Genomic DNA, 453099 nt, shown 5'->3' with positions numbered 1-453099 from the left:
CCATTGTCGATCGTATTGGCCAGAGGAGCGCTGGAGCCGGCGGACACGCCGCCGACTCCTAGGCCCCACGAAGACGGCGAGGTTGGGAAACAACGCCGCCAGCAGAGTGCGACGCTGCACGGTCTGTGCTTCGTGGCCCCCGCTCATCAGTCTTCGATTCCCTCCGCCTTGCGGTGCTTGACCGCCATAGCGGCGAAGGTCGGCAGCACCAGCAAGGTCAGGGCCGTGGCGGTGATCAGGCCGCCGATGACCACGGTGGCCAGAGGCTTCTGCACCTCGGCGCCGGCCCCATGCGCCAGCGCCATGGGAATGAACCCGACGATGGCGACCAGAGCCGTGGTCAGGACCGCACGCAGACGACTGAACGCCCCCAGCAGCGCGGCGTCACGCGGGCTCTGGCCTGCTTGCAGCCGCTCCCGGATCGCCTGCATCAGCACCAGGCCGTTGAGGGTGGCGACCCCGGATACGGCGATGAAGCCGACCGCCGCCGAGACCGAGAAGGGCATGCCTCTGAGCAAGAGGGCCAGCGCCCCCCCGACCAGGGCCAAAGGCACGCAGGCGAAGACCAGGCCAGCCTCGGCGAACGATCCCAGAGCCATGAACAGCAGGATGCCGATCAGGATAAAGACCACGGGGACCACCAGGCCAAGGCGCTGTTCGGCTCGCTTCAGGTTCTCGAACTGACCGCCCCAGGTCAGGGAGTAGCCGGCCGGCATCTGGACCTGTTCCTGGACCTTCGCCTGGGCGTCGCCGACGAAGCCGCCCAGATCACGACCCCGCACATTGGCCTGGACCACCATGCGGCGGCTGCCGTTGTTGCGGCTGATCTGGTTCTGACCCTCCGCCACCTGGATCAGGGCGACCGAGGACAGGGGCACGGTCACGCCCGTCGCCGTCGTCACCGGCAGGGCGGCGAGGGAGGCGGGGTTGTTGCGTTCCGCATCCGCGAGACGGACCACCACGTCGAAGCGGCGGTCGCCCTCGAAGATCTGACCCGCCGCGGCGCCGCCGATGGCGGCCGAGACCGCTTCGGACACATCCGCCGCCGACAGGCCGTAGTTGGCGGCGGCGAAGCGGTCGACGCTGACGGTCAGGGTCGGCAGGCCCGACGCCTGTTCGACGCGCACGTCAGCGGAACCGGGCGTGCTGCGCAGGGCGTTGGCCACCTGATCCGCCGTTTTCTGAAGTTGGGCGAAATCATCCCCGTAGACCATGACGGCCAGGTCCGTGCGGACGCCCGAGATCAGTTCATTGAACCGAAGCTCGATCGGCTGGCTGAACTCGAAGCTGTTGCCCAACTGGGTCGAGGCGACCTTTTCGAAACGTGCGATCAGATCTTCCTTGGCCAGTTTGGGGTCAGGCCATTCCTTGCGGTCCTTCAGCACGATGACCGCGTCGGAAATGTTGGGCGGCATGGGATCCACCGCCGCCTCTGCCGTGCCGGTCCGCGAGAACATCGTCTTCACTTCGGGTTGGGCCTTGATGACGCGCTCCAGCGCCATCTGCATGGCGAGGGACTGTTCCAGCGAGGCCGAGGGCACGCGCAGGGCCTGCATGGCGATGTCGCCTTCGTCGAGGGTCGGGATGAACTCCCGACCCAGGGTGGTGAAGACGACGCCGCCGATCACGAGGGCGCCGATCGCCGCCGCCAGAACCGCCTTGGGGCGAGCAACCGCCGCACGAATGGCGGGCTCGATCCAGCGACGGGCATGGCGCAGGAGGAAGGTCTCATGCTCCTGCGCCTGACCGTTTTGGTCCAGGTGGATCGTCTTCGGATCACGCACCAGCAGGGCGGTCATGGCCGGGACGAAGGTGAAGGAGAAGATGAAGGCGCCGACCAGGGCCAGCATGACCGTCGCGCCCATGGGGATGAAGGTCTTGCCCTCGACGCCTTCGAGCATCAGCAGCGGGGTGAAGACCAGAAGAATGATGAGCTGGCCGAAGGCGGCCGGCTTGACCATCTGACGCGCTGCGGCTGCGGCGACGCCCAGCCGTTCATGACGGGTCAGCATCCGCCCCAGATCGGCGCGGCGCTGGCTCAGCATCAGCAGGGTGTTCTCGACCACCACCACGGCGCCGTCGACCAGAAGGCCGAAGTCCAGCGCGCCGAGGCTCATCAGGTTTCCGCTGATGCCGAAGCGGTTCATGCCGATGATGGCGAACAGGAAGCTGATCGGGATCATCAGGGCGGTGATCGTCGCCGCACGGATATTGCCCAGAAGCAGGAACAGCACGACGATGACCAGAAGCGCGCCTTCGGTCAGGTTCTTGGCCACCGTCTTGATGGTGGAGTTGACCAGGGAGGAGCGGTTCAGCACCGGTTCTGCGACGATGTCCGGCGGCAGGCTGGCGCTGATTTCCTCCAGCCGATCGGCGGCCGACTGCGCCACGGTGCGGCTGTTTTCACCCGCGAGCATCAGGGCGGTGCCGATGACCGCTTCGTGGCCGTCACGGCTGGCCCCGCCGAGGCGCGGCGCCTGCCCCATTTCGACGCTCGCCACGTCGGCGACACGGACGACCAGCCCGTTGCGGTTGACGACGGGCGCCTGGGCCAGGTCCTCGACGGTCTGGGCCAGGGCGTCCGTGCGGACGGTCAGGGCTTCGCCCGCGCGCTGCACATAGCCGGCGCCGGCCTGGGTGTTGGCCCGGTCCAGCGCCTGGATCAGATCATCAAGCCCGAGGCCGTAGCTGGCCAGCCGCGCGGGATCGGGGCGCACGGCGTATTCCTTCACATAGCCGCCGTTGACGTCGACGCCGGCCAGACCGCGTGCGGAGCGCATGCGCGGCGCGATAATCCAGTCCTGAACCGTCCGCAGATAGGTGGCGCGGGCCTGGGGTGTCGTCAGTCGATCGGCTTCGGGGGTCAGGTAGGCGCCGTCAGGCTGCCACCCGGCACGACCCGCCTTGGCGGTTCTGGCGTCGAAGGGCTTGAAGTCGACGGTCCACATCAGAACTTCGCCGAGGCCCGTGGTGATCGGCGCGAGACCGGGCTCCACGCCTGCGGGCAGGTTTTCCCTGGCCTGCGCCATCCGCTCGGCCACCTGCTGGCGGGCGAAGTAGATGTCGGTCCGATCGCTGAAGATGACGGTGACCTGACTGAAGCCGTTGCGGGTCAGGGACCGGGTGCTCTCCAGCCCGGGAATTCCGGCCATGGCCGTTTCCAGGGGATAGGTGACCTGGCGTTCCATCTGTTCGGGCGCGAGCGCCGGGGCCAGGGTGTTGATCTGCACCTGCCGGTTGGTGATGTCCGGGACGGCGTCGATGGGAAGCTTGGTGAGTTGGAACAGGCCCCAGGCGGAAATGAGCACTGTCGCCAGAACGATGAACCAGCGGAAGCGAACGGAAGCTTCAATGATGTATTTGAACATGATGCTCTTCCCCTAGTGGCCGTGCTCGGCCTCGCCCTTGGCCATTTCGGCCTTGAGCAGGAAGGCGTTGGTGGAAGCGACGCGTTCGGTTCCGGTCAGGCCGCGCAGGATCTCGGTGCGACCGCCGGCCTGACGACCCGCGAGCACCGGAGCGGCCCGGAAGCCATGGTCCGTCTGAACGAAGACCACAGTCGCTCCGTCCACGGTCTGGACCGCTTCGGAAGGGACGGTGAGGCCAGGGTCACCGGCCCCGCCTTGCGTCACTACGGCCCCCGAGACGGGCGACCCGGCGGGAGGCAGACTAGCGCCCTGGGGGCGGGCGCGAATGACGGTGGCGCCGTTGTCCTGAAGGCCGGCGTCAGCCGCCACGCCGGTGACCACGGCGTCAAACTCGCCTACGGGTCCAGTGACCCGGATTGGCGTGCCGGCGCGAACCTGGGCCGCCAGATGCGGCGGTGCATTGAAGACCAGTTCCACCCGCGCCGGGTTGGTCACTTCGGCGACCACCCCGCCCTGGGGCACGAAGCCGCCCGGTCCGACCTGCACGTTCGTCACCACGCCGGAGATGGGGCTGACCACGCTCATTCGGCCCGAGGCGTTGGGTGAGCCTGCCGCCGTCGCCCGTGCGCGCGCTGCGCGGGCCATGGCTTCAGCGCTGGCGGCTTGAGCCTGCGAGGTCTCGACTTCCTGACGGGCGACGACGCCTTGGTCGGCAAGGCTCCGATTGCGTTGAAGGGCCTGGCGAGCGGCAGTCGCAGCGGCGGCGGCGGCGTCGATGTCTGCCCTCATGGCGGCGCCTTCGCCGCTGACGAGACTGATCAGCGGTTGGCCGGCTCGGACGGACTGGCCTGGTGCGACCAGCACGCGCTCTACCGTTCCGCCGACCACCGCGCCGACGGCCGCACGGGCGTCGACCATGGCCTCGACCCGGCCGGAAAGGCGGGTCTCGCCGCCGCCGCCGCGCGAGACGGCGACCACGGCGATGCCGGCCGCCTTCTGCTGTTCGGCGGTCAGTTCGACGACGCCTTCAGGCGCTTCGCCTTCCTCTGCGTGTCCGGCTTCACCTTCGGCCTTTGCGGGCGTTGTCGCGTTCTCCGCGGCAGCCGTCTTCGGTTCCGGCTTCTGGAGCGCCAGATAGAGGCCTCCGCCGCCCAGGAGGACGAGGGCGGCGACCCCTCCGATCAGGAGGGTCTTGTTCGATGTGACTGGGCGCATCACGGGTTTCCTTGGAACGGGGCGCGGCCGTCGAGGCGCGCCAGATCGATTTCGGCGCGAACGCGCGCGAGGCGGGCGTCAACGGCGGCGGTGCGGGCGTTGATCAGGGCGGCGCGCGAGACGCGCAGCTCCAGTTGCGAGATGCGGCCGGCTTCGGCTCCGATACGCGACAGGCGATAGGCCTCCTCGGTGGAGGTCACCCCGGCGTCAGCCGCGGAAACCCGGCTTCCGGACGCCGCCAGTCGGGCGACCGCAGCCGCCCGGTCGGCGCCGGCGTCCTGCCGGGCCTGGGCCACGCGCGCTTCGGCGGCGCGGAATTCGGCGCGCGCGGCGTCGATGTTTCCGCGGTTCCGGTCGAAGAGGGGCAGGGGCAGGCTGAGGCCGACGGTGAGGGCGGTCTCGTTTTCGATGCCGAACCGGGTCACGCCGACGCTGGCTGTGACGTCGGGGCGCGCGCGGATGCGCTCGACATCAATACGGCGTTCGGCCGCCGTTCTTTCCGCTTCCGCCACGCGCACGGTCGGTACGTTGTCGGTCTGGACAGGGTTTGGTCCGACGCCGGCGTCCAGCAGGCTTGTTCCGATGGAGGTCGGAGACGCCGTCAGCATGGCGACGGCGGTCAGCCGTGCGAAGGCGGCGGCCTGTTCGGCCTTGGCCTCGTCCAGGCCTGCGCGAGCCGAGGCGGCTTCGCTTTCAGCCTGGATGCCGCGCAGGAGGGGCTCCCGGCCTTCCTCGACGAGAGCCAGGGCGGCGCGAGCGTCGGCCAGGGCCAGGGTCAGGCCTTCTTCGGCCAGTTGGGCCCGGCGCTGCGACGCTTCGGCTTCGGCATAGGTCAGGGCCAGTCGGCCCGCCGTATCCACGAGGGCGAGATCGCGACGCAGGCCCGCCGTTCCCGCCTCGGCGCGGGCCACGTTCACGCGCGCCGGACGACGACCCCAGAGTTCGAGATCCTGGCTGACGGACAGGCTGAGGTCGCCGCCGCCAAAGCCGCTATAGGGTCCAGTTCCGCCGACGTTCTCGGCGGCCATGGACAGGTTGGGGTTGGGACGGACGCGGGCTTGCCGGACACGTGCTTCGGCGGCGTCGACAAGCGCATTGGCTTCAGCCGAAGCGGGTGTCTGGTCCAGTCGGGCGAGCAGTTCCGCGTATGAGGGGGCAGGGTCGGCCCATGCCGGGCCGGCCGCGATAGTCGCCAGAACGGCGAGGGCGCAGCCGACCGCAAGGCGCGGCCGACGACGAATTGTCGAGTACATGTTTCATTTCCAGAAGTGATGAACAGAAGGGCGCGCGATGGCGCAAACCTCTGCTCAGCTTCTGGGAGGGCGTTTCAGTCCGTCGGCGGCGAATGACGTCACGCCGTCGTCGTGGGGCCGGTCGTGGCGCGCCTGGATGAAATCTACGGCGAAGCCAAAATCAGATGTCGTGTGGCGTTCCGTAGCGGTGTGATGACAATGGCCGTGGGCGCAGACACCATTCTCCCCGGGTGCGCTGTGGTCGCCGCCGGCAGGATCATGATCGACAGACTGGTGCGCGGCGGCCGGTTCCGGGGCGCAGGCGGCGGCGTCCGAGACAGGGACCACGACAAAGGCGGCGATGACCAGCGTCAGCGCCGCGAAAAGTCGTGCCAGGCTCGCCATTGACCACGTCATTGTTCCGCTAGTTAGGCTCGCGAGCTCGGCATGACAACGTGTTATAAAGTCCGGGTTGCGGCAGGTTCACGGGAATGGAAGTGTTTTCACGGCCCGTCGCCGATCTCCGTTGGCCCCGGCCAGCCTCAAGGGAGGCGGGGCTGGGCCTGTAAGGAAAACGCCAGGACCTGAGCATGGCGATCAGGTAGGCTCCTGCTTCTGACGGAGGTGCGACGCGGACAGAATGGCGACCCTGGTCCTTCCCCATGATCCGAGCTGGATGCAGAACTTCAGGGACGAGGCGCGGGTGCTGGCCGCCGCTGTCGCTCCGACCGATATCGGGCTCCACCATATCGGAAGCACGGCCGTACCGGGCATCCTGGCCAAGCCTGTCATCGACATGCTGGGGGAGACGTCCAGCCTGGGGGCGTTCGATCGGTCTTCCCGCCGCCTGGAAGCGATCGGGTACGAGAGCATGGGAGCCTTCGGGATCGAGGGCCGGAGGTATTTTCGCAAGAGCGCCGCGGATGGCGCGCGCACCCATCACCTCCATGTGTACGAAATCGGCTCGCCCCAGATCGCTCGCCACCTGGCCTTTCGTGACTACCTCCTGGCTTTTCCGGATCGGGCGGCGGCCTATTCGGAATTGAAGTCCCGGATCCTGTCCGGCGGGAGCGTAACCTATCAGGAGGCCAAGGCGGCGTTCGTCGCGGCGCTGGATGCCGAAGCCGCTGCATGGCGGAAGTCGACAGGCCGCCCATAGGGCCGTTTCGCCCCGGCTTCGGACGGTCATTCCTTCCCTGAATACGGCGAACAAGGGCGAGGTTGGCGATGAGCGAAGCCCCCCGTGCGAGGGACTGTTCTAGTGCGACATGAGCCAGGACAGGTCAGGGTCGCTCTGCAGGCCGCTGGTCATGCCGCCCCAGAGGCGTTGCGCCAACGCCCCGCGACCGAAAGCTCCCGTGACGATCAGGTCGGCATGGAGACGGCGGGCTTCGGCGAGAAGGTCTTGCGCGCCCGTGGCGCCCGATGTCGCCGGGACATGACGGACGGCGGCCGTCACAGCGTGCCGTTTGAGATGAACGGCGACGTCTCCAAGTCGATCCGGATCGACCTCGTCGCCGACCCCGATCACGGTCACGGTTTGTGCGCGCTTGAGCAGAGGCAGGGCGTCATGCAGGGCGCGTCTGGCCTGAGGCGCGTCTTTCCAGCCGATGACGGCATTGCTGAAGTCGCCGCTAGCGTCTGCCTGTCCAAGACGCAGGACGGGGCCGCCGCCGTGGATGGCAAGCTCGCCGGGGGCGGCCAGAAGACAGTCGGTCGGCGGCGGCGACGAGGTGACGAGCAGGTCCGCGGCGAGCAGGTGATGGCGCAACAGGGGGGCGGGCTCCGCCATGCCGGAAAGCCATGCGGCGGCTTTCGAGCCGGCGCCTAACACCGAAAGAAAGGCGTCGTGGGCGCTGGCGAGGGCGGCGTCCATTCTTCGCGTGTCCTCCAGGACTGACAGGGGCGAACTCGTCACGGCCGTCCTGAGCGCCGACGTCCGGGGCCAGGCGAAACACACCGCCGTCAGCCGGGCGTCGAACCTCGCCGCCAGATCGCGCGCATGTTCCAGCGTCTGGACGAGATCGGACCTCGGGGTCGCATCCACGATGATGTCACGATAGGTCATGGCTGTTCTCCTGTAGGGACAGCCTGCGCCGGCAGTCGCAGGCTGTCGAACCTGATCCGCAAGCCTGCCCTGCGGGAGGCGTTGTCGCCTTGATCCAGATCACGCCTCAGCTGGCAGGATCCTTGATGCATCCCGATCATCCCGCGCTAGCGCTCCAAGGACCCGTTCCGGAGCCGGCCGGACATGATGTTCGGCGGGCCTATGAGAACAGAACCCTGGTCGATCATGAATGTTGCGAGACGATGCAGGTTCGCCAATGATCAACACGGGGCCGATCGGCGCCGACGAGGAGCAGACCATCATGGCTGAAGGACATGCTCATGGCGCGGGGGCCAGCAGCAAACGCCTGATGTGGGCGCTCGCCCTGACGTCGGCCTTCCTGATCGCTGAGGTCGTCGGGGCGGTGGTGTTCAAGAGTCTGGCCCTGCTGTCGGACGCGGCCCATATGTTTACCGATGTCGCCGCCCTGGCGATCGCGCTGGCGGCGATCAAGATCGGAGAGCGGCCGGCCGACGCCGTACGCACCTTCGGCTATCGCCGGTTCGAAATTCTCGCCGCCGCCTTCAACGCCGTCCTGTTGTTTCTGGTGGCGGGCTACGTCCTCTATGAAGGGGTGCTGCGCCTGGTTGCGCCCGAACCCGTCGGTTCTGTCGGGATGTTGGTCGTGGCCTCTCTGGGCCTGGTCGTGAACCTGGTGTCGATGCGACTGCTGGCCTCGGGAGCGAGCGCCAGCCTGAACGTGAAGGGGGCCTATCTCGAGGTCTGGGCCGACATGCTGGGTTCGGTGGGGGTGATCGGGGGCGCCCTTCTCATCATGCTGACGGGCTGGACATGGATCGATCCGGTCGTCGCGATCGGCATAGGCCTCTGGGTCTTGCCGCGGACCTGGATGCTGTTGAAGAACACCACCCATATCCTGCTTGAAGGCGTGCCCAAGGGCCTGTCGCTGGAGGCGGTGCGAGCGACGATCGCCGCCGTCCCTGGCGTGGCGGAGGTCCACGACCTGCACCTTTGGGGCGTGAGCAGCGACGATGTGAACGGCTCGGTCCACCTGGTGCTCGCGCCGGGCCAGGCGCCGGAACCGGTGCGCCGCGCGGTGCTGGGGCAGATGAACGACGTCCACGGCATCGACCACGCCACCGTCCAGATCGAGACCGGCGCGGGCGGCGACCGGGATGGGGCCGGCCACGGGCCTGTTCCTCATCGATGACGTTGAAATCGGCTCGTCAGCCCCGATCTCTGAGCGAACGATCCATAGTCACGAGGGCTTGCAATGACCCAGAGCGATGCGGGCGAAGGCCATTGGCGCAAGGTCTATCGCGAGACCGGCGCCGACGCCGTGAGCTGGTTTGAAGCCGAGCCCAACGCGTCACTTGAGGCGCTGGCCCGGGCAGACGTGTCTGACGCCCGATCTTTCGTCGATGTCGGGGGCGGCGCCTCCCGGCTGGTGGACCAACTTCTGGATCGCGGATGGTCCGACCTTACGGTTGTCGATATCGCGTCCGAAGCCCTGGCCGTCTCACAGGAGCGGTTGGGCGAACGGGCGCCCGGCGTGAGCTGGCTCGCGGTCGATATTTCGGCGTGGACGCCGTCCCGCACCTTTCAGATATGGCATGATCGGGCGGTGTTTCACTTCATGACCGAACCCGAGCAGAGGGCAGGGTACAAGAGGGCCCTGCGCCTAGGCACGACCGAGGGCTCGCTGGCGATTATCGCGACGTTCGCCATGGACGGCCCCGAGCGGTGCAGCGGCCTGCCGGTTCGACGTTACGATGCGCGCGCTCTGGCCGCGGAGTTTTCCGACCATTTCGAAATGATCGATAGCTGGCAGGATGACCATGTTACGCCGACCGGCAAGGTGCAGCCCTTCCTCTGGTCGGTGTTGAAGCGATCAGCCTGAGGCTTGGATGAGCCGGGGCGGGCGGCGTCAGACGCCTTCGGCATCAATGGCGCGCCGCAGCCAGGTCCGCGAGAATGGGGCAATCAGGTCGATCGTCGCCTGCGCAACAACGCGCCAGGGTCTCCAGGGGGTCGGCCATGGCCTGCATTTCGGCGATCCGGGCATGAAGGTCGGCGACGCGTTGCTCGGCGACGGCCCTGACCTCCCGGCTGGGCCGCGTCCGGTCGCGCCACAGGGAGAGCAGTATGACGATCTCCTCAATCGAGAAGCCGAGCGTGCGGGCGCGGCGTATGAACCGGAGCTCGTTGATGTCGCGATCGCCAAAGGCGCGATAGTTGCCGCCGGTGCGTTCCGCCGGCCGGATCAGCCCGGTGGATTCGTAGTAGCGGATCATCTTGGCGGACACGCCCGTGGCGCGGGAGGCTTGGCCGATATTCACGCTGGAGCTCCCGTAATGCGGCGCCTGACCTTCAGCGCCTGATCAGTTCAGCAGCTTGGGCTTGTTTCCGTCTGCATCATCGGTCTTGATGGGCAGTCCAGCATACGCTTCCAGCGCGTCTTGAACCACAGACTTCAAGAGACGCGGCTGGACGGAAGCTGACAGGAGTGACGCCATGCCGACGGCCCACGACCCTCACCAGAGCCATGCTCACGACGGTATTTCGCATGAAGGCGGGAAGGCGATCGATCCGGTCTGCGGCATGGCCGTGGATGCCGCCGCCGCCCAGCATCGCGCAGAGCACGAGGGACACGACTACGTCTTCTGCTCGGCGGGCTGTCGCACGAAGTTCATCGCGGATCCGGCCCAATACCTGGGCAAGGCGTTGAAGGCGGCTCCGGCGCCGCCAGGGACGATCTACACCTGTCCGATGCATCCGCAGGTGCGTCAGGAGGGGCCAGGTAACTGTCCGATCTGCGGCATGGCGCTGGAGCCCGAGACGGTCACCGCCGAGGCTGCGCCCAATCACGAGCTGATCGACTTCACGCGGCGGCTCTGGATCGGCGCCGTCCTGACCTTGCCGGTCGTAGCCCTCGAGATGGGCGGGCATCTGACGGGACTGATGGACCGGATTCCCGGGCAGACGTCGAACTGGATCCAGTTCGGCCTGGCGACGCCGGTGGTCCTGTGGGCCGGCTGGCCTTTCTTCGAACGGGGATGGAAGTCTGTCCTCAATCGAAGCCTCAACATGTTCACCCTGATCGCCCTCGGCGTCGGGGCGGCCTGGATCTACAGCCTCGTCGCCGTGCTGGCGCCGGGCCTGTTTCCCTCGGCCATGCTGCGCATGGACGGCAGCGCGCCTGTCTATTTCGAAGCGGCGGCGGTGATCACGGTGCTGGTCCTGGTCGGCCAGGTTCTGGAGTTGCGAGCGCGCGAGCAGACCTCGGGCGCGATCCGGGCCCTGCTCGACCTCACGCCCAAAACGGCCCGGCGCGTGCGCGACGACGGCGCCGACGAGGACGTGACGCTCGACCTTGTGGCGGTCGGCGATCGGCTGCGGGTCCGCCCGGGGGAAAAGATCCCGGTCGATGGTGAAATCCTCGAAGGGCGCGTGGCTATCGACGAGTCCCTAGTGACCGGGGAATCCATGCCGGTCACCAAGGAGGCCGGGGCCAGGGTCATCGCAGGCTCGTTGAACAAGACCGGCTCCTTCCTCATGCGCGCGGACAAGGTCGGCGCCGACACCCTTCTGGCCCAGATCGTCCAGATGGTGGCCCAGGCCCAGCGCAGCCGCGCACCCATCCAGCGCCTGGCCGATCTGGTCTCTGGCTGGTTCGTGCCGGCCGTGGTCGGCATCGCCGTCGTCGCCGCCATCGTCTGGGGTCTGGTCGGGCCAGACCCGCGCCTGTCCTACGCCCTGGTCGCGGCGGTGTCGGTGCTCATCATCGCCTGCCCCTGTGCGCTGGGTCTGGCCACGCCGATCTCGATCATGGTGGGGGTGGGGCGCGGGGCGCGCGCCGGCGTCCTGATCAAGAACGCCGAGGCGCTGGAGCGGTTCGAGAAGGTGGACACCCTGGTGCTCGACAAGACCGGCACCCTGACCGAGGGCCGTCCTTCGGTCACCGTGATCAAGTCGGCGGATGGCTTTGACGACGTCGAGCTTCTTCGCCTGTCGGCCAGTCTGGAGCGGGGCAGCGAGCACCCCCTGGCCGACGCCATCGTGCGCGCGGCGGCGGATCGTAACCTGACGCTCTCGGAAGCCAGTGAGTTCGATAGTCCGGTGGGGCGCGGCGTCACCGGCCTGGTCGACGGCCGTCGACTGTTCCTGGGCAATGCGCGCTATCTCAAGGGGGCTGGCATCGACGTCGCAACCCTTGAGGCCGAGGCTGAAGCCCTGAGAGAGGACGGCGCCACGGCCATCTTCGTCGCCGTCGACGGGCGCGTCGCCGGCGTCCTTGGCATCGCCGACCCGGTGAAGGCCACGACTGCGGACGCCATCCGTGACCTCAAGGCCGCAGGCCTTCGGCTGGTGATGATGACAGGCGACAACCGCACGACCGCGCAGGCGGTCGCCCGCCGTCTGGGCATCGACGACGTCCGCGCCGAGGTTCTGCCCCAGGACAAGGCCTCGGTCGTGGAGCAGCTTCGATCCGAAGGCCGCGTCGTGGCGATGGCCGGCGACGGCGTCAACGACGCCCCGGCCCTGGCCGCAGCAGACGTCGGCGTCGCCATGGGCGCCGGTTCCGACGTGGCCATCGAAAGCGCCGGGGTCACCCTGCTGGGCGGCGACCTCCAGGGCATCGTCCGGGCGCGACATCTGTCCAGGGCCGTCATGGGCAACATCCGCCAGAATCTGCTGTTCGCCTTCGGCTACAACACCCTGGGGATTCCGGTCGCGGCCGGGGTCCTCTATCCGGTCTTCGGCCTGATGTTGTCGCCGGCGCTGGCGGCTCTGGCCATGGCGCTGTCCTCGGTCAGCGTCATCACCAATGCGCTGCGTCTCAGGGCGGTCAGGCTGTAGGCGACGTATCGCGAGGAGGTCCCCGTGTGGATGTTTCCGGTCTTGAGGGGAAAGCTGCGCGCTTGCGTATTCATGAGAGAGGGGCGCTTCCTCAAGGAGAAACACATGAACCGTTTCAAGATCGCAACCCTGGCCGGCGCGGCCGCCGCGCTTTCCCTGTTCGCGGGTCAGGCCGACGCCCACGCCCGCCTCGTCAGCGCCACCCCGGCGGCCGGCGCCACCGTCGCGGCCCCGCGGACCATCAGTCTCACCTTCAGCGAGCGCGTGGCGCCGGCCTTTTCCGGCTTCGACGTCGCCAACGCCCAGGGAACCGTCATTCCTGTTCAGGCCCAGGTCTCCAAGGACGGCAAGACGCTGAGCGGCACGCCGCGCACAGCCCTGGCGGCCGGCGCCTATACGGTCAACTGGCGTGTGGCTTCGCCCGACGGCCACCGCATGACAGGCTCCACGACCTTCATCGTGCGCTAGGCCGTGCTCGAGATCTCGGTCGTCCTCCTGAGGCTGGCGCAGTATCTGGGCGCCATGCTCCTGCTGGGCGTGCCCCTGTTCTTCGCCCTGAGGATGCCCTTGTCCGCCGCGGCCGTCGAAAGATGGCCGCGAAAGACCTTGCTCGCTGCGGCTTTCGTGACCGCGATCGCCTCGCTCGCGGCTCTGGTTCTGCAGACGGCTGTCATGGCGGGATCGATGACGGAAGCGCTGAAGCCGGCGTCTCTGTCCTATATGGCCTTCGACATGGAGATCGGCCGCGCCTTCCTGGCGAGAGCGGTGGTCTCCGCCCTGGCCGGCGTCCTGCTTCTTGTGCTGCGTCCAGGCCGGGCGAGCTGGATCGACCTGACGGTGCTGGGCGTGGTGGTTTGCGCCAGTCTGGCCTGGACGGGCCATGGCGCCGCTACCGAGGGCGCCCTGGGTGCCGTTCACCTCGTGGCGGATGTCATCCACGCCTTCGCCGCGGCCATGTGGCTGGGCGCGCTCGCGGCGCTGGGCCTGTTTCTGACTATTCCTCACGGAGATCCGGAACGGGACCGGCTGACGCATGACGCCCTGCACGGCTTTGCAGGCATGGGCACGCTTGCGGTCGGGCTTCTGGTCGCGACGGGTCTGGTGAACACCTGGTTCCTGGTCGGTCCGGACCGACTGGGTGCACTGCTGACGACGGCCTACGGCCTGCTGTTGAGCGCCAAACTGGCGGTCTTCCTCGGCATGCTGGCCCTGGCCGCGTCCAATCGCTTCGTCCTCACGCCCTGTCTTCATCGCGCCCTGGAGGATGAGAGCCAGAAGCCGTCGGCGATCCGCGCCCTGCAGCGCAGCCTGGTGCTGGAGACGCTCCTGGCGGTCGTCCTTCTGGGGCTTGTCGCCATGATGGGAACGCTTGCGCCGCCCGCCGCCATGATGATGTAACGTCATCGCGCGCGACACGGCCTGCGTCGCCTTCGGGCGCCTCGGAGCGATGAAGTCCTCCCCTTGCGTCGTCAGCGCGGGGGAGGGCGTTCCCTAGCCTAACTTGACCCGTGTCTCGTTCAGGAAGGTGTAGTCCAGCAGGAAGAGGTTCTTGGGCGCAGGTCCCTTCCGGATGCGGCCAGAGGTGTCGTAGTGGGAGCCGTGGCACGGGCAGAACCAGCCGCCGTAGTCGCCCGTCCCGAAGGTCGGAATACACCCCAGATGGGTGCAGACGCCGATCAGGATCAGCCATTCGGCCTTCCCGGGTTTGTGACGGCTGGCGTCGGTCGCCGGGTCGCGCAGAGGCGCATCGTCGTCGGCGACCGCCTCGGCGATTTCCTTGGGGGTGCGGTGGCGGATGAAAACCGGCTTTCCGCGCCATTTGACCACGATCTGCTGGCCGAGCTGGACCTTGCCGTAGTCGACCTCGACCGAGGATAACGCCAGGGTGTCGGCCGCCGGGTTCATGGAGTTGATCAGGGGCCAGAGCGCCATGCCGACGGCGCCGACGGCCATGGCTCCAGCCGCGACATGGATGAAGTCCCGACGATCGGAATCGTCGACGGTGGACGGGGTCTCGGTGGTTTCAGGAGAAGGCATTCGAGTTCCTCTCGAATTGGATCCTTCGCAGGTCCCTCGTGGCCGTCTCAATCGGCGGCGCGACCTCAGCCTTCAGAGCGCGACGGACCTGATCCTCATGGATCAACGTCTGGCTGGTCTTGGCTGTTCCCGGCCTTGCGCTGAAGAAGGGGCCGGGAACGGGGCGCGCCAGGGCGTGGGGCGCGATCCGGGCGGGTATCAGGAGGCGGGTCGCGGCGCCCGGGTCGAGGAGTGGTAGCTGACGATGCGCCATTCGCCGTCGCGCTGCCTCAGGACGCTCGTGGCGACGCCGCGACGTTCGACCGGAGCGCGGCCGGCCGTCTTGAAGGCGATCCGGAAGCGATAGGTCTCCGTCGCATAGGCGACGTCGCCGACGACGGTCGCCTTGGTCACATGATCCTGGAAGGCGAAGCTGGAGAATTCCTCGAGCTCCGGGGCGAGGTGATGGGACAGGTACTGGGAGATGGAGCCCTCCGCGCTGCCCTGTTCGAAGACCTGGGCGTCGGGCCAGAAGAAGGTTTCGGAGCGGGAGGCGCTAAGCGCCTCGAGCGCGCCGCGGTAGCCGTCCAGCACGGCGACCACTTCGGTTTCTGCGGTCGTTTGCGTGGTCGTTTGCGCCAGCGCGGGCGCCGCGACCAGGGCCGGAGCGGCGAGAGCGGCGACGGCGATGATCATGGAACGATAAGTCAAAGGGGTCTCCTTGGTCACTGTGAACGAAACGGCTTGGTTCGGGTCGGGGCGGGTTGGGGCGTGGGGCTGCGTCGGGCGAAGAGCCGACGAAGGATGCGCCGACCGGGCCGCTCCAGGCCCATACGAAGGCGGTCCGGGCGAGTAAGAGCGCGAGGAGCCGGGCGAGCTTCCAGGGACTCGTCCGATCTGAACCCACAGGCGAGGGTCGTATCCAGGCACGTGATGACCATGCTTTCGCCCCTCCCGGCGAAGACCCCCTCTAATTCCCCTACGCACGGTCTGGCTTGGGCCCCTCAAAATACGCCACAGTGAGCGGACGGCCCCCGTCTTGAGGGATGAGCGCCGGGTCATGCGTATCCTCAATAAGAACGTCGAAAGGCACCGATCATGGATGATCTAGAAAACTGGCTGAGGCGCGCGGCGCCCGGCGACGGCGTGTCGCTCGATCGACTCGAGGAAGACGTCTGGAGTCGCGTAAGAGCGATCCAGGCCCAGCGGGCGACCGACCGGATCCGCGTGGCCGCGGTCGCCGTCGCCCTCGTGGTCGGACTCGCCAACGGCGGTCTCGGGGCGAAATTCGCTCAGACGACCGCATCGGAGATGGCGATCTTCTCGATGGCGGCGACGTCGCCCCTGGTTCGCCTGGAAGCGGGCTGATGGCGATCGCCTGGAAATCCATCGTCGTGACGGTCGCGCTGGCTGCCGCAGCGAGCGGGGTCGGCGCATGGGCCGGCGCCACCTGGGTGCTGAACAAGCAGACGCCGCCGTCCCTGCACGAGATCGTTCATAATGATCTTGATCTGTCGCCTGAGCAGCACAAAAAGATCGAAGCCATAGAAACTCGGTTCGCTGGACAGCGCGTCCTGCTGGAAGGCCGCGTCCAGGCCGCCAATCGCGAGCTGGCCGAGGCGATCAGGGTCAGCAATGGCGACAGCCGGGTGGTTCAGCCCGCCGTCGATCATTTTCACGACGCCATGGGCGACCTGCAACAGGCGACCATCGCCCACATCTTCGAGATGCGGACGGTGATGAACGACGCCCAGGCGCGACGCTTCGACCGGAGCGTTGTCGAGGCGCTCACCGCCGACGCTCAATAGCGTCCGTGCAGGAGCGCCCCCCCCTGCAGACGAGAGCGGCCCGCGGCGACGTCGTGGCCTTTGAAACGCTCGTGGGAGAGACCAAGGCGGGTCTCTACAGGTTTGTCCGTCGCTATGTCGGCGACGCCGACGAAACCTATGATCTCGTTCAGGAGGCCTATGCCGCCGCCTGGCTGGCCATCCGCCGCTATGATCCGGAACGGTCCTTTGAAGCCTGGCTGAGGACGATCGCCATCAACAAATGCCGGGACTGGAGCCGCCGTCGCAACATCCGCAGGCTGTTCATGGGCGGAGCCGACCTTCAGTCCGCCGAGGCCATGGCTGTGGCGGATGACGAAGTCGGCGCGGAAGACCGGTACGAAGCCCTCGAGCAGGCGCAGCGCCTGCATGCGGCCATCGCCGCCCTGCCGCCCAAGCTGAAGGAACCCCTGCTGCTGACCGCGATCGAGGAACGCAGCCATCCAGAGGCCGCCGAAATCCTCGGCCTGTCCGTCAAGGCCGTTGAGATGCGGGTCGCCCGGGCGCGCCAGAAGCTGTCCCAGCAGTTCCGGGCCGGCCTGGCCGACTGATCCGCTGGAACCGCGTCCGCGTTCCGGACTTGCTGCACCGACACCTCTGAGGGGAGGGCGGTCTCGCGTGCGTATCCTATTGGAGAGCCAGGTTCGCTTCTCGGAACGAACCGGCGGTGAGGACTGTGCCATGACGTTTGATCGTCGAAGTCTGCTGCGCGCCGCTGTCGCTGGCGGCGGACTGCTGGGGATGCAGGGTTTGCTGCCGGCCTGGGCGCAGACAGGTTCTCCTGGCTTGCGTGCGGACTACCCGACGCTGACGGGGGCGAATATTGATCTGACGGTCGGACAGTCGCCCTTCACCGTGAATGGTCGGACGGCCACGGCGACCACGATAAACGGCCAACTTCCTGCCCCGCTCCTGCGGCTTCGCGAGGGGCAGAACGTTCGCCTGGCTGTGACCAATCAACTGGACGAGGACACCTCGATCCACTGGCACGGCATCCTCTTGCCCTTCCAGATGGACGGGGTGCCGGGGATCAGCTTCCCCGGGATCAAGCCGCGCGAAACCTTCGTCTATGAGTTCCCTGTCCGGCAGTCCGGGACCTTCTGGTATCATAGCCACTCGGGTCTTCAGGAGGCGCTCGGCCACTACGGCCCCATCGTCATCGACCCGGCGGGCGCCGATCCGGTCGGCTATGACCGCGAGCATGTCCTGGTCCTGTCGGACTGGAGCTTCATGCATCCGCACCAGATCCTGGAGAAGCTCAAGAAAAGCCCCGGATATTTCAATCGCCATCGGACGACGCTGGCCGGGTTGCTCTCGGGCGCGGACGGCATGAGCCTGGCTGAGCGCCGGATGTGGGGCGCCATGCGGATGGACCCGCGCGACATCCTCGACGTCAACGGCACGACCTACACCTATCTGATCAACGGCCACGGCCCGCAGGAGAACTGGACCGGCCTGTTCCGGCCCGGTGAGCGGGTGCGCCTGCGCGTCATCAACGCCTCGGCCATGTCGATCTTCAACGTCCGCATTCCGGGACTGGCCATGACCGTGGTTCAGGCCGACGGCGAGCATGTGCGCCCGGTCGAGGTGGATGAGTTCCAGATCTCGGTCGCCGAAACCTATGACGTCATCGTCCGCCCGCTTGAGGACCGCGCCTACACCATCGTGTCGGAAGCCATCGACCGTTCGGGCATGGGCCGCGCGACCCTGGCCCCGCGGCTGGGCATGGCGGCTGAGGTTCCGCCTCTGCGTGAAATCCCTACCCTGACCATGAAGGACATGGGCATGGGCGACATGGGAGGGATGGACGGCATGGGGTCCATGGAGGGCATGGGGGCCGCCCCCATGGCCGGAATGGATCACGGCTCCATGGCAGGGATGGACCATGGCGCCGCAGGCGCCCAGGCCGGGGCTCAGGCCGGCGCCTCCATGGCTGGAATGGATCACGGATCCATGGGCGCCATGAATATGCGCGATCCTGACAATGCGCCGCCCAGTATGGCCGTGGGCGTCGGGGTTCAGACCATTTCGCCCATGCCCGCCAACCGTCTGGGCGAAAGGCCGCAGGGCCTGGAGAAGGTCGATCACCGGGTGCTGGTTTACACTGACCTTGTGTCGCTCGCTCCCAACAAGGACATGCGTCCGCCCAGCCGTTCGATGGAGATCCATCTGACCGGCAATATGGAGCGGTTCATGTGGGGCTTCGACGGACGCAAGTTCAGCGAGCTCGTCGAACCGATCCGGTTTGAACGAAATGAGCGTGTGCGGGTCACCCTGGTGAACGACACCATGATGGCCCACCCGATCCACCTGCACGGCCACTTCTTCGAGCTCGTCACGGGCGGGCCTGACGGGCATCAGCCGTTGAAGCATACCGTCAACGTCGCGCCGGGCAGCAAGGTCAGTTTCGATCTTACGGCCGACAACCCCGGGGACTGGGCTTTCCACTGCCATCTGCTGCTGCACATGCACGCCGGCATGTTCAACGTCGTCACCATTCGGCCGATGGAAGGCGCGGGGTCATGATCCGGCTGTCCGTTGCTCTGGTTCCGCTGTTGCTGGCGTCGACGCCGACCTTCGCCCAGACCCACGCCGGTCATGGCGCGACCCTGCCCACAATGCGTCAGGCTCCGGCCGCGACCGCGGAATGCGGCGCGCCGGGTTCGTCTGCTGCGGCTTCCACGGAGGCGAATTCCGCCAGGACGACCGCATCTCGCGCTCCGGCCTGCCCGCCAGGAACCGTGCCCGCCCGAGACGGCGCCGCCGGTCACGACATGTCCACCATGGACCAGGCGCAGCCTTCGCCGACGACGCCGGCCGGGCATGACATGTCCATGATGCCGATGGGTGCGGCTCCAACCGGGCAGGCGAGTCCTCCCGCCGGTCACGACATGTCCGCCATGGGCCAGGCGCAGCCTTCGCCGACGACGCCGGCCGGGCACGACATGTCCATGATGCCTATGGGCGCCACGCCCTCAGGACAGACCGACCCTCATGCCGGACACGACATGTCCGGCATGGCTGGAATGGCCATGCCGCCCAGTGTTCCCACAGGCGCAGACAATCCTGGACGTCCGCCCCAGGCGCCGCCTCCGCCCGGCGCCCTAAGCGGTTCCCCCCATGTCGCGGATCAGGTTTTCAACGCCGAAGATATGGCGGCGGCGCGAAGGGTGCTTCTTGCCGAACACGGCGATGTTCGCGCCAGCGCCGTGATGATCGACCAACTGGAAGCGACATCCGTGGATGGCGAAGCGGGTTATGCCTGGGAGGCCCAGGGCTGGCGCGGCGGAGATATCAATCGCTTCTGGTGGAAATCCGAAGGCGAGGGCGAGTTCGGCGGAGAGCTCGAGGAAGCCGAACTCCAGGCCCTCTACAGCCGCGCCTTCACGCCCTATTTCGACTTCCAGACGGGCCTGAGGCAGACCTATCGGCCAGAGGGCGACCGGACTGACCTTGTCGTCGGGGTCCAGGGCCTGGCGCCCTACTGGTTTGAAGTCGACGCCGCAGCCTTCCTGTCCAGCAAGGGCGAACTGACGGCGCGCGCCGAGGTCGAATATGATCAGAGGATCACCCAGAAGCTGATCCTTCAGCCCCGTGCGGAGGTGAACCTGTCGGCGGAAGATATTCCGGAGCTGGGTATCGGGTCAGGTCTGTCCACCCTGCAGGTCGGCGCCCGTCTGAGATACGAGATCCACCGTGAATTCGCGCCCTATGTCGGGGTCGAATGGACCAGGCGCTTTGGCGACACGCGCGATTTCGCCGAAGCCCGAGGGCGAAGCGCCGAAGACACCCGCGTGGTGGTCGGCGTCAGGGCCTGGTTCTAGTTTTTTGGAGAAGATGATGAAGATTCAAATTGCCGCAGCCCTGGCGGCTATAGGCCTGTTGGCGGCCTGTCAGCCGGCGGCCGAACAGTCGCAACCCAAGGAAGCGATCTCGGTCGCCGAGCCGGCCGCGACCACAACCGCCCCGGCCGTCGCGCCGGTTGCGGAAGCAGCCCCAGCGACCGAGACGACGGGGCAGGCCAAGGACGTCGCTCAGAAAACGGCTGAACCCGTCCAGGCTGCGCCAGCGCGTGAGCCCCGGCGTCCGTCCCAGACCCCGAACGTGAGCCCGTCTCAACCCAAGCCCCAGTCTGCGCCCATGCCGGGCCATGATATGCCGGGCCACGACATGTCGACCATGCCGGACATGCCCGGCATGGACCACTCTCCGAAACCAAGCCCGAACTAAGGAAGACAACCCATATGCGTAAAATCCTTCCCCTCGCCGTCGCCGCAATGACGATGGTTTCCGTTGGCGCCGCCGCCGCCCAGAGCTCGTCGACCAATCCCCATGCGGGTCATGGGAACATGTCGATGCCGGCTCCGTCGCAAGACGGCGTGAAGACGACGCCGGCCGACGGCTGGATGTCTTCGACGGCGCCGACCGTCTTCACCATCACCTTTCCTCATTCGATGAAGCTGACGTCGCTTACGGTGGCTACGGACGGCGGTCGTCCGGTCTCCATCCCGGTGCAGGCCGCGGCAGGCACGACCGTGACGACGCCCTTGCCCGCTCTGGGCAAGGGAAATCACGTGCTGACCTGGTCTGCGGAGGGCGCCGACGGCCACCGTATGAACGGCGCAACGCGTTTCATGGTCCACTAGGACGTCTTCATGGCGAAGCCGACCGACCGGCGCCGATATGGGCCTGGTCGGTCGGCTTCGCCGCCCATCTTGACTTGCCGACGCTTGGAGCGCGTAACCTGACGCCGTGATGTGGAACCTGATCCGCACAGTTTTGGTCGCCTTGGCTCTGGCCGGATTCTTCGGCCAGTCGACGGCGCACGCCATGCCGATCCAGATGTTCCAGAACGTCGGGATCGGCGCCGAGGCGATGGACTGCGCCGAGGCCATGGATATGGACGGGGACAGGTCCGAAAACCCCGGCGACTGCTGCAAGGACATGACGCCGGACTGCATGGCCAAGATGGGGTGCGCTGCTGTGGCCGCGCCGATGCCGCCGCTCGTCCTGATCCCTCCGCCGGCCTCGCGCGGTACGATCGCCTTTCTCCATTTGAACGTCTCGCGTGAAGGGGCCGGGCCCGCTCCGCTTCATTCTCCTCCACAACAGCAGGCCTGATCCGCCCATCGGTTTGATCGGCGCCCCAAGCGGCGCGCCCCTGTCATCCCGATGGAACGCCATGCCCCATGCGTCGCGCCGTTCGTGGCCGATGCACGCTGTTTCAAAGGAGAATTCATGCTCCCCCGTTTCCAGTCGGCCAGGTCGACCGTGCTTGTGCTCGCCGTCGCCAGTCTGTCAGGCGTCGCGGCCTGCCAGTCCGTAGAACGCACCAGCGCTTCTGACTGCGTTCGCCAAGTCTCGCCGCCGTCTTCCGCCCCCCATGACGTGTTTCGTCGTGTGGTTTGCGTGGCCCCAGGTGAAGGCCGCTCCGCCCATCGGGCTCCGGCTGTCGCCGAGCGCACGAAAGGGGAGGCGGCGTCGGCCGCCTCGAGGCATCGCCCTGACCAGGGGGTGCTGTAGTGCGCGCGCTTGGCCTGCCTTCGGTCCTTGCGTTGTTGGCTGCCTTCGGCGCCATGTCGGCCCAAGCCGAGCCCCTGACCTTCGAGGCCGCCCTGGCGCGGGCGGCCTCTGACGCCCCTGATCTTCGCGCCAGCGCGCTTGGCGTCGATGCGGCCCGCGCCGCCGTGGTCGCGGCCGGGCGGCTGCCTGATCCCAGCCTCAAGTTCGGGCTGGACGGCTTTCCCGTGACCGGCCCCATGGCGGGCCGGTTCGGCGAGGACGACTTCACCGCCCTGCGGGTCGGCGTCGAGCAGGAGTTGCCCAGCCGGGCGCGCCGTCGCGCCGAGCGCAGCCTGGCCGAGGCCGCGATCGGCGTCGCGGTCGCCGACGACGCCTCGGCGCTGCGCGAGGTGCGGATCGCGGCGGGCCTGGCCTGGATCGATCTCTATTATTCAGACCGCAAGCTGTCCGCCGTGGACGCGGTCCTGGCGGCGCTGCAACCGCTCTGGGACGCCGCCCCTTCCGGGGTGGCGTCGGGCGCGGATCGTCCGGCCATGGCCCTGGCGCCGATCCAGCTCAAGGCCGCGCTGGACGATCGGCGCAGCCGGCTGGTAGCGGAACGGGAGGCTGCGCGCGCCGTGTTGACCCGGTGGACGGGCGACCCGGCGCCCACCACGGACGGCGCGCCGCCGTCGGACGCGCCGGACTCGTCGGCTTTGCGCATGGGGCTTGTAAACCTTCCTGTGCTGAAGGCTTACGATGCCGAGGATCGGCGGGCCCAGGCCGAACTCGACCTGGCAAGGGCCGGACGACGTCCGGACTGGTCGGTCGAGGCCAGCTATCAGCGCCGCGATCCCGCCTTCGGCGACATGGTTTCGGTGGGCGCCAGCGTGCGTCTGCCGCTGTTCCAGGGGCAGCGTCAGGAACCCTTGATCGCCGCGCGGTCCGCGGACGCGCGCAAGGTGGGAGCGGAGCGCGAGGGGGCGCGCCGCCAACTGGAGGCGGACCTGCAGCGCGATCTGGCCCAGCACGCCACGGACCACGATCAGTGGATCAGGGCGCGCGACATCGTCCTGCCCGCCGTCGTGCAGCAGTCCGATCTGGAGACCGCCGCCTATGCCGCCGGTCGGATCGGGCTCGCCGAAATCGTCCAGGCCTTCACCGCCGTGGCCAACGCCCGGCTGGACGCGCTGGACAAGGAGGCGGCGGTGATGCGTCACGCCGCCGAAATCACCCTGACCTATGGGAGCGACCGATGAGCGGCTTCAGCTACAATCGCCTCGGCGTCGCCCTGGGCGCTCTGGTGCTGGTGGGGATCGGCGTCGGGACCGGCCTGGTGATCGGTCAGCGATCCGGCGGCCCTGACGCGCCTGCCGCTGACGCGGGAGGGGGGCGAAAGGTCCTCTACTATTATGATCCCATGTATCCGGACCGGAAGTTCGACAAGCCGGGTCAGTCGCCCTTCATGGACATGCCCCTGGTCGCCAAATACGCCGACGAGGGCGGGGCTGGAGCGGCTTCCGGCGGCGTGCGCATTGATCCGGCCCTGACGCAGAACCTGGGGGTTCGGTTTGCGACGGCGCGCATGGGAAGCCTGGGCGGCGATCTGACCGCCACGGCCGTGATCGACTATAATCAGCGTGATGTGGCGATCGTGCAGTCGCGGGCCGACGGCTTCGTGCAGCGGGTCTATGATCGCGCGCCCGGCGACGTCGTCGCCGCCGGCGCGCCCCTGGTCGATCTGCTGGTTCCCAGCTGGGGCGGGGCGCAGACGGAATATCTGGCGGTGCGCCGCACCGGAGACGCCGCGCTGATTCAGGCCGCGCGACGCCGGCTGGTCTTGATGGGGATGTCCGAGGGCCTGATCGCCTCGGTCGAACGCAGCGGGCGGCCGCGGGACACCATCACCATCGCCAGCCCGACGGCCGGCGCCATTCGCACCCTGGCGGTCCGGCGCGGCATGAGCGTGACGCAGGGCGCCGCCCTGGCCGAGATCAGCGGCCTGTCGACCGTCTGGCTCAACGCCGCCATCCCCGAGGCCCTCGCCGGACAACTGCGGGTCGGACAATCCGTGGAGGTAGGCCTGACGGCCTTCCCGTCCGAACGCTTCACCGGCCGCCTGACCGCCCTGTTGCCCGAGGTGTCGGGCGACAGCCGCACCCTCACGGGCCGCATCGAACTGGCGAACCGGGGCGGACGTCTGCGGCCGGGCATGTTCGGCCGGGTCGTATTCGGCGGGGCGACGACGCCTGCGCTTCTTGTGCCGTCCGAGGCGGTCATCCGCACGGGTCAGCGCGACATCGTCATGCTGGCCCTGCCTGAGGGGCGCTATCAGCCGGCCCAGGTTCGCATTGGACGCGAGAGCGGCGGCCAGACGGAAATCCTGGCGGGCCTCCGCGCCGGAGAGCAGGTCATCGCCTCGGGCCAGTTCCTGATCGATTCCGAGGCCAGCCTGTCGGGCGTCGCGGCGCGACCCATCGACGGCGACGCGCCCCCGGCGGCGTCGCCCGCCGCCGGGACGGCGATGAAGGAGCCGGGCCGGTGATCGCCCGCATCATCAGAGCTTCGGTCAAGGGGCGGGTCTTTGTCCTGATGGCGGCGCTGGCCCTGCTGGTCGCCGGGCTGTGGGCGGTCAGGAACACCTCGGTCGACGCCCTGCCGGACCTGTCGGATGTCCAGGTCATCATCCGCACCAGCTACCCCGGCCAGGCGCCGCAGATCGTCGAGAACCAGGTCACCTATCCCCTGGCGACCACCATGTTGTCGGTGCCGGGCGCCAAGACGGTGCGCGGCTACTCCTTCTTCGGCGACAGCTATGTCTATGTCCTGTTCGAGGACGGAACCGACCTCTACTGGGCCCGGTCGCGGGTGCTGGAATACCTCAGCCAGGTCCAGTCCAGGCTCCCCGACAGCGCCCGGCCCGCGCTGGGGCCGGACGCCACCGGCGTCGGCTGGATCTATGAATACGCCCTGGTCGACCGGACCGGGCGTCACGATCTGGCGCAGCTTCGCAGCCTGCAGGACTGGTTCCTGCGCTATGAGCTCAAGACCGTGCCGGGGGTGGCCGAGGTGGCGGCCATCGGCGGCATGGTGCGGCAGTATCAGGTCGTTCTGGACCCGATCAAGCTGGCTGGCTACGGCGTCATGCACCAGCAGGCGGTCGAGGCCGTCCAGCGCGCCAACGCCGAAACAGGCGGCTCGGTGCTGGAGCTGGCCGAGGCCGAATACATGGTCCGGGCCAATGGCTATCTGACCAATCTGGACGACTTCCGCGCCATACCGATCCGCACCGCGGCCGGCGGCGCGCCCGTGACGCTGGGCGACGTGGCGACGATCCAGATCGGCCCGGAGATGCGGCGCAGCATCGCCGAACTGAACGGCGAGGGCGAGGTGGCCGGCGGCGTGGTGGTGCTGCGCTCGGGCGAGAACGCGCGGGCCACCATCAAGGCCGTGCGCGACAAGCTCCAGACCCTGAAGGCCGGCCTGCCGCCGGGCGTGGAGGTCGTCACGACCTACGACCGTTCGCAGCTGATCGACCGCGCGGTCTCCAACCTCAGCCAGAAGCTGATCGAGGAGTTCATCATCGTCGCGCTCGTCTGCGGCCTGTTCCTTTGGCACGCGCGTTCGGCGCTCGTCGCCATCCTGACCCTGCCGCTGGGGGTGCTGGCGGCCTTTCTGCTGATGCACGCCCAGGGGGTGAACGCCAACATCATGTCGCTGGGCGGGATCGCCATCGCCATCGGGGCCATGGTTGACGGGGCGATTGTCATGATCGAGAACGCCCACAAGCATATCGAGAGATGGGAGCACGACCATCCCGACCAGAAACTGGCCGGCGAGACGCGCTGGACCGTCATCACCGAGGCGGCCGCCGAGGTCGGCCCGGCCCTGTTCCTCAGTCTCGTGATCATCACCCTGTCCTTCGTGCCGGTCTTTACGCTTCAGGCGCAGGAGGGGCGGCTGTTCGCGCCGCTCGCCTTCACCAAGAGCTACGCCATGGCCGCGGCGGCCATTCTGTCGGTCACTCTGGTCCCTGTGCTGATGGGCTATATGATCCGGGGACGAATACCCGCCGAGCAGAGCAATCCGATCAATCGTTGGCTGACGCGGCTCTATCGTCGGCCGCTCGACTGGGTGCTGAAACGGCCCCGGACCACCCTGGCCATAGCCGTCCTGGCCTTCGCCACCACCGCCTGGCCCCTGAGCCAGCTGGGCGGAGAGTTCATGCCGCCGATGGACGAGGGCGACCTGCTCTATATGCCCTCGGCCCTGCCGGGACTGTCGACCGCCAAGGCCGCCGAGCTTTTGCAGCAGACCGACCGGATGATCCGTTCCGTGCCCGAGGTCGCCACCGTGTTCGGCAAGGCGGGGCGGGCCGAAACCGCGACCGACGCCGCGCCGCTGGAGATGTTCGAAACCACGATCCAGTTCAAGCCGCGCGACCAGTGGCGGCCGGGCATGACGCCGGAGAAACTGGTCGAGGAGCTGGACCGGGTCGTGCGCGCGCCGGGCCTGGCCAATCTCTGGGTGCCTCCGATCCGCAACCGCATCGACATGCTGGCGACCGGGATCAAGAGTCCGATCGGGGTCAAGGTCTCCGGGGCCGACCTCGCTGAGATCGATCGCATCGGCGGCGAGGTGGCCAAGGTCGCCCAGACCGTGCCGGGCGTCACCTCGGCCCTGGCCGAGCGGCTGACCGGGGGGCGCTATGTCGATATCGACATCGACCGGGAGGCGGCGGGTCGATACGGGCTGAACATCGCCGACGTCCAGTCAATCGTAGCCGGCGCCATCGGCGGCGAAACGATCGGCCAGACCGTCGAGGGCCTGGCTCGCTATCCGATCAATGTGCGCTATCCGCGCGAACTACGGGATGATCTTGAGCAACTGCGGGCGCTGCCGGTCCTGACGCCGTCGGGTCAGCAGATCACCCTGGGCACGGTCGCGAAGCTCGAGATCGCCGACGGCCCTCCCATGTTGAAGTCCGAGAACGGCCGGCCTTCGACCTGGGTCTATGTCGATGTCCGCGGGCGAGACCTGGCGTCCGTCGTCGCCGATCTGAAAGAGGCCGTGGCCAGGGATGTGCGCCTGAGCCAGGGCGTCGTCATCGCCTACTCGGGGCAGTACGAATATCTGGAGCGGGCGGCGAACCGGCTCAAGATCGTGGCGCCGGTCACGCTCGTGATCATCTTCATTCTGCTGTATCTGACGTTCGGTCGTTTCGACGAGGCCTTGCTGATCATGGCCACCTTGCCCTTCGCCCTGACCGGCGGAATCTGGATGCTCTACCTGCTGGGCTATCACCAGTCGGTGGCGACCGGCGTCGGCTTCATCGCCCTGGCCGGCTTGTCGGCCGAGTTCGGCGTGGTGATGCTGATCTACCTCAAGCACGCGCTGAGAGATCGGGGGCTGAACCCTGATCGCGATCAGGTGGAGGCGGCGGTCCGGGAGGGGGCGCTGCTTCGGGTCCGGCCCAAGGCCATGACGGTCGCTGTCATCATCGCCGGCCTGTTGCCGATCCTGATCGGCCACGGCGCCGGATCGGAAATCATGAGCCGCATCGCCGCGCCGGTCATCGGCGGCATGCTGACGGCGCCCTTGCTGTCCATGCTGGTGATCCCGGCCGGATACCTTCTGCTTCGCCGTCGAAAACTTCCCAACCCCGCGTCCAACCCTGGAGAACCCAAATGAAACACGCCCTCATTCTGTCGGTCGGTCTGGCCATCGGCCTCGGCGCCTGCAACCAGAAGACGGAACCAGCGCCGGTCGAGGCGCCGGCCGCCGCCCCGGCGACCTCCGGCGACATGGCCGCCACGCCCATGGCCCCGGCCGAAGCCGTAAAATCCGGCGTCGGAACGGGCGTGATCACGAAGGTCGATGCGGCGGCAGGCTCGGTCACGATCGATCACGGTCCGATCCCGGGCGTTGACTGGCCCGCCATGACGATGAGCTTCAAGGCGGCCCCGACCGTGGTCGTGAAGGCCAAGGTCGGCGAGCGCGTCCAGTTCGACGTGACGGTGCGCGGTCGTGAATCCGAAGTGACCGCGATCCGGCCCGAATAGGCACGGTCGTCCCCGGAGAAAGTCGGCGATGGGGCAAACGCCGCGTCGTCGGCTGGCCCCCTAGGCCCCAGGCCCTGGGCATTGCGACTACGGTCTGTTCTGCGGCAGGGCTTCAAGCCTCCAAGGCGAGAAGGCGCGAGAAAGGAACCCGAACGGCGCCGGAACCGAGCGAGGTCTGGTCGGTTTCCGATGACGTCCTCTGGTCGTCCCGAGGACTGCGGTCCCGACCTGTCCGGACGCCTTCCCCGGCGCGGATAGATCGGGACTGCCCCAGCGGACAGCCTTGATCCAGGAATGATGTCCTTCGCGTTTGGCGTCCGTTCCCGAGACAAGGCGATTGGCAAGGAACAGGATGATGAAGGTCAACGAATGCATGAGCACGGACGTGCAGGTCTGCTCGCCCGGCGACTCCATCGGCGACGCTGCGCGGATGATGAAGAAGATCGACGCCGGTTTCCTGCCGGTCGGCGAGAATGACCGGTTGGTCGGGATGATCACCGATCGCGATCTGGCGGTTCGCGCGGTCGCGGAAGACCGAGGTCCGAAAACGCCTGTACGCGATATCATGAGCGCCGAGGTCCTCTACTGCTTCGATGATGAGAGCCTTGACGACGTCGCCTCCCAGATGGGCGCACAGCAAGTCCGCCGGCTCCCGGTCCTTAGTCGGAGCAAGCGGCTGGTGGGGATCATATCCCTTGGCGACATCAGCCAAGTCGGTGGAAATGGTTCACAGGCCGCTGCGGCGCTTGCAGGAGTAACCGAACCGAGCGCCCGTCACAGTCAGCATTGAGGTTTCATGCCTGGTCGTTCTTCTCTGACCGTGCCGCCACTCAACGCTGTGAAAGAGGGATCCGAGGGTGAGGCCGACCGGGCGTGGCGGAGCATGGGCCGGTCTCCGCCCCGCGCGTTCGCTGCATTCCCCCGCACCCCAAAGACGACCCTGAAGCCTGCTTGCGCGCAGGGGCTCGGGTCATCGCCGTGTCGCCCGGGGCGGCGAACCGGTCAGCGACTGAGGATATGAAAAGGCCCCGTCGACAAGCTTGGGCGCGAACTGACGGGGCCTTGTGCTTTTAGCGACGAACCGGGTTCGCGCCTTCGAAGGTCATGAAGGGGGCGGGGGCGCCGCTGCCGAAGCGCATGACGTCATAGCGTTCGGGGGCGTAGCCGGGGGCTTCCATGCCGGGCGAGCCGGTGGGCATGCCGCCGACGCCGATGCCGCGCGCGGCGCCGGGCGCCTTCAGGAAGGCGTTGACGGCGGCGGCGGGGACATGGCCCTCGATCACCTTTCCATCGACGACGGCCGTGTGGCAGGACCACAGGGATTCCGGCACGCCGAGGCGGACCTTGACCGGGGCCAGGTCGTCGGTGGGGACGACGCGAATGGCGTAGCCGGCCTTGCGCATATGCTCGACCCAGCCGCCGCAGCAGCCGCAGGAATCGCTCTTGTAGACGGTCATGTCCGAGGCCTGGGCCACGGTGGGCAGGCCGTTCAGCAGGAAGCCCGCGCCGCCGAGAATGGCGACGCCGGCGGCGAGGGCGGAAATCTTGAGCTTGTTCATGGTCAGGCGGCCTCGGCCGGATAGCCGGCGGCGTCCAGCGCGGTCAGCAGGGTTTGACGGTCGGCGTCGGTCGAGACCTCGACGCGGCGAGCCTCGATGTCGGTGGTGATCTGGGCCGAGGCGTCGACGGAGTGAATGGCCTTCTCGACGCTGGCGACGCAGCCGCCACAACGGATCTTGGGGATGTTGAGCACCTGTAGATCGGTAACTCCGGGGCCGTGAGCGGACATGGGCGGACCTTTCAACATTTGACGCCTGTCGGTTCTAATCCTTCCCCTTATGGGAAGGTCAACGGCCGGAACCATGATTTTTCGTGCTGGTCAGGCTCGGGGCGCGCGAGTGTCGCGCATCGTCACTGTAGTCCGACCGGCTCCCTCGAAAAGGCGGCGTCTAAAATTACGCGTGTGGCGACCTGTCGCAAGGGGAGGCGACCCGACGATGCGTAGTACCCAGTGAAGCTCGCGATGGCGTCGTCAGCGATGAGCGTCGTTCAAGGAAGGAATATCTATCATATGTCGAGCATGGCTCTCGATCGTAGGTCTCTGTTGCGCGGCGCGGCCGCTGGCGGCGGACTGCTTGGCCTTTCGGGCCTGATGCCAGCCTGGGCGCAAACCGGGTCGCCGGGGCTGCGCGCCGATCTGCCGACGCTGACGGGGCCGAATATCGACCTGACCGTGGGGCATTCGAACTTCACCGTCGGCGGGCGCACCGGCCACGCCTTCACCGTCAACGGCCTGTTGCCCGCGCCCCTGCTGCGGATGCGCGAGGGTCAGAATGTGCGCCTGTCGGTGACCAATACCCTGGACGAGGACACCTCGATCCACTGGCATGGCCTGCTGCTGCCGTTCCAGATGGACGGGGTGCCGGGCGTCAGCTTCCCGGGCATCAAGCCGCACGAGACCTTCGTCTACGAGTTCCCGCTGAAGCAGTCGGGCACCTATTGGTATCATAGCCATTCGGGTCTGCAGGAAGCCATGGGCCACTATGGGCCCATCGTCATCGACCCGGCGAGCGCCGATCCGGTCGGCTATGACCGCGAGCACGTTCTGGTCCTGTCGGACTGGAGCTTCCTGCACCCGCATGAAATCCTGGCCAAGCTGAAGAAGAGCCCCGGCTACTTCAACATGCAGAAGACCACCCTGGCGGGCCTGCTGGATGGCTCGGACGGCATGGATCTGGCCGAGCGCCGGATGTGGGGCGGGATGCGGATGGACCCGCGCGACATCCTGGACGTCAACGGCACCACCTATACCTATCTGATCAACGGCCACGGCCCGCAGGAAAACTGGACCGGTCTGTTCCGCCCCGGCGAGCGGGTGCGTCTGCGCGTCATCAACGCCTCGGCCATGTCGATCTTCAACGTTCGCATTCCCGGTCTGGCCATGACCGTGGTTCAGGCCGACGGCGAGCACGTCCGCCCGGTCGAGATTGACGAGTTCCAGATCTCGGTCGCCGAGACCTATGACGTCATCGTCCGCCCGCTTGAGGACCGCGCCTACACCATCGTGTCGGAAGCCATCGACCGTTCGGGCATGGGCCGCGCGACCCTGGCCCCGCGTCTGGGCATGACGGCCGAGGTTCCGCCGCTGCGCAAGGTGCCGAACCTGACCATGGCCGACATGGGGATGGGCGGGATGGCCGGCATGGATCACGGCTCGATGGCCGGGATGGATCACTCGGCTCATGGAGCAGCGGGCGCCGTCGCCGCCGGGGCCGCCGCCGCGCCGATGGACCACGGCGCCATGAGCATGCGCGACCCGAACAACGCTCCCGCCGACATGGCGGTCGGCGTCGGGGTGGACGCCATCGCGCCTTCGCCCGCCAACCGACTGGGCGAGCGGCCGCAGGGTCTCCAGGACGTGGATCACCGGGTGCTGGTCTATACCGACCTGCGCGCGCTGGAGCCGAACAAGGACACCCGTCCGCCGTCGCGTTCGATGGAAATCCATCTGACCGGCAATATGGAACGGTTCATGTGGGGCTTTGACGGGCGCAAGTTCTCGGAGCTGGTCGAACCGATCCGCTTCGAGCTGAACGAGCGGGTCCGCGTCACCCTGGTCAACGACACCATGATGGCCCACCCGATCCACCTGCACGGCCACTTCTTCCAGCTGGTCAACGGCCACGACGGGCATCAGCCGCTGAAGCATACGGTCAATGTGGCGCCGGGATCGAAGGTCACCTTCGACCTGACCGCCGACGCGCCGGGCGACTGGGCCTTCCACTGCCACCTGCTGATGCACATGCACGCGGGGATGTTCAACGTCGTCACGGTTCGTCCGTTGGAAGGAGCCGCCCGATGAGCCGCGCCCTGTTCGCCGCCGTCGCGGTTCTGCCTTTGATGCTGGCCGCCGGTTCGGCCGTCGCCCAGAGCCACGGGGGGCATGGCGGCCACGGCGCCCAGGCCGCACCCGCGCGCCCGCCGCAAGCTCGACCGAGGCCCGCGCCCAAGCCCAAACCGCGTGCCGCCGCCCCTCAGCCCCGGCGCGCTACGCCGCCGGCCCAGGCGCCTGTCGTCGACCCTCATGCGGGCCACGACTTGAGCGGGATGCAGGCGGCCCCGGCTCCGGCGTCTGCCGCTGACCCGCATGCCGGCCATGACATGAGCGGGATGCAGGCGGCGCCTGCCACGGCGCCCGCTGCTGATCCGCACGCCGGCCACGATATGAGCGCCATGCAGATGGCTCCCGCCCAGACGCCTGCTGCTGATCCTCATGCCGGACACACCATGAGCGCGGCCCCAGCGGCAGCGGCCGACCCGCACTCTGGCCATGACATGAGCGGGATGCAGGCGACGCCTGCCGCCGACCCTCATGCGGGTCACGACATGGGCTCGGCTGCTGCGACGGTTCCAGCGACGACGCAGCAACCGACAACCAAGACCTGCGCCTGCCCGAAATGCGCAGAGCAGGGCGCGGCCCACGACTGCACCATGCATGACAAGCCGGCGGCAGACCCCCACGCGGGTCATGACATGGGCGCCGCTCCGGCGGCTGCGACCGACCCGCATGCCGGGCATGACATGAGCGGTATGCAGACGGCCCCCGCCGCGGACCCTCATGCCGGTCACACCATGGCTCCGGCGGCTGATCCCCACGCTGGTCACGATATGAGCGCCATGCAGGCGCCCGCCGCCGATCCCCATGCGGGTCACAACATGGGTGCTGCCCCGGCGGGCGCGGCTGATCCTCACGCAGGGCATGACATGTCGGCCATGGCGGGCGGCGCGCCCAACATCCCGACCAGCGTCGACGCGGTCGGCGGCCGGATGGTCGAAACGCCGCCGCCCGCCGCCGCCCGCGCCGCGCCCGCCCACGCGGCGGACATGCTGTTCGACCCCGCCGTCATGGCGGCGTCGCGCAAACAGCTGCTGGTCGAGAACGGCGACGTGCGCACCACGGCGGTGCTGATCGACTCCATTGAAGCCAGTTTCGGCGACGGCGAGGAGGGCTACAGCTGGAACGCCCAGGGCTGGACCGGAGGCGACATCAACCGCTTCTGGTGGAAGACCGAAGGCGAGGGCGCGTTCGACGGCAAGCTGCACGACGCCGAGGTCCAGGCCCTCTACAGCCGCGCCGTCGCGCCCTTCTGGGACGTACAGGCGGGCGTGCGGCAAGACTTCCGCCCGGATGGCGACGACACCACCCATCTGACGGTCGGGGTGCAGGGCGTCGCGCCCTATTGGTTCGAGATGAGCGCCGCCGCCTTCCTGTCGACCGAGGGCGACCTGACCGCCCGCGCCGAGGCGGAGTACGACCAGCGCATCACCCAGAGATGGATCCTGCAGCCCGCGATTGAAGTGGCCCTGTCGGCCAGCGACATTCCCGAGCTGGAGATCGGTTCGGGCCTGACCTCCGTCACGGCGGGACTGCGCCTGCGCTACGAAATCCGCAAGGAGTTCGCGCCCTATGTCGGGGTCGAGTGGAGCCGCGCGTTTGGCGACACCGCCGACTACGCCAAGGCCCGCGGCGACGACGTGGATGCGACGCGTCTGGTCGTCGGGATCAAGGCCTGGTTCTGACGTCGAAAAGTCGGAGACGGTCGCAGGACCGTCTCCGGTTCCTACTCCGGGTCAAGCGCCCCTAGGCCCAGGGGGTGAATCGGCGGTTGGTCAGGATCGGGTCGTCGTCAGGGCGGCGTGGTCTATGGCCTCGACGCGAAGAACCACGCCGCTCCAGGCCAGGGTCAGGCCTTCGATGACCTTGTCGGACGGCGCCTCGAAATCGACGCCAGCGAAAGCGTCGTTCATCCATCCCAGGATCTCGCGGGCGAGGTGCGCGCGCAGACTGAGGGTCGCCGCATCTTCTGTCATGGAAAGCCCCCGCTTGTCCGTCTGCGCCTACGTGAGGTTGTTGGCGATGGGGGTCTTCTAACGAGGGTAGCGTCCCCATGTCCAGAAGAACGGTGTTTGGTCGGCTGGACAGTTGGGGCAACGCCGAACCTCAGGCTGCCCCCTTGCGGCAAAGGAGGAGGAAGGGCGGCCAGGGGCGCTCCAATCGGGAGCGCCAGAACGGAGGTCGCCATGTCGACCAACCCTGCCGTCGTCCTTCAACGCCAGATAGAACCCCAGCCCGAGGATGCGGATCTCGTCCTTCTGGCGTCGATCCTCGAGCGCGTCCTGTCCCCGCAGGCCGGCCGCACAGCAGCCGAGGAAATGATCGAGACCTTTCATGGTCTAGCCGGCGTCGCCGCGGCCGATGAGGCGGCGCTGCTTCGCGCCGGTCTTAACCAGGGCTGCGTCGCGGAACTGGTCCGAATACGCGCCATGGCCATGGCCATGGTGCGCGCCCAGGCTTGCGCCCGTCCGGTCCTGTCTTCCTGGGCGGCCCTGACGGCCTATCTCAGGGCGGCGCTTGCCCATGCGCCGCGCGAACAGTTTCGCGCTCTTTACCTGGATAAACGCAACATTCTCCTCAGGGAGGAAATGCGAACCGACGGGACGGTCGACCACGCCCCTGTCTATCCCAGGGAGGTTGTGCGGCGCGCACTTGAGCTATCGGCCTCGGCCCTGATCCTTGTTCACAATCATCCCTCGGGCGATCCGACCCCTTCGCAGGCGGACATCGACATGACCCGTCGGATCATCGACGCCGCCAAGGTCTTCGATATCCAGGTCCACGACCATGTGATCGTGGGCCGGGAGGGCACGAAGAGCTTCCGCGCGCTGGGCCTGATGTGAGGCCGCCATGACCCTGCATGCGATTGTCCGGGCCCTTGGCGGCGACCTCTACCAGGGCGGCGCGCGCGCCAATATTCCGGCGCCGGGCCACAGCCGGCGCGACCGGTCGATCTCGCTGCTGCTGAGCCATGGACGTCTCGTCGTCCATGGCTTCGGGGGCGCGGATTGGCGCGCCGCGCTTCGGATGCTGCGTGAGCGGGGCCTGGTCGACGCCGATGGGCGCTTCTCCAGCGATGGCGGTGCGTTTGTCGCCGCGCCGGATCGGTCCTGTCGCGTCAGGACCGCGCGCGATCTCTGGGAAGGAGCTGGGCCGATCACGCAGGCGACCCTGAGCATGGCGTATCTCAAGGGAAGGAGAGTGTTGAGCGACCCTGGGGGGATCAGCGACCTGCGCCATCACGCCTGCGCGCCGATATCAGTCTACCGCCAGCAATCGACGACACGACCCGCGCTGACAGCCGGGGTTCGAGGCCCCAGCGGGGATCTTACGGCCGTTGAATTGACCTATCTTGATCCCAGCGGGCGTCGCGCCGTCGGCCTACGCCTGTCGCGCAAAACTGTCGGGCTTGTTCCCGCAGGAGCCGCTGTGCGGCTCGCGCCGGCCGCATCCGAGATGCTGGTCGCCGAAGGCGTGATCACCGCCCTGTCGGCGATCGAGCGTTTCAAGCTTCCCGGCTGGGCGCTGATGTCCGCCGGCAATCTCGCGGCATGGACGCCGCCCGGCGGGGTGCGGCGCGTTCTGATCGCGGCCGACCGGGACGCTGTCGGCCAGGATGCGGCGGAGCGTCTGCGACGTCGCCTGTCGGGGCTCGGGCTGAGCGCGTGCGTCCGGCTGCCTGACATGCCGTTTGGGGACTGGAATGAGGCGGCGGCCGATGAGCCGGGAGGAGAAGGAAGGGTGGGGCGGGGCGCCGGCAGGGCGGGGATAGGCTCCGCCGAACCGGCGGGAGAAGACCCATGACCCGTTCCGCTTCAAGAGACGTCGTTGCCGCGGCGCCCTCGATGCCCTCCGCTTCGACGCCTTTCGTTTCCACGCGCCGCCAGGTCGTGGCGCGCCTTGGCGATCTCGACATCGCCCCTGAGAACCTTCGACACGGCGAGGCGCCCGATGACGACATCCCCCAGCTGGCGGACACCATAGCCGCCGCCGGCCTCCTGCAGTTTCCGACCGTCCGCCCGGGACGGGGCGATGAAGCCGCCTTCATGGTCCTGGACGGTCGCCGCCGACTGCTGGCGCTTCGGCTGCTGCGTGACGGCGGATTCATCGATGATGATCATTCCATCGAGGTTTTCGTCGAGACCGACCGGAAGCGTCAGGCGGCGGCCGTCGTCCTGACCAACACTGCCGTGCCGGTCCATGTCGCCGACGTGGTCGCTGCCATCGGGCGCATGCTGAAGGCGCGCCTCGGCGTGAAGGCCATCGCCCGGGCGCTGGGCTACGGCGAGATCGAGATCCGCCGGCTGGCGGCGCTTTCCGCACTGCCCTCGGTCGCCCTGGAGGCGCTCAAGTCCGGCCGGATCACCATGCGCCAGGCCCGGCTTCTGGCCCGTTTGAAGGACGCGGACGTCCAGGCGGAGTTGGCCCAGGCCGTTCTGGACGGTCACGGCCTGCAGGAGTGGCGGATTCAGGAGCAGTTGGGCGAGGGCCGCATCACCAACCGCGATCACCGCTGCGGGCTCGTGACGCCGGAGCTCTATGCAGCCGAGGGCGGTCGGACCGAGGCGGACCTGTTCGGGGAGCTGCCGTCGGTCCTGCTGGACCCGGAAGTTCTGACGCGGGCCTGGATCAAACGGGCTGCGGAAGTCGCGGCGCCGCTGGAGGCCGAGGGCCTGACTGTCCACCTCAGCGCGGGCGACCCCGACTCCGGGGACCATGGGGCGGACCTGCCCGACGATCTGGAGCAGCTCTACTACGCCTACGGCGGCCTTTCTGATGAGGCGACCCTTGTCTATCGCGAGGCCCGCGACCGGGCCCAGGCGGCGGCCGAGGCCTTGGCGACGATGGAGCCGGAGACGCCCGGCGACGACAGGGCTGAAGCCCTTGAGGCCTTTGTCCGGGCGCGCATAGCCCAGGACCAGGCCGGCGCCGGTCAGCGGCTGGCCGTCGCCCTGGTGCTCCGGCCGTCCCTGCGGACCGGCGTCGAGCTCGACTGCTACGCGCCGGTCGAGGCGGAGGTCGATCTGGCCAGGTCAGCGGATGACGAGGCCGATGAGGTCGAGACCGCGACGGAATCGCCGGGGCGGGCTGTCGCTCGAAGCGCCTATGCGCCGCCTCGCGCGCAGGCCCCGGCGCCCGAGGTCGAGGGCGTCAGTCATGTCCTGCATGCGACGCGGACCGATATGGCGACGCGGGGTCTGATCCGCGCCCTGGCGGACGCGCCCGAAGTCGCGCTGACGACCCTGGTCGCGCGCCTGTTCGGGAGCATGGCGGTCTGGCCGCCGGTCGGGCGGTCCGAGGCGGCCCTGGCGATCACCGCCTCGGCCTTCAACCCGACGGGAGGGCGTATCGTCGAGACCCTCGACGGCGCGGTGCGCGAACGCCTCGACGAGCGCCGTCGGGCCTTGGAGGCGTCGGGCCTGACCATGATGGCCTGGGTCCACGCCATGGATCTGGGCGACCGGCTTGGCCTCCTGGCGGAGCTGACGGCCCTTAGCCTCGACCTGCGCGAGGACCGGACCAGTCTCGTGCGGAAGACGGCCAGGACCGAGGCTGCCGAGATCGCCGACCTCTGCGATGCGGACATTGCGCGTTGGTGGACCCCGGACGGAGTCTATCTGCGCCCGCATTCCCGAGAGCAGTTGCTGACTATGCTCGAGCGCATGGGGGCGGAGACCGACGCCGCCGCCCGCCTGAGGAAGGGCGACCTTGTCGTCTGGACGGAGGATCAGGCCAAGGCGCGGACCTGGGCTCCGGCCTGCCTGTCATGGAGTCTGGATCCGGATGAGACCACGGACGCCGCCGATACCGATGCGCACGAAGCGGACGCGGAGGGGCCTGACGCCGACGACGAGCAAGCAGACGGGGCGCCTGACGAAGGCCAGGCCGCGGACGACGAAGCGGAAGCTGGCGGCCAGACTGTCGACAACGAGACGGCCCGGGTCTTCGTGGTGACGCCGGCCGGGGAGGCAGCCCTGGTCGGCGCCGGACCTGTCGATGCCGTTGCGGACGACGCGGCCGCCTGACCGGAAAGCCGGTTTCGTCGGGATGCGCCCGGCGGAACCGGTCCGGGGAGGGAGGAAGGGTTCTGGGAGGCGAGGCGAAGCGGGGAGAAGGTCTTCCCGGCCTCTGATCACAAGGAGACTGACATGCAGACCATGGTGTTCACCGGCCGGCTCGCGGCCGACCCCCAGATCAGCCCGGACTTCGCCAAGGCGGTGTTCCGGCTGCTCGAGAAGCGCGGTGTGGACGCGGGCGGCAAGGACCGCATTGTCGGCGTCAACTGCGTCAGCTGGGCCCGGGGCCTCAACGAGAAGGTCATCGCCCGGGCCCTGGCCAAGGGCTGCGAGGCCCTGGTTGTCGGCGCCTTTGTCGATACCGCCTATGCGGCCAGGGACGGGACCGAGCGCGCGGCCAAGGAGCTGGTGGTGAACCGGCTGACTGTCCTCGACTGGGCCGCCGACAAGGCTGCGGAACCCGATGTGCCGGGGGCGGCGAGCGCGTCTGACGAAACCGCCGAGCCGGCTCCTCTACGCAAGGGCCGCCGCGCGGCCGCCTGAACCCGCAACCCTCATTTCAAGGAGACTGACCATGCAGACCCTCGTCATCGAAGGCTATCTGGCCGCCGACCCCTCCATCCTTTCGGCCCAGGGCTCGGGCCGAAAACGGGCGAGCTTCCGCGTCCTCGAGACCACCCGCTATCGCCGCGCCAGCGGCGAACCGGGCGAGCGGACGACCGGCTTCAACTGCGTCTGCTTCAACGAGGCGACCGCAGAGAACTACATCGCCCCCTATGCCCGTAAGGGCAGCCGTGTCGTCATCCAGGGCCATGTCGAGAATGACAGCTGGACCGGCAAGGACGGCGTCGAACACTTCGATCTGCGGGTGGTGGTGGACGACATGCGGTTGAAGAACCGGCGCGCCTCCGCGTCGCGCGAGGCCGATGCGGACGATGCATACGTATCGGAGGCGGGAGCGGCCGCGCTGGACGACGACATCCCGTTCTAAGGGATCGGCGACAATCATCGGTGAGGGCCCGGCGCGAAAGCGCCGGGCCTTCTTCGTGGGAGGGGAGGAAGGACGGGTCGGGGCGAGCCGATTGGGCTTGCTGACCGAGAGCGCCATCATGACCTCCGCCATCTGGACCCCCGACAATACCCAGCGACTGATCTCCCTCTGGAAGGAAGGCCGGACCGCCGCCTGGATCGCCAAGGCGTTGGGACCCGGGGTCTCGCGCTGCGCCGTCCTGGGCAAGGTCTATCGCCTGGGCCTGGCCCGCGGACCGGAAGCCCGGCGCGCGCGCCCTGCGGCGGAGCTGCGGGCGAAGGAGCGTCGGGCGGAGATCCCTGTCTCGCGGTCGGCGGCACGTCCGTCCGGGCCGCCCAGGATCAGGGCGATGGACGCGCCTTCGGCGGCGCTGATCCCGACACCGCCCAGTCCGACGACCACCATCCTGGCGGTCGGCTTCGGCCAGTGCCGTTGGCCGTATGGCCATTCTGGCGAGGCGGGTTTCGGCCTGTGCGGGCGTGCAGTCGCACGCGGCGCTTTCTGCGCGGCCCACGCCGAGGTCGGCTATCAGAAGCAGCCCTGTACGGCCGAAAGCCTGATGAGAATGGTCGGCGTCGATTGAGGTTGGTCGCTGGGCTCAGTGCGAAGGCCCATGTGGTGAAGGCGACGACGGCGTGGCCGTCGGCGCGGCCCAAGGCGATGGCCTGTCTTCCGGGGCTGTCGGCGCGACGGCGCCGAAAGGCGTCCTCGTCCGAAGATGGACGAGGACATGCCCCCACACAACGACTTCCCATCCTGACACGTCACCCCGGCCGTCAACGGCTTCGCCGTTTCCCTCCGCGGCCCTCGAGAGGAGGCCCGCTGCGGTGACTGCCGGGGACCCCGACGTGGCCAGGGATGGGGTCGTTGCGCATGGGGCGCTTCGGCGTTTCAGAACTGGATGACATCATGCACAGCTCGAACCCCGCCTTCATCACGGCCTTCGCGCCGAAATCAGAACCCGCCTTCGACGACCTGACCGCAGCGCTCGGCGATCAGCGACCTCAGGCCTCCGAGGAAGCCCTGGTCCAGCTCGGGCGCGCCCTCATGACCGAACTTCTGGACGTGATTGCGGACACGGCGCTGGAGGACTTCCAGACGCTTCTCGGCGAAGCCCTGATCGGCGCCTTCCATTCGGCGGCCGGACGGATCGAACGGGACGCAGACCGGGCGCGCGATGTGATGCGCCGGCTCGACCGCGATTTCGACGGCTCGGAGGCTGCGGACGTGGAACTGCAGGAGGCGACCGCCAAGGCCCGGGCGGGAGATGCGGCGATGCAGGCGGCGGAGAGAATCCGGGATGCCGCCTCCGATGCCTGGACGGTGGCGAGCGGCGAGGTCTGGACGGCCTGGAGAGGCAGTCGCCGGGGCAGCTTCCTGACGGCGGCGCAGCTGGAGGCCAAGCAGGCCATCCGGGCGGTTCGTGACCGGAGGGCGGGCGATGCGTATCACGCCGGACCAGTCGTGGCCTTCCGGGGCGCGCCGTCGGCGGATGCGGCTGAGGACGCGGCCCGGATCTTCGACGCCCTCAACTGGGCTCTGGCGGAATGGCCGGACATGGCGCTCGCGACGACCGGGGCGAGAGGCGCCGAGAAGCTGGCGATCCGATGGGCCCAGCAGAAGGGGGTAACGCTCATCCTCGCCCGGGCGGATTTCGACGCCCACGGCAAGGCGGCGCCGTTCCGGGCCAACGACGAACTGATCGCGCTCGAGCCGACCTGCTGCCTCACGCTCGCACGGTCTCTCGACGAGGGACGGTCGGCGGACGGACGTCAGTTCGGGCCTGCGCTCAACCTCGGGCAGAAGGCGATGGAGCAGGGGGTGCGGCATCTGGCGGTTCGGTTGCGACCGCACTGAGAGACGTCACTGCATCGGCTTTCGATCTGACCCGCTCGGCTTCGGCCGGGCGGGTTTCATCGTGTCGACTGGAGGGCGTGGTGGGCGGCGGAGGCTCGGAGAAGGCTCAGTCGTGCCACGTTTGCGGAGGTTTGATCTGGTATGTGCGGTGATGATGGGGATGTCCGGAAATCTGGAAAAAGAGGCTTAGGGCAAGATAAAAGGCGGTGTTTGCGGCTTCGCCTTTTCGCTATTCTTTCGGTGGGTTAGCCGATGAAGATCCGGCTCTGGATGACTTGCGGAGAGTTGTCCGGATCGGGAGGATCGGCGGCCTTTTCGGGAGGTGCGACATGCTCATCCGCGAGGCGATCGAGAACCGGCTGTCATCTGGCGCGGCGCTAGACCGCGAGGGCGTCGAAGTCCGCCTTCCGCTGTCCCTGAAAACCGATCGCGTCCCGGTGCGCACCGGCATGTTCCAGAGACTGGCGGCGTCGCGGCAGTTCGCTTTGGGTGACCGTTCAGGCGTGCTCAGGGCGGCGCAGAGACGGTCGAGCCGAGTCTTCCGCATGGATGTCCGTCAGCGGGTGATCGTGAAGGCCCTGGTGTCGCGGCACGTCGGAAAGGCCGCGGCGCGGGCGGGGGCGCTGGCGGCGCACGTCGCCTATCTCGGCCGGTCGGGCGCGGGCGTCGAAGGGGCGCGTCCGGACTTCTTCGACCGTACGGACGACGGGGTGGAGGCGACGCTTGAGACGCGTGGCTGGAGCGGGGACCGGCACCACTTTCGCTTCATCATCTCGCCCGAGCACGGCGATCGGATCGCTGATCTGAGGGGCTATGTGCGGGAAGTGATGGCGCGGGTTTCGGCGGATCTGGGCGAGCCCGAACTGCGCTGGATCGCGACCTGCCACTACGACACCGACCAGCCGCACGCCCATGTCCTGGTGCGGGGTCGGCGAGGGGACGGACGGGACCTGGTCATTCCCCGCGACTACATGGGCTACGGCTTCCGGGCGCGAGCGCAGGAGGTCGCGCAGGAACGACTGGGCGACCTATCGCGCATCGAGGCCGAGCGGCGGGTCTGGAAGGAGACCCAGGCGGACCGGTTCACCGGGTTGGATCGGCGGCTGCTGGCGGCGGCTGACGCCGACGGCCTGGTCAATGACGGAGTGGGAGGAACGGGCGCCTGGGCGGCGTTGAGCCGGGGGCGGCTTCGGCATCTGGAGGGGCTGGAGCTCGCCGTGCGGACAGGGCGGCGATACCGGCTCGATCCGGAGATGGAGATGAAGCTGCGAACCCTACAGGTGCGGCGGGACATCATCAGGATGATGAACCAGCGTCGGCTGGAGGGGGCGCGGGAGGTGCGGCTGTTGGGGCGCGAGAACGTGGCAGGCGTGGTGGTGAAGACGGGGTTTCACGATGAGGCGGGGGCGGCGCCATGGGTGGTGGTGCGCGATGCTCAGGGCGTGGAGCACTATGGGCGGCTGAAGGTGGGAGGACGGGCGTTGGGGGTGGGTGAGGCGGTGGCGTTGGAACCTGTGGGGCAGGGGATGGCGGTGGCGGTGGCGGTGAAGGGGCGGAATCTGGAGCGCTGAGGGGATTGTATGGAAAAGCCGATCACGGTCGCCTCTGAATCAAAGCCGCGGTTCGGAATGTCCGCCTTCCGGCAATGCGCCGATCTCGGGCTGAAAGCGCAGATTTGGCCCTTGCGGGCTCGCAAGATCCGCCTTGGGCACGAACAAGCGACCTTCGTTCGCGGAAAAGGGTCGGTCACCGCTAGCGCGAGGTAAGGACTAAGCAGCTCTCTCCTAGCAGACCATGTTGAGATCCAGGCGGGACAGATGCTCCGCCCTCGCCTAACATTGATCCATGACTGATCCTGATCTGCCCGACGGCCCCCCGCCGCTGCTTTACAAGTTCCTGGGCGTAGGATCGGGCCTGTCACCGCCGTGGACAGAGAGGCTCGACGCCTTGCTGGAAGGGAAGTGTTTCCATCCGGGAGCGGCGGCTTTCAACGACCCCTTCGATTGCTGGCCTTACGGTGCCTTGCCGGGCTCCAAGGCCGGGTTCGAGTCCGCGCAGGCTCCGTTCATCGCCACCTTGGCGGAGAACGAGCGCCGGGACATACCGGCCAGCTATGCGATCCAGTGGATGACGAAGAAGTTCGCCGGCAAATCGATCGAGGATATACACGATGGTGTCCAGAGGGGCCTTCGCATGGCGGCCGACGCCACTGGCGTCTTCTGTCTGGCAGCCTGTATCGAGAGCACGTTGATGTGGAGCCATTACGGCTCCAGCCACGCAGGCCTTGCGTTGCGCTTCGACTTTCGTTGTCAGCGCCGCGGTGGATTGAACCCACTCTGGAAGGTTCGGTACGAGGAAGAGCGCCCTGTGCTGGACACGCTTCAAATGGGCAAGCTCGGCGACGTCGTGCCTCGGGCATTGGCGACCAAATCCGACGCCTGGGCTTATGAGCACGAGTGGAGGTCCATGAAGTCCGAGGGCGCGGGGCAAGTCTTTAGGTTCGATCCGGAGGTGATCACCGGCGTGATCTTCGGCGCCAACTGCAGGCCCGATGATGAGGCCTGGGTGCGCGACCGGGTTAGACCGCTCGGACTTTCTCTGGAGCGGATGAGACCAGACCCCAGGAGCTTCGCTCTCGTCTGCGGTCCGGCCTGAAGACATCCGGTTTCGCTGCAGGGGCGGCGATCGCCTGAAGCCCGACAAAGAGATGACCGCCCGGTTACGACGGCAAGACTGCGGGATCTTCGCTCGTTTCGACTGGCAGGCAGAAGCGGCGCCGCCGCCATGTTCGAGGAGTAGAAAGAAACCACCCCCCGCCGTCTGCGCAGCCGTGTCCGCTTGGGGCGATGGCAAATCGCGATACTGTCGGCCATGATCCGGCGTGACGACATCGAAAGCCCCATCGAAACTGCCCCAGCCCGGCGGCCGATCGTTCTTTACCTGGACCAGAACAAATGGATCGATCTGGCGCGGGCGGCCCATGCGCCGGAGGAGCATCGCGAAGATTACGCCGCGTTCGAGCGGCTGTGCCTCGCGGTCGAAGCGGGACAGGTGACGATCCCTCTGACAACTTCCAACTTTTACGAGACCCAAAAGGTCAATAATTTCGAACTGAGAGCGGCGATCGCCCGGACCCAAGTTGCCCTGAGCGGCGGACGGGTCTTCCGGGGACGGCGTCGCAGGTTGGAGATCGAGGGCGCGCGCGTTCTCGCCGACTTGTACGAGAAGCCTTGGACCGAGCCGGACCCTGATTGGGTGTTATCGAGTATCTTCTTTGAAGCCGTCGCGGAAGCCGGCACGCCCGCCCTGGGCCTGAGCTTCTCTCAATGGGATCTAGAGAGAATGGCCGAAGAGCCGCAGGCCGCCTTGTTCGACTATCTGCTCGCGCGCGACGAGGCGATCCGCCAGCATGGCCTGATGATGTTTGAGGCCGGCGTCGAACAACTCCGGGCCAATGTGGAAAGCCGCCGGGCGCGACATCGCGATCAGTCGGCGTCGATGAAGCGCAAGATCCAGAGCGCTCTTATTTTTCTGGATGATCAGGAGGCCCTGATCCAGGCCGCCGATGCTCTGAACCTAGATTGGCGATGCTTCATGGACAACAACGGCACCACAGCGAGACGGATGCTGTCGGAGACACCGACTCTCGTTGCACAGCGGGAGATGACGTTGAAGCTTGAAGGCCAGAAGCGGGCTATTCACGTCAATGACTTCTGCGACATGCAGAATTTCACGACGGTGCTGCCCTATGCCGATGTCATCATCGCCGAAAAGCAGTTCGTGAATCTGGCTCGCCAAGCCGGGATGGACAGCCGCTTCAAGGCACGACTGGGGACCCGGTTAAGCAGTCTCGGCGAGTTCCTTGATCAAAGCTGAGGCCGCACCCCCCATCTCGATAGACGCTCGAATCGGGACACGCTGAAGGACAGCCGCACGTTGGTCTGAACAGGCTGCGCGGCGTGATCTGGCCTTCGGCGACAGCGCCCGGCGCGTGCCGATCTTCTCGCGACGGTCTCTCTCACATTGCTTACATCGCCGGGTGCCTGATCCGGCAAGGGCTGGCGTTCAATGGTCGATCCGGCCGACCGACACCGTGCCCGGCGCAACGTCGTGGGACAGATTTGTCCGTCGCAGCACGCCGATGAAGTCCAGGGCGTTCTCCGTGCGTGGAACCTGCCAGTAGAGGACCATCACATCGTCTTGGCCGGATTGTTCGCAGGCAGTTTCAGCGGCGTAGCGGAGGTCATGATCGAGCTGGGTCGGTGCGCCGATCAGGATGGACAGGCAATGGCACCGGTCGACCGGGCCGACAGTGTAGCCCGTCGTGAAGAAATGCCCCGGAGCCCGTGCGACTTGCGCAAAACCTCTGCGCAGGCCGCGCTCGACCTCGCGCTGACCGTCATAGGGCACGGAGTGCAGGCGATGGGCGAACCGGGTCCAGCCGACAGGCCGCTGCTCTTCGAGCATGGCGAGCACGTCCCGCCAGGGCGCGACGCGCGGGATCGGGAAGGAAAGCGTTCCCGCCGCGCGGCGCTCCGAGTATCCGACGGCGACCGCCTGCGACTTGCCGTAGAGGGTCAGGTCGCGGGCGCTGAACTCAGCCTCTCCGATGTTGAACTGGGTCTCGAGATAGAAGGCGAGAAGGTCGAGTTCGTCGGCGATATAGCGCGCACTGCGCTCGATCTCCGTGCGGCGGGTGAGATAGTGACAACGCTCGCTCTGCAGGGTGAGCGCCTCGAACACGGTCTCCAATTCGAACACGCTCATTGTCGGTGCCATGTCCTCATCCACGGGGATGAGGCCGGCGGCCTTCAGCTTGGGCCAGTGCGCCGACAAGGGACCTAAGGTGTCGAACAGGATGTTTACCCGCACAATGTTGCGGACGAATTTCGGATCGATCTCCAGGGGGCCGCTGGCGGTCATCAGCGCGATGGGCGCGACGGCGGATTCGATATGCTGCTTCAGGCGCAGCGATTGCCGGGAGGGTTCGACCAGGAGTTTGGACAGATCCCCCTTCAGGCTGTGAGCGGCCCCGCGCAGGGCGGCCGGGTCGATCCCGCCCGACTTGGCCTCGAAGATGATGACCGTCTTGTCGATGAGAGCGACCACGTCGCTTTCGCGCTCCTCATGGTCGATGTGATCCTTGCGCTTGACGGTGTGCCGGACGTCCGCGTTGGGAAACGCCGCGACGACCACCGAATGGAGCTTGTGCTCGAGCCAGTCGGCCTTGGCCTTTTCGAACCGCTTTTTGAGGGGGGCGGTCTCGGCGCATAGGCGACCGAGGCCTTCGACCATGTCTGCAGCGAGGCCCTGGGGGAGGCAGCAGAAATAGACGCCGGCCTCAAGGCGGATGAGGGGGCGACCCCGCACGGGATTGGCGAGATGGACGTGTTTCAGGTCCTCGATCCTGAGGTCTCCGAACGCATGGGCGAAGAGATCTAGGATCGCCATCATCTGGTCCTTGTCCGTTCCGGCCGCACAGACGTCGTCGATCGAAAAGCTGAACAGCGCGACATACTCCGCCTCGCTGCGGACGAAGAGGTCCCGATGGACCGACTTGGCGGAGCGGGTGGCGCGCGGATGCGCCTCGCGGATCGCCTCGGCCTCGGGGTCCGGCAGACCGGCGACGAACGCCTCGATCATCGCGTTGGCCGTCGACTTGCGGAACCAGGTCTTGAGCCTGTCGAGGAACACCTTGAACCGCGCCTCGACGAAGGTGACGACCGTGTCGATCGTGTCGAGGAACTGGGACGCGGAGACGCCATGGGTCGATGCGAAGGACCGGTCGAGGCGGCCGGCGATCCAGCGGGTCGCCTCCTGGGTCTGATGCAGGTGGCGGGCGCTTCGCACGGCCAGGGTCGCGCCCTGCATGAGCCAGATCAGCTCGCCGCGCTCGGGGCTGGAGGACGCAAGGCCCTTGGCGCGGTGGAGATCGATGAAGGCATGACCCGCCCGCTTGGCGAGGTCGGAGAGGGTCTGGGCCGTATCGGCGAACGGATCGGACCCGTCGGTCTGGCCCACGCGTCGGGGCGCGGTCAGGCAATAGGCCTGGGCCAACTCCAGATGGAAAAGGTCGAGCGGCTCTCTCTTCCGAGTCCTGGTCGACGGCAGCATCCCCAAGGCCATCCAGACGCCGAGTCTCGCTAGGACCTCGACTTGGTCGGCCCGGATGGCGGCGGACGAAAGGTCATGGACCGCGATCTCGAGGATCCGGACTTTCTGAGACAAGCTCGAGGTTTCTGCGCTGGTATCGGTCACTTTGCCTCGATGTGCAGGATGGAAGAGCCGACTCTATCGCGCGGAGTTGAATTCGCCAGCGTGTCCGGCACTGGATTCGACGCTTGGATCGGGCGTCTCGGCTGGCGTGGCCAGCTTTGGTCGAACTTCGTCCGCCGGACTATCTCAACGTACTCTATGACCGCACTTGGAGCTTCACGGCCTTCGCCACCGGTGGTCGCCTTGGGCTCGAAGGGGCAATGGTGAAGTCTGGTTTGCAGTGCACGCACCCGGGCCGATCCGAGGGGCGGTGGGGAGTTGGATGCGCGCTAAAGGTGTTTCCACTATCGCTGAAGACGTGTGTAGTCTCGGCGCTTGACGAGAGACGACTGACGCTACGGTCGGAAAAGGCGGGGGATGACATGAAGGTCTGCAAGCTGTCGATCAGCAACTTTCGGGGTATCAGGTCGGCCGCCCTGACCCTTCCCGACCACGCCGTCCTTATCGGCGACAACAACACCGGCAAGTCGACGGTCTTTGAAGCCCTCGACCTCGTTCTGGGACCTGACCGTCTTAATCGCCGCCCCTGCGTTGATGAGCATGACTTCCATCTTGGCCGGTATCGCGCGCCCGCCGGAGAGGAGGGTGGCGAAGCGCCCACCATCGAGATCGAGGCCGTGGTCACGGATCTTTCCGACGACCAGAAGGCCCGGTTCGCGGATCATATCGAGTGGTTCGACACCGCCGCCGGCGATCTCTACGCCGAGCCGGAGCCTCAGGGCGTCGACGCCGCCGCGATCTCGGCCGCCATTCGGGTGAAGTTCATCGGCGCGTATGATGCCGAGGAGGACGACTTCACCGGCGCGACGTACTTCGCTCGGACCCTGGAGGAAGGGGAGGCACCAACCTTTTTTTCCAAGAAGGACAAGCAGAAGTGCGGCTTCCTCTATCTGCGGTCGTTGAGGACGGGGTCGCGGGCCCTAAGCCTGGAACACGGCAGCCTGCTAGACATCATTCTGCGGCTCAAGGAAATCCGCCCGCAAATGTGGGAGGACACCATCGACACTTTGGGCGGCTTTGATGTCGCCAGCGACCCGAACCTCGGCATCAGCGGCGTGCTCGAAAGCATCAATACCGCACTCAAGAAGTATGTGCCACGCGAGTGGGGCGTGAAGCCTCACCTGAAGGTCTCCAATCTGACGCGGGAGCATCTAAGGAAGGTAGTCACAGCCTTTATCGCGACAGGGGACGGCGACCATGCGGCACCCTTCTTCCGTCAGGGGACCGGCACCATCAACATGCTCGTACTGGCGATGTTGTCCCAGATCGCCGAGGACAAGCAGAACGTCATCTTTGCGATGGAGGAGGCCGAGACCGCCATACCGCCATACGCCCAGAAGCGCATCGTCCACGAACTGCGTAAACTGTCGGCCCAGTCACTGTTCACGTCTCACTCCCCCTATGTCCTGGAGGAGTTCACGCTCAGCGAAACGGTCATCCTGTCCCGCAATGGCCAGGGCGATCTCGTTCAGGCCTCGGTGACCCTGCCAGCGAGCGTCAAACACAAGCGTTTCCGGCAGGAGTTCAGGACGCGCTTCTGCGAGGGCCTCCTGGCACGCCGTGTTCTGATTGCGGAGGGGGCGACCGAGGCGTCGGCGTTTCCGGCGGCGGCGCGGCGTCTGGCCGAGCTCAATCCTGCGACATACGCCTCGCTCGAGGCCCTGGGCGTCTGCACCATAGATGCCGGATCGGAGAACCAAATCGCCGACCTAGCGGGCCTCTACCGTAACCTCAATAAACAGGTCTTCGCGGTGTGCGACAAGCAGACGGGCGCGGCCAAAGCGCTGATCGAGGCCCAAGTCGACCGGCTCTTCATGCACGAGGAGAAGGGGTTCGAGGATCTGGTGCTGAAGAACACCACCCAAGAGGCCCTGGAGCGGTTCGCTGATCTCGTCGACTGGCCGCAGCATCTGCTGGCGAAATACGTTGACCCGAAAGGCCAGGTGATCGCGGCGCTCGGCGATTACTTCGGCTACGCTAAAGGTGCCTGGGCGGTCGCGGACTTCTTGGCGCAGTGCTCGGAGAACGAGATGCCCACCTGGATCCGGGCCGCTTGCCTCGACCTGAAGGGCGAGTGCGATCCTGCAGCCCCAGCCGCGCCTCCACCGGCCGAAGACGCCGTCGTGCCCAATGCGGACATCGTCGTGGAAGGCGTCTGACGATCGTGGTCGATCTCACGACGGGTCAGAAGGATGTTCTGAAGGCCGACGGCCCACTGCTGGTGATCGGTGGACCCGGGTCGGGCAAGACCACGGTCTCCATCCTCAAAGCGGCCCAAATCGCAGGCCGGGACCTTGGCGTCGAGCAGCGGGTGCTCTTCCTCAGTTTCGCGCGCGCCACGGTCTCGCGTGTCATGGAGGCGATCGACGAGGAGGAAGGGGTCGCAGCGGCCGATCGAAAGCGGATCGAGGTCGACACCTATCACGCCTTCTTCTGGCGTCTCCTGAAAACCCATGCATACCTCGTCGGGCTGCCGCGACGCCTGTCTATCCTCACCCCCGCGGCCGAGGCGATCGCCTTGGCACCGATCCGCAGCCGCTATCCACGCGGTTCTCAGATCACCGAGGCCCAAGCCGCGGCGCGGGCTGCCGACGTCGAGGCCGAGCGCCGCAGGCTGGCCTCCGAGGAGGGTCGGGTCGCCTTTTCCCTTTTCGCGGATCTGGTCTGGCGAATTCTGGCTGGATCACAGCGGGTCAGGGACTTGGTGGCCTTGCGCTATCCCGCCATCATTCTCGACGAGTTCCAGGACACGAGCGGAGAGCAGTGGCGCGTGGTGCAGGCGCTAGGTCGGGAAAGCCGCCTCATCGCCTTGGCGGATCCCGAACAGCGTATCTTTGACTTCATTGGGGCCGATCCGGAGCGTCTGGATCATTTCAGGGAGGCATTCACTCCGAAGGAGTTTGACCTCAGCACGGACAACCACCGCAGCAGGGGCACTGAAATCGCCTTGTTCGGCAATGACGTTCTGACGGGCCGCTTCCGACAGGCTGACTACACCGGACTATCTATCGTCACCTTCGCAGCCAACCAGAACCAAGCCTTCGGATCATTAGTCGGACGGACGCTACAGACACGCCGCCGCTTGATTGACGCCGGCCGCAAGGATTGGTCTTTGGCGGTGCTGGTGCCGACCAAACAGATGACGCGCATGGTGTCGGATGCCTTTCGAAGTCCGGTCGGCGCCATGGCGGCGATCCAGCACTCGGCTGCGGTCGACATGGAAGGGCCGGTGCTCGCGGCGGAAATGGTGGCCTTCCTTCTGGAACAAGGAGACGGCGCCGATCATTTCGACGCCTTCGTCGACCTCCTAGCTAACTTCTTCAACGGTCGGGGCGGCGACAAGCCGACCCAGGGCAACATGGCGGCGGCGACACAGGTCCGGACCGCCGGTGCCAAATGGCGTGAACGCGAGGCGGCGGGGAAGCCCGTAGCCAAGAGCAATATCCTTATCGCGGCCTATCAGGTCGCGCTCGCCTGCCGTGCGCTCGCGCTGACCGGAAACCCAGACTGTGACTGGATCGCGGTCCGGCAGGTCATCGAAGGCAGTCCTTGTCCGCGCATGCTGGAGATCGGACAGGAGGTACGCAACATTCGGCTGCTGGAGCGGGGCACCCACCTTCGTCAGGCCTTGGCCCAGGACTGGCGCGACCATGGCCGCTATCCGAACGCTCTGGGGGTCACCCGGCAGGCCTTCATCCAAGAACATTTCGCGTCCGCCCAGAGGCCGGAGAGCGGGGTGGTGGTGATGAATATGCACAAGGCCAAAGGCAAGCAGTTCGACGAGGTCATCATCTTTGAAGGCTGGCCGGTGGTCGCACGGGGTCAGATCATGGCCAATCCCAACCGGATCGTCAGGGGCAATATCCTCGACGGCCCCATGACCCAGGCGCGCCAGAACTTCCGGGTCAGTGTAACGCGCGCGAAATCGCGTACGACGATTATGACGCCAGTCGCCGACCGGTGTGTTCTACTCCCGCCGCAATGAGTGGCTTCCAACGCGATTTGCAGAGCTTGGCCCAGCACAAAGGTCCGCTTTAGGCCTCGGGGTCAATGACCGCTGTTGGCGCAGAGCTGACCTAGAGTACCGCCACGTAGCGAGAGCTATTCAGGCGTGTTCAGGGTGGTCGTTTTGATGCGATTTTATGCCGGGACGGGTGTGAGCGGCGTAGGAAGGGTACGATATTGTTCTTTCAGGTGAACCGCCGTCTGCTCAATGCTGGGGTAGACCGTTGTCGCATTGATGTTGAGGCGGTCCAGCTGTTTCAGAATCCCCGCCTTGTTCGTGACAGTGACCCGGCTGATGGCGATGCCGTCTTGGCCTTCATCGGGAAGAATGGCCTCGTGGCCGAACAGGAGAAAGGCGCCTGACTGTGACTTGATCCGGCTGTTGGTGCGCTTCGCCTTCACGCAGAGAATGGAGCCCAGATGGTCCGGCGAGAGGCGTTTTTCGAAGAAGCCCTTTTCCGACCGGATGTAGTGGAGGAGCTTCCCGGCGACTTCGGTATCGTTGAAGGCGGTCAGATTGAGACGGAGATCAAGGTCATTTTTTTGCGCGTAAGTGAGCTTGGACAGGTTGGCTAGGCAGCTTACCGTGTCGGAGTCATAGTATTTCACGCGCTCTGGCGACACTTGGAAGACGATCACCTCCCCGTCCGCTTCCAGAGGCGCCGGACTGGAATGACAGGCGAAAAACAGCGCCACGAGAGGGTTGCCCGAGATATCGAGCAGCCGTGTCGGCAACTTGTAATGCTGCATCCGGACTAGGCGGTCGAAGCAGTATTCATCGCTTTGGAATTCGTCGTGGTGGCCGATGAGGAGTTCCTGACACAGCCGATCCTCATTGGGCATGAACTGCCAGCCGCCGTCCGGCCAGCGACGCAGGAGCGATGGCGTCAGTTCGAAACTTGCGTCTTCGTGGCCGCGAAAGAAGGTTTCCGTTCCCTCCTTGTCGGGAGAGCCGAAGAGGAGGCGGAGGAAGGACTCCACGCTGTCCGCGGTGCCCAGAATCTGCTTTGCGCGCGGCGGGGGCTCGACGGGGATCTCGGCGGGCGCGATCTCGGTGACTTCCTCGATCTGGCGCTCGAGGGCGGGTCTGAAAGGCGCGAGATTATCCAGGACGGCGCGCGCATCGCCTGCACGGACTGCCCAGTGGGTGCGAAACAGCTGGAGGCGGTCAGCGCCGAAGGTGGACCAGGCGGTGTCGAGGTCGGGGAAGACGACGCGTCCGAAATCGACTCGGGTGTCGAAAGTGAACTGGACCTCACGCCCGACATGTTCCATGCGCACGATCCGACCGTACCGGATGAACATAGCGACTTCATTGTCGCTCTGGTCGACTTCGCTGCAGAGAAAGGTCGGCAGCGACTGCAGGAAGGCGACAGCCGCGCTGTCGAGACGCTCGAGGCGCTTCTCGATGTCGGTCGGCGTATATTCGAACATCCGGCCGCGGGTCATCACGGCAGGTTCGTCTTCCTTGCCGGTCCAACCCGCGATTGAGATGTAATTAAAGTTCTTCTCGGTCATGGTGTTCCGGCGCCTGGATGACGGTGAAGGCTCCAGCCTGCGGGTATAATTTGGGTTATCGGCGGGCTGTTTCAGAGAGCCGCCGTCAGGGCCTTGATACGCTCGCCGCAGGCCTGATCGACGAGGTCGCGCAACCGCTTCACCCTTTCCGTCAACCAGTGAAGGTCTTCGGCGGAGACGTCATACTGATCGGAATAGCGCGCTTCGACATAGGCGCGCTTCAGCAGTTCGAAGCGTCGGCGGTCGGTTTTCAACTCGCGAGGCCAGGCGTTGATCAAGCGGCGGTCCATGGTCTCCGCCTGCGACCGAAGGAATTTGATGTTGTGGGAGCGCGGGAAATAGAAGGCGTGGACCAGCAGGAAGCAGGCGTAGGCCCGCTCGGTCGCCTGATGCAGGAGGAAGGCGGCGTCTTTCCGATTGCCGCGTTGGACATAGAACTCGGCGCCTGCCAACGCTTCGGATACCCGCTCTTTCCAGTTGGTTAGATATCCCGCTGCCATTTCGGCTGCCTGTTGGGACGTGAGAGGTTTGGGCGTGGCGAAGGCGTAGCCGGGGAGAGCGTGGAGTTCGACGCCGTCCTGGATGACGCCGGTCCAGAAATACTGCCCCTGGCTCAGGCCCTGGTTCACCTCGCCCATGGTGTGGACGATGATGTTGACGATGCGGCCGACGGTCGGATCGCGCTCGATGCGGTCCTCGGCCATGTGCCAGTAGTGGGACGTCTCGGTCAGCTTTTCGTGGCTGACGATGACCAGGATGTCGAAGTCGGACTGGTAGCCCGTGTCGGGCGCATCCACCCAGTCGTCGCGCGAATAGGAACCGAAGAGGATGATCTTGAGGATGCGGCCGTCCCGACGCCAGGACTGGGTCGGGCCGCCGCCGGCGTGGATGGCGCGGTCGAATTCCTCGAGCAGGATCGTCTTGATCCGCTCCAGTTCGCGCTGCTGCCGTTCGGGCAGGTGATCCAGATCTTTCCTCATGATTTGGAGTCTAGCATGTGAAAGCGTTGCGGCCAGCGTCGGGGGCGGGATCAGATGGTTGTGTCAGGGGGAGGGCGCATTGCGACTCAGAGAAGGCGCGGGAATTCGTTGTCTAGAGGAGCCCTCTGGTCATTTGCTCTCAGTATGGGATCGTCGCTAGCCGCCACGCCATCCCTGTCGATCAGAAGGTGCACGATCGCCCCGGGGGATTGACTCCGAGGGCCTCGAGGATCGATGGCGGCGAGAATGGCGCGCACTTCGTTTCCAGCGCGTTCGACGTGGACGATCCTGAGTTCGGGAGGGAGCGTGTATCCCTCAACGACGGCCCACAACATGTCGGCGTGGCCATGGTGCACGGCTCCCCGGTTAAACGCTGAAGCGAGCAAGAGGCGAATATAGAGGGACAACTCCGTGGCGGAGCCTTCCTCATACATCCGGACAAATTGGGCGCCGATCAGAGACCAGAGCGTGCTCGGTTGGTTCGGACAGGCCAGGAGATCCCGCCCACTCAGCGTCAGGACCCGATGATGAACGATGCCGTAGGCCACCGTCCGTGCATCGACATCAGGTGAAAGGATGATGCGATCGACGTCTGTGAAATGGGCCTTCCCAAATTGTTCACGCTCAAGGCGCGTGTGCGGTGCCTTTACCGACAGGGTATCGACGACAGGAAGGCGGATTTCATGCGGCGCCAGAGGAAGGATCATTTCAACCTCGCCTTCTCTGCTCTCTCCGTGTGTAGTGCGGACGTCGACCCAGCCGCTTCGGCTGAGCATTTCGGCCAACCCTGATGCGTAGTCATCGAGGATTGTGAGGGAGCGTGGCTGGGGTAAAAGCGCGGCCAAGGCGCGATCATCCAGGGTGCTGGTGACATGGCGGGCGCGGATTAAAACGGGCCAGTCGTTATCACCGCGTCCCCACGCACCCTTGTGGGGGGCGAACAACAGGCAATCGTGCGTGGACAGACCCAGAGCCGCCGCCTTGTCAAAGATGGCCGCCGCAGCATCGAGCGGTCTCGTGGATCGGCGTATGGCCACTCTTGCAAAATAGGAGACGGGATCGGGGGCCATGTGCCGCACGGACTCCCAGTGTCGCGATCTGAGAAGAAGCTTCAGCAGCATCCGCATGTCGGCGCTCACAGCGCCCGTGTGGAAAACTGAAGACTGCACGCCTATCACAAGGCGGAAAGGGCCCGCCTCACTCGCCAGGATGAGGTGGCGACTGGCGATGGGAAGCGGGTGTGCGACCAGGCAAATGCTCTCCAGCCCCATGAGGTTGAGCCTCTGGCCGACCGGGAAGGCTCGGGCCATTCGATCACGAGGCGCGACGACGATGACTGCGCCGTGAAAACCGTCGGCGGCCTGGAAAAAGGCTTCCTCTTCATTCGGAGTGAAGAAGCGAATCCATGGGTCACGATCCGGAACGAAGCGGGGTCCGGCATTCTCCACCGCGAGGAGAACAATCATCTCGACCACAGGCTCCAGGGGAGGGGCGGGAAGCTGCGTATCTTCGTCCTTGTGCACCCGGGCGGTTGTCAGGCCGGTGAGCTTCATCCCTTCAAGATTCTGGCCGCGCACGTCCACGCCGTCGAGATTGGTTCCGACGTAGAAGCTGGCCGGGTCGCCGCCGCCGATTTCGGCGAGGGAGCGCAGATCGATCGTGTCCGCCTCGAGGATGCGCTCGAGCCGGGTCATGAAGTCGTCGCTCATCTCAACACTCCACGATGGTGTCGGCCAGGGTCAGCTCGAGGAAGTCGTCGCCCAGGTCCGCCTTGGGGTCGATCAGGCCTTCCTGCAACAGTCGGGACCGGATGAGGGCCTCGGCGGCGGCGATTCGGTTGCGGTGGCCCTCCCTGAGGAGGAAGGCCTGCTGGCGTGCGGGGTCCTTGAAGCGAATGTCGGTGATCTCGAGGTCCTCGCGGCGGCAGCGGACCTCCACGCGAACGGTAGGCTCTAGCGCCCTGACGTTGGGGGCGCGCTGATCGACGAGCTTGAGGCGCGGCTTGTCGCTCGGCCAGGGGCGGCCGTCGAGCAGGGCGCCGACGCCGGCCCCGATTATCCAGCGGTGCTCGCCTTCGCTGTTTCTCATGTGCTTGACCTCCAGCCCGGCCAGTTTGGCGGCGGACTCGAGCACCTGCCTCTGGGAGGTCTTGCGGCGGGCGGAGGCGCCGAGCATGGCCTTGCCGCCGAGCGTGGCCGGATCGATCCTCAGTTGGAGCCCAGCGTCGACGACGGAGCCGTTTTCCGTTTCCGAGCGATGGGTCATGACCCCCTTCACTTCCGGCGCGTCCCGCACGACGGAAGCCGGATCGACTCCCACGGGCTCCCCAGGCGGGATCACGATGACGACCTCGGCTTGCTTGAGCGCCAGGCGGAATTGCACGCGATCCGAGGGAGCGGAGCCCATCCTCGCCTTGCCGAAGACGACGTCGATGTGGAGCTTCGCCTTTCCGCTCTTCGCCGAGAATCCGTCATGCCAGGCCTCGACGCCCACGACGTCGGCGAGCGAACGTTTGCGATTGCGTTGATTCATCAGCCGCCCCCCGGCGATCGTCAGGAGGTGGGCGGAATCCAGGCCGGCGCCCCCTGGTGCGACCGGATGGTGAAGCTTGGCGTTCCGGAGTCTCTGGCCCGCCTTGGCTCCCGCGTAAAGAGCCCAGGAAGGCGTCCGTCCGGAAAGGTGAGAAGTCATGGCTGTTGTCATGGCCGACGCCCTTGGCGCGTGAGCGCTTGGACACGGCGGCGGCGATCCGGACGGACGGCTCAACTTATCCTCATGCGGTGAGCTTTCGCAAACCGCGGGTTGCGCGAGGACTCGGTTTGGTCGAGACTCCTTGATGCGCCCGTGGGGCGTCGAGGCGTGAGAACCTCGATTGAGCTGTTTCTGCTATAGACGACGTTCCGGTGCTCCGGCGTGGCGAACGCGTATGTCCAGGCTCCCGTTCTGCGGGGGCTAAAGGCGCTCGCGCGTGTCTCAATCACGTTCTCAACACCCGGCATCGGCCGGGTCCGCCTCTGATCACAGGAGGCGGGCCCGTGTCGGATCGGACAGGAGAGCTGGAGCGAGAGCCTAGCGATGGACTGGCGGACCTGTACCGCCGGCATTCCGCGTGGCTCGCTCGGCGGCTGCGTCGGCGCTTCGGCGATGACGGCGATGATATCGCCCATGAGACCTGGCGGAGGGTGCTGGCGGCCTATGGCGACGGCGACGGGGTGCGCCATCCTCGGGCGCTGCTGCTGAAGGTATCTGCCCGGCTGGGCGCGGGGTGGACGGCGCGCGGCGTGAGACGCGAGGCCCTGATAGAGGCGGCCGATTGGGCTCAGAACGGCGTCACGGAGGGCGGTCAGGAGACCTCCGTCCTTCTGGAGCAACTCATCCTTGGGTTGCCAGACGAGGTCCGCAATGTCTTTGTGATGTCGAGGTTCGGCGGACTGACGAATGCGCAGATCGCCGAAAGGCTCGGGATCAGGCCGAAGACCGTTGAATGGCGGATGACCAAGGCTCTGGCGCAGCTTGCTGCCCAGCTTCGGCGCTAGCATGGGGCGCGACATGACCGGCCCGAACACGCGGGTTGAGACGGCGGAACTGGAGGCGGCGGCATGGCATGCCCGTCTCGGTGAACCGCGCGTCAGCACCCAGACTATCGAGGACTTCTTCGCCTGGCGCTCCAGGCCGGAAAACGCCGACGCCTATCGGCGGGTCGAAATCGCCTGGACCGAGTCCGGACGCCTGGCCGCAAGCCCGCAGATCCAGGCAGCGCTTGACGCGGCCTTGTCCAGCGGGCCTGAGCGCAAGCGCTCGCGGCCCTTGCCGCCCGCCTTGTTCGCCCTGGCCGCCGGTCTCGTCATCGTGGCGCTGTTCTATGGCAGCTGGGTCTGGCTGGGCGCTCGCAGCGGCTTCGAGACCGGGGTGGGCGAGCAGCAGCTGGTGCAACTGGCCGACGGCTCCTCGGTGCAACTGGACACCGACACCCGGCTGCAGGTGCGCTTCTCGGACGGACAGCGCGTGGTGGATCTGGAGCGGGGGCAGGCGCTGTTCACGGTCGCCCATGATCCGTCGCGGCCCTTCATCGTCCAGGCGGACGGGACGAGCGTCACGGCGGTTGGGACGGTGTTCGATGTCCGGCGCGACGCGCTAGGCGTTCGGGTGACCCTGGTGTCCGGCGCTGTGGATGTGGCGCGGGATGGATCGGGCACGCCAGCGAGGCTGGCCGCCGGCCAGCAGACCAGCGTCACCGACAAGGGGGTGGCGACTCGGGCCGTAGACGTCGCGGCGGCCGTGGGTTGGACGGAAGGACGGATCGTCTTCGTCGACACGCCGCTGAACCAGGCTGTGGCCGAGGTGAACCGGTATCTGACCAGGCCTGTCGCCCTCGCGCCGGGCGCCGATGGCGCGGTGGCCGTCAACGGGGTCTTCAAGGCCGGCGACCGGGACGCCTTCGTTTCTGCGGCCTCAGGGGCATTGGGGCTGCGGGCGACGACGAGGGGCGACGGGTCGGTTCTCTTGTCGGCAGCTGGGAGGCCGGTGGACGGCGGCTGAGAATAATTCGGGGACCTCTCCGGGGTAGGCCGGGGGCAGGGGTCTCCTCTCCTGTGACGCGAGGGGCGTCGGAGGAGAGTATGAATGACGAGACCGGGCATGATGTCGGGCGGGGCGATCTGCGTCCTGGCCCTGGCGGCCGCCGGCGCAGCCTGCGCCCAGGCGCCGAGGGCCTATGATATTCCGGCGGGCTCACTGCGGGATGCTTTGACACGGTACGCTGCACAATCCGATCAGCAGCTCTTCTACGCCGCCGCCCTGGCGGAAGGGCGGTCTTCACCGGGCTTGCGGGGGCGCTATACGCCAGCCGAGGCGCTCGACCGATTGCTTGCGGGCACCGGTCTGACCTGGTCGGAGACGCGCCCGGGCGTGGTCTATCTGCGTCGCGCGGCGGTGAGCGATCATGCGGACGCAGCCGTGACGGTGGTGGACGAGGTGGTGGTGACGGGCAGTCTGATCCGTCAGGCGGGGCCGTCAGTGTCGCCGGTGATCACCATGGATCGCAAGGCGCTGGACAAGCGCAGCGAGGGGACCGTCGCCGAGATCCTGACGGGCCTGCCGCAGAACTACGCCGGAGCGGCGACCCCTCTGGTGCAGGGCGCAGGCTCGGATCGGGGCGGGTCGAACTCGGCCTTCGGCACCGGCGTGAACCTGCGGGGGCTTGGGCCGTCTTCCACCCTGGTGCTGGTCAACGGCCGCCGCATGGCCGGCTCCGGCTTCCGGGCGGAGTTCGCGGACGTCTCCGCCCTGCCGTCGGCGGCCGTAGAGCGGGTGGATGTCCTGCTCGACGGCGCTTCGGCTCTATACGGCGCGGACGCGGTGGCGGGGGTGGTCAATGTCATCCTGCGGCGGAGCTTCGACGGACAGGAGACGCGGCTTCGGGCGTCGGCGGCCAGGGGCGGAGGCGAGGACCTGATCCTCTCCCATCTCGCGGGCCGCAGCTGGACGGGCGGGGCGGCCTATCTCTCGGCGGAATACCAGCACGTGAACGCCCTGAGCAGTCGCGACCGCGCCTACACGGCCGACGGGGACCTTCGTCCGTTCGGCGGGACGGATCATCGCTCCCTCTACAGCGCGCCCGGCAATATCCTGGCCTTTGATCCCGCCGCCGGAGCCTATGTGTCGCGTTACGCCATTCGTCCGGGACCATCGGGACAGGCCCTGACCCCGGCAGACTTCGCGGCAGGAGAGGCCAATCGCCGTTCCTCCATGCTGGGCAATGACCTGACCCCGAAGATCGAACGCTACAGCCTCTATGGACGTCTCACCCAGTCGGTCGGCGACGCGCTCGATCTGACGGCGGACCTTCGCTACAGCCGACGCGACTTCCTTCTGGCCGGAAGCGCCGGGGCCGGCCTCTTCAACGTGACGACGGCCAATCCCTGGTTCGTTTCACCGAACGGCTCGGCTTCCCATGTGATCGGATACTCCTTTCTCGACGAGATCGGCTCGACCCGTCAGGACGGGCGCTCGGAGAGCGGCGGCGTGACCCTGGCGGCGCGATACCAGCTTCCGGCGCGCTGGAGCGTCGAGGCCTATGGCGCCTGGGCGGAGGAGCGGGCCGACATCGGCAACTACAATCGCATCAACAGCCGCTTCGTGGGAGAGGCTCTCGGAACCTTGCCGGACAACCCGGCGACGTCCTTCAGCGCGGCGCGAGACGGCTATCTCAACCTCTTCGGCGGCCCGAACAACTCGGCCGTGCTCGACTTCATCAGCAGTGGTTTCAGCGAGGCGCGCGATCACAGCCGATCAGCCTCGGCCAATATCCTCGCCGAAGGCCCTCTATGGACCCTGCCGGGCGGGGAGATGAGGGTGGCTGTCGGGGCCCAGTGGCGCAGCGAGACGTTTGAGACTTCCATCCTGTCCCTGAACAGCTCGGTTCAGCCGATCCTGTTCGCGACGCCGGAAGTCTCGAGGGAGATCGCGGCGGTCTTCGCCGAGGCGCGCATACCGCTTGTCGGTGAGGGGAACGCCCGCCCTGGCATCCGGTCGCTCGACCTATCCCTGGCGGGACGGCTGGAGACCTATGACGACTTCGGCGACACCGCCAATCCGCGGCTGGGTCTGGCCTGGTCACCACTGGAGGGTGTGATGGTTCGGACCTCCTGGGGAACATCCTTCAGGGCGGCCTCCCTGCCTCAGGTCCATGACACGCCGGGGGTGTCGGGGACCCTGCTCCCGCGCGCCAACGGCAGCCAGGCGCTGTCGCTCCTGATCTATGGCGGAAACCCCGACCTGAAGCCCGAGACTGCGGACACCTTCACGGCGGGGTTCGACTGGCGGCCCCAGGGCGGCTTGGTCCTTGATCTGAACTATTTCGACACCCGGTTCACCGACCGCATCGCCCAGCCGGTGGCGGAAAACCCGACCGGGGCTCTGATCGATCCAAGCCTGGCGCCCTTCGTCACCCTGATCTCGCCGGCCACCAACCCGGCCGATCTCGCCCTCATCCAGTCCTACGCCAACGTCCAGGGCTTCCCGGCCCTCTATCCGCCGGAGACCTACGCCGCCCTTGTCGATACGCGGTGGGTGAATACGGGTGCCGTGAAGGTGCGGGGACTGGATCTGACGGCGCGGTATCCGTTCAGTCTCGCGGGCCAGGACCTGACCCTGGAAACCGCCGCCTCCTGGATCATCGACTATGAGAGCCGTCCTACGCCGACGGCCGAGGCGCGGCAGGTGGTGGGGCTGGTCGGCTATCCCGGCAGGCTGCGCGCCCGGAGCGGCGTAAGCTGGACCCGTGGCACGCTCGGCGCCTCCCTCCACTGGAGCCATGTCTCTTCGGTCCGGGATCGCCGCGGCCAGACCGTGGACGACTGGAACACCTTCGACGCCCAGGTCAGCTGGTCGCCGTCGTCAGGCCTCGGTCAGGGGATGCGGCTGGCCCTTAGCGTCCAGAACCTCTTCGACGAAGATCCGCCCTTCTATGACTCCCCCGTCGGCTACGGCTTCGACGCCGGCCAGGCCAATCCCATGGGGCGCGTCGTCGCTCTGCAGCTCATCAAGCGCTGGTAGGACCCATCATGAACATAAAGGCCATGCTTCGCCTTGCGGCGATGGTGCTGGCGCTTGCCTGCTCCGCATCCCCGCTCCAGGCGACCGACCGCCCCATCACGGTCGACGACATCGTCAAGCTCGAGGCCTTCGGGCGGTCCACAATAGCGCCGGACGGCCGCTGGGCCGTGTACGAGAAGCGCGACGACTACGACACCATCACCAACTACGACCACATGCAGCGCGCGCACTGGACCATCATGGATCTCTGGCGCGTGGACCTGAAGGCTGAGACGCCGAGGCCGGAGCGGTTGTTGCCGGAAGAGCCGGTCGGCCTCTTGCGAGGCGACTGGTCGCCGGACGGCCGCCGCCTCATTGTCTACCGGTTCCGGGGCGACCTCCACGAGATCGGGATCGCCGACGTGGCCGGGCGCAGCGTGCGCTGGACCGGCCTGGTTCCTGAGCTGCCGGTCAAGGGCGCCATGCTGGCCTGGATATCGTCGGATCAGTTCGCCGCCGTCGTCCGTCCGACTGGCGATCTTTCGGCCTTCCTCCGCTTCTTCCACAGCGGCCAGAAACTGACGACAGAGGCCTGGGCGCGAACCTCGGAGGGCCGGGTTCCGTCGCGTACCGTGGTCGACGCCGACGGGGGCGTGGTCAGCCCGGAAACGCCGACGCCCGAGCAGGCGCTGGTGGTGGTGAACGCCTCGACGGGCGCAATCGATCGCCAACTCATGTCGGGTCTGATGACGGATATCGCCCTGTCGCCGGACGCCCGCGCCATAGCGGTTCTGGCGGGCGGCGAACCCCTGCCGCTCGGCAACCCGATTGTCCAGTTCGACGAACCCTTCCGCCAGCGCCTGACCATGATCCGACTGGAGGATGGTCAGCGCGTGCAACCTGACCGAACCCTGGACATCGCGCCCCAGCTCTTGCGGTGGCGGCCCGATTCCGGCGGCGTGCTGGTCTGGGGGCGGCATGACGACCAGCGCTGGACCGAGGGGATGCTGACCTCCGTCGAGAACGATGGACAAACCCGTGACTGGCCTTCGCCGGTTCGACCGGGGGACGACATGGAGATCCTGAGGGGCGTGCGGGCGGACTGGCTGAACGGGACGCCGGTCCTGTACGGGCGGCTGGCCGGAGGGGAACGCGCCGACTGGCATGGTCTGGACGCCTCGCCGCCGAGAAACCTGACGGCCGCCCTGACGGCGCCGCCTGCCATCCTGGCTTCAGCCGAGGCAACAAGCCTGTCGCTCTACGCCGAAGGCGGCCTGTGGACGCTGGACGAGGGAGGACTGCATCGGGTGACCGGAGACGAGGCGTCGCTACGCTGGGCGCGGGCGCCTGACCCGGAGCGTCCGCGTCGAGTCGGACAGGAGGCGGAGCGGAGCGGCCGGACCTTCGCCCTGGACGCTGCGGGGACCGCATTCGTCGTTGGGACGGACGGTCGGCGTGAGCGGGTCGGGCCGTCGGGGCGGGGTGAAGAAACCCGGCTTCTGGGTGTCTCCGCCGGCGCCGTACTGGCGCTTGAGCGCAAGGAACTGGTGGAGACCCTGATGCTACGACGCGGGGACGAGAATGTCGCCATCGACGCGGTCAACGCCGATCGGGCCGATGTCGTCCTGACCCGACCCGTCATCATCAATCACAAGGACGCCCTGGGGCAGGACGCCCAGAGCACTCTGTTTCTGCCGTCGGGGCCGATCCGCGGCCTGATTGTTTCGGCCTATCCGGGTGCGGTCGATTTTGGCGGGTGGTTCGGCCCGTTGGTGCTGACCTATAATATCCGACCGGTGGTCCTCGCCGGCTTGGGCTATGCGGTGCTGACCCCGGCCATGCCCTTCGATCAGCCCGGATCGCGGACACACGCCTTCTTTGAAGACAGTATCGACCTCGCCGTCGACGCCGCATTCGCGGCTCATCCCGAACTCCCGCGGTATCGCACGGCCTACTACGGTCACAGCATGGGGGGCTATATCGGTCTGATCGTCGCCAGCCGTTCGGATCGATATCAGTCCTATATTCTCTCTTCGGCAGCGTCGGACATGTTTGGAAACTGGGGCGAGTTCGTCCCGGCGACCCGCATCATGCCGGACGACGGAAGGATGATGCGCAACCAGCAGGGATGGGTGGAGACTGGCCAGGGCGAGACTGGAGCGACGCCGTGGGGAGATCCCGCCAGGCTTGTGGCTGAGAGCCCCTGGCTGAAGGCGGACCAGGTCAGGAACCCCGTCCTCCTGATCGCGGCCGACAGGGACTACGTCTCCATGACCCAGGCCGAGCGGACCTTCAGCGCCCTGGCTCGTCTCGGCAAGAAGACGCGGTTGGCCACCTACTGGGGCGAGTATCATGCGCGCTGGAGCCCGGCCAATATCCGCGACCAGTATGATCTCATCGTGAAATGGCTCGAGGAGACCCTGCCGCCTGAGCCGGCGAAGAATGGAGCGAAAGCCGACGCTCCCACACCCTGACCCAGGCCTCGAAGGCGGCGGCGGTCAGGATGGGGCCGTAGTGGCCACGCCAGATCAGGCTCTCGCGGGTAAGGATGCGGTCGGCGGCCTCGGGGTCTATGACGCCGAGGCTGGCCAGCCGTCCCTCCATCAGCCAGGGGCGCAGGAAGGGCAGGTGGTCGAGGACGATCTTGCCGTAGATCCGGCTCATGTCGCCCTTGGACCGGCGATCCAGGATCTCGGGCGGCAGGCTGTCGCGGAAGGCATGCCGCGCCAGGCCACGGTCGCGACCGTTCAGCACCAGCAGGTGGCTCGGGATGGCCAGGCAGGCCTCGACGACCGGCTGGGCGCAGAGCGGGTGACGGACGTCGATCCGTTCCGTCAGACGCGACGGGCCGTGGCGGTTGATGTTGTCGCGTATGCCGGCGATCTGCCAGGCTTTGGCCGGCCCGAAGGCGGCGGCGTCCTGCTTCCAGGCCGTCGCGACCGAGGTCTCCGGGGCCGACGGGAGAAGGCCGTCGTCCCGGGCAGGGGGGCGGCCGCCGTCCTGACGGAAACGCCTGGCGTCCCCGGCGAGGGACCAGAGCGAGCGTTCGGTCGCGAGGGCGACAGCGCGACCTTCCCTAGACAGGGCGGCGCGCCAGCCGCGGCGGAGCCAGAGATCGGTGAAGACATCAGCGCCGGCGCCCTGCATCAGGACGGAGTCGCCGCCCTTGCCTGTCATCAGGGCGTTGACGCTTGCGGCTTGAAGCCGGTTCGCCCAATCCAGATCATGGGCGGTGTCCAGAGCGGCGAGGCCGGGACGAATGCCCTGGTTGGAGCCTTCGAGAAGCGCGTCGGACAGGGGCGTTGTGGTGTGCGGCGTGCTGACGAGGTCGATGCCCAGGCGGCGGGCCAGGGGTGTGGTCCAGCGCCTTTCATCGGATTCCGGCGTGGCGCCATAGGCGTTGAGCCAGAGCCTGACATCCACATCAGCATTGACCAGAGCGGCGCCGACCAGGCTCGAATCCAGTCCGCCCGAGATCTCTGACGCCAGGGGACCTCCCAAGAAGGCGAGCCCGGTCACGGCCTCTTCAACGGCGCCTCTCAGGCGGTGTTCGGCCACGGGAAGCGAGATGTTTTCGGCAAGGCTTTTGCGGGCGAAGGCCGATGCAGACCATAGCGCTGACGCCGGCTGATCCAGGGGCAGGGGTTGAATGCCGCCCGGCGCCACGCCGGTCGGGCCTTCGAACAGGAGGGCGTCGACCGTCATGATCGGATTGCGCAGGGCGGCAGCCAGGCGATCCGGGGCGATCCGCCAGTCCGGCGGCAGGCGATCCAGCAGCCAGGACGGCGGCGAGGACGCGATCAGCAGGAGGTCGTCGTGACGCCAGACGACGCAGTCGAGGGCGCCGGACGGGTCGCGAAGGATGGCGTCGATGCGACCGTCGGCGCCGAAGCGGACGCCGATGAAGCGGCCCCAGAGGCGCGCCAGCATCTTGCGCTCATAGTCCCAGGGATTCCTATCGGACTCCCGAGTGAAATCCGGACGCCGTCGATCGATCACGTCGCCGACGAGCCGCCAGCCGCCGATCTCACGAACGGGCGGGTGATGAGGGCCGCCGGTTGCGATCCAGGCGTCGGCGTTCAGGTCCTTGTCTACGAGGCCGGATGCACGGGCGAGGGTTCGGATTTCCTCGGCCAGACATCCGGCTTCAGGGCTTTCGGCGAGGGGTTGGACGATGAGATAGGCGCCCATGTCAGGCGGCCATGATCGGCGTGTAGAAGCGCACCCGGTCCAGGGTGTCGCCCACCACGAGGTCGTCGATCTGCAGCCAGCAATGGGCCCCGAACGGCCAGGTTCTGACACCGAAGATCCATTGTGGCCTGAAGCCCTCGCGCCATAGCAGGCGACGTAGAAGATGGGCGCGCTGGAGGCATTCACCCTCGAAGGGGACAAAGAGGGCTGCGGCCTGAGCGGCGCCGACCAGTTCCGCCAGACGGCGCTCGTCTTGGCGTGCCGGTGGATCTGGGGCGTGTTCCGGAGACCTGACGAGAGCGCCGAGGCTCAGGGCTCGGAAGGAGGCTGTGGCGGCGGCGAGGACCAGACCGGCCCGCAGCACGTCCCATCGCGAGGCGGGCGCGGACGAGGCCAGCGCCCGTCGGGCAGGTATGAAGGCGTGCCGGGAGGGCGGAGGGCGGTTGGACGCCAGATCTGCTTCGATCAGCTGGCGCGCGGCGCCTTCGTCAGGAACGGTGAGGCTTCCGTCCGCTGCAGGCTTGAGCCAGGCCGCGGCGTCGACCAGGCATTCATAGCGGTCGGTTCTGACGTCCAGGACGACGATGTCTTCGTGCACAGGGGTCATGAAGACCGTTGGCGCGCTCCAGAGCAGCGTGGGCATGAGGGAGTTCCGGAAAAGAACGGGCGACGGCGAGCGCCGCCGCCCGCGGATTTCAATCGACCGGCGTGCGGCTCGGAATGATGAGCATTTCGAGATAGGGGCCAAGGATGCCGTCGCGCGTCAGGGCCAGTGCGGGGCCGAAGCTGATCCGGGTCAGTTTTGTGGAAGCCATGAGGGTCTCTCCTGAAGTTGGCCACGGGATGCGGCGGGATCAGTGAGCGCCGGGACGCGGGGGATACGAAGCGATATCCGGCGCATATCTCGGTCTGACGGCCTAACCGGTATCAGCCGTCCGGGTAGCGGCTCCAGAGGGCCTGGATCTCGAAGTAGATGCCGCAGAGGCAGTCGCGGGTCAGGCCACGTGCGCTTCCCAGATGAAGGCGACGGAGCGGTAGGGCAGACATTGGGTCAACTCCTTTGGCGGTTTTGCCGGGCAGTTCGGCGGCAACCACGGAGCGCCGCAGCGTCAGGGATACGAAGCGATATCTGAGATGCACGGCGGTCGGTCTCCGACAGGCGGGCGAGAGGTTCTCCACAGGGGTGGGAACAAAAAGAGAACAAAAAACTTGTTCGGGTGGGATTTGGCGCCTTAGAGCGGTCCAGGGTCGGTCGGCTGGTCCTGGAGCTGAGCCATGCAAACGAATTTGGAAGGTCAGACGTTGTCGATCATGGAGCCCACGCATGAGGATGTCGCGTTGGGGCGGTTGATGGCCGTTTGGCATCACGGAGAGGCCGCGCGAGCAGACCCTGTGCTGCTCAATATGCAGGCCCGGATCGCCGCGGAGCTGGCGCGTATGTCGCCTGACGCCGCCGCCAAGGGCAGGGCGCTCTATGAGCGGCTGACCGCAGGCGGTCGCGCCTGAGCCATGGGCTTTCGAAACTATGAGCACCGACCGATCGCCTATCACCTGGCGACGCCGGTCTCGGCCTCGGAGATGCGTCGGCGTGGCTGGGTGGTTATGGCCCGCTGCCAGGCCTGCCAGCTCGACCTGCGCATCGACCTGGACCTGATGGTGCGGCTCAATGGGCCGGACCTGATCCTCTTCGGCCGGACCTGCCGGTGTCGGCGCCTGGGGTGTTCGGGGCGGATGCTCTTCATGGGCACGCCGCCGGGCCAGCAGATCGGCCTCTTCTGGCGCCTGGAGAAGCCTGCTGAGATTAGCGCAAGGGAGGCCTTGGGATGAGAACGCCGCGACGCGCCCGACCCAATGATCACGATCTCGCCCGGCTGAAGGAGGCTCGGGACATTCTGGAGGGACTGATGATCCAGCTGCGCCCCGCCACGCCCGAGCACCAATCGGTCGTGAACGCCTTCGACGCTGTGCGGACGGCGGCGATCGACTGGACGGGCAATCCCGAGATCTGGAGCGGTTCTGACTCGGCTGGACGCCAGAGGTTGCCGGACGCCTTTGTGAAGCGTCCGGAACATCCCAGATGGCCGCGCTAGGGGGCGACTCCACAAGGCCTGTCCGGCGTGAGAGGCTCGGGCGATGTGCAACCTTTATTCGCTGACGAAGGGGCAGGTCGCGATCCGCCAGGCGGCAAAGGCCATGCGTGATCTGACCGGCAACCTGGCGCCCATGCCCGGGATATTCCCGGACTACTCGGCCCCCATCGTGCGGACGAGTGCCGACGGCGTGCGAGAACTGGCCCTGGCGCGCTGGGGCATGCCGTCGTCCCCGCAGGCGATCTTCGAGGCGACGGGTCGGCGCGCCGACAAGCAGCGCGCCCGGGGCGGCAACGTGGATTTCGCCGAACTCCTGAAGCTTGAGCCGGACAAGGGACTGACCAATATCCGCAACACCGGCAGCCGGCACTGGGCCCCGCATCTGGCGCCGCCCAGCCGGTGTCTGGTCCCCTTCACCAGTTTTAGCGAGTTCAACCGCGAGGCGGGCGGCGACATCTGGTTCGCCCTTGCTGAGGATCGGCCGCTGGCCTTCTTCGCCGGCATCTGGACGCCGGACTGGACCGGAGTGCGAAAGATCAAGACCGGTCTTGAGACGATCGACCTGTTCGGCTTCCTGACCTGCGAGGCGAACGCCGAGGTTCACGCCGTTCATCCGAAGGCCATGCCGGTCATCCTGACCCAGCCGGAGGAGATCGAATGCTGGATGCACGCGCCATGGCGGGAGGCGGCCGTTCTGCAGCGTCCTCTGCCTGACGGCAGGCTCAGTGTTGTCGCGCGGGGAGGCAAGGAGGATGCCGCCTGAGGAGGAAAGGGCGTTGGCGGTGAAGCTGTCGCGCGAGGCCCTGAGCCTGCATCAGCGATCACGGACGGCCAGTTGGCTCGGGGCTTCGATCTGGCTGCGTTTCCGAGCCCTGTTGGCCGAGGAGGCGGCGGCCGGGCTGAGGCGAAAGGCGAAGTCCCGCTGAACGGCGGCGGGCCCGGAGGCTGCGGTCGGCGACACAAGGCCGTCGACCGCAGGTCGCGGTTCAGCCGATCGGCTGGCGGCTGTCGTTGGCGTGGACCTCGGTATAGAGGCCGCCGAAGCCGTCGCGGGTCAGGGCGCGTGCGGCGCCGAGTTCGAACCGCTTGATTTGGATGGTCATGATCGTCTCTCCAGGTTGATCGCCGCGGTTGCGGCGGGACCAGTGAGCGCGTCCGGATGAGAGATACGAAGCGATATCCGTCCTATTTCCGGCGTCGTCGCCCTGCGAGCCGCCCCTTGGTCACCGTCCTGGTCGGGGGCGCGTGGCGTCGAGGTCAGCCCGGCCGGCGGCGATGCTGGCCTTGATCTGGCGGGTTTCTCCAGCTTGCCTGATAAGTTCGTCAAACATCGCGCCGGTCGTTTCGACGACGTCCCGCGCCGTCAGAAATTCGACGTCGGCGCCGAGGGTGCGCACCAGGTTGTGCAGGCCCGAGGTCAGGACGGTCGCCAGCTGGTTGTCCGCACAGTGAACGGCAAAGCCAGGCGCGCCGAGTACGACGGCGAGGAGAATGCCATTGGCGTCGCTGTCCGTCGCCCGTGCAAAACGGTGCACATAGTCGACGTTCAGGCGGGTCTCGCCTGACTCGAACCGCTCGTAGGTGCGCAGGGTCATATGCATGCGCGCGGCGGTTTCGGGGGCCGTGAGATTCCGAAGCCGCCGGACCGCCTTCAGCGCCGATGAGAGCATTGCGCCATCGCTGACAGTATCGGAAGGCTCGATCATCGCCGCGACCTTTCGTGTGTGAAGGCGAAGCAGGGTTTCGCCATGCGCCATGCCGGTGTGAGAGGAGGGAAACTCCAGCATTCCCGCCACAAACTGGCGGGCTTACCGCCGATTATGGGCGGTCCCCCCGTCGTAATCCGGCGGATTAGACCACCTGTGCTTGTACGGGAGAAGTTTTCTTGTCCGTGTGGCGACGATTTATCGCGCAACCCCGGGGAGCGCCATGAGCCGTATTCGCGATCCGTTCGGTCAGGCCCTGGAGGCCTTGCGACAATCTGTGGCTGCAGGGCGTCACGCACCGGGCCGGCCCATCGTCATCGCGGACGAGGCCAGAACCTTGCATCTCTCGACCACGCCTGTCCGCGAGGCTCTCTGCTGGCTGGGAGGAGAGGGCTTGGTGGAGCGCGGCGGCGCGGGAGGTTTCCTGGCCCTGCGTCTGGACGCGGCCTCCCTTGGCCAGCGCTACGGCTTTCGGCGCCTCTGCCTTCTCGAAATGACGGTGAGAGATCCTGGAGAGCCGCCGCCGGGGCTGATCACGGCGACCAGCGCCGCACAGAGGCTGGCTGAGCTCTGGCGCTGGCGTGTTCGCAGCATCGGCGACATCGCTCTATACGAGGCGTTCGCCTCGGTTCAAGGACGCCTCGCTCGCTTCGCCGGGGCGGAGGCCTGTGTCTTTCCCGATCTGGAGGTCGAGGCGGAGCGAATGGTCTCAGGCCGCCCCGACGATGCCGTCGGCCTTATCGAGGCCTATCACGAGCGCCGGACGGCGGCTGCGGCGCTCCTGGTGCTGAACGCCGAGACCGAGCCGTTGTCGCCGACCGGGTCGGAGCCGTGAACGGCCTGGGTCTGCGTCTCTTCTGTCTGTGTCTTGGCCTGACGGCTGGCTGCCAGGCGGCGTCGCAGGCCTTCGCCTGGCGCTATGACTATGAAGAGGCCCTCGGAAGGGCCTGGCGGCTCGGTGCGGACGTCGCCCTCTATCCGCCATGGGCGATCTTCGTCTGGCGTGGTCGTTTTCATGCAGAAGCGTCCGAAGCTCTGGCGGACAGCGCGCCTCTCATCCTGCTGGGCGCAGTGGGCGGCCTCGGGCTGGGCGTTTTCGCCGATGGTCCGCCGGCCGTTCGCAGGCGGCGCGGATGGGGAGGCCTGGTCGAAGCGCGGAGGGCGGGATTGCTGGAGAAATCCGGCGCCGTTCTGGGCGTGCTGAAGGGGCGGGTGCTGGCGACGACAGACTTGCGGCCGACCCTGGTGACGGGCGGGACGCGCAGCGGCAAGGGCAGGGGGCATGTGGTTCCGACCCTTCTGTCATGGGGCGGCAGCGTCCTGGTCCATGATCCCAAGGGCGAGCTCTGGGCTGTGACGGCCGGTTGGCGGTCGCGGTTTTCGCACACCCTCTATCTGGCGCCTCGCGATGCGGCCTCGGCGCGGTGGAACCCGCTGGCGGAGATCCAGTCAGGACCGGGAGAACTGGCGCAGGTGCAGAGGCTGGTCGCCATCCTGTCGGATCCCGGCGGGACGCGCGACGAAGAGGCGATCTGGGACAAGGCGGCTTCGGAGATCCTGGAGGCGGTGATCCTGCACGTTCTCTATACGGCCGAGGATCAGGACAAGACCCTGCTCAAGGTGCGGGCGCTGCTGGCCGACCTCGATGAGGCGGCGGACGTCATGCTGAAGACCCTGCATCGCTCAGGGGCGGACGGCGAGCCGCAGGCGCATCCCTTCATCCAGACGGCGGTGAAGGGCTATGCCGCCATGCATGACCGCTTCCGCACCTCGGTCCAGGGAACAGCGCGCTCCTATCTGAAGTGGCTGGCGGGCGAGGACGTGGAGCGGGTCCTGTCCGCTTCAGACTTCGCCATGGGCGATTTGATGTGCGCCGAGGCGCCCATGTCCCTCTATGTTCAGGTGGCGCCGGCCGATGCCGCAGCGCTTCGCCCCCTGGTGCGGCTGCTCTTCTACGCGGCGGCCCAGGCCCTGACGGCCGAGGAGAAGCGCGACGCCGCCGGGCGGATCAAGCGCCACAAGCTGCTCATGGTCATGGACGAGTTTCCGCTGCTGGGGCGGCTCGGCTTCTTCGAGAAGTCGCTGAGGCTGATGAGCGGCTACGGGATCAAGGCCATGTTCGTGGCCCAGTCCCTGAACGACATCGTCGAGACCTACGGCCCGCACAACACCATCCTCGACAACTGCCATGTCTACACCGCCTTTTCCGCCCTCGATCCTCTGACCCAGGACAAGGTGTCGAAGTTGACCGGCTCGGTTACGGAGACCCGGACGAGCCGCAGTGCGCCGTCAGGGTTCGGCGCAGGGAGCAGCTCGGTGTCGCGCTCGGAGATTGAGCGGCCCCTGCTGGAGCCCGGAGAGATCCGCGCCCTGGCGGACGACCGGCAGCTGGTCTTCGTCGCGGGTCAGCGGCCGCTTCTCTGCGAGAAGCTTCTCTATGATCGGCGTGAGCCCTTTCGCAGTCGCGCAGGCGGATCGCCGCCGGACCAGGCGCTGCGCGTCGATACGCCGGGCCGGCCGCCCCATCCCTGGCTCGGACGGCGCAGTCTGGGCCGGGACGCCATGGCCAGCCTGCCCCTGTTCAAGGAGGTCGCGGGCGCCATGGACGACAGGAAGGCCGCCTCGCGCGCCGCCGACATCTATGGGCGGGTGGCCCAGGAGATGGCGGCGCAACAGGCGGTCCTGGATCAACTGCAAGGAGGGAGCGATGGCTAGAAGTGAAAAGCTGGCGACGCGCGTGCAGGTCTATCTCAACGACCCCAAGGTGGTGTCGAGCCTCAACCGTGAGGCCAGGGTAGGCCGCATCGCCCTGAGCCAGGCGGCGAGCCAGGCCATTGTGCGAGGCTTGGCGAGGAACCCCAAGGCCGATCCGGATGACCGGCTGCTGAACCTGGAACGGTCGCTGAGGGACCATATGCGCTCGACCGGGCGGGACATGCAGATCGTGCAGGAGCTTCTGATCGAGGTGGCCAAGGCCTTCTTCCTGCGTCTGCCGGACGCTGTCGTCGATGAGGATCCGACGGTGCAGGCGGCGGTGGAGCGGCGCATCGAGCGTCTGCTGGACGCGACCGCCGCCCGGATCGTCTCGGGCAGGCGGGATGGAGGGCGTGCGGAGGTCAGGGGCGAGCCGTCGTCTTTCGCGCCGGCCAACTAGGTGGCGCCCCATCCGATCATCGCCGAGCGCAAGCTGGAGGCGTTGCGCCACGCTTTGGGCGCGACGGTGCTCGCTGCGCTCGAGGAACCGGCCGTCGTCGAGATCATGGCCAATCCGGACGGACGACTGGTTCTGGACAGGGTGGGCGCGGGACGAAGCGACACGGGCTGCGTCCTGTCGCCCGAGGCGAGGGAGAGGGCGGTCCGGCTGATCGCCGACTACGTGGGGGAGACGGTGACACGGGACAATCCCCGGCTGTCCGGCGTCCTGCCGGGGACAGGTGAGCGGTTCCAGGGGGTGTTGCCGCCCGTCGCCGTTGGGCCTGCCTTCTCGATACGCAAGCTTCCCGCCGTGATCTGGGGATTGGACGACTATGTGCGCGACGGCGTGATGAGCGAGGGGCAGGCGAATGCCTTGCGTGTCGCTGCATCGGAACGTCGCAACATACTGATTTCCGGCGGAACGGGATCGGGAAAGACGACGCTGGCCAACGCCGTTCTGGCTGAGCCGGCCTTCGCCGGGGACCGGGTCTTTCTCATCGAGGATACGCCCGAACTGCAGTGTTCGGCCTGGGACGTCGTGTCGGTCATGACCCGTCGCCAGCCGCTAGTCATCGGCGTGGCGGAGCTCGTGCGCGACGCCTTGCGCATGCGGCCGGATCGGATCGTCATCGGAGAAATGCGGGACGGGGCCGCCGCGCTGGAGACCCTGAAAAGCTGGAACACAGGCCACCCAGGCGGCTTGTCCACGGTCCACGCCAACTCGGCCCCGGAAGCGCTGCGACGCATGGAGGACCTCATCGGAGAGGTTGCGAGCCAGGTCCCGTTTCGCATGATCGGAGAGGCCGTGAATTGCATCGCCCACATTCGCCGGACCGCGTCAGGGCGTCGCGTCGAGGCTGTGATCGCGGTGAGCGGGTTTGCAGACGGCGAGTATCACATCCGATCCCTGGCCTGATTGCTCGGGTTGATGGCTGTCCGCGTCCGGAAGTCCCTGGGCGCGAGGCGGTCGCTGGGATAGGCAGCGGCAGGCGCGGCCATGTTGGGGCGCGGTTAAGCTTCATCCCGCTACGAGCCACGCATGAAATCTCTCTTCGCCGTACTCGCCGCCGCCGCTCTTCTGTCCGGCTGCGCCGGGGTCCTTTCCGTCCCGTCGGACGCGGCTCCGCTCAAGATCGCCAGCTGGAATTTGGAACATTTGGCAGAGCTCGACGGCCAGGGGTGCCGACCGCGCGTGGAAGCCGATTACGCCGTCCTGCGACGTCATGCTGATGCCTTGGGGGCCGATGTGATCGCTCTCCAGGAGGTCGAGAACCAGGCCGCGGCGGAACGGGTGTTCGAGCCGGCGAAGTATGATGTCGTGATGTCGACCCGCCCGGCGAGCGAGCGCGGCCCGGAATGCCGGGGGCTTCCTGGGCGCTACATCCAGAACCAGGCCGTCGGATTCGCGATCGGCAAGGGCGTCGCCTGGTCGCGCAACGGCGACCTCTCGGCTCTGGCTCTCGGCAACCCCAACCTGCGCTGGGGCGTCGACATCACTGTCGTCCAGGGACGGCCCCTGCGGCTTCTAGCTGTTCACCTGAAGTCCGGCTGTAATTCAGGGCGCGCCTCGAACGATCCCGACTGCCCCGTCCTGTTTGATCAACTCCCGGTCCTCGAGTCCTGGGTCGATGAGCGGGCTCATGCCCGGGAGGCCTTTGCCGTACTGGGGGACTGGAACCGGCGCATGGCGAGCCGAGGCGACGCCTTCTTCGACGGGCTCAATGACGGCGAGCCAGCGGCTGCGGCGCTGACCCTTGCCGGAGGCGCCCGTTCGGCGGGCTGCAAGGCGCGGTATCGGGAGTTCATCGATTTCATCGTCGTCGGCGTGGACGCCGCAGCACGTATCGAGCCGGGATCGTTCGAGGAATATGTCTATGGCGTGCCGGAGGCCGAACATCCTTCGGATCACTGCCCGATATCGGTGCGCGTTCTGAGCTGAGAGCGCTCCTTCAGGTCCCGGCGCGACCGGGGCAGGTCGGGGAGGCGTCCCGGCCGGGCGAGAGGCTTCAGGGCGATTTCAACCGCGCGATCTCTGCGGCGATCCGTTCGGGCGCGATCTCGCCCGTGTGAGCCTTGGCCAATCGACCGTCGGCGTGAAGGAATAGGGTCACGGGGATGCCGATCGTCCGGTAGTGGCGCTGCGTCGCCATGGCGGGATCAAGCAGCATGTGATCGAAGGCCAGGCCTTCGCGCTTCAGGAAGTCGCGCACCTTGGCTTCGCCTTCGCCCTGGTTGATGAGAAGGAAGCGAACCTCGGGATGCGCGCGTTCGGCCTGGGCCAGGGCGGGCATCTCGCGTCGGCACGGGGCGCACCATGTGGCCCAGAGGTTGATGACGGTCGGCCGCCCATCGCTGGCCGCCAGATCGATCGGCGGGCCGTCCAGGGCGGCAAGGGTCAGGACCGGCGGGGGCAGGGGCTCGGTGGCCGAGGCCAGGTGATGGGCCGTGGTCCAGGCCAGGGTCGCTGCCGCGAGCGGCGCGATCGCCCAGGCGCGTTCTCGCCGGGTTCGCAGCAGGAAGACCAGCGACAGGGCGACGACGGGCAGGACCCAGAACCAGTTGAAGCCGCCCTGCCAGATCGCCAGGGCCCGCAGAGGATCGTCGCTGAAATAGGACCACTGGGCGATCACATGGGCCAGGCGCGCGGCCGCCAGGCCGCCGATGACGACGACGGTGCTCCACAGGTTGAAGCGGGGGCTGACGCGGCTGGCCAGCAGGCCCGTGCCGATCAGGAAGACGAAGACCCCGGCCAGGATGGCGAACCGTTCGCCTGAAAGTATGAGGGGGCCGAGGGCGATGGTGTTCATGCGGCGGGTTCCAGGAACGGTTCAGGAGCCTGTATCTCCTATCGGGCTGCAGTTGTGGCGACCACTAGACCCGAGGTCGCGGGCCGGATCAGATCCTTCAATCGGCGGCCTGACGTGTGATTTGTCGTTCTCTTTTTGTTCTTATTCTGCTAGCCGTCCGCTATGGGAGAAGCGGCGGTTCGCAAGATCATTCACGTGGACATGGACGCCTTCTTCGCTTCGGTGGAGCAGAGGGATGATCCGGCCCTGCGCGGTCGGCCGGTGGCGGTGGGCCACGCCGCCTCGCGCGGGGTCGTAGCCGCCGCCAGCTATGAGGCGCGCAAATTCGGGGTGCGCTCGGCCATGCCGTCGAGCACCGCTCTGCGGCGTTGCCCCGAACTGATCTTCGCGCCGCCCCGGTTCGAGGTCTATCGCGCCGTCTCGGCCCAGATTCACGCTGTCTTCGCCGATTACACGGACCTGATAGAGCCGCTGTCACTGGACGAGGCCTATCTCGACGTCACCGCCAACCGTCGGGGACTGCCCTCGGCCTCAGCCACGGCCGAGGAGATCCGCGCCCGCATTCTGGAGATGACCGGGCTGACGGCCTCGGCCGGAATCTCCTACAACAAGTTCCTGGCCAAGCTGGCCTCGGACCAGCGCAAGCCGAACGGCCAGTTCGTGGTGCCGCCGGGACGGGGTGAGGCCTTTGTCCAGGACCTGCCGGTCAAGCGCTTCCATGGCGTAGGACCCGTGACGGCCGAGAAGATGACCCGCCTAGGCATCGAAACGGGGGCGGATCTGCGCCGCCAGTCGCTGGCCTTCCTGCAACATCATTTCGGCAAGTCGGGCCCCTGGTACTACGCCATCGCCCGAGGCGAAGATCATCGGGCGGTCAATCCGGACCGCGAGCGTAAGTCCAGCGGCTCCGAGACCACCTTCGCCGAGGACCTCGTCGAACCGGAAGCGATCGAGGCCGGCGTCGAGGAAATGGCCGACGAGGTCTGGGCCTGGTGCGAGAAGGCCGGTTCGCTGGGGCGGACCGTGACGGTGAAGGTGAAGTGGGCCGATTTCCAGCAATCGACCCGCAGTCGGTCCTTCGCTGAGCCGGTCGCATCGAAAGCCCGCCTCAGAGAGGTCAGCCGCCTGCTGATCAAGTCGCTCTATCCGCCTGTCAAGGGGATCCGACTGGTGGGGGTGACGATCTCCAACCTTGAGAAGGCGACGGCCCAGACCGCCGTCGACGAACTGGCGCTGACATGACGGCGGTCCAGACCGACCTGTTCGGCCATGTCCCTGCCTCGGCGACAAAGCCGGGCGGGTTCGACTACTGGCCCGACATGCTGTCCGCCGTCGAACGGGCCGAACTGGCGGCGCAGCTCCAGGGACTGAGCTTCAAGCCCTATGAACACCTGGGCTACCTTGGCTTCAGGCGCATCGCCGCCTTTGGTCGGCGCTATGACGTGGAACGGGGCAGACTGGATGTCGCCGATCCCTGGCCGGACTTCCTGCAGGTCCTGCTGGCCCGTCTCGTGGAGCGGGTCGGCTTGAACCGCGGCGAATTCGTTCAGGCCCTCGCCAATGAGTACGCCCCTGGCGTGGGGATCGGCTGGCATCGCGATCGGCCAGTCTATGGCGAAATCCTCGGCGTCTCTCTGCTGGCGCCCTGCGTCATGCGCCTGCGCCAGAAGGATGGGGCGGGATGGCGTCGGTCAGCGGCGCCGCTGGAGCCTGGGTCTGCCTATCGGCTCTCCGGCGAGGCGCGGCGGGCTTGGGAGCATTCGATCTCGCCGATGACGGCGCTACGCTATTCGATCACCTTCAGGACGCTGGCCTGAGAGGGCGGGCCCAGTCGGACAGGATGTCGGCGGCCTCGGGAAAACGCCGGGCTAGGTGAGGCGGGGGAGGGCTGGCGAACAGCGAGAGGGGCCTGAAGGAACCTCAAGGCGGATCGGCGAGTTGAGTTGGGTCCCCTGCTTCGGTCGGGGCGGCGGCCCGGCCTTCTCCGTCCACTGCCCCCCTTTGCGGCGGAACAGTCGGGCCGCCATAAAATCTGGCAGACGCAGCTCAAGGCCGGACCTTCTCTCCGGCGACGACCGTCGCTATTGGGGCTCGCTTGCTTTTGGGCAGGCGATTCACCCTGCGGCGCGTGAGACAGAAACGGGGCGACACATGGCGAAGTATGAGCCTCTTGTTCGATATCTCCGTCGCCAGAAGGGCGCCGAGGTCGAACTGAGCTTTCGCGATATCGAACGGATCGTCGGCGGCCTTCTTCCCAAGGCCTCGAACAATCTCCTGTGGTGGCGCGCCGAGGACGCCGTCTCGGCCCAGCCGCAGCAGCGCGCCTTCGCGCAGTCAGGATTTTCGCCCCTGCCGGAGCTGCGCGCCGAACGGGTTCGTTTCGTTCGCGCCGCATCTTCTGCGACGGCGGGCGACAGCGCGCGGTCAGGCTGATCAGAGCGCGGCGTCGAACCTGCCCCTGGCCGCGAGCTTGCGTCGGTCACGCTCACAGCGGGCATTCAGGATTCCCTGGGGAGGAGGGGGAGGTTCGGGTGGGAACTCGGCTTGACCCGCGCAGCGCCCTGGTGTTCGTCGCCGCATGGCTAAGCTGCGTGACATGCTCGAAACCCACCAGGTCGCCATCTACCTGGTCACGGTTGTTTGCGGGGGCCTCGCGGCTTTAGCGTTCCCATCGACGGAACGACTGGAGCCATGGATCAACCCTGCCCTAGCGGTGATGCTGTTCGCGACCTTTCTGATGGTGCCGCTTGCCGATCTAGGGCGGTCATTGCGGAATTTCAGGTTTCTGGGCGCTCTTTGCGTCGCCAACTTCATCCTGATCCCAGCGCTGGTTTTCGGTCTGGTGCAGTTCCTGCCGTCGGACCCGCTAGTGCGGATCGGAGTACTTCTGGTCTTGCTAGCCCCCTGCATCGACTATGTCGTGACGTTCGCGCACATCGGCAAAGCGAACGCTCGACTGCTACTTGCGACAACGCCGGTCCTGCTTCTGCTGCAAATGCTCTTACTGCCCGTCTATCTCGGTGCATTCCTGGGACGAGACGCTGTCGGTTTGATCCACATCGAGCCGTTCATCCATGCTTTCATCTGGTTGATCGTGGCTCCTCTAGCGCTCGCCGGCGCGGTCCAGATGCTAGCCAACCGGAGCAACGCGCTTTTGCAGCTAAAGGATACGCTGGGCCTTCTGCCGGTCCCCGCGACCGCGCTCGTTCTCTTCGTGGTGATCGCGTCCGTGGCGCCGCAGATGGGACAGGCGCTGGACGGCGCTCTGACGGCTCTGCCGCTGTATCTTGCCTTTGCAGTGCTCGCGCCATCGGTCGGATGGCTAGTAGGCAGGATCGCCCGGCTGGAGACGAGCGCGACACGCGCCGTGGCATTTAGTTCGGCGACGCGGAACTCGCTTGTCGTGCTTCCACTCGCTTTCGCCATTCCGGATGCGGCTCCGCTTTTGCCAGCGGTGATCGTGACACAAACGCTCGTCGAACTTGTCGCCTCTCTGGCCTACATGCGGATCCTGCCTTTGCTCGGCAATACAGCTATCAAGGTGCGCTAGGGTCCAAAGCCGACCTTGGCCTTTGGCGCCGACGGCGGACATTGGCCTCCAGGCCGGAAAGCAGGCGCCGCCGACGTCAGCTAGGTGTGGAAAGCGGACGGGCACGAAGCACGGTCACTGTGCTGGCAAGGTTCCTGTGCTTGCCTCGGATTGCAGGACTGCTCTGCATGATCTTCCCGACGACATGACGAGCCTCGCTTATCCAACCGGACGCGCCGTCGCGATCAAAGCACCTCGCGCCGCGATAGGTGAACGATCAGGACGATCAGCGCCAGCAGGCCGACCCCGCCGCCGAGCCCGAGCGCGGCGGTCACACGCCACGGTTCTGAGGCCAGCATGTTCACCGGCATCTGCCACGGCAGGAAGACGCCCTGCTTAGCCGAGGTCGCCACGACGGCGAAGAAGGTGCCGCCGATCCCCACCATCAGTCCCGGCACGAAGCTGGCGTAGCGCAGTGCGGTCCACAGCTGGATCGCCACCATTAACAGGGCCGCGCCAAACATCATGCCCATGACCTTGATCCAGCGGATCAGCTCCATCGGCCCAGTCGGCTCGACGACCGGCTTGATTATCACCGCCAGCTTCACCGCAAGTATGGTCAGACCAAGGGTCGCGGCGCTCATAATGGCCACCACGGCCAGCACGCAGACCGCCTTGGCGGCGTAGATCTTCCAGCGGGGCAGGGGCAGGCCGCGCAGATGGTCCCAGCTCTTCGGCCCATGCTCCATGTGCGCCACCAGCGCGGTCAGGGCTGTCACGCTCATTGGCAGCATGAAGAAGGCCCAGATGCCCGCCGCGCTGCCCAACCACATCTCCCACGGCTCGGGCTTGTCCGCGCGCAGAAGCATGAAGAAGGCGAAGACAGCGATCAGCGACGGCGCCGCGACGGCCAGCAGGGCGGCCAGCGAGCGGTTCAGCTTGCGGGCCTCGACGGAAAGAACGGTAAGCATCAGGCGGCCTCCAGCCGGTGTTGGGGTTGCGAGACCTCGCGGTAGATGCCTTCCAGCGACCGGGCACGCGGCCCGATGGCGAAGACGTTCAGTCCGGTCTCGATCAGGGCGCGGTTCAGGGCTGCGGCTGCGGCGCGGGCGTCCTCGCCGGGCTTCAGCCGGGCCACCGCCTCGTCCTCCGTCACTTTGAGGGTGAAACCGAGCGCGGTCGCCAGCGCTGCGGCGCGGGTCAGGTCGTCGGTCTGGAACACCACCTCGGGCGCCAGATCGGCCTTCAGCCGGCCCAGCTCGCCCTCCAAGACCAGCTTGCCGTGGCTCAGGATGCCCACGTGGGTCGCCGTCTGCTCGATCTCGCCTAGCAGGTGGCTGGACAGCAGCACCGTCGCTCCGGTCCGCTCGGGCAGGGCACGCAGGAAGCGGCGCATGTCGGCGATGCCGTCCGGATCCAGCCCGTTCGTCGGTTCGTCGAGGATCAGCACCGGCGGCGCGCCCAGCATGGCCCGGGCCAGACCCAGCCGTTGCCGCATGCCCAGCGAATAGTCGCTGACACGTCGCCCGGCGTTGTCGGTCATCTCGACCACCTCCAGCACCCGGTCGATCTCGCTCTTCGGCAGGCCCAGCAGCGTGCGGGTCAGGTCCAGGTTCTCCCGCCCCGACAGATTGCCGTAGAAGCCGTGCGCCTCCAGCAGGGCCCCGATGCGCCGGGCGGCGGCCAGCCGGTCGCGCGCCACATCCACCCCGGCCACGCGGGCGGCGCCCGAGGTCGGGGCGATCAGGCCCAGCAGCATCTTCAACGTCGTCGTCTTGCCCGCGCCGTTGCGGCCCAGGAAGCCGTAGACGGCCTTGTCCGGCACCGTCATCGACACCGCGTCCACGGCCGGATGCTGTTTGAACCGTCGGGTCAGGGCGTAGGTCTGTATCGCGGCGGCCATGGGCTTGCGCTCCCTTGCATTTAACTCTGAGTTAAAGTTGCAAAGCGTGCGTCTTTAAGTCAAGATTAAAGACAAGACAGGTTCAGCCCCGCCGGAGAGGCCTCTTTGAGCAAGACCGAAACCGACCGCTTCCGGCTGATGTGCCGCCAGTTCAACTGGCTGGCGATCTTCATGGTCTGCTGTGTGGGCCTGCTGCTGGTGCTGATGCACGTGGCCTCGCCCATCGCCTTCCTGATGCGGGAGCCGGCCGGTTCTCCCGAGTTCGCAGATCTCTGGCTGGCGCAGGCGATCAAGGATCTGCCGCAGCTCTTCTACCTGTTCGCGGTTTGGTCGATCGGCCGCGCCATGGGGCAGTTGGCCAAGGGACGCTTGATCCAGCCGGTCATGGCCGCCGCCCTGCGCCGCGTCGGTCTGGCGCTCGGCTTCGGCGGCCTGCTCAGCGTCTTCGGCGTCACCAACATCATACGGCTGATTAACGGCGGCCAAGGCGGTTGGATGTATTTTGATGTCTCGGGCATGACGCTCGGTATGATCGGCGGCGCCCTGTTCCTGCTGGGCCGAGTCATGGAACAAGCGGGCCGGGTTCAGGCCGAACTCGACGAAATGATTTGATGCCCATCCGCGTTGCCCTTGACCAGCTGATCGTGCGCAAGGGCCTCAAGGCCCGCGACCTGGCGCAACAGGTCGGCCTGAGCGAGACTCAGCTATCCCTGTTCCGCACCGGCAAGGTGAAGGGCATCCGCTTCCGCACCCTGGCGAAACTCTGCGCGGCGCTGGACTGCAAACCAGCTGATCTGCTGGACTATGAGTTTGACGCGGCGGACCTGCTGGGAGATCAGGAGGATTAGTGTCCGGCGGGCCATAGCCACCCCCAAAGGCGCCTAGATTTCAGCTATCAGCAGCCCGAATGACCGCAATGGGTCGAGGCCGTGTAAAAACGTGCTGAGCGACGGCGGGGCGGAGGTTGAGACGAAGCGCAGGACGCCTCGTGCTCAGGCCCGGATCGCCTCCATCAACGGCCTGGTTCCCATCACCGCCATCACCCGCTTCATATTGTAGGCCAGGATGTGGAGGCTGATCTCGGTCTTCACGTTGGGCAACCGCTTCATCAGGAAGTGGGAGTGGCCCATCCAGGCCTTAATGGTGCCGAACGGGTGTTCGACCAGGCTTCGCCGTTCACGCATGGCTCTGGGCCTCAGGTCCATTCGGGTTTGAAGGGCATCGATCACCGCTTCATGCTCCCACCGCGTGACCTTTCGTTCGACCGCAGGCGTGCACTGAGCCTTGATGCTACAGCCTGTGCAACTGGCCCGATCCCAGTACCGATGCAGCGTCATGCCTCTTTCGACGACGGTCATGTGGTACGGAAGCAGGGAGCCGGCCGGGCAACGGTAGACGTCTTGATCTGGCAGATAGACGAAGTCCTGCTTGCCGAAGCGCCCATTCGCCTTTGCGCCTGACGTCAGCGTCTTTGGCACGAAGGGCGTCGCGCCCAGGGCCTCACAGGCCAGGATTTCTTCGCCGGAGAAGTAGCCCCGGTCCGCCAGCACATCGAGCCTCTCCACGCCCATGGCCTCCTTGGCCTGACCCGCCATGTTCGCCAGCTGTTGCTTGTCCGAGCCGGTCATCACCACCTCGTGGGCGACGATCAGGTGATGCTCGCCCTCGACGGCGGATTGGACGTTGTAGCCGACGATGCCGCTCCCCCGGCCTGACGTCGCCATGGCGCGGGCGTCGGGATCGGTCAGGGACACCTGGCCGTCCGGCGACGCCTCGACCTCAGCCTCCATGACCTTCAGCATCGCCATCTGGGCGCGAAGGCGATCGATCTTCTCGACCAGCCTCACCGACCGTGCCTCCACGCCATCCCCCTCGTGCCGATCGGCCGTATCGAGGTCCTCGAGGTAGCTGGCGATGTGCTCGGCAACCTGCTCGATCCGCTGCTTCACCTTGTAGGCGGTGAAGTTCTTGTCGCGGGTGTTCACCGCCTTGAACTTCGAACCGTCGATGGCGACGAGGGCCGATCCGAACAGGCCCAACTGTCGGCACAGCACCACGAACTGCGCACAGGCCGCCTGGATCGCAGGGCCATTCTCGCGGCGGAAGTCGGCGATGGTCTTGTGGTCCGGCGCCAGCCGCCCCGTTAGCCACATCAGTTCGACGTTGCGCTGCGCCTCACGCTCCAGTCGCCGGCTCGACTGCACCTTGTTCAGGTAGCCGTAGACGTAGAGCTTCAGCAGCATGGCCGGGTGGTAAGCGGGCCGTCCCGTCGCTGCGGGCGTCATCCCCTCAAACCCCAGCCCCTTCAGATCCAGCTCGTCGACGAAGACATCGACCACCCGGACCGGATTATCCTCGGCCACATAGTCATCAAGACACTCGGGAAGCAGCGTCTGCTGCCGGCGATCTGCACCCTGAACGAAGCGGCTCATACCCACCTCCTGCTGACCTCAGAAGGCTAAGCTAATTCGCTCCATACCAAGACGTTTTTACACAGCCTCGGTCGAAAGCCGACCTTGGCTTCGGACCTAAAAACGGACGTCGCCGTTCAGGCGGCGAGCGCGCTCATCAGCCATTGCTTGAACGCCGCCGCGTCAGCGGCGGTCTCGAAAGCGTAGTTGTCGCCCTGGGCATAGAACCATCTGTCGCCGGGACGCTCTACCAGCCAGGCTAGGATCTGGGCCCGCATCTCCGGTCCGCGGTCCGGCATGCTCATGGTGACGGTCTTGCCCTTGGCCTTGGCGTGTTCGATAGGCGTCAGTCGTTTCATCGGGCTGGGTAGAGGGCGGTTCGTCAGTGGTGTCGAGGCGCGGCGGCCGGTTCTCAACAGCTGCGTCCTGCCTGGGGACGAGATGTCCTGGAGCACCAGTCGTGCGCCTGAACAGGATGTCATGACGGAGGATTAACTGGCGCGGCCAAGCTTGCCGCCCATACAAATGCAATGGGGTCGGCTGGACCTTGCAGATGTCCGATTCCGTCATGACCGACACGTCCTCGTCCCTGCGCCTTGAGAAGGTTTCGAGGCGGTATGGCCGCAAACTGGTGCTGGAGGATGTGAGTCACGTCTTTCCACTTGGCCTGACCCTGCTGACCGGGCCCAGCGGCGCGGGAAAATCGACTCTGCTGCGCCTCTGCGCGACAGCCGAAAAGCCAAGCAGCGGATCGCTTTTCTGGGAGGGCAGCGCCCTGCCGGGGGCTCGTGGTCAGCTGCGGCGTGCGCTGGGCTATGCCCCGCAGGCAGTCGATCTGCCTGAGGACCTGACTGCCCGCGAGTTCGGCCTGCACATGGCGGCCTTGAAAGGCCTGAACGCCCGCGAAGCAGAGGCCCAGTTCCGCATGCTGCTCGAGGCGCTGAACCTTAGCAGCGACGCCAACGGCCGGATTTCGACCTTCTCCGGCGGCATGCGCCGGCGTCTGGTCTTCGCTCAGGCCCTGCTGGGATCGCCCAGATTGCTGGCGCTGGACGAACCGACCGCCGAGCTGGACGGCGAGTCCCGCGAGCGTGTCGGCGCCCTGATCAGTCGCGCGGCGCAGACCGCCGTGGTCATCATGACCTCCCACCTGACGGACGCCATCAGCGGCGGCATGGCCGTGCTGCGGGTCGAGGGCGGCCGTTTGACGCCCGTGGCGGGACCTTCCGCGTGAGCCTCGCTGTTTTCGGGTCGTCGCTGACCACCTCGCTCGTCCGCTACGGCCGGAGCACGGGCCTCTGGATTCTGCTGCTGGTGGCGCCGGTCGGGGCGCGGTTCATGATCGCGGCGCGCGGGGCGGATTCGTCGATGATCGCGGTGGAAGACCGCGTGCCGTGGCTGACATCGCCGGTTCTGGGTGTCACGCTCGGGGTGGTCATCGCCACCCTCCTGCTTCCCGTGGCCTTCATCTATCTTCGCTCCAACGTGACCCGTCGCCAGCCCTGGCAGGTGGAAGAGGTCAGCCCGGCGGGCCGCGTCGCCATCGCCTATGGGCGCTGGCTGGCCGACATCGCCGTGCTGGCCGCCGTGCTGGCGGCGACGACGGCGGCGGGCTGTCTTCTGGCCCTTCTGCTGTTGCCGCTGAACGAGGTGGACCCGGCGAGCATCATCCTGACCCTGTGGGTCATCGCCGCGCCGCCGGTCGCCATGGTGGCCTCCTTGCGCCTCCTGTTCGACGCCCGTCGCTGGACTCGCGGCCCGCTGGGCGAGGTCCTGTTCTTTGTCTTCTGGATGGGTTCGCTGGTGTTTGTGATGGCGGGCGGACAGGCGGGCGGATACGCCGCCAACATGACGGATCTGCCCGGCTTCATGTCGCCGATCAGCTACGGGCAGGGCGGGACCGACAACTTCATCATCGGCGGGGCCGAGATCGCGCCCGGCAGCGCGCCGATCCATCTGGACGTCATGAGCGGCGTCCTGGCCGACGGCTATCTGGCCGCTCGCCTGACCTGGCTCGGCGTCGCCGCCTTGATCCCTTTGCTGGCGGGATTGGTCTATGCGCCCCATGCCGCCGGCACGACCCGCAAGAGGGCGGCCTGGCTCAAGATTTTCGAGCCGGGGAAGGCGCGCCCAGCCGATCCCGGCGCCAGGCCCGCCGGAGCCGGCAAACTGGCGGGCTTGGCGCTGGTCCTTGCCGAGGCGCGGCTGATGGCCGGCGGCCGCATGGGCCTGCTGGCCATGGTGCTGGCGGCGACAGCCGGTCTTTTCGCGCCATATTCTGCGGCAGCCGGGCCGGCGGCCATGCTGCTGCTGGTCTTCGCGACCACGGCCCATGCGGGACGGAGCGAGCAGAAGGGCCTACTGGCCCTGACTACGACTGCTGCCCTCTCACCAGCAGCGCGCAGGATAGCCTTCGTGCTGGCCGGAACGGCCCTGGCCCTGGTGATGGCGGCGCCGTCGGCGATCAGGGGGCTGATGGCGGGCGAAACAGGCGTTCTGCTGGAAGCCGCAGCTATGGGGGCCTTCACCTCCGCGATCGCCATCATCCTCGGGACACTGACCCGCTCGGCCACGGCGCCGCGACTGGTGCTGCTGATCGCCTGGTATTTCTACTTCAGCTGGGGCGCAGGCCTGACGGGCTGACACCAGGCCCGCTAAACCACCTTTAGGCCGAGTTCGGCCAAGAGGGCCCCGGCCTGGGCGCGCGAGATGGTCGCGCCTCTGAAGCGTCGGGCGTCGTTCAGGCGAAGACCGCCGAGGTCGGCGCCCCTCAGGTCGGCGTTGTCGAAGCGGGCGTCGACCAGATGACTGTCGCGCAGGCTGCAGGCGTTCAGCACGGCGTCCCTGAAGTCAGCGCCCGCCAGATCCGCATGGCTGAAGTCGAGGGTCTCGAGGGTCTGGTTCCGGAAGGAGAAGCCGGGCAGGCGGGCGGACGCCAGGGTGGTCTCGATGAAGGTGATCCCGACATGCTGCGATCGCGAGAAGTCCGCCCCCGTCAGCTTGCAGCCGGTGAAGACCGTCTCCGAGAGGCTGGCGCCGGTGAAGCGTGCATTGTTGAGGTCGCAGGACTTCCAGGTTGAAGCATCCAGTCTGGCGGCGGTGAAATTGGCCATGGCGCCGCGGCAGCCGGCAAAGCGCGTGTCCTCGAGTTGGGCGCTGGTGAAGTCCGCTCCCTTGAAGCTGCAGCGCTTGAACAGAAGGCCGTTCAGATTCAGGCCGGACAGGTCGACATCATTGAAAACACATTCGCTCAGGGTCCTGACCTTGCCGCCGACAAGGGCCTGGAAGTCCGAGGGCGAAAGGGTCTGGCCGTGAATGAGGGGGTGCATCTGGGCGCCTGAGGTGAATCCGGGACCCTGCGGCTAGCATATAGATTGAGGCTAAATTCTGGCAGGCGGCGCCGGTCGCTCTTGAGCGGCGACCCTGAGGCCAAATGGCTAGGGAAGATGAGTAGGAGCCGATGCGGGCGCCGGCTTGAGGTTTCCCCGCCCGCGCCGCTCTTCGTCATCGCTCGAGGTCGCAGGTCGGGCTTTACCCGATGGCTCAACTCGCGGCGACGCTTTCAAAACTCGTGAACCAGTCGTTCAAAAACTCATTTTAACTCTATGAAATATCGTATTATTTCTTGTTGACAGCCTGTGGATTGTTTTGCTTGCAATGGGGTGCGGCGCGCTGAAATGCGCTGAACCCTTGGAGGCGGATCATGAAGCGGAGAGTGGGACAGCGCCTGTTCGGCGCAGCCTTGGCGAGCGGTCTTCTGGCGGCGGGCACGGCCCTGGCGGGCGGATCGGGCATGCCCTGGGAAGGGCCGATCCAGCAGGTGGTTCAGTCGATCACTGGCCCGGTCGTCCAGGCGGCGGCGGTCATCGCCGTGGTCCTGTTCGGGGCCGGCGTGGCCATGAGCGAGAGCGGCTCCTCCATGCGCAGGGCCCTGGGCATATTGTTCGGGCTGACCATCGCCTTTGCGGCCTCGACCTTCTTCCTCGACTTCTTCGGCTTCGCCGGCGGGGTGGAGATCGCCTGATGGCCCGCTCCCTCGACAATCTGCATCCCGAGGGCTGGGACCTGCCGGTGGCCCAGGCCCTGGTCGAGCCCGTGCTGATGGCCGGCATGCCGCGCGACTACGCCATCCTCATGGGCACGACCGCCATGGTGCTCGGTCTGGCGCTGCGCATCTGGTGGCTGGGTCTCCTGTGGTGGGCCGTCGCCCATGCGGTGGGCCTGTGGGCGGCGCGGGCGGACCGGCGCTTCTTCGACGTCCTGCGGCGCCATCTGGCCCTGCCTGGTCATCTGGACGCGTGAGGCCGTCATGCGCTTCCTCGACGAACATCGCCGTCGCCCCGCCAGCCTGGCGGATCATCTGCCCTGGGCCGCTCTGGTCTCGCCCGGCGTGGTCCTGAACAAGGACGGCTCCTTCACCACGGCCTTTTCCTTCAGGGGGCCCGATCTTGAGTCCTCGACCGAAGAGGAACTGATGGCGGTCCGGGCGCGGCTGAACAACGCCCTGAAGCGCCTCGGCACCGGATGGTGCCTGCATGTGGAGGCGCAGCGTCGGCCTGCGGCCGCCTATCCCGAGAGCGCGTTCGAGGCGGAGGCGGCCTGGCTGGTCGACGCCGAACGGCGCGACCGGTTCGAGGACGCCGAACCGGCCTTCGAGACCGACTTCCGCCTGGCCCTGACTTGGCTCCCGCCGGCCGACGAGACGCGGCGGCTGGAGCGGTGGCTGTTCGACGGCCTGGCCCGGGCTGGGCAGGACTGGCGCCAGACCCTGGCCACCTTCCGGCGAGAGGCCGATGCGACCTTTGATCTGCTGGCGGACGCCCTGCCGGAGATCGCGCCGCTCGAGGATGCGGCCCTGCTGACCTGGCTGCACGCTTGCGTCTCTCCCAGGCCCCATCCGGTGCGGCCGCCGGAGACGCCGGTCTTTCTCGACGTCTGGCTCGCGGACGCCGGCCTGACGGGCGGGACCGCGCCCCGGCTGGGCGATCAATGGCTCAGGACGGTGTCGGTGCGAGGCCTGCCTTCGGCGACCCGCCCCGGCCTACTGGATGGGCTCGGCGCCTTGCCCTTCGCCTATCGCTGGACGGCCCGCTGGATCGGTCTCGACAAGTCCGAGGCCGAGCGGGAGATCGTCAAGCTGCGCAAGCGCTGGTTCTCCAAGCGAAAGGGCGTCGGGGCCTTGCTGCGGGAGGCTATCACCCGCGAGGAGCAGCCCCTGATCGACACCGACGCCGCCTCCAAGACGGAGGAATGCGACGGAGCCCTGGAGATGCTCGGCGCCGAGGCCTGCGCTTTCGGCTACCTGACCCTGACGGTGACGGTCATGGATCCAACCGAGACGGGGGCTGCGGCCAAGGCCCGGGCGATCGAGGCGGCGCTCAACGCCCAGGGGCTGACGGCGCGGATCGAGGACCTTAACGCCGTGGAGGCCTGGCTCGGCTCCTTGCCGGGCGAGCCCTATGCCGATGTGCGCCGGCCCCTGGTCTCGACCCTCAACCTCGCTGACCTCCTGCCGGTCTCTGCGGTCTGGGCCGGACCGGCCGGCGACGCCTGCCTGGACGGGCCGCCGCTCGCGGTCGCCCGGACGACCGGCTCCACGCCATTTCGCCTGGTGCTCCATGTCGGCGATGTCGGCCACGCCATGGTCGTGGGGCCGACGGGCTCGGGCAAGAGCGCGCTTCTGTCCTTCCTCGCCCTGCAGTGGTTCCGCTATCCGGGCGCGCGGGTGGTCTTCTTCGACAAGGGCCGCTCGGCTCGGGCGGCGACGGTGGCGGCCGGCGGCCGCTGGCGGGCGCTGGAGCCGGGTGCGGCCTTCTCCCTTCAGCCCCTGGCGGGGATCGACGCAGACGACGAACGCGCCTGGGCCGCCGAATGGATCGCCGAGACGGTGCGCCAGGCCGGGCTCGAGCCGACGCCGGCGGTTCGTGAGGAGATATGGGCGGCCCTGGCGGCGCTTGGCGAGGCGCCGCCAGAACAGAGGACGCTGACCGTCTTCTGCGCCCTGGTCCAGAACAAGGCCGTGGCGGCGGGCCTTGAGGCTCTGACCCTGAAAGGGCCGCACGGCGCCCTCCTGGACGGGGCCGGAGGGAGCCAGGCGACGAGCCGGTTCGACACCTTCGAGCTCGAGGCTCTGATGGCGACGCCCTCGGCGGTCGCGCCGGTGCTCTCGGCCCTGTTTCATCATATGGAGCAGAGCTTCGACGGCAGGCCGACCCTGCTGGTGCTGGACGAGGCCTGGCTCTTCCTTGGCGAGACGGCCTTTGCGGCCAAGATCCGCGAATGGCTCAAGACCCTGCGCAAGAAGCGGGTCGCCGTGATCTTCGCCACCCAGAGCCTGGATGACGTCGCGGCCTCGCCGATCGCGGCCACCCTGATCGAGTCCTGCCCGACCCAGGTCTTCCTGCCCAATCCCCGGGCGCTCGAGCCGTCGTCGGCCGAACTCTATCGCGGCTTTGGGCTGAACCGGCGCCAGCTGGAGCTGATCGCCTTCGCTGCGCCCAAGCGCGCCTACTATTGGCGCCAGCCCCAGGGGCGGCGGCTGTTCGACCTGCGGCTGTCGGGCGTGGCCCTGGCCCTGTGCGGGGCTGGGTCGCCCGAGGACCAGGCCCTTATCGACGCCGTGCTGACGCGATCCGGTGAGGCCGGCTTCGCTCGTGAATTCCTCAAAGCCAAGGGAGTGCGACATGTGGATTCCGTTTTCGACGCCTTCGCCCCGCCGCTGGCGGCCGAATAGGCCTGTTGTGGTCATCGTCGCTGTCGCGGCCCTGATGGCCGCCGATGGCGTGCAGGCCCAGCAGGTCGTATTCGACCCGCGCAATCATCTGGAGAATGCGCTGCAGGCCGCGCGCCAACTCGAGAGCCTGGCCAATGAGGCGAAGAGCCTGGCGGCCTCGCCCTACAGCCATCTGGCCGGGAACAGCCAGGCGCTTCAGGACATGGCTGAACTGGCCCGGACGGCGCGCGGGCTTGCGACCTCGGTCGACGGGCTGGAGCGGCAGTTTGCGGACCTCTATCCCGAAGACCTGTCAGGGGCGGACGCCCTGCGTCTGCTGGAAAAGAGCCGGGGACGGAGCGCCAATGCGCGGCGCACGGCCGAGGACCTGGCCCGGACCGCCGCCGATCTGGAACGGCTGGGGCAGGGACGGGGCCAACGTCTCTCCGGGGCCCTTGAGGCCAGCCAGTCCGCCCAGGGCCAGACGGCCGCCGTCCAGTCGTCCAATCAGATGCTGGCGGTCCTGGCCGAAGACCTGGCCGCGCTGCGGATCATCATGCTGGCCCAGGCCCGGCTCCTGTCCGAGGGCGCGGCCCGGGACGCCGCCGAGCGGACCGCCGGAGCTGAAGCGCGCCGCCGGACCTGGTCGCGGCCGGTTGCGGTCCCCAACCCGCCGGCCTTCGACCCCCTGTCGAACGCGCGGAACTGAGGAACAGGGCGATGGCGATCTCGGTCGGCGTGGAGACCCCCAACGAACTGATGGCGGTCTTTTCCAACACGGTCTCAGCGGGCTTTTCGGCCCTGCAGGGTCCGGTCAACAGCGTCTTCGGCCTGCTGATCGCCCTGGTCGTGGCCCTGACCGGGATCCAGTGGGCCCTGTCGCCCAACCGCGAGGTCCTGGCCTCCGGCTTCGGCAAGATCCTGCTGATCGGGGCCTTCGCCTGGTTGATCAACGACTGGCAGGCCCTGTCGGAGACCATCTACGCGGGCTTTCTGGAGCTGGGGCTGACGGCGGGCGGCGGCGATCTCAGCCGCGCCGACTTCCTCAACCCCGGCGCCATCCTCGCGGAAGGCTGGCGGATCGTGAAGGCCCTGGGCGACACCCCGGCGCCGGTGGAGAACCCGCTCGACATCGCCGGCAACCTGACCGACGCCCTGATCCTTGGCCTGGCCATGATCGGCATCATGCTGGCCTTCGCGGTCCTGGCCCTGCAGATCATCGTCTCCCTGGTCGAGTTCAAGATCGTGACCCTGGGCGGCTTCATCCTTCTGCCCTTCGGCATATGGAGCAAGTCCGCCTTCCTGGCCGAACGGCCGCTGGGCTACGTCGTCTCCTCGGGCCTGAAGGTCCTGGCCCTGGCCATTGTGGTGTCGGGCGCGCGGACCGTTTTCGACCAGCTGCAGCCCTCGGCCAATCCCGACATCTATGAAGCCCTGACCATTCTGGTCGCCGCCATCCTCCTGGCCATGCTGGCCGTATTCATTCCCAACCTGGCCTCGGCCCTGGTCACCGGCGGTCCGGCTCTCGGCGCGGGCGCGCTCATCACTGGCGGGCTGGCGGTCGGCGGCGCAGGGCTCCTGGCGGGCGTCGGCCTGGTCGGAGCAGGCGGGGCCGCCGCGCGTCTGGCCGGTCCGGCACGCGCGGCGTCAAGCGCGGGGGCAGGGCGGTCGGCGCCGCCCTCCGGTTCGGGTTCGCCTTCACCCCCGTCTTCGCCTTCATCCCCGCCGTCGGCTCCGGCCTCGCCCAGGCCTGGCGGGCCGGCGCGCGCCTCCAATGACAACCCTTCGCCGTCGGGTCCGAGATCCGCGCCTGGAGGCCCCGGCGTCAGCGAGGCCCAGCGGGCCTGGTCTCCGGACGCCGGCCCGCAGGGGGAATCGGCATCGGCTGCGGAGCCGCGGCCGGCGTCGACGTCCGGGAAGGAGCGGGCCGGAAGCAATCCGGATTCGACGGGCGGAGCAGGTCCCGGGCGGAAGCCCGAAACCATCGCCCGGGAGGCCGAGGCGGCGCGCCGGGACTTCCACCGCGCGGCGGCGGGCGGCGACGCCCCGGCGAAGAGCAGACCGCAGGGCCGATCTGCAGCCCTCCAGGCCTTCTTCGTCGCCAACGCCGGACGCGGCCTGATGCCGTCCGGTGAGACCAGCGGCGTCCTGTCGCCCTCCCTCAAGACCGAGGAACCCTGAGCCATGCATCCCTTCTTCCGTCCCCGGAGAGCCCGAACTTCCGCCCCGGACTCGACGCCCTACCAGCAGGCCGGCCAGGTCTGGGACGACCGCATGGGTCTGTCCCTGGCCCATGCCCGCAACTGGCGGCGCATGGCCCTGGCCAATCTGGTCATGGCGGGTTTCCTCGGCGCGGGCTGGTGGGTCCAGGCCGACCGGGCCGTGGTCAAACCCTTTGTGGTGGAGGTGTCGGACTGGGGCGAGACCCAGAGGATCACGGCCATCGGCGGCCGCTATGAACCCAGCGAGGCCCAGGTCGGCCATGCGCTCGGCGGCTGGATCCGCGACGTCCGCTCCAAGAGCATCGACCCCATCGTCATCCGGCAGAACTGGCTGAGGGCCTATGACCTCATGACGCCGAAGGCGGCCGCCTTCCTCAATGCCTGGGCCCAGACCCACGACCCCTTCGCCGACGCCGGGCGCGAGGCGGTCAACGTCGAGGTCCTTAACGTCGTTCGCCGCACCGAGCGGACCTACGACCTGCAATGGCGTGAGACCCGCTTCGTCAATGGCCAGCAGGCCGGGAGCGAACGCTGGCGCGCGCTGATCACCACCGGCCTCCAGCCGCCCCGCACCGAGGCCGAGCTGATGAAGAACCCCCTGGGACTGAAGATCGAGGACGTATCATGGACCCCCGACGCCTCCTGACCCCGACACTCACGCTGGCGGCGGCTGGATCGCTGCTCGCTGGCTGCGCCGCCCTTGCTGGAGGCGGGATGGATTCGCCCGAACCCGGCCTGGCTCAAGAAGTCGTCCTGGCGGCTTTCGAAGAAGTGCGCGTCGTGCCGGACGAGCCGGTCATCTCTCCGACCGAGGTCCCGTATCTCGCGGCGACGATCGGGCCGCCGCCGCCAGTCGTTGAAACGAGGGTTGGCCCGAGCGGACGGGCCGCCATCGCCATCGCCAACCAGGCGGCGCGCGCCCCGTCGCGTGCGGACGGCTTCGTCGGCGGGGTCCAGGTCTTCGCCTGGTCGCCCGGACGGGTGTTCGAGGTCTGGACCGCGCCCCTGCGGGTCACCACCCTGACGCTGGGCGAGGGCGAGACCCTGGTGTCCAAAGCGGCGGGCGACACGATCCGCTGGCAGATCGGCGAGGTGGCCTCGGGATCGGGAGCTGCGCGCCGGACCCATGTCCTGCTGAAGCCGCTCGAGCGCGGGCTGGAGACCAACCTGGTCCTGACCACCAATCGTCGGGTCTATCTGCTGGACCTGAAGAGCGGCGCGGCCGACGCCTTCAACGCGGCGATCGCCTGGGATGAACCGGTGACGCCTGCGGCAGGGACGGATGGCGAAGAACCGAAGGGAGCGGACCCGTTGGTGACGCCGCAGGGACCGCTCGACGCCCGCTACCGCATCGAGTCCCAGGGCCGGCGCGCGCGCTGGACGCCGTCGTCGGTCTTCAACGACGGCACGCGCACCTTCATCGCCTTCGACGCTGACCTGCAGGTCGATGAGGCGCCGGTCCTGTTTGTCCTGACGCCTGACGGTGAAGCCCAGATGGTCAACTACCGGCAGCAGGGCGGTCTGTTCGTGGTCGACCGCCTGTTCGACCGCGCCGAACTGCGTCTTGGAGATCGCCGGCCTCAGGTCGTGCGCATCCATCGCCTTGCGGGAGCGGGTCGATGACCGACCTTGGGAAGCCCGATCCGGCAGCGGAGACGCCTCAGCCGAAGGAGCCGGCGCCGGGTCTTTCCCTGCGCGCGCCTCGCCCACCGGTGATCCGGCTTCGGAAGTCGGTCGTCCAGGTCGTGGTCATGGGCGGCGCCATCCTGGTCTCGGGCTCCCTGGCCTGGGCCTTCGTGGTCCAGCCCGAGCTTCGCGCCGGCGCCCAGGCGCGTGCCGCAGAGAAGAAGCCGGAGCAGGGGCGCGGCCTGGTGCGCCCGACCGAGATCGTCACTCGCCAGCCCTCGAGCTACGACCGGCTCCCGGACCCTCGCGGCGGGGCGGCGCTGGAAGCGGCTGAACCTTCGGCCGTGGCGACGCCGGCCTCCGCCTATCCTGCTCAGGCCTATCGCCCGCCCCCGCCGCCTAGGTCCACGGGGGCGAGCGCCGCGGACCAGGCGGCGCGCTCGGCCCTGTTTTTCGATGCTGGCAGGGGCGGGGGTTCATCGGTCGCTGAGCCGGTTGTGGCGTCGGCGCCGCGGGCGGGCGAGGCTTCTGCGGCGAATGGGCGACGGGGCGCGGCCTACAATGAGAATGTGCTGGCGGCGCCGCTGTCGCCCTTTGAGCTCAAGGCCGGCGCTGTAGTGCCCGCCGCCCTGCTGACCGGCGTCGACACGGCGCGCGCCGGGCCGGTCGTCGCCATGGTGACCCAGAACGTCTTCGACACCGTCAGCGGACGCCATCTGCTCATCCCCCAGGGGACGCGGCTGATCGGTCGCCATGAGGGCGAAAGCGCCTATGGCGACCGCCGGGCCTTCCTGGTCTGGGAACGTCTGATCCTGCCGAATGGCAAGAGCCTGATCCTGGAGGGTGAACCGGGTGTGGACGCGCAAGGCGCAATCGGGGTGCGGGGGCAGGTCGATCGCCGGCTGTTTCCCCTCCTGGTCGGAACCCTCTTCGCCGGCGCCGTCACCACACTGGGCCAGATGGCCCGGGACGACAGCGGTCGGAATTCGGGCGGCTGGCTCGGCGACGCCGGGGATGCGGCCGCGATCGAGGGGGCGCAGGTCGGCGGCCGGCTGGTGGATCGCGAGTTGGAGGTTCGTCCGTCGATCAGGCTTCAGCCAGGGGCGCCGGTCCGGGTCATGATCACGCGCGACCTGATCCTGGAGCCCTACAGGTCATGACAGGAAAGGGAACAATGCGGCGAAGGGCGACGGTCTCGGCTGTCGGCGTCTTCCTGGCGGCCATGTCGTTCGGCGGCGAACGGCCGGCTCTGGCGCTGATCAACGAAAGCCCCAGCCTGCCGCGCGGCCTCTACCTGCGCGCGGGCATGAGGATCGAGCCGGGCGCGGTCGTGGCGGTTCCTCAGCCCTGGACGGCCAGGCCCTATCTCGAGCGATTGGGCATGCCTGGCGACGTCCTGCTGCTCAAGCGGGTTGCGGCGATCGGAGGAGACCGGGTCTGCGCCGCCGAGGGAGGGGTGCGGACCCCGGGGCGGCATACGAGAGCGCCGGACCGGGATCGACGGGGCGCGGTTCTGCCGGCCTGGCGCGAGTGCCGCGTCCTGGCGACGGACGAAGTCTTCCTCCTCGGCGATACGCCGGGGAGCTTCGACAGCCGGTATTTCGGGCCGGTGCGCCGATCCGACGTGGTCGGCGTCTACAGGGAGATCCTGACATGGTGAGAGTGATGATCGCCGCGCTGCTGATGGCGGCGGCTTGCGGCAGCGCCCGGGCTCAAGGCGTGAACTGGAGCGCGGCGGGCGGCGACCTGTTCGGCCGCGCGCCGGCGGACGAGGTTGTGGCGGCCGGCGCCGGAGAGGGAGAGGCGCCCCCGAGGCTCCGGCCATTGGACCAGCCGTTCCGGGAGGCGGTCGCCCATGCCGCCGCCGCCCACGGGCTGGACCCGAAGCTGCTGCACGCCCTGGTCGTGACGGAGAGCGCCTACCGGCATGATGCGGTGTCGCCGGTCGGCGCCGCCGGTCTGACGCAGTTGATGCCGGCCACGGCGCTCGAGTTGGGGGTCAGGAACCGCTTCGATCCCATTGAAAACCTGAGAGGAGGGGCGGACTATCTGGCCCGTCAGATCCTGCATTTCGGCGATTTGAGACTGGCTCTGGCGGCCTATAATTCTGGGCCGGGGCGCGTAGCGCGTCTGGGGCGGATCCCCGACATCGCCGAGACCCGCGCCTATGTCGCCGCCGTCATCGAATGCTATCTCGCGCTGAGCGCGGGGCGGGCCGTCGTCAATTCACGTCAGTGCCGGTCGGAAGGAGCGACGCCATGATCCCGGATGTTGCGGGGCCTGCGGCGCTGTCTGGCGAGGATGATCTGCTGACGCGTGCCGAGGCCTCTGCCTTTCTGGCGCTGCTGGGCGTCCGGCTCAAGCCCGCCACTCTGGCGCGCCTCTGGTCGACGGGATCCCACGGCCCGCCGTGCCGCCATATTCGCTCCAGGCCCTACTATCCGCGCGGCCTCCTGCGGGACTGGGCGAAAGCCCAGATCACCGAGGTGAGGACCGGCGCGCCGGCGGCGGCAAGGGGCCGGGGTCGTGCCTGAAACGAGCGCCATTGAAGCTGTGACGCTGGACGGGTTGCTTGCGGACCCGACGACGAGCTTCGCCCTGAAGGCTGTGATCGAGGCCTGGGCGGGACGGGATTACCTGGATGCGGAGCATGACGCCCGTCTTCTCCATGCAGCCTTCGCCAGGAAGGCTGATCACGGGCTGGGCCTCGCGCCATGAGTTTCCGGGTGGATGGTGAAATTGTCGATACCGGCGGACCGGAGGACCGGCTGCTGCCGTGGGATCGGGTCCGGGACATTGCGGGCATCAGCCGGACCACGGCGTGGCGGATGCAGCAGAGCGGTGATTTTCCGACGCCGGTGCCGGTGTCGCCGGGCCGAGTCGGCTGGTGGGAGAGCGAACTCACGGCCTGGAAAGGTACGCGGGGCGCGGCCAAGCCGCTGGCGCCGCCTTCGAGGCTGCGGTTGCCCGGCATGCCGCGGCGGGCTCCGATGCGTTCCGTGGCGGCGACGTCGAACGAAGCCTGCGATCGACAGGAGACGTTGAAGGCTTCGACGAACGCGCCTGCGAGGCCGCCTGCACCAAAGCGGCGCGGACGTCCCGTCCATGTCGACCAGATCGACTTCGGCTTCTAGCCGATCAAGCTTTGCCTTAAGGTGACGCCATGGAGGCGACCGACCTCGCCTTCATAGACAGTTCGGTTCGTCTCTCGCCGAGCGGGCCGAACTGTCGCCTGGTCGCGCGACGGTCGGCGCCGATGGCCCGTTTCCTCGCCTCGTGAGATGGGCCAGACTGGCACTGCGGAATCACGCATCTGGAGCGCGAAGAAAGGACAGATCCCATGACGGGGCAATCGGGCTTTGAGGTCTATCGCGGCAAGGGCCGCCACGCCCGCAGGATTCGCTCGACCTCAGGCGGCGTGGTCTTCAACCTCTTCATGGCCTGGTTGCGCGGCAAGGGCTGAACGGTTGGGCGATCTAGCGATGCCGCCGGTTGTATAGGCGAACGTGTAGGGCCCGGCTTTCCCATCGACCAAATCGATTGCCGACGTCTAGGTCGGCTCCCGATCGGGCGTCCCGATTTCACGTCCGGCTTGTCGACGGCGGACCGTCTTCATCAGATCGGTGTTCAGGCGCGGTCGATCCCAGGCGGCGGTAGCTGTGCGTATGCCCGACAGTTCTTCGGGAAAGTTCAGATAGGTGAAGACCCGGTCCACGACCTCGATCATCAGGGTCTTCATCTCGTCGTCGGAAATGCGGCTGACCTTCGTCCAGGGGATGTCTCCGTAGGGCGTGACGACCTTCACGTCCGCGTAGTCGCCGGTGGCGGAGCGCGGGAACATTCCGGCATGCAGGGTCTCAAGGCCTGTGTTGCGTACGCAGGTTTCCACGATCGCCAGGGCGAGACGCTCCGTGTCGCGCCGTTCCGTCGCAGTGGTCTCGTCAGTCAACGGCATGTCTCCATCTTGGCTAGCTGACGGGCGGAAAGTCGCTGTTCGTAGCGTGCGATATTTCGCGATTGATAGAGGTCGGCATTCGCGCTCCGGGCAGGAATGCCTGCTTTGAAACTTGCTGACTTAGCGCAGCTTGGCATGGCTAATTCAGATTGTTGTAAACTGTCTCAATCGCGGCACGAAGACTCGACGACGTCTATTCTAGCGTTCAGCGGGCTAGGCGGCGGGGCGCAGGCTATCCGCCGAGGATACGGCGTTCCAACTCGGCGATCATGGTGTCGATGCTCGTCGCGCCGTGGGGGAGGATCCGCGGTCCCTCCGTTTGAACTCTCTCAACGCAGCTCATCAGGCGTTCGGCATGTCGTCTGGCCTCGCGTTTCGGCCAACATTGCTCCAGTGCCTGCCCCAGGCTCGGCCAGTCCTCATCGGGCTCTGGGCCGAGGAGGGTCAGGGGCGCGACCATCGCCAGCGCGTCGTCGCGCGTCGCCAGGATCGTCCGCGTGCGTTTGGCCTCGCTGTCCCGCACAGCCTCGGTGAAGTGGCTGAGGTAGGTGATGTCCCATGCTGCGTTGCGTACCCCGGCGACGGCCTTGGCTCTGTCAACGCCACGGAGGCCTTTCATCATCTTGGATGGTCGCCGCCCCGAGAAGTAAACGGCGGCGAAGACGGCGGCGGGACCGCAGAGCTGGAAGTCGTCGTACATCCAATCGATGAGGCGTTCGAAACGGACAACTGGCGTCAAGCGCTCGAGTTCGAGGGTCGCGATCTTGAGGGCGACGAGATAATTCCTCCGCCAGCGACGAAGGGGTCTGGCGAGATTGTGCGTCTCTCGCGGCGCCGGAGCTTTGACCGTCAACGACCTCGTGCGGCCCAACGAGAAATCGATCCACTCCAGGGCGGCTCCTCCGCGATCGGCGGCGCGGAACCACGCGAGTTCGTCGAGGGCGGCGGCTTCACCCTGTTTATGCGCCAGTTCGTGGAAGGAGATCGACGGATCGAGGTCGAGGTCCATCGCCTGGCAGAGAGCCATCAGGCGCACAGCCCACAACTGGGCCTCGTCCGGCGGCGTGTCTGCGTCCAGACGACAGGCTTGGGCCATCCGTGAGATGAAGTTGCGGTCGGCCATGACCACGAAGTTCCAGCCCTCAAGGTCCTGGCCGTAGCGGAGCGCGGCGATGTCGAGGTAGCCGACGGACGGCGGAATGAAGCCGGGAACCAGGTGGCCCGAAGTTTGAAGCGTCCGGCCAAGAGCCGCCACGTCCTTGAGCGGGAAGTGGGGGGCGAACGAGAAGGAGACGCTCCCGGACATGGACGTTCACATCGCGTCGAGGTGAGCGTCGATCCGCGCCAGGATCGCCTCAAGGCCCGGCTGTTCGCGGTAATAGAGCGCCCGGGTCAGGTCGAAGGCCTCGGCGTACCGCTGACGGGTCGCCGGGTCCGCAAGGGTGAAGGCCGGATTGTTGCGCAGGACGGGCTCGTCCTGGGCCGGGAAGCGGGCGCGCTTGTGGCCGAGGTAGGCTTCGGTGCCGATGAAGGCGCGGACCTGCTCATCGGCCAGGAGGCAGTAGACGTCGTAGTAGTGACGCATGAAGTTGGTGGGCATCTCGCCAGATACCTGCTGCCGGCGGTACTTTGTCGAGATGGTCTGGAGCTTCTCGACGAGCGTATAGCCCGGGTCGTAGCACCGGACGTCGACGGCGCGGTTGTCGATCAGGTTTTCGACGCCGGCGGCGCTCGCTCGGTCCCAGGCCCATGACGAGATGAGGCGCGGCGCATTCGGAGAGACCTGGTCGAAACCGGCTTCAAGCAGCACGCCGGCCTTCACCCCTGCCGGCAGGGGGGTCAGCTCCGGATAGATCAGGCGGATACCGGCGCTGAATAGCTTCTCGTTGTCGAAAGCGGTGTCTCTTAGAACCTCGATGACGCCAGGAACCTTCAGTAGTGGCACGAGGCCGTCAAAGAAGGCGCGCCTCTGGTCGACATGGGTCGGCTTGGTGTGATTGCGGCCCATTGGCAGCGGATCAGTCGGGTGGATGAGGATGTCGATGTCTTCGGAGAACCGGTCGATGAGACTGTAGCCCTTGGACAGGGACGTGCCGCCCTTGAGCTCAAAGGACATTCCGAGCTGCTGCAGGCCCCAGAGGACGTGCATGATCCAGTAGTCCTTCTCGACAAGGGCGGGATCGATCGCCATCTCGCCCGCGACGACCTCGATCAGGATCGCATAGTCGTCGGTGTCGTGAAGAAGCGCCATCTCCTCAGGCCGCCTGGAAGGCCTGGGTCACGAGCCGTCCGGCCCGGACCGAACCGAAGTCGCGCGCGGCCTTGGCAAGACGAACCGGATCCATGGATCGGGCCCGCTCCAGCGCCCTCGGCAGGAGCTCGGCCTTGTCCTCGGCCAACCGGTCCATAGTCTGCAGCAGATCGACGAGCAGAACCTCCTGGGTCAGGCGAGCGGGAACAGATGATTTCTTGCGAAAGTCGTAGGTCCGGCCGCCCAGCTTGAACCGCCCATGGCGCTTCAGATTGTAGACCACCGGCTCGTTGTAGAGCTGGGTCGAACCGACCCCGAGGCCGTTAAACGCGCTCGGAGACACCATCAGGAAGCGGTCGTCCTTCAGAAAGGCCTCGACAAGCTTCTCGGGCTTGGCGGGCGCCTTGCCGAAACGGGTCTGGCGGGGCGCCATGTAGACGCCGCCGGAGACCTTCTCGAGCCGGCCTTCGTCGAGCAGTTGCCGCACATGGCGGTCCACCGCATTGGACCACTTCTCGAGGTCCTGGCGACGATAGACCTGACCGGGTCTCAGCCGCTTCTTCAGATCGTTCAGGGCCGACATGACCACCTCCAGGCGCGAATATGGGAGCGCCCGATCTCTAGTGCAACGTATTTGATTTAGATTTCATGCAAAATAACTGCGGATTCAGGGCGGCCATCTGGCATTTCAGGAACGCAATCCCCTGTCTTCGAGCCGCTGGAACCAACCTGGTTTGCCGCAATGGCATCCTTGCCTTACCCAAGGACGCCGCCGGAGCCGACCACCCTCCTTGGCGGCCTTTCAGGTCGGGACGAGAAGGCAGCATGAACGACATTCCAGAGCGGCAGAATCGGCCTGAAAACCTTCAGCTCATGCGTGCGCGGCAGGAGATGTTCCACCGCGCCAAACTGATCTTCATTCTGCAGCTGGTCCTGACCGTTGTCCTTCCGGTGATCGGGGCCGCTACCGGCCTGTTCGTCGAAGCGGCGCGCTCTGCAGTCGCGGCGTTCAGCCTTGTCGTTACTCTCCTCGACATCACCATCCTCGACCGCGCCCAACGCCGGTTTGTACGGAATGGGGCCAAAATCGCCGAATGTTTCGACTGCTCGGTTCTTCGGCTGCCCTGGAACGGCTTGAGCGCGGGCAAGCGGATCGATGCCGAGGTCATAGAGGCTGCAGCAGAAGCCTGGTCGAGACGCCACAGCGACAAGGGAATCGTGGATTGGTATCCGGCTGAAGTCGGCGGCGCAAACCTGGAGGCCGGCCGGTTGCTCTGCCAGCGCAGCAGTCTTTGGTACGACGCCACGCTTCGACGCTTCAACGGCTCGATCGCGTTGGTTCTGGCGATCGGGATTCCCGCGACCTTCTTCATCGCATGCTGGATTGTCCGGCTTCCGCTGAGCGACGTCGCCGTCACCTGGATGCCAGTGGCCCCGGTGCTTGTCTGGTCCGTCAGGGAACATTTCAGGCAGAAGGATACCGCCGAAAGCCAGGACCAGACCAAGAGCGAGCTGGAGTCCGTCCTGGCGCGCGTGGAGGCCGGAACGATCTCCTCAGATGACGCCCGAGACGCCAGCCGCAATATACAGAATGCCCTGTATGCACGTCGCGTCTCCAGTCCCCTGGTTATGCCGGGCCTCTATGAAATGCGGCGCGCCTATCTGGAGAGGCACATGAAGGCCGGCGTCGCCGCGAGGCTGCGCGACGCCGGCTCTGCGTCCGAATGATTAGGAGGCGGGGAAGAAGTCGCCGAAGACGCCTTTCCAAATTCGGACCGCCTCTGTCTCGCTGCCATTCGCTTCGGCTCGGTAGGCGCGTGTCGCCGCCATCTCGGCCTCCTTCAGCGTTTTGCGGGCCGCGACGCATTTGGCGGATGTCATCTCGTCGGACACCGGCGGTCCGAGTTTGGCCGGATCGTCCCAGGTATCCTCAATGCTCGCCGCGGCGGCCGCAAAGAAGCGGCGCGCCTCGTCCGGGAAGGTATTGAACGGGCCATCGACCAGATCCAGGGCCATGACCTCGACGAGGAACGACGGTTCGATCGGCCTTCCATTCGCGCGGTTCCAGCTTTTCAGCATCTTTACAAGCGGCACCCAGTTTCCGCTCAGCGCCTTGTTTTTGGCGGTGGTCAGGTCGTTGTGAGTCGCAGGATTGGTCTTGATCCACTTCCCGAGGTCCTCGTCGGGAATCTCGTAGTCGGAACCCGACTGGAACGCGGGGACCACGTCGAGGCTGACCACCTTGCCATCCTCATGCTGGGTCTGGTGTCGCTTCTCGAACCAGACGGTCACACATCGCCGGTCGCGCTCCACCTGATCCTGGCCGTAGGCATCCACGAGGCAGGCCTCGAGATCGTCGAGAACGGCCTTCGGGTGCGCCTTACGTCGGTGATCTTCCTTGGACCCCAGGCAGACGAAGATATCGATGTCCTTGAGCGGTTTGGTCTTGGTGTGTCGTCCATAGGAGCCAGTCAGAAAATCGTGGTCGACCTGGAAGGACGCCTGGACGGTGGCGCGGACGTCCTTCTGTCGACGGCTAGCGTCGTCCTTTTCCGTCTGAGTGAGCTCCAGGCGGCTCTTGAATGTAGCGAACGCTTCGCTGACCTTGCTCATGCCGGCCTCCAGTAGTTAAGCCCCGTGGTGATGTCGTGCGTGGCGATCGCCGTTCCGGTGGACCGGCTGACGAGACCAGCCGTCGAGAGGTGCGATGTGCTCGACATCCCGGACACATCCGGTCGTCCGCGCTTGCAGCTCAGGATGATCCGGTAGGTGCACCCGAGAGGCGGGCGGCCCACCTTGTCGATCGTGCGCTGAACGTGATCTCGATCGACCCACATGTCGTCGTCCATGCCGCTGCCGTCATAGGTGACGGGGAAGTCCCACCGGAGCTGAAGCGTGCTCGAACCCGGTTTGAAAAATTCGATGGTCACGACTTCAAGATGGCCGCTCTCAAGCCAGGTCCGGGCGGCGGGTCCGACGACGGTCCAATCGTCCGCCAACTGCTCCGGCGAAAGCCCCGCAGCCTGAACAATGCGTTTCAGCTGGTTGCGCATGTGGTCCGCCACGAAGGCGGCGGTATGGGTGCGCGTGTAGGTAAAGGTTGAGACGGCCATCAGTTCGCGGCTCCCCAGTTTATGCTCAGGGCCGCCGCTGAATCATTGGCGGCCGCCGAGGCATCGTCCTGGGTCTCTGCTGGGCCGTCGCCGAGGGCGTGGACCGCGAGGCGAGGGGCCCGGGTCTTCAGGGTCGTCGTGACCCAGTCGAGATCCTCCGGTTCACAGGGCACGTGAAGCGTCCAGGACTTCCCCGTAGGGTTCCAGTCCAGGGCCGCAACCTCGGTCCCCTGGGTTACGGCGTCCGAGCCATAGGCGCCGTAGATCACCAGACGATGACCATCACCCTTGAGGGTCAGCGGATGCTTCGAATAATGGTCCTCGGAAAGCAGGCTGGCCATGACGCTTGCCGCCGCCGTCAGTTGGTCGACGTCGACCGAATCCGGTCGGGTGATCAGTGCGACGATCTCCGACCAGGTCTCGGCTCCCGTGCGGACCGGCACGGACGCGATGTCCCTACGCAGCTTCACGGCCGACCTCCTTGTTCGCCTGCGCAGAGGCTTTGATCGCCGCAAGCACCTGCTGGCTCGTGACCAGGTTGGGATCGCGGGCGGTGGCCAAGGAGCCTGCGAGAGCGCTGACCACGGCCTTGCGCAAACGGCGGCCGTCCATGCCGCTCGATGCGGCGACGAACAGGCTCATGTCGGTTTCGAGCTTGCGGATCGACGGCCACTGGCGGCCCAGTCCTTCCAGGGTATCGCGAATAATTTCCGCTCGGGCCTCGTTGTTCGGGGGCGGGATGTATTCAATGAGATCGGCGCGCGAGAGGAAGGCGCTGTCCACCGCCTGCGGATAGTTTGTGGTGGCGATCAGCAGAACGTTTTTGTGCTGGCGGGTGAGGAGATCAAGACTGGCGAGAACGGCGTCCGTCGCGCGATGAACGTCCACCGGGTTGGCCTCGAGGCTCATCTTCTTGCGGTCGGCCGCCAGAGTCTCGACTTCGTCGAGCAGGACGACGGCAAAGCCGCCCATGCCCGCCTCGGGAATGGTCTGGTTGAACAGCGTCGTGACCTGTTGCTGGCTTTTGCCGAGCGACGCACTGGCGAGGCCATGGGGATCGACCTGGATGAAGTTCACCTTCGACGGGGACAGCATCGCGGCGACCTTCGTCGCCAGGCCCCGAGCGAGGGTCGTTTTGCCAGTGCCGGGAACCCCCGCGAGCACGATCAGGCCGTGCAGCGGCGCGACGTCGAAGGAGACGGAGCGTCGAACGGTCAGGGCGAGGATCGCCTGCGCGACAAGACGGTCTTTCACCGTCTTGTCCATCTTGATGGAATCCCAGGCGGACTCGAAAGAAGGGTCGGGGAGGGCGCAGCGGTATGCAATTCCGGAACTCATCAGAGAGTCCTTTCGATTCAAGGGGAGTTGAATCCGAGGGGGCGCTCTGTCGCGGCAACGGTTGTGTGCTCGCGAGCGCGATGCATAAGATCGCGCCGCCGACCCGGATGAGTCGGTAACCGGAGAGAGGGCGGCCTTCTTTTGAAGACCTGCAAGTCGGGACGGTCGTCCTCTCCCCACCATGTCACGCTGAAGTCGTCAGGCACGCTCCTTCGTCTGATACGCAAGCCGCGCCCGAACACGGCGCCGGCGGATCGGTCGAATTTCAACGGAATCGGAACAGCCAAACCCAACCCGGACAGACTCGATATGCCGAGTCGCGGCGCATGGAAAGGGAGTGTTAATCCGTTTTCACTTTGAGGCGATTCGTCTCACGTGTCGAAAACTACGTCAAGATGTAGTGGCGGCCGGCCTCAGGATCGCAATAGGCAGCGTTTTGGGGCCCTCGGGGGTAGTTTCGTTGATCCTACCGTCCACAGCTTTCAATCTCGCTCCTCAACCGAAGCCGTTGATCCACGCCTCCAACTCTGACCAGTCGTTGCGACTGGCGAGGTCCAGGCCGACGGCTGAAAGCAAATCCAGGTGGGTAGGTGAGACCGAGCCCTCCCGACTGGCCGCCATGCACATCGTCAGCACCGCCTGCTGGGCCCGGCCTTCGAAGCAGAGCGCGAGCGCACGGACCTTGGCCGCCTCCAGGTCTGCGGTTCGCCCAGGAACAATGGCTTCGTCGGCAGCCGAAGCAGCAGTAGTTTCGGATCGCGCTCCGGTAAGGTGCTCCGCCCATTTGACGAGAGCGTCGCGCTTCTCCGGCACATAGGTATAGCGGTCGTAGACGGCCGTGACTGCTGCGCCGTCCTTTGGCGTATGGCCGAGCACGAGACCGACGATGAAACGGGTGATGCCGTAGCGCCCCGTCAAGGTCGTCGCGCCCGTTCGGCGGACATCATGAGGCGATCGAAGCGGCAGCTTCCTGCGCTCGAAGATGCGCGAAAAAGTTCGCGTGATCGCCTGCTCGTCAATGCATTGATCGGCGACGCGCGGGGAGGGGAAGACGAAGGGGCTGTCGGGATCGAGTGCGATCGCTGCGGCGAGCACCTCCAGAGCCTGTGGGCTCAGCGGGACGACGTGTTGACGGTTGGCCTTGGCCCGGTCCGCCGGAATCACCCAGAGCGCGGCGTCCAGGTCGAACTCTGCCTTTCGCGCGCCCGCGACCTCGTTGCGGCGTGTCAGGGTGAGCATGAGCAACTGGATGGCGAGCGCCATGACCGGCTCGGGCCGCGCCGCAAGGCCGACATTGAGGTAGCCGGGCGGCCGTGGCTGTACGCCGTCCAGCGCAATGTCCCAAACCAGCCTCAGTCCGGCGTCGTCCAGCATCCGGTCGCGTGAAACCAGAGCCAAAGGCCGAGCGAGACCGGCCACGGGATTGGCATCGATCATCTCCTCCTGAACACAGAAGGCCATGACGCTGTGAAGAAGCCCGCCAATCGAAGCCGCGCTGGCGGCGGAGAGGCGCCGCTCGGTCACGAGCGAACGCATGAAGGTCTTGACCTCGGCGCGCTTCAAATCCCTCGGCGCCGTCGCGCCGAGTGATCCCGAGATATGACGTTTCCAGAGGTGGCGCTCGTTGGCGATCGTCCTCGGACGCTTGGGCCTTCGGCGGCCGCCATGCAGACCCAGCTCCGCTGCAGCCCAGTAGGTCTCCGCGACTTCGTCCAAAGAGTCCTGGGGCGGAGCGGGAAGCTGGGCGGCGGCGCGCTCCGCGACGGGGTCGAAGCCCTTGAGAAGTTCCAGCCTGAGTTCGGTCGCCTTTTGCCGTGCATCGGCGAGCGACACCTCGGGATAATCGCCAAGGATCACCCGACGCCGAGGTCCGTCTTTGACCGCGTATCGAACCTCGAACTGCCTCAGGCCAGACGGCCAGACCCGCAGGCTAAGACCTCGGGCGCCGGAAACACGGCGCTCGAACCGACAGTCGAGCGGCTTGAGGCCCACGATCTGGCGATCTGTCGTGATGACCTGGGTTGGCATGGAGGCAGCGTCCTGAGCAAATCAGACGCGTCCAGCCTAGCATCAAGGGGGGCAATAGGGGGGCAGTCCGTGCAAGATTCACTGCAAACCCGTGCACAGGCGTGCAAACCCCAATTCTTTTACGTTCAGTCACTTAGGCGAGTTTTGTAATGTGATGAAAAGCCCTGAAACGGCATCTGGGGCGATTTACACCGAGAGGGTCGGCGGTTCGAACCCGTCGCCGCCTACCACTCCCTTCAATGTGAAATCCTATTCCGACGTCTTGCCGTCGAAATGCTCTTCGGCTTCGTCGGCCTTGGTCGGATGGATCACGCCGTCGCGGTGCTCGGGCGGGCCGTACAGGGTGTAGAGCTTCAGCGGCTCGGTCCCTGTGTTGATCAGGTTGTGGCGGGCGCCGGCGGGCACGATGATGCCGGACTCGGCTTCGGCCGGGCGCGACAGGCCGTCGATCACGATCTGGCCCTGCCCCTGTTCGATGCGGAAGAACTGGTCGTGGCCCTCGTGGACCTCTTCGCCGATCTCCTCGCCGGGCTGGAGCGTCATCAGCACCAGTTGCAGGTGGCGGCCAGTGTAGAGCACCCGGCGGAAGTCGTCATTGTCGAGCGTCGCGCGTTCGATGTCGTCGAGATAGCCTTGCATGGCGAATCCTCATGGAGAGCAGGGAGAGCTGTCACTTAGCCCGTCCTGAGCGGTCGGGCCTTGATCTTTCGCAAGGCCAAGAAAAAACGCCGGAGCTTTCGCCCCGGCGCTTCGGTGTTTCGCGTCGTGCGACGGCTTAGCCGCGCTGGGCCAGCGGCACGTAGTCGCGCTCGGTCGGGCCGGTGTACAGCTGACGCGGGCGGCCGATCTTCTGCGACGGATCGGCCATCATTTCTTGCCACTGGGCGATCCAGCCCACGGTGCGCGCCAGGGCGAACAGCACGGTGAACATGGTGGTCGGGAAGCCCATGGCCGACAGGGTGATGCCCGAATAGAAGTCGACGTTCGGGAACAGCTTGCGCGAGGTGAAATACTCGTCCTGCAGGGCGACGCGTTCCAGCTCCTTGGCAACCAGGAACAGCGGGTCGTTCTCGCGGCCCGTGGCGGCCAGCACTTCATAGGCCGACTGCTGCATGACCTTCGCGCGCGGGTCGTAGTTTTTGTACACGCGGTGGCCGAAGCCCATCAGCTTGTAGCGCTTGTCCTTAACGCCCTGAATGAACTCAGGAATGCGGTCCGGCGTGCCGATTTCCTTCAGCATGTTCAGCGCCTCTTCGTTGGCGCCGCCGTGCGACGGGCCCCACAGGCAGGCGATGCCGGCGGCGATACAGGCGAACGGGTTGGCGCCCGACGAACCGGCCAGACGGACGGTCGAGGTCGAGGCGTTCTGTTCGTGGTCGGCGTGCAGGATGAAGATGCGGTCCATGGCGCGCACCAGGGCCGGATCGACATGATAGTCCTCGGCCGGCACGGCGAAGCACATGCGCAGGAAGTTCTCGGCGTACGACAGATCGTTGCGTGGCGAGATGAACGGCTGGCCGATGTGGTACTTGTACGCACGGGCCGCGATCGTCGGCATCTTGGCGATCAGGCGGATGGCCGAAATGTTGCGCTGGACCGGATCATGGATGTCCAGGCTGTCGTGATAGAAGGCCGACAGGGCGCCGACGGTGCCGACCATGATCGCCATCGGGTGAGCGTCGCGGCGGAAGCCTTCGAAGAAGCGGTCGAACTGGGCGTGCAGCATGGTGTGACGCGTGACGCTCTGCTCGAACTCTTCGAACTGGGCGGCGTTCGGCAGTTCGCCGTGCAGCAGCAGGTGGCAGACTTCCAGGAAGTTGGACTTGGAGGCCAGTTGGTCGATGGGGTAGCCGCGGTGCAGCAGCACGCCTTCATCGCCGTCGATGTAGGTCAGGCCCGATTCGCAGGCCGCCGTGGAGGTGAAGCCGGGATCGAAGGTGAAGGCGCCGGTGCCGCCGTACAGCTTGCGGATGTCGATGACGTCCGGGCCGGTCGAGCCGGAGAGGACGGGGAGCTCGATGCTCTTGTCCTGATAGGACAGGGTCGCCGAGCCGGCGGGTTTCGCTTGTTCAGTCATCTAGGCCCCTTGTTCTTCTTTCGACCGGCGCGCGGGGAGGCGGACGGCCTGAGTTGGTTATGGGTGATCACTTAGTCTGTTGCAGCGCATCATCCAAGCGTCCGAGACTTTCGTCGCGCCCGAGAGCGCAAAGAGTGCGTGCGATATCTGGCGACGTCGAGCCGCCCGTCAAGGCAGCACGCATGGAAGGTCCGATTTTTCCGAAGCCTACGCCCTCTTCTTCGGCGAAGACCTTAAGCTCGGCTTCCAGAGCAAAGACGTCCCAGCTCTGGAAAAGACCCAGTCGTTCACGCAGTCGTGAAATTCGCTGACGGCCTTCGCCTTGCAGCAATCCGGCGGATTTCTCGTTTAAGGCGAGCGGACGCACCTGCAACACGAATGCCGTTTGATCGGCCAGTTCGGGGATGGTCTTGGCGCGATCCTTGACGAAGGGCATGGCGTGAAGAAGCCGTTCCTCGTCATCCGGCTGCAACGTGCGGCCGCGCGCCAGATGGGCGTCCAGGGTCAGCTTGGCCAGGCGGTCGTCGTCCGCCAGACGCAGCCAGTGGGCGTTGACGTGGGCCAGCTTGTCGAAGTCCAGGCGAGCCGGGGCCTTGTTGACGCCGGTCAGGTCGAACCAGGCGAGAGCTTGCTCGTCGCTGAACAGTTCGTCGTCGCCGTGCGCCCAGCCCAGCCGGGCCAGATAGTTGCGCATGGCCTCGGGCAGATAGCCCATGTCGGCGTATTCGTGCACCGCTTGCGCGCCGTGACGCTTGGACAGCTTGGCGCCGTCCGGGCCGTGGATCAGCGGAATGTGGGCGAAGGTCGGCCGCGTCCAGCCCAGGGCGTCGTAGATCAGGCTCTGGCGCGCGGCGTTGTTCAGATGGTCGTCGCCACGGATGACGTGGGTCACGCCCATGTCGTGGTCGTCCACCACCACGGCCAGGTTGTAGGTCGGCGCCCCGTCCGAACGCAGGATGACCAGGTCGTCCAGCGACGCCGAGTCCCAGCGCACGGTTCCCTGTACCGCGTCATCGACCGCGACGGCCTGATCCAGCGGACGACGGAAGCGCACCGTGTGCGGCTTGGCCAGGTCGTCGACGGACGGCTCGCGGTCGCGCCAGGGTGAGACGAAGTCGCGACCCTCGGCCTTGGCCTGGTCGCGCAGGGCCGTGGTCTCGTCGGCGGTCAGGAAGTCGCGATAGGCGTGGCCGGTCGCCAGCAGTTCATTGACCACGTCGCGGTGACGGTCGGCGCGGGCGAACTGGAAGACCGGCTCTTCGTCGCCGAACAGTTCGAGCCAGGACAGGCCGTCGAAGATGGCCTTCACAGCCTCGTCGGTCGAACGCTCGCGGTCAGTGTCCTCGATGCGGATCAGGAATTTGCCGCCGCGCCCCTTGGCGTACAGCCAATTAAATAACGCGGTTCTCGCCCCGCCGATATGCAGGTAGCCTGTAGGCGAGGGGGCGAAGCGGGTGACGACGGTCGAGGAAGGGGAGGTCATAGAGGCAGGGTCCATAGGGCAGGGTCTTATACGCCCGCCCGTGGGGAAGCGAACCCTTGTGGCCCGGTTATTTGACAGTCTTGGCGATGACGTGCGTGCGCAGGCGGATCGCTGGCCCCTCTGGTCGTCCGTCTGCTTCGGCGCAGGGTGCGCCGCCTATTTCACGCTGAAGGATGAACCGGCGGCGTGGCCGCTGGCGGCGGCGGCTGTCGTGCTGCTGGGCGCCTGGATCGTCGGGCGCATGTGGGGCCTGCCGCGTTGGGGGACGTTGGCTCTGCTGATGTTGGCCTGTTTCGGCGGCGGTTTGGCGGTCGCCAAACTGAGGGCTGTGGCCGTCGCGGCGCCGATCGCACCCGCTGACTTGAAGCCCACGCAGCTCGAGGGTTGGGTCATGGACGTGGATTCGCCGGGCCAGAACGGCGCTCGGGTGGTCGTGGCGCCGGTGCGGGTGCGGGGCCTGACGTCCGAGGCGACGCCCGAACGGTTGCGCGTCACGGTGAAGGGCGCGCCGCCGCCGCCTGGCGCGGCGATCCGCGTTTTCGGCATCCTGAACCCGCCGCCGCCGCCCGCCAGCCCCGGCGCCTATGACTTCGGCCGCAACGCCTATTTCCAGGGCATGGGCGGGACGCTGTTCGCCCTTGGACCGACGCGGCCCGTCGATCTTGCGCCGCCGCCCTGGCGCGTGCGGATGGCGATGCGGGTCAACGCCGTGCGCTACGCCCTGGCCGAACGGATCGTGGCGCGCCTGGGCGAGCGGACCGGCGGGGTGGCGGCGGCCATGACCACGGGGCATGAAACGTGGATCCAGAGCCCGGATCTGGACGCCATGCGAGATTCTGGCCTGGCGCACATTCTGTCGATCTCGGGTCTGCATATGGCGGTCGTCGGGGGCTTCGTCTTTTTCGCGGTGCGCCTGCTGGTCGCGGCCTGGCCGTGGCTGGCGTTGCGCGTGTCAGGCAAGAAGGTCGCGGCGATCGCGGGTCTGATCGCGGTCGGAACCTATCTGGTCATTTCGGGTTCGCCGCCGCCGGCCGAGCGGGCGGCGGTGACGGCCGCAATCGCCTTTCTGGCCGTATTGGCGGACCGACAGGCGGTGACGATGCGGTCGCTGGCGGCGGCGGCCTTCGTCGTCCTGCTCCTGCGGCCCGAGGCTGTGGTGACGCCGGGGTTCCAGATGTCTTTCGCGGCGACGGCGGCCCTGGTCGCCCTAGTCGAGGTCTGGCCGCGCCGCATCCGCGAGTTCGCCGCGCCCTGGCCCATCGTCGCGGTGCAGAGGTTCGGCAGTTGGCTGCTGGCCGCCTGCGCCGCAAGCCTCGTGGCGGGCATGGCGACGGGGCCGTTCGCCATGCAGCACTTCAACCGCACGGCCGTCTATGGGCTGATCGCCAATCTGGCGACGGCGCCGCTGGCGGACTTCGTCATGATGCCCGCCCTGGCGCTGGGCGCGGCGCTGGAGCCGCTGGGCCTGGGCGCGCCCTTCCTGTGGCTGGCGGGGAAGTCGGTGGATGTCATGCTGGCGATAGGGCATTGGGCGGCTGGTTTGCCCGGCGCGGTTCAGGCGATCCCCAGCGCCCCGGCGGCGGCCTTGCCGGTGGCCTTCCTGGGCATACTGTTCATGTGTCTGTGGCGCGGGTGGTGGCGCTGGCTGGGGCTGCCCTTCGCGGCGGCGGTGCTGATCTGGCCGCGCCCGGCGCAGCCGGATGTCTGGATCGGCGACGGCGGGGCCAATGGGGCGTATCGGCAGGGAGAACAGGCGGTCGTGATACGGCCTGTGGTGCGCCAGTTCGCCAGCGACCTGTGGTCCCGGCGGCGTGGGCTGGAGGCGGTCGGGCGTCCGGGCGAAGGCTGGACCTGCAAGCGGTCCTTCTGCGCGCCGGAGGGCGAGGACGGTGCGCTGGCCCTGTGGTGGGGCAAGGCGACGCCGGGCGAGGCGCAGATGGACCAGATGTGCCGCAGTGCGGAGGTGGTCAGCGTAAGGGCCGTGGTCGCGGTCCTGCCGCCGTCATGCAAGGGGCGGCTGGTGCTGGACGGCGCCGACCATGCGCGCGGCGGCTCGGTGGAGCTGTGGCGGGAAGAGGCGGGCGGCTGGCGCGCCCTCTGGGCGGCGGAGGTGCGGGGACGGCGACCGTGGAGCGGGGCTCCATCCTAACTCGCTCATCGCGACGGAGGCCGGATCCAATAAGAACCGTGCTGGCGTTCAGGTTTAGAGAGAAGGCAACTTCAAACGGCCCTGCTTGAAGCCAAAGCACTGGGTCCCGGCCTCCGCCGGGATGAGCGGAAATCACAGGGCGGCGCGCATCAATGATACCGGCGCAGCAGGCCGACCAGCTTGCCTTGAACCTCGACTTGGTCGGGGCCGAAGATGCGGGTCTCATAGGCGCTGTTGGCGGGCTCGAGGGCGATGGACTGGCCCTTCTTGCGCAGGCGCTTCAGCGTGGCTTCCTCACCCTCGACCAGGGCGACGACGATCTCGCCGGAAGAGGCGTTCTCGACTCGCTTGATGATGACGGTGTCGCCGTCGAGGATGCCCGCTTCGATCATGGAGTCGCCCTCGATCTCGAGCAGATAGTGCTCGCCGGCGCCCAGCATGGATTCCGGCACGGGCAGGCGCTCGCGCTCGTGTTGGATGGCGGCGATGGGGGTGCCGGCGGCGATCTTGCCCAGCAGGGGCAGGTCGCGGACGTCGTTGGCGGCCTCGGCGGCGGCCGGGCGCGGATTGAGTCCGCCGCCCTGGATCACGTCAGGCTTGAACGGCGCGCGGCCCTTGGCCGGAGCAGCGGTCGTCGCCTGTTCCGGCAGCTTGACCACCTCCAGCGCGCGGGCGCGGTGGGCCAGACGGCGGATGAAGCCGCGTTCCTCCAACGCCGTGATCAGGCGGTGGATGCCGGACTTGGACGCCAGATCCAGCGCCTCCTTCATCTCGTCGAAGGAGGGCGAAACGCCCGTCTCCCGGATGCGCTCATGAATGAACATCAGGAGTTCGTGCTGTTTCTTCGTGAGCATGGCGCAGAATCCAGAACAAGGCGTGAACCGTTGATGATGTTCTGTAAGTGTTCTGGTTAAAAGTCAACTAACGCCACGCTGAACCCCGCGCCCGCCGCCATGACGGGCGCGGGGGCAGGGTCTTATTGCGTCGGCGTGGCCGGGGCGCCGTCCTTGTAGCGCGCGAACCACTCGATCATGGCGTTCATGCGGGCGGCGTTCTGGGACGGGCGGACGGCCAGGCTGTGGCCGACGCCGGGGATCTTCACCAGGGCCGTGGGCACGCCGCGTAGTTGCAGGGCGGTGTAGTACTGCTCCGACTCGCTGACGGGGGTGCGGTAGTCCTCGTCGCCGACGACGACCATGGTGGGCGTCTTCACATTGCCGACCAGCGACAGCGGCGACCGGCGCCAGTAGGTCTCCGGGTTCTCCCACGGATATTCGCCGAACCAGTAGCGGGCGAAGAAGGCCGGGTTGTCAGCCGTCAGTACGAAGCTTGCCCAGTCGATGACCGGCTTCTGGACGACGGCGGCCTTGAAGCGGTCGGTCTTGCCGACGATCCAGCTGGTCAGCACGCCGCCGCCCGAACCGCCGGTGACGAACAGCTTGTTCGGGTCGGCGATTCCCTGAGCGATGATGGCGTCGACGCTGCTGATCAGGTCGTCATAGTCGTTCGACGGATAGTTGTGGTGGATCAGGTTGGCGAATTCATCCCCATAGGACGTCGAGCCGCGCGGGTTGACCGACAGCACGGCGTAGCCCGCAGCGGCGAACAACTGGTTGTCGGTGGCGAAGTGCGGGCCGTAGGCGGCGAAGGGACCGCCGTGGATCTCCAGCACCAGCGGATAGCGCTGGCCCTCGACATAGTCGGCCGGGAGGGTCAGCCAGCTTTCGACCGCGCGTTGATCGTGGGAGGAGGCGACCTGGATGCGGCGCACTTCGCCCAGGCGGCGAGCGCTGAGGAAGTCGGCGTTCAGGCGGGTCAGCTGGGTGCTGCGGCCGCCTTTCAGGACGTGGACGTCGGCCGGGCGGCTGGAATCGCCGCGCGTATAGGCGATGGCGCCGTCGTCGGCCACGGTGAAGCCGCCGCCGGTATAGGGGCGGCCGAAGTCGTCGCCGGTCAGATCCTCGATCAGGGTGGTGACGGCGCCGTCCATCGACACGCGGGCGACCTTGGTGCGGCCCTGGTCGTCATAGGCGACATAAACCGAGCGGCCGTCGCGGCTCCACGCCGGAGACTGAACCGAACGGTCGAGGCTCTCGGTCAGGACGCGGCTGTTCGAGCCGTCGGCGTCCATCACATAGAGGCGGGTGTTGTGATAGCCCATCCGCTTATCGTCATAGCCGAGGTAGGCGATGCGGCGGCCGTCGGGCGATGCGACGGGCGCATTGTCGGGCCCGGCGCGGCTGGTCAGCGCGGTCAGGCCGCCGGTCTGGACATCCAGGGCGAAGACTTCGCTGTCGGCGGCTTCGCGCTGCCAGTCGGGGCGACGGTTGGCGCTGAGGTAGAGGGTGCGGGAATCGGCCGACCAGGACAGGCCGCCGCCGTGATGGAAGTCGCCGTGCGTCAGCTGGCGGGCGCCGCCGCCCTGAGATCCGACGACGAAGACGTGGCGGAAGCCGGGCTTCAGATAGCCCTGGCCGTCAGAGCGGTAGGAGACGCTGTCGATGATCTCCAGCGGCGGGGCCCACTGGGCGCCTTCGGGCTTGGCCAGAGGCGAGCCGATCTTGGGTTTGTCGCTGGGGACCAGGACGGAATAGGCCAACTGCTCGCCGTTGGGCGACCAGGTGACGCTGGACGGGGTGTTGGGCAGGTTGGTGACGCGGACGGATTCGCCCGACGCCATCCAGCGCACGAACAGTTGAGGCGCGCCGCCCTCGGCGTTGGAGATGTAGGACAGGCGCGAGCCGTCCGGCGACCAGCGCGGCTGGCGGTGCGAACCGGCCGAGGCGATCAGGGGCGAATGGCGGCCGGTCTTCACATCGATCAGCCAGATGGTCGGCCGCATCCGGTCGGTCATGATGTCGGCTGTCTGGCGGACATAGGCGATCTGGCCGCCGTCAGGGCTGATCTGGGCGTCGGAGGCGACCTCCATGCCGAACAGGTCTTGCGCGGTGAACAGGCCGCGATCGGCGGTCGGCAGACTAGGCGCGGCCGCTGTCTGGACGGCGGTTTGCGCCATCGCAGGCGCGTGGGCGCTCAGGATCAGGGCGCAGGCCGCCCAGGCGAACTTGTTCATATGAAACCCCCTCTGGTTCGAGTGGGATCATAGAAAGGCGCAAGGTTGCGGCAAGATAGGGAAAGGGCCGCCGGAACGAATCCAGCGGCCCTTTTTCATTCGCGTTCCGAAGAAAAGTCAGAACTTGAAGCTGGCCCGCAGCAGCAGGGTGTAGCGGACGTAGTCTTCCAGCAGTTCGGCGTCGCCGGTGATCGACAGCAGTCCCAGATCGTTGCCGACGTTCAGGCGGAACCCGAGGATCGGACCACCGCCTTCGATGCTGGCGGGCTCCAGGGTGAAGGCGTCGCCGCCCGAAGCCAGGCGGGCGATGGTGGTCCCGGCGTCGACCGAGAAGTTCTGACGCCAGCCCAGACGGACCTCGGGGCGAATCCAGCCTTCCTTGCCGAAGCCGTAGCCGATGTTCACGGCGGCCACGCCCGAGAAGATGTGGCCGTCGCGCTCATCGATGTCGAGGTCGAAGCCGTCGCCGCCGCCGCGTTCGGTGCGGGCGTCTTCGCTCAGCGAGAAGTATTCGACATAGGCCTCGGGACGGATGCTCAGGCGACCGAAGTGGCGCTCGTACGATGCGCCCCCGGCGGCGGCCAAGGTGAAGCCGTGCCAGTCGGATTCGTTCTTCAGATTGATGCCGTCGGCGACCAGCTTGCGGGTGGCGCTGAAGGAGGCGTAACCGCCCGCTGCGCGCGCCCAGGTCGTCCAGTACTGGCCTTGAGCGCGCCAGTAGAGGCCCAGCTCCAGCAGATTGGCCGACAGCACTTCCTCAGCCGCCGCTTCCGGGTCTTCCAGATCCGACGACGTGAAGGCCGCCGTCAGGCCGAAGGCGCCCATGTTGGTGCCGCGCTCGACGCCGCCCGCCAGGCCGAAGCCTTCCGAACGGAAGCCGTAGGTGTCGGTCTTGTCCTTGTCGGCGTAGAAGTTGATCTCCTGCACCCAGGCGCTGGTCTCGCCCGGCGCCGCGGCGGCGTTGCGGCCGGTCAGGGCGCGGGTCACGGCGTCGACGCCGCTGGCCAGCGACAGCAGCGGACCGCCCGAGTGGTCGGGCAGCAGTTGCTGATAGATGTTGAAGAAGCCGTCGCGGTCCGTCTGGTTCAGCATGGCCGCGCGGATCAGCTCATTGTCGGCCAGACCGGCGTAGAGCACGTCATAGGCGGCGGCCTCGGCCTTGATCATGCCGGCCTCTTCCGCCGTGCGGCGGCGGGCGTCGACCGTCAGCTTGCCGCCGGCTTCGTCGACGTTGGCGTTGACCACGAAGGCGTAGGGCGAGTTGGACTGCAGCAGATCCTGGTCGATGGCGCCGACGTTCAGGTCGCCCGCCTCGATGATGGTGAAGGAGGTCGGATCCTGGATCAGGGAGTTGAAGCGCACGCCCAGGCCCGCGCCGTCGGCCAGATCGGCGCTGCCGCTGACCTTGAAGCCGCCGGACGCGCCATTGGCGGGGTCCAGGGTCACGATCAAGTTGCCGTCCGCGCCGACGTTCAGGTCGCTGACCTGAAGCTGGCCCGTATGGCGAGCGTCCAGCGTGCCCTTGGAGATGTCGATGTCCAGCTGGCCGTCGCCGTTGGACAGCTTGCCGGTCACCACGGCGCCGCCGCTGATGGACAGGCGGTCTGCGCCGGTCCCGAAGGAGATGTCGCCGTTCACCGTGCCGTTGCGGATGTCCAGCACGTCGGCGCCCGAACCCAGGCGGATGTCGCCGCGGATGGCGGGCTCGTTGATGTCGGGCACGCCGTCCTTGTCGGCGTCGGGCAGCTTGTGATCGGGAACGACCACGCCGTCCTGCACCAGGGTGACGCCCGTGCTGTTGGCGCTGACATCGACGGCGATGGCCGATCCGGTCTGGGCCACGTCTTTTTCAGGGCTGACGACGGCTTGAATCTTGCCGGTGTTGTTGATCGACGTCAACGTGCCGGACTCATCGCGCAGGGCGACGGCGTCGCTCTTGGAGCCGTTCACACCGGCCGACAGGGAGCCGGAGTTGCTGAATGAGGTGACGTTGGCGCCCTGGTTGATCAGCACGCCCGCAGCCACATTGGCTTCGGAACCAGCAGAGACGCTCTGAATCACGCCGGAGTTGACGATACCGGGAACCGTCGCGCCCGCGCCGACCAGGACGCCGGTGCTGTCGCCCGTGTTCGCCGTGACGGTGATCGTGCCCTGGTTGTTCAGGCCGCCGGCTAGGCTGACCGAATGACCCGTGCCGCCGATTTGAACGGCGGTGGCGTCGATGTTCTTGTATACGCCGGCCGCTTCGATGGCGCCGCGGTTGATGAAGGCATAGGCATTGTCGCCGGTTCCGACGGCGCCGAGGCTGATGTCCTTGTCGGCCGATCCGACCAACACCGCCGGCGCGCCGCCGAACGTGCGAATGGAGGCCGTCGTTTCTTGAGCGTCGGGAATGCCGTCGCCGTCGCGGTCGTCGTCCTCGCGATTTTTCTTGCCGTCGCCGTCGTCGTCCTCATCGCCGTTCTTGACGCCGTCGCCGTCGTCGTCTCCCTCGATCCCGCCAGGTCCATAGGACGGGGCGACGTCGAACAGCACGCCCTTGCCGACGTCGCCCGCGATGCGAACGGCCGGGCCGCCCTGCAACAGGTCGTCGGCGTCGAGGTTCTCGAGATAGGTCACGCCCTCGCGAGGTTCGCCCGTTGTGGGCTTGCTCGGCGGAGCCGTGGTGTAACGATAGCCGGTGCTGGTGACAGCGCCTTGAATCTTGACCGCGCCGTCGACCGCGCCATCGACGGCGACGCCGACCGCGTTTTCGCCGACCGCAGTCACGCTGCCCAAGAGGGTGACGTCCCCGGTGACGTCGCCCGTCGTGTGGATGCCGTAGGTGTTATTGCCGATGACGCTGATCTGGCCCTGGCTGAAGATGTTGCCGGTCAGGGGGGCCTCGACGGTCAGGCCCGACGAGTTATTGCCTTCGACCTTGATCGCGCCGGACGATTCGATGCGGACGTTTCCGACCAGCGGCGCCGAGCCGCCGACGCGGACGCCGTGACGGTTCGTGCCGTCGGCGAACGGGCCGTCCAGGTCGCCGTCCTTGTCGTCGTCCTTATACTCTTCGATGGAGTCGGTGATGTTGATGGAGCCGCCGATGGTGACGTCGCCGGTGTTGCCGCCGTTGACCAGGACGCCCGTAGCGCCGTCGGCGGCCTTGAGCATGTCGATCTTGGAGCCGGCGTCCAGCTTCACGTCATTGCTGGAATTCAGCGTCACGGCGGCGCCGGAGGTCACGGTGATCGAGCCGCCGTTGGCGAGCCGAACGTCGTCGGGAGCGCCGTTGTTGGCGGTCGCGGTGCTGATGGGCGTCGTCCGCCCGTTGGAGATGACCTGTTCAGCCTGAACGCCGGAAGCGACCAGCAGGGGAGCGATCGCAACAGCGCTCGCGAGCAAGATACGCATTCGTAAGAAACCCCTCGTGGTCGCACGCGCAAGGATTGAAGGCGACCCTCCTATCAGGGTCCACGCCCGCACGCCCCAAGTTTCTCGAATTTGAGGCGAATGCAAGACCGGCCGTAGGGAGATCAACCTGAACGGCAGATGAAAAGCGGCGGCGTGCGACCGGATTGCGACGGCCTCTTGAGCGCAGCGGTTGCAAGCGGTAGGGGGCCGAAAAGCACGGTGAAGATTAACCGGGCCCATCGCATCCAAAGCCGGAGCTTTAGCGTTAGCGTGAAGAACGACAAGCAGAAGGTCCACCGGATGAGCGCGAGCCATATCGACGTCCAAGAGAGCGAACTGAGGCTGTTCCCCGGCCTGGACGAAGAGGTGGCCGACACCTTGCGGGCGATGAAGACCGCCGCCGCTGATTCCCGACCGCGTCTGGTCGACACCACCATGCTGTTCGCGCCGCGCTCGGGCGGGGTGAAGCGCTATCTGCTGTCGAAAAAGACATGGCTGGAGGCCAATAGGCCGGGCGTGGTGCATAATCTGGTCGTGCCGGGCGCGGGATACAGGGCGGAGCCGGACGGCGTCGTCCGTCTTCATGCGCCGAAGCTGCCGTTCGGCGACGGCTATCGTTGGCCCAGCTCGGTGCGGCGCTGGGGCGCCTGGGTGTCGTCGCTCAACCCCGCCCTGATCGAGGCGGGCGATCCCTATACGCCGGGCCAGGGCGCGCTGGAGGCGGGCCAGAGGGTCGGCTGCCCGGTTGTCGGATTCTGCCATTCGGACCCGGCGGCGCTGGCGGCGCTGCATTTCGGCGAATGGGCCAAGAAGCCGGTCGAGAAGCGCTGGGCCAAGTTGTTTTCCCAATTCGATCGGGTCGTCTCGCCCAGCCGATTCATCGCTCAGCGCCTGGAAGAGGCGGGCGTGGGCGACATTGTGATTTGTCCGCTGGGCGTCGAAGTGGACACCTTCCACCCCGACCGTCGCGATCGCGACTGGCTGTTGAAGAAACTGGGCCTGGGCGCCGACGCGCGGCTGCTGTGCTTCGCCGGGCGTCCGGCCAAGGAGAAGAACGTCGGCGTCCTGATCGACGCGGTGCAGCGCTTGGGCGCGCCCTATCATCTGGTTCTGGTCGGCGCGGGGGCGGGGATGCCTCCGGAGGATCGGGTCATCTCCTTGCCCTATGAGAAGGACCCGCGCGCCGTGGCCCGCATCATCGCCAGCTGCGACGCCTTCGTGCACGCCAACGACAAGGAGCCGTTCGGCCTGATCGTGCTGGAGGCCATGGCCTGCGGCCGGGCCGTGGTCGGCGTCAACGCGGGCGGCGTCGCCGAGACGGTGGACGAGAGCGTGGGGCAACTGGCCGCCTCGGCCGACCCGGTCGACTACGCCGAGGCGATCGAGGCCCTGTTCGCGCGTGACGTGGAGGCTCTGGGTCAGGCGGCGCGGGTCAAGGCGGTCGAGCAGTTCGCCTGGAGCCGTGTGTTCGAGGACCTGACCATGCTTTACGGCGAGCTGACCGGGAAGGCCGCGTTCGTCACGCCGCAAGAGAAACTGCCGATCAACTAGGCGCCCGCCGATGTCGCCCTCGGGCTTGTCCCGAGGGTCTACAGCCGGTCACGGCCAAGCAGGCGCGTGAAAGCAGCGCCTGTGATCGATCTCGATTTTCAGAGAGAGGAGAGGGAAGGGCGGTGCGCCACTCCCTCAGATCCCTGAGAGGAGTGGCGCGAGTGACGGGGCTCGAACCCGCGACCTCCGGCGTGACAGGCCGGCACTCTAACCAACTGAGCTACACCCGCGTTCCCATCCGAAGCGCTGTGCGCCGCGGCGAGGGGCGTCGTTTAGGCGGGGCCGCGTCGCACGTCAAGCGACGCGGCTGTGGATAAATCAAATCATCGCGCAGCGGGCGCCGCAGCGGCCTGCGGCGGGGCTGCGGGGCCGGCGATTCCGCCGTCCGCCGGCAGTTGCGAGGCCGTGGCGGGCGGGGGCGGTTCGTAGTGCACGCCTACGCCCGGCCCCAGCGGCAGGTCCAGCGCCACCCAGGACGCCACCATGATCAGCCCTGCGATCAGGAAGGCCCCTGCATAGGGCAGCATGGTCGCCATCAGCGAGCCCAGGCCGAACTTCGGATCCCAGCGCTGGGCGAAGGTCAGGATCAGCGGGAAGTAGCTCATCAGCGGCGTGGCGATGTTGGTGACGGAATCACCCATGCGATAGGCGGCGGTCGTCATCTCGGGGCTGATGCCCAGCAGCATGAACATGGGCACCACGATCGGCGCCAGGGCCGACCACTTGGCCGAGGCCGAGCCGATGAATAGGTCGAAGATGCAGGACACCAGCACCACCACGATCAGCAGCAGCGGCGTCGGCAGGGCCAGTTCGCGCAGGGAAGCGGCGGCGTTGACCGCCAGGATCGGCCCCAGGCCGGACCAGTTGAACATGGCGACGAAGTGGGCGGCGAAGAAGGCCAGGACGATGTAGGGGGCCAGCTGGCTGATCCCCTCGCGCATCATCCGCACCAGGTCGTGGTGGGTCTTGATCGAGCCGGAGCCCGCGCCGAAGGCTGCGCCCGCCATGAAGAAGGTCAGGGCGAAGAAGGCGACCAGAGAGCGATACAGGGGGTTGTAGCGTTGCGCCGGTTCGGCGTCGGCGTCGACGAAGGGCGAGCCGGGCAGGAAGGTCACCGTCGCCCAGACGGCGATCATGGCCAGGATGGTCAGGCCCGCCCACGCCAGGCCGCGCTTTTCGGCGGCGGTGAGGGGCGTCTTCTCCTCGGCGGCGATCGGGGCGGCGTTATGCGGAATCCAGGCGCCCAGGCGCGGCTCGATCACTCGGTCGGTCAGGAACCAGACGATGGGGGTGAAGACGAACACCACCCCGACGATGAAGAACCAGTTGCCGGCGATGCTGACGGCGTAGGACGGATCGATCAGGTGGGCGGCGGGCTCGGTGATGCCCAGGATCAGGGCGTCGCTCGCGCCGGGGAACAGATTGCCCGCGTATCCGCCCGAGACGGCGGCGAATCCGGCGGCCAGACCGGCCAGCGGGTGGCGACCCGCCGCAGCGAAGATCACGGCGGCCAGCGGAATCACCACGACATAGGAGGCGTCCGAGGCGTGGTGGGACACCATGCCCGTCACCACCACGATGGGCGTCAGGATGAAGCGCGGGGCGTTCAGCAGGGCGCCGCGGATCGCCGTCGAGAACAGGCCTGTTCGTTCGGCCACCGACGCGCCGTAGATGATGGTGATGACGATCCCCAGCGGCGGGAAGTCGGCCAGGGTGCGCGGCATGCCGATGAACAGCCGTTCGAGATTGGCGGGGGAAAGAAGGCTCTGCGCCTGCAGCACCTCGCCCGTCACCGGGTTGACCGCCGACCAGCCCAGCCCTGCGCCGACCAGGCTGAGGGCCACGAGGCCGAGGATCAGCCATAGGAATAGGAAGACGGGATCTGGCAGCCTATTGCCGATGCGTTCGATTGAGTTCAGCAGGCGGGCGGCCAGGTTCATACGCAAGCTCTCGGCTATGTTGGAGGCGACGACGCATTTCGCGGATCAGCGGCATAAGAGGCAATCGCGCGGCCTGCGGCAAATCGCCCAAAAAACTGCGAACCGTTCGCAATAAAAAACCTTTGCCGACATGGGTTTGAACCCTGGCGAGGTTGGGTCTAAGAAGCCCCGAATCCGCCCCCTACCTCCCGGCGGGCGAGGCAGCTCGAATGAACGAATTTCTTCTAGAATATCTTCCGATCGTCGTTTTCCTGGGCATCGCCATCGTGCTCGGCGCCGGCTTCATGCTGGCGGCCTGGGCGTTGGCTCCCAAGAACCCCGATACCGAGAAGCTCTCGGCTTATGAGTGCGGCTTCAACGCCTTTGACGACGCGCGCATGAAGTTCGATGTGCGCTTCTATCTGGTGTCGATCCTCTTCATCATCTTCGACCTGGAAATCGCCTTCCTGTTCCCGTGGGCGGTGTCGATGTTCGACCTGTCGCACGGCGGCATGGTGTTCGCCTTCTGGTCGATGATGGTCTTCCTTGGCGTCCTGACGGTCGGCTTCATCTACGAATGGAAGAAGGGAGCCCTGGAATGGCAGTAATCGCCCCCTCTAGCCCCCTGGTCCCCGCCGGCTCGGCTGCGCGTTCGACCGTCGAGGGCTATGATCCCAAGATTCACGACAAGTTCTTCGAGTCGGTAAACACCGAGCTGGGCGAGCGCGGCTTCCTGACGACTTCGCTGGATGACGTCATCACCTGGGCCCGCACGGGTTCGCTGATGTGGATGTCGTTCGGCCTGGCCTGCTGCGCCGTCGAGATGATCCACCTGTCGATGCCGCGCTTCGACCTGGAGCGTTTCGGCACCGCGCCGCGTGGTTCGCCGCGCCAGTCGGATCTGATGATCGTCGCCGGCACCCTGACCAACAAGATGGCTCCGGCCCTGCGCAAGGTCTACGACCAGATGCCGGACCCGCGCTACGTCATCTCGATGGGCTCGTGCGCCAACGGCGGCGGCTATTACCACTACAGCTACAGCGTTGTGCGCGGCTGCGATCGCGTGGTGCCGGTGGACGTCTATGTTCCGGGCTGCCCGCCGACCGCCGAGGCCCTGCTTTACGGCATCCTGCAGCTGCAGAAGAAGATCCGCCGTACGGGGACCATCGAGCGATGAGCGAACTGGTGCGCGTCGCGGAGCGCGAATCCGCCCTTACGCCTCTGGGCACGGAAATGGTCGCGGCGCTCGGCGTCGAGGCCGTTGTCGCCTATGGCGAGCTGACCCTGATCGCCCCGCGCGAGAACATCGTCGCCGTCATGACCGCCCTGCGCGATCAGTTCGGCTTCCAGCAGTGCATGGACGTCTGCGGCGCCGACTATCCCGACCGCACCGAGCGGTTCGAGGTGGTCTATCACCTGCTGTCCCTGACGCGCGCCGCGCGCGTTCGCGTCAAGGTGTCGACCGATGAAGTGAAGCCCGTCCCAAGCGTGAGCGCGGTCTATCCGTCGGCCGGCTGGTTCGAGCGTGAAGCCTTCGACATGTACGGCATGATCTTCTCGGATCACCCGGACATGCGCCGCATCCTGACCGACTACGGTTTCCAGGGGCACCCGCTGCGCAAGGACTTCCCGATGACGGGTTATGTCGAGGTCCGCTACGACGAAGAGCAGAAGCGCGTGGTCTATGAGCCGGTGAAGTTGACTCAGGAATTCCGCAACTTCGACTTCCTGTCTCCATGGGAAGGCGCCGATTATCCGACCGTCCTGCCGGGCGATGAAAAGGCGGGAGCGCAGTAATGGCCGACGTCAAGAACATGCCAGCGCCGCTCGGTGCGGCCATCGACCCGTTCGAGGACTATGAAGACGGTCTGACCCCGCACGCGCGGGCGATGGACGACCGCAAGTTCACCATCAACTTCGGCCCGCAGCACCCGGCCGCGCACGGCGTGCTGCGTCTGGTGCTGGAGCTGGACGGCGAGCTGGTCACGCGCGTTGATCCGCACATCGGCCTGCTGCACCGCGGCACCGAGAAGCTGATGGAGGCGCGCACCTACCTCCAGAACATCCCCTACCTGGACCGGCTGGACTACGTCTCGCCGATGAACCAGGAGCACGCCTTCTGCTTGGCCATCGAGCGCCTGCTGGAGCTGGACGTGCCGTATCGTGGCCAACTGATCCGGGTCCTGTACTCGGAGATGGGCCGCATCCTGAACCACCTTCTGAACGCGACCATGCAGGCCATGGACGTGGGCGCCCTGACCCCACCCCTGTGGGGCCATGAAGAGCGCGAGAAGCTGATGGTCTTCTACGAGCGCGCCTGCGGCGCGCGTCTGCACGCCAACTACTTCCGTCCGGGCGGCGTCCACCAGGACCTGACGCCCGAGCTGATCGACGACATCGGCCGCTGGTGCGCCGAGTTCCCGGCCGCGCTGAACGACATTGAAAGCCTGGTCACAGAGAACCGCATCTTCAAGCAGCGCAACGTCGACATCGGCGTGGTGTCCAAGGAAAATGCCCTGGCCTGGGGCTTCTCGGGCGTCATGCTGCGCGGTTCGGACATCGCCTGGGATCTGCGCAAGGCTCAGCCGTACGACTGCTACGCCGACATGGAGTTCGACATCGTCGTCGGCAAGAACGGCGACTGCTGGGACCGCTACCTGTGCCGCGTCGAAGAGATGCGCCAGTCGGTGCGGATCATGGAACAGTGCATCCACAAGCTGCGCAACTGCCCCGGCGAGCCTGTCCTGACCGAGGACCACAAGATCGCCCCGCCGCGTCGTGGTGAGATGAAGCGTTCGATGGAAGCGTTGATCCATCACTTCAAGCTCTACACCGAAGGCTTCCGCACCCCGGAAGGCGAGGTCTATGCGGCCGTCGAAGCGCCCAAGGGCGAGTTCGGCGTCTATCTGGTGTCGGACGGCACCAACAAACCTTACCGCGTCAAGCTGTCGGCCCCCGGCTTCCGTCACCTGCAGGCGATGGACTGGATGAACCGCGGCCACATGCTGGCGGACGTGTCCGCCATCCTCGGCTCGCTCGACATGGTGTTCGGAGAAGTGGACAGATGAGCGTTCGTCGCCTCGCCAAGGAACAGCCGGCGTCTTTCGAGTTCTCGAAGGACACCATGGCCAAGGCCGAGTGGTGGATCAAAAAGTACCCGGAATCGCGTCGCCAGTCGGCGGTGATCCCGATCCTGTGGCTGGTTCAGAAGCAGGAAGGCTGGGTGTCCGAGCCCTCGCTGCGCGCTGTCGGCGAGCTGCTGGGCATGGCCTATATCCGGGTGCTGGAGGTCGCGACCTTCTACACCATGTTCCAACTGACGCCGGTCGGTAAGGCCGCCCTGATCCAGGTGTGCGGCACGACGCAGTGCATGCTGCGCGGCTCTAACGATCTGATGCGTGTCTGCCGCGAGAAGATCGGGCCCAAGGACGAGCTGTCCGCTGACGGCCGCTTCACCTGGCAGGAAGTCGAGTGTCTGGGCGCCTGCTCGAACGCGCCGATGGCCCAGATCAACGACCTCTATTACGAAGACCTGACGCCTGAGAACATGGCCCAGATCATCGACGACTTCGCCGCCGGCAAGACGCCGAAGGCCGGCAGCTATGTCGGCCGTCACAACGCCGCGCCTGAGGGCGGCGCGCGCGTCCTGACGGACCCGGCGTTGTACGACGGTTCGGCCGCCAAGAAGATCAAGAAGCTGCCGAACTCGGAGCCTGTCGCTGAAAAGGCTCCGGCCTAATGGCGCGGCCGAACCTCGAAACAGAAGCGGGCAGGGCGGCCTATCGGGCCGAGCTGCGTCGCGTCGGCTGGCGGCCCCGCTGGGCGGGGCTGGCCTGCATCGTGGTGGCGGCCGCTCTGGTTTTGTTCGCACGTGAAGGCCGTTTCGGCCTGACTGACAACGCGGTGATGGCGGCCTATGGCCTGTTGGCCATCGGATGGGTGCTGGTGATCTACGCCGTCTTCCAGCGCACCCGCCACCACAAGCGCCGCATGGCGGAAGGACTTTAAGGGATCATGGTCGGCATCCTCCAAGACAAGGATCGGATCTTCACCAACCTCTACGGCCTCCAGGACTGGGGCCTTGAGGGGGCGAAGCAGCGCGGCGCGTGGAACGCCACCAAGGACATGCTGGACCTTGGCCGCGACTGGATCATCACCAACGTCAAGAACTCGGGCCTGCGCGGGCGCGGCGGCGCCGGTTTCTCGACCGGCCTGAAGTGGTCCTTCATGCCCAAGGAAGTGAAGGATCGTCCTCACTATCTGGTCATCAACGCCGATGAGTCCGAGCCTGCGACCTGTAAAGATCGCGAGATCATGCGTCATGATCCGCAACTGCTGATCGAAGGCGCGCTGATCGCCTCCTTCGCCATGCAGGCGCACGCTTGCTACATCTACCTGCGCGGCGAATACATCCTCGAGCGCGAGCGCATGGAAGCCGCCGTCAAGCAGGCCTATGAGGCCAAGCTGATCGGCGACGACAACGTCCACGGCTGGGACTTCCACGTCTATATCCACCATGGCGCCGGGGCCTATATCTGCGGCGAAGAGACGGCCCTGCTGGAAAGCCTGGAAGGCAAGAAGGGCCAGCCGCGCCTGAAGCCGCCGTTCCCGGCGGGCGCTGGCCTCTACGGCTGCCCCACGACCGTGAACAACGTGGAATCGATCGCCGTCGTCGGCACCATCCTACGTCGCGGCGCGGACTGGTTCGCCGGCTTCGGTCGTCCGAACAACACCGGCACCAAGCTGATGTCCCTGTCGGGGCATGTGAACACGCCCTGCGTGGTCGAAGAAGTCATGTCGATCCCGCTGCGTCAGCTGATCGAAGATCACGGCGGCGGCGTTCGCGGCGGTTGGGGCAACCTGAAGGCCATCATCCCCGGCGGCGCATCCTGTCCGGTCATCACGCGCGAGCAGGCCGAAGTCGCGCTGATGGACTTCGACTCCATGCGTGAGCTTCGTTCGTCGCTGGGCACCGCCGGCGTGACCGTCATGGACGAGTCCACCGACATCGTGAAGGCGATCGCCCGCATCAGCTACTTCTTCAAGCACGAGAGCTGCGGCCAGTGCACGCCGTGCCGTGAAGGAACCGGCTGGATGTGGCGCGTGCTGGAACGCATGGCCATCGGCGACGCCGACCCGTCCGAGATCGACCTGCTGCTCGACGTGGCCGGTCAGGTCGAAGGTCACACCATCTGCGCTCTCGGCGACGCCGCCGCCTGGCCCGTGCAGGGCCTGATCCGGCACTTCCGTCACGAGATCGAAGAGCGCATCCACACCTACCGCAGCCGCCGCGCGAACTTCGCCGGCCACGCGATCGCGGCGGAGTAATCGTAATGCCTATCGCCAAGGTCAACGGCGTTGAAGTCGAGTTCGAACCGGGCATGACCGTGCTGCAGGTCGCCGAGCGCGCCGGGCAGGAAATCCCGCGCTTCTGCTACCACGAGCGCCTGTCCATCGCCGGCAACTGCCGCATGTGCCTGGTCGAGGTGAAGCCTGGACCGCCGAAGCCGCAGGCTTCGTGCGCGCTTCCGGCCGCCGACGGCCAGGAAATCTTCACTGACACGCCGATGGTGAAGAAGGCCCGCGAAGGGGTGATGGAGTTCCTGCTCATCAACCACCCGCTGGACTGCCCGATCTGCGACCAGGGCGGCGAGTGCGACCTGCAGGATCAGGCCGTGGGCTATGGCCGCGACGGTTCGCGCTACGGCGAGAACAAGCGCGCGGTCGAAGAAAAGAACATGGGCCCGACGGTCAAGACGTTCATGACGCGGTGCATCCAGTGCACGCGTTGCGTCCGCTTCATCACGGAAGTCGCCGGCGTGCCGGACATCGGCATGATCTCGCGCGGCGAGAGCGCCGAGATCACGACCTATCTGGAAAAGAACATCGACAGCGAACTGTCGGGCAACGTCAACGACTTGTGCCCGGTGGGCGCCCTGACGCACCGCCCGTGGCAGTATCACTACCGCCCGTGGGAGCTGAAGAAGACCGAGACCATCGACGTGATGGACGCGCTCGGCTCCAACATCCGCGCCGACTCGCGCGGCGCCGAGGTCATGCGCGTGCTGCCGCGCGTGAACGAGGGCATCAACGAAGAGTGGCTGTCGGACAAGAGCCGCTACGCCGTCGACGGCCTGCAGGCGCGTCGTCTGGACCGCCCGTGGGTACGCGAAAACGGTAAGCTGCGCGCGGCCTCGTGGGACGAGGCGCTGAGCGCCGTCGCCGCCAGGATCAAGGCCGCCTCGGCTGACCGCATTGGCGCCATCGCCGGCGACCTGCAGGACGCCGAGTCGATGAAGGCTCTGCTGGATCTGTTCCGTTCGCTCGGCTCGGCCAACACCGACTGCCGCCAGGACGGCGCAGCGCTGGGCGGCGAGACGCGTGAGGGCTGGCTGTTTAACTCTGGCCTGCAAGGTATTGAAAACGCTGACGTCATCCTGATCGTCGGCGCCAATCCGCGCACGGAAGCGCCGCTGCTGAACGCGCGCATCCGCAAGAGCTGGCTGAAGGGCGGCGTCGAAGTCGGCGTCATCGGCCCGCAAGCCGACCTGACCTATGACTACGCCTGGCTGGGCGCCGGTTCGAAGACCCTGGGCAAGCTGCCCAAGGCCGCGACCGACTTCCTGAGCAAGGCTGAACGTCCCGCCATCATCGTCGGCGCGGGCGCCCTAACCGGCGAGACCGGCCCGGCCGTGCTAAACGCCCTGGGCGCGCTGGCCAAGAAGGTCGGCGTCGTTAAGGACGGCTGGAACGGCTTCAACGTCCTGCACAGCGCCGCCGCGCGTGTGGGCGGCCTGGATATGGGCTTCCTGCCGGGCGAGGGCGGTCTGGATGTCGCCGGCATGCTGAAGCCGGGCGCGCTGGACGTTCTGTTCCTGCTGGGCGCCGATGAGGTGAACGCAGACGCATCGGGCGCCTTCCGCGTCTATCTGGGTTCGCACGGCGATCGCGGCGCGCACGGCGCGGACGTGATCCTGCCGGGCGCGGCCTATACCGAGAAGTCGGGCCTGTACGTCAACACCGAGGGCCGGGTGCAGATGGCCGAGCGCGTGGTCTTCCCGAAGGGCGAGGCCAAGGACGACTGGGCCATCATCCGCGCCCTGTCGGAGCGCGTCGGCCACAAGCTGCCGTTCGACACGCTTGAACAACTGCGCGCCAAGCTGATGGGCGACCATCCGACCTTCGGCCGCATCGACTATCTGGCTCCGGCCGCGACCTTCGACGTCGCCAAGCTGGGCGCCAAGGGAGACCTGGGCGACGTCGCCTTCGTCTCCGTCATCGCCGATCCCTACCTGACCAACCCGATCGCGCGCGCCAGTGAAACCATGGCCCAACTGTCCGCTGAGCGGACGGCGCCGGTCGCCCTGGCGGCGGAGTAAATCATGGACGCTGCGACTTCCTTCTGGACCACGCCTCTCGGTTGGACCCTCGCCACGGTCGGCGGGATTCTGCTGGTGGTGGTCGGTATCCTGATCTCCCTGGCCTTCCTGCTGCTGGCCGACCGCAAGATTTGGGCGGGCGTTCAGCTGCGCAAAGGTCCGAACGTGGTCGGTCCCTTCGGCCTGCTGCAATCCTTCGCCGACTTCTTCAAGTTCGTGCTGAAGGAGATCGTCATCCCCGCCGGGTCGGACAAGGTGGTCTTCATCCTGGCCCCGCTGATCAGCTTCGTGCTGGCTTTCGTGGCGTGGGCGGCGATCCCATTCGCACCGGGCTGGGTGGTCGCGGACCTGAACGTCGGCATCCTGTATATTCTGGCGATCAGCTCGCTGGGCGTTTACGGCATCATCATGGGCGGCTGGGCTTCGAACTCGAAGTATCCGTTCCTGGGCGCGCTGCGTTCGGCGGCGCAGATGGTGTCGTATGAGGTCTCGATGGGCCTCATCATCATCAACGTCATCCTGCTGGCCGGGACGATGAATCTGACCCAGATCGTGACCCAGCAGTCCGGCTGGTTCTGGAACTGGAACGCCTTCGGCGGCGGCCTCGAGACCCTGCCGACGATCATCGTCATGCTGCCGATGACCATCGTCTTCTTCATCTCGGCCCTGGCCGAGACCAACCGCCCGCCGTTCGATCTTCCCGAAGCGGAGTCGGAACTGGTGGCCGGTTATCAGGTCGAATATTCCTCGACCCCCTACCTGCTGTTCATGATCGGCGAATACGCCAACATCGTCTTCATGTGCGCCATGATCACCCTGCTGTTCTGCGGTGGGTGGAATCCGGGCTTCCCGACCGACTTCCTGAACAGCGTCCCGGCCTTCGTCGCCAACCTGTTCTACCTGCTGGTCTTCATCACCAAGGTCGTCTTCTGGTTCTTCATGATCGCCCTGGTGAAGGCCTTCGTGCCGCGCTACCGCTATGACCAGCTGATGCGTCTGGGCTGGAAGATCTTCCTGCCGGCCTCGCTGATCGCCGTGGTCTTCGTGGCGGCGTGGCGCGTCTTCGCGGTGGGGGCATGATGGGCGTCCGCGCCACATTCCTGATCGCGCTGGCGCTCGCCGCCGGCCTGTCGGCCTGCACCTTCAAGCCGATGGACCCTGCTGCGCCCGAGTCCGCGTCTGCGCGCCTCGAGCGCCTGGACCGGGAGCGGGGAGAGGAGGCGGACAAGCGCGCCTATTGCCAACGTCTGTCGCGGGACGACCCGCGCTTCGACAGGGACGGCTGCGAACGCCGGATCGGCGGATGAAGACGAAAGCCGCAGCCCTGATGTTCGCCTTGGCCGCGCCTATGCTGGCGTCGGCCTGCGCGCCCTATGAGGCCGACCCCGTGTCGGTCTATCAGTGGGAACGCAAGGTGCAGGAAATCGAACGGCGCGAGGCGGAACGCCAACGCCTTTGCCAGACCCTCGACAAGGAAAGCGCGCGCTATCAACGCGACTGCGCCGGAGTGAAATCGTAATGCTGACCCGTATCGTTCAGGCGGCCAAGGGCGCGATGCTGACCGACGTGTTCGGCGCCGTCGGCCTGTCGATGAAGTACATGATGAAGCCGAAGGCGACGGTGAACTATCCGTTCGAGCGCAACCCGCAGTCGCCGCGCTTCCGTGGCGAACACGCGCTGCGCCGCTATCCGAACGGCGAAGAGCGCTGCATCGCCTGCAAGCTGTGCGAGGCCATCTGCCCGGCGCAAGCCATCACCATCGAGGCCGAACCGCGCGCCGACGGCAGCCGCCGCACGACGCGCTACGACATCGACATGGTCAAATGCATCTACTGCGGCCTGTGCCAGGAGGCCTGCCCGGTGGACGCCATCGTCGAGGGACCGAACAGCGAATTCGCCACCGAGACCCGCGAAGAACTGCTCTATGACAAGGCGCGCCTGCTGGACAACGGCGACCGCTGGGAGCGTCTGATCGCGAAGAATCTGGAACTCGACGCTCCGTATCGCTAAACGGAGCGGCGATTCCGTCACGCTGACCCTGACCTTCGGGCCGGGGCCGATTTCTGGAAGGGTCCGGGCTTTTCGTCCGGGCCATTGGTTTTGAAGAGGGGCGTCGTCCCGCACATGTTGCAAGGCCTGGCCTTCTATCTTCTGGCGACGGTCGCCGTGGTTTCCGCCCTTCTGGTCGTGACCGCGCGCAATCCCGTGCACTCCGTTCTCTGGCTGATCCTGACCTTCTTCTCGGCAGCCGGCCTGTTCGTTCTGCTGAGCGCCGAGTTCCTGGCGATGCTGCTGGTCGTCGTCTACGTCGGCGCCGTGGCGGTGCTGTTCCTGTTCGTCGTCATGATGCTGGACGTCGACTTCGTGAAGTTGCGCGAAGGATACGCGCGCTACCTGCCGCTGGCGGGCATTGTGGCGGGCGTGCTGCTGGCCGAGATGATCATGGTGTCGATCACCGTCGTTCAGGGCGGAGCCGCCAGGGACGCGACCTCGCCGGTTCCGGCCGGGCCTGACGTCACCAACATCGAGACGATCGGCCGCGTACTCTACACGGACTACGTCTACTTCTTCCAGGCGGCGGGCGTGGTCCTGCTGATCGCCATGATCGGCGCCATCGTCCTGACCCTGCGCCACCGTCCGGGCGTGCATCGCCAGGACCTGGCTTCCCAGGCCAACCGCGAGCGCGCCAAGGCTGTCGAGATCAAGTCCGTGACCACGGGCCAGGGCGTCACCCCCGAGGAGCTTCTGTAATGGATATCTCGCTCCAGCATTATCTGGCGGTCGCCGCCATGCTGTTCACCATCGGCGTCTTCGGCATCTTCGTGAACCGCAAGAACGTCATCATCATCCTGATGTCGGTCGAGATGATCCTGCTCGCGGTGAACATCAACTTCGTGGCCTTCTCCACGCACCTGAACGACGTGTCGGGTCAGCTGATGGCCATGTTCGTCCTGACTGTCGCCGCGGCCGAGGCCGCTGTCGGCCTGGCCATTCTCGTGACCTTCTTCCGTAACCGCGGCGACATCGCGGTCGACGACGCCTCCGTGATGAAGGGCTGATCGGAACCGTGACTATCCAGACTCTCGTCACTCTCGGCGTCTTCGCCCCCTTGCTGGGGGCCATGATCGCCGGCTTCTTCGGTCGCCGGATCGGCGACGTCGCCTCGCAGGCCGTCACTACGGGCCTGCTGTTCTTCTCGTGCGCGGTCTCGTGGATCGTGTTCAGCCAGTGGACCTGGGGTGGGCTGGAAGCCTTCACCGTGCACCTGGCGCCGTTCGTCCACGTCGGCGAGTTCCAGTCGAACTGGTCGATCCGCGTCGACGCCATGTCGGCTGTCATGCTGATCGTGGTGACGTCGGTGTCCTCGCTGGTTCACCTCTATTCCTGGGGTTACATGAAGGAGGACGACAGCCGTCCTCGCTTCTTCGCCTATCTGTCGCTGTTCACCTTCATGATGCTGGCGCTGGTGACGGCCGCCGACTTCCTGCAGATGTTCTTCGGCTGGGAAGGCGTGGGCCTGGCGTCCTATCTGCTGATCGGTTTCTGGTACAAGAAGCCCTCGGCCACCGCCGCCTCGATCAAGGCCTTCGTGGTCAACCGCGTCGGCGACTTCGGCTTCCTGCTCGGCATGATGACCGTGTTCTGGATGTTCGGCACGATCGAGTTCGCCAAGCTGTTCCCGTTGATCGCGGGCAAGGCCGGGACGGGCTGGGAATTCCTGGGCCACACTTGGTCGGCGTTGGATCTGGCCGGTCTGCTGCTGTTCATCGGCGCGATGGGCAAGTCGGCGCAGTTCTTCCTGCACACCTGGCTGCCGGACGCGATGGAAGGCCCGACGCCTGTGTCGGCCCTGATCCACGCGGCCACCATGGTCACCGCCGGCGTCTATATGGTCTGCCTGCTGTCGCCCTTGTATGAGCACGCGCCGGTCGCGTCGCAGTTCATCGCCATCATCGGCGGCATCACGGCCATCTTCGCCGCGACCGTCGGCATGATGCAGAACGACATCAAGCGCGTGATCGCCTATTCGACCTGTTCGCAGCTGGGCTATATGTTCTTCGCGGCGGGCGTCGGCGCCTATCAGCCCGCCATGTTCCACCTGTTCACGCACGCCTTCTTCAAGGCTCTGCTGTTCCTGGGCGCCGGTTCGGTGATCCACGGGATGCACCATGAGCAGGATATGCGGAAGATGGGCGGCCTGTGGAAGCTGCTGCCCGTCACCTATGCGACCATGATGATCGGCACCATCGCCATCACCGGCCTGGGCATGCCCGGCGTCGGCGGCTTCGCCGGCTTCTACTCCAAGGACTCCATCCTCGAGAGCGCCTATGCGGCGGCGGCGACCGGCCACTCGGCCGCGGGCATGTTCGCCTTCGTCATCGGCATCTCGGCGGCCCTGCTGACGGCCTACTATTCGTGGCGCCTGATCTTCATGACCTTCCACAACAAGCCGGTGTGGAAGGAAGAGGAGGGCGCCCACCATGCGGACGCCCACGCTCATGACGATCATCATGCCCACGACGATCATGCGCATGACGACCATCACCATGGTCCGCTGAAGCCGCACGAAAGCCCGCTGGTCATGGTCGTACCGCTTCTGGTGCTGTCGATCGGCGCGGTGTTCGCGGGCATGATCTTCGCCCCGCACTTCATCGGCCATCATGAGGCTGAGTTCTGGCGCGGCGCCATCTTCGTCGGAGCTGAGAACCACGTCCTGCACGAAAGCCACAACGTCCCGACCTGGGTGAAGTGGGCGCCGCTGATCGTGACGCTGCTGGGCACGGCCATCGCTTACTGGCTGTATGTCGTGAAGGAAGGCGCGGCCAAGGAGATGGCCGACCGCAAGGGCCCGCTGTGGACCTTCCTCTACAACAAGTGGTTCTTCGATGAGCTGTATGACGCCACCTTCGTGAAGGGGACCAAGGCGCTCGGCGACTTCTTCTGGAAGATCGGCGACGTGAAGATCATCGACGGTCTGGGCCCGAACGGCGCGGCCTGGGCTTCGCTGAAGTCGGGCGGCTGGTTGTCCCGGTTCCAGTCCGGTTTCGTCTACTTCTATGCATTCGTGATGCTGATCGGCGTGGCTGCGTTCCTTGCCTTCGCCATCTTCACGTGGGGAGCCTGAGCCTCGTGCCTCACATTCTGAGCATCGTCACCTTCCTGCCGCTTCTCGGCGCGGCCGCGATCCTGATCGCGCGCCTGCTGAACAAGGGCGGTCAGGACGCCGCGGCCCCGGCCGCTCGCTGGATCGCGCTGATCACCACCATGGTGGTGCTGGCCGTGTCCGTCCTGCTGGTCGCGCAGTTCGATCCGTCGAACCCGGCCTATCAGTTCGTCGAGAACTACGCCTGGTTCGCGGGCGCCAGCTATCACCTGGGCGTGGACGGGATCTCCATCCTGTTCGTCCTGCTGACGGCCTTCCTGCTGCCGATCTGCATCGTGGCCAGCTGGAAGTCGATCGAGACGCGCGTCGTCGAATACATGATCGCCTTCCTGATCCTGGAGACCATGGTCATCGGGGTGTTCACCTCGCTGGACCTGTTCCTCTTCTACATCTTCTTCGAAGGCACCCTGGTGCCGATGTATCTGATCATCGGCATCTGGGGCGGCGCCAACCGCATCTACGCGGCGTACAAGTTCTTCCTGTACACCCTGCTGGGCTCGGTCCTGATGCTGCTGGCCATGCTGTGGATGGCCCATACGACCGGCACCACCAGCATTCCGGAACTGAAGCAGTACGCCTTCGACCCGGCGGTGCAGCCGCTGCTGTGGTTGGCCTTCTTCGCCTCCTTCGCGGTGAAGATGCCGATGTGGCCGGTGCACACCTGGCTGCCTGACGCCCACGTTCAGGCGCCGACGGCGGGTTCGGTCATCCTGGCCGGCATCCTGCTGAAGCTGGGCGGCTACGGCTTCATCCTGTTCAACATTCCGATGTTCCCGCAGGCGTCGCAGATGTTCACGCCTCTGGTGCTGACGCTGTCGGTGATCGCCATCGTCTACACCTCGCTGGTCGCCTTCCGTCAGACGGACATCAAAAAGCTGATCGCCTATTCGTCGGTCGCCCACATGGGCTTCGTGACCATGGGCATCTTCGCGGGCAACGACACCGGCATTCAGGGCGCTGTCTTCCAGATGCTGAGCCACGGCCTGATCTCGGGCGCGCTCTTCCTCTGTGTCGGCGTGGTTTATGACCGGATGCATACGCGTGAGATCGCCTTCTACGGCGGCCTGACGGCGCGGATGCCCTGGTATGCGGCCATCTTCCTGATGTTCACCATGGCCAACGTCGGCCTGCCGGGTACCTCGGGCTTCATCGGCGAAGTGCTGACGATGACGGGCGCCTATCAGGTCTCGACCTGGGCGGCCCTGATCGCGGCCTCGGGCGTGATCTTCTCGGCGGTCTATGCGCTGACGCTGTTCCGCAACGTCATGTACGGCCCGATCACCAATCCGGCGCTGGAAAACATCACCGACATCGACAAGCGCGAGCTGCTGATCTTCGTGCCCCTGATCGTCGGCACCATCTGGCTGGGCCTCTATCCCAACGCCGTTCTCGACTACACCGGGCCGACTGTTGAAGCCCTGACCAGCGCCTATCGCGCCGCGATCGGCGGGTGAGACCATAATGCCTGATCTGTCCTCCGCTCTCCAACTCGCCGCCCCGGAGCTGACCCTTGCGGTCGGCGGGCTGGTGCTGCTCATGCTCGGCGCCTTTACCGGCGAGAAGTCGACGCGCCTGGTTTCCGGCCTGTCGGTGCTGTTGCTGCTGGCGGCGACGGCTCTGGCCGTCGTCGGCCCGCTGGGTTCCGCCTTCAACGGGGCCTATGTGGCCGATCCGCTGGCCGTTTACGGCAAGGCGGTGATCTTCCTGTCCGCCGCCTTGGCCGTGGTGCTGGGTGACGGCTGGATGCATCGCAACAACATCGCCAAGTTCGAGTATCCGATCCTGATCGTGCTGGCCTCGGTCGGCATGGGTATGATGGCGTCGTCGGGCGACCTGATCTCGCTCTACATCGGCATCGAGATGCACTCGCTGGCCCTCTACGTCCTGGCCGCCTATCGCCGCGACGATCTGAAGGCCTCGGAAGCCGGTCTGAAGTATTTCGTCCTGGGCGCCCTGTCGTCGGGTCTGCTGCTCTACGGCGCCAGCCTGATCTACGGTTTCGCTGGTTCGATGCGGTTCGAGGACATCGCCGCCTTCGCCACCGCCAACCCCGGTCCGGGCCTGATCTTCGGCCTGGTCTTCCTGATCTGCGGTCTGGCGTTCAAGGTTTCGGCCGCGCCGTTCCACATGTGGACGCCGGACGTCTATGAAGGCGCACCGACGCCGGTCGTGGCCCTGTTCTCGACCGCGCCCAAGGTGGCGGCCATGGTGCTGATCATCCGCGTGCTGGTCGAAGGCTTCGGCCTGGCTCATGCGCAGTGGGCGCAGGTGCTGATCCTGATCTCGCTGATCAGCTTCGCCGTCGGCGCCTTCGGCGGCCTGATGCAGAAGGACATCCAGCGCCTGCTGGCCTATTCGTCCATCATCAACATCGGCTACGCCCTGCTGGGCGTGGCGGCAGGCACGCAGGTCGGCGTTCAGGCGACCCTGATGTTCATGACCCTGTATGTCGTGGACCAGATCGGCTTCTTCGCGATTCTGCTGTCGCTGAGCCGCAATGGCCGTCCGATCCGCAAGATCGCCGACCTGGCCGGTCTGAAGAAGGACCGCCCGGTGACGGCCGTCGCCCTGACGATCCTGTCGCTGTCGGCTGTCGGCATTCCGCCGATGTCGGGCTTCTGGGGCAAGTTCTACGTCTTCGGCGCCGCCGCTGACGCCGGTTACTGGATGGCGGGCGCTGCGGGCCTGGTGGCCTCGGTCGTCGCGGCCTTCTACTACCTGCGCATCATCAAGGTGATCTGGTTCGACACGCCGGAGTTCGACGTGACGACGGACAAGGCGCCGGCCGGTTCGCAGTGGATCGGCTGGGCGGCTGCGGCCTTCAGCTTCCCCGTGCTGCTGATCGCCCTGACCTGGCTGGAGCCGCTGACGCGCGCGGCGGCCGGGGGCGTCGGGATCGGATAAGGGGCCTTGGCGGCTCCGGTCCTGATCCTCGAAGAGACCGACTCCACCAACGCCGAGGCGCGTCGTCGCGCCGAGGCGGGCGAGGCCGGGCCGCTGTGGATCGCGGCTCGGCGTCAAACCGCCGGGCGGGGCCGTCGCGGCCGCGCCTGGGACAGCCGGGACGGCAATCTGGCCACGACCCTGCTGCTGACGCTGAACCGCTCTCCGGCCGAGGCGGCGCAGCTGACCTTCGCCGCCGCCCTGGCGGTGGCCGATCTGCTGGACCGCTATGTTCCGCCCGCGTTGGTCAGCATCAAATGGCCCAATGACGTCCTGCTGGATGGCCGCAAGTCGTCCGGCATACTGATCGAGTCCGGTCCGGCGCCGTCTGGCGGTCTGTGGCTGGCTGTGGGCGTCGGCGTGAACCTGTCCCATGCGCCCGAAGGGACCGAGCGCCCGACCACCTGCATCGTCGAGCATCTGCGTCACGATGTGGCCGCCCCGCCGTCGATGGAGGAGGGGGCCAGGGCGTTGGCCGAAACCTTTGACGCCTGGCTGGAACGCTGGACGCGTCTGGGCTTTCAGCCGGTGCTGGACGCCTGGGTCGCGCGCACGCCGGGCCTGTTCGGCCCATGCACGGCCCGGCTGAGCCATGAAACCCTGAGCGGGGTCGCCGACGGCGTTGAGGCCGACGGCGCCCTGCGCCTGAAACTGCCGGACGGAAGTCTGCGGGTCATCTCCGCAGGCGACGTCTTCTTCGGAGAGGCCGCCTGATGCTGCTGGCGATCGAGCAAGGCAACACCAACACCCTGTTCGCCGTTCATGACGGTCAGGAGTGGATCTTCCAGTGGCGCACGGCCACCGATCCCATGCGCACGGCTGATGAGTACGCCGTCTGGCTGCACCAGTTGTTCGAGATGCGCGGTCAGGGCCAGACCATGGCCGACATGGATGGCTGCATCATTTCCAGCGTGGTGCCGCAGTCGATCTTCAACCTGCGCAACCTGGCGCGGCGTTATCTGAACGTCGAACCCTTGGTGATCGGCGAGAACGTCGAACTGGGCATTGAGGTGCGCATCCATAAGCCCAGCGAGGCCGGGGCCGACCGTCTGGTCAACGCCATCGGCGCGCTGCAGGTCTATGAGGGCGACCTGCTGCTGATCGACAGCGGCACGGCGACTACTTTTGATGTCGTGTCCGGCGCGAACGGGCAGGGGGCGGGGGCCTTTGAAGGCGGGCTGATCGCGCCCGGCATCAATCTGTCGCTTCAGGCCCTGCACGAGGCGGCGGCCAAGCTGCCGCGCATCGCCATCCAGCGCCCCGATACGGTGATCGGGCGCGACACCGTGACTTCCATGCAATCGGGCGTCTTCTGGGGCTATATCGCCCTGATCGAAGGGCTGGTGGACCGTATCAAGGCCGAGTGGGGCAAGCCCATGACGGTCATCGGCACCGGCGGCGTCGCCTCCCTGTTCGAGGGCGCAACCGACTCTATCGACCGGTTTGATCCGGACCTGACCATCCGCGGCCTACTCGAAATCTGGCGGCGGAACTCCCATCTGTAAGGCCGTATGAAAAAGCAAAATCAAAACGACGAACTCGTCTTCCTGCCGTTGGGCGGCTCGAACGAGGTCGGCATGAACCTGAACGCCTATGGCTTCGGCCCGGCGCATGACCGCAAATGGATCATCGTCGATGTCGGCGTGACCTTCGGCGACCAGTCCACGCCCGGCGTGGACGTCATCGTGCCGGACCCCAGCTTCCTGGAAGGCGAGAACATCCTGGGCATTGTGCTGACGCACGCGCACGAGGACCACATCGGCGCCCTGGGCTGGCTGTGGCCGCGCATTCAGGCGCCGCTGTACGCCACGCCCTTCACCGCCTTCCTGATCCGCGAGAAGCTGCGCGACGCCGGCATCTATGAGGATGTCGAGCTCCACGAGGCGCCGCTGGGTTCGACCGTGAACCTGGGCCCGTTCGAGGTGACATACGTCACCATCACCCACTCGATCGCCGAGCCGAACGGCCTGGCCATTAAGACGCTGCTGGGCACGGTGCTGCACACCGGCGACTGGAAGATCGACAACGATCCGGTCGTGGGCGAGCGCACTGACGTCGACTTCATCCAGAAGCTGGGCGACGAGGGCGTCCTGGCCATGGTGTGCGACTCCACCAACGTCTTCGTGGACGGCGTCGCCGGTTCTGAAGGCGATGTGAAGGTCAAGCTGGCCGAGCTGATCCAGGGCCTGAAAGGCCGGGTCGCCGTGGGCTGTTTCGCCTCCAACGTCGCGCGGATGCACAGCGTCATCAGCGCCGCCGAGGCGGCCGGGCGCCGCGTGGCCCTGGCCGGGCGCTCGATGCACCGCATCACCGCCGCCGCCAAGTCGGTCGGCATGTTGAACGACATCAAGCCCTTCCTGTCCGAACAGGAGGCGAAGGTCTGGCCGGCGGACGAGATCCTGTATCTGTGCACCGGCAGCCAGGGCGAGGCGCGCGCGGCTCTGTCTCGCGTGGCCGAAGGGACGCATCCCTTCATCAAGCTGGGCGAGGGCGATCACTGCATCTTCTCGTCGCGGGTCATCCCCGGCAACGAGCTGTCCATCGGTCGTCTGCAGGACAAGATGGCCGAGCGTGGAATCCGCATCTACACCGAGAAGGATCACCCCGGCATCCACGTCTCGGGCCACCCGTGCCGTGATGAACTGCGCCAGATGTATCAGTGGGCGCGGCCGCAGATCGCGGTGCCGACCCACGGCATGCGCCGCCACCTGATCGAGCACGGCAACCTGGCCAAGGATATGCAGGTTCCGGAGACGGTGACGCCGCGTAACGGCGACATGGTGCGCCTGGCCCCTGGACCCGCGGCCATCATCGACGAAGTGCCCTCGGGTCGCCTGTTCGTCGACGGCGGCATGCTGGTGGAAGAGGCGGGCGAGGCCCTGCGCGAGCGCAAGCACGCCGCCAGCAACGGCATCCTGATCGTCAGCTTCGCCCTGGACAAGCGCGGTCGGATCGCCAGCGACATCGACGTGCGCGGCATCGGCCTGCCTGGCGACGCCGACCGTCCGTTGGGTGATGTGCTGGACGACATGGCCGAGCGCGTCGAGAACACGGTGCGCGGCCTGAAGGGCGAGGCGCTGGAGGACGAAGCCGTCATCGAACAGGCCGTCAGCCGGACCCTGAAGAAGGCCAGCCAGCAGATCTGGGATCGTCGTCCGATCGTGGAAACCGTGGTGCTGAGGCTCTGATGGCGGACCGTCTGTATCTGCTGAACGCCGACTGGTTCGACGATCAGGGCGGGCCGTGGTTTTGCCCGCCCGGCGCGCGGATCGAGGGGGTGCTGGGCCTGTATCCGCGCCTGCGCGAGCATCTGACGGTGACCCACCTGGATCACCCGCGCCCGCGCCCGGCCGTGATCGCCGAGGTGGGGGAGGCGAACCAGAGCTGCCCCCTGCTGGTGCTGGACGGCGAGTTCGACTGGCCCGACGCTCAGGTCAGCGAAGAGACCGGCGCGCGCTTCCTGCAGGACGACGACATCCTGCCATACTGGGCCGCGCGCTACGGCATCGGGCGGCCGCATCCCTGATCCGCGAACTTTCTCCCTCCCCACGAAGGGGAGGGAGAGGACGGCTTTAAAGCGTTACCTTCCGATAGTTGTCGCGATCCAGGTTGCCGATCTCGACCGAGATCTGGCGGGGACCGTCATACGGCGCGACGCCGGCCAGCAGGGCGGCCTGCACGGCTTCGCCCAGGGCGGTCTTCTGATCCTGCGTGCGGCCGCTGAGGATGCGCAGGTCGCAGTGGACCATGGCCTGATCCGGGTCGCCGTCGGCGATGATCAGGCGGTCGCAGCGTACGATGCGTGTCTTGCAGGCCGGAAGGGTCGCGCCGACCGTCTCGACACAGAGGCGATGAATCTCCAGCGCCAGGGCGCGCCAGTCGGTCGCGTCGAAATGGGTGGAGTGTTCCAGCGTAATCTGTGGCATTCAGGGCGTCCTTGTTGTGGCGCCTTTCCTTATCGCGCCGCGACGATGATTGCGATGAACGGACTTTAGAGACGATGCCCCTTGGCCCCTTCACCCTGGTCGCCACCTTTTTGACGGTGTGGTGGATCGTGCTGTTCGCGATTCTGCCGCTGGGGATGTCGGACCAGATCAAGGATCCGCCGACGGACGGCACCCAGTGGGGCGCGCCGAAGAACCCGAACCTCAAGAAGAAGTTCATCACCACGACCTGGGTGTCGATCATCGTCTGGCTCATCATCGTCGCCATCGTCTGGATCGGCTGGACCCCCGTGCCCGACATCACCCACGCGAACGCGCTCTAGCTTTCGTCCCCTTCGCCCGGTTAAACCTCGGGCCTGACTGAATTTGCCGAGAATCCTCCCATGCGCCTGTCGCGCTACTTCCTGCCGATCCTGAAAGAAGCCCCCTCCGACGCCCAGATCGTGTCGCATCAACTGATGCTGCGCGCGGGCATGATCAAGCAGGAGGCCGCCGGCATCTACGCCTGGCTGCCGCTGGGCCTGCGGGTGCTGCGCAAGATCGAAGACATCGTCCGCGACGAGCAGGTGAAGGCCGGCGCCGTCGAGCTGCTGATGCCGACGCTGCAACTGGCCGACCTGTGGCGCGAAAGCGGCCGCTACGACGCCTATGGCCCGGAGATGCTGCGCATCACCGACCGTCATGAGCGCGAGCTGCTGTACGGACCGACCAACGAGGAAATGGTCACGGATATCTTCCGGGCCTATGTGAAGAGCTACAAGGCCCTGCCGCTGAACCTCTTCCACATCCAGTGGAAGTTCCGCGACGAGCGCCGTCCGCGCTTCGGCGTCATGCGCGGCCGCGAGTTCCTGATGAAGGACGCCTATTCCTTCGATCTGGACGAGGCCTCGGCCCGTATCGCCTACAAGCGCATGTTCGCCGCCTATCTGAACACCTTTGCCCGCCTGGGTCTGAAGGCGGTGCCGATGCGCGCTGACACCGGCCCCATCGGCGGCGACCTGAGCCACGAGTTCATTGTCCTGGCCGAGACCGGCGAGAGCGAGGTCTTCTGCGACCGCAAACTGGTCGAGATGGATGCGCCCGGCCACAACCTCAGCGTCGAGCAGTTGGAAGGCGTGTTCAACGAGCGCACGGCCCTCTACGCCGCGACCGAGGAAATGCACGACGCGGCGCAGTTCGAGACCCAGACCGCAGAGGGCGACCGCCTGTCGGCGCGCGGCATCGAGGTCGGCCACATCTTCTACTTCGGCACCAAATACTCGTCCGCCATGAAGGCCAAGGTCGCCGGGCCGAACGGTCAGGACACCGAGGTCCACATGGGCAGCTACGGCGTCGGCGTATCGCGCCTGCTGGGCGCCATCATCGAGGCCAGCCATGACGAGGGCGGCATCATCTGGCCGGACTCGGTCGCGCCGTTCGACGTGGTGGTGATCAACCTGCGCGCCAGCGACGAGGCTGTTTCGGCCGCCTGTGAAGAGGCCGTGGCCAAGCTGGAAGCTCTGGGCAAGGACGTCCTCTACGACGACACCGACGAGCGTCCGGGCGGCAAGTTCGCCACCGCCGACCTGATCGGCGTGCCGTGGCAGCTGACCATCGGGCCCAAGGGCCTGGCCGACGGCGTGGTCGAACTGAAGCGCCGCGCCACCGGCGAGAAGCAGAGCCTGTCGCTGGACGCCGCCCTGGAGCTGCTGACGAAATGACCGACGCCGCGACGGCTTCCGCCCCGCAGCCTGCGCCCAAGCCGGCCGGCCCGTTTTCCAGCTGGGAGATCGGGCTGGCGCTCCGCTATCTGCGCGCCAAGCGCAAGCAGGGCGGGGTGGCGCTGATCGCCATGATCAGCTTCATCGGCATCATGCTGGCCGTCGCCGTGCTGATCAGCGTGATGAGCATCATGGCGGGCTTTCGCGGCACGCTGATGGACCGGATCCTGTCGTTCAACGGCCATATGTATGTGCAGGGGCCGGTGCTCTACGCGCCCGATCGCGACGCGGCGTTGAAGCGGATCGCCGACGTGCCGGGCGTGGTGGCGGTGACGCCCCTGATCGAAAGCCCGGCCATGTTCCGCGCGGGCGGGGCGGCGACCGGCGGCATGGTTCGCGGCGTGCGGCCGCAGGATCTGACCTCGACGAAGTTCGTCTATGACAGCCTGACCCCTGAGGCGCGCGAACGGTTCGGCAAGGGCCAGTACGGCGGCGACCAGGTGTTGATCGGCAAGAGCCTGGCCGAACAGATGGGCCTGCGTGAAGGCGACCCGATCTCCCTCTACACGCCGACCGGCGCGGACAGCACCTTCGGCAATCTGGGCGGGCTGGAGAAGACCTATATCGTCGGCGGAATCTATACGTCAGGGGCGGCGGACTATGATCGCGCCTTCATCTTCATGCCGCTGGAGCAGGCGCAGCTCTTCTTCGGCAAGGACGGCGTCTGGGATGTCATCGAGATGAAGGTGGCCGAGCCCGATCTGGTCGAAAACCTGCTGACGCCGGTTCAGCGCGCCGCCGGGCCGGGCAATGTCGTCACCGACTGGCGCAATCGTCAGGCCGCCATCTGGGGCGCGCTGAAGGTCGAGCGCGTGGCCATGAGCATCATCCTGGGCATGGTGGTCGCCATCGCCGCCATGAACATCATCAGCGGCATCGTCATGCTGGTGAAGAACAAGACGCGCGACATCGCCATCCTGCGGACCGTCGGCGCCAGCCAGTCGTCCATCCTGCGCATCTTCTTCATGTCGGGTGCGGCCATCGGCATCGGCGGCACGATCGCGGGCCTGGTTCTGGGCTTGCTGTTCTGCTGGAACATCGGGGCGATCCAGCATTTCCTCGAAGGCCTGCTGGGCGTCCAACTGTTCAACGCCGAGGTCTATATGCTGGATTCCGTTCCGGCCAAGGTGGACCCGTGGGACGTGACCTGGGTCGCCGTCTTCTCCTTCTTCATGAGCTGCCTGGCCAGCCTGCCGCCGTCGTGGAACGCGTCGCGCATCGATCCGGTGGAGGCCCTGCGCTTTGAATAGGTTGCTGAAGAAGAAGCCCGCCGTCGCCGCCAAGACAAACGGCGCCATCCTGTCTCTGCGCGGGGTGACGCGCACCTATCCGACGGCCCAAGGCGGGCTGACGGTGCTGAAAGGCGTCGATCTGGAGGTCATGCCGGGCGAGGTCGTCGGCCTGATCGGACCGTCCGGTTCGGGCAAGTCCAGCCTGCTGCATGCGGCGGGTCTGCTGGAGCGGCCGACCAGCGGCCAGGTGCTGATCGACGGCGAGGACGTCGGCGGTCTGGACGAACGCGCACGCACGCGCCTGCGCCTGCACCGCATCGGTTTTGTCTATCAGTTCCACCACCTGCTGCCGGAGTTCGACGCTCTGGACAATGTGGCCCTGCCGATGCGTATCGCGGGCGTAGGGGAAGGGGAGGCGCGGCGTCGCGCGACCGAGAAGCTGACGGCGCTCGGTCTGGGCCAGCGCGTCACGCACCAGCCCGCGCAACTGTCGGGCGGCGAGCAGCAGCGCGTCGCCATCGCCCGCGCCCTGGCCAACAGCCCGCGCTTGCTGCTGGCGGACGAGCCGACCGGCAACCTGGATCCCGCCACCAGCCAGGCGGTGTTCGAGTCCTTGCGCGAGCTGGCCAAGACCACGGGCGTCGCCGCCCTGATCGCTACACACAACATGGAGCTGGCCGGGCACATGGACCGCGTCTTCGCCCTGAAGGACGGGCATCTGGAGCAGCGCGCGGCTGAAAGCCACGCCTACTAGGAGGCAGTGAGCCGCGTCGTCGCTTTCAGGGGCGTGCGATAGGGCATCATGGTCCAATGCAGCGCAGCCGCGCCCAGCAGCGGCGGGACGTCGGCATATCTGGGATGAACCGGGTCGATCGCGCGCCGCAAGACCGCTGTCTCGTCTGGTCTGAGCGGCGGTTGAGACAGCGCCAGAACACGGTGGATGCGAAACTGCACCGTTTGCCGCCAGGCCTCCGTCGACGCCGTCTCGCAGGGACTGGCGCCGAGCAGTTGAAGGAAGCCGTCAAGAGCGCCGGGCGATCCTTCCATGGCGTAGATGATGATGTCGTCCACGCTGGCCGCCACGCCGGCGAGCCCCAATGACCGGGCTTGGTCGCGCCGCATGTCGATCAGGGCCGGCCACCGTGCGCCTTGCGCGAATCCTGACGGAGGCCGGGTCAGGAATACGGCGCTTTGCAACACAGCGAGCCTCCATGTTCACCTTGGCGTAACCGGAATATCGTTCTGCGTATGCTCACGCGGGATCAACTGCGTGGGACTACGAGGTTTTTCCGGCGCTAAGCCTTGCGTAGTTTCAACGACATGATGCGTGATGGCGTGGACGGCGGTCGAAATGGACAAGATGCAGCAAGGGTTGGGCGCGCTATCGCTGAAATCGCCATCATCGATGATGACCGGGCGCTGCTGGAGCTGACCCTTTTGGCGGTGCGCGAGGCCGGGTTCTCCGCCATCGGTTTTCATGAACCGCTCGACGCCTTGATGTGGGCGTCCGACGCCGATCCGACCTGCCTCGTCGCCGATCTGAAGATGCCGGGCGTCGAAGGGTTGGATCTCGTGGCCGCCTTCTGCGCCCTGAACCGACACGCCGTCATCGTCGTCAGCGCTTTTGTGGACGTGCGGACGACGGTCGACGCCATGCGCCTGGGCGTGGACGATGTTCTGTCTAAGCCCACGACGATGGATGAGTTGGTCCGCGCCCTGCGTCGCGGGGCGGCGGCCCTGGCGTCCACGCCGGTCCGTGAGGAACTGACCTTCACCCGCCGCGAGCGTCAGGTCGCAGAGATGCTGGTCGAGGGCCTGACGACCAAGCAGATCGCCCAGAACCTGGAGCTGAGTCCGCGTACGGTCGAGTTCTTCCGAGCGAGCCTGCTGCGCAAGACCCAGTCCCCCAATTCGGCCGCCCTGGCCTCGGCGCTGACTCGTCTCGGCTTCCTCGCGAATTGAGGTTGACGAGAACAAATGAGCAACTTAGAACAAATGGGCAACATTTGATCTGGGGATAAAACCAATGACGCGTTGGGTGAGGGATCTGCTGTCGCTTGCGTCCTGCGGCGGCTTCGTCTGGATGGTCTGGCAGGCGGCCTTCCTGGTGACATGACCGCGCCCCACTGAGGGGCGACTCCCTGCATGATGACGACGCGCCGTTTGAAGCGGTGCTGCGATGCGGAGTTTTCGATTGGCGGATCCGGTGAACAGTCAGGGCTTTGTCCACCTGCGGGTCCGCAGCGCCTATTCGCTTCTGGAAGGCGCGATCAAGGCCGGCAAGATCGGCAAGATGGCCGCCGATGCTGGAATGCCGGCGGTGGGCGTGGCCGATCGCGCCAATCTGTTCGGCGCGCTGGAGTTCAGCCAGACGACCAAGGATGCGGGCGTTCAGCCCATCGTCGCCTGCGCCCTGCCGGTGCTCGATATTGGCGGGCAGGTCGCCCAGCGCTGGGCCAAGACGCCGACGGTCGTGCTGATCGCTCAGAACGAGCAGGGCTGGCTCAACCTGTGCGCCCTGTCGTCCGCCGCCTACCTGGACGCGGGCGAGATGGCCGAGCCGGGGGTGCCCTGGGGACAGGTTGTGGATAAGTCCGAAGGGCTGATCCTGTTGTCGGGCGGCCCGGACGGCCCCATTGACCCTCTGTTCGTGCAGAAGAAGCCGGCGGAGGCCGCCGCGGCCCTGGCGGAAATGAAGCGGGCCTTCGGCGACCGTTTCTATGTCGAACTGCAACGCCACGGCCTGTCCAGCGAGACTGTGGCCGAGGGCGGATTGGTCGAATGGGCCTACGCCAACGACGCGCCTCTGGTCGCGACCAACGATGTCTATTACGCCAAGGCGGCGCAGGCGAAGTCGCATGACGCCTTGCTGTGCATCTCCGATGGCGCTTTCACGGGCCAGGAGGATCGCCGCCGCGTCACCGGCGAGCACTGGTTCAAGTCGGCCGAGGCGATGCGCGAGCTGTTCGCCGACCTGCCCGAGGCCTGCGACAACACCATTCAGATCGCGCGCCGCTGCGCCTTCCTGGTCAAGACGCACAAGCCGATCCTGCCGCGCTTCGATACGGGCGCGGGCCGCTCGGAAGACGACGAACTGGCCCACCAGGCGCGCGAGGGGCTGAAGGCGCGGCTTGAGAAGAACCAGCCCTATGCGCCTGAGGAAGACTACTGGGCCCGCCTGGAGTGGGAGGTCGGGATCATTCAGCAGATGGGGTTCCCTGGCTACTTCCTGATCGTGGCGGACTTCATCAAATGGGCCAAGCTGCATGACATCCCGGTGGGGCCGGGGCGGGGCTCGGGGGCGGGCTCCCTGGTCGCCTGGTCGCTGACCATCACTGACCTGGACCCCTTGCGGTTCGGCCTGCTGTTCGAGCGCTTCCTGAACCCGGAACGCGTGTCGATGCCCGACTTCGACATCGACTTCTGTCAGGAGCGGCGCGAAGAGGTCATCGACTATGTTCAGGACCACTACGGCAAGGACCGGGTGGCCCAGATCATTACCTTCGGCACTCTGCAGGCGCGGGCCGTGCTGCGTGACGTGGGGCGGGTTCTGCAGATGCCGTTGGGCCAGGTCGACCGTCTGGCCAAGATGGTGCCCGCCAACCCCGCCAACCCTGTGACCCTGGCCCAGGCCATCGACCTGGAGCCGCGCCTGCGCGAAGCGCGCGACGCCGAGGCCTCGGTCAAGACGCTGCTGGAGACGGCGCTGGAGCTTGAGGGCCTCTACCGCAACGCCTCGACCCACGCGGCGGGCATCGTCATCGGCGACCGGCCGCTGACGGAGCTGGTGCCGCTTTATCAGGATCCGCGCTCTACCATTCCGGCCAGCCAGTTCAACATGAAGTGGGTGGAGCCGGCGGGCCTGGTGAAGTTCGACTTCCTGGGCCTGAAGACGCTGACGGTGCTGGATCGGGCCAAGAGCTATCTGGAACGGCGCGGCGCGGCTCAGGACTGGGGCCTGCTGCCGCTGGACGATCCCAAGACCTATGAGCTCATGGCCTCGGGCCAGACGGTCGGCGTGTTCCAGCTGGAATCCCAGGGCATGCGCGACACCCTGCGCAAGATGCGTTGCGGCTCGATCGAAGAGATCACAGCCCTGATCTCCCTCTACCGGCCGGGGCCGATGGAGATGATCGACACCTACATCGACCGGAAGTTCGGCCGGGCCGAAGTCGACTATCTGCACCCCAGCCTGAAGGAGGTGCTGACCGAGACCTACGGCGTCATCATCTACCAGGAACAGGTGATGAAGATCGCCCAGATTCTGGCGGGCTACAGTCTGGGCGAGGCCGACCTGCTGCGTCGCGCCATGGGCAAGAAGAAGAAGGAGGAAATGGATTTCCAGCGCCTTCGCTTCGTCAAGGGCGCGTCCGAGAAGTCCGTGCCGGAGGCACAGTCGGGGTCCATCTTCGATCTGGTGGCCAAGTTCGCGGGTTATGGCTTCAACAAGTCGCACGCGGCGGCCTATGCGCTGATCTCGTTCCAGACGGGCTGGCTGAAGGCCAATCACCCGGTCGAGTTCTTCGCGGCCTCGATGAGCCTCGATCTGTCGAACACGGACAAGCTGGCGGTCTTCTATCAGGACTGCCGCCGTTTCGAGGTTCCGGTCCTGGCGCCCGACATCAACCGGTCGTCCGCTGACTTCGACGTGTCGTGGAAGGACGGGCAGGGCAGCGTGCTCTATGCGCTGGGCGCCATCCGCAACGTGGGCCTTGAGGCGATGAAACATGTCATCGAGGTGCGCGAGACGGGCGGACCCTTCCCCGACATCTTCGACTTCCTGGAGCGGGTCGATCCCAGGGCGGTGAACAAGCGGGCGCTGGAAGGCCTGGCGCGCGCGGGCGCGTTCGACAGCATTCATCCGAACCGCCGACAACTGTTCGAGCAGGCTGATGTGCTGATCGCCTATTGCCAGAGCGTGGCGGCGGAGCGGGCCTCGTCCCAGGTCAGCCTGTTCGGCGCCGATCAGGCCGCCGCCGCCCGCCCGCGCCTGAAGAGCATGGAGCCATGGGCAGGGCCGGACAAGCTGGATCAGGAGCTTTACGCCGTCGGATTCTATCTGTCGGGCCACCCGCTGGAGGAACTGACGCCTGCACTGAAGCGCAAGCGCGTGACCTTCGTGGCCGAGGCGCAAGGCCTGGCCGAGGCGGGGCATGAAGCCTTCCAGATGGCCGGGGTGGTGCGCCGACGTCAGGAGCGGGCCAGCGCCCGTACCGGCGAGAAGTTCGCCTTCGTCACCTTCTCGGACCCGACGGGCGAGTTCGAATGCCTGTTCCCGCCGGAGCAACTTCGACGCTGCCGCGATGTCCTGGAAGTCGGGACGTCGGTTCTGGTCAAGGTTCGGGCCAAGGCGGCGGATGGCGAGGTGCGCTTCTTCGGCGATGACGCCAGCCGCATGGACGTGCTGCTGGACGACGCCCAGATAGGGTTACGCGTCATCCTGTCGGCGCAATCGGCGGACGCCGAGGCGCTGAAGGCTCGGCTGGACCGGGCGCGGGCGCAGGGTAAGGGCGGCGAGGTCTGGCTGCAGGCCACGCTGGGCGGCCGCACCGAGGTGGAGATCAAGCTGCCCGGACGATACCGGCTGGACGCGGCGCTGCGCGGCGCGTTGAAGTCGGCGCCGGGGGTGGTGATGCTGGAGGACGCCTGATGAGCGAGACGAGCGTGAAGACCCATGCCGGTTCATGCCACTGCGGCGCAGTGGCCTATGAGGTGGATGTCGGGCTGGACGGCCTGATGGAGTGCAACTGCTCTCACTGTTATCGCAAGGGCTTCGTCCTGGCTTTTGCGCCGCGTTCGGCTTTTCGCTTGACCCAGGGCGAGGAGGCGACGACGTCCTACTTCTTCAACCAGCACAAGATCGAACACCGCTTCTGCAAGACCTGCGGGGTGCAGCCGTTCGGTTATGGCGTGGCGCCGGACGGCGGTGAGGTGGCGGCGGTCAACATCCGCACCCTGACCGACGTCGAACCCTGGAACTGGATGGCCCAGCGCGTGGACGGCCGCAGTTTCTGATCAGTCCGGTTGCGGGCGGAACGCTTCACGCGGGGTTCCGTCAACAGCGTAGAGACGCTCGACCGGGATTTTGACGACTAGCCCGCTGTTGGGCAGGCGCAGATCGTAGATGGCGCCGAGCAGGCCCGCCATCGGTCGACCGACGACCTGTGCGCCCTGGGCGCCGAGACCGATGGCCAGGCCTTCGCCCATGCTGCCGGTCCAGCGCTCGACGCGGACGATGACGGGGCCGTCGTGATGCTTGCCGGGGCGCGGCGACACCTGTTCGATCCAGCGCCGCTCGATGCCGGTTTCGCGCGCTTCGGCGGGCAGGGTGTGGATCTGATAGGCGGCGGGGGCCTCGACGAACCAGCCCATGATGGCGCGGGCGACCACGGTGTTGCCGCCGCCGGGCGTTTCGGTCAGGTCGAGGATGATGGTCTGGCCGGGGCGGGCCGTCGCCATGGCGTTGTCAAAGGCGGCGATGGTCGCCTGATCGCCGAGCGCGTCGTTGATGCGGATCTCGAGGGCGTCGCCGGCCTGTCGGCTGTGCACCGGCGGATGGTCGCGCTGCGTCGTGTAGAGGTTGGGCAGGGTCAGGCGACGTTGAACGCCGTCGGCGCTCTCGATCATCAGGTTGCGTGGGCGATCCCGCCGTCCGGCCGCCAAGACGCGGGCGGCGAAGGCGGCGCGTTCGCCCTCTGGCGCCAGGCCGACCTTGCTCCAGAAGAGGGAGATGGCGTCGTCGACAGATTGATTGTCTAGCGCGAGCAGGCGGTCGCCTGAACGGACGCCCGCTGCGGCTGCGGGCGATCCGTCGCGAACGTCGGTGATGGTCCAGCGACCCTCGACCTGTTCGATCCACAGATCGGCGTAGCTGGGAACCACGGCCCAGCTGTCGGCCAAGGACGATCCGGTGATGGCGTGATGGTCCGCCAGGGCCGTCAGGACGTGTTCGGCGTATCTCAGCAGGGAGGCGGCGTCGTGAACCGCCTCGGCCTGGGCGATCAGTTCGGGCGACATCGGAAAGCGGCCGTCCGGCAAACGTTCCAGATAGGCGTACTTCGCCTCGATCAGGGCGGGCAGAGCCAAGGCGTCCTGGCGATACGCTTCCGAGGAAGCCGGCGCCTGTGCCTGGACTTGCGCTGTGGCGGTCAGCGGAGCCGCGACGAGCGAGGTGAACGCCAGAGGAGGCAACAGGGCGGACAACAGGCGAAGGGACGGGCGCATGACGCCATTTGTCCGGGACCGCCCGGCGCGGACAAGTTAAAAGCCCATCATCTTCGACGCCTTGCCTTTTTCGGCCGTTTCGCCTACATGCGCGGCGCACTTCGCACGTGGGCGTGGCGCGGCTTGGGGAGACATCCCGGTCTGCACCGTTCCGAGGGATCAGCCGATCCTTTTAACCGCCCGCGCTAGGTTTGATCGGAAAAAGGAAAAGACGATCATGGCTCTGCCTGAATTCTCGATGCGTACGCTGCTGGAAGCCGGCGCTCACTTCGGCCATCAGACGCACCGCTGGAACCCGAAGATGGACCGCTACATCTTCGGCTCGCGCTCGAACATCCACATCATCGACCTGTCGCAGACGATGCCGCTGTTCCACCAGGCTCTGGTGGCTGTGCGCGACGTCGCCGCCAAGGGCGGCCGCGTGCTGTTCGTCGGCACCAAGCGTCAGGCCGCCGACCCGGTTGCGCAAGCCGCCACGCGTTGCGCCCAATACTACATGAACAACCGCTGGCTGGGCGGCACGCTGACCAACTGGCGCACCGTTTCGGGCTCGATCGCTCGCCTGCGCGAGCTGGAAACCATCGTCGGCGCCGGCGGTGAAGGCCGTAACAAGAAAGAGCTGCTGACCCTGCAGCGCGAGAAGGACCGTCTGGAACTGTCGCTGGGCGGCATCAAGGACATGGGTTCGGTGCCGGACATCATGTTCGTGATCGACACCAACAAGGAAGCGATCGCGATCCAGGAAGCTCGCAAGCTGAACATCCCGATCATCGCCATCCTGGACACCAACTCGGACCCGGACGGCATCACCTATCCGGTTCCGGGCAACGATGACGCCGCTCGCGCCATCCAGACCTACTGCGACCTGATCGCCGACGCTGTCCTGGACGGCCTGGCCGCCGGCGCCGTCGCCCAAGGCATCGACCTGGGCGCTTCGGAAGCTCCGGTCGAGCCGATGCTGCGCGAAGCCGACGCCCCCAAGGCTGAAGCCGAAGCGGCTCCGGCCGGCACGGAAGGCGTGGCTGAAGAGCTGGTCGCCGCCGAGGCCGAGAAGGTCGAGGGCTGAGACTGACGTTCCGGCGCCGCCGCGCGCCGGACCGACGTCAACTTGACATGCGGCCGGGCTAAACAGTCCGGCCGCCCATTTTGAATTTCAGGAGAAGAACATGGCCGAGATCACTGCCGCCCTCGTGAAGGAGCTTCGCGAGCGTTCGGGCGTCGGCATGATGGACTGCAAGAAGGCGCTGGTTGAGACCAACGGCGACATCGAAGCAGCGATCGACTGGCTGCGCGCCAAGGGCCTGTCCAAGGCCGCCAAGAAGGCCGACCGCGTCGCCGCCGAGGGCCTGGTGGCCGTCGCCGTGCGCGAAGACGGCAAGGGCGAAGTCGCCTCGGCCATCGAGTTCAACGCCGAAACCGACTTCGTGGCCCGCAACGACCTGTTCCAGGCCGCGGCCAAGGAATTCGCTCAACTGGGCCTGCACCACGACGGCGTCGACGCCATCCATGGCGCGACCCTGGAAAACGGCAAGACCGTTCAGGACGAAGTCACCAACCTGATCGCCACCGTCGGCGAGAACATGCAACTGCGTCGCGCGGCTCGCCTGTCGGTCGGTGAAGGCGTGGTTTCGACCTACGTCCACAACTCGGTTTCGCCGGGCGTCGGCCGTATCGGCGTGCTGGTCGCCCTGGAAGGCGCTGGCGACAAGGAAACCCTGCGTGAAGTGGGCCGCAAGATCGCCATGCACGTGGCGGCTACGGCTCCGCTGGCGCTGGACACCTCGGACCTGGACCCGGCCGCGATCGAAAAAGAGCGCGCCGTCCTGATCGAGAAGGCCAAGGAAGAAGGCCGTCCGGAAAACATGATCGAAAAGATCGTGGAAGGTCAGATCAACAAGTTCCAGAAGGACGTGGTGCTGACCAAGCAGCCGTTCGTCATGGACCCGGACGTGACCATCGAACAACTGGTCGCCAACACCGGCAAGGAGCTGGGCTCCGCGCTGAAGCTGGCCGGCTTCGTCCGCATGGCGCTGGGTGAAGGCGTCGAGAAGGTCGAAACCCCCGACTTCGCGTCGGAAGTCGCCTCGATGACCGGCGGCAACTAACTCGAAACGCCTTCCCGAAAGGGAAGAAATTTCAAAAGGGCGCGTTCGGCTTTGAAGGCTGACGCGCCCTTCGTCTATGATGAGCCGCCGATTCACTTCGCGCGGATGCTAACCCCCTGTATCCACGGACCCCTGATCATGCCCGACGCCCCCTCTGAGTTTCGTTACAAGCGCGTCCTGCTGAAGGTCTCGGGCGAGGTGCTGATGGGCGACCAGCCCTATGGCATCGACATGCCGACCGTGGACGTGGTCGCCGCCGCCGTCGCCGCGGTGGCGCGCCAGGGCGTCGAAATCTGCCTGGTCATCGGCGGCGGTAACATCTTCCGGGGCCTGTCCAAGGCCGCCGAGGGCATGGACCGCGCCAACGCTGACTACATGGGCATGCTGGCCACCATCATGAACGCCCTGGCCATGCAGGGCGCGCTCGAGAAGATCGGCGTCGATACGCGGGTCCAGAGCGCCATTCCGATGGCCGCCATCGCCGAACCCTACATCCGCCGCCGCGCCATGCGGCACCTGGAAAAGGGTCGGGTGGTGATCTTCGCCGCTGGCGTCGGCGCGCCTTTCTTCACCACGGATTCCGGCGCGGCCTTGCGCGCAGCCGAAATGGGCTGCGACGCCCTGCTGAAGGGCACCAGCGTCGACGGCGTCTACACCGCCGATCCGAAGAAGGACGCCACGGCCACCCGCTATGAGACGCTGACCTATCAGGAAGTCCTGGCCAAGGACTTGCGCGTCATGGACGCCTCGGCCATCGCCTTGATGCGCGACAGCGGCATTCCGATCGTGGTCTTCTCGATCCGCGAGGAAGGATCGATTCAGAAGGCGCTGACGGGAGAAGGCACCTTCACCGTCATCACCAACAAGGCCGCCTGAGCGGCTTCGTCATCAAACGACAGGACCAAGGACACACGTCATGGCCAAACCCGATCTCAAGACTTTCCGTGACCGGATGGACAAATCCGTCGCCGCTCTGAAGGACGACTACGCTGGCCTGCGTACCGGCCGCGCCAACGCCGGCCTGCTGGAGCCGGTCGTGGTTGAGGCCTATGGCGCAACCTCGCCGCTGACCGCCGTGGCGGCGATCAGCGTGCCGGAGCCGCGCATGATCTCGGTCAGCGTCTGGGACAAGGGGATGGTGGTTTCGGTCGAGAAGGCCATCCGTTCGGCGGGTCTGGGCCTGAACCCGGTCGTCGACGGTCAGACGCTGCGTATCCCGATCCCGCCGCTGACCGAAGAACGCCGCAAGGACCTGGCCAAGCTGGCCGGCAAGTACGCTGAGGACAAGAAGATCGCCGTGCGCAACGTGCGCCGCGACGCCAACGACGAGCTGAAGAAGGCTGAAAAGGCCGGCGATATCAGCCAGGATGATCAGAAGAAGATGGAGGCCGAGGTCCAGAAGGACACCGATGCGGCCATCAAGCGTATCGATGAGACCTTGAAGGCCAAGGAAGTCGAGATCATGCAGGTCTGACGCGGTCAGATCTGTTCAGGAAGGACGCCCCCATCATGTCGGCCGAGCCCGTCGCCACGGCGCCTGCAAAGGGGCCACGTCACGTCGCCCTGATCATGGACGGCAACGGCCGCTGGGCGCAGCGCCGGGGCCTTCCGCGCGCCGTGGGTCACCGCGAGGGGGTCCAGGCCCTGCGCCGCACGATCAAGGCGGCGCCGGAGCTGGGCGTGCGATGCCTGACGGTGTTCGGCTTCTCGACCGAGAACTGGAACCGTCCGGCTGACGAGGTGTCCGACCTGATGGGCCTGGTGCGCGCCTTCGTCGGCAGCGATCTGAACCGGCTGGATGCGGCGGGCGTGCGGGTGAAGGTGCTGGGGCGCCGAAAGGGCCTGCCGGACGACATCGCCGCCATCGTCGCGCGGGCCGAGGCCCAGACGGCGGACAATGAGAAATTCCTGCTGCAGGTGGCCTTCAACTATGGCGGCCGGGCGGATCTGGTGGATGCGGCCCAGCGGCTGGTCGATCGCGCGCGCGCGGGCGAAGACGTGGTTGTCGACGAAGCGGCGCTGGGCGCCGGTCTGTCGACGGCGGACGCGCCGCCGGTCGATCTGATCGTGCGGACGTCGGGCGAACAGCGCCTGTCCAACTTCCTGCTGTGGGAGGCCGCCTACGCCGAGATGGTGTTCCAGGAGATCCTGTGGCCTGACTACGGCGCGGAAGCCCTGGCTGAAGCCATCGCTCAGTTCGGCTGCCGTGAGCGCCGCTACGGCGGGCGCGAGGTCATGGACGAAGCCTATGGCGAGGTCGTGGGCTGATATGGCGTTGAAGCCTCGAGATATCGCCTTGCGCGCCGCCTCGGCGGTCGTGCTGGCGCCGGCGGCGGTCCTGGCGACGTGGGCGGGCGGCGACTGGTTCTGCGCCCTGGTGGTCGCGGGGGCGGTTCTGCTGGCCTTCGAGTGGGCGCGGATGTGCGCGCCGCGCCTGTGGCGGCCGATCGGGATCAGCGTAGCCCTGGCCCTGGTCGTGGCGGTGATCGCGGCCCACGTCGGGCAGATTTCACTGGCCCTGGTGCTGATGGTGTTCGGGGCCCTGGCGGCGGGCCTGTTCGCCCGCACGCGCGGTGAGTCCCTGCTGGATACGGCCTATGGGGTGCTCTACCTCGGCTGGCCCTGCATCCTGCTGATCTGGCTGCGCGACCTGCACGAGGTGCAGGGGCTGTACTGGACCGTGCTGGTCTTCGCCGTGGCGTGGTCGGCCGACATCCTGGCCTATCTGGTCGGCAGCTTCGTCGGCGGACCCAAGCTGTGGCCGCGCTTTTCGCCGAACAAGACCTGGTCGGGCTTCATCGGCGGCCTGACCGCTGGGATGATCGCCGGCGCCGCCATGGCGGGCTGGCTGGACATGGGCCTGCTGAACGCCCTCTGGGGCGGGGTTCTGGGGCTGACGGCGGCCTTGGCCACCATGGGCGGCGATCTGTGGGAATCCGCGCTGAAACGGCGTTTCGGGGTCAAGGACGCGGGCAATCTGATCCCCGGCCACGGCGGTCTGCTGGACCGTGTCGACGGGCTGATGTTCGCCGTGGTCGTGGTGTCGGCCGGGCGCCTGATCGTCCTGATGCTGGAGCGGGCGGCATGATCGCGCGGCGCGTCACCATTCTGGGCTCGACTGGATCGGTCGGCAGCTCGACCCTGGACCTGATGGAGCAGGCCCAGGCGGCGGGCTCGGCCGCGTTCGAGGTCGAGGCTCTGACCGGCGGCGCCAACATCGCCCGTCTGGCCGAGCAGGCCCGCCGGTGGCGGCCGCGCATCGCTGTGACGGCCGATCCGGCGCGCTTGAACGAACTGCGCGACGCCCTGGCGGGAACCGGGGTCGAGGCGGCGGCAGGGCCGGACGCCATCGTCGAGGCGGCCGTGCGGCCCGCCGACTGGATCATGGCCTCCATCGTCGGGGCGGCGGGCCTGCGCTCGGCCTGGGCGGCGGCGGGGACGGGCGCGACCCTGGCCCTGGCCAACAAGGAAAGCCTGGTCTGCTGCGGTCCTGCGCTGATCGAGCGGGTTAAGCGCAGCGGCGGGCGTCTGATTCCGGTCGATTCCGAGCATTCGGCCATCTTCCAGGTCTTTCCGGCCGAGGCGCCGGAGCGCGTGTCCAGGCTGGTGCTGACCGCTTCGGGCGGGCCGTTCCGCACCCTGCCGCGCGCGGCCATGACGCGGATTACGCCGGAACAGGCTGTGGCCCATCCGAACTGGAGCATGGGCGCCAAGATTTCGGTCGATAGCGCCACCATGGCCAACAAGGGGTTGGAGCTGATCGAGGCGGCCTATCTGTTCGACATGCCGGAAGACCGGGTCGATGTGGTGGTGCACCCGGAATCGATCATCCACAGCCTTGTGGAATATGTGGATGGTTCGACTTTGGCCCAGATGGGCGCGCCGGACATGCGCACGCCGATCGCCTGCGCCCTGTCCTGGCCGGATCGACTGGCCTGGCCGGCGCCCAAGCTGGACCTGGCGGCCTTGGGACGGTTGACGTTCGAGGCGCCGGATGAACAGCGCTTCCCGGCGCTGCGTCTGGCGCGCGAAGCCCTGGCGGCGGGCGGCGTGGCGCCCATCGTCTTCAATGCGGCGAACGAAATGGCGGCCCTGGCTTTCCTTGACCGACGGCTGGGCTTTCTCAATATTGCCGCAGTCGTCGCCGACACCCTTGAAAAGGCGACGGGCGCGGGCGTGTCTTGCGGTTCCGACGATGCTTGCGACGCGGCCCTGGCGGTCGATGCGGAGGCGCGAAGGATCGCGAACGACGCCATCGCCTCGCTGATCGTAGCCGCCTAAGGGCCATAGGAGACATTGACCGGCATGATAGGCGCCTTCGGCCAGGTCCTGATTTACGTCGTGCCGTTCCTGCTCGTCCTGACGGTCGTCGTGACGGTGCATGAGCTGGGTCACTTCCTGACCGCGCGCGCCTTTGGCGTGAAGATGGATCGCTTCGCCATCGGTTTCGGCCGCGCCGTGCTGCGCCGCGTCGACCGCCATGGGGTGGAGTGGCGCGTGGGCTGGTTGCCGCTGGGCGGCTATGTGAAGTTCTCGGGCGACCTGGATGCGACCGGCGTGCCGGATCGTGCGGGACTTGAGGCGCTGCGCCAGGCCGTGACGGCCGAGCATGGGCCGGGCGCCGAGCGCGACTACCTCTATTTCAAGCCTCTGTGGCAGCGCGCCCTGGTCGTGGCGGGCGGACCGTTCGCCAACTTCGTGCTGGCCATCTTCATCTTCACCCTGCTGTTCAGCCTGGTGGGCGTCGAACTGCGCCCCGCGCGGGTGATGGAGGTCCAGGCCCAGTCGCCGGCGGCGCAGGCGGGCTTCCTGCCGGGCGACCTGATCACCCATGTGAACGGCAAGCTGATCTCTGACGGGGGCGAGGTGACGCGCGTCGTGGCCCTGAGCAGCGGCGATCCGGTGCGCTTCACCGTCGAGCGCGGCGATCAGGCGGTGCAACTGACGGCTACGCCCGAGCGCCGGGTCGAGACCGACCGCATCGCCGGTCGGGTCAGCGTCGGCCGCATCGGTCTGGCGCTTGGTTCGACCCGCGACGAAATCCGCCATGTCCGTTACAGCCCCATTGAAGCGGTGGGGCAGGGGGTGCGTGAAACCGGCGCCATCCTGAACACCACCCTGACTTACATCGGCCGCATCTTCACCGGCCGCGAGTCGGGCGATCAGTTCAGCGGTCCGCTGGGAATCGCCAAGGCTTCCGGCGCCCTGACCAACGCTGCGGTCGCGGCCAATCCCGAGCCCTGGGCCATTGTTCGCAATCTGTTGCTGACGCTGACCAGCTTCGCGGCCATACTTTCGGTCGGAATCGGCTTTTTAAATCTGATGCCTATTCCCGTTCTGGATGGGGGGCACCTGCTGTTTTACGCTTATGAAGCCGTGGCGCGCCGCCCGATGGCCGCCCGTGTTCAGGAGGCGGGATATCGGGTCGGTCTTGCTTTGCTGGCGGGTTTGATGTTGTTCGCGACCTGGAACGATCTGCAGAAACTCAATCTCTTCAAATTCCTCGGCGGGCTCGTCTCGTGAGCCGACGCCAGCCCCCGATGGTATTCCGCATGAACCAAAACGACAGTCGCCTCATGACCCAGACTCCTGGCCGCATTCTCGGGGTCAGCGCCCTGGCCCTGACCTTCGCCGCCGGACTGGCGCAACCGGCCCTGGCCCAGCAGGCGACTCCTGCGCCGGCCCAAGCGCCCGCTGCAGCGTCCCAGACGCCGCAGGTGCAGATGGCGCAGCCGGAAGCCGAGCGCGCCGCGGTCAACCGCATCGTGGTGCGGGGCAACCAGCGTATCGATCAGACGACGGTGCTGTCCTACCTGCCGATCCAGCCGGGCGACACCATCGACGCCGTGACCATCGACGTGGCGGTGCGCACCCTGTCGCGCACGGGTCTGTTCGCGGACGTTCAGATCGGCCTGCAGGCCAACGGCGACCTGATCGTCGAGATCGCCGAGAACCCGATCATCAACCAGGTGACCTTCGAGGGTAACAAGGCCTTGGCCGAGAAGAAGCTGCGCGATGAAGTGACCATCCGCCCGCGCGGCATCTACACCCGCGCGCGGGTTCAGGAAGACGTCGGCAAGATCGTCGAACTGTACCGCCTGTCGGGCCGCATCTCGGCGACCGTCACGCCCAAGCTGGTCCAGCTGGAGCAGAACCGCGTCGACGTCGTCTTCGAGATCGACGAAGGACCGGAAACCGGCATCGCCGCCGTCACCTTCCTGGGCAACACCGCGTTTTCGGACAGCGACCTGCGTCAGGTCATGGTCACCAAACAGTCGGCCTGGTGGCGTCTGTTCAGCTCGAACGACAACTACGACCCGAACCGGATCGACTACGACCGCGAGCAACTGCGGAAATTCTACACGAACCGCGGCTATTACGACTTCCGCATCCTGTCGTCCGTGGCCGAACTGAAGCCGGACAACAGCGCCTTCGGTGTGACGGTCACGGTGGACGAGGGCGACCGCTACAACTTCGGTGAGATCAAGGTCGTCACCGAGAACGACCGCCTGAACGCCGACTTCCTGCAGATGCTGCTGCCGATCCGTTCGGGCGATCTGTATGAGAGCGATCGCATCCAGGCGGCGGTCGACACCCTGACCTTCGCCGCCGGTTCGGCCGGCTACGCCTTCGTCGAGATCAACCCGACCTATCGCGCCGACCCCGAGACGGACACGGTCAACGTGACCTTCAACGTGCGCGAGGGCCAGCGCGTCTACATCGACCGCATCAATGTGGTCGGCAACACCCGCACCCTGGACAGCGTCATCCGCCGTGAGCTGATGGTCGGCGAGGGCGACGCCTTCAACCGTTCGCTGGTCGAGCGGTCGCGCAACAACCTGCGCGCCCTGGGCTTCTTCAAGGATGTGAAGATCGAGGAGACGCGCGGCAGCGCGCCGGACCGTTCGGTCGTCAACGTCACCGTGGAAGAGCAGCCCACCGGCGAACTGTCGGTCGGCGCGGGTTTCAGCTCGGTCGACTCCTTCGTGCTGAACCTGGGCATCACCGAGCGCAACTTCCGCGGCCGGGGCCAGAACGTCGTGGCGCGCGCCGAATGGGGCTCGCTGCGTCAGCAGATCGACTTCCGCTTCACCGAGCCGAAGTTCCTGGGGCGCGACGTGCGGGCGGGCTTCGACCTGTTCCACATGCGCTATGACCTGAGCAAATACTCGTCCTACGACTATCGCTCGACCGGGGGCGGGGTGCGCATCACCTATCCGCTGAACGGCTATGCTTCGTTCAGCGCGCGCTACTTCCTGAAGGACGACGAGGTCGTCATTCCGTTCGGCTATTGCGGCGGCGTGGGCGCCGGTTCGTCGGCGCTGTGCGACCAGGCGGGCTCCTACATCAACTCTTCGGCGGGCTACACCCTGCTGGTGAACCGTCTGAACGACCCGGTTCGGCCGACGCGCGGCTGGTCTGCGTCGCTGCGTCAGGACTTCGCCGGCATCGGCGGTGACGTGAACTACATCAAGACCGAGGCCGACGCCTCCTGGTACTACGGCATCCGCCCGAACTGGGTGGTCAGCGTTCAGGGCCAGACCGGCTACGTCAGCGGCTGGAGCGGCGATCCGATCCGCATCAACGACCGCTTCTTCAAGGGCGGCAACACCTTCCGCGGCTTCGAGACGGCGGGTATGGGCGCGCGCGACCTGACCACGACCGACGCCCTGGGCGGCAACTTCTACGCCATCGGCACGGTTGAACTGACGGTGCCGAACTATCTGCCCGACGAATACGGCATCAAGACCTCGCTGTTCGCGGACTTCGGCACCATCGGCAAGCTGGACGACCGCTATATGGTCGATCCGACGACGGGGTTGCGTAACCCGAACATCGTCGATGAACTGTCGCTGCGCGCCGCCGCCGGCGTCAGCATTCACTGGCGTTCGCCGATGGGGCCGATCCGTTTCGACCTGTCGAAGGTTCTGTCCAAGGAAGACTACGACAAGACCGAGACGTTCCGCTTCTCGACCTCTACCCAGTTCTAACCGCGGTCTGACCGCCGCTACCAAGGCTTAGATTATGAAACTCATCGCTATCGGCGCCTTCGCCCTCGCTTCGCTGACCGCTTCGGCCGCCCTGGCCCAGACGCAAGGTCCGACCAACCCCGGTCCCGCCATCCCCGGCGTCTGCGTCTATTTCAACCAGCGTGTCCTGGCTCAGTCGACGGTCGGTCAGGCCGTTCAGACCCGCATGGAGCAACTGGCTCAGGAAGTTCAGGGCGAACTCCAGCCCTACGCCACCGCCATCCAGACCGAAGCTCAGGCTCTGCAACAGGGCGCTGCGACCATTCCGGCTGACCAGATGAACCAGCGTCGCCAGCAACTGCAGACCCGCATCCAGGAAGCTCAGCAACTGGAAGGCACCCGCGACAACGAGCTGCGCTACACCCTGGCCCAGCAGCGCCAGAAGATCTCGGAAACCATCGAGCCCCTGCTGGTCGCCGTCTACCAGGAGAAGGGCTGCGGCATCATGATCGACCGCGAGAGCGTCTTCATCATGAACCCGGCCATGGACGTGACGGACACCGTCATCCAGCGCCTGAACGCCCAACTGCCGACGCTGAGCTTCAACCGCATGCCGGTTCCGGCCCAGCCGCAGTCCTAAGGCGGGCCATGCCCGATCCGAGGTTCTTCCAGACCCTGTCGCCCCTGACGGTCGCCGCCCTCGCCGAGCATATCGGCGGGGAGGTGGTCCGGGGCGGCGAGGTCATCGTCTCGGCCGTCGCGCCCCTGTCCAGTGCGGACCGGGGCGCGATTGCGTTTCTGGGCGATCGCAAGTTCGCCGCCGCCTTGGCTGAGACGAAAGCCGGGTGCGTGATCGTGCCGCCATCGGCGGTGGACGCGGCGCCGGCTGACGCCGCCGTCATTGTCTCCAGCGAGGCGCAGGCCGCCTGGGCGCGGGCGTCGGCCCTGCTGCACCGACCCGTCCGTCTGGATCGCGCCATCACCGCCGCCGAGGCCGCCGAGGACGACACCGTCGTGGTCGAGCCGGGCGCCGTCCTGGGCGAAGGCGTACGCATCGGGCGCGGCAGCCGCATCGGCGCCAACACCGTCATCGGGCCGGGCGTCCAGATCGGCCGCGACTGTGTGATCAGTTCCGGCGTCACCGTCGGCTTCGCCCTGCTGGGCGACCGGGTGAAGCTGTTGGCCGGCGCGCGGATCGGCGAGGCGGGCTTCGGCGCCGCCGGGTCCAAGGCCGGTCCGGTGGACATCCCGCAACTGGGCCGCGTCATCCTTCAGGACGGGGTGACGGTCGGGGCTAATTCCTGCATCGACCGGGGCGCCTATGACGACACCGTCATCGGCGAGAACACCAAGATCGATAATCTGGTCATGATCGGCCACAACTGCGTCATCGGCCGCAATAACCTGATGGCGGCGCACACCGGCATTTCGGGTTCGGTCACCAGCGGCGACAACTGCATCTTCGGCGGTCGGGCGGGCGTGGGCGACCACATCACCATCGGCGAAGGCGCGCGCGTCGCGGCCGGCGGCGGCGTCCTGGCCGACATCCCGCCGGGCGAGATCTGGTCCGGCTATCCCGCCAAACCCCTGCGCCAATTCTTGCGCGAGACGGTGTGGCTGTCCAAACAGGCGTCCCAGAAGAAGGGCGCGAAGGAATCGAAAGAATGAGCGAAGACAACAACATCGACTACGCCGAGGTGATGCGTCGCCTGCCGCACCGCTATCCCTTCCTGCTGGTCGACAAGGCGCAGGATTTCGTGGCGGCGACCTCGATCGTCGGCATCAAGAACGTCACCCACAATGAGCCCTTCTTCCCCGGCCACTTCCCGATCGATCCAGTCATGCCGGGCGTGCTGATCGTCGAGGCTATGGCCCAGACGGGCGCGCTGTTGATGTCCAAGTCGCTGGACGTGGCGGTGGCCGACAAGGTCATCATGTTCATGTCGATCGACGGCGTGCGCTTCCGCAAGCCCGCGCGTCCGGGCGACCAGCTGCGCATGGAGGTCAAGGTGATTAAGGCGCGCGGCGATGCCTACAAGTTCCGCGGCGAGACCTTCATCGACGGCAAGTTGGCGGCCGAGGCCGAGTTCATGGCCATGGTCGTCACCGTGGCGGAGCCCGCCCAGTGAGCATCCACCCGACCGCCGTCGTCGACGCCTCGGCGACCCTGGCGGACGGGGTCGAGGTCGGCCCGTTCTGCACCGTCGGGCCGGGCGTGGCCCTGGCCTCCGGCGTGCGTCTGGTCAGCCATGTGGTGATCCAGCAGGACGCCAGCGTCGGCGCGAATACGACGATCCACCCCTTTGCCGTCATCGGCGGCGATCCGCAGCACGGCGGCTACAAGGGCGAGCCGGTGCGGCTGGAGATCGGCGAGAACAACCTGATCCGCGAGCACTGCACCTTCAACCGGGGCACGCCTCAAGGGACGGGCGTGACCCGCGTCGGCTCGAACAACCTGTTCATGACCGGCGCCCACGTCGGCCATGACTGCGTGGTCGGCGATAGCGTGACCATGGCCAACAACGCCACCCTGGGCGGTCATGTTCATGTCGGCGACAAGGTGTTCCTCGGCGGCCTGTGCGCCGTGCACCAGAACGGCCGGGTGGGGCAGGGCGCCATCGTCGGCGGTCTGGCCGCCGTGACGCGCGACGTCATTCCCTACGGCTCGGTCTGGGGCAATCACGCCAGCCTGCACGGCCTCAACCTGATCGGGCTGAAGCGCAAGGGCTACGGTAAGGACGCGGTGCGCCGCCTGCTGGCCGCCTACCGCGACCTGTTCGAGGGCGAAGGCGTCTTCGCCGAGCGTCTGGATCGGGTCGAGCAGGCCTATGCCGACTTGCCCGAGATCATGGAGATCACCGCCTTCATCCGTGACGGCGGCAAGCGCCCGCTGTGCCTGCCGGGCGCGGAATGACGACCCCGCCCAAGCTGGCCCTGATCGCGGGTTCGGGCGACCTGCCCATCCGCGTCGCCCAGCGTTGCGAGGCCGAGGGGCGCGAAGTCTTCATCATCCGCCTGAAGGGCTTCGCCGACGCTCACCTGCACCGCTGGCCGGGGCAGGACTTCGGCATGGCCGAGATCGGCAAGATCGTGAAAGCCATGCGCGCCGAGGGCTGCCGCGCGGTGTGCTTGGCGGGCTACGTCAACCGGCCGGATTTCAGGACGTTGAAGCCCGATCTGAAGGGGGCATCCCTACTGCCGGGCATCATCGCGGCGGCGTCCAAGGGCGATGACGCCCTGCTGCGCAAGATCCTGTCGGTGTTCGAGGACGAAGGTTTCGCCGTCGAGGGCGCGGACGACATTCTGGGCGGCGAGATGCTGGCGGCGGGCGCTTTGGGCCGCGTGGCGCCGACGGCGGAGCAGCTGGCGGACCTGAAGAAGGCGCTGCATGTCGCTGAAAAGTCAGGTGAACTGGATATCGGTCAGGGCGCGGTCGTCTGCGACGGACTGGTGCTGGCGGTCGAGGCACAGGAAGGCACGGACGAGATGCTGCGCCGTGTGGCGGGCCTGCCGGCCGACCTGCGCGGCTCGCCCGGCTTTGCGCGCGGCGCGCTGGGCAAGGCGCCCAAGCCGATTCAGGATCTGCGCGTCGACATGCCTGTTATCGGACCGACGACGGTCGAACTGGCGGCCGCTGCGGGTCTGGCCGGGATCGGCGGGTTCGAGGGACGGCTGATCGTCATCGACCACGAAGGTCTGGTTGAGGCGGCCGACCGTCTGGGCCTGTTCGTCTGGGGAGAGCCGCGATGAGCCGTCCATTGAAGGTCATGCTGGTGGCCGCCGAGGCGTCGGGCGACGCCCTGGGCGCCGGGCTGGCGCGGGCGCTGAAGGCGCGGCTGGGCAAGGACGTGATCTTCGTCGGCGTGGGCGGCCCGAAGATGGCGGCTGAGGGCGTCGAGAGCCCCTTCGACATCGCCGAACTGTCGATCCTGGGCTGGATCGAGGGCCTCAAGGCCTATGGGCGGGTCAAGAAGCGCGTGGCCGAGACGGCGGCGCTGGCGGCCGTGGAGAAGCCGGACGCCGTGGTGCTGATCGATAGCTGGGGCTTCACCATCCGCGTGGCGCAGGCGATCCGCGCCGCCTCGCCGAAGACGCCGCTGATCAAATACGTCGGACCGCAGGTCTGGGCCTCGCGTCCGGGGCGGGCCAAGACGCTGGCCGGGGCAGTGGATCACCTGCTGGCCCTCTATGCGCTGGATGCGCCGTGGTTCGAGAAGGCGGGTTTGCCGACGACCGTCGTCGGCTCGCAGGCGCTGCACGTCGACATGGCGGGGGCCGATGGCGCCCGCTTCCGCGCGACGCGGGGCATGGCGGCGGATGCACCGCTGCTGCTGGTCTTGCCGGGCAGCCGACCCAGCGAGATCACGCGCATGACGCCCGTCTATGAGCAGGCCGTGAAGCAGTTGAAGGCGCAGGTTCCGGGGCTGGAGGTGGCTGTCGTCGCGGCGGGCACCGTCGCCGCCGATGTGGCGGGCCGGGTCGCCGCCTGGCCGTTCCGCGCCCATGTCGTGCAGGAAGCCGACAAGTACGACGCGATGAAAGCCGCCAACGCCGCTCTGGCCACCAGCGGCACGGTCTCGACCGAGCTGGCGCTGGCGGGCGCGCCGATGGTCATCGCCTATAAGATCGACGGGCTGAGCTACGTCCTGATGAAGCGGCTGGTGACGGCCAGGCACATCACCCTGTTCAACATCGCCGCCGACGAGGCCATCGCGCCGGAGTTCATCCAGGACGAGGCGACGCCGCAGGCGCTGGCCAAGGCGGTCGCGCGGTTGCTGGCCGATCCCGAGGCGGCGGCCGATCAGGCGCGCCGTCAGACCGAGGCGCTGGACCTTATGGGACGCGGCGGACCGGACCCGTCGGAACTGGCGGCGGATGCAGTGCTGCGGGTGATTGCGGCGAAGGCGGGGTAGCGCCCCCACTTACCGCTCATCCCGGCGGAGGCCGGGACCCAGTAAGAACCGCGCGCGCAGTTTTTTAGTGAACCGAGCTTGGGGCGGCCACGGTCGTGCCCTTGGCCAAAGCACTGGGTCCCGGCCTCCGCCGGGATGAGCGGGTTTATAAGGACTCAGGCCAGCAAGGCCCGCGTCGCCGCCTCCACGTCGGCCTGACGCATCAGGCTTTCGCCGACCAGCAGGGCGCGCGCCCCGGCATCGGTGACACGCGCCACGTCCTGCGGCGTGAACAGGCCGCTTTCGGCGACCAGAAGCGCGCCTTCAGGGCTGAGCGCCGCCAGTTGCTCGGTCGTCGCCAGATCAACCTCGAAGGTGCGCAGCGAGCGGTTGTTGACGCCGATCAGGGCGTCGGCGCGGCCTTGAACCAGTCTGGCGGCGCGCGCCATTTCGTCGGCGTCGTGGGTTTCGATTAGGGCGTCCATGTCCCAACGGGTCGCCTCGGCCAGCAGCTCTGCGGCCAGGGCGTCGTCCACCATGTCCATGATGATCAGGATGCAGTCGGCGCCCAGCGCCCGGCTCTCGGCGACCTGCCACGCATCGACCAGAAAGTCCTTGCGCAGGCAGGGCAGGGCGACGGCCGCGCGGGCGGCGGTCAGATAGGAGTCGTCGCCTTGAAAGCTGGGGCCGTCGGTCAGGACGGACAGGCAGGACGCGCCGCCGCGCTCATAGGCCTGCGCGAGGACGGGCGGGTTGAAGTCGGCGCGGATCAGGCCCTTGGAGGGGCTGGCCTTCTTGATCTCGGCGATCAGGGCCGGGCGTCCGGTTTCGGCGAAACGGCCGGCCAAGGCGGCGCGGAAGCCGCGCGGTGCGGAGGCTTCTTTCGCGCGCGCCTCGATGGCGTCCTGCGAAACGGCGGCCTTGCGGGCGGCGACATCCTCGCGCTTGTAGGCGGCGATGCGGTCCAGAACGTCGCTCATCAGGCGTCCTCGTCTTCGATCGGCGCGTGGGAGACGCGCACCAGTTCAGCCAGGGCGGCGGCGGCGCGGCCGTCGTCGATGACGGTCGCGGCTAGTTCAGCGCCCGATTTCAGATCTTCGACCCGCCCGGCCACCACCAGGGCGGCGGCGGCGTTCAGCAGGACGATGTCGCGATAAGGCCCGCGCTCGCCCGCCAGCAGGGCGGTCAGGGCCGCCGCATTATACTCGGCGTCGCCGCCGCGCAGGTCGTCCAGCGTGGCGAGGGGCAGTCCGGCGTCGGCGGGCGTGACGGTGAAGCGGCGCACGGCGCCATCCTTCCATTCGGCCACCTCGGTCGGGCCTGTGGTGGTCAGTTCGTCCAGACCCTGACCGTTGACGGTCCAGGCGCGCCGGGCGCCCAGTCGGCCCAGAACCTCGGCCAGCGGCTCCAGCAGGGCGGGATCATAGACGCCCATGACCTGATGCGTGGCGCCCGCCGGATTGCACAGCGGCCCCAGCAGGTTGAACACGGTGCGGAAGCCGATCTCGCCGCGCACCGGCCCGACGTGGCGCATGGCCCCGTGATAGGTCGGCGCAAACAGGAAGGCGATGCCCGCCTGATCCAGCGCACGCGCCTGTTGGGCGGGCGTGGCGTCCAGATTGACGCCCAGCGCGGCCAGAACGTCGGACGATCCGGACTTGGAGCTGATGGCGCGGTTGCCGTGCTTGGCGACCTTCAGTCCTGCGCCTGCCAGAACGAAGGAGGCCGCCGTCGAGACGTTGTAGGTGTGCTGGCCGTCGCCGCCGGTGCCGCAGGTGTCGATCACTTGATCGAATGGGTGGTTCAGCGACAGGGCGGCCTCGCGCATGGCGCTGGCGAAGGCGACGATCTCGTCCACAGTCTCGCCACGGATGCGCAGGGCGGTGACGGCGGCGGCGACCTGGGACGGGGTCGGCTCGCCGCGCAAGCAGGCGGCGAAGAAGCTCTTGGCCTCATCCAGGGTCAGCACCTGTCCGTCGACCAGCTTGGCCAGCAGGGGCTTGATGCTGTCCATCACACGCTCGCCAATCGCTTGACGCCCGCCAGATCGAGGAAGTTGGCGATCATCGCATGGCCGTGTTCCGTGGCGATGGATTCCGGATGGAACTGGACGCCGTGGATCGGCCGCGTGCGGTGCGACAGACCCATGATCTCGCCGTCCTCGGTCCAAGCGGTGACTTCCAGCGCGTCGGGCAGGGTTTCGCGGCGCACGGCCAGCGAATGATAGCGCGTCGCCGTGAAGGGCGAGGGCAGGCCGCCGAAGACGCCGCGCCCTTCATGCAGGATGGGCGAGGTCTTGCCGTGCATCAGGGTCTTGGCGCGCACCACCTCGCCGCCGAAAGCCTGACCGATCGACTGGTGGCCCAGGCAGACGCCCAGGATCGGCATGGTCTCGGCGGCCGTCTCGATCAGCGACAGGCAGATGCCCGCCTGATCCGGCGCGCAGGGACCGGGCGACAACAGGACGGCCTCGGGCTGCAAGGCCCAGGCCTCTTCGACGGTCAGGTCGTCATTGCGGACGACATGCGTCTGGGCGCCCAGCTCTGCGAGGTAGTGGACGAGATTGTAGGTGAAGCTGTCGTAGTTATCGACGACGAGGATCATGGCGAAGGCTTCTTAGGACGGGGAGGCAGGGTGGCCCAAACATGGAAGGCGGGCGGGCCGATTGAAAGCGGACGTTAAGCTGTCCGGGCGATACAGGAGCATCGCCATCGGAAGAAATCCGTCTTGACCCCCATCGAAGCCATTCGTGACGCCCGCGCCCTGTTGAACGAGGCCCCGGCGGAACAACCGAAACCCCTGCGCCTGCTTGCCGCAGCCGCCTTCGCCGCCACAGCGGCGGTCCTACTGGCCGGAACCATGGTCGTGGGCCCCGGCGTGTCGTTTGACCAGGGTTCCACGGTTTCCAATCCTTAGACTGATCCGCCGACGCCCTGGCCGCGAGTGGTCGCAGTGAAGCGCCACGCTTCCGCAGCCGCCTTCATCGGCGCGCGGGCCTTGGCCAGGGTTTCGGCATATTCGGCGGCCGGGTCGCTGTCGGCGACGACGCCCGCGCCCGCCTGGACGAAGATCTGGCCCTTCGCGAACATGGCGGTGCGCAGGACGATGCAGATGTCCGCCTCGCCATTGGCCGAGATGTAGCCGACGCCGCCGCCGTAGCCGACGCCGCGCTTTTCGGTCTCAAGCTCGTCGATGACCTCCATGGCCCGCACCTTGGGCGCGCCCGAAAGCGTGCCGGCGGGCAGGGCGGCCAACAGGGTGTCCACTGCGTCCAGCTTGGGATCAGCCGCCCCGTTCACGTTGGAGACGATGTGCATGACCTGGCTGTAGCGCTCGACCACGAAGCTTTCCGTCACCTCGACCGAGCCGGGCGTGGAGACGCGGCCCACGTCGTTGCGACCCAGGTCCAGCAGCATCAGGTGCTCGGCCCGCTCCTTGGGATCGGCCAGCAGTTCGACTTCCAGCGCCTTGTCCTGATCGGGCGTGGCGCCGCGCGGACGGGTGCCCGCCAGCGGACGGATGGTGACGCGACCGTCCTTCAGCCGGACCAGGATTTCCGGGCTGGACCCAGCCAACTGGAAATCCACGTAATCGAGGAAGAACAGATAGGGCGACGGGTTGCCGCGACGCAGCGACCGATAGAAGGCGAACGGGTCCTGGCTCCAGGGCGCCGAGAAGCGGTGCGCCAGCACGACCTGGAAGATGTCGCCGGCGGCGATGTAGTCCTTGGCCCGCGCGACCATGCGGCCGAAGGCGGCCTCATCGACGTCGGAGTGGAAGTTGGGCGCGGGAACCGGCTCGACTTCGCGCTGGATCGGCAGGGGGCCGCGCAGGCGGTCCTCAAAATCCCCCAGCCGGGCTTCGGCGGCGGCGTAGGCTTGGCTCGGATCGGCCGCCGTATCGGGATAGGCCGCAGAGATTAGGACGATCTCGTGCTTCACTGAATCGAAGATGGCGACCAGGGCCGGACGGGCCATGACGGCGTCGGACAGGTCCAGCGGATCGGGGTTTGCGGCGCCCAGCGGCTCCAGCAGCCGCACCATGTCGTAGCCGAAGACGCCGAACAGACCGGCGGCCATCGGCGGCAGATCGGCAGGCAGCTCGAACTTCGTCGCCGCGATCAGGGCGCGCAGGGATTCCAGCGCGGGTCTGTCTTCCGGGGTGAAGGTCTCCGACAGGACGTCGGCGCCGCGCGCGATCTCGGCCTTGCCGTTCCGGCAGCGCCAGACCACGTCCGGCGACAGGGTGACGAAGGAATAGCGGCCGTTGACGGCGCCGCCTTCGACCGACTCGAACAGGCTGGCGTAGCGCCGCCCGTGCCCGACCTTCAGGAAGGCCGAGACGGGGGTTTCCAGATCATCGACCAGGCGGCGGACCAGAACCTGGGGGCGGCCGGCCGTCAGGCCGGCGATGAAGGCGTCGCGTTCTTCGTGCATCACTTCTTGACGGGAGCGGGCGCAGCCGGAGCCGCGGGCGCAGCGGCCGCAGCCTCCACGCCCAGGGCTTGCAGAGCCAGGGCCGGGTCGTTGCGCGACTTGGTGCGTGCGGCGGCGGCGGCGATGGTGCGGTCGGCCAGGGTGTTGGCCAGCTCTTCGGTCAGACGCGGGCGGGCCTGTTCAGCCAGCGGCGCGGCCAGGGCCGGGTTGGCGGCGTGGATGGCGTCCACGCGGCCGACGACGAAGGCGGTCTGCGACTGGGCGTCGGAGAAGACCTGACCCTTGCTCTGACCGAACAGGCCGCGCAGCACGCCGTCGCCGACCTGGGCCTGCGACTCGCGGCTCTGCTGCACGCCCGTACGGACGGTCAGCGGGGCGCCGGCTTCGGCGGCCACCTTGGCGATGTCTTCACCGGCGCGAACGCGGCCGGCCAGTTGTTCGGCCTTGGCCGACAGCAGGCGGGCGTTCTCACGCAGGGTCCACTGTTGGCCCAGCGGGGCGCGGACTTCTTCCAGCGTCGGCAGGGCCGACGGGCGGATGTCGTCCAGGCGGACGGCGAAGTACTGGCCGTCGCCGGCGTCGATCACGTCGCTCTCGCCGCCCTTGGTCAGGGTGTAGGCGCTTTCCAGAACTTGACGCGGGGCGTTCATCGGCTGGCCGTCCGGCAGTTGGCCTTGCTGGGTGAAGGGCGGCAGCTGGATGACGCGGGCCTTGGCGGCCGTGGCGGCGTCGGCCAGGTTCTTGCCTTCCTGGCGCGCCTTTTCGAACTGTTCGACCTTGGCGTAGGTGGCGGCTTTGACGGCTTCGGCTTGCAGTTCCTGAACCAGGGCGGGGCGGGCGCTTTCCAGCGTCACGGCCTGACCAGCCTGAATGGCGGCTAGCTTGGCGACGGTGAAGCCCAGACGACCCTGGATCGGCGCCGAAACCTGATCGACGGCCAGGCCGAACACGGCGGCGCCGACGGCGGGGTCGCCCACGGCGGCCTGCGGCGTGCCCTTGTAGTCGCCCAGCTGGATGTTGTTGGCCTTGGCGACCTCGGCCGGATTCTTGCCGGCGCGCAGATCGGCGGCGATCTTGTCGGCGGCTTCCTTGGTCGGAACGGTCAGGGTGACGAAGGTGCGCTTCTCCGGATCGGCCAGGGCGGCCTTGCGGAACTCATAGCGCTCTTGAATCTGTTCTTCAGAGATGGTCGGGCGCGCATCGCTCGGACCCGGCGTGAACAGCACCAGGGAGATCATGCGGAACTCGGGGCTGCGCAGACGCGCCTCGTTTTCCTTCATGAAGGCGGTCAGTTGGGCGTCGGTCGGGGCGCCCGCGCGGCCTGCCATGTCCTGAGTGACCGAGAACCAGCGACCGTCACGGGTTTCCAGCGCCTGGCCCGCCAGCAGGGCGGCGTAGACGCGCGGCGCCTGGAGGCCGGCGAAGACGGCCGAGCCGACGTGAGCGGTGACGTATTGGTCGCGCAGGTCCTGCTCGAGCATTTCCGAGGTCAGGTTCTGTTGCGCCAGAGCCTGGGCGTAGAGATCCTGATCGAACTGGCCGGTGATCTGGTTGAAGAAGGCCGGAATCTTGCGGATTTCCGCCAGCACCAGCTCCTTGCCGGGGCGGATGCCGTTCTTCCAGGCCCACGACAGGAAGCCCAGACGCTGGGTCTGGCTGTCGAGATACTGCTGGTGCAGGTTTTCCTTGACCATGTCGTCATAGCTGACAGGGCGGCCGGCCTGCTCCTGCAGATTGGCGCGCACGCGCTCGAAATCGGCCCGGAACTGGTTGGAATCGACGCTGCGGTCGCCGGCGCTGATGATGTGGCGCGGCCCCAGGCTGGCGAAGATGTCGGACTGGGCCCCGACGATTAGGAAGCTGAGAATGATCAGGGCGAACAGGCCCCCAGCCCACTTGGACTTGGCGAAGTTGCGGAAGTGCGTGATCATCTAAGAAGAACCTGACGAGGGCCGGCGTCGAAAGGGCGCCAAGGGTCGCGTATAGGGGGTGCAGGGCCGCCGCTGCAAGTGAGGCTTGACGACATCTTGGCTTCCGCCGCCGTCGCCACTAGACAGGCCGCATGAAACAATCTGTGAAGCTGGTCGCCGGCAACTGGAAAATGAACGGCCTGGGCGCGAGCCTGGCCGAGGCTGAAACCCTCGAGAAGGCGCTGAAGGCGCAGGCTGCGGCCTGTCGCGTGGCCCTGTGCCCGCCCGCCACTCTGATCGACCGCATGGCGCAGACCCTGAAGGGCGGCGTCGTCGAAATCGGCGGGCAGGACTGCCACGCCGAGACGTCGGGCGCCTACACCGGCTCGGTCTCGGCCGAGATGGTCCGCGATGCGGGCGCCGGTCTGGTGATTCTCGGCCACTCGGAGCGCCGCGCCGGATTCGGCGAGACCGACGCCGACGTCGCCGCCAAGGTCGAGGCCGCCCTGGCCGCCGGTCTGGAGCCGATCATCTGCATCGGCGAGACGCTTCAGCAGCGCGAAGCGGGGCAGGCGGTCGAGGTCGTCAGCCGTCAGGTCGCGGGTTCGCTTCCGGCCTCGCTGGCGGGCAAGGCGTTCGCCGTCGCCTATGAGCCGGTCTGGGCCATCGGCACCGGTCTGACGCCGACGCTGGAGCAGATCGAGGAAGTCCACGCCGCCGTGCGCGCGGCCATGGTCGTCAAGCTGGGCGAGGGCGGCCGCGCCGCGCCGATCCTGTACGGCGGCTCGGTCAAGCCGTCGAACGCCAAGGAGATCCTGAGCGTGGCCGAGGTCGGCGGCGCCCTGGTCGGCGGCGCCTCGCTGAAGGCCGAAGACTTCCTGGGCATCATCCGCGCAGTTTGACCGCGCGCCTGAGCGTTTGCCCGAACTCTCCATCAATGTTAGAGGCGGCCGCTTGATCGGCGCGCTTCTGCGCCCACATGAATGACGCCATGCTCCAGACCATTCTGCTCGTCGCCATGATCCTGATCTCGGTCGCCCTGTCGGCCGTGATCCTGCTGCAACGTTCCGAGGGCGGCGCCCTGGGCATGGGCGGCGGTCCTTCGGGCTTCATGACGGCGCGCGGGGCAGGTAATCTGCTGACCCGCACCACGTCGATCCTGGCGATCGCCTTCTTCGTCTGCGCCATCAGCCTGACGATCGCGGGCAACTATGCGCGCGGGTCGCGTTCGGTGATCGACGCCGATGCGGTGGGCTCCATCGCCGTGGACCAGCCTCAGCAGACGGCGCCGGCTACGCCCGAAGCCGCACCGGCGACGCCGGCCGCTCCGGTCGCCCCGTCGCTGGACGATCTGGAAGCCAGCCTGCCGGCCGGCCAGGGCGCGCCCGCTCAATAAGGGCGTCGCCGCCATCGAGTTTGGGGAAGCGCGCCGCAAGGCGCGCTTTCTTCTTTTGATCAACAGTTGGATTTTTCCTGAGCCTCTCCGCGCAGGACGAATCATGGAGTAAGGTGTCCGCCCATGGCTCGCTATGTGTTCATCACCGGCGGCGTGGTTTCCTCTCTTGGAAAAGGCCTCGCCTCCGCCGCTCTCGGTGCTCTTCTGCAGGCGCGGGGCTACAAGGTCCGCCTGCGCAAGCTGGACCCCTATCTCAACGTCGATCCGGGCACGATGAGCCCCTATCAGCACGGCGAAGTCTTCGTGACCGACGACGGCGCCGAGACGGACCTCGACCTGGGCCACTACGAACGCTTCACCGGCGTCTCGGCGGCCAAGTCGGACAACATCACGACCGGCCGCATCTATCAGACGATCATCGAGAAAGAGCGTCGCGGCGACTATCTGGGCGCGACCGTTCAGGTGATTCCGCACGTCACCGACCAGATCAAGCAGTTCTGCCTCAACCCGGCCAAGACGGACGGCGGCGAGGATGTGGACTTCGTCCTGGTCGAGATCGGCGGCACGGTCGGCGACATCGAGGGGCTGCCCTTCTTCGAGGCGATCCGTCAGCTGGAGCAGGATCTGCCGCGCGGGCAGTCGTGCTTCGTTCACCTGACGCTGCTGCCCTTCATCAAGACCGCCGGCGAGATGAAGACCAAGCCGACGCAGCACTCGGTCAAGGAACTGCGCTCCATCGGCATCCAGCCCGACATCCTGCTGTGCCGCTCCGAAGCGCCGATCCCGGCTGACGAGAAGCGCAAGATCGCCCAGTTCTGCAACGTCCGCCCGGACAGCGTCATCCAGGCGATGGACTCGGCCGACATCTACGCCGTGCCGCTGGACTATCACCGCGAAGGCCTGGACACGCAGGTGCTGGCCCACTTCGGCATGACCGACGCGCCTGAGCCGGAGCTGTCCGGCTGGAACGAGATCGTGCGTCGCCGCCTGCATCCGGACGGCGAGGTCAACATCGCCGTGGTCGGCAAGTACACCGTGCTGAAGGACGCCTATAAGTCGTTGATCGAGGCCCTGCAGCACGGCGGCGTGGCCAACAACGCCAAGGTCAACATCGACTGGGTCGAGGCGGACACCTTCGCCGGCGACCCGCAGGCTTGCGCCGAACGTCTGGAAGGCGCTCACGCCATCCTGGTGCCCGGCGGTTTCGGCGAGCGTGGGGCCGAGGGCAAGATCGAGGCGGCGCGTTACGCCCGCGAGCGCAAGATTCCCTATTTCGGCATCTGCTTCGGCATGCAGATGGCGGTGATCGAGGCCGCGCGGAACCTGGCGGGCTATCCCAAGGCGACCTCGACCGAGTTCGGCCCGGCGGACGAACCTGTCGTCGGCCTGATGACCGAATGGGTCCAGGGCAATGAGCGCGTGAAGCGTGAACAGGGCGGCGATCTGGGCGGCACCATGCGTCTGGGCGCCTACGCCTCGACCCTGGCGCCCGGCTCCAAGATCGCCGAGATCTACGGCCAGACCGACATCAACGAGCGCCACCGTCACCGCTATGAGGTGAACATCAACTATCGCGAGGCGGTGGAGGAAAAAGGCGGGCTGTTCTTCGCCGGTCTGTCGCCGGACGGCGTGCTGCCCGAGACGGTCGAGCGCAAGGATCACCCCTGGTTCATCGGCGTGCAGTATCACCCCGAATACCGCAGCCGCCCGTTCGCTCCGCACCCGCTGTTCGCCAGCTTCGTTGCGGCGGCCCTGGTGCAGAGCCGCCTGGTCTGATCACGAACGCTTGTTGCGGTTTTCGCCGAACCGTGTGTCATCATGCTGTTAACCTTTTGGATTGACGCAGATGGCAGGCGATATCCTCTATTTCTTGCACCGGCATTTTCGCGCGGTGTTTCTGATCGGCGCCACGGTCGGCGTGATGGCGCTTGGTCTGATCGTTCGCGGCGTTCTGGCGCTGTTGTTCAGCGCCTCGACCGGCGGCGCCGTTTGAGCGTTATTGCGGGCTGAGGTCTTCTCGGGCGGCGGTCATTTGACACGCGGATGCTGAAGCTCGGCAGACGACAAGCCTGACGGCATCGACTATCCCTGATCCGGTCGCCGAGCGGTTGGCAGGGAGTTCAGCGTTGATCGAGTTTCAGGCGCACGTCGTTGACGAAGTCGTGGTGACGGCGGCGCGATTGCCGCCTGCGGCGGGCGAGGCGGCCTTTTCGGTCATTCGGCTGGACGAAGAGACGCTGGCGCGCGCTGACCGGCTGGACGAGGCCCTGAGCGCGGTTCCGGCCGTGTCCCTGTTCCGACGCACTTCGAGTCTGGCGGCCAATCCGACGACGCAAGGGATATCCCTGCGCGCCATTGCGCCGTCGGGCGCAGGGCGGACGCTGGTGACGCTGGACGGCGTGCCGATGAACGATCCTTTCGGCGGTTGGGTGATCTGGTCGCAACTGCCAACGGAGAGTCTGGAGAACCTCGACATCGTGCGTGGGGCCGGAGCCGGTCCTTATGGCGCGGGCGCCCTGACGGGCGTGATCCAGTTGCGCGAGCGAGAACGCGGCGGCGTGCTGTCAGCCTCGGTCGCCGAACGGGGATGGGCGCGGCTGGCCGGCTCCGGCGGGTTCGATATCGGACGGGCGCGGCTGACGGCGTCCACCCTGTATGAGACCAGCGACGGCTATACCCCTGTGCGCGGAGCGGCGGCCGGGGCGGCGGATACGCCGCTGGATCTGGAGGCGCGCGCGGCGGCCCTGCGGCTGGATGCGCCGCTGGGCGAGGCGAGTTTGTCGCTGCGGGGGTCCATCTATGACGAAGAGCGCGGCTCAGGTCTGGCGGGCGCGCGATCCAGCGCCAGCGGCCACCTGTTGTCCGCCACGGCGGCGCGCAGGCCGGACGAAGGGCGCTATGGTTGGCGGCTTCAGGCGTGGCGACGCGAAAGCGACTTCGCCAACACCTCCGTCGCCGTGTCGCCTGACCGCAGCGGAACCACGCCCGCCAATGACCAGTATGAAACGCCAGCGACCGGGTGGGGCGTCAACGCGGCCCTGCGTCGCTCGGCGCGAGATATCGCCGGAGGACGGCTGGAATGGGAGCTGGGCGCCGACGCTCGCTTCAACGAGGGCGAGACGCGTGAGCGTTTCCGCTTCATGCAGGGCGCCTTCACCCGTGACCGGATTGCCGGCGGCGAGACCTCCGTCGCGGGCCTCTATGGCGAAGGGTCATGGAGCGACGACCGGTGGCTGGTGGCGGGCGGGCTGCGCCTGGACGGTTGGCGCAATGAGAACGGCAAGCGGCGAGAGTGGGATCGCGCCACGGGCCTGCCCACGCTGGACGAAAGCGATCCTGATCGCTCGGGCGAAGTGGTCAGCGCCCGCTTGGCGGCGCGGCGGTTCATCGGCGGCGGCTGGGCGGCGCGGGCTGCGGCCTATTCCAGCTTTCGCCCAGCGAGTCTGAATGAGCTGCACCGCCCGTTCCGCGTCGGCAACGACCTGACCGAGGCCAATGCAGCCCTTGTTCCCGAGACCTTGCAAGGGATCGAGGCGGGTCTGGTCTTCGAGGGGCCGATCTCGGCCCTCGGCGTCAATCTGTTCTGGAACCGGATCGAGGACGCCATCGTCAACGTCACCATCGCTGAGGGGCCGGGAACCTTTCCGCGGGCGGGCTTTGTTCCGGCGGGCGGCGTGCTGCGTCAGCGCCAGAACGCCGGGACGATCGAGGCAAAGGGCGTGGAGTTGACGGCGCGTCAGGCGCTGCGAGGCGGGTTGACCCTGAACGGCGCTCTGTCGATCACCGACGCCCGCATGGACGGCGGTTCAGCGGCGCCGCAGCTGACGGGACTGCGGCCCGCTCAGGCGCCGATCTGGAGCGTGACCGGAGGACTGGACTGGCAGGCGTCGGACCGGCTCGGCCTGTCGATGCAGGCTCGCTATGAAAGCAAGCGGTTCGAGGATGATCTGAACAGCCGTGTGCTGGACGCCGCCGTCACCGTCGACGCCCGCGCGGAATGGCGCGCCGGATCCCGGACCCTGCTGTGGGTGGCGGCTGACAATTTGTTCGACGCCGAGGTCGAGGTGTCCGAGACTGCGGGCGGGGTGGCCGGCTACGCACCGCCGCGCACCCTGTCGGTGGGTCTACGCCTGTCCTACTGAGGCGAGGCTCAAGCGGCCGCGGAGGCTGTTAATTCAGCGTTGGTGACACGGTTGCGGCCCGTGCGCTTGGAGGCGTAGAGCGCTTCGTCGGCGCGCCCCAGGAACTGTGACGCCGCTTCGCCAGAGTGGCGCAGGGCGAAGCCGACGGAAATGGTCACGGCGCCCAGGTCGTCATTGGTCGAACGACGACGCAGGCTGCGCGAGGCGATCTCTTCGCGAGCGGCGTTCAGGGCGGCCTCGACGGCGCCTGCCGTCTCACGCGGGAAGATGACGGCGAACTCTTCACCGCCATAGCGGGCGGCGATACGCGGCGCGCGCGCGATGCGGGCCAGGACGCTGGCGACATAGCGCAGCACCTGGTCGCCCGTCTGATGGCCCCAGGTGTCGTTGAAGCGTTTGAAGTGGTCGATATCGATCAGCGCCAGTCCGATGGGCGTTCCATCGGCCTCGGCTTCGTCGCACATGCGCTGAAGTTGTTCGTCAAACGCCTTGCGGTTGGCCAGGTTGGTCAGGGCGTCGGTCATGGCGTCGCGACGAACCTGCTCCAGATGGTCGCGCAGCTTGACGACCTCGCGGTTGGAGGATTCCAGACGACGCTCCAACGCAGAGGTATGGCGCCGAATCCGCCGCGTGGCGTCGCTGAGCGAGGAGACGATGACGCCCAGGCTATCGGTGTCGGGCGCCGAAGCCATGCGGTCAGCCGCCTGGGCCAGGGTGTCGCCGTAATCGGCCTGGCTCTCGCGCGCCTTGTCGATGGCCGCCGCCACCGCCGCCAGTTCGCGGTTCAGCACGGCGCCTGCGTCGCGAATCTCTTCGGAGAGACGGCTGCGGGGCAGGAACTCGGCGGCCAGCATCTCGGCTGTGGTGTCGGAGAAGGGCGCGCCGCTGGCCAGCAGGCGCGCCATCTCCTGGCTTAGCGGGCTGTCGGGCGCACTGAGATAATGCAGCCAGAGCTCGAAGTTCAGCGGGGTCGGCCAGACGCCAGCCTCTTGCATAGCGTCCACAGCACGGTGCGCCAGAGCATAGGCTTCTGGACTGCGGACCGTGGTTTCGACCTGGGTGGTCATGCCTTGAAGCGCCCCTGGAAAGTTCAGGCCAGGAGGTTAGCCCGGCCTTCCGTAACGCAGAGTTAAATCAAGAATCGTGGCGCTAATCAGCAAAAATCACCGGTCGCCGCAGAAACGCCGGCACATCATCACCGAAAGCGCTGCCGCGGATTTCGCCGGCGGACTTGGACGCAGCTGGCTTGGGTGCGGAGGCGACGGCGGAGGCCGCCGCAGGGTCGCGCTCGTCGGATTTCTTGCGGCCGCGCGAACGGCGCGGAGCGTCTTCCGTCTTGGGCGTGACGACCTCAGCCGTGACGGGGGCGACGGCTTCGGCGACTTCAGCCGGGGCGGCGTCGACCGTCTTGCGCGAACGGCTACGCTCGCCGCGTTCGGGGCGGTCGCTGCGGCCGCGGCCACGGCCCGAGCGGCTGTCGTCGCGCGGGCGGTCCTGGATGGAGGCGAAGTCGATGCCGTCCAGCGGCAGTTCGACCGGTTCCTTCTTGATCAGCTTCAGCACCTTGTCCAACGACTTGTCGTCGGATGGCGTCACGATCATGAAGGCCTCGCCCAGACGGCCGGCGCGGCCGGTGCGGCCGATGCGGTGGACGTAGTCGTCGGCGTGGTGCGGGACGTCATAGTTGAAGACGTGGCTGACGGCCGGGATGTCCAGGCCGCGCGCGGCGACGTCCGAGGCGACCAGCAGCTTCAGCGCGCCGCTGCGGAAATCGGACAGTGTCTTCATCCGCAGGGACTGGTCCAGATCGCCGTGGATCGGCGCGGCGTCGAAACCGTGGACCTGCAGCGACTTGGCGACGATGTCGACTTCCGACTTGCGGTTGCAGAAGACGATGCCGTTCTGGACCTCGCCGCGCTCGACCAGGGCGCGCAGGGCGGTGCGCTTGGCCTTGGGGTCCGAGGTCGGCAGGCGGGTGATGTGTTGGGTGATGGTGTCGGCGGTCGTGGCCGGGCGCGAGACCTCGATCCGGGTCGGATCCTTGAGGAATTGCTGCGTCAGGCGGGTGATCTCCGGCGGCATGGTGGCCGAGAAGAACAGGGTCTGGCGGCGCGGCGGCGTCAGCTTGAAGATGCGCTCGATGTCCGGGATGAAGCCCATGTCCAGCATGCGGTCGGCTTCGTCGACCACCATCAGCTCGACGCCAGTCAGCAGCATCTTGCCGCGATCAAACAGGTCCAGCAGGCGGCCCGGCGTGGCGATCAGCACGTCCACGCCCTTGTTCAGGGCGGCGACCTGGTCGCCCATGGAGACGCCGCCGATCAGCAGCACCCAGTTCAGCTTGGTGCCCTTGGCGTATTTGGCGAAGCTTTCGGCGACCTGGTCGGCCAGTTCGCGGGTCGGGGCCAGCACCAGGGCGCGCGGCATCCGGGCGCGGGCGCGGCCCGAGGCCAGGCGGTCGACCATGGGCAGGGTGAAGGCGGCTGTCTTGCCGGTGCCGGTCTGGGCGATGCCGAGGACGTCGCGTCCGGCGAGGGCCACGGGAATGGCCTGTTCCTGGATCGGCGTGGCGGTCGTGTAGCCGGTATCGGCGACCGCTTGCAGGGTCGTGGGCGAAAGGCCCAGCTTGGAAAATTCAGTCATGCAGTCCTGAAGGGACGGAGGATAGCGTTCGCAAACGCCTTCAGCTGACGGAACCGCCCCTCTTGGGCGAGCGGGCGGCGCGCATCGCCAGTCCTGTTCCGAGCCTGCGGCCGTATAAAGAAGGCCCTACGCCTCAGTCAAGTATTTCCGTTCGGAACGGGCTGCTTGGCAACGGCGTTTCGGCCTGTATGGTCCGCCTCGGGACTGGGAATTCGACTGGGAGAGGGACGCCGAATGCGCGCAGCCGTGTTGATCACGCTGATGTTGGCCGCGCCTGTGAGCGCTTCAGCATCGGGCGGCGGCGGAAACGCCAACGCCATGCAGGCGGCCTTCGGCAATACGGTCGTTTCCCACTATCCTGACGGTGATTGGGTCAAGCACTGGTTCGACCGCGACGGTGGTTATCGCGCCTTGTTTTCGGATGGCCGCCGCCTGACGGCGCGCTGGGCGCGTGAGGGGGATCGCGTCTGTCTGAACGAAATCCGCCCGCGCATGATCATCTCGCGCTTCTGCACGCCCTATGTCGAGGCTTCCGTGGGGGAGAGCTGGCCGGGCCGCGATCCCTTGGGCCGCCGCGTCCGCAATGAGTTGGTCGCGGGGCGGTAGGAAAAACGCCCTCGTTCGTGAGAACGAGGGCGCTTTGTCTTATTCAGCGTCCGCAGCCTTGGCAGCCTTCTTGGCGGGGGCCTTCTTTGCGGCCGGTTTCTTGGCCGCAGGCTCCTTCTTCGCCGCAGGTTTTTTCGCCGGGGCTTTCTTGGCGGGGGCCTTCTTCTTCGGCGCGGCGCCGGCCTTGGCGGCCAGCAGAGGCAGGGCGGCCTCCATCGTCATGTCCTCGGGCGCCGTGCCCTTGGGCAGGGTGGCGTTGATCTTGCCCGATTTGACGTAGGGGCCGTAACGACCGGCCATGACCTGAACGGCCTCGCCCGTTTCCGGGTGGGCGCCCAGTTCCTTCAGCGGTGCGGCGGCCGAGGCGCGACCCGCACGACCTGCACGCTTTTCAGCAAGCAGGGCCACGGCGCGGTTCAGGCCGACGTCGAACACTTCCTCGATGTCCGCGACGTTGGCGTAGGTGCCCGCGTGCGCCACGAACGGGCCATAGCGGCCCAGGCTGGCGGTGATCATCTTGCCGTCTTCGGGGTGCGGACCCACGTCGCGCGGCAGGCTGAGCAGGCGCAGCGCCTTCTCCAGGTCGATCGAGGCCGGGGACCAGCCCTTGGGCAGGGACGAGCGCTTGGGCTTGTCCGCATCCGGCGGCGTGGTTTCGACATAGGGGCCGAAACGGCCGATCTTCAGGTGCACGGGCTGGCCGGTCGCCGGATCGACGCCCAGTTCGCGGTCGCCGCTCTCCGCGCCGCCGTCGGCCGCGTCAGGCGAGGCCACCGGACGGGTGTATTTGCACTCCGGATAGCGCGAGCAGCCGATGAAGGCGCCGAAGCGGCTGGTCTTCAGGCTCAGTTGCCCCTGATGGCACAGGGGGCATTCGCGCGGGTCCGAACCGTCGCCCTTGTCGGGGAAGATGTGCGGGCCCAGCGCCTCGTTCAGGTGGTCCAGAATGGCCGTGGTGCGCAGTTCGCCTGCGGCTTGGGTCGCAGCGTGGAAGTCCTGCCAGAAGCGGCGCAGCAGGGTCTTCCAGTCCAGATCGCCCGCCGACACTTCGTCCAGCTGGGTCTCCAGCGCGGCGGTGAAGTCGTACTCGACCCATTTGGCGAAGAACTGCTCCAGGAAGGCCGTGACCAGCCGTCCCTTGTCCTCGGGATAGAAGCGGTTCTTGTCCATGCGGACGTATTCGCGGTCGCGCAGGGTGGTCAGGATGGAGGCGTAGGTCGACGGACGGCCGATGCCCAGCTCTTCCAGCTTCTTGACCAGGGTGGCTTCCGAGAAGCGCGGCGGCGGCTCGGTGAAGTGCTGATCAGTGCGGATCGCCTCGACCTTGGCCTTGGCGCCTTCCTTCAGCGCAGGCAGGCGGCCGCCTTCGTCCTCGTCGTCTTCGGCGCCTTTCTGCTTTTCGTCGCGGCCTTCTTCATAGGCGGCGATGAAGCCGTCGAAGGCGACGACCTGACCCGTGGCGCGCAGGCCGGTCTGGCCGTCGGGCGTCTCGATCTCGACCGTGGTGCGGTCCAGACGCGCCGATTCCATCTGCGAGGCGATCATCCGCTTCCAGATCAGTTCGTACAGACGCTGCAGATCGCTATCGAGCCGCAGGGTGTCGGGGCTGCGCAGGATGTTGGTCGGACGGATGGCTTCGTGCGCTTCCTGGGCGTTCTTGGCCTTGGTCTTGTAATAGCGCGGCTCGGCCGGGACATAGGCCGGGCCGAAACGCTGGCCGATGGCCTCGCGCGCCTGGGCGATGCCCTCGGGCGTCACGAAGACGCCGTCGGTACGCATGTAGGTGATCAGGCCGCCGGTGTCGTCGACGCCTTCATACAGCTTCTGCGCCGCCTGCATGGTGCGCTGGGCGGTGAAGCCCAGCTTGCGCGCGGCTTCCTGCTGCAAGGTCGAGGTGGTGAAGGGCGGGGCGGGGGAGCGCTTGGTCGGCTTCTTCTCGACCGACTTGATGGTGAAGTCGCCGCTGCTGACGGCCTCGCGCGCGGCCGTCGCCATCGCTTCGGACACGATGTCCAGGCGTTGGACGCGCTTGCCTTCGTGCTTGACCAGACGGGCGGTGAAGGGCGGGCTGTCGGCGATCAGGTCGGCCTCGATCGACCAGTATTCCTGAGCCTTGAACCGCTCGATCTCCATCTCGCGGTCAACGACGATGCGCAGGGCGACCGACTGGACGCGACCCGCCGAGCGGGCGCCCGGCAGCTTGCGCCACAGCACCGGCGACAGGTTGAAGCCCACCAGATAGTCCAGCGCCCGGCGCGCCAGATAGGCGTCCACCAACTCCATATCCAACTGGCGCGGGTTGGCCATGGCCTCCAGCACGGCGGACTTGGTGATGGCGTTGAAGGTGACGCGCTGGACGTCCGTGTCCTTCAGCGCCTTCTTCTTGTTCAGGATCTCCAGAACGTGCCAGCTGATCGCCTCACCCTCGCGGTCGGGGTCGGTCGCCAGGATGACGCGGTCGGCGGCCTTGGCGGCCTCGGCGATCTCGGACAGGCGCTTGGAGGCCTTGGCGTCGACCTCCCAGTGCATGGCGAAGTCATCGTCGGGCAGCACCGAGCCGTCCTTGGACGGCAGGTCGCGGACGTGGCCGTAGGAAGCCAGAACCTTATAGTCCGAGCCCAGGTATTTATTGATGGTCTTGGCCTTGGCGGGGCTCTCGACGATAACGAGATTCATGGCGCTCTATCGGGGAAAACGGGGCGCGAACGTGGTTGCGGCGAGAGCGGAAGTCAATCGGCGCATTTTATAACAGCAACCTTTCCGGGTAACGTGAGTTTACAAACCTCCTTAAGTTGTGTTCCTCTCAGGCGTTCTCGGGAGGGTTGACGATGAACAAGACAGCGCAGCGGCGCCGCAAGGCGGCGAGCCCTGATCTGACGGACTATCCGGTTCGGGAGTATGTGGCCGCCATGGCCACGGAACTGGCCGGAATGGCCCGCTGGGACGGGGATGAGCGGTTGGCCGGACTTCTGGAAAGCGCGGCGGACATGGCGCGCCGCGCCGCGCCGGCCTAGGTCGAGGCCAGGCCGCCGGGCAGCAAGGTCGCCCGCCCTGCCAAGTGCAGCTCCAGCAGGGCGGCGGCTGTTTCCGCAATTGACAATCTGGCCGCGCGCGCCAGTTCGTCGCGGGCGATGGGCGTCGGCGACAGCAGGGCCTCGACGCGGTCCAGCACCTCATTGTCGATCTGATCCTGCGATCCCGCATCGAACGGCGAATCAGCGGGCGGTTCGCGCAGCGTCCTCAAGGAAGCGAAGGCCCGCTCGATGTCCTCGACGCCTTCGCACAGGATGGCGCCCTGACGCAGCAGCTCGTTCGGCCCCTTGGAGCGCGGGTCCAGCGGCGAGCCCGGTACGGCGAAGACGTCTCGGCCCTGTTCGCCCGCCAGCCGAGCGGTGATCAGGGAGCCGGAGCGAATCTCAGCCTCGACCACCACCACGCCGCGCGACAGGCCTGAGATGATGCGATTGCGGCGCGGGAAGTCGCGCGCCTGAGCCCGTGCCCCGACGGGGCTTTCCGAGACGATGCAGCCGCGCTCGACGATCTGGCGGTACAGGTCGGCGTTGTCGGACGGATAGACGTCATCCACGCCGCCGCCCAGAACCGCGACGGTGCCGGTCTCCAGCGCGCCCAGGTGCGCCGCCGCATCGACGCCGCGCGCCAGGCCCGAGACGACGACGTGGCCGCTTTCGCCCAACTGTTGCGCCAGACCGCGCGCGATCCGCTGACCGCCGGCCGAGGCGATGCGGGCGCCGACGATGGCCATGCAGGGCTGCTGCATCAGCGCCGGATCGCCCAGGGTCCACAGCAGGGGCGGGGGCGGATCGACGGCGGCCAAGGCTTCGGGATAGGCGGCCTCGCCCCACAGGACCAGCCGCGCGCCGATGCGGGAGCCCGCTTCCAATTCGGCCTCGACGGTCTCAGACGCGGGAATGGAATAACCGCTGCGTCCTCGACTGCGGATCAGGTCGGGCAGGGCGTCCAGAGCGCGTTCGGCCGAACCGAACCGCTGCAACAGCTGGGAAAAGGCCACAGGGCCGACGCGATCGGTCCGGGCGAGCCGGAGGCGGGCGAAACGCTCGGCCTCCGACAGCGGCGTCACGCCTTCTTCGCCCCGATCTTGGGCTCGGCGCCCTTCAGCAGGCGGCCGATGTTCTCATGGTGCCGGATGAAGATCAGCACGGCGGTGAAGACCGCCATGATGAAGATGGGCTGCGGCGCCGGCAGGCCCAGCGCGGGCAGGGGCAGCAGGGCGTAGAGAGGCGTCAGCGCCGCCGCCACCAGGGCGGACAGCGAGGAATAGCGCAGGGCGAAGGCCATGATCAGCCAGGTCGCCGCCGCCAGCAGACCTAGCGGCCAGCACGCGGCCAGGATCAGGCCGAAGAAGGTCGCCACCCCCTTGCCGCCCTTGAAGCCCAGCCAGACGGGGAACAGATGGCCCAGGAAGGCTGCGCCGCCGGCGATGGCGCCCGCGACATCGGTCCCCAGCAGATGCCGCGCGATCAGCAGGGCGACCGCGCCCTTGCCTGCATCCAGGATCAGGGTGGCGATGGCCAGATCCTTGCGCCCGGTGCGCAGGACGTTGGTCGCGCCGATATTGCCCGAGCCGATGTTGCGCACGTCGCCCGCGCCCGCCGCGCGGGTCAGCACCACGCCGAACGGAATGGAGCCCAGCAGGTATCCGCCGACAGCCACAAGCCCGAGCGTAAGGAGCGCCGGCCCCGCTAGATCCTGCAAATGATTCGCTCCCCTTAACGTGCGTCGTGGACGATGCGGCCCGAGACGACGGTGAGCAAGACCTTCCCTTGCAGTCGGCGCCCGTCAAAGGGCGAATTCTTCGACTTGGAGCGCAAGGTCGAGGCGTCGATCACCACCGGCGCCCCGGCGTCGAACAGCACCAGATCGGCGGGCGACCCTTGCGACAGCTCTCCGGCCTCCAGCCCCAGCAGGGCCGCCGGGCCTTGAGTCAGCGGCCGCAGCACGTCCAGCAGGTCGACGCCGTATTCGTGGTGCAGCGTCAGGACGGCGGGCAGCAGGGTCTCCAGACCCACGGCGCCCGGCTCGGCCTCTGCGAACGGGCGACGCTTGTTCTCGGCCGGTTCGGGACAGTGGGCCGAGGTGATGACGTCGATCAGGCCGTCGCGCACCGCCTCGACCAGGGCCTGCCGGTCGCTTTCGGCGCGCAGCGGCGGGTCTAGCCGATAGAAGGTCCGGTAGTCGCCGATGTCGATCTCGTTGAAGCACAGGTGGTTGATCGAGGCCGAAGCCGCGACCTCCAGCCCCCGCGCACGGGCGCGCGCCAGCGTCTCCAGCGCGCCCTCGGTCGAGATCTGGTCGATCAGGAAGCGTGCGCCGGTCTGCTCGACCAGGGCCAGGTCGCGCTCCAGCTGGATGCGCTCGGCGATGGCGGGCGCGCCCGACAGGCCCAGTCGCGTCGCCAGTTCGCCTGAGGTCGCGACGGCGCCCTCCGACAGCCACGGCTCGGTCGGGCGGCAGGCGATCAGGGCGTTGAACGAGGCGGCGTAAGACATCACCCGTTGCAGGGTGCGGGTGTTGCGGATCACTCGGTCGCCGTCGGTGAAATAGAGGGCGCCTGCCTCGTGCATCAGGCCGATCTCGGCCATGCGCTCGCCGTCGCGGCCTTGCGTCGCCGCGCCCGCCGCGCGGACGTGGACCAGATCGAGCGCCGCGCCGCGTCGCTGGATGTGGTCGATCAGGGCGGGGTCGTCGATGGCTGGGTCGGTGTCCGGCTGGACGACGATTGTGGTGACGCCGCCCGCCGCCGCCGACAGGCTGGCCGACTTCAGCGTCTCTTTGGGTTCATTGCCGGGCTCGCCGGTCTTGACCCGAATGTCGATCAGGCCGGGCGCCAGGCAGCGGCCCTCGGCGTCGATGATCTGCACGCCCTCGGGGCGTTGCGTCGCCTGTCCGTGGATAACCTCGACGATGCGGCCGTTCTCGATCAGGACCGCGCCGGGGCCGTCATAGTCGCTGGCCGGGTCCAGCAGCCGGGCGTTTATGATGGCGATGGGCTGTTGAGCGGCGGTCATGCGGCGCCTCCCGCGCGGCGGTGGGCGAGGGCGGCCAGAACGGCCATGCGGGCGGCGACGCCCATCTCGACCTGATCCTGGATCAGGGAGACGCTCAGATCGTCGGCCACGTCGGAATCGATCTCGACGCCGCGGTTCATCGGGCCGGGGTGCATGACCTTGGCGTTCGGCGCGGCCCAGGCCAGCTTTTCGCGGTCCAGGCCCCAGAAGCGGAAATACTCGCGCGTCGAGGGGATCAGGGCGCCCGCCATCCGCTCCAGCTGAAGGCGCAGCATCATCACGACGTCAACGTCCTTCAGGCCGTCCTTCATGTCGTGGAAGACCTCACAGCCCCAGCGGTCGGCGTCGCCCGGCACCAGCGTCGGCGGCCCGATCAACCGAACCCGCGCGCCCATCATCTGCAGCAGGGCGACGTTCGAGCGCGCCACGCGGCTGTGAGCGATGTCGCCGCAGATAGCGATGCTCAGCCCGCCGACGTCGCCGAAGGCGCGGCGAATGGACAGCAGGTCCAGCAGGGCTTGCGTCGGGTGTTCATGGCGTCCGTCGCCCGCGTTGACGACGGCGCAGCCGACCTTCTGCGACAGCAGGTCCACCGCGCCCGAAGATGCATGGCGCACCACCAGAATCTCCGGCTTCATGGCGTTCAGCGTCACGGCGGTGTCGATCAGCGTCTCGCCCTTCTTCACCGAGGAAGAGGCGACCGGCATGGTCACGACGTCGGCGCCCAGACGCTTGGCCGCAATCTCGAAGGAGGAACTGGTTCGCGTCGAGTTCTCGAAGAACAGGTTCACGACCGTCTGGCCGCGCATCAGGTCCACGCCCTTGGCCGATTGCCGGTTGAAGTCGACGAAGGCGTCAGCCAGGTCCAGCAAGGCCAAGGCGGCCGGCGGATGGAGGTCTCCGGCGGCGAGGAAGTGGTCGCGGGGGAACGGCGTCAGCCGTTCCTTGATGAGGTCGGAGACGGGCGCTGCATGGGTCATTGAGACGTGGCTATAGGCGGGACTCAGGCCAGATGGAATAGCAGCAGGGCCGCAGGGATGCCGATGACCGAGAATACCGTCGTCGCCGCGATGATCCCGGCCATCAGCGGGGCGTCTCCGCCCATCTGGCGCGCCAGCACATAGGCCGAGGCGGCGCCGGGCGCGGCGCCGCACAACAGGGCGATTCCCTGCGCCATCTCATCGCCGCCATACAGGCGCGCCAGTTGCCACATGGCCAGCGGCGTCACGATCATCTTGACCACGACCACGGCGCCCACCGTCACCCGCGTGCGAGCCAGTTCACGGAAGCTGAGGCCCGCGCCCGCCACGATCAGGCCCAGAGGCAGGGCGGCCGATCCCAGCAGTTGCAGCGTCTCGGCCACGCCGGGCGGCTGCGGCGCGCCCGAGAAGTTCAGCGCCAGTCCCAGCAGACAGGCCAGCAGGATGGGGTTGGACATCATCGCCCGGAACAGGGCCTTGGGCGAGGCGCCGTGCTGGCCCGCGCCCCATTTGGCCAGGACGACGACGCTCAGGATGTTGCTGACCGGGATCATGGCGGCGATGACCACGGCGGCCAGGCCGACGCCTGCGGGGCCGAACGTCGCCTGCACGACGGGCAGGAAGACGAAGCTGTTCCAGCGGATCATGCCCTGAAAGACGCTGGTATAGGCCGGGCCGCTGAGGGGCAGCAGAGGCTTTGAAAGCAGGGTCAGGGCCGAGATGATGATGGACACCGTGACGGCGGCGGCGCCCGCCGCGCCCGCGGCCGATCCTGACAGGTCCGCGTTCCAGATCGCCGGGATCAGGAAGCCGGGATAAAGGACATTGATGGCCAGCTTCTCGATCGGCCGCCAGGCGGCGTCGGGCAGATAGTCCGACTTCTTCAGCCCATAGCCGAGCGCCAGCAGCAGGAAGACCGGCAGGACGCCTGCAATGATGGCGGCCATCTCAGCCGCGCAGCCGGTCCAGCGCGCCTTGCAGGATCCAGGCGGCGGCGGTGCGGTCCACCACGTCGGCGCGGCGCTTGCGGGTCAAGTCCAACTCGTCGATCAGGAACCGCTCGACGGCGGTGGTCGACAGGCGCTCGTCCTGAAAAGCGACGTTGACGGGCCGGAACCGCTCCAGATTACGGGCGAAGGCGCGGCACGACTGGGCGCGCGGCCCCTCGGTCCCGTCCATGTTCAGCGGTAGGCCGATAACCAGCGCCGAGACCTTGCGGCCGTCCATGATCCTGAACAGTTGTTCGGCGTCCTGGCTGAACTTGGTCTTGCGGATCAGCTCCAGCGGGCTGGCGATGATGCGCCCGGTGTCAGACACGCTGACGCCGATGGTGTTCTCGCCCAGATCCAGACCCAGCCACGGGGTGTTGGGCGGACAGGCGGCGGGCAGTTCGGAAAGGTCAAAGACAGGCACGAGGGCGCGTTAGGCCCAGATGGGGCGCGTGTCAAAGCGTGGGGCCCTTTCCCTCCGCCGGGATGAGGGGTGAGGGGGAGTGACTCACACGTCGTCGTCCCCGACCGGCCCGCCTTCGTTCTCCAGGTTGCGGATCGAGCGCACTTCCTTGCGGGTGAACTTCAGCCGCACGCCCAGGCCGCCGTCTTCTTCGTGCAGGAAGACGGCGCCGCCTTCCTCCAGCGCGGCCTGAAGGCGGCTGCGGGCCTCGTCGCCGGGATCGACGTTCTCGCGCTCGAAGTCGGCCAGGGCGTCCACCGTCAGGCCGGACAGACGGGCCACATGGTCGCGCGGCCATTGCACCAGGGCGCGGGCGGCGCGGACTTGGGGGCCGGTGATCTTCATGGTCGCATCTCCTGTGATCTGCGCTTCATACTTAGGCGTCGCCACGGCCTTCGATAGGGGGCGTTTGGCCGCAACGGTCAAGCTGTCTTCGCGCCTGCACCCAAATCCTTGTCGAAGCGGCGGCGAAACGCTAATCCCGACCCCTTAGACTCTCATGCTTTGGAGGGCCGCATGGCCATCGACGCCGCGACGGTGCGCAAGGTTGCGCATCTCGCCCGCATCAAGACCCCCGAGGACCGCCTGGAGCCGCTGGCCCAGGAGCTGAACGGCATCCTGAAGTGGATCGAACAGCTGGACGAGGTGGACGTGCAGGGCGTCGAGCCGATGACCTCCAACGTGTCCCAACCGCTGCGCCTGCGCGACGACGTGGTCACGGACGGCGACAAGGTCGCCGACGTCCTGTCCAACGCGCCCAAGTCCGCCGACGGCTTCTTCGTCGTGCCCAAGGTCGTGGAGTAAGTCATGACCGATCTGACCAAGCTGACGCTGGCCGACGCCGTCGACGGCCTGAAGGCCAAGACCTTCTCGTCCGAAGAGCTGACCAAGGCCTTCCTGTCGAACATCGAGGCCTCGAACCCGACGCTGAACGCCTATGTCGAGGTGACGGCGGACAAGGCGCTGGAACAGGCGCGCGCCTCCGACGCCCGTCTGGCCAAGGGCGAGGGCGGGGCGCTGGAAGGCGCGCCGCTGGGCATCAAGGATCTGTTCTGCACCCAGGGCGTGCAGACGACCGCCGGCTCCAACATGCTGCGCGGCTTTGTTCCGCCGTATGAATCGACCGTCACCGCCAATCTGTGGCGCGACGGGGCGGTGATGCTGGGCAAGCTGAACATGGACGAGTTCGCCATGGGCTCGTCCAACGAGACCTCGGCCTTCGGTCCGGTGAAGAACCCGTGGAAGTCCAAGGGCTCGAACGCCGACCTGACGCCGGGCGGCTCTTCCGGCGGTTCGGCCTCGGCCGTGGCGGCGGACCTGTGCCTGGCCGCAACGGCGTCCGACACCGGCGGCTCGATCCGCCAGCCCGCCGCCTTCACCGGCACCGTGGGCATCAAGCCGACCTACGGCCGCGCCAGCCGCTACGGCATGGTGGCCTTCGCCAGCTCCCTGGATCAGGCCGGGCCGATCGCCAAGACGGTCAAGGATTCGGCCCTGCTGCTGAACTCCATGTGCTCGTTCGACGCCAAGGACTCGACCAGCCTGGACGTCCCGACCCCGGACTGGACCCAGTCCGTCGGCCAGTCGGTCAAGGGCCTGCGCATCGGCGTGCCCAAGGAATACGTCCTCGACGGCATGCCCGCCGAGATCCAGCAACTGTGGGAGCAGGGCGTCGAGTGGCTGAAGGCCGCCGGCTGCGAGATCGTCGAGATCAGCCTGCCGCACACCAAATACGCCCTGCCGACCTACTACATCGTGGCCCCGGCCGAGGCGTCGTCGAACCTGGCGCGCTATGACGGGATGCGCTTCGGCCACCGCGCTGAAGAGTTCACGTCGCTGGACGACCTCTATGCGACCTCGCGCGCCGAGGGCTTCGGCAAGGAGGTCCAGCGCCGCCTGACCATCGGCGCCTATGTGCTGTCGGCGGGCTTCTATGACGCCTACTACGTCAAGGCGCTGAAGGTGCGTCGCCGCATCGCTCAGGACTTCGACAATGTCTGGGGCCAGGTGGACGCCATCCTGACGCCGTCCACCCCGTCGGCCGCCTTCGCCATCGGCGACAAGCAGATCGACCCCCTGACCATGTATCTGAACGACGTCTTCACGGTGACGACCAACCTGGCCGGCCTGCCGGGCATCTCGGTCCCCGCCGGCCTCAGCGCCGACGGACTGCCGCTGGGCCTTCAGGTCATCGGCAAGGCCCTGGACGAAGCGACCGTCTTCCAGGTCGCGGGCGCCCTCGAAGACGCGGCGGGCTTCGTCGCCAAGCCGGACCGTTGGTGGTGAGCATGACTGAAAACTCCAAACTGATCCAAGGCCGCACCGGCGCTTGGGAAATCGTCATGGGTCTGGAGATCCACGCCCAGGTCGCCTCGAAGGCCAAGCTGTTCTCGGGCGCGGCGGTCGGCTTCGGCGCGGGGCCGAACGAGCAGGTGTCGCTAATCGACGCGGGCTTCCCCGGCATGTTGCCGACCCTGAACAAATACTGCGTCGAGCAGGCGGTGAAGTCGGGTCTGGGCCTCAACGCCCAGATCAATCTGAATAGCCAGTTCGACCGCAAGAACTACTTCTATCCCGACCTGCCGACCGGCTATCAGATCAGCCAGCTGTATCACCCCATCGTGGGCGAGGGCGTGGTCGAGGTGGAGGCCGAGGACGGCAGCTTCTTCAACGTCGGCATCGAGCGCCTGCACCTGGAGCAGGACGCGGGCAAGCTGATCCACGACCTGTCGCCGACCGAATCCTACGTCGACCTGAACCGCGCGGGCACGGCGCTGATGGAGATCGTCTCGCGCCCCGACATCCGCACGCCGGAAGAGGCGGTCGCCTACGTCAAGAAGATCCGGACCATCCTGATCTACCTCGGCACCTGCGACGGCGACATGGAGAAGGGCAACCTGCGCGCCGACGTGAACGTGTCGGTCTGCCGCGCCGGGAACTACGACAAGTTCAAGGAAACGGGCGACTTCAACTTCCTGGGGACGCGCTGCGAGATCAAGAACGTCAACAGCTTCCGCTTCATTTCTCAAGCGATCCAGTATGAGGCGCGCCGCCAGATCGAGATCCTCGAAGACGGCGGTTCGATCACGCAGGAGACGCGCCTGTACGACCCGACGGCGGGCGAGACGCGCTCCATGCGCTCCAAGGAAGAGGCGCAGGACTATCGCTACTTCCCCGATCCCGACCTGCTGCCGCTGGAGCTGGAACAGGCCTGGATCGACGCCATCAAGGCCGAGCTGCCGGAACTGCCTGACGACAAGCGCCGCCGTTTCATGAGCGAATACGGCCTGTCGCAATACGACGCGGGCGTGCTGATCTCGGAACAGGCCAAGGCTCTGTATTTCGAGGTCGCCGCGAAAGGCCGCGACGCCAAGCTGGTGTCCAACTGGGTGACGAACGAGGTCTCGGCCCGTCTGGCCGCCGACGGCAAGGACTTCAGCGACAACCCGCTGCCCGCCGCCCATGTGGCCCAACTGGTCGAGCTGATCGAGACGAACGTCATCTCGTCCAAGATCGCCAAGGAAGTCTTCGACTACGTCTGGAACGGCGAAGGCTCGCCTGCCGAAGTGGTCGAGAAGCACGGCCTGAAGCAGGTCACGGACACCGGCGCCATCGAGAAGGCGGTGGACGAGATCATCGCCGCCAACCCCGACAAGGCCGCCGCCGTCGCCGAGAAGCCCCAGGCCATCGGCTGGTTCGTCGGTCAGGTCATGAAGGCGACTGGCGGCAAGGCCAACCCGGCCGCGGTCAATGATATCTTGAAGGCCAAGCTGGGGCTTTGATGCTTGGGGGCTGCGGCCCCCAAACCCCCGGCTGGTCGCTAACGCTCGCGACGCGGTCGCTCGCTGCTTGAGCGACAGGATGCGCGTGAATGGCGGGGTTGCGTCGGGTCGAGACCCAAAGGGCGGCGCGAAGCAGCCAAGGCAGAGCCTTCTGACCGCAGCCCACTAAAAAGCCCCGGAGAGCGATCTCCGGGGCTTTCTTGTTGTGTCACCAGCGCCAGGCGTCGCGGACCATTTCGATGATGTAGCCGTCGTAGTCGTCGATCAGATAGATCGCATTGTCGACGTAGACCCATCGCGTGCCTGGAGGCGGATAGCCCAGGCCGTAGGTGCGCCAGTCGTTCACCTGATAGCGCCAGAAGACGTCCGGCAGATATTGGCCGACAGAGTACTGCCGGTTCCAATAGGTGCGCGGCACGCTGTAGTAGCCGTAGCCTGGCGCGAAATAGAAACCGATCCGCGTCCCGCTCCAACTGCGGAAGCGCGTGTCATAGCGCCACCAGTCGCTGCGGTGGCGTCGATCCCAGTCGCGTCGCCACTGGTCGCGGTTCCAGCGGTTGTGAAACTCGCGATAGTCGCGATCCCGGTTCCACTGGCCTGGACGATCCGGTCGGTTCGGACGGTGGGCGTCCGGGCGGCCGGGCCTGTTCCAGTCAGGGCGATCGGGACGGTCCGGGCGATGTGAATCCGGTCGGTTCGGCCGGTTCCAGTCGGGTCGATCCGGGCGTTGAGGGCGATCTGGACGATGATTGTCCGGTCGATTCCAGTCGGGGCGGTCGGGACGATGCCCGTCGGGCCGATCAGGGCGATTGGGCCTGTCAGGCCGCGATTGATCGGGTCTCTGAGGCCGGTCCGGCCGATCCGGGCGCTGTGGCCGGTCCGGTCGGTTGGGACGATCGGGGCGGTTCCAGTCCGGTCTCTGCTCTGGCCTCTGCTCTGGCCGTTGTTCTGGCCTGCGCTCCGGTCGCTGAGGGCGCTGCCCATCGGGCCGGCGTTCCGGGCGCGTGCCTTCCTGGCGCGGGCGGTCGGCGTCGCGATGCTGGCGTTGCGGTTGGCCACGTTCGGACCGGCGAGGACCGTCCTCGCGCATCTGCGGCCGATCCTGGGCCAGAACGGTCATGGGGGCCGCGGCGGGCACGAGGAAGGTGGCGGCCGCCGCGAACATGAGAAGAGAACGTTTCATGGTCGAAGTCCTCGCACGTCCGAACTTGGACGGCTTGCGGACAGAATGGACGCTGGGCCATGAACTGCTGCTGAACGTCGATCGCAGAGCATTGTCATGAAAAAAGCCCCGCAAGACAGAGCCTTGCGGGGCGAAGCGAAACCTTGGTCCAGCGTCTCTTAATAGACGTCGCTCAACACACTGGCGATCAGGCCCGTGGCGACGGCGATCAGCAGGATGTCGTTGCCGGCGTGGACGTAACGGTAGCCGCGCGGCGCCGGCCTCAGATTATAAAAGTAGGGGTCGTTGACGTAATAGGAGCGATAGGCAGGCGGCAGATAAGCGCCCGTGCGCCAGCGATAGCCGTAGTAGCGCGGCTCGACCCGATAATAGCCATGACCCGGCGCGTACCAGTAGCCGTTGCGGGCGCCGCGATAGTCGCGGAACTCGGACCGGCCGCGCCACCAGTTGTGGTCGTTGCGGCTCCAGCGATCGTATCGGCGATGGTCCTGTCGCCATTCGCGGCGATCATCATGGCGGTCTTGACGCCAGTCACGGCGGTCATCGCGTCGATCCTGGCGCCATTCACGACGGTCGTCGCGTCGATCTTGACGCCACTCACGGTGGTCGTTTCGACGGTCCTGGCGCCACTCGCGGCGGTCTCCGCGGTGATCCTGCGCCTGGGCCATCATGGGGGCGGCCGTGGTCGCCAGGGCGAGGGCGACGACGGCGGCCTTGGTCAGGCGGTTCATTTGGCAACTCCATTCAAGAAGCGAAATCCCTGTCTGGCGTCGACATTCAGGCCGGCCGAATGAACCGCCGCTGAACCAGCCTTTCAGCTTGCGCTCGTATGCGGGCAAGGGCCGTGTCGCAGGGGGGCTGAGCGCGTTAACGCTAATTTTAAACCGACGATATTTGAATGGATGTCCGATAGCGGGGTCAGAACGACGCCGCGAGGGAGGATTGCTGATGAATCCGCTGAACCAAGCGCCCCTGGCGCACGAGACCCTGCCGTTGCCGACGCCCGACATGGACGGCGACGCCCTGTTCCGTCTGGGCCTGGCCTATTCGGCGGGATTGGACGGGTGTCCCATCGATCGGGTGTCGGCCCATATGATCTTCAACCTGGCCTCCATGAAGGGCTCGATCGAGGCGCGGGAATACCGCCGCGACATCAGCCAGGAGATGGAGCACGACGAGATCGCCGAGGCCCAGCGTGCTGCGCGCCGCTGGATCGACGCCGGTTCTTCTACGCTCGCCGCCTAACCTTTGGCGGCCTGATGCAGCTTGCGGCGTCTGGACCGGGCGGCGGCGGCGGGGTATGCACCCCGCGAGTTCCCCGTCCGAAGGATTCCGTCCATGCTCGCTCGCATCTATCGCCCGGCCAAGACCGCGATGCAGTCCGGCAAGGCCAAGGCGCGCGACTGGCGCCTGGAGTTCGAGCCGGCTTCGGCCCGCACCATCGACCCGCTGATGGGCTGGACCAGCTCGACCGACATGAACGGTCAGGTCCGCCTGTCCTTCGACACCAAGGAAGAGGCGGTCGATTACGCCGAACGCCACGGCATCGCCTTCCGCCTGCATGAGCCGAACGAGGCGCCGGTCATCATCAAGGCCTACGCCGACAACTTCGCCACCAACCGCAAGCAGTCCTGGACCCACTAAGGTCGGACGGCTGCACCCCAAGGCGCCCATAGCTCAACCGGATAGAGCACCCGCCTTCTAAGCGGACGGTTGCAGGTTCGAGTCCTGCTGGGCGCGCCATGCCTCCAATCCCTTTTCCAGATCAGCCGTAAGGTCGGCGGGATCTTCGAGCCCGATATGCAGGCGCAGCAGTTGGCCGGGCAGGCCGGGCGTATGCTGACGATAGGCCAGTTGCGGTGTTTCGTGGGTGATCAGGCTCTCGAAGCCGCCCCAGGAATAGCCCATGCCGAACAGGCTGAGCGCGCGCATGAAGGCGTGGGCCGCCGCTGTGTCGCCGCCCTTCATGACCACGCCCATCAGAGAGGCCGCGCCGCCGAAGTCGCGTCGCCACAGCTCATGACCGACCGAGCCGGACAGGGGCGGATAGAGGACGTCGGCGACCTCTGGCTGGGCTTTCAGCCATTGGGCGATCGCCAGGGCTGAACGGGCCTGGGCCTCATAGCGCAGGGGCAGGGTCCGGATGCCGCGCAGCGCCAGCCAGGCGTCGTCGGGCGAGACGTGCCAGCCCATATCTTCGATGGCGTCTGCGATGGCGCGGAGGATGTGCGGCGCGCCGGCGGCGATCCCGCCCATCAGCAGGTCGGAATGGCCGCCGACATATTTGGTCAGGGCCTGGACGCTGATATCGACGCCGTGCGCCAGCGGACGGAAGGCCAGCCCCGCCGCCCAGGTGTTGTCCATGACGGTCAGGACGCCGCGCTCGCGGCAGGCGGCGGCTAGGGCAGGGGCGTCCGCCATGTCGAAGGTTAGGGAAGCGGGCGCTTCGATCAGCAGAAGCCGGGTGCGTGGGTTGAGGGCCGCCAGAATGGTCTCGGTCGAGGCGTCGGCGGGGTGGAAGCGGGCGGTGATCCCGCGCGCAGCGAGGTGGCGCGTCAGGAAGCGGCGCGTGGGGCCATAGACGGCGTCGGTGGTCAGCACCTCGTCGCCGGGACGCAGCAGGGCGATCAGGGGGACGGTCACGGCCGCCAGGCCGGAGGGAACCAGGAAGGCGTCGGCACCGCCCTCCATCTGGGCCAGCAGGGCGCGCAGCTCGCGTGCGGCGCTCGTGCCGTCGAGACCGTAGACGGGACCGTCCGCGCCGTCCTGCATCCGGGCCGGGTCGTCGCTGAGCATGGTCGAGGCGCGTTCCACCGGAGGATTGACCGGGCGGCGGCCTTGACCGCGCCGTGTGGCGCTGGCGATCAGCCGGGTTCGGTCGGAAATGGGCGGCATGGAGACTCCAGCGGGTTGCGGTTCGGGGCCTAGAGGGCTCTAAACTGTTGCGGGGCGCAAGACGGAGCGGTGGATCGGATGCGGAGATGGCGAGGCGGCGCGGGAGCGACGGCGGGCGTAGCGGTGGTGCTGACCCTGGCGACCGGCGCCTGTCAGAGATCGGCTGAGCCGCAAGAGCCGGAAACGCGCGTGCCTTCACGTCAGGCTCCGGCCGCCGCGACCGACGCGCAGCCCAGCCCGACACTGGCGGCGGTGCGTCAGCGCGGCCGGTTGAACTGCGGCGTGCACGAGGGGCTGGTCGGTTTCGCCTATACGGACAATCGCGGCGCCTGGCGGGGCTTTGACGTCGATTTCTGCCGCGCCACGGCGGCCGCCATCTTTGGCGACCCCGACGCCGTGCGCTTCGTGCCGCTGAACACGGAGCAGCGGTTCGACGCCCTGCGCGAGGGGCGCGTGGACGTGCTGTGGCGCAACACCTCCTGGACCATGAGCCGGGATGTCGGGGGGCAGCTCAGCTTCGCCGGGATCAACTATTACGACGGCCAGGGCTTCATGGTGCGGCGCGCGCTCAATCTGAGCAGTGCGGCCGAACTGAACGGCGCCCGCATCTGCGTCCAGTCCGGTTCGACGACCGAGCTGAACGTCGAGGACTACTTCCGCCGACGGGGCATCGAGTATCGGCCCGTCGTGGTCGCCACTGAAGGCGAGGCGCGTCAGGCTTATGCGCGCGAGGAATGCGACGCCTTCACCGCCGACATCTCGGCCCTGGCGGCGGCGCGCACGACCCTTCCGAACCCGCAGCAGCACGTCATCCTGCCGGATGTGATCTCGAAGGAGCCTCTGGGGCCGGTGGTGCGTGGTGGCGACGACCGCTGGACAGCGGTGGTCCGCTGGACGCTCAACGCCCTGATTTTGGCCGAGGAATTGGGCGTGACGCGCGAAAATGCCGCAGACATGGCCAAGAATTCCGCGGATCCCAGGGTTCGGCGTCTTCTGGGTGATGAAGGTGACTTCGGCCCAAGCCTCGATCTGTCGAGAACATGGGCTAAAGACGCTGTTTCTGCTGGCGGAAATTACGGGGAGATATTCAACCGGAACCTGGGCGCACAGTCGTCGTTGGATCTTGAGCGCGGATTGAATGCTCAATGGTCGTCGCGACCCGGTGGGTTGATCTATGGCCTTCCTGTCCGTTAGTCCAAGGGGGAGGGAATAGGGAAGGGACCGGATGGAGACCACGGCCAAGCGCGGACTGCCGCTTCATGTGTTGATGCTGATCGGATTTCTGGTCGGTCTCACAGGCGGACTCATCGTCAATCTGACCGTCGGAGGGGACGTCGGTTGGGTGCAGTGGCTGACCTCCAACATCACGGGACCGGCGGGGCAGATTTTCCTGCGCCTGTTGTTCATGCTGGTGCTGCCTCTGCTGTTCTCGGCCCTGGTCATCGGGGTGGCCGAGATGGGCGACCTGAAGGCTCTGGGCCGAGCCGGGTCCAAGAGTCTGGGATTCACCGTCTTCATTTCCGCCGTGGCCGTGCTGATCGGCATGGTGATGGTCAACGTCTTCCGGCCCGGCGACGGGGTTGACCCGGCCCTGGCCCAGCAGCTTCTGGATCAGGGGCGCGCGGGTGCGGCGTCCATCGTCGGCAATGCGCCCAAGTCGGTGCAGGCGGGCGACTTCTTTCTGGAGTTGATCCCGTCCAACGTCTTCACGGCGGCGGCGGAGAACCAGATCCTGCCGGTCATGGTCTTCGCCCTGTTCTTCGGCGTCGGCCTGGTCATGACCAAGAGCCCCGCCACCGACCGACTGCAACAGACCATCGAGGGGCTGTTCGAGGTGATGATGAAGCTCATCAACCTCGTGATCCGCATCGCGCCGATCGCCATCGCCTGTCTGATGTTCAACCTGGCGGCCCTGTTCGGCTGGGAGTTGCTGATCCGCCTGGGCGCCTTCGTCGCCGTGGCCGTGGGCGCCATGGCGATCCATATGTTCGTGGTCTATCCGCTGGTGATCTGGCTGATGGGCGGGATGTCGCCGCTGAAGTTCTTCCGCGACATCCGTGAGGCCATGGTGGTGTCCTTCTCAACCGCCTCGTCGAACGCCAGCCTGCCGGTGTCGCTGCGTGTGGCCGAGCAGAATCTGGGCCTGCCGCGCAAGATCGCCCGCTTCGTCCTGACTGTCGGCGCCACCGCCAACCAGAACGGCACAGCCCTGTTCGAAGGGGTGACGGTGCTGTTCCTGGCCCAGTTCTTCGGGGTCGACCTGACGTTGGGCCAGCAGGTGATCGTCATGCTGGTCTGCATCCTGGGCGGAGTCGGCACGGCGGGGGTTCCGGCAGGGTCGCTGCCGGTCATCGCAATGATCCTGGCCATGGTGGGCGTGCCGCCGGAAGGGATCGGCCTGATCCTGGGCGTCGACCGCTTCCTGGATATGTGCCGGACTTCGCTGAACGTCACCGGCGATCTGGTCGTCGCGACGGTGGTGTCGCGCGGCGAGGAGGATACGGACACGCTGCCGCCAGCGCCTGCTCAGGCATAAGCAAAAGGCCGACGCAGGCGGTCCTGCGTCGGCCTTCTCGCTCAATCTCCCGTCAGAACGTCGCCGTTCAGGACATGGGGTTGGCGGGCGGCGTCGGATCGGGCGGCAGGGGAATGAACTCCTGATCGTCCATGTCGGGCAGTTTCATGCGCCCGGCGCGCCAGTCGGCCTTGGCTTGTTCGATGCGTTCCTTGGACGATGAGACGAAGTTCCAGTCGATGAAGCGTTCGCCCACCGGCTCGCCGCCCAGCACCATGACGGTGGACGGCTCCAGCGCACAGATCACCGAGGCGACACCCTTCTCCAGCACCGCCATCTGGCCGTGGCCCAGCGGGCGGCCGTCGTCGATCTCGACCAGGCCTTGCACGACATAGATCGCGCTTTCCGAATGGTCGGTTGGAGTCTGGAAGCGCGCGCCGGGCTCCAACTCCAGATGTAGGTAGTGCAGCGGCGAGAAGGTGCTGACGCCGGCCTTCATGCCCATGGTCTCGCCCGCGGCCAGGCGGCCCTTCACGCCGCCCTCGATCCAGGTCGGCAGGTCGGCGGTGGTGACGTGCTGGAACGAAGGATCGATCTCTTCCTGACCGTTCGGCAGGGCGAGCCAGGCCTGGATGCCTTCCAGACGCAGGCCTTCCATCCGCGCGCGCTCAAAGCGTTCGGAGTGGGTGACGCCGCTGCCCGCCGTCATCCAGTTGACCTCGGCCGGACGGATATCCTGCTGCACGCCCAGGCTGTCGCGGTGGGTGATCTCGCCCGAGAACAGATAGGTCAGGGTCGAGATGCCGATGTGCGGGTGCGGGCGCACGTCGACGGTCTTGGGGATTCCCGCCGGCATGTCGACCGGTCCCATGTGGTCGAAGAAGACGAAGGGGCCGACCGTGCGGCGCTTGGCATAGGGCAGGACGCGCCCCACCTCGAAACCGCCGAGGTCCTTGCGGCGCTGGTCGATGACGAGTTCGATCATTGGGCTTTCTCCTGCTCCCAGATGGTGTTGAGTGTAACCTGCACTGTGTCAGAGCACAAAGCGTCCTGGCCCGGCGGCCATCAGGATCAGGAAGCCGCCGATGATGCTGATGTGCTCGAAAAAGCCGTTCAGGGCTGCGGCCCGCTGATCGCCCTTTACGTTCCAGAAGTCATAGAAGATCACCGCCGTGGCCAGGGTGAACAGGGCCATCAGGGCGGCGACGGGCGTGGTGAACCAGCCTGCGATCAACAGGCCGCCGCCTATGATCTGCAAGGCGATTGTGCCTAGCAGCGCCAGGTGCGCGAAGGGGATCTTCTTGCTTCGCACCTCGCCCAGTCCCTCCTGAAAGCGGATAGCTTTCGTGATCCCGCTTTGCAGGAACAGCAGAACGAGAAGGATGCGGCCGATCAGCAAATATTGGTCGGTCATGAGGCTCCTGCTTGATCGGCGACGGCTTCGAGGGTGATCTCGACCTTGATCTCGTCGCTCACCATGGGCAGGGCGACGGTCAGGCCGAAGTCCGAACGCTTGAGCACGGTTGTGGCTGCAAAGCCGACTGCGGGTGCGCCGATCATGGGATGGGGGCCGGCGCCGTTCAACACAGCGTCAAGGGTCACGGGGCGGGTGACGCCCCGCACCGTCAAGTCGCCCTGCACCTTGAAGGCTCGGCTCAGTCCCACGCGCTCGACCGAGCGGCTCTGGAAGGTGATGTCGGGGTGGCGGGCGGCGTCGAAGAATTTGTCGGTCAGGAAGTCTGCGTCCAACTGCGGCACGCCGGTGTCCACGCCGCTGACGGGAAGACTCACCGAGACGCTGGAGCGTTCGGGGTTCGCCTCGTCGATGCGGATGATGCCTTCGACGGTCTCGAACACAGCGCCGGGGTTCGACAGGCCGAGGTGGTTCCAGCTCATGCGGACCTGGGCGTGCGTGGGGTCGATCCTGTAGTCGCCAGAGGCGGGCAGGGTGGTCGCGGCGACGGCCTGCGCAGGCGGCGTCGGCATGGCGACAGCAGGTGCGGCGGCGCTCAGCAGTTGCAGAGCCAGGGCGGCGACGGCGACGTTTCGAGAAATCATGGAGGCCTCGGCGTGGGTCATCGAAAGGGGCGGAGAGTCAGACGAGGCGCTCGAGGCGGTGGAAGAACTCCATCTTCTCGACGTTGGCCGCGCCATTGGCCTGGAAGTGCTGGATGTGCGGCCCGTCGTTGTGGTGTTTCGACTGGGCCTCTTCGGACGCCCAGTGCTCGAAGAAGACGAACAGGCCCGGCTGGTCGCTGTCCTCGAACAGCTCATAGCGCAGAGCGCCGTCTTCGGTCCGGGAGGTCTGGGCGACGGCGATGAGGTCCTGTCTCAGGGCGTCTTCTTTGCCGGCCTTGGCGCGCAGGCCGACGGTGATGAACAGCTCGGCCATGGCCGGTCTCCTGGGGAAGAAAAGGGCGGCCCGCGTCGGGGGGACGGGCCGCCCCGAAGGATCAGTCTCGGTCGTAGGAGAACTGAATCCCGGCGGTGCCGCCGGTTTCGATGAACAGGTTCATGAAGGCGGGGACGGTTTCCGACCGCTTCCAGTCGCGCTGCAGTTCGCAGAACAGCTGCGGGACGGAGATCATCTTGCCGCCGGCCTGTTCGATGCGGCGCAGGGCCATTTCGTGGGCGGCGACCGAGGTGCCGCCGACGGCGTCGGCGACGACATAGACCTCATAGCCTTCTTTCAGGGCGTCCAGCGCCGGGAAGGTCAGGCAGGCTTCGGTCCACAGGGCCGTCATGATCAGCTTCTTGCGGCCGGTGGCCTCGACCGCCTTGCGGAATTCCACGTCTTCCCAGGAGTTGATCGTGGTGCGGTCATAGGTCGGGTAGTCTTTCAGGACCTTACGCAGTTGACCGATCGGCGGCTTGTTCAGCCCCGTCTCGACGTTAACGGTCGAGTGGATGATCGGCAGGCCGTAGGCGACGGCGGCCTTGGCCGTACCGACGATGTTGTTCACCAGCAGCTGGCGGTCCATCGAGGCGATGGAGTTCACCTGGACCGGCTGGTAGTCGATGATGACGAAGGCCGAGTTCTCGGGGGTCAGAAGGTGATCCGACTTCGGATCGCGGATCGGTTCGCTGGCCATTGAATGGCTCCTTTCCGGGAAGTTGCGCCTTTGCGAGGCGCGCGCATGACGCCGGCTCCGTCCCGTCTGAAGGGGCGAGGCGAAGCCGGCGGGCATTAGTCAGTCGCGTTGCGAGTCGAGGACCTCGTGGTCGGTCGCGACCTGCTGGGCCTTGCCGTAGCTTTCGATCAGCAGTTGGTAAGGCGGGAAGATCTGGGTGTAGACCTCGGCCCACTGTTGGGCGTCTTCGCGGTGCCAGGTCTTCTGCAGTTCCGAGGCGACGGCGGCCATGTCCATGGGGATGACGCCGGCCTGGACCACGCGGGCCAGGGTCACTTCCTGAGCCATCTTGGAATAGGTGCCCGAGGCGTCGACCACGGCGAAGACCTTGTAGCCTTCATAGGCGGCGCTGATGGCGGGGAAGGCCATGCAGACGCTGGTGATGGTGCCGGCGATGATCAGGGTCTTGCGGCCCGTCGCCTTCACGGCGGCGACGAAGTCAGGGTTGTCCCAGGCGTTGATCTCACCCTTGCGCGCCACATACTGGGCGTGGGGGGCGTTGGCGTGGATCTCGGGGATCAGCGGGCCATTCGGACCCTGCGGCACTGAGGCGGTGGTGATGACCGGCAGCTTGGCCAGGGTGGCCATGGAGGCCAGGGCGGCGGCGTGACGGCGCAGGGTGGTCATCGGCATGTCGGCCACCGTCTGGAACAGGCCGCTCTGATGGTCGATCAGCAGCATGACGGCGTCGTTCGGGTCGATAACCGGACGCTGGCCGTTGAAGTTGGCGGGCAGGGTGGAAGCGGACATGGACGTCTTTCCTTTCGGGCAAGGGGCCGCGATCGGACGAATGTCCGGTCAAGGCTGTCGGTTGCGGCCCGGTCCGAAGACCGGGCCTTACGTTTTCGTGAGAGGGATCAGGCGGCTGGGATGTCGCCGAAGCGGCCGCTGTTGAAGTCCGTGATGGCGGTGCGGATTTCGTCCTCGCTGTTCATCACGAAGGGGCCATAGCCGACGATGGGCTCGTCGATCGGCTCGCCGGTCAGGATCAGCAAAGTCGCGTCCGCATCGGCGCTCAGGGTGACGCTGTCGCCCTTGCGGTCCAGCAACAGGGCCTCGGCGGCGCCGGCCGGTTGGTCGCCGTTGACGGTGATGTGGCCGGACAGGACGACCACGATGGCCGTATGACCTTCCGGGAGGTCCAGCGTCGTCTCAGCATCCCGGTTCAACCGCACGTCCCACACATTGATGGGGGTGAAGGTGCTGGCCGGGCCTTTCGAGCTCTCCATCGCGCCGGCGATGATCCGCGCGGTCCCTGCATTATCGGGCAGGGCGACGGACGGAATGTCGGCGTTCAGGATCGACTGGTAGCCGGGACGGGTCATCTTGTCCTTGGCGGGCAGGTTGACCCACAGCTGCACCATGCGGAATGGGCCGCCGCTCCGCGCAAAGGCGGGCGAGTGGAACTCTTCATGCAGGATGCCGCCGCCGGCCGTCATCCACTGGACGTCGCCGGGGCCGATGACGCCGCCTTGACCGGTCGAGTCGCGGTGCTCGACTTCGCCGTCATAGACGATGGTCACGGTCTCGAAGCCGCGGTGGGGATGTTGACCGACGCCGCGACGCGCGGTCGTAGGCTCGAAGTTGTGCGGACCGGCGTAGTCGAGCAGCAGGAAGGGGCTGACCTGCTTGCCGACGCTGTCATAGGAAAACAGCGAGCGAACCGGGAAGCCGTCGCCGACCCAATGGCCGCGATCATTGCCGTAACGTCCAAGAACCTTCTTCATGGTGTGTCTCCTGTGGCGACCGGGCCTCGCCGATCGCGTTGGAGGCTTTATGACGATGAAACGCTGTCTTGAGCAGATTGCGAAATCGCCTCGCTGCGTCCTATCAATAGAACGATGAGAGACCTCAACGACCTCTATTACTTCGTCCAGGTGGTGGACCACGGCGGCTTCGCGCCCGCCGCGCGAGCGCTGGGCATGCAGAAGTCCAAGCTCAGCCGACGCATCGCCTTTCTGGAGGACCAATTGGGCACGCGCCTGATCCAGCGGTCATCGCGCAAATTCTCGGTGACTGAGGTGGGGCAGGAATACTACCGCCATTGCCTGGCCATGCTGGTCGAGGCCGAGGCGGCCCAGGCGGTGATCGACAATGTGGCGGCTCAGCCGCGCGGGGTGATCCGCGTCGCCTGCGTGCCCGGCCTGCTGACCTATCAGATGGGCGGGCTGATCGCCCGTTTCATGGCCGTCTATCCCGAGGTCGAGGTGCATCTGCACAGCACCAGCCGCCGGGTGGACGTCATCGGCGAGGGCTTCGACCTGGCCATCCGCGTGCGTGAACCGCCGCTGGAGGTCACCGATTTGGTCATGCGCAAGCTGGATGAAAGCGTACACCGCCTGGTGGCCTCGCCTGATCTGATCGCGCGGTTCTCGTCGCCCTCTGGCCCCGCCGACCTGGCGGGCTGGCCCAGTCTGGATTTCGGGCCGGCGCACCGTGACCACGTCTGGGCCCTGCACCACAAGGACGGGATGACAGCCTCGGTTCGCCATGCGCCTCGCCTGGTCACCGACGACCTGCACATGTTGCACGAGGGCGCCGTGCAGGGGCTGGGCGTCGCCCTGCTGCCGACCGTGGCGGTGGTGCGCGACCTGGACGCTGGACGGCTGGTCGACCTGTTGCCGGACTGGCGGCCCAAACGCTGGATCGTCCACGCGGTCTTTCCGTCGCGGCGCGGCCTGCTGCCGTCGGTGCGCCTGCTGCTGGACTTCCTGGCCGCAGGATGCGCCGAGCAACAGATCCACGGTGAAACGCCTGAACCTCACCGCCCGCCCATCGCCCACTAGGGCGAGGGCGTTGTTCTTAGGCCGCGCTGTCGCGGGCCAGCGCCAGCGGGTCGTAGTTCAGGATCGGCGCCAGCCAGCGCTCGGCGGTTTCTACATCCCAACCCTTGCGCGCGGCGTAGTCCTCGATCTGGTCGCGGTCGATCTTGCCGACGCCGAAATAGTGGCTGCCCGGATGGCCGAAGTAGAGGCCGCTGACCGAGGCCGGCGGGGTCATGGCGAAGGACTCCGTCAGCTCCATTCCCGCATTGGCGCCTGCGTCTAGAAGCCGGAACAACGTAGCCTTTTCCGTGTGGTCGGGCTGGGCCGGGTAGCCGGGGGCGGGGCGGATGCCCTGATATTTCTCTTCGATCAGATCCTGCACTGAAGTCTGCTCGTCGGGGACGTAGCCCCACAGCTGGGTGCGGACTTCCTTGTGCAGCCGTTCGGCGAAGGCCTCTGCCAGTCGATCGGCCAGGGCGGTGGCCATGATGGCGGAATAGTCGTCGCCCGCCGCCTTGAACTCGGCCGCTTTTTCCAGTTCGCCATGACCGGCGGTGACGGCGAAGGCGCCCAGATAGTCGGCGCCGTCTTCCGCCACGAAGTCGGACAGGCACAGGTTTGGCTTGCCGTTGGACTTCTTGATCTGCTGACGCAGGCCGTGGAAGCGTGCGGCTTCCTTTGTACGGGTTTGATCGCTCCAGACGACGACGTCGTCGCCACGCGCATTGGCGGGCCAGAAGCCGACGACGCCCTTGGCCGTGAACCACTTCTCTTCGACGATCCGCTTCAGCATGGCCTGAGCGTCGCGGAACAGATCCTGCGCCGCCTCGCCGACGATCTCGTCTTCTAGGATCAGGGGATAGCGGCCGATCAACTCCCAACTGGCGAAGAAGGGCGTCCAGTCGATGTGGTCGGCCAGATCCTGAAGATCCCATGCCTCATAGGCGCGCGCGCCAAGGAAGGACGGCGCCGGAGCAGGGCTCTGTGTCTCATCCGGCCGCCAGCGGTTATCGCGCGCCTGTTCGATGGTGGCTCGGGCCTTCACCTCTTGCCCACGGGCGTACTGCTCGCGGATGCGGATGTATTCGTCGCGAGTGGCTGCTTCGTTCTTCGCCTTGTCGGTGGGCGACAGCAGGCCGGACACCACGCCAACCGCGCGGCTGGCGTCGATGACGTAGGTAGTCGAACCCTTGTGATATTTCGGCTCGATCTTGACCGCCGTATGGGTGCGGCTGGTCGTGGCGCCGCCGATCAGCAGCGGAATGTCGAAGCCGCGTCGCTCCATCTCAGCGGCGACAAAGGTCATTTCGTCGAGCGAAGGCGTGATCAGGCCCGACAGGCCGACGATGTCGACCTTGTGCTCGATCGCGGCGTCCAGAATGCGATCGGCCGGGACCATGACGCCCAGATCGATCACCTCATAGTTGTTACATTGAAGCACGACGCCGACGATGTTCTTGCCGATGTCGTGGACATCGCCCTTGACCGTCGCCATCAGGATCTTGCCTGCAGACTGGCGTTCCTGACCGGCCTTTTCGGCCTCCATGAAGGGTTCGAGGTGGGCCACGGCCTGCTTCATCACGCGGGCGGATTTCACCACCTGCGGCAGGAACATCTTGCCCGAGCCGAACAGGTCGCCGACCACGTTCATGCCGTCCATCAGGGGGCCTTCGATGACATGTAACGGGCGCTCGGACGCCTGACGGGCTTCTTCCGTGTCCTCGACGATGTAATCGGTGATGCCGTGGACCAGAGCGTGTTCGATGCGCTTGGCGACGGTGGCGTCGCGCCACTTCAGGTCGACGACCTTGGCCGCGCCCTTCTCGCCCTTGTAGCGGGGCGCCATGTCCACCAGACGTTCAGTGTTGGACACGTTTGTCCGCTGCGGCCGGTTCAGGATCACGTCCTCGACCGCTTCGCGCAGTTCGGCGTCGATGTCGTCATAGACGGGCAGGTCGCCGGCGTTGACGATGCCCATGTCCATGCCCGCATTGATGGCGTGGTACAGGAAGACGCTGTGGATCGCCCGGCGCACCGGCTCATTGCCGCGGAAGCTGAACGAGACGTTCGACACCCCGCCCGAGACGCGGGCATGGGGCAGGGTGGCCTTGATGACGCGGACCGCCTCGATGAAATCGACGGCGTAGTTGTCGTGTTCCTCGATCCCCGTCGCCACGGCGAAGATGTTGGGGTCGAAGATGATATCCTCGGGCGGGAAGCCGACCTCGTTGACCAGGATGTCGTAGGCGCGGGTGCAGATCTCGATCTTGCGGGCGGCAGTGTCGGCCTGGCCCACCTCGTCAAAGGCCATGACCACCACGGCGGCGCCGTAGCGCAGACACTGGACGGCATGGTGGCGGAAGGCGTCTTCGCCCTCCTTCATGCTGATCGAGTTGACGATCGGCTTGCCCTGAACGCACTTCAGGCCCGCCTCGATCACCTCCCATTTGGAGCTGTCGATCATGACCGGCACGCGGGCGATGTCGGGTTCGGCCGCAATCAGATTCAGGAAGGTCCGCATGGCCATCGGGCCGTCCAGTAGGCCCTCGTCCATATTGACGTCGATGACCTGGGCGCCCGCCTCGACCTGCTGGCGCGCGACCGACAGGGCGGCGGTGTAGTCGCCGTCGACGACCAGCTTACGGAATTTGGCCGAGCCGGTGACGTTGGTCCGCTCGCCGACGTTGATGAAGACAGGACGCATTCAGAGACTCTGACTGTGCCTTCTCTCCGAGGAGAGGAAGGCGGCTCGCGAGGCAAGAGAAATGAGGGGGGAAGCCAGGTCCGGGGCGGGGTTGGTCATGCCGGTCGCTGCTCCCTCGAACGGTTCGCTGCGAGGCGTGCCGCCAGCGGGGCGATGACTTCAAGGACCACGGTGGGTTCAGAAATCTGCGGGAAATGCCCGCTTCGGGCGGCGAGGATCAGCGACCCTTGGGGCGACAGACGGGACAGGGCCTCCAGGTGTTGACGCCTCAGGGCCTGCGCCTCTGGCCGCGCCTGCCAGTCTTTCGGGGCCTTGCCGCCGACGATGACCGCAAGCGGCACGTCCGGGAAAGGAGCCGCCGCCGCCAACTGGCGCACGGTTTCCAGCTCATGGGCGACTTCGCCGTCCGGGTTGGACGGCGACAGGCGATTCAGCAGTCCGTTCACCCAGCGCTGGGCGCCGGATTGAAGCGGCTTGAGAGCCGTCACATCCTCCGGCGTGGTCGGTTCGATCAGAACGAGACCAGCGACTTCCTCGGGGTGCTGTCGCGCGAACAGGTTGGCGTGCAGCCCGCCGAAGGAATGGGCCACAAGCAGGTAGGGCGGGGTCAGGCCTGTCGCCTTCAGCAGATCGCGCAGCGTCTCGACGACCTCGGCGCTGGTCTGGGGCAAGATAGGCGGGGGCGACTCGCCCACGCCCGGCCGGTCATAGACGAAGACGGTTCCTGCTTGGGTGATGTCAGGGAACAGGCGGAACCAGCCTTCCATAGGGCCGCCCGCGCCATTGATCAGCACCAGGGTGGCGCCATCGCCGGGAGCGAGGCGATAGGCCAGCTTCTGACCCTTGATGACTGCGTCATGTTTGGGGGGAAGGTGTTTCATCGCCGGTCAGGCCACCAGCTCGAACGGTTCCAGTCCGCTTAACCGCATAGCCACCGGGCGTTCCGGGATTTCGCGCGGCTTCAACGGGGCGACCTCTTCGGCGACGTGGCGAATGTGGTCGGGGGTGGTGCCGCAGCAGCCGCCGACGATGTTGACCAGACCCGACTGCGCCCATTCTTCGAGGAAGTGGGCCGTCTCATGGGGCTGTTCGTCATACTGGCCCATGGCGTTGGGCAGGCCCGCGTTGGGATAGGCGCTGACCAGGGTGTCGGCGACGCGGCTCAGCTCAGCGATGTGCGGCCGCATCAGTTCGGCGCCCAGGGCGCAGTTGAAGCCGACGGCGAACGGCTTGGCGTGACGGATCGAGTTCCAGAAGGCCTCGGCTGTCTGGCCGCTGAGGGTGCGGCCCGAGCGGTCGGTTATGGTGCCCGAGATCCACAGGGGGAGCGGCTCCAGCCCCTCGTCCTCCAGATCCTTGATCGCCTTGATCGCGGCCTTGCAGTTCAGGGTGTCGAACACCGTCTCGATCAGGAAGATGTCGACGCCGCCGTGGTGCAGGGCGCGCGCCTGCTGCTTATAGGCCTCATAGACCTCGTCATAGGTGACGGCGCGATAGCCGGGGTCGTTGACGTCGGGGCTCAGCGACAGGGTGCGGTTGGTCGGGCCGATGGCGCCGGCGACGAAGCGCGGCTTGTGCGGCTCTTTCTCGGTCCAGCGGTCGGCGACCTCGCGCGCAATGCGGGCGCCGTCGTAGTTCAGGTCATAGACCGCGTCCTCCAGCCCATAGTCGGCCTGGGCGATGGTCGTCGAGGAGAAGGTGTTGGTCTCGGAAATATCCGCCCCGGCAGCGTAGTAGAGGTCGTGCAGGTCGGCGACGATGTCGGGTCGCGTCAGGATCAACAGGTCGTTGTTGCCCTTCTGCGGGTGGTTGTGGTCGCGGAAACGCTCGCCGCGAAAGTCTTCCTCCGTCAGGTCGCGGCGCTGGATCATCACGCCCCAGCTGCCGTCCAGCACGAGGATGCGCTCTTTGGCCGCCGCATGAAGGGCGGCGATGCGGTCGGCGCGGGTCAGGAACGAACTCATTTACGCGACCGCCTTGGTTTCACGCACGCCCAGGACCCGACAGATCGCATAGACCAGCTCGGCCCGGTTCAGGGTGTAGAAGTGGAAGTCCGAAAAGCCCTCTTCCTGCAGGCGCGCGCAGGTCTCCGCGGCGATGGAGGCGGCCAGCAGCTTGCGCGTCTCCGGGTCGTCGTCCAGCCCGTCGAAGTGGGCCGCCAGCCAGTCGGGCAGGGCCGCGCCGCACGCCGCCGTCATCCGCTTCAGGCCCGCGAAGTTGGACACGGGCATGACGCCGGGGATCAGGGGAATGGTCACACCCGCCGCCCGCACCCGGTCGCGGAAACGCAGGAAGGCCTCGATGTCGAAGAAGAACTGCGTCACGGCGCGAGTGGCGCCTGCGTCGACCTTTGCCTTCAGCACCTCGATGTCGTGGTCGATCGACGGGCTTTCCGGGTGCTTTTCCGGATAGGCGCCGACGGTCACCTCGAATCCGCCGACGCGGCCGATGGCGGCGGTCAGTTCGGTGGCGTTGGCGTAGCCGTCGGCGCGCGGCGTATAGGCGCCGCCGATCCCCGTCGAGCCAGGCGGGTCGCCGCGCAGGGCGACGATGTGATCGACGCCGATGGCCTTATAGCCTTCGATGACCTCATCGACGTCAGCGCGGCTGGCCTCGACGCAGGTCAGGTGCGCGGCAGGACGCAAAGTGGTCTCGCTGATGATGCGGTGGACCGTGCGGTGCGTCCGCTCGCGCGTCGAGCCGCCGGCGCCGTAGGTGACGGAGACGAAGGCCGGGTTCAGCGGCTCCAGCCGCCGGATCGCCTTCCACAGATTGGCCTCGGCCACGTCCGACTTGGGCGGGAAGAACTCGAAAGAGACGTTGACGGCGCTGCGGTTCGAACCGGCGCGCGCAACGGGGCCCAGCGGCGACAGCAGCAGGGCGCGGGCTTCAGCGAGAGAGGAAGGGGCCATCAGGCGGTCTTCTGGGCGATTTGGGCGGCGCGTTCGCCGGTCCAGATGTGAACGGTCAAACCCTCGGTGTCGGGCGGCAGGGCGATGGGCGCCGAGGTCGTGAGACCTGCTTCGGTCAGCCACTCGCGGATCTCGGCGTCCGAGAAGCCCAGGCGACGATGCTGGTGCGCCTCGCGCAGGTGCTCGAACTTGTGGGGCGCGAAGTCGACGATCAGCAACTTGCCGCCCGGCATGACCAGGCGCGCAGCCTCGGCTACCGCAGCGGCGGGGTCGGCGAGGTAGTGCAACACCTGATGGACGATCACCAGGTCGGCGCTCTCGTGCGGCAGGCGGGTCGAGAAGATGTCGCCGTGACGCAGTTCAACCTTGTCCAGCCCGGCCTTGGAGACATTGGCGCGGGCGATGTTCAGCATGTTCTGCGACAGGTCGAGACCGACCGACATTTTCGCCTTCTTGCCGAACAGGGTCAGCATCCGGCCAGACCCGGTGCCCAGATCGACCACGCGCTCGAACGGGCCGGACCCGGCCGCGCGCGCGACCGCCGCCTCGACGGCGCTTTCGCAGACATAGAGGCTGCGCATCTGATCCCACTGGGGCGCGATCTGTTCGAAATAGCGGGCGGCGTCGATGGCGCGCTCCTTGCGCACTTCGTCGAGACGACGGTGGTCGGCTTCGCCCTCGTCGTCGGCCAGCAGGTCCAGCACAGTGTCGATCAGCCGCCGCGACAGGGCGTCGTGCGACAGGCGGTAGAAGACGCGCGCGCCGTCCGGGAATCGCTCGATCAGACCGGCATCGGCCATCAGCTTCAGATGACGCGAGACACGCGGCTGGCTCTGGTCCAGTACGCGCGACAACTCCATCACCGACAGCTCTTCCGCAGCCAGCAGGGACAGGACGCGCAGGCGGGTCGGTTCGCCGGCGGCGCGCAGGGCTTCAACGGTTTGGTCAGCGGTCAGTGTCATAAGTCGTATAAAGATATCCTTATACGCTTATGCAAGCAAAATCTGGTCGCGCACTCACGCTATCTGCGGAATGCAGGCACGGATCGTTCTTTCTGCCTCTGGAATAAGGGTCGAGACCGCCCGAAGGCGCAGAATTTCAGTCTGCGACAGGCGTCTTCAGCGGCTCGTCCGCAAAATGGGCCGAGAGATTCTGCATCAGCAACACCAACATTCCCTGCACCGCTTCGGTCGTGGCGCCGCCAGTGTGGGGCGTCAGGACGGTGTTGGGCACGCCCGCCCAGCGCGCCGCCTCGGTCGGCTCCTGAACAAAGACGTCCAGGGCGGCGCCGCCCAGGCGGCCGTCTTTTAGCGCAGCGATGACGGCGTCCTCATCGACCAATTGTCCGCGCGCGACATTGACCAGCAGGCCAGTCGGACCAAGGGCCTCGATCACCTCGGCGGAGATCAGGCCCCGGTTGCTCTCGTCCGCGCGACAGGCGACCATGAGAATGTCTGAACCGCGCGCCAGGTCGGTCAGGCTGTCGGTGCGAGGCCAGGCGGCGTCTTTCTCGCGCGGGCCCCACCAACGGATCTCCATCCGCATGGCTTCGGCGCGTCTCGCCACGGCTTCGCCGATGTGCCCCAGACCGACGATTCCCAGTCTCTGCCCGCTCAGGGAGGTGGTGATGCTGCGCGTGGACAGACTCCAGCCGCCGGCGCGGATAGTGCGGTCGCCCTCAGCGATCTGGCGGCGGGCGGTCAGGATCAGGCCGATGGCGTGGTCGGCCACGTCTTCGTGGTTCACGCCGGGCGCATGGGTGACGGGCAGGCCGCGCGCGCGGCACCACGCCACATCGATCCCATCGTAGCCGGCGGTGAAACAGGCGATCAGCGACAGATTGGGCAGGCGCTCGATCAGGGCCTTGTCCAGTTCGAACTCGCCCGCGACGATCAGGGCGCGAATGTCGCCAGCGGCCTCAAGCGGGGGGCCTTCCCAGAAGCGATAGACGTCGTAGGCGCTTTCAAGGAAAGCGCTCAGCGGGGCCAGATGCCGCTGCATGATCAGGACGGCGGGACGCTGGGTCATGAATGCAGACTATCCCGCTTTCGCCTGAGCGCCAGCCCTTCTCATCCACCCAATACCGTTCATCCCGGCGGACGCCGGGATGAACGGGAGGGTAGAGCGCAGGAAAAACGGCCCCCCGATCGCTCGGAGGGCCGCTTGTCATCTTGTCAGTTCGATCAGCGACCGAACTTCTGGTGCTGGATGCGCTTGGGAATGATGCTGTCCGCGCCCAGGCGGCGCATCTTGTCCTGTTCGTAGGCTTCGAAGTTGCCCTCGAACCATTCGACATGGCCGTCGCCTTCGAAGGCCAGGATGTGGGTGGCCAGACGGTCCAGGAACCAGCGGTCGTGGCTGATGACCACGGCGCAGCCGGCGAACTCCTCCAGAGCCTCTTCGAGGTTCTGCAGGGTTTCGATGTCCAGGTCGTTGGTCGGTTCGTCGAGCAGGATCAGGTTGCCGCCGGTGGCCAGGGTCTTGGCCAGGTGGACGCGGTTGCGCTCACCGCCGGACAGTTGGCCGACCTTCTTCTGCTGGTCGCCGCCCTTGAAGTTGAAGCTGCCGACATAGGCGCGGGTGTTAATCTCGCGCTTGCCGACCATCATGATGTCGGTGCCGCCCGAGATGGCCTGCCAGATGGTGTCGTCCGGCTTCAGGTCGTCGCGCGACTGGTCGACGTAGGCCAGCTTGACCGTCTCGCCGACCTTGATGGTGCCGCCGTCGGGCGTTTCCTGGCCGGTGATCAGCTTGAACATGGTCGACTTGCCGGCGCCGTTGGGGCCGATGACGCCGACGATGCCGTTGGGCGGCAGCTTGAAGGTCAGGTTGTCGAACAGCGTCTTGTCGCCATAGGACTTCTTCAGCCCGTCGACTTCCAGCACGACGTTGCCCAGGCGCGGGCCGGGCGGGATCTGGATGACGGCGAAGGATTGAGCCTGACGGCTGTTTTCCTGATCGGCGACCATCTTCTCATAGGCGGCCAGACGGGCCTTGGACTTGGCCTGGCGGGCCTTGGCGCCCGAGCGGACCCATTCCAGTTCGCGGGTAAGGGCGCGCTGGCGGGCTTCGGATTCCGACTGCTCCTGCACGACGCGCTTGGTCTTGGCTTCCAGCCACGAGGAGTAGTTGCCCTCGTGCGGGTGGCCCTTGCCGCGGTCCAGCTCCAGCGTCCACTTGGTGACCTGATCCAGGAAGTAGCGGTCGTGGGTCACCAGGATGACGCAACCGGGGAAGTTCTCCAGGTGATGCTGCAGCCAGGCCACCGACTCGGCGTCCAGGTGGTTGGTCGGTTCGTCCATCAGCAGCATGTCGGGCTTGGACAGCAGCAGACGGGCCAGGGCCACGCGGCGCTTTTCACCGCCGGACAGGTTGGTGACTTCCCAGTCGTCGGGCGGGCAGCGCAGGGCGCCCATGGCCTGATCGATGCGGCTGTCGATGTCCCAGACGTCGCCGGCGTCGATCTTCTCCTGGAGGGCGGTCATCTCCTCCATCAGCTCGTCGGTGTAGTTTTCACCCAGCTCGCCGGCGACTTCGTTGAAGCGGTTGACCCACTGCTTCTCTTCGCACCAGGCCTCGACGTTCTGGCGCACGTTCAGCGCCGGATCGAGGTGAGGCTCCTGCTCCAGGTAGCCGCGCTTGACGCCGTCTGCGGCGCGGGCTTCGCCCTGGAACTCGCTGTCCAGACCGGCCATGATCTTCAGCAGGGTGGATTTACCCGAGCCGTTGACCCCGACAACGCCGATCTTGGCGTCGTTGTAGAAGCTCAGCCAGATGTTCTCGAAGATCTTTTTGCCGCCGGGGAAGGTCTTGGTCAGACCCTGCATCTGGAAGATATATTGCTGCGCCATACGTCGCGTCGCGCCCTTGATTCAGTGCGGATGGGGAAGTTGACGGGGGGTGTAGCCGTCGTAGACCCTTTGGGCAAATCTCTAGGCGTAAGGCGGGGCGGTTTGAAGGCGGCTCAGCCCGCGGGAAGAACCGTCATCAGGGCGCGGGTGAATCCGACGGGGGCGACCGTGAGGTGGTCCTCGTTTTCCAGCACTGTCGATTGCACGCTGAGGCCCGGATAGGCGCGGGATTTCAGCAGGCGTTCCATCATGCGCATGTCGCCGACCATGTCCGTCTTATTGTCGTGCCGGGCGGTGGGGCCGGGACCTTCAAAGCCGCCGACATACATGAAGACCTCGGCGGGCAGGTCGCGGTGGGTGCGGGCGTAGTCCGCCTCCATCTTCATCATGTGGCGCTTGTCGAACCAGAAGGAGGGACTGCCCAGGACATAGCCGCTGAACATCGCCGGGTCGGTGAACATGATCTGCGACCCCAGCAAGGCGCCGTAGGAGTGGCCCAGCAGGACGCGGCGCGCCGGATCGGTGCGGAACTTCTGCTCGACGAAGGGCAGGGCCTGGGTCTTCAGATAGGTCTGATAGGCCGCGCCGCCGCCGTGTACGGAGCCGGCGGAATTACGCGGGCCGTTCGGCGTCGGGGTGTAGTCGCGACGGCGGCTGTCGGCGCCGCCGTCTCCCTTGGCGTAGGAGAGGCCGACCAGAATGAACTCTTCGATCACCGGCCCATCCAGATTCACCCGACGGGCGATCTGGCGGATGATGGGGAAGGCGTAGTCGGCGTCGGTGACGTAGAGCGTCGGATAGCGGCGTCCGGGATTGGAGTCATAACCGGCGGGCAGACTGACAAAGACCTGATAGTCCCGGCCGGACACGGGGTCGGGCACGCTCCAGACCTGGGTGCCGGTCAGGACATAGGGCGCGCCTTCGGTCGCGGCGGCGGGATCAGGGGCAGGGGCCGTTTGAGCGTCCGCTTTTTCGCCGCATGCGCCCAGAAGCAGGGCGCCTGTCGTGAACATGGCGATCGCCGCCGCCGCGCTGAAAACCCGCATCCATTCCCTCCAAAGCTTCGCTGTTGACGCAAGGTTCGGGGCAAATGCGGCGAGGGAAGGGCGAACCGGCGTCAGGCGTAGTTGAAGCTGATCGAGATGCGCTGTTCCTCGGCGCGGTTGGCGGGCACTTCGTGGCGCAGCCAGCTTTCCCACATCAGCACCGTGCCGGGCGCGGGCTTCAGATAGACGAAGGGCTGCTCGGCTTCGCCGGCGTCGGCGGTCAGGCCGGGGCGAGCCATCATCATGACCAGGCGCGGGTCTTCGATCTTCAGCGAAGAGGCGCCGTCGGGCACGTGGATGTAGATGGTGCCGGACAGGACGGCGTGCGGGTGGATATGGCCGGTGTGTCCGCCGCCGGGCATCAGGACGTTGACCCATAGATTGTCGAGCCGCAACTTCTTGGCCAGGTCGAAATGCAGGTTTTCGGCGAAGCTCGCCGCATGCTTGTCCAGCAGCTTCTTCAGCTCGGCGAACTCGGGGAACCGCTGCGGCAGGTCGTTGATCGAGCCGTAGGAGGTGTAGCCCGGATAGTGGTTGGCCCGGCACCATTCGATCCCGGCCTCGTCCTCCTCGGCCATGACCAGGCAGAGGTCGAGCAGTTCCTCATGCAGTTCCGCCCAGCCGCGCGAAGAGGCGAGGGAGGCGTCATAGACTTGGGTGGCGAAGAGGGATCGCAAGGACATGGGAGGTGCAATAGCCCTTCTCCCACAAGGGGAGAAGGGACGCCGCCCTGTAATCGACCAGCCTATCCTTTCGCCTGTGCTAGGCTCCTCGCGGTTTCGGAAAGCGCCGTCGCGCGCCGCAGCGGATTTCAGACGATTCAGACGAATTGGACTCTATTTTTCTTCCTTCTCCCGCAAGGGAAGAAAGGCGAGTGAAGCCGTGTTCAGAAACCCAAACCCGCCTCGCCGCGCAGGATCGCTTCGGCTTGCGGGCTGTGCTTGGCGCCGTCGCGGTCGTGCAGGATCAGGGGCGGCAGCAATCGCAAGGGCGCCTTGCCGGTTTTGATCGCCTGGACCAGCACGCGCTTGGCGGGTTGATCGGCGTAGGGGTGGATCGGGCGGACAGCGAAGGAGCCCGCCTTGGGCGCCAGAAGGCTCAGGATGTCGGCAAGACGATCGGCGCGGTGGATGATGACGATGCGTCCGCCCTCGCGCACCGCTTTCAGCAGGAAGCTCGCCCAGGCGGTCAGGCCGTCGTCGGCCATCCAGGCGCCGAGTTTGCCCTCGGCGGGCGCGCGCAAGGCGCTGGGGTCGTCGAAGAAGGGCGGATTGCTGATCGCCCAATCGAACGGCGTCAGGTCCAGGGCGCGAAAGCCGCGCGCCACGTCACCGTCCATGATGGCGGTGCGCGCCTCGGCGTTGTTCAGTTCGGCATTCTGACGCGCGAGAGCCGCAGCGGCTGTGTCGCGCTCCAGCCCGGTCAGCAGGACGCCGGGGCGTCGGGCGGCGATCTGCATCAGGACGGCGCCCGCGCCGCAGCCCGCTTCGATCAGTCGTTCGCCGGGGCGCGCCTCGACGGCGGCGGCCAGCAGGGCGGCGTCCATGCCTGCGCGGTAGCCCTTCGTCGGTTGGCGCAAGCGGACGCGCCCCCCCAGAAAGGCGGATTCGGCCACATCTGCGGCGACAGTAAGGGATGACTCGGCTTGACCCATCATAACGCCGCCACCATTGTGCGCCGCATCGCGTCCGGGCAAGCGGATGCGTGTGAATTTCGGGCGAATCTCCCCCTTCGCCCCTGTGCTGAAAGAGATTTCCGTGGACGCAGCTCTCGCCGTCGCTCCCCGTCCCAAGGGCGATGTGGACGCCCTGGTTCATCTGGCCAAGGACGACATGGCGGCGGTCGACGCCTTGATCATCGCGCGGATGCAGTCGGACGTGCCGGTGATCCCCCTGTTGGCTGAGCACCTGGTGTCGGCGGGCGGCAAGCGTCTGCGCCCCTTGCTGACCGTGGCCGCCGCGCGCGCGATCGGTCAGACGGGCGCCATTGAAGGCCCCAAGAAGCTGGCCGCCTCGGTCGAGTTCATCCACACCGCCACCTTGCTGCACGACGACATCGTCGACGGTTCGGAAATGCGCCGTGGCAAGGTCGCGGCGCACCTGATCTGGGGCTCGGCCTCGTCGGTGCTGGTCGGCGACTTCCTGTTCGCCCGCGCGTTCGAACTGATGGTCGAGACCGATTCCCTGCGCGCCCTGGGCATTCTGGCGCGGGCCTCAGCCGTGATCGCCGAAGGCGAGGTGCTGCAACTGACGCGCGCCCACGATCTGAATCTCGACCTCGACACCTATCTGCAGATCATCCGCGCCAAGACGGCCGAGCTGTTCGCCGCCGCCGCCGAATCCGGCGCGGTCGGGGCCGGCGCGACCGACGAACAGGTCGCGGCGCTGCGCGACTACGGCATGGGTCTGGGCATCGCCTTCCAGCTGGCGGACGACGCCTTGGACTACGGCGGCGCGACCGAGACCCTGGGCAAGAACGCGGGCGACGACTTCAATGAGGGCAAGGCCACCCTGCCGCTGCTGCTGGCCGTTCAGCGCACCAAGGGGACCGAAGACCTGTTCTGGGACCGCGTCATCACCAAAGGCGACCGCAAGCCTGAAGACTTCGATCGCGCGCGGCAGTTGATCGTCGCCAGCGGCGCCGTTGAGGCCACGCTCGACACGGCGACGGAGTACGCCGATCGGGCCAAGACGGCCTTGCAGGTGCTGCCTGCGGGGCCGTGGCGCTCGGCGCTGGAGGCTCTGGCCGATTTCGCCGTCAGTCGGGCGATGTGATGCTGGCGGCGCTGCTCGTCGCCGGGCAACTGGCCGCGCAGGAGCCGCCGCGCTTCCTCATGCCGCAAAGGCCGGGGGACGGGTTGAAGGCCGAGCTGTTCCGTCTGGAGCCGGGTGATCCCGGCGGTCAGGCGCGCGCCTTGCTGGGCGAGGCGATGACGCGGGACGACGCCGAACTGGTGGTGCGCCCCGTGCCGCCGATCATCATGCTGTATCGTGAGGGCAGTCTGCCGGACGGCCCGATCGTGCTCTACGCGGGGCCTGAGGTGGAGGGCGAGCCGGACGCCGCCTGTCGTCTGTCACGTATTCCCGGCGGCGCTGTCGACAATTCTGAACGCGTGTTCGAGTGGTGCAGCGGCTTCATCCTGAAAACGGCGCCGACGTTGAACATTCCGCCGGCGCCGGTTCACTGAAGACTTATTTCAGGCTGGCGCAGAAACGCTGGATGCGGGTGCAGCCTTCTTCCAGCACGGATTCCGACGTGGCGTAGCTGATGCGGAAGTAGGGGCTGAGGCCGAAGGCGGCGCCCTGGACCACGGCCACGCCCTCGGCGTTCAGCAGTTCGGCGGTGAAGGTCTCGTCGTCGGTGATGACCACGCCCGACGGCGCCGTCTTGCCGATCAGGCCCTCGATCGACGGATAGACGTAGAAGGCGCCTTCCGGTTTCGGGCAACGGATGCCGTCCGCCTGATTCAGCATGGAGACCACCAGGTCGCGGCGCTTCTCGAAGGCGGCGGCGCGCGGAGCCAGGAAGTCCTGCGGGCCGTTCAGGGCCTCGACCGCCGCCCACTGGCTGATGGACGAAGGGTTGGAGGTCGTTTGGCTGGCCACCTTGCGCATCAGGTCGATCAGGGGCTTGGGGCCGCCCGCATAGCCGATGCGCCAGCCGGTCATGGCGTAGGCCTTGGATACCCCGTTGCAGGTCAGGGTGCGGTCGTAGAGGTCCGGCGCGACCTGGGCCATGGTGACGTAGTCGAAGTCGCCATAGACCAGATGTTCATACATGTCGTCGGTCAGGATCCAGACCTGCGGATGCTTGCGCAGCACCACGGCCAGGGCCTCCAACTCGGCGCGGGTATAGGCGGCGCCGGTCGGGTTCGACGGCGAGTTGAGGATGATCCACTTGGTCTTGGGCGTGATGGCGGCGTCCAGCACTTCGGGACGCAGTTTGAAGCCGTCGGCTTCCTGGCCGATCACGGTGACGGGCTCGCCGCCCGCTAGCAGCACCATGTCGGGATAGGAGACCCAGTAGGGCGCCGGGACGATCACTTCGTCGCCGGGGTTCAGCGTGGCCACCAGGGCGTTGTAGATCACCGGCTTGCCGCCCGAGGCGACATGGATCTGGTTCGTTTCGTAGGTCAGGCCGTTTTCGCGGGCGAATTTGGCGACGATGGCCGCCTTCAGTTCGGGCATGCCGTCGGCGTCGGTGTATTTCGTCTCGCCGCGATTGATGGCTTCGATCGCCGCCGCCTTGATGTTGTCCGGGGTGTCGAAGTCAGGCTCGCCGGCGCCCAGGCCGATCACGTCGCGCCCCTGGCGTTTCAGTTCGCGCGCCTGTGCGGTCACGGCCAGGGTGGCCGACGGCTTGACGCGAGCGAGGGAGGCGGACTGAAGGCTGGACATGTCTATCCCGTCTGGTGGAAGTGATGGGGCCGGGGAGGCTGAGGCTTGATACGCAACCCCGCAGGGGCGCACAACGTTTGTGCGCGTCCTGGACGATCAAAAGGCGATTTGGACGAAATTTATGCGGCGGGTCGTCGATTTTCTGCTGAATATGGAGGCCAAGCGGTGGCGCACCCTGGCCGTGACCCTGCTGCTGCTGGCGGGAATCATCGCCCTGTTCGCCCTGGGCAAGACGCAGTTGGCGCTGGGCGCCGAGGATCAGCTCGAGCATTGGCTGGCGGGCTATCGCATCGGGCCGTGGGGCTTGGCGGCGGCGGTGCTGGTCTTCACCCTGTCGGCCTTCATCGGCGTGCCGCAGTTCCTGTTGATCGCGGCCTGCGTCGTGGCCTTCGGGCCGTGGTTCGGATTTCTCTATAGCTGGATCGCCACGATCGCCTCGGCGGCCGTCACCTATTGGCTGGGGCGAGGACCGACCGCGCGGACGCTGGAACGTTACGGCGGCGGAACGGTCGAGCGCATCCGCAAATTCGTCGGCCGCAACGCCTTTTCGGCCAGTTTCATCATCCGCAACGTGCCCTCGGCGCCCTTCATCGTCGTGAACATGGCCTTCGGCGCGGTGCGGGCCTCGTTTCCAGCCTATCTGGCGGGGTGCGCTCTAGGGGTGTTGCCCAAGACGGCCTTGGTCGCCTTCTTCGGCGGATCGTTCATGGCGGCGGTCAGCGGCGACGGAATCTGGACTTCGGTGATCCTGGCGGCGGTCGCGGGCGTTTGGCTTGTATTGATGCTGGCGGTGCGCGAGTGGGTGAAGCGTCGCGAGGCTGCACGCAACCTAGACTGATCGGAGAACGACGATGCTGAAGCTCTATTATTCGCCCGGCGCCTGCGCCATCGCTTCGCACATCGGCCTGGAAGAGGCGGGCGCGGACTATGTGATCGAGAAGATCGACCTGCGCGCCGGCCAGCAGCGCACGCCGGAGTACCTGGCGATCAACCCGGCAGGCGTGACCCCCGCCCTTCAGACCCCCAAGGGCGTGCTGACTCAAAATGCGGCCATCCTCGCCTATGTCGCCCAGACCCATCCGCACGCCCAGTTGGCCGATCTGGACGATCCGTTCGAGTTTGCGCGGATGCAGGCCTTCAACGGCTGGCTGGCGTCGTCGCTGCACCCGGCGATCGGCAAGGCGCTGTTTTCCAAGCCGCCCCTAGATGGCGAGGCCAAGGACGAGGCCGTGCGGATCGCGCTGGAGAAGTACGACCTGGCCGAGAATCATCTTCTGGCCGGTCCGTGGGTCATGGGCGAAGATCATTCGATGGCGGACGGTTATCTGCTGGTCTTCACGCGCTGGGCGCGTCAAGCGGGCCTGCTGGACAAGGCGCGCTTTCCGAAACTGAACGCCCATCTGGATCTGGTGCAATCGCGCCCGGCCGTGCAGCGCGTGCTCCATGCCGAGGGCGTCGCGGCGGTCTGAGCCGCGAACCCGCAAGCGGGGCTGGAAAGCTTGAGCGGTAAGGCTTTCAAGCCTTGCCGTGACAAGCCTGTGATCGAGGAGTCATAGGCGCTTGCAATCCCCGCGGCATGAGGGCAAACGGGCCTGTAGTCGGCTCGGCGAAGACGGTCAGGACAGCTTTACGACCAACGTGAAGCGGGGGTGGGGCGTCGCCACAGCGGACGAATGAAATTCACGCCCTTGCAGGCCCGAACTAAAGCGGTACCGACGCCCATGCTTTCACCCCTCTTCGGCATGATTTCCAATGACATCGCTATGGATCTGGGGACGGCCAACACCCTGATCTACATGCGCGGCAAAGGGATCGTCCTGAACGAGCCGTCGGTCGTCGCCCTGCGTAACGTCGGCGGCCGCAAGATCGTCCACGCCGTCGGCCTGGAAGCCAAGCAGATGCTGGGCCGTACGCCCGGCCACATGGAAGCCATCCGTCCGATGCGCGACGGGGTCATCGCTGACTTCGAAGTCGCCGAAGAGATGATCAAGCACTTCATCCGCAAGGTTCACAACCGCAAGGGCTTCGTGAACCCGAAGATGATCGTCTGCGTCCCGTCGGGCGCCACGGCCGTCGAACGTCGCGCCATCAATGATTCCTGCCTGAACGCATCGGCCCGTCGCGTCGGCCTGATCGACGAGCCGATGGCGGCTGCGATCGGCGCCGGTCTGCCCATCCACGAACCGACCGGTTCGATGGTCGTCGACATCGGCGGCGGCACGACCGAGGTGGCCGTTCTGTCGCTGTCGGGCATCGTCTATTCGCGTTCGGTCCGCGTCGGCGGCGACATGATGGACGACGCCCTGATCGCCTATATGCGCCGCAACCATAACCTGCTGATCGGCGAAACGACCGCCGAGCGCATCAAGAAGGACATCGGCACCGCTCGCATCCCGACCGACGGCGAAGGCCTGTCGATCGAGGTCAAGGGCCGCGACCTGATGCAGGGCGTGCCGCGCGAAGTGAAGATGAGCGAGCGTCAGGCTGCGGAAGCCCTGGCGGAACCCGTCTCGCAGATCGTCGAAGCCGTGAAGGTCGCCCTGGAAGCCACGCCGCCGGAACTGGCCGCCGACATCGCCGACAAGGGCATCATGCTGACGGGCGGCGGCGCTCTGCTGCGTGGCCTGGACGCCGAGATTCGCGACCACACGGGCCTGCCGGTGCAGGTGGCGGACGATCCGCTGTCGTGCGTCGCCATCGGCTGCGGCAAGGTGCTGGAGCACCCGTCGTGGATGAAGGGCGTCCTCGAGTCGTCGCTCTGAGACTGATCGGCTTGTCGCAGGCGCCGCATTCCTGAAAAGGAGCGGGTTTCTGCGACAGGCTCACGCTTTCGGCGGGCTTTGAGCCCGCCGATTCCTAAGCTCTAGCAGGAAGGCTGGCCGTGGCGTTTCGCGACGGACCGTTCGAGAATCTGAAGGTGCCGCTGGCCTGGACGGCCGCGGTCATGGTCGTCGGCGGAATCGTCGCTGCGGTCATGCTTCTGCTCGCCGACCGGCCGCAACAGGCGGCCGACGACTTGGGGCCTACGCGCGCCGCATTCGACAGCGCCGCCGGAACCACGGGCGGCGTCCTGGCCGCGCCGGTCCGCTGGGGCGGCGACGCCGTGGATTACGTCACAGGTTACTTCTTCGCCGTGTCGGAGAACCGTCGTCTGCGTCGCGAGCTGGCGGAGATGAGCGCCTGGCGCGACGACGCCCTGGCGCTGAAGAATCTCAATGCTCGCTATGAACAACTGCTGGGCCTGCAGACCGAGCCGCCCATCGCCATGACGGCCGGCCGCGCCATCACCGACGCGCGCGGCCCGTTCGCCCGGTCGCGCCTGCTGAACGTCGGCGCCGGCAAGGGCGTGCGGGTGGGCAATCCGGTGCTGAGCGAGCACGGGCTGGTCGGCCGCATCTCGGGCGTTTCTGGCGCACACAGCCGTATGGTTCTGCTGACCGACGTGGCCTCGCGCATTCCGGTCATGGTCGAACGCACCGACGCCCGCGCCATGCTGACCGGCGACGGCAGCCGCAGCCCGCGCCTCGATTATGTACGGGGGCAGGGGGCGGTGCAGGAGGGCGATCGCATCCTGACCTCGGGCGACGGCGGCGGTTTCCCGCGCGGTCTGCCGGTCGGCGTCGTGGCCAAGGGCGTGGACGGCTCGTGGCGGGTCAAGCTCTACAGCGACCGCACGGCCATCGACTATGTGCGCGTCCTGCTGTTCCAGGACTTCAGCCAGCTGGCGGATCAGAACGCCCTGAACGCAGGCCCGCTGGCGAGCCTGAACACGGCGCCGCCGCCGAACGCCGCCCAGGCCGCCGCGATCCAGGACGTGGCCACGCGCCGCGCCGCCGCCGCCCAGGCCGCTGCAGAGCGTGTTCGCGCCGCCAACGCCGTTCCGCCGCCGGCGCCGGTTGCGACCGCGCTGGCTAGGCCCGCAGCCGCGCCGCCGCCTCAGGCTCAGCCGAGACCGCGCCCCGCCGCGCCCCGGCCGACCGTCGCCACGCCGCCTCAACCCTCGGCGCAAGCGCCGGCGCCGACCGCGCCTGACGGAGGCCGCGAGTGAGACGGACGATCACCGTGCGGATGGTTGGTCCGATGCAGTGGATCGGCTACCCGGCGCTGATCGCCGCGGCCGCCACCATCCTGTTCGCCATTCCGCTGCGCCTGTTCGGCCTGACCTTGCCGGAGCCGGTCTGGCCCATGGTGCTGGCCTTCGCCTGGCCCCTGATCCGCCCGTCCATGCTGGCGCCGGCGGTGCTGTTCGGACTGGGCGTGTTCCTCGACTTCTTCTGGGGCGGCCAGACGGGGATGTGGGCGCTCAGCCTGCTGCTGATCTATGGCGCGATGCTGCTGGCGTCGAAATACCTGGCGGGACAGGCGACCATCGTCCTGTTCGCCCTCTATGTCGCCTCGACGGGCCTGGCCTTCGCGGTCGCCTATTTCGTGACGCGCGGCAGCCTTGGGAATGCTCCCAATCTATTGGCTGTTATGGGCCAGATGATCCCGACGCTTCTGCTCTTCCCCCTGGCTGACTGGTTGATCGAGCGCTTCGACGACGCGGACGTGCGATTCCGATGAGCAGCGAACCGCATATCTTCTTTTCCGATGTGAACGAGCGGCAGGGCTCCTTCCTGCGGCGCACCATGCTGCTGGGCGGGGCGACGGTCGTGGGCGGGCTGGCCTTGGTCGGGCGCCTGGCGCATCTGCAGCTCTTCAAGTCGGAAGAGTTCGCCACCCTGGCGACGCGCAACCAGTTCAACTTCCGCCAGGTGCCGCCGCCGCGCGGCCTGATCAAAGACCGCAACGGCGTGGTCATCGCCGGGAATCGGCCCAGCTTCCGCGTGCTGGTGGTTCGTGACGAGACCAAGGATCTGGATCAGACGCTGGACCTGCTGGGTCAGCTGTTGCCGGACACCCTGGATCGTCGCCGCACCATCATCCGCGAGGTCAACGCCGCGCCGCGTTTCTCGCCGGTCCCGGTCAAGAGCGACCTGACCTGGGAGGAGTTCTCCAAGGTCAATCTGCACGCGGCGGAACTGCCCGGCGTCATGGCCGACATGAACGAGGCCCGCTACTATCCGCACGGCGGCGCCTACGCCCATGTGGTCGGCTATGTGGCCAAGGTGTCTGACCGCGACGTGAAGGCGATCCGCGACAAGGGCGAACAGCCGCCGGCCATCCTGTTCAACCCTGGCTTCCGCATCGGCCGTCAGGGCATCGAACGATCGCTGGATCTGGACCTTCGCGGCGTCGAGGGCGGCAAGCGGGTCGAGGTCAATGCGCGCGGCCGCGTCGTGGCCGAGGACATCGCCGGATCACGTCCGGCGGTTCAGGGTTCCGAGGTGGTGCTGACGCTGGACAATGACGTCCAGCAGCGCGCGCTGGAGGTGTTCGGCGAAGAGGCGGGCAGCATCGTCGTCATGGACGTTCGCAACGGCGACATCCTGGCCATGGTGTCGTCGCCGTCGTTCGATCCCAATCTGTTCGTGTCGGGTGTTCCGTCCAAGATCTACCGCGCCCTGGCGGACTATGAGCGGCGGCCGCTGCTGGACAAGGCGCTGAGCGGCACCTTCGCGCCGGGCTCGACGTTCAAGCCGATCGTGGGCCTGGCGGCGATGAAGCGGGGCCTGGACCCCAGCCGCCGCATCTTCTGCAACGGCAGCTTCTATCTGGGGCGCCGGTTCGCCTGCCTGGGACGGCACGGGGCGTTGGATCTGCGCGGGGCCATCAAGGCCTCCTGCAACGTCTACTTCATGACCTTGGCGACCGAGATGGGACCGGACGCCATCGCCGAGACGGCGCGGGACATGGGCTTCGGTCAGACGTTCGACATCGGCATTCCCGGCCAGAAGGCCGGGCTGGTGCCTGATCGCGAATGGCGCCGGAAGAACCCCGTGCGCGGCGACGGCAAATGGTATCCGGGCGAGAACCCCAGCTATGGCATCGGTCAGGGCGCCCTGACCGTGAACGCCCTGCAGTTGGCGGTCTATACGGCGCGTGTCGCCAACGGATCCAAGGCGGTGTCGCCGCGCCTGATCAAGTCGGTCGGCGGGGTGGAGCAGGGCGGCAGCGCCTTCGCTGATCTGCCTTACGATCCTCAGATGCTGCAGGTTCTGCGCGACGGGATGGAGGCGGTGACCGCCGCTGGCGGTACGGGCTTCCGCAATAGCCAGCTGGGTCTGGGCACGGTCAAGATGGCCGGCAAGACCGGCACGGCGCAGGCGCGCAACTACGGCTCAGGCTCACGTAAGGGCGCAGGGCGTCCCTGGGACCAGAAGGATCACAACCTGTTCGTCGCCTATGCGCCGACGGATAATCCGCGGTACGCCGTCTCGGTCATCGTCCAGCACGGCGGCCTGGGCGGCGGCACGGCCGGGGCGCCGCGCGCCCGCGAGGTGATGAAGGTGGCCCTGTTGAAGGACCCCGAGATCCGCGCCCGTATCGAACAGGCCGGATTTGAGGCCCAGGAAGACGCCGGCGCGCGCGAGGCCGAGGCGCGAGGCGAGCCGGTCGACGGCGCCGGCATCGACGTCGTCGCCCCGCCGCCGCTGACGGAGCCCGGACAATGACCGCATCCGCCCTGACCCGTCCTGGCGAACGCGACCGTCTGTCCAGCAAGTTTGCTGAGCTGGATTGGCGCGTCATCGGCCTGCTGTGCATCCTGGCCGGGATCGGCACGGCCATGCTGTATTCGATCGCCGGGGGGCATTGGCAGCCCTGGGCGGCCAAGCACCTGATCCGTTTCGGCGTCTTGCTGGTCGGCATGATCGGCCTGGCCATGGTGCATCCGAAATGGTGGTTCCGCGCAGCCTATCCGCTGTACGGCGTGCTGCTGGTGCTGGTGCTGATGATCGAGTTCACGCCGCTGGGCTATACGGCGGGCGGGGCCAAGAACTGGTTGAACCTGGGGTTCACCCGCATTCAGCCGGCCGAGTTCGTCAAGATCGGTCTCGTGCTGGCCCTGGCGCGCTGGTACCACGGCCATTCAGCGCAGGAGGCGCGCTGGTCATGGAAGCTGCTGATCCCCGTGGGGATGATCGGCGTGCCCTTCTTGCTGGTCGCCAAACAGCCTGACCTCGGCTCGGCCATGATCATCGGCCTGACCGGGGCGGCCGTCATGTTCATGGCGGGACTGAGCTGGCGTGTGATCGTGGCGTGCGCTGCAGCCGCCGTGGCCGTGATCCCGCCCTTCGTCATGTTCGTGATGCACGACTATCAGCGCAACCGCGTGCTGACCTTCCTGAACCCGGAGGCCGATCCCTCCGGCACCGGCTACAACATCATCCAGTCCAAGATCGCCCTGGGCTCCGGCGGGTTGATGGGCAAGGGCTACGGCCTGGGCAGTCAGAGCCAGCTGGAGTTCCTGCCGGAACGCCATACGGACTTCATCTTCTCGACCGTGTCCGAAGAGTTCGGCTTCCTCGGCTCCTTCACCGTCCTGGCCTGCTATGTCGCGCTGATCCTGATCTCGCTTCGGATCGCAGCCCTGTCGCACAGCCACTTCGGCCGGATCAGTGCTGCGGGCATGACGGCCTTCCTGGCTCTGTTCGTGCTGATCAACGGGGCGATGGTGATGGGGCTGGCGCCGGTCGTAGGCGTGCCCATGCCGCTGCTGTCCTATGGCGGATCGACCATGATGACGGTGATGATCGGCTTCGGCCTGATCCTGTCGATGCGGGTGCACCGCTATGTCGAACTGCCGAAGGGGCAGGGACTGTTCTAATCACCCGTACGGGCGTTAGGCTGTCGTCATGACTGTTCAAACGCCCGAAACCGAAGCTGCCGACATTCCAAAGGCCGATCCGGCTATGTTCTCCGATTGCGGCGACACGCCCTGTCCTCAACCCGTGCTGGCCGATCCGAAAAATGAGGCGGCGGTCCAGGCCGAGGGGTTGCGGATGCGCGACAACCCGGCCGAGTGGGCCTTCGTCCGCCTGTCCAAGCTGATCGAGGAGTTCGAGGCCAACCTCGACAAGGACGAGGAAATCGGCGCGCGCGTGGTCGGCCTGCCCGGCGACGGCGCTATGCAGATCATGGACGTCGGCTTCTGGGGGCCGGACCTGATCATGTTCTTCGGCCGCAACGCCGACGGCAAGCCGGTGCGCCTGATCCAGCACTACAGCCAGATCAACGTAGTGCTCAGCGCCATGAAAAAGCCGGAGGAGCGCGAGGCGCGCCGCATCGGCTTCCAACTCAGCGAGATGGTCGAGAAGACCAATCCGAAATAGCCCCTGATCGAGGGTGCGCCGCCCTTAGAGCGTCGCCGCCCAGTCGGTGGCGCGTATCAGGCTGTCGATGATGCCGGGCTCGCTGGAGGCGTGGCCGGCGTCGCCGATGATGTCCAGCTTGGCCTCGGGCCAGGCGCGGTGCAGGGACCAGGCGCCCGAGATCGGCGTCACCACGTCGAAGCGGCCTTGCGCGATCCAGCAGGGGATGTGGCGGATGGTTTCGATGTTCTCGAGGATCCAGTGCTCGCTGTCGAAGAAGCCGCCGTTGGTGAAATACCAGTTCTCGATGCGGGCGAAGGCCACGGCGAAATCAGGATCGGCGAACTTGTCCGGCTTGCCTGACGGCCCCTGGATGCTGACGGTCTCGCCTTCCCAGGTCGCCCAGGCCACGGCGCAGCGGTTGCGCTCCTCGACGTCATCGCCGGTCAGGCGCTTGTAATAGGCCGCCATCAGGTCGCCGCGCTCGGCTTCGGGGATCGGGGCCAGGAAACGCTCCCAGGCGTCTGGGAAAATCATCGAGGCGCCGTCCTGATAGAACCAGTGCAGTTCCTTTTTCGTCAGGAGGAAGATGCCGCGCAGCAACAGGGCCAGGCACCGTTCCGGGTGCTTGATGGCGTAGGTCATCGACAGGGTCGAACCCCAGGAGCCGCCGAAGACCACCCACTTGTCGATGCCCAGCATTTCGCGCAGGCGCTCGATATCGGCGACCAGATCCCAGGTGGTGTTGTTCTCAAGCGAGGCGTTCGGCCGCGACAGGCCGCAGCCGCGCTGGTCGAACATGACGATGCGGTATTGGGCCGGGTCGAAATAGCGCCGCATCCCCGGATTGACCGCTCCGCCGGGGCCGCCGTGCAGCACGATGACCGGCACGCCGTGCGGATTGCCGCTTTCCTCGTAGTAGATCTCGTGGACGCTGTCGGTTTGCATCCAGCCCGAGGCGTAGGCTTCGATTTCCGGGTAGAGGTCGCGGCGCACAGTATTGGTCACGAAAGATGCCCTTCTGAGAAAAGGATCGGTCAGGTCTGAAGCGGTCAGGCCTTGGCGGGATTGGACTGGAAGGCGGCGAAGATCAGCAGGGCCCATCCGGCGATCATCAGGGCTCCGCCGACCGGCGCCGCCGCGCCCATGATCGGCAGGCTCAACAGCCCGATCATGGCCAGCGCCAGACAGAAGATCAGCCCGCCTGTGCTGGCCAGCCATCCGGCCAGGCTCAACAGTCGGCTCGTGCCGAACAGCGCCAGGGCGGCGGCCAGGGCGGCGTGCACCATCTGATAGTGGCCGCCCGTGGTCAGCAGGGTCTTGATGGCGGGACCGGCGCCGTGAGCGGCGAAGGCGCCCAGGACGACGGCCATGGCGCCGTTGAAACCGGCGAAAGCGAGCAGTTTGCGGTCAGGGCTCATGTCTAATGTCTAGACCACAAAAACCCCGAAGTCTGCTATCGCGCGCCGATGAAAGCTGCATCGCGCATGGCGCTGCAATATGTCCTGCTGTTCAGCGCCAGCGGTGTGACCCTGCCGTTCGCCGGCCTGTGGTTCCGTGACCAGGGGCTGAGCGGCGCCCAGATCGGCGCCCTGCTGGCCATTCCCATGTTGGCGCGGGCGGTGACGGGGCCGCTGTTGGCGGTCTGGGCTGACGGCTTCGTTCTGCGGCGCACGCCCATCGCCTTCCTGGGGCTGGTCATGGCGGTCGGCTACGGCGGGGCGGGGTTGGTCGAGGGATTCGTCCTCTGGGCGCTGTTCTGGCTGTTGGGCGCGACGGCGGCGGCGGCCCTGATTCCGCTCAGCGACGTGATGACCCTGCGCGTCGCCCGGCGTGAGGGATTCGCCTTTTCCCTGCCGCGCGGGTGCGGCTCGGCGGCCTTTGTCGTCGCCAATCTGGCTATGGGCGCGCTGCTGACGCGCGTGACTTCGGACGCCGTCATCTTCTGGACGGTCGCCGCCTCCCTGTTGATCGCGATCACAGCCTGGCGCGTCCTGCCTGCCGAGCCGGTGTCTGAAGGCGGCCCCGTGTCGAAGCTGGAGCGATTTCAGGGGCTGGGGCGGCTGTTGCGACGCCCGGTCTTCATGGCCGCGATCTTTTCTATCGGCGCGGTGCAGGCGACGCACGCCTTCTACTACGGTTTCTCGGCCATCAGTTGGCGCGCCCAGGGCCTGGCCGAGAGCGTGACGGGGATGCTGTGGGCCTTTTCCGTGGTGGTCGAGATCGGCTTCATGTGGTGCGTCGAGCCGTGGCGCCGCCGTATCGGCATCGGCCCGTGGACCATGCTGTTCATCGGCGCGGGGGCGGCGGTCCTGCGCTGGAGCCTGATGGCCTTCGCCCCGCCGCTGTGGATGCTGATTCCGTTGCAGATGCTGCACGCCCTGACGTTCGCCGCCACCTATCTGGCCGGTGTGCAGATCGTCGAACGTCTGTGTCCGCCGGACAGCCACACCGCCGCCCAGACCTTGGGCTCGGCCCTTTCGGCCGGGGTGTTGATCGGTCTGGCGACCCTGGCCAGCGGGCCGCTGTACGACGCCGTCGGGTTGAAGGCCTATCTAGTCATGGCGGCGCTGGCGCTAGCCGGGGGGCTGGTCGGTCTGTGGGTGCGATCGAAGGAAGCGGCGTCAGGCCACGTTTGATCGGGGCAGGGGCGCCAGTCGACGCGCCATGGCCGAAGCGGCCGTCTTGACCGCCGTCCGGACCGTGTTCTCGCCCTCGCCGTCAGGAATCCGCAGCAGGCCGATGGACGGAGATTCCAGGCTGTCGGGCAGATCCGCCAGAATGCGATACAGGATGTAGCTTCCCGCATCCTCTTCGGCGTCAGAGTCGGCGATGGCCGAGACCCCCGCCTCCGTCAGATCGCGCAGGATGTCGGCGACCGGCGCCGTGACGCGCGCGATGCTGGGGCCGGTGCTGTCCAGGCGTCCCGGCTCGCCCAGACGGCGGTTCTCGGCGCGCATCTGCACCCGGATCGGTCCGGCGTGAACGGTGCGCCCGACCAGCAGCAGGGCCGAGCAATCGCCACGCGACAGCAGGCCCGTCAGAGTTTCGGCCAGGGTCTCGGCCGAGGCGTCGCCGGGCGTCGCCAAGGTGCGCGCGCCGGGCGGGTTCCAGGGATCGCCGGACAGATCCTCGACGGGGTCCCAGGCCCGATACGACGGCGACCAGGCGCAAATTGAGATGACGGGGCGCCGATCAGGGCGACCGTTGGAATCCAGACCCATCAAAGGAAATAGACCCCCTCTAGCGCCGTTGTGGCGCGCCGCAGCATGAACGGTGCTTTGAAATGCGGCGCCAGGTCAAGCCTGACCGGCGCCGCAATGGCGTAATGTAAAGGCGAGGCGGTCAGCTCAGATCGCCTACGGCGGCGTCCAGCAGCATGAAGGCGCGGCCCTCGTCGGTCGCCAGTCGCATCTGCACATCCTCGGCGTCGCCGCGTTCCGCCTGAAGCTTCAACCCATGGGCGAAGGCGCGGACATAGGCTTCGGCGTCGGCGCGCAGGGCGTCGTCGCTCAGCACCCGGCGAGAGACGCTGCGGACGGCGGCCGGAGCCACGCGGCGGACGATCTGGCGCGCCCGCGCCGGGTCGTGGCCGGCGAAGGCCTGCGCGGCCTCCTCTACGCGGGGGCGGGGCAACAGGGCGTTGGGGTCGACGCCCATACGTCGGATGGCCGAGGTGACGCGTCCAGCCAGGGCGTCGATCTCTTCCGGCGTGCCGATGGCGGCGTTCAGCTCCAACGGGACGGCAGGCTCGGCAGGCGCGGCGGGCGCCGATTCCGGTTGAACCAGATCGCGCCAGCTTAGGGCGTCGCCAATGCGTGTCGGCTCGGCGTGGGGCGGTTCAGGCGTCGGAGCCGAGCTCGGGGTCGGGGCCGTGGGGATCGGTTCGATCTCGGATTCGACCGGGTGTTCAGGGCGCATGCGGCCTCGCAGGCCAAGACCCGAAGCCAGGCCGGATGCGAGGCCCGGCGCAGCCGTCGGCCGCTTGGGCTCGGGCGCAGGCGCGACCTCGCGCGGGGCGGGGACTGTCGTCGGTCGGCGACGCGGCTGGCCGCCCTCGCCGGAGACGGCGCCCATCAGGCGCACAGCCTCGGTCAGCATTTCATAGTTGCGTCGCACGCGATCCTGGAACCCGGCGTCCAGCGCCTCGGTGTCCTCGGCCGCCTTGCGCGAGGCGGCGGTCAGGGCGCTCAGGCCTTCTTCGACGGTGAGACGCACAGCTTCGACGCGGGCGCGAGCTTCGTCGGGCAGGCGGGCGGCGCGCTGATCCATTTCGGCGACGGCCTGTTCGACCGAGGTCAGGGCGTCGGTGACCTGAACCAGGGTGGTCTGCAGGCTGTCGACCAGCTTCTGGCCGGTCAGGTCCACCATGTCGGCCGTCTGGGCGACAATGCGGCGGGCGCCGTCGATGCGGGCCTCGGCGGCTTCATCAGCCTTCTGGGCGGCGTCGAACAGGGATTCGCCCAGGCGGTCGGCGCGAATCTGGGCCTGTTCGATCGCGGCCTGGGCGGCGGCGCGCTGCTCGTCCGCCGTGGCCTGAAGCGCCTCCAGTGAACGGCGGGTCTCCTCGACCAACAGGTCGCGAGATTCGGCGGCCAGGCTTTCAAAGCGGTCCAGCGACAGCTTGGTGGCGTGGTCGAAGCCGTCGGCCTCGCGCTGGGACATCTCGACCAGGGCCTTGAACTGGTCGATCACGGCGTCGACCTGGGCCTTGATGGCGGCGGCGGCTTCGTCGCCGCGCAGATTGATGTCGTCGGCGGCGGTGCGGGTCTGCGACAGATGGTCGAGGAGCTGGGCGCGCTGGCTCTCGATCTGGGCCGAGAAGTCTTCTTGATCGGTGCGCAGGGCGTACGCGGCCGTGACTAGGGCGGCGCGTTGCTGGCCCAGACCTTCCTCGACGGATTGAATCTGTTCGGCGACGCCGGAGCCGGCTGTCTCCAGCCGCAGGGTCTGGCGGGCCAGATCGTCGGAGGCGGCGCGGGCGGCTTCCTGGGCTTCGTTGGCGGCTGCCGCCAGATCGGCGGCGCGGGCGGCCAGGGCGGCTTCGGCCTCACGCAGTTGAGTCTGGGCCAGGTCAGAGGCGTCGGCCACCATGCGCGACTGACGCTCGACCGTTTCGACAACCGCCGAAGCCTGACCTTCCAGCTTGCCGCCGAGGACGCCCATCTGCTCGCGTTCGTGCGACAGTTGTTCGGCAAGGCGTCGCGCCGTCCCGCCGGCCAGTTCAGCGGCCTCGTTCAGCAGATTGGATTCCTTGACCAGGGCCTCGCGCAGCGACGCCAGGTCGCCCCGAGCGCGCTCAGCCGATTGCGCGGCGCGGTCGATGTCTTCGCGCAGAGTGTTCAGCACCTGCCCGGCCTGGTTGGCGGCCAGGGCGGTCGGCCCGACCAGGGCGTCGGCCATTTCCCGCGCGCGCTTCGTTTCCTGGGCCAGGCCCGCGCCCTGGCGCACGGCGTGGGCCAGCAAGATGGACAGGCCCACCGGCGCCAGCAGGATCAGGACGTAGACCGCCAGCCGCAGGGGATCGAGCTCCATCATCCCCGAGCCCAGTTCGTAGGCGAACCAGGACGCGAGGCCGCCGACCCACAAGGCGGAGGCCAGACCCGCGATTAGATAGGCGTTGGCCGCGCCGTTGGACGCCGTCGCCTTGCCCTTGCGCTTGCTGGACGTCTTGGCCGGGGGCGAAGCAGGCGTGACGGTGGCGGGCGGGGCGTCGGCGGATTCGGCGAACGGCGACAGTGCGCGCGCGGCCTTTTCGGCCTCTGCGGCGCGCGCTTCGGCCAGCGCCTGTTGCTCGGCCAGGCGACGGCGCTGGCGTTCGGACATGGGCCGCTGGGGCGCGTCGGACAGCGGCTCCAGGTCGGTCTCGGGCGTCGCTTCGTCGAGGGTCTCGATCGATTCGGGCGTGACCGAGGGCTCCGTCTCTGTAGAGGCGGGTTCGGAGTCGGTCAGATTGAGCGGCGGCCGATGGCGGGATTTCATGGGCGTCGGTCTCGATCACTGATCGCCAGCGAAGGCGGCGAAGGGCGCAAGGCAGGGACCCTAACGGCTGGATCGTAAGGCGAAAAGGCTCGAGCGCGGATTAGATCGTCGTTTGCCGACGCGGGTCAGCGTGATCTGTGGATCAGCAGGACGACGGAGCGGTCACATGGACCGTGGTTGCGGGCTTGTTGTCGCCGCAATCCTGCACCCGTTGAATTTCGCGGTTCGGTTTTTGCGGGGCGTTCAGATCGACGCCAAATTGCGACAACGCCGCTGCGGCGAGCAGGGCGATCAGGCCGGCCAGCATCTCGATCAGAGCTTGCATAATCGCAGTATGCCAGAAACATCTTCGGGCGACAATGCGGCGAACAGATGAAGCGGCGCCATTGACCGGACTGATGCGAAAATGGAACGATCCGGCCTCACCGGCGTCTGAGTGAGATCAGGAGGGCCATCCGGCCGTCACGCGAATCAGCCATTGCGGGGGGTATGCGAGCAGACCAGTTCTATGAGGGCAGCCTGCTTGAGACGGCCACCGGAGTGTGGCGGTCCGCAAAGGCGCATCGGTTCGCCCCCCTGATGGAGAACAAGGCCTATTTCGACGCCCTGGCGTCGGCGCTGCACAAGGCCGAGCGTTCCATCCTGATTCTCGGTTGGCAGTTCGACCCGCGCACGCGTCTGGATCCGGAGGGACCGCTGAACGACCGGCGCGCCGAGATCGGTCATCAGTTGAAGGCTCTGGTGCGGCACAAGCCTGACCTGGACGTGCGCCTGCTGATCTGGCGCTCGCCTCTGCTGATCGCCGCCTCGCAAGGCTTCTACCCGCACAAGGCGCAGCGCTGGTTCCGGCGCCGCATCGTCGAGTTTCGACTGGACGGGCCTGGGATACTGGGCGCCTGTCACCATCAGAAGGTGGTGGTGATCGACAACCAGATCGCCTTCTGCGGCGGCGGCGATATCTCGACGGACCGTTGGGACACCGAAGAGCATTTTTCAGGCGATCCGCGTCGGTGCGAGCCGACCGGGGTCATTCCTGCGCCCAGGCATGAGGTCATGTGCGTGATGGACGGTCCGGCGGCGCAGGCTCTGGGCGAACTGGCGCGCGAGCGGTGGAGGCGGGCGACCGGCGAGGTGATCGCGCCGATTACGGCCAAATGCGCGGATTCATGGCCGGAGCGCGTGACGCCCGCGTTGACGCAGGTGTCGGTCGGGATATCCCGCACCGAGCCTCAGGTGCGCGGCCGTCCCGAGGTGCGCGAGAACGAGGCCCTGCATCTGGAGGGCATCCGGCGCGCGCGCTCGCTCATCTATATGGAGAACCAGTACTTCACCTCGCCACTGCTGGCGGCGGCGCTGGCTGCGCGGCTGGACGAGCCGGACGGGCCGGAGGTGGTGCTGGTTTCGACAGGCCGCAGCCCCAGTTGGTTCGACGGCATGACGATGGACACAGCGCGGGCCGAGGTTCTGTACCGATTGGAGCAGGCGGATCGTCACGACCGCTTCACCGCCTTCTATCCCGTGACGGACGAAGGCGAGCGGATCATCGTCCACGCCAAGATGACCATCATCGACGACAAGCTGTTGCGGATCGGGTCCAGCAACCTGAACAACCGCTCGATGGGGCTGGATACGGAATGCGACGTTTCGGTCGAGGCTGAGACGGAAGCGCAGAGCGAGGTGATTCAGCGGTTCCGTCGTCACTCTCTCGGTCATTTCATCGGCGTGTCGGGCGACGCTTTCGCTGAGGCGGAGACCCTGCTGGGCTCGGTCGGTCAGGCGATTCAGACCTTTGGGCATGAACGCATGAAGCCGCTGGGCGCCACCGAGCCGACGCGGGTCGAGCGGATGTTCGCCGAGTGGCAGTTCGGCGATCCGGTGTCCTCTACAGACGCCTGGCGGCCGTGGAAGCGGCTGAACCGCTCGCACCGCACCCGGCCCAAGTCAGAGGGCGGTCAGGCGCCGGGTTGACCTTTGGGCTGATCGATCTCGAAATCGATGATGAGCGGCAAGTGGTCCGAGGCCGCTCGCGCCAGGGGCGATGACGGCGTGCGTGCGCCGGTCACGCGGATCTCGCGGCTGACGAAGCAGTGGTCGATGCGGATGGCCGGGAAGGTGGACGGGAAGGTCTTGATCGAGGGCTTCAGCCCCAGCCGCCGCTGGGCGTCGTCCAACCGCCGGGTCAGGGCCTGATAGGGGCGGGTGATGGAGGTGGCGTTGAAATCGCCGGTCAGGATGGTGGGCCCCTCGCACATTGGATCGCCCAGCCAGTCCCGACCGATCAGGGCGGCCGCCTGAAGCCGCTGCTCGCGCGGGACCAGGCCCAGGTGGGTGTTCAGGATGTTGACCACCACGCCGTCGAAATCGACCGCCGACCACAGGGCTCCGCGCGGCTCCAGCCCCTTGAGGCCGGGCAGGGTGGGCAGGGCGGCGGCGCGCACCAGCCGCTCGGGGTGGTGAGTCAGGATGGCGTCGCCGTAAAGCTCGGCCTCCACCTTCATGGCGGGATGGAATTGCACGCTCATGGCCAGGCGCTGGGCGATGGAATCGGCCTGATCGACCCAGCCGGTGCGGGCGCGGCCCACGTCCAGCTCCTGCAGGCAGACGACGTCGGGCTCATGCTCGGCGATGACATCGGCGATGCGATTGACGTCCAGCTTGCGATCGACGCCGACGCAGCGATGGACGTTGTAGGTCAGAAGTCTCGGCATGGATTCCTTGCCCGCGATCGCAGCGACTGTCGCGCCTCAATGCGGCGGTCGCGAGGCCCCGATAGCCGTCCTGATAACCGGACTAGATGACAACCAGTTTGTCGGGGATCTCGTTTTCATCAGCGGGCTTGGGCGGAAAGCGTTCCGCCAGAACCTGACCGCACAAAGCGATCGCCTTCTCGAAGCCCTCGACTGGGCGGTCGCGCCGCAGCGCGCCTGTCAGGGCGGCGACGGCGTCGGCCCAGACCTCGGGACTGACGCAGGAGTGGATGCCCTCGTCGGCCACCACCTCGACCTGATGATCGGCCAGGGCGGCGAAGATCAGAACGCCGGTGCGCGCCTCGGTGACGTGCAGGCCGTGAGCCAGGAACTGCTGCATGGCCGCGCGGCGGACGCGCGTGCGGCGCAGGGCGGCGGGCGTCAGAATCCTGCGTACGACCGGGATCAGCGACAACAGGAAGACGGCCACGAAGACGCCGGCCTGCACCAGTCCATAGGCGGCCAGCGCCCGTCCGATCTCGGCCGAGGCGGCGGGGGCGTGGGCGATCTCCCACCCGCCGCCGAAGGTCAGCCAGTCGCCGTTGAAGCCGAACGGAATCAGTCCGAGCGGCAGAAGCAGCGCCGCCGCCGCCGCCCAGCCCAGACTGACGTCACGATAGGAGGACACCTGCCGCGCCACGACGCAGAAAATCTCGCCGGAGGTGTTCGCCTCGGCCTGGGCGATGGCCTGAGCCACCCTTGCGTGGTCGTCGTTCGTGAACTGCATCACCATCCCCCCGAGGCGCCGCCGCCGCCGAAGCCGCCGCCGCCTCCGCCGAAACCACCGCCGCCGAATCCGCCGCCTCCGCCCCAGCCTCCGCCGCCGCCCCAGCCGCCGCGATCATCGTCGTCGCGGTTGCGCAGGGCCTCGCTAGCGGCCCAGATCAGGATGGGCGACAGGCCGTCGCCGCGCCCGCGCCGTTTGCGGCCGCCCGCCGCCGCGCCGACCATGCTGAAGAAGATGAAGGCGAACACCGCCAGGATGACGATGGCGGGCAGAACCGGCTTGGTCGTCGCTGTCGCCGCGCTCTTGGCCTCTTCGGCGCGCGCCTGGGCTTCGGCCGGATCGGCGGTCAGTTGCGCGATGATGGAGTCGGTCCCGGCGATGATGCCGGCGGCGTAATCGCCCTGACGGAAGGCCGGCAGGATGTCGTTACGGATGATGAGGGAGGAATAGGCGTCGGTCAGCACGCCCTCCAATCCATAGCCGACCTCGATCCGCACCTTGCGCTCGTTCGGCGCGACGATCAGCAGGGCGCCGCCGTCGTTTTCCTTTTGCCCGATGCCCCATTGGCGACCTAGCTGATAGCCGAAGTCCTCGATTTCCTGGTCCTGAAGCGAGGGCAGGGTGACGACGACCAACTGGTCCCCGGTCTGCTGTTCCAGCGTCGCCAGCTTGCCGGTCAGGGCCTGTTCCTGTGCGGGCGTCAGCAATTGGGCGTCGTCGACCACCCGCCCAGTCAGGGCCGGGAACTTGATCTCGGCGGCCAGGCTGGCGCCGGGCAGAGCGGCCAGCCACAGCGCGAGGCTCAGCAACAGCGCGGGGATCAGGCCCCACGCTGCGCCTTCCCTCGGGGCGAGGGGGAAAGGGTTCATTGCAGGCTTACTGCGCCGCCGGGGCGGGGGCGGCCGCGGGCGGCGTGGATCCCGGCGCAGCGCTGGGGGCAGGCGCGCCGCCGCCGGGCTGGGCGCCCAGGTCGAAGTTTACCGTTGGCGCGGATTGAGCCTCGGCCGTGGCGGTGAACAACTGCATGGGCTTGGAGCCGCCGTGCAGGGTCTTGGCCCAGATCACGCTCGGGAAGGTGCGCAGCGTCGTGTTGTAGTCGCGCACGGCCTCATTGTAGTCGCGGCGCGCCACGGAAATGCGGTTCTCGGTGCCTTCCAGTTGCGACTGCAGGGTCAGGAAGTTCTGATTGGCCTGAAGCTGGGGATAGGCCTCGACCGTCACCAGCAGTCGCGACAGGGCGCTGGAAAGCTCGCCTTGAGCTTGCTGATACTGCTGGAAGGCGGCGGCGTTATCGAGGTTGGAGGCGTCGATGTTGACGCTGGTGGCCTTGGCGCGGGCCTCGATCACCTGGGTCAGGGTGGTGCGTTCCTGAATGGCCGCGCCCTGAACGGTGGCGACCAGGTTCGGCACCAGGTCGACGCGGCGCTGATACTGGCTCTGGACATCGGCCCAGGCGGCCTCGGCGCGCTCCTGCTTGGTCGGAATGGTGTTGTAGCCGCAGGCGCCCACGGCGGGGGCCAGGACAACGACAGCGGCGACAGCCGCGATACGAGGCGAAAATCCAGCCATGAAGAAGCTCCTGCGCGGCGGCCCTCATGACCGCTGATCGCTAAAGACTATCGGGGCCGAAAGGCTCCGCTTCAAGGCCGGATTTTTGACGAAGATCTCAGCCGTTCAGGTCTTCCGGCTCTACGCCCGCCGCGCGGCAGGCGGCGGTGTAGGTGTTGGCCAGCAGGCAGGCGATGGTCATGGGGCCGACGCCGCCGGGGACGGGGGTGATGCGGCCGGCGACCTCGACCGCCTCGTTGAAGTCCACGTCGCCGACCACGCGGGTCTTGCCTTCAGCAGCCTTGACCGGATCGCGTGAGGGGACGCGGTTGATGCCGACGTCGATGACGGTCGCGCCCGGCTTAATCCAGTCGCCCTTGATCATCTCGGGGCGGCCGACGGCGGCGACCAGGATGTCGGCGGTGCGGCACAGGGCGGGCAGGTCGCGGGTGCGCGAGTGGGCCACGGTGACGGTGCAGCTTTCGCCCAGCAGCAGTTGCGCCATCGGCTTGCCGACGATGTTTGAGCGGCCGACGATGACGGCGTTCAGGCCCGACAGGTCGCCGAGTTGATCCTTCAGCAGCATCAGGCTGCCCAGCGGCGTGCAGGGGATCATGCCCGGCAGGCCGACGGCCAGGCGTCCGGCGTTGACGACGTGGAAGCCGTCTACGTCCTTGTCCGGCGAGATGGCGTCCAGCACGGCGGCCGAATCGATGTGCTTGGGTAGGGGCAACTGCACGAGGATGCCGTGGATGCCCGCATCGGCGTTCAGCGACGCGATCAGGGCCAGCAGCTCGGCTTGGGTGGTTTCGGCCGGCAGGCGGTGGGTGTCCGAACGCATTCCGGCCTTCAGCGTCGTCTCGCCCTTGTTGCGGACATAGAGCTGGCTGGCGGGGTCTTCGCCGACGATGACGACGGCCAGGCCGGGCTTGACGCCATGGGCGGATTCCAGCCGTGCGGCGGCGGCCGCGACGCGCTCCACCAGGGTCTGTGAGAAGGCCTTGCCGTCGATCAGCGAGGCGCGAGCGGGTTCGACAGCCATAATTGGCTCCATCTGCCGGGAACTGGAAAGCGTTGCCGCGATTTACAGGCGCTGCGGTTCGGCGTCTATGATGACGCCAGCAAAGAGGTTTTTATGCGTTATTCCCTGTTCGCGGCGGTCAGTGCTGTCGCTCTTCTGTCCACCGGCGCCGCCTGGGCCCAATCGGCGACCGACGCCCGGCTGGGGGATGACATCCGCGGTCGGCTGGAAGATGGCGACGCCCGCACGCGCGGGAGCGACGGCTATCGCTATGACGACTATCGCGTGAACCTGCGCGCCGGTCAGCGGCTGGAAGCCGAGATGACGTCGGACGATTTCGACACCTATCTGGAAGTCTACGCCGAAGGCTCCCTGCGGCAATCGCTGGCCAGCGATGACGACAGCGCGGGCGATCTGAACGCGCGTCTGCGGTTCACCGCGCCCGAGGCCGGGGTCTACATCGTGCGCGCCCGCACCTTCTCGGGCATGGAGACCGGCGACTATCAGCTGTCGCTGAAGGAGCGCGCCGCGCCGCGGATGCCGCGGCCGGGCCGCATCGCCATCGGTCGCGATGAGACGGGCAGCCTGGGCTCCAGCAGCGCCGAGGATGACGACGGCAAGCGTTATGACGCCTACGCCTTCCGCGCGTCGGCGGGCGAGCGGGTGAAGATCGATCTGGAGTCCGACGACTTCGACAGCTTCCTGCGTGTCGGCCGCATCGTGAACGGCGCCTTCGTGCAGATGGCCGAGAACGACGACGGCGGCTCCAGCCTGAACGCGCGCCTGGTGTTCACGGCGCCGCAGGCGGGGGAATATCTGATCCGCGCCACCTCCTATAACGGCTCGGCCGAAGGCGACTATCGCCTGTCGCTGGAGCAGGGGCCGCCCGCGCCGACGGCGACGTCGGTGACGGTCGGCGAGGAGACGCGGGGCCGCCTGAACTCGGATAGCGCGACCAGCGATTCCGGCGCTCCGGCGGACCTGTACCGCTTCAGCGGCCGCGCCGGACAGCGCGTGGCGATCACCATGGAGGCGGACGGGTTCGACACCTACCTCGAACTGTTCGACGCCAACCACAACAGCCTGGCGACCGACGACGACAGCGCCGGCGATCTGAATGCTCGCCTGACCCACACCCTGGCCGAGGACGGCGACTATCTGATCGAGGCGCGCGCCTTCTCCAGCGGCGAGGGGCCTTACACGCTGAAGATCGAGGAGATCGCCCCGCCGCCGCCGCCGTCCGCCATCGCCTTCGGGCAGACGGTCGAGGGCGAACTGAAAAACAGCGACGCCACCGATGATGACGGTCGCCTGTATGACGCCTTCGTCTTCAGCGGGACCGAAGGGCAGCGCATCCAGGCCGTCATGCGGTCCGGCGACTTCGACGCCTATCTGCAGCTGAGCGAAAACGAAGAGGAATTCAACGAGATCGCCAGCGACGACGACGGTCTGGGCCAGGGAACGGATGCGCGTCTGATCTTCACCCTGCCGGAAACGGGCGAATATGTGCTGCGGGCGCGCTCATGGTCGCGCGACGCCAAGGGCCTGTATGCGCTGGAGCTGCAGGATCTGGGCGACGAACCTTCGCCCGGCAGCCTGCTGATCGGCTCGACCGTGCGCGGGCGGCTGAGCGAGCGGGCCAGCCTCACCGACGACGGCGTCTACTACGACGCCTATCACTTCAAGGCCAAGGCGGATGAGAAGCTGCGCTTCACCCTGATCGCCAGTAGCTTCGACGCCGTGGTCGAGGTCGGCGAGGAGAAGGACGGCGACTACTTCAAGCTGGAAGAGGACGATGACAGCCTGTCCGACACCCACGCCCGTCTGAACTGGACGGCGCCGCGCGATGGTTCCTATGTGCTGCGCGCGCGTAGCTTCGGCTCCAACTCGACCGGCGACTATGTGCTGATCACGGAGCGGCAGCCCTGAGCGAACCTGACGACGCCGCCGCCTCGGCCCTGATCCTGGGCCGGAAAGACCAGCACCTAGACGTGGTGCTGGCCGGCGGCGGGCGTCATGCCCTGTCTGCGGGCTTTGACGACTGGCGCTTCGTGCACGAGGCCTTGCCGGACCTGGATCATGCACGCATCGATCTGGGCGTCGACTTCCTGGGGCGGCGGCTGAAGGCGCCTTTCCTGATCAGCGCCATGACCGGCGGCCCGGCGCGCGCCGGGGCGATCAACGCCCGCCTGGCCGAGGCGGCGCAGCACCTGGGCATCGCCCTGGCGGTCGGCTCGCAGCGGGCGGCGCTGGAAGGCGGCGCGGCGGGCGGGCTGGACTTCTCGCTGCGGCTGAAGGCGCCGGATACGCCCATCTTGGCCAACATCGGCGCGGCCCAGCTGACGCGCGGCTTCGGTCGGGACGAGGCGCGCCGGGCGCTGGACATGATCGGCGCCGACGCCCTGGTCGTTCACCTGAACCCGCTGCAGGAGGCCTGTCAGCCGGAAGGCGATCGGGACTGGTGGGGCGTGGGGGCGGCGCTTCAGGCCCTGATCCGCGATCTGGACGCGCCGGTCATCGTCAAGGAGACGGGAGCGGGGATTTCGGCCGTGACGGCCCAGCGCTTGATCGCCATGGGCGCGGCGGGGGTCGATGTCGCCGGAGCTGGCGGCGCCAACTGGGGTCTGATCGAGGGCGAGCGCGCGGCTGATGCGGCGGACAAGGCGCATGCCCTGGCCTTCGCTGACTGGGGCATTCCGACCGCGCGCGCCCTGGCTGAGACACGCAACGCCTTGTCCGACGCCCTGCTGATCGGATCGGGCGGCGTGCGTGATGGCGTAGATGCGGCCAAGGCGATTCGCCTGGGCGCCGATGTCGTCGGCATGGCCTCGGGCGTCATCCAGGCGGCGACCGTCTCGACCGAGGCGGTCATCGAACGGTTCCAACTCGCCATTCGGCAACTGCGAACCGTGTGCTTTTGCGTAAACGCTTCAAATTTAGCGGCTTTGAAACGAGTTTCGTTGCTTCCTGTCAAATAAGCTGGGCATTTTCGCCCTACGATTTTTGCGTCGCACCCAAGGAGATTCCCATGCGCGCCCTGTTGATGACGTCGGTTCTCGCGTCCTCCCTGCTTCTGGCCGGCGCCGCCGCGGCCCAGAGCTCCATCCGGCCTGGGCAGACCGTGACCGGCAACTTCAGCAGCAAGGATGCCCGTATGGACGACGGGTCGCACTACCGTTGCTACGTGGTGCAGACCCAATCGGGCCAGGCCTATACGGTGACCATGCAGTCGTCGGATTTCGACACCTTCCTGATGGCGGGCGCGGGCACGGATTGCGACGAGACCTCGGTGACGAACGACGACGGTCCGGACATGGGGACCGACTCGCAACTGCGCTTCGTCTCCAACGGCGGGAACTGGATCATCCGCGCGAACACGCTGAGCGAGGGCCAGACCGGCTCCTTCCGCCTCAGCATCTCGGAAGGCCAGCGCCTGCGCCCGACCACCCAGATCGTGCCGATCTCGGTCGGTGAAAGCCGCCAGGGCCGACTGGAGTTCAGCGACCGTCAGGCCGACGACGGCTCCTTCTACGACTGCTACGTCCTGAACGTCAGCCGCGGGGGCAATGTCTCGGTCCGCATGGATTCGGCGCAGTTCGACGCTTACCTCTCGCTGCACGAAGGGCCGCAATGCGACGGCGACAGCCTGGCCTCCGACGACGACAGCGGCGGCGGCACCAGCGCCATGGTCACTCAGGACCTGCGCCCCGGCTCTTATTCCTTCCGCGCCAACAGCCTCAGCTCGGCGCAGGAAGGCGATTACACCGTCTCCGTCACGACGATGCGCTGACAAGGAAAAGGCCCCGGTTTCGCCGGGGCCTTTTTCAATAGAAGACGCTGTCTGACGCGGCTCGCGTGTCAGGCGTCGGTGGGTCTTTGAGCGCGGACTGGCGAGCTTCACGCTCAGCCGCGTAGTCGGGCTGGGGCGTATCGAAACCGAAACCGTAGTCGTCCTGCTTCAATTGCGGAGCGGGCGGAGGCGCTGTGGGTCGGATAATGGTCGGAGGCGCGTCATGCGTCGGCGGCGTAGGCAGGTCGGGCATCAGCTCCAGCCAGGCGCTCTCGACATAGGGTTCGTCGTCGCCGGGCAGGGCAGCAAGCCGTTCGGGATCGTGTTCGTATCCGCCCCGCAACTCCCCAACAGCCATGATGGAGCCGACCGGCAGATCGGGTTCGACGGGCGGCACGACGTCGATGGCGACGGCTGAGCCTGACGCCCGCCCGCCATGCGCCGCCGAGGTCGAATTCCAGGCGGCCCAGCCCGCCGCGCCCAGTCCGGTCAGGACCAGGGCGGCGGATGCCAGAATGACGGCGCTTTTGTTCATGGTCGGCGGCATCCTGCGTTCGTGCCTATTACGAAAGCGCTCAACCGCCGTCCGGTTCAAGCCGAAGGCAACAGATCGCCGGCGAAGGCGCGATAACGACCCGCGCGCACGCCTTCCGTCGCACGGGCGATGTCCGGCGCGAAATAGCGGTCTTCCGTATAGGCGCCGCAGGCCTCGCGCACGATGGCGTAGGTCTGCTCCAGTTCCGGCGACGAGGTCAGCGGACGGCGGAACTCGATTCCCTGCGCTGCTGCCAGCAGTTCAATGCCGACCACGGTCGCCGTGTTGGCGGCCATGTCCAGCAGGCGACGTGCGCCGTGGGTGGCCATCGACACGTGGTCTTCCTGGTTGGCGCTGGTCGGCACGGTGTCGATGACGCAAGGATGGGCGACCATGCGGTTCTCGGCCACCAGGGCCGCAGCCGTCACCTGGGCGATCATGAAGCCCGAGTTCACGCCGCTGTCCTTGACCAGGAAGGCGGGCAGGTCGGTCATCTTGGGGTCGACCAGGATGGAGGTGCGACGCTCGCTGATATTGCCGATCTCGCACAGGACCATGGCGATCTGATCGGCTGCATATGCAACAGGTTCTGCGTGGAAGTTGCCGCCCGAGATGACGTCGCCGTCCTCGATGAAGACCAGCGGATTGTCGGTCACGGCATTGGCTTCACGCTCCAGCATGGCGGCCGCGTTGCGCAGCACGTCCAGCGTCGCGCCCATGACCTGCGGCTGGCAGCGCAGCGAGTAGGGGTCCTGCACCTTGGCGCAGTCGTGACGATGGCTCTCGCGGATGGCGCTGCCGCTCAGCAACTCGCGCAGGCGCCGGGCCACGTCGATCTGACCCGGCTGGCCGCGCAGGGCGTGGATGCGGGGATCGAACGGCGCGTCCGAGCCCAGCAAGGCGTCGACCGATAGCCCGCCCGCGGCGATGGCGGCGGCGAAGACGTCTTCGGCCGCGAACAGGCCGGTCAGGGCCAGAGCCGTCGAACACTGGGTGCCATTCAGCAGGGCCAGGCCTTCCTTCGGGCCCAGGACGACGGGCTTCAGCCCGGCCTTGGCCAGAGCCGACACGGCGTCCAGCGTCTGACCCTGATAGCGGGCTTCGCTGACTCCGATCAGGACGCACGACATATGGGCCAGCGGCGCCAGATCGCCCGAGGCGCCGACCGAGCCCTTGGCCGGGATCAGCGGCAGAATCTCGGCGTTGACCATGCCGATCAGGGTCTCCAGCGTGTGACGACGCACGCCCGAGGCGCCCTTCGACAGGCTGGCGATCTTCAGCACCATCAGCAGGCGGGTGGTGTCCGCGCTCAGTGGCTCGCCGACGCCGCAGGCGTGGCTGAGCACCAGGTTCTTCTGAAGGGTTTCAAGGTCTTCCGCCGCGATGCTGGTGTTGGCCAGCAGGCCGAAGCCCGTGTTGATGCCATAGACGGTGCGGCCTTCGTCCAGGATGGCGGCGACGACAGCCGCGCCCTTCTCGACATTGGCCCAGGCGGCGTCGGTCAGGCTGACCGTGACCGGGCCGTTGAGGACCGAGCGAAGCTGGGCGAGGGTGAGCGGCGCAGCGCCGATTTCAATGGTGGTGGTCATAGGCTTACAGGTCCAGCGAGGGCAGGTTCAGGCCATGTTCGCGCGCGGCGTCCTTGGCGATGTCGTATCCGGCGTCGGCGTGGCGCATGACGCCTGTGGCCGGGTCGTTCCACAGAACGCGCTCCAGACGCTTGGCGGCTTCTTCGGTGCCGTCGGCGACGATGACGACGCCCGAGTGCTGGCTATAGCCCATGCCGACCCCGCCGCCGTGGTGCAGCGACACCCACGACGCGCCCGATGCGGTGTTCAGTAGGGCGTTCAGCAGGGGCCAGTCGGACACGGCGTCCGAGCCGTCCATCATGGCCTCGGTCTCGCGGTTCGGGCTGGCGACGGAGCCTGAGTCCAGATGGTCGCGGCCGATGACGATGGGGGCGCTCAGCTCGCCCGAAGCGACCATCTCGTTGAACATCAGACCCGCGCGGTGGCGGTCGCCTAGACCGATCCAGCAGATGCGCGCCGGCAGGCCCTGGAAGGCGATGCGCTCGCCCGCCATGTCCAGCCAGCGGTGCAGGCCGGCGTTGTCGGGGAACAGCTTCTTCATCGCCTCATCCGTCTTGCGGATGTCCTCGGGATCGCCCGACAGCGCGGCCCAGCGGAACGGGCCGATCCCACGGCAGAACAGCGGGCGGATGTAGGCGGGCACAAAGCCGGGGAAGTCGAAGGCGTTCTCGACGCCTTCGTCAAAGGCGACCTGACGGATGTTGTTGCCGTAGTCGGTCGTGGGGACGCCCATCTTCTGGAAGTCCAGCATGGCCTTGACGTGGGTCGCCATCGACGCGCGGGCGGCGGTCTCGACGGCGGCCGGGTCGCTGACGCGCTTCTCTTCCCACTCGGCGACGGTCCAGCCCGAGGGCAAATAGCCGTTGACCGGGTCGTGGGCGCTGGTCTGATCGGTCACCAGATCGGGGCGAACGCCGCGCTTGACCATTTCAGGCAGAAGATCAGCCGCATTGCCCAACAGGCCGATCGACAAGGCTTTCTTGTCCTTGAACGACTGCTCCAGCAGGGCCAGGGCTTCGTCCAGCGTTTCGGCCATGACGTCGACGTAGCGGGTGCGCAGGCGGAACTCGATGCGGCTACGCTGGCACTCGATGGTGATGCACGAGGCGCCGGCCATGGTCGCGGCCAGCGGCTGGGCGCCGCCCATGCCGCCCAGGCCTGCCGTCAGAATCCACTTGCCCGACCAGTCGCCGCCATAGTGCTGGCGTCCCGCCTCCATGAAGGTCTCATAGGTGCCCTGAACGATGCCTTGGGTGCCGATGTAGATCCACGAGCCGGCGGTCATCTGGCCGTACATGGCCAGGCCCTTCTTATCGAGCTCGTTGAAGTGGTCCCAGGTCGCCCACTTGGGCACCAGGTTGGAGTTGGCGATCAGCACGCGCGGCGCGTCGGCATGGGTGCGGAAGACGCCGACCGGCTTGCCCGACTGGACCATCAGCGTCTCGTCGGCTTCCAGCTTCTGCAACTGGTCGACGATGGTGTCGAAGGCCTGCCAGTTGCGGGCCGCCTTGCCGATGCCGCCATAGACGACCAGGTCTTCGGGACGCTCGGCCACTTCGGGGTCAAGGTTGTTCATCAGCATCCGCATGGCGGCTTCGGCCGCCCAGGTCTTTGCGGTCTTTTCCGGCCCGCGCGGGCTGCGGATGATACGGGTGTTGGGCGTGGCCATCGAATCCTCCATGCGGCGTCAGCCGCCGTCGTGCGTTGGTCGCACTGTTATGTCTAGACAATATCGCGTGCAAGAGGCATTTTTGTTTCATGGATCAGGAGCCGCTTCATCGCCGCATCGCGGGCGACATCGAGCGCCGCATCGCCTCAGGCGAGTGGCGGCCGGGTTTCCGCATCCCGACCGAGGCTGAACTGACGGCGGAATACGGCTGCGCCCGCATGACCGTGTCGCGCGCCATGTCTGATCTGGCGTCGCGCGGGCTGGTGGTGCGGCGGCGTCGCGCCGGCACGGTGGTGGCTCATCCGCCGCTGCATTCCTCGGCCCTGGTTTCCATCCCCGATATTCAAGGCGAGATCGAGAGCCGGGGCCTGGCCTATTCTCATCGCCTGTTGGGTCGAATCGTTCGCCCGGCGAGCGGCGAGGAAGACGGGCTGGGCGAGCGGGTGATCGAACTGCAGACCCTGCACCTGGCCGACGGTTTGCCGTTCGTTTTCGAGCGCCGTCTGATCTCTCTGTCCGCAGCGCCCGAGGCGGAGGTCGCCGACTTCACGACGCAGCCGCCGGGCGGCTGGCTGCTGGCGCATATGCCCTGGACCGAGGCTGAGCATCGCATTTCTGCCGTCGGCGCCGACCGCGAGACGGCGGCGGGTCTGGGCCTGGCTGACGGTGCGCCCTGCCTGAGGCTGGAGCGCCGGACCTGGCGTGACGGCCATGGCGTGACCTGGGCCTCACAGATTTTCCCCGGCGCGGCCTATGATCTGGTCGCGCGCTTTTCCCCGACCAAAGGATGACCCTGATGAGCCAACCGTCTGAAGCCCTGGGGTGGCGTTCTGTCGGCGATCTGGTGGGCAATCACCCCGACGCTCCCGTCGCCCTGATCGGCGCGCCGCTGAACGAGCGGTCGTTGACGCCGGGCCGTTGTGACCTGGGTCCAAAGACGCTGCGTGGGGTTCTGCCCCGCCTGTCGACCTATGACGTCGAGACGGGTCTGGAGCTGGAGATCAAGGTTCACGACGCTGGCGATGTGACGCTGAAGGCCGTTTCGCCGTTTGACGCCTTTGAGCCCGTGCGCGACGCGGTGGCGGCTCAAGCTCATCGCGATCTGACCATCCTCGTCGGCGGCAACAACGCCATCACCCGGCCCGGCGTCCACGCCCTTGGGCTCGATCGCGTCGGCGTGCTGACGCTGGACGCCCATTTCGACTTGCGTGACACGGATCAGGGGCTGACCAACGGCAATCCGATCCAGGCCCTGCTGGATGACGGCATGGACGGCCGCCGTATCAGCCAGGTCGGCCTCGCGCCCTTCGCCAACACCCGCCGCGCGCATGAAAAGGCCGAGGCCGCCGGCATCAGCGTCCGCACCGCCCGCGAGTGCCGCCAGCGCGGTCTGGCCAACATCGTGGTCGAGGAGTTGGAGCGCCTGTCGTCCCTGTGCGAGGTCATCTACGTCGACTTCGACATCGACGTGATCGACCGCAGCCAGTGGCCCGCCAGCCCCGGCGCGCGGCCGGGAGGGGTTTCGGTCCACGACTTCTTCGACGCCGCCCGCGCCATCGGCGCGCACGCCAAGGTGCGCGCCGTCGACCTGACCGAATACGACCCGTCGCTGGAAATCGGCGACCTCGGCTCCCTGACGGCGGGCCGCTGGTTCTGTGAAATTCTGGCTGGAGCAGCCGCACGATGACAGGACGTTGGGCGTCGACCTTTGTTTTCCTGCTAGGATGTGTAGGCGCTGCTCCCGCTTGGTCCTGCTCGTACTTTGCTCCGACCTACGCCGAGAGTCTGGACTTTCAGCAGGGTTTGTGGAGGGACGCAGACGCCGTTTTCCTAGCAAGAGCCAAACCTGTAACGGAGGCCCGGAGCCAGCTCCGCCCCATGGTTGCCCTTCATGGAAGTACTCCGCCTGGGAAAAGCATGACCAGTGTCAGTACCAATTGTGGTGAGGCGCCTGCGGAGGGTGTTGTGATCGCTTTTACTCGCCGCATTAGAGTTAGCGACATGCCTTTGGAGCCTTGGCGTTGGGGGCGTTGGTACGTGATCAGCCATTTGGCTCCGGCCGAGGTCGTTGATCCACAGATGGTAGAAGCTTTGAGACAGGCCGCTGGAAGGCTGGAAACTGACGAATGACACTGACTTACGACCGTCTCATCACTGACTGCCACGTCGCCGTCATGACCGAGGGTGGAGCGCCCTATGGCGCGATCGAGGACGCCGCCATCCTGATCAAGGACGGGCGCATCGCCTGGGTCGGGCCGCGTGCGGACCTGCCTGTGCACAAAGCTGTGGAAACCGACAGTCTGGGCGGGCGCTGGGTCACGCCGGGGCTGGTCGACTGCCACACCCATCTGGTCTTCGGCGGCGACCGCTCGGGTGAGTTCGAGCGGCGGTTGGAAGGCGCGACCTATGAAGAGATCGCCCGCGCCGGAGGCGGCATCGTCTCGTCCGTGCGCGCCACGCGAGAAGAGAGCGAGGATCAGCTCTACGTCTCGGCCCTGGCGCGGCTGGAGGGGCTGAAGGCCACCGGCGTCACCACCGTCGAGATCAAGTCCGGCTATGGTCTGGATCACGACAGCGAGCTGAAGATGCTGCGCGTCGCTCGCCGCATCGGGCGCGAGGCCGGGGTGCGGGTGCGCACTTCCTACCTGGGCCTGCACGCCGTCCCGCCGGAGCATAAGGCCGACCGCGCCGTCTATGTGGACAAGGCTGTGGATGAAATCCTGCCCGCCGCCCACGCCGAGGGGCTGGTCGACGCCGTGGACGCCTATTGCGAGCCCATCGCCTTCTCGGTCGAGGAGGTCAGCCGCCTGTTCGACAAGGCCGAGGAATTGGGCCTGCCGGTCAAGCTGCACGCCGACCAACTGTCGGATGGCGGCGGGGCGGCGCTGGCCGCCCGCTATCAGGCGCTGTCGGCCGACCATATCGAGCACACGACCGAGGCGGGCGTGAAGGCCATGGCCGAGGCGGGCGTGGTGGCGGTGCTGCTGCCGGGCGCCTTCCTGATGCTGCGCGAGACTCAGGCGCCGCCGATCGCCCTGCTGCGCCAGCATGGCGCGCGCATGGCGGTGGCGACGGACTGCAACCCCGGCACCTCGCCGGTCGCCTCGATGACGGCGGCGATCAATCTGGCCTGCGTCCAGTTCCGCCTGACGCCGGAAGAGGCGCTGGCGGGCGCCACGCGCAACGCAGCCCGCGCGCTGGGCCTGCAGGACGAGATCGGCACGCTTGAGGCGGGCAAGGCCGCCGACCTGGCTGTCTGGGACATCGGCCGCCCGGCGGAGCTGGCCTATTGGCTGGGCAAGCCGCTGCTGCATCGCCGCTATCTGGCGGGACGCGCGGCCTAGGACTAGCGTCGCTCCCTCAAGCGGGAGGGAGCGCGCATGGCGCAGGCGGAAACGGACGTCGTCATCCTGGGCGGCGGGCATAACGGATTGGTCTGCGCCTTCTATCTGGCGCGGGTCGGGCTGAAGGTGACGGTGCTGGAGCGACGCGGCGTCGTCGGCGGGGCGGCGGTGACCGAGGAATTCCATCCCGGCTTCCGCAACTCGACCGCCAGTTACACTGTCAGCCTGCTGAACCCGCGCGTCATCGCCGACATGGAGCTGCCGCGCCACGGGCTGCGGGTGGTCGAGCGACGGGCGGCGAACTTTCTGCCCTTTGACGACGGGCGTTACCTGCTGACCGGCGAGGGGCGGACCCAGGCCGAGGTCGCCAAGTTCTCGGTGCGCGACGCCGAACGCCTGCCCGACTATGAGGCGCGGCTGGAGACGGTCGCCGCCATCTTGCGCGACCTGATCCTGACCACCCCGCCTAATGTGGTGGAAGGCGGCTGGCTGGCGGCCCTGCCGGAAATGCTGAAGGCGGCGTCGCTGGGGCGGCGGGTCTCGGGCCTGGGGTTGGCGGCGCAGCGCGACCTGCTGGACCTGTTCGTCAAGTCGGCGGGCGACTGGCTGGACGGCTGGTTCGAGAGCGATCCGATCAAGGCCCTGTTCGGTTTCGACAGCGTCGTCGGCAACTACGCCAGCCCCTATACGCCCGGCTCGGCCTATGTCCTGCTGCACCACGTCTTCGGAGAGGTGAATGGCAAGAAGGGCGCCTGGGGCCACGCCATCGGCGGCATGGGGGCGATCACCCAGGCCATGGCCGCTGCCTGCGCCGAGCAGGGCGTCGATATCCGGCTGGACGCGCCGGTCGCTGCGGTGCTGACGGAAAAGGGCCGGGCGGTCGGGGTCGTGACCGAGGCGGGTGATGTGGTCCGCACCCGCGCCGTCGTGTCCAACCTGCACCCGCGTCTGCTGTTCGACCGGCTGGTCGATCCGGCCGTTGTCCCGGCGGACTTCACCGAACGGATGAGCCGTTACGCCTCGGGCTCGGGCACCTTCCGCATGAATGTGGCCTTGTCCGAGCTGCCTCGATTCACTGCCTTGCCGAGTGATGGCGATCACCTGACGGCGGGCATCATCATCGCGCCGTCGTTGGCCTATATGGACCGCGCTCATGCCGAGGCGCGGCTGAACGGCTGGTCGTCCAAGCCGATCGTCGAGATGCTGATCCCCTCGACCCTGGACGACAGTCTGGCCCCGGCGGGGCGGCACGTCGCCAGCCTGTTCTGCCAGCACGTCTCGCCCGATCTGGCGGACGAGCACCGCGACAAGGTGGCTGATCTGATGATCGAGACGGTCGAGGCCCATGCGCCGGGGTTCAAGGCCTCGGTGGTCGGGCGGCTCGCGCTGGGGCCGCGCGATCTGGAGCGGCGCTTCGGCCTGATCGGCGGTGACATCTTCCACGGGCGGCTGACGCTGGATCAGTTGTTCAGCGCCCGGCCCGTGCTGGGCCACGCCGACCACAGGATGCCGGTTCCCGGTCTTTATCTGTGCGGATCTGGCGCCCATCCGGGCGGGGGGGTGACGGGCGCGCCAGGACACAATGCGGCGCGGACTGTGCTGAAGGATTTCGGCAGCCGCTGAGGCTTATCGTGTGCAGGTTGTGCGTGATAATGTAAGGTTGTGTTTGCGCAAAAGTTCAACCTAATATTGTTCTCTCAGGGGTGGGAGAACAATCCATGGATGTTGAGGCGTTCATCACGCGCTGGAGCGGTGCGACGATCAGCGAGCGTTCGCACTATCAGACCTTCATCAGCCAGTTGTGCGTCCTGATCGGGGTGACGGCGCCGGATCAGGAGACGGTCGGCGATCGCGGCTACTGTTTTGAGCGGCGGGTGGAGTTCCGCTTTCATGATGGCGGCGCGCACCGGGGATTTATCGACTGCTATCGGCGCGGCGCCTTCGTGCTGGAGGCCAAGCAGTCGCAGAAGCGGGCGCCCGGCGGCGAACTGGACCCGCAGCGGCATCTGGCCTTGTTCAACGGGCGTGGGCGCAAACCGCCGAAGGGCGATGCGGGCGCGATCGAGCGACTGATGCTGGACGCCAAGCGTCAGGCCGAGACCTACGCCAAGGCGTTGGATGAATGGCCGCCCTTCATCGTCGTCGTGGACGTCGGTCGCTCCATCCACCTGTGGGCCGACTTTGACCGACAGGGGAAGGGCTATGTGCCGTTCCCCGACCTGGCGCGCTGCCGCATCTCCATGGACGATCTGCGTGATCCAGCGGTGCGGGATCGCCTGCGCCGGGTCTGGGATGAGCCTATGAGCTTGGACCCGGCGAGCCATGTGGCGGCCGTGACCAGCGACATCGCCGAGCGACTGGCCTGGCTGGTGCGCTCCATCCGCAAGCGGGCGCCGACCGATCCCGGCGGCCGCGTCGATGTCGTGGCGCGGGCGGCGTGGGACAAGCGCAGTTCGCTGTTTGTCATGCAGTGCATCTTCGCCATGTTCGCTGACAGCGTCGAGCTGATCGACGACCGGGGATTCCTGCGTCTGCTGGAAAGTTATCGCGGGATGGCGGATCGCTTTCATGTCAGCGCAGCGGATTTCTTTCGCCGCATGAACAGCGGCGGTCATTGCTCGGCCGTTCGTCAGGACCTGCGCCAATTCAATGGCGGCCTGTTCAAGGAAGAGGCCGCCGTGCCGGTGACGGAGGTCGAGCTTGAGGCCCTGATCGCGGCCGCCCAGCGCGACTGGGCTTCGGTCGAGCCGGCGATCTTCGGCGCCTTGCTGGAGCAGGCGCTGGACCCGACGGAACGGGGAGAGCTCGGCGCCCACTACACGCCCAAGGCCTATGTGCGGCGGCTGGTCGAGGCGACGATCATGGAGCCTCTACGCGCTGAGTGGGAAGCGGTCGCGGGGTTGGCGGTCGGCCACTACGCCAGCGGCGACGTTGTGCGGGCGCGCCGCGCCATGCGCGACTTCCATCGCGAGCTTTGTGCGACGCGGGTGCTGGACCCCGCCTGCGGCACCGGCAACTTCCTCTATGTGGCCATGGACATGATGAAGGATCTCGAGAGCGAGGTCCTGACCGCCCTGACCGATCTGGGGGACGCCCAGACGGCCCTCGGCCTGGAAGGACACACGGTCAGCCCCGAGCAGTTCTGGGGATTGGAGAAGAACGTTCACGCCGCCTGGATCGCGGAGATGGTGATGTGGATCGGCTATCTGCAATGGCATTTCAGGAACGCCGGCGACGCCAAGCCGACCGAGCCGATCCTGCGCAACTTCAACCGCATCCAGCATACGGACGCGCTGCTGACGTGGACGCGCGAAGAACTGGTGCGCGACGAACAGGGGCGGCCGCTGACCCACACGCGGGTGTTGAGCCGGGGCGACGGCCTTACCGCAGCGGTGGTTCGCGAGGAACGTGAGATCGCCCGCTACATTGATCCGCGCCCGACGGCTTGGCCGACCGCGCACTTCATAATCGGCAACCCACCCTTCATCGGCGGCAAGGACGTGCGTGGCGAACTGGGCGACGGCTATGTCGACGCCCTGTGGCGGGTGCGGCAGGGGCGGTTCCGCTCGGCTGATCTGGTCACGGCTTGGTGGGACCGCGCGGCCGAGATCCTGACGGCGAAGAACAGCGCGCTGAGGCGGTTCGGCTTCATCACCACCAACTCGATCACCCAGACCTTTTCCCGGCGCGTGCTGGAGCATCACCTGAACGGCGCGCCGCCGATGCGCCTGACCTTCGCCATTCCTGACCATCCGTGGATCAAGGGCGCCGACCGCGCCGACGTCCGTATCGCCATGACCGTGGCCGAGCGCGGCGAACCGAATGGGCAGGGCCGCTTGCTGACGGTGGTCGATGAGCGGATGGACGACGGCGAAACGCCGGACATCGTGCTTCGCGAACAGCGCGGCGACATCGGGCCGGATCTGACCATTGGAGCGTCGGTCAGCGAGGCGCAGCCGCTGAAGGCCAATGCGCTGCTGTGCTCGCCGGGCGTGAAGTTGCACGGCGGGGGCTTCATGGTGTCGCCTGATCGGGCGGAGCAGTTGCTGGCGGCGTCCAGCGATGGGGCGGAAAATCCGATCCGCGCCTATCGCAACGGGCGCGATCTGGCGTCACGCCCGCGCGGCGTGAAGGTCATCGATCTGTTTGGATGGACCGAGGAAGAGGCGCGTCGCAGCCACCCCGCCGTCTTCCAGCATCTGTTGGAGGCGGTGAAGCCCGAACGCGACCGCAACAATCGCGCCGCCTATCGCGACAACTGGTGGGTGTTCGGCGAGCCGCGCAGCGAGTTCCGCCCGGCGCTGGAGGGGCTGTCCCGCTATATCGCCACGGTGGAGACGGCCAAGCACCGATGGTTCCGCTTTCTGGACGCGGACATCCTGCCGGACAACACCCTGATCGCCGTCGCCTCGGACGATCCGCGCATCCTGGGCGTGTTGTCGTCGCACGTGCATGGGCTGTGGGCCCTGGCGCGCGGCGGGCGGCTGGAGGATCGGCCTGTCTACAACAAGAAGGTCTGCTTCGACGGCTTTCCCTTTCCCGATCTCAATGGAGGCGCAGGCGCGGAGATAGGCGCCCTGGCCGAGGAGATCGACGATTGTCGTCGCCAGGTTCTGGTCCAGCACGAAGATCTGACGATGACCGGACTCTACAATATTCGACGCCGCCTTCAGGAGGGCGCCGAACTGACCGGGGCCGAGCGTGAACTTTATGATCGTGGTCAGGTCGGCTTGCTGCATCATCTGCATCAGCGGCTGGATCAAGAGGTGACGTCGGCCTACGGCTGGCGCGACGGCATGACGGATCAAGCGACGCTCGGCGCTTTGCTGGAACTGAACCGCGCGCGGCGGGCACAGGAGGAGAGGGGAGAGATCCATTTTCTGCGGCCGAGCTATCAGGCGGGACGCATCAGATCGTCGGCCCGCGCCGTGCAGATTGAGGTGCCGCTCGATAAGGTGAACATGCGTGCGCCGTTGCCTGATGCGCCAGCGATCCTGGCGGGCGTGTTGCTGGAAGAACTGCGTCGCGAAGGCCGGCCGCTGCAACCGCTGGAGTTGGCGCGTCGCTTTGATGGCCGGATCGGTCGTCGCAAGACGGACCGGATCGAGCAGACCCTGGCGGTTCTGGCGGTGGCGGGATCGGTCCAGCGCACGGATGAGGGCTGGTTCTCGCCCCGCCGCCACTGATTTGACCTAGCCGTGGGACGCGGCGATCATTAAGTCACATAAGGGCGGTTCCGGCGGGACCGCCCTTTGCTTTACCGAAGAATTCCAGCCCCGATCGGCGGCGTATTCGCGCGACGCCTCGGGGAAACGAGATGACCATGCTTGAGAAGACGTTCGAACCCAAGGCCGCCGAGCCGCGCATCTACGCCCAGTGGGAGGACAGCGGCCTGTTCGCTCCGCGCGCAGCCAAGCCGACTGACGGCGCCGCCGACGCTTATTCGATCGTCATTCCGCCGCCGAACGTAACGGGCAGCCTGCACATCGGCCACGCCCTGAACAACACGCTTCAGGACATCCTGGCCCGCTATCACCGCATGAAGGGCAAGGCTGTCCTGTGGCTGCCGGGCACCGACCACGCGGGCATCGCCACCCAGATGGTGGTCGAGCGCAAGCTGGCGGCCGAGGGCAATATCGGCCGTCGCGACCTGGGCCGTGACGCCTTCATCGAGAAGGTGTGGGAGTGGAAGGCCGAATCCGGCGGGACCATCGTGCGCCAGCTGCGCCGCTTGGGCTCGTCGTGCGACTGGTCGCGCGAACGCTTCACCCTGGACGAGGGGCTGAACGCCGCTGTCCGCAAGGTCTTCGTCCAACTGCACAAGGACGGCCTGATCTATCGCGACAAGCGACTGGTGAACTGGGATCCGCACTTCCAGACCGCCATCTCGGACCTTGAGGTCGAGCAGAAGGAGGTCGACGGCGCCTATTGGCACTTCGCCTATCCGCTGGCCGACGGCGTGACCTATCCGCACCCGGTCGCCTTCGATGAAGACGGCAAGGCGACTGAGTTCGAGACGCGCGGCTTCATCGTCGTCGCGACGACCCGGCCTGAGACCATGCTGGGCGACACGGGCGTGGCCGTTCATCCGGAGGACGAGCGTTACAAGGGTCTGGTCGGCAAGTTCGTGACCCTGCCGATCACCGGCCGTCGGATCCCCATCGTCGCCGACGACTATGCCGATCCGACCAAGGGTTCGGGCGCGGTGAAGATCACGCCTGCTCACGATTTCAATGACTTCGGGGTCGGAAAGCGTGCGGGACTTGAAGCGCTGAACATCATGGACGCTTTCGGCCGCATCACCGCCGCCGACACGCCCGACGTGCCCGCTGAATACGAGGGCATGGACCGCTTCGCTGCGCGCAAGGCCATCGTCACGCGCGCCGAGGAAGAGAACTGGCTGCGCGAGATCGAGAAGACCAAGCATGTCGTCCCGCACGGCGACCGCTCGGGCGTCGTCATCGAGCCGTGGCTGACGGATCAGTGGTACGTTGACGCCAAGGTCATGGCCCAGCCCGCCCTGAAGGCGGTCGAGGACGGCGCCACCGTCTTCGAGCCGAAGAGCTATGAGAAGATCTATTTCGAATGGCTGCGCAACATCGAGCCGTGGTGCATCTCGCGCCAGTTGTGGTGGGGCCACCGCATCCCGGCCTGGTACGGCCCCAACGGTGAAATCTACGTCGCCGAGACGGAAGAGGACGCCCGAGAACAGGCGATGTCGGACTATGATTCTGAGGTCGTGCTGACCCAGGATGAGGACGTTTTGGACACCTGGTTCAGTTCGGCCTTGTGGCCCTTCTCGACCATGGGATGGCCGGAAAAGACCGAGGATCTGGAGCGCTTCTATCCGACCAGCGATCTGGTCACGGCGGCGGACATCATCTTCTTCTGGGTCGCCCGGATGATGATGATGGGGATGCACTTCATGGACGGCGAGGTGCCGTTCAAGCGCGTCATCATCAATGGTCTGGTCCGCGACGAGAAGGGCCAGAAGATGTCGAAGTCCAAGGGCAACGTCATCGATCCTCTGGGCATCATCGACGAGCTGGGCGCCGATCCGCTGCGCTTCACTATGGCCATCCTGTCAGGTACGCGCGACATCAAGTTATCGAAGCAGCGCATTGAAGGATATCGCAATTTTGGCACCAAGCTGTGGAACGCCGCCCGCTTCAGCCAGATGAACGAGGCGCGCCGCGTCGAGGGCTTCGATCCCGCTGGCGTGCAGCAGACGATCAACCGCTGGATCCGTGGCGAACTGACCAAGGCCGAACGTCAGGTGTCCGACGCCATCGAAGGCGGCCGTTTCGACGATGCGGCGGGCGCGCTGTACCGCTTCATCTGGAACGTCTTCTGCGACTGGTATCTGGAACTGGCCAAGCCGGTGTTCAACGGCGCCGATGAAGCGGCCAAGGCTGAAACCCGCGCCATGACGGCCTGGACTATCGACCAGACGCTGAAGCTGCTGCACCCGGTCATGCCCTACATCACCGAGGAGCTGTGGGCCGAGCTGGGCAAGGAAGGCGCTGCCCGTGTTTCTGGCCGCGACGGCCTGCTGATGGGCGAAACCTGGCCGGTGCTGCCGGACGCCTTCGTGGACGCAGGCGCTGAGGCCGAGATCGGCTGGCTGGTCGATCTGATCGGCGAAATCCGCGCCCTGAGGGCCGAGATGAACGTGCCGCCGTCGGCCAAGCCGCCGCTGGCCTTCGTCGCCCCGGACGCCGCCACGGCGGAGCGTATCGCGCGCCACCGCGACCTGATCCTGACGTTGGGCCGCGTGTCCGAGGTCGCCGTGGCAGAAGCCGCACCCGCCGGGGCCGTGACCTTCGTCTCGGGCGGAGCGACGGTCGCGCTGTCGCTGGCCGGGATCATCGACCTGGCCGCCGAGCGCGCGCGTCTGGAGAAGGAGATCGCTGCCTTCGACAGCGATATCGGCCATGTGAACAAGAAGCTGGGCAACCCCAACTTCGTCGCTCGCGCCGCCGCCGAGGTGGTCGATGAACAGCGCGCCAAGCTGGCCGAGGCGGAAGAAGGCAAGGCCAAGCTGCAGGCCGCGCTGAAACGGCTGGAAGCCCTGTGATCCCTTCTCCCCTCGGGGGAGAAGGTGGCTCGCACAGCGAGACGGATGAGGGGGACGTCTTCCTCATCCTCGACCGCCGAGATTGCGGACACAGCCCCCTCATCCGTCAGGCTTCGCCCGACACCTTCTCCCCCGAGGGGAGAAGGGCGTGAGGATCGACCTGCTTCTCGTCGCGCGGGGCGTTTTCGACACCCGCGCCCGCGCCCGCGCAGCCATCGAGGCGGGGCTGGTGAAGGCGGATGGCCGCACGGTCGCCAAGCCTTCGGAAAAGGTCGCTGAGGACGCCGTCATTGAGGCCGAGGCCGCCCATCGTTGGGTGGGGCGCGGCGCCTTGAAGCTGGACCGGGCGCTGGACCTGTGGCCGGTCGCGGCCGAGGGGCGGGTCGTGCTGGACGTCGGCGCTTCTACGGGCGGCTTCACCGAGGTCTGTCTGGATCGCGGGGCTGCGCGCGTCTTCGCCGTGGACGTCGGCACGGGGCAACTGCATCCGAAAGTCGCCGCCGATCCGCGCGTGTTGAACCTGGAAAAGACCGACGCCCGCGACCTGACGCCTGCTGTCATCACCGAAGCGCCGTCCCTGGTCGTTTGCGACGTCAGCTTCATCAGCCTGTCGAAGGTGCTGCCGACGGCGCTCGATCTGGCCGCACCGGGGGCTGATCTGATCACCCTGGTCAAGCCTCAGTTCGAGGCGGACGGCCCCAAGGCGGTCGGCAAGAAGGGCGTAGTCAAGGATCCTGAGGCGCACGCCGCCGCCGTAGCCAAGGTGCGCGACTGGCTGGAAGCGACTGGCTGGATCGTGCGCGAGGTCGCCGACAGCCCGATCACGGGCGGCGACGGCAACGTCGAGTTCCTACTCTGGGCGCAAAAAGCCTGACCCAAACGATTTGAGGGCCGCCGGATGTCCGGCGGCCCTCTTCACATCGTCGATTGACAGGGGGGCTGAAACTTAATCGACGACGCGATAGCGGCCCGATTGGTCGCGGCAGGAGCGGACGTAGCGCGTCTCCATGCGACCGTCGGGAAGACGGATGTTGCTCTCGGCCAGGCGGCATTCGTCGCCATAGCCTTGATAGCTGTTGGTCTGGGGGCTGAAGCCCGGATCGATGGTTTGGGGATAATCGCGGTAGTAGTCGTAGCCGTCGCGGCGATCGTCGTAGCGGCGGCCGTCGTCATAGCCGCGGTTGTCGTAACCATAGGCCGGCGGGACGTAGGTTCCCTGATAACCGTAGTTGGCTTCGCGGCGATAACGGCTGTCGCAGGCGGCCGAGCTGTTGCCCACGCCGGCGCCGATCGCGGCGCCCAGGACGCCGCCCAGGGCGCTGCCCTCGGTGCGGCGGCCGCGCGCGGCCAGTTGCGAGCCGGCGACGGCGCCGATGGCGGCGCCCAGCAGGCCGCCGGTCGTGGCGCGTTGACGCTGATCACGCGCGCAGGGATCATAGTAGGTTCCCTGGCTGTAACCGCTGTTGCCGTAGCCATAGGCCGGCGGATAGTCATAGCCGTAGCTTTGGGCTGAGGCGACGCCGGGCAGGGCGACAGCCGAGGCGCAGGCCAGGGCGGCGATGGCGGCGGCCGAGGCTTTTTTCGAGATGAGAGCGATCATCGTTTTTTCCTTCGACGGATGCCGCACCTGAACGGATCAGGTCGCCGTCTGTTGCAACCATTGATAGGGCCGTGAAGCTGAACGGCTTTTGATCGCTGCGTTCATCTTCGTTCATGTTTCGATTTTCGCGCGGAAGCCGTTAGAAGCCGCTGCATGACGCAGACGCTGACCATCGCCCGCATGGGCCACCAGGGCGACGGGATCGCCGACACCGCCAACGGCCCGGTCTTCGTGCCGGGCGCCCTGCCGGGCGAGGTGATCGCCGCCGAGGTCAAGGACGGCCGGGCTGAACGGTTCGACCTGATCGAGGCCAGCCCCGACCGACGCCCGATCCATTCACAGACCTATGCCGAGTGCGGGGTCGCGCCGCTGCAGCATTGGGCAGACGAACCTTATCTGGCCTGGAAGCGCGAGGTGGTGCTCCAGACCCTGGCGCGCGAGGGGCTGGAAACCGAGGTTGAGGCGACGGTGGCGACGCCGTTGGCCAGCCGCCGTCGTCTGGCGCTGCACGCGCGTCAGGGCCCGGACGGTCGCGTTGCCCTGGGCTTTAAGGCGCGCAAGTCGTGGCGGGTGGTCGAGCTGACGGACTGTCCATTGTCGGACCCGCACCTGACGGCGGCTCTGCCCGCCCTGGCCAAGGTCGCGGCGCCCTTCTTGGGGCATCCGAAATCGGCGCCGACTCTGCACGTGACCCTGACCGACACGGGTCTGGACGTCGATGTGACGGGGGTCGAGAAGCGTTCGGGCGGTCTGAATGGAGACCAGTTGGCGCTGGCCATTGCGGCGGCGGCCGAGGCCGATCTGGCGCGGCTCAGCCTGGACGGCGATACGCTGGTCATGGCGCGCCAGCCGCGCGTGCGGTTCGGACGCGCGTCCGTGCCCTTGCCGGCGGGCGGTTTCCTGCAGGCCTCGCCTGCTGCGGAAGCGGCCATGGTCGAACGCGCGGTCGAGGCGGTGAGGGGGGCCAAGAAGGTCGCGGACCTGTTCTGTGGGGCGGGCACGTTCACCTTCCCTCTGGCCGAGATCGCCAGCGTAACGGCCGCCGATTCCGCCGCCGCCTCCATCGCCGCCCTGAAAGCGGGCCTCAGCACGGCTCAGGGCCTGAAGGGGATCGAAGCCCAGGCGCGCGATCTGTTCCGTCGTCCGCTGTCGCCCTATGACCTGAAGGGGTGCGAGGCCATCGTCATGGACCCGCCGCGCGCAGGCGCTCTGGAGCAGACTCAGCAACTGCCGGGCACCAAGGCGTCGGTCGTCGTCGGCGTGTCCTGCAATCCCCAGACCTTCGCCCGCGACGCGCGCGTCCTGGTCGACGCCGGTTTCCGGCTGGAGAAGGTCACGCCCATCGATCAGTTCATCTGGTCGACGCACATCGAATTGGTCGGCGTCTTCCGGCGCTAGATGCGATCAAGCCGAACAGATTAGGGATGGGCGAGAACGTCGGCCATTCGGGACCTGAAGTCAGCCTGGCTGTGAACGTCATTGTGACCGGCTTCGGCGAAGACCATGTGGTCGACAGACCGTCCCTTGGCGGTCAGCGCCTGGGCCAGGCGGCGGCTCAGGACGGGCGGAAGCACCGTGTCGCGTCCGGCCTCCAGGACGATGATTTGGCCGGGATAGTCGGCAAGGGTCGAAGGAATATCGATCTCGGCCAGAGGCTGGGCCAGGCGCACGCGAACCAGCACCCGCTTCCAGCCCAGGGTCTCCTGCACGACGGCGTTGGCTGACGGCGTCGTCGTCTCCAGCACCAGAACGTCGGCCTTGGCGTTCACGGCCCCTTCGGCGCAAACCGTTCCGCCGAGGGAGTGTCCCCACAGGATGAGACGTCGCTGCTCCCGGTCAGCGGTCGTTCGTGCATGAGCGGCCATGGTTGCGACAGCCGCCTTCATGGAGGCGATGTCGGAAGCGCCGGTCGAGGCGCCGTAGCCGGGATAGTCGAACAGCAGAACGTCGCCGAAAGCCGAGAGCTGTTCGCCCACCAGTCCGCCATAGGCTGATTGCCGGAACATGTTGCCGCCGCAGAACAGGATCAGCGGCGCCTGATCGCCTTTTGCGGAAGACAGTCGGGTCGTCGCCAACTGACCGCCGGCATAGGGCAGGGGCAGGGTCTGCGCCGATGCCGGCATGGCGGGACCGGGCGTGAGTTCGATCTTTTCGGCTGCGATACGCGCATCGGGGTAGAGGAAGGCGTTTTCCGGCACGTTGACGGAACAACCGCCGGCGCTGATGGCCGCGGCTGCGGCGATGATCATCCGGGTTCCGCGCATGGAGATGGTCCTCACCTTGCCAGCTTTAGCGTCATCCTAGGCGGCGTCAGGCGGGAATGTCGAACAGTTCCAACTGCGGCCGGGCGTCGGCGGGAACGCGAAACTGGGTGATGTCCAGCGGCTGGCGCGGCGCGTCCAGACCGTAACGCCTGGCCGCCGCCTTGAAGCGCGTGGCGATCAGTTCGGCGACGGGGCCGGTTCCCTTCATGCGCTGGGACCAGTCAGGGTCGTAGTCCTTGCCGCCGCGCGTCTGGCGGATCAGGGACATGACGCGCGCCGCGCGGTCGGGGCGAGCGTCAGCCAGCCATTCGCGGAACAGATCCTTGATCTCGAGCGGCAGGCGAAGGGTCACATACATGGCCGAGGTCGCGCCGGCCTTCTGCGCCGCCTCCAGCACGGCTTCGAGTTCATGGTCGTTCAGGCCGGGAATGACGGGGGCGAAGCCGACGCCGACCGGGCATCCAGCTTCGGCCAGGCGGCTGATGGCCTCCAGCCGCTTGGCGGGCGTGGAGGCGCGTGGCTCCATCGCCCGCGCCAGTCTGCGATCCAGGGTGGTGATGGAGACGAAGGCCGAGGCCAGACCCCGCTGTCCCATGTCGCCCAGGATGCCTGCGTCGCGCGCGATCAGCACCGACTTGGTGATGATGCTGAACGGGTGGCTGAAGCGCTGCATGACCTCCAGGATCGAACGGGTCGAATTCGTTTCGCGCTCGACCGGCTGATAGGGGTCGGTGTTGCCGCCTATGTGGATGCGCCGGCAGACGTATCGGGGCTTTGAGAGCTCCTGTTCCAGCAGACGCGCGGCGTCCGGCTTGAAGAAGATCCGGCTCTCGAAATCCAGGCCCGGGGATAGGCCCATCCAGGCATGGGACGGACGGGCGTAGCAGTAGATGCAACCATGTTCGCAGCCCTTGTAGGGGTTGATGGAGCGATCGAAGCCGACGTCGGGACTCGTGTTCTTGGCGATGATGGTGCGGGCGTGTTCCGGGGACAGGGTGGTGCGAAGCGGGGCTGCGGCCTCGTCCTGATCCGTCCAGCCGTCGTCGTAGGCCTCGCGTCGATCGGCTTCGTACCGACCCGAGGCGTTGGAGCGTGCGCCGCGTCCGTTAATCGCCTTACTCATGTCCACAGGATGCGGAATGAATTAGAACAAATCAAGAACAAAATGAGCAAGCGAGCAAGGCAGCCTCTCAGCCTGCCTTGCTCGGGTTAGCGTCGGGCGCCGGCGTTGGGGCGGCGGTCGCCACGATCGCCGCCTGGGCGGGGACCTTCGCGACGCCAGCGGACTGACAGGGCGGTGTCGCCTTCGCCGCCGAACTTGGAGGTGATCGCCAGGTTGCGACGGACTTGCCACTCCACATTGACGGCTGCGCCGCGCTCGGCCCCGCCGATGACCTCCAGATAGATGTCGTCGGTGATGTAGCGCCCGCCCGCGACGGTCAGGCTGGAAGCCTCGCCGCTGAAGGACAGACGGTCCAGACCGGCCAGTTCGCGCAGGTTGCCGACCACGTCGAAGCCGCCGCCGCCGGCCAGGGACGCCACGGCCGAGGCCAACTGGGCCGCCTCGAACGGCGACAACTGCGCCGCTGAACGTCCGAACAGCACCTGCGACAGGATTTCGTCCTGGGGCAGGTCGGGGGTGGAGGTCAGCTCGATCTTGGGCGAGACGGCAGTGCCCGTGACCTTGATCACGGCGGTCAGGGCCGGGTCTTCGCGCACGGCTTCCAGGTTCAGGCGGATGCGCGCGGGATCGGTGGACAGGATCACCGAGCCGCGATCATTGAAGACGAAACGCTTGCCCGCGAACTCATAATCGCCGCGCACCACATTGGCCGTGCCGCTCAGTTCGGGCTGGGTGATGGTGCCGCGTACGCGGGCGTCGGCGCGCAGCTCGACGTTCAGACCCCGGCCGCGAAGGTAGATTTCGCGCCCGGTCAGCGTCAGGTCCAGGCCGATCTGCGGACCGGCGGCGGCCTTCTTCTCGGTCTCGACGGTGTCGCCGCCGGGGCGGTTGATTTCGACCACGTCCATTTTGACGATGCCGGTAGAGCCGGGCAGGTCAGGCGAAATCTCGGCCTCATCGATGTTCACATTGCCGGTCAGGCGGATGTTGCCGTCGGCGCCGCGCACCGCGGTCAGGCGACCGTTGGCCCGCGCCTTGGCGATGTCGTTGTCGATGATCTGGAAGCGCGCCAGCTCCAGCCGCAGCGTTGAGGGCGAGCCCTGACGCAGGCCCAGGTCGCCGCTGCCGGACACTTCGCCCTTCACGCCGTCGGTGGCTTGGAAGCGTTCGATCACGGCCTGGCTGTCGTTGAAGCGGCTGGCCAGGGTCATGTTCTCGAGACGCAGGCCCGTCGTCCCGTCACGGAAGGCGCCTTCATTCAGGTCCAGTCGCCCGTTCAGGCGCGGCGCGTTCAGGGTGCCGGCCAGGGTCGCCTGGCCGTTCACCTGACCCGACAGCGATTGGGCGCCGCCCAGGAACAGGTCCCAGATGGGCTGAATCTGGCCGCGGATGGCGATCTGGCCCGAGAGGTTCTCGGTCCGGGCGATGGCCAGGCGCAGGGGCGCGGCCGAGGTTTCGACCGGCAGGGTGACGTCGGCGGTGGCCTGAACGGTCGTGCCGTTGTGGGCTTCGGCGCGCAGGCGCAGGGCGTCGCCGGTCAGGTCGGCGTTCAGCGTGCCGTCGACCGCGAGACCGCGCGGCGCGTCCAGGCTGCGCAGTTGCTTGAGATCGACATTGGCGGATCCGCGCAGCGTGTCGCCTTGACCCTGCATCGAGACACGGCCTGTCACCTGACCGCGCAGGTCGGGGACGAGAGAGCCCATTTCGACATTGGTCATGTCGGCCTGGATGACGCTGCCTTCGCTGTCCTGTTTCAGTTCGCCGGTCAGGACGCCGCCGCCGACGCCCAGGTCCAGGCGGGCGACGCGGCCGTCGCCGTTCAGGGCGAAAACGGCGGGGGCGCGGGTGGTGAAGGCGATCTCACGCACACGGCCGCCGCCGCGCAGGGTCAGGCTCTGCGCCTGTCCCTGGCGGGCGTATTCGCCCGAGCCGTTGAACTGCACCGGATTGGCGCCGCCCACGTCGGCCGCCAAGGTGAAGGGCAGGCGGTCCAGCGTGCCCTGGCCCTTCAGCGACAGGTTGCGCAAGGTCCAGTCCTGACCGGTCAGGCGCACGTTGCGGCCGGTTACGTCCAACACGGCGGTCTGGTCGCCTGCGCCTTCAGTCAGACGCACACGGCCGTTGGCCTCGCCCGAGGCCAGGAAGGCGCCTTGACGCGCGGTGAAGGTCAGGTCCGCGCTGGAGGGGAAGTTGTTCGACAGGGCGATATCGCCCTGGGCAGCCACGCCGCCGGCGTTCACGTCGACATCCGACAGACGCAGGCGCGGTCCGCCCAGGTAGAAGTTGCCCGAGGCGTGAGCCGGTCCGTAGTTGGAGCCGGAGTTCAGCACCACGCGCCCGTCGGAGGCATCGGCGCCCTTGCGGAAGCTGAGCACCAGATCGGCGTTGGTCAGGGTCAAACCGCCCGCCGCCACCTTGTCGAAGGCGGCGCGCAGGTCGGCGCGCGGTTGGGCCAGGGTGCCGGTCAGGGCGCCGTCGCCCGACATGGCGCCGTCGATGGCGACTGGGCCGACGCCGAACGGACCTTGGGCGTTCCAGTCCAGCGCCAGCCGCAGCTTGGGCCCCTCGATCAGGCCCTTGGCGCCCGCGCGTCCGGCGGCGCCGGTCAGTTCGCCGCGATTGATGGAGATGACGCCGCCGTTCATCGAGCCGGCCAGTTGCAGGCGCGGCGCGGCGCCCAGGAGGCGGTCCAGCTCTTCCATGCCGATAGCCATGCGCGAACCGCGCCCGTCGAAGTTGAGGGTCCAGGGCGCGCCCGTTTTGGCCGAAGCTGCGCGGATCGGACCGCCGAAGGCGCCGCGCGCGCCGGGCTGGATGCGCGACAGGTCGGTCAGGTCCGCCCGGCCGGTGAAGTTCAGGCCGCCGTTGAGGCTGCGTCCGCCCGAGCCGGTCAGGGTCAGACCCTGGCCGCGCGCGTCGATTTTCTTCAGCAGCATGGCGCCGTCCGCCATGCGCGTGCCTTCCATCTGGATGCGCGGCGCAGAGCCCAGCAGCCCGCCGATAATGCCGGCCGCAGAGCCGCCGACGGCGCGCACGTCGGTTGTGACGTCGATGCGGCCCTTGTTGGCGGCGATGTTGACCGGGCCGGAGATGCGCGTGGCGCGATAGGAGGCGATGTCGGCATTCAGCAAGCTGGCCGAGCCTTGCAGGCTCCACACCTGGGCGTCGCCCTTGAACACGCCCGTATAGGCCGCCGGACCGGCGATAGGGCTGCCCACTAGGCGGCTGAGCGACGGGGTGTTCAACTCCAGGCTGATGCCGTCTGGCGAGGTGTTGTCCGTGGTGCGGATCAGGCCGCGCGCGCTGGATTGGATGTTGTCGGCGTACAGGCGCCAGGCCACGCCCTGATAGCCTTCGCGCTTGGCGTCCGGCGTCATGGCGAAACCGAAGCGGGCGGTGCGGCCGATACGCTCCACGAAGGGCTCCAGCAGGTCGGAGCCGGAGAAGTCGGCGTAACCCGACACCTTGGCGCCGTTGTCGCCATAGCTTCCTTGCACCAGCAGGGGGCGGAACTGGCCGGTCTGAACGGCCACGTCGATGACTTCGCCGTTGACCACGGCGACGGCCGAGAAGGGCTGATCCGGCGAATAGCCCAGCGACCCGGCGATCGGGCCGCCCTGGGCTTCATTGGCGCGCAGATTGACGCGCAGGTCTTCGGGCTTGTCGCCGAAGGCGGCGGCCAGGCGCAGATAGTCGCCCTTGCGGTTCAGGCTGTAGGCGTTGACGTTGGCGGTCTTGACGCCCTTGCGCGGAATGGCGGCGTCGCCGCTGAGGGTCCAGCGGCCGTATTCCTTGGAAAACCCCTCCAGCAGTTCGACATTGGCGCTGAAACGGTCGATGTCGATGGAGATGGCCTGGGGCCCGCCCGGTTCGCTCGGCGGCTCCAACTCGGGGCGGCGCAACAGACGAATCTGGCCCGCGCTGATTTCCGTCGCGTGGAAGCGCCGCGCTAGCAGAGGCCAGTAGGACCAGTCGACGCGGACGTCCGTGGCTTCCAGCCAAACGCCCTTCTCGTCAGTCACGGTGACGCGCTTCAGGCGGAAGTCGTTGAACAGGTCGCCTTGCAGCCCCTCGACATTGATACGGCCGTAACGGCTGATCTTCTTGCCTGCGACGAAGCTGGTGATCAGTTCGCGTCCTGCATCGGACACCAGATACATTCGCCCGCCTACCAGGGCGACGACGATCAGGGCCAACAGACCGGCGAAGGTCGCGCCCGCGATGAAGGCCGCCAGTTGCAGACGGGTGCGCTTGCGCTTGGCCTTCTTGGCTGGCGTATCGGCGACGTCTGCGCCCGTTTCGTGAGGCGGAGGTGTGTCGGTCAAAACGCCTGGCCGATGCTGAGATAGAGTTGGAACCCGGAGTCGCCCTCGCGCTTGTTCAGCGGGAAGGCGATGTCGGCGCGAACAGGGCCGAACGGCAGTTTGTAACGCACGCCGACCCCCGCACCGTAGCGCATGTTGGTCAGGTTCGGCGTTTCCTGGAAGCCGATGGCGCCGCCGTCGACAAAGGCCACGGCCTGGAACTTCTCGCCGATGTCGCGTCGCACCTCGACCGAGGTCTCGAACAGCGAAAGGCCGCCGCGCGGTCGATTGTTGGGCAGGCGCGGGTTGATGCTCTGATAGGAATAGCCGCGCACCGAGCCGCCGCCGCCGGAATAGAACAGACGGTCCGACGGCACGGTCAGTTCTTCGCCGCCGATGATGGAGCCGATGCGGGCGCGTCCTGCCAACACGGTCTTGGCGTCGTCCTGGAGCGGCAGATAGGCGGTGGCCTGCCCCTCGGTGCGCAGGAACAGGACCGTATCCTCGCCCGCCACCGCAGTCGGCTGGGTCGATAGCGACAGACGATAGCCCGAGGTGGGGTTCAGCGGATCGTTCGAGCGATCCATGAAGGCGCTGCCGCGCAGGGTGACGATGGCCAGATCGCGGTCGAAGGTGATCGGCGCCTGCGTCACCGGATCAAACCGATACTCAGTGTAACGGCCAGCATCGACGCCCAGGCCGTAGCTGAACCAGGATGTCTTGCCGAGGCGCTGGGACAGGTCCGCGGCCATGGTTATGGCGCTGCGGTCGTAGGCGTCGGTCTGTTCATTGACGATGAACGACGACAGCTTCAGCGTTCGACCGGCCTTGCGCCAGTGCGGTTGGGACCACTCGCCGCCGATGCGGCTGTCGATACTGGCGATCCGCGCGCCGTAGCGCAGGGTGTCGGCGCGGCCGAAGCGGTTGTAGCGCGTACGGAAGACATCGACGCCGACGCCTTCATAGGTCGAATAGCTGGCGCCGGCTTCCAGCAGACTGACCGGCCGATCGGCCAGGGTGACGACGACCGGACGCAGGCCATCGGGCCGGATATCGTCCAGCGGCGAGAGGGCCACGCCCACGCCGTCATAGACGCCGGTGTCCAGCAGGCGGCGTTCCAGTTCGGCGACGTCCTCCGGATCGTAGCGATCGCCTTCTTTCCAGGGGACCAGGCTCTGAAGCCAGCTTTCCTTGGTCGGCCCTTGGGTCCGCAGTTGAATCCCGTTCAGCCTGACCAACTCGCCGGAGTTGATGTTGAAGCCGGGCTGAACCAGGAAGGTGGCGTGATCCACCACGACGCGGCGGGGCAGGGCGATGGCGTCGGCATAGCCGCGCCGGGTCAGGTCCGCGACCACGCGGCCCTCGGCTTCCAGGATTCCGGCGGCGCGGCCCGGTTCGCCCGGTTTGAGCCGGATGTCCTCGATGACGGCGGCGCTGGTCTCGGCGTCCGGCGCGGGGGCGGCCCAGTTGATCGTGGTCTCGCCCAGGACGAAACGACGGCCCGGCGCGATCTGCACCACGGCGACGGGCTTGTCGTCGCCCTCGACCTGATCCTCGACTGTGGCTTGATAGTAGCCTTCTGATCGCAGCAGGGCCTGGGCCGACGTCAGCGCCGCGCGGGCGCGACGACGCGCCTCGAAGCGATTGGACGGCGCGCCGTCCACATCGCCAATGGCCTGTTCGAGCTGACGTTTAAGATCGCCGTCTATTTCACCGCGAATCTGAGCCCGGGGTTCGGCGGCGGCCTGGCTTGCAAGGGCGCATACTGCCGCGCCGGCAAGAAGGAGGGGAAGCCTCGACGTCAAATCCGAACCCTGGTTGCGAGACGATCATGAGCGCTTAGCCCCGTTCGTCAGGAGAATCAGTAAAACAGCGTATCGCTTTCGGGTTGCACTGTCTCTTCGGAGGAACGCTGGTCCGGCGGAAGCGCCTCCACCGGCGTAGCTGCTTCGGGCGCGGCGGGAGCCTCGGCGACAGCAGGCGCGGCGGCGTCTTCGGCGGCGGGGGCCTCTACGGGCGCGGGCGCTTCGACGGGCGTCGGTTCGCTGTAAGGTTGTTCACAGGCGGCCAGGAAGCCGGTGGCGGCCAACGCGGCGCCGATCATCAGACGATTCAACATGGATCGATTCATTTTTGATCCCCCTCTAGGGGCTGGAAACGTGGAGAGGCGAAGCCGGTTCCTCTCGTCGCGCCTTTAAAGGGTTCATGTGAACCTGGAATGAATCGCGTGCTGGAAGCGCCTTGGTTTCGAGGCGTCAGCTGTCGTCAGAGCCTTGTTTGTGCGGTGAAAAATTTCCTGAAATTTCCACTTGCCCGCCGCGAAGCTCATCCGTATGTTCCGCGCTCTTCGCAAACGCGATGTGCGCCCCTAGCTCAGTTGGTTAGAGCATCTGACTTTTAATCAGAGGGTCCTCGGTTCGAGCCCGAGGGGGCGTACCACTCCCCTAAAAATTCCAAGATGATGAAGCCTCTAGGGTTGCGCGTTCTTGTTGCGGACCGCGCGCTCCAGTTTCGTCAGGCGTTCGTCCAGCCAACTGACATACGAGGTTCCGACGCCGCGCCGTCGTAAGGGGCCGTGGAGCCGCCAGACAACCGCGAGCGCCGCCGCCAGTACGACTGCGGCGATCACGAAATCCAGCCACGTCAGATTATAGAGCGGGGCGTTTAGCGTGCGCATGACGTCAGCTTAGGTGGGCTTCTGGCCTGATGTCGAGGGAGACCGGCTTGGCTTTAAAGCGCGCGGCGTGATTAAACGCGGGCATGCGCCAGATTTCATTGACCGTCATCGCTGTGTCCCTGTTGCTTGCCGGCTGCAACGCCGGCGCCTCTGCGCGAGACGGGGTGGATCAGGTAGGCACGGGGCTAGGCGACGCCGTGGCTGCGCCGCTCGAGGATCTGAATCTCAAGCGCCAGGAAATCCCGACCATTCTGCTGCAGGCGGAATCCAATCCCTATGACGTGCGCAACATGAGCCGATGCTCGGTGATCGCGGCCGAGATCGCGCGCCTGGATGAGGCTTTGGGTCCGGATACGGACGCGGCGCCCACCGACGATGGAACCTTCATGAGCGAACGCGCCGCCGACGCCGCCGCCGGGGCGACGCTGGACGCCGTGCGCGGCACAGTGACGGACTTCATTCCGGCCCGCAGCTGGGTGCGCCGCCTGACCGGCGCCGACGCCCACAGCAAGCATGTCCAGTCGGCCATCCAGGCGGGACTGCGTCGCCGCTCCTTCCTGAAAGGCGTGGGGATGCAGCGGAACTGCGCGCCGCCGGCGGCTCCGGCCGGGTTCGTTCCGCGTCGCGGTTAGATCTTCAGGTGTCGCGCGCGGAAGTCGCGACGGAACTGCTCGAACCGGCCCTCGGCGATGGCTGCGCGCATCGCCGCCGTCAGCGCCTGGAAGAAGGCGATGTTGTGCCAGCTCAGCAGGATCTTGCCGAGAATCTCATCGGCGCGGATCAGGTGGTGCAGGTAAGCCTTTGAATAGTCTTGCGAGGTCGGGCAGGGGACTTCGATGTCCAGCGGATCCTGATCCTCGGCGAAGCGGGCGTTCTTGAGGTTCAGCGGGCCGTCCCAGGTCCAGGCCTGGCCGTGACGCCCGGCGCGTGTCGGCAGGACGCAGTCGAACATGTCGACGCCGCGATAGACCGCCTCGACCAGGTCGATCGGCTTGCCGACGCCCATCAGATAGCGAGGGCGGTCCTTGGGCAGGAACTCGGGCGCATAGTCCAACACCTCGCACATGGCTTCGTGGCCTTCGCCGACGGCCAGGCCGCCGATGGCGTAGCCGTCGAAACCGATCTCCTGCAGGCGTTCCGAGGATTCGCGGCGCAGGTTCTCATAGGTCGAGCCCTGCTGGATGCCGAACAGGGCCTGCGCATCGCGCGTGCCGAAGGCGTTCTTGGAGCGCTGGGCCCAGCGCGCCGACAATTCCATGCCCTCGCGCGCGCGCTTTTCCTCGGCGGGCCAGGCGACGCATTCGTCCAACTGCATGACGATGTCGGAGCCGAGACGATCCGCCTGAATCTGGATCGAGCGTTCCGGCGTCAGGACATGCTTGGAGCCGTCGATATGGCTGGAGAAGGTCACGGCCTCCTCGGTCAGCTTGGAGATGCCCGACAGGCTCATGACCTGGAAGCCGCCGGAGTCCGTCAGGATCGGCTTGTCCCAGCGCATGAAGTTGTGAAGCCCGCCGAGGCGTTCCATTCGCTCGGGACCTGGGCGCAGCATCAGGTGATAGGTGTTGCCCAGCAGGATATCCGCGCCGGTCTGCTTGACCTGATCCACCGTCATCGCCTTGACCGTGGCGGCGGTGCCGACGGGCATGAAGGCCGGGGTGCGGATGTCGCCGCGCGTGGTCTTCAGCAGGCCGGTGCGAGCGCGGCCTTCGACAGCGGAGATCTCAAACGGAAAAGGCATGGGCGTTCCTTGCAAGGAGCCGCGTCTTAGGCCGAACGGGGGAAGGCCGCCAGTCCTGGGGCGTCACGTCCTGAGGCGGTTCTGTGGCGGTAATCCGGCGTCCGCGCCTTTGTTTGAATAGCGACGGTTATTTGGCAACCGAACGATCACGCGGCTGTTAGGGCAGCGCACGAAACCGTGAAAGTCGCCTGATTAATGCTGCTCCGTTCGGGAACCCTGGGTTCCGTCTCCTTGCTCGCGCTCGCCGTCGCCCACCCTGCCTGGTCTCAGGATTCCATTGAAGTCATGCCGCCGCCGGTCGCCTCGGACAGCCCTGTTCAGGTTCAGGACGTCGTGGTGACGGGTCTACGCGGCAGCCTGCGCTCTGCCCAGGCGTTGAAACGCAACGCCGACGAGGTGATGGACGCCATCGTCGCCGAGGACATCGGCAAGCTGCCTGACGTGAACGCTTCGGAATCCCTGGCGCGGGTCACGGGCATCCAGGTGGAGCGCGGGGGCGGGGAAGCGTCGCGGGTGATCGTGCGCGGCCTGCCTGACGTGGCCACCACCTACAACGGCCGCGACATCTTCACGGACCAGGGTCGCGCAGTAGCCATGCAGGACTTTCCGGCGGCGGCTATCGCAGCGCTGGAAGTCTACAAGTCCAGTTCGGCCTGGCGGCTGGAATCGGGCATCGCCGGCCTGATCAATGTGCGGTCCCGGCGGCCGTTCGATTTCGACGGCTTCGAACTGTCGACGTCGGTGAAGGGCTCCTACGCCACCCAGTCGGAAAGCTATGACCCGAACGGCGACATCCTGATCAGCAATCGCTGGAACACAGGGGCGGGCGAGGTCGGGGCTTTGTTGAACCTGTCCTACACCAGTCTGCGCTATCTCGACTCCGTGCGCTGGGACAGCGGCGGCATCGTCCGAGTGGACGGGCAGTCGGCCGATCCGGCGGTTCAGGGTGCGCGCTATCCCGACGCTGTGGGCATCTTCTACGGGACTGGCGAGCGCTGGCGGCCGTCGGCCAATCTGGCGTTGCAGTGGCGGCCGAACGACCAGTGGGAGTTTTATGTCGACGCCCTTTATCAGGGCTATCGCAACAAGATCTCGGACCGTCAGTTCATCGTGCCGCTGAACCACGAGACCACCCGGTTCGAGGATGTGGCGTTGCGCGACGGTCGCAACGAGATCCAGAGCCTGACCCAGGTCGCGGGGCGTCGTCCGGAGCAGTGGCAGGGCGCTTCGACCGGCAAGACCAACACCTGGCAGGCGGCGATCGGCGGCAGCTACAACGCCGGACCGCTTCAGATCGCCTTCGATCTGGCGCGCACCGACAGCACCTATGAGTTCTCGAACTACAGCTTTGATACGGCCTTCACCCGTTCGCCCGTGACGCTGATCGACTTCGACACGCCGGACCAGGACGGCGGAGGGGCCTTCGAATTCCGTGACTTCGACGTCGCCGACCCGAACAACTACGTCTACCGCGGCCTGTTTGACCGCCACTTCATTGGCGCGGGCGACGACTGGCAGGCGAAAATCGACCTGACCTATGACACGGGAAACAGCCTGATCCCGCAGTTGAAGTTCGGGGTGCGTTACGTCGACCGCAACGGCTCCTATCAGAACGGCGAGCGGTATCAGAACCAGGAAGACCTCGGTCTGCCGCTGACCTCGCTTCCGGTCGAGTTGGCCCTGATTCCGGCCGGGTTTAACGGCAGCGACGTGCAGGCCATCCGCGCCTGGGTGTCGCCGACCTATGGCAGCCTGCGTGGAAACATGGACGCCCTGCGCGCCCTGGCCGGGTTCGAACCGGGCCGTCCGCCGATCAACCCGGTCCAGACCTATGAGGCGTCCGAGACGGCTTACACGGCCTATGGCCAGGCCGACTTCGCCTTCAATACCCGCATTCCGATCGAGGGCGAACTGGGTCTGCGCATCGTCGCCACCGACTTCACCGTGCGCGGGACCAGCCGCTCGACTGAAGGTGAAACTGAGGTCTTCACGCCGGTGGATCAGGGCGGACGCTACACCGATCTGTTGCCCAGCCTGGGCGTGCGCTTCATGCTGGACGACGGCCTCATCCTGCGCATGGCGGCGAACCAGACGCGGACGCGTCCGGCCTTTGGTCAGTTGAACCCCAGCCTGTTCGTCAGCCCGTCGGCCGATACCTCCGGACGGCGCACGGCCACGGGCGGCAACCCCGATCTGAAGCCGATCCAGTCGACCAATTACGACCTGACGCTGGAGCGCTATTTCGCTGATACCGGCGCTGCGACGCTGGCTGTATTCCGGCGCGAGATTTCAGGCTTCATCGCCGATCAGACCATGGACGTGGACGATCCAGTTTATGGCGTCCTGCGCGTCACGCGGCCGGTCAATCTGAACGACGCCGTGCTGCAGGGCGTCGAGGCGTCCTTCACGACCTTTTTCGATTACGACGTCGTGCCTGAATGGGCGCGGTCGTTCGGGGTGCAGGCCAACGCGACCTATATCGACGGAGCGCTGCCCTATGTGTCGAAGTATTCCTACAACCTGACCGGCATGTACGAAAACGGGCCGTGGACGGCGCGGCTGGCCTATAATCTGCGCACGAAGTTCGGCAACGGCGTCATTGGCGAGCACGTCGACGACGTGGCGCGGCTGGACTTCTCGGCGGGCTGGTCGCCGACTGAACAGATCACCGTCAGCTTCGATGCGACCAATATCCTGGGCCAGCCGTTCCGGTCGTTCTACGACGACGGCGAGGGCGTCTATCCGCGCGATGTGCGCTACGAAGAGAGCCTCTACACCGTGGGTCTGCGCTTCCGGTATTGAGCCAGTCTCAGCGCAGGAGCGTCTCGAGACGCTCCGCGCGCTGCAGGTCCTTGGGGCGGCCGAACAGTCGGCATTTCTCGATCTGTTCGGCGACGGTGGGGATGTAGAGCATCCCCCCGTCCAACTCGATCGCCTGGCGTGTGGTGAAGATGACCGGCGTCCAATCTGCGCCTGCGCGAACGTCCATCATCGCCATGACCTCGACCGGCACCGGCGTGGTCAGGATCTGGCCGAAGACCTGCGATCGGAACAGGCCTTCGCCGGGGTCCTCCACGGTTTCGCCGTGCAGAGCCTCGATCAGACGCCGCGCGTCGCGCGGGCTGGTCATCACATCGACGTCCGGCACATGCCATTCCGACAGGCCCGACAGCGCCATGCCGGCGCCGCCGAACACCCACCAGGGGTCTTGAAGCTCACTGGCCGCCGAAGCCAGGATGTCGAAGGTCGCGGCCAGATTTTCGGGCAGGTCGTCGATGTGGCTCATTGGGCGTCTTCCCGAAACAGCAGGCTTCCGTCGCCATAAGAATAGAAGCGGTAGCCGCTGTCGATGGCGTGGGCGTAGGCGGCGCGCATCGTTTCCAGTCCGGCGAAGGCGCTGACCAGCATGAACAGCGTCGACTTCGGCAGGTGGAAGTTGGTCATCAGCACGTCGCAGGCGCGGAAGCGATAGCCCGGCGTGATGAAGATGGCCGTGTCGCCGTGGAATGGCTGGACCACGCCGTCCTTGGTCGTGGCGCTCTCCAGCAGGCGAAGCGAGGTGGTGCCGACGCAGACGATGCGTCCGCCCGACGTGTGCACGGCGTTCAGGGCGGCGGCGGTCTCGGCCGAGACCTCGCCCCACTCGGAGTGCATCTTGTGATCGGCGGTGTCGTCCGCCTTGACCGGCAGGAAGGTGCCCGCCCCGACGTGCAGGGTCACGGCATGGGTCGTCACGCCGCGCGCGCGGATGGCGTCCAAAAGGGCGGGGGTGAAGTGCAGGCCCGCCGTCGGCGCCGCGACCGAGCCGTCATGCTCGGCGAAGACGGTCTGATAATCCTTCAGGTCCTGATCGTCTTCTGCCCGCTTGGCCGCGATATAGGGGGGCAGGGGCATGACTCCGACCTCGCGGATGGCGTCGTCCAGCGCCGGGCCCGCCAGATCGAAGCGCAGGGTGACGAGGCCGTCCTCGCCCTTGGCGATGATCTCGGCGTCGACCTGGCCCAGAAGGCAGGCGTTGTCTTCCTCGCGTCCGAACCGAACGCGGTCGCCTACCTTCAGCCGCTTGCCGGGCTTCATGAAGGCGCTCCAGACATCGGGGGCGTCGCGGTGGTGCAGGGTCGCCTCGACCGGCACCGACAGGAGCTCGCCTTCCGGTCCGGTGCGATGGCGTACGCCCGACAGGCGCGCGGGGATCACGCGGGTGTCGTTGAAGACCAGGGCGTCGCCCGGTTGCAGGAAATCCGGCAACTCGCGGATGATCCGGTCCTGAAGATCGCCGCCCTTCACGATCAGAAACCGTGCGGAATCGCGCGGGTCGGCGGGGCGCAGGGCGATGCACGCCTCTGGCAGGTCGAAGTCGAAATCGGATGTCCGCATGAGGCGGGCAATGCTCACGCCCCGCCTTTCCGGTCAAGCGAAGCCCCGCGGAAAGTCGACTGGCGAAAACCGTCTCAGCCGCTATGTCAGACTGAGCAATGGGAGTTTGAGTGTATGACCGATCGCTATCTGGACGACCTGACCGTCGGTGAAAGCTGGGACAGCGAGCCCTTCACCATGACCGAAGCCGAGATCATCGCCTTCGCGACCGAGTTCGACCCCCAGCCCATGCATATCGACAAGGCGGCGGCCGAGGCGGGGCGTTTCGGCGGCCTGATCGCCAGCGGCTGGCACGTCTGTTCGCGCGTCATGCGTCAGTTCGTGGACGAGGCTTATTTTGGCCAGACGCCGCTGTTGGGCATGAACGTCGACGCCCTGTGGTGGGTGCGGCCCGTGCGGCCCGGCGACACCCTGACGGTGCGTCGCGAAATCATCGAGATCCGCGCGTCCAAGAGCCAGCCCGACCGCGGCGTCGTCCGTACAAAGACGACGGTGACCAATCAGGACGGCGATCTGGCCATGAGTTTCGAGAACCAGATGCAACTGCCGAGGAACGCCGAAGCGCGGCTGTAAAACGCCGCCGCTGTTGACCCCGGGCCTCCAAGGCGTCAAAGCCCGGTACATGCTACAGAACCTCGAAACCCTGTCCCGTGAGGCCCGTTCGTGGCCGTTTGAGCAAGCGCGCAACCTGCTGGCCCACGTGCTCAAAAAACGGCTGTCTGACGCAGAGCGCGACGCCGCGAAACTGCTGATCGACGCGGGCAAGACGGACGAGGCTCTGGCGACCTTCGAGGCGCTGATCAAGCCGGTGATCCTTGAGACGGGTTACGGGCCGTCGGGCCTGCCGCACATGGGCACCTTCGGCGAGGTGGCGCGCACGACCATGGTGCGCAATGCCTTCCGCGCCCTGACCGGCGATCACTGGGCCACCCGCCTGATCGCCTTCAGCGACGACATGGACGGCCTGCGCAAGGTGCCAGAGGGCATCCCCAATCCGGAGATGCTGCGCGAAGACCTGCATCTGCCGCTGACCAAGGTGCGCGATCCGTTCGGCACGCACAACAGCTTCGGCGCGCACAACAACGCCCGCCTGCGCGCCTTCCTCGACAGCTTCGGCTTCGACTATGAGTTCATGTCCTCGACCGAGACTTATCGGTCGGGCCGGTTCGACGCGACCCTGCTGACCCTGCTGGAGCGCTTCGACAAGGTCATGGGCATCATGCTGCCGACTTTGGGCGAAGAGCGCCGGGCGACCTATTCGCCCTTCCTGCCGATCAGCCCGATCACCGGCCATGTGCTGCAGGTGCCGACGCTGGAGCGCAACATCGAACGCGGGACCATCGTCTTTGACGACCCCGCTGGCGGCCGCACCGAGGTTCCCGTTACCGGCGGCCATGTGAAGCTGCAGTGGAAGCCGGACTGGGCCATGCGCTGGACGGCGCTGGACGTCGACTATGAGATGTCGGGCAAGGACCTGATCGAGAGCGTGCGCGAGTCGTCCAAGCTGTGCCGCGCCATCGGCGGCGTCCCGCCTGAAGGCTTCAATTATGAGCTCTTCCTCGACATCGAGGGCAAGAAGATCTCCAAGTCCAAGGGCAATGGCCTGACGATGGAGGACTGGCTGCGCTACGGCACGCCCGAGAGCTTGTCCTGGTACATGTTCCAGTCGCCGAAGTCGGCCAAGAGCCTGCACTTCAACGTCATCCCGCGCGCGACAGACGACTATCTGTCCTTCATCGAGCAGTACAAGGCGCAGGAACCGGCCAAGCGGATGGACAACGCCGTCTGGCACATCCACTCGGGAAATCCGCCCGAGAGCGCCTCACCGGTGTCCTTCGCCCTGTTGCTGAACCTGGTCGGCGTGGCCAACGCCTCGACCAAGGACCAGCTATGGGCCTATTTCGCCAAATACCTGCCGGACGCCACGCCCGATAACGAGCCGGTGCTGGATCGGCTGATGGGCTATGCGCTGAACTACTACGAGGACTTCGTGAAGCCCTCGAAGACCTATCGTCTGCCTGACGACAAGGAGAAGGCGGCGCTGCTGGATCTGGCGGAACGCCTGAAGGCTCTGCCCGCTGACACGACCGATGGCGAGATCATCCAGGGCGAGGTTTACGCCGTGGGCAAGGCGCATGAATTCGAGCCGCTGCGGGCCTGGTTCCAGGCGCTGTATGAGGTGCTGCTGGGCGCATCTCAGGGGCCGCGGTTCGGATCGTTCGCCGCTATCTATGGCCTGTCCCAGACGATCGACCTGATCGAGAAGGGCGCCTCAGGCAGCCTAGCCGAGGGCTAAGGATTAAGAGGTTTCGGGCCGCTGATGTCATCAGCGGCCCGTCTTCGTTATGGGCTGATCAGGCGACGAAGACGGCCCCGACTAAGGACGCTACAGCCAGCATCAAGAGCAAACTCTCAAACGGGGACGGCAACCAGATTGATCGGCGATGGCGTCGGGTACGGGTGCTGGGGACCATGATTTTCGCTCGCATTCCATAATGACCTGCAGGGCGAGCTCGGCAGAGCCGGAGATCGGCAGCGGCTGGCCGTAAAGGCTGCGCCACAGCACATCCAGAGCCACGTCTGCTTTTCCAAGTGCGCCCATGGACGCCATAGCGCACGACAATGCGGCCTCTGCCCATCCCCCGAATGGGGGAGGAAATGAACAATATCTGTTTTTCTCATACGGACTTGGATGCGCCGGAGCGTCAGGCGCTTCTGCGCCCAGCAAGAAAGATGAACGGCATATAACGACGAGGCTGGGGGAGCCTTCAGCTTGGGCGAGGCATTGTTCCTTCATCGACAACTCGATGACAGGAGAGCCTCATGTCGAAGACCTTCAAGGCGGGTTTGGCCGCCACCGCAATGTTCGCCGCTCTGGCCGCCGCCGCTGTGCCTATGACAGCCAGCGCCATGCCTCAGGCTAACGGAATCACCAACTGCGACGCGCCGGGCGGCCGTCAGCAGGCTGGCGCCGCCATCGGCGCTGTGCTGGGCGGCCTGGCGGGCAGCCAGGTGTCGAAGAATGAGCGCGCCTTGGGCGCCGTCGTCGGCGCCGGCGCGGGCGCAGCGGCCGGTTCCTATATCGGGTGCAACCAGCAGCGCACGCGCGCCGCGAGCCAAAGCAACGCCAATATGTACCGCGCAACCTCCAACCTGCGGATCCGCACCGGACCGGGCGCCCAATATCGCCAGACCGGCAGCCTGTCGGCTGGCCAACCCTTCACGGCCGTGGGTTCTGAAGGCGAGTGGGTGCAGATCGCTGGCGGCGGCTGGGTCAACGCTCGTTACGTAGCGCCGAACTAATCGGCGGATTCTTCCCCGCGTCGATCAAAATGCGAAGGCCGTCTCGCAAGGGGCGGCCTTTTGCTGTTCTACTGGCTGACCCAAAGGATGCGGGCCATCCACAGGACTTGGTCGCGTGGCAGGATACGCGGCTCATAGTGCGGATTGAGTGATGCCAGAACGACTTCGCGGCCATTCAGGGCTGCGATCTCCTTGGCCAGGGTCTCGCCCTCCGCGGTGCGAACCACCACCCGGTCGCCGCGCCGGACCTCTGTAGCGTCCAGGTCGACGATGACCCTGTCGCCTGGTCGGTAAACCGGCTCCATGGAATCTCCGTCGATGGTTAGGCTGAACAGACTGTCCTTGTGAGTCGGAAGATCGGTTTGATCCCAGCCTTCCGCCATGGGCAGGCCGGCGTCGTCGAAGAAGCCTTCGTCGCCTGCGCGGGCGAGGCCCAGCAACGGAATGGCGCGAGGTTGCGATGCTACGTCGTCGGCGAGTGCGGCGAACTCACCCAGGCTCAGGCCGCTCGCCTCTAGCACCCGCATTAGACTTTCGGTTGAGGGCCAGCGAGGGCGGGGCGGCTGGCCTGGCCCCAGTCGTTTGGAGGGGTTGAAGCTGGTGGCGTCCAGCCCCGAGCGTCGCGCCAGCCCCGAAGCCGAAACGCCTTCACGTCGCGCAAGAGCGTCAATAGCTTTCCAGATCTGGGCGTGGGACAGGGGCAATGGTGCGGATACCGAGTGAGGCGTCACGCTAGCTTATCTGAATTCAATAGGAATATCTACCTATTGCTCGTCCATGCCTATTGCGCGGCGTTCCTGCCAAGCGAAGAAGGTTCCGATACCCAAGGCTATGACGATGCCGTAACCCGCCATGTTGATGACGGTGTAGAAGGCGGAAATTTCTGGTCGGAGCTTCATCAACACCATGGCGTGACTGGCGACGGACAGAAGTTGGAAAGCGCTGGCCCACACAGGCCAAGTGCGCGGTGATTTCCAGACCAGAGCGACGAAGATGCTTAGTGCGATTACGTCAATCAGCAGGACGGGCCATTGGGCTGAGGCGTAACCAATATACTGTTGGGCGAGAATGGACAGGAACCAGCCGCTTAGCACCACGGTGGCGCCGATTCTCTCCGGCGCCCCCCCCCTTGGTCAGAGCAAAAAGGCAGACCAGGAACACGGTTCCTGCGCCAATGTATTCAGAGATGAATCCAAACAACGAAAGCCCCCATCGTCGTCAAGACAATGGGGGCAATCATATATCAATTGCTCATGAAATCGGAGCGTAGTTCCCGAAGGTTACGTCGAATTCATGCAACGCGCAGGTGGCGCTCCTGGCTGCCCATCGGGCGGCTATCCCATTCGTCCGGTTTGGCGAGCGGGCCAAGCGCATAGGTGCCGTAGCCTAGGCGGCGGTGATCTTTCTGAAGTTCGGCGTGGCAAGCGATCACGGCTTCACGAGCGGTGCTGAGAGCGGAGATGGCTTCCATCGCCTTGGTCTGGGAGCCTGCGGCGGCGACGGCCGAGAGCGACAGAGCCGAGCGCGCGCCGATCATGGCCTGAACCAGGGTGGCGGCGTGGGCGATGGCGTCATCCAGCGCCTTTTCGGTGGCGTGCAGTTCGCCAGCGACACCGGCGATGACTTCGTTGCGATCCATGACTTACCCCTCGTTGAAAAAGAACAACGAGAAAGTGTTAACGTGCATTAACTAATTTGGGTAGAGCTTTCTTTACAAATTTTACAATTGACGTTGTCGCACCGTCGCGTGTCACGATCCTGCGTTTTCGGGGTCCAGCAGGAAGTGAGCGGTGAGAGAGGCGATCGGTTCCTGCCGGGTGTCCTGCCACGCTTCGGCGACGACATGGGCGACACGGCGTCCCGCCTTGTTGATCCTGGCGCGCGCATAGACGTCGATGGGGCGGCCAGAGCGAAGATAAGCCACGGTGACGTTGATCGGGCGCGGCAGCCGCAGTCGTGGATAGGTCAGCGAGACCTGGGCCATGGCCGTCATCTCCAGCAGGGCTGCGGTCGAGCCGCCGTGCAGAGCCGGCAGCATCGGGTTGCCGATCAATTTGTCGGCGAATGGCATGACGACAGTGATCTCGTCGCCGTTCATCTGGGTCTGGAGGCCCAGGAAACGGGCGTAGGGCAGGCTGTCGAGCAGGGAGGCGGTCATGCGACGGTCCTGGATTTCAGGTTCGCGCCGGCGCGGTGATCGCCTTCGGCGCTGACCATATAGGCGGATTGGGCGGCGGCGACGGGATCGGCCGGATCATCCTCGAAGGCCCAGGCGCGCACAAAGGCGAGATTGCGCGTCAGGCGATAGCATCGCGCCTCGGCCAGCAGGTCGCGCCCTGGCGCTGCGGCGCGCATATAGTCGACGCGAAGATCGAGCGTCGCCACAGGTCGAAACGTTCCCAGCCCCACCCAGACGGCCAGACCGCCGACGTGGTCCAGCAGAGTGGTGACGAGACCCCCGGCCAGGACGCCTGTCTCGGGATCGCCGACCAGATCATCACGATAGGGAACGCGGATGCGGACGCGGTCTCTGTCCAGGCCCTCGAACGCGAAGCCCAGGGCGTGGGTGTGGGCCGCGCCGGATGCGAGTTGCGGCAATAAGGTGTCTAGGAACGAATCCGTCATCGAGGCGTCCTGTGTTGAGTCTCGCCTTGGTCGCCCGTCGGGGGCCTCCTTGTCCAGCGAGCGGATAGGTTGATGATCCGACCTCAAGATCTTCTGCGGCCGGCGCCGGCGGGGCTCTATTGTCCTGTCGGCGACTTCTATGTGGATCCCGTGCGACCGGTGGACCGGGCGGTGGTCACGCACGGCCATTCTGATCATGCGCGGCCGGGGCATGGCGCCGTGTTGGCGACGCCCGAGACCCTGGCCATCATGGCCGAACGATACGGACCCGACTTCGCCGGGCGGACGCAGCCCGCCGCTTATGGAGAGACGACGCAGATCAACGGCGTGGCGGTGCGCTTTGCACCCGCCGGGCATGTGCTGGGCTCGGCCCAGGCAGTCATCGAGCGAGACGGCCTGACCATGGTGGTGTCCGGCGACTACAAGCGACGACGCGATCCGACCTGCCTGCCGTTCGAGCCGGTTCCCTGCCATGTCTTCATTTCGGAGGCGACATTTGGGCTGCCCGTCTTTGTTCATCCGCCGGATGGAGAGGAGATTGCGCGCCTGGTTCATTCTCTGGCGCAGTTTCCTGAGCGCGCCCACCTGGTCGGCGCCTACGCCTTGGGCAAGGCGCAGCGGGTTATTCGCCTGCTACGCGAGGCGGGCTGGGATCGGACCATTCATGTGCATGGCGCGCTTGAGCGTCTGAACCGTCTCTATCAGAACGAAGGAATCGACCTGGGGCCGCTGGCGCCCGCCACGGGGCTGAAGGCGGGGGCCTTGGGCGGCGAGGTGGTGATCGCGCCGCCTTCGGCCATTCAGGACCGCTGGGCGCGCCGGTTCGCCGATCCCGTGACCGCCTTCGCCTCTGGCTGGATGGGCGTGAGGGCACGGGCGCGCCAAAGAGGCGTGGAGCTGCCTCTGGTCATTTCGGATCATGCGGACTGGCCCGAACTGATCCAGACCTTCGAGGAACTGACGCCGGAAGAAATCTGGATCACGCACGGGCGCGAGGAAGGCCTGCTGCGCTGGGCGGAGTTGAAGGGGGTGAAGGCGCGCGCCTTGCGTCTCGTCGGCTATGACGAGGACGACGAAGAAGCACTGGGCGATCTGGCGACGGTTTGAACGCCGTCAGGCGACGTCTCGTGCTCGCGTAGAGGCGGCGCTCGCCGGTTCAAGCGCGGTGTTCATGGCCAGGCGCAGGCGTTCCGGCTTGATGGGCTTCTCCACCACGGCGGCCATGCCTGCGGCCAGATAGGCCTTGGCGTCGTCCGGATCGGCGTTGGCGGTCAGGGCGATGATCGGAATGTCGCGCTGAGGACCGTCGAGGGCGCGAATGGCGCGCGTCGCGCCGACGCCGTCGAGGCGCGGCATCTTGATGTCCATCAGGATCAGGTCGAAGGGCCGCGACTGGACGGCTTCGACCGCTTCCTGGCCATCCTCGACGGTTTCGGAGGTGCAGCCGAACATCTCGCACAGGGCCTGCGCCACGACGCGGTTGGTGGCGTTGTCGTCAGCGATCAGCACATGCGGCCGCGCCTGAAGATGAAGGCTGTCCAGATCGGCGACATTGGTCGGTTCGTCGCGCTCGATGAAGGCGATCGGCGCCGACAGGTCGAAGGCGAAGGTGGCGCCGCGCCCTGTATTGTTCTCGGCCCAGATGCGGCCGTCCATGCACTCGATCAGGCGTCGGCTGATCGCCAGACCCAGCCCTGCGTCAGGCGCCGAAGCGTCAAGCAGGCCGCTGGTGCGGCTTTCGTCGGCGGGGCCGTCATCGCGGATGCGGGCCTCGATCTGGACGCGGTCGCCGTGGGCGTGCGCCTTGAGGCTGGCTTCGACCATGCCGTGACGGGCAAAGCTCAGCGCATTGCCGATCAGGTTGTTGAACACTTGGCGCAGGCGGTCTGCATCGACCATGGCCGCCAGTTCCGTGTCGCCTTCATAGCCGACCATCAGGGTGACGCCGTCCTGAGCTGCGCGCGGCGACCAATGGCTCTGTAACTCGTCCATCAGGGTGCGCAGGGGGGTGGCGGTTGTCGTGATCTGCAGTTCGCCCGCCTCGGCGCGAGCCAGGTCGAGGGCGTCGCGCAGGCTGTCCAGCATGTCCTCGGCCGAATCCATGATGGTTCTGGCATGGGCCTTGGCGGCTTCATTCAGCGGCTGACGGTGCAGCAACTCGGCCACAGCCAGCACTCCGTTCATGGAGGTGCTGAGTTCGCGGTTCAGCAGGCCCATGAAGCGGCTTTTGTCGCGCGCCGCGGTCTGGAGCGCGCGTTCGGCCGCGTCGGAGGAACGGAGTTGCTCGACCAGACGCTGGTTCTCGTGACGCTGGTCCTCATTGATGGCGCGAAGCAGGGCCACAGCCGTGCCGACGCCGCGATAGGCCCCGCCGCGCGTGACAATGAAGCCGCGCATCAAGGCGCCGGGGCCGCTCTTCAGGATGATGGATGAAAAGGCGTCCACGCGAACGCCGGATTCGATTACGGCAGGTTCCGGGTCCATCACGTGGATGACTTCGCGCGCGCCATACAGGCTCTGGCCCAGCGGGCCGGCCAGTTTCAGCAGGAAATCTCCACGCTCGATCAGGCCGATAGGTCGATCGCCATCGACAACCGGTATCACCATGGTGTCCGGCTCGCGCTGGAACCGCGCGAGAATGTCGCCGGTCATGGCGGTTTTCGCCACCGGCTCCACGCGGTCGGTCAGCACTTCAATCGTCGGCATCCGGCCGGCTCCTACTGAGGTTCTTTTACAATCTCAGAGAATCTTTTGCGGAAGGGTTAAGCCGCTTCGTTTATTCTTCAGTCTCGCGTCCTTTGCCGAGTCCGTCGCTCTGGCGTATAGGAGGCGACGTCCCATCTATCCGACCCTGGTTCCTTTTTTCGAATGCGCGCGGCCTGCGGGCCGACCGCAGGTTTGTCATGAGCGCAATCGTGCAACACTCTGAAAAAACAGCTCTTGTCCTCTTTTCGGGCGGTCAGGACAGCGCCACCTGTCTGGCCTGGGCGTTGGAGCGTTTCGATCGGGTGGAGACCGTCGGTTTCGATTACGGCCAGCGTCATGCGGTCGAGATGCAGGCGCGCCAGTCTGTTCGCGAGGAACTGGTTAAGGCCCTGCCTCAATGGGCCGGCCGTCTGGGTGCCGATCATGTGGTCGATTTGACGGGCTTCGGCGCCATTGGCGAGACGGCGATGACGACCGAACGCGCCATTGAGGCGGATGCACGCGGCCTGCCGAACACCTTTGTGCCGGGACGCAATCTGATCTTCCTGGTCGCGGCGGCGGCTCTGGCCGATCGCAGGGGGCTGGAAGTCCTGATCGGCGGCATGTGCGAGACCGACTATTCCGGCTATCCGGACTGCCGCAACGACACGATCCAGGCTACGGCCCGCGCACTGTCGCTGGGTCTGGACAAGTCCGTGCCGGTCGAGACGCCGCTGATGTTCCTAACCAAGGCCCAGACCTGGGAACTGGCGGATCAGATCGGCGGTCGCGCCCTGGTCGAGGCGATCATCGAGTTCAGCCACACCTGCTATCTGGGCGACCGAACGCACCGTCATGTCTGGGGTTATGGCTGCGGTGCGTGCCCGGCCTGCGAACTTCGCGCTGCGGGTTATGCGCAATGGGCGGCCGCATGACCTATTCGGCCAAGGAAGTCTTCCTGACGGTGCAGGGCGAGGGCGGGCAGGCGGGGCGCCCGGCGGTCTTCCTGCGTTTCGCCGGCTGCAATCTATGGAGCGGGCTGGAGCGGGACCGCGCGACCGCGATCTGCAGCTTCTGCGACACCGATTTCGTCGGGGTGAACGGCGACGGCGGCGGCAAGTTCAAGACCGCCGACCTGATGGCCGACCACGTCGCTGGGATGTGGCGCGGTCGCGAGGGCGACCCCAAGCTGGTGGTCTGCACGGGCGGTGAGCCGTTGATGCAGTTGGATGCGCCGCTGATCGACGCCCTGCACGCGCGCGGGTTCGAGATCGCCATCGAATCCAACGGCACCCTGGCGGCGCCGGACGGCGTCGACTGGATCTGCATCAGCCCCAAGGCTGACGCGCCCGTGGTCCAGGCGTCTGGTCAGGAATTGAAGCTGGTCTTTCCTCAGTCCCTGGCCATGCCCGACCGTTTCGAACACCTCGATTTTAAGCGTTTCTGGCTTCAGCCGATGGATGGTCCTGATCAGGCCGCCAACACCGCCGCCGCCATCGAATACTGCCTGACTCACCCGCAATGGCGCCTCAGCGTTCAGACGCACAAGTATATCGGGGTGCGATAGGGCGAGGGCAGGGCGGCGAACCGCCCTGGGATGGCCTTAGGCCGCCAGAAGCATCTGGGCGTTCTCGAAGGGCAGGCCTGAATCGTCTGTCGCCCGGCGCGATTGCTCCCGGAAGCCGAGGGCTTCGTAGAAGCGCATCGCTTGCTCGTTGCCCGTATAGACTTCCAGCATCAGCGTTCCTTTCAGTGAAAGGGCGTGCGCGATCAAGGCGCGCCCGATACCATGGCCTTGCTGGTCGGGAGCGACGAAAAGGCCGCCGATGAAAGAGTCGATCAGGCTGATGAAGCCGACCGGCTGGCCGCCACGGCAAGCGACCCAGGTTTCCGCGTTGGGAAGATATTCGGTCTCGATCAGGCCCTGCTGTTCGAGAAGACGTTCCTCGCCGATGAAGGCGTGCGCGAGGATGGAGGCTTGCAGCCAGATGTCCGACAGCGAGGCCGTGTCGGTCGACGGGCTATAGGCACGAATGATCGTGTCCATGTGTGACATGAATTTTCCGCAGATAGATATGCAAACAGAGACTGCGCCCAATCAGGCGCAGGAATCCCGCGTGGGCGGGCTCAATGGAGGGCTCTGCGCATAAATCTCCTTCTGCGAGCCGTGGCGGTTAGCAGTCGGCGAAAAGAGATTCAATGGGTTGTCGGTGTAACGTCTCGAAGCCGAAGGAGCCTAGCAGTCCTTGCCCTGACGCTGTCTCTCTTCGCAGCGGCGTTGTTCGCGTTCGTATTCACGCTGTTCGCGCTCGCGCTTGGCCTTGGTTTCCTCGTCCGAGGTGGTGACGGCGTCGAAGCCTGCGCCGACGGCGGCGCCCGTCACCTTGGCCGCGCCGCCGACCACGGCGGCTCCGGCGCCGACGACGGCGCCCGCGACGCAGCCCTGAAGCATCAGGGCGGAGGACAGGCAGAGGGCGAGGGCGGAAAAGCGCTGGATCATTGGGGCAGTCTGCCGTGGCCAGCGCCTTCTGTCAGCGCGCAAAAGAAAGGGGACGCTCTTTCGAGCGCCCCCTGTGATCTTTCGATCAGCGTGGTCCTACAGGCTGTCGACCATGACCAGTTCGGCGTCCTGCTTGGCTGTGATGGTGATTGTCGGTTCGTCGACGATGCCGGCGCCGTCGCGAGCGTTCAGCGTGATTCCGTTGACCTCCACTTGTCCCACGGCGGGCACCAGATAGGCGCGGCGCCCGGCGGCCAGGTCATAGGACAGGCTTTCGCCGGCCTTCAGCGTGGCTGCCAGGATCCTGGCGTCCGCGTTGATCGACAGGGCTTCGTCCGTTGGGTCGCCTGAGGCGACGACGGTGAAGCGGCCCGAGCGGTCGTTCTTGGGAAACTCGCGCTGGCCCCAGGAGGGCTGGGCGCCCGGCTTGTCGGTCTCGATCCAGATCTGGAACAAGGTGGTCGTCTCGTTCTCGAGATTGAACTCGGAGTGACGCACGCCCGTGCCTGCGCTCATCACCTGAACGTCGCCCGCGCCGGTCCGGCCCTTGTTGCCCATCGAGTCTTCGTGGGTGATGGCGCCGGTGCGAACATAGGTGATGATCTCCATGTCGGCGTGCGGGTGAGGCGGAAAGCCCGACCGGGCGCCGATTTCATCGTCGTTCCAGACGCGTAGCCGACCCCAGCCCATGCGATTGGGATCGTAGTAGTTGGCGAACGAGAAGTGGTGCTTGGCGTTCAGCCAGCCGTGGTTGGCGCCGCCGAGCGTGTTGAAAGGTCTGATGTCGATCATGGTTCGGTCTCCCATCCGAGGAATGCTTGAAACCTAGATAGGATCGCCAAATCTTATTTGCAACTGTGTTTGTTTCTTATTGGCCGTCAGCCCATCTGGGCGCGGTGTCGCAGCTTGGCGTCAGCCAGAATGATGGCGGCCATGGCCTCAACCACCGGGACGCCGCGCAGGGCGACGCAGGGGTCATGGCGGCCCTTGGTGCGCAGATCGACCTCGGCCCCGTCACGGTTGATGGTCTGGCGCAGGGTCAGGATGGAGGAGGTAGGCTTGAACGCCACGCGCGCCGTCAGCGGCTGGCCGGTCGAGATGCCGCCCAGAACCCCGCCTGCCTTGTTCGACAGAAAGACGGGCTGGCCGCCGTCGCTCAAGCGCATCTCATCGGCGTTGTCCTCGCCCGACAGTTCGGCAGCGCCGAAGCCCGCACCGATCTCGACGCCTTTGACGGCGTTGATGGACATGAGGCCCGAGGCCAGTTCGGCGTCCAGCTTGGCGTAGAGGGGCGCGCCCCAGCCGGCGGGGACGCCCGTAACCTCCAGCGCCACCACGGCGCCGATGGAGGAGCCGGCCTTGCGCACGCTGTCCAGATATTGCTCCCACGCAGGCACGACCTCGGCCGAGGCGGCGAACAGGGCGTTGTCGTAAACGGCGTCGAAGTCGATCGCCTCATCGGGAATACGGTGCGGGCCCAGTTGGACCACTCCGGCGCGGATGCGCACACTCTCACCCAGGACTTTTCGAGCCACGGCGCCCGCCGCCACGCGACTGGCCGTTTCGCGCGCCGACGAACGCCCGCCGCCGCGATGGTCGCGGACGCCGTACTTGGCCTGGTAGGCGTAGTCGGCGTGGCCAGGGCGGAAAGCGCGGGCGATTTCGCCGTAATCCTTGGAGCGCTGGTCGGTGTTCTCGATCATCAGGCTGATCGGCGTTCCGGTCGTGACCGGGCCGTTTCCGTCATCATAGACGCCGGATAGGATGCGGACCTGGTCGGCCTCCTGCCGCTGGGTGACGAAGCGGCTGCCGCCGGGCTTGCGCAGATCCAGCCAGGGCTGGATGTCGGCTTCGGTCAGCGAGATCAGCGGCGGGCAGCCGTCAACGACGCAGCCGATGGCCGGGCCGTGGCTTTCGCCCCAGGTGGTGATGCGGAACAGGTGGCCGAAGGTGTTGTGCGACATGATGGCGAGGCTTAAGCCGCCATCCGCTCCGGCGTCCAGACCCGAGTGAAGCGAAGCAGCATATCCTCGGCGGCCGAAGGCAGGTCGTCAGAAGGGACCAGCTTGACGAACAGGTCGCCGGCGGCCCGCCTGCCCCGGGCGGGCAGGCCGAGGCCGGGAAGGCGCAGTCGCACGGGCTCGACCATGTCCGGCACCAGCCAGGCGGCTTGCGGTCCGGCGTGCGTGTCGATCTCTATGCGTCCGCCATCGCGCATCAGGCGCGGCGCGATGGGCCAATCCATAAAGAGGTCCGCTCCCAGAACAGACAGGCCGTCGGCGGGGCGGATCAAGACGCGCAACAGGGCAGGGCAGCCCTTCAGGCGGATCTGGTCGGCGGTCCGCACGCCCGGCGGAACGTGGACCAGCAGGCTCCGCCCCCAGGCCTTGACGATCACGCTGCCTCCGCTGAGAGCCTGCATCGGCGTCAACACTATAAGCGGCGGCGGAATGGACGCGGCGGGCGCAGCTTGGACGCCGGGAGCCTCTGAACCCTTGCTTGGCGCGGGCAGGGCGCGCGTCTCGGTCTGCAACAGGCGATAGGCGGCGATTGTGCGACGGAACCGTTCGGCGTCGCCGCCAGGCTGATCCGGTCGGGAAGCCTTGATAGCGACGCGGAAAGCGGCGGCCAACGCCTGCGGCCCCGCGGGGCCGTTCAGGCCGAGCAGGCGCCGAGCATCCATAATGGAGAGGCTGTCTGCGCGCATGGGGGCCACTGTGCGGGCCACATGGTCAAGACAGGGTTAACCTTGTTTGCAAAGCTGACGCAGGATTGAACGAAGGCTGTGTGACGAGAACCTCAAGCGGGACTATAGGTCCGACATGACCCAGTCTGTGATCCCGCCCAGCCCGTCTCGTGCAGACTATGCCGCCCAGCTTGAAGCGAACGCGGACGAAACCCTTTTCGAACGAGACGAGCCGATCGCCCTGTTCCTGGAATGGCTGGAGTCCGCGCGAGCGGCTGAACCCAACGATCCGAACGCGATGGCCTTGGCCACGGTTGACGCCGACGGCTATCCCGATGTGCGCATGGTCCTGTTGAAGGATGTCGATGCGCGAGGCTTCACCTTCTTCTCCAATCAGGAAAGCGCCAAGGGCGGTCAGTTGTGGGCCAACCCAAGCGCCGCCCTGCTGTTCCACTGGAAGAGCCTGCGCCGTCAGGTGCGTGTTCGCGGCCCGGTTGAGCCGGTCAGCGCGGCAGAGGCTGACGCCTATTTCGCCAGTCGGGCGCGTGAAAGCCGCATCGGCGCCTGGGTGTCGGACCAGTCGCGCCCCCTGGCGGACCGGGCGACGTTGGAAGCGAGGGTGGTGGAACAGACCGTGCGATTTGACGGTCAGGAGGTGCCTCGTCCGGATCGCTGGACCGGCTGGCGGGTCAAGCCTGTGCAGATCGAGTTCTGGCGCGATCGTCCTTTCCGCCTGCACGACCGTCTGCGCTTTGATCGGACGACGCAAGATCAGTCTTGGAGCCGCAGTCGTCTGTGGCCCTAGAGGGCGGTCTTGAAGCCGCTCAGACGGCGTAGCGAGCCAGAAAGGTCTCCACGGCGTCCTCGGCGATTGCGGCAGGGGATCGAGCCGGCAGAACCTGATCCCCGGTCACTGTCGGCACAAAGAACAGGGGGTGCTCCACCATGCCCATCAGCTGGCTGGCGGCCCAGGACGGCTTGTTGAGTTTCAACTCGCCCTTGGCGGCCATTTCGGCCAGGGCGGAGACCAGCACCGTGCCGAAATCCTGCTTGGCCTGCTCATAGAAGGCGCTCGCCAGGCTCTCAAAACGGCGGCGCTCGGTCATGACCAGGCGAAAGATGGCCCTGACGAACGGGTCGCTGATGAAAACGGCGTAGGTGGTCAGGAAACTGTTCAGCCTCGGTTGCGCCGGGCCGTTGCAGCCTTTCACCTTGGCCATTCGCTCGGCGAAATCGGCGGAAGCCTCGTCAATCACGGCGGCGAAGAGCGCCGCCTTGTTTTCAAACATGGCGTAGAGGGTGGCTGTCGATACGCCAGCTTCTCTGGCTATGGGCTCCATCTTGGTGCCGGCATAGCCTTCCTCGACGAAATGCAGCCGGGCTTGGCGCACCAAGGCGTCGCGTCGGGGGTCTTCGAGAACATGGACCGAAACGGTCATCGGATTGTCACCAATCGTTAGGTGATGATCCTGCCTTTAATTTGCCACGATTGCAACGATCTCGGTTAACGCGTCGAGCGAAAGGCGTTAGCTCAGCCAAGCTTCAAGCAGCGGGTGGGCTAACACTGGCGCGGCCAGGCGCACGACGGCCTGAGGGTCTTCCAGACGGACCGCGGCGGTGGCGTCCGCAACAATGAAATCGGCGTGAACCCGCGAGGGTTCCGTCAGGCGTTCGTGACCGGGACGGACGGTGGCGAGGTATTGATGGATGACCGATTCGGCCGTGCGTCCACGCTCGGTCTGATCGCGCAGCAGTCGGCGGATGAAGCGGATATCCGCCGGAGTGTCGACGAAAACCCGAATGTCGAACAGGGCGGTCAAGGCGGGCGTGCACAACAGGTGCGTGCCTTCGACGACGACAACCTGGGCGGCCGGAACCGGCTCGCCGCCTGGCTCGCGTCCGTGATGGATGAAGGAGTAGAGCGGGGCGGTCACGCTGCGCCCGGCCTTGAGGTCGGTCAGGTCGGAAATCAGCAGATCGTGATCGCGAGCGGCGACATCGTCAAAATCGTGCGTCGTCGCATCGAAGCCGGGCACAGACGCCGCATCCAGATAGTAGGAATCTTCGCGCAACAGGGTGGCGACGCCCTCTGGCAACGAGGAAATCAGGGCCTCGGCCAGGGTGCTCTTGCCAGAGCCCGAGCCGCCGGTGATGGCGATCAGTATGGTCATGGGCGGCTCATTCACCCGGATGGAGCTGGATGCAAGCCTTGATCGTGCGTTGAAACGGCGATCTGTCGCGGCCGGCCTTCCCTTGCGTCACGTTGCTTGTCGCGGTTCACCTGTCTTAGCGTGGGTGCAAGCGCCGCTTTCAACCAAGGCGCATAGACGAGGGAAGACGCCGAATGCTGGGTATGATGCAGGACTGGCCGTTGACGGTCGACAAGATCCTCGATCACGCGAAGAACTGGCACGGGGAGCGCGAGGTCGTAGCGCGTTCGGTCGAGGGGCCGATCGTCCGCACCACCTACGCCGCGATCCATGAACGGGCGCGCCGCGTGTCGAACGCTCTGCTGGCCTGGGGCGTGAAGCCGGGCGACCGGATCGCGACCCTGGCCTGGAACACCGGCAACCATATCGAGACCTGGTACGGAATCATGGGGATCGGGGCCGTGTGCCACACCCTGAACCCACGCCTGTTTCCGGAGCAACTGGCCTACATCATCAACCACGCCGAAGACCGGATCATCTTCACCGATCTGACCTTCGTGCCGCTGCTGGAAGCCATTCTGCCGCATTGCCCGTCAGTCGAGCGCGTCATTGTCATGACCGACGCCGCTCACATGCCTCAGGCCAAGCTGCCGAAGGCCCAGGCCTATGAGGCGGTGCTGGAGCAGTCGTCGAACGATGTGGCCTGGGGCGGCTTTGACGAGCAGACGGCCTGCGGCCTCTGCTACACCTCTGGCACGACCGGCAATCCGAAGGGGGTGCTGTATTCTCACCGCTCCAACTTCATTCATACGCTGCTGGGGATGCAGGCGACGGTTGTCGGAGGCACGCCCAGCGAAGTCATTCTGCCCGTGGTGCCGATGTTCCACGCCAACGCCTGGGGCATCGCCTTTGTCGGGCCGGCGGCGGGCTCCAAGCTGGTCATGCCGGGCGCCAAGATGGACGGGGCTTCCATCTATGAGTTGATCGAGACCGAGGGCGTCACCTTCTCGGCCGCCGTGCCCACGGTCTGGCAGGGGCTGTTCGGTCATATGGTGGAGAACAATCTGAAGTTCTCGACCCTGCGAAAGGTGCTGATCGGCGGCTCTGCCTGCCCCGAGGCTCTGATCCGCGGATTCCAGGACAAGTTCGGCGTTGAGGTGGTCCACGCCTGGGGCATGACCGAGACCTCGCCCATCGGCACCATCGCCAATCTGACGCCTGAGCTGAAGGCGCTGCCTTATGATCAGCAGATGGCCTGGCGTATGAAGCAGGGCACGCCGCCGCTGGGCGTCGAGCTGAAGATCAAGAACTACGGCGGCCAAGATATGCCGCATGACGGCAAGACCTATGGTCGAGTCATGGTCAAGGGACCGACCATCTCCGGCGCCTATTTCAAGGGCGAGGGCGGCGACATCCTGGACCACGAAGGCTTCTTCGACACGGGTGATATCGCCAGCGTCGATTCTCACGGCTTCATGCAGATCACAGACCGCGCCAAGGACGTCATCAAGTCGGGCGGGGAGTGGATCAGCTCGATCGATATCGAGAATATCGCTGTCGGCCATCCCAAGGTCGCGCTGGCCGCCGTCATCGGCGCGGCCCATCCCAAGTGGGACGAGCGGCCGGTGCTGTTGGTCAAGCTCAAGGAAGGCGAGGCCGAGAACAAGCAGGAGCATCTCGACTTCCTGCAGGGCAAGATCGCCAAGTGGTGGATGCCGGACGATGTGGTCTTCGTCGATGACATTCCTCTGGGCGCCACGGGCAAGATCGATAAGAAGACGCTGCGCGAGCGGATGAAGGACTACCAACTGCCCGCCGCCGGCTGATAGCGACGGAGGACGCCATGTCGACCACACGCCCCAAAGGCCAGTCTCTGGCCGTGATGCTGCTGCTCGTTGCGTTTCTGGCGCCGACGTTGTTGCTGGTTGCGGTCTGCGGTGCGCGGGTGGGCGTGTGGAGCGCCGATTTCAGCTTGGGCGTGCTGGCCCTGAAGGCGGGGCGGGTGCTGGCTTACCTGGGCCTGGCGGCCGCCCTGACGGCCTGCCTGATGGCGTTTCGCGAGCGTCGGCTGTTGGGAATCGCAGGGGCGGCGCTGGCGATCGCAGGCGTGACCCTGGGCGGTTATCTGATTCAGGAACGCCGTTTTGCCGATGCGCCGCGCGATGTGACGACCGATCCGTCGGAGCCGCCAGCCTTTGCGCGCATTCTAGCGGCCGAGCGGCGCCTCGCGCGCGTGCCTGAAACCCGGTCTCAGGCCTGCGAGGGTTTGGCCTCTGCGCCGACCCAGGTCGCGCCGGAAACCGCAGCCTGGGCGCTTGAGAAGGCGGGGTTCACGGTTCTGGGCACGGCGCCGTTCCGCGTGGATGGGCGCAAGGAAGGCGCGTGGTTTGGCCTGACGCATGATGTCACCGTCCGGATCCGTCCCGGCCGCACAGATGTTCGCGTCGCCGGTCGCGACAGCCTTCAGGTCGGCGACGAGGCCTGTCGCCTCGCCAAGGCCGTGGTTGCGGAGCTGAGACCCTAAAGCGCGGGATCGTTTAGTCGCCAGGTCGCGGCCATTTCCGGCTGAGGGGATGCCTGAACACGCCCCTCTTTCTCCAGCTTGATCAGGTGCGCGAGCACCGAAAGGCTGGCGGCCGGCCACAAACGCTGATCGACGGCGGCGTATAGGGCGGGGATCATGTCCGCTATCTTCTGATCTCCTGAGGCCAGTCGAGCCATGATCTGGGCCTCACGCTCCAGCCGGTGGTCGCGATAAGCCTTCAAGAAGGGCGCGACCTGGGTGATCGCCGGGCCGTGCGTCGGCCATATCGTCGAGAAGCCACGCGCCAGCACGGCGTCCAGGCTGTTCATATAGTCGACCATGTCGCCGTCCGGCGGAGCCACCACAGTGGTCGACCAACCCATTACATGGTCGCCGCTGAACAGGGCGTTCTCCTGTCTCAGCACGAAGGCCATATGGTTTGAGGCATGCCCTGGCGTGGACATGGCTTCCAGCGTCCATCCGTCGCCTTCGATCCACTCGCCTCCCGTTAGAACCTCGTCGGGATGAAAGTCGGCGTCATCGTCCTCGTCCAGCGCTCCAGAGGCGTGCAGGGTCCGCTCGGGTGGTTGAGCCGCCAGGATCGGCGCGCCGCCGACGGCCTCGGCCAGCGGGCGGGCGAGAGGCGCATGGTCCCGATGGGTGTGCGTCACCAGGATATGACTGACGGTTCGACCTTCGATCGCGCGAAGCAGGGCTGAAAGATGAGCCTGATCATCCGGTCCGGGATCAATCACTGCAACCTCGGCGCCCGGCAAGTTGCGCCCGACGATATAGGTTCCTGTGCCGGTGAAGGTGAATGGCCCCGGATTGTCGGCGATCACGCGCTGAATCAACGGGGAAACCTGATCGCGCCGCCCATAGGCGAAGTCGAACTGACGGAGATAGGGGATCATGGCCAGCCTCCCTTGCGTGAGCGAATCCTGCAACCGCTTCTCCTCAAAGGAGAGCAATTCGGATCATAGCCGGACTCACGAGAGAGCGTATGCCGTTCGCTTCCGATTACTGTCGTTTGACACGAACGGCGCGGCTCTTGCCGGCGGTCAACAGATAGCTGCCCAGGGCAGCGCGGCGCACCCTGACTTCCGTGCCGTTTCGATTCTGGAAGCGGACAGGCGCTGAATCGATCTGTCGCCACTCACCGCCATCGGCCAGGCGGAAAGTCCACTTACCCTCGTGATCTTGACCGGCGCTCACCAAGGTCGTTTCAACGGAATCGACCTCTGGCTCAGTGTCGGCCCCGCCGCCGCCACGGCCGAAGAGTGTGGGGAGGGCCGGGGCGCTGAAGCCGAAGAGCTGGCGCCGCGCTTCGCGAATCTGTTGGCGCTCCATAATCACAAGGTCGCCCTGGCGTTCCGCCGTATCCAAAGCATCCGCCGTTCTGTCGAAACAGTTCAGGCGAGCGGCGGCGTCCGGCATGGCGCGACATCCCGAGAGCGCGCTCAGGAGCGCCGAACGCTCGGAGGATTGAACTTGCGCCAATGTGTCGCAGGTGAGGCCGAATGTGCCGATCACTGCAACGCAGAAGGTCAACATCGTTCGCATTTTTGGCGCATTCCGAAATTGTGAGTTTGAAGAATGAGTACCATCGCATGCTAGATGATTGCGTGTCACTAGGAGTCATTGCGTGGCGAAATTGCGACATAGCTGCGGCGCAATTCTATCGACCATGTAATTTGCGTAGTCTGTAGTCGTGCTCCGTGCCTAACCTTCTGATCGGATGCAGGCTGAATTTCCGATCGATACGGAACTTGGCTGTATCCGTGGTCGGCAGGTGGAGGGGGACTTCGCCGGAGTCGGCCACAACTCAGGAGGACGAGCTTTGAATTTTCAGATCAAACGTGAGCGTCTGCTGGCGTCGACGATGATCGCGGGCCTCGCGTTGGTTGGCTTCGCCGCCCCTGCCGCGGCCCAGACCACGCCGAGTCCTGAAGCAGATCAGCCGAGCCAGGTCAGCGACATCGTCGTCACCGGTTCGCGTCTGCGTCAGCCGAATCTGACCACCACCAGCCCTGTGACCCAGGTTACGGGCGAAGACATCGACGTTCAGGGCGTAACCCGCGTTGAAGACCTGGTCACCCAACTGCCTCAAGCTTTCGCCGCGCAGAACTCGACGGTCGCCAACGGCGCTTCCGGCACGGCGACGGTGTCGCTGCGAAACCTGGGCTCGTCGCGCACTCTGGTACTGATTGACGGCAAGCGGATGGGTTACGGCTCGCCGCAAGACGACGCGGCTGACCTGAACCAGATTCCCGGCCAGATGGTCGAGCGCGTTGAAGTGCTGACTGGCGGCGCTTCGGCCGTCTACGGTTCGGACGCTATCGCCGGCGTTGTGAACTTCATCATGCGCCGTAACTTCGAGGGCATCGAGATTGACGCCCAGTACGGTTTCAACCAGCACAACAACGACTATGACGGCGTAGGCAACCTGCGTGACGTCATCGCGCGTCGTTCCGCCTCCAACCCGTCACAGTATCAGCTGCCCGACGATAATGTTTACACGGGGTTCAGCCGTGAAGTGAACCTGCTGATGGGCGTAAACGCCCCCGATGATCGCGGCAACATCACCCTGTATGCTGGTTATCGGAAGAATAATAAGGTTCTGGGACGCGACTACGATTATTCGGCCTGTTCGCTCTCGGCGCCGGCGGCCAGCACGCCTCCCGGTGAATTCAACTGCGGCGGTTCAGGTACGTCATTCCCTGGGCAGTTTACGGATTTCGGCGGCAATGAATTCCTGATCGATACCGACGGTGACCCCGCTACGGATGACATTGACGTCAATCCGCTGCCGAGCTTCGCCTATACGGTGAATAACGCTGGATTCCGTAACTATGTTGGCGCGACGGATGCCTATAATTTTGGCCCGTCCAACTATTTCCAGCGCCCTGATGAGCGGTACACGCTGGGGGTCTTCGGTCACTACGACGTGACCGACAAGATCGAAGTGTACACCCAGCTCATGTATAGCGATTACTCGACGATCGCTCAGATCGCGCCGTCAGGTAACTTCTTCGGCGAGTTCAAGAACGGCTTTCGCACCACCGACGGCTCGTCGTTCATTAACTGCGACAGTCCGCTGCTGAACGCGCAGCAGGCGGCAGCGCTTGGCTGTGGTGCGCAAGCTACCGCCGCCTACAATACCTGGGTGATCGAGAACGACGACAAGACTTTCTCGCTTTCGGCTCCCGGCTCCACCACGCCAGGCGGCAACGAGGCTTTCCGCCTGTTGGAGGACCCCAACCTGGTGCCGTTGTACATCGGGCGGCGTAACGTTGAAGGCGGCGGACGTCAGTCCGACATCCGCTTCCAGTCGTATCGCGGCGTGATCGGCGCTCGCGGCGATCTGAATGACGCCTGGAGCTACGATCTGTCGATCCAGTACTCGCGTGCGCAGTTCACCAACATCTACCGCAATGAGTTTTCGAACACCCGCTTGGCGCGTGCCCTGGACGTCGTGCTGGATCCCAGCACCAACACGCCGGTTTGCCGGTCCGTGCTGGCCGGCATCGACGCCGACTGCGTCCCTTACGACATCTTCAAACCGGGCGGCGTGTCGCAGGAGGCTCTGAACTATTTGCAGGTGCCGCTGGTTGCGACTGGCTGGACGACCCAGCAGGTGGCTTCGGGTTCGCTGACGGTCGATCTGGGCGCCTATGGCGTGAAGTCGCCCTGGGCGACGCGTAGCGTGCAGGCGGCCTTCGGCGGCGAATATCGCCGCGACGCTCTGGATCTGACGCCTGACGTGTCGTTCTCGAGCGGCGACGGCGCCGGTCAGGGCGGTCCGACCCTGGGCTTGAATGGCGCGAACCAAGTTTACGACGTCTTCGTCGAGGCTCAGATTCCGATTGCAGAAGGCATGGCTTTCGCTGACCAGTTGTCGCTCGACCTGGCCTATCGTCACTCGGAGTACGACCTCGGCGGCGGTACGGATTCGTGGAAGATCGGCGGCGACTGGGCGCCTGTTCCCTCGGTTCGTTTCCGGGCCAGCGCTCAGCGCGCTGTGCGTGCGCCGAACGTCATCGAACTGTTCACCGCGCAGGGTTTCAACCTGTTCGATATGGATGATGATCCCTGCGACTTCACCGACCCGAACGAGGACGGAACCGCCTCGCAAGCTGCCTGCGTGGGCACCAATCCCTGGCAGGTGTCGCAAGGCCAAGCTGACGGCGGCAACCTGAGCAGCCCCGCCGGTCAGTACAATGTGCTGCAGGGCGGGGAGACGACCCTGACGCCGGAAAGCTCGGACACTCTGACTTTCGGCGTGGTTTTCACGCCTGAGTTCCTGCCGGGCTTCAACCTGACGCTCGACTACTTCGACATCCAGATTGACAACCTGATCTCATCGGTCGGCCCGCAGAACGCATTGGACGCCTGTTACGAGGGCGGCTTCATGACGGCCTGTAACAACATCCAGCGGAACGCTAACGGTCAGCTTTGGGTCGGCACCGGCAACGTGGTGGACCTGAACACCAACATCGGCGGCCTGAAGACTTCGGGCGTCGACGTTGCAGCTAACTACAACGTCGACTTGGCGGACTTTGGCTGGAACGGCGTCGGCAGCTTGGGCTTCGCCCTTGTTGGCACCTGGCTGGACAAGCTTGAGACCGACACCGGTTTGGGGTTGGCCCGTTCGACGTACGACTGCGCCGGCTTCTACGCCAACCAGTGCGGCGTGCCGAACCCCGAGTGGCGTCACCGCTTCCGTGTTGACTGGAACACCCCGATTGATGGTCTGAACCTGAACGGCACCTGGCGCTACTATGGTGAAGCCGAAATCGCGGTGCTGGGTTCGGATGGCAGCCTGAACAACTCGCCGAGCGACCGTATCGATCGCGTTCTGGACTCCCAGAACTATTTCGATCTGGCCGGAACTTGGCAGATGAGGGATAATATTTCGGTGCGCGCTGGCGTGAACAACGTCTTCGACTCCGATCCCCCTCTATCTTATAGCGTGGGGACGACGGGTAACAATAATACCTACCCGCAGCTTTATAACGCCATGGGTCGTTACTTCTTCTTCGGCGTTACCGCAAACTTCTAAGCATTGACGATGTAAGAGAAGGCGGCGGACTTCATGTCCGCCGCCTTTTTGTTTCTTTATGTGAGTAGGTCTAGCGCGCAGCGCGGGGCTATCCTCTTATCCGCTATTGGCGGCGCGCCCTCACTGCGGGGCTGTCGCCGACCTTAAGCATATAGCTGCCGACGGCGGCGCGACGAATTCGAACAGGCATCCCTTCTCGAGGGCGGAAGTTGAGCGCTGTCGTGTCCACTTGTCGCCAGACGGAGCCGTCAGCAAGGCGGAAGACCCAACCGTCGTTTTGACTGGCGCTGACCAGAGTGGTCTCGACAGCTTCGAGCGCCGCGTCTCCGGACATCATGTCGGGGAGGCTGGGAACGGCAAAGCCGAACAGGGCTCTGCGAGTTTCTTCAACGCGAGTGCGGGGCATGATGATGACTGCGCCGCTCTGTTCAGCCGCCCTAAGACGGGCGATCTCGCGATCGAAGCAGGTCAGGCGATCGGAGTCAGGCGTCACGGCGGAGCAGGCCATGAGATTTTGGTATTCGGCGGAAACCTGAGTTTCCTGAAGCGGCGGCGGGGTTGCTGCGTTGAATGCGATCCATGAGGCGAAAATTTCTAAAAACAACGACATTTTCCTGAATTATTCTTTGCCATAACGCGGCAACGGTGGGTTTAATTTCCGACCCTCGAAGGGCTTCGGCGTGGCTTTTCTGCGACAATCCGGTTCGGGAGGGTTCTAGAGCGGCAAAAATATGAGGCTTTTGTGGCGGCTCGGTCTATCAGCAACAACCATGGCTGCCCAATCCGGATAGCCAAGAGTGAGGGGGAGGCGGAATTCGGCAGGAGCCGTGTTTGGTCTTCTCTTATTTGGAGGTGTAAAATTGCGTTTTTCAGTAAATCGTAAGCGTTTGCTTTCTACGACTATGATTGCCGGCGCGGCCGCTATGGGCCTGGCCATGCCGGCGGTGGCCCAAGAAAACGATCAGGTCAGCCAGGTTAGCGACATCGTTGTCACCGGCTCGCGTATCGCGCGCCAAGACTACAAGTCCAGCAGCCCCATCGTGACCGTCAGCGCGGAAGACTTCCAAGCGACGGGCGCTGTCACGATCGACTCGCTGATGAACGACATGCCGCAGTTCACGCCGTCGGTTTCGTCGACCTCGAACAACCCGTCGAACGGCGGTCAGGCCAACCTCGACCTGCGCAGCCTGGGCTCCAAGCGCACCCTGGTGCTGATGAACGGCCGCCGCCTGGTGCCGTCGAACTCGGACGGTTCGGTTGACGTCAACCTGATCCCGACGGCCCTGATCAAGTCGGTCGAAACCATCTCGGGCGGCGCCTCGGCCGCTTACGGTTCGGACGCCGTCGCTGGCGTGGCCAACTTCATCATCAACGACAGCTTCGAAGGCGTGCAAATCGACGCCCAGTACGGCCAGACGGACCGTAATGACGGCGAGACCGAAAGCTACTCCCTGACGATCGGTGGCAATTTCGCTGACGACAAGGGCAACGCGGTCATCTCGATCAACCGTTCGACGCGCTCGATGATCTATAATGCGGGCCGCGAATTCGCTGCGATTTCCGGCGGTTCGGGAACGACGCCGCTGGGCTCAACGACATTTGACGCCAACAATCTGCCAAGCGACGCTCTCTTCAAGCAGTACTTTAACAGCCAGGACGCTAAGAACACGGGCGCTATTGGCTACAATGCCGATGGAACTCTGTTTGCACACCAGGGCGCCTTGGGGTTCAAGAGCCCGGGTGGTATCGAGTACGATGGTTTCCATGTCCCAGGTTCGAACTATGTGTTCAACACTGGCGCGCTGAACTACCTGCAGCTCCCGCTGGAACGTTGGAACGTTTACTCGAGCGCGCGCTACAAGGTGAATGACAACGCCGAATTCTACGGCAATGCCCTCTTCAACCAGTACGTTGCGGATCAGGAATTAGCCGCTACGCCGGCATCCAGCGCTACCGGCTTCCGCGTTCCGTCAACCAACCCGTTCATCGGCGCCGACTTGCGTGCTCTGTTGGACTCGCGTGCCAATCCCAACTCCTCGTTCCAGCTGAGCAAGCGCTTCACGGATCTCGGCGGCCGCCACGCCAGCTATGACTACAACGTCTACCAGGTCACAGGCGGTATCCGTGGTCAGGTGCCGCAAAGCTCCTGGACCTATGACGTCTATGCATCGTTCGGCCGCGTCAGCGCCAACGAAACGCAGACGGGCAACGTGTCGCGTTCGTCTGTGCAGACGCTGCTGGATGATCCATGGGGCGGCGCCGGCGATGGCGTAGATGAAGGGACGATGCTGTGCGAGGGCGGTTTCAACCCCTTCGGTCTGGCGCCGATCTCGGCTAGCTGCCTCAACTACATTGGCCGTACGTCGCGCACAGCGACCACCGTCGAGCAGAACGTGGTTGAAGGCACCCTACAGGGTAAGGCGTTCGACCTGCCGGCTGGTGAGGTTCGCGTCGCCATGGGTGTTCAGTACCGCGAGAACAGCTACCGCTTCGACTCGGATCCTTCGCTCGAGAAGATGAATCCGAAGTTGCCGCACCTCGGTGCTGATGGCCTGCCGGACGGCGGCGAAATCGGTGGCGTGGAGATCGCCGGCTTCAACCCATCGCCGTCGGTCAACGGCAGCGTTAATTCGATCGACCTGTTCGGCGAAGCCCTGGTTCCGCTGCTCTCGAACCTGCCGTTCATCCAGCAATTGGATATGACGCTGGGCTATCGTTACTCGGACTACAGCTCGATCGGCGGCACCCAAGCCTACCGTGCTGACCTGGACTGGACCATCATTGACGGTCTGCGTCTGCGCGGCGGCTACAACCGCGCCGTTCGTGCGCCGTCGGTTGGCGAACTCTACTCGCCGCTGGGCGTCAACTACATGGCTATCGGTCAAGCGAACGCTTCGGCCGCCGGCGGTGATCCGTGCGATAGCACTGGCTTCTATATGAATGGCCCGAACGCCGCTCAGGTGAAGCAACTGTGTATCGCTCAGGGCGTCGCCAATCCCGACAACTTCATCTACACCGACAACCAAGTTGCGGGCTGGGATGGCGGTAACCCGAATCTTTCGGAAGAAACGGCTGACACTTGGTCGTTCGGCGTGGTCTATCAGCCGCGCTTCGAGTCGGCGCTGTTCTCGAACATGTCGTTCGCTATCGATTATTATAACATCGAAATCGAAGACGTGATCTCCAGCATCTCGGCGGCTGACATGCTGAAGGGTTGCTTCAACGGTGCGGGTGAGAACCCGACCTATGATCCGAACAACTCCTACTGCCAGCTGTTCAAGCGTAACCCGCTGAGCGGCGCTATCTTCGACGCCACCTCCAACCTGGAGAACCTGGGTGTTCTGAAGACGGCTGGCGTCGACGCCCAGTTCGACTGGCGCTTCGACCTGGTGGACCTGGGTGCTCCGGACTGGGGCACGCTGAACTTCAACGCCGTGGTCAGTTGGCTGGCCGAGCGTGAAGACAGCGTCGTCGCCGGCGGCGCGTTCACGGATCGCAAGGGCACCATCTCGGACGACTTCGGCAACACCTTCCCCGAGTGGAAGTCGCTGGCGTCGGTTGACTGGGCCAAGGGTCCGTTCTCGGCTACGGCGCGTTGGCGTCGTGTGGGCGAGATGACCATCTACGGTTCGGATGAGAAGCTTGATGCGACTCACTACTTCGACCTGATGGGCAGCTGGGCTCTCAACGACACGGTCTCGCTGCGTGCTGGCGTGAACAACGTTGGCGATCAGCAACCGCGCGTCTGGGATCCGGGCGTGCAGGCGAACACCGATCCGTCGACCTACGACGTGCTCGGCCGTCGCTACTTCGTCGGCCTGACCGCTCGCTTCTAAGCCAAGCGGTTTGAATAAGGATGGGCGGCGGATTATGATCCGCCGCCCATTTCTTTTGGCCGCTTTGGGTTCTAGGCGTAGGTCGGCTTAGGAGCCTCTGTGGGAGCGGCTCAGGTTATTGATCCGGAAGAGGCCTGCCGCGCAGCAAGGGCCCGTACAGCGGAGCGTGCATCGGGGCTTATAAGTTCGGCTGTTGAGTGCGGCGTGCGGCGACCGTCGCGCATTGATATATGCGGCTGCGGTCAATCGCGATTTTCAGAAGAAGTGGAAGGCGGGGTGGCGCGCCACTCCCTCATCTCTGAGAAGGAGTGGCGCGAGTGACGGGGCTCGAACCCGCGACCTCCGGCGTGACAGGCCGGCACTCTAACCAACTGAGCTACACCCGCGTTTCTCTCCCCGCGAGGAGGAGAGGAGGGGCGAATACGGTTCGTCGCGCTTTCGGTCAAGCGCATTGTGGCGCTTTTGCTAAAAAATCTGCGAATTCAGACTCTAGCGGCCGCAATCCAGGCCGTGGGCGTCGGGGGGAGCCGCGCCGCCGAGGCCGAGCGCCTTCTGCATGAAGACGACGTCGCGCCACCCGTCGAACTTCCATCCGGCGTCGCGGAAGGCGCCGACATGGGCGAAGCCAGCCGCTTCGTGCAGGGCGATGGAGCCGGTGTTGGCGCTGTCGCCGATCACCGCCACCATCTGACGCATTCCCAGGGCTTCACATGCGCTGAGCAGGGCGTCCAACAGCGCCTTGCCCACGCCGCGGCTGCGAAACGCTTCTGCGACGTAGATCGAGTCCTCGACCATGAAGCGATAGGCCGCGCGCAGGCGATAGGGTGCGGCATAGGCGTAGCCCGCGACCGCTCCATCGATTTCGGCGATCAGGATGGGCAGGCCGAGCGCGGCGGGCGCGGCCAGGCGCGCCCGCATGTCGTCGGTCGAGGGGACGTCCAGTTCGAACGTCCCCGTGCCGTTCAGCACACTGTCGGCGTAGATGGCCGTCACGGCCGCCAGGTCGGCCTCCGCAAACGGCCGGACAATCACGCCTTTTCCCAGCCCTTCTCGACCGCCCAGACGGCGAACGCGTAGTCGTGGGCGATATCCTTCAGATAGTCGAAGCGGCCCGACGAGGCGAAGTGGCCCGCCTCCATGTTGATCTTCAAGAGGACCGGCTTGCCGGACGTCGAAGCCGGGCGCAGCTTGGCCACCCATTTTTCGGGCTCCCAATAGGTCACACGCGGATCGGACAGGCCGCCGGTCGCGAGCAGAGCCGGATAGGGCTTGGCCTCGATCTGATCGTAGGGGCTGTAGCTCAGCATGTAGTCGTAGGCGGCGGCGTCCTCGAGCGGATTGCCCCATTCGGGCCATTCCGGCGGGGTCAGCGGCAGGCTGGTGTCGCTCATGGTGTTGATGACGTCGACGAAGGGCACGCCGCCGATCACGCCCGCCCACAGGTCCGGCCGCATGTTGGTGACGGCCCCCATCAGCAGGCCGCCGGCCGAGCGGCCCTCGGCGACGATGTTTCCGGCCTTGGTGTAGTTGCGCGCGATCAGATGTTCGGCGGCGGCGATGAAGTCGGTGAAGGTGTTCTTCTTGGTGAAGCGCCGGGCGGTCAGGAACCAGTTCCAGCCCTTGTCCGAGCCGCCGCGGATATGGGCGATGGCGTAGATGAAGCCGCGATCCACCAGAGACAGCCGGTTGGTCGCGAAACTGGCCGCCATCGGAATGCCGTAGGAGCCGTAGCCGTAGAGCAGCAGCGGCGCCGAACCATCGACCGGCGTGTCCTTGCGACGCAGCACCGTCACCGGCACCAGTTCGCCGTCAGAAGCCGGGGCGTTCAGGCGTTCGACGACATAGTCCGCTGGATTGTGACCCGAGGGGATTTCCTGAACCTTGCGCAGGGTGCGCTCACGCGTCTTCAGGTCGTAGTCATAGGTCGAGGTCGGCGTCGACGGCGAGTTGTAGCCATAGCGCATGACCGTGGTGTCGAACTCCGACGCCCCGCCCAGCGACAGGGCGTAGGCGGGCTCGTCCACGGCGATCTCGTGTTCGGCGCCGGTGCGGTCGCGGATGACGATCTTGGTGTTGGCGTCGGCGCGCTCCTGACGGCCCAGATAGTCCTTCACCAGAGCCACGCCCTCGATGAAGCGGCCGGGCGTGTGGGGGATCAGGTCCTTCCAGTTAGCCTTGGCCGGGGCGTTGGTCGGGGCTTCCATGACCTTGAAGTCGACGGCGTCGTCGGCGTTGGTGCGGATCACCCAACGGTCGCCCCAGTGGTCGAGGTCATACAGGCGGCCGACGTGGCGCGGCTCGGCCACCACGGGCGTCGCCGTGGGGGTGGCGGCCGGTATGATGCGGCTTTCCGAGGTTTCCTGATTGGCGATGGAGATGACGATGAAGGCGTCGTCGGCGGTGCGGCCGACACCCTGGAACATGCCCTCGTCGGTTTCCTCATTGACCAGGGCGGTCTCGCCGCCGCGCGCCGGGCGGCGGAAGATCTTGTCCGGGCGGCCGTTGTCGTCGCGGTTGGTCCAGAAGATCCACTGGCTGTCGGGCGAGAAGGTGAAGTTGGCGCTGGCCGATTCGATCGGGTTGGGCAGAACCTCGCCGGTGGCCAGGTCCTTCACATAGATCTTGTAGACTTCGGAGCCCTGCGCGTCCTCGGCATAGCCGAACAGGGCATGGTCGGGGCTGTGTTCGGTCGCAGAGACTTCCGAATAGGCCTTGCCCTCGGCCAGCTTGTTGCAGTCCAGCAGGATGACCTCGCCGTCCTTCTGGCCGCGCGGGCGACGGCAATAGAGGGGGTGCTGGTCGCCGGTGTTGTAGCGGACGTAGTATTCCCACGGGCCGTCGGCGGCGGGAACAGAGCTGTCGTCCTCCTTGATGCGGCCCTTCATCTCCTCGAACATCGTGGCCTGCAGCGGCAGGGTGGAGGCCATCATGGCCTCGCGATAGGCGTTCTCGGCGGTCAGGTGCTCCTTGACGTCGGCCTTGATCAGCGAGGGATCGCGCAGCACGGCCTGCCAGTTGTCGTCCTTCATCCACTGATAGTCGTCGACGCGGACCCGGCCCAGCTGCTCGATGCGGACGGGGACCTTCTTGGCGACGGGCGGCGTGGGTTTGGACATTGAGGCTCCGGTAGTCTGGCGGGCGATAGCAGGGGAGGCGGCGACCAAGCCGACGGCGGCGGTCGAGGCGATCAGTTCGCGACGGTTCATGGCGTGGGCTTCCCCCTGGAATATGATTTGAGCCGGACCTTGTGCCCGGCGACGCTCGGCGTCAAATGGCGTCATGATCATTCAGGATCTTCCGCCCGAACAACCCGCCGTCGTTGCTGCCCCGCCGCCCGAATGGGATCTGACGGTCGGAGTGATCAACGCCACCGTGCAACTGGATCAGGCCATCAGCGACGGTCAGAGGAAGGTCGGCACAGGCTTCCTGATCGCCGCGCCCCGGCCTGACGGCGCGCCGCGCGTGGTGCTGGTGACGGCGCGGCATGTGCTGGACGTCATGCCCGGAAACGAGGCGCGGATCGGCTGGCGCACGGCCGAGGCGGACGGCGCCTGGAAGTTCACGCCCGGAACCCTGGCCATCCGCGACGCCAGCGGCGCGCCGCTGTGGACCGCGCACCCGGAACGCGACGTGGCGGTGATGGAGGTCACGGCCCCGCCCGCGTTCGCACAGGCGGCGATTCCCGCGGGATGGCTGGCCGACGCCGAAGCCTTCGATCGCTGGCGCATGGGGCCGGGGGACGAGTTGCTGGCGTTGGGTTATCCGCATGGGCTTTCGGCCAATCGGGCGGGCTTTCCGATCCTGCGCCTGGGCCGGATCAGCTCCTGGCCGCTGACGCCGATTAGGCATTTCCCGATCTTCCTGCTCGACTTCGTGGTCGCCCAGGGCAATTCCGGCGGCCCGGTCTTCTGGACGCCCGCTGCGCGTCGCGTGCCGGGGGCGCCCGTGCCGGAGCATCCCTTCATAGCGGGAGTGCTGGTTCAAGAAGTGCAGGGCGGCGGCGAAGGCATGGACCTGGGCGTCGTCGCCCACGCCCAATATGTGCGTGAGGCCATCGCCCTGCTGGATCAGTCAGACGCCGCGCCGGAACCGCAGTCGAACGCCGCGCAGTAGCGGCGGCGCATCTCGTTCCTGATCAGGGCCGGGTCTTCCGGGCTAGCTTGTGTGACTTGAGCGTACCAGACATCCCAGCCGATCGGCTTCTTGGTCGGCAGATAGTCCAGGCCGTGTCGTGCCAGTACGCGGGCGACCCCTGCTGTGTGCCAAGCCTTCTCGGTTTCAAGGTCAGGGTATAGCTCGGCCATCCAGGCGCGTAGAAGGGCTGCCTTCTCAGGCGGCATTTCGTCGACTTTCCAGTCACGGATCGAGCGTTCGGTCGCAGAGCGGCTGCCGCCATAAAAGCTGTCGGTAAAAGCCTGGGCGGCCTGGATATGCTCGGGGCCAGGCTCAGGGCCTTCCCATGGTTGACGCAGCGGTTCGTCGCCTTCGGTCAGGGTGCTGAAGGGCAGTTCGATCGTGAAAGGGACATTCGCGGGCTGGGCGACGCGCCCACGGAACACGATCGCCAGCGCCGCTTCCTGGAAGCCCGCGTCGGCAGGGTTTGCGGACATGGCGGCGCATCGAGCCAAGGCGCCGTCTTCGTTGTTGGCGCACTCGAGGGTGACGGTTCCGTTGATCCGCAAATCCTTGGCCAGGGCCGGGTAGTCATGTCGTTCGACGACAGGGCGCGTCTCCCACTGAACGGGTTCAGCCAGTAGGGCCAGGCTCGCCAGAAGCGTCATCATGTTCAGGTTTCCTGTGCGTTCTTAGGACGTGGTGTCGGCCGACAGCGCCGCGGGGCCGCAGTCGTATCGGGCGCAGTATCGACGACGCAGTTCGATCATCGGTGTTCTAGGGAAGACATCCCTGCCAGCCTCACGCAACTGAGGAGTCCAGGCTTCGCTCCAGTCATCCGGCTGCTTGGGCGGCAGGGCGTCCAAGCCGCGAAGGGCCAGGACGCGCGCCATGACCAGGCCCTGTCTTTGGCGCTCCGTCTCCAGATTTCCGAACAGTTCGGCGATCCAGCCTTCGGTCGCCCGGCGCATTTCGGGCGGCATCTGGTCCAGCCGCCAATAACGTCTCAGCCGGATGGCGGGCTCGACGCTGCGCTGGGCGAAGCGGCGGCCGCCTTCCATTTGTGCGGCGTTGGGCGTCGGTCCAGACCAAGGCGCCGGTTCTTCCGTGTTGAATGGCGAAGCGTTGAACGGCACGCGCACCGTGAATTCACGCTTCTCAGGTGAGGCGTCAGGCGCGGCAGGCGTTAACCGTGCTCGTTCGACTATGCGGACCGCCGCCTGGGCGAAGCCCAGTCCATCCGGACGGGCGCGCATGGCGGTGCAGGCGTTGGGCAGCCCTTCCGCCGTCGCCAGGCAGTTCACCTCGACCCAGCCGTTGATGCCCATGGCGGCGGCGAAGGGAGGGAAGTCGTCCGATGTCGGGACAGGGCGTGTGACCCAGGCGACAGGCGGCTCTTCTGCGGCGAGCGATGGGCCGTTGAACAGGGCAACGGTAACGAAAATCGCAGTGTTGAATATCGCTTTCACAGGCAAACGCCTCCCGCGCCTAGGTGGCACAGGAGGCGCTTTACGCTCAAGTCATAGAACGGCGATCAGCCCGCCAGGGCTTCAACGCTCATCCGTTGCAGCAGATCGCCGCCCTGTCCCACGGCGGCCAGACGGCTGGAGACGTGGCCCAGGACGTTGGCGGCGTAGACTTCATAGAGGTCCAGCTTGCCTTGCAGCCAGGCGGCGTCGCCGTCATGGGCGTCCAGTTTCGCCTTGGCGGCCAGGGCGCCCTTGGCCAGCATCCAGCCGCCGACCACATCGCCCATCAGTTTCAGATAGGCGTCAGCGCCCGCCAGCACGTCGGCCGCGCGGGCCGGGTCCGACTTGGCGTCCAGAAGCCACAGGGTGGCGTCCTCGACCGCTTCGATGGCGGTGGCGAAGCGCTCGACCGGCTTGCCGGCATACAGGCGATCGATCTGGGCCAGGGTGGCTTTCATTTCGGCGATCAGAGTCTTGGCCGACTCGCCGCCGTCCATCGACAGTTTGCGGCCCACCAGGTCCATGGCCTGAATGCCGTTGGTGCCTTCGTAGATCGGGGTGATGCGGGCGTCGCGATAGTATTGGGCCGCGCCGGTTTCCTCGATGAAGCCCATGCCGCCGTGGACCTGAACGCCCAGAGAGGCGACTTCGCAGCCGACGTCGGTGGACCAGGCCTTGGCGATCGGGGTGAACAGGTCTTCGCGACCCTTCCAGACCTTGCGTTCTTCTTCGGTGGCGGCGTGGCGGGCCAGGTCGGCGGCGACGCCGGTCGACAGGCAGATGGCGCGGGCGGCGGCGACCTTGGCCTTCATCACCGACAGCATCCGGCGCACGTCAGGGTGGTCGAAGATCGGCGCGTCCTTTTCGCCGGTCCAGGCGCTGCGGCCCTGACGGCGTTCCAGCGCATAGGCCAGGGCGTGCTGATAGGCGCGCTCGGCGATGCCGACGCCTTCAACGCCGACGGCCAGGCGTGCGGCGTTCATCATGACGAACATATGGGCCAGGCCCTGGTTCGGCTGGCCGACCAGTTCGGCGCGGGCGCCCTCATAGCTCATGACGCAGGTGGGCGAGGCGTGGATGCCCAGCTTGTGCTCGACGCCGACCGGGCGGAAGGCGTTGCGTTCGCTCAGCGAGCCGTCGGCGTTGACGGCGAACTTGGGCGTCAGGAACAGGCTGATGCCCTTGGGCCCGGCGGGGGCGTCGGGCAGGCGGGCCAGCACTAGATGGACGATGTTGTCCGTGGCGTCGTGATCGCCCCAGGTGATGAAGATCTTCTGGCCGGTCAGGGCGTAGGTGCCGTCGCCGTTGGGAACCGCCGTCGCCGTCAGGGCGCCCAGGTCGGACCCGGCGTGCGGTTCGGTCAGCACCATGGCGCCGGTCCATTCGCCGCTGACCAGCTTGGGCAGATAGGTCGTCTTCTGATGCTCATTGCCGACCTGCTCCAGCGCCTCGATGGAGGCCAGCGACAGCATGGGGCACAGGCCGAAGGCCATGTTGGCGGCGTGGACGGTCTCATAGGCCGCCAGTTCCAGCGCCTTGGGCAGGGCCTGTCCGCCGGCCTCGACCGAGGCGGTCAGGCTGGTCCAGCCGCCCGCTGCGAACTGCTGATAGGCGTCGGCGAAGCCGGGAGCGGCGGTCACTGCGCCGTTGGCGTATTTGGCGCCTGCCAAGTCGCCGGGGCGGTTCAGCGGAGCCAGAACCTCTTCCGAAAACTGACCGGCGGCGTCCAGCACGGCCGAGGCGACATCGGCGTCGTAATCGGGAAAGGCGCCGGTCGCCGCCACCTGGCCGATCCCGGCCACGGCGTCGAGGGCGAAGGCGATGTCACGGACGGGGGCGCGGTAGTTCATCGGTTATCCTCAGAAAGACGTTGCGCTTCTGTCGGCCGCCGCGTCGCCGGGCGCAAGCCTGCTTGGACTTTGGTCGAGATTCCGCGCACTGTGGCCCTCTGTTTGAACGGCTGACGCCGCGTAAGGAAAGGCCGACCGTGCCCGCCGACCGACCCGTCAGGGGCGACAGCCCCGAAATCGCCGCTGAGGCGCTGAAAACGGGGCGTCTGGTCATCCTGCCGACCGAGACAGTCTATGGACTGGCGGCCGACGCCTCCAACCCGCAGGCCGTTGCGCGAATCTTCGAGGCTAAGGGACGGCCGCGCTTCAATCCCCTGATCGCCCATGTCGCCAACGCCGTGGACGCCGAGGCGATCGCCGTGTTCGACGCAAAGGCGCGGGCGCTGGCCGAGGCTTTCTGGCCGGGACCGCTGACCATCGTGGCGCCGGTGCGCGATCGTGAGCGGGTGAGTGATCTGGCGCGGGCGGGGCTAGACAGCGTGGCGGTGCGCGTGCCGGGGCATCCGCGCGCGCGGGCGGTCATCGGCGCTTTCGGCGGGCCGGTCGTCGCGCCCTCGGCCAATCGCTCGGGACGGCCCAGTCCGACGACCTTCGATGACGCTCTGGAAGAGACGGGCCACGCGGTGGGCGCGGCTGTCGATGGCGGCCCCTGCGCCGTGGGGGTGGAAAGCACGGTCGTCTCGGTGCTGGACGGTCAGGTCGCCCTGCTGCGTCCCGGTTCCGTCACGCGCGAAGAGATCGAGGCGGTTGTCGGGCCGTTGGCTGAAGGCGGGCAGGGGCATCGTTCTCCCGGCCGCCTGGCTCTGCACTATGCGCCCGACGCGCCGGTGCGGATCGAGGCGGAAGGCGCCAGGGACGGCGAAATCCTGCTGGGCTTCGGCGCTGGCGTCGGCGATCCGCGCTGGAGTCTTAGCCCGACCGGCGACCTGCGCGAGGCGGCGGCCAATCTGTTCCGCCTGCTGCGTGAGGCGGACCGCACAAAGCCCGCCGGGATCGCCGTGTCGCCCATCCCGGCCAAGGGGCTGGGCGAAGCGATCAACGACCGCCTGCGTCGAGCAGCGGGCTTCGTGGGCTAAAGAAACCGCGCCTTTATATCCACGCTGGACGCCTTGCCGACCTTTGGCAGGCAGCTTTCAAGCCATGCCTCGGCGGCTGTCCGGCCGTGCTGCTTCAGCTTGTTCAGATAGGTCCACTCCGTGTCGAATTTGGAGTGCAGCGACTCATCTCCCAGCCATTCGTCGGCCTCGATGACGTGGATGCGGATGCTGCGCCGTCGGTCCTCGCCGGGCTTCAGCTTGCCCTCGGCGATCAGGTCCTGGACGAAGGCGACGGCCCTCAGTTCGGCGACCAACGGGGCGTTGAAGACGATCTCGTTCAGCCGGTCGTTGATGTCGCCTGCTTCGCGCGGCGGCTCGTCACGCTGGAACGGGTTGAGCGGCAGAAGCAGAATATCGTCCGGCGTGTCAGTGTAGAACAGGGGCCACAGCGCCGGATTGGCCAGATAACCGCCGTCCCAATAGGGTTCGCCTTCGATCTCGACCGCCTGGAACAGTTGGGGCAGGCAAGCCGAGGCCAGCAGCACCTCGGGCGCCATTTCATCGGACTTGAAGATGCGAGATCGACCCGCGCGCACAGCAGTCGTCGAGACGAACATGCGGATGGAGGACGTGCGTAGGGCCTCGAAATCCACCGCCGTCTCCAACACCCGACGCAATGGGTTCAGATTGAAGGGGTTGAAGGAATAGGGGCTCATCGACAGAGCCAGGGTTTGACCTGCCTGCCACATCGGCGTGCCCTTCAGCCAGTCGGGCGTCAGTGCCTTGGACCAAACGGAGCTGTCGCCGAAGACATTACGGCCGCCGGACTGGTTCACCTCGCGCCACAAATAATCGAGAGCTTCACGCCCGCCTTCTGCGCCGCCGCGCTCCAGCCCGGTGATCAGGGCGGCGGCGTTCATCGCCCCGGCTGAGGCGGCGGTGACGGCGCGCACGTCCAGCACATCGGCTTCAAGCAGCCGGTCCAGCACGCCCCATTGGAAGGCGCCGTGGGCGCCGCCACCCTGCAAGGCCAGACAGACGGGTTTGCGCTTTGTCGCCATCAAACTCTCCGTCTTGCGGCCCTTATGGCCGAGTGAAACCTATTGGGCCGTCCAGCCGCCGTCGATGGAGAAGTGAGCGCCGTTGGCCGAGGCGCCGAGGTCCGACGCCAGATAGAGGAAGATACCCGCCAGTTCGTCGGTCGTGACGAAACGCTTGGTCGGCTGCGAGCCCAGAATGACGTTCTTCATCACGTCTTCCTTGCTCATGCCGCGGGTGCGGGCCTGATCCTCAATCTGTTTGGCGACGATCGGCGTCTCGACAAAGCCGGGGCAGATGGCGTTGCAGGTGATGTTATCCTGCGCCAGTTCCAACGCCACCGTCTTGGTGAAGCCGATCACCCCGTGCTTGGCGGCGACATAGGCGGACTTGAACGGGCTGGCGACCAGACCGTGGGCCGAGGCGATGTTGATGATCCGCCCGCGCCCTTGCGCCTTCATGATCGGAATCGCCGCCTTGGTGGCGTAGAAGGTCGAGGACAGGTTGATGGCGATGATCTTTTCCCACTGATCAGCGGGAAAGTTCTCGACGGCTTCGACGTGCTGGATGCCGGCGTTGTTGACCAGGATGTCGAGGCGGCCCAGTTCGCGATGCGCCGTGGCGATCATGTCCTCGATCTGATCCGGCTGGGTCATGTCGGCGGGATGATAGAGGACGCGCACGCCGGTTTCGGCGGCCAGGTCCGCGCGCGTCTTCTCAATGACGACGGGGTCGCCCAGGCCGTTCAGCACCACATCGCCGCCGCACAAGGCCACGGCCCGCGCCAGCGCCAGTCCAATGCCCGAGGTCGAGCCGGATACGACCGCGACGCGGCCCTTGAGATCGTTCATCGCGAACATGACAGAAAGAACCCGTGGATGATGATGCTGCAATGCAACCTAACCGCAGTCGTTCAATCTGGCGATCAGGATTTTCCTTCCCTGATGAATATCCAGTCCGTGTCCGTCGATAGGCTCTTGTCGAAGCGGTAGCCGTCGCGATCGAAGGCCTTCAGGTCTTCGACCTTTTCGAGCCGGTTCTCGATGGCGAAACGGGCCATGCCGCCGCGCGCCTTCTTGGCGTAGAAGGAGATGATGCGGGCCTCGCCGTCCTTCTTTTCCTTGAAGTGCGGAGTCACGACCGGCAGTTTCAGCGCCCTGGCGTCGACCGCGCCGAAATACTCATGGCTGGCCAGGTTCACCAGGGTCTGTTCGGACAGCTTTTCGGCGTCTTCGTTCAGGCGCAGCGAGATGCGCTCGCCCCAGAAGTCATAGAGGGTGGCACCGCGCTTGGTCTTCAACCGGATGCCCATCTCCAGCCGATAGGGCTGAATCGCATCCAGCGGCCGCAGCAGGCCGTAGAAGCCCGAGAGAATACGCAGGTGGTCCTGAGCCCACGTCAGGTCGTCGGCCGACAGGGTGCGGGCCGACAACCCTTCATAGACATCGCCGGCGAAGGCGAAGACGGCCTGCAGCGCGCCCTCCGGTGTTTCGTTGTCGAAAGCCTGGAAGCGCTGATAGTTCAACTCAGCCAGGGCGTCGGAGATCGACATCAGGCGGCGCAGGTCGGCACGGCTCAGCCCTCGCGTCACCTTGGCCAGTTCGGCGGTCTCATCAGCGCATCGCCGTGGCGTCACGGGGGCGTCGGTGGCGGGCGGGTTGAAGTCCAGCTTTTTGGCCGGGGACAGGACGATCAGCAAAACGATCGACTCCCTATGCGTCTCAAGAGCGGGCCTCATAGGCCGCTTCGACGATGTTTTGAACCGCCTGAAACGTCACATACGGTCGTCAGTCATCAGAAGAGGACCGCTGGGTTCATGATCCGCTGCGGATCGATGGCCTGACGGATCGCCTGCATCGTTGCGATTTCAAGCGGTGATTTATAACGCCGGGCCTCGTCGGTTTTCAGCCGCCCCAGACCGTGTTCAGCGGAAATCGACCCATCGTAGCGGGCGACCACGTCATGCACGACCTCTGACCCTTCCATCCAGCGCGCGATGAAGGCGGGCACGTCTTCGCCGACGCCGGGGATCACATCATAGTGAAGATTGCCGTCGCCGACGTGGCCGAAGACTGACACCCGACCGCCGGGGTGGAATTTTTCAACCGCTGCTGTCGCCTCATCGATGAAGTCCGCGATTCGCGAGACGGGAACCGAAACGTCGTGCTTCCATCCGCCGCCTTCCGGCTTGAGCGCGGCCGAGTGCTCTTCGCGCAGACGCCAGAATTCGGCCTTCTGGGCGTCGTTCTGGGCGATGGCGGCGTCCACGATCAGGCCTTCCTCGAAGGCGGCGGTCAGCAGGCGCTCCATCGCCGCCTCGGCGCCGTTCGGCTCGCCCGAGGTCAGTTCGATCAGCACATACCAGGGCGGCGTCGATTCCAGCGGCTCGCGCGTGTCGGGGATGTTCTTCAGCACCAGGCTCATGCCCAGCCGCTTCATCAGCTCGAACGCTTCGACCCCGCCGCCCGTCTCGGCCTTGGCGCGGGCCAGCAGAACGACGGCGTCGTGATGGCTTTCCAGGCCGACGATGGCGGTGGCGCGGCTGCGCATGATGGGGAACAGCTTCAGCGTCGCGGCGGTGATGACGCCCAAGGTGCCTTCGGCGCCGATGAACAGCTGCTTCAGGTCATAGCCGGTGTTGTCCTTGCGCAGACGCTTCAGGCCGTTGAACACCTGACCGTCGGGTATGACCGCCTCGATGCCCAGCACCAGATCGCGCATCATGCCGTAACGCAGGACGGCTGTGCCGCCCGCATTGGTCGAGATCACGCCGCCGATAGTGGCCGAGCCCTCGGCCGCGAGGCTGAGGGGGAAGAAGCGGTCTTTCTCCTTCGCCAGTTCCTGCGCCTCCAGCAGGGTTACGCCCGCCTCGACCGTCATGGCGTCGTCCAGCGGCGTCACGTCGCGCACCGTCCGCAGCTTGCGCGTGGACAGCAGAACCTCTCCATAAGGGATCTGGCCGCCGACCAGTCCGGTGCCGCCGCCCTGCGTCACCACGGCGGTGCCGTGACGGGCGCAGATCTCGACGGCGCGGGCGACTTCCTCGGTCGTGCGCGGTTGCAGCAGCAGCGGCGTCTGCCCCGTCCAGCGGCCGCGCCATTCGGTCAGCCACGGCGCCATTTCGGCGGCGTCCTGGGTCCAGGCGCCGGGCAGGGCGGCCTTGAGTTCAGCGAGGGATTCTGGCGTCGGGAGGGTCATATCGGCCTTGTGGCAAAAGGCAGCCCGTGGTGGAAGCGCAAAACCTTGCCTTCTGGCGGTCAAATCAAGGGCAAAACATGATTCCGACGCCGGCCGTGGGCGTAGTGTGTTTGAAAGGCGATGAAGTGCTGCTGATCAGGCGCGGCACGCCGCCTCGCGTGGGGGAGTGGAGCCTGCCTGGCGGGCGTCTGGAGCCGGGCGAACGCCTGGCTGACGCCGCCCTGCGCGAACTGCGCGAGGAGACGGGCGTGGAGGCCGAACTGATCGGTCTGGTCGACGTGGTGGACGGCCTCTTTCCCGAGGCGGGGCGGCACTATGTCCTGATCGATTATGCGGCGGTCTGGATGTCCGGCGAGCCTGTCGCTGGCGACGACGCCGCCGAAGCGGTCTTTTTTCCGTTCGAGGCGGCTCTGGCCAAGGTGGATTGGGACGAGACGCGACGCATCATTCGCATGGCGCGCAGGATGGCTGACGCGGATGTCATGCTGACGGAACCGGATTCGGTGGCGCGGGACGGCTGCGGCGACTAAGCTCCCGGTCCAACTGGAGGGCCTTATGAATTTTTCGCTGATTTTCTTTGTGATGTTCGCGGTGTTCGCGATCATCTTCCTGTTCAGCGTGATCAAGATCGTGCCGCAAGGGCGTGAATTCACGGTGGAACGGTTCGGCAAATACACCAAGACCCTCACGCCGGGCATCCACATCCTGACCCCGTTCGTCGAGCGCGTCGGCCACCGCATGAACATGATGGAGCAGGTGCTGGACGTCCCGACCCAAGAGGTCATCACCAAGGACAACGCCATGGTGAAGGTGGACGGCATCGTCTTCATTCAGGTGATGGACGCCGCACGCGCCGCCTATCGCGTCGATAACCTGCCTTACGCCATCGCCCAGTTGTGCATGACCAACCTGCGGACCGTGGTCGGCTCGATGGAGCTGGACGAAGTGCTGTCGCAGCGCGACGCCATCAACACGCGCCTGCTGCACGTCATCGACGCCGCGACCGAGCCGTGGGGCATCAAGGCCAACCGCATTGAGATCAAGGACCTGACGCCGCCGGTGGACATCACCAACGCCATGGCCCGCCAGATGAAGGCGGAGCGCGAACGCCGCGCTGTCATCACCGAGGCGGACGGCGAGAAGCAGGCCGCCATCGCCCGCGCCGAGGGCGCCAAGCAAGCTGCGATCCTGGAAGCCGAAGGCCGCAAGGAAGCCGCCTTCCGCGACGCAGAGGCTCGTGAACGTGAAGCCGAGGCCGAGGCCAAGGCCACCGCCATGGTGTCCGAAGCGATCGCTCGCGGCGACGTCAACGCCATCAACTACTTTGTGGCGCAGAAGTATGTGGAGGCCTTTGCCGAACTGGCCCGCAGCCCGCAGCAGAAGACGGTCATCGTGCCGTCGGAAATGGGCGCGCTGGTCGGCACCATCGCGGGCGTCGGCGAACTGGTCGGCCTGGCCAGGGAGCAACAGCAGGTCCGCACGGACGCGCGCCAGACCGCCGCGCGCGCCGCGCCGCGTCGTTCGGGCGGCTCCGTGCCGACGACGGAGTAAGCCATGGACTGGTTCGTCTCCCTCTACGCCGCCCAGCCGTTCTGGCTTTGGCTGGCGATCGGCGTGGTGCTGCTGGGGATAGAGGCGGCGGCCTCGACCGAATGGCTGTTGTGGCCGGCGGTGGCGGCGGGGCTGACGGCCCTGTTGTCCGCCCTGGCGCCGCAACTGGGCCTGCCGGTCGAGATCGGCGTCTTTGCGGCGCTGACGCTGGCATCGACCATCCTGTCGCGTCGCCTGATCAAGCGGGTCAATCCCAAGGATCAGCCCGACATCAATGATCGTGACGTCCGTCTGGTAGGCGAACGCGCGCGCGTGGTCGAAGCCTTTGTCGGCGGGCGCGGTCGGGTTTTCGTGTCGGGATCGGAATGGCCTGCTGAGATCGAGGGCGCTTCGCCCCTGGCGGGCGAGAGCGTCATCATCGAATCGGTCTCCGGCCCCCTGCTGAAGGTGCGCGCGGTCTAGCGCCCACGCATCTCCGCCACGCCGCGATTGGCTAGCCCGTCTGCGCGCTCGTTCAGGATGTGGCCGGCGTGGCCCTTCACCCAGTGCCATTTGACCTCGTGGCGGTTGCGGGCTTCGTCCAGCCGCCGCCACAGGTCTTCGTTCTTGACCGGCTTCTTGTCCGCGGTCTTCCAGCCGCGCGCCTTCCAGCCACGCATCCATTCCGTCACGCCCTGCATGACGTATTTGCTGTCGGTGTGCAGATCGACGCGGCAAGGGCGCTTCAGCGCCTCCAGCGCCATGATCGCGGCCATCATCTCCATGCGGTTGTTGGTCGTCAGGGGCTCGCCCCCCCAGAGTTCCTTTTCGTGCCCTCCGCCGGTTTGGAGGATCGCCCCCCAGCCGCCAGGGCCGGGATTGCCCTTGCAGGCGCCGTCGGTGTGGATGATGACGTGATCGTTGAGACTCATGGCCGCGATGCGTACAGCGTCCCTTGGCGCGTCGCCATCACTCAGCCTATATGACGCACAACAATCAGTCGGTGGGGCCGCGTCTCGGTGAGTCCCCTTGAGGAGGTATCGCCATGGGCTCCATGAGCATCTGGCATTGGGCCATCGTCGTCGTCGTCGTGCTGGTCCTGTTCGGCGGTCGCGGAAAGCTGTCTGGCATCATGGGCGACGCGGCCAAGGGCATTCGCGCCTTCAAGGACGGCCTGAAGGACGACACGGACGCCAAGGGCAAGGAAGCGCCGGGCGCCCTGCCGCGCACGGACGCCGAAAAAGAAGAACTGAACCGCTGACTTTCGCCGGAAGACGCTGAATCATGGGTGGTCTTGGCCCCGGAATCGGCGGGTTCGAAATCCTTGTCATCGGTCTGGTGGCCCTGCTTGTCGTAGGGCCCAAGGACTTGCCTATGCTCATGCGCCGGGTCGGCCAGTTCGTCGGCAAGGCGCGCGGCATGGCCAATGAGTTTCGCGCCAGCTTCGACGAGATGGCGCGCCAGTCCGAACTGGACGACCTTCGCAAGGAGGTTGAGGCGTTGCGGTCGGGGCAGGGGATGTACGCCCTGGGCGCGGATGCGGACGAGGCCTTCAAGGACATCCGCAAGGAACTGGAGGCGCCGATTGAAGCGCCGGCCGCTGCACCCGTGGAAACGCCTGCTCAGCCCGTGGCCACAGGCGTAGACGAGTGGCCGGATACGGCCCCGGCCGCCGCCGCTGCGTCCGCATCGGAGCCGCAATCGGTCGCCAAACCGCGAACCAGGAAGGCGAGCGTCGCTTCTTCTGCCGACGGAGCGCTTAAGCCCAAGACGCGTAAGCCAGCCGCAAAGCCTGCTGCGAAGACTGCGACGAAAGCCGACGCCTCACGCCCCAAGGCCGCGCGCACCAAGAAGGTTGATCTATGAGCCGCGCTGATCACGACGAAGCCGATATCGAGGCTTCGCGCGCGCCCCTGATGGATCACCTGATCGAGCTGCGTTCGCGGCTGATGATCTGCGTGGTCGCCTTCATCATCGCCTTCATCGGCTGTTTCGCCTTTTCAGAGACCCTCTATCTGTTCCTGGTGAAGCCCTATGTGGTCTCGGCCGCCTTCCACCAGACGGTGGGCGCGAACGGCCATGTGTCGCCATTCAGCCTGATCCTGGGCACGGCGGGGCTGATCCCCGTGCCTGACGTGGACCACAACAGCGTGCGCCTGATCTATACCGCGCCGCTGGAAATCCTGTTCACCAAGATGAAGCTGGCGGGCCTGGGCGCCGTCATCGTGGCCTTCCCGGTTTTGGCCTGGCAGTTGTACCGCTTCGTTGCTCCCGGTCTCTATCGCAACGAGAAGGGCGCTTTCCTGCCGTTCCTGCTCGCGGCGCCGGTGCTGTTCCTGTTGGGCGCGGCGCTAGTCTATTACGTCATGCTGCCCTTCGTGATGTGGTTCTCGCTGAGCCAGCAGATCATCGGCGAGGGCGTGGCGGCGGAACTGCTGCCCAAGGTGTCGGACTATCTGAACCTGGTGACGGCGCTGATCCTGGCCTTCGGCCTATGCTTCCAGTTGCCGGTCGTAATGACCCTGCTGGGCCTGGCAGGCCTGATCAACAGCCAGATGATGGCCAAGGGTCGTCGATACGCCATCGTCGCCGTGGTCGTGGTCGCGGCCGTGGTGACGCCGCCTGATCCGATCAGCCAACTGATGCTGGCCGTGCCGATGGTCCTGCTCTACGAGGTCTCCATCTGGTGCGTCCGCATCATCGAGCTGCGCCGCAAGAAGGCTGATACGGCCGACGGCCTGGCGGCCTGATCAGGTTTTGGGCGGTGAGGCGATCCGGGCGCTGACAAGCATCTTGAGGTCGCTTCATGTCCCATACCGCCCCGGACCGGCACTGGTCCAAGGTTGAACTGCTCCACGAGACGGTCGCCAATCCGAACATCCACATCAAGGGCCGACGCAGCTACTACAGCAACGCCTGGACCGGCTCGTTCGAGGAAAGCGTCGTCCGCTACCTCTATGGCGATCCCTACAGCCTGAAGGCATGGGAGCCGCAGTGGCCTATCGACCAGCTGCGGATCGGCGATTGCGTCTGCATCGGCGCCGAGGCTGTGATCCTGCTGGGCGGCAACCACACCCACCGGACAGACTGGTTCAGCCTTTATCCCTTCGCCGAGGTCATTCTGGACGCCTATCAGGGCAAGGGCGACACCGTGATCAAGGACGGGGCCTGGATCGGCATGCGCGCCATGATCATGCCGGGCGTCACGATCGGCGAGGGGGCCGTGGTCGCTTCCGGGGCCATCGTCACCAAGGATGTGGCGCCCTACGCCATCGTGGCGGGTAATCCGGCGGTTCCCATACGCAAGCGTTTTTCCGACGCCGTGATCGAGGAGTTGCTGGCGCTCGACGTCTATGGCTGGTCTGAGGCGAAGTTCGAGGCTTTGCGCCCGCTGCTGTGCGCTGACGACATCAAGGCCTTGGCCGAGGCGGCCGCCCGTTACGACCAAGCGTAAATGAAAAGCCCCGGACGACGGATCGTCCGGGGCTTTCTGTACCAGGCTGATCCAGAGATCAGCAGCTGTAATACATGTCGAACTCGACCGGGTGCGGGTGCAGTTGCAGCCGGGCGACCTCTTCCTGCTTCAGCGTGATGTAGGCGTCGATGAAGTCGTCATCCATGACGCCGCCCTTCTTGAGGAAGGCGCGGTCGGCGTCGAGCGCCTCAAGGGCCTCCTTCAGCGAACCGGCGACTTCAGGGATCGAGTGACGCTCTTCCGGCGGCAGATCGTACAGGTTCTTGTCAGCGGCGGCGCCCGGATCGATGCGGTTCTCGATGCCGTCCAGGCCTGCCATCAGCAGGGCCACAAACGTCAGATAGGGGTTGCCCATCGGATCGGGGAAGCGGGCTTCCAGGCGCTTGGCCTTGGGCGAGGTGACGTGCGGGATGCGGATCGAGGCCGAGCGGTTGCTGGCCGAATAGGCCAGCTTCACCGGTGCTTCATAGCCCGGCACTAGACGTTTGTAGGAGTTGGTGGTCGAGTTGGCGAAGGCGTTGATGGCCTTGGCGTGCTTGATGATCCCGCCGATGTACCACAGGCATTCCTGCGACAGGCCGGCGTACTGGTCGCCCGCGAACTGGGGCTTGCCGTCCTTCCAGATCGACATGTGGACGTGCATGCCCGAGCCGTTGTCGCCGAACATCGGCTTGGCCATGAAGGTCGCCGACTTGCCATAGGCGTGGGCCACGTTGTGGATCACGTACTTATACAGCTGCATGCGGTCGGCCATGGTCAGCAGGTCGCTGAACTTCAGGCCCAGTTCGTGCTGTGCGGGGGCGACCTCGTGGTGATGCTTCTCGGGATCGAGCCCCAGGTCCTTCATGACGGCCAGCATCTCGCCGCGCAGATCCTGGCCGGAGTTGACCGGGTTGACCGGGAAGTAGCCGCCCTTGGTCGCCGGGCGGTGGCCCAGGTTGCCCTCGGCGTATTCGGCGCCCGTGTTGGCCGGCAGCTCGCTGGAGTCGAAACTGTAGCGGGTGTCGTGCGGCGCGGTGTTCCAGCGCACATCGTCGAAGACGAAGAACTCGGCCTCAGGACCGAAGAAGACGGTGTCGCCCACGCCCGACGACTGGACATAGGCCAGGGCCTTCTTGGCCATGGAGCGGCTGTCGCGGTTGTAGGGCTCGGCCGTGTCCGGGTTCAGCACGTCGCAGAACATGAACAGCGTCGTCTGCTGATAGAAGGGGTCGATGAAGGCGCTCGACAGGTCCGGCTTCAGCAGCATGTCGGACTCATTGATGGCCTTCCAGCCGGCGATCGACGAACCGTCGAACATGGTCCCGTCTTCCAGGAACTCCTCATCGACCATGCCGATGTCGAAGGTCACGTGGTGGACGCGGCCGCGCGTGTCGGTGAAGCGAAGGTCGACGTACTGGACGTCCTTGTCCTTGATCTCTTGCAGGATCTTGTTGGCGGCGCTCATGGGGGGAGGTCCTGTAGCTGGGGAATTGAAATCGGCCGCCCCGAGAGGCGGCCGTTAGACTAGATGGCTTGGGCGCCGGTTTCGCCCGTGCGGATGCGGATGACGTCTTCGAGGTTGGTGATGAAGATCTTGCCGTCCCCGATCTTGCCGGTGCGGGCGGCGTTCTGAATCGTCTCGACCACGGCAGGGGCCAGGTCATCCGCGACCACGACCTCGATCTTGATCTTGGGAAGGAAGTCGATGACGTACTCGGCGCCGCGATAGAGTTCCGAATGGCCCTTCTGGCGACCATATCCCTTGGCCTCCAGCACGGTCATGCCCTGCACTCCGATATCCTGGAGAGCGTCTTTCACTTCATCCAGCTTGAACGGCTTGATGACGGCTTCAATCTTCTTCATGGCGGGTCCCGAGCCGGCTCCTTTGTTGGTCCGACGCTCGGGTGGTAAAGGGACATTGCATTGCACAATATGGCAAGCGATTTTCGTCCGCTAAGGCCTTCCGTGAACGGAAATCCACATGAAGTTCGGTAACAGTCCGTCAGAGTGGCGTCATCTGCTCCCTCAGCCGGGGCCGCAGAGCCACAAACACGCGCGTGGGCGGCTGGGCGTCGTCTCAGGCGGGGTCATGTCCACGGGGGCGGCGCGCTTGTCGGCTCGGGCTGGGTTGAGGATAGGCGCCGGCCTGGTCAAGGTCTTCTGCCCGCCCGACGCGGCGCCGGTTCTGGCGGTGGCGCTGGAGGCGGTGATGCTGGCCAGCTTCGCTACGCCTGATCAGCTTCAGGCCTTGGCCGATCCGATGGACGCCGTCGTGATCGGGCCCGCAGCGGGCTTGAATGAAAGCACGGTGCTGAATCTGGCCGCCTTGGCGCGGACGGGGGCTGCGCTGGTGGTCGACGCGGACGCCCTGACCCTGTTTCGCGATCGATCAGAACAGTTGTTCGGATGGCTGGACCGCGACGACGTCCTGACCCCGCATGAAGGCGAGTTCGAGCGGCTGTTCCCCGGACTGTTGGTCGAACTGGGACGTGAGGGCGCGGCGCAGGAAGCCGCGCGGCGTGCAGGGTCGGTTATCGTGCTGAAGGGGGCTTCGACCGTCATTGCGGCGCCGGACGAGCGTTTGGCGGTCAACGGCGACGGTTCGCCTTGGCTGGCGACGGCGGGCAGCGGCGACGTGCTGGCGGGTATGATCGGCGGTCTGATCGCCCAGCATATGGATAGCTTCGATGCGGCGAGGGCGGCGGTGTGGATCCACTCAGAAACGGCGCGCCGGTTCGGGCCGGGGCTGATCGCTGAGGACCTGCCGCAGGGGCTTCCTGCTGTGCTGACAGGCCTTCTGAACGGCTGAAGAACGTGGTGCGGATGAGAGGACTCGAACCTCCACGCCTCGCGGCGCCAGAACCTAAATCTGGTGCGTCTACCAGTTCCGCCACATCCGCATAGGTTCGCCCGAGGCTGTAGGCGAGGGCGGCGGTTTCGGCAATCCCGTCTGGACATGAAAAAAGGCCCCGGATCGCTCCGGGGCCTTTCTCTGTCTTGGGCCTACTGCGTTTTTACGCGGCTTTAGGCCGACCGATCGAGATCAGTCCTTCTTGTTGTCCACGCCGTGGCCCATGGCCTCGACCGCCGATTCCAGAGTCGTGTCCTCGGTGATGTCGATGCCTTTGGCCAGCTTCGAGTGGGCGAAGCCGTACAGGCCGTAGATCAAGGCGCCCACCAGGGCGTAGACGCCCAGGATGGTCAGCGGCAGTGGGTTGTCGTTCAGGGCGTGCGTCACCATCGGGATGAAGTTGAACGACGCCAGCGTCAGACAGGCCAGGATGCCCAGCACGGCCGTGACGATGCCGCCCGGCACGCGGAACGGACGCTCCATCTCCGGGTGCTTGATGCGCAGGACGATGACCGACAGGCAGACGATGGCGAAGGCCGTCGCCGTGCCCAGCGACACCAGGTCGCCCAGGATCGAGATGGGCAGGAAGGACGCCGCAATGGCGATGACGATGCCCAGCAGGATGGTGCCGATCCAGGGGGTGCGGAACTTCTGGTGCACTACGGCGAACGCCTTGGGCAGCAGGCCGTCGCGCGCCATGGTGTAGAAGATGCGCGTCTGGCCGTAGCACAGCACCAGCATGACCGAGGATAGGCCGGTGATGGCGCCGATCTTGACCAGGAAGGCGATCATGTTCAGCTGCCCGTTGGGCGCGCCGGCCAGCGGCACATTGGCCCATTCCAGACCCATGCGGTCGATGGCGACAGCGATCGGGGCCGGCGAAGCCAGCTCCAGGTAGGGAACGACGCCGGTCATGACGGCGGCCACGACCATGTAGATCAGGGTGCAGACGAATAGGGCGCCCAGGATGCCGATGGGCACGTCCTTCGACGGGTTCTTGGCTTCGGCGGCGGCGGTCGAAACTGCTTCAAAGCCGACGTAGGCGAAGAATATGATCGAAGCGCCGCGGAAGATGCCGCCCACGCCGAATTGGTCCCAGCTCTCGCCCTGCGGCGGGATGAAGGGGTCCCAGTTGGCCGGGTTGATGTACTGCAGGCCCACCGCGATGAAGGTCAGCAGGACGATGATCTTGATGACGACGATGGCGTTGTTGATGTTCGCCGATTCCGACACGCCCAGCACCAGCAGGCCGCACACGGCGGCGATGCCGACGGCCGCGACCAGGTTGAAGGTGCCCGTCAGCGGGAAGCCTGCGTTCTCGCCCGAGGCGACGTACTGGATCAGCGGAGTAGCCCACTGGGGCCCTTCACCGCCTGGATAGGTTATTGTCGGGAACAGACTGGCGCTTACGCCGAAGTCATTCAGGATCGACACGACGTAGCCGGACCAGCCGACCGCCACGGTCGAGGCCGCGACGCCGTATTCCAGCACCAGCAGCCAGCCCATGACCCAGGCGAAAACCTCGCCCAGGGTGCCGTAGGCATAGGTGTAGGCCGAACCCGACACCGGCATGGTCGATGCCAGTTCGGCGTAGCACAGGCCCGCCAGGGCGCAGGCGATGCCGGCGATGACGAAGGAGAACATGATGGCCGGGCCGGCGTGGGCCGAGGCCACCTGACCCGTCAGAACGAAGATGCCGGCGCCGATGATGGCGCCGATGCCCAGGCTCATCAGATTCATCGGACCGAGGGTCCGTTTCAGCTCGCTCTTGGCGGCTTCTTTCTGAATCTGGGCGATGGATTTTTTAAGAAATAGCCGGTTTCCGGCTGGCTTTACGCCATCTGCAGACATGCAGGTGCGCCCCCAAACTTATGCGACGACCCCTCCCGGGTCGCCTTCTTGGGCGGGGACGCTAGCCATCTGAGGGCTCGCACGCAACGCGGTTTACGAAGGATGATGTGCGGACGACGCTTTCGTGACCCTGGCAGAAGGCGCTACAGCCCGTGCCATGCTGCCGATTCACGCTGTTCTGGAACCACTGAAGGCCGCACTGACCCAGAGCTCTGCGGTCGTGCTGGCCGCACCTCCGGGCGCGGGCAAGACGACGGTCGTGCCCCTGGTCCTGCTGGACCAGCCTTGGCTGGGCGACGGCAAGGTGCTGGTGCTGGAGCCGCGACGACTGGCCGCGCGCGCCGCAGCCGACAGAATGGCCGCCACTCTGGGCCAGAAGGCGGGCGGCGTCGTCGGCTATCGCACCCGTCTTCAGAGCCGCATCGGTCCGGACACGCGAATCGAGGTCGTCACGGAGGGCGTCTTCACGCGCATGATTCTGGACGACCCGGCGCTGGAAGGCGTCGGCGCCGTCCTGTTCGATGAGTTTCATGAACGCAGCCTCGACGCCGACCTGGGCCTGGCGCTGGCGCGTGAGAGCCAGTCGGTGCTGCGTGACGATCTACGCCTGCTGGTCATGTCGGCCACGCTGGATATCTCGGGGGTGTCGCGCTTGCTGGAAGACGCGCCCGTCATCGAGGCCGAAGGACGCATGTTCCCGGTCGAGACCCGCTATCTGGGCCGCAATCCGGTCGAGCGGTTCGAGGACGCCATGGCCAAGGCCGTGATCCAGGCCCTGCAAGACGAGACCGGCTCTATCCTGGCCTTCCTGCCGGGGCAGGGCGAGATCCATCGCACGGTTCAGAGGTTGAATGAACGGCTGCGCGATCCGGCTGTCGATGTCGTCGCCCTGTATGGTGCGCTGGACAAGGGCGAGCAGGACCGCGCCATCGAGCCCGCCGCGCCCGGTCGCCGCAAGGTGGTGCTGGCGACCTCGGTGGCCGAAACCAGCCTGACCATCGAAGGCGTGCGCGTGGTCATCGACGGCGGCTTGTCGCGCGTGCCGCGCTTCGAGCCCTCCAGCGGCCTGACACGGCTGGCGACCGTCAAGGTCAGCAAGTCCTCGGCCGAACAGCGGCGCGGCCGTGCGGGCCGGGTCGAACCCGGCGTCTGCTACCGCCTGTGGGACGAGGAACAGACGCGCGGTCTGGTCGCCCATCAGCGGCCGGAAATTCAGGAGGCGGACCTGACCGCCTTCGCCCTTGATCTGGCGCGTTGGGGTGCGAAGTCGGTCGATGGGCTGGCCCTGCTGGACCCGCCGCCCGCCGGGGCGATGGCTGAGGCGCGCAAAGTACTGACCCGGCTGGGCGCGCTGGACGACAAGGGGGATCTGACGCCGCACGGGCGACGGTTGACGCGCATTCCGCTGGCGCCGCGTCTGGCGCACATGGTCGCGGTCGCTTCGGATCAGGGCGACGCCCTCGGCGGTGCGAAGATCGCGGCGGTGCTGAGCGAGCCGGGTCTGGGCGGGAACGGCGTCGATCTGCACGACCGCCTGAAGGGGCTAGAGCGGGATCGCTCGCCGCGTGGTCGCGACGCCATGAAGCTAGCCGAACGCTGGGCGCGCGCTGCGGGCGGCGGGCGGGATGGCGAGGCGGACGCGGGCCTGCTGCTGGCCGAGGCCTTCCCCGAGCGCATCGCGCGCGCCAAGGGCAAGCCGGGCGAGGTGTTGCTGGCCTCGGGGCGCGGCGCCTTTATCGAGCCGACGGACCATCTGGCTCGCGAGTCCTGGTTGGCCGTGGCTGAACTGGGCGGCGGCGACGCGCGCGATCGCATCCGTCTGGCGGCGGCGTTGGACGCGGCAACGCTGGAAACCGATCTGTCGCGTCTGATCGAGGTCGAGGATCGGCTGGCGCGCGAACCTTCGGGCAAGCCGGTGATCCGCCGGATCCGCCGCATCGGCGCGATTGTGCTGGATGAAAAGGTCGTGGGCGCCCCGGACCGGGCGACCATGACGGCGGCGCTGAAGTCGGAGATTGAGACCGGGGGGCTGGGCGCGCTGAAATGGGGGGAGCAGGCGGGGGCGCTGCGGGCGCGCCTGGCCTTTCTGCGTGGACTGGATAACGCCTGGCCCGACGTCTCGGACGAAGGTCTGTTGGCGGCGCGAGAAGACTGGTTGTGGCCAGTTCTGGACGGGGCGCGGTCGCTGGCCGACATCGGCGACGGCAAGCTGGCCGAGGCCCTGCGTGGCTTGATCCCCTGGGACTTGCAACGCAGGCTGGATGATCTGGCGCCTGTACGCCTGACGACGCCGTTGGGCAGCGCGGGCATCGATTACGCCGCCGAGGGCGGGCCGCGCGTCGAGATCCGAGTGCAGGAACTGTTCGGGGTGAAGATTCATCCGACCGTCGGCGGCGGCCGCGTTCCCCTGACGCTGTCGCTGCTGTCGCCTGCGCGACGACCGGTGCAGGTGACGAAAGACCTGCCGGGGTTCTGGGCCGGGTCGTGGGCGGCGGTCCGTAGCGAGATGCGTGGCCGCTATCCACGCCATCCCTGGCCGGAAGACCCTGCCAATGCGGCGGCCACCAACCGGGTCAAGCCTCGCGGAACCTGATCCTGCGCTTGACGCATAGATGCGCCACGCCGCAATGATCGTGCGTCAACCGTAAGGATTCCGCGTGACCGACGCCGCCGTTTCACCGCCTCCTGCCTCCAAGCGGCGCGTTCTGTTCGCGAGCCTGATCGGTACGACGATCGAGTTCTACGACTTTTACATCTACGCCACGGCGGCAGTGCTGGTCTTTCCGGACCTGTTCTTCCCCGGCGGAGACCGGATGACGGCTATGTTGGCCTCATTCGCCACCTTCTCCATCGCCTTCTTCGCTCGGCCGATCGGCGCGGTCGTCTTCGGCCATTTCGGCGACCGGGTGGGGCGAAAGGCGACGCTGGTGGCGGCTTTGATGACCATGGGCCTGTCGACCATCGCCATCGGCCTGTTGCCGCCCTGGCATTCGGTCGGCGTGATCGCCCCGCTGCTGTTGGCCCTGTGTCGGTTCGGACAGGGACTAGGCCTGGGCGGCGAGTGGGGCGGCGCGGTCCTGCTGGCCACAGAGAACGCCCCGCCGGGTAAGAAAGCCTGGTTCGGCATGTTTCCGCAGTTAGGCGCGCCGATCGGCTTCATCCTGTCGACCCTGAGCTTCATCGCCCTGGGCCAGGTCATGAGCGAGGATCAGTTCATGGCCTGGGGCTGGCGCATTCCCTTCATCGCCAGTTCGCTGTTGGTCATCGTCGGCCTTTGGATGCGGCTGAAGATCACCGAGACGCCTGAGTTCAAACGCGCCATCGACCGCGCAGAACGCGTTCAGGCACCCGCTCTGACGCTTGTGGCGCACCACAAGTTTGCCCTGCTGACAGGGACGCTGGCCGGGCTGGCGACGTTTGTCCTGTTCTATCTGATGACTGTCTTCGCCCTGGGCTGGGGCACGACCAGCATGGGCTACACGCGTGAGCAGTTCCTGCCGATTCAGTTGCTGGGCGTCTGCTTCTTCGGCCTGTTCATCCCGCTAGCGGCTCTGGCGGCGGACAGGTGGGGGCAGGGGCGGACGTTGCTGGCCACTTCGGTCGCTATCGCCCTGTTCGGGCTGATCCTGGCGCCGCTGTTCGGCAGCGGCGGCATGGCGGGCGTGGTGGCTTTCTTCATCATCGGCTTCAGCCTGATGGGCTGCACCTACGGTCCGCTGGGCGCTGCGCTGGCGCGGCCGTTCCCGACGACGGTGCGCTACACCGGCGCATCCATGACCTTCAATCTGGCGGGGATTCTCGGGGCCTCGCTGGCGCCTTACGCCGCGACGTGGCTGGCGGGTCATTACGGGCTTCAGGCGGTCGGCGTCTATCTGACGGTCGCGGCTCTTCTGACGGTCCTGGCCCTGATCGGCATGGGCCGGATCAGGACCGAAGGCGAGGCTTAGAGATTCGAGCCATAGGCCGCGTCGGTCACGGCGTAGGCCATGATGCCCGTGGCTATCGCCAGGTTCAGGCTGTCGGCCCGGCCGCGCATCGGAATCTTGACGTTCAGATCGCAGGCGGCGGCCAGTTCATCGGTCAGCCCCGCCTGTTCATTGCCCATCATGATGAGGGCGGGGTGACGGACGGGGCTGTCGCGATAGCCATGCGTCGCATCCAGGCGGGTGCCGATCACGCTGCCCGGCCAAGAGGCGCGCCAGGCCAGGAACTCTTCACGCGAGGCCTTGCTGATGGTCACGGCGAAGACAGAGCCCATGGTCGCACGCACCGCTTCGACCGAGAAGGGATCGACGCAATCGCCGATCAGGATGACGCCGCCGCATCCGGCCGAGTCCGCCGTGCGGATAATGGTGCCCAGGTTGCCCGGATCGCGAACCTGCTCCAGCGCCACCCAGCAGGGCCTGGCGTCAGGCTGGATGGAGGTCAGCGGCGTATAGACCTGTTCGAATACGCCCAGCACCGTCTGCGGATTGTCGCGACGGCTGATCTTTTCGAGGATGGCGTGGGTGACGACGATGATCTGGCCGCCGGCCTTCAGCGTTTCGGCCTTGGCGCGGTCCAGCAGGGGGTGCGGCCGAGCGTCCTGACCGACCAGTAGCATGACCGGCGCGCGGCCCTGGTCCAGCGCCTCGCCGATGAACTTCAGCCCTTCGGCCAGAAAGCGGCCCGTCGCCTCGCGCTCCTTGCGCATGTGCAGGGCGCGGACGGCCTTGATCGTGTCGTTGGTCAGCGATGTGATGAGGCGTTCGGTCATCAGGCGCTCCATCTGGCGAAGAAGGACAGGCCTATGGCGCGGGCGTTCTTGCCGTCTTCGGACAGGGCTAGTTCGCCCCAGTCGATGCGGCCGCCGCGATCATGGGTCGCTTCGGCCATCATGTGCGCCAGCGACAGGCCGGAAATCCGCGCGGCATAGGCGTTCAGCAACAGGAAGGAGGCGTCGTCGGACAACAAGGAGGCGCAGTCTTTCAGCAGTTCCGGCATGTCCTCGAACAGGCGCCAGACCTCGCCATTAGCGCCGCGCCCATATTTCGGCGGGTCCAGAATGATGCCGTCGTATTTGCTGCCGCGCCGGACCTCGCGCGCGACGAATTTGCGAGCGTCCTCGACGATCCAGCGGATCGGGCGGTCGGACAGGCCCGACAGTTCGGCGTTCTCGCGAGCGTAAGCGGCGGACTTCTTGGAGGCGTCGACGTGGGTGACGTGCGCGCCGGCCGCCGAGCAGGCCAGGCTGGCCACGCCGGTATAGCCGAACAGGTTCAGGATTTTCGGTTGCTTCAGGGTGCGGACGCGCGCGTCCAGCCACTCCCAGTTCGCCGCCTGTTCCGGGAAGAAGGCCAGGTGCCGGAATGGGGTGAAGCGCCCCATGAAGCTCACGTCGCGCCACTTCAGCGGAAAGGCGTCGATCGGGCCGTGGGCGTCGAAGCGCCAGCGACCGGAATCCTCTTCCTCCTGCTGCGGATCGAACATGGCGTTGGCGCGCTCGAAGGCGTTCTCGTCGTGCGCTTTCCAGAAGCACTGGGGCTCGGGTCGCACGACGGTGTAGCGGCCGTAACGCTCGAGCTTGCGACCGTCGCCGCTGTCTAGAAGAGCGTAGTCCGACCACCCACGCGTGACGAGGGTTTCGGGCGAGGAGGAGAGAACCGGAGCCATGCGCGCTGATAGGCGCTCAGGCGGCCGCTCGTCCAGCGTCAGCGCCGTTGATCATGGCGATATCGGGTTCGGGTTCAGCCTGATGCGGGGTCTTGTCCCAGTGATGCGGTTCAAAGATCAGGCGGATGGCGGCGTGAGCGAACGCCAGGCTGAGCAGGCACCAATAGGCGAGGGAGGCCAGCATGTCGCCCAGGCCATAGGAAGCGCCCGCCTGCCGTGCGCCGCGGTGCTTCAAAAGCCAGGCGGCGATGACGCCGGAGATCAGAACGATACTGCCTTGCGGCGAAAAGTGAGGCAGGCGTCCCGCGACGATAGAGGTCAGGGCCACGCTGAACACCCAGGCGGCGCAGGCGGCGTGGATGGCGGCGGACGCCACGCCAGCGCCGACGGTGACGGCCAGCGCCGCCCAGCCTCGCCAGCCCATTCCCTCTTTGTAGCGTGTATGGACAGCCAGTGTTTGCAGATAGCCTTTCAGCCAGCGTGTGCGTTGCGGCAGCCAGAGCGGCAAGGGACCAGGCGGCGGTTCATAGGTGGGCCTCTGGATGACGCCGAGCCGATAGCCGGCGCGCCAGATGCGAAAGCCCAGATCGGCGTCCTCGGTGACGTTCCAGGCATCCCAGCCTCCCAGCGCTCGCAAGACAGGCACTCGGAAATGGTTGCTGGTTCCGCCGAGAGGAAAGGGCAGCCCCAGGCGGCTCATGGCCGGCAGGGTGACTTCGAACAGGGCGGCGTACTCGGCCGCGAACTGCCGGTCGAGAAAGGGGCTGGCGCTGGCCTTGTTCCTGCAACGGATTCGTAGCGGCGCCTGAAGGCAGGCCAGGCTTTCGCCTTCGTAGATGAAGCGCGTCGCGGCCTCGCGCAGTTGCAGCGGGTCGGGGTCGTCTTCTGCATCGTAGATGGTGATCAGGTCGCCGCTACAACGCGCCAGGGCGTAGTTCAGGGCGCGCGGCTTGGTCTTGGGCGCGCCGGGCGGCACGATCAACACCTGAAGCCAGTCGGGCCTGGGCAGGTCCAGAGCAACCTTGATCGTCGCAGCGTCGTCCGTCTCAAGCACCAGAAACCCCTCAAGGCGTTCTCTCGGATAGTCGATATCTGACAACCGTTCGATCAGTTGCGGCAGGACGGACGTCTCCTGATAAAGGGCTGACACAACGGTATAGCGGGGCCATGGACACGACGGGGCTGGGCATATCTGTGGCGTGGCGGACAGGTGCTGGAGGCGGCTGTTCCAGAGCAGGAACAGCCTCCAGGCGGCCAGGCTCATGAATCCAATCTGGAGGCTTAGAAGTACGACAGAACCTGACAAAGGGGCGATTGTCGTGGCGGCCAAAACGCCGGTGACGATGAGGGTAAGACCTAGCGTCTGACGGGTTGTCAGCGTGATGCGCGCAGACTTCAGAGCATCGCCGTCCGCGCGGGCGACCGTTCCCCTTCGCATCGTCGCCCTCCCATTCGAAGATCAATGTTATACTAACATCTATGTAAAGCAATATATTTGGCCGGAGCCGGCTTTTGCGGCTATCACTGGCCCCCACACGGGAGTTCAACTTGGGGAGCATTCGAGTGTCGCTCGCACCTGCCGCATCGTCGCGTTCGACACGCAAACCCAAGGGTGAAGGGCACGAGCGCCGTGCGGAAATCCTGGCGGCGGCCGAAGGTATTTTCGTCGAGCGGGGCTATGAAGGCGCGACCATTCGCAAGATTGCTGACGAGGTGGGCCTGTCGTCGACCGCGCTTTACATGCACTTCGCGGACAAGGGTGAAATCCTCAACGAGATCTGCCGCAACGCCTTCGACACCCTGGCCGAGCAACACCAACGGACCCTGGCTGAGGATGCGCCTCCCTTGGCGCGGCTGCGCCGGATCGTCGAGAATTACATCGCGTTCGGTTTCGCCAATCCCAACGCCTATCGGCTGGCCTATCTGACCCCGCAGGTCCAGACGCGCCACGGCGCCGAGACCGTGGCGCAGCAAAGCGGAGCCGACCTGTTTCGCGCCTTTGTCAGCGTGGTCGAAGAGGCGGTCGATCAAGGCGCGCTGCGAGGTGATCCCCGCACGCTGGCGCAGGTCATCTGGGCCAGCGCCCATGGCTTGGTCTCCATCATGACGACCAAGCCTTATTTCGACTGGGCGGATCGTGAGACCTTGGTCCGCACCCAGATGGACGCCTTGTTTGCGGGATTGACCGCCTCGTGAAGCTCGTCATCACAGCCGTCGTTTCGGCGATGGCGTGTTGGAGCGGCGTCGCGGCGGCTGAGCCTTTGCGGGTCATGGCCCTGGATCAATGCGCCGATCAATTTGTCCTCGCCCTGGCGCCCGATGCGGAGTTGGGCCTGTCGCCGAGAGCGGATGATCCTGATTCCTGGCTGCGTGCTGACGCCCAGGGTCATCGGCGAGTGCGACCGACGTTGGAGGCCGCTGTCGGCTTTCGACCAGACGTGGCGGTGCGTTACTGGGGCGGCGACGCTCGCCTTCTGGCCGCTTTGGAGCGCGATGGCGTCCGCACGGTCACCATATCCGACGCCACGGACATGGATGGGGTTCGCGCCAACATTCATGTCGTCGCTCAGGCTCTGGGGCGCCCGGAGCGAGGCAAGGCGTTGACGCAGCGTATGGAGGCGCAGTTGGCCAAGGCTGAAGGCGCAGGCCGAGGGCGCAAGGCCGTCTATGTCACGGCCAGCGGGTTCACCTCCGGCCCCGGCTCCTTGATGGACGCTGTCCTGCGCGCGGCCGGGTTTCGCAATGGGGTCGAACGGCCGGGCTATCAGCCTCTGGGACTCGAACGCGTGCTGCTGACGCCGCCTGCTCTTTTCGTGAAGGGCTTCTTCGACCTGGCGCGTTCGGATTGGCGCGGGGCGGGACGGCATCCGGTGATGCAGCGCGCCATGCGAGGTCGGACGGCGGCTGAACTGCCCGGTGCGACTCTGACATGCCCGGCCTGGTTCGCGGCGGACGCCGCAGCGCAGTTGGCCGAGCAGGCGTCATGAACCGGACTGCGACGCTGAATATCGGCCTGGCGGCGGTGATCGTGTTGGCGATCGTGCTGGCGGTGACGCTGGGCGAAACCCGGTTCAACGCCGCCGATTACATGACGGCCTTGAGCAATCCGGGCTCAGGGCCTGGCGAGGTGCTGTGGCTCGTGCGCGCGCCCCGAGCGTTCTGCGCCCTGTTCGTAGGCGCGGCTTTGGGGCTGGCGGGGGCGGTGATGCAGGGGCTGTTGCGCAACCCGCTGGCGGAGCCGGGCGTGCTCGGCGTGTCAGCGACCTCGGCCCTGGCCGCTGCGACGGCCATCGTGCTGGGGCTGGCGGCGATCCCCGGCGCGGTGGAGGTTTCGGCTTTGTTCGGCGCGACGGTCGGCGGCGGGCTGCTGATCGCCCTGGCCGCGCGGGTGCGGACGCCGGAGGCGCTGATCCTGTTCGGCGTGGCCTTGTCCAGTTTCGCGGGGGCGCTGACGGCTCTGATCTTCAATCTGTCGCCGTCGCCCATCGCCTCGGCCGAAGTGATGAACTGGCTGTTGGGCTCGGTGGAGAACCGCAGCTGGATTGATATCGCCTGGGTCGCGCCCGCCGTTCTGGTCGCCAGCCTTTTGGCGCGCAGCGCGTCGCCAGGCCTGCGGATGCTGACTTTGGGCGAGGAGGCGGCGCGGGCGTCGGGCCTGTCGATGGGGCGAATGCGGGTGCTGGCGCTGGCGGCGGCGGCCGTGGCGGCGGGCGCGGCGGTGGCTGTGGCGGGCGTCATCGGCTTCGTCGGTCTGGCGGCGCCGCATCTGGTGCGGGCGGCGGTGCGCGGCGATCCGGGGCGATTGCTTCTGCCATCGGCCCTCGCGGGCGGCTTGATGCTGGTGGCCGCCGATCTGGCGGCGCGGATGCTGCCGACGGATCAGGAACTGAAATTGGGCGTCTTCACCGCCCTGGTCGGCGCGCCCTTGTTCGCCCTGATTGCCTGGCGCGCGGCGCGGGAGTGGCGACTGTGAGTCTTCTGTTGGCTCTTGAGAACGCCCATGCCCGCGTTGGCGGGGCCGAAGTGCTGAAAGGCGCGTCCGTGTCGGTGCGGGCGGGTGAAGTGGTCGCCCTGTGCGGGCCGAATGGCGCGGGCAAGTCGACGGCGGTGCGCGCCGCCTTGGGCCTGACGCCGCTGACGCAAGGCTCGGCCCGCTTGGGCGGTGATGAGGTGCGGCGTCTGTCCGAGCGTCAGCGCGGCGAGCGTGCAGCCTACCTGCCGCAGGACCGTTCGATCGCGTGGAACCTGCCGGCGGTCGAGCTGGCGGCGCTGGGCGCGCCTTTCCTGGCGGGCGCGGCCGCGCTGGACCGCGCGCGTGTCGCGCTGCACCGCGCGCGTGTCGCGCTGCACGAGGTCGGCGTGGGTCATCTGGCGGATCGTGGCGTGGCCGAGATGTCGGGCGGCGAGCGGGCGCGCGTTCTATTGGCACGCGCCCTGACGGTTTCCGCTCCCTTGCTGGTTGCGGACGAGCCGATCGCTGGCCTGGACCCCGACGCCCAGCTTCTGGTGCTTGAGCGGCTGCGGGCGCGCGCTGACGCCGGGCATGGCGTTCTGGTCAGCTTGCATGACCTGACTCTGGCTGCGCGCTTCGCCGATCGGGTCGTGGTGCTGGATCAGGGACGGACGGCGGCGGAGGGCGCGCCGACCGAGGCTCTGTCGCCGTGCGTGCTGAAGACCGTCTTCAACCTGGACGCTGTCTGGCTGGAGGCGTTGGACGGGCCGCTGCTGGCGGCCCGCCGTCTACCCAGTAACTGATATCAGGGCTGATAGGGACGCGGGCCGGTGTTGGGCGGCGTGCCCCGCGCCAGGTCCGCCGAGGGCGTCAGCGGCGCTGAGCCGCCGTTCAGGCGGGCGCGATAGACCTGCATGTTCTCCATCACCCGCATCATGTAGTTGCGCGTCTCGGTGAAGGGCGCGCACTCGATGAAGTCGATGGGGTCGACCTGGGCCTGACGCGGGTCGCCGCACCGGGCCGTCCATTGCGGCGGGCGCGCGGGCCCTGCGTTGTAGCCGACCGCCGCCAGCAGGGGCGAGCCGCCGAAGTTGTTCATCAACTCACCCAGGTGATAGCTGCCCAGGGTCATGTTGATTTCAGCATCCCACAACTGTTCAGTGTTGAATGGACGCCCCATGCGTCGGGCCACGCCCTGCGCGGTTGCAGGCAGAAGCTGCATCATGCCGCGTGCGTCCGCGTGCGAACGCACCAAGGGGTCAAAGCTGGATTCCTGACGAGTGATGGCCAGGGCGAACTCCGTCGGCGCCATGCCCGGAACCTGTTGCGGCAGGCTGATCGGATACATCCGCTCGGGCATGACGAAGCCGCGCTGGCTGGCCGCGCGACCGACCATCATCGAGCCGAACTGGTCGCCGTAGCCCTGCATCAGGTCGAACAGTTGAGACAGGTCGTAGGGCGAGGGCAGCGCATCATCCAGATGATAGGCGAAGACCCGCATCAGGGTCTTTTCGCCGATCTGGCCCAGAATGCGCGTGGCGCGCACCACCTCATTGCCTTCGAAGCGGTTCACGTCTTCCGGCGATGGCGACGGTTCGCCCGGCAGGGTCAGGGTCGTCGCGCCTGCCTTTTCCGCCGCCAACTGACCGTAGAAGGTCTGCCAGTGTTCGGCGCCCGCCTGATACCAGCGCTGGGCGTCCTCGCGGGCGCCGCGCGCCTCGGCCGCACGGCCCAGCCAGTAGAGGGCGCGACCCTGGGTGATCGGGGTCGAGGAGGCGTTGCGCAGAACTTCGAAATGCTGGGCCGCCGTCGCCGGGTCGTTCAGCTTGGTCAGGGCGACCCAGCCGGCGAAGAACTCGGCGTCGACCTTGCGCTCGCCCGAGGGGAAGCCGTGGCCGTTCATGGCGGCGTAGGCGGCGCGGGCGTTGCCTTGTTGCAGGGCGTCCAGGAAATAGTTGCGGCGCTCGCTCCACAGGGTGTTCTGGCCGTCGGCGTGCGACGGCGCGGCGGGCAGGGCGGACAGCAGCGGGAAGGCTTCGGACTGGCGGCCGGCCGAGCGCAGCAGGCGCACCCGCTCCAGCACCACGGCCGGATCGTTGGCCTGGGTCTGCGACAGGCTGCTGACGATCACGTCGGGAGCGTAGGCGGTGCGCAGCGCCATGACGGTGTTGGCGACGGCCTGGCGGTCGGCCGGGGCCAGGGCGACCATGGCCCGTGTCGCGGGGCCGTGCGGCCCCAGCAGCAGCATGTTCAGCCGGGTCACATGGTCGTCGCTGGTCAGCCAGCCGCTCCAGCGCGAATAGATGCGGCTTTGCTGAGCTTCATCGAAGCTCTGGGTGCGCCACCAGTCGCGAATCAGAGTCTGCGCCTCCTGGCGGCGGCCCGTCTGCTCCAACGCCCCGGCCAGAGCGATGGCGCCCTGGGCCGTGGTCGGGGCGGTTCCGTTGAAGAAGGCCAGTACGGCGTCCGGCGACTGGCCCGCCATGTCCAGGGCGCGCTCGCCTGCACCCCGGCGCGAATCGCCGCGCGGCCAGTTCGCCAGGTCGGTCTGAGCCAGCGCCAGGTCGCTGTAGGACATCTGCTTGTCCGAGGTGTCGACCAGCGCCCACTCGACCAGCTTGCGCGCCGCAGGATCGGAAATGCGCGCCATGATGGACTGCGTGCCGACGACGTCGCGCGCCCGCGCAGCCGTCAGACCCTGCTGCACCAGGGCGGCGTCCTGGCTGCTGATGATCCCGCCCTGACTGGCGGAATAGGGCGTCGGCGTGCTGTTCAGCACGTCCTGAGCCGGTGGAGTCAGTATCGCCAGGGCGGCGGCCACGGTCGTCGCGATCATCAGATATCTGATCCTCATTCATCTTTGGTTGCGGCCAAGCGGCGGGCAACCTACCCTTTGCCGATTAGTGACGGGCGGATCGCCGCCCATTTCTCCGCGCAGGTATGTTGTTCCCATGACCGCCCCCTTGTTCAAGGGCGTGATCACCGCCCTGATCACACCTCTTCGTGACGGAAACGTGGACGAGGCCGCTTTCAAGCGCCTGTTGGAACGTCAAATCGCCGCTGGAGTTCACGGCGTCGTGCCGATGGGCACTACGGGCGAGAGCGCTACCCTGCACCTGGACGAACACAAGCGCGTGGTCGAACAGTGCGTCGAGATCGCCGCCGGGCGCATCCGCGTCATCGCCGGCGCCGGGTCGTCCGCGACGGACAAGGCGATCGAGCTGACCCGCTTCGCCAAGACGGTCGGCGCCGACGGCGCTCTGGTCGTCACCCCCTATTACAACCGCCCGTCGCAGGCCGGGATGCACGCGCATTTCGAAGCCGTGGCCGATGCCGTGCAATTGCCGATCCTGCTGTACAACGTGCCGGGACGCACGGGCGTGGACCTGTCGAACGAGACGGTTGCGGCCCTGTCGGCGCACCCGAACATCGTCGGCATCAAGGACGCGACCGGCGACGTGGCGAGGGCCAGTTGGATGCGCGCCAACATCGACGGCGCCTTCGACCTGATTTCTGGCGATGATTCCAGCTATTTGGGTTATGCCGCCCACGGCGGCGTGGGCGTCATCTCCGTGACGTCGAACGTCGCGCCCGAGGCGATGGTCGCACTGTATGACGCCATCCAGGCCGGTGACTTCGCCGCCGCCCGGTCGTGGCAGGAACGCCTGATCGGCCTGCATAAGGCGCTGTTCCTCGACAATTCACCGTCGCCGACCAAATACGCCCTGGCCAAGCTGGGTCTTTGTACGGAAGAGGTTCGTCTGCCGCTGTCGCTGACAGCCGACGCCGTGAAGCCTGCGATCGACCAGGCGCTGGCCGAGGCCGGAGTCGCCTGATGGCAGCAGACGCGCCGAAACAAAAGACGATCGCCGAAAACCGACGCGCGCGCTTCGACTACTTCCTTGAGGATCATATCGAGGCCGGGATCCAACTGCTGGGCACCGAGATCAAGGCGCTGCGCGACGGCCGGGCCAACATCGCCGAAAGCTACGTCTCGCCCGAGGGGCGCGAAATGGTGCTGATCAACGCCGACATCCCGCCCTACAAGATGGCGAACCGGTTCAACCATGAGCCGCGTCGCCATCGGAAGCTGCTGCTGCACCGCAAGCAGATCGACAAGCTGATCGGCGCCGTTCAGCGCGACGGCCGCACCATTGTGCCGGTGCGCCTGTATCTGAACGAGGCAGGCAAGGCGAAGCTGGAAATCGCCTTGGCCAAGGGCAAAAAGCTGCACGACAAGCGCGAGACTTCGGCCGAGCGTGACTGGCAGCGCGACAAGGCGCGCCTGCTGCGCGACAAGGGATAAGTGCAGTTCCGCTTTGCGCGCCGCGCGACGCGCGATAAACGACGGAACATGGGGCGCGTCTTGCGGAGTTCATGGTGAAGATAGCCGAACGCTGGTTCGTCATGGCGGGCGTGGCCCTGCTGGGCGCCATCGCCGTGGCCGGGGTGGTGGTGGCGATCTACGCCGCCTGGGTCTTGCACGACATGCCGGACGCCTCCGAGCTGGCGGACTATCGCCCGGCGACGGCGACGCGCGTCTATGCCGAGGACGGCACCCTGATCGGCGAGTTCTCGGATCAGCGCCGAATCTACGTCACCTATGACCAGGTGCCGCAGACGGTCGTTCACGCCTTCTTGGCGGCCGAGGATCAGAACTTCTTCAGTCACGGCGGCATCGACGTGTCCGGCATCGGTCGGGCCATGTTCAAGAACGTCTTCAACGTGCTGTCCGGGCGTCGCCTGGAGGGCGGTTCGACCATCACCCAGCAGGTGGCCAAGAACGTCCTGCTGACCAGCGAAACCAGCCTGAACCGCAAGCTCAAGGAAGCGGTGTTGTCCAGCCGTCTGGAAGCGACGCTGAGCAAGGAACAGATCCTCGAGCTGTATCTGAACGAAATCTACCTGGGCTATCGCTCTTACGGCGTGGCCTCGGCGGCCTATAACTATTTCGGCAAGTCGCTGGATCAGCTGACGCCGGACGAGGCGGCCTTCCTGGCGGCCCTGCCGAAGGGGCCGACCAACTATCACCCCAAACGCTATCCCGAGGCCGCGCTGGGCCGCCGGAACTGGGTGCTGGGCGAGATGGCCGACAACAAATGGCTGTCGGACGAACAGTTGCAGACTGCTCTGGCCCGTCCGCTGAGCACCCGTTCGGCGCCGCGTCGCGCCGAATACGCTGACGCCGACTTCTTTGTGGAAGAGGCGCGTCGTCGCGCCATCGCCCTGTTCGGCCAGGAAGAGGTCAATCGCGGCGGTTATTACCTGCGCACCACCCTGGATCCGCAGCTGCAATCGGCGGCGCGCGACGCCCTGATGCGCGGCCTTGAGGACTATGACCGTCGTCACGGCTGGCGCGGCGCGTGGGGCACGACCGACTTCGCCGAGGGCTGGCAGGCCGAAGCACAAAAGCGGACGACCCCGCCCGAGCGTCGCTCGTGGCAGGCCGCCGCCGTCGAGAACGTTAGCGGCGGCGCGATTCGCGTTCGCACGGCCAAGGACGATCAGACAGGCACGCTGCGCGCTGCCGACGTGACATGGTCCAACGCAGGACGCCGTCCTCTGAAGCGTGGCGATCTGATCTTTGTCGAGCGTCAGGGCGGCCAATTCGCCCTGAAGCAGGTGCCGGCCGTCAACGGCGCCCTGGTCGCCATCGAGCCGCAGTCGGGCCGCGTCCTGGCGATGGTCGGCGGCTATTCCTACGCCTTGTCCAGCTTCAACCGCGCGACCCAGGCTCGCCGTCAGCCCGGCTCGGCCTATAAGCCCTTCGTCTATGCGGCGGCGCTGGAAGGCGACTTCACGCCTGCCTCGATCGTTCTGGACGCGCCGATCAGCTTCCCCGGCGGTCCCGGCGGCCGCGCTTGGACGCCCCAGAACTACAGCCGCCAGTTCTACGGCCCGCAAAGCCTGCGTCGCGGCCTCGAATTGTCTCGCAACGTCATGACCGTGCGTCTGGCCCAGGCGGTGGGCATGAGGAACGTCGTCGACCTGTCGAAGAAGATGGGCGTGGTGGACGACATGTCGCCGAACCTGGCTATGTCGCTGGGCGCCGGTGAAACGACGCCGTACCGCATCACGGCCGCCTATGCCGCCTTCGTCAACGGTGGGCGCCGGGTCGATCCCTATCTGATCGAACTGGCCCAGGACCGGAACGGCCAGACCATCCATCGCGCCGACCGTCGCCAGTGCCGCGACTGCGGCCGAGGCTTCAGCGGCCAGGAATCGCCGCGTCTGCAGGACCGCGGAACCCAGGTGATCGACCCGATCACCGCCTATCAGATGAGCTCCATGCTGGAGGGCGTGATTCAGCGCGGCACCGGTGCCCGCGCCCGCGGTCTGGGCCGCTGGGTCGGGGGCAAGACGGGCACGACCAATGAATACCGCTCGGCCTGGTTCGTCGGCTTCTCGGCTGACATCGTCGTCGGCGTCTTCGTCGGCTTCGACGACAACCGCTCGCTGGGCGGGGGCGAGGCGGGGGCCTCGACCGCCGTGCCGATCTTCATCGATTTCATGGAAGACGCTCTGAAGGAACGTCCCGCGCGCCCCTTCGTGAAGCCGAAGAACGCCATCTTCCGCACCGTGAACGGCATCGAGGAAGCGTTCCGACCCGGCACCGAGCGCCAGTTGCGTGAAGAAGCGCCGCGTCCGGCTGCGCAGGAAGGACCGCAGAACTACTACGAGGTCATTCGTCGCGAGCAGGAAGCCAAGTCTCAGGCTCCCGCGCCGGTCGCGCCGCCGCCGGTGGCTCCGCCGCCGCCCAAGAAGCAGCCGGCTGAGGACTTGAGCGACCTCTACTGACCCTCTAGGTAAGCCCACCACCCGGCGCGCCTGTCATCAGGCGCGCCGTTTCACCCTATATCGCGGAGATTGCGATGAGACCGGATGTCGAGGCCATGAAGGCCGACATCGAGCAGAGCGTCGCTCTGCTCAGGAGGCGACTTTGACTGGGATGTCGCTCTAAGAAAGCTCGATGAGCTGAACGCGCGGGTCGAGGATCCGACGCTGTGGGACAATCCCGAACAGGCCCAGGCCGTCAGCCGCGAACGCTCGCGCCTGGAAGCCCAGGTCAACGCCGTCAAGGAAATGGAGCAAGATCTCGAAGACGGGATCATGCTGGCCGACATGGCCGATGAGGAGGGCGATGAAGCCACCCTCGAGGACGCGCGCGAGCAGTTGAAGGCCATCAAGGAACGCGCCGCCCGCGCCGAACTTGAAGCCCTGCTGTCCGGCGAGGCCGACGGCAATGACGCCTATCTGGAAATCAACTCCGGCGCCGGCGGCACCGAGTCCAACGACTGGGCCGGGATGCTGATGCGGATGTACAGCCGCTGGGCTCGCGCCCACGGCTATGAGGTCACGATCGAGGCCGAGGAACAGGGCGAACAGGCGGGCATCAAGTCCGCGACCCTGCAGATCGCCGGGCCGAACGCCTATGGCTGGCTGAAGTCGGAATCGGGCGTTCACCGCCTGGTCCGTATCAGCCCCTATGACGCGGCGGCCAAGCGTCACACCAGCTTCGCCTCCATCGGGGTGTCGCCGGTCGTGGACGATACGATCGAGATCGACATCAACCCGTCGGATGTGCGCACCGACACCTATCGCGCGTCCGGCGCTGGCGGTCAGCACATCAACAAGACGGACTCGGCCGTGCGTTTGACGCACATTCCGACCAATACGGTCGTGGCTTGCCAGGCCGGTCGTTCGCAGCACCAGAACCGCGAACAGGCCTGGAAGATGCTGCGGGCGCGTCTGTACGAGCTGGAGCTTCAGAAACGTGAGGCTGCGGCTCAGGCTCTGGCTGACGCCAAGACCGACATCGGTTGGGGCCACCAGATCCGATCTTATGTCCTGCAGCCGTATCAGATGGTGAAGGACCTGCGGACCGAGGTTGAGACCTCGGACACGCAAGGGGTTCTGGACGGCGACCTGGATCCGTTCATGGGCGCCGCGCTTGCGGCTCGCGTGGGCGAGACCCGCGAGGGCTGATCCAGCCGCCAGACCGACGCATAAAAAAGGGCGGCCTTCGCGGGCCGCCCTTTCTCATTTCTATCCGTCGCGACGATCAGGCGGCGGGCTTGGCTTCGACTTTGGCGTCCGCCTTGGCGGGGGCGGGCTTCTCGGCAGGAGCGGGGCCTTCCAGCATATTGGCTCCTGGCGTGTCGCGCTTGGCCTGAGTGCAGCGGCCCTGGAACCAGGCGCCCTGTTCGATCGAAAGCTGTTCCTGCGTGATGTCGCCCTCGACGCGCGAGGTGGCGAACAGCTTGACCTGCTTGGCGACGATGGCGCCCGAGACGCGGCCGCGCACCTCAAGGATATCGGCGTGGACCGTGCCCTCGACCGCGCCGCCTTCGCCGATCACCACGCGCACCACGCGGATGTCGCCCTTGAGCGAGCCGTCGACCTGAAGCTCGCCCGCGCCGGAGATGTTGCCTTCATATTTCACGCCCGCCGACAGGGTCGATAGGCTAGACGATCGTGCGGCGGGGCGTGCCGGTTCGGGCGTCCGTACGGCCGCAGCGGCGATCGGAGCGGCGGGTGCGGGCGTCGGCTTGGCCGGTTCCGGCGGCGTCGGAATGCCCAGGCCGCTCGAAGTACTGTTGTCGAGGGGTTTGTTCTTGTTGAACATCTATACTCTCCGCGTCACGCCGGGACGACCGGCGTTTGGTCAATGTCAGCCCCTGAGGATACAATCCCTGACAATACTTAGGGGGGGCTGAGGCGGAGAGGTCAAGCGGGGCCTTCCGAACCCCGCTCGCCGATCAGAGCGCTTCGACGGCGGCCAGCACCTCTTCGGCGTGCCCCTTCACCTTGACGTTCCGCCAGGCGCGACGGACCACGCCCTGGCCGTCGATCAGGAAGGTGGCGCGCTCGATGCCCATGTATTCGCGGCCGTACAGCTTTTTCAGCACCCAGACGCCCCAGGCTTCGGTGACCACGCCGTTCTCGTCCGAACCGAGCACGACCTTGAGGTCATGTTTGGCCTTGAAGCGGTCCAGCTTCTTCACCGCATCGCGCGATACGCCGATCACCACGGCGTTCGCCGCCGAGAACCGGTCGGTCAGCGCCGAGAAGTCCTGCCCCTCGGTCGTGCAGCCGGGCGTATCGGCCTTGGGGTAGAAGTAGAGGAGGATCGTCTTCCCCTTCAGCCCGTCCAGCGACACGCGCCCGCCGCCGTCGGTCGCTAGGTCAAAAGCGGGTGCAGGGGTGTTTTCGGTGATGTCGGTCACAGGTCTCTCCTTACACCGGCCGCACCAGCACCAGCTTCTTCTTACCGGCGCCGAGCTTCAGCACGCCGTCGGCGTTCAGATCGGCTTCTTCGATCAGGCGGGCGCCGTCATTGACGACCTCGTCGTTCAGGCGGAGGCCGCCGCCCTGGGCCAGGCGACGCGCCTCGCCGTTGGAGGCGCTGAGGCCCGCCTTGGTCGTGACGGCGGCGATCATGGCGCCGATCACTTCATCCTTCGACAGTTCGATCGTCGGCAGGTCGGCCGACAGTTGGCCCTTCTCGAAGGCGGCCTCGGCGGCGGCGCGGGCGGCCTTGGCGGCTTCGGCGCCGTGCAGCATGGAGGTGGTGGCGTCAGCCAGCGCCTTCTTGGCGTCGTTGATCTCGGCGCCTTCCAACGCCTCATAACGCTCGATCTGATCCAGCGGCAGGTCGGTGAACAAACGCATGAAGCGGCCCACGTCGCCGTCTTCGGTGTTGCGCCAGTACTGCCAGTAGTCGAACGGCGCCAGGGCGTCGGCGTTCAGCCACACGGCGCCGCCGACCGTCTTGCCCATCTTCTGGCCTGACGCGGTGGACAGCAGGGGCGTGGTCAGGCCGAAGGCGGCCTTCTGGTCCACCTTGCGGGTCAGTTCGACGCCGTTGATGATGTTGCCCCACTGGTCCGAGCCGCCCATCTGCAGATTGCAGCCGTAGCGACGGTTCAGTTCCAGGAAGTCTGTCGCCTGCATCAGCATGTAGTTGAACTCGAGGAAGGTCAGCGGCTGCTCACGTTCCAGGCGCAGCTTGACCGAGTCGAAGCTCAGCATGCGGTTGACGGTGAAGTGGGTGCCGTAGTCACGCAGGAATTGCAGGTAGCCGAGCTTGGACAGCCACTCGTCGTTGTCGAGCATCAGCGCATCGCTGGGGCCGTCGCCGAAGGTCAGGAACTTCTCGAACACGCTTTTGATGCCGGCGATGTTCTCGGCGATCTTTTCCTCGGTCAGTAGGGGGCGCTGGGTGTCCTTGAACGAAGGGTCCCCGACCTTGGTCGTGCCCCCGCCCATCAGGACGATCGGCTTGTGTCCGGCCTGCTGAAGGCGGCGCAACAGCATGATCTGCGTCAGGTGGCCGACGTGCAGCGACGGCGCCGTCGCATCGAAACCGATATAACCCGTCACCACGCCCGTCGCCGCCGCTTCGTCCAGTTCGGTCGGGTGCGTGATCTGATGGATATAGCCGCGCGCCTTCATCAGACGCAGGAAGTCCGATTTGAAGGCGGTTTCGGAAACGGTTTGGGTCGTAGGCTCGGTCATGGTCGGGTCCGTAGCATCAGAACCGGCGGCCGTCTTCCGAGGAATAATGCCGCCGAGGGAGGGGCGGCAAGGATCGCGGCCGCTCTACGAGTAGAGGCCGTAGTAATAGGCGGCGAAAAGGGCCGGTTGCGCGATCATGGGCGCTAGCTACGTCGCGCCCGACGTGGCAGTCAAGCCGCTATGACGACCTCCTCGAAAAAGACCCTCCGCGTGCTCGGCTTCATGACCGGCACCTCGCTGGACGCTGTGGACATGGCGGTGATCGAGACGGACGGTCACGACATCCTGTCCTTCGGCCCCGCCGGCGAAATGAAGCTGGACGGCGAAACGCGCGCCATCATCGAGGACGCGATCGACGACGCTTTCGACTGGGAACGCGACGAGGAAGAACCCGACAGCTTCGAGGACGCCCGCATGGCGGTGGCCGACGCGCATCTGGCCGCTGCGCTCGGCTTCATGGCGGTGAGTGGGGTGAAGTCCAGCGCGCTGGATCTGGTCGGCGTCCATGGCCAGACGGTGCTGCACGAGGCGCCGACGCTGGACCAGCCGGGCCGCACCGTCCAACTGATCGACGCCGCCAGCGTGGCCGAGGGGCTGGGCGTGCCAACGGCCTTTGATTTCCGCAGCGCCGACGTGGCGGCGGGCGGGCAGGGTGCGCCGCTGGCGCCCATCTATCACGCGGCGCTGGTTCGCAAGGCGGGAATGTCGGGCCCGGTCGCCGTGCTGAATCTGGGAGGGGTCGGCAACATCACCCTGATCCATGCTGATGGCGGGCTGGAGGCCTTTGACACTGGCCCGGCCAACGGCATGGTCGATCTGCTGGTCCAGTCGCGGATGAAGAAGCGGATGGATGAGGGCGGTCGTCTGGCGGCGGCGGGGGGCGTCGATCAGGCCGTGCTGGACGCCTATCTGGCCCATCCTTACTTCGCCGCGACTGGGCCGAAGTCGCTGGACCGTTTCGACTTCTCACTGGATCCGGTGGCGGGGCTGTCGCTGGAAGACGCCGCCGCCACCCTGACCGCCTTCGCGGCGCAGGCCGTGGCGCTGGGCGTTGCGCGCTGTTCGGAACAGCCGAAGGAGATCGTCGTCTGCGGCGGCGGACGCCATAACCCCGTGCTGCTGGCCGCCATTCGCGAGCGTGTCGGCGTCCCTGTTTCGACGGCCGAGGACAAGGGGTGGCGCGGAGATTCCATCGAGGCCGAGGCCTTCGCCTTCCTGGCCGCGCGCTGTCGTCTGGGCCTGCCGATCAGCTTCCCCGGCACGACAGGCGTCCCGACGCCCATGACTGGCGGCCAAATCGTCGAGCCAGGAGCGGAATAGTGGCGGCGTCATCGCGCTTCTGGGGCATCGCCAGCGGTCTTGCTGCGGGCGCCCTGTGGGGGTTGGTCTTCCTGGCGCCGAAGGTGGTGCCGGAGGCCTCGCCCCTGCTGCTGACGGCCGGACGCTATCTCGCCTATGGCCTGATCGCAGTCCTGCTGATCGCGCCGCGTTGGCGGCGGGTGACGGCGGCTTTGACGCGTAAAGCGTGGGGCGCCCTGGTCTGGCTGAGCTTGGCGGGAAATCTGGTCTATTTCGCCTTTCTGGTGGTCGGGGTGCATTACGCAGGCGTCGCGGCCTCGGCCCTGATCGTCGGCATGGTGCCTGTGGTGGTGGCCCTGTGGGGCCTGCGGGACAAGGACTCGCCGCCGCTGTCGCGCGTGGCGCCGCCTATCGCCGTGGCGGCGCTGGCCGTCGGCCTGATCGGCTGGGAGTCGCTCAGCCAGGGCGGCGGCGCGGCGGCGCAAAGCGGCTCCGCGACCTTGATCGGGCTTGGCTGCGCCATTGCGGCCTTGTTGTCCTGGACCGCCTTCGCTGTTGGCAACAGCCGCTGGATGGGGCGCTTGCCTGATGTCACCCCGCATGAGTGGTCGCTGTTGACCGGCGTGGTCACGGGCGCATTGGCGCTGCTGCTGGTCATTCCGTCGCTGTTCATGCTGGGCGGCATGACGGATGACGCCTGGCTGCGGTTGATCGGGGTCAGCGCGGGCGTGGCGATCTTCGCCTCGGTCATCGGCAACGCCTTCTGGAACCAGGCCAGCCGCCTGCTGCCGCTGACCATGTTGGGCCAGATGATCGTGTCGGAGACTCTGTTCGCCTTCATCTACGGTTTCATCTGGGAACAGCGCGGCCCGACCGTGATCGAGATCGTCGCCATGATCCTGATGATCGTCAGCGTCGTCTGGTGCGTCCGCGCTCACCGTCCGGCGGCTGTAGCGGCGGCGGAAGGCGAGCATTAGGCAACGCTCGCCGTCTCTAGGCGTTGACCTAGAGCGGACCGGGCCCCTCTGGCGACCCTTCATCGCGATGTCGGCCGCGTCGTTTGAAACGGCTCGCGAAGGCGTCGATGGAACTGTTGCTGCTGGAGTGGTTGGGCAAGCCCGTCTGGATGTGGGCCGGCTTCCTGACAATCGTCATCGCCCTGCTGGCGCTGGATCTGGGGCTGTTCAACCGGCGTGATCATGAGATCGGGGTGCGCGAGAGCCTGGGGCTGTCGGCCTTCTACATCGCCGTGGCCCTGGCCTTTGGGGCGTGGCTGTGGTCGTGGCTTGGGGCGGATAGCGCGGTCGAATATCTGACCGCCTATGCCGTCGAGAAAAGCTTGGCGATGGACAATGTCTTCGTCATCGCCTTGATCTTCAGCGCCTTTTCCGTGCCGCGTCTCTATCAGCACCGGGTGCTGTTTTGGGGCGTGTTGGGCGTCATCGTCCTGAGGGCGATCATGATCGGCGGCGGGGCCGTGCTGGTCGCCCGTTATCACTGGGTGCTGTACTTGTTCGCCGGCTTTCTGATCCTCACGGGCGTGAAGATGTTCTTTGCGCGCGGCGAGGAAGCGGACATCGCCGATAATGCGCTGCTGAAGTGGTTCCGGCGACGGATGCGTGTGACGAACGACCTGCACGGTCACGCCTTCTTCGTCCGAACGCACAGTCGTTCGGGCGAGATGAAGTTGCACGCCACGCCGCTGTTCCTGGCCCTCGTGACGATCGAGATCGCCGACGTGATCTTCGCCGTGGACTCCGTCCCGGCGGTCTTCGCCATCACGACGGACGCCTATGTCGTCTACACGTCCAACATCTTCGCCATATTGGGGTTGAGGGCGCTGTATTTCGCCCTGGCGGCGGTGATCCACCGCTTCGCCTATTTGAAGCAGGCGTTGGCTGTCCTGCTGGTCTTCATCGGCGCCAAGGTGTTCGCGGCGCCCCTGCTGGGGATCGAGAAGGTGCCGCCCGCTGTCTCACTATCGGTGACGGCGGCGATCCTGGCGACGGGGGTAGCCTGGTCCCTGTGGCGGACCCGCGCGGAGGTTGGACCTCCGCGCTGATCGTCAGGATGTCAGGCCGGCTTTTCGGCCAGACGCTTGTCCAGGTAGGCCCCGACGCGGCGCTCGACGGCGCCGATGTGGTCCTGCCAGAAGTGGGTCGCGCCTTCTTCCAGCTCGTAGTCGATGACGATGCCCTTCTGGGTGCGCAGCTTGTTGACCACGCGCTCGACTTCGGCCGGAGGCACTACGGTGTCGGCCGTGCCGTGCAGGAACAAGCCCGAGGCCGGGCAGGGGGCCAGGAAGCTGAAGTCATAGATGTTCGAGGGCGGCGACACCGAGATGAAGCCGTCCGTCTCGGGGCGGCGCATCAGCAACTGCATGCCGATGTAGGCGCCGAACTGATAGCCGGCGACCCAGGTCTGGGTGGCGGCGGGGTTGTTGGCCTGCAGCCAGTCCAGAGCGGTGGCCGCGTCGGCCAGTTCGCCGATGCCGCTGTCGAACTCGCCCTGGGACTTGCCCACGCCGCGCGAGTTGTAGCGCAGGGTGGCGAACCCGCGCTGCACGAACAGTTGGTGCATCGTCAGGGCGACAGGGTTGTTCATATGCCCGCCCGCCTTGGGGTGGGGGTGCAGGATCAGAGCGATCGGCGCGTCGGGGCGCTTGCCGGGCGAATAGCGGCCTTCGATACGGCCAGAGGCGCCGGGCAGGATGACTTCAGGCATGGATCGCGATCCCTACAATCAATAGAGGTTTCGCCGGACGGATAATACTTGACCGGGGAGGTAGGACTTTCTAAGTCCCCGGTGCGTGACGCACTCGCCAGCGAGGCCGGGGGTCTTAGCATGGCCGCCCCGAAAAGCGTTAGAATTTTGAGGTTATAGGGATGCGCCTGTCGACAAAGGGACGTTACGCCGTGATGGCGATGGCCGATCTGGCGAAAAACGGCTCGGGCCGGGCTGTGTCACTGGCCGAAATCGCCACCCGTCAGGAAATCTCGCTCAGCTATCTGGAGCAGCTCTTCGCACGGCTGCGCAAGGGCGGGCTGGTGAAGAGCATTCGCGGGCCGGGCGGCGGTTATCGTCTGGCCAAGGCGCCGGAAGAGACGGTCGTGGCCGACATTGTCTTGGCCGTAGACGAACCGATCCGCGCCACCCGCTGCGCCGCCCATGGCACGCCGCGCGGCTGCATGACGGGCGGCGCACGCTGCATCACCCACGACCTTTGGGAAGATCTGGGCGCCGAGATCCATCGCTATCTGGCCGGAGTCAGTCTGGCTGATGTGATCGAAAAGCGCACCAACCGAGCGCGCATGGGCCAGAAGGATGCGGCGTCCATGGAGGCCGCAGCGTGAGTGTCTATCTGGATTACAACGCCTCGGGTCTGGTTCGTCCTGAAGTTCAGGAGACTATGGCGAAGGCTCTGGCCGACAACGGCAATCCCTCGGCCGTGCACGCCGCCGGGCGCCGCGCTCGCGCACGCATCGAGACGGCGCGCGCTCAGGTGGCCGATCTGATCGGTGCCGATCCGACGGCGATCATATTCTCTTCGGGCGGGACCGAGTCCAACGCCCAGGCCATCCACAGCGCCCTGGCCGCCGGTTGCGAGCGGCTGATCGTCGGCGCGACCGAGCACCCTTGTGTGGCCGAGGCCGCCGCCGTCAGCGGCGTTCCGGTCGAGGTTCTGCCTGTGGATGCGGATGGCGTGGTCGATCTGAACTGGCTGGCCGAGGCGCTGGCGCGTCCGGGCCGAGCCGTTGTCGCCATCCATCACGCCAACAACGAAAGCGGCGTTCTTCAGCCGATCGCCGAAGCGGCGAAGTTGGTCCATGCGGCTGGCGGCTGGCTGCACGTCGACGCCATCCAGTCGGCGGGCAAGGTTTCGGTGACGATGCGCGCGCTCGGCGCTGACAGCCTGACGCTCTCGGCGCACAAGCTGGGCGGGCCGCAGGGCGTGGGCGCACTGGTGATGAAGGATGGCGTGTCCGCCATCCGCATTCTGCACGGCGCCGGTCAGGAGCGCGGCCTGCGCGCGGGAACCGAGAATGTGCCGGGCATCGCCGGCTTCGGCGTCGCCGCTGATTGCGCCGCGCGCGATCTGGACGCCGCCATGGCTCATGTCGCCTGGCGCGACGCGGCCGAGGCCAAGGTCACGGCGGCGGGCGCGACCGTCATCGGCGGCGCCGTCGAGCGCCTGCCCAACACCCTGTTCATGGCGGTCGAGGGCTGGGACAGCCCGCAGCAACTCATCACTTTGGATCTGGTCGGCGTCATGGTCTCCGCCGGTTCCGCCTGCTCGTCAGGCAAGGTCAAGCCATCCAAGGCGATCAGCGCCATGGGCCTGCATCATCTGGCGACCGGGGGCGTGCGCGTCTCCGGCGGATGGGGCACGACCGAGGCCGACTGGACCCGCTTCGCCGACGCCTGGGTCGCGGCCTGGGACAAGCACAAGGCGCGCTTGCAAGAGCGCGTAAAGGAAGTCGCGTAACTTATGGCTATCGTTCAGGAAACAATCGATACGGTCGCGGAGCTGGAGCGGTACAAGTACGGCTTCACCACCGACGTCGAGCAGGAGTTCGCCCCCAAGGGCCTGAACCCCGACATCATCCGTTTCATCTCCGAAAAGAAAGACGAGCCGGAGTGGATGCTGGAATGGCGTCTCGCCGCCTATGAGCGCTGGCTGGCGATGGAAGAGCCGACCTGGGCGGCGGTGAAATACGATCCTGTCGATTATCAGGACCTCTACTACTACGCCGCGCCGGTTAAGAAGGAGGGGCCGAAATCACTGGATGAGGTCGATCCCGAACTGCTGGAAGTCTACGCCAAGCTGGGCATTCCGCTGAAGGAACAGGAAGTTCTGGCCGGCGTCCAGGGCGCGCCCCGGGTGGCCGTTGACGCTGTGTTCGACAGCGTCTCGGTCGTCACCACCTTCAAGGAGGAACTGGCCAAGGCTGGCGTGATTTTCATGCCGATTTCCGAAGCCTTGCGTGAATATCCTGATCTTGTGCGCCAATACCTGGGCACGGTCGTCCCGGTCAGCGACAACTATTTCGCAGCCCTGAACAGCGCGGTCTTTTCTGACGGCAGCTTCGTCTACATCCCGCCGGGCGTGCGCTGCCCGATGGAGCTGTCGACCTATTTCCGCATCAACGCTAGCCAGACCGGCCAGTTCGAGCGGACCCTGATCATCGCCGACAAGGGCAGCTACGTCTCCTATCTGGAAGGCTGCACGGCGCCGATGCGCGACGAGAATCAGCTGCACGCGGCCGTTGTGGAGATCATTGCTCTGGACGACGCCGAGGTGAAATACTCGACCGTGCAGAACTGGTACCCCGGTGACGCCGAGGGCAAGGGCGGCATCTACAACTTCGTCACCAAGCGCGCCGACTGCCGCGGCGATCGCTCCAAGGTCAGTTGGACGCAGGTCGAAACGGGCTCGGCCGTCACCTGGAAATACCCGTCCTGCATCCTGAAGGGCGAGGAAAGCTCGGGCGAGTTCTATTCCATCGCCATCACCAACGGGCATCAGCAGGCCGACACCGGCACTAAGATGCTGCACTTGGGCAAGAACAGCCGCAGCCGCATCATCGCCAAGACGGTGTCGGCCGGTAAGTCGGACTCGACCTATCGCGGCCTGGTGTCGATCCACCCCAAGGCGAGCGGCGTGCGCAACTTCACCCAGTGCGACAGCCTGCTGATCGGCAAGGAGTGCGGCGCCCACACCATCCCCTACATCGAGGTCCGCAACGGCTCGGCTCAGCTTGAGCACGAAGCGACCACGACCCGCCTGTCCGAAGACCAGCTCTTCTACGCCCAGCAGCGCGGCCTGTCGGAAGAGGAGGCGGTGGCCCTGCTGGTCAACGGCTTCGTCCGCGACGTCCTACAGGAACTACCGATGGAGTTCGCCGTCGAGGCCCAGAAGCTGGTGGCGATCAGCCTTGAGGGGAGCGTGGGGTGAAGGCTATTCCTGCGGCTGTTATTTTGGTTGGAATTTCGGCTTGTTCGCCAGCATCCGATAAGAAGGCAGAGACTGATAACGCCTTTGTCTTCGATGGTCGTTTGATTTCTATAGATGGTGTGGACACGCCGAATACGCGGATTGAGATACTCCTTACTCGTTCACCAAAGAGCGACTCGGACCCGGATCAATATGTCCTTAGAGCGGACTGCATAGATTCTGGCTTTTTGGACAAGGCTGACGGTCGTTACTGGAGTGGAATGACGCCATCCAAGAACGGCGAGATGGGGGATTTTATTCGCGAAGTTCCTCTGGATGCCCGATGCCCCATCGAAGACCGCAGCCGATACGTGCGGCTTGTGAGGATCATGATGGAAGGAGCGAAGCTGGATTTTGACACCCAGAAGACAACCGCAACCTTTTCGGCACCCACCAAAGGAACGGCCAAGTTCCAGGTTCAACCTAATTTCGTAATCGATTGATCTGATGCTCAAGATTAACAACCTCCACGTCTCCGTCGCCGACAAGCCGATCCTCAAGGGCCTGACGCTTGATGTGCCTGCGGGCGAAGTTCATGCGGTCATGGGGCCGAACGGGGCGGGCAAGTCGACGTTGGGCTACAGCCTGTCGGGCCGTCCCGGCTATGAGGTGACGGACGGTTCCGCCTCGTGGAACGGCGCCGACCTTTTGGACCTCGAGCCGGCTGAGCGCGCGGCGGCGGGCCTATTCCTGTCGTTCCAGTATCCGATCGAGATTCCGGGCGTGCCGGCCATGACCTTCATCCGCACGGCGCTGAACGCGCAGAAGCGCGCGCGTGGTGAGGAAGAGGTTTCGGCCCCGGCTTTCCTGAAGCAGGTCAAGGCGGCGTCGCACGCGTTGAAGATGGACTTCGACATGCTGAAGCGTCCGCTGAACGTCGGCTTCTCAGGCGGTGAGAAGAAGCGAATGGAGATCCTGCAGATGGCCCTGCTGGAGCCGTCGCTGTTGATCCTGGACGAGACGGACTCGGGCCTCGACATCGACGCTTTGCGCATCGTCGCCGACGGCGTGAACGCTATGCGCCGTGCCGACCGGTCGATGTTGGTGATCACCCACTATCAGCGCCTGCTGGACTATATCAAACCGGACCGGGTGCACGTTCTGGCGGGCGGCCGCATCGTCGCCTCGGGTGGGCCGGAACTGGCGCATGAGCTGGAGGCGGAAGGCTACGACAAGTTCCTGCCGGAGGCGGCATGAAGGCGCTCGCTCGGCTGGACCTGACCGATGCCGCGACCTTCCCCTCGCGGCGGGTCGAGGAATGGAAATACAGTGATCTGAAGCGCTTCCTTCGTGAAGCGCCCGAACCTTCAGGCACCGCCGTCGTGGGCGCGCCGGGGCCGTTCTATGATCTGGGCGGCGACGCCATCGTCTTCGCCAACGGCCGCCCGGTCGGGGTGAAGGACTATATCGCCTCGGGCGATCAGACGCTGCGTCTACGCTTCATCTCGGACGCGACGGGCACCGGCCATACAGCGGCGGCGCGCATCGTGGCTCGCCCCGGCGCGCGCCTGCTGTTGCTGGAAACGCATGAGGGCAAGGGCTCGGCCTATGTCGCTCACAACAAGGTCGAGATCGACGTCGCTGCCGACGCCGAAGTGATCCGCGTTGTCCTGGCCGACGAACCTGCCGACGCCATTTCGGTGGCCGAGGCCGAGGTGCGGCTGGAGGCGGGCGGTCGCTATCGCCAGACCATCATCGCCACCGGCGCCAAACTACAGCGTCATGAGACGCGCCTGCGTCATGGGGCAGAGGGCGCCGATGCGCGCGTGGACGGCCTGTATCTGCTGAACGGCGCGCGCCACTTCGACCTGACCACGGTGATCGACCACGTTTCGCCCAACGGCACGACCAGCCAGTTGATCAAGGGCGTGGTCCGGGACGAGGCGCGCGGCGTCTTCCAGGGCAAGATCCTGGTTCAGAGGGGCGCTGACGACACCGACGCCCGCATGGGCCACCACGGCCTGATCGCCTCGGATCGCGGCGAAATCGACGTGAAGCCCGAGCTGATCATCTACGCCGACGAGGTGCAGTGCGCCCACGGGGCGACCGTCGGGACGCTGGACGAGAGCGCCTTGTTCTACATGCAGCAGCGCGGCATTTCAGCCGATGAGGCCCGCGCTCTGTTGACCCATGCCTTCCTGATCGAGGTCGTCGACCGCATCGAGGATGAAGGCGCCAGAGAGTTGGTACGGGAATGGCTGACGGCTCGCCTGTGACCAACGCAACTGTGACGGGGTTTGACCCCTATGCCGCCCGCGCGCAGTTCCCGATCCTGTCGCGGCAGGTGAACGGCAAGCCGCTGGTCTATCTGGACACCGCCGCCTCGGCGCAGAAACCGCGCGCCGTGATCGATGCCCTGGTCGCGTCGATGGAGGGCAGCTACGCCAACGTCCACCGGGGTCTGCACACCCTGTCGAATGAGGCGACCGAGGCCTATGAGCGGGCGCGTGAGATCGTCGCCCGTTTCCTGAATGCGCCGTCGGCCGACAACATCGTCTGGACCAAGGGCGGAACCGAGGCGATCAATCTGGTCGCCAACGGCGTCGGCCTGTCGATCCAGCCGGGCGACGAGATCATCGTCACCGAGATGGAGCACCACTCCAACATCGTGCCATGGCATTTCCTGCGCGAACGGCGCGGAGCGGTGCTGAAATGGGCGCCGATCAAGGACGACGGTTCGCTGGACATGGAGGCCTTCGCCGCCCTGCTGGGGCCGAAGACTAAGCTGGTCGCCGTCACCCATATGTCCAACGTGCTGGGGACCATCAATCCGGTCGCCGAGATTACTCGCCTAGCCCATGCGGCCGGGGCGCGGGTGCTGATCGACGGCTGCCAGGGCGCGGTCCACGCGGCGCCGGACGTGCAGGCTATCGGCTGCGACTACTATGTCCTGACCGGGCACAAGCTGTTCGCGCCCACGGGCATCGGCGTCCTGTACGGTTCAGCTAAGGCGCTGGACGCCCTGCCGCCGTATCAGGGCGGCGGCGAGATGATCGTCACGGTCGAGAAGGAAGGCGTGACCTACGCCAAGCCGCCGCATCGGTTCGAGGCGGGCACCCCGCCGATCCTTGAGGCCATTGGCATGGGCGCGGCGGTCGAATGGCTGTCGCAATATGATCCGGCGACGATTCAGGCGCATGAAATGGCGCTGTATCGCCATGCCGTCGAGCGCCTGCAGGGCCACAACTGGCTGCGGATTCTGGGCGAAGCGGAAGGGAAGGGCGCCATCCTGACCTTCACCGTCGAGGGCGCGCATGCTCATGACGTGGCACAGATCATGGACCGTTACGGCGTCGCCGTGCGGGCCGGTCTGCACTGCGCCGAGCCGCTGGCGAAAAGACTGGGCGTGAGCGCAAGCGCGCGCGCCTCGTTCGCCCTATATAACACCATGGAGGATACAGACGCCTTCGTGGACGCGCTGATCAAGGCGCGGAACTTCTTCGTGTGACGAGTATGGACGCCAAGACCGACAACGCGATCAGCGACAGCGACGCCTTCGCCGCCAGCTGGGACGAGCCGCAGAAGAGCGCCCTGTCCCAGGCTGAGCTGGATAAGCTGACGGACGACCTGATCGAGGCGTTGAAGACGGTGTACGACCCGGAAATCCCGGTCGACATCTATGAGTTGGGTCTGATCTACAAGGTGGACGTGTCTGACGACCGCGACGTGCTGGTCGAGATGACGCTGACGGCGCCGGGTTGCCCGGTCGCCGGCGAAATGCCCGGCTGGGTCGAGACGGCAGTGGCCAAGGTCGAGGGCGTCCGCAGCGCCAAGGCCAATCTGGTGTTCGATCCGCCGTGGGATTCTTCCAAGATGAGCGACGAGGCCAAGCTGGCCCTGAACATGTTCTGAGGAGGCCCTGATGACCGAACTTCAGACGACGACGACCCGGCCCCGGCGGCCCCGGCCCAAGGCGGTGACCCTGACGGACGCCGCCGCCGCGCGTGTGCGCGAAATCATGGACAACGCCGAGAAGGATTACGTCGGCCTGCGCGTCGGCGTGAAGAACAGCGGCTGCGCCGGGCAGGAATACACCTTCGCCTACGCCGAAGAAGCCCAGCCGCTGGACGAGGTGGTGGAGGACAAGGGCGTCACCATCCTGATCGAGCCCAAGGCGGTCCTGTTCCTGATCGGCACCGAGATCGACTATGAGGTGACGAAGCTGGCGTCGAAGTTCGTTTTCCGCAATCCGAACGAGACGGACGCCTGCGGCTGCGGCGAGAGCGTCACTATCATCCCTGCCGCTGCTCTGGACGCCGACTGACATGATCCGACTGGAGGGGGTGACCCGGCGCTATCGCAGCGCAGCGGGCGACCGTACGGCGCTGGACGCCATCGACCTGCACGTCGCGCGCGGCGAGGTGTTCGGCGTGGTGGGCCGTTCGGGGGCGGGCAAGTCCACACTGATCCGCGCCATCAACCGACTGGAGACGCCCGACGCGGGCAAGGTCTTCGTCGATGGCCAGGAAATCACCGCTCTGAATCCGGCCGAACTGCGCGCCGCGCGGCGCGGCATCGGCATGATCTTCCAGCATTTCAACCTGCTGAACGCCAAGACGATCGAGGACAACGTCGCCTTTCCCCTGCGGCTGGAAGGGCGGCCCGAGGTCGAGGTTAAGGCGCGCACGGCGGAACTGCTGGCTCAACTGGGGTTGGCCGATCACGCGAAGAAGCATCCGTCTCAGTTGTCGGGCGGTCAGAAGCAGCGTGTCGGCATCGCCCGCGCCCTGGCCTGCGGGCCCAGCGTCCTGTTGTGCGACGAGGCGACCAGCGCCCTGGACCCTGAGACGACCGAGGACATCCTGACCCTGCTGGACGGGTTGAACCGCGATCTGGGCCTGACCATCGTGCTCATCACCCACCAGATGGAGGTGGTGCGCCGCGTCTGCGACCGGGTGGCCGTTCTGAAAGATGGAAAGATCGTGGAGCAGGGCGCGACGGCCGATGTCTTCCTGCATCCGCAGCACGCTGTGACCCGCGCCATGCTGGCCGAGGGCGAGGAGGCGATAGACGCCTCGGTCGCGCCCGCCAGGGCGCGCATGGCCCGCCTGACCTTCCGTGGTCCCGCGACCTATGAGCCGGAGTTGAGCCGCGTCGCGCGGACTGTCGGCGTGGACTATTCGATCCTGTCGGGTCGGATCAGCCGTATCCGGGGCGAGCCCTACGGCCAGATGACGGTGGCCTTCACTGGAGGCGACGCCGAGGCGGCTCTGGCGCAACTGGTCGCGCGCGGCGTCGTGGTGGAGGCGGTCTGATGTTCGCCAATGTGGACTGGGCCGATATCGGCAAGGCGACGATCGACACCCTGCTGATGCTGGGCGGATCGATGGTGCTGACGGTGATCTTGGGCGTGCCGTTGGGCGTGCTGCTCTATCTGTCGGGCAAGGGGCGGCTGGCGGCCAATCCGGTGCTGAACGCCGCGCTGTCCTTTGTGGTCAATGTGCTGCGCTCGGTGCCCTTCATCATCCTGCTGATCGTCATGCTGCCGGTGACGGTGCTGCTGGTCGGCACCTCGCTGGGCGTGGCGGGCGCCATTCCGCCGCTGGTCGTTGGGGCCGCGCCCTTCTATGCGCGTCTGGTCGAGACGGCGTTGCGCGAGGTGGACAAGGGCGTGGTCGAGGCGACCCAGGCCATGGGCGGCTCGACCTTCCAGATCGTGACGCGCGCCCTGTTGCCCGAGGCCATGCCCGGCATCATCGCCGGCGCGACCGTCACCGCCATCGCCCTGGTGAGCTACACCGCCATGGCGGGCGTGGTGGGGGCGGGCGGTCTGGGCGACCTCGCCATCCGCTTCGGCTATCAACGCTTCCAGACCGACGTCATGGTCGTGACCGTAGTTCTGCTGCTGATTCTCGTACAAATTCTGCAGATGATCGGCGACCGTCTGGTCGCTAAGGTCTCGCACCGCTGATTTTTCGAAAGCCTGCCCCATGATCCGCCGTTCGCTGCTGCTGTCCGCCGCTGCTGTCCTGACGCTCGCCGCCTGCGGTCAGGGCGCGGACAAGAAGGCGGGGGCCGAGGGCGCGCCTCTGCTGGTCGGCGCCACCGCCGTGCCGCACGCTGAAATCCTGGAGCAGGTGAAGCCGATCCTGGCCGCGCAGGGCGTGCCGATCGAGATCAAGGTCTTCAACGACTACGTTCAACCGAACGTGCAACTGTCTGAAAAGCGACTGGATGTGAACTACTTCCAGACCAAGCCCTATCTGGACGAATTCAACACGGCGCGGGGCACGAGCCTTGTCACCGTGGCTGGAATCCACGTCGAGCCGCTTGGTCTCTATTCACGCAAACACAAGGCTCTGACCGATCTGCCGAACGGCGCCCAAGTGGTGCTGCCTAACGATGCGTCGAACACCGGCCGCGCCCTGCTGCTGCTGCAGGCGGCGGGTCTGATCACCCTGACGGACCCCCAGAACCCGCTGCAGACGGTGCGCGACATTGCGACCAACCCCAAGGGGCTGAAGTTCCAGGAGGTCGAGGCCGCCACCATTCCGCGTATCCTGCCGCAGGTCGATGGCGCGGTGATCAACACCAACTACGCCCTCGACGCCGGTCTGAAGCCCAAGACCGACGCGCTGTCGCTGGAAGGCGCCGACAGCCCTTATGTGAACTATCTGGTCGCCCGTCCGGACAATCAGAACGACCCGCGCGTCCAAGCGCTGGCCAACGCCCTGCGCGGTCAGGCGATCAAGGACTTCATCGCCTCGAAGTATGAAGGTGCGGTGATCCCAGCCGCCTGACAGGCTATATTGCCGTAACGTTGTTTTACGTTTAAGCCTCGGTCTTTATTCGGGAGGCTGCATCGTGACGTCTATGAAGCGTAATGTTGTCGTTGTTTTTGCAGTTACCGGGGCCGCTGTTGGCCCGTTAGTCGTTCTGAGGGACGCGCTGTTCAGCTCTGAGACCGACTGGAGTGGTCACTGGTGGATCGTCGCTGCGCTGACGGCAGCGGCGGTGTGTGCAGCGATTGGCGGGCTGATTGGCTTGGTCGCGAAAATGATCCTGGCTCGGCGACAGGTTCAGTAAGGGCGTCAAGCTGCGGAGGATTGCTGCGGTTCCAGTGTTTTGCTCATTTCGTTCGCGGGCAGCACCAGAACAGCCGGCGTTACCGGCTGACCCGTCGCCTCGGCGATCAGTTCAGCGGTCTTGCCTTCCACGGCGGCTTCCAGCCGGGCCAGGAACTCGGCCTTGGACAGACCGGTCGGGATGGGTTCGAGGAATTCCAGCGTCGCCGTGCCGGGGGTCTTCCGGAACTCCTCCAACGGCCAAAACAGGCCCAGGTTGGTCGCCAGCGGCACGACCGGCATGTCGAAGTCGCGATACATGTGCCAGACGCCCGAGCGATAGCGGAACTTCTCGCCGACCTTGGCCAGATGGCCTTCCGGATAGATCAGGATCTTGCGGCCTTCGCGATTGGCGTCGGCGGCGCGTTCCTTCAGGGCGGCGCGGGCGGCGTGACCGCCGCAGTTGTTGACGACGATGGCGCCTAGCTTCTTCAGCACCGTTCCCAGCAGGGGGAACTTCTCCAGATGGTCGCCGGTGACGAAAGCCACGTCGTCGAACTGGTCATAGGTGGCGAAGCCGTCGCCCCAGCTTTGGTGCTTTGAGGCGATGATGAAGGCGCCAGTCGGAATTCGTTCCTTGCCGCGCGTTTCGATTCGAATGCCCGCGAACAGGCTCATGGCTTGCACCATCCGCCGGACATAGCGGCGAATGATCCAGCTTGTGGCTTTGCGCCCGGGCGCCAGGGCCGCAAAGGCGGCGGCCAGGCCGTAGGTGATGGAAAGCGCCCAATAGGCGATGTTGAACAGCAGGCTTCGCATTTGGCGACTATGCCAGCCTGCCGTTCAGAGGCGAGCGTAAAGTGAAGCCTGAAGGATCAGCGCAGCGGCTGGCCCGCACGGATACGGGCGATGACGGCTTCCAACTGCGCTTGAGGCATGCCGCCGGGGATCAGGTTGCCGTTGATGATGAAGGCGGGCGTTCCGCTCAGGGCCAGGGCCGAGGCTTCGCGCGTATTGCGCAGAATCACGGCGTCGATCTCCTCGCGGTGCGTGGCCAGGTCACGATCCAGCTGGTTCATGTCGACCCCGGCTGCGCGAGCGAGGCTACGCGCCTGCTGGTCAGTCTCGATGCGACCCTTGGTGCTCATGAAGGCCTTGTGCACCTCATGGTACTTGCCCTGGTAGTTGGCGGCCATCGCCAGACGGGCCACGTTGTCGGACACGGCGCCGAAGATGGGCCATTCCTTGTAGAGGATGCGCACCTTGGGATCGGCCTTCATCAGGCCCTCCAGCTCCGGGATCATCATTTTGCAGTAGGGGCAGTTGTAGTCCATGAAGCCGATGATGATGATATCGGCGTTCTCGGCGCCGATGAACGGCGTCGCCGGATCGCGCAGCAGGTCGCTGAAGCCGACCTCCGCCACCATGGGCAGATCCTGAGCGCCCGACGTTCCAGCCGCCGCGACAGCCGCCGGGGCGTTGCCAGCGTCGGCCGGACCGCACGCGGCCAGGGTCAGGGCGACAGCGAGCTTCATGACGAGGGCGGGGTTCTTCATCGGGTCAGGCTTTCCTGCTTCGTTCGGCGCATGGCCGCACGGTTAGGCGGGGGAGGGGCCGCGCCAAGGCGACGGTTGATGCTTCTTGGTCGAGGCGCCCGCTTAAGTCACGCTTAAGGCGGCGGGCGAGGCCTTGTTCAGGCGAGCGATCTCGGCGGCGATCTGCTCGGGCGCGATCTCGCCCATGTGCGCCTTCGCCAGGCTGCCGTCCGCATGAAGGAAGAGCGTCACCGGAATGCCGACCGTACGATAGTGACGCGGTAGAGCCATGCCGGTGTCGAGCAGGACGTGCCGTAGGGACAGACCCTCGTGCGTCAGATAATCGCCGACCGTCTCCCGGCTCTCGCCCTGATTGATGAACAGAAAGCGGACGTCGGGGTGAGACTGCTCGGCCTGCGCCAGGGCCGGCATTTCGCGGCGACAGGGCGGGCACCAGGTCGCCCAAATGTTGATGACGGTGGGCTGATTGACCGACTGGGCCAGATCGATCGGCTGCCCTTCCAACTGGACCAGGGTCAGTTCGGCGGGCGGCAAGGGCTCGGTGGCCGAAGCCAGTTGATGCGTCGCGACCCAGACCAGCGCAGCCGCCGCCACAGGGGCGATGGCCCAGGCCCGTTCCTGCCGGGTCTTCAGAATCAGGAAGGTGGCCAGGGCGACGAAGGGCAGAACCCAGAACCAGGCGAACCCGCCCTGCCACACGGCGAAGGCGCGCATGGGATCGCCGCTGAAATACTCCCAGTTGGCGATGACGTGGGCCAGGCGGGCGACACCGACGCCGCCGATGGCGACGACCGTGCTCCACAGGTTGAAGCGGCCGCTGATCCGGCTGACCAGAATGCTGGAGCCGATCATGAAGACGACGACGCCGACGATGATGGCGAAGCGCTCGCCGGACAGGACCAGGGGGCCGAGCGACAGACTGTTCATTCGGCAGCCCCCGCGCGCTCCAGCGAGGTCAGGACGGCGCGAGCCGGAACCTCGCCGACCAAGCGGCTGTCAGGCGCTTCCTTTGACGTCTTCGACAGGAAGATCATCGTCGGCGGTCCGACGACGCCATAGCGGTCGAGCAGATCGCGCACTTCGGGCGTGCTGCGTGTCACGTCGACCTCGATCAGATCGACTGCGCCGAGTTCGGCCAGGACTTCGCCGTTCTGGAAAACCTCGCGCTCCATCACACGGCAACTGACGCACCATTCCGCCGTGAAATAGACGAGGGCAGGCCGGGATTTGGCGGCGGCCTGCGCGACGGCAGTCTCCAGCGCAGCGTTATCGGCGACCACCGCTGCCGGTACGGCCGCGAGAGGCGAGGCGCCGTTGGCTGCGACTGCGGGGCGCGCCAGCGGGGCCAAGGGCCGCCAGGGGCTGACGGCGTCGAGGCTCACGCCGATCATCAGCAGCACGCCCCAGACGGCGGCGATCAGGCCAGCCGCGCGCGCGATGCTGTTCAGGACGCCCGACGCCGCCGGACGGAACAGGCCGAGGGCGGCAGCGGCCGCGAAGCACAGGGCCGCGCCCAGCGCCAGGGTCGCGACAGGCGGCAGGATGCGACTGGCCAGCCACCAGGCCATACCCAGGAAGGTGAAGCCGAAGACGATCTTCACGCGGTTCATCCATGCTCCGGCCCTGGGCAGGAAGCGCGCGCCAGCAGTCCCGAAGACGATCAGCGGCACGCCCTTGCCCAGCCCCAGGAAGAACAGGGCGGCCGCGCCCAGGACGACATCCCCCGTCTGGGCGATATAGAGCAGGGCGCCCGCCAGGGGCGCGGTGACACACGGCCCGGCGATGAGGGCCGAGAGGAAGCCCAGGCCTGACGCCGAGGCTACGGATCGGCGCCCCGTTCCGGCGTCGCGCGACAGACGACTGGTCCAGGCTGAGGGCAGCTGAAGCTCGAACGCGCCGAACATCGAGACCGCCAGGATGACGAAGAGGACGGCCAGGCCGCCCACGGCCCACGGCGATTGCAACACCATCTGCAGGTTCTGCCCCGACCATGCGGCGGCGACGCCGAGCAGGGCGAAAGCCACGGCGAGGCCCAGGACATAGGCGACCGAAAGCAGCAGGCCGCGTCCCGTGCCTTGCCCGTCGACGCCTCGTCCGATGACGCCGGCCAGGATCGGGTACATGGGGAAGACGCAGGGCGTGAACGCCAGCAGAACGCCGAAGCCGAAGAAGGCCAGCAGCACCCAGGCCGTTCCCCCCTGATCCGCCAATCGATCGACGAAACCCTGACTCTGCTGAAGTTGGATGGCGGACGTGGGCCGTACGACGCCTGCGTCAGACGCAGCATCCAGCATTGGCTCTGCTTCAGTCATCTCGGCGGCCTGGATCGCTGGAGCTTCAGTCGTCTTCTGCAACGCGAGTACGGCGGCGGCCTGAGCCGTCGCGGCCTCGGCCTCACGCGAGACGATGCGGGCGCTCGGCAGGGCGGGGACGTCCACGGTGCGGGTGGTCGGCGGATAGCAGATCGAATTTTCCAGGCACCCCTGGTAGGTGATGTTGATCGACGCGGGATCGTTCGCGCGCTTCAGCGCGTCCGCCGACAGGACCGCGCGCCCGGCGTCACGCCAGATGTCGACGATGCCGAAGCCGGGGTCGTCCTTCTTTTCTCCAGCTTGAAGGCGGAGAGGAAGCGCAGTCTTGCCGTCGGGTGCGGTGGCGGCGGTATGATCCTTGTAGAGATAGTGGCCCGGCGCGATCTTCCAGACGAACACCATGTCGCCGTCAGCCTCTCGCGAGACCTGAAGGGTGAACGCCTCTTCAGGGGAAAGCAGCGGCTGGCCGAAGCCCTGGCCCAGTCCTTGGGCCAGGCTCGGCGCCGGCAGTATGAGGACGGCCAGGGCCGCGAGGAGGCGTACGAGAATGATCTTCATTCCTGTCAGGTCGGAGAATGAGCTTAAGTCAGGCTTAAGCCGAGCTTCGCATCAATAGCCAATGAGATTGCTCACTGTAGAAGACGATCCGGTGCTGGCGGATGGACTGCGCGTCGGCCTGGGGGCCTGCGGCTGGACCGTCGAGCCGGTCGCCAGGGTCGAAGACGCCTTGGCCGCGCTGGAAAGCTCGACCTTTGACGCGGTCGTTCTTGATCTGGGTCTGCCGGATGGCGACGGCTTGGAAATCCTGCGCTTCGTACGGCAGCGGGACATTGACGTGGGCGTGGTGATCCTGTCGGCGCGCGACGACAGCCGCGATCGCATCGCCGGTTTGGACACAGGGGCTGACGACTATGTCGGCAAGCCGTTTGATCTGGATGAACTGGCGGCGCGCTTGCGGGCGGTTCGTCGGCGCCTGCTGGGTCGTTCGCAACCGGCGCTGTCGCATGAAGGCGTGACGCTTGACCCCAAGTCGCGGCTGGCCTGGCGAGGGCAGGGCGACCTTCATCTGTCGCGACGCGAGTTCGCCATCCTTGAGGCCCTGATGGAGCGCCCGTCCCACGTCCTGTCCCGCAGTCAGCTGGAGGAGCGGCTCTACGGCTGGCAGGAGGATATCGGCTCGAACGCGGTCGAGGTCCACATCCATCACCTGCGCGCCAAGCTGGGCGCTGACTTCATCCGCACTGTGCGCGGCCTGGGATACACGCTCCAATGATGTCCATTCGGATGCGGCTGTTCGCGATCCTCGCCCTGGTCACGGCGTTGGTGTGGGGCGGCGCGGTTGTCTGGGTCGAGATTCAGACGCGCCATGAGGTGCAAAGGGTTCTGGATCGCCGGCTGATGGAATCGGCCCGTCTGGTGTCTTCCATGATGCGGCCGGGCAGCCTGTCTCCTGTAGCCAATGAGGAGGGGGGCCGCCCACTTACCGCCTATGAGCGCCAACTGGCTTGTCAGATATGGTCGATGCAGGGAGAGCTGATCGCGCGCTCGCGCAGCGCTCCGACAGAAATGCTGGCGGATGGTGAGGACGGCTTCTCCGAGCGCGTGATCGATGGCCAGCGCTGGCGTGTCTACACCGTCCACATGCCTGAAAGCGGCTATCGCGTGATGGTAGGCGACAATCTGGCGATCCGCGAACACCTGGTGGGTAGCGTCGTCACCGGCCTGCTGGCGCCGGCGGTGCTGGGGTTGTTGGCGCTCGGCGTTCTGATCTGGTGGTCGGTGGGGGCGGGCCTGCGGCCGATCCAGCAGATGACCCGAGCGCTCGCCAGTCGCCGGGCTGACGATCTGACGTCGATCGACGTCGCGCCGGGCGGCAAGGATCTGTTGCCCTTCGCTTCGGCGCTGAATGATCTGATTGCGCGTGTTAGCGAGGCGCGTCGTCGAGAGACGGAGTTCACCGCGGCGGCGGCCCATGAACTGCGGACGCCGCTGGCGGGTCTGCGGGTGCAGGCCCAGATCGCAGCCGTCACGGACGATCCGGCCGTGCGCAAACACGCGCTGGAGCAGATCCAGACCTCCGTTGACCGGACGGCGCGCCTGGTCACGGGCCTGCTGACGCTCGCCCGCGAGGACGAGGCGGCGGTGGACGATGCCGCCAAGCGCTGGATCGATCTGCGGAGCCTGTTCCAGGCGACGGGCGCCGACGACCGCCTGCATCTGCCGCGCGAAGAGTTTGAGCTTCACGTTCAGCTGGACCGCTTTGAAACGGTCGTCGCCAACCTGATGGCCAATGCGCGTGGCGTGGCGCGGACACGGATCTGCGTGACGGTCGTCGGCGAAGGGCCTGACGCCGTTCTGGTGATCGAGGACGACGGCCCGGGCGTGTCAGCGGCTGATCTGGAGCGCCTGGGTCGTCGCTTCTTCCGCACCGCCGACGCCCCCATCGGCGGCAGCGGTCTGGGCCTGTCCATCGTCCTGTCCACGATGAAGGCGCATGGCGGGACGGTGCGTTTTGCGCCGTCGGCTCTGGGCGGGTTGCGCGTCGAACTGCACGGCCTGCCGATCCGGCGCGGCTGATTGAGGCTTCAGGCGGGCATTTCGATGGAGGCCACGGCCTGCGCCGCCAGGCCCTCGTTGCGGCCGACGAAGCCCATTTCCTCGCTGGTGGTCGCCTTTACGCTGACGGCGTCCAGCGGCAGCTTCAGCAACTCCGCCAGCCGTTCGCGCATGGCCAGGCGATGCGGCTTCACTTTGGGCTGCTCGCAGATCAGGGTCACATCGACATTGATGATGCGCCCGCCGCGTAGGGCCACCCGCTCGGCGGCGTAGACCAGGAAGCGGTCGGATGAGGCGCCCTTCCACTTGGGATCGCTGGGCGGGAAGTGGTCGCCGATGTCGCCGTCGGCGATGGCGCCCAGAATGGCGTCGGTCAGGGCGTGCAGCCCCGCATCGGCGTCCGAATGGCCGATCAGGGTCTGGTCGTGCGGAATCTCGACCCCGCACAGCCAGACGGACGCGCCCGGCCCCCAGCGGTGGACGTCGTAGCCCTGACCGATGCGGGTGACGGTGCGGGCGGCGGATAGGGCCTCGGCCATGGCGAAATCCTCTGGATAGGTCAGCTTCATCAGGCGCGGATCGCCCGGGATCAGTCGGACGCGGCCGCCCGCGCGCTCAACCACGGCGGCCTCGTCGGTGGCGGCTTCGTCGGCGGGCCAGGCGGCATAGGCGTCACGGATGGTCTTGAGACGGAAGGCTTGCGGGGTCTGGGCGCGCCACAGGTTTTCTCGGTCGATGGCGCCGACGACCATGTCCTGATCGCCCCGGCGCAGGCTGTCGGCGACGGGCAGGGCGGGCAGGGCGCCGTCGGCCTCATGCAGGCCCTCCAGCAGGCGCGCGATCACTTCGGTGCTCAGGAAGGGGCGGGCGGCGTCGTGGATCAGCACGGGTTCGCTGTCGGCGCCGGTCAGGGCGGACAGGCCCGCGCACACCGACGCGGCGCGCGTGTCTCCGCCGGTGACGGCCCGCCAACCGTTCAGGCCGGACAGGGCGTCGCGCGCCTCCGCCTCGGCCTCGGCGGCGATCACGAGGACGACTTCACGCGCCCCGGCGTCCAGCAAGGCTTCAACCGACCAGCGCACGACCGGCTTGCCGGCGACGACGCGCCACTGCTTGGCGCCGCCCGCCCTGGAGCCTGAACCGGCGGCGACGACGATCGCTGAGAATCCCATGCGGGTCTTCTAGGCGTCCCGGTTCCGCTTGACGAGAGGGGCCTTCATCGGTGCTAAGGAGCCTCATGACGACCGGGTTGCAGATTGGCGATGTGAAGATCGCAGGGCGGGTGCTGATGGCGCCCATGACCGGGATCACGGACCTGCCGTTCCGTGTGCTGGCCTCAAGGCTGGGCGCCGCCTATGTGGCGACGGAGATGGTGGCGGCGGCTGAACTGGCGCGCGCCCGTCCCGACGTGGTGCGGCGCGCAGCCGTCGGCGGCGGCCTGCCGCTGACGGTGATCCAGCTAGTCGGCGGCGATGCGGCGGCCATGGCCGAGGGCGCGCGCATGGCCGAGGCGGCGGGCGCCGACATTATCGACCTGAACTTCGGCTGTCCGGCCAAGGAAGTCACAGGCGCCGCCTGCGGCTCGGCCCTGATGCGGACGCCGGATCAGGCCGCGCGGATCATGGAGGCGGTCGTCGGCGCCGTCAGCTGTCCGGTCAGCGTCAAGATGCGACTGGGCTGGGACGAGAACAGCCACAACGCCCCCGATCTGGCGCGTCGGGCCGAGGCGCTGGGCGTCGCCGCCGTCACCGTGCATGGCCGCACGCGCAAGCAATTCTACACCGGCGTCGCTGACTGGGACGCCGTGGCCGAGGTCAAGCAGGCGGTCGCCATCCCCGTCATCGTCAACGGCGACATCATCACCGCCGAACAGGCGCGCGAGGCGCTGGACCGTTCGGGCGCCGATGGCCTGATGCTGGGGCGCGGCGTCTATGGGCGGCCGTGGCTGGCGGCGCATCTGGAACGCGCGCTGATCGACGGAGCGCAACTTCAGGAGCCGGATCGCGAAGAGCGCCTGGCCATCGTTCTCGAACATCTGCGCGCATCGGCCGACTTCTACGGCTTACCGCTGGGGCTGAAGATGTTCCGCAAGCATCTGGGCTGGTACATCGAACAGGCGCCCTGGCCCGCCGATCCGCTGGAGCGTCGCGCCGCCAAGGCCCGTCTGTGTCGCCTGGAGACGCCCAAAGAGGTTGAGGCCGCCCTGACCGACCTATGGCTAGGTGTGACGCATTTGAGCAACTTCGATGTTGAAAACGAGCCACAGGTGTTCGAAGCTGTGGCCTGATGTCGGACACGCCCGTTTCCACGGCTGAGCAACAGACCTCAGAGCGCTCGCTCTGGGGGCGTTTGGCTGATGGTCGCGCACGGGCCTTGTTCGGAACCGCCTACGCCATCGCGTTTCTGATCACGGCCGCCGCCATCTGGCTGGTGGCCATCGCGCCTGGGGCCACGGCGGGCGGTGATGCGCGCACGGCGGCCAGTCAGGTCGTGCTCTTCATTCTCCTGGCTAATCTGATCCTGATCGCGGGCCTGGCGGCGGTGATCGGCGGGCGGGTGCTGCGCCTCACGCGCAATCGGAATGATCCAGGCGCGCGCCTGCACCTGCGCTTCGTCACCCTTTTCTCGCTCGTCTCGGTCGTGCCGGCGGTGCTGATCGCCCTGGTGTTCGGCCTGCTGGTCAACCGGGGGGTGGATCAGTGGTTCAGCACAAACGTCCGTTCGGCGGTCGAGAACGGCGCCGAGATCGGCCGCGCCTATGTCGCCGACGTGGGCGCCGGGCTGGAGGTCGATCTGGAGACGATGGCGACCGAACTGGGCGGGGTGCGCGACCTGTTCGACAACCGGATCCAGTTCTCGCGCGCCCTGTCGCAGATCGGCGACTTCTTCGGCTATCCGGCGCTCTACATTCTGGATGAAGAGGGGCGCGTTCTCGCCAGCGGCGAACAGCCGGGCGCGCCGCCTTATGTCGCGCCGCCGCGCGAGGCTTTCGAAACCGTGGCCGGCGGCGAAGTGGCGCCGACGACGGTGACAGAGAACCCGGACATGGTGCGGGCCCTCTATCCGTTGCCGGATTACGGCCACGCCTACCTCTACGTCGTGCGGCCGCTGGCGCCGGGCCTGATCCAGCGGATGCGCAACGGCGAGGAGTCCATCACTGCCTATCGCGCCGCCGAGGAAAGCCGCGCCCGCATTCAGGCGGCCTTTGCGCTCAGCTATCTGGAGACAGCCCTGCTGGTGTTGGTGGGGGCGGTCTGGCTGGCCATGTCGGCGGCCAGTTCGATCTCTGCGCCGATCGGGCGGCTGGTGAAGGCGGCGGATCAGGTGGCCGGCGGCGACCTGGACGCGCGCGTCGACAACTCAGGGGCGCCGTCCGAGATCATCGTCCTGTCCGAAGCCTTCAATCGGATGACAGAGGACATCAAGACCCAGCAGGCTGCTTTGAAGACCGCGTCGGATGAGGCGCAGGGGCGCAGCCTGTTCATCGAAACTGTTCTGTCGGGCGTCAGTGCGGGGGTGATCGGCCTGGACCGTATGCGGCGCATTTCGGCCATCAACGACAGCGCCAGTCAGTTGCTGGGCCTCGACCCTGAGCAGGTGCAGGGGCTACGTCTGGCCGAGGTTGCGCCGGAACTGGGCGAACTGTCCGAGCGTGGCGAGGCCCACATCGAAGAAGACATCGACGTCAGCCGCGATGGCGAGGCCATGCGTCTGCGTGTCCGCATCGAGGGCGGACAGGGCGGCGAGATGGTGCTGACCTTCGACGACATCACCCGTCTGGTCACGGCTCAGCGCAACGCGGCCTGGCGCGACGTGGCGCGACGCATCGCTCATGAGATCAAGAATCCCCTGACGCCGATCCAGCTTTCGGCGGAACGCCTGCGTCGCCGCTATCGTGAGCGCGTGGGCGACGACGTCGAGGTGTTCGATCGCTGCACCGAGACCATCATCCGTCAGGTGGGCGATATCGGCCGAATGGTGGATGAGTTCTCATCCTTCGCGCGGATGCCGGCTCCGCGTTTCTCGATGGAGAACCCGGCTGAAATGCTGCGCGAGGCGGTGTTCGCGCAGCGCGTCGCCATGCCCGATATCGAGGTGGATCTGGTGGAGCCGCTGCCCAGCGTCGTGCTGCAATGCGACGGCCGCATGGTGGGGCAGGCTCTGGCCAATATCCTGAAGAATGCCGGCGAGGCCGTCAGCGCCAAGCGAGCGCGCGACCCTGTTGTTGAAGGGGCGCTGGGCATCATCGCCAGGCTCGAGATTGAGGATGAGCGCGCTATTTTCACGATTGAGGACGATGGCGTCGGCCTGCCGGCCAAGGATCGAGACCGGCTGACTGAGCCTTATGTCACTACGCGCGAGAAGGGCACAGGCTTGGGCTTGGCCATCGTCAAGCGCATCTGCGAGGACCACGGCGGCGAGTTGCGGCTGGCTGACGCGGAAACACTGTCGGGCGCACGGGTAGGCCTGATCTTCCCACTGACCCAGAACCATAAGTCCGCTCATCGCGCTTCCGGCGCGACGAGCGCGGCGAGTTAAGCGAGGCGTCATGCGTAATACTGGTGCTGATATTCTGGTCGTTGACGACGAAGCGGACATCCGCGAACTGGTCTCGGGCCTGCTTGAGGACGAGGGCCACTCGGTTCGCACGGCGGCCAATTCGGACGAGGCTCTGGCCGCCATCCGGGCGCGCAAGCCGTCGCTGGCGGTGCTCGACATCTGGATGCAGGGCGGCGGCCTGGATGGGCTGGAACTGCTCGATGTCGTGCGCGAGCTGGATCAAGATCTGCCGGTTGTCATGATCTCGGGCCACGGCAACATCGAAACCGCTGTCAGCGCCCTGAAGCGCGGCGCCTATGACTTCATCGAAAAGCCCTTCAAGTCCGACCGGCTGGTCGTGGTGGTGGAGCGCGCCCTGGAGGCGGCTGCGCTGAAGCGGGAAAATCGGCGCCTGCGCGCCCAGACGCTGACGCCCAGCGGGTTGATCGGCAAGTCCGTCGCCGCCCAGACCCTGCGCAGCACCATTTCCAAGGTCGCGCCAGCCAACAGCCGCATCCTGATCTCTGGACCGCCGGGTTCCGGCAAGGAGCTGGCGGCGCGCCAGATTCACGATGCGAGTCCGCGCGCCAAAGCCGAGTTCGTCGCCATTTCCGCCGCCGGGATGGCGCCCGAACGCCTGGACGTCGAACTGTTCGGCGAAGAAGGCGTCGATGGCCGCCCGCGTAAGATCGGTGTTTTCGAGCAAGCCCATAACGGCACTCTGTTCCTGGATGACGTGGCCGACATGCCGCGTGAAAGCCAGAGCCGCATCCTGCGCGTACTGGTCGAGCAACGCTTCCGTCGGGTCGGCGGCGAGCAGGACGTTCAGGTCGATGTGCGCGTCATCAGCTCGACCTCGCGTGATCTGCGCGTGGAAATCAGCGAAGGCCGTTTCCGTGAGGACCTCTTCCACCGGCTGAACGTGGTGCCGATCCGGGTGCCGCCGCTGTCGGAACGTCGCGAGGATATCGCTGAGTTGGTGGAGTATTTCGTGGAGAGCCTTTCGGCCTCTCAAGGGTTGCCGCATCGGCGGATCGCCGACGACGCCCTGGCGGTGCTTCAGGTCCACCCCTGGCCGGGCAATGTGCGCCAGTTGCGCAACAACATTGAGCGTCTGCTGATCCTGGCGACTGGCGGTCCGGACGAGCCGATTACGGCGGACATGCTGCCGCAGGAGGTGGCGTCGTCCGCCAGCCCGACCTCTCTGGGCGCCGACCGCATCATCGCCCTGCCGTTGCGTGAGGCGCGCGAGGTGTTCGAGCGGGAATATCTGTCGGCTCAGATCATGCGGTTCGGCGGAAACATCTCGCGCACTGCAGCCTTCATCGGCATGGAAAGATCTGCGTTGCATCGCAAGCTTAAGTCGCTGGGCGTGTCGCCCGCACGCGGCGGAGACGAAGAAGGAGAGGGCGCCTGATGTCCAGGGTCGCCTATGTAAACGGCATCTATCAGCCGCACAGTCAGGCCGTGGTCCATATCGAGGATCGCGGGTTCCAGTTCGCCGACGGCGTCTATGAGGTCTGGTCGGTCTTTGATGGCAAGCTGGCCGACTATCAGGGACACCTGAGCCGACTGGCCCGCAGCCTGACGGAACTGCGGATCGACATTCCCATGTCGGCCAATTCCCTGGGCATCGTGCTACGCGAGACGATCCGCCGGAACCGCGTGCGAAACGGCATTGTCTATATCCAGATCACGCGCGGCACGGCGCCGCGCGACCACGCCTTTCCGCAAGACGTGGCGCCGAGCGTCATCATCACCGCCAAGTCGATCGACCTGAGAAAGGGCGAGGCTCTGGCCGCCAAGGGCGCAGCCGGCGTCACCCACCCGGACATGCGCTGGGGCCGCTGCGACATCAAGACCGTCGGCCTTCTGCCCAACGCGCTAGCCAAGCAGGCGGCGCGCGAGCGCGGCGCCTATGAGGCCATCCTGTTCGATGAAATGGGCATGGTGACGGAAGGCTCATCGACCAACGCCTGGATCATCGACGAGAACGGCAAACTGCGAACCCGCGACACCCAGGCCAATATCCTGCGCGGCATCACCCGCGCCGCCATCATGAAACTGGTCGAGGCCGAAGGCATCGAACTGGACGAGCGCGCCTTCAGCGTCGAGGAAGCCAAGCGCGCGCGCGAAGTCTTCGTCACGGCCGCTAGCTCCTTCGTCATGCCGATCGTCTCTCTGGACGGAACCCGCATCGGCGACGGCAAACCCGGCCCAGTGGCGACCCGTCTGCGCGAGATTTATCTGGAACAGGCGCGCCGCGAAGCCATTTAAGGCGTTGCCGCACCGGCGGGGGCGTGGCTAAGGTCGCGGATGCGGGCGACGTCCCGCCTCGCGGCCATTCCGCCGCCGATGAAAAAGACCAAGAACAGGATCAACCTGCCATGTCGCAAGACAAACGACAGAACCTCCAGGACACCTTCCTGAACAGCGTCCGCAAGACGAAGACCCCGCTGACCATCTTCCTGGTCAACGGCGTCAAGCTTCAGGGCATCGTCACCTGGTTCGACAACTTCTGTGTGCTGCTGCGTCGCGATGGCCAATCGCAGCTGGTCTACAAGCACGCCATCTCGACCATCATGCCGTCCGCGCCCGTGCAACTGTACGAGCCCGACGCCGAAGAAGACTGATTGACCTCCAAACTCATTGACCACGCCGTCCCGCTGATCCGGGCCGTCGTCATTCACCCCGACCGCCGCGGCGACAATGCGCGCCATGCGAACGAACGCCTGGAAGAAGCCGTGGGCCTGGCCCAGGCGCTGGACCTTGACGTGCGGGCGCAGGAAATCGTGCGCCTGCGCTCCGTCACGCCCGCCACCCTGATCGGGCGTGGCAAGCTGGACGAGATTTCGTCGCTGATCCTGGCCGCCGACGCCGAGGCGGTCGTCATCGACGATCAGCTGACCCCGGTGCAGCAGCGCAACCTGGAACGCTTCTGGGACATCAAGGTCATCGACCGGACGGGCCTGATCCTCGAGATTTTCGGCCGTCGCGCTCGCACGCGCGAAGGGCGTCTGCAGGTCGAACTGGCGCGGCTGGAATACGAACGCTCCCGACTCGTCCGGACCTGGACCCACCTGGAGCGCCAACGCGGCGGTACGGGCGGCACGGGCGGCCCCGGCGAAACCCAGATCGAGTTGGACCGGCGGATGATCGCCGACCGCATCGTGCGTCTGAAGGCCGAACTGGAAGAGGTGCGCCGTACGCGCGGCCTGCACCGCAAGGCGCGCAAACAGGTTCCGTTCCCGTCGGTCGCCCTGGTCGGCTATACTAATGCGGGCAAGTCGACGTTGTTCAACCGTCTGACCGGGGCCGAGGTCATGGCCAAGGACCTGCTGTTCGCCACCCTGGACACGACCCAGCGCACCATCCGCCTGCCACAGGGACGCCCGGCCATCATCGCTGACACCGTGGGTTTCGTCTCGGACCTGCCGCACGAATTGGTCGAGAGCTTCCGCGCCACGCTGGAGGAAGTCGGCGAGGCCGATCTGATCCTGCATGTGCGCGACATCGCCTCGCCCGACAGCGCCGCCCAGGCCAAGGACGTCGAGGCGGTGCTGGAGCAGATTCCGACGCCCGAAGGCAAGACGCGCCGCATCCTCGAAGTCTGGAACAAGATTGACCTGCTGGAGCCCGAAACCCGCGAAGCCGTCGTCGGCCAGGCCGAACGCCTGGCGCGCGAGGGACAGGCCGTGGCCGTGTCCGCCTGGACCGGTGAGGGGATCGAGGTCCTGCGCGAAACCATCGCCGGCCTGATCGATGATGATCCGGAGACGCATCTGACGGTCGAGCCGCATCGTGGCGACCTGTTGGCCTGGCTCTACGCCAACGGGCGGGTGACGGGACGCGAGACGGACGAGGAAGGCCGGGTCCATCTGACGGTCCGGCTGCATCCCGCCGCGCTGGGTCGATTTGAAAGACTGTATCCGGACGTGATCGACTGATCCTGTCATGCATCTGATCGAGACCGTCCTCTTCCTGTTGCTGGCCGTGGTGCTTTCGGGATGGGTGGCTCGCATCACGCGCATCGCCCTGCCTTTGGTGCAGATCGCCCTGGGGGCGGGGGTGGTGCTGATCACGGGCCAGTCGGTTGACCTGAAGCCGGATATTTTCTTCCTGCTGTTTCTGCCGCCGTTGCTGTTCGTGGACGGCTGGCGCATCCCCAAGGAGGCCTTGTTCCGGGACAAGGTGGTGATCCTTGAGCTGGCGCTTGGGCTGGTGGTTTTCACCGTTCTGGGCCTGGGTTTCCTGATCCATTGGATGATCCCGGCCATGCCGCTGGCCGTAGCCTTCGCCCTGGCGGCGATCCTGTCGCCGACGGACCCGATCGCGGTCCAGGCCGTCGCCGGACGGGCGCCGATCCCCAAACGCCTGGTGCACATCCTGGAAGGCGAGTCGCTGCTGAACGACGCGACCGGCCTGACCTGCATGCGGATCGCGGTGATCGCGGCGACGACCGGCGCCTTTTCTTTATCCAGCGCCTTCGGAACCTTCGCCTGGCTGGCGGTGGCGGGTGTGGCGGTGGGTATCGCCGTCACCCTAATCATCGGCTTGGTGAAGGCCTTCATCAGCCGCCGTTGGGGCGAGGACGTCGGCGGCCAGATCCTGATCAGCCTGCTGATGCCTTTCGCGGCCTATCTGGCGGCCGAAGCGATCCACGCCTCGGGCATTCTGGCGGCGGTGGCGGCCGGCGTGACCATGAGCTTCACCGAGCGGCAGGGATCGGCCCTGGCTGCGACGCGCATTCGTCGGGCTGTCGTGTGGGACACTGTGCAGTTCGTCGCCAACGGGCTGATCTTCGTCATTCTGGGCGAGCAGATGCCGTCCATCATGGCCCGCGCAGCCGAGGTGATCCGCACCACCCAGCACAGCGAAGTCTGGTGGCTGGCCGTCTACGTCTTCGCCATTGTCGCGGCGCTGGCGGCCCTGCGCTTCGCGTGGGTGTGGATGTCGCTGAAGTTGACGCTGTTCCGCCGCAAGGGCCGCAGCGCGCCGCCCAAGGTCGGACTGAGGCTGGTGGCCGTCATGTCGCTGGCCGGGGTGCGCGGGGCGATCACCCTGGCGGGCATCCTGACGTTGCCGTTCTATCTAAGCGACGGTTCGCCTTTACCAGCGCGCAATCTGGCGATCTTTCTGGCGGCGGGGGTGATCATCGTCTCCCTGGTGCTGGCGACGGTCGCCCTGCCGCGCCTGCTGAAGGGCGTGCAGCTCCCGCCCGAGGATGATCATCAGGCAGAAGAAAGCCGCTCCCGCGTCGCCGCCGCCTGGGCCGCGATCCGCGCCATCGAGGACGCCCAGCACGCCATGGCCGAGGGCAAGCTGGACCCTGACTTCTATGCGGAGACGGCGACGCGGGTCATGGAGGTCTATCGTCACCGCATCGACATGCGCGCCAGCATGGAGGAGGACGCCGTGGTTCAGGCTCGCCGCGCCGACGAGATCGAGCGACGCCTCCGCCTGACCGGCCTTGTCGCTGAACGTGAGGAACTGGTCCGCTTAGGCCGCCAGCGGCTGATCGATGAAGAGACGGCGCGCAAGCTGATCCGCGAGATCGACCTACAGGAACTGCGCTACGTCTGAGCGTCGTCCGCGATCCAGGCGGCCAGGGCTGCGTAGCTGTCGAACACCTGATGCGCTCCGGCCTGGGTCAGGCGCTGCGGGTGATCGCCGCGGATGTGGCCGCCCGCGCAAAGACCGACGACGGTCATGCCCGCCGCGGCTCCCGCCAGGACGCCGGCAGGGCTGTCTTCGATCACCAACGTGCATTGCGGCGCCGCCTTCATGGCGTCTGCGGCGTACAAGAACAGGTCGGGATGCGGTTTACCCCGGCTGACGTGGACTGCGGCGCTGAAGATCGGCCCGGCAAAAGTCTCATGAGCCCCGAAATGGCGAAGCCCCAGCTCGATCCAGTCCGGCGGGCTGGACGAGGCGATGCAGCGCGCTTCGCTACGCTCGGCCAGAAAGCTCTCGAACCCCGCGACGGCCGTCAGGTCGCGCCGCGCGCGGTCGTGGCAACGGCGCGTCCACTCGGCCTGAATGCCGGGCGGGCAGGACGCGCCCAGGCGCTCCGAGATGATCTGCTCGCAGTCCAGCCATCGCTTGCCGAGGTAGAGCGCTAGAGCGTCGTCCAGCGTGGTCGGCAGGCCAATCTCGCTGAGCAGTTCGGCCATCACTTTGTTGTTCAGCAGTTCGCTGTCGGCGATGACCCCGTCATAGTCGAAGATGATGAGGTCGAACGGCCCCTGGCTCACGCGCGCTCGGCCGCCTTGGCGGCGTCCCACAGGGCGTCCATTTCCGGCAGGTCGGACTGTTCTGGCGTGCGGCCGTCTTTTTTCAGCTCGGCCTCGATGAACGCGAAGCGGCGCACGAATTTGGCGTTGGCGGCGCGCAGGGCGTCTTCCGGTTCGACCTCCATCTTGCGGGCCAGGTTGGCGACGACGAACAGCAGGTCGCCCAGTTCCTCGCGCGCCTTTTCCTTGTCGCCGGCGGCGATTTCGATGCGCAGTTCCTCGACCTCTTCGGCCAGCTTGTCGAAGACCTCGTCGGTCGAGGGCCAGTCGAAGCCGACACGGCCCGCGCGCTTGGCCAGCTTGGCGGCGCGGGTCAGGGCGGGCAGGCCGACTGGCACGTCGTCCAGCACGCCATGCTGTTCCTTGGCCTTGCGCTCGGCGGCTTTGATGTCTTCCCAACGGTCCTTCTGGGCCGGGCCGGTGGCCTTGGCGGCTTCGTCGCCGAAGACGTGCGGGTGGCGTCGAACCAGCTTGTCGGCCATGGCCTCGGCCACGTCTTCCAGCTGGAAATGCCCGGCTTCCTCGGCCATGCGCGAGTGGAAGACGACCTGGAACAGCAGGTCGCCCAGTTCGACCCTCAGTTCGTCCATGTCGCCGCGCTCGATGGCGTCGGCGACCTCATACGCCTCTTCGATCGTATAGGGGGCGATGGTCTGGAAGGTCTGCTCAACGTCCCAGGGGCAGCCGCCGTTCGGATCGCGCAGGCGAACCATGATGTCCTTCAGGCGGTCGACGGGGTGGGTCATTCAGGCGTGTCCGGCGTCTCTTTGCGCCAGGGCGGCGCGGATTTCATCATGCCGCTGCGGCGTCAGGGGATAGCCCTTCAGCACCAAGGCGGTGGCCGCCAATAGCAGGCCCGGCACGGCGATGAACAGAATCTGCAGGATCAACAGGGAGAAGTCGCTGTTCCCTTCCGGCCCCGGCAGGGCCTTGAACCCAACCAGCGGCAGGATGGCGTAGGGAATCAGGGCGAAGACGTGTCCCATCTTCGTCGTGGCCGACAGGATGGAGAACATTAGCCCGGTGCGGTCCACGCCGGTATTCAGCCGGACCTCGTCGCCCGCATCGGCCATCATGGCGCGCAGCAGGAACAGGCCCGCCGCATAGGGCAGACCGGCGATGAACATGGCGACCGCCGTCAGGGCGAAGTTGCCGCCCGGAACCAGCGTCGCCCCGACATAAAAGACGGCGAAGATCAGGCTGGCGACAGCGAGCGCGCGATCCTTGCCGATCTTGGTCGCCAGCCAGGCCCAGATAGGCGCCCCGACCAGGCCGGCCATGAAGTAGATCAGCATGAACAGCGACGCCTGGGTGTGGTCGTAGCCCTTGATCTGGCCGAAGAAGAAGAACAGCAGCGACCCCGTGATGCCCGGCGCAATGCCCAGCAGTAGGTCGGCGATCAGCAGCTTGCGCACCGTCTTCATCTTGAACAGGGCCAGGTAGGCGCTCGGCCCGCCGTGCGGCGCGGCGCCGGCGTTGACGGGCTCGGGCACGGCGACCATGGCCAGGCCGATGGTCAGAGGCAGAGCGATGATGATGGCCCAGCCCATGATCCGCACGCCGTCGGCGTAGTCGCCGATGCCCGTCTTCACCACGATGGTCGGCAGGATCAGGATCAGGATCACGCCGATGATGTTGAACACCTGCCACCAGCCATAGACCCGGCTGCGCTGGTCGTACTGCGGCGCCAGAACGGCGGCCCAGCCCAACTGGCCCAACGTGCCCATGGAGAAGCCGAGGTAGAGAACCAGCAGCCAGGCGAACAGATAAACCGGCCCGGCGCCCGGCTGGACCGTCACGAACATCATCAGCGCCGCCAGCATCAGGATCGGCGTCGCCACGGCCATCCACGGCCGATAGCGGCCCAGGCGTGTGCGCGTCTTGTCCATGCCCCAGCCGATGAAGGGGTCGAACAAGATGTCGATCAGCCGTACGGCCATGAAGACAGCGGCCACCATGCCCATCTCGATGCCGACATGGGTGGCGTAGAATTCCGGCAGGGTGACGGGCAGGGCCACGCCGAAGGCCGCCAGTGGCAGGCACGGGCCTGAGAAGGCGGCCAGAATGGCGTTGGATCGACGTGGCGCGTCGGGCGCTGCAATGGCGGACGAAGGCGCGGCGGTTGCGGTCATGCGGTCACGGCCCGTTCGCGGCGCGAGTCGGCCGCAACCGTCACCATGCAGGTTTTCGACGCAGGCGCGAAGACCGCGCAAGGGGTTGCGGCGACTCTCATCCTGAGGCCTGCTGCGGCCATGTGGAAAGCGTCCGCCTCTCTCTTCGCCGCCCTGACCGCCGTCGCCTTCGCAGGACACGCGCGCGCCGAGGCGCCGGAACCGGTTCCGACGGCCCAGATCTGCGACCGGACGCCCGGCGCATGGGACGACACGGCTGAGGCGAACGCCATATCGCTCTACGCCTTGGAGTGGACGCCGTTCGGGCTTTCGGAACTGGGTTGGGAAGCCTATGTGCCGCTGATGCAGCAGGAGGTCGGCTCTCCCTGCGATCCGACGTCGGCGGGATTCGCCGAGGCTCTGGCGGCGTTTCAGGGCCGATATGGACTGACGGCCAGCGGGCGGTTCGACCAGGCGACGTTCCAGGTGCTGCGCGGCCTGTGGCAAGAACGGCGGCCTTTCGTCATGGCGCGGGTGAGGGGGGAGTGTCCCGATCCGCCGCCTGTCGGCGACCTGGCCTATCTGACGACGGGCGAGGAACACGCCGAGCGCCTGACGCGCCTGCTGCGCCGCGACGTGCTGGACGCCTATCGCGCCATGGCGGCGGCGGCCCGCGCTGAAGTGCCTGAGATCGCCGCCGAGCCGGAACTGTTGCGCGTCTTCTCGTCCTTCCGTGATCCCGAAGCCGATGCGGCGCGATGCGCGCGCGACGGCAATTGCGACGGCCTGAGGCGCGCAGTCTGTTCACCGCACAGGACGGGCACGGCGGTCGATCTGTATGTCGGCCACCTGCAGGGCATGGGCGTCGATTCCACCGACGTCCACAGCCGTCGCCATATGAGCCAGACCCCGACCTATCGCTGGCTGGTCAAGAACGCCGGGCGGTTCGGCTTCGTCCCCTACGTCTATGAGCCCTGGCACTGGGAATGGGTCGGTCGATGATCCGACCAATGGCGCATGGCGAGGCGGCTCTGGCGCGCGAAGTGTTCGGGCGTGACCTGCGGCTGGACGACATCCGCTTTCTGGGATCGCCCTGGCCGTTCAACAGGGCCTTCGTGCCGGGGCGCTGGTTCGGACGCGACTGGATCGTCTGGCCCAGGGCGACCCTGACGCCGGATTTGTCGCAGGCGTCGCTGCGGACTCAGGCGGTCTTCATTCATGAACTGGTTCACGTCTGGCAGGCGCAGAACGGCGTCAATCTGCTGACAGGAAAGCTGAAGGCGGGCGATGGGCCGGGCGCTTACACCTATCCGGTGGATGACCGCTGCGAGTGGATTGGCTTGAACATCGAGCAGCAGGCCATGGTGGTCGAGCACCGCTTCCTGCAATCGCGGGGCGCGCGGGTTCCGGCCGATCCCGCCTTCTATGCGCGGGTCTGTCCCATCGGTTTGTCGGATTTTTGAGAGGAAGGGCTTGCGGCGGCGCAGCATGACGTTAAATCAGACACTGATGCAGTTACCGTAAGCATCGTTTCAGATTCAACCGGAGCCGTGATGCCTAAGATTCTCGTCCTTTACCACTCGACCTATGGCCACATCGAACGCATGGCCGAGGCCGTCGCCGAAGGCGCGCGCCAGGTCGAAGGGGCCGTGGTGGACATCAAGCGCGTCCCGGAAACCGTGCCGGAAGAGCTGGCGCGCAGCTCGGGCTACAAGATGGACCAGGTCGCGCCGGTCGCCGCCGTAGCCGATCTGGCGAACTATGACGCCATCATCATCGGTGCAGGCACTCGCTTCGGCACGGCCGCCTCGCAGATGCGCGCCTTCCTGGATCAGACCGGCGGTCTCTGGGCGCAAGGGACGCTGCTGGGCAAGGTCGGCGGCGCCTTCACCGGCTCGGCTACCCAGCACGGCGGCCAGGAGACGACCTTCGCCGGTCTGCACAACTACTTCCTGCACCACGGCATGCTGGTTGCGGGCCTGCCCTACGCCTTCGCCGGCCAGATGCGCCTGGACGAGATCACCGGCGGCTCGCCCTACGGCGCCACGACCATTTCGGCCCCCGACGGCTCGCGGATGCCCAGCGAAACCGAACTGGACGGCGCGCGCTTCCAAGGCAAACATATCGCTGAGATCGCCAAGAAACTTCACGGTTAAAATCATGCGCCAGCCCGCACTCTTCTTCGGTCACGGTTCTCCCATGAACGCGCTGGGCAGTCCCTTCGCGGACACCTGGCGCGCGCTGGGGGAGGAGATCGACAAACCGAAAGGCGTCGTCATGGTCTCGGCCCACTGGGAGACGCGCGGGCTGGGCGTGACGGCGCAGGAGCGACCGGAAACCATCCATGATTTCGGAGGTTTCCCGCCTGAACTTCACGCCATGCAGTATCCCGCGCCCGGCTCGCCTGCTCTGGCGGACCGGGTGGCGGAGCTGACCGGCGCCGCCCAGACGATGCAGTGGGGGCTGGATCACGGAACCTGGTCCGTGCTGGCCCATGTCTGGCCGGACGCCGACGTGCCTGTGGTGCAGTTGTCGCTGGATCGCACCATCGACGCCCGCGCCCATTATGAATTGGCCAGGCGCCTGCGTCCCTTGCGGGATGAAGGCGTGATCGTCGCCGGTTCGGGCGACTTCGTGCACAATCTCCGGATGTGGAAACGCGCGGGCGGCGAGCCCTATGACTGGGCCGTCGACTTCAACGAGGCGGTGAAACGCGCCTTCACGACGGGCGACCATGACGCCCTGATCGACTGGGTCCATCTGGCCGAACAGGCGCAGCTCAGCGTGCCGACGGACGAGCACTACCTGCCGCTGCTCTACGTCGCCGCTCAACAGGCGCCCGGCGAATCCTTGAGTTTCTTCAACGATGTGATCGACGGTGGTTCGATTTCGATGACGGGCGTCCGGATCGGCTGACCGGACGCCGCGCCACCTGTCTCAGCGGCGGCCGCCGCGTAGGGCGTTGTCCAGCGACCACGGCCCCGGCCCGGCGAAGACCAGATACAGGAAGACGAAGCAGTAAAGCGCCGCCAGCTCCCCGCCGTTGTTGATGGGGTAGGGGCCTTGCGGCGCATGGACCATCCAGTAGGCCACGGCGGTGAAGCCTGACAGGATGAAGGCGGTCGGGCGGCTGAACAGGCCTAGCACCAGCAGGACGCCGCCGACCAGTTCGATCGGGCCGGACCAGCCTGCCAACGTCGATAGATCGACCACGCCGCCACGCCCGCCGGGCGGGAAGCTCAGGATCTTTTGCGCGCCGTGCTGGAGCAGAAGTAGGCCTGAGACGATTCTCAGGATGCTGAGAAAATGCGGTTCCCAGGTGGCCAGGGATGTCGAACGTCGGGCCATGAAGTCTCCTCGGCCGTTACGCCCCGCGAGCGGGACCGGACGGCCGAGGTTATGACACTTGCGCCGAACGGCAAGCGCCTTGTCAGGCGCGCTTCAGTTCGTCCTCAACCATCTTCTGAATGGTCACATAATCGGTCTTGCCGGTGCCCAGGACCGGGATGGTCTCGACCTTGATGATCTTCTTCGGCACGGCCAGTTCGGGCGCGCCGTTGTCGCGGGCCCATTCTGTCAGGCGGGCGGATTCAGCCCCTGCGACGTCGGTGACGAGAACCAGGCGCTCGCCCTTCTTGCTGTCGGGCACGGCGATGACGGCGTGATGACCTGTCGGCCAGACGCCGCCGGCCATGCCCTCGACCGCCGTCAGGGACACCATCTCGCCGCCGATCTTGGCGAAGCGCTTCGCACGCCCCAGGATGGTGATGTAGCCCTCGGCGTCGATATCGACGATGTCGCCGGTGTCGTGCCAACCGCCCGCCAGGGGCTCCAGATTGTCGGGGTCGCTCGGCGAAATATAGCCTTCCATCACGTTCGGCCCGCGCAGGAACAGGCGGCCGCCGACCTCGATGCCTTCGACCGGCTCGATCCGGTATTCCATGCCCGGCAGGATCTGGCCCACCGTGCCCGGCCGGTTGCGGTCGGGGTGGTTCACCGCCACCACAGGCGCCGCCTCGGTGGCGCCGTAGCCTTCCAGCAGCTCGACGCCGCCGAACTTGGTGTTGAACATCTGGCGCGTCTCGTCGCGAACCTTTTCCGCGCCCGCCACGGCGAACTGTAGGGTGGCGAAATCGCCCGGCTCGGCTACACGGGCGTACTGGTTCAGGAAGGTGTCGGTCGCAAACAGGATTGACGCCTTCACCTGGGGCAGCAGGTCGGTGATCTGCTTGGCGTGCAGCGGCGACGGATATTCAAACGCCTTCAGGCCCTGCAACAGAGGCAGCAGCACCCCGCCGGTCAGGCCGAAGCAGTGGAAGGTCGGCAGCGGGTTGAACATGACCCAGTCGGGGTTCAGGTCGATGTGCGCCGCGACCTGGCGCGCGTTGGCGACCAGATTCTTCTGGCTCAGCACCACGCCCTTGGGCGCGCCGAAGCTGCCCGAGGTGAACAGGACCACACCCGCCGAATCCGGATCGGTCTTCACCCGAAACCGCTTGGGGGCCATGCCGGCGCTGAGGCCGTACATCTTGTCGGCAAAGCCGATGGTCTTGCGGATGTCGTCCAGCCAGACGATCTCGGAAACCTCGTCCAGAGCCTCCATCAGGTCATCCAGCTTGGCCTGGGTGACAAAGCGCTTGGCCGACAAAATCTTCTTAACGCCCGCGGTTTTCAGCGCAGCCTTCAGATTGGCCTCGCCCGATGTGAAATTCAGCATGACGGGCACGCGGCCGAAGGCGTGCAGGGCGAAGAAGGTCACAACCACGCCTGCGCTGGACGGCAGCAGAACGCCGACGCGCTCGCCCGGCTGGGTCAGTTTGGCGATCTTGCGGCCCAGCACGAAGGCGGCGCGGATCAAGCCCGTATAGGTCAGTGGGTGGCGATCCTGGTCCTCCAGAATCTCCTTGTCGCCGTAGCGGGCGCGCGCATCGATCAGCGCGTCGAACAGGGTCTCTTCATAGACCTTGGGGTCCAGGGCAGCCCGCAACAAGCACGTCCTCCTTCGGAGAGCTCTGGCGCGGCCCTCTCGGTTACAAGAGGCCGGAACCTAGTGACGTAAGGTCGCCTTGAAAAGATGCGTAACGTCGCGTGATGACGTTCTGTTGTCGGACTGAAACCGTCTGTGCCTTGCCTTTACACATCGGAAAGCCGACATACCGCCTTCAGAAACAGGAGCCAGACCGCCGGCGATGGTCACGCTGATCGACACCCTGCAGAAGAAGCCGTCTGAGCTTCGTCACCCGGAAAAGCAGAACCGCCCGGAATCGGCGGTGCTGAAGAAGCCTGACTGGCTGCGCGTGAAGGCGCCCGGCTCGGGCCAGTACAACGCGACCAAGGACATCGTGCGCTCGAAGGGGCTGCACACCGTCTGTGAAGAGGCCGCCTGTCCGAACATCGGCGAGTGCTGGAGCCAGAAGCACGCCACCCTGATGATCATGGGCGACACCTGCACGCGGGCCTGCGCCTTCTGCAACGTCAAGACCGGCCTGCCGCAGCCGCTGGACCCGGAAGAGCCCGGCAAGGTCGGCCTGGCCGTCGCCCAGATGGGATTGAACCACGTCGTCATCACTTCGGTGGACCGTGACGATGTGTCGGACGGCGGCGCCGCCCACTTCGCCGAAGTGGTGCGCCAGATTCGCATCCAGGCGCCGAACACCACCATCGAAATCCTGACGCCTGACTTCCTGCGCAAGGACGGCGCGGCCGAGGTAATGATCGACGCCACGCCCGACGTCTTCAATCACAACCTCGAGACTGTTCCGCGCCTGTATCTGAAGATCCGGCCGGGCGCCCGCTACTTCCATTCGCTGCGCCTGTTGCAGATGGTCAAGGAGCGTGACCCGAACCAATTCACCAAGTCCGGCATCATGGTCGGTCTGGGTGAGACCAAGGAAGAGGTCATGCAGGTGATGGACGACATGCGTTCCGCCGGCGTCGACTTCATCACCATTGGTCAGTACCTGCAGCCGACGCGCAAGCACGCCGCCATCGACCGCTTCGTCACACCGGAAGAGTTCAAGGCCTATGAGGCGATCGCCAGGGCCAAGGGCTTCCTGATGGTGTCGTCGTCGCCGCTGACGCGTTCGTCGCACCATGCGGGCGACGATTTCGCCCGGCTGCGCGCAGCGCGCGAGGCCCAGCTGTCGTCCCGGAACGGCCGCTGAACCCTTGGCCGTCCATCGCGTAACGCGCATCCTGCCCTATGCGCCCGAGCAACTCGCCGCCATGGTGGCGGACGTACGCGCCTATCCCGACTTCGTGCCGTGGATCACCTCCATGCGCGTCTGGAACGTGCGGGACGAGGCGCCGGGCGTGCATCTGCTGGATGCAGAGGCCGGGGTCGGGTTCGCCTTCCTGACTGAGAAGTTTTCGACCTGGGTGCGTCATGACGTTCACGCGCCCAAGGTCGAGGTCGGCCTGATCCGTGGCCCGTTCAAGCATCTGAAGAACCGCTGGGAGTTTCATCCGCATCCGCAGGGGACGCGACTGGAATTCTCCATCGACTTCGCCTTCAAGTCGCGCATGCTGGACATGATGCTTCAGGCGAACTTCGACCGGGCGGTCGACAAGCTGATCCAGTGTTTCGAGGGCCGGGCCAAGGCTCTCTACGGCAAGAGGTAGGACCATGGGCGCGCCTTTCGACTTCGATGCGACGGTCGTGGGCGCGGGGGCTGTGGGGCTTGCCTGCGGTCGGGCGCTGTCGCGGCGCGGCCTGACGGTGCTGGTGCTGGAGAAGGAGCCGCACATCGGCCAGGGCGTCTCCTCGCGCAATTCTGAGGTGATCCACGGCGGCCTCTACTATCCGACCGGCTCGCTGAAAGCGAAGTTCTGCGTCGAGGGGCGGCGCGCCCTCTACGACTTCCTGGAAAGCCGCAAGGTCGACCACTGGAAGTGCGGCAAACTGGTTGTGGCGACCGAAGAGGCCGAGGTTGAACGCATTGAGGCGATCTTCCAGCAGGCGACGACCAACGGCGTCGAGCGGCTGGAGCATCTGACCGGCGCCCAGGCGCGGGGGCTGGAACCGGAGCTGAACGCCCACGCCGCTATCCTCTCACCCGAGAGCGGGGTGTTCGACAGCCACGGCTATATGCTGGCGCTACAGGGCGAGATCGAGGACGCGGGCGGCTCGGTCGTGATCTCGGCGCCGTTCGAGAGGGCTGAAAGCCTGCCGGGCGGCGGATTCTCGATCCGTGTGGGCGGGGAGGGGGCGATGAGCCTGAGCAGCCGTCTTCTGGTCACGGCGCCCGGCCTGTCGTCTCAAGATGTTGCCGCGCGAATCGATGGCTATCCCGCCGCCGATATTCCGGCGCGCCATCTGGGCAAGGGAATCTATTTCCGCCTGACCGGACCAGCGCCGTTCAACCGCCTGATCTATCCGCCGCCCATTCCTGGCGCGTTAGGCACCCATTACCGCAAGGATCTGGGCGGGCAGGGCGTGTTCGGCCCCGACCTAGCCTATGTCGAGACCGAGGACTATTCCGTCGATCCGGCCAAGGCCGACGAGTTCGCGCGCTACATCCGCCGCTTCTGGCCGGGCGTGACGGTGGAGCGGCTGACGCCCGACTACGCCGGCATCCGGCCCAAGCTGCACGGACCGGGCGAGCCGCAGCCAGACTTCCAGCTTCACGGCGTGGCGAATCACGGAATGGAGGGGCTGATGGCCCTGTTCGGCATTGAAAGCCCTGGCCTGACCAGTTCTCTGGCTATCGGCGAGGCCGTGGCGGAAAGCCTTACGGCAGGGGTTTGACGTCTATTCCGTCGACCTGCGCCGAGACCCTTGAAATCGGTTGCGTCTTCATGCATAAGCCCGCCCTCGCGTGGCGGCTCTTATCGGGGGGCCGCCGCTGTTGTTTTCGCGTCTTCACCGGCGCACCGACTTAGAGATTGAGACGGACATGGCCGTTCCGAAGCGCAAAGTATCCCCCTCGCGTCGCAACATGCGTCGTGCTCATGACGCCCTGGGCGCCAACACCTATGTCGAAGACAAGGACACCGGCGAACTGCGTCGTCCCCACCACATCGACCTGAAGAGCGGCATGTACAAGGGCCGTCAGGTTCTGACCCAGAAGGAAGACTAAGGTCTCCTCTGGCGATCCGGCTTCGGCCGGGCGCATGTTCAGCGGCGCGCGAGCTTCTCGCGCGCCGTTTTCGCATATGTTCGCCGCAGTCTCGGCTGTGGCGATTCCAGCGGGTCTGGTCTAAACCGGCCCGACCTTTCCCAACTCAGTCAGAGCGCAAAGTTTCATGACCGATATCGTCGACATCGTCGCCCGCCAGATTCTCGACAGCCGTGGCAATCCGACGGTTGAAGTGGACGTGATGCTGGAAGACGGCAGCTTCGGCCGCGCGGCGGTGCCGTCGGGCGCCTCGACCGGCGCGCACGAAGCTGTCGAACTGCGTGACGGCGACAAGGATCTGTGGGGCGGCAAGGGCGTCGAAAAGGCGGTCGACGCCGTCAACGGCGAGATCTTCGACGCCCTGTCCGGCATGGACGCTGAGGACCAGCGCCGCATCGACGAGGCCCTGATCGAACTGGACGGCACCGAGAACAAGTCGCGCCTGGGCGCCAACGCCATGCTGGGCGTGTCTCTGGCCGTGGCCAAGGCCAGCGCCATCTCGGCCGGCCTGCCGCTGCATCGCTACATCGGCGGCGTCTCGGCCCGCATCCTGCCGACGCCGATGATGAACATCATCAACGGCGGCGCCCACGCCGACAACCCGATCGACATTCAGGAATTCATGATCATGCCGACCGGCGCCGAGAGCTTCTCGGAAGGCCTGCGCATGGGCGCCGAAATCTTCCACGCGCTGAAGAAGGCGCTGAAGGATGCCGGTCACAACACGAACGTCGGCGACGAGGGCGGCTTCGCCCCGAACCTGGCCTCGGCCGACGAAGCCCTGACCTTCATCACCAAGGCGGGCCAGGCGGCCGGCTATCTGGCGGGCGAGGACTTCCACCTGGCGCTGGACGTCGCCTCGACCGAGTTCTTCAAGAACGGCAAGTATGAGCTGGTGGGCGAAGGCAAGTCCTTCGACGCCGAGGGCATGGTCAACTATCTGGCCGACCTGGTCGAGCGCTTCCCGATCGTCTCGATCGAAGACGGCTGCGCCGAGGACGATTTCGACGGCTGGAAGCTGCTGACGGACCGCCTCGGCGACCGCGTCCAACTGGTCGGCGACGACCTGTTCGTGACCAACCCGCGCCGTCTGGCCGCGGGCATCGGCGAAGGCCTGGCCAACTCCATCCTGATCAAGGTCAATCAGATCGGCACCCTGTCCGAGACGCTGGACGCCGTCGATATGGCGCACCGCGCGGGCTACACCGCCGTCATGTCGCACCGTTCGGGCGAGACCGAAGACTCGACCATCGCCGACCTGGCCGTGGCCACCAACTGCGGTCAGATCAAGACCGGCTCGCTGGCCCGTTCGGACCGGACGGCCAAGTACAACCAACTGCTGCGCATCGAAGAAATGCTGGGCGACCAGGCCGCCTATTTCGGCGACGGCATGCTGCTGAAATAAGCCGCATCACGAAGATGTGCTGGGCGCCGCCTCCGGACCTCGGGGGCGGCGTTCGCAATTACGGCCAAGCTACGGTTCGTTAGGCATTTTCCCTCACTGATAGGTCACTGTGTTTATGCGCGCTCAGAAGGAGCGTCCGTCGTGCCCGAGCAGATGAAGCCTTACCTGCCGTCCATCCTGTTGTTGCTGCTGATCGCCTATCTGGGCGTGCAAGCCCTGACGGGTGAACGCGGCCTGCTAAGTGGCGGTGAACGCGACGCTTTGCTGGAGCAGCGCCAGACACAGCTGAGCCGCCTGGCCGAGCAGCGCCAGGATCTGGAAGTCCGTGTCCGCTATCTGCGCACAGAGAGCCTGTCGAAGGATCTGTTGGAGGAACGGGCGAGGGCGGTGATCGGCTTCGCCGACCCGCGCGACTATGTGGTGCGGCTGAACGGCCCTGCTGGCCACAACCCTGACGCGACGCGCGCCTCCTGAACTATTGTTACAGCCCGGCTGGCTGCTTTGCGTTTCGGGAACGAAGGCTGCTAAAGCCCCTTTCTGTAACGATAAGAGTCCCTGAAACAGGGGTGTAAGCCGGGAGATGCCGGATGGCGAAAGCCGCCGCTCAGAAAAACTCGCCCAGCACGGGCGACAAGATTCCGAACACGCCTCAGGCTTCCAAGGAAGACCTGCTGCGTTTCTATCGCGAGATGGTCCTTATCCGCCGCTTTGAAGAGCGTGCGGGCCAACTGTACGGCATGGGCCTGATCGGGGGCTTCTGCCACCTGTACATCGGTCAGGAAGCCGTGGCCGTCGGCGTTCAGGAGAGCGTCAAGCAGGGCTACGACAAGATCATCACGGGGTATCGCGACCACGGCCACATGCTGGTCGCGGGCATGGACCCCAAGGAAGTCATGGCCGAGTTGACGGGCCGCATCGGCGGGTCGTCCAAGGGCAAGGGCGGGTCGATGCACATGTTCGACGTGCCGACCGGCTTCTACGGCGGTCACGGCATCGTCGGCGCCCAGGTGGCGCTGGGCACGGGCCTGGCCTTCGCGGGCAAGTACCGCGGCGATGACTCGGTCAGCTTCGTCTACTTCGGCGACGGCGCCTCGAACCAGGGGCAGGTCTACGAGAGCTTCAATATGGCCCAGCTGTGGAAGCTGCCGGCCATCTACATCATCGAGAACAACCAGTACGCCATGGGCACGAGCATCGAGCGCTCGTCCTCCACGACCGAACTGTATCAGCGCGGCGCCAGCTTTGGCATTCCGGGCGAACAGGTCGACGGCATGGACGTGCTGGCCGTGCGTGACGCCGCCGCCCGCGCCGTGGCCCGCGCCCGCGCAGGCGAAGGCCCCTACATCCTGGAAGTGAAGACCTACCGCTATCGCGGCCACTCCATGTCCGACCCGGCCAAATACCGGACGAAGGAAGAGGTGGACGAGGTCAAGAAGACCCGCGATCCGATCGACCACCTGAAGATGCTGCTGGCCGCCGCCAAGGCGACCGAGGAAGAACTGAAGGCGATCGACAACGAAGTGAAGGCCATCGTGGCCGAAGCCGTGCAGTTCGCTCAAGAGAGCCCTGAGCCGGACCCGTCCGAGCTCTATACCGACGTCTACGTGGAGGCCTGATACGTGACGGACATTCTGATGCCGGCGCTGTCCCCCACGATGGAAGAGGGCACGCTGACCAAGTGGCACATCAAGGCAGGCGACGTCGTGTCGGCCGGCCAGGTGATCGCCGAGATTGAAACCGACAAGGCGACGATGGAAGTCGAAGCCGTCGATGAAGGCGAAGTGCTGGAAATTCTCGTGGCCGAAGGCGCCGAGAACGTGAAGGTCAACACGCCGATCGCCCGTCTGGCGGGCGAAGACAGCGCCTCTGCGCCTGCGCCCAAGGCCGCCGAGCCGATGACCGCTGTCGAGGCCGAAGCGCCTGTCGCCGTGGCGGCCGCTGCTGCGCCGGTTCAGCTCAAGGTGGAACTGCGCGACCCGGAAATCCCCGCTGACGCCAAGCTGGTGAAGACCACCATCCGCGACGCCCTGCGCGACGCAATGGCTGAGGAAATGCGCCGCGACGAGGCCGTCTTCCTGATGGGCGAGGAAGTCGCCCAGTATCAGGGCGCCTATAAGGTCAGCCGCGACCTGCTACAGGAATTCGGCGATCGCCGCGTGGTCGACACCCCGATCACCGAGCACGGCTTCGCTGGCCTGGGCGTCGGCGCCGCCATGGCGGGCCTGAAGCCCATCGTCGAGTTCATGACGTGGAACTTCGGCATGCAGGCGATCGACCATGTGATCAACTCGGCGGCCAAGACGCTGTACATGTCGGGCGGCCAGATCCGCTGCCCGATCGTGTTCCGCGGCCCGAACGGCGCCGCCGCCCGTGTGGCGGCCCAGCACAGCCAGGACTATTCGGCCTGGTACGCTCAGGTTCCGGGCCTGAAGGTCATCGCCCCTTATGACGCTGCTGACGCCAAGGGTTTGCTGAAAGCCGCCATCCGCGACCCGAACCCCATCGTCTTCCTTGAACACGAGATGATGTACGGTCACGAGTTCGACGTGCCGGACGTTGAGGACTACGTCGTGCCGATCGGCAAGGCCAAGGTCCGCCGCGAAGGCACGGACGTCACCATCACGGCGCACAGCCGCATGGTCGGTTTCGCCCTTCAGGCCGCCGAAAAGCTGGCTGAAGAAGGCATCTCGGCCGAGGTCGTCGACCTGCGCACCCTGCGTCCGCTGGATCACGAGACGATCGTTGAGAGCGTCAAGAAGACCAACCGCCTAGTTTCGGCCGAAGAAGGCTGGGGTCCGATGGGCGTTGGCGCCGAAGTGGTGGCCCGCGTGATTGAACACGCCTTCGACTACCTGGACGCTCCGCCGCTGCGCGTGCACCAGGAAGACGTGCCGCTGCCCTATGCCGCCAATCTGGAAGCCCTGTCTCTGCCGGGCGTCGACAAGATCGTCGCCGCCGTGAAGAAGGTGATGGCATGACGGAGGCCCTGGAAGCCAAGGCTCTATCGATCCCCGAGGGGCTCGACGGCGCCGATGAACAGGTGCTGGAACTGATCCGCGTGTGGTGGAACGTCGACGGGCCGCAGATGAACATCCGCCCGGCTCTGCGCGAACCGGCGAACATCGGCGTCGTGCTGGCCGAACTGGCTTGGCATTTCTCTCACGCCTACGCCGACATGCACGGTTTCGACCAGCCGACAGCCTTTAAGGCTATCCGCGACAGCTGGGACGCCGCGCACGAAAAGGCGGCTTCCAGCCAGCAGACGGAGACCGCTCAATGACCGACATCCTGATGCCCGCCCTGTCTCCGACGATGGAAGAGGGCGTCCTGGCCAAGTGGCACGTCAAAGTCGGGGACACAGTCTCGGCCGGCGATGTGATCGCCGAGATCGAGACCGACAAGGCGACGATGGAAGTCGAAGCCGTGGACGAAGGCGAAGTGCTGGAAATCCTCGTTCCGGAAGGCGCCGAAGGCGTGAAGGTCAATACGCCGATCGCCCGTCTGTCCGGCGACGACGTGGCGCCTGCGCCAAAGAAGGCTGATGCTCCGGCTGAGACGCCGAAGGCTGAAGCGCCTAAGGCTGAGGCTCCGAAGGCCGAGGCTGCGTCTGCTCCGGCCGCGCCGAAGTCTGATGACGGCGGCCGCATCTTCGCCTCGCCGCTGGCGCGCCGTATGGCCGCTCAGGCCGGTCTGGACCTGAAGAGCGTGGCCGGCACCGGCCCGCATGGCCGTATCGTCAAGCGTGACGTGGAAGCCGCAGGCAAGGGCGGCGCCAAGCCGGTCGCCTCGGCTGCTGCTGCCCCTGCGGCAGGCGTCGAACCGCGCAAGGTCATGTCGCTGGCCCAGATGGGCATCCCGGACGGCAGCTACGATCTGATCCCGCTGGACGGCATGAAGAAGGCCGTCGCCCGTCGCATGGTCGACAGCATCCAGAACGTGCCGCACTTCCCGCTGTTCATCGACTGCGAGATCGACCAGCTGATGGCCGTCCGCGCCAAGGTGAACAAGATGCTGGAGCCGCAGGGCATCAAGGTCTCGGTGAACGACTTCGTCATCAAGGCCGCTGCGCTGGCCCTGAAGATGGTGCCGGAGGCGAACGCCTCCTACACCCCGGAAGGCATCGCCATGCACCACAACGCCGACGTCTCGATGGCGGTGGCGATCGACGGCGGCCTGATCACCCCGATCATCCGCAAGGCCGAGACCAAGGGTCTGGCCCAGATCGCGACCGAGTCCAAGGATCTGGCCAAGCGCGCGCGCGAGCGCAAGCTGAAGCCGGAAGAGTTCCAGGGCGGCACCTTCTCAGTGTCCAACCTGGGCATGTTCGGCATCAAGTCCTTCTCCTCGATCATCAATGAGCCGCAAGGCTGCATCATGAGCGTGGGCGCAGGCGAGCAACGTCCGGTCGTCAAGGACGGGCAGTTGGCCGTGGCCACGGTCATGACCGTGACCCTGACCTGCGATCACCGCGTGGTCGACGGCGCGACGGGCGCCCGCTTCCTGCAGGCGTTCAAGCCGCTGATCGAAGATCCCGTGGCGATGCTGGCCTAATCACATGATCCCGAAAAGTGTCAGCGGTTTTCGGATGAGATCATGTGCTGAAAAAGTGGGAGGGGTGAAGTCATGACCTCGGTCTATGACTTCTCCGCCCGCGCCATCGACGGCGCGGACGTCTCGCTGGATCGTTTTCGCGGTCAGGCGCTGCTGATCGTCAATACGGCGTCCAAGTGCGGCTTCACCGGTCAGTATGACGGGCTGGAGAAGCTGCACCGCGACTTCGCCGACGCGCCGTTCGAGGTTTTGGGCTTTCCCTGCAACCAGTTCGGCGCGCAGGAGCCGGGCAGGGCGGCGGAAATCGCCGCCTTCTGCGCCAGCAGCTTCGACGTGACCTTTCCCCTGTTTGACAAGGTCGAGGTCGACGGACCGAACCGCCACCCCCTCTATGCCTGGTTGACCCGACAGAAGCGCGGCTTCCTGGGCTCCCAGGCCATCAAGTGGAACTTCACCAAGTTCCTGACCGACCGCGAAGGCCGCGTCGTCGCGCGCTATTCGCCCCAGACTGAACCCGAGGCCATCAAGGCCGACATCGAGAAGTTGATCTGATCATGGCTGCTGAATTCGATCTCGTCGTCATCGGCTCGGGCCCCGGCGGTTACGTCGCGGCCATCCGCGCCAGCCAACTGGGCCAGAAGGTCGCCATCGTCGAGCGCGAGAACCTGGGCGGCATCTGCCTGAACTGGGGCTGCATCCCGACCAAGGCCCTGCTGAAGTCGGGCGAGAAGTTCGAAAGCCTGTCGCACCTGAAGGACTACGGCCTGTCCGCCTCGGGCGCGTCGTTCGATTTTGACGCCATCATCCAGCGTTCGCGCGGCGTGGCCAAGCAACTGAATCAGGGCGTCGGCTTCCTGATGAAGAAGAACAAGATCGAGGTCATCGAGGGCTCAGCCAAGCTTGAGAAAGGCGCGGCTGCGCCGAAGGTCGTCGTGGCGCTGAAGGCTGGCGGCACGCGCGCGATCGAAGCCAAGACCGTCATGCTGGCCGTCGGCGCCCGCGCCCGCGCCCTGCCGCAGATCGGCTTGGAGGCGGATGGCGACAAGATCTGGGCCTATCGCGACGCCCTGGCGCCGAAGAAGCTGCCCAAGACCTTCGTCGTTATCGGTTCGGGCGCCATCGGCATCGAATTCGCCAGCTTCTACCGGGCTTTGGGCGCTGAGGTGACGGTCGTTGAAGCCGTGGACCGCGTCATGCCGGTCGAGGACGAAGAGGTCTCCAAGGCCGCCCAGAAGGGCTTTGAGAAGCGCGGCATCAAGTTCAAGCTCGGCGCCAAGGTGACGAAGGTCACCAAGGATTCCAAGGGCGTGAAGGTCGATCTTGAAGTCAACGGCAAGGCCGAAAGCCTGGAGGCCGAGGTCTGCATCTCGGCCGTCGGCATCACCGCCAACACCGACGGCATCGGGCTGGAGGCGCTGGGCGTCGAACTGGATCGCGGCCACATCAAGACCGACAGCCACTGCCAGACCAATGTGAAGGGCCTGTACGCCATCGGTGACTGCGCCGGCGCGCCCTGGCTGGCGCACAAGGCCTCGCACGAAGGCATTCACGCCGCCGAGCACATCGCCGGCTACAAGACGCCGAACGTCCATTCGCCCATTGCCGGCTGCACCTACGCCCAGCCGCAGGTCGCCTCGGTCGGGGTGACGGAGCAGGGGGCCAAGGCCGAAGGCCGTGAGGTCAAGATCGGCCGCTTCCCCTTCAAGGTGAACGGCAAGGCCATCGCGGCGGGCGAGACCGAAGGCTTCGTCAAGGTCATCTTCGACGCCAAGACCGGCGCCCTGATCGGCGCCCACATGATCGGCGCCGACGTCACCGAGATGATCCAGGGCTACGTCACCGCCATCACCATGGAAGCGACCGAGGAAGACATTCACGGCATCGTCTATCCGCACCCGACCATGTCTGAGGCCATGCACGAAGCCGCCCTGGACGCCTATGGCCGCGTGATCCACATCTAGGGCGGTTGTTAGAAAATCTGAACTGTGGCTAAGAGGATCGCTCCTCCCCATGGTTCGGATTTTCCATGATTGTCGCGCCTGACGTCCTCGGCCTGATCGGCAATACGCCTCTGGTGCGCCTCAAGCGCGCTTCGGAGCTGACCGGCTGCGAAATCCTGGGCAAGGCCGAGTTCCTGAACGTCGGCGGCTCGATCAAGGATCGTGCGGCGCTCAGCATCATCCGCTCGGCACGGGCGTCGGGCGCGCTGAAACCGGGCGGGACCATCGTCGAGGGCACCGCGGGCAACACCGGTATCGGTCTGGCGTTAGTCGGCGCGGCGCTGGGCCACCCGGTCGTCATCGTCATGCCGCGCACCCAGACGGAAGAGAAGAAGCGCGCCGTTCGCCTGCACGGCGCTCGTCTGATCGAGGTCGATCCGGCGCCCTTCGCCAGCCCAAACCACTTCGTCCATTTCTCGCGCCGTCTGGCCGAGGAACTGAGCGACAGCGAACCGAACGGCGCTTTCTACGCCGACCAATTCGACAATCTGGCCAATCGCCTGGCTCACTATGAAGCTACCGGTCCGGAAATCTGGAAACAGACCGACGGCCACATAGACGGCTTCATCTGCGCTGTCGGTTCAGGCGGCACCCTGACCGGAACCACGACCTATCTGCGCGAACAGAACCCGGCCCTGAAAATCGGACTGGCCGACGTGCCGGGCGCCGCTCTCTACAGCTGGTTCACCGAAGGCGTGCTGAAAGGCGAGGGCGGTTCGGTCGCCGAGGGCATCGGCGTCAACCGCATCACCGGCAATCTGAACGGCCTGTCGGTCGATCACGCCTATCGGATCGAGGACGCCGAGTTCCTGCCCATCCTGTTCGATCTGGTGCGGGACGAGGGGCTGTCGCTCGGCCCGTCCAGCGGCGTCAACATTGCGGGCGCCATCCGCATGGCCCACGACATGGGCCCCGGCCATACCATCGTGACCGTGCTGTGCGACGCGGGCCAGCGTTACGCCAGCAAGATCTATGACCCTGGCTTCCTCAACGCACGCGGCCTGCCGACGCCCGACTGGATGAGCCGATGACCCGCCGCAAGGAAGCCGCCGTCGAAAGTCGGATCCCGCCGCTCAACGCCCTGAAGGCGTTCGAGGCTGCAGCGCGTCGTCTCAACATCACCCGCGCCGCCGAAGAGCTCTCGGTCACACCCGGCGCCATCAGCCAGCAGATCCGCATCCTGGAGGAACACGCCGGCGCGCCGCTGTTCCACCGCGAAGGCCGCCAGATCGCCCTAACCGAACTGGGCGCCGAGCTCTACCCCTTGCTGCGTGACGGTTTCGACTATCTGAAACGGGCAGGGGATCTGCTGTATCGCCCCGACCGGCGTCACGCCCTGGCGGTCAGCGTACCGCCGTCCTTCGCCTCGAAATGGCTTGCGCCGCGCATCGCCCGTTTCGCGGCCGCGCATCCTGAAATCGAGGTGTGGATGTCCGCTGACATGCGCCTGGCCGATGTCAGCGGCGGACGGGTCGACGTGGCCGTCCGCTATGGCCGGGGCGACTATCCTGGGGTGCGATCCGAAAAACTGCTGGACGCTGACGTAACCCCGGTTTGCGCGCCTTCGTTAACCATGGGCGAAAACGCCTTGCGTCGTCCGTCAGACCTGGCGCGCCATGTGCTGATCCACTTGCGTCCCAGCGAGTTGGAGGAACCGCGCCCGGACTGGGCGGCCTGGTTCAAGGCGCGTGGACTGACGAACATCGACGCCCAGGCAGGGCCGCGGTTCGATCAGACAGCGCTGGCCATCGAGGCGGCGGCACACGGCCAGGGCGTGGCCTTGGCGCCTTATGCCTTCGTAGCCGGGGATCTGGCATCCGGCCGCCTGGTGGCGCCTTTCGCTGACGGCGCGCTGAGCACGGCGTTGGCTTACTACGTCCTGATCAAGCGCAGCGGCGCGTCAGCGCCCGCCAGAGCCTTTGCCGCCTGGCTGAAGGAAGAAGCGCAAGCAGCCGCAGAGGCGAGCGTCGATGATCTGTGAGGCGTGTTGGTTTTTATCGCCTAAGATATATTATGCGAAATATACGTATCGCTGAGCTGTCCTTGGTCGACGGCGCGAAGATCATCTCCTAATGTCCGTGAGGAGTTTCACGCTGGGATACGTCATGAGCAACATCTTCATTGCGCCTTTGGCCGCACTGTTCGTTCTCGTGCTCGGGGTTCCAGCGCAGGCTGAGACTGTCGTGGGCTATGGGGCTTTCACGCCTCTGCCGCAGGCCGGTGAGCAGCCGGACCCGCAACGCGAGTACCGCGTCATTGTGGATCTGACCCAGGGCGGCCCTGACGACAAGCCGCTAAAGGGCCTGGAACGCGTGGCTCGGCTAACGAATATGTTGGCGGCAAACGGCGTCACCGCAGAGAAACGGAGCATCGTCGTTGTGATGCACGGCGGCGCTTCCTTGGCCTCTCTGTCCGATGCAGCCTGGTCTGCGCGGAACAAGGGCGCGACAAATCCCAACAGCGCCCTTATTCGCGCCCTGACGGCAGCCGGGGTTCAGGTCCGTCTTTGCGGCCAATCCATGGTCGCGCATGGTTTGACGGAAGCCGATCTGGCGCCTGGGGTGCAGGTCGATCTGGCTGCGCTGATGACGGTCATTCATCACCAACAGGCCGGCTACGCACTGATCATGAACTAAGGGTGTCACGCGCCAGTGAAGCGTGGCGCCCAGTCTTCCTTCCGGCACCTCAAGCCAGCCGAACCGGCTAGAGAGCGAAGCGCCCTCGCCAACCGTCGTAGGCAACCTCGACACTTGGTGGAAGATTGCGTGATAATATATTGTAATCTAAGTCAATATGAAGGTTCGTCAGCACTGCCGTCTCTACTTCAGCGCGGGCGATCCACTCCAAGGCCAGATCAACATGCGCATGCGTCGGGTGCGGCGTGTAGCGTAACGCGTCGATGATCCAGAGTTGGGCACCGCGCACAGCCTCCAGAGCGGCGTCATCCAAACTCGAAACGTCGCTGGAGTAGGCGATCGGCCCCAGGCGATAGCCGACCGAACGGATCGGACCATGGATCTGGTCGAAGGTCATGACGGGGATGGGACCACCCTCCCCCTCTACTTTCCACGCCTGGCCGTGCGGGGGAAGGCGATGGCCCTCGACGATGGCCGGATAGCCGTGGTGGCTTTCAAAGATGTAGTCGAAGCGTCGCGTCAGGGCATGGTGGGTGGCCGCATCCATCCAGGCCGGGATGCATCGACGTGCGTGGGCGGCGAAAACGCGAAGGTCGTCGATGCCGTGTGTCTGATCCGCATGATCGTGGGTGTAGAGAACCGCATCGATATGGCGGACCTCGGCGGCCAGCATCTGCTGGCGGAAGTCGGGCGAGGTGTCGATCACCACGCTGGTCACGCCGTCCGGGCCATGGCGGCGCGCCAGCATGGAGCAGCGCGTGCGCCGGTTGCGTGGTTCTGACGGGTCGCAGTCGCCCCAGTCGCCGTCGCCGCGCGGCACGCCGCCGGACGAGCCGCAGCCGAGAATGACGACTTCCAACTCGCCTTGCCGGCTCATTCGGCGGGCCTGGGAATGCGGTCGAACAGGTTGAAGAAGGCCTCGGTCGTCAGCTCATCGGCTTGTTCGGGCGTCCAGCCGCGTATCTCAGCCAGCTTTTCCAGCACCAGGCCGACATAGGCGGGTTCATTCCGACGGCCACGATGTGGGATGGGGGCCAGGTAGGGGCAGTCGGTCTCAACGATGATGCGGTCTTCAGGCATCCGACGGATGACCTCCCTCACCTCCTCGGCCGCCTTGAAGGTGGCGATGCCTGAAACCGAGAACCAGGCGCCGAGTTCCATCGCTGTTTCAGCTAGTTCCAGCCCGCTGGTATAGCAGTGCATCAGGAGCTTGAACGGCGCGCGGCTGTGTTCCTCGCGCAGGATGTCGGCCATGGTCTCATCAGCTTCGCGCGTATGGATCACCAGAGGCAGATTGGTGCGGCGCGCCGCCTCGATATGTTGGCGGAAGACCGCCGCCTGCACGTCGCGCGGGCTGAGGTCATAGTGGAAGTCCAGGCCGCATTCGCCGATGCCGATGACGCGCGGACGATCCGTCAGCTCCACCAGGCGATCAGCCGTCAGGTCGGCGTAGTCCTTGGCCTCGTGCGGATGGACACCGACCGTGCACCAGATGTCGGCATTGTTCATCGCCAGCGCGTGCGTCGCCTCGAAGGTCGACAGCTTGTCGGAAATCTCGACCATCAGCCGCACGCCCGCCTGGCGCGCACGGTCGATCACCGCCTCGCGATCCTCGTCGAACTGGGGGGCGTGCAGGTTGACGTGACTGTCAATGAGCATATCAGGCGGCGGCTTTCGTGCGGGCGATGTCGGCCAAGGCTCCGGCCAGGACGTCTCCCTTATCAAGATTCAGCCCGATGGCGCGATCGGGCAGGTCGGACAGCCGCCCCCACAGCTCGGCCCAGCGGGCGCCTTCACGGCCGCCAGAGTCGACGGCTCGGCGTTTCACCGCTGCGATCAGGCGATCCATCAGGGCCTCGAACCGCGCCTGCCCCTCGGCGCCACGGAAGCCGTCGGCGACAGCCAGTTGTTCCGCGCGATCAATCTCTGGTCCATCAACCCAGGCGCGGGCGAGACGGTCGACCTCGGTCATGGCGCCCGACGCCAGATCCAGAGCCGCGCCAGGCGAGCCCCCAGCCATGGCCGCCGCGGCTAAGGCTTCATCGTCGGACACGCCCGTGCGCTGACGCACCAGGTCGGTCAGACGCGCCTCGGACCAAACCGGGAAGGTCAGCCGCCGACAGCGAGAGCGGATGGTGGCTAATAACCGGCCGGGCGCATGGGTGACCAGGAAGAGCACGCCGCTTTCAGGCGGTTCCTCAAGAATCTTCAGCAGGGCGTTGGCGGCGTTGATGTTCAGATCGTCCGCCGCATCAATGATGGCGACGCGGTGCCGAGCCTGGGACGGGCTCTTGGCGAAGAACTCCGGCAGGTCGCGGGCCTGATCGACCGAGATGGAGCGCTTCAACTTGCCGCCCTCGACTGCGCGCTCGAGCACCAGCAGATCCGGGTGGGCCTGGGCGGACACCAGACGGCTGACGGGATCATGCGGCGCGGCGCCCAGCGGTCCGCGCGACGGGTCCGGCGCGGCTCCCAGCAGCCGTCGGGCGGCGCGATAGGCGAAGCTGGCCTTGCCTGATCCCTCGACCCCGCACAGCAGCCAGGCGTGGTGTAACCGCCCTCGATCCAGCGCGTCCAGAAAGGCTTCCTCGGCCTGTATATCGGCGATCAGGTCGAAACGGTCGCGCGGATGCTCGCTCAAAGCAGCCGCTCCTCCACCACGGCCCAGAGCCGGGCCGAGACGTCGTCGACCTCACCCGTTGCGTCAAGAACGACGCAGCGCTCGGGATGACGCTCGGCCACCTGAAGGAAGCCGTCGCGCAGTTTTTGATGGAAGGCGAGGCCTTTGGATTCGAAGCGGGTCTCGAACAGACCGCGCCCGAAAGCTCGATCCAGACCAACCTCGACCGGCAGGTCGAACACCAGGGTCAGGTCCGGCTGGTCGCCGTTGACCACGGCGTCGTCCAACGCCTCGATCAGGCTTTCCGGCGTTCCGCCGCCCGCGCCCTGGTAGACACGGCTGGAATCGGCGAAGCGATCGCAGACCACCCAGCGCCCAGCCTCGAGCGCGGGCAAGATCGTCCGCTCCAGATGGTCCGAGCGCGCCGCATACATCAACAGGGTCTCGGTGCGCGCCGACCAGCGATCCGCCTCGCCCGACACGGCGATGTTGCGGATCTCCTCGGCCCCCGGCGATCCGCCAGGTTCGCGCGTCTGGAGCACGTCGAGGCCGCGGGCGCGCAAGCGTTCGACCAGCAGGCGCGCCTGAGTCGTCTTGCCGGCGCCCTCGCCGCCTTCGAAAGTGATGAATTTGCCTCGCTGCACCCGCGCACAATGGCGAGCGAGGCGCGGGAAGCAAGCCCGTTCAGTCGCCTATCAACAAGGCATCGTCAAAGCCGCGCGCCATGACGGCCTGACGGGCTCTTTCGGCGGCCCCTGCATCGGGCCAGGGACCGACCACGACGCGGAACAACGGTCGACCGTCCTTGTCGATATTCTGAACCACAGCCTTGTCGCCGAGGCGTCGTGCGACCTGGTCCGCCCCTCGCCGGTTAGAATAGGCGCCGGCCTGAACCCAATAGGCGTTCGATGCCGGCGGTTGCGCTATCGCGTAGCTGGGCTGCGGGGCGGGTTGGGAGGGAGCCGCTGCGTTCTCGTAATAGGGGCGCGGTCCTTGCGACTGCGTCTGAACCGGAGGCTGAGCTGGTCGAGGCTGGCGCGCGCTGTCGGCGTCTGCTCGGCGGAGGACCGTTCCTCCGCCCTGACGCGGCGCGGGGCCGACATAGCGAACGCGGACGTCCCCCACGCCTTGCTGCAGGAGGCCTAGTTCCTCGGCGGCGCCGCGCGACAGATCGATGATGCGACCGTCGACAAACGGCCCTCGATCATTGACGCGCAGTATGACCCGGCGCCCATTGGCGCGGTTCGTCACCTCGACCAGGCTGGGCAGGGGCAATGTCTTATGGGCAGCGGTCAGGCCGTTCATGTCGAACCGCTCGCCGGTCGAGGTTGAACGACCGTGATGGTAGCTGCCGTACCAGGATGCCTGCCCTACCTCGTCATAGTTCGGCTGTTCCTTCGGATGATACCAGCGGCCGCGGATCTGATAGGGACGCATGGTGCCCGAAACGATCGGAGCCGGATCGGTCACGACGGGTGCGCCGACAGGTGCATCGCCCTTGCCGCCCAAGCTGGCGCACGCCGCCAGGGTCGAGAAGGCGGCGGCGATCATCGCGCCTTTCAGCAGTCTCGCCCACATGGTGTTTTTACTCCGGCCGACTATGGATTTTGGCGAAATTAACGGCGGAGGTTTCCGGTTTGGTTAACGTCCCGTTTGCGCGTATGGCCTTGCGACAAAGCCCCTCCCCCGACTGACGGTCAGAACCGAGCGCCTTGTCCCCCTCCCTGTATAAGACCCGCACAGGCGTCTTCCTTCTCGCCACCCTGTGCTGCGCGCTGTGGGGCAGCGCCTTTCCCGCCGTCAAGAACGGTTATGCCCTGCTGAAGGTCGCGCCGACCGATATCGCCAGCCAGCTGCTGTTTGCGGGGTGGCGTTTCGCCCTGGCCGGAGCGATCCTGCTGATCGTCGCCATGGCGATGAAGAAGCCTGTTCTGGCGATGAGCCGTCGTCAGGCGGGACAGGTCGCCCTGTTGGGGCTGACCCAGACGGCCATCCAATACGTCTTCTTCTATATCGGCCTGGCGCATGCATCGGGCGTCAAATCCTCGATCATGAACGCGACCAGCGTCTTCTTCAGCGTCGTGTTGGCCCATTTTATCTATGCGGACGACCGGCTGAGCGGCCGCAAGGCGCTGGGCTGCCTGATCGGCTTCATGGGCGTGGTCGTGGTCAACCTGGGCGGCGGCGCGCTCGGCTTCGACTTCACCCTGCTGGGCGAAGGCTTCATCGTGATCGCGGCCTTCGTTCTGGCGGCGGCCTCCATCTATGGCAAGCGGCTATCGCGCAGCCTTGACCCCATGGTGATGACCGGCTGGCAACTGTTTATCGGCGGCGTGATGCTGACGGCCGCTGGCATGGGGATGGGCGGAGAGCTGCAAGGTTTCGATCTCACGTCGAGCGCGCTGTTGCTCTACCTGGCGCTGCTATCCTCGGTCGCCTTTGCGGTGTGGAGCCTGCTGCTGAAGCACAACCCTGTGGGGATGATCGCGGCCTTCAACTTCCTGATCCCGGTCTTCGGCGTGTCGCTGTCGGCGCTTTTCCTGGGCGAGTCCATGTTGCGCTGGAGCTATTTGATCGCACTGATTCTGGTCTGCGCCGGCATCTGGCTGGTCACGCGATCGGGCAACTTGTCGAAGGCTGGCCGCGCCTGACGCTTTCCGCTTGGGTCACGCCCGCCTTGCCGCTATGCACAGGCGAACGCGAACCGACTCGCGTGGGACAGGTGGCCGAGTGGTTTAAGGCAGCGGTCTTGAAAACCGCCGTAGGTGGAAGCCTACCGTGGGTTCGAATCCCACCCTGTCCGCCACACGCCTCCCGCTTGCCTCAGGTATGCCAGGGGGCCTCGTCTGCTGACGACGGATGGTACAAGTCGCCCCCAAACAAAGCGTCGTCTCCGCCTCGTCGAATTTTGCTCGGCATTGATGCGATGCCTGAGGGTGTCGTGGGTTTCGTCCGTAACTGTCTTCAGGGCCTCAACGGCCTCCATCTGGAGACGATCATGTCCACCTTGTCCCCCCTTCCCTTCATCGCCGTCTCTGCCGCTGTCCTGTTGTCGGCTGCCCCGGCGGCGGCGCACGCTCGCCTGGTCAGCGCCACGCCGGCGGCCAAGTCGGCCGTGGCGTCGCCGCGTGTGGTGACCCTGACCTTTAGCGATCGCGTGGCTCCGGCCTTTTCCAGTTTCGACGTGGTCAACGCCGCCGGCGCCAAGGCGACGGTCCGGACCCAGGTGAGCCAGGACGGCAAGACCATCACCGGAACCCTGGCGCGGCCGTTGGCCGCCGGCGCCTATGTCGTCAACTGGCGCATCGCCTCCACTGACGGCCACCGCATGACCGGCAGCTACGACTTCACCGTTCGCTGAGATGGTCGAGGTCTGGATCATCGTCCTGCGCGGCGTGCAATACGCCGCCGGGGCGGTGCTGCTCGGCATGCCTGCCTTCATGCTCTACAGCGCGCGCGCCGTCGGGCCGCTGGGCCTGGGCTGGCCGCGTCCGGCGACGGCCTGGGCGGCGGCGGTCCTGATACTGGCCGCGCCCGTCGCCCTGGTGGCTCAGACCGCCATGATGGCGGGCTCGCTGAGCGAGGCGTTCAAGCCTGAAGCTCTGGCCTTCATGGTCACGGGTATAGGGTTGGGCAAGGCGCTGGTCGTGCGGACTCTGGCGGCCGCCCTGGCTCTGGGCGCGGTCTTGCTGCTGCGGCCGGGGCGTCTGATGTGGAGTCTGCTGACGTTGCTGGGCGTGGCTGTCTCGGCCAGTTTCTCCTGGACCGGCCACGGCGCGGCGACGCAAGGGCCGGGGCATATGCTCCACCTGGCCTCGGACATCGTGCATGCCGTGGCGGCCTCGGTCTGGGTCGGCGCCCTCGCGGCTTTTGCTGTCCTGATCGTTCGCCGACCGTCGGGCGATCCCGCCTGGGACGCCGGGATGGCGCGCAGTCTGACCGGCTTCGCCGGGGTCGGTACGGCGGCGGTCGGCGCCCTGGTCGTAACGGGCCTCATCAACAGCGCCTATCTGGTCGGTCTGTCGAAGGCGCTCAGCCTGGGCGACAGCCCCTACGGCGTGCTGCTGGCGATCAAGCTGGCGTTGTTCGGGCTGATGGTCTGCCTGGCCGCGGCCAACCGCTTCCGTCTGGCGCCGTTGATGGCTCATGATGCCGGCCAGGCCATGCCGCACCTGAAGAAGAGTCTGGTGGTCGAGTTCGCTCTGGCGCTGACGATCCTGGCCATCGTGGCGGTCATGGGCGTTCAGCCGCCGCCCGCCTCGCTCTGACGTCAAGTCGGGGCCGTGATGCTCAACCGCTTTCGTCACAGCCCCGACATGGCGTAGGGATTACAACGATTGGAACCATACGCCCTGGATGCGTACGCCTTTCAGACGCCTTTCCAAGGGAAGGCGCGTCGTCTCGCGTATGAAGGACAGGGCCCGCGAAAGGTGCAGAATGACAAAAGACATCGACCGCATCCTGGCGACACCGTTTCCAGCTGAGGAAGCCTTGCGGTTGGCTGGGCTGGAGAACCAGGTTTGGCGACGGATTGAAGAGCGGCAGGAGCAACGCCGTTCGGGTCAGGTGCGCCTGGCGGTCATGGCCGTCGCCCTGCTGGTCGGCGTGACCAACGGCGGCATGCTGGGGCAGGCCTTCAAGCCCAACCACTCCGACATCCAGGTCTTTAGCGTCTCTGCTGGTCTGTCGCCGATGACCCGCTTCGAGGTCGGCGGATGAGCGCCAACTGGAAGTCCATCGCCCTGACCGTGGTGCTGGCCGCCCTGGCCAGCGGCGGCGCCGCCTGGCTGGCCGCAGGCTGGATGATGAAGCAGCATGCGACCCCCAGCGTGCACGATATCGTGCATCAGAAGTTGGACCTGACCGCAGATCAGGACGCCCGCCTGGATGGAATCGAAGAACATTTCACCCTGCGACGTGAAGCGTTGGAAGCCGACGTGCGCGCCGCCAACCGTGAACTGGCCAACGCCATCGCCGCCAGTCAGGGCGACAGCCCCGAGGTCCGCGCAGCTGTCGATCACTTCCATGACGCCATGGGCGCCTTGCAAAAGGCCACCATCGCCCATGTGTTCGAGATGCGCGCGGTTCTGACGCCGGAACAAGCTCGCATCTTCGACAAGGAAATCGCCGGCGCCCTTACGCAAGAGCCTCGGTAAGGCCGAGGTGACGGCCGGGGGCGACACAGACGAGGCGCGCGCCGCGCGCGGCGACCGCACAGCCTTCGCCGCCCTGATGGCGGCGACCAGCGGCGACCTCTATCGCTTTATCCGCCGCTATGTCGGCGACACGGATGAGGCTTACGACCTGCTGCAGGAGACTTATGTTTCGGCCTGGCTGGCGATCCGACGCTATGATCCGGCGCGGTCCTTTGAAACCTGGTTGCGCTCGATCGCCATCAACAAATGCCGCGACTGGGGCCGCAAGCGCACCGTGCGTCGCATCGTGCGCGGCGTCATGGGGCTGGACACGCCCGAAGCCATGGCCGTAGGCGAAGACGCGCCCGAAGCCGAAACTCAACTGGACGACCGCCGCCGCATGGCCGAAATGAACCAGGCCCTGGCCAATCTGTCCGACACGCTCAAGGCGCCGCTCCTGCTGGCCTCGCTGGAAGGCCGCTCCCATGCCGAGATCGCTGAAGTTCTGGGCGTCACGCCCAAGGCGGTCGAGACCCGTATCGCTCGCGCTCGACAGAAACTGAATCAGGCCCTGGGGCGCTAAGACGCCGTCGCCGCGTCCTGATCGAAGCTGCGGCGCCCTGCCGCAACGGTGATGCAAGGGGCGACCGCGTCGCCTGCGTATCCTGAACAGACCCCCTCCCCGCACGCCTTTCTAAGGCAAACGGCTTCTTGAGACTTGGACTTCATGGCGACAACATCACTTGACCGTCGAACCCTGTTGCGAGGCGCCGCCCTGGGCGGCGGCATTCTGGGCCTCCAAGGCCTGCTGCCCGCATGGGCGCAGACCGGATCGCCGGGCCTGCGCGCCGACCTGCCGACCCTGACCGGGCCGAACATCGACTTGAGCGTGGGCGACGCCAGCTTCACCGTCGGCGGCCGCACCGGCCACGCCTTCATGGTCAACGGCCTGCTGCCCGCGCCGCTGCTGCGGATGCGCGAGGGTCAGAACGTGCGTCTGTCGGTGACCAACAATCTGGACGAGGATACCTCGATCCACTGGCATGGCCTGCTGTTGCCGTTCCAGATGGACGGCGTGCCGGGCGTCAGCTTCCCTGGCATCAAGCCGCGCGAGACCTTCGTCTATGAGTTCCCGATCAAGCAGTCGGGCACCTATTGGTATCACAGCCACTCGGGCCTTCAGGAGGCCATGGGCCACTACGGCCCCATCGTCATCGACCCGGCGGGCGCCGATCCGGTCGCCTATGACCGTGAACACGTCCTGGTCCTGTCGGATTGGAGCTTCCTGCATCCGCATGAAATCCTGGACAAGCTGAAGAAGAGCCCCGGCTACTTCAACATGCAGAAGACCACCCTGGCCGGCCTGCTGGACGGTTCGGATCGCCTGAACCTGGAAGAGCGCCGGATGTGGGGCGGGATGCGCATGGACCCGCGCGACATCCTGGACGTCAACGGCACGACCTACACCTATCTGGTCAACGGCCATGGCCCGGAAGAGAACTGGACCGGCCTGTTCCGGCCCGGCGAGCGCGTGCGTCTGCGCATCATCAATGCCTCGGCAATGTCGATCTTCAACGTCCGCATTCCGGGTCTGGCCATGACCGTGGTTCAGGCCGATGGCGAGCACGTCCGGCCGGTCGAGGTCGACGAGTTCCAGATCTCGGTCGCCGAGACCTATGACGTCATCGTCCGCCCGCATGAGGACCGCGCCTACACCATCGTCTCCGAAGCCATTGATCGCTCAGGCTTGGGACGCGCCACCCTGGCGCCGCGCATGGGCATGACGGCCGAGGTTCCGCCGCTGCGCAAGGTTCCCAACCTGACCATGAAGGACATGGGCATGGGCGGCATGGATCACAGCGCGCACGGCGTTGCGGGCGCCGACCACGCGGCCATGGGTCACGGCGCCGCTGCGGGCGCTGCCGCGGCTGCGCCGATGGACCATTCGGGCATGAGCATGCGCGATCCGAACAACGCTCCTGCCGACATGGCTGTCGGCGTTGGCGTGGACGCCATCGCCCCCGCCCCGTCCAACCGTCTGGCCGACCGGCCTCAAGGCCTGGATGACGTCGATCACCGCGTCCTGGTCTATGCCGACCTGCGCTCGCTGACGCCGAACAAGGACACTCGCACGCCCTCACGCACCATGGAGATCCACCTGACCGGCAATATGGAGCGGTTCATGTGGGGCTTCGACGGTCGCAAATTCTCGGAAGTGGTCGAGCCGATCCGCTTCGAGCTGAATGAGCGAGTGCGCGTGACCCTGGTCAACGACACCATGATGGCCCACCCCATCCACCTGCACGGCCACTTCTTCGAACTGGTCAACGGCCACGACGGCAATCAGCCGCTGAAGCACACGGTCAATGTCGCCCCCGGCGGCAAGGTCACCTTTGACCTGACCGCAGACGCGCCCGGCGACTGGGCCTTCCACTGTCACCTTCTGATGCACATGCACGCGGGCATGTTCAACGTCGTCACCGTTCGCCCGCTGGCTGGAGCTGCCTCGTGAAGTCCCTTTCCCTCTCCCTGGCGCTCGCCCCCCTGATGTTGGCCGCAGGCGGCCCCGCCCTGGCCCAGAGCCATGCCGGTCATGCGGGACATGCTCCCGCCGCCCAGGCGACGACGCCGACCGCCAAGCCCGCGCATGACTGCCCCATGATGCGCGACGGTAAGACCTGCCCGATGCATGGCGCCGCTGCCGGCGCTCAGGCCGACCCACACGCTGGGCACGATATGAGCGGCCACGCTGGACACGACGCTGCTGCGGCAGATCCCCACGCGGGCCACGCCATGGCTCCGGCTCAGGCCGACCCGCACGCCGGACACGATATGAGCGGCCACGCCGGACACGGCGCGGCCCCGGCCGATCCTCATGCCGGTCATGACATGAGCGCCGCGCGCGGCGGGCCGAACATCCCGACCAGCGTGGACGCCGTCGGCGGCCGCATGGTCGAAACTCCGCCTCCCGCCGCCGCTCGCTCGGCTCCGGCTCACGCCGCCGACCTGTTGTTCGATCCGGCCGTCATGGCCGCCTCGCGCAAACAGCTTCTGGCTGAGAACGGCGACATCCGCTCGACGGCCGTACTGATCGACTCCATTGAGGCCAGCTTCGGCGACGGCGCAGACGGCTACAGCTGGGGCGCCCAAGGCTGGACCGGCGGCGACATCAACCGCTTCTGGTGGAAGACCGAGGGCGAAGGCGAGATCGACGGCAAGCTACACGAGGCCGAGGTTCAGGCCCTCTACAGCCGCGCCATCGCCCCTTTCTGGGACGTGCAGGCGGGCGTGCGCCAGGACTTCCGTCCTGACGGCGACGACACCACCCACCTGACGGTCGGCATTCAGGGCGTGGCGCCCTACTGGTTCGAGATGAGCGCCGCCGCCTTCCTCTCGACCGAGGGCGATCTGACCGCCCGCGCCGAGGCCGAGTACGATCAGCGCATCACCCAGAAATGGATCCTGCAACCGGCGATCGAAGTGGCTCTGTCGGCCAGCGACATCCCGGAGCTTGAGATCGGCTCGGGCCTGACCTCGGTCACCGCCGGTCTTCGTCTGCGCTATGAAATCCGCAAGGAGTTCGCCCCCTACGTCGGCGTCGAGTGGACCCGTTCGCTGGGCGACACCGCCGACTACGCCAAGGCCAGAGGCCAGGATCCCGAAGACACGCGCTTCGTCGTCGGCATCAAGGCCTGGTTTTAAGATCTGAAAGGAAGATTGGTCATGCTGAAAACTCTGGTTCTCACCGCTGTGCTGGCCTCCGTGGCCGGCGTAGCCGCTGCTCAAGACCCGCACGCCGGTCATGCCCGACATGGCGGCTCGCAGGCAAAGGCTTCGGGCATCGTCACCAGCCCGGCCGACGGCGCCATGACGCACGGCTCGCCCGAGCGCTTCAGCGTGACCTTTCCGCACCCGATGACGCTCAAGACCGTCATCCTGACGGCCCAGGGACGAGCGCCGATCACGGTCACGGCGCCCTCCGCTCCCGCCTCACGAACCGTCAGCGCGCCCCTGCCGCATCTGGCGCCGGGAAGCTATGCGGCCGCCTGGACTGCTGAAGGTCCGGACGGCCACCGGATGAGCGGCTCCGCCCGCTTCATGGTCCACTAGGAGGCTTCGACACAAGCGGTTCAGGCGGCGGTGCGCATCGTCGCCTGAACCGACGGAAACTGTAGGGGCCATACCCGCCACAGACGCGGGGTTAATCCGCCAGGCGATACCCCACGCCGGGCTCCGTCAGGATCAAGCGCGGCTGAGCCGGATCAACCTCCAGTTTCTGACGCAGTTGGCCGATGACGACGCGCAGATACTGGGTGTCTTTGGCGTGGGCCTTGCCCCAGACGGCGGTCAGCAGGTCGCGGTGGCCGACGACCTTGCCGGCGTTGCGCACCAGATAGGCCAGCACATCGTATTCCTTGGGCGTCAGGCGGACAGCCTCGCCTGCGCGAGTGATGTGGCGCCGCTCCAGGTCGATAACCACCTCCCCCGCCGTCAGAGGCCCCGCCGCCTCGGCGCGCGGCGCCTGACGCAGGTTGGCGCGCAATCGGGCCAGCAGTTCGCCGACGCCAAAGGGCTTTTCGACATAGTCGTTGGCGCCCAGGTCGAGGGCCGCGATCTTCTCGGCCTCCTTGTCGCGCGCCGACAGGATGATGATCGGGCCCGCATAGAATTCGCGGGCGCGGGCCAGCACGTCCTTGCCGTCCATGTCGGGCAGGCCGAGATCCAGCACCACGGCGTCGGGGCTCCACAGGGCGATGCCGCGCAAGCCCTCCTGACCGCTGTCGGCGCGGCGCGGCTCATAGCCGGCGGCGTCCAGCGCCGGGGACAAGAAGCGGTGGATCTGGGGCTCGTCGTCGATGACGAGAATCTGAGGTCGGACAGCGGGCATGTAGCGGACTCTAAAGCAGGCTCGGGTGAGTGACGACGGCCTTGGGCAGGCTGATCAGGATACGGGTGCCCTTTCCATCCTGAATGGGGCTGGCGGCGGCGATACGCCCGTTCATGGCCTCGACGAAGCCCTTGGCGATGGCCAGGCCGAGCCCTGCGCCCTTGGTGCGGTCCGACGGCTCCTCCATGCGGCGGAACTTGTCGAAGACGCGCTCCAGTTCGGCGGTCGGGATGCCCTTGCCCTCGTCCTCGATGGAGATGACGACCGCGCCCCGATCTTCATAGGCGGCCAGTTCGACCGTCGATCCGTCGGGGCTGTAGGCGATGGCGTTCTCGAGAATGTTGACCAGCGCCTGCTCCAGCAGCCCTTGATCGACCATGACCAGACTGAGTTGGGCCGGGAAGTCGCGGGCCAGCTTGCGTTCGCCCAGACGCCGCGCCACCCGCTTGCCCGCCGCGTTCAGCACGTCGCGCACGTCGACCCAGTCGGAACGGATGTTCAGGCCTCCGCCTTCCAGCCGGGTCATGTCCAGCAGGTCGCCGACGTAGCGGCTGAGACGCTCGGCCTCCTCGCGGATCGATAGAAGAAGGTCGGCGCGCACAGCGGGCTTCAGCTTGTCGCCCAGGTCGATCAGTGTGGTCGAGGCGCCCAGCACCGTCGACAGCGGCGTCCTCAGATCATGGCTGACCGAATTCATCAGCGCACCGCGGAAGCGGTCGGTACGGCGCAGGGTCTCGGTCTCGACCGCTTGCCCGGCCAGTTCAGCGCGCTCAACCGCCACTGCGCCCTGGTCCAACAGGGCCAGGGCCAGTTTTTCTTCGTCCGAACCCGACGACAGCGCCGCCGCCTCGATCCCGGCGACGCCCGCGCGGTCGCGCACGCCCTGAAGCGGTCGGAAGGTCCAGCGCGCCTGAGGCAGGGTGCCGGTGCCGTGACCGGCGGGCTCGCCCTTCTCCCAGGCCCAGCGTGCGGCGGCCATGGTCTCGGCGTCCAGTTCGGGCTTGCCCGGCGCCCCGGCCGTCAGGGTCAGCTCGCCTTCGACAGGCAGCAGCACCACGGCTCCGGCGCCGGCGGCAGCCGCCGTCTGTTCGGCCAGGATGCGCGCCGCCTCCCTCCGGTCGCCGATGCCGGTCAGGCGCTGACTGGCGGCCAGCAGGGCGGACACGGCCGAGGCGCGGCGCTGGGCCGCCCTGGCCTGCTCGCGCACACGGCCCGCCAGAGCGCCGGTCGTCAGGGCCACGCCCCAGAACACGATCAGGGTCAGCACGTCCGTCGGCGAGCCGATGGCGAAGCTGAACTTCGGTTGCAGGAACAGGAAGTTGTAGGTCAGGAAGGCGACCGTCGCCGCCGCGAGGGCTGGCCGCAGCCCGTAAAGGGCGCCCGCCGCCAGCACCGCCGTCAGATAGATGACGCCCAGGTCCACACGCTCGAACGTCCGGTCCAGTAAGAGGGCCAGTCCCGTCGCCGCAATGACGCAGGCCGCGCCGACGGCGTAGCCACGCCACCCTCCGGTCAGGTTCAGACGCCCCTCTTTCGGCGCCTTCGGTTGTGGCTCGACCTCGTCGGTGACGACGTGGACGGCGACGCCGCGTGCCTGACGCAGCAGTTCAGCGGCCAGAGACCGGCCCAGCCATTCCGACAGGCGGCTGTCGCGCGCCTTGGCCAGCACGATCTGGGTGACATGGTTGTTGTGGGCGTGATCCATGATGGCGCGCACCACGTCGTCGCCGCTGAGGACAACGGTGCGTCCGCCCAGCTGCTCGGCCAGTTTCAGCGCATCAGACAGCTTGCCCGCAGAGCCGACGCCGTGCCGCGCGCCAGACGGCCGATCGACGTGGGCCACAGTCCAGGGCGCGTCCATCATCATGTCGGACATGCGCCGCCCCGTCCGAACCAGGGGGCCGGCCATGGCGTCGCCCGCCACCAGCACCAGGATGCGCTCCCCCGCCGCCCACGGCCCGGCGGCCCCCTGTTCGCGCAGACGGGCGGTCAGTTGATCGTCCACCGTCTGGGCCGCGCGGCGCAGGGCCAGTTCGCGCAGGGCCGTCAGATTCTCGACCTTGAAGAAGTTGTCCGAGGCCAGTCGCGCCGTCTCCGGCACATAAACCTTGCCCTCGGCCAGGCGCTTGCGCAGCTCCTCCGGCGTGATGTCCACCAGCTCGATGTCGTCGGCGCGCGACAGGGCGCTGTCGGGCACGCTCTCGCGTTGCCGAACGCCCGTGATGCGCAGCACCACGTCCGACAGGCTTTCCAGATGCTGGACGTTCAGCGTGGTCCAGACGTCGATCCCGGTCTCCAGGATCTCCTCCACGTCCTGCCACCGCTTCGGGTGGCGCGAACCGGGCGCGTTGGAGTGGGCGTATTCGTCGACCAGAAGCAGGGCCGGGCGGCGCGCGATGGCCGCATCGATGTCGAACTCCAGCAAGGTCCGTTCGCGATAGGCGATAGGCCTGCGGGCAATGACTTCAAGCCCGCGCAGCAGGCTCATCGTCTCCTTGCGGCCGTGGGTCTCGACCACGCCGACGACGATGTCCTCGCCCTCAGCCTTTCGTCTGCGCGCAGCGCGCAGCATCTCATAGGTCTTGCCCACGCCCGGGGACATGCCGAGAAAAACCTTCAGCCGCCCACGCTTTCGCGGGGCGGCCGGGGTCTGGTCCGTCGAGAGAACGAGCGGCGTCATCCGCCCTCGGTCGTCAGGCGGCCGAAGCGGGCGTCCAGCGCCCGGTTGGTCAGCAGGACATTGACGCGCGGCTGTCCCAGAACGCCGAACGTGCGGTCTTCGACATGCTGACGGATCACTTCGCGCACCTGCGCCTCCCCTACGCCGCGCGCCTTGGCGATGCGGACGGCCTGAAGCTCAGCGTAGGCCGGAGAGATATGTGGGTCGAGGCCCGAAGCGGAGGCCGTCACGGCGTCGGCGGGGATGACTTTCGCCCCCGTCTCACTTCGCAAGGCGTCCGCGTCCGTCTTCACCCGCGCGATCAGATCGGGGTTCAGCGGGCCGAAATTGGAGCCGGACGAGGCGGAGGCGTCGTAGCCTTCGCCCGCCGCCGACGGCCGGGAATGCAGATACCCCGGCGCAGCGAACGCCTGGCCGACCAGGGCTGAGCCGACCACCCGCCCCTCCTTATCGTGGACCAGGCTGCCGTTCGCCTGATCCGAGAAGGCCGCCTGGGCCACGCCGGTCACGGCCAACGGATAGCCGACGCCCAGAACGCCGGTGAACAGGGCGATCATGACGACCGCCGGGCGGATATGATTCAGCATCAGAAGTTCGCCTTCAGGCTAGCGACGACGCGGCTGTCATAGGCGGAGCCGAAGTCGTGCTCGTCGGTGTCGAAATAGCGGACGTCCAAGCCCAGCCGCTCCGTCAGCTGATAGGCCGCGCCCAGGTTCCAGGTCGTGTAGTCGAAGTCCGACGACACCCACTGACGCCCCACGGCCGCAGAGAGCGTCCACTTGTCAGCCGGGCTGATCGCCGCGTTGACCTCGGCATAGGTCGCCTCGTCCTCGGATGCGCCGAAGAAGTCCGGCGAATAGTAGATCGCCGCGCCCAGCGTCGCCGGGCCGACCGCACGCGAGGCAGCGGCCTTCAGCTCCATATAGTCATAGTCGGCGCCGTCCGGCTTGCCGGCGTAGAAATAGCTGACCAAGCCGAAGTCCCAGTCGAAGCCGCCAAACGCAGGGCGAACGCCCGCATAAAGGTCGATCTCGGCGTCGGTGTCCGCGTCGCCGGCGAAGGAGACATTCCCGGCCCAAGCCCCGGCGTAGAACAGGCCTTGCGTCACATCGACCCCGGCCGAGATCGCCGGGTCGCCTTCGTTCTGGCTGACGCCCCGGAAGACATAGTCCGATCCAATGGCGGCGTTGAAGGCGACCTCGGGGCGGGCGCCATTCGCAGCATCCTGGGCCTTGGCGTCCGTGGGCGCCGTGCACAGGCCCAGGGTGATGACGGCGACCAGGCAGGCCCCGCCCACCAGGGCGTTGTTGAGGTCCGAACCATCGAGTTTCTTACGTTTACGCATGATAGTTTTCCTTGCGCCTCAGGGCCGGCTTCAGGCTAGGCCGAGGGCGGAGATGACGATGTCGATGAGCTTGATGCCGACGAAGGGCGCGATCAGGCCGCCCAGGCCGTAGATCAGCAGGTTGCGTCCCAGCAGCTTGCCCGCCCCCACGGCGCGGTATTTCACCCCGCGCAGCGCCAGCGGGATCAGGGCGACGATGACCAGGGCGTTGAAGATGACCGCCGACAGGATGGCGCTCTCCGGGCTGGACAGCTTCATCACGTTCAGCGCCGCCAGCGACGGCAGGCCGACCACGAACATCGCCGGGATGATGGCGAAATACTTGGCCACGTCGTTGGCGATCGAGAAGGTGGTCAGGGCGCCGCGCGTGATCAGCAGCTGCTTGCCGACTTCGACGATCTCGATGACCTTGGTGGGGTCTGAGTCCAGATCGACCATGTTGCCCGCCTCGCGCGCGGCCTGGGCGCCGGTCTGCATCGCCACGCCGACGTCAGCCTGAGCCAGAGCGGGCGCGTCGTTGGCGCCGTCGCCGCACATGGCGACCAGACGACCCTTGGCCTGTTCCGCCTTGATCAGGCGCATCTTGTCCTCCGGCGTGGCCTCGGACAGGAAGTCGTCGACCCCGGCTTCGGATGCGATGGCCGCCGCCGTCACCGGGTTGTCGCCGGTGATCATGACGGTGCGCAGGCCCATGCGGCGCAGGTCGGCGAAGCGCGCCTTTACGCCTGGCTTGACCACGTCCTTCAGATGGATGACGCCGACCAGGGCTTCGTTCTCGACCACGGCCAGGGGTGTGCCGCCCGAACGGGCGATGCGGTCTACGGCGGCACGGAACTCGGCCGGGGCGGCGCTTTCGGCCACGCCCAACGCCTTCAGCACCGCGTCCACCGCCCCCTTGCGCCACGAGCGGCCGTCGGCTTCGAGGCCCGACTGTCGGGTGACGGCGGTGAAGGGAATGGTCCTGGCTCCGGCGGGCATGTCGCCCGTCACCCCGGCGTTGCGGCCCAGTTCGACGATGGAGCGGCCTTCCGGCGTCTCATCGGCCAGAGAGGCCATGACCGCCGCGCGCATCGCCGCTTCGGGGCGGACGCCCGGCGCGGGGATGACCTCGGTCGCCATGCGGTTGCCGAAGGTGATGGTGCCGGTCTTGTCGAGCAGCAGGGTGTCGACGTCGCCTGCCGCCTCCACCGCGCGGCCCGATGTGGCCAGAACATTCACCTTCAGCAACCGGTCCATGCCGGCGATGCCGACGGCGGACAGCAGGCCCCCGATCGTGGTGGGGATCAGGGTGATGAACAGGGCGCCCAGTACGATGGGATCCAGCTTGATCCCTGAATAGGCGCCCAGGCCCAGCAGGGCCGCGACCGCGATCAGGAAGATCAGGCTCAGACCGGCCAGCAGGACCGACAGGGCCAGTTCGTTCGGCGTCTTGCGACGGTCCGCGCCCTCGACCATGGCGATCATGCGATCCAGGAAGGTCGCGCCGGGCGCCGAGGTGATGCGCACCTTGATCCAGTCGGAGACGACCGTGGTGCCGCCGGTGACGGCAGAGCGGTCGCCGCCGCTTTCGCGGATGACGGGCGCGCTCTCGCCCGTGATGGCGGCCTCGTTGACCGAGGCGACGCCCTCGATGATCTCGCCGTCCGAGGGGATGACGTCCCCGGCCTCGACCAGGACGATCGCACCGATCTCCAGCTCATGCGCCGGGGTCGGGACGACCGTGCCCGTCGCGGGGTCGACGATCAGCTTGGCCTTGGTGGTGACGCGGGCGGCGCGCAGGCTGTCCGCCGCCGCCTTGCCGCGCCCCTCGGCGATGCTTTCCGCCACGTTGGCGAACAACACCGTGGCCCACAGCCACAGGGCCAGTTGGATGGCGAAGCCCGCCGCCTGCCCCGTCGCCACGGCGGCGACCGCCGAAACGGTGGCCAGGGTCGCGACGATCCAGGTGGCGAAGATCACCGGGTTGTTGAGAAGCTTGGTCGGGTTCAGCTTGACGACGGCGTCGCCGAGCGCCCGGCCGAGCATGGCCCCGGTCAGCCCGCCCGCGATGGGCGCAACAGATCGGGAGCTCGACGGATCGAGCGTGACTTGGGTCATGACGGATATCCGATCAGAACCGGGCCGTGACCTGGAGCATGTCGAAATGCTCCACGATCGGTCCCAGAGAGAGTGCGGGGAAGAACTGCAGGCCGCCGAGGATCAGGATCACCCCGATCAGCAGGCCGATGAACAGCGGACCGTGCGTGGGCAGGGTGCCGGTCGAGGGCGCCAGCCGGGGCTTGACGACCAGGGCGCCGGCCACGGCCAGAACCGCGACGGCGGGCACGAACCGGCCCAGCAGCATGGCCAGGCCCAGGGTGGTGTTCCACCACGGGGCGTTGGCGGTCAGGCCCGCGAAGGCCGAGCCGTTGTTCCCTGTCGCCGAAGTATAGGCGTAGAGAATCTCGGACAGACCATGCGGCCCCTTGTTCAGCAGACCGGCCAGGGCTTCGGGCAGGACCGACGCGACGGCGGAGAAGCCCAGCACGGACAGGGGCACGACCAGCACCACCAGCATGGCGAACTGGATTTCGCGCGCCTCGATCTTCTTGCCCAGGTATTCGGGCGTGCGGCCGACCATCAGGCCCGCGACGAAGACCGCCAGCATGGCCATCAGGACCATGACCGCGATGCCCGACCCGATCCCGCCGGGCAGGATCTCGCCCAGTTGCATCAGGAACATGGTCACAGCCCCGCCCAGCGGCATGTAGCTGGCGTGCATGGAGTTGACCGAACCGTTCGAGGCGCCGGTCGTCTGGGTCGCCCAGGCGACGGACGACGGCACGCCGAAGCGGACCTCCTTGCCTTCCATATTGCCGACGGACGTATCCACGCTGGCCGCGACCAGGGCGGGCGCCGGCTGGCTTTCGATGACGTAGAGGGCCGAACCCGCCGCGCCCAGCAGCAGGACCGCCGCTACCACCAAGGCGCGCACGTCCTTCTTGGCCATGACGCTGCGGCCGAAGGCGAAGAAGGCCGCCCAGCCCAAGACGTTGATGCTGATCGCCGTGATCAGATTGGTTAGCGGCGTCGGGTTTTCCAGCGGGTGAGCCGAGTTGACGTTGAACACGCCGCCGCCGTTGATGCCCAACTGCTTGATGGCCAGTTGGCTGGCGGTCGGGAACAGGCTGATGGTCTGCTGACCACCTTCCAGCGTCGTCGCCTGGGCCGAGGCCGCCAGCGACTGGACCACGCCCAGACCGGCCAGAACCACGGCCACGATGAAGGCGATGGGCAGCAGGACATAGAGGCTGGTGCGCGTCAGGTCGGCCCAAAAGTTGCCCAGCGCCTCGCCGCGATTGGCGATGAAGGCGCGCGCCAGGGCGGCGGCGATGGTAGCGCCGGTGGCGGCCGAGACGAAGTTCTGCACCGTCAGGCCGACCATCTGGCTGAAGGTCGAGACGGTGGTTTCACCGCCATAGCTCTGCCAGTTGGTGTTGGTGACGAAACTGACGGCGGTGTTGAAGGCCAGGTGCGGGCTGAGGCCGCCGAACCCCTGCGGGTTCATCGGCAAGACACCCTGCAGACGCAGCATGCCGTACAGCAGCAGGAAGCCCGCCAGGTTGAAGGCCAACAGGGCGCCGGCGTAGGCTAGCCAGCCCTGCTTGCGCGTTGGGTCGACCCCCGCGGCGCGATAGAAGAGGCCCTCGACCGGCTTCAGCACCGGGTCCAGCCAGGTTCGCTCGCCGTTCCAGACGCGCGACATATAGACCCCGATCGGCCAGCCGAGCACGACGGCCAGACCCAGGGTCAGGGCGATTTCCGCCCATCCTTGAATGTTCATGAGGTGGCGGCTCCGCTCAGAACCGCTCGGGGCGCAGCAGGGCCGCGACCATATAGCCGGCGATGACGAGTGCGCCGGCGCCCCAAAGGACGTTCAGCCACATGGTCACAACCTCTTCAGCGCAATGGCCAGCGCCGCGAAGGCCACGAAAGCCCCGACGCCGATCGCCACATAAATCACATCGGTCATGCCGACATCTCCAGCTCAGTTAGAGCCGGAAGAGACGCTTTCAGGGCGTAAGCGGGCCATTCGGAAAGCTGCCCGCCGCATAAGGCGCGCATAAAGCAATCAAGGCCGAAGGGTTGTTCAGTACTGGGCGCATAGCGAAACCATCTTCATCGGCCACCGCCATTGAATGGCGGTCAGGCGGGTTGACCAGACCTGAGCGCACCAGGTCTGGTCTCCGCTTCAAAGTGTCACCAGGTTTCGCCGAAGGGGCGGGCTTCCGCCTCGAAGGTCCAGGCCGACCTGTCCTGGCGGACCAGCATCGACGCAAGGTCGGCCACGCCCGAGGGCTTGATAAAGAAGTCGTCTGACTTGTCCTTCATGACTTCACGAGTGCGCGGCAAATCGACGACGCCGTCGAGGATGATCAGCGCCACGTGGATGCCGTCCGGACCGAGCTGTCGCGCCAGGGCTTCACACAGGCTGCGCTGCGCCGCCTTGGCTGGAGCGAAGGCCGTGGTTCGCGCCGTGCCGCGTCGTGACGCCGTGGCGCCGATAACGACGATGGCGCCCTCGCCCGCGGCCTTCATGGCCGGCGTGACCTCCTTCGCGACCAGGAAAAGGCCGAGGCTGTTCACGCGCCAGGACGCCTCGAAATCAGCGGCGCTCACATCGTCGAGTGCGCCAAAGACGCCGGAGCCTGCGTTGAAGACCACCACATCGACTTCACCCATCTCAGCCCGAACCGCCGCGAAGGCGCCGGCGACCGATGCCGCATCGCCCACGTCGCAGGCGAAGGAACGAGCGTCGGCCAGTTCTTCCGCCAGGGCTTCAGTGTTTTTCGACGATCGCGCCATCAAGGCCAAGGCATAGCCGTCAGCCGCGAAGCGTCGCGCCAGAGCGGCGCCGTTGCCGGGCCCAACGCCGATGACGGCGCAGACTTTCTTCTTTTCACTCATCCGGTTGATCTCTTCGCATGGAGATTGATGCGTCACCCTGTGACACGAAACTGGAATCGTTCGCTTTCGATCCCAAGCGAGACGGCTTGAAAGCCAAAGGTGCTATCGATCAGCTTCGATCCACCGACCAAGATAGGTTCGGTAGATGATAAGCGCCACAGTTACGATTTTCGTTCTCACGCGCATAAGTTCGTCTGCCGCCTCGCTCAGGAATGCAGCTACCCCTCTTGCACCCCTGCTCGAAACTGTGAATATGAGGTCATCTTCAATTTTAGGGTTCAGTGATGGTTCAGGCGGTTGAACACGCTTCAGAGATGGTCTCGGGGTGGGTCGAGGTCACGCAGGCCATGATTGACGACTTCGGTCGCGCGACCCTGGACAGCGATCCCTTTCACAACGATCCCGAATGGGCCAAGGACAACACCCCTTATGGCGGAACAATCGCCTTTGGTTTTCTTACGGTGTCCCTGCTGACCCATCTGGCGGCGAAAGCGATCGAGGGCGCCGGCGGCAATTTCAAACCTGAAGGCGGCTACTTCCTGAACTATGGATTCGACCGTATGCGTCTGGTCGCGCCGGTGCCGACGGGCAGTCGCGTGCGGGGTCGCTTCGTCAAGGGACCGGAGCAAACGGATGAAGCTGGACGAGTGCGTCGCTCCATGGACGCCGTGATCGAAATCGAGGGCGGCGAGCGCCCTGCCCTGGTGGCGACCTGGCTCAGCGTCTGGGTGCCTGATAGCGTCGAAGCGAGGGCTTGATGTCCAGCGTTCAGCAGCGGTTGATGCCTTCCAGGACGATGTCGGCGGTAGGAGATTCGCCGCTGCTGACGCTGATTTCCGACTACGCCGCCTGGTATGGCGAGCAGACGCCTGATGCGCCGGCGACGACGCTGGACGGTCAGGTTCAGACCTATGGGGATATGGCGCGCGACGTCGACGCCCTGGCTCGCGCCATGATCGCCGCTGGCGTCGGCAAGGGCGATCGCGTCGCCATGCTGGCCCCGCCCTCCCCTGACTTTCTGACCGTCTTTCTGGCCACGGCGGCGGTTGGGGCGATCTGGGTCGGATTAAACCCCCGCTACCGCTATGAAGAGCTGGCCTATGTCGTCAGCGACTGCACGCCGCGCCTGATCATCGGGCGTCGCCGTGTGGCTGGACGAGATTACGTCGAGGATCTGGAAGCCCTGGCGGCGGAAGTTTCAGCTGACCTCGTCCTGATCGGCGAAGACGAATTGGACGCGCGCGCCCATTTGCCGTTGAGCGTCTATGTCGCCCAGGGCGAGGCCGTGTCCGACGAAGCCCTGGCGGAACGGAAGCGGTCTGTCGCGACGCGTGATCCCTGCCTGATCGTCTACACATCAGGCAGCACGGGCAAGCCGAAGGGCGCTGTACTGCATCATGAAGGGTTGATCCTGCCGGCTCTGGAGCAGGGCGAACCCTTGCGCGGCGAACCGCTGTGCATGTTGAACTACCTGCCGATCAACCACATCGGCTGCGTCGGCGACATCACCGCCATGGTTCTGGTCAACGGCGGCAAGCTGGCCTTCCTGGAACAGTTCGACGTCGAAACGGGCTTGAGCACGATGGCGTCGGAAGGCGTCACCCTGTGGGGCACGGTTCCGTCCGTGTTCGAGATGACGGTGGCGCATTCCGCCTTCGCCCAGACGGACCTGTCGGCTGTGCGGCGCGTCTTCTGGGGCGGCGCGGCCATGCCCGCGCCAACGATCAAGGCCCTGATCCCCGTCGCGACCTGCATGGGCACCAACTACGGCCTCACGGAATCCTGCGGCCCCATCGCCGCCACCGGCGACATGACCGTTCAGGGGGACGCCGATGTCGTCTTCGCCACGGCCTCGGTCGGGCGGCCGACCCGTCACTATGAAGTCCGCCTGCGCGCCGAAGACGGATCGCTGGTCAAACAGGCCGGCGCCGACGGCGAGATCGAGGCCAAGGGCGCGCCTCTGTTCCTCGGTTACTGGAACCGGCCTGACGCCACGGCCGACGCCTTCACCAAGGACGGATGGTTCCGCACCGGCGATGTCGGCGCCTGGCTGGACGACGGCCGCCTGCGCATCACCGGACGGCTGAAGGAAATGTACAAGTCCGGCGGCTACAACGTCTATCCGCGCGAGATCGAGATCGCGCTGGAAGCCCATCCCGCCATTACCGAGGCCGCTGTCGTGGGCGTTCCCGATTCCGTATGGGGCGAGGTGGGCGTCGCCTTCGTGATCGCCCGCGCTGACGTCGACGCCGCTCAGCTTCAGGCCCATTGCCGCGAGCGGCTGGCCAACTACAAGATTCCCAAGCGTTTCGTGATCGAGCCGGACCTTTCGCGTCTGCCGGTCGGCAAGGTGGACAAGATGGCGCTGCGCCGTCTGGCCGTGGAGGACTAATGGACGCCGCCGTCAAGACGCCAAGCACCGTGGACCCGGCGACGCCTCTGCGCCCTCGCCTGCTGGCCGGATATGGTCTCGCCAACATCGGCCTGGCCTGCTTCTTGATCACGCCGCAGCTTTTGCTGCTCTACTTCCTGACGGACACCCTGGCGGTGCCGGCGGCGACGGCGGGCATTGTCCTTCTGTTGCCGAAGATATGGGAAGTGGTGTTCGACCCTGTCGTGGGCCTGTGGTCGGATCGGCTGCGTGGGCGGATGGGGCGACGCTGGCCCTTGATGGCGGCAGGCGCGGCCCTGTTTCCACTAGGGTTCGCGGCCATGTTCGCCCCGCCGACGCACCTGACCGGCTTCGGCGCCGTGGTCTGGGTCATGGCCGCCTATATGGCGGCGACGACGGCCTACGCCCTGTTCTCCATTCCCTACGCCGCCATGCCGGGAGAAATTTCACGGCGCCAGCAGGACCGGACCCGCGTCGTGGCATGGCGTGTCGGCTTCCTGGCGTTCGGCCTCATGGTGGCAGGCGGCATGTCGCCCCTACTGGTCGAAATGGCGGGCGGAGGTCGTCCCGGCTATGCCGTCATGGGGATGTTGCTGGCGCTAATGGCGGGCGGCGCCTTGCTGGGGTCGTTGCGTGCAGTCTGGAAGCTGCAGGACCGCAGCCGCGATTTCGGCGCGCCGCTGAAACCGGCCAAGGCGCTGGCGGCCGGGGTGCGCGCCACTCTGGGCAATCCGGCCTATCGCTTCTTGTGGATCGGCTACGCCTTCCAGACGGTCGCCATGGGCGCCCAGTCGGCGATGATGCCCTATGCCGTCACCTATCAGATCCAGGCGTCCTCAGGGATGCTGGCGCAACTGTTCCTGGCGGGGGCGATCGTTCAGGTCGCGGCCATGCCTCTGTGGGTCAAGTTCGCCGACCGTTGGGGGGCGACGCGCGCCGCCATCGCCGCCGCCGCCGCCTATGCCCTGGCCACTCTTGGTTATGTGTGGTGCGGTCCGGGCGATGTGGCCCTCGCCACCGCCGTGGCCGCACTGGCGGGGCTGGGCCAGGCGGGGTGCTATGTCTTGCCCTTCGCCTTGATGCCCAGCGTGGTTGCGGCCCGCGACCAGAAAGAGGCCGAAGCCAACCTCGGCCTTCTGACGGCCGTCTGGGTTTCGGGTGAGAAACTGGGCCTTGCTCTGGGCGGCGCGGCCGCCGGGGTGCTGTTGGGCCTTGCAGGCTATGTCTCTGGGGGGCAGGCGCAGCCGGATTCGGCTCTGGCCGCCATTCCCCTGCTGTTCGCGACAGGCCCGGCGCTCATGCTGGCGTGCAGCGCGCCGCTGCTGTTCAAGCTGGATCGACTACGTCGCCGCCAGGGCCAACCGCTCTAGGCGGCGGGCCGCGACCGCGACAGGAAGCCGGCCAACCTCAAGGCCGCTTCCGGCAGGTCGTCGCTTGTTGGAGCGTCGCCGTAAGCCAGTTGGTGCCAGACCACGCTGACGGCGTCCGACAGGGTGTCGTCAGTGGCGGCGCCCATGCGCGCCAAGACCTCGATGAAGGATTCATCCGGTAAGACGATCATCTTGCGGGCGATTTCATCCGCCATGGCGACCAGCATATAGCCGGCCAGGCGCACGGCGTCCGGGTCGTCCTCGGCGCGACGGCGCTGGATGCTCTCGGCCACGACTTCGGCCCAGCGGCGGTTGATCTTCTGGCTGATCTGCAGGAACTCGGGAACATAGTCGCCGACCTGGAAGACGCACTTCATCAGGCCGGGATTCGCCCGGCAGACGCGGAACCACAGGCGATTGGTCGAACGGATTCTGGCGAATGGCGTATTGCCTGTCGCGGGCGTCATCGCCTTGGCGACATAGTCATCGAAGAAGCGCGTCAGCGCCTCGACGGAAATCTCGGTCTTGTCCTTGAAGTAGACGTAGAAGGAGCCTTCGGCGACTTCGGCCTGCGTCGTGATGTCGCCCACGCGCATGGCGTGATAGCCGCGCTCCTCCAGCACCTGAGCTGCGGCAAGCAGAAGGCGCGCGCGCGTGCGTTGCCCCTTCAGACGCGGAGGGTTGTCCCGCAGCTCAGCGGCCAGATAGGTGGAATAGCTCTGCAGTTGCATCAACGCCTCGTCTGCGACGAGGTCGGATCACGCCCCAGCCCGTCGTTTCGATCAAGAACCGGCGGCGTCCGACCAGGCCGAACGCCGCCAAGCGTCCCTTAGTAACGCAAACGCAGATAGACGCCAGCCGAGCGAGGCTCGCCCATCGACACCCGGTCCATGCCCAGCGCCTCAAGGTTGACGATGCCGCGCTGATAGACCTCGTCCGTCAGGTTGCGCGCCCACAGGCCGACCTCGGTCTTGCCGTCCGGCAGAGCCCAGCCCAGTTCGCCATTGACGGTCCAGTAGCCGTCCTGGCTGAGGCGCTCGACATTGCCCGAGCTGAAGTAGAACTTCGAGCGATAGGAGCCCGACAGGGTCATCAGAAGATCCCCCTTGTCGCCCAGGCTGTGCTGATAGGACACAGCCCCGTTGAAAGTGAACTCAGGCGCAGTCGGCAGGCGGTTGCCCGAGAAGTCTTCCCCGACCGAGATGTAGTTCTTGTATTCGCTGTCCAGCACGGCGGCGCCCAGCGAGATGTCCAGCCCCTTCATCGGCGCAACGGTCAGTTCGATTTCGGCGCCCTTGATGACGGCGTCCGAGGCGTTGTCGAGGATCGGCACGCTGGTCGGGCCGCGCACGACGTAGCTGTAAACCTGCAGGTCCTGATAGTCGTAGTAGAAGGCCGCCGCATTCAGGCGCGCACGACGTCCGAACAGCTCGCTCTTGAAGCCGACCTCATAGGCGTTCAGCACTTCGTCGTCATACGGACCCAGGTCCTGAACGTCGGTGATCATGCCGCCCGCAAAGCCGCCGCTCTTGTAGCCGCGGTTGTAGCTGACATAGGCGCGCGAGTTGTCGCTGATGTCATAGTTCAGCACGGCCCGGCCCGAAATGCTCTCGAACGACTTGGAGCCGTGGAAGTCGACCAGGGTCACGCCCGCCTCGGTGAAGCGGCTGTGATAGTCCATGGTCTTGTCGTCGCGCGACCAGCGCAGGCCCGCGACCAGCGACAGGCGCTCGGTCAGCTTGTAGTCTACCTCGCTGAAGACGGCGTAGCTCTCGGTCTTCAGGCTGTGAGGGTAAGAGACAGTGCCCACGCCCATGGCGACGCCGGCCATCGGGTCCGGCAGCATATTCAGCAGGTCCAGGCCGATCTCAAAGGCGCTGTCCGACTTCAGGCTGTCGTTCATGTAGAAGACGCCAGCAACCCAGTCGAAGCGGCCGCCGCTGTTGGACTGCAGGCGGAACTCCTGGGTGAACTGGTCCTGATCGACGCGGTAGAAGCCTTTGATCAGGTTGTTCGGGCCGGAGTCCGTGTTCTCATCGTCGCGGTGGCGGGCGTTGACGAAGCCGGTGACCGACACCAGCGACAGCTCGCCCAGATCGACCGTGGTGGTGACGTCGGCGTTGAACAGCTTCAGCCGGTCGCGACCTTCCATCGAATAGTCGCCGGCGTAGGGATCGCCGTCGGTATCGACATAGCCCAGGGCGTCGGTGCAGGCCGATGTGCCGTAGAAGCTGGGCAGGCACCAACCGTCTGCCCCCGTGGCCTCGGCGGTGTTGGGGATCAGCCCCCTCGCCTGCCCCTGCAGGGCGCCGTTGCGGCTGTTGCCGCCGCCGACGTGCGCCAGCACCTCGACACGATCGTTGGGCGTATAGAGCAACGACATCCGGGCTGCCCAGCGGTCGCTGTCGTTGACGTTGCGGCCGGTCAGGCGGTTCTTCGTATAGCCGTCGTCGCGGACGTAGTTGGCCGCCGCGCGGAAGGCCAGGACGTCCTCGATCACCGGGCCGCCGACGCCGCCTTCCAGCTCCATCCGTTCGCGTGAGCCGTAACGAGCCGTCAGGTCAGCCGTGTAGTAATCGGTCGGGCGACGGCTGGTGATGTTCAGGGCGCCGCCCGTGGTGTTGCGGCCGAACAGCGTGCCCTGCGGCCCGCGCAGCACCTCGACCTGCGACAGGTCGAAGAAGGAATCCAGTTGCATGATCGACGAGCCGCGGATCACGCCGTCCACATAGACGGCGGTCGGGCTGGGATTGGTCGGGTTGAAGTCGTTTGAACCGACGCCGCGGATATAGACCTTCGGCGCCACCGAGGAGTCCCCGCCGTGCACCTGAAGGCCTGGCGCCAGGCCGCTCAACTCCAGCACGTTGTTGACGTTCATCCGATCCAGATTATCGCCCGAATAGGCGGTGATGGAGATCGGCACATCCTGTAGGTTCTGGGCGCGGTGACGCGCCGTCACCACGATATCCTCGACGGTTGCGACGTCCGGGGCGGGTTCCGACTGGGCTTGAGCGTTCGCCGCTACGGCGAGCGCCACAGTGCATACGGCTCCGAATAGATTGCTCTTCCTCACGCTTCTTCCCCTTATGCCCCTTGTGTTTTTGGAATTAAATATGAGGCCATATTCATATACGCCTCATTCAACCATTCCTGTCAATCTGCCCTTGCTTGACTGATGTGAGTGCTGGCGCCGACACGGATATCGGCCATAAACATGGGTTTATGACAAACGCGAACCTGAGCTGGCGATTCTGGATCGACCGCGGCGGCACCTTCACCGATGTAGTCGCGCGTGCGCCCGATGGTTTGCTCCGCACAGGCAAACTGCTGTCGGTGAACCCTGAGCAGTATGCCGACGCCGCCGTCGAAAGCATTCGCCGGATACTACAGGCCGCCCCCGGCCCGCTGGCGGAGGGACTGGTCGGCGAAGTTCGCATGGGCACGACAGTCGCCACCAATGCCTTATTGGAACGCAAGGGCGAGCCCACGGCGCTGGCGATCACGGCGGGATTCGGCGACGCCTTGAGGATCGGCTGGCAGGCCCGGCCCGAACTGTTCACCCGTCACATCCGCCTGAACGATCAACTCTATGACCTCGTGGTCGAGATCGACGAGCGACTGACCGCCGACGGGGCCGTTGACCGGCCGCTGGACGAGGCGAAGGCGCGCACCGATCTGAATGCGGCCCATGCGGCGGGCTTCCGCGCCTTGGCCATCGTTTTGGTCCACGGCTGGCGCTTCACCGAACATGAGCGGCGGTTGGCGGAAATCGCACGCGAGATCGGCTTTGACCAGGTCTCTGTCAGTCATGAAGTCGGCGCCCTGATCAAGCTGATCGGGCGCGGAGACACGACGGTCGCGGACGCCTATCTGTCACCGATCCTACGCGCCTATGTGGACCGGGTCGGCGGCGATCTGGGCGCTGCGACGCCGTTGCAGTTCATGCAGTCTTCGGGCGGACTGACCGCCGCCGACGCCTTCCGCGGCAAGGACGCTATCCTGTCAGGTCCGGCGGGCGGCGTGGTGGCCATGGCCGAGACCGCAAAGGCTGCAGGCTTCGACCGCGTCATCGGCTTCGACATGGGCGGCACTTCAACTGACGTGTCCCACTTCGCCGGAGACTATGAACGGACATCCGACGCCGTGGTGGCCGGGGTGCGGCTACGCGCGCCGATGTTGAGCATCCACACCGTGGCGGCGGGCGGCGGCTCCATCTGTCGGTTCGACGGCGGGCGGTTGAGGGTCGGGCCGGAATCAGCCGGCGCCTCTCCGGGGCCGGCCGCCTATCGGCGCGGCGGGCCGCTGACGGTGACGGATTGCAACGTCATGATGGGCAAGCTGAGCCCCGACTTCTTCCCCGCCGTCTTCGGCCCTGACGCTGATCTGCCGCTGGACGCGCAGGCGGTGCGCGCGAAGTTCGAGGACATGGCCGCCGAGGTCGAGGCTTCCACCGGCCGCCCCGTCACCCCCGGCGAACTGGCCGAAGGCTTCGTCACCATCGCCGTGCAGAACATGGCCGAGGCGATCCGCTCCATCTCCATCCAGCGCGGCTATGATGTCACCAAATATGTGCTGAACTGCTTCGGCGGCGCGGGTGGGCAGCACGCCTGCCTGGTGGCCGATGCGCTGGGCATGACCCAGGTGCTGCTGCATCCGTTCGCAGGCGTCTTGTCGGCCTATGGCATGGGCCTGGCCGAGGTGCGGGCCATTCGCCAGACGACTGTCGCCATGCCCCTCGCACCGGCAACGGACAACGTACTCGATGAACGGATCGCAGAACTGACCGGCGCGGCTCGCGCTGACCTGTCGGCGCAAGGCTTCGACGCCGCTGTCGTCTCGACCATCGCCCGCGCCGAGATCAAGTTCGCAGGGTCCGACACCCCCCTGACTGTGCCGTTCGGCTCGGCCGTCGACATGGCCGCCGCCTTTGAGGAGACGCACCGCCGCCGCTTCGGCTTTTTCGCCGAGGACAAGGCCCTGGTGGTCGAGACGCTGGAAGTCGAAGCTGTCGGCCGCTCGGACCAGACGCCGGAGACGACACAGGCCGCCGATGGCGATGCCTCGGCGCCCGAGCCTGTCGCCGCCCTGACCGTCCGCATGGCGGGTGAGGATCGCCAGACGCCCGTCTATCGGCGCGAGGCGCTGAAGCCCGGCGCCCATGTCGACGGCCCGGCGGTCCTGCTGGAGGATACCGGCACCACGGTCGTCGAACCTGGCTGGCGCGCCTCGGTCGATGCGGCGGCCAACCTGCTGCTGAAGCGGGTCGTCGCCCTGCCCGCCCGCACCGCCATCGGCACGGACGTCGATCCGATCATGCTGGAGGTGTTCAACAGCCGCTTCATGGCCTGCGCCGAACAGATGGGCGAGGCCCTGCGCGCCACCGCCTATTCGGTGAACATCAAGGAGCGGCTGGACTTCTCCTGCGCCGTCTTCGACGCGGGAGGATCGCTGATCGCCAATGCGCCGCATATCCCGGTGCATCTGGGCTCAATGGGCGAGAGCATCCGCACCGTGATTGCCTCACGCGGCGAGAGGCGCGACGCTCGGGGCATGAAGGCGGGCGACGTCTATATGCTGAACGCGCCCTATAATGGGGGCACCCACCTGCCCGACATCACCGTCATCCTGCCGGTGTTTCTGGATGGCGACGACACGCCCGCCTTCTTCGTCGCAGCGCGCGGCCACCACGCCGACGTGGGCGGCATCACGCCCGGCTCCATGCCCGCCAACTCGCGCAGCGTGGACGATGAAGGGGTGCTGATCGACGACTTCCTGTTGGTGGACGCCGGAAGGCTCTGCGAAGCCGAGGCACGCGCCCTGTTCGCCTCCGGTCCCTGGCCCTCGCGCAACGTCGATCAGAACCTGTCGGACCTCAAGGCCCAGGTCGCCGCCTGCACGCGCGGCGCTCAGGAACTGATCCGCATGACCGTCGAGTTCGGTCGCGACGTCGTCACGGCCTACATGGGCCACGTTCAGGACAATGCCGAAGAGGCCGTGCGTCGCGCCGTCGCCGCCCTGAAGCCCGGTGCCTTCGCCTATGAGATGGACGACGGCGCCGTCATCCGCGTCCGCATCGACGTAGACGCCGAGGCCCGCAGTGCCGTTGTCGATTTCACCGGAACCAGCGACCAACTGCCTAGCAACTTCAACGCCCCGCTATCGATCGCGCGGGCGGCGACCCTCTATGTCTTCCGCACCTTGGTGAACGACGCCATTCCGCTGAACGAGGGCTGTCTCAAGCCGATCGAACTGATCGTGCGGGAAGGCTCGATGCTGAACCCGCGCTACCCCGCAGCCGTGGTGGCGGGCAATGTCGAGACCAGCCAAGCCGTGGTCGATACGCTATACGGCGCGCTGGGCGTTCTGGCCTCTAGCCAGGGGACCATGAACAACTTCACCTTCGGCGACGACGCCCGGCAGTATTACGAGACGATCGCCGGCGGTTCAGGCGCGGGGCCGGATTTCGACGGAACCGCCGCCGTCCAGACCCACATGACCAACAGCCGCCTGACCGATCCCGAGGTGCTGGAAACGCGCTTTCCCGTGCTTCTGGAAGAGTTTTCCATCCGGCGCGGTTCGGGTGGCGAAGGCCTGCATCGAGGCGGCGACGGCGCCGTACGGCGGATGCGCTTTCTGGAGCCGATGACGGCGGCCATCTTGTCCAACCATCGCCGCGTGCCGCCCTTCGGCGCCGCCGGCGGCGGACCGGGTGCGGTCGGCGTCAACCGGGTCGAACGCGCTGAGGGGCGGATCGAGCCTCTGGGCCCCACAGCCGAAGCTGCCATGGAGCCGGGCGACGTCTTCGTCATCGAAACGCCCGGCGGCGGCGGCTTCGGCGCGAAAGACGCTTCCGCAGACGGATGATCCGCGCGACCATTCGGCGGGGACGAATTTCAAGACAGATTCTGGGGAGGATCTGAGCCCATGCTTGTGTTGATCGGCATTGCGATCGTGGTCGCGGGCTTTGTTGCGCGGATCAATCCGCTGGTGGTCATCCTGATCGCCGCCATCGCCACCGGCGTGCTGGCGGCGGTCGGCCCCGGCGCTGATGCTCACAGCCTGTTCCAGGCCGGGATCGACACGATCTCGCGCTTCGGTCAGGCCTTCAACGACAACCGCTATTTCCACATCACCTGGCTGGTTCTGCCAGTGATCGGCCTGTTGGAGCGCGCAGGCCTACAGGAGCGGGCGCGCGACCTGGTGACCAAGGTCAAGGCGGCGACCGCCGGGCGGCTGATGCTGATCTATCTGCTGGTGCGGCAGGCGACGTCGGCGCTCGGCCTGACCTCTCTGGGCGGTCATCCGCAGATGGTACGCCCCCTGATCGCGCCCATGGCTGAAGGCGCCGCCGAGAGCGAGCACGGCCCCCTGACCGACAAGGCCCGTTTCCGCATTCGCGGCATGGCGGCGGGCACCGACAACATCGGCCTGTTCTTCGGCGAAGACATCTTCATCGCCATCGGCTCAATCGTCCTGATCGTCGGCTTTCTGGAGCAGGCAGGCATCCGGGTCGAAGCGCTGCATGTTTCCCTGTGGGCCATCCCCACAGCCATCGTCGCCTTCCTGGTCCACGGCGCGCGCCTGTTGATGTTCGACCGTCAGGTGAAGAAGGACATGGCGGTTCCGAACGCCTCGACCGACGTCGAGGCCGGCCAATGATCACGCTTGAGCACGCCTATATCGCGACCGGGCTGATGTTCGCGGCCTTCTCTATCCTGAGTCTGCGTGATCCGCAGAACCCGACGCGGTTCCGCAGCGCCCTGTTCTGGGGGCTGATCGCCCTGTCCATGCTGTTCGGCAGTTGGTTGGGCGGGTTCGGCAACGGGATGCTGGTTATCGCCCTGGTGATTATCGGAGCCTCCGGCAAGCTGGGCGTCGGCAAGCCCGCCACCACCTCGCCCGAGCAACGCCAGGCCAGCGCCGCCCGCTGGAAGAACGCCTTGTTCGTCCCCGCCCTGATGGTGCCGCTGGTTGCGGTCGGCGGCACCCTGCTGGCCAAGCACACAGCAGCAGGCGCATGGCTGATCTCGCCGGTCCAGACCACGCTGATCTCACTGGGATTGGGCTGCGTCATCGCCCTGTTCGCCGCCATGGCCTGGTTCCGTCCGCCCGTCATGGCGCCGGTTCAGGAAGGCCGTCGGCTGATGGACTCCATCGGCTGGGCGGCGTTGCTGCCGCAGATGCTGGCCTCGCTGGGCGCGGTCTTCCTGGCCGCTGATGTGGGACAGGTGGTCGGCGATCTGATCGCGCAGGTCATTCCCATGACCTCGGCCTTCATGGCGGTGTTCGCCTATTGCGCGGGGATGGCCCTGTTCACCGTCATCATGGGCAACGCCTTCGCCGCCTTCCCCGTCATGACCGCCGCCATCGGCTTGCCTATCGTGGTGCATCAGTTCGGCGGCGATCCGGCCATCGTCTGCGCCATCGGCATGCTGGCCGGATTCTGCGGGACGCTGATGACGCCCATGGCCGCCAACTTCAACGTGGTGCCCGCCAATCTGCTGGAGCTGCCCGACCGCAACTCGCCGCTGAATGGCGTCATCCGCGCCCAGTTGCCGACGGCGGTCGTCATGCTGTTCGCCAATATACTGCTGATGTACTTCCTCGCTTTCCGGTTCGGATCATGACGCAAAGCTTCGACCCCGCCCTCGCCTCCCGTTTCGCCGCAACGGCGCTGGGCCATGTGACGCGGGAATATCCCAACCACATCATGCATGTGCTGACGGAACCGCAGGACGCCCGCACGCCGCGCGACATGCATCCGATCTTCTTCGGCAGCTTTGACTGGCATTCCTGCGTGCATGGCTGGTGGACCCTGTTCACCCTCTATCGCTTGCACTCCGACATGGTTGAGGCGCCCCGCATTCGCGCCCTCGCCGACGAGTTGTTCACGCCGGAAAACATCGCCGGAGAGGTCGCCTATCTGGAGCGTCCAGAGGCGCGCGGTTTCGAGCGCCCCTACGGTTGGGCCTGGCTGTTGATGCTGGCCGCTGAACTGGCACGCCACGACACCGATGAAGGCCGCCGCTGGGCCGCGACCCTGCGTCCTCTGGCCCACGTCTTCGTCGAACGGTTCAAAGCCTTCCTGCCGCTGGCCGACTATCCGGTGCGCACGGGCACGCACTACAACACCGCCTTCGCCCTTCGGTTGACGCTGGATTACGCCGACGCCCACGACGCCGACCTGGCCTCCCTTTGCCGCGACGCCGCCTTGCGCTGGCATGCCGAGGATCGCGACTGCCAGGCGTGGGAGCCGTCGCAGGACGAGTTCCTGTCGCCCGCCCTCATGGAAGCCGCCCTGATGCGGCGCGTGCTGTCGCCTGAAGCCTTCCGCGCCTGGTTCGACGCCTTCCTGCCCGCCCTGGCCGAGGGGCGGCCTGCGACCCTGATGGCACCCGCTCGCGTCAGCGACCGCACCGACGGCAAGATCGCCCATCTGGACGGCCTGAATCTGAGCCGCGGCTGGTGCTGGCGCGAAGTCGTGGCGGGTCTGCCCGCCGATGATCCGCGCCGCACCGTCGGAGAAAAGGCGGCGGCCATCCATCTGGACGCCGCCCTGCCCCACGTCACCGGCGACTATATGGGCGAGCACTGGCTGGCCAGCTTCGCCTTGCTGGCGCTGCTTTCCGCCTGACGGCGCTGACGGCGGGCTTCCTAGAGCGTGTTCTTGTGAATGCGCCCGGCCTTCATGACCAGTTTCATCGTGCGCTCCGGGGCGGCGATTACCGAGATGTCCGCCAGCGGATCGCCCTCGACCACCAGAAGATCGGCGTAGGCGCCGGCCTCGATGCGCCCCAGCTTCGCCGGATAGGGATTGCGCGGCCCTGATAGCTTCAGGATCTCTGCGTTGCCGCCCGTCAGCATCCGCAGCACTTCGGCCGCGCCATACCAGCGCGCGAACTTAGCCAGTTGCTTGCCCTGCGTCGTCGTGCCCTTGGGGCTGAACAGGATGTCGGTGCCCAGAGCCATGTTGACCTTGTGCTTGCGGCCCCATTCGACCGCGCGAGCCGTGCCTTCAGCGATGATCTGCTGTTGAGCGCGCTGCTCAGGCGAGGGGTAAACATTGGCGTCCTCGTCCGCCAGGAAGGGCTGGATGCTCCACCATGCGCCCGCATCCGCCATGCGTCGCACGGTCTCCTCGTCCGCCATCTGTCCATGCTCGATGGACTTCACCCCGCAAGCGACCGCCCGCTGGATGCCTGCGGGCGTATAGGTGTGGGCGCAGACATAGACGCCCCAGTCCGTCGCGGCGGCCACCGCCGCCTTCATCTCGGCTTCCGTATATTGCAGGGCGTCGACCGGATCGTAGGTCGAAGCGACGCCGCCGCCCGCGTGAATCTTGACCTGGCTGGCGCCGAGCATCAGTTGTTCGCGCACGCGGCGCAGCACCTCGGCCTCGCCGTCGGCGATGGCGGCGATTCCCGCCTGTTCGGCGACGCTGAGCGTGCTTTGGGACGTTCGGGGCAAGTCGGCCCGCATCCGGAAATCGCCATGCCCCGAGGTCTGGGAGATCATTGAGCCCGACGGATAGATGCGCGGCCCGGCGAAACGCCCTTCATCAATCGCGCGCTTCAACGCAAAGCTGGGGCCGCCCATGTCGCGAACGGTCGTGAAGCCCCGCATCACCGTGCGCTCGGCCTCCTGGGCCGCCACGAGGTGCAGATAGGGAACATCTGCGGTCATCGCCGCCATCTGCGAAATGCCGGCCAGCATGGCGTGCCAGTGAGCGTCGATCATGCCCGGCATCAGGACACGCCCGCCGCAATCCACCACATCAGCGTCCGTGACAATCTCGCCCGCCGGCACCAGCGCCTGGATCATGTCGCCGACGATGAGGAGGTTTCGGCCCTCGATCAGACGCGCGCTCGTTCCGTCGAAGATACGCACATTGGCGAGCAGGCGCGGCTTGGCCGACGCTTGTGCGGACGCCGGCGAAGCGACGCCAAGCCCGGCTGCGGCGAAGCCCGCGGCCGCACCGGCCAGCATCGAGCGTCGCGACATGCCCGCTTCCATTCGAGCGAGCAGCTTCTGCGCTTGGGGCGAATGACAGGCGCAGGTCGCGTCATGCTGCAAAGGCCGCTGCTGTGCGATTCCGCCGAACCAGGTCTTCAAGAGCGCATCCTCACCAATCGAGCGGCCATGGCCGCATGCCAACGCGATAAGAACGGCTACGCTATTTTGATTCCGGAAATGATCGGGGGATTTCATCGATCGCGGCAATTCGCGGGTGAAGACGTTTGTTCTTCGCCACGGAGCTTGCAGTCGTGATGTTCAAGGAGACGCCCCGAAGGGCGATTTCTTCAGCAAAAACCGATGGCTGGGGAACTAGGACTCGAACCTAGAATGACGGTACCAAAAACCGTAGTGTTACCATTACACCATTCCCCAGCGGTCCGGTGTTCCCCGCCGAGCGCTGTGCGTCGCGGCGAGGGCGGTCATCTACGCCAAGGTTTCGGGGGATGCAACACCTGAAAACGAAAGAATTTTCATCGAGCCGAGACTTTTTTCCGGAGCCTCATTTACCCGCTTGCGAGGGTCGGTCGGCATGGCTATAAGCCCCCTCCTCGACGCAGATGGCGGCCCACGGGACGTTTGATTTGCGAAAGTCGGAGTGTGGCTCAGTCTGGTAGAGCACCGCGTTCGGGACGCGGGGGTCGTAGGTTCGAATCCTATCACTCCGACCATCTTTCCCTTGATTGTGAATGCAAGCGACGCGGCTCAGGCCGTGTTTTTTCGCGCGCCGCTGCTAGGCTTGCGGCATGACGCCACTCCTCTCCCCTACTGAAGTGCTGGATTTCTGGTCTGACGCCGGGCCGGACAAATGGTTCGCCAAGGACGTCGCCTTCGACCGCACATTCTCCGACCGCTGCTGCGACACTCATTACGCCGCCGCACGCCGAGAACTGGATCACTGGATCGAAACGCCTGATGCCGCCCTGGCCCTGATCATCCTGCTGGATCAGTTGCCGCGAAACGCCTTTCGCGACACGGCCCATATGTTCGCAACCGATCCCCTGGCGCTCGGCTTTGCGAAGGAAGCGATCCGGCGAGGTCACCACCAAAACGTCGCTCTGGAACTGCGCGCCTTCATCTTAATGCCCCTGATGCACTCTGAAGCGCTGACGGATCAGGAACAGCTTCTGACTCTCCTCAATGCGGAGAGCGAACCGGAAACCTATAAGTTCGCCGTTATCCACCGCGACATCATCGCCCGCTTCGGTCGCTTTCCGCACAGAAACGCCTGCCTGTATCGCAGCACCACGCCTCAAGAGGTCGAGTTTTTAAATTCCGGCGGTTTTTTAGGATAATCTTCAAATACCTTTGATTGCTTTGCTGCCACAGCAAAGCTAAGGCCGGTTGAACCTCAACAGTCAGCCGCAGACATCATGAATCGCTTCGCCCTCGCCCTGACGGCAACGTCCGCTCTCATCGCAGCCTCCGCTACGCCGGCGGACGCGCAAATTTTCGGCCGCCGCAACAATGCGGAAGCGGCTCAAGTCATCAATGAGACGCCGCGTTGCACCCAGAACCTGGGCACTGTGGCGATCGCCGAAACGCAAGGCGTTCTCTTCGACCAGATGGGCCTGGGCGCGCCGACCGAACTGCTGCGCACCGTGATCCGCGAATCCGGCTGCTTCACCCTGATCGAACGTGGACGCGGCATGGATCTGGTGGAGCGTGAGCGCAGCCTCGGCGGCGCCGCCCGCGTCCGCACGGCCGATTTTGTCCTGGTCGCTGAACTGGCCAACCCGATAGAGCCGACCGACAACGACCGCGGGTCCGGCCTGCTCGGCTCCTTGGCCGCCGTCGGCGGACGCGCCCTGCTCACCGCAGGCATCGCTGCGGCGACGGGCGGAGATATGGGCGGCGGTCTCGGCGTCGGCGGCGGCGGCCTCGGAGGTTTCGGCGGTCTGGGCGGTCTGGGCGGTCTGGGCGGACTTGGCGCCGAGGCGGGGCTAAACCCCTTGCAGATGCAGGCTCTGAACGCCGCCGCGAACATGGCTGGCAACGTCCTCGGCGGCCAGGGCGGGCAACCCGCTCAAGGACCGGCCCCTGCCCTGAACGCCAATACGGTCGAACGGATTCGCGATCTCAAGAAGGACATCGGTCGCGGTAAGGAAGACGCCCAGGTCGTCTTCTCGCTTGCCAGCGTGCCTCTGGCCGAAACGGTCGGCAACACGCGCGCCGTGGCGAACAAGGACGATCTGCGCGGCCTGCGCATCCGCGACAATCATTTCGGCGGCCGCGTCGGCGCGGGCTATGAAAGCCAAGACGAAGGCAAGGTCATCGCCCTGGCGATGGTGCGCGGCTATGCCGATCTGGTGACCAGCCTGGGCGGCACCGGCTCCCAGATTCCGGATGTCACCCGCGCCAACCGCGAGGCGATCGCCGCCGAAACCGCCGGCCGTGAAGCTGACGCGCGCCGCCAGGTCGCAGATGAGCGCCGCGAACTGGAACGGGCCGAGCGCGAGCGCGAAGCCGAGCGCCGCCGTATCCGCGATGAAATCCGCCGCGAGGAAGACGACCGCCGTCGCTATGCTGAGCGCCCGTCGATGTCGAGCCGCAGCCTGGCGCTGCCGACGATCCTCCGCACTGCGCCTGACGGCGACACCATCCGGCCCTTGGCCGCCCGCGACGTGGTGTTCCCCACCGGCAAGGCGCGCGGCGACTGGGTCGAGGTTCTGGACGCCGACGACAACATCGGCTGGGTGCAGAACGAGCGCCTGGCGCCGACCTACTGATCGCCATCACGGCGCTTGAATAAGGGGGCGCCCGCCGATCAGATCGGCGGGCGTTTCTCTTTTCTGTGAGCAAGCGAATCAGGCGCCTGCCCTCGGCGACGAATCAGCGGCATCCTCTCATCCCATGAACGCCGTCGTCGCCCTCACCGATCTCGAAGCCCGCACGGCGGCCGCGCCCGCCGACCATCCTGAATGGCAGTACTTGAACCTGCTGCGGGACATCCTCGACAACGGCGTGCGGCGTGACGATAGAACCGGCACAGGCACCCTGGGCGTGTTCGGCCGCCAGATGCGCTTTGATCTGTCCAAGGGCTTCCCCCTGCTGACGACGAAGAAGCTGCACACGCGGTCGATCTTCATCGAGCTGCTCTGGTTCCTGCGCGGCGAGACCAACATCGCCTGGTTGAAGGACAATGGCGTCAGCATTTGGGACGAATGGGCCGACGCGAACGGCGACCTCGGCCCCGTCTATGGCAAGCAGTGGCGCTCCTGGGCCGCCCCGAACGGCTCGAGCATCGACCAGATCCAGAAGCTGGTGCACGGCCTAAAGACCAACCCCCACAGCCGCCGCCATATCGTCAGCGCCTGGAACCCGGCGGACGTAGACGACATGGCCCTGCCGCCCTGCCACTGCCTGTTCCAGTTCTTCGTCGCCGACGGAAAGCTGAGCTGCCAGCTGTATCAACGCTCGGCCGACGTCTTCCTGGGCGTGCCGTTCAACATCGCGTCCTACGCCCTGCTGACGCACATGCTGGCCAAGGTCGTGGGGCTGGAGCCAGGCGACTTCGTTCATACGTTCGGCGACGCCCACCTGTATCTGAACCATATTGAGCAGGCCGAGCTTCAACTGAGCCGCGCCCCCCTGCCCCTGCCGACCTTGACGGTCGCGGACAAGGACGACCTGTTTGGCTTCGAGCTGTCTGACTTCGTGCTGAACGACTACCAGTCCTGGCCGCATATCAAGGCCGCCGTCGCCGTCTAAGGCTGACATCACCCCGATGAAACTCACTGATCTTCAGGCGGATGTCCTCCGCATCTCCGACATCTATGCGCGCGAACATTCTATCGACCGCGACCGCGACTGGGCCCTGTTGAAGCTGCAGGAAGAACTAGGCGAGCTGACCGCCGAGCATCTACGTCTGACCAGCCGCGCCCGCGGCGCCGCCGACCCGCAGGCCCTGGCCGACGAGGCTGCGGACGTATTGGGCATGCTGCTGATCTACTGCGACCGCGCCGACGTGGATCTGAACGCCGCGATGCAACGCAAATGGCTGAGCTGGCTGAAGACCGATGCGTAAACCCACGTAACAACGACTGGCGAAATCGACTGTTTAAGCGCACCCTCCCCGCGATCCGCCATCAGGCGGTGACTGGAAACGGGAGGGTTTCATGGTCAAGAAGTTCGCCGCCGAACTGGTCGGCACGTTGGTTCTGGTGCTTTTCGGGTGTGGGGCCGCCGTGTTGGGCGGGTTTGATCACGTCGGGCAGTTGGGCATCGCCCTGGCCTTCGGCTTCGCCATCGTCGCCATGGCCTATGGCATCGGGCCGGTGTCGGGCTGCCACGTCAATCCGGCCGTCAGCCTGGGCGCCTTTGTCGCCGGACGCATGAGCGCCAAGGACATGATCGTCTACTGGATCGCCCAGTTCATCGGCGCGATCATCGGCGCGGCCATCCTGGGCATGATCGCCAAGACGGGCTTCGCCAGTCTGGGCCAGAACGGCTTCGACGCCGGCTCGCCAGGCGGGTACGGCCTGCACGCCGCCCTGATCTTCGAGATCGTCGCCACCGCCATCTTCCTGATCGCCATCCTGGGCGTGACGGGGGCCAAGGGGCATGGCGCCTTCGCCGGGATCGCCATCGGCATCACCCTGGCCGTCATCCACATCGTCGGCATCCAGGTGACGGGGGTGTCGGTCAACCCGGCCCGCAGCTTCGGCCCAGCGCTGCTGGCCGGAGGCCAGGCGCTGAGCCAGGTCTGGGTCTTCTTCCTCGCCCCGGCGATCGGAGCGGTGATCGGCGGCCTTCTGTTCCGCTCGAAGCTGCTAGAGCCGGACGCCTGATCAGGTCGAGGCGGCGCTGTCCGGCGCCGTCATCGGCATGCGCGCCAGTCTTGCGCTGAGCGCATCCTTGTCTTCGGGCGCGGGCACCAGCACGACGCTGTTCTTGACCGCGCCCATCGACACCGTGGCCCGATAGGCGAAGGCCTGACCCTCGCGCGCCACGAAGCTGACGGTCGCAGCGTTGTTCTGCGGCCCGGCCAGACCACCGAAGCCGGCCGATAGTTCATGCTCGCCCGGATCGACCGCCAGGGCGGTGAACTTACCGCCCTTGATCTGGCCGAACTCACGACCGTCCAGCGCCAAGTTCATGCCCGCCGCCATCGCCACGAATCCCTCGCGATAGACGATGACAAGAGCCTTGCCGGGAGGCGGCGTCAGGCTGGCTGCCGCGGCGCGATCAGCTTCGGATGCCGCTACACCGGCCCGGTTACCCGCCAGATTGGCCATGATGTAAGTGGTGAAGGCGCCAGCGAAGAGACCCGCCATCATCGGCAGCATCCCTAAATCCGCCCCGACCGCTCCCCCCAGGAAGCCGATACAGAAGGAGACGACCAACAGAACGATGAAACCGACGATCAGGGGCTTGGCGTACTTGTTCACAAGAGGCTCCGAGGGCATTTGTTTTGGTGAAGTTCCAGCAACAACGGAAAACCAGCTTGGCTGTTCCCTCCATCGCCCTCGTCGTCGCCCGCGCCCGCAACGGGGTCATCGGTCGGGACGGCGACCTACCATGGCGGCTGCGGTCAGATCTGCAACGTTTCAAGGCCGTGACCGTGGGCAAGCCCTGCATCATGGGTCGGAAGACCTGGGAGAGCCTGCCGTTGAAACCCCTGCCCGGCCGCCTGAACATCGTCCTGACCAAGGATGAATCCTACGCTGAGGCGGGCCTGGCCAGAGGCGCTGTGGTCTGCGCCACTCTGGACGAAGCGCTGTCCATCGCGCGCGAACAGGCGGCGGAGGACGGCGTGGACGAAGTCTGCATCATCGGCGGCACAGCGGTCTTCGCCGCTGCCCTGCCCCGCGCCAGGCGTCTTTACATCACCGAGGTCGAGGCTGAGCCTACAGGCGATGCGGTCTTCCCGCCCTTTGACGAAACCGCCTTCGTCCGCACCGCGTTCGAACCGCACGAAGCGGGCGAGAAGGACGACCACGCCTTCGCCTTCACCGTTCTGGACCGTCGTTGAATCTAAGGGAGAGCCGTATGATCGTCGCCACCACCAATGACCTGGCCGGTCATCGCATCGTGCGCCAACTGGGCGTGGTGCGCGGAATCACCGTGCGTTCGCGTAACGTCATCTCCGACGCCATCGGCGGTGTGCAGTCGATGATCGGCGGCAAGGTCGGCGCCTATGTCAAACTCGCCGAAGCCGCGCGGCAGGAAGCCTATGACGACCTGATCGCCCATGCGCAGGAGATCGGCGCCAACGCTATCCTGGCCATGCGCTACGACGCCAACGAGATCATGCCCGGCGTGACCGAGGTGCTGGCCTACGGCACCGCCGTGGTGGTCGAGCCCGCCTAAATCTAGCGGGCGATCGTCACGCTGACCGGCGCGCGGGCGGCCACGGCCTTGGCTGTCGAGCCCATCAGCCAGTTCACCACCCCCTTGCGGTCGCCTGTGCCCACGACGATGTGGTCCGCTCCCAGTTGCGCGGCGGCGGCGATCAGGGCGTCGGCGACGTCGCGCCCCTCTGTCGTCACCGCCTCGACCGATTTGCAGTGACGGCGGGCCTCGGCCATCGAGCGGGTCAGGATGGCCTCCTGCTCCTCGACCTTCCAGGCGCGAATGTCGGGGTGGCCGCTGGCCGAACTGAGCGGATTGACCGCCACCAGCGCCAGCTTGCCGCCCTTCGCCTTGGCCAGTTGCGCCGCCAGACGCACGGCCGTTGCGGCATGAGCGCTGCCGTCGATGCCGCAGACGACCACGGGCGTTTCCTGTTCAGCCATCATCCTCGCCCTCAGAGGCCCAGCGCCGCAGCGACCTGCGCGGCGATCTGATGGAAACGGTCGGACGCCGGGTGCTGCGGGTCAACGGCGACCAATGGCCGCCCCGCATCGCCCGCGCGGCGCAGCGCCCCGTCCAGCGGCAGGTCGCCCAGATAGGGCGCGTCCAGGCGCGCGGCCTCGGCCTCGGCGCCGCCAGTCCCGAACACCTCGCCGCTCATGTTCTCGATCAGGCCCAGGGTCGGCACGCCGACCTTGGCGAACAGGGTGTGCGCCCGGCGGGCGTCGGCCAGGGCCACTTCCTGCGGCGTCGAAACGATCACCGCCCCGTCCAGCGGCGTTTTCTGGATCAGTGTCAGTTGAACGTCGCCGGTGCCGGGCGGCAGGTCGATGACCAGAACGTCCAGCGGTTGCTCCTCCGTCCCCCAGCGCGTCTGGGTCAGCATCTGGGTGATGGCCTGTGACGCCATCGGTCCGCGCCAGATCATGGCGTCCTCGGCCTTGGTCAGCAGGCCGACCGACATGGCCTTCAGCCCATGCGCGAGGTGAGGGATCATGGCGCCGTCCTCATAGGCAGGTTGGCCCGAAATCCCCAGCATGGTCGGCAGCGACGGGCCATAAACATCGGCGTCCAACACCCCAACCGACAGACCGCGCGCTGCCAGAGCCGCCGCCAGATTGACCGAGACCGTCGACTTTCCGACGCCACCCTTGCCGCTGGCGACCGCTAGGACGCGCTTCACATGGGCGGGGCGATCCGTCGGAACCGGCGCCTTGGGCCGCCCCTGATCGGTCGCGGCCTTCGACAGGCCCGCCGTACGGCGCGGCGCGGCGGTCACGGCTTCGGCGGTCAGGACGACCGACACCCGCTCCATGCCCGGCAGTGCTTTCAGCGCTGCTTCAGCCGCATCGCGCACGGGGGCGTAGAGCGCGGTTTCATTGGCCGGGACTTCCATGACGAAGCCCGCGCGACCATCGGCCACGACCAGCCCCTGCACCAGCCCGGCCGCCGCCAGGCCCTGGCCCGACTTCGGGTCGGTCACGGCGTCGAGGGCGGCGAGAACGGCGGCGCGGTCGGTCACGATGGAGACTCCTTCATGGCCCGACGGACTTGCCGGGCCGATGATGGGCGTTCTATCGCCCTAAGCTCCCGTTCGCGAGTTGATCCTTTGTCCCAACCCCTCGTCACCTTGATCGCCGGCCCAACCGCCTCGGGCAAGTCGCGCCTGGCGATGGAAACCGCGCACGCGACGGGCGCCGTCGTCATCAACGCCGACAGCCAGCAGCTCTACGCCGACCTGCGCGTGCTGAGCGCCCGCCCCTCGGTCGAGGATGAGGCCGAAATCCCGCACCGTCTCTATGGCGTGGCCGACGCCGCCGACGCCTGGTCCGTCGGCCGCTGGAGCCGAGCTGTCATGGACCTTCTGGCTGAACTGACGGCCGAGAGGCGACCTGCCTTGCTGGTCGGCGGCACCGGCCTCTATTTCAACGCCTTGACCAAGGGATTGGCCGAAATTCCTCCCGTATCGGTCGAAGTGCGCGAGGCAGTGCAGGCAGAGTATGACACTGGCGGCGAAGCCGTCTTCCGCCGCCATCTGGCTGAGGTCGACCCCGCCGCCGAGGCCGCCGTCTTCCCCGGTGATCGCCAGCGTTTGGTCCGCGCCCTCAGCGTGCATCGCGCCAGCGCACGCGCGCTTAGTGACTGGAGGGCCGACACCCAGCCCCTGCTGGCGCCCGGCAGCTATGACGCCCTGGTCGTGGAGCCGCCGCGCGAGCGCCTCTACGCCTCATGCGATGCGCGTGTGGACATGATGATGGCGCACGGCGCGCTGGACGAGGTGCGCGCCCTCGTCGCCCGCGATCTCGCCCCGGACCTGCCCGCGATGAAGGCTGTCGGCGTGCGCGAACTGGCGGCGCATCTGGCCGGTGAACTGCCCTTGCCCGACGCTGTCGCGGCCGTGAAACAGTCCACCCGCAACTACGCCAAGCGCCAGCTGACCTGGTTCCGCAACCAGCAGAGAGACTGGCCCCGTCACCCCGGTTTCGCCTGAACTTCTTCGCCAGCCCCTTGGAAGGCCGCGCCGCCCATACTATATTGATCCTGCTCGGGTTCGCCCGAGCTATGGCGATAAACGCGCCTGTAATAAGCGGACCGGACCCGGGTGCGATTCCCGGCGGCTCCACCAACTTCTTCCCCGCGTTATCGGCGGAGGCAGCATGGGGCCGACTAGCATCGACGGACGTGTAAAGAGGATTGCTTTCGCTCGTCCTGGCCCACCGTATCGGGCCTTTATCTAACTGCGAACGATAACTTCGCTGGAGAAGTCCGCCTCGCCGCGTAATGCGGTTCGGTTGATTTCGAACACTTAAGTCCTAGGGGTTCAGATCCTTAGGCGGGGCCTGTCGGGAGCCTGGCAACAGAATCCCGGCGCTTCTCCCGACATCGAAATTCCTTTGCCGCAGGCGACTCTGCGTCTTCCGTCGCTCGCCTTGGGCGGGTAACAGTCGCGCGTTCCCCTTTCTTGAGGCGCCGATGACGGATCAAACTCCCCCTGTCGACGAGATGCATTATGAGCAACTCGCCCAGGACGCCCTGCGCGGCGTGATCCGCCTGGCGCTTGAGCGCGCGGCCGAGCCCGAGGGCATTCCTGGCGCCCACCACTTCTACATCACCTTCAAGACCCGCGGCGCCGGCGTCAGCGTCCCGCCGGACGTCCTGGCCAAATACCCGGACGAAATGACGGTCGTGCTGCAGCACCAGTACTGGGATCTGGCGGTCGAGCCGGATCTGTTCTCGGTCATGCTGAAGTTCGGCGGCGCGCCCAAGGTGCTGACCGTGCCCTACAGCGCCGTGGTCCGCTTCTACGACCCCAGCGTGCAGTTCCTGCTGCAGTTCGACGAGCCTGAAATCGTCGAAGCCGAGATCGCGCCCCTGTCGCCGCCCGCGCGCGACCCGGACGCCACCCCGCCTCCGCCCTCGGACGACGACGGACCGAAGGTCGTTTCGCTGGACCAATTCCGCAAGAAATAACGCCCTCGCGCCAAAGCGCGCGCAACCTTCGGGTGCAGACAAGCGTTGCCATAACCTCCCTCTTCCTTACCTAAGCGAGGTTGTTTTCATGCGCCTGTCCCTGATGTCCGTCGCCGCCGTTTCCCTGACGCTGGCCGCCTGCAGCCAGCCTGAAGCGACGCCGCCGGCGGAAACCCCGGCAGCTTCGACCGAAGCCGCGCCTGCCGCGACCGAAACCGCCGCTGCGGACTGGAGCGCGCTGAACGCTCAGATCGGCAAATATCCGAACGAGACCAAGCTTCTGGAAGACAGCGCGATCACGGCTGATCTGAAGACGCTGATGGGCGACAAGTTCGACGTTCTGGCGACCAACATGCAGACTCAAGCGCCGTTGCAGAAAGACGGCGCCGTCCTGTTCACTTCGGGCAACAAGCAGCATGAGGGCGGCGTCAACGCGGCCTATCTGCTGATCGATCCGGTCAGCAAGGCGCTGGAAGTCGGCCTGTGGGAAGGCGGCAAGCTGACCACCTACAAGACCGCCGGCTCGAACATCGCCAAGCCGAAGGACGTGCAGACGTTGATCTCGAACGCGGCGGGCTGATCCGCTTCGTCTGATTTGATCAAAGAATAGGGGTCGCGCCCGGCGCGGCCCCTATGTTCGTGGCCTTACGTTCTAGGGAAGACGCGAATAGTGATCCGTTCCCGCTCGCCCTCGCGGCGTTCGACCAGCAGGCGGGCGACCTGACTGTCGTCGTGGAACAGATAGCCCTTGATGGCGTCCAGCAGGGCCTTGGCCAGATTATCCAGGTCCATCCAAGGCGGGTCGCCGACATGCTCCATCACGATCTCGACGACGTAGTCGCCCCACGATGGTCGCGACGTCCATTCCTTGCGCATGAACTCATAGACCAGCGGCTTGTAGTATTTGGCCTGGGTGGTCAGGCCGTCGATGGCGATCTCGACCGCCCCGCCCTGCTCGCGCGCCCTGACCTTTCCGGTTCCGATCCAGCCGTCCACGCGTCGTCCGCCTTTCGTGATGTGCGGCTCGCCTTGCCCCGCCGCGTCTGCGTGCTACACCGCCCGGCATCTTCCCGCCACGCCTGAGAGACGAGTCCCGCGCACATGAGCAACGTTCGTATCGAAACCGACACCTTCGGCCCCATCGAGGTCGCCGCTGATCGCTACTGGGGCGCGCAAGCTCAGCGCTCCCTCGGAAACTTCAAGATCGGTTGGGAGAAGCAGCCCCTGCCGGTCGTGCGTGCTCTGGGCATCGTCAAGCGCGCCGCCGCCGAAACCAACCGCGACCTGGGCAAGCTGGACGCCAAGCTGGCCGACGCCATCATCGCCGCCGCCAATGAAGTGATCGAAGGCAAGCTGAACGACCACTTCCCGCTGGTCGTCTGGCAGACGGGTTCGGGCACCCAGTCGAACATGAACGCCAATGAGGTGATCTCGAACCGCGCCATCGAGATGCTGGGCGGCGAGATGGGCTCCAAGAAGCCGGTCCACCCCAACGACCACGTCAACATGAGCCAGTCGTCGAACGACACCTATCCGACGGCCATGCACGTCGCCTGCGCCGAGCAGGTGGTCAACGACCTGATCCCGGCCTTGAAGCACCTGCACGCTGCGCTGGACGCCAAGGCCAAGGCCTGGGCGCACATCATCAAGATCGGCCGCACCCACACCCAGGACGCCACGCCCCTGACGCTGGGCCAGGAATTCGGCGGTTACGCCCACCAGGTCGCCATGGGCATCGAGCGCATCGAGCAGACCCTGCCGCGCCTGATGGAGCTGGCCCAGGGCGGCACCGCCGTCGGCACCGGCCTTAACGCCCCGATCGGCTTTGCTGAAAAGGTCGCGGCCCAGATCGCAGGCATCACCGGCCTGCCCTTCACCACGGCGCCGAACAAGTTCGAGGCCCTGGCCGCTCACGACGCCATGGTCTTCACCCACGGCGCGATCAATACGGTCGCCGCCTCGCTGTTCAAGATCGCCAACGACATCCGCTTCCTGGGCTCGGGCCCGCGCGCTGGCCTGGGCGAGCTGTCGCTGCCGGAAAACGAGCCAGGCTCGTCCATCATGCCGGGCAAGGTCAACCCGACCCAGAGCGAAGCCCTGACCCAGGTCTGCGTCCAGGTGTTCGGCAACAACGCCGCCCTGTCGTTCGCCGGCTCGCAAGGCCACTTCGAGCTGAACGTCTATAACCCGGTGATGGCCTACAACTTCCTGCAATCGGTCCGCCTGGTCGCCGATGCAGCCATCAGCTTCACCGACAACTGCGTCGTCGGCATCGAGCCGCGCGAGGACAACATCAAGCACGGTCTGGAAAACAGCCTGATGCTGGTCACGGCCCTGAACGCCAAGCTGGGCTACGACACCTGCGCCAAGATCGCCAAGACGGCGCACAAGAACGGCACCACCCTGCGCGAGGAAGCCGTCGGCGGCGGCTATCTGACGAACGAAGAGTTCGACGAGTGGGTCCGTCCCGAGAAGATGATCTCGCCGCAGTAAAAACATGAACAAGCGCCACGCCCTTTTTGTCATTGCCGCTGCACTCGGTCTGGGCAGTTGCGAAAGGGCGTGGCCGATACTACAAAGTTGCGATTATGATGAGATCGCTGCAAAAGCGATCAAGACGAAGCATCCTTGGTTTCAGCCGCGTGGACCATTGGTTTCCGCGCAGTATAAAGACGTCGTGATTGCTTTCTACGCGCCGACTGAAGTGAGGCCTGGCGGCACTGCTCATGTCGCCATTGGCGTTCGAAACTGTAAAGTCAAAGAGGTTTGGCTAACCCAGTAACTGCAATTAGCTGACCCAGTAGCTGTAATTATCTGTCCCGGATCGTCCGCCCCACCGGCGCCAGCGACAGCTTGGCCAGTTCGACGTTCTTCAGCGCGAACGGAATGCCGATCAGGCTGACGAACTGCGGGACGGCGATCAGGAGATGCGCCAGGGCTATGTACCATCCCGCCAGCACCAGCCAGATCACGTTCAGCCCGACGCCCAGGCAACCCGCGCCCAGGTCAGCCGGGTTCGGATCGCGCCAGACGATCTCGCGCCCGAACGGCCAGAAGGAATAGCTGGCGATGCGCCATGCCGAAAACGCCCACGGCAGGCCCACGACCGTCAGCGCCAGCAGCAGCCCGCCAAACAGCCAGGCCAGGCCCGAGGCGAAACCGCCCAGGAAGAACCACAGCAGGTTCAGGATCAGTCGGATCAAGTCTGTCGCCCCTTCGCGTCAATCACATTCTCTATATGGCGAAAGGCCCCGCTGATTGCAGCAGGGCCTCCGGTGAAATCGCGGTAAGGCGGCGCCTTAGTGTTTCTCGGTCCAGCGCGCCTTGGCCTCATCCTTCGTCATGTTCAGATGCACGTGCTCATCCACACGCGTGACCCAGGTGACGGGGATCATGTGGTGCTTGAGGCCTGAACCCAGATCCAGCTTGGCCAGTTCGATCTGGTCGCCCATCACATGGTCCACGCGACCGACATGGCCGCCGTCCGAACCGACGACTTCCTGATGTTCCTTGATCATCGAGGCGTTTATCATTGACGCTCTCCGTTACTATGGGGACCGCCTCGGAACGGCCCGGCCGTTAGAGGGTTCACCGCAAAGCCAGGCGAGAAAGTTCACAATGTCGATGATCATTCACCACGCGCCGCAGTCCCGCTCGACCCGCCTTCTGTGGTTGCTGGAGGAGCTGGACGCGGACTATCGCGTCCACTACGTCGATATTCTGCGGCGTGAGGGCCAGGGCCGAACCGATCCGGCCAACCCCCATCCGCTGAAACAGGCCCCGGCGCTCGAGGTCGACGGGCAGGTACTGATCGAATCGGTGCTGATCTTCCTGTTCCTGACCGACCGCCACCCCGAGGCAGACCTGGCGCCGGGACCGGCCGATCCGCGCCGAGCGGAATATCTGTCGTGGCTGGGCCTCTACAACAATGTGCTGGAGACGGTGCTGACCTCCGGTCCGCCCGCCAGTTGGAACGAGACGCAAAAGGCCGCCTATGCCGAGCTGGACCGTCGCTGGCGCACGGCGATCCAGAATGGCGGCTTCATCCTGGGCGACTTCTCCGCCCTCGACATCCTGTTCGGCAGTTTGCTGCAATGGTTCCGCGCGGCCATGCCCGCGGGCGAACCGTATGACGCCTATGTCCAGCGCATCGGCGCGTGCCCAGCGCTGAAGCGCGCCTGGGCCAAGGACAGCCCGGACGGTCATGTCTGATGGGTGAGGTCGTCAACCTGAACAAGGCGCGAAAAGCCCGTGACAAAGCCGCCGCCAAGCACACGGCCGAAGCCAACCGCCTGACCTTCGGCCGCACCCGCGCCGAACGTGACGCGGCCAAGGTCGAACGCGAGCGTGACGCCATGCGCCTGGACGGCCACAAGCTGGACGACGACACCGACGCCTAGAACGTCATGATACCTGGGCCGAAGCGCGTTCCAGCAAGGCGGTCGGAGTTTCATCCGGTTGCATCTCGGCGACGCCGACGTCGAGCTCAACCACGAAAGGCGAGCGGTTCGGCCCCGCGTCAAAGGCGGTGCAGGCGATCACCGCCGCGATCCGTTCCGCAGTCAGGCGCGCTGCAGCGTGATCCGTCGCAGGCAAAGCCAGGGCGAAGGTTTCCGACGACAGACGCGCGGCCGTGTCCTCCACCCGCACCAGGCGCGACACCATGGCGCCGATCTGGGGCATGGCCCGCTCCAGCCACCCGCCCGTGCGAACCGCCGCCATGGTTTCACTATCCGGCACGCGCAGGACGCACACGGACAGGCGTCGGCTCCGTTCACGCGCGCCCTTGGCGAGGCGCGCCAGATGCGCCGCGAACAGGTCGCGACTGAACAGCCCGGTCTCGGGATCCATCAGGTCGCAACCACGCACAGCGTCCAGAGCCCGCCTCAAGCCCTGCCGACGGCGATGATTGCGCGCCAGGGCCAACACCCGCTCGGCCGCTTCCTCCTCTGAAGTCTCTGCGGCGGCGACGTCAGCGAAGCCTCGTTCGAACAGGGCCGCCAGGTCAGGCTCGACCTTCTCGCGCAGATAGAGGGTCAGGGGGATATGATAGAGGCGCGTGTTGCGACGCATGCCCGCCGCGATCGACAAGGCCGGCGCATGGTCCCGATCCCCCCACAGCACGGCGGCGTCGAAGGCGCGCTCATGCAGATAATCGAAAGCCGTATAGGGGGTCGGCGCCGCCACAGCCTCTGCGCCCGCCGCCGCCAGGGCGTTGGACAGGGCCAGGAAACGGCGATCCGCCGCGCCCGCCGTCAGCACCTGTAAAGGCGTGTCGCCCATCGTCGGCTCGGGCAGGTCAACGCCATGAGCCGCAAACGTCGCCTGACGCAGCCTGAATTCTTCCTCTGCCACCGCAGCGCGCGTCAGCTGCTCCAATCGGAAGGCCGTCTGCAGCGGATGGGGATGCGTCGACACAACCAGGTCGCATTCCTCGCCTCCGCGCTCTGATGCGGCGCCCAGGCCCAGTATCGACAGATAGCGCGGAGCGGCGGCACGGCGCAGGCGCTCCAGCCCGCCTTCAGCAAGGCTCTTCAACTCAACCACGGCCGCATCCACCGGCAGGTCCGACACCGCCAGAAGCGCGGCGTCAAGCGAGCGCGCGGTGACGGTGCGCCACCCCAGTCGGTCCAGTCCTTCGCAAAGCGAGCCAAGCTGATCGTCGGCGTCGGAGACGACCAGAACGCGCGGATCCGATTCCAAACACTGTCTCCTTGGCCTGGACGGCTCGCCCCCGCGACCGCTCCAGAGCCGCCATGATACCGGCGCCGACGAGGCCCGCAATGGGCAAGGCAGATCATCCGATGACGACATTGGGACTTCTCACCTTGCTGCGAATGGGGTTAATCCGCCCCCTTCGTTGACGATCGAGACTGCCGTTTGACCTTTTCCAAGCCGATCACGGCCCAACCCCGGCTCTGGCTACGCCTGATGACGCGGGCTTTCAGCCGTAGCTGGGGTCGCGACGTCATGCTCTATACG

The 453099-nt window shown here is 66.4% G+C and carries 434 protein-coding genes, 8 tRNA genes and 1 other RNA gene (2 of these 443 running past the window's edge); 265 read left to right on the top strand and 178 right to left on the bottom strand.

Annotation, left to right across the window (positions count from 1 at the left end; genetic code table 11):
- The 5 genes from AC3IPP_RS10195 to AC3IPP_RS10175 form a co-directional block, all read right to left on the bottom strand.
- Positions 1-47, bottom strand: the 5' end (the start) of a protein-coding gene (locus AC3IPP_RS10195) for a hypothetical protein (protein ID WP_489148907.1). 229 nt of this gene lie to the left of the window's left edge; the window shows 47 of its 276 coding nt (coding positions 1-47); it begins with the start codon at positions 45-47; its stop codon lies beyond the left edge, outside the window.
- Between the two features lie 99 nt (positions 48-146).
- Positions 147-3368 (bottom strand): efflux RND transporter permease subunit, encoded by a 3222-nt coding sequence (locus AC3IPP_RS10190; RefSeq protein WP_489148906.1) that lies wholly within the window; start codon positions 3366-3368, stop codon positions 147-149.
- Between the two features lie 12 nt (positions 3369-3380).
- Complete coding sequence (locus AC3IPP_RS10185) at positions 3381-4583, bottom strand: efflux RND transporter periplasmic adaptor subunit (protein WP_489148905.1); 1203 nt, start codon at positions 4581-4583, stop codon at positions 3381-3383.
- Entirely contained in the window at positions 4583-5836 is a 1254-nt protein-coding gene (locus AC3IPP_RS10180; RefSeq protein WP_489148904.1) for a TolC family protein, read from the bottom strand. The genes AC3IPP_RS10185 and AC3IPP_RS10180 overlap by 1 nt, the downstream gene beginning before the upstream one ends.
- Before the next feature lie 54 nt (positions 5837-5890).
- On the bottom strand, positions 5891-6220 hold the full coding sequence (locus AC3IPP_RS10175) for a hypothetical protein (RefSeq protein ID WP_489148903.1): 330 nt from the start codon (positions 6218-6220) through the stop codon (positions 5891-5893).
- 235 nt (positions 6221-6455) lie between these two features.
- On the opposite strand from AC3IPP_RS10175, the gene AC3IPP_RS10170 reads away from it, so the two are divergent.
- A complete protein-coding gene (locus AC3IPP_RS10170; RefSeq protein WP_489148902.1) occupies positions 6456-6974 on the top strand; it encodes a GrpB family protein in 519 nt (172 codons plus the stop codon).
- Positions 6975-7073: 99 nt separating this feature from the next.
- Here AC3IPP_RS10170 and AC3IPP_RS10165 read toward each other — a convergent pair whose 3' ends face one another.
- Positions 7074-7883: a universal stress protein gene (locus AC3IPP_RS10165; RefSeq protein ID WP_489148901.1), complete on the bottom strand. Its 810-nt coding sequence runs from the start codon at positions 7881-7883 to the stop codon at positions 7074-7076.
- Positions 7884-8139: 256 nt separating this feature from the next.
- Between AC3IPP_RS10165 and AC3IPP_RS10160 the strand changes: the two genes are divergently transcribed.
- Together AC3IPP_RS10160 and AC3IPP_RS10155 are read left to right on the top strand one after the other, a co-directional pair.
- Positions 8140-9093, top strand: coding sequence for a cation diffusion facilitator family transporter (locus AC3IPP_RS10160; RefSeq protein ID WP_489148900.1), 954 nt, complete (start codon positions 8140-8142; stop codon positions 9091-9093).
- 63 nt (positions 9094-9156) lie between these two features.
- A complete protein-coding gene (locus AC3IPP_RS10155; protein WP_489148899.1) occupies positions 9157-9783 on the top strand; it encodes a class I SAM-dependent methyltransferase in 627 nt (208 codons plus the stop codon).
- A 43-nt stretch (positions 9784-9826) separates the two neighbouring features.
- Here AC3IPP_RS10155 and cueR read toward each other — a convergent pair whose 3' ends face one another.
- A complete protein-coding gene (gene cueR / locus AC3IPP_RS10150; protein WP_489148898.1) occupies positions 9827-10222 on the bottom strand; it encodes a Cu(I)-responsive transcriptional regulator in 396 nt (131 codons plus the stop codon).
- A 175-nt stretch (positions 10223-10397) separates the two neighbouring features.
- Here cueR and AC3IPP_RS10145 point away from each other — a divergent pair, with 175 nt between their 5' ends.
- The 3 genes from AC3IPP_RS10145 (at position 10398) to copD (AC3IPP_RS10135) (ending at position 14141) form a co-directional block, all read left to right on the top strand.
- Entirely contained in the window at positions 10398-12743 is a 2346-nt protein-coding gene (locus AC3IPP_RS10145) for a heavy metal translocating P-type ATPase (RefSeq protein WP_489148897.1), read from the top strand.
- 105 nt (positions 12744-12848) lie between these two features.
- Entirely contained in the window at positions 12849-13211 is a 363-nt protein-coding gene (gene copC / locus AC3IPP_RS10140; protein WP_489148896.1) for a copper homeostasis periplasmic binding protein CopC, read from the top strand.
- A gap of 3 nt (positions 13212-13214) precedes the next feature.
- The gene (copD, locus tag AC3IPP_RS10135; protein ID WP_489148895.1) at positions 13215-14141 is read left to right on the top strand and encodes a copper homeostasis membrane protein CopD; all 927 of its coding nucleotides are present in this window, start codon (positions 13215-13217) and stop codon (positions 14139-14141) included.
- A 93-nt stretch (positions 14142-14234) separates the two neighbouring features.
- On the opposite strand, the gene petA is transcribed toward copD (AC3IPP_RS10135), so the two are convergent.
- A complete protein-coding gene (gene petA / locus AC3IPP_RS10130; protein ID WP_489148894.1) occupies positions 14235-14780 on the bottom strand; it encodes a ubiquinol-cytochrome c reductase iron-sulfur subunit in 546 nt (181 codons plus the stop codon).
- Positions 14781-14978: 198 nt separating this feature from the next.
- Positions 14979-15470 carry a nuclear transport factor 2 family protein gene (locus tag AC3IPP_RS10125; protein WP_489148893.1) on the bottom strand — a complete coding sequence of 164 codons (492 nt, stop codon included), beginning with the start codon at positions 15468-15470 and terminating at the stop codon, positions 14979-14981.
- A 387-nt stretch (positions 15471-15857) separates the two neighbouring features.
- On the opposite strand from AC3IPP_RS10125, the gene AC3IPP_RS10120 reads away from it, so the two are divergent.
- The 13 genes from AC3IPP_RS10120 (at position 15858) to AC3IPP_RS10060 (ending at position 28939) form a co-directional block, all read left to right on the top strand.
- On the top strand, positions 15858-16127 hold the full coding sequence (locus AC3IPP_RS10120; RefSeq protein WP_489148892.1) for a hypothetical protein: 270 nt from the start codon (positions 15858-15860) through the stop codon (positions 16125-16127).
- A complete protein-coding gene (locus AC3IPP_RS10115; RefSeq protein ID WP_331033259.1) occupies positions 16127-16567 on the top strand; it encodes a periplasmic heavy metal sensor in 441 nt (146 codons plus the stop codon). Before AC3IPP_RS10120 ends, AC3IPP_RS10115 begins: the two co-directional genes overlap by 1 nt.
- Before the next feature lie 5 nt (positions 16568-16572).
- The gene (locus AC3IPP_RS10110) at positions 16573-17136 is read left to right on the top strand and encodes an RNA polymerase sigma factor (protein WP_489148891.1); all 564 of its coding nucleotides are present in this window, start codon (positions 16573-16575) and stop codon (positions 17134-17136) included.
- A 130-nt stretch (positions 17137-17266) separates the two neighbouring features.
- Positions 17267-19111, top strand: a complete 1845-nt coding sequence (locus tag AC3IPP_RS10105) for a copper resistance system multicopper oxidase (protein ID WP_489148890.1) — start codon at positions 17267-17269, stop codon at positions 19109-19111.
- A complete protein-coding gene (locus tag AC3IPP_RS10100) occupies positions 19108-20409 on the top strand; it encodes a copper resistance protein B (RefSeq protein WP_489148889.1) in 1302 nt (433 codons plus the stop codon). The genes AC3IPP_RS10105 and AC3IPP_RS10100 overlap by 4 nt, the downstream gene beginning before the upstream one ends.
- A 16-nt stretch (positions 20410-20425) precedes the next feature.
- Positions 20426-20815 (top strand): hypothetical protein, encoded by a 390-nt coding sequence (locus AC3IPP_RS10095; RefSeq protein ID WP_489148888.1) that lies wholly within the window; start codon positions 20426-20428, stop codon positions 20813-20815.
- A gap of 14 nt (positions 20816-20829) precedes the next feature.
- Complete coding sequence (locus AC3IPP_RS10090) at positions 20830-21231, top strand: copper resistance CopC family protein (RefSeq protein ID WP_331033255.1); 402 nt, start codon at positions 20830-20832, stop codon at positions 21229-21231.
- Positions 21232-21340: 109 nt separating this feature from the next.
- A complete protein-coding gene (locus AC3IPP_RS10085) occupies positions 21341-21706 on the top strand; it encodes a hypothetical protein (protein WP_331033254.1) in 366 nt (121 codons plus the stop codon).
- A 401-nt stretch (positions 21707-22107) separates the two neighbouring features.
- Positions 22108-23346 (top strand): TolC family protein, encoded by a 1239-nt coding sequence (locus AC3IPP_RS10080; protein WP_489177393.1) that lies wholly within the window; start codon positions 22108-22110, stop codon positions 23344-23346.
- A complete protein-coding gene (locus AC3IPP_RS10075) occupies positions 23343-24632 on the top strand; it encodes an efflux RND transporter periplasmic adaptor subunit (RefSeq protein ID WP_489148886.1) in 1290 nt (429 codons plus the stop codon). Before AC3IPP_RS10080 ends, AC3IPP_RS10075 begins: the two co-directional genes overlap by 4 nt.
- The gene (locus AC3IPP_RS10070) at positions 24629-27778 is read left to right on the top strand and encodes an efflux RND transporter permease subunit (protein WP_489148885.1); all 3150 of its coding nucleotides are present in this window, start codon (positions 24629-24631) and stop codon (positions 27776-27778) included. The genes AC3IPP_RS10075 and AC3IPP_RS10070 overlap by 4 nt, the downstream gene beginning before the upstream one ends.
- A complete protein-coding gene (locus tag AC3IPP_RS10065; protein ID WP_489148884.1) occupies positions 27775-28149 on the top strand; it encodes a copper-binding protein in 375 nt (124 codons plus the stop codon). Before AC3IPP_RS10070 ends, AC3IPP_RS10065 begins: the two co-directional genes overlap by 4 nt.
- 355 nt (positions 28150-28504) lie before the next feature.
- Positions 28505-28939: a CBS domain-containing protein gene (locus tag AC3IPP_RS10060; protein WP_489148883.1), complete on the top strand. Its 435-nt coding sequence runs from the start codon at positions 28505-28507 to the stop codon at positions 28937-28939.
- 280 nt (positions 28940-29219) lie between these two features.
- Here AC3IPP_RS10060 and AC3IPP_RS10055 read toward each other — a convergent pair whose 3' ends face one another.
- Together AC3IPP_RS10055 and AC3IPP_RS10050 are read right to left on the bottom strand one after the other, a co-directional pair.
- The gene (locus AC3IPP_RS10055) at positions 29220-29708 is read right to left on the bottom strand and encodes a DUF411 domain-containing protein (RefSeq protein ID WP_489148882.1); all 489 of its coding nucleotides are present in this window, start codon (positions 29706-29708) and stop codon (positions 29220-29222) included.
- A gap of 2 nt (positions 29709-29710) precedes the next feature.
- Positions 29711-29938, bottom strand: a complete 228-nt coding sequence (locus AC3IPP_RS10050) for a heavy-metal-associated domain-containing protein (protein ID WP_489148881.1) — start codon at positions 29936-29938, stop codon at positions 29711-29713.
- Positions 29939-30229: 291 nt separating this feature from the next.
- Between AC3IPP_RS10050 and AC3IPP_RS10045 the strand changes: the two genes are divergently transcribed.
- Both AC3IPP_RS10045 and AC3IPP_RS10040 read left to right on the top strand, forming a co-directional pair.
- Positions 30230-32011 (top strand): copper resistance system multicopper oxidase, encoded by a 1782-nt coding sequence (locus tag AC3IPP_RS10045; RefSeq protein ID WP_489177392.1) that lies wholly within the window; start codon positions 30230-30232, stop codon positions 32009-32011.
- A complete protein-coding gene (locus AC3IPP_RS10040; protein ID WP_489148879.1) occupies positions 32008-33729 on the top strand; it encodes a copper resistance protein B in 1722 nt (573 codons plus the stop codon). The genes AC3IPP_RS10045 and AC3IPP_RS10040 overlap by 4 nt, the downstream gene beginning before the upstream one ends.
- Before the next feature lie 90 nt (positions 33730-33819).
- Here the strand turns inward: AC3IPP_RS10040 and AC3IPP_RS10035 are convergent, their stop codons facing one another.
- A complete protein-coding gene (locus AC3IPP_RS10035) occupies positions 33820-34020 on the bottom strand; it encodes a hypothetical protein (RefSeq protein ID WP_331033239.1) in 201 nt (66 codons plus the stop codon).
- Positions 34021-34230: 210 nt separating this feature from the next.
- Between AC3IPP_RS10035 and AC3IPP_RS10030 the strand changes: the two genes are divergently transcribed.
- The 10 genes from AC3IPP_RS10030 (at position 34231) to AC3IPP_RS09985 (ending at position 44824) form a co-directional block, all read left to right on the top strand.
- The gene (locus AC3IPP_RS10030; RefSeq protein ID WP_489148878.1) at positions 34231-34887 is read left to right on the top strand and encodes a JAB domain-containing protein; all 657 of its coding nucleotides are present in this window, start codon (positions 34231-34233) and stop codon (positions 34885-34887) included.
- A gap of 7 nt (positions 34888-34894) precedes the next feature.
- Positions 34895-35848: a toprim domain-containing protein gene (locus AC3IPP_RS10025; RefSeq protein ID WP_489148877.1), complete on the top strand. Its 954-nt coding sequence runs from the start codon at positions 34895-34897 to the stop codon at positions 35846-35848.
- 41 nt (positions 35849-35889) lie between these two features.
- Complete coding sequence (locus AC3IPP_RS10020; protein WP_489148876.1) at positions 35890-38070, top strand: ParB/RepB/Spo0J family partition protein; 2181 nt, start codon at positions 35890-35892, stop codon at positions 38068-38070.
- A 123-nt stretch (positions 38071-38193) separates the two neighbouring features.
- Positions 38194-38604, top strand: a complete 411-nt coding sequence (locus tag AC3IPP_RS10015) for a single-stranded DNA-binding protein (protein WP_489148875.1) — start codon at positions 38194-38196, stop codon at positions 38602-38604.
- 31 nt (positions 38605-38635) lie between these two features.
- Positions 38636-39052, top strand: coding sequence for a single-stranded DNA-binding protein (locus tag AC3IPP_RS10010; RefSeq protein WP_489148874.1), 417 nt, complete (start codon positions 38636-38638; stop codon positions 39050-39052).
- A gap of 118 nt (positions 39053-39170) precedes the next feature.
- Entirely contained in the window at positions 39171-39674 is a 504-nt protein-coding gene (locus AC3IPP_RS10005; protein ID WP_489148873.1) for a GcrA family cell cycle regulator, read from the top strand.
- A 326-nt stretch (positions 39675-40000) separates the two neighbouring features.
- On the top strand, positions 40001-40948 hold the full coding sequence (locus AC3IPP_RS10000) for a DUF2493 domain-containing protein (protein WP_489151057.1): 948 nt from the start codon (positions 40001-40003) through the stop codon (positions 40946-40948).
- A 329-nt stretch (positions 40949-41277) separates the two neighbouring features.
- Positions 41278-42519, top strand: coding sequence for a DUF3363 domain-containing protein (locus AC3IPP_RS09995; RefSeq protein ID WP_489148872.1), 1242 nt, complete (start codon positions 41278-41280; stop codon positions 42517-42519).
- Positions 42520-42793: 274 nt separating this feature from the next.
- On the top strand, positions 42794-43603 hold the full coding sequence (locus AC3IPP_RS09990; RefSeq protein ID WP_489148871.1) for a DUF2971 domain-containing protein: 810 nt from the start codon (positions 42794-42796) through the stop codon (positions 43601-43603).
- A 216-nt stretch (positions 43604-43819) separates the two neighbouring features.
- Positions 43820-44824 carry a hypothetical protein gene (locus AC3IPP_RS09985; RefSeq protein WP_489148870.1) on the top strand — a complete coding sequence of 335 codons (1005 nt, stop codon included), beginning with the start codon at positions 43820-43822 and terminating at the stop codon, positions 44822-44824.
- 189 nt (positions 44825-45013) lie between these two features.
- Here AC3IPP_RS09985 and AC3IPP_RS09980 read toward each other — a convergent pair whose 3' ends face one another.
- On the bottom strand, positions 45014-47206 hold the full coding sequence (locus AC3IPP_RS09980) for a hypothetical protein (protein ID WP_489148869.1): 2193 nt from the start codon (positions 47204-47206) through the stop codon (positions 45014-45016).
- A 380-nt stretch (positions 47207-47586) separates the two neighbouring features.
- Here AC3IPP_RS09980 and AC3IPP_RS09975 point away from each other — a divergent pair, with 380 nt between their 5' ends.
- The gene (locus AC3IPP_RS09975) at positions 47587-49383 is read left to right on the top strand and encodes an ATP-dependent nuclease (RefSeq protein ID WP_489148868.1); all 1797 of its coding nucleotides are present in this window, start codon (positions 47587-47589) and stop codon (positions 49381-49383) included.
- A 5-nt stretch (positions 49384-49388) separates the two neighbouring features.
- The gene (locus AC3IPP_RS09970; RefSeq protein ID WP_489148867.1) at positions 49389-51209 is read left to right on the top strand and encodes a UvrD-helicase domain-containing protein; all 1821 of its coding nucleotides are present in this window, start codon (positions 49389-49391) and stop codon (positions 51207-51209) included.
- A gap of 155 nt (positions 51210-51364) precedes the next feature.
- Here AC3IPP_RS09970 and AC3IPP_RS09965 read toward each other — a convergent pair whose 3' ends face one another.
- From AC3IPP_RS09965 to AC3IPP_RS09950, 4 genes are all read right to left on the bottom strand, one after another.
- Positions 51365-52747, bottom strand: coding sequence for an FRG domain-containing protein (locus AC3IPP_RS09965; RefSeq protein WP_489148866.1), 1383 nt, complete (start codon positions 52745-52747; stop codon positions 51365-51367).
- A gap of 71 nt (positions 52748-52818) precedes the next feature.
- Complete coding sequence (locus AC3IPP_RS09960; protein WP_489148865.1) at positions 52819-53727, bottom strand: HEPN domain-containing protein; 909 nt, start codon at positions 53725-53727, stop codon at positions 52819-52821.
- Between the two features lie 86 nt (positions 53728-53813).
- Positions 53814-55436 (bottom strand): hypothetical protein, encoded by a 1623-nt coding sequence (locus AC3IPP_RS09955; protein WP_489148864.1) that lies wholly within the window; start codon positions 55434-55436, stop codon positions 53814-53816.
- 1 nt (position 55437) lies between these two features.
- On the bottom strand, positions 55438-56259 hold the full coding sequence (locus AC3IPP_RS09950) for a hypothetical protein (protein WP_489148863.1): 822 nt from the start codon (positions 56257-56259) through the stop codon (positions 55438-55440).
- 371 nt (positions 56260-56630) lie between these two features.
- Between AC3IPP_RS09950 and AC3IPP_RS09945 the strand changes: the two genes are divergently transcribed.
- The 4 genes from AC3IPP_RS09945 (at position 56631) to AC3IPP_RS09930 (ending at position 63737) form a co-directional block, all read left to right on the top strand.
- On the top strand, positions 56631-57263 hold the full coding sequence (locus tag AC3IPP_RS09945) for an RNA polymerase sigma factor (protein ID WP_489148862.1): 633 nt from the start codon (positions 56631-56633) through the stop codon (positions 57261-57263).
- Between the two features lie 13 nt (positions 57264-57276).
- The gene (locus AC3IPP_RS09940; protein ID WP_489148861.1) at positions 57277-58266 is read left to right on the top strand and encodes a FecR family protein; all 990 of its coding nucleotides are present in this window, start codon (positions 57277-57279) and stop codon (positions 58264-58266) included.
- An 84-nt stretch (positions 58267-58350) separates the two neighbouring features.
- Positions 58351-61284, top strand: coding sequence for a TonB-dependent receptor (locus AC3IPP_RS09935; RefSeq protein WP_489148860.1), 2934 nt, complete (start codon positions 58351-58353; stop codon positions 61282-61284).
- 8 nt (positions 61285-61292) lie between these two features.
- Positions 61293-63737, top strand: a complete 2445-nt coding sequence (locus tag AC3IPP_RS09930) for a S9 family peptidase (RefSeq protein WP_489148859.1) — start codon at positions 61293-61295, stop codon at positions 63735-63737.
- Here the strand turns inward: AC3IPP_RS09930 and AC3IPP_RS09925 are convergent.
- Both AC3IPP_RS09925 and AC3IPP_RS09920 read right to left on the bottom strand, forming a co-directional pair.
- Entirely contained in the window at positions 63658-65454 is a 1797-nt protein-coding gene (locus tag AC3IPP_RS09925; RefSeq protein WP_489148858.1) for an asparagine synthase-related protein, read from the bottom strand. The two genes, AC3IPP_RS09930 and AC3IPP_RS09925, sit on opposite strands and share 80 nt — an antisense overlap.
- Before the next feature lies 1 nt (position 65455).
- Complete coding sequence (locus tag AC3IPP_RS09920) at positions 65456-66097, bottom strand: lasso peptide biosynthesis B2 protein (protein ID WP_489148857.1); 642 nt, start codon at positions 66095-66097, stop codon at positions 65456-65458.
- 632 nt (positions 66098-66729) lie between these two features.
- Here AC3IPP_RS09920 and AC3IPP_RS09915 point away from each other — a divergent pair.
- From AC3IPP_RS09915 to AC3IPP_RS09900, 4 genes are all read left to right on the top strand, one after another.
- Positions 66730-66960: a hypothetical protein gene (locus tag AC3IPP_RS09915; protein WP_489148856.1), complete on the top strand. Its 231-nt coding sequence runs from the start codon at positions 66730-66732 to the stop codon at positions 66958-66960.
- Positions 66961-66963: 3 nt separating this feature from the next.
- Positions 66964-67281 carry a hypothetical protein gene (locus AC3IPP_RS09910; RefSeq protein WP_489148855.1) on the top strand — a complete coding sequence of 106 codons (318 nt, stop codon included), beginning with the start codon at positions 66964-66966 and terminating at the stop codon, positions 67279-67281.
- Positions 67278-67544 carry a hypothetical protein gene (locus AC3IPP_RS09905; RefSeq protein WP_489148854.1) on the top strand — a complete coding sequence of 89 codons (267 nt, stop codon included), beginning with the start codon at positions 67278-67280 and terminating at the stop codon, positions 67542-67544. The genes AC3IPP_RS09910 and AC3IPP_RS09905 overlap by 4 nt, the downstream gene beginning before the upstream one ends.
- A 103-nt stretch (positions 67545-67647) precedes the next feature.
- A complete protein-coding gene (locus tag AC3IPP_RS09900) occupies positions 67648-68307 on the top strand; it encodes an SOS response-associated peptidase family protein (RefSeq protein ID WP_489148853.1) in 660 nt (219 codons plus the stop codon).
- A gap of 460 nt (positions 68308-68767) precedes the next feature.
- Here AC3IPP_RS09900 and AC3IPP_RS09895 read toward each other — a convergent pair whose 3' ends face one another.
- Complete coding sequence (locus AC3IPP_RS09895; RefSeq protein ID WP_489148852.1) at positions 68768-69331, bottom strand: helix-turn-helix domain-containing protein; 564 nt, start codon at positions 69329-69331, stop codon at positions 68768-68770.
- Between the two features lie 142 nt (positions 69332-69473).
- Here AC3IPP_RS09895 and AC3IPP_RS09890 point away from each other — a divergent pair, with 142 nt between their 5' ends.
- From AC3IPP_RS09890 to AC3IPP_RS09870, 5 genes are all read left to right on the top strand, one after another.
- Entirely contained in the window at positions 69474-70085 is a 612-nt protein-coding gene (locus tag AC3IPP_RS09890; protein ID WP_489148851.1) for a hypothetical protein, read from the top strand.
- Positions 70082-71965 carry a type IV secretory system conjugative DNA transfer family protein gene (locus AC3IPP_RS09885; protein ID WP_489148850.1) on the top strand — a complete coding sequence of 628 codons (1884 nt, stop codon included), beginning with the start codon at positions 70082-70084 and terminating at the stop codon, positions 71963-71965. Before AC3IPP_RS09890 ends, AC3IPP_RS09885 begins: the two co-directional genes overlap by 4 nt.
- The gene (locus AC3IPP_RS09880; RefSeq protein ID WP_489148849.1) at positions 71958-72404 is read left to right on the top strand and encodes a hypothetical protein; all 447 of its coding nucleotides are present in this window, start codon (positions 71958-71960) and stop codon (positions 72402-72404) included. Before AC3IPP_RS09885 ends, AC3IPP_RS09880 begins: the two co-directional genes overlap by 8 nt.
- Positions 72405-73361: a P-type conjugative transfer ATPase TrbB gene (trbB, locus tag AC3IPP_RS09875; RefSeq protein WP_489148848.1), complete on the top strand. Its 957-nt coding sequence runs from the start codon at positions 72405-72407 to the stop codon at positions 73359-73361.
- Between the two features lie 123 nt (positions 73362-73484).
- Positions 73485-74384 carry an endonuclease/exonuclease/phosphatase family protein gene (locus tag AC3IPP_RS09870; RefSeq protein ID WP_489148847.1) on the top strand — a complete coding sequence of 300 codons (900 nt, stop codon included), beginning with the start codon at positions 73485-73487 and terminating at the stop codon, positions 74382-74384.
- Between the two features lie 67 nt (positions 74385-74451).
- Here the strand turns inward: AC3IPP_RS09870 and AC3IPP_RS09865 are convergent, their stop codons facing one another.
- Positions 74452-75252, bottom strand: a complete 801-nt coding sequence (locus AC3IPP_RS09865; protein ID WP_489148846.1) for a prolipoprotein diacylglyceryl transferase family protein — start codon at positions 75250-75252, stop codon at positions 74452-74454.
- 162 nt (positions 75253-75414) lie between these two features.
- Between AC3IPP_RS09865 and dinB the strand changes: the two genes are divergently transcribed.
- From dinB to AC3IPP_RS09845, 4 genes are all read left to right on the top strand, one after another.
- Positions 75415-76494, top strand: coding sequence for a DNA polymerase IV (dinB, locus tag AC3IPP_RS09860; protein ID WP_489148845.1), 1080 nt, complete (start codon positions 75415-75417; stop codon positions 76492-76494).
- A complete protein-coding gene (locus AC3IPP_RS09855; protein ID WP_489148844.1) occupies positions 76491-77069 on the top strand; it encodes an alpha-ketoglutarate-dependent dioxygenase AlkB in 579 nt (192 codons plus the stop codon). The genes dinB and AC3IPP_RS09855 overlap by 4 nt, the downstream gene beginning before the upstream one ends.
- Positions 77070-77403: 334 nt before the next feature.
- Positions 77404-77685 (top strand): DUF7662 domain-containing protein, encoded by a 282-nt coding sequence (locus tag AC3IPP_RS09850; protein WP_489148843.1) that lies wholly within the window; start codon positions 77404-77406, stop codon positions 77683-77685.
- A gap of 145 nt (positions 77686-77830) precedes the next feature.
- Positions 77831-78802 (top strand): arsenic resistance protein, encoded by a 972-nt coding sequence (locus AC3IPP_RS09845; protein WP_489148842.1) that lies wholly within the window; start codon positions 77831-77833, stop codon positions 78800-78802.
- Positions 78803-79026: 224 nt separating this feature from the next.
- Here AC3IPP_RS09845 and AC3IPP_RS09840 read toward each other — a convergent pair whose 3' ends face one another.
- Together AC3IPP_RS09840 and AC3IPP_RS09835 are read right to left on the bottom strand one after the other, a co-directional pair.
- A complete protein-coding gene (locus AC3IPP_RS09840) occupies positions 79027-79752 on the bottom strand; it encodes an ABC transporter permease (RefSeq protein WP_489148841.1) in 726 nt (241 codons plus the stop codon).
- Positions 79752-80684 (bottom strand): ABC transporter ATP-binding protein, encoded by a 933-nt coding sequence (locus AC3IPP_RS09835; protein WP_489148840.1) that lies wholly within the window; start codon positions 80682-80684, stop codon positions 79752-79754. The genes AC3IPP_RS09840 and AC3IPP_RS09835 overlap by 1 nt, the downstream gene beginning before the upstream one ends.
- A 105-nt stretch (positions 80685-80789) precedes the next feature.
- Between AC3IPP_RS09835 and AC3IPP_RS09830 the strand changes: the two genes are divergently transcribed.
- Positions 80790-81296 (top strand): DUF2975 domain-containing protein, encoded by a 507-nt coding sequence (locus AC3IPP_RS09830; protein ID WP_489148839.1) that lies wholly within the window; start codon positions 80790-80792, stop codon positions 81294-81296.
- Positions 81296-81532 (top strand): helix-turn-helix domain-containing protein, encoded by a 237-nt coding sequence (locus tag AC3IPP_RS09825; RefSeq protein WP_489148838.1) that lies wholly within the window; start codon positions 81296-81298, stop codon positions 81530-81532. The genes AC3IPP_RS09830 and AC3IPP_RS09825 overlap by 1 nt, the downstream gene beginning before the upstream one ends.
- A 144-nt stretch (positions 81533-81676) precedes the next feature.
- Here the strand turns inward: AC3IPP_RS09825 and AC3IPP_RS09820 are convergent, their stop codons facing one another.
- Positions 81677-83116, bottom strand: a complete 1440-nt coding sequence (locus AC3IPP_RS09820; RefSeq protein ID WP_489148837.1) for an IS1182 family transposase — start codon at positions 83114-83116, stop codon at positions 81677-81679.
- A gap of 116 nt (positions 83117-83232) precedes the next feature.
- The gene (locus tag AC3IPP_RS09815) at positions 83233-83454 is read right to left on the bottom strand and encodes a hypothetical protein (protein WP_489148836.1); all 222 of its coding nucleotides are present in this window, start codon (positions 83452-83454) and stop codon (positions 83233-83235) included.
- Positions 83455-83648: 194 nt separating this feature from the next.
- Between AC3IPP_RS09815 and AC3IPP_RS09810 the strand changes: the two genes are divergently transcribed.
- Both AC3IPP_RS09810 and AC3IPP_RS09805 read left to right on the top strand, forming a co-directional pair.
- Complete coding sequence (locus AC3IPP_RS09810; protein ID WP_489148835.1) at positions 83649-84329, top strand: ATP-binding cassette domain-containing protein; 681 nt, start codon at positions 83649-83651, stop codon at positions 84327-84329.
- Entirely contained in the window at positions 84326-85738 is a 1413-nt protein-coding gene (locus tag AC3IPP_RS09805; protein ID WP_489148834.1) for a hypothetical protein, read from the top strand. Before AC3IPP_RS09810 ends, AC3IPP_RS09805 begins: the two co-directional genes overlap by 4 nt.
- An 11-nt stretch (positions 85739-85749) precedes the next feature.
- Here AC3IPP_RS09805 and AC3IPP_RS09800 read toward each other — a convergent pair whose 3' ends face one another.
- Positions 85750-86424, bottom strand: a complete 675-nt coding sequence (locus tag AC3IPP_RS09800; RefSeq protein ID WP_489148833.1) for a pentapeptide repeat-containing protein — start codon at positions 86422-86424, stop codon at positions 85750-85752.
- Positions 86425-86798: 374 nt separating this feature from the next.
- On the opposite strand from AC3IPP_RS09800, the gene AC3IPP_RS09795 reads away from it, so the two are divergent.
- From AC3IPP_RS09795 to AC3IPP_RS09730, 14 genes are all read left to right on the top strand, one after another.
- On the top strand, positions 86799-87119 hold the full coding sequence (locus AC3IPP_RS09795) for a TrbC/VirB2 family type IV secretion system protein (protein WP_313105080.1): 321 nt from the start codon (positions 86799-86801) through the stop codon (positions 87117-87119).
- Positions 87119-87397, top strand: coding sequence for a VirB3 family type IV secretion system protein (locus AC3IPP_RS09790; protein WP_489148832.1), 279 nt, complete (start codon positions 87119-87121; stop codon positions 87395-87397). The genes AC3IPP_RS09795 and AC3IPP_RS09790 overlap by 1 nt, the downstream gene beginning before the upstream one ends.
- 7 nt (positions 87398-87404) lie before the next feature.
- Complete coding sequence (trbE, locus tag AC3IPP_RS09785) at positions 87405-89828, top strand: conjugal transfer protein TrbE (RefSeq protein WP_489148831.1); 2424 nt, start codon at positions 87405-87407, stop codon at positions 89826-89828.
- Positions 89779-90516 (top strand): TrbJ/VirB5 family protein, encoded by a 738-nt coding sequence (locus AC3IPP_RS09780; RefSeq protein ID WP_489148830.1) that lies wholly within the window; start codon positions 89779-89781, stop codon positions 90514-90516. Before trbE ends, AC3IPP_RS09780 begins: the two co-directional genes overlap by 50 nt.
- Before the next feature lie 11 nt (positions 90517-90527).
- Positions 90528-91988, top strand: a complete 1461-nt coding sequence (trbL, locus tag AC3IPP_RS09775) for a P-type conjugative transfer protein TrbL (RefSeq protein WP_489148829.1) — start codon at positions 90528-90530, stop codon at positions 91986-91988.
- Positions 91989-91991: 3 nt separating this feature from the next.
- On the top strand, positions 91992-92675 hold the full coding sequence (gene trbF / locus AC3IPP_RS09770; protein WP_489177391.1) for a conjugal transfer protein TrbF: 684 nt from the start codon (positions 91992-91994) through the stop codon (positions 92673-92675).
- Positions 92676-92743: 68 nt separating this feature from the next.
- Positions 92744-93652: a TrbG/VirB9 family P-type conjugative transfer protein gene (locus AC3IPP_RS09765; RefSeq protein WP_489148827.1), complete on the top strand. Its 909-nt coding sequence runs from the start codon at positions 92744-92746 to the stop codon at positions 93650-93652.
- Positions 93649-94815 carry a TraB/TrbI/VirB10 family type IV secretion system protein gene (locus AC3IPP_RS09760; RefSeq protein WP_489148826.1) on the top strand — a complete coding sequence of 389 codons (1167 nt, stop codon included), beginning with the start codon at positions 93649-93651 and terminating at the stop codon, positions 94813-94815. The genes AC3IPP_RS09765 and AC3IPP_RS09760 overlap by 4 nt, the downstream gene beginning before the upstream one ends.
- Before the next feature lie 14 nt (positions 94816-94829).
- The gene (locus tag AC3IPP_RS09755; RefSeq protein WP_489148825.1) at positions 94830-95315 is read left to right on the top strand and encodes a S26 family signal peptidase; all 486 of its coding nucleotides are present in this window, start codon (positions 94830-94832) and stop codon (positions 95313-95315) included.
- Positions 95309-95917, top strand: a complete 609-nt coding sequence (locus tag AC3IPP_RS09750; RefSeq protein ID WP_489148824.1) for a lytic transglycosylase domain-containing protein — start codon at positions 95309-95311, stop codon at positions 95915-95917. The genes AC3IPP_RS09755 and AC3IPP_RS09750 overlap by 7 nt, the downstream gene beginning before the upstream one ends.
- A complete protein-coding gene (locus AC3IPP_RS09745; RefSeq protein WP_489148823.1) occupies positions 95914-96189 on the top strand; it encodes a hypothetical protein in 276 nt (91 codons plus the stop codon). Before AC3IPP_RS09750 ends, AC3IPP_RS09745 begins: the two co-directional genes overlap by 4 nt.
- On the top strand, positions 96182-96373 hold the full coding sequence (locus tag AC3IPP_RS09740; RefSeq protein WP_489148822.1) for a hypothetical protein: 192 nt from the start codon (positions 96182-96184) through the stop codon (positions 96371-96373). Before AC3IPP_RS09745 ends, AC3IPP_RS09740 begins: the two co-directional genes overlap by 8 nt.
- Positions 96370-96789 (top strand): helix-turn-helix transcriptional regulator, encoded by a 420-nt coding sequence (locus tag AC3IPP_RS09735; RefSeq protein WP_489148821.1) that lies wholly within the window; start codon positions 96370-96372, stop codon positions 96787-96789. The genes AC3IPP_RS09740 and AC3IPP_RS09735 overlap by 4 nt, the downstream gene beginning before the upstream one ends.
- Before the next feature lie 206 nt (positions 96790-96995).
- Positions 96996-97118 carry a hypothetical protein gene (locus tag AC3IPP_RS09730; RefSeq protein WP_489148820.1) on the top strand — a complete coding sequence of 41 codons (123 nt, stop codon included), beginning with the start codon at positions 96996-96998 and terminating at the stop codon, positions 97116-97118.
- Positions 97119-97205: 87 nt separating this feature from the next.
- On the opposite strand, the gene AC3IPP_RS09725 is transcribed toward AC3IPP_RS09730, so the two are convergent.
- The 4 genes from AC3IPP_RS09725 to AC3IPP_RS09710 form a co-directional block, all read right to left on the bottom strand.
- On the bottom strand, positions 97206-97604 hold the full coding sequence (locus AC3IPP_RS09725; RefSeq protein ID WP_489148819.1) for a hypothetical protein: 399 nt from the start codon (positions 97602-97604) through the stop codon (positions 97206-97208).
- Positions 97605-97842: 238 nt separating this feature from the next.
- Entirely contained in the window at positions 97843-98916 is a 1074-nt protein-coding gene (locus AC3IPP_RS09720; RefSeq protein WP_489148818.1) for a hypothetical protein, read from the bottom strand.
- Positions 98917-98922: 6 nt separating this feature from the next.
- Positions 98923-99861, bottom strand: a complete 939-nt coding sequence (locus AC3IPP_RS09715; protein WP_489148817.1) for a nucleotidyl transferase AbiEii/AbiGii toxin family protein — start codon at positions 99859-99861, stop codon at positions 98923-98925.
- Between the two features lie 4 nt (positions 99862-99865).
- Positions 99866-100444 (bottom strand): hypothetical protein, encoded by a 579-nt coding sequence (locus AC3IPP_RS09710; RefSeq protein ID WP_489148816.1) that lies wholly within the window; start codon positions 100442-100444, stop codon positions 99866-99868.
- 242 nt (positions 100445-100686) lie between these two features.
- Between AC3IPP_RS09710 and AC3IPP_RS09705 the strand changes: the two genes are divergently transcribed.
- Positions 100687-101589, top strand: a complete 903-nt coding sequence (locus tag AC3IPP_RS09705; RefSeq protein ID WP_489148815.1) for an S-4TM family putative pore-forming effector — start codon at positions 100687-100689, stop codon at positions 101587-101589.
- Here the strand turns inward: AC3IPP_RS09705 and AC3IPP_RS09700 are convergent, their stop codons facing one another.
- The 8 genes from AC3IPP_RS09700 to gltX form a co-directional block, all read right to left on the bottom strand.
- Complete coding sequence (locus AC3IPP_RS09700; protein WP_489148814.1) at positions 101590-102474, bottom strand: CBASS oligonucleotide cyclase; 885 nt, start codon at positions 102472-102474, stop codon at positions 101590-101592.
- The gene (locus AC3IPP_RS09695; protein WP_489148813.1) at positions 102471-102974 is read right to left on the bottom strand and encodes a hypothetical protein; all 504 of its coding nucleotides are present in this window, start codon (positions 102972-102974) and stop codon (positions 102471-102473) included. The genes AC3IPP_RS09700 and AC3IPP_RS09695 overlap by 4 nt, the downstream gene beginning before the upstream one ends.
- Entirely contained in the window at positions 102974-103444 is a 471-nt protein-coding gene (locus AC3IPP_RS09690) for a hypothetical protein (RefSeq protein ID WP_489148812.1), read from the bottom strand. The genes AC3IPP_RS09695 and AC3IPP_RS09690 overlap by 1 nt, the downstream gene beginning before the upstream one ends.
- Positions 103431-104312 (bottom strand): AAA family ATPase, encoded by an 882-nt coding sequence (locus AC3IPP_RS09685; RefSeq protein WP_489148811.1) that lies wholly within the window; start codon positions 104310-104312, stop codon positions 103431-103433. The genes AC3IPP_RS09690 and AC3IPP_RS09685 overlap by 14 nt, the downstream gene beginning before the upstream one ends.
- A gap of 495 nt (positions 104313-104807) precedes the next feature.
- A complete protein-coding gene (locus AC3IPP_RS09680; RefSeq protein WP_489148810.1) occupies positions 104808-106340 on the bottom strand; it encodes a tyrosine-type recombinase/integrase in 1533 nt (510 codons plus the stop codon).
- Positions 106341-106589: 249 nt separating this feature from the next.
- Complete coding sequence (locus AC3IPP_RS09675) at positions 106590-106979, bottom strand: cupin domain-containing protein (RefSeq protein WP_292056331.1); 390 nt, start codon at positions 106977-106979, stop codon at positions 106590-106592.
- 136 nt (positions 106980-107115) lie between these two features.
- Entirely contained in the window at positions 107116-108417 is a 1302-nt protein-coding gene (gene gltA / locus AC3IPP_RS09670) for a citrate synthase (RefSeq protein ID WP_087141654.1), read from the bottom strand.
- 67 nt (positions 108418-108484) lie between these two features.
- Positions 108485-109900: a glutamate--tRNA ligase gene (gene gltX / locus AC3IPP_RS09665; protein ID WP_489148809.1), complete on the bottom strand. Its 1416-nt coding sequence runs from the start codon at positions 109898-109900 to the stop codon at positions 108485-108487.
- A 91-nt stretch (positions 109901-109991) separates the two neighbouring features.
- On the opposite strand from gltX, the gene AC3IPP_RS09660 reads away from it, so the two are divergent.
- Positions 109992-112049: a ComEC/Rec2 family competence protein gene (locus AC3IPP_RS09660; protein WP_489148808.1), complete on the top strand. Its 2058-nt coding sequence runs from the start codon at positions 109992-109994 to the stop codon at positions 112047-112049.
- A gap of 149 nt (positions 112050-112198) precedes the next feature.
- On the opposite strand, the gene lexA is transcribed toward AC3IPP_RS09660, so the two are convergent.
- The 3 genes from lexA to AC3IPP_RS09645 all read right to left on the bottom strand — a co-directional run bounded on the left by lexA (position 112199) and on the right by AC3IPP_RS09645 (position 118518).
- Positions 112199-112903: a transcriptional repressor LexA gene (gene lexA / locus AC3IPP_RS09655; protein WP_087141651.1), complete on the bottom strand. Its 705-nt coding sequence runs from the start codon at positions 112901-112903 to the stop codon at positions 112199-112201.
- A 122-nt stretch (positions 112904-113025) separates the two neighbouring features.
- The gene (locus tag AC3IPP_RS09650; protein WP_489148807.1) at positions 113026-115122 is read right to left on the bottom strand and encodes a S9 family peptidase; all 2097 of its coding nucleotides are present in this window, start codon (positions 115120-115122) and stop codon (positions 113026-113028) included.
- 117 nt (positions 115123-115239) lie between these two features.
- Positions 115240-118518, bottom strand: a complete 3279-nt coding sequence (locus AC3IPP_RS09645) for an autotransporter outer membrane beta-barrel domain-containing protein (protein ID WP_489148806.1) — start codon at positions 118516-118518, stop codon at positions 115240-115242.
- Positions 118519-118818: 300 nt separating this feature from the next.
- Between AC3IPP_RS09645 and AC3IPP_RS09640 the strand changes: the two genes are divergently transcribed.
- Positions 118819-120069, top strand: coding sequence for a glycosyltransferase (locus tag AC3IPP_RS09640; protein WP_489151056.1), 1251 nt, complete (start codon positions 118819-118821; stop codon positions 120067-120069).
- A 153-nt stretch (positions 120070-120222) separates the two neighbouring features.
- Here AC3IPP_RS09640 and AC3IPP_RS09635 read toward each other — a convergent pair.
- A tRNA-Asp gene (locus AC3IPP_RS09635) sits at positions 120223-120299 on the bottom strand.
- Between the two features lie 93 nt (positions 120300-120392).
- A complete protein-coding gene (locus tag AC3IPP_RS09630) occupies positions 120393-122009 on the bottom strand; it encodes an AbgT family transporter (RefSeq protein WP_489148805.1) in 1617 nt (538 codons plus the stop codon).
- A 209-nt stretch (positions 122010-122218) separates the two neighbouring features.
- On the opposite strand from AC3IPP_RS09630, the gene AC3IPP_RS09625 reads away from it, so the two are divergent.
- The 21 genes from AC3IPP_RS09625 (at position 122219) to AC3IPP_RS09525 (ending at position 141000) form a co-directional block, all read left to right on the top strand.
- Positions 122219-122596, top strand: a complete 378-nt coding sequence (locus tag AC3IPP_RS09625) for an NADH-quinone oxidoreductase subunit A (RefSeq protein ID WP_087141647.1) — start codon at positions 122219-122221, stop codon at positions 122594-122596.
- The gene (locus tag AC3IPP_RS09620; RefSeq protein ID WP_087141646.1) at positions 122566-123165 is read left to right on the top strand and encodes a NuoB/complex I 20 kDa subunit family protein; all 600 of its coding nucleotides are present in this window, start codon (positions 122566-122568) and stop codon (positions 123163-123165) included. The genes AC3IPP_RS09625 and AC3IPP_RS09620 overlap by 31 nt, the downstream gene beginning before the upstream one ends.
- Positions 123162-123785, top strand: a complete 624-nt coding sequence (locus AC3IPP_RS09615; protein WP_489148804.1) for an NADH-quinone oxidoreductase subunit C — start codon at positions 123162-123164, stop codon at positions 123783-123785. The genes AC3IPP_RS09620 and AC3IPP_RS09615 overlap by 4 nt, the downstream gene beginning before the upstream one ends.
- 17 nt (positions 123786-123802) lie before the next feature.
- Positions 123803-125056, top strand: coding sequence for an NADH-quinone oxidoreductase subunit D (locus tag AC3IPP_RS09610; RefSeq protein ID WP_373407980.1), 1254 nt, complete (start codon positions 123803-123805; stop codon positions 125054-125056).
- On the top strand, positions 125053-125727 hold the full coding sequence (gene nuoE, locus AC3IPP_RS09605; protein ID WP_087141644.1) for an NADH-quinone oxidoreductase subunit NuoE: 675 nt from the start codon (positions 125053-125055) through the stop codon (positions 125725-125727). The genes AC3IPP_RS09610 and nuoE overlap by 4 nt, the downstream gene beginning before the upstream one ends.
- The gene (locus tag AC3IPP_RS09600) at positions 125727-125996 is read left to right on the top strand and encodes a hypothetical protein (protein WP_087141643.1); all 270 of its coding nucleotides are present in this window, start codon (positions 125727-125729) and stop codon (positions 125994-125996) included. Before nuoE ends, AC3IPP_RS09600 begins: the two co-directional genes overlap by 1 nt.
- A 6-nt stretch (positions 125997-126002) precedes the next feature.
- On the top strand, positions 126003-127316 hold the full coding sequence (gene nuoF, locus AC3IPP_RS09595) for an NADH-quinone oxidoreductase subunit NuoF (RefSeq protein WP_087141642.1): 1314 nt from the start codon (positions 126003-126005) through the stop codon (positions 127314-127316).
- Between the two features lie 5 nt (positions 127317-127321).
- Positions 127322-129367, top strand: a complete 2046-nt coding sequence (nuoG, locus tag AC3IPP_RS09590; RefSeq protein WP_489148803.1) for an NADH-quinone oxidoreductase subunit NuoG — start codon at positions 127322-127324, stop codon at positions 129365-129367.
- A gap of 3 nt (positions 129368-129370) precedes the next feature.
- Positions 129371-130447 carry an NADH-quinone oxidoreductase subunit NuoH gene (gene nuoH / locus AC3IPP_RS09585; protein WP_087141640.1) on the top strand — a complete coding sequence of 359 codons (1077 nt, stop codon included), beginning with the start codon at positions 129371-129373 and terminating at the stop codon, positions 130445-130447.
- The gene (locus AC3IPP_RS09580) at positions 130444-130674 is read left to right on the top strand and encodes a hypothetical protein (protein ID WP_143276134.1); all 231 of its coding nucleotides are present in this window, start codon (positions 130444-130446) and stop codon (positions 130672-130674) included. The genes nuoH and AC3IPP_RS09580 overlap by 4 nt, the downstream gene beginning before the upstream one ends.
- Positions 130671-130886: a hypothetical protein gene (locus tag AC3IPP_RS09575; RefSeq protein WP_087141638.1), complete on the top strand. Its 216-nt coding sequence runs from the start codon at positions 130671-130673 to the stop codon at positions 130884-130886. The genes AC3IPP_RS09580 and AC3IPP_RS09575 overlap by 4 nt, the downstream gene beginning before the upstream one ends.
- Positions 130886-131377, top strand: coding sequence for an NADH-quinone oxidoreductase subunit NuoI (gene nuoI, locus AC3IPP_RS09570; RefSeq protein WP_040345161.1), 492 nt, complete (start codon positions 130886-130888; stop codon positions 131375-131377). The genes AC3IPP_RS09575 and nuoI overlap by 1 nt, the downstream gene beginning before the upstream one ends.
- 114 nt (positions 131378-131491) lie before the next feature.
- Positions 131492-132118: an NADH-quinone oxidoreductase subunit J gene (locus AC3IPP_RS09565; RefSeq protein WP_087141637.1), complete on the top strand. Its 627-nt coding sequence runs from the start codon at positions 131492-131494 to the stop codon at positions 132116-132118.
- Positions 132118-132426 (top strand): NADH-quinone oxidoreductase subunit NuoK, encoded by a 309-nt coding sequence (nuoK, locus tag AC3IPP_RS09560; RefSeq protein ID WP_003164596.1) that lies wholly within the window; start codon positions 132118-132120, stop codon positions 132424-132426. The genes AC3IPP_RS09565 and nuoK overlap by 1 nt, the downstream gene beginning before the upstream one ends.
- Positions 132427-132440: 14 nt before the next feature.
- Entirely contained in the window at positions 132441-134492 is a 2052-nt protein-coding gene (nuoL, locus tag AC3IPP_RS09555) for an NADH-quinone oxidoreductase subunit L (RefSeq protein WP_489151055.1), read from the top strand.
- A 5-nt stretch (positions 134493-134497) separates the two neighbouring features.
- Complete coding sequence (locus AC3IPP_RS09550; RefSeq protein WP_489148802.1) at positions 134498-135985, top strand: NADH-quinone oxidoreductase subunit M; 1488 nt, start codon at positions 134498-134500, stop codon at positions 135983-135985.
- 7 nt (positions 135986-135992) lie between these two features.
- A complete protein-coding gene (gene nuoN / locus AC3IPP_RS09545; RefSeq protein WP_489148801.1) occupies positions 135993-137435 on the top strand; it encodes an NADH-quinone oxidoreductase subunit NuoN in 1443 nt (480 codons plus the stop codon).
- Positions 137436-137441: 6 nt separating this feature from the next.
- The gene (locus AC3IPP_RS09540; RefSeq protein ID WP_489148800.1) at positions 137442-138188 is read left to right on the top strand and encodes a biotin--[acetyl-CoA-carboxylase] ligase; all 747 of its coding nucleotides are present in this window, start codon (positions 137442-137444) and stop codon (positions 138186-138188) included.
- Entirely contained in the window at positions 138185-138979 is a 795-nt protein-coding gene (locus tag AC3IPP_RS09535) for a type III pantothenate kinase (RefSeq protein WP_087141632.1), read from the top strand. The genes AC3IPP_RS09540 and AC3IPP_RS09535 overlap by 4 nt, the downstream gene beginning before the upstream one ends.
- A 6-nt stretch (positions 138980-138985) precedes the next feature.
- Positions 138986-140662, top strand: coding sequence for a ribonuclease J (locus tag AC3IPP_RS09530; RefSeq protein WP_489148799.1), 1677 nt, complete (start codon positions 138986-138988; stop codon positions 140660-140662).
- The gene (locus tag AC3IPP_RS09525; protein WP_489148798.1) at positions 140662-141000 is read left to right on the top strand and encodes a DUF3088 family protein; all 339 of its coding nucleotides are present in this window, start codon (positions 140662-140664) and stop codon (positions 140998-141000) included. Before AC3IPP_RS09530 ends, AC3IPP_RS09525 begins: the two co-directional genes overlap by 1 nt.
- A 46-nt stretch (positions 141001-141046) precedes the next feature.
- Here the strand turns inward: AC3IPP_RS09525 and AC3IPP_RS09520 are convergent, their stop codons facing one another.
- Positions 141047-141400 (bottom strand): 5-carboxymethyl-2-hydroxymuconate Delta-isomerase, encoded by a 354-nt coding sequence (locus AC3IPP_RS09520; RefSeq protein ID WP_087141629.1) that lies wholly within the window; start codon positions 141398-141400, stop codon positions 141047-141049.
- A gap of 74 nt (positions 141401-141474) precedes the next feature.
- Here AC3IPP_RS09520 and AC3IPP_RS09515 point away from each other — a divergent pair, with 74 nt between their 5' ends.
- From AC3IPP_RS09515 to AC3IPP_RS09500, 4 genes are read left to right on the top strand one after another with little or no spacing between them, the layout of a single operon-like run.
- On the top strand, positions 141475-141741 hold the full coding sequence (locus tag AC3IPP_RS09515; RefSeq protein WP_087141628.1) for a DUF1467 family protein: 267 nt from the start codon (positions 141475-141477) through the stop codon (positions 141739-141741).
- A 60-nt stretch (positions 141742-141801) separates the two neighbouring features.
- Positions 141802-143118, top strand: coding sequence for a proline--tRNA ligase (proS, locus tag AC3IPP_RS09510; RefSeq protein ID WP_489148797.1), 1317 nt, complete (start codon positions 141802-141804; stop codon positions 143116-143118).
- Positions 143115-144428 carry a lipoprotein-releasing ABC transporter permease subunit gene (locus tag AC3IPP_RS09505; RefSeq protein ID WP_489148796.1) on the top strand — a complete coding sequence of 438 codons (1314 nt, stop codon included), beginning with the start codon at positions 143115-143117 and terminating at the stop codon, positions 144426-144428. Before proS ends, AC3IPP_RS09505 begins: the two co-directional genes overlap by 4 nt.
- Positions 144421-145164 (top strand): ABC transporter ATP-binding protein, encoded by a 744-nt coding sequence (locus tag AC3IPP_RS09500; protein WP_489148795.1) that lies wholly within the window; start codon positions 144421-144423, stop codon positions 145162-145164. The genes AC3IPP_RS09505 and AC3IPP_RS09500 overlap by 8 nt, the downstream gene beginning before the upstream one ends.
- On the opposite strand, the gene AC3IPP_RS09495 is transcribed toward AC3IPP_RS09500, so the two are convergent.
- Complete coding sequence (locus tag AC3IPP_RS09495; RefSeq protein ID WP_489148794.1) at positions 145161-145481, bottom strand: hypothetical protein; 321 nt, start codon at positions 145479-145481, stop codon at positions 145161-145163. The two genes, AC3IPP_RS09500 and AC3IPP_RS09495, sit on opposite strands and share 4 nt — an antisense overlap.
- A gap of 231 nt (positions 145482-145712) precedes the next feature.
- On the opposite strand from AC3IPP_RS09495, the gene AC3IPP_RS09490 reads away from it, so the two are divergent.
- The 3 genes from AC3IPP_RS09490 (at position 145713) to AC3IPP_RS09480 (ending at position 150425) form a co-directional block, all read left to right on the top strand.
- Complete coding sequence (locus AC3IPP_RS09490; protein WP_087141623.1) at positions 145713-146372, top strand: response regulator transcription factor; 660 nt, start codon at positions 145713-145715, stop codon at positions 146370-146372.
- Positions 146373-146589: 217 nt separating this feature from the next.
- Positions 146590-150060, top strand: a complete 3471-nt coding sequence (gene dnaE, locus AC3IPP_RS09485) for a DNA polymerase III subunit alpha (RefSeq protein WP_489148793.1) — start codon at positions 146590-146592, stop codon at positions 150058-150060.
- Positions 150060-150425, top strand: coding sequence for a GFA family protein (locus tag AC3IPP_RS09480; protein ID WP_489148792.1), 366 nt, complete (start codon positions 150060-150062; stop codon positions 150423-150425). Before dnaE ends, AC3IPP_RS09480 begins: the two co-directional genes overlap by 1 nt.
- Here the strand turns inward: AC3IPP_RS09480 and AC3IPP_RS09475 are convergent, their stop codons facing one another.
- Positions 150426-151634, bottom strand: a complete 1209-nt coding sequence (locus AC3IPP_RS09475) for a S41 family peptidase (RefSeq protein WP_489148791.1) — start codon at positions 151632-151634, stop codon at positions 150426-150428.
- Between the two features lie 217 nt (positions 151635-151851).
- Here AC3IPP_RS09475 and rpsB point away from each other — a divergent pair, with 217 nt between their 5' ends.
- The 15 genes from rpsB to lpxB all read left to right on the top strand — a co-directional run bounded on the left by rpsB (position 151852) and on the right by lpxB (position 166622).
- Positions 151852-152700: a 30S ribosomal protein S2 gene (gene rpsB, locus AC3IPP_RS09470; protein ID WP_087141619.1), complete on the top strand. Its 849-nt coding sequence runs from the start codon at positions 151852-151854 to the stop codon at positions 152698-152700.
- 100 nt (positions 152701-152800) lie between these two features.
- Entirely contained in the window at positions 152801-153739 is a 939-nt protein-coding gene (tsf, locus tag AC3IPP_RS09465) for a translation elongation factor Ts (RefSeq protein ID WP_087141618.1), read from the top strand.
- Between the two features lie 138 nt (positions 153740-153877).
- On the top strand, positions 153878-154615 hold the full coding sequence (pyrH, locus tag AC3IPP_RS09460) for a UMP kinase (RefSeq protein WP_087141656.1): 738 nt from the start codon (positions 153878-153880) through the stop codon (positions 154613-154615).
- Between the two features lie 40 nt (positions 154616-154655).
- Positions 154656-155213: a ribosome recycling factor gene (frr, locus tag AC3IPP_RS09455; RefSeq protein ID WP_087141617.1), complete on the top strand. Its 558-nt coding sequence runs from the start codon at positions 154656-154658 to the stop codon at positions 155211-155213.
- 35 nt (positions 155214-155248) lie between these two features.
- A complete protein-coding gene (gene uppS, locus AC3IPP_RS09450) occupies positions 155249-156007 on the top strand; it encodes a polyprenyl diphosphate synthase (protein WP_087141616.1) in 759 nt (252 codons plus the stop codon).
- A gap of 1 nt (position 156008) precedes the next feature.
- A complete protein-coding gene (locus tag AC3IPP_RS09445) occupies positions 156009-156827 on the top strand; it encodes a phosphatidate cytidylyltransferase (RefSeq protein WP_489148790.1) in 819 nt (272 codons plus the stop codon).
- Complete coding sequence (dxr, locus tag AC3IPP_RS09440; protein WP_087141614.1) at positions 156824-158020, top strand: 1-deoxy-D-xylulose-5-phosphate reductoisomerase; 1197 nt, start codon at positions 156824-156826, stop codon at positions 158018-158020. The genes AC3IPP_RS09445 and dxr overlap by 4 nt, the downstream gene beginning before the upstream one ends.
- A gap of 24 nt (positions 158021-158044) precedes the next feature.
- Positions 158045-159262 carry a M50 family metallopeptidase gene (locus AC3IPP_RS09435; protein ID WP_087141613.1) on the top strand — a complete coding sequence of 406 codons (1218 nt, stop codon included), beginning with the start codon at positions 158045-158047 and terminating at the stop codon, positions 159260-159262.
- 53 nt (positions 159263-159315) lie between these two features.
- The gene (gene bamA, locus AC3IPP_RS09430; RefSeq protein ID WP_489148789.1) at positions 159316-161730 is read left to right on the top strand and encodes an outer membrane protein assembly factor BamA; all 2415 of its coding nucleotides are present in this window, start codon (positions 159316-159318) and stop codon (positions 161728-161730) included.
- Between the two features lie 34 nt (positions 161731-161764).
- Positions 161765-162349 (top strand): OmpH/Skp family outer membrane protein, encoded by a 585-nt coding sequence (locus AC3IPP_RS09425; protein WP_087141611.1) that lies wholly within the window; start codon positions 161765-161767, stop codon positions 162347-162349.
- An 8-nt stretch (positions 162350-162357) separates the two neighbouring features.
- Positions 162358-163377 (top strand): UDP-3-O-(3-hydroxymyristoyl)glucosamine N-acyltransferase, encoded by a 1020-nt coding sequence (gene lpxD / locus AC3IPP_RS09420; protein WP_489148788.1) that lies wholly within the window; start codon positions 162358-162360, stop codon positions 163375-163377.
- Positions 163374-163838 carry a 3-hydroxyacyl-ACP dehydratase FabZ gene (gene fabZ, locus AC3IPP_RS09415; RefSeq protein WP_046653574.1) on the top strand — a complete coding sequence of 155 codons (465 nt, stop codon included), beginning with the start codon at positions 163374-163376 and terminating at the stop codon, positions 163836-163838. The genes lpxD and fabZ overlap by 4 nt, the downstream gene beginning before the upstream one ends.
- Positions 163835-164623 (top strand): acyl-ACP--UDP-N-acetylglucosamine O-acyltransferase, encoded by a 789-nt coding sequence (lpxA, locus tag AC3IPP_RS09410; protein ID WP_489148787.1) that lies wholly within the window; start codon positions 163835-163837, stop codon positions 164621-164623. Before fabZ ends, lpxA begins: the two co-directional genes overlap by 4 nt.
- Positions 164620-165459 (top strand): UDP-2,3-diacylglucosamine diphosphatase, encoded by an 840-nt coding sequence (gene lpxI / locus AC3IPP_RS09405; RefSeq protein WP_489148786.1) that lies wholly within the window; start codon positions 164620-164622, stop codon positions 165457-165459. Before lpxA ends, lpxI begins: the two co-directional genes overlap by 4 nt.
- On the top strand, positions 165456-166622 hold the full coding sequence (gene lpxB / locus AC3IPP_RS09400; RefSeq protein WP_489148785.1) for a lipid-A-disaccharide synthase: 1167 nt from the start codon (positions 165456-165458) through the stop codon (positions 166620-166622). The genes lpxI and lpxB overlap by 4 nt, the downstream gene beginning before the upstream one ends.
- Positions 166623-166777: 155 nt before the next feature.
- Here lpxB and trpC read toward each other — a convergent pair whose 3' ends face one another.
- Genes trpC through AC3IPP_RS09385 form a run of 3 tightly spaced genes read right to left on the bottom strand, consistent with a single transcriptional unit; the run spans position 166778 to position 169205 of the window.
- Positions 166778-167581, bottom strand: coding sequence for an indole-3-glycerol phosphate synthase TrpC (trpC, locus tag AC3IPP_RS09395; RefSeq protein WP_489148784.1), 804 nt, complete (start codon positions 167579-167581; stop codon positions 166778-166780).
- Entirely contained in the window at positions 167581-168618 is a 1038-nt protein-coding gene (gene trpD, locus AC3IPP_RS09390; RefSeq protein ID WP_489148783.1) for an anthranilate phosphoribosyltransferase, read from the bottom strand. The genes trpC and trpD overlap by 1 nt, the downstream gene beginning before the upstream one ends.
- Positions 168615-169205 (bottom strand): anthranilate synthase component II, encoded by a 591-nt coding sequence (locus tag AC3IPP_RS09385; protein WP_489148782.1) that lies wholly within the window; start codon positions 169203-169205, stop codon positions 168615-168617. The genes trpD and AC3IPP_RS09385 overlap by 4 nt, the downstream gene beginning before the upstream one ends.
- A 123-nt stretch (positions 169206-169328) precedes the next feature.
- On the opposite strand from AC3IPP_RS09385, the gene AC3IPP_RS09380 reads away from it, so the two are divergent.
- On the top strand, positions 169329-169517 hold the full coding sequence (locus AC3IPP_RS09380; protein ID WP_087141152.1) for a hypothetical protein: 189 nt from the start codon (positions 169329-169331) through the stop codon (positions 169515-169517).
- Here AC3IPP_RS09380 and trpE read toward each other — a convergent pair.
- Both trpE and AC3IPP_RS09370 read right to left on the bottom strand, forming a co-directional pair.
- Complete coding sequence (trpE, locus tag AC3IPP_RS09375; RefSeq protein ID WP_489148781.1) at positions 169514-171037, bottom strand: anthranilate synthase component I; 1524 nt, start codon at positions 171035-171037, stop codon at positions 169514-169516. The two genes, AC3IPP_RS09380 and trpE, sit on opposite strands and share 4 nt — an antisense overlap.
- A complete protein-coding gene (locus tag AC3IPP_RS09370; RefSeq protein WP_489148780.1) occupies positions 171037-172968 on the bottom strand; it encodes a peptidylprolyl isomerase in 1932 nt (643 codons plus the stop codon). The genes trpE and AC3IPP_RS09370 overlap by 1 nt, the downstream gene beginning before the upstream one ends.
- Before the next feature lie 131 nt (positions 172969-173099).
- Here AC3IPP_RS09370 and tpiA point away from each other — a divergent pair, with 131 nt between their 5' ends.
- The 5 genes from tpiA to AC3IPP_RS09345 all read left to right on the top strand — a co-directional run bounded on the left by tpiA (position 173100) and on the right by AC3IPP_RS09345 (position 178485).
- Positions 173100-173849: a triose-phosphate isomerase gene (gene tpiA / locus AC3IPP_RS09365; RefSeq protein ID WP_489148779.1), complete on the top strand. Its 750-nt coding sequence runs from the start codon at positions 173100-173102 to the stop codon at positions 173847-173849.
- 89 nt (positions 173850-173938) lie between these two features.
- The gene (gene secG / locus AC3IPP_RS09360) at positions 173939-174343 is read left to right on the top strand and encodes a preprotein translocase subunit SecG (RefSeq protein ID WP_256968245.1); all 405 of its coding nucleotides are present in this window, start codon (positions 173939-173941) and stop codon (positions 174341-174343) included.
- Positions 174344-174466: 123 nt separating this feature from the next.
- The gene (gene pyrG, locus AC3IPP_RS09355) at positions 174467-176119 is read left to right on the top strand and encodes a CTP synthase (RefSeq protein ID WP_087141157.1); all 1653 of its coding nucleotides are present in this window, start codon (positions 174467-174469) and stop codon (positions 176117-176119) included.
- A 70-nt stretch (positions 176120-176189) separates the two neighbouring features.
- Positions 176190-176336, top strand: coding sequence for a hypothetical protein (locus tag AC3IPP_RS09350; RefSeq protein ID WP_179205090.1), 147 nt, complete (start codon positions 176190-176192; stop codon positions 176334-176336).
- 133 nt (positions 176337-176469) lie between these two features.
- Positions 176470-178485 carry a TonB-dependent receptor gene (locus AC3IPP_RS09345; protein WP_489148778.1) on the top strand — a complete coding sequence of 672 codons (2016 nt, stop codon included), beginning with the start codon at positions 176470-176472 and terminating at the stop codon, positions 178483-178485.
- Positions 178486-178493: 8 nt separating this feature from the next.
- Here AC3IPP_RS09345 and AC3IPP_RS09340 read toward each other — a convergent pair whose 3' ends face one another.
- Entirely contained in the window at positions 178494-179552 is a 1059-nt protein-coding gene (locus tag AC3IPP_RS09340) for a GGDEF domain-containing protein (RefSeq protein ID WP_489148777.1), read from the bottom strand.
- A gap of 82 nt (positions 179553-179634) precedes the next feature.
- Positions 179635-181128 carry a DEAD/DEAH box helicase gene (locus AC3IPP_RS09335; protein ID WP_489148776.1) on the bottom strand — a complete coding sequence of 498 codons (1494 nt, stop codon included), beginning with the start codon at positions 181126-181128 and terminating at the stop codon, positions 179635-179637.
- Between the two features lie 234 nt (positions 181129-181362).
- Between AC3IPP_RS09335 and AC3IPP_RS09330 the strand changes: the two genes are divergently transcribed.
- The gene (locus AC3IPP_RS09330; protein WP_489148775.1) at positions 181363-181734 is read left to right on the top strand and encodes a hypothetical protein; all 372 of its coding nucleotides are present in this window, start codon (positions 181363-181365) and stop codon (positions 181732-181734) included.
- A 39-nt stretch (positions 181735-181773) separates the two neighbouring features.
- On the opposite strand, the gene topA is transcribed toward AC3IPP_RS09330, so the two are convergent.
- Positions 181774-184410, bottom strand: coding sequence for a type I DNA topoisomerase (gene topA / locus AC3IPP_RS09325; RefSeq protein WP_489148774.1), 2637 nt, complete (start codon positions 184408-184410; stop codon positions 181774-181776).
- A gap of 152 nt (positions 184411-184562) precedes the next feature.
- On the opposite strand from topA, the gene AC3IPP_RS09320 reads away from it, so the two are divergent.
- Positions 184563-184748: a hypothetical protein gene (locus AC3IPP_RS09320; RefSeq protein WP_087141163.1), complete on the top strand. Its 186-nt coding sequence runs from the start codon at positions 184563-184565 to the stop codon at positions 184746-184748.
- Here the strand turns inward: AC3IPP_RS09320 and dprA are convergent.
- The 7 genes from dprA to AC3IPP_RS09285 form a co-directional block, all read right to left on the bottom strand.
- On the bottom strand, positions 184745-185833 hold the full coding sequence (dprA, locus tag AC3IPP_RS09315; RefSeq protein WP_489148773.1) for a DNA-processing protein DprA: 1089 nt from the start codon (positions 185831-185833) through the stop codon (positions 184745-184747). The genes AC3IPP_RS09320 and dprA overlap by 4 nt on opposite strands.
- The gene (plsY, locus tag AC3IPP_RS09310) at positions 185830-186468 is read right to left on the bottom strand and encodes a glycerol-3-phosphate 1-O-acyltransferase PlsY (protein WP_489148772.1); all 639 of its coding nucleotides are present in this window, start codon (positions 186466-186468) and stop codon (positions 185830-185832) included. Before plsY ends, dprA begins: the two co-directional genes overlap by 4 nt.
- 14 nt (positions 186469-186482) lie before the next feature.
- A complete protein-coding gene (gene pyrC / locus AC3IPP_RS09305; protein ID WP_489148771.1) occupies positions 186483-187781 on the bottom strand; it encodes a dihydroorotase in 1299 nt (432 codons plus the stop codon).
- Positions 187778-188761 carry an aspartate carbamoyltransferase catalytic subunit gene (locus AC3IPP_RS09300; RefSeq protein WP_489148770.1) on the bottom strand — a complete coding sequence of 328 codons (984 nt, stop codon included), beginning with the start codon at positions 188759-188761 and terminating at the stop codon, positions 187778-187780. The genes pyrC and AC3IPP_RS09300 overlap by 4 nt, the downstream gene beginning before the upstream one ends.
- Before the next feature lie 23 nt (positions 188762-188784).
- A complete protein-coding gene (locus tag AC3IPP_RS09295) occupies positions 188785-189708 on the bottom strand; it encodes an AEC family transporter (RefSeq protein ID WP_087141168.1) in 924 nt (307 codons plus the stop codon).
- A 1-nt stretch (position 189709) separates the two neighbouring features.
- Positions 189710-190174, bottom strand: a complete 465-nt coding sequence (gene ruvX, locus AC3IPP_RS09290; protein WP_286949350.1) for a Holliday junction resolvase RuvX — start codon at positions 190172-190174, stop codon at positions 189710-189712.
- Between the two features lie 84 nt (positions 190175-190258).
- Positions 190259-190558, bottom strand: a complete 300-nt coding sequence (locus tag AC3IPP_RS09285; protein WP_087141170.1) for a DNA-binding protein — start codon at positions 190556-190558, stop codon at positions 190259-190261.
- A gap of 171 nt (positions 190559-190729) precedes the next feature.
- Here AC3IPP_RS09285 and gatC point away from each other — a divergent pair, with 171 nt between their 5' ends.
- Genes gatC through gatB form a run of 3 tightly spaced genes read left to right on the top strand, consistent with a single transcriptional unit; the run spans position 190730 to position 193995 of the window.
- Positions 190730-191017, top strand: coding sequence for an Asp-tRNA(Asn)/Glu-tRNA(Gln) amidotransferase subunit GatC (gene gatC / locus AC3IPP_RS09280; protein ID WP_046653549.1), 288 nt, complete (start codon positions 190730-190732; stop codon positions 191015-191017).
- 3 nt (positions 191018-191020) lie between these two features.
- Entirely contained in the window at positions 191021-192499 is a 1479-nt protein-coding gene (gatA, locus tag AC3IPP_RS09275) for an Asp-tRNA(Asn)/Glu-tRNA(Gln) amidotransferase subunit GatA (protein WP_489148769.1), read from the top strand.
- 2 nt (positions 192500-192501) lie between these two features.
- A complete protein-coding gene (gene gatB, locus AC3IPP_RS09270; protein WP_489148768.1) occupies positions 192502-193995 on the top strand; it encodes an Asp-tRNA(Asn)/Glu-tRNA(Gln) amidotransferase subunit GatB in 1494 nt (497 codons plus the stop codon).
- Between the two features lie 208 nt (positions 193996-194203).
- Here the strand turns inward: gatB and AC3IPP_RS09265 are convergent, their stop codons facing one another.
- Positions 194204-195178, bottom strand: coding sequence for an RcnB family protein (locus tag AC3IPP_RS09265; RefSeq protein WP_489148767.1), 975 nt, complete (start codon positions 195176-195178; stop codon positions 194204-194206).
- A gap of 158 nt (positions 195179-195336) precedes the next feature.
- Positions 195337-195909 carry an RcnB family protein gene (locus tag AC3IPP_RS09260; RefSeq protein ID WP_489148766.1) on the bottom strand — a complete coding sequence of 191 codons (573 nt, stop codon included), beginning with the start codon at positions 195907-195909 and terminating at the stop codon, positions 195337-195339.
- 217 nt (positions 195910-196126) lie between these two features.
- On the opposite strand from AC3IPP_RS09260, the gene AC3IPP_RS09255 reads away from it, so the two are divergent.
- The 3 genes from AC3IPP_RS09255 to AC3IPP_RS09245 all read left to right on the top strand — a co-directional run bounded on the left by AC3IPP_RS09255 (position 196127) and on the right by AC3IPP_RS09245 (position 196921).
- Complete coding sequence (locus AC3IPP_RS09255; protein WP_087141175.1) at positions 196127-196423, top strand: hypothetical protein; 297 nt, start codon at positions 196127-196129, stop codon at positions 196421-196423.
- A 93-nt stretch (positions 196424-196516) separates the two neighbouring features.
- Entirely contained in the window at positions 196517-196822 is a 306-nt protein-coding gene (locus tag AC3IPP_RS09250) for an ETC complex I subunit (RefSeq protein WP_087141176.1), read from the top strand.
- 22 nt (positions 196823-196844) lie between these two features.
- Positions 196845-196921 (top strand) — tRNA-Arg (locus AC3IPP_RS09245).
- Here the strand turns inward: AC3IPP_RS09245 and metC are convergent.
- Entirely contained in the window at positions 196880-198073 is a 1194-nt protein-coding gene (gene metC, locus AC3IPP_RS09240; protein WP_489151054.1) for a cystathionine beta-lyase, read from the bottom strand. The two genes, AC3IPP_RS09245 and metC, sit on opposite strands and share 42 nt — an antisense overlap.
- A gap of 78 nt (positions 198074-198151) precedes the next feature.
- Here metC and AC3IPP_RS09235 point away from each other — a divergent pair, with 78 nt between their 5' ends.
- Both AC3IPP_RS09235 and AC3IPP_RS09230 read left to right on the top strand, forming a co-directional pair.
- On the top strand, positions 198152-199267 hold the full coding sequence (locus AC3IPP_RS09235) for an amino acid ABC transporter substrate-binding protein (RefSeq protein ID WP_489148765.1): 1116 nt from the start codon (positions 198152-198154) through the stop codon (positions 199265-199267).
- Between the two features lie 31 nt (positions 199268-199298).
- Positions 199299-200609 carry a dicarboxylate/amino acid:cation symporter gene (locus AC3IPP_RS09230; protein WP_087141178.1) on the top strand — a complete coding sequence of 437 codons (1311 nt, stop codon included), beginning with the start codon at positions 199299-199301 and terminating at the stop codon, positions 200607-200609.
- 67 nt (positions 200610-200676) lie between these two features.
- On the opposite strand, the gene AC3IPP_RS09225 is transcribed toward AC3IPP_RS09230, so the two are convergent.
- The 7 genes from AC3IPP_RS09225 to AC3IPP_RS09195 form a co-directional block, all read right to left on the bottom strand.
- On the bottom strand, positions 200677-201573 hold the full coding sequence (locus AC3IPP_RS09225) for a pirin family protein (RefSeq protein WP_489148764.1): 897 nt from the start codon (positions 201571-201573) through the stop codon (positions 200677-200679).
- A 48-nt stretch (positions 201574-201621) separates the two neighbouring features.
- The gene (locus tag AC3IPP_RS09220) at positions 201622-202002 is read right to left on the bottom strand and encodes a DoxX family protein (protein WP_489148763.1); all 381 of its coding nucleotides are present in this window, start codon (positions 202000-202002) and stop codon (positions 201622-201624) included.
- Positions 201999-202646 (bottom strand): YceI family protein, encoded by a 648-nt coding sequence (locus tag AC3IPP_RS09215; protein WP_489148762.1) that lies wholly within the window; start codon positions 202644-202646, stop codon positions 201999-202001. Before AC3IPP_RS09215 ends, AC3IPP_RS09220 begins: the two co-directional genes overlap by 4 nt.
- A gap of 37 nt (positions 202647-202683) precedes the next feature.
- A complete protein-coding gene (locus AC3IPP_RS09210) occupies positions 202684-202980 on the bottom strand; it encodes a putative quinol monooxygenase (RefSeq protein WP_489148761.1) in 297 nt (98 codons plus the stop codon).
- Positions 202981-203041: 61 nt separating this feature from the next.
- Complete coding sequence (locus AC3IPP_RS09205) at positions 203042-203680, bottom strand: hydrolase (protein WP_489148760.1); 639 nt, start codon at positions 203678-203680, stop codon at positions 203042-203044.
- Between the two features lie 99 nt (positions 203681-203779).
- Positions 203780-204469, bottom strand: coding sequence for an isochorismatase family protein (locus tag AC3IPP_RS09200; protein ID WP_489148759.1), 690 nt, complete (start codon positions 204467-204469; stop codon positions 203780-203782).
- Between the two features lie 107 nt (positions 204470-204576).
- Positions 204577-205446: a pirin family protein gene (locus AC3IPP_RS09195; RefSeq protein ID WP_489148758.1), complete on the bottom strand. Its 870-nt coding sequence runs from the start codon at positions 205444-205446 to the stop codon at positions 204577-204579.
- Between the two features lie 114 nt (positions 205447-205560).
- Between AC3IPP_RS09195 and AC3IPP_RS09190 the strand changes: the two genes are divergently transcribed.
- A complete protein-coding gene (locus tag AC3IPP_RS09190; RefSeq protein WP_489148757.1) occupies positions 205561-206505 on the top strand; it encodes a LysR substrate-binding domain-containing protein in 945 nt (314 codons plus the stop codon).
- Between the two features lie 16 nt (positions 206506-206521).
- Here the strand turns inward: AC3IPP_RS09190 and metH are convergent, their stop codons facing one another.
- From metH to AC3IPP_RS09140, 10 genes are all read right to left on the bottom strand, one after another.
- Entirely contained in the window at positions 206522-209188 is a 2667-nt protein-coding gene (gene metH / locus AC3IPP_RS09185; RefSeq protein WP_489148756.1) for a methionine synthase, read from the bottom strand.
- A 95-nt stretch (positions 209189-209283) separates the two neighbouring features.
- On the bottom strand, positions 209284-210069 hold the full coding sequence (locus AC3IPP_RS09180; RefSeq protein ID WP_489148755.1) for an alpha/beta fold hydrolase: 786 nt from the start codon (positions 210067-210069) through the stop codon (positions 209284-209286).
- A gap of 6 nt (positions 210070-210075) precedes the next feature.
- Positions 210076-211152, bottom strand: a complete 1077-nt coding sequence (locus AC3IPP_RS09175) for a homocysteine S-methyltransferase family protein (protein ID WP_087139487.1) — start codon at positions 211150-211152, stop codon at positions 210076-210078.
- Entirely contained in the window at positions 211153-212100 is a 948-nt protein-coding gene (metF, locus tag AC3IPP_RS09170; RefSeq protein ID WP_087139486.1) for a methylenetetrahydrofolate reductase [NAD(P)H], read from the bottom strand.
- On the bottom strand, positions 212100-213062 hold the full coding sequence (locus tag AC3IPP_RS09165) for an ArsR/SmtB family transcription factor (RefSeq protein WP_489148754.1): 963 nt from the start codon (positions 213060-213062) through the stop codon (positions 212100-212102). The genes metF and AC3IPP_RS09165 overlap by 1 nt, the downstream gene beginning before the upstream one ends.
- Positions 213063-213198: 136 nt before the next feature.
- The gene (locus tag AC3IPP_RS09160) at positions 213199-214128 is read right to left on the bottom strand and encodes a 2-hydroxyacid dehydrogenase (protein WP_489148753.1); all 930 of its coding nucleotides are present in this window, start codon (positions 214126-214128) and stop codon (positions 213199-213201) included.
- 155 nt (positions 214129-214283) lie between these two features.
- Complete coding sequence (gene ettA, locus AC3IPP_RS09155) at positions 214284-215951, bottom strand: energy-dependent translational throttle protein EttA (protein WP_087139483.1); 1668 nt, start codon at positions 215949-215951, stop codon at positions 214284-214286.
- A 113-nt stretch (positions 215952-216064) separates the two neighbouring features.
- Positions 216065-216997 carry an alpha/beta hydrolase gene (locus AC3IPP_RS09150; RefSeq protein WP_489148752.1) on the bottom strand — a complete coding sequence of 311 codons (933 nt, stop codon included), beginning with the start codon at positions 216995-216997 and terminating at the stop codon, positions 216065-216067.
- 71 nt (positions 216998-217068) lie between these two features.
- The gene (locus AC3IPP_RS09145; protein WP_087139481.1) at positions 217069-217680 is read right to left on the bottom strand and encodes a TIGR02466 family protein; all 612 of its coding nucleotides are present in this window, start codon (positions 217678-217680) and stop codon (positions 217069-217071) included.
- 203 nt (positions 217681-217883) lie between these two features.
- Positions 217884-218654 (bottom strand): tRNA1(Val) (adenine(37)-N6)-methyltransferase, encoded by a 771-nt coding sequence (locus tag AC3IPP_RS09140; protein ID WP_087139480.1) that lies wholly within the window; start codon positions 218652-218654, stop codon positions 217884-217886.
- 142 nt (positions 218655-218796) lie between these two features.
- Here AC3IPP_RS09140 and AC3IPP_RS09135 point away from each other — a divergent pair, with 142 nt between their 5' ends.
- Positions 218797-219771 (top strand): polyprenyl synthetase family protein, encoded by a 975-nt coding sequence (locus AC3IPP_RS09135; RefSeq protein ID WP_489151053.1) that lies wholly within the window; start codon positions 218797-218799, stop codon positions 219769-219771.
- Complete coding sequence (locus tag AC3IPP_RS09130; RefSeq protein WP_489148751.1) at positions 219771-220184, top strand: hypothetical protein; 414 nt, start codon at positions 219771-219773, stop codon at positions 220182-220184. The genes AC3IPP_RS09135 and AC3IPP_RS09130 overlap by 1 nt, the downstream gene beginning before the upstream one ends.
- A 4-nt stretch (positions 220185-220188) precedes the next feature.
- Here AC3IPP_RS09130 and AC3IPP_RS09125 read toward each other — a convergent pair whose 3' ends face one another.
- Positions 220189-221394 (bottom strand): pyridoxal phosphate-dependent aminotransferase, encoded by a 1206-nt coding sequence (locus AC3IPP_RS09125; protein WP_087139477.1) that lies wholly within the window; start codon positions 221392-221394, stop codon positions 220189-220191.
- Between the two features lie 121 nt (positions 221395-221515).
- On the opposite strand from AC3IPP_RS09125, the gene AC3IPP_RS09120 reads away from it, so the two are divergent.
- The 8 genes from AC3IPP_RS09120 (at position 221516) to AC3IPP_RS09085 (ending at position 229607) form a co-directional block, all read left to right on the top strand.
- On the top strand, positions 221516-222232 hold the full coding sequence (locus tag AC3IPP_RS09120) for a TVP38/TMEM64 family protein (RefSeq protein WP_489148750.1): 717 nt from the start codon (positions 221516-221518) through the stop codon (positions 222230-222232).
- Between the two features lie 13 nt (positions 222233-222245).
- Complete coding sequence (locus AC3IPP_RS09115) at positions 222246-222863, top strand: glutathione S-transferase family protein (RefSeq protein WP_489148749.1); 618 nt, start codon at positions 222246-222248, stop codon at positions 222861-222863.
- A 252-nt stretch (positions 222864-223115) separates the two neighbouring features.
- Complete coding sequence (locus AC3IPP_RS09110; protein ID WP_087139474.1) at positions 223116-224156, top strand: rod shape-determining protein; 1041 nt, start codon at positions 223116-223118, stop codon at positions 224154-224156.
- A 119-nt stretch (positions 224157-224275) separates the two neighbouring features.
- Positions 224276-225442 carry a rod shape-determining protein MreC gene (mreC, locus tag AC3IPP_RS09105; RefSeq protein ID WP_489148748.1) on the top strand — a complete coding sequence of 389 codons (1167 nt, stop codon included), beginning with the start codon at positions 224276-224278 and terminating at the stop codon, positions 225440-225442.
- Positions 225439-225957 (top strand): hypothetical protein, encoded by a 519-nt coding sequence (locus AC3IPP_RS09100; RefSeq protein WP_232463961.1) that lies wholly within the window; start codon positions 225439-225441, stop codon positions 225955-225957. The genes mreC and AC3IPP_RS09100 overlap by 4 nt, the downstream gene beginning before the upstream one ends.
- Complete coding sequence (mrdA, locus tag AC3IPP_RS09095) at positions 225954-227948, top strand: penicillin-binding protein 2 (RefSeq protein WP_313576435.1); 1995 nt, start codon at positions 225954-225956, stop codon at positions 227946-227948. The genes AC3IPP_RS09100 and mrdA overlap by 4 nt, the downstream gene beginning before the upstream one ends.
- Positions 227945-229102 (top strand): rod shape-determining protein RodA, encoded by a 1158-nt coding sequence (gene rodA, locus AC3IPP_RS09090; protein ID WP_087139471.1) that lies wholly within the window; start codon positions 227945-227947, stop codon positions 229100-229102. The genes mrdA and rodA overlap by 4 nt, the downstream gene beginning before the upstream one ends.
- A 28-nt stretch (positions 229103-229130) precedes the next feature.
- Positions 229131-229607, top strand: a complete 477-nt coding sequence (locus AC3IPP_RS09085; RefSeq protein ID WP_087139470.1) for a DUF6173 family protein — start codon at positions 229131-229133, stop codon at positions 229605-229607.
- 24 nt (positions 229608-229631) lie between these two features.
- Here AC3IPP_RS09085 and pip read toward each other — a convergent pair whose 3' ends face one another.
- Together pip and AC3IPP_RS09075 are read right to left on the bottom strand one after the other, a co-directional pair.
- Complete coding sequence (gene pip / locus AC3IPP_RS09080) at positions 229632-230594, bottom strand: prolyl aminopeptidase (protein WP_489148747.1); 963 nt, start codon at positions 230592-230594, stop codon at positions 229632-229634.
- A 44-nt stretch (positions 230595-230638) separates the two neighbouring features.
- Positions 230639-231007: a DUF423 domain-containing protein gene (locus AC3IPP_RS09075; protein WP_489148746.1), complete on the bottom strand. Its 369-nt coding sequence runs from the start codon at positions 231005-231007 to the stop codon at positions 230639-230641.
- 48 nt (positions 231008-231055) lie between these two features.
- Between AC3IPP_RS09075 and AC3IPP_RS09070 the strand changes: the two genes are divergently transcribed.
- Positions 231056-232225: an MFS transporter gene (locus tag AC3IPP_RS09070; protein WP_489148745.1), complete on the top strand. Its 1170-nt coding sequence runs from the start codon at positions 231056-231058 to the stop codon at positions 232223-232225.
- On the opposite strand, the gene AC3IPP_RS09065 is transcribed toward AC3IPP_RS09070, so the two are convergent.
- The 3 genes from AC3IPP_RS09065 to AC3IPP_RS09055 all read right to left on the bottom strand — a co-directional run bounded on the left by AC3IPP_RS09065 (position 232211) and on the right by AC3IPP_RS09055 (position 235893).
- Positions 232211-232810: a hypothetical protein gene (locus AC3IPP_RS09065; protein ID WP_489148744.1), complete on the bottom strand. Its 600-nt coding sequence runs from the start codon at positions 232808-232810 to the stop codon at positions 232211-232213. The genes AC3IPP_RS09070 and AC3IPP_RS09065 overlap by 15 nt on opposite strands.
- A gap of 121 nt (positions 232811-232931) precedes the next feature.
- Positions 232932-235568: a coiled-coil domain-containing protein gene (locus AC3IPP_RS09060; protein ID WP_489148743.1), complete on the bottom strand. Its 2637-nt coding sequence runs from the start codon at positions 235566-235568 to the stop codon at positions 232932-232934.
- A 142-nt stretch (positions 235569-235710) separates the two neighbouring features.
- Entirely contained in the window at positions 235711-235893 is a 183-nt protein-coding gene (locus AC3IPP_RS09055; protein ID WP_087139464.1) for a hypothetical protein, read from the bottom strand.
- 164 nt (positions 235894-236057) lie between these two features.
- Here AC3IPP_RS09055 and AC3IPP_RS09050 point away from each other — a divergent pair, with 164 nt between their 5' ends.
- Positions 236058-237536 (top strand): phospholipase D-like domain-containing protein, encoded by a 1479-nt coding sequence (locus AC3IPP_RS09050; protein WP_489148741.1) that lies wholly within the window; start codon positions 236058-236060, stop codon positions 237534-237536.
- Here the strand turns inward: AC3IPP_RS09050 and AC3IPP_RS09045 are convergent.
- The 5 genes from AC3IPP_RS09045 to folD form a co-directional block, all read right to left on the bottom strand.
- Positions 237521-238276: an endonuclease/exonuclease/phosphatase family protein gene (locus AC3IPP_RS09045; RefSeq protein WP_087139462.1), complete on the bottom strand. Its 756-nt coding sequence runs from the start codon at positions 238274-238276 to the stop codon at positions 237521-237523. The two genes, AC3IPP_RS09050 and AC3IPP_RS09045, sit on opposite strands and share 16 nt — an antisense overlap.
- Before the next feature lie 82 nt (positions 238277-238358).
- Positions 238359-239048 carry a TPM domain-containing protein gene (locus AC3IPP_RS09040; protein WP_087139461.1) on the bottom strand — a complete coding sequence of 230 codons (690 nt, stop codon included), beginning with the start codon at positions 239046-239048 and terminating at the stop codon, positions 238359-238361.
- On the bottom strand, positions 239042-239911 hold the full coding sequence (locus AC3IPP_RS09035; protein ID WP_489148740.1) for a TPM domain-containing protein: 870 nt from the start codon (positions 239909-239911) through the stop codon (positions 239042-239044). Before AC3IPP_RS09035 ends, AC3IPP_RS09040 begins: the two co-directional genes overlap by 7 nt.
- Positions 239912-239918: 7 nt before the next feature.
- Positions 239919-240611, bottom strand: coding sequence for a LemA family protein (locus tag AC3IPP_RS09030; RefSeq protein WP_489148739.1), 693 nt, complete (start codon positions 240609-240611; stop codon positions 239919-239921).
- A gap of 97 nt (positions 240612-240708) precedes the next feature.
- Positions 240709-241632, bottom strand: a complete 924-nt coding sequence (gene folD, locus AC3IPP_RS09025) for a bifunctional methylenetetrahydrofolate dehydrogenase/methenyltetrahydrofolate cyclohydrolase FolD (protein ID WP_087139460.1) — start codon at positions 241630-241632, stop codon at positions 240709-240711.
- A gap of 93 nt (positions 241633-241725) precedes the next feature.
- Between folD and AC3IPP_RS09020 the strand changes: the two genes are divergently transcribed.
- The 3 genes from AC3IPP_RS09020 to AC3IPP_RS09010 all read left to right on the top strand — a co-directional run bounded on the left by AC3IPP_RS09020 (position 241726) and on the right by AC3IPP_RS09010 (position 245401).
- Complete coding sequence (locus AC3IPP_RS09020) at positions 241726-243540, top strand: PPC domain-containing protein (RefSeq protein ID WP_087139459.1); 1815 nt, start codon at positions 241726-241728, stop codon at positions 243538-243540.
- Between the two features lie 62 nt (positions 243541-243602).
- Complete coding sequence (gene fni / locus AC3IPP_RS09015; protein WP_489177390.1) at positions 243603-244589, top strand: type 2 isopentenyl-diphosphate Delta-isomerase; 987 nt, start codon at positions 243603-243605, stop codon at positions 244587-244589.
- A 50-nt stretch (positions 244590-244639) separates the two neighbouring features.
- A complete protein-coding gene (locus tag AC3IPP_RS09010) occupies positions 244640-245401 on the top strand; it encodes a peptidase (RefSeq protein ID WP_489148738.1) in 762 nt (253 codons plus the stop codon).
- A gap of 34 nt (positions 245402-245435) precedes the next feature.
- Here AC3IPP_RS09010 and AC3IPP_RS09005 read toward each other — a convergent pair whose 3' ends face one another.
- The 3 genes from AC3IPP_RS09005 to hutU are packed head-to-tail and all read right to left on the bottom strand — an operon-like array spanning position 245436 to position 249194.
- Positions 245436-245936, bottom strand: a complete 501-nt coding sequence (locus AC3IPP_RS09005; protein WP_489148737.1) for a hypothetical protein — start codon at positions 245934-245936, stop codon at positions 245436-245438.
- Between the two features lie 56 nt (positions 245937-245992).
- Positions 245993-247525, bottom strand: a complete 1533-nt coding sequence (hutH, locus tag AC3IPP_RS09000) for a histidine ammonia-lyase (protein ID WP_489148736.1) — start codon at positions 247523-247525, stop codon at positions 245993-245995.
- Positions 247526-247529: 4 nt separating this feature from the next.
- Positions 247530-249194, bottom strand: coding sequence for a urocanate hydratase (gene hutU, locus AC3IPP_RS08995; protein ID WP_489148735.1), 1665 nt, complete (start codon positions 249192-249194; stop codon positions 247530-247532).
- A gap of 89 nt (positions 249195-249283) precedes the next feature.
- Between hutU and hutC the strand changes: the two genes are divergently transcribed.
- The 7 genes from hutC to AC3IPP_RS08960 all read left to right on the top strand — a co-directional run bounded on the left by hutC (position 249284) and on the right by AC3IPP_RS08960 (position 261489).
- A complete protein-coding gene (hutC, locus tag AC3IPP_RS08990) occupies positions 249284-249985 on the top strand; it encodes a histidine utilization transcriptional repressor HutC (protein WP_489148734.1) in 702 nt (233 codons plus the stop codon).
- Positions 249986-249990: 5 nt separating this feature from the next.
- Positions 249991-250881, top strand: a complete 891-nt coding sequence (locus tag AC3IPP_RS08985; RefSeq protein ID WP_489148733.1) for an agmatinase family protein — start codon at positions 249991-249993, stop codon at positions 250879-250881.
- Positions 250882-251320: 439 nt separating this feature from the next.
- Complete coding sequence (gene hutI, locus AC3IPP_RS08980) at positions 251321-252538, top strand: imidazolonepropionase (RefSeq protein ID WP_489148732.1); 1218 nt, start codon at positions 251321-251323, stop codon at positions 252536-252538.
- Between the two features lie 36 nt (positions 252539-252574).
- Positions 252575-254161: a phytoene desaturase family protein gene (locus AC3IPP_RS08975; protein WP_489148731.1), complete on the top strand. Its 1587-nt coding sequence runs from the start codon at positions 252575-252577 to the stop codon at positions 254159-254161.
- A gap of 95 nt (positions 254162-254256) precedes the next feature.
- Positions 254257-257724 (top strand): class I SAM-dependent DNA methyltransferase, encoded by a 3468-nt coding sequence (locus tag AC3IPP_RS08970; protein ID WP_489148730.1) that lies wholly within the window; start codon positions 254257-254259, stop codon positions 257722-257724.
- Between the two features lie 137 nt (positions 257725-257861).
- The gene (locus tag AC3IPP_RS08965; protein ID WP_489148729.1) at positions 257862-260615 is read left to right on the top strand and encodes a valine--tRNA ligase; all 2754 of its coding nucleotides are present in this window, start codon (positions 257862-257864) and stop codon (positions 260613-260615) included.
- A 148-nt stretch (positions 260616-260763) separates the two neighbouring features.
- Entirely contained in the window at positions 260764-261489 is a 726-nt protein-coding gene (locus AC3IPP_RS08960) for a TlyA family RNA methyltransferase (RefSeq protein ID WP_489148728.1), read from the top strand.
- 72 nt (positions 261490-261561) lie between these two features.
- Here the strand turns inward: AC3IPP_RS08960 and AC3IPP_RS08955 are convergent, their stop codons facing one another.
- Positions 261562-262215 carry a YMGG-like glycine zipper-containing protein gene (locus tag AC3IPP_RS08955; RefSeq protein WP_489148727.1) on the bottom strand — a complete coding sequence of 218 codons (654 nt, stop codon included), beginning with the start codon at positions 262213-262215 and terminating at the stop codon, positions 261562-261564.
- A 153-nt stretch (positions 262216-262368) separates the two neighbouring features.
- Here AC3IPP_RS08955 and AC3IPP_RS08950 point away from each other — a divergent pair, with 153 nt between their 5' ends.
- Entirely contained in the window at positions 262369-263613 is a 1245-nt protein-coding gene (locus AC3IPP_RS08950; RefSeq protein WP_489148726.1) for a class I SAM-dependent RNA methyltransferase, read from the top strand.
- 20 nt (positions 263614-263633) lie between these two features.
- Here the strand turns inward: AC3IPP_RS08950 and AC3IPP_RS08945 are convergent, their stop codons facing one another.
- The 5 genes from AC3IPP_RS08945 to AC3IPP_RS08925 all read right to left on the bottom strand — a co-directional run bounded on the left by AC3IPP_RS08945 (position 263634) and on the right by AC3IPP_RS08925 (position 272025).
- Positions 263634-264479, bottom strand: coding sequence for an alpha/beta hydrolase (locus tag AC3IPP_RS08945; RefSeq protein WP_489148725.1), 846 nt, complete (start codon positions 264477-264479; stop codon positions 263634-263636).
- A 46-nt stretch (positions 264480-264525) separates the two neighbouring features.
- Positions 264526-265602, bottom strand: coding sequence for a PA0069 family radical SAM protein (locus AC3IPP_RS08940; RefSeq protein ID WP_489148724.1), 1077 nt, complete (start codon positions 265600-265602; stop codon positions 264526-264528).
- An 86-nt stretch (positions 265603-265688) separates the two neighbouring features.
- The gene (locus AC3IPP_RS08935) at positions 265689-269927 is read right to left on the bottom strand and encodes a translocation/assembly module TamB domain-containing protein (RefSeq protein WP_489148723.1); all 4239 of its coding nucleotides are present in this window, start codon (positions 269925-269927) and stop codon (positions 265689-265691) included.
- A complete protein-coding gene (locus AC3IPP_RS08930) occupies positions 269924-271570 on the bottom strand; it encodes an autotransporter assembly complex protein TamA (RefSeq protein WP_489177389.1) in 1647 nt (548 codons plus the stop codon). Before AC3IPP_RS08930 ends, AC3IPP_RS08935 begins: the two co-directional genes overlap by 4 nt.
- A gap of 197 nt (positions 271571-271767) precedes the next feature.
- The gene (locus tag AC3IPP_RS08925) at positions 271768-272025 is read right to left on the bottom strand and encodes a hypothetical protein (RefSeq protein ID WP_256968082.1); all 258 of its coding nucleotides are present in this window, start codon (positions 272023-272025) and stop codon (positions 271768-271770) included.
- 243 nt (positions 272026-272268) lie between these two features.
- On the opposite strand from AC3IPP_RS08925, the gene AC3IPP_RS08920 reads away from it, so the two are divergent.
- Positions 272269-272345, top strand: a tRNA-Lys gene (locus tag AC3IPP_RS08920).
- A gap of 31 nt (positions 272346-272376) precedes the next feature.
- On the opposite strand, the gene AC3IPP_RS08915 is transcribed toward AC3IPP_RS08920, so the two are convergent.
- Entirely contained in the window at positions 272377-272583 is a 207-nt protein-coding gene (locus AC3IPP_RS08915) for a hypothetical protein (protein ID WP_087139442.1), read from the bottom strand.
- Positions 272584-272666: 83 nt separating this feature from the next.
- Here AC3IPP_RS08915 and AC3IPP_RS08910 point away from each other — a divergent pair, with 83 nt between their 5' ends.
- Positions 272667-273215 carry a hypothetical protein gene (locus AC3IPP_RS08910; RefSeq protein ID WP_087139441.1) on the top strand — a complete coding sequence of 183 codons (549 nt, stop codon included), beginning with the start codon at positions 272667-272669 and terminating at the stop codon, positions 273213-273215.
- Here the strand turns inward: AC3IPP_RS08910 and tgt are convergent.
- Entirely contained in the window at positions 273212-274324 is a 1113-nt protein-coding gene (gene tgt / locus AC3IPP_RS08905) for a tRNA guanosine(34) transglycosylase Tgt (RefSeq protein WP_489148721.1), read from the bottom strand. The genes AC3IPP_RS08910 and tgt overlap by 4 nt on opposite strands.
- A gap of 195 nt (positions 274325-274519) precedes the next feature.
- On the opposite strand from tgt, the gene AC3IPP_RS08900 reads away from it, so the two are divergent.
- Positions 274520-277126: a TonB-dependent receptor gene (locus AC3IPP_RS08900; RefSeq protein WP_489177388.1), complete on the top strand. Its 2607-nt coding sequence runs from the start codon at positions 274520-274522 to the stop codon at positions 277124-277126.
- 7 nt (positions 277127-277133) lie between these two features.
- Here the strand turns inward: AC3IPP_RS08900 and AC3IPP_RS08895 are convergent, their stop codons facing one another.
- Both AC3IPP_RS08895 and queA read right to left on the bottom strand, forming a co-directional pair.
- Positions 277134-277610 (bottom strand): hypothetical protein, encoded by a 477-nt coding sequence (locus AC3IPP_RS08895; RefSeq protein WP_489148719.1) that lies wholly within the window; start codon positions 277608-277610, stop codon positions 277134-277136.
- Positions 277607-278701: a tRNA preQ1(34) S-adenosylmethionine ribosyltransferase-isomerase QueA gene (gene queA, locus AC3IPP_RS08890; RefSeq protein WP_489151051.1), complete on the bottom strand. Its 1095-nt coding sequence runs from the start codon at positions 278699-278701 to the stop codon at positions 277607-277609. The genes AC3IPP_RS08895 and queA overlap by 4 nt, the downstream gene beginning before the upstream one ends.
- Before the next feature lie 114 nt (positions 278702-278815).
- Here queA and AC3IPP_RS08885 point away from each other — a divergent pair, with 114 nt between their 5' ends.
- The 3 genes from AC3IPP_RS08885 (at position 278816) to AC3IPP_RS08875 (ending at position 282004) form a co-directional block, all read left to right on the top strand.
- Positions 278816-279274: a MaoC family dehydratase gene (locus AC3IPP_RS08885; RefSeq protein WP_489148718.1), complete on the top strand. Its 459-nt coding sequence runs from the start codon at positions 278816-278818 to the stop codon at positions 279272-279274.
- Between the two features lie 49 nt (positions 279275-279323).
- A complete protein-coding gene (locus AC3IPP_RS08880; RefSeq protein WP_489148717.1) occupies positions 279324-280997 on the top strand; it encodes a lysine--tRNA ligase in 1674 nt (557 codons plus the stop codon).
- Positions 280998-281524: 527 nt separating this feature from the next.
- Positions 281525-282004: an SH3 domain-containing protein gene (locus AC3IPP_RS08875; protein ID WP_087139434.1), complete on the top strand. Its 480-nt coding sequence runs from the start codon at positions 281525-281527 to the stop codon at positions 282002-282004.
- 68 nt (positions 282005-282072) lie between these two features.
- Here AC3IPP_RS08875 and AC3IPP_RS08870 read toward each other — a convergent pair whose 3' ends face one another.
- From AC3IPP_RS08870 to AC3IPP_RS08850, 5 genes are all read right to left on the bottom strand, one after another.
- The gene (locus AC3IPP_RS08870; protein ID WP_489148716.1) at positions 282073-282531 is read right to left on the bottom strand and encodes a S24 family peptidase; all 459 of its coding nucleotides are present in this window, start codon (positions 282529-282531) and stop codon (positions 282073-282075) included.
- 237 nt (positions 282532-282768) lie between these two features.
- Entirely contained in the window at positions 282769-283101 is a 333-nt protein-coding gene (locus AC3IPP_RS08865) for a hypothetical protein (protein WP_489177387.1), read from the bottom strand.
- 194 nt (positions 283102-283295) lie between these two features.
- Entirely contained in the window at positions 283296-283643 is a 348-nt protein-coding gene (locus AC3IPP_RS08860; RefSeq protein WP_489148714.1) for a hypothetical protein, read from the bottom strand.
- 111 nt (positions 283644-283754) lie between these two features.
- Entirely contained in the window at positions 283755-284162 is a 408-nt protein-coding gene (locus AC3IPP_RS08855) for a PaaI family thioesterase (RefSeq protein ID WP_489148713.1), read from the bottom strand.
- Entirely contained in the window at positions 284159-284629 is a 471-nt protein-coding gene (locus tag AC3IPP_RS08850) for a PaaI family thioesterase (protein WP_489148712.1), read from the bottom strand. The genes AC3IPP_RS08855 and AC3IPP_RS08850 overlap by 4 nt, the downstream gene beginning before the upstream one ends.
- 72 nt (positions 284630-284701) lie before the next feature.
- On the opposite strand from AC3IPP_RS08850, the gene AC3IPP_RS08845 reads away from it, so the two are divergent.
- Entirely contained in the window at positions 284702-285736 is a 1035-nt protein-coding gene (locus tag AC3IPP_RS08845; RefSeq protein ID WP_489148711.1) for a ligase-associated DNA damage response exonuclease, read from the top strand.
- Positions 285737-285742: 6 nt separating this feature from the next.
- Here the strand turns inward: AC3IPP_RS08845 and AC3IPP_RS08840 are convergent, their stop codons facing one another.
- Positions 285743-287335: a response regulator gene (locus AC3IPP_RS08840; protein WP_489148710.1), complete on the bottom strand. Its 1593-nt coding sequence runs from the start codon at positions 287333-287335 to the stop codon at positions 285743-285745.
- Between the two features lie 206 nt (positions 287336-287541).
- Here AC3IPP_RS08840 and queC point away from each other — a divergent pair, with 206 nt between their 5' ends.
- Positions 287542-288249: a 7-cyano-7-deazaguanine synthase QueC gene (gene queC / locus AC3IPP_RS08835; RefSeq protein ID WP_489151050.1), complete on the top strand. Its 708-nt coding sequence runs from the start codon at positions 287542-287544 to the stop codon at positions 288247-288249.
- Complete coding sequence (gene queE / locus AC3IPP_RS08830) at positions 288246-288881, top strand: 7-carboxy-7-deazaguanine synthase (RefSeq protein WP_489148709.1); 636 nt, start codon at positions 288246-288248, stop codon at positions 288879-288881. Before queC ends, queE begins: the two co-directional genes overlap by 4 nt.
- A 36-nt stretch (positions 288882-288917) precedes the next feature.
- On the opposite strand, the gene AC3IPP_RS08825 is transcribed toward queE, so the two are convergent.
- The 5 genes from AC3IPP_RS08825 to AC3IPP_RS08805 form a co-directional block, all read right to left on the bottom strand.
- Entirely contained in the window at positions 288918-289361 is a 444-nt protein-coding gene (locus tag AC3IPP_RS08825) for a GNAT family N-acetyltransferase (protein WP_489148708.1), read from the bottom strand.
- A 189-nt stretch (positions 289362-289550) separates the two neighbouring features.
- Positions 289551-289814: a hypothetical protein gene (locus AC3IPP_RS08820; protein WP_489148707.1), complete on the bottom strand. Its 264-nt coding sequence runs from the start codon at positions 289812-289814 to the stop codon at positions 289551-289553.
- Positions 289815-289910: 96 nt separating this feature from the next.
- Positions 289911-290606, bottom strand: coding sequence for a pirin family protein (locus AC3IPP_RS08815; protein WP_489148706.1), 696 nt, complete (start codon positions 290604-290606; stop codon positions 289911-289913).
- An 86-nt stretch (positions 290607-290692) separates the two neighbouring features.
- Complete coding sequence (gene aroC, locus AC3IPP_RS08810; protein ID WP_489148705.1) at positions 290693-291778, bottom strand: chorismate synthase; 1086 nt, start codon at positions 291776-291778, stop codon at positions 290693-290695.
- 11 nt (positions 291779-291789) lie between these two features.
- On the bottom strand, positions 291790-292521 hold the full coding sequence (locus tag AC3IPP_RS08805) for a J domain-containing protein (RefSeq protein WP_489148704.1): 732 nt from the start codon (positions 292519-292521) through the stop codon (positions 291790-291792).
- Between the two features lie 115 nt (positions 292522-292636).
- Here AC3IPP_RS08805 and pdxH point away from each other — a divergent pair, with 115 nt between their 5' ends.
- Complete coding sequence (gene pdxH / locus AC3IPP_RS08800; RefSeq protein ID WP_489148703.1) at positions 292637-293305, top strand: pyridoxamine 5'-phosphate oxidase; 669 nt, start codon at positions 292637-292639, stop codon at positions 293303-293305.
- Positions 293306-293324: 19 nt separating this feature from the next.
- Here pdxH and AC3IPP_RS08795 read toward each other — a convergent pair whose 3' ends face one another.
- The gene (locus AC3IPP_RS08795) at positions 293325-293939 is read right to left on the bottom strand and encodes a TetR/AcrR family transcriptional regulator (RefSeq protein ID WP_087139420.1); all 615 of its coding nucleotides are present in this window, start codon (positions 293937-293939) and stop codon (positions 293325-293327) included.
- Between the two features lie 87 nt (positions 293940-294026).
- Complete coding sequence (udk, locus tag AC3IPP_RS08790) at positions 294027-294671, bottom strand: uridine kinase (RefSeq protein WP_087139419.1); 645 nt, start codon at positions 294669-294671, stop codon at positions 294027-294029.
- Between the two features lie 173 nt (positions 294672-294844).
- Here udk and AC3IPP_RS08785 point away from each other — a divergent pair, with 173 nt between their 5' ends.
- Positions 294845-296476 (top strand): long-chain-fatty-acid--CoA ligase, encoded by a 1632-nt coding sequence (locus AC3IPP_RS08785; protein ID WP_489148702.1) that lies wholly within the window; start codon positions 294845-294847, stop codon positions 296474-296476.
- A gap of 17 nt (positions 296477-296493) precedes the next feature.
- Positions 296494-297174 (top strand): DUF1499 domain-containing protein, encoded by a 681-nt coding sequence (locus AC3IPP_RS08780; RefSeq protein WP_489148701.1) that lies wholly within the window; start codon positions 296494-296496, stop codon positions 297172-297174.
- Here AC3IPP_RS08780 and AC3IPP_RS08775 read toward each other — a convergent pair.
- Both AC3IPP_RS08775 and AC3IPP_RS08770 read right to left on the bottom strand, forming a co-directional pair.
- Entirely contained in the window at positions 297171-298088 is a 918-nt protein-coding gene (locus AC3IPP_RS08775) for an MBL fold metallo-hydrolase (RefSeq protein WP_489148700.1), read from the bottom strand. The genes AC3IPP_RS08780 and AC3IPP_RS08775 overlap by 4 nt on opposite strands.
- 106 nt (positions 298089-298194) lie before the next feature.
- On the bottom strand, positions 298195-298728 hold the full coding sequence (locus AC3IPP_RS08770; protein WP_489148699.1) for a hypothetical protein: 534 nt from the start codon (positions 298726-298728) through the stop codon (positions 298195-298197).
- Between the two features lie 286 nt (positions 298729-299014).
- On the opposite strand from AC3IPP_RS08770, the gene AC3IPP_RS08765 reads away from it, so the two are divergent.
- The gene (locus AC3IPP_RS08765; RefSeq protein WP_489148698.1) at positions 299015-302236 is read left to right on the top strand and encodes a TonB-dependent receptor domain-containing protein; all 3222 of its coding nucleotides are present in this window, start codon (positions 299015-299017) and stop codon (positions 302234-302236) included.
- A gap of 103 nt (positions 302237-302339) precedes the next feature.
- Here AC3IPP_RS08765 and AC3IPP_RS08760 read toward each other — a convergent pair whose 3' ends face one another.
- Positions 302340-302840 carry a hypothetical protein gene (locus AC3IPP_RS08760; RefSeq protein ID WP_489148697.1) on the bottom strand — a complete coding sequence of 167 codons (501 nt, stop codon included), beginning with the start codon at positions 302838-302840 and terminating at the stop codon, positions 302340-302342.
- A 256-nt stretch (positions 302841-303096) separates the two neighbouring features.
- On the opposite strand from AC3IPP_RS08760, the gene AC3IPP_RS08755 reads away from it, so the two are divergent.
- A complete protein-coding gene (locus AC3IPP_RS08755; protein ID WP_489148696.1) occupies positions 303097-306072 on the top strand; it encodes a TonB-dependent receptor domain-containing protein in 2976 nt (991 codons plus the stop codon).
- A gap of 309 nt (positions 306073-306381) precedes the next feature.
- Here AC3IPP_RS08755 and AC3IPP_RS08750 read toward each other — a convergent pair.
- The 3 genes from AC3IPP_RS08750 to AC3IPP_RS08740 all read right to left on the bottom strand — a co-directional run bounded on the left by AC3IPP_RS08750 (position 306382) and on the right by AC3IPP_RS08740 (position 309278).
- Positions 306382-306458: transfer RNA gene (locus tag AC3IPP_RS08750), tRNA-Asp, on the bottom strand.
- A 103-nt stretch (positions 306459-306561) separates the two neighbouring features.
- On the bottom strand, positions 306562-307104 hold the full coding sequence (locus tag AC3IPP_RS08745; RefSeq protein WP_489148695.1) for a GNAT family N-acetyltransferase: 543 nt from the start codon (positions 307102-307104) through the stop codon (positions 306562-306564).
- Positions 307101-309278, bottom strand: a complete 2178-nt coding sequence (locus tag AC3IPP_RS08740; RefSeq protein WP_489151023.1) for a S9 family peptidase — start codon at positions 309276-309278, stop codon at positions 307101-307103. The genes AC3IPP_RS08745 and AC3IPP_RS08740 overlap by 4 nt, the downstream gene beginning before the upstream one ends.
- A gap of 73 nt (positions 309279-309351) precedes the next feature.
- Between AC3IPP_RS08740 and AC3IPP_RS08735 the strand changes: the two genes are divergently transcribed.
- Complete coding sequence (locus AC3IPP_RS08735; protein ID WP_489151022.1) at positions 309352-310185, top strand: trypsin-like serine peptidase; 834 nt, start codon at positions 309352-309354, stop codon at positions 310183-310185.
- Here AC3IPP_RS08735 and AC3IPP_RS08730 read toward each other — a convergent pair.
- The 3 genes from AC3IPP_RS08730 to AC3IPP_RS08720 form a co-directional block, all read right to left on the bottom strand.
- Entirely contained in the window at positions 310140-310856 is a 717-nt protein-coding gene (locus tag AC3IPP_RS08730; RefSeq protein ID WP_489151021.1) for an energy transducer TonB, read from the bottom strand. The two genes, AC3IPP_RS08735 and AC3IPP_RS08730, sit on opposite strands and share 46 nt — an antisense overlap.
- Positions 310857-310877: 21 nt before the next feature.
- Entirely contained in the window at positions 310878-311654 is a 777-nt protein-coding gene (locus AC3IPP_RS08725; protein ID WP_489151020.1) for an energy transducer TonB, read from the bottom strand.
- A gap of 65 nt (positions 311655-311719) precedes the next feature.
- A complete protein-coding gene (locus tag AC3IPP_RS08720) occupies positions 311720-313504 on the bottom strand; it encodes an acyl-CoA dehydrogenase (RefSeq protein WP_489151019.1) in 1785 nt (594 codons plus the stop codon).
- A 137-nt stretch (positions 313505-313641) separates the two neighbouring features.
- Here AC3IPP_RS08720 and AC3IPP_RS08715 point away from each other — a divergent pair, with 137 nt between their 5' ends.
- Positions 313642-314580: an L-threonylcarbamoyladenylate synthase gene (locus AC3IPP_RS08715; protein ID WP_489151018.1), complete on the top strand. Its 939-nt coding sequence runs from the start codon at positions 313642-313644 to the stop codon at positions 314578-314580.
- Here AC3IPP_RS08715 and AC3IPP_RS08710 read toward each other — a convergent pair.
- From AC3IPP_RS08710 to AC3IPP_RS08695, 4 genes are all read right to left on the bottom strand, one after another.
- On the bottom strand, positions 314577-315602 hold the full coding sequence (locus tag AC3IPP_RS08710; RefSeq protein ID WP_489151017.1) for a patatin-like phospholipase family protein: 1026 nt from the start codon (positions 315600-315602) through the stop codon (positions 314577-314579). The two genes, AC3IPP_RS08715 and AC3IPP_RS08710, sit on opposite strands and share 4 nt — an antisense overlap.
- Positions 315603-315641: 39 nt before the next feature.
- Entirely contained in the window at positions 315642-316439 is a 798-nt protein-coding gene (locus AC3IPP_RS08705; protein WP_489151016.1) for a 3-hydroxybutyrate dehydrogenase, read from the bottom strand.
- Positions 316440-316504: 65 nt separating this feature from the next.
- Entirely contained in the window at positions 316505-317278 is a 774-nt protein-coding gene (gene yaaA / locus AC3IPP_RS08700; RefSeq protein ID WP_087139402.1) for a peroxide stress protein YaaA, read from the bottom strand.
- Between the two features lie 95 nt (positions 317279-317373).
- Positions 317374-318777, bottom strand: coding sequence for an FAD-binding oxidoreductase (locus tag AC3IPP_RS08695; RefSeq protein WP_489151015.1), 1404 nt, complete (start codon positions 318775-318777; stop codon positions 317374-317376).
- A 77-nt stretch (positions 318778-318854) separates the two neighbouring features.
- Between AC3IPP_RS08695 and AC3IPP_RS08690 the strand changes: the two genes are divergently transcribed.
- Genes AC3IPP_RS08690 through AC3IPP_RS08680 form a run of 3 tightly spaced genes read left to right on the top strand, consistent with a single transcriptional unit; the run spans position 318855 to position 320790 of the window.
- The gene (locus AC3IPP_RS08690) at positions 318855-319307 is read left to right on the top strand and encodes an NUDIX hydrolase (protein ID WP_087139400.1); all 453 of its coding nucleotides are present in this window, start codon (positions 318855-318857) and stop codon (positions 319305-319307) included.
- 52 nt (positions 319308-319359) lie between these two features.
- Positions 319360-320328, top strand: a complete 969-nt coding sequence (locus AC3IPP_RS08685) for an SPFH domain-containing protein (protein WP_373407953.1) — start codon at positions 319360-319362, stop codon at positions 320326-320328.
- Positions 320329-320331: 3 nt separating this feature from the next.
- Complete coding sequence (locus AC3IPP_RS08680; protein WP_489151014.1) at positions 320332-320790, top strand: NfeD family protein; 459 nt, start codon at positions 320332-320334, stop codon at positions 320788-320790.
- On the opposite strand, the gene rnhA is transcribed toward AC3IPP_RS08680, so the two are convergent.
- Complete coding sequence (gene rnhA / locus AC3IPP_RS08675) at positions 320787-321239, bottom strand: ribonuclease HI (RefSeq protein ID WP_489151013.1); 453 nt, start codon at positions 321237-321239, stop codon at positions 320787-320789. The genes AC3IPP_RS08680 and rnhA overlap by 4 nt on opposite strands.
- 113 nt (positions 321240-321352) lie before the next feature.
- Between rnhA and AC3IPP_RS08670 the strand changes: the two genes are divergently transcribed.
- The 4 genes from AC3IPP_RS08670 to AC3IPP_RS08655 are packed head-to-tail and all read left to right on the top strand — an operon-like array spanning position 321353 to position 323761.
- Positions 321353-321568 carry a twin-arginine translocase TatA/TatE family subunit gene (locus AC3IPP_RS08670; RefSeq protein ID WP_087139396.1) on the top strand — a complete coding sequence of 72 codons (216 nt, stop codon included), beginning with the start codon at positions 321353-321355 and terminating at the stop codon, positions 321566-321568.
- Positions 321569-321591: 23 nt separating this feature from the next.
- Entirely contained in the window at positions 321592-322173 is a 582-nt protein-coding gene (gene tatB / locus AC3IPP_RS08665; protein ID WP_489151012.1) for a Sec-independent protein translocase protein TatB, read from the top strand.
- On the top strand, positions 322170-323057 hold the full coding sequence (tatC, locus tag AC3IPP_RS08660; protein ID WP_313574019.1) for a twin-arginine translocase subunit TatC: 888 nt from the start codon (positions 322170-322172) through the stop codon (positions 323055-323057). Before tatB ends, tatC begins: the two co-directional genes overlap by 4 nt.
- Positions 323058-323113: 56 nt before the next feature.
- Positions 323114-323761 (top strand): CatB-related O-acetyltransferase, encoded by a 648-nt coding sequence (locus tag AC3IPP_RS08655; protein ID WP_489151011.1) that lies wholly within the window; start codon positions 323114-323116, stop codon positions 323759-323761.
- Between the two features lie 58 nt (positions 323762-323819).
- Here AC3IPP_RS08655 and glnA read toward each other — a convergent pair whose 3' ends face one another.
- Both glnA and AC3IPP_RS08645 read right to left on the bottom strand, forming a co-directional pair.
- Positions 323820-325229: a type I glutamate--ammonia ligase gene (glnA, locus tag AC3IPP_RS08650; protein ID WP_489151010.1), complete on the bottom strand. Its 1410-nt coding sequence runs from the start codon at positions 325227-325229 to the stop codon at positions 323820-323822.
- 59 nt (positions 325230-325288) lie between these two features.
- Positions 325289-325627: a P-II family nitrogen regulator gene (locus AC3IPP_RS08645; RefSeq protein WP_024352698.1), complete on the bottom strand. Its 339-nt coding sequence runs from the start codon at positions 325625-325627 to the stop codon at positions 325289-325291.
- Between the two features lie 118 nt (positions 325628-325745).
- Between AC3IPP_RS08645 and AC3IPP_RS08640 the strand changes: the two genes are divergently transcribed.
- Positions 325746-326573 (top strand): NAD(P)H-hydrate dehydratase, encoded by an 828-nt coding sequence (locus AC3IPP_RS08640; protein WP_489151009.1) that lies wholly within the window; start codon positions 325746-325748, stop codon positions 326571-326573.
- Positions 326574-326579: 6 nt separating this feature from the next.
- Here the strand turns inward: AC3IPP_RS08640 and AC3IPP_RS08635 are convergent.
- Both AC3IPP_RS08635 and AC3IPP_RS08630 read right to left on the bottom strand, forming a co-directional pair.
- Positions 326580-326664, bottom strand: a tRNA-Leu gene (locus AC3IPP_RS08635).
- Positions 326665-326807: 143 nt separating this feature from the next.
- Positions 326808-328466 carry an amino acid permease gene (locus AC3IPP_RS08630; protein WP_489151008.1) on the bottom strand — a complete coding sequence of 553 codons (1659 nt, stop codon included), beginning with the start codon at positions 328464-328466 and terminating at the stop codon, positions 326808-326810.
- A 157-nt stretch (positions 328467-328623) separates the two neighbouring features.
- Between AC3IPP_RS08630 and hrpB the strand changes: the two genes are divergently transcribed.
- Complete coding sequence (gene hrpB, locus AC3IPP_RS08625) at positions 328624-331059, top strand: ATP-dependent helicase HrpB (protein ID WP_489151007.1); 2436 nt, start codon at positions 328624-328626, stop codon at positions 331057-331059.
- Positions 331060-331123: 64 nt separating this feature from the next.
- Positions 331124-332413 carry an MFS transporter gene (locus tag AC3IPP_RS08620; RefSeq protein WP_489151006.1) on the top strand — a complete coding sequence of 430 codons (1290 nt, stop codon included), beginning with the start codon at positions 331124-331126 and terminating at the stop codon, positions 332411-332413.
- Here AC3IPP_RS08620 and AC3IPP_RS08615 read toward each other — a convergent pair.
- From AC3IPP_RS08615 to AC3IPP_RS08605, 3 genes are read right to left on the bottom strand one after another with little or no spacing between them, the layout of a single operon-like run.
- Positions 332410-333222 (bottom strand): TrmH family RNA methyltransferase, encoded by an 813-nt coding sequence (locus AC3IPP_RS08615; protein WP_489151005.1) that lies wholly within the window; start codon positions 333220-333222, stop codon positions 332410-332412. The genes AC3IPP_RS08620 and AC3IPP_RS08615 overlap by 4 nt on opposite strands.
- Entirely contained in the window at positions 333222-334118 is an 897-nt protein-coding gene (locus AC3IPP_RS08610) for an RsmD family RNA methyltransferase (protein ID WP_489151004.1), read from the bottom strand. The genes AC3IPP_RS08615 and AC3IPP_RS08610 overlap by 1 nt, the downstream gene beginning before the upstream one ends.
- Before the next feature lie 16 nt (positions 334119-334134).
- Complete coding sequence (locus tag AC3IPP_RS08605; RefSeq protein ID WP_489151003.1) at positions 334135-335382, bottom strand: glycosyltransferase; 1248 nt, start codon at positions 335380-335382, stop codon at positions 334135-334137.
- Between the two features lie 299 nt (positions 335383-335681).
- Here AC3IPP_RS08605 and AC3IPP_RS08600 point away from each other — a divergent pair, with 299 nt between their 5' ends.
- Genes AC3IPP_RS08600 through AC3IPP_RS08585 form a run of 4 tightly spaced genes read left to right on the top strand, consistent with a single transcriptional unit; the run spans position 335682 to position 338873 of the window.
- On the top strand, positions 335682-336314 hold the full coding sequence (locus AC3IPP_RS08600; protein WP_087139385.1) for a TetR/AcrR family transcriptional regulator: 633 nt from the start codon (positions 335682-335684) through the stop codon (positions 336312-336314).
- On the top strand, positions 336311-337105 hold the full coding sequence (locus AC3IPP_RS08595; protein WP_489151002.1) for an ABC transporter substrate-binding protein: 795 nt from the start codon (positions 336311-336313) through the stop codon (positions 337103-337105). The genes AC3IPP_RS08600 and AC3IPP_RS08595 overlap by 4 nt, the downstream gene beginning before the upstream one ends.
- On the top strand, positions 337102-338091 hold the full coding sequence (locus tag AC3IPP_RS08590) for a FecCD family ABC transporter permease (RefSeq protein ID WP_489151001.1): 990 nt from the start codon (positions 337102-337104) through the stop codon (positions 338089-338091). Before AC3IPP_RS08595 ends, AC3IPP_RS08590 begins: the two co-directional genes overlap by 4 nt.
- Entirely contained in the window at positions 338088-338873 is a 786-nt protein-coding gene (locus tag AC3IPP_RS08585) for an ABC transporter ATP-binding protein (protein WP_489151000.1), read from the top strand. Before AC3IPP_RS08590 ends, AC3IPP_RS08585 begins: the two co-directional genes overlap by 4 nt.
- 2 nt (positions 338874-338875) lie before the next feature.
- Here the strand turns inward: AC3IPP_RS08585 and AC3IPP_RS08580 are convergent, their stop codons facing one another.
- Positions 338876-340906, bottom strand: coding sequence for a lytic transglycosylase domain-containing protein (locus tag AC3IPP_RS08580; protein ID WP_489150999.1), 2031 nt, complete (start codon positions 340904-340906; stop codon positions 338876-338878).
- A gap of 115 nt (positions 340907-341021) precedes the next feature.
- On the opposite strand from AC3IPP_RS08580, the gene dapA reads away from it, so the two are divergent.
- The 4 genes from dapA (at position 341022) to prfB (ending at position 346056) form a co-directional block, all read left to right on the top strand.
- On the top strand, positions 341022-341906 hold the full coding sequence (gene dapA, locus AC3IPP_RS08575; protein WP_489150998.1) for a 4-hydroxy-tetrahydrodipicolinate synthase: 885 nt from the start codon (positions 341022-341024) through the stop codon (positions 341904-341906).
- Entirely contained in the window at positions 341906-342376 is a 471-nt protein-coding gene (gene smpB, locus AC3IPP_RS08570) for an SsrA-binding protein SmpB (RefSeq protein ID WP_087139379.1), read from the top strand. The genes dapA and smpB overlap by 1 nt, the downstream gene beginning before the upstream one ends.
- Before the next feature lie 71 nt (positions 342377-342447).
- On the top strand, positions 342448-344868 hold the full coding sequence (locus AC3IPP_RS08565) for a penicillin-binding protein 1A (protein ID WP_489150997.1): 2421 nt from the start codon (positions 342448-342450) through the stop codon (positions 344866-344868).
- A 74-nt stretch (positions 344869-344942) separates the two neighbouring features.
- Positions 344943-346056 (top strand): peptide chain release factor 2 gene (prfB, locus tag AC3IPP_RS08560; protein ID WP_489150996.1). Its coding sequence is split into 2 segments (ribosomal slippage): positions 344943-345011 and positions 345013-346056, totalling 1113 coding nucleotides; the frame shifts between segments, so codons are not numbered across the junction.
- 76 nt (positions 346057-346132) lie between these two features.
- Here prfB and AC3IPP_RS08555 read toward each other — a convergent pair.
- The 3 genes from AC3IPP_RS08555 to tyrS form a co-directional block, all read right to left on the bottom strand.
- Positions 346133-346696 (bottom strand): bactofilin family protein, encoded by a 564-nt coding sequence (locus tag AC3IPP_RS08555; RefSeq protein ID WP_489150995.1) that lies wholly within the window; start codon positions 346694-346696, stop codon positions 346133-346135.
- A gap of 133 nt (positions 346697-346829) precedes the next feature.
- Positions 346830-347297, bottom strand: coding sequence for a peroxiredoxin (locus AC3IPP_RS08550; RefSeq protein WP_489150994.1), 468 nt, complete (start codon positions 347295-347297; stop codon positions 346830-346832).
- Positions 347298-347307: 10 nt separating this feature from the next.
- Entirely contained in the window at positions 347308-348588 is a 1281-nt protein-coding gene (tyrS, locus tag AC3IPP_RS08545; protein ID WP_489150993.1) for a tyrosine--tRNA ligase, read from the bottom strand.
- Positions 348589-348768: 180 nt separating this feature from the next.
- On the opposite strand from tyrS, the gene AC3IPP_RS08540 reads away from it, so the two are divergent.
- The 3 genes from AC3IPP_RS08540 to AC3IPP_RS08530 all read left to right on the top strand — a co-directional run bounded on the left by AC3IPP_RS08540 (position 348769) and on the right by AC3IPP_RS08530 (position 351949).
- Entirely contained in the window at positions 348769-349908 is a 1140-nt protein-coding gene (locus AC3IPP_RS08540; protein ID WP_489150992.1) for an anhydro-N-acetylmuramic acid kinase, read from the top strand.
- The gene (locus AC3IPP_RS08535; protein WP_087139373.1) at positions 349908-350864 is read left to right on the top strand and encodes a DMT family transporter; all 957 of its coding nucleotides are present in this window, start codon (positions 349908-349910) and stop codon (positions 350862-350864) included. The genes AC3IPP_RS08540 and AC3IPP_RS08535 overlap by 1 nt, the downstream gene beginning before the upstream one ends.
- Before the next feature lie 107 nt (positions 350865-350971).
- Positions 350972-351949, top strand: coding sequence for a TerC family protein (locus AC3IPP_RS08530; RefSeq protein WP_489150991.1), 978 nt, complete (start codon positions 350972-350974; stop codon positions 351947-351949).
- 11 nt (positions 351950-351960) lie between these two features.
- Here AC3IPP_RS08530 and AC3IPP_RS08525 read toward each other — a convergent pair whose 3' ends face one another.
- The gene (locus AC3IPP_RS08525; RefSeq protein ID WP_003164840.1) at positions 351961-352611 is read right to left on the bottom strand and encodes an alpha/beta hydrolase; all 651 of its coding nucleotides are present in this window, start codon (positions 352609-352611) and stop codon (positions 351961-351963) included.
- Between the two features lie 161 nt (positions 352612-352772).
- Between AC3IPP_RS08525 and AC3IPP_RS08520 the strand changes: the two genes are divergently transcribed.
- From AC3IPP_RS08520 to AC3IPP_RS08465, 12 genes are read left to right on the top strand one after another with little or no spacing between them, the layout of a single operon-like run.
- Positions 352773-353240 carry an Rrf2 family transcriptional regulator gene (locus AC3IPP_RS08520; protein ID WP_489150990.1) on the top strand — a complete coding sequence of 156 codons (468 nt, stop codon included), beginning with the start codon at positions 352773-352775 and terminating at the stop codon, positions 353238-353240.
- Entirely contained in the window at positions 353237-354373 is a 1137-nt protein-coding gene (locus AC3IPP_RS08515) for a cysteine desulfurase family protein (protein ID WP_489150989.1), read from the top strand. The genes AC3IPP_RS08520 and AC3IPP_RS08515 overlap by 4 nt, the downstream gene beginning before the upstream one ends.
- A 3-nt stretch (positions 354374-354376) precedes the next feature.
- On the top strand, positions 354377-355843 hold the full coding sequence (sufB, locus tag AC3IPP_RS08510) for a Fe-S cluster assembly protein SufB (protein ID WP_489150988.1): 1467 nt from the start codon (positions 354377-354379) through the stop codon (positions 355841-355843).
- Positions 355840-356325 (top strand): hypothetical protein, encoded by a 486-nt coding sequence (locus AC3IPP_RS08505; protein WP_489150987.1) that lies wholly within the window; start codon positions 355840-355842, stop codon positions 356323-356325. Before sufB ends, AC3IPP_RS08505 begins: the two co-directional genes overlap by 4 nt.
- 4 nt (positions 356326-356329) lie before the next feature.
- A complete protein-coding gene (gene sufC, locus AC3IPP_RS08500) occupies positions 356330-357079 on the top strand; it encodes a Fe-S cluster assembly ATPase SufC (protein ID WP_489150986.1) in 750 nt (249 codons plus the stop codon).
- Entirely contained in the window at positions 357076-358098 is a 1023-nt protein-coding gene (gene sufD, locus AC3IPP_RS08495) for a Fe-S cluster assembly protein SufD (RefSeq protein ID WP_489150985.1), read from the top strand. The genes sufC and sufD overlap by 4 nt, the downstream gene beginning before the upstream one ends.
- Positions 358077-359330, top strand: coding sequence for an aminotransferase class V-fold PLP-dependent enzyme (locus tag AC3IPP_RS08490; protein WP_489150984.1), 1254 nt, complete (start codon positions 358077-358079; stop codon positions 359328-359330). The genes sufD and AC3IPP_RS08490 overlap by 22 nt, the downstream gene beginning before the upstream one ends.
- Positions 359331-359335: 5 nt before the next feature.
- A complete protein-coding gene (locus AC3IPP_RS08485) occupies positions 359336-359734 on the top strand; it encodes an SUF system Fe-S cluster assembly protein (protein ID WP_088411695.1) in 399 nt (132 codons plus the stop codon).
- Positions 359735-359744: 10 nt separating this feature from the next.
- Positions 359745-360146, top strand: coding sequence for a HesB/IscA family protein (locus AC3IPP_RS08480; protein ID WP_489150983.1), 402 nt, complete (start codon positions 359745-359747; stop codon positions 360144-360146).
- Between the two features lies 1 nt (position 360147).
- The gene (locus AC3IPP_RS08475; RefSeq protein WP_489150982.1) at positions 360148-361137 is read left to right on the top strand and encodes a methionine ABC transporter ATP-binding protein; all 990 of its coding nucleotides are present in this window, start codon (positions 360148-360150) and stop codon (positions 361135-361137) included.
- Positions 361137-361793 carry a methionine ABC transporter permease gene (locus AC3IPP_RS08470; protein ID WP_087139362.1) on the top strand — a complete coding sequence of 219 codons (657 nt, stop codon included), beginning with the start codon at positions 361137-361139 and terminating at the stop codon, positions 361791-361793. The genes AC3IPP_RS08475 and AC3IPP_RS08470 overlap by 1 nt, the downstream gene beginning before the upstream one ends.
- Before the next feature lie 19 nt (positions 361794-361812).
- A complete protein-coding gene (locus tag AC3IPP_RS08465) occupies positions 361813-362622 on the top strand; it encodes a MetQ/NlpA family ABC transporter substrate-binding protein (RefSeq protein ID WP_489150981.1) in 810 nt (269 codons plus the stop codon).
- Positions 362623-362913: 291 nt separating this feature from the next.
- Here the strand turns inward: AC3IPP_RS08465 and AC3IPP_RS08460 are convergent, their stop codons facing one another.
- From AC3IPP_RS08460 to dsbD, 4 genes are all read right to left on the bottom strand, one after another.
- Positions 362914-363705, bottom strand: a complete 792-nt coding sequence (locus tag AC3IPP_RS08460; RefSeq protein WP_489150980.1) for a lysophospholipid acyltransferase family protein — start codon at positions 363703-363705, stop codon at positions 362914-362916.
- Between the two features lie 56 nt (positions 363706-363761).
- Entirely contained in the window at positions 363762-364442 is a 681-nt protein-coding gene (locus tag AC3IPP_RS08455; RefSeq protein WP_489150979.1) for a DsbA family protein, read from the bottom strand.
- A 102-nt stretch (positions 364443-364544) separates the two neighbouring features.
- On the bottom strand, positions 364545-365369 hold the full coding sequence (locus tag AC3IPP_RS08450) for a prolipoprotein diacylglyceryl transferase family protein (protein ID WP_489150978.1): 825 nt from the start codon (positions 365367-365369) through the stop codon (positions 364545-364547).
- Positions 365366-367312, bottom strand: a complete 1947-nt coding sequence (gene dsbD, locus AC3IPP_RS08445) for a protein-disulfide reductase DsbD (protein WP_489150977.1) — start codon at positions 367310-367312, stop codon at positions 365366-365368. Before dsbD ends, AC3IPP_RS08450 begins: the two co-directional genes overlap by 4 nt.
- A gap of 61 nt (positions 367313-367373) precedes the next feature.
- Between dsbD and AC3IPP_RS08440 the strand changes: the two genes are divergently transcribed.
- Positions 367374-368027 (top strand): response regulator, encoded by a 654-nt coding sequence (locus tag AC3IPP_RS08440; protein ID WP_489150976.1) that lies wholly within the window; start codon positions 367374-367376, stop codon positions 368025-368027.
- A gap of 11 nt (positions 368028-368038) precedes the next feature.
- Positions 368039-369331 (top strand): ATP-binding protein, encoded by a 1293-nt coding sequence (locus AC3IPP_RS08435; RefSeq protein WP_489150975.1) that lies wholly within the window; start codon positions 368039-368041, stop codon positions 369329-369331.
- A gap of 8 nt (positions 369332-369339) precedes the next feature.
- Here the strand turns inward: AC3IPP_RS08435 and AC3IPP_RS08430 are convergent, their stop codons facing one another.
- Positions 369340-370482: a bifunctional 2-C-methyl-D-erythritol 4-phosphate cytidylyltransferase/2-C-methyl-D-erythritol 2,4-cyclodiphosphate synthase gene (locus AC3IPP_RS08430; RefSeq protein ID WP_489150974.1), complete on the bottom strand. Its 1143-nt coding sequence runs from the start codon at positions 370480-370482 to the stop codon at positions 369340-369342.
- A gap of 65 nt (positions 370483-370547) precedes the next feature.
- On the opposite strand from AC3IPP_RS08430, the gene dusB reads away from it, so the two are divergent.
- From dusB to AC3IPP_RS08395, 7 genes are all read left to right on the top strand, one after another.
- Positions 370548-371597 (top strand): tRNA dihydrouridine synthase DusB, encoded by a 1050-nt coding sequence (gene dusB / locus AC3IPP_RS08425; RefSeq protein ID WP_489150973.1) that lies wholly within the window; start codon positions 370548-370550, stop codon positions 371595-371597.
- Positions 371597-373849 carry a sensor histidine kinase NtrY-like gene (locus AC3IPP_RS08420; RefSeq protein WP_489150972.1) on the top strand — a complete coding sequence of 751 codons (2253 nt, stop codon included), beginning with the start codon at positions 371597-371599 and terminating at the stop codon, positions 373847-373849. Before dusB ends, AC3IPP_RS08420 begins: the two co-directional genes overlap by 1 nt.
- A gap of 10 nt (positions 373850-373859) precedes the next feature.
- Positions 373860-375266, top strand: coding sequence for a nitrogen assimilation response regulator NtrX (gene ntrX, locus AC3IPP_RS08415; protein WP_087139350.1), 1407 nt, complete (start codon positions 373860-373862; stop codon positions 375264-375266).
- Positions 375266-376126 carry a D-amino-acid transaminase gene (locus AC3IPP_RS08410; protein ID WP_489150971.1) on the top strand — a complete coding sequence of 287 codons (861 nt, stop codon included), beginning with the start codon at positions 375266-375268 and terminating at the stop codon, positions 376124-376126. The genes ntrX and AC3IPP_RS08410 overlap by 1 nt, the downstream gene beginning before the upstream one ends.
- Before the next feature lie 110 nt (positions 376127-376236).
- Entirely contained in the window at positions 376237-376482 is a 246-nt protein-coding gene (gene hfq / locus AC3IPP_RS08405) for an RNA chaperone Hfq (RefSeq protein WP_003164861.1), read from the top strand.
- Positions 376483-377796 (top strand): GTPase HflX, encoded by a 1314-nt coding sequence (hflX, locus tag AC3IPP_RS08400; protein WP_489150970.1) that lies wholly within the window; start codon positions 376483-376485, stop codon positions 377794-377796. It abuts the gene before it with no gap.
- A 7-nt stretch (positions 377797-377803) separates the two neighbouring features.
- Positions 377804-379432: a Na+/H+ antiporter gene (locus tag AC3IPP_RS08395; protein ID WP_489150969.1), complete on the top strand. Its 1629-nt coding sequence runs from the start codon at positions 377804-377806 to the stop codon at positions 379430-379432.
- On the opposite strand, the gene AC3IPP_RS08390 is transcribed toward AC3IPP_RS08395, so the two are convergent.
- From AC3IPP_RS08390 to AC3IPP_RS08380, 3 genes are read right to left on the bottom strand one after another with little or no spacing between them, the layout of a single operon-like run.
- Positions 379423-380103 (bottom strand): HAD family hydrolase, encoded by a 681-nt coding sequence (locus tag AC3IPP_RS08390; protein ID WP_489150968.1) that lies wholly within the window; start codon positions 380101-380103, stop codon positions 379423-379425. The genes AC3IPP_RS08395 and AC3IPP_RS08390 overlap by 10 nt on opposite strands.
- Entirely contained in the window at positions 380100-380888 is a 789-nt protein-coding gene (mazG, locus tag AC3IPP_RS08385) for a nucleoside triphosphate pyrophosphohydrolase (protein ID WP_489150967.1), read from the bottom strand. The genes AC3IPP_RS08390 and mazG overlap by 4 nt, the downstream gene beginning before the upstream one ends.
- On the bottom strand, positions 380889-382274 hold the full coding sequence (locus AC3IPP_RS08380; RefSeq protein ID WP_489150966.1) for an MFS transporter: 1386 nt from the start codon (positions 382272-382274) through the stop codon (positions 380889-380891). It lies immediately after the preceding gene.
- Positions 382275-382394: 120 nt separating this feature from the next.
- On the opposite strand from AC3IPP_RS08380, the gene AC3IPP_RS08375 reads away from it, so the two are divergent.
- The 4 genes from AC3IPP_RS08375 (at position 382395) to ygiD (ending at position 385169) form a co-directional block, all read left to right on the top strand.
- Positions 382395-383255 (top strand): D-alanyl-D-alanine carboxypeptidase family protein, encoded by an 861-nt coding sequence (locus tag AC3IPP_RS08375; protein ID WP_489150965.1) that lies wholly within the window; start codon positions 382395-382397, stop codon positions 383253-383255.
- The gene (locus AC3IPP_RS08370) at positions 383252-383716 is read left to right on the top strand and encodes an NUDIX hydrolase (protein ID WP_489150964.1); all 465 of its coding nucleotides are present in this window, start codon (positions 383252-383254) and stop codon (positions 383714-383716) included. The genes AC3IPP_RS08375 and AC3IPP_RS08370 overlap by 4 nt, the downstream gene beginning before the upstream one ends.
- 90 nt (positions 383717-383806) lie before the next feature.
- Positions 383807-384409, top strand: a complete 603-nt coding sequence (wrbA, locus tag AC3IPP_RS08365; RefSeq protein WP_489150963.1) for an NAD(P)H:quinone oxidoreductase — start codon at positions 383807-383809, stop codon at positions 384407-384409.
- Between the two features lie 4 nt (positions 384410-384413).
- Positions 384414-385169 carry a 4,5-DOPA-extradiol-dioxygenase gene (gene ygiD, locus AC3IPP_RS08360; RefSeq protein ID WP_489150962.1) on the top strand — a complete coding sequence of 252 codons (756 nt, stop codon included), beginning with the start codon at positions 384414-384416 and terminating at the stop codon, positions 385167-385169.
- Positions 385170-385190: 21 nt separating this feature from the next.
- Here ygiD and AC3IPP_RS08355 read toward each other — a convergent pair whose 3' ends face one another.
- On the bottom strand, positions 385191-385601 hold the full coding sequence (locus AC3IPP_RS08355) for a DoxX family protein (RefSeq protein ID WP_087139340.1): 411 nt from the start codon (positions 385599-385601) through the stop codon (positions 385191-385193).
- 82 nt (positions 385602-385683) lie between these two features.
- Positions 385684-387240: an AMP-binding protein gene (locus tag AC3IPP_RS08350; protein ID WP_489151049.1), complete on the bottom strand. Its 1557-nt coding sequence runs from the start codon at positions 387238-387240 to the stop codon at positions 385684-385686.
- 202 nt (positions 387241-387442) lie between these two features.
- Between AC3IPP_RS08350 and lipA the strand changes: the two genes are divergently transcribed.
- From lipA to AC3IPP_RS08275, 15 genes are all read left to right on the top strand, one after another.
- Complete coding sequence (lipA, locus tag AC3IPP_RS08345; protein WP_489150961.1) at positions 387443-388417, top strand: lipoyl synthase; 975 nt, start codon at positions 387443-387445, stop codon at positions 388415-388417.
- Positions 388418-388421: 4 nt separating this feature from the next.
- Positions 388422-388874: a type II toxin-antitoxin system RatA family toxin gene (locus AC3IPP_RS08340; protein WP_087139337.1), complete on the top strand. Its 453-nt coding sequence runs from the start codon at positions 388422-388424 to the stop codon at positions 388872-388874.
- A 4-nt stretch (positions 388875-388878) separates the two neighbouring features.
- Entirely contained in the window at positions 388879-390000 is a 1122-nt protein-coding gene (locus AC3IPP_RS08335) for an NAD(P)/FAD-dependent oxidoreductase (RefSeq protein WP_087139336.1), read from the top strand.
- Between the two features lie 148 nt (positions 390001-390148).
- Complete coding sequence (gene rpmF / locus AC3IPP_RS08330) at positions 390149-390331, top strand: 50S ribosomal protein L32 (RefSeq protein ID WP_087139335.1); 183 nt, start codon at positions 390149-390151, stop codon at positions 390329-390331.
- A gap of 166 nt (positions 390332-390497) precedes the next feature.
- Complete coding sequence (eno, locus tag AC3IPP_RS08325) at positions 390498-391775, top strand: phosphopyruvate hydratase (RefSeq protein ID WP_489150960.1); 1278 nt, start codon at positions 390498-390500, stop codon at positions 391773-391775.
- Positions 391776-391928: 153 nt separating this feature from the next.
- Complete coding sequence (locus AC3IPP_RS08320; RefSeq protein ID WP_087139333.1) at positions 391929-392249, top strand: FtsB family cell division protein; 321 nt, start codon at positions 391929-391931, stop codon at positions 392247-392249.
- A 113-nt stretch (positions 392250-392362) separates the two neighbouring features.
- The gene (pdhA, locus tag AC3IPP_RS08315) at positions 392363-393391 is read left to right on the top strand and encodes a pyruvate dehydrogenase (acetyl-transferring) E1 component subunit alpha (RefSeq protein ID WP_087139332.1); all 1029 of its coding nucleotides are present in this window, start codon (positions 392363-392365) and stop codon (positions 393389-393391) included.
- A 3-nt stretch (positions 393392-393394) separates the two neighbouring features.
- Positions 393395-394753, top strand: a complete 1359-nt coding sequence (locus AC3IPP_RS08310; RefSeq protein WP_489150959.1) for a pyruvate dehydrogenase complex E1 component subunit beta — start codon at positions 393395-393397, stop codon at positions 394751-394753.
- The gene (locus AC3IPP_RS08305) at positions 394750-395055 is read left to right on the top strand and encodes a DUF5076 domain-containing protein (protein WP_087139330.1); all 306 of its coding nucleotides are present in this window, start codon (positions 394750-394752) and stop codon (positions 395053-395055) included. Before AC3IPP_RS08310 ends, AC3IPP_RS08305 begins: the two co-directional genes overlap by 4 nt.
- Entirely contained in the window at positions 395052-396326 is a 1275-nt protein-coding gene (locus AC3IPP_RS08300) for a pyruvate dehydrogenase complex dihydrolipoamide acetyltransferase (protein ID WP_489150958.1), read from the top strand. The genes AC3IPP_RS08305 and AC3IPP_RS08300 overlap by 4 nt, the downstream gene beginning before the upstream one ends.
- A gap of 72 nt (positions 396327-396398) precedes the next feature.
- Positions 396399-396878: a glutathione peroxidase gene (locus AC3IPP_RS08295; protein ID WP_489150957.1), complete on the top strand. Its 480-nt coding sequence runs from the start codon at positions 396399-396401 to the stop codon at positions 396876-396878.
- 2 nt (positions 396879-396880) lie between these two features.
- A complete protein-coding gene (gene lpdA / locus AC3IPP_RS08290; RefSeq protein WP_087139327.1) occupies positions 396881-398287 on the top strand; it encodes a dihydrolipoyl dehydrogenase in 1407 nt (468 codons plus the stop codon).
- A gap of 65 nt (positions 398288-398352) precedes the next feature.
- Positions 398353-399357 carry a cysteine synthase A gene (locus tag AC3IPP_RS08285; RefSeq protein ID WP_489150956.1) on the top strand — a complete coding sequence of 335 codons (1005 nt, stop codon included), beginning with the start codon at positions 398353-398355 and terminating at the stop codon, positions 399355-399357.
- Entirely contained in the window at positions 399354-400307 is a 954-nt protein-coding gene (gcvA, locus tag AC3IPP_RS08280; protein WP_489150955.1) for a transcriptional regulator GcvA, read from the top strand. Before AC3IPP_RS08285 ends, gcvA begins: the two co-directional genes overlap by 4 nt.
- A 124-nt stretch (positions 400308-400431) precedes the next feature.
- A complete protein-coding gene (locus tag AC3IPP_RS08275) occupies positions 400432-400962 on the top strand; it encodes a DsrE family protein (protein WP_087140762.1) in 531 nt (176 codons plus the stop codon).
- 67 nt (positions 400963-401029) lie between these two features.
- Here AC3IPP_RS08275 and AC3IPP_RS08270 read toward each other — a convergent pair whose 3' ends face one another.
- From AC3IPP_RS08270 to AC3IPP_RS08250, 5 genes are read right to left on the bottom strand one after another with little or no spacing between them, the layout of a single operon-like run.
- Complete coding sequence (locus AC3IPP_RS08270; protein WP_489150954.1) at positions 401030-401839, bottom strand: MBL fold metallo-hydrolase; 810 nt, start codon at positions 401837-401839, stop codon at positions 401030-401032.
- Entirely contained in the window at positions 401836-402621 is a 786-nt protein-coding gene (locus AC3IPP_RS08265) for a TatD family hydrolase (RefSeq protein WP_087140745.1), read from the bottom strand. Before AC3IPP_RS08265 ends, AC3IPP_RS08270 begins: the two co-directional genes overlap by 4 nt.
- Position 402622: 1 nt before the next feature.
- The gene (locus AC3IPP_RS08260; RefSeq protein ID WP_489150953.1) at positions 402623-403603 is read right to left on the bottom strand and encodes a DNA polymerase III subunit delta'; all 981 of its coding nucleotides are present in this window, start codon (positions 403601-403603) and stop codon (positions 402623-402625) included.
- Positions 403600-404226 (bottom strand): dTMP kinase, encoded by a 627-nt coding sequence (gene tmk, locus AC3IPP_RS08255; RefSeq protein WP_433959829.1) that lies wholly within the window; start codon positions 404224-404226, stop codon positions 403600-403602. The genes AC3IPP_RS08260 and tmk overlap by 4 nt, the downstream gene beginning before the upstream one ends.
- Before the next feature lie 40 nt (positions 404227-404266).
- Positions 404267-405160 carry a septal ring lytic transglycosylase RlpA family protein gene (locus tag AC3IPP_RS08250; RefSeq protein WP_489150952.1) on the bottom strand — a complete coding sequence of 298 codons (894 nt, stop codon included), beginning with the start codon at positions 405158-405160 and terminating at the stop codon, positions 404267-404269.
- A gap of 134 nt (positions 405161-405294) precedes the next feature.
- On the opposite strand from AC3IPP_RS08250, the gene AC3IPP_RS08245 reads away from it, so the two are divergent.
- From AC3IPP_RS08245 to AC3IPP_RS08200, 10 genes are all read left to right on the top strand, one after another.
- Positions 405295-406233 carry a DMT family transporter gene (locus tag AC3IPP_RS08245; RefSeq protein WP_489150951.1) on the top strand — a complete coding sequence of 313 codons (939 nt, stop codon included), beginning with the start codon at positions 405295-405297 and terminating at the stop codon, positions 406231-406233.
- Between the two features lie 65 nt (positions 406234-406298).
- Positions 406299-406388: transfer RNA gene (locus AC3IPP_RS08240), tRNA-Ser, on the top strand.
- Positions 406389-406580: 192 nt separating this feature from the next.
- Positions 406581-406943 (top strand): copper homeostasis periplasmic binding protein CopC, encoded by a 363-nt coding sequence (copC, locus tag AC3IPP_RS08235; RefSeq protein WP_489150950.1) that lies wholly within the window; start codon positions 406581-406583, stop codon positions 406941-406943.
- Position 406944: 1 nt separating this feature from the next.
- On the top strand, positions 406945-407850 hold the full coding sequence (gene copD, locus AC3IPP_RS08230; protein ID WP_489150949.1) for a copper homeostasis membrane protein CopD: 906 nt from the start codon (positions 406945-406947) through the stop codon (positions 407848-407850).
- Positions 407851-408019: 169 nt separating this feature from the next.
- Entirely contained in the window at positions 408020-408301 is a 282-nt protein-coding gene (locus AC3IPP_RS08225) for a hypothetical protein (protein WP_489150948.1), read from the top strand.
- The gene (locus AC3IPP_RS08220; protein ID WP_489150947.1) at positions 408298-408738 is read left to right on the top strand and encodes a Spy/CpxP family protein refolding chaperone; all 441 of its coding nucleotides are present in this window, start codon (positions 408298-408300) and stop codon (positions 408736-408738) included. Before AC3IPP_RS08225 ends, AC3IPP_RS08220 begins: the two co-directional genes overlap by 4 nt.
- Positions 408739-408745: 7 nt before the next feature.
- Entirely contained in the window at positions 408746-409300 is a 555-nt protein-coding gene (locus AC3IPP_RS08215) for an RNA polymerase sigma factor (RefSeq protein ID WP_489150946.1), read from the top strand.
- A 144-nt stretch (positions 409301-409444) separates the two neighbouring features.
- On the top strand, positions 409445-411229 hold the full coding sequence (locus AC3IPP_RS08210; protein WP_489150945.1) for a copper resistance system multicopper oxidase: 1785 nt from the start codon (positions 409445-409447) through the stop codon (positions 411227-411229).
- Entirely contained in the window at positions 411226-412419 is a 1194-nt protein-coding gene (locus tag AC3IPP_RS08205; RefSeq protein WP_489150944.1) for a copper resistance protein B, read from the top strand. Before AC3IPP_RS08210 ends, AC3IPP_RS08205 begins: the two co-directional genes overlap by 4 nt.
- 21 nt (positions 412420-412440) lie before the next feature.
- Positions 412441-412827 (top strand): copper resistance CopC family protein, encoded by a 387-nt coding sequence (locus AC3IPP_RS08200; RefSeq protein ID WP_489150943.1) that lies wholly within the window; start codon positions 412441-412443, stop codon positions 412825-412827.
- A gap of 91 nt (positions 412828-412918) precedes the next feature.
- Here the strand turns inward: AC3IPP_RS08200 and AC3IPP_RS08195 are convergent, their stop codons facing one another.
- The 8 genes from AC3IPP_RS08195 to AC3IPP_RS08160 form a co-directional block, all read right to left on the bottom strand.
- On the bottom strand, positions 412919-413605 hold the full coding sequence (locus AC3IPP_RS08195) for a winged helix-turn-helix domain-containing protein (RefSeq protein ID WP_489150942.1): 687 nt from the start codon (positions 413603-413605) through the stop codon (positions 412919-412921).
- A gap of 10 nt (positions 413606-413615) precedes the next feature.
- Complete coding sequence (locus AC3IPP_RS08190) at positions 413616-416285, bottom strand: DUF4118 domain-containing protein (protein ID WP_489150941.1); 2670 nt, start codon at positions 416283-416285, stop codon at positions 413616-413618.
- The gene (kdpC, locus tag AC3IPP_RS08185) at positions 416282-416872 is read right to left on the bottom strand and encodes a potassium-transporting ATPase subunit KdpC (protein ID WP_489150940.1); all 591 of its coding nucleotides are present in this window, start codon (positions 416870-416872) and stop codon (positions 416282-416284) included. Before kdpC ends, AC3IPP_RS08190 begins: the two co-directional genes overlap by 4 nt.
- Entirely contained in the window at positions 416872-417630 is a 759-nt protein-coding gene (locus AC3IPP_RS08180; protein ID WP_489150939.1) for a TorF family putative porin, read from the bottom strand. The genes kdpC and AC3IPP_RS08180 overlap by 1 nt, the downstream gene beginning before the upstream one ends.
- 30 nt (positions 417631-417660) lie before the next feature.
- Positions 417661-419727, bottom strand: coding sequence for a potassium-transporting ATPase subunit KdpB (gene kdpB, locus AC3IPP_RS08175; RefSeq protein WP_489150938.1), 2067 nt, complete (start codon positions 419725-419727; stop codon positions 417661-417663).
- A 13-nt stretch (positions 419728-419740) separates the two neighbouring features.
- Entirely contained in the window at positions 419741-421453 is a 1713-nt protein-coding gene (kdpA, locus tag AC3IPP_RS08170; RefSeq protein ID WP_489150937.1) for a potassium-transporting ATPase subunit KdpA, read from the bottom strand.
- A gap of 16 nt (positions 421454-421469) precedes the next feature.
- A complete protein-coding gene (locus AC3IPP_RS08165; RefSeq protein ID WP_256968182.1) occupies positions 421470-421556 on the bottom strand; it encodes a potassium-transporting ATPase subunit F in 87 nt (28 codons plus the stop codon).
- Between the two features lie 313 nt (positions 421557-421869).
- Entirely contained in the window at positions 421870-422577 is a 708-nt protein-coding gene (locus AC3IPP_RS08160; RefSeq protein WP_489150936.1) for an SDR family NAD(P)-dependent oxidoreductase, read from the bottom strand.
- Positions 422578-422861: 284 nt separating this feature from the next.
- Between AC3IPP_RS08160 and AC3IPP_RS08155 the strand changes: the two genes are divergently transcribed.
- From AC3IPP_RS08155 to AC3IPP_RS08145, 3 genes are read left to right on the top strand one after another with little or no spacing between them, the layout of a single operon-like run.
- A complete protein-coding gene (locus tag AC3IPP_RS08155; protein ID WP_489150935.1) occupies positions 422862-423335 on the top strand; it encodes a MaoC/PaaZ C-terminal domain-containing protein in 474 nt (157 codons plus the stop codon).
- A complete protein-coding gene (locus AC3IPP_RS08150; protein ID WP_489150934.1) occupies positions 423335-424969 on the top strand; it encodes a class I adenylate-forming enzyme family protein in 1635 nt (544 codons plus the stop codon). Before AC3IPP_RS08155 ends, AC3IPP_RS08150 begins: the two co-directional genes overlap by 1 nt.
- A complete protein-coding gene (locus AC3IPP_RS08145) occupies positions 424969-426339 on the top strand; it encodes an MFS transporter (RefSeq protein ID WP_489150933.1) in 1371 nt (456 codons plus the stop codon). Before AC3IPP_RS08150 ends, AC3IPP_RS08145 begins: the two co-directional genes overlap by 1 nt.
- Here AC3IPP_RS08145 and AC3IPP_RS08140 read toward each other — a convergent pair.
- Positions 426336-427070: a TetR/AcrR family transcriptional regulator gene (locus tag AC3IPP_RS08140; protein ID WP_489150932.1), complete on the bottom strand. Its 735-nt coding sequence runs from the start codon at positions 427068-427070 to the stop codon at positions 426336-426338. The genes AC3IPP_RS08145 and AC3IPP_RS08140 overlap by 4 nt on opposite strands.
- A 98-nt stretch (positions 427071-427168) precedes the next feature.
- Positions 427169-429376: a TonB-dependent receptor gene (locus AC3IPP_RS08135; RefSeq protein ID WP_489150931.1), complete on the bottom strand. Its 2208-nt coding sequence runs from the start codon at positions 429374-429376 to the stop codon at positions 427169-427171.
- Between the two features lie 185 nt (positions 429377-429561).
- Here AC3IPP_RS08135 and AC3IPP_RS08130 point away from each other — a divergent pair, with 185 nt between their 5' ends.
- From AC3IPP_RS08130 to AC3IPP_RS08115, 4 genes are read left to right on the top strand one after another with little or no spacing between them, the layout of a single operon-like run.
- Positions 429562-433203: a hydantoinase B/oxoprolinase family protein gene (locus AC3IPP_RS08130; protein WP_489150930.1), complete on the top strand. Its 3642-nt coding sequence runs from the start codon at positions 429562-429564 to the stop codon at positions 433201-433203.
- 60 nt (positions 433204-433263) lie between these two features.
- Positions 433264-433998 (top strand): DUF969 domain-containing protein, encoded by a 735-nt coding sequence (locus AC3IPP_RS08125; RefSeq protein ID WP_489150929.1) that lies wholly within the window; start codon positions 433264-433266, stop codon positions 433996-433998.
- Positions 433995-434966, top strand: coding sequence for a DUF979 domain-containing protein (locus tag AC3IPP_RS08120; RefSeq protein ID WP_489150928.1), 972 nt, complete (start codon positions 433995-433997; stop codon positions 434964-434966). The genes AC3IPP_RS08125 and AC3IPP_RS08120 overlap by 4 nt, the downstream gene beginning before the upstream one ends.
- Positions 434963-435973, top strand: a complete 1011-nt coding sequence (locus tag AC3IPP_RS08115; protein WP_489150927.1) for a DUF2891 domain-containing protein — start codon at positions 434963-434965, stop codon at positions 435971-435973. The genes AC3IPP_RS08120 and AC3IPP_RS08115 overlap by 4 nt, the downstream gene beginning before the upstream one ends.
- Before the next feature lie 20 nt (positions 435974-435993).
- On the opposite strand, the gene AC3IPP_RS08110 is transcribed toward AC3IPP_RS08115, so the two are convergent.
- Positions 435994-437340: a metal-dependent hydrolase family protein gene (locus AC3IPP_RS08110; protein WP_489150926.1), complete on the bottom strand. Its 1347-nt coding sequence runs from the start codon at positions 437338-437340 to the stop codon at positions 435994-435996.
- A 313-nt stretch (positions 437341-437653) separates the two neighbouring features.
- Positions 437654-437727 (bottom strand) — tRNA-Gln (locus AC3IPP_RS08105).
- A 219-nt stretch (positions 437728-437946) separates the two neighbouring features.
- Here AC3IPP_RS08105 and AC3IPP_RS08100 point away from each other — a divergent pair.
- The 6 genes from AC3IPP_RS08100 (at position 437947) to AC3IPP_RS08075 (ending at position 442142) form a co-directional block, all read left to right on the top strand.
- Positions 437947-438023, top strand: a tRNA-Pro gene (locus AC3IPP_RS08100).
- Positions 438024-438098: 75 nt separating this feature from the next.
- Positions 438099-438647 carry a DUF924 family protein gene (locus AC3IPP_RS08095; protein WP_489150925.1) on the top strand — a complete coding sequence of 183 codons (549 nt, stop codon included), beginning with the start codon at positions 438099-438101 and terminating at the stop codon, positions 438645-438647.
- 78 nt (positions 438648-438725) lie between these two features.
- Positions 438726-440081, top strand: coding sequence for a hypothetical protein (locus AC3IPP_RS08090; RefSeq protein WP_489150924.1), 1356 nt, complete (start codon positions 438726-438728; stop codon positions 440079-440081).
- Positions 440082-440205: 124 nt separating this feature from the next.
- The gene (locus AC3IPP_RS08085; protein WP_489150923.1) at positions 440206-441063 is read left to right on the top strand and encodes a thymidylate synthase; all 858 of its coding nucleotides are present in this window, start codon (positions 440206-440208) and stop codon (positions 441061-441063) included.
- 16 nt (positions 441064-441079) lie between these two features.
- A complete protein-coding gene (locus tag AC3IPP_RS08080) occupies positions 441080-441379 on the top strand; it encodes a nucleoside triphosphate pyrophosphohydrolase family protein (protein ID WP_087140713.1) in 300 nt (99 codons plus the stop codon).
- 91 nt (positions 441380-441470) lie between these two features.
- Entirely contained in the window at positions 441471-442142 is a 672-nt protein-coding gene (locus AC3IPP_RS08075; RefSeq protein ID WP_087140712.1) for an aquaporin, read from the top strand.
- Here AC3IPP_RS08075 and AC3IPP_RS08070 read toward each other — a convergent pair whose 3' ends face one another.
- A complete protein-coding gene (locus tag AC3IPP_RS08070; RefSeq protein ID WP_489150922.1) occupies positions 442143-442742 on the bottom strand; it encodes a hypothetical protein in 600 nt (199 codons plus the stop codon).
- 56 nt (positions 442743-442798) lie between these two features.
- Here AC3IPP_RS08070 and AC3IPP_RS08065 point away from each other — a divergent pair, with 56 nt between their 5' ends.
- On the top strand, positions 442799-443326 hold the full coding sequence (locus tag AC3IPP_RS08065; RefSeq protein WP_489150921.1) for a dihydrofolate reductase: 528 nt from the start codon (positions 442799-442801) through the stop codon (positions 443324-443326).
- A 17-nt stretch (positions 443327-443343) separates the two neighbouring features.
- Positions 443344-443664, top strand: coding sequence for a YbjQ family protein (locus AC3IPP_RS08060; RefSeq protein ID WP_087140709.1), 321 nt, complete (start codon positions 443344-443346; stop codon positions 443662-443664).
- 2 nt (positions 443665-443666) lie between these two features.
- On the opposite strand, the gene AC3IPP_RS08055 is transcribed toward AC3IPP_RS08060, so the two are convergent.
- Both AC3IPP_RS08055 and AC3IPP_RS08050 read right to left on the bottom strand, forming a co-directional pair.
- Positions 443667-444089, bottom strand: a complete 423-nt coding sequence (locus AC3IPP_RS08055) for a universal stress protein (protein ID WP_489150920.1) — start codon at positions 444087-444089, stop codon at positions 443667-443669.
- A gap of 11 nt (positions 444090-444100) precedes the next feature.
- Entirely contained in the window at positions 444101-445168 is a 1068-nt protein-coding gene (locus AC3IPP_RS08050) for an Mrp/NBP35 family ATP-binding protein (RefSeq protein ID WP_489150919.1), read from the bottom strand.
- An 87-nt stretch (positions 445169-445255) separates the two neighbouring features.
- On the opposite strand from AC3IPP_RS08050, the gene miaA reads away from it, so the two are divergent.
- The 4 genes from miaA to AC3IPP_RS08030 all read left to right on the top strand — a co-directional run bounded on the left by miaA (position 445256) and on the right by AC3IPP_RS08030 (position 447697).
- On the top strand, positions 445256-446137 hold the full coding sequence (gene miaA, locus AC3IPP_RS08045; RefSeq protein ID WP_489150918.1) for a tRNA (adenosine(37)-N6)-dimethylallyltransferase MiaA: 882 nt from the start codon (positions 445256-445258) through the stop codon (positions 446135-446137).
- 13 nt (positions 446138-446150) lie between these two features.
- Positions 446151-446519: a transfer-messenger RNA gene (gene ssrA / locus AC3IPP_RS08040) on the top strand.
- Between the two features lie 100 nt (positions 446520-446619).
- Positions 446620-447117, top strand: coding sequence for an SspB family protein (locus tag AC3IPP_RS08035; protein WP_489150917.1), 498 nt, complete (start codon positions 446620-446622; stop codon positions 447115-447117).
- A gap of 88 nt (positions 447118-447205) precedes the next feature.
- Positions 447206-447697, top strand: coding sequence for an Ivy family c-type lysozyme inhibitor (locus AC3IPP_RS08030; protein ID WP_489150916.1), 492 nt, complete (start codon positions 447206-447208; stop codon positions 447695-447697).
- A gap of 65 nt (positions 447698-447762) precedes the next feature.
- Here the strand turns inward: AC3IPP_RS08030 and AC3IPP_RS08025 are convergent, their stop codons facing one another.
- Positions 447763-448113: a RusA family crossover junction endodeoxyribonuclease gene (locus tag AC3IPP_RS08025; RefSeq protein ID WP_489150915.1), complete on the bottom strand. Its 351-nt coding sequence runs from the start codon at positions 448111-448113 to the stop codon at positions 447763-447765.
- Positions 448114-448218: 105 nt separating this feature from the next.
- Between AC3IPP_RS08025 and fumC the strand changes: the two genes are divergently transcribed.
- Positions 448219-449610: a class II fumarate hydratase gene (gene fumC, locus AC3IPP_RS08020; protein ID WP_087140703.1), complete on the top strand. Its 1392-nt coding sequence runs from the start codon at positions 448219-448221 to the stop codon at positions 449608-449610.
- A gap of 4 nt (positions 449611-449614) precedes the next feature.
- Entirely contained in the window at positions 449615-449899 is a 285-nt protein-coding gene (locus tag AC3IPP_RS08015) for a hypothetical protein (RefSeq protein ID WP_489150914.1), read from the top strand.
- A gap of 28 nt (positions 449900-449927) precedes the next feature.
- Here the strand turns inward: AC3IPP_RS08015 and AC3IPP_RS08010 are convergent, their stop codons facing one another.
- Together AC3IPP_RS08010 and AC3IPP_RS08005 are read right to left on the bottom strand one after the other, a co-directional pair.
- A complete protein-coding gene (locus AC3IPP_RS08010; RefSeq protein WP_374558806.1) occupies positions 449928-450320 on the bottom strand; it encodes a YccF domain-containing protein in 393 nt (130 codons plus the stop codon).
- A 96-nt stretch (positions 450321-450416) separates the two neighbouring features.
- Positions 450417-450650: a DUF2171 domain-containing protein gene (locus AC3IPP_RS08005; protein WP_087140701.1), complete on the bottom strand. Its 234-nt coding sequence runs from the start codon at positions 450648-450650 to the stop codon at positions 450417-450419.
- A gap of 85 nt (positions 450651-450735) precedes the next feature.
- On the opposite strand from AC3IPP_RS08005, the gene AC3IPP_RS08000 reads away from it, so the two are divergent.
- Together AC3IPP_RS08000 and AC3IPP_RS07995 are read left to right on the top strand one after the other, a co-directional pair.
- Positions 450736-451329 carry a glutathione S-transferase family protein gene (locus tag AC3IPP_RS08000; protein ID WP_489177457.1) on the top strand — a complete coding sequence of 198 codons (594 nt, stop codon included), beginning with the start codon at positions 450736-450738 and terminating at the stop codon, positions 451327-451329.
- Positions 451329-451517, top strand: coding sequence for a DUF4169 family protein (locus AC3IPP_RS07995; RefSeq protein ID WP_489150912.1), 189 nt, complete (start codon positions 451329-451331; stop codon positions 451515-451517). The genes AC3IPP_RS08000 and AC3IPP_RS07995 overlap by 1 nt, the downstream gene beginning before the upstream one ends.
- Before the next feature lie 4 nt (positions 451518-451521).
- On the opposite strand, the gene AC3IPP_RS07990 is transcribed toward AC3IPP_RS07995, so the two are convergent.
- Positions 451522-452820 (bottom strand): diguanylate cyclase domain-containing protein, encoded by a 1299-nt coding sequence (locus AC3IPP_RS07990; RefSeq protein WP_489150911.1) that lies wholly within the window; start codon positions 452818-452820, stop codon positions 451522-451524.
- A gap of 177 nt (positions 452821-452997) precedes the next feature.
- On the opposite strand from AC3IPP_RS07990, the gene AC3IPP_RS07985 reads away from it, so the two are divergent.
- Positions 452998-453099, top strand: partial view of a YihY/virulence factor BrkB family protein gene (locus AC3IPP_RS07985; RefSeq protein WP_256968171.1) — the 5' end (the start) only. Its footprint extends 828 nt past the window's final position; 102 of the gene's 930 nt are visible here — the first part of the coding sequence; it begins with the start codon at positions 452998-453000; the stop codon falls past the right edge of the window.

This window comes from Brevundimonas sp. KH_060 (genome assembly GCF_057838275.1).
This window is presented reverse-complemented; position numbering and strand designations above follow the sequence as displayed.

Coding starts and splice junctions, on each gene's coding strand:
- AC3IPP_RS09160 (WP_489148753.1), bottom strand. CDS start 214,128: ATGACCCAGCGTCCCGCCGTCCTGATCATGCAGCGGCATCTGGCCCCG.
- AC3IPP_RS10145 (WP_489148897.1), top strand. CDS start 10,398: ATGCCGACGGCCCACGACCCTCACCAGAGCCATGCTCACGACGGTATT.
- AC3IPP_RS08490 (WP_489150984.1), top strand. CDS start 358,077: ATGGCTGACGGCTCGCCTGTGACCAACGCAACTGTGACGGGGTTTGAC.
- AC3IPP_RS09505 (WP_489148796.1), top strand. CDS start 143,115: ATGACCGACGCCGCGACGGCTTCCGCCCCGCAGCCTGCGCCCAAGCCG.
- AC3IPP_RS08770 (WP_489148699.1), bottom strand. CDS start 298,728: ATGTTGACCTTCTGCGTTGCAGTGATCGGCACATTCGGCCTCACCTGC.
- lpxB (WP_489148785.1), top strand. CDS start 165,456: ATGAGCCGTCCATTGAAGGTCATGCTGGTGGCCGCCGAGGCGTCGGGC.
- AC3IPP_RS09220 (WP_489148763.1), bottom strand. CDS start 202,002: ATGACCGACCAATATTTGCTGATCGGCCGCATCCTTCTCGTTCTGCTG.
- AC3IPP_RS09925 (WP_489148858.1), bottom strand. CDS start 65,454: ATGGGCGCCTATCTCATCGTCCAACCCCTCGCCGAAAGCCCTGAAGCC.
- AC3IPP_RS09055 (WP_087139464.1), bottom strand. CDS start 235,893: ATGCAAGCTCTGATCGAGATGCTGGCCGGCCTGATCGCCCTGCTCGCC.
- AC3IPP_RS08910 (WP_087139441.1), top strand. CDS start 272,667: ATGCGCCAGATTTCATTGACCGTCATCGCTGTGTCCCTGTTGCTTGCC.
- AC3IPP_RS08710 (WP_489151017.1), bottom strand. CDS start 315,602: ATGGCGACAAAGCGCAAACCCGTCTGTCTGGCCTTGCAGGGTGGCGGC.
- dsbD (WP_489150977.1), bottom strand. CDS start 367,312: ATGAAGATCATTCTCGTACGCCTCCTCGCGGCCCTGGCCGTCCTCATA.
- AC3IPP_RS08475 (WP_489150982.1), top strand. CDS start 360,148: ATGATCCGACTGGAGGGGGTGACCCGGCGCTATCGCAGCGCAGCGGGC.
- AC3IPP_RS09880 (WP_489148849.1), top strand. CDS start 71,958: ATGGCTAGAAGTGAAAAGCTGGCGACGCGCGTGCAGGTCTATCTCAAC.
- AC3IPP_RS09630 (WP_489148805.1), bottom strand. CDS start 122,009: ATGAACCTGGCCGCCCGCCTGCTGAACTCAATCGAACGCATCGGCAAT.
- proS (WP_489148797.1), top strand. CDS start 141,802: ATGCGCCTGTCGCGCTACTTCCTGCCGATCCTGAAAGAAGCCCCCTCC.
- AC3IPP_RS08460 (WP_489150980.1), bottom strand. CDS start 363,705: ATGCGAAGCCTGCTGTTCAACATCGCCTATTGGGCGCTTTCCATCACC.
- AC3IPP_RS09720 (WP_489148818.1), bottom strand. CDS start 98,916: ATGTCCGGGAGCGTCTCCTTCTCGTTCGCCCCCCACTTCCCGCTCAAG.
- AC3IPP_RS08880 (WP_489148717.1), top strand. CDS start 279,324: ATGCTACAGAACCTCGAAACCCTGTCCCGTGAGGCCCGTTCGTGGCCG.
- AC3IPP_RS09350 (WP_179205090.1), top strand. CDS start 176,190: ATGGCAGGCGATATCCTCTATTTCTTGCACCGGCATTTTCGCGCGGTG.
- AC3IPP_RS09580 (WP_143276134.1), top strand. CDS start 130,444: ATGATGGGCGTCCGCGCCACATTCCTGATCGCGCTGGCGCTCGCCGCC.
- AC3IPP_RS08375 (WP_489150965.1), top strand. CDS start 382,395: ATGTGGAAAGCGTCCGCCTCTCTCTTCGCCGCCCTGACCGCCGTCGCC.
- eno (WP_489150960.1), top strand. CDS start 390,498: ATGACCGATATCGTCGACATCGTCGCCCGCCAGATTCTCGACAGCCGT.
- AC3IPP_RS08200 (WP_489150943.1), top strand. CDS start 412,441: ATGCTGAAAACTCTGGTTCTCACCGCTGTGCTGGCCTCCGTGGCCGGC.
- AC3IPP_RS08300 (WP_489150958.1), top strand. CDS start 395,052: ATGACCGACATCCTGATGCCCGCCCTGTCTCCGACGATGGAAGAGGGC.
- AC3IPP_RS10180 (WP_489148904.1), bottom strand. CDS start 5,836: ATGTACTCGACAATTCGTCGTCGGCCGCGCCTTGCGGTCGGCTGCGCC.
- AC3IPP_RS08670 (WP_087139396.1), top strand. CDS start 321,353: ATGGGCTCCATGAGCATCTGGCATTGGGCCATCGTCGTCGTCGTCGTG.
- AC3IPP_RS08085 (WP_489150923.1), top strand. CDS start 440,206: ATGAACGCCGTCGTCGCCCTCACCGATCTCGAAGCCCGCACGGCGGCC.
- AC3IPP_RS09705 (WP_489148815.1), top strand. CDS start 100,687: ATGAACGACATTCCAGAGCGGCAGAATCGGCCTGAAAACCTTCAGCTC.
- AC3IPP_RS09815 (WP_489148836.1), bottom strand. CDS start 83,454: ATGAAACGACTGACGCCTATCGAACACGCCAAGGCCAAGGGCAAGACC.
- AC3IPP_RS09285 (WP_087141170.1), bottom strand. CDS start 190,558: ATGAAGATCACCGGCCCCCAAGTCCGCGCCGCCCGCGCCCTGGTGCAA.
- pyrC (WP_489148771.1), bottom strand. CDS start 187,781: ATGACCGCCGCTCAACAGCCCATCGCCATCATAAACGCCCGGCTGCTG.
- AC3IPP_RS09625 (WP_087141647.1), top strand. CDS start 122,219: ATGAACGAATTTCTTCTAGAATATCTTCCGATCGTCGTTTTCCTGGGC.
- AC3IPP_RS08805 (WP_489148704.1), bottom strand. CDS start 292,521: ATGCGCGCAGACAGCCTCTCCATTATGGATGCTCGGCGCCTGCTCGGC.
- AC3IPP_RS09795 (WP_313105080.1), top strand. CDS start 86,799: ATGAAGCGGAGAGTGGGACAGCGCCTGTTCGGCGCAGCCTTGGCGAGC.
- tsf (WP_087141618.1), top strand. CDS start 152,801: ATGGCCGAGATCACTGCCGCCCTCGTGAAGGAGCTTCGCGAGCGTTCG.
- AC3IPP_RS08855 (WP_489148713.1), bottom strand. CDS start 284,162: ATGACCGCCTCCCTGCTCGACAGCCTGCCCTACGCCCGTTTCCTGGGC.
- AC3IPP_RS08485 (WP_088411695.1), top strand. CDS start 359,336: ATGGACGCCAAGACCGACAACGCGATCAGCGACAGCGACGCCTTCGCC.
- nuoN (WP_489148801.1), top strand. CDS start 135,993: ATGCCTGATCTGTCCTCCGCTCTCCAACTCGCCGCCCCGGAGCTGACC.
- AC3IPP_RS08525 (WP_003164840.1), bottom strand. CDS start 352,611: ATGCCTGAAGTCATCCTGCCCGGCGCCTCTGGCCGTATCGAAGGCCGC.
- AC3IPP_RS09385 (WP_489148782.1), bottom strand. CDS start 169,205: ATGATCCTCGTCGTCGATAACTACGACAGCTTCACCTACAATCTCGTC.
- AC3IPP_RS08060 (WP_087140709.1), top strand. CDS start 443,344: ATGATCGTCGCCACCACCAATGACCTGGCCGGTCATCGCATCGTGCGC.
- pdhA (WP_087139332.1), top strand. CDS start 392,363: ATGGCGAAAGCCGCCGCTCAGAAAAACTCGCCCAGCACGGGCGACAAG.
- AC3IPP_RS09235 (WP_489148765.1), top strand. CDS start 198,152: ATGCGGAGATGGCGAGGCGGCGCGGGAGCGACGGCGGGCGTAGCGGTG.
- AC3IPP_RS09810 (WP_489148835.1), top strand. CDS start 83,649: ATGTCCGATTCCGTCATGACCGACACGTCCTCGTCCCTGCGCCTTGAG.
- AC3IPP_RS09265 (WP_489148767.1), bottom strand. CDS start 195,178: ATGAAACGTTCTCTTCTCATGTTCGCGGCGGCCGCCACCTTCCTCGTG.
- dnaE (WP_489148793.1), top strand. CDS start 146,590: ATGCGGAGTTTTCGATTGGCGGATCCGGTGAACAGTCAGGGCTTTGTC.
- AC3IPP_RS09130 (WP_489148751.1), top strand. CDS start 219,771: ATGCTGGCGGCGCTGCTCGTCGCCGGGCAACTGGCCGCGCAGGAGCCG.
- sufC (WP_489150986.1), top strand. CDS start 356,330: ATGCTCAAGATTAACAACCTCCACGTCTCCGTCGCCGACAAGCCGATC.
- lpxI (WP_489148786.1), top strand. CDS start 164,620: ATGACGACCCCGCCCAAGCTGGCCCTGATCGCGGGTTCGGGCGACCTG.
- AC3IPP_RS09075 (WP_489148746.1), bottom strand. CDS start 231,007: ATGAGCCCTGACCGCAAACTGCTCGCTTTCGCCGGTTTCAACGGCGCC.
- AC3IPP_RS10065 (WP_489148884.1), top strand. CDS start 27,775: ATGAAACACGCCCTCATTCTGTCGGTCGGTCTGGCCATCGGCCTCGGC.
- AC3IPP_RS08965 (WP_489148729.1), top strand. CDS start 257,862: ATGCTTGAGAAGACGTTCGAACCCAAGGCCGCCGAGCCGCGCATCTAC.
- AC3IPP_RS10105 (WP_489148890.1), top strand. CDS start 17,267: ATGACGTTTGATCGTCGAAGTCTGCTGCGCGCCGCTGTCGCTGGCGGC.
- AC3IPP_RS09205 (WP_489148760.1), bottom strand. CDS start 203,680: ATGGCCAGCGAACCGATCCGCGATCCGAAGTCGGATCACCTTCTGACC.
- AC3IPP_RS08250 (WP_489150952.1), bottom strand. CDS start 405,160: ATGTGGGCGAGACTGCTGAAAGGCGCGATGATCGCCGCCGCCTTCTCG.
- AC3IPP_RS07995 (WP_489150912.1), top strand. CDS start 451,329: ATGGGTGAGGTCGTCAACCTGAACAAGGCGCGAAAAGCCCGTGACAAA.
- AC3IPP_RS09040 (WP_087139461.1), bottom strand. CDS start 239,048: ATGGTGATGCAGTTCACGAACGACGACCACGCAAGGGTGGCTCAGGCC.
- AC3IPP_RS10095 (WP_489148888.1), top strand. CDS start 20,426: ATGAAGATTCAAATTGCCGCAGCCCTGGCGGCTATAGGCCTGTTGGCG.
- AC3IPP_RS09295 (WP_087141168.1), bottom strand. CDS start 189,708: ATGGCCGCCATCATTGCAGGCGTCCTGCCGGTCTTCCTGCTGCTGGCG.
- ygiD (WP_489150962.1), top strand. CDS start 384,414: ATGCGCCAGCCCGCACTCTTCTTCGGTCACGGTTCTCCCATGAACGCG.
- AC3IPP_RS09990 (WP_489148871.1), top strand. CDS start 42,794: ATGACTGATCCTGATCTGCCCGACGGCCCCCCGCCGCTGCTTTACAAG.
- AC3IPP_RS08000 (WP_489177457.1), top strand. CDS start 450,736: ATGTCGATGATCATTCACCACGCGCCGCAGTCCCGCTCGACCCGCCTT.
- AC3IPP_RS09165 (WP_489148754.1), bottom strand. CDS start 213,062: ATGACACTGACCGCTGACCAAACCGTTGAAGCCCTGCGCGCCGCCGGC.
- AC3IPP_RS09645 (WP_489148806.1), bottom strand. CDS start 118,518: ATGCGTATCTTGCTCGCGAGCGCTGTTGCGATCGCTCCCCTGCTGGTC.
- AC3IPP_RS08370 (WP_489150964.1), top strand. CDS start 383,252: ATGATCCGACCAATGGCGCATGGCGAGGCGGCTCTGGCGCGCGAAGTG.
- AC3IPP_RS08610 (WP_489151004.1), bottom strand. CDS start 334,118: ATGGCTCCGGTTCTCTCCTCCTCGCCCGAAACCCTCGTCACGCGTGGG.
- kdpC (WP_489150940.1), bottom strand. CDS start 416,872: ATGCTGAATCATATCCGCCCGGCGGTCGTCATGATCGCCCTGTTCACC.
- AC3IPP_RS08950 (WP_489148726.1), top strand. CDS start 262,369: ATGACGCAGACGCTGACCATCGCCCGCATGGGCCACCAGGGCGACGGG.
- AC3IPP_RS09920 (WP_489148857.1), bottom strand. CDS start 66,097: ATGCCCACGCTGCTCTGGAGCGCGCCAACGGTCTTCATGACCCCTGTG.
- hutC (WP_489148734.1), top strand. CDS start 249,284: ATGGATCAGGAGCCGCTTCATCGCCGCATCGCGGGCGACATCGAGCGC.
- wrbA (WP_489150963.1), top strand. CDS start 383,807: ATGCCTAAGATTCTCGTCCTTTACCACTCGACCTATGGCCACATCGAA.
- AC3IPP_RS09110 (WP_087139474.1), top strand. CDS start 223,116: ATGCTTTCACCCCTCTTCGGCATGATTTCCAATGACATCGCTATGGAT.
- gltA (WP_087141654.1), bottom strand. CDS start 108,417: ATGACTGAACAAGCGAAACCCGCCGGCTCGGCGACCCTGTCCTATCAG.
- AC3IPP_RS09480 (WP_489148792.1), top strand. CDS start 150,060: ATGAGCGAGACGAGCGTGAAGACCCATGCCGGTTCATGCCACTGCGGC.
- trbL (WP_489148829.1), top strand. CDS start 90,528: ATGGCGATCTCGGTCGGCGTGGAGACCCCCAACGAACTGATGGCGGTC.
- AC3IPP_RS08430 (WP_489150974.1), bottom strand. CDS start 370,482: ATGGGATTCTCAGCGATCGTCGTCGCCGCCGGTTCAGGCTCCAGGGCG.
- AC3IPP_RS08785 (WP_489148702.1), top strand. CDS start 294,845: ATGCTGGGTATGATGCAGGACTGGCCGTTGACGGTCGACAAGATCCTC.
- AC3IPP_RS08030 (WP_489150916.1), top strand. CDS start 447,206: ATGCGCCTGTCCCTGATGTCCGTCGCCGCCGTTTCCCTGACGCTGGCC.
- AC3IPP_RS08640 (WP_489151009.1), top strand. CDS start 325,746: ATGAAGTTCGGTAACAGTCCGTCAGAGTGGCGTCATCTGCTCCCTCAG.
- AC3IPP_RS08410 (WP_489150971.1), top strand. CDS start 375,266: ATGTCCAGGGTCGCCTATGTAAACGGCATCTATCAGCCGCACAGTCAG.
- trbE (WP_489148831.1), top strand. CDS start 87,405: ATGCGCTTCCTCGACGAACATCGCCGTCGCCCCGCCAGCCTGGCGGAT.
- bamA (WP_489148789.1), top strand. CDS start 159,316: ATGACCCAGACTCCTGGCCGCATTCTCGGGGTCAGCGCCCTGGCCCTG.
- AC3IPP_RS08605 (WP_489151003.1), bottom strand. CDS start 335,382: ATGAGCCTGGCCGCCTGGAGGCTGTTCCTGCTCTGGAACAGCCGCCTC.
- udk (WP_087139419.1), bottom strand. CDS start 294,671: ATGACCATACTGATCGCCATCACCGGCGGCTCGGGCTCTGGCAAGAGC.
- petA (WP_489148894.1), bottom strand. CDS start 14,780: ATGCCTTCTCCTGAAACCACCGAGACCCCGTCCACCGTCGACGATTCC.
- lpdA (WP_087139327.1), top strand. CDS start 396,881: ATGGCTGCTGAATTCGATCTCGTCGTCATCGGCTCGGGCCCCGGCGGT.
- AC3IPP_RS08155 (WP_489150935.1), top strand. CDS start 422,862: ATGGTTCAGGCGGTTGAACACGCTTCAGAGATGGTCTCGGGGTGGGTC.
- topA (WP_489148774.1), bottom strand. CDS start 184,410: ATGAATCTCGTTATCGTCGAGAGCCCCGCCAAGGCCAAGACCATCAAT.
- AC3IPP_RS09115 (WP_489148749.1), top strand. CDS start 222,246: ATGCTGAAGCTCTATTATTCGCCCGGCGCCTGCGCCATCGCTTCGCAC.
- glnA (WP_489151010.1), bottom strand. CDS start 325,229: ATGAGCGCCGCCAACAAGATCCTGCAAGAGATCAAGGACAAGGACGTC.
- rpsB (WP_087141619.1), top strand. CDS start 151,852: ATGGCTCTGCCTGAATTCTCGATGCGTACGCTGCTGGAAGCCGGCGCT.
- metH (WP_489148756.1), bottom strand. CDS start 209,188: ATGCGTCCTGTCTTCATCAACGTCGGCGAGCGGACCAACGTCACCGGC.
- AC3IPP_RS08655 (WP_489151011.1), top strand. CDS start 323,114: ATGTCCCATACCGCCCCGGACCGGCACTGGTCCAAGGTTGAACTGCTC.
- AC3IPP_RS08275 (WP_087140762.1), top strand. CDS start 400,432: ATGAGCAACATCTTCATTGCGCCTTTGGCCGCACTGTTCGTTCTCGTG.
- AC3IPP_RS10020 (WP_489148876.1), top strand. CDS start 35,890: ATGCCCTCCGCTTCGACGCCTTTCGTTTCCACGCGCCGCCAGGTCGTG.
- nuoK (WP_003164596.1), top strand. CDS start 132,118: ATGGATATCTCGCTCCAGCATTATCTGGCGGTCGCCGCCATGCTGTTC.
- uppS (WP_087141616.1), top strand. CDS start 155,249: ATGTCGGCCGAGCCCGTCGCCACGGCGCCTGCAAAGGGGCCACGTCAC.
- AC3IPP_RS10005 (WP_489148873.1), top strand. CDS start 39,171: ATGACCTCCGCCATCTGGACCCCCGACAATACCCAGCGACTGATCTCC.
- AC3IPP_RS09520 (WP_087141629.1), bottom strand. CDS start 141,400: ATGCCACAGATTACGCTGGAACACTCCACCCATTTCGACGCGACCGAC.
- AC3IPP_RS08435 (WP_489150975.1), top strand. CDS start 368,039: ATGCGGCTGTTCGCGATCCTCGCCCTGGTCACGGCGTTGGTGTGGGGC.
- rnhA (WP_489151013.1), bottom strand. CDS start 321,239: ATGAGTCTCAACGATCACGTCATCATCCACACCGACGGCGCCTGCAAG.
- AC3IPP_RS08110 (WP_489150926.1), bottom strand. CDS start 437,340: ATGTCGCGACGCTCGATGCTGGCCGGTGCGGCCGCGGGCTTCGCCGCA.
- AC3IPP_RS10015 (WP_489148875.1), top strand. CDS start 38,194: ATGCAGACCATGGTGTTCACCGGCCGGCTCGCGGCCGACCCCCAGATC.
- AC3IPP_RS09120 (WP_489148750.1), top strand. CDS start 221,516: ATGCGGCGGGTCGTCGATTTTCTGCTGAATATGGAGGCCAAGCGGTGG.
- AC3IPP_RS10060 (WP_489148883.1), top strand. CDS start 28,505: ATGAAGGTCAACGAATGCATGAGCACGGACGTGCAGGTCTGCTCGCCC.
- AC3IPP_RS09650 (WP_489148807.1), bottom strand. CDS start 115,122: ATGAACAAGTTCGCCTGGGCGGCCTGCGCCCTGATCCTGAGCGCCCAC.
- AC3IPP_RS10155 (WP_489148899.1), top strand. CDS start 9,157: ATGACCCAGAGCGATGCGGGCGAAGGCCATTGGCGCAAGGTCTATCGC.
- AC3IPP_RS09905 (WP_489148854.1), top strand. CDS start 67,278: ATGAGAACGCCGCGACGCGCCCGACCCAATGATCACGATCTCGCCCGG.
- AC3IPP_RS09425 (WP_087141611.1), top strand. CDS start 161,765: ATGAAACTCATCGCTATCGGCGCCTTCGCCCTCGCTTCGCTGACCGCT.
- AC3IPP_RS09940 (WP_489148861.1), top strand. CDS start 57,277: ATGACCGGCCCGAACACGCGGGTTGAGACGGCGGAACTGGAGGCGGCG.
- AC3IPP_RS09435 (WP_087141613.1), top strand. CDS start 158,045: ATGATAGGCGCCTTCGGCCAGGTCCTGATTTACGTCGTGCCGTTCCTG.
- metF (WP_087139486.1), bottom strand. CDS start 212,100: ATGGCCCCTTCCTCTCTCGCTGAAGCCCGCGCCCTGCTGCTGTCGCCG.
- AC3IPP_RS08055 (WP_489150920.1), bottom strand. CDS start 444,089: ATGGCTGAACAGGAAACGCCCGTGGTCGTCTGCGGCATCGACGGCAGC.
- AC3IPP_RS08875 (WP_087139434.1), top strand. CDS start 281,525: ATGTCGAAGACCTTCAAGGCGGGTTTGGCCGCCACCGCAATGTTCGCC.
- AC3IPP_RS10175 (WP_489148903.1), bottom strand. CDS start 6,220: ATGGCGAGCCTGGCACGACTTTTCGCGGCGCTGACGCTGGTCATCGCC.
- copD (WP_489150949.1), top strand. CDS start 406,945: ATGGTCGAGGTCTGGATCATCGTCCTGCGCGGCGTGCAATACGCCGCC.
- hutH (WP_489148736.1), bottom strand. CDS start 247,525: ATGACCACCACCATTGAAATCGGCGCTGCGCCGCTCACCCTCGCCCAG.
- AC3IPP_RS09575 (WP_087141638.1), top strand. CDS start 130,671: ATGAAGACGAAAGCCGCAGCCCTGATGTTCGCCTTGGCCGCGCCTATG.
- AC3IPP_RS09515 (WP_087141628.1), top strand. CDS start 141,475: ATGCCCCTTGGCCCCTTCACCCTGGTCGCCACCTTTTTGACGGTGTGG.
- AC3IPP_RS08420 (WP_489150972.1), top strand. CDS start 371,597: ATGTCGGACACGCCCGTTTCCACGGCTGAGCAACAGACCTCAGAGCGC.
- AC3IPP_RS09600 (WP_087141643.1), top strand. CDS start 125,727: ATGGCGCGGCCGAACCTCGAAACAGAAGCGGGCAGGGCGGCCTATCGG.
- nuoE (WP_087141644.1), top strand. CDS start 125,053: ATGAGCGTTCGTCGCCTCGCCAAGGAACAGCCGGCGTCTTTCGAGTTC.
- AC3IPP_RS08450 (WP_489150978.1), bottom strand. CDS start 365,369: ATGAACAGTCTGTCGCTCGGCCCCCTGGTCCTGTCCGGCGAGCGCTTC.
- AC3IPP_RS08870 (WP_489148716.1), bottom strand. CDS start 282,531: ATGCGGGTGCTAGAGGCGAGCGGCCTGAGCCTGGGTGAGTTCGCCGCA.
- AC3IPP_RS08565 (WP_489150997.1), top strand. CDS start 342,448: ATGGTGAAGATAGCCGAACGCTGGTTCGTCATGGCGGGCGTGGCCCTG.
- AC3IPP_RS09475 (WP_489148791.1), bottom strand. CDS start 151,634: ATGCGCCCGTCCCTTCGCCTGTTGTCCGCCCTGTTGCCTCCTCTGGCG.
- AC3IPP_RS08825 (WP_489148708.1), bottom strand. CDS start 289,361: ATGGACACGATCATTCGTGCCTATAGCCCGTCGACCGACACGGCCTCG.
- AC3IPP_RS09995 (WP_489148872.1), top strand. CDS start 41,278: ATGCTCATCCGCGAGGCGATCGAGAACCGGCTGTCATCTGGCGCGGCG.
- AC3IPP_RS08780 (WP_489148701.1), top strand. CDS start 296,494: ATGTCGACCACACGCCCCAAAGGCCAGTCTCTGGCCGTGATGCTGCTG.
- AC3IPP_RS08440 (WP_489150976.1), top strand. CDS start 367,374: ATGAGATTGCTCACTGTAGAAGACGATCCGGTGCTGGCGGATGGACTG.
- AC3IPP_RS08150 (WP_489150934.1), top strand. CDS start 423,335: ATGTCCAGCGTTCAGCAGCGGTTGATGCCTTCCAGGACGATGTCGGCG.
- AC3IPP_RS09675 (WP_292056331.1), bottom strand. CDS start 106,979: ATGCAAGGCTATCTCGACGACATCGAACGCGCGACGCTCGACAATGAC.
- AC3IPP_RS09050 (WP_489148741.1), top strand. CDS start 236,058: ATGCGAGCAGACCAGTTCTATGAGGGCAGCCTGCTTGAGACGGCCACC.
- AC3IPP_RS09200 (WP_489148759.1), bottom strand. CDS start 204,469: ATGTCCGCTTCCACCCTGCCCGCCAACTTCAACGGCCAGCGTCCGGTT.
- AC3IPP_RS09820 (WP_489148837.1), bottom strand. CDS start 83,116: ATGAGCCGCTTCGTTCAGGGTGCAGATCGCCGGCAGCAGACGCTGCTT.
- kdpB (WP_489150938.1), bottom strand. CDS start 419,727: ATGACCCAAGTCACGCTCGATCCGTCGAGCTCCCGATCTGTTGCGCCC.
- tgt (WP_489148721.1), bottom strand. CDS start 274,324: ATGCCTTTTCCGTTTGAGATCTCCGCTGTCGAAGGCCGCGCTCGCACC.
- AC3IPP_RS09715 (WP_489148817.1), bottom strand. CDS start 99,861: ATGGCGCTTCTTCACGACACCGACGACTATGCGATCCTGATCGAGGTC.
- AC3IPP_RS09765 (WP_489148827.1), top strand. CDS start 92,744: ATGGATTCGCCCGAACCCGGCCTGGCTCAAGAAGTCGTCCTGGCGGCT.
- lexA (WP_087141651.1), bottom strand. CDS start 112,903: ATGCTCACGAAGAAACAGCACGAACTCCTGATGTTCATTCATGAGCGC.
- AC3IPP_RS09035 (WP_489148740.1), bottom strand. CDS start 239,911: ATGAACCCTTTCCCCCTCGCCCCGAGGGAAGGCGCAGCGTGGGGCCTG.
- AC3IPP_RS09780 (WP_489148830.1), top strand. CDS start 89,779: ATGTGGATTCCGTTTTCGACGCCTTCGCCCCGCCGCTGGCGGCCGAAT.
- AC3IPP_RS09950 (WP_489148863.1), bottom strand. CDS start 56,259: ATGAATCAACGCAATCGCAAACGTTCGCTCGCCGACGTCGTGGGCGTC.
- AC3IPP_RS08395 (WP_489150969.1), top strand. CDS start 377,804: ATGCATCTGATCGAGACCGTCCTCTTCCTGTTGCTGGCCGTGGTGCTT.
- AC3IPP_RS09865 (WP_489148846.1), bottom strand. CDS start 75,252: ATGAACACCATCGCCCTCGGCCCCCTCATACTTTCAGGCGAACGGTTC.
- lpxD (WP_489148788.1), top strand. CDS start 162,358: ATGCCCGATCCGAGGTTCTTCCAGACCCTGTCGCCCCTGACGGTCGCC.
- AC3IPP_RS08265 (WP_087140745.1), bottom strand. CDS start 402,621: ATGCTCATTGACAGTCACGTCAACCTGCACGCCCCCCAGTTCGACGAG.
- AC3IPP_RS09175 (WP_087139487.1), bottom strand. CDS start 211,152: ATGAGTTCGTTCCTGACCCGCGCCGACCGCATCGCCGCCCTTCATGCG.
- rodA (WP_087139471.1), top strand. CDS start 227,945: ATGACCGCATCCGCCCTGACCCGTCCTGGCGAACGCGACCGTCTGTCC.
- AC3IPP_RS08145 (WP_489150933.1), top strand. CDS start 424,969: ATGGACGCCGCCGTCAAGACGCCAAGCACCGTGGACCCGGCGACGCCT.
- AC3IPP_RS09020 (WP_087139459.1), top strand. CDS start 241,726: ATGCGTTATTCCCTGTTCGCGGCGGTCAGTGCTGTCGCTCTTCTGTCC.
- AC3IPP_RS08125 (WP_489150929.1), top strand. CDS start 433,264: ATGCTTGTGTTGATCGGCATTGCGATCGTGGTCGCGGGCTTTGTTGCG.
- sufB (WP_489150988.1), top strand. CDS start 354,377: ATGGCTATCGTTCAGGAAACAATCGATACGGTCGCGGAGCTGGAGCGG.
- nuoG (WP_489148803.1), top strand. CDS start 127,322: ATGCCTATCGCCAAGGTCAACGGCGTTGAAGTCGAGTTCGAACCGGGC.
- AC3IPP_RS09085 (WP_087139470.1), top strand. CDS start 229,131: ATGACTGTTCAAACGCCCGAAACCGAAGCTGCCGACATTCCAAAGGCC.
- AC3IPP_RS09710 (WP_489148816.1), bottom strand. CDS start 100,444: ATGTCGGCCCTGAACGATCTGAAGAAGCGGCTGAGACCCGGTCAGGTC.
- AC3IPP_RS08355 (WP_087139340.1), bottom strand. CDS start 385,601: ATGGCCCGACGTTCGACATCCCTGGCCACCTGGGAACCGCATTTTCTC.
- AC3IPP_RS08970 (WP_489148730.1), top strand. CDS start 254,257: ATGGATGTTGAGGCGTTCATCACGCGCTGGAGCGGTGCGACGATCAGC.
- gltX (WP_489148809.1), bottom strand. CDS start 109,900: ATGACCTCCCCTTCCTCGACCGTCGTCACCCGCTTCGCCCCCTCGCCT.
- AC3IPP_RS10090 (WP_331033255.1), top strand. CDS start 20,830: ATGCGTAAAATCCTTCCCCTCGCCGTCGCCGCAATGACGATGGTTTCC.
- AC3IPP_RS08220 (WP_489150947.1), top strand. CDS start 408,298: ATGAGCGCCAACTGGAAGTCCATCGCCCTGACCGTGGTGCTGGCCGCC.
- AC3IPP_RS10085 (WP_331033254.1), top strand. CDS start 21,341: ATGTGGAACCTGATCCGCACAGTTTTGGTCGCCTTGGCTCTGGCCGGA.
- AC3IPP_RS08645 (WP_024352698.1), bottom strand. CDS start 325,627: ATGAAGAAGATTGAAGCCGTCATCAAGCCGTTCAAGCTGGATGAAGTG.
- AC3IPP_RS08540 (WP_489150992.1), top strand. CDS start 348,769: ATGACGACCTCCTCGAAAAAGACCCTCCGCGTGCTCGGCTTCATGACC.
- AC3IPP_RS09190 (WP_489148757.1), top strand. CDS start 205,561: ATGAGAGACCTCAACGACCTCTATTACTTCGTCCAGGTGGTGGACCAC.
- AC3IPP_RS08895 (WP_489148719.1), bottom strand. CDS start 277,610: ATGAGCCACATCGACGACCTGCCCGAAAATCTGGCCGCGACCTTCGAC.
- AC3IPP_RS08270 (WP_489150954.1), bottom strand. CDS start 401,839: ATGAGCCGGCAAGGCGAGTTGGAAGTCGTCATTCTCGGCTGCGGCTCG.
- trbF (WP_489177391.1), top strand. CDS start 91,992: ATGCATCCCTTCTTCCGTCCCCGGAGAGCCCGAACTTCCGCCCCGGAC.
- AC3IPP_RS09855 (WP_489148844.1), top strand. CDS start 76,491: ATGACGGCGGTCCAGACCGACCTGTTCGGCCATGTCCCTGCCTCGGCG.
- AC3IPP_RS08740 (WP_489151023.1), bottom strand. CDS start 309,278: ATGAACCGTCGCGAACTGATCGCCTCGACCGCCGCCGTCGGCTTGGTC.
- AC3IPP_RS08530 (WP_489150991.1), top strand. CDS start 350,972: ATGGAACTGTTGCTGCTGGAGTGGTTGGGCAAGCCCGTCTGGATGTGG.
- AC3IPP_RS09900 (WP_489148853.1), top strand. CDS start 67,648: ATGCGTGATCTGACCGGCAACCTGGCGCCCATGCCCGGGATATTCCCG.
- AC3IPP_RS08005 (WP_087140701.1), bottom strand. CDS start 450,650: ATGATAAACGCCTCGATGATCAAGGAACATCAGGAAGTCGTCGGTTCG.
- AC3IPP_RS08820 (WP_489148707.1), bottom strand. CDS start 289,814: ATGATCCAGCGCTTTTCCGCCCTCGCCCTCTGCCTGTCCTCCGCCCTG.
- hfq (WP_003164861.1), top strand. CDS start 376,237: ATGTCGCAAGACAAACGACAGAACCTCCAGGACACCTTCCTGAACAGC.
- frr (WP_087141617.1), top strand. CDS start 154,656: ATGGCCAAACCCGATCTCAAGACTTTCCGTGACCGGATGGACAAATCC.
- AC3IPP_RS09695 (WP_489148813.1), bottom strand. CDS start 102,974: ATGGCCGTCTCAACCTTTACCTACACGCGCACCCATACCGCCGCCTTC.
- AC3IPP_RS08940 (WP_489148724.1), bottom strand. CDS start 265,602: ATGAGTAAGGCGATTAACGGACGCGGCGCACGCTCCAACGCCTCGGGT.
- AC3IPP_RS09825 (WP_489148838.1), top strand. CDS start 81,296: ATGCCCATCCGCGTTGCCCTTGACCAGCTGATCGTGCGCAAGGGCCTC.
- tpiA (WP_489148779.1), top strand. CDS start 173,100: ATGAAACAATCTGTGAAGCTGGTCGCCGGCAACTGGAAAATGAACGGC.
- sufD (WP_489150985.1), top strand. CDS start 357,076: ATGAAGGCGCTCGCTCGGCTGGACCTGACCGATGCCGCGACCTTCCCC.
- AC3IPP_RS08795 (WP_087139420.1), bottom strand. CDS start 293,939: ATGACCGTTTCGGTCCATGTTCTCGAAGACCCCCGACGCGACGCCTTG.
- dxr (WP_087141614.1), top strand. CDS start 156,824: ATGATCGCGCGGCGCGTCACCATTCTGGGCTCGACTGGATCGGTCGGC.
- AC3IPP_RS09870 (WP_489148847.1), top strand. CDS start 73,485: ATGAAATCTCTCTTCGCCGTACTCGCCGCCGCCGCTCTTCTGTCCGGC.
- AC3IPP_RS08080 (WP_087140713.1), top strand. CDS start 441,080: ATGAAACTCACTGATCTTCAGGCGGATGTCCTCCGCATCTCCGACATC.
- AC3IPP_RS09835 (WP_489148840.1), bottom strand. CDS start 80,684: ATGGCCGCCGCGATACAGACCTACGCCCTGACCCGACGGTTCAAACAG.
- AC3IPP_RS08520 (WP_489150990.1), top strand. CDS start 352,773: ATGCGCCTGTCGACAAAGGGACGTTACGCCGTGATGGCGATGGCCGAT.
- AC3IPP_RS09745 (WP_489148823.1), top strand. CDS start 95,914: ATGATCCCGGATGTTGCGGGGCCTGCGGCGCTGTCTGGCGAGGATGAT.
- AC3IPP_RS09895 (WP_489148852.1), bottom strand. CDS start 69,331: ATGCTGGAGTTTCCCTCCTCTCACACCGGCATGGCGCATGGCGAAACC.
- AC3IPP_RS09680 (WP_489148810.1), bottom strand. CDS start 106,340: ATGCCAACCCAGGTCATCACGACAGATCGCCAGATCGTGGGCCTCAAG.
- dinB (WP_489148845.1), top strand. CDS start 75,415: ATGGGAGAAGCGGCGGTTCGCAAGATCATTCACGTGGACATGGACGCC.
- AC3IPP_RS09850 (WP_489148843.1), top strand. CDS start 77,404: ATGGCGAAGTATGAGCCTCTTGTTCGATATCTCCGTCGCCAGAAGGGC.
- AC3IPP_RS08455 (WP_489150979.1), bottom strand. CDS start 364,442: ATGAAGAACCCCGCCCTCGTCATGAAGCTCGCTGTCGCCCTGACCCTG.
- AC3IPP_RS08955 (WP_489148727.1), bottom strand. CDS start 262,215: ATGATCGCTCTCATCTCGAAAAAAGCCTCGGCCGCCGCCATCGCCGCC.
- AC3IPP_RS09070 (WP_489148745.1), top strand. CDS start 231,056: ATGAAAGCTGCATCGCGCATGGCGCTGCAATATGTCCTGCTGTTCAGC.
- AC3IPP_RS10040 (WP_489148879.1), top strand. CDS start 32,008: ATGAGCCGCGCCCTGTTCGCCGCCGTCGCGGTTCTGCCTTTGATGCTG.
- tatC (WP_313574019.1), top strand. CDS start 322,170: ATGAGCCGCGCTGATCACGACGAAGCCGATATCGAGGCTTCGCGCGCG.
- AC3IPP_RS09260 (WP_489148766.1), bottom strand. CDS start 195,909: ATGAACCGCCTGACCAAGGCCGCCGTCGTCGCCCTCGCCCTGGCGACC.
- fumC (WP_087140703.1), top strand. CDS start 448,219: ATGAGCAACGTTCGTATCGAAACCGACACCTTCGGCCCCATCGAGGTC.
- AC3IPP_RS08680 (WP_489151014.1), top strand. CDS start 320,332: ATGGACTGGTTCGTCTCCCTCTACGCCGCCCAGCCGTTCTGGCTTTGG.
- smpB (WP_087139379.1), top strand. CDS start 341,906: ATGGCAGCAGACGCGCCGAAACAAAAGACGATCGCCGAAAACCGACGC.
- AC3IPP_RS09230 (WP_087141178.1), top strand. CDS start 199,299: ATGGAGACCACGGCCAAGCGCGGACTGCCGCTTCATGTGTTGATGCTG.
- AC3IPP_RS09525 (WP_489148798.1), top strand. CDS start 140,662: ATGGCGGACCGTCTGTATCTGCTGAACGCCGACTGGTTCGACGATCAG.
- AC3IPP_RS10045 (WP_489177392.1), top strand. CDS start 30,230: ATGGCTCTCGATCGTAGGTCTCTGTTGCGCGGCGCGGCCGCTGGCGGC.
- AC3IPP_RS08165 (WP_256968182.1), bottom strand. CDS start 421,556: ATGTGGCTGAACGTCCTTTGGGGCGCCGGCGCACTCGTCATCGCCGGC.
- AC3IPP_RS09180 (WP_489148755.1), bottom strand. CDS start 210,069: ATGAAACACCTTCCCCCCAAACATGACGCAGTCATCAAGGGTCAGAAG.
- AC3IPP_RS10050 (WP_489148881.1), bottom strand. CDS start 29,938: ATGTCCGCTCACGGCCCCGGAGTTACCGATCTACAGGTGCTCAACATC.
- AC3IPP_RS09935 (WP_489148860.1), top strand. CDS start 58,351: ATGACGAGACCGGGCATGATGTCGGGCGGGGCGATCTGCGTCCTGGCC.
- folD (WP_087139460.1), bottom strand. CDS start 241,632: ATGGCTGTCGAACCCGCTCGCGCCTCGCTGATCGACGGCAAGGCCTTC.
- AC3IPP_RS08305 (WP_087139330.1), top strand. CDS start 394,750: ATGACGGAGGCCCTGGAAGCCAAGGCTCTATCGATCCCCGAGGGGCTC.
- AC3IPP_RS09620 (WP_087141646.1), top strand. CDS start 122,566: ATGGAAGAAGGGAGCCCTGGAATGGCAGTAATCGCCCCCTCTAGCCCC.
- AC3IPP_RS09615 (WP_489148804.1), top strand. CDS start 123,162: ATGAGCGAACTGGTGCGCGTCGCGGAGCGCGAATCCGCCCTTACGCCT.
- AC3IPP_RS08900 (WP_489177388.1), top strand. CDS start 274,520: ATGCTGCTCCGTTCGGGAACCCTGGGTTCCGTCTCCTTGCTCGCGCTC.
- tyrS (WP_489150993.1), bottom strand. CDS start 348,588: ATGACCGAGCCTACGACCCAAACCGTTTCCGAAACCGCCTTCAAATCG.
- AC3IPP_RS08690 (WP_087139400.1), top strand. CDS start 318,855: ATGATTCCGACGCCGGCCGTGGGCGTAGTGTGTTTGAAAGGCGATGAA.
- AC3IPP_RS08180 (WP_489150939.1), bottom strand. CDS start 417,630: ATGCGTAAACGTAAGAAACTCGATGGTTCGGACCTCAACAACGCCCTG.
- AC3IPP_RS09335 (WP_489148776.1), bottom strand. CDS start 181,128: ATGACTGAATTTTCCAAGCTGGGCCTTTCGCCCACGACCCTGCAAGCG.
- AC3IPP_RS09640 (WP_489151056.1), top strand. CDS start 118,819: ATGAGCGCGAGCCATATCGACGTCCAAGAGAGCGAACTGAGGCTGTTC.
- AC3IPP_RS09370 (WP_489148780.1), bottom strand. CDS start 172,968: ATGATCACGCACTTCCGCAACTTCGCCAAGTCCAAGTGGGCTGGGGGC.
- fabZ (WP_046653574.1), top strand. CDS start 163,374: ATGAGCGAAGACAACAACATCGACTACGCCGAGGTGATGCGTCGCCTG.
- AC3IPP_RS10190 (WP_489148906.1), bottom strand. CDS start 3,368: ATGTTCAAATACATCATTGAAGCTTCCGTTCGCTTCCGCTGGTTCATC.
- AC3IPP_RS08555 (WP_489150995.1), bottom strand. CDS start 346,696: ATGTTCAACAAGAACAAACCCCTCGACAACAGTACTTCGAGCGGCCTG.
- AC3IPP_RS09760 (WP_489148826.1), top strand. CDS start 93,649: ATGACCGACCTTGGGAAGCCCGATCCGGCAGCGGAGACGCCTCAGCCG.
- AC3IPP_RS09330 (WP_489148775.1), top strand. CDS start 181,363: ATGCGCGCAGCCGTGTTGATCACGCTGATGTTGGCCGCGCCTGTGAGC.
- AC3IPP_RS09700 (WP_489148814.1), bottom strand. CDS start 102,474: ATGAGCAAGGTCAGCGAAGCGTTCGCTACATTCAAGAGCCGCCTGGAG.
- AC3IPP_RS08580 (WP_489150999.1), bottom strand. CDS start 340,906: ATGATCGCGACGACCGTGGCCGCCGCCCTGGCGATACTGACTCCACCG.
- gatB (WP_489148768.1), top strand. CDS start 192,502: ATGACTGAAAACTCCAAACTGATCCAAGGCCGCACCGGCGCTTGGGAA.
- mrdA (WP_313576435.1), top strand. CDS start 225,954: ATGAGCAGCGAACCGCATATCTTCTTTTCCGATGTGAACGAGCGGCAG.
- AC3IPP_RS10185 (WP_489148905.1), bottom strand. CDS start 4,583: ATGCGCCCAGTCACATCGAACAAGACCCTCCTGATCGGAGGGGTCGCC.
- AC3IPP_RS08845 (WP_489148711.1), top strand. CDS start 284,702: ATGATCCGACCTCAAGATCTTCTGCGGCCGGCGCCGGCGGGGCTCTAT.
- AC3IPP_RS09150 (WP_489148752.1), bottom strand. CDS start 216,997: ATGCGGGTTTTCAGCGCGGCGGCGGCGATCGCCATGTTCACGACAGGC.
- AC3IPP_RS09005 (WP_489148737.1), bottom strand. CDS start 245,936: ATGAACAAAAGCGCCGTCATTCTGGCATCCGCCGCCCTGGTCCTGACC.
- dusB (WP_489150973.1), top strand. CDS start 370,548: ATGACGACCGGGTTGCAGATTGGCGATGTGAAGATCGCAGGGCGGGTG.
- AC3IPP_RS09195 (WP_489148758.1), bottom strand. CDS start 205,446: ATGAAGAAGGTTCTTGGACGTTACGGCAATGATCGCGGCCATTGGGTC.
- AC3IPP_RS10030 (WP_489148878.1), top strand. CDS start 34,231: ATGTCGACCAACCCTGCCGTCGTCCTTCAACGCCAGATAGAACCCCAG.
- gatC (WP_046653549.1), top strand. CDS start 190,730: ATGGCCATCGACGCCGCGACGGTGCGCAAGGTTGCGCATCTCGCCCGC.
- AC3IPP_RS08945 (WP_489148725.1), bottom strand. CDS start 264,479: ATGCGCGGAACCCGGATGATCATCGCCGCAGCCGCGGCCATCAGCGCC.
- rpmF (WP_087139335.1), top strand. CDS start 390,149: ATGGCCGTTCCGAAGCGCAAAGTATCCCCCTCGCGTCGCAACATGCGT.
- AC3IPP_RS09845 (WP_489148842.1), top strand. CDS start 77,831: ATGGCTAAGCTGCGTGACATGCTCGAAACCCACCAGGTCGCCATCTAC.
- AC3IPP_RS08335 (WP_087139336.1), top strand. CDS start 388,879: ATGGGCGCGCCTTTCGACTTCGATGCGACGGTCGTGGGCGCGGGGGCT.
- AC3IPP_RS08705 (WP_489151016.1), bottom strand. CDS start 316,439: ATGTTCGCGATGAACGATCTCAAGGGCCGCGTCGCGGTCGTATCCGGC.
- AC3IPP_RS10115 (WP_331033259.1), top strand. CDS start 16,127: ATGGCGATCGCCTGGAAATCCATCGTCGTGACGGTCGCGCTGGCTGCC.
- hutI (WP_489148732.1), top strand. CDS start 251,321: ATGACACTGACTTACGACCGTCTCATCACTGACTGCCACGTCGCCGTC.
- AC3IPP_RS08915 (WP_087139442.1), bottom strand. CDS start 272,583: ATGCGCACGCTAAACGCCCCGCTCTATAATCTGACGTGGCTGGATTTC.
- AC3IPP_RS09965 (WP_489148866.1), bottom strand. CDS start 52,747: ATGACCGAGAAGAACTTTAATTACATCTCAATCGCGGGTTGGACCGGC.
- AC3IPP_RS08140 (WP_489150932.1), bottom strand. CDS start 427,070: ATGCAACTGCAGAGCTATTCCACCTATCTGGCCGCTGAGCTGCGGGAC.
- AC3IPP_RS09975 (WP_489148868.1), top strand. CDS start 47,587: ATGAAGGTCTGCAAGCTGTCGATCAGCAACTTTCGGGGTATCAGGTCG.
- AC3IPP_RS09565 (WP_087141637.1), top strand. CDS start 131,492: ATGTTGCAAGGCCTGGCCTTCTATCTTCTGGCGACGGTCGCCGTGGTT.
- AC3IPP_RS09985 (WP_489148870.1), top strand. CDS start 43,820: ATGATCCGGCGTGACGACATCGAAAGCCCCATCGAAACTGCCCCAGCC.
- AC3IPP_RS09530 (WP_489148799.1), top strand. CDS start 138,986: ATGAAAAAGCAAAATCAAAACGACGAACTCGTCTTCCTGCCGTTGGGC.
- AC3IPP_RS09750 (WP_489148824.1), top strand. CDS start 95,309: ATGGTGAGAGTGATGATCGCCGCGCTGCTGATGGCGGCGGCTTGCGGC.
- nuoH (WP_087141640.1), top strand. CDS start 129,371: ATGGACGCTGCGACTTCCTTCTGGACCACGCCTCTCGGTTGGACCCTC.
- AC3IPP_RS08590 (WP_489151001.1), top strand. CDS start 337,102: ATGAACCGGACTGCGACGCTGAATATCGGCCTGGCGGCGGTGATCGTG.
- AC3IPP_RS10165 (WP_489148901.1), bottom strand. CDS start 7,883: ATGACCTATCGTGACATCATCGTGGATGCGACCCCGAGGTCCGATCTC.
- ntrX (WP_087139350.1), top strand. CDS start 373,860: ATGCGTAATACTGGTGCTGATATTCTGGTCGTTGACGACGAAGCGGAC.
- mazG (WP_489150967.1), bottom strand. CDS start 380,888: ATGACCCACCCCGTCGACCGCCTGAAGGACATCATGGTTCGCCTGCGC.
- AC3IPP_RS08095 (WP_489150925.1), top strand. CDS start 438,099: ATGACGCCACTCCTCTCCCCTACTGAAGTGCTGGATTTCTGGTCTGAC.
- AC3IPP_RS09800 (WP_489148833.1), bottom strand. CDS start 86,424: ATGCACCCCCTCATTCACGGCCAGACCCTTTCGCCCTCGGACTTCCAG.
- pyrH (WP_087141656.1), top strand. CDS start 153,878: ATGCCCGACGCCCCCTCTGAGTTTCGTTACAAGCGCGTCCTGCTGAAG.
- AC3IPP_RS09145 (WP_087139481.1), bottom strand. CDS start 217,680: ATGTCCTTGCGATCCCTCTTCGCCACCCAAGTCTATGACGCCTCCCTC.
- AC3IPP_RS08120 (WP_489150928.1), top strand. CDS start 433,995: ATGATCACGCTTGAGCACGCCTATATCGCGACCGGGCTGATGTTCGCG.
- nuoF (WP_087141642.1), top strand. CDS start 126,003: ATGGTCGGCATCCTCCAAGACAAGGATCGGATCTTCACCAACCTCTAC.
- AC3IPP_RS08720 (WP_489151019.1), bottom strand. CDS start 313,504: ATGAACTACCGCGCCCCCGTCCGTGACATCGCCTTCGCCCTCGACGCC.
- AC3IPP_RS09730 (WP_489148820.1), top strand. CDS start 96,996: ATGACGGGGCAATCGGGCTTTGAGGTCTATCGCGGCAAGGGCCGCCAC.
- queE (WP_489148709.1), top strand. CDS start 288,246: ATGACCTATTCGGCCAAGGAAGTCTTCCTGACGGTGCAGGGCGAGGGC.
- AC3IPP_RS08730 (WP_489151021.1), bottom strand. CDS start 310,856: ATGATGACGCTTCTGGCGAGCCTGGCCCTACTGGCTGAACCCGTTCAG.
- copC (WP_489150950.1), top strand. CDS start 406,581: ATGTCCACCTTGTCCCCCCTTCCCTTCATCGCCGTCTCTGCCGCTGTC.
- AC3IPP_RS10075 (WP_489148886.1), top strand. CDS start 23,343: ATGAGCGGCTTCAGCTACAATCGCCTCGGCGTCGCCCTGGGCGCTCTG.
- AC3IPP_RS09930 (WP_489148859.1), top strand. CDS start 61,293: ATGAACATAAAGGCCATGCTTCGCCTTGCGGCGATGGTGCTGGCGCTT.
- AC3IPP_RS08075 (WP_087140712.1), top strand. CDS start 441,471: ATGGTCAAGAAGTTCGCCGCCGAACTGGTCGGCACGTTGGTTCTGGTG.
- AC3IPP_RS08015 (WP_489150914.1), top strand. CDS start 449,615: ATGAACAAGCGCCACGCCCTTTTTGTCATTGCCGCTGCACTCGGTCTG.
- AC3IPP_RS09010 (WP_489148738.1), top strand. CDS start 244,640: ATGCGCGCCCTGTTGATGACGTCGGTTCTCGCGTCCTCCCTGCTTCTG.
- AC3IPP_RS08115 (WP_489150927.1), top strand. CDS start 434,963: ATGACGCAAAGCTTCGACCCCGCCCTCGCCTCCCGTTTCGCCGCAACG.
- AC3IPP_RS08775 (WP_489148700.1), bottom strand. CDS start 298,088: ATGATCCCCTATCTCCGTCAGTTCGACTTCGCCTATGGGCGGCGCGAT.
- AC3IPP_RS09960 (WP_489148865.1), bottom strand. CDS start 53,727: ATGAGGAAAGATCTGGATCACCTGCCCGAACGGCAGCAGCGCGAACTG.
- AC3IPP_RS08470 (WP_087139362.1), top strand. CDS start 361,137: ATGTTCGCCAATGTGGACTGGGCCGATATCGGCAAGGCGACGATCGAC.
- copC (WP_489148896.1), top strand. CDS start 12,849: ATGAACCGTTTCAAGATCGCAACCCTGGCCGGCGCGGCCGCCGCGCTT.
- AC3IPP_RS08210 (WP_489150945.1), top strand. CDS start 409,445: ATGGCGACAACATCACTTGACCGTCGAACCCTGTTGCGAGGCGCCGCC.
- AC3IPP_RS09060 (WP_489148743.1), bottom strand. CDS start 235,568: ATGAAATCCCGCCATCGGCCGCCGCTCAATCTGACCGACTCCGAACCC.
- AC3IPP_RS08860 (WP_489148714.1), bottom strand. CDS start 283,643: ATGGATCGCAACGAAGTCATCGCCGGTGTCGCTGGCGAACTGCACGCC.
- AC3IPP_RS09890 (WP_489148851.1), top strand. CDS start 69,474: ATGAGCCGTATTCGCGATCCGTTCGGTCAGGCCCTGGAGGCCTTGCGA.
- AC3IPP_RS10100 (WP_489148889.1), top strand. CDS start 19,108: ATGATCCGGCTGTCCGTTGCTCTGGTTCCGCTGTTGCTGGCGTCGACG.
- AC3IPP_RS08035 (WP_489150917.1), top strand. CDS start 446,620: ATGACGGATCAAACTCCCCCTGTCGACGAGATGCATTATGAGCAACTC.
- AC3IPP_RS09755 (WP_489148825.1), top strand. CDS start 94,830: ATGCGGCGAAGGGCGACGGTCTCGGCTGTCGGCGTCTTCCTGGCGGCC.
- AC3IPP_RS08465 (WP_489150981.1), top strand. CDS start 361,813: ATGATCCGCCGTTCGCTGCTGCTGTCCGCCGCTGCTGTCCTGACGCTC.
- AC3IPP_RS09210 (WP_489148761.1), bottom strand. CDS start 202,980: ATGGCCGAGCTGTTCATCACCGTCGGCCTGCGCGCCAAGGCCGGCAAA.
- AC3IPP_RS08190 (WP_489150941.1), bottom strand. CDS start 416,285: ATGACGCCGCTCGTTCTCTCGACGGACCAGACCCCGGCCGCCCCGCGA.
- AC3IPP_RS08090 (WP_489150924.1), top strand. CDS start 438,726: ATGAATCGCTTCGCCCTCGCCCTGACGGCAACGTCCGCTCTCATCGCA.
- AC3IPP_RS08685 (WP_373407953.1), top strand. CDS start 319,360: ATGTTCGCGGTGTTCGCGATCATCTTCCTGTTCAGCGTGATCAAGATC.
- AC3IPP_RS10160 (WP_489148900.1), top strand. CDS start 8,140: ATGATCAACACGGGGCCGATCGGCGCCGACGAGGAGCAGACCATCATG.
- AC3IPP_RS08160 (WP_489150936.1), bottom strand. CDS start 422,577: ATGAGTGAAAAGAAGAAAGTCTGCGCCGTCATCGGCGTTGGGCCCGGC.
- AC3IPP_RS09045 (WP_087139462.1), bottom strand. CDS start 238,276: ATGCCGAGACTTCTGACCTACAACGTCCATCGCTGCGTCGGCGTCGAT.
- pyrG (WP_087141157.1), top strand. CDS start 174,467: ATGGCTCGCTATGTGTTCATCACCGGCGGCGTGGTTTCCTCTCTTGGA.
- AC3IPP_RS08195 (WP_489150942.1), bottom strand. CDS start 413,605: ATGCCCGCTGTCCGACCTCAGATTCTCGTCATCGACGACGAGCCCCAG.
- AC3IPP_RS09840 (WP_489148841.1), bottom strand. CDS start 79,752: ATGCTTACCGTTCTTTCCGTCGAGGCCCGCAAGCTGAACCGCTCGCTG.
- hutU (WP_489148735.1), bottom strand. CDS start 249,194: ATGGCCACGCCCAACACCCGTATCATCCGCAGCCCGCGCGGGCCGGAA.
- queA (WP_489151051.1), bottom strand. CDS start 278,701: ATGCGGACATCCGATTTCGACTTCGACCTGCCAGAGGCGTGCATCGCC.
- AC3IPP_RS09300 (WP_489148770.1), bottom strand. CDS start 188,761: ATGACCCATGCAGCGCCCGTCTCCGACCTCATCAAGGAACGGCTGACG.
- AC3IPP_RS10010 (WP_489148874.1), top strand. CDS start 38,636: ATGCAGACCCTCGTCATCGAAGGCTATCTGGCCGCCGACCCCTCCATC.
- AC3IPP_RS10170 (WP_489148902.1), top strand. CDS start 6,456: ATGGCGACCCTGGTCCTTCCCCATGATCCGAGCTGGATGCAGAACTTC.
- AC3IPP_RS08480 (WP_489150983.1), top strand. CDS start 359,745: ATGACCGAACTTCAGACGACGACGACCCGGCCCCGGCGGCCCCGGCCC.
- AC3IPP_RS08130 (WP_489150930.1), top strand. CDS start 429,562: ATGACAAACGCGAACCTGAGCTGGCGATTCTGGATCGACCGCGGCGGC.
- AC3IPP_RS09320 (WP_087141163.1), top strand. CDS start 184,563: ATGAACAAGACAGCGCAGCGGCGCCGCAAGGCGGCGAGCCCTGATCTG.
- AC3IPP_RS09790 (WP_489148832.1), top strand. CDS start 87,119: ATGGCCCGCTCCCTCGACAATCTGCATCCCGAGGGCTGGGACCTGCCG.
- AC3IPP_RS10000 (WP_489151057.1), top strand. CDS start 40,001: ATGCACAGCTCGAACCCCGCCTTCATCACGGCCTTCGCGCCGAAATCA.
- AC3IPP_RS09030 (WP_489148739.1), bottom strand. CDS start 240,611: ATGGCTGGATTTTCGCCTCGTATCGCGGCTGTCGCCGCTGTCGTTGTC.
- AC3IPP_RS08320 (WP_087139333.1), top strand. CDS start 391,929: ATGAAGCCTTACCTGCCGTCCATCCTGTTGTTGCTGCTGATCGCCTAT.
- AC3IPP_RS09340 (WP_489148777.1), bottom strand. CDS start 179,552: ATGACCACCCAGGTCGAAACCACGGTCCGCAGTCCAGAAGCCTATGCT.
- gatA (WP_489148769.1), top strand. CDS start 191,021: ATGACCGATCTGACCAAGCTGACGCTGGCCGACGCCGTCGACGGCCTG.
- pdxH (WP_489148703.1), top strand. CDS start 292,637: ATGACCCAGTCTGTGATCCCGCCCAGCCCGTCTCGTGCAGACTATGCC.
- dapA (WP_489150998.1), top strand. CDS start 341,022: ATGACCGCCCCCTTGTTCAAGGGCGTGATCACCGCCCTGATCACACCT.
- AC3IPP_RS09915 (WP_489148856.1), top strand. CDS start 66,730: ATGCAAACGAATTTGGAAGGTCAGACGTTGTCGATCATGGAGCCCACG.
- trpC (WP_489148784.1), bottom strand. CDS start 167,581: ATGAGCGACGTTCTGGACCGCATCGCCGCCTACAAGCGCGAGGATGTC.
- ettA (WP_087139483.1), bottom strand. CDS start 215,951: ATGGCGCAGCAATATATCTTCCAGATGCAGGGTCTGACCAAGACCTTC.
- AC3IPP_RS09445 (WP_489148790.1), top strand. CDS start 156,009: ATGGCGTTGAAGCCTCGAGATATCGCCTTGCGCGCCGCCTCGGCGGTC.
- AC3IPP_RS10120 (WP_489148892.1), top strand. CDS start 15,858: ATGGATGATCTAGAAAACTGGCTGAGGCGCGCGGCGCCCGGCGACGGC.
- AC3IPP_RS08850 (WP_489148712.1), bottom strand. CDS start 284,629: ATGACGGATTCGTTCCTAGACACCTTATTGCCGCAACTCGCATCCGGC.
- AC3IPP_RS09685 (WP_489148811.1), bottom strand. CDS start 104,312: ATGAGTTCCGGAATTGCATACCGCTGCGCCCTCCCCGACCCTTCTTTC.
- AC3IPP_RS09140 (WP_087139480.1), bottom strand. CDS start 218,654: ATGATGGGTCAAGCCGAGTCATCCCTTACTGTCGCCGCAGATGTGGCC.
- AC3IPP_RS10025 (WP_489148877.1), top strand. CDS start 34,895: ATGACCCTGCATGCGATTGTCCGGGCCCTTGGCGGCGACCTCTACCAG.
- lipA (WP_489150961.1), top strand. CDS start 387,443: ATGGTCACGCTGATCGACACCCTGCAGAAGAAGCCGTCTGAGCTTCGT.
- AC3IPP_RS10035 (WP_331033239.1), bottom strand. CDS start 34,020: ATGACAGAAGATGCGGCGACCCTCAGTCTGCGCGCGCACCTCGCCCGC.
- AC3IPP_RS08630 (WP_489151008.1), bottom strand. CDS start 328,466: ATGTCTGCAGATGGCGTAAAGCCAGCCGGAAACCGGCTATTTCTTAAA.
- secG (WP_256968245.1), top strand. CDS start 173,939: ATGCTCCAGACCATTCTGCTCGTCGCCATGATCCTGATCTCGGTCGCC.
- AC3IPP_RS09215 (WP_489148762.1), bottom strand. CDS start 202,646: ATGATTTCTCGAAACGTCGCCGTCGCCGCCCTGGCTCTGCAACTGCTG.
- AC3IPP_RS09955 (WP_489148864.1), bottom strand. CDS start 55,436: ATGAGCGACGACTTCATGACCCGGCTCGAGCGCATCCTCGAGGCGGAC.
- AC3IPP_RS09065 (WP_489148744.1), bottom strand. CDS start 232,810: ATGGGTCTGGATTCCAACGGTCGCCCTGATCGGCGCCCCGTCATCTCA.
- AC3IPP_RS08695 (WP_489151015.1), bottom strand. CDS start 318,777: ATGACCCTCCCGACGCCAGAATCCCTCGCTGAACTCAAGGCCGCCCTG.
- aroC (WP_489148705.1), bottom strand. CDS start 291,778: ATGTCGCACAACACCTTCGGCCACCTGTTCCGCATCACCACCTGGGGC.
- AC3IPP_RS08380 (WP_489150966.1), bottom strand. CDS start 382,274: ATGACCGCAACCGCCGCGCCTTCGTCCGCCATTGCAGCGCCCGACGCG.
- AC3IPP_RS08295 (WP_489150957.1), top strand. CDS start 396,399: ATGACCTCGGTCTATGACTTCTCCGCCCGCGCCATCGACGGCGCGGAC.
- kdpA (WP_489150937.1), bottom strand. CDS start 421,453: ATGAACATTCAAGGATGGGCGGAAATCGCCCTGACCCTGGGTCTGGCC.
- tatB (WP_489151012.1), top strand. CDS start 321,592: ATGGGTGGTCTTGGCCCCGGAATCGGCGGGTTCGAAATCCTTGTCATC.
- AC3IPP_RS08985 (WP_489148733.1), top strand. CDS start 249,991: ATGAGCCAACCGTCTGAAGCCCTGGGGTGGCGTTCTGTCGGCGATCTG.
- AC3IPP_RS09735 (WP_489148821.1), top strand. CDS start 96,370: ATGAGTTTCCGGGTGGATGGTGAAATTGTCGATACCGGCGGACCGGAG.
- AC3IPP_RS09910 (WP_489148855.1), top strand. CDS start 66,964: ATGGGCTTTCGAAACTATGAGCACCGACCGATCGCCTATCACCTGGCG.
- nuoI (WP_040345161.1), top strand. CDS start 130,886: ATGCTGACCCGTATCGTTCAGGCGGCCAAGGGCGCGATGCTGACCGAC.
- metC (WP_489151054.1), bottom strand. CDS start 198,073: ATGCCGCCCATTTCCGACCGAACCCGGCTGATCGCCAGCGCCACACGG.
- AC3IPP_RS08885 (WP_489148718.1), top strand. CDS start 278,816: ATGACCGATCGCTATCTGGACGACCTGACCGTCGGTGAAAGCTGGGAC.
- AC3IPP_RS10055 (WP_489148882.1), bottom strand. CDS start 29,708: ATGAACAAGCTCAAGATTTCCGCCCTCGCCGCCGGCGTCGCCATTCTC.
- AC3IPP_RS09125 (WP_087139477.1), bottom strand. CDS start 221,394: ATGTCCAGCCTTCAGTCCGCCTCCCTCGCTCGCGTCAAGCCGTCGGCC.
- hrpB (WP_489151007.1), top strand. CDS start 328,624: ATGCTGCCGATTCACGCTGTTCTGGAACCACTGAAGGCCGCACTGACC.
- AC3IPP_RS09255 (WP_087141175.1), top strand. CDS start 196,127: ATGAATCCGCTGAACCAAGCGCCCCTGGCGCACGAGACCCTGCCGTTG.
- AC3IPP_RS08840 (WP_489148710.1), bottom strand. CDS start 287,335: ATGCCGACGATTGAAGTGCTGACCGACCGCGTGGAGCCGGTGGCGAAA.
- AC3IPP_RS08615 (WP_489151005.1), bottom strand. CDS start 333,222: ATGACCGAACGCCTCATCACATCGCTGACCAACGACACGATCAAGGCC.
- AC3IPP_RS08925 (WP_256968082.1), bottom strand. CDS start 272,025: ATGTTGAATCGTCTGATGATCGGCGCCGCGTTGGCCGCCACCGGCTTC.
- AC3IPP_RS09250 (WP_087141176.1), top strand. CDS start 196,517: ATGCTCGCTCGCATCTATCGCCCGGCCAAGACCGCGATGCAGTCCGGC.
- AC3IPP_RS08285 (WP_489150956.1), top strand. CDS start 398,353: ATGATTGTCGCGCCTGACGTCCTCGGCCTGATCGGCAATACGCCTCTG.
- trpE (WP_489148781.1), bottom strand. CDS start 171,037: ATGCACGAAGAACGCGACGCCTTCATCGCCGGCCTGACGGCCGGCCGC.
- gcvA (WP_489150955.1), top strand. CDS start 399,354: ATGACCCGCCGCAAGGAAGCCGCCGTCGAAAGTCGGATCCCGCCGCTC.
- AC3IPP_RS09610 (WP_373407980.1), top strand. CDS start 123,803: ATGCCAGCGCCGCTCGGTGCGGCCATCGACCCGTTCGAGGACTATGAA.
- AC3IPP_RS09225 (WP_489148764.1), bottom strand. CDS start 201,573: ATGATCGAACTCGTCATCGACCAGCGCCGCAAGGACCTCGGCGGTTTC.
- AC3IPP_RS08815 (WP_489148706.1), bottom strand. CDS start 290,606: ATGATCGACATCAGACCTTTCAACACGCTCGGCGGCGCCAACCACGGC.
- AC3IPP_RS08975 (WP_489148731.1), top strand. CDS start 252,575: ATGGCGCAGGCGGAAACGGACGTCGTCATCCTGGGCGGCGGGCATAAC.
- AC3IPP_RS08225 (WP_489150948.1), top strand. CDS start 408,020: ATGACAAAAGACATCGACCGCATCCTGGCGACACCGTTTCCAGCTGAG.
- AC3IPP_RS08735 (WP_489151022.1), top strand. CDS start 309,352: ATGATCATTCAGGATCTTCCGCCCGAACAACCCGCCGTCGTTGCTGCC.